We start from the raw sequence: 427500 nt of genomic DNA on the forward strand, positions 1-427500 counted from the left end.
GTGCTTGACCACCCCGGTGCGCGCGAATCGCTGACCAAGCTGCGCCCCGGTGCCGAGATCGCCTTCGACATGCCGCTGTCCGGCGACCTGCGCAGCATCCGCTTCGACCGCGATGGCGACAACCGGGTGGAACTGAGCCTGGCCGGCGATGACATCAAGGAAAAGGTGACCAAGCGCGAGACCTCCACGCGCACGGTGGTCACCAGCGGCGAGATCACCAGTTCGCTGTATGCCGCGGCCCGCCGCGCCGGGCTGTCGCCGTCGGCGATCGCGACGATGACCGACGACATCTTCAAGTACGACATCGACTTCTCCAAGGACCTGCAGCCGGGCGACCGCTTCAGCGTGGTGATGGACGAGACCTGGCGCGAAGGCGAGAAGGTGGACACCAGCAAGATCCTGGCGGCGACCTTCACCACCGGTGGCAAGACCTATTCGGGCTTCCGCTTCGAGCGCGGCGGCAAATCCGAGTACTACGACCTCAACGGCCGTTCGCTGAAGAAGAGCTTCATCCGCATGCCGATCCCGTTCGCACGCCTGAGCTCGACCTTCGGCGCACGCAAGCACCCGGTGCTGGGCAAGATGCGCATGCACAAGGGCGTGGACTACGCCGCGCGTACCGGTACGCCGATCATGGCCGCCGGCGATGCGCGCGTGCAGTTCGCCGGCGTGCAGCGCGGCTACGGCAACGTGGTGATCCTCGACCACGGCCGCGGCCACACCACGCTGTACGGGCACATGTCGCGCTTTGCGAACATCAAGACCGGCCAGCGCGTGGCGCAGGGCACGGTGATCGGCTACGTCGGTTCGACCGGCCTGGCCACCGGCCCGCACCTGCACTACGAATTCCGCGTGAACGGCGAGCACCGCAATCCGCTGACCGTGACCATGCCGCCGCCGGAACCGCTGAAGGGCGCCGAGCTGGTGGCGTTCCGCGCGCAGACCGCGCCGGCCATGGCCCGCATCCAGGGCATGGAGAAGCTGATCTACGCCGAGGCAAGCCCGGCCCCGAGCAGCCGCGAGGCCGCCGCTTCGACCGAGGTGGCCAGCGCCAAGACCAAGCCAGCCAACGGCCACAAGCGCGGCTGACCGGCCCTGCGTTGACGAAGAAGGACGCAGCAGCACAAGCTTGCCGCGTCCTTTTTTTATGCCCGCCATGATCACGACTGCCGACGCCGATGCCCCGCTCTACCTTGGCCTGATGTCCGGCACCAGCGCCGACGGCATCGATGCTGCGCTGGTGCAGTTCCCCGCCAGCGGTGGCTGCCGCTTCGTGCGCGGCCTGACCGCCCGCTGGGAGCCGGTGCTGCGCGCGCGGCTGGTGGCGCTGGGCGAAGGCGGGCCGCTGGAGTCGCTGGAGGAGCTGGGCGAGCTGGATGCGCGCATCGCGATCAACTTCGCCGCGGCCGCCAACCAGCTGCTGGACGAGGCCGGGGTGGATCGCCGCCAGGTGCGGGCGATCGGCTCGCACGGGCAGACCGTGCGCCACCGGCCGCTGGCCGATCCGGCCTTCACCGTGCAGCTGGGCGATGGCAACCGCATTGCCGAACTGACCGGCATCACCACGGTGGGTGATTTCCGCCGGCGTGACGTGGCGGCGGGCGGCCATGGCGCGCCGCTGATGCCGGCCTTCCACCTGGCCATGCTGGGCACCGCCGGCGAGGACCGCGCGGTGCTCAACCTGGGCGGGATCGGCAACCTGACCCTGATCCCACAGAACGGCGTGCCGCGCGGCTTCGATACCGGCCCGGCCAATGCGCTGATGGATGCCTGGTGCCAGCGCCATACCGGCCGCAGCTTCGATGCCGACGGCGCCTATGCCGCCAGCGGTGCGGTGGATACGGCGCTGCTGGCCGGCTGGCGCTCGGACCCGTGGTTCGACCTGCCACCGCCCAAGAGCACCGGGCGCGAGCAGTTCCACCTGGCCTGGGCCGAGGCCTGCATGATTGAAGGCGAGTACGCGGCCGCTGATGTGCAGGCCACCCTGCTGGAACTGACCGCGCTGACCGTGGCTGATGCGCTGCTGGCCCAGCAGCCGGATACCCGCCGGGTGCTGGTCTGCGGTGGCGGCGTGCACAACCGGCAGCTGATGCGCCGGCTGGCGGCGCGGCTGCCCGGGATGGTGGTGGAGTCCAGTGCGGCGCACGGGCTGGACCCCGAATATGTGGAGGCGATGGGTTTCGCCTGGCTGGCGCAGCGGACGATGGATGGGCTGGCCGGCAATCTGCCGAGCGTGACCGGAGCGAAGGGGCCGCGGATTCTCGGGGCGATCCACCTGGCGTGAGGTCGCGCCATCCACGCATGGCGTGGATCTACAAAGGCGCGCGGCGACGCAGAATCGCGGGGTGCGTGTAGCGCCGGGCCAGGCCCGGCGATGCGGTGTCAGATCAATCGAAACCCTGCCCCGCCGGCATGGCCTGCAGGGCGGCGATCGCCGCTGACAGGGCGTCCACTTCGGGATCGATGAAGCCGGAGCGCACTTCCAGTTCGCTGCTCAGCAGGCCCTGCTCGAGCAGGACCGCGCAGGTCTGTTCATGGGTCCAGCCGCGCGCCACGGCCACCCTTCGGATACGTTCAAACAGCAGCGGGTCCACGTCCCGCACCACGACATCGGCCATGCTCCCTTCCCCGTTCGCAAGGCACCGCCCCCTCGGCGCGTCCGGGGCGATCATCCCGCAGTCCGGGGTGCCAGGCAATCAGGGGGCCGGGGGTTCGCCGCGATCGTGGATGCGCCGCCACAGCCAGGCCAGCAGCAGCAGGGTGGGCACCACGGTGACCGCGCTGAGCATGAAGAAGGTGCTGTAGGACGTGGCTTCGACGATATACCCCGACACGCCGCCGACGAACTTGCCCGGCAGGTTGGCCAGCGACACCAGCAGGGCGTACTGGGTGGCGGTGAAGTTGCGGTCGGTCAGCGAGGACATGAAGGCCACCAGCACGGTGCCGGCGAAGCCCTGGAACAGGTTGTCGGCGCTGAGCGCGGCGTAGAACGCCCACAGCTGGCCGGGGTTGTGCGCCATCAGCAGGAAGGCCAGATTGGACAGGGCCACGCCCAGGGCGGCCACCAGCAGCATGCGGCGGAAGCCGAACGCCGCCACCGCAATGCCGCCCAGGAAGGCGCCGCCGATGCCCATCCACACGCCGAACAGCTTGGAGACGGTGGCGATGTCGGCCTTGTCGAAGCCCGAATCCAGGTAGAACGGACCGGCCATCACGCCGATGACCTGGTCGGGGAACTTGAACAGGCCGACGAAGGCGAGCAGGCCCAGCGCCAGGGCGATGCCGTTGCGGGTGAAGAAGCTGGTGATGGGCTGCACGAAGGCTTCGGCCACATCGATGCGGCGCTGCACGGCCTGCGCGGGGCGGTCCGGCTCACGGCACAGCAGGGTGGTGATGATCGGCAGCAGCATCAGCCCGGCCATGGCCAGGTAGGCGACGATCCAGCCTTCGAACTGGGCCAGGTACAGGGCGCCGGCGCCGGCCAGGATCAGGCCGATGCGGTAGCCCAGGGTGTAGGTGGCCGCCAATGCGGCCTGCGCGGTTTCCGGGGCGATCTCGATGCGGTAGGCATCGACCACCGAATCCTGGGTGGCACCGGCGAAGGACGCCACCAGCACCCAGGCCACCAGCGGCCAGACGCCCTGTTCGGGGCGGACGAAGGCCAGCGCGACCAGGCCGATCAGCACGGCCACCTGCGACAGCAGCAGCCAGGAGCGGCGGCGTCCCATGAAGGCCAGCAGCGGGAAGGCATAGCGGTCCAGCAGCGGTGCCCAGACGAACTTCAGCAGGTAGAAGAAGCTGGCCAGGCTGATCAGGCCGATGCTGCCCAGGTCCAGGCCGACATCACGCAGGCGGGTGGACAGGGTCTGCGAGGCGATCAGCAGGAACGGCAGGCCGCTGCCGAAGCCCAGCAGGGCCATGGTCAGGGCCGAGGGCGTGCCGAAGGCGCGCTTGATCCCGGCCCAGCCCTTGTAGCTGGGCTTTGCAGCGGCTTCGCTCACAGGTCGTAGTCCACGGTGAACGGGGCGTGGTCGGAGAAGCGCTGGTCGCGGTAGATCGCGCAGCTGCGCAGGCGCTCACGCAGGCCGGGGGTGATGAACTGGTAATCGATACGCCAACCGACGTTGTTGGCGCGGGCGGCGCCGCGGTTGCTCCACCAGGTGTAGTCCTCGCCGGTGGGGTGCAGCAGGCGGTAGGCGTCAGCCCAGCCGCGGCCGGTGGCCACGTCGGTGGCCTGGCCGTGGTCGGCGCACAGGCCGTTGAGCCAGTCGCGCTCTTCGGGCAGGCAGCCGGAATTCTTCTGGTTGGACTTCCAGTTCTTGATGTCCAGCGCCGAGCGGACGATGTTCCAGTCGCCGCACAGCACGTAGTCACGGCCGCTGCGTGCCCACTCTTCCAGGATCGGCCGCAGCCATTCCATCACTTCGAACTTGAAGCCCTGGCGCAGGTCGCCGGAGCTGCCGGACGGGATATAGAAGGAGACCACGCTGAGTTTGCCGAAGCGGGCCTCTATGTAGCGGCCTTCATCGTCGAACGGGGCCCAGCCCAGCGAGGTGATGACCTGGTCCGGCTCGCGCTTGCTGTAGATGGCCACGCCGCTGTAGCCCTTCTTGGTGATGGCATCGCGGTAGAAGCAGTGGTGGCCGTCTGGGCGGAACATGGGATCGGTGAGCTGGTCCTCCTGCGCCTTGGTTTCCTGGATGCACAGAACGTCGGCGTCCTGGGCACGGAACCAGTCGAGGAAGCCCTTGGTGGCGGCCGAGCGGATGCCATTGGCGTTGAAGCTGATGATGCGCATGCGGAAGAACCTACGGCGGGAAACCGGGCAAGCATACCGGTTGCCCGGCGGCCCGCGCAGCCCGCCGGCCGGGCCCGCCAGGGCCTTCACGGGGGGCCGGACGAGCGCGGAACGCCCAGCTGGATTAGGATTTGTGCTCCAAATGAAGATGAATCGAGTTTTGATGAGCGACCACCGCCACCGTTTCCTGCAGCTGGCCCTGACCGCCGATGCCCTGCGCTTCGGCCAGTTCACCCTGAAGTCCGGCCGCCTGAGCCCCTATTTCTTCAACGCCGGCCGTTTCGACTCCGGCTCGCTGCTGTCCCAGCTGGGCGCCTGCTATTCCGATGCGATCGACGCCAGCGGAATCAAGTACGACGTGGTGTTCGGCCCGGCGTACAAGGGCATTCCGCTGGCCACCGCGATGGCCTGCGAGCTGGCCCAGCGTGGCCGCGACCTGCCGCTGTCGTTCAACCGCAAGGAAGTGAAGGACCATGGTGAAGGCGGCCAGCTGATCGGCGCCGACCTGACCGGCAAGCGCGTGCTGATCGTGGACGACGTGATCACCGCCGGTACCGCCATCCGTGAAGCTCTGGGCATCATCCGTGCCGCAGGCGGCATTCCGGCCGGCATCGTGGTGGCCCTGGACCGCCAGGAGATCGCTTCGGACGCCGACCACCGCTCGGCCGCCCAGGCCGTGGCCGAAGAGGCTGGCATTCCGGTGATCGCCGTCGCAACCCTGGCCGATCTGCTTGATTTCGCCTCCGGAAACCCGGAACTTGTGGGCTACCGGCAGCCGCTGGAAGCCTATCGGGCCCAGTACGGCGTCCGTTCCGCACGCTGACCCAGGGGAAGGTCGCATGTTCCGAGTTCCTGCCATCGTTGCCGCCGGCCTGCTGCTGGCGCTTCCGGCCAGCGTGCTGGCCCAGTCCAGCACGCCGGACAAGAAGCTGTACTGCTGGAACGAGGGCAAGGAACGGATCTGCAGCGATGCGCTGCCGGCCGATGCGGTCAACAACGCCCGTGATGAGTTCAATGCCCGCAGCGGCGTGCGCAACGCGCAGGTGCAGCGCGCGTTGACCGACGAGGAACGCGACGCCGCCAGTACCGCGGCGGCGCAGGAACAGCTGGACCAGATGGCCGCGCAGACCAAGCAGCGCACCGAACAGGCCATGCTGATGACCTACGGCAGCGAGGACGCACTGCGCAAGGTGTTCGCCGAGCGCCAGGGCGTGCTGGACAACAACCTCAACACTGCCCGCTACAACGTGACCAGCCTGCGCAATGCGCTGGTGACCCTGCTGGCCGCGGCCGGCGACCGCGAGCTGGCCGGTGTCCAGGTGGCCGCGCCGCAGGCCAATGCGATCCGCCAGCGGCATGCGCAGCTGCAGGCGCAGGAGCGCCTGCAGACCAGCTTCGAGCAGCAGCAGGTCGCCCTGAAGGCCGAGATCGAAACCAGCCTGCAGCGCTACCGCGAGCTGAAGGGCGCAACCCCGGGCGGTTGAGGCCCAACCGCCCGCCGGCCCCCGGGCCAAAGGCACCACAGGCGCCCGGTTACGGTCCGGGCCATGGAATTTATGCACTCTTTACGCGTCGGCCCGGTCCGGCGCGTAGTGCGTTTATGGGGGGCAGGACGACGATGGCGGCCTGAGGTGGAGGGGTTCCACCAGGACGCATTGCAATGTCCCCCTGGCTGTCGTTGTTCTGTGGCGTGCTGGTGCTGGTCGCCGCCGCCTACCTTCTTTATGTCGTGCTGCGGCCCGAGTCGTTCTGAGCGGAGCCTGCCATGACCGAGATGCTTGTGATTCTTGCCACCAGCCTGCTGCTGGCGTGGCCGCTGGGCCTGTACCTGGCGCGGGTGATGCGTGGCGCGCCGATGAAGGTCGACGTGCTGTTTCATTGGATCGAAACGCCGCTGTACCGGCTGTTCGGTGTTGATCCGGCGCGTTCGATGTCCTGGCGCGGCTACGTGCTGGCCTTCGTGCTGAGCAACGTGGTGGTGGCCGTGCTGACCCAGGCGGTGTTCATGACCCAGGCGTGGTTGCCGTTGAACCCGGACCAGATCCCGAACATGCGCTGGGACACGGCGCTGCACACGATGATCTCGTTCCTGACCAACACCAACCAGCAGCACTACTCGGGCCAGGCGCAGCTGTCCTACCTTTCGCAGATGACCGGCATCACCGGCCTGCAGGTGGTGACGCCGATGATGGGGCTGGCGTTGGCAGTGGCCACGCTGCGCGCGTTGTTCTCGCGTGCGCCGCAGGCTGCGGCGGCCACCGGGGCCGGCGATGACCGCCAGGTGGCGGTGGGCAACTACTACGTGGATGTGGTGCGCCTGTGCGTGCGCTTCCTGCTGCCGCTGTGCCTGGTGTGGACGCTGGTACTGACCAGCCAGGGCGTGCCGTCGACCATGGACGGTGGCCCGCAGGCCACGCCGATCGACGCCAGCGCCGGCATGGCCGAGCAGAAACTGCCGTTGGGCCCGGTGGCGGCGATGGTCGCGGCCAAGCAGCTGGGGGCCAATGGTGGCGGCTGGTACGGCCCGAACAGCAGTTTCCCGCTGGAGAACCCGACGCCGCTGTCCAACGCGCTGGAAGTGCTTGGCATCCTGCTGGTGCCGATGGCGGTGATCTTCATGATCGGTGCGTTCACGGGGCGGCGCCGCTTCGGTGCCCTGGTGTTCGGCTGCATGCTGGGCATGTCGCTGCTGTCCACCGGCGCGATGATGTGGAGCGAAGGCCATAGCGCCAGCGCGGCCACGCCGCTGCTGATGGAAGGCAAGGAGGTGCGCTTCGGCGCCGATGGCACGGCGCTGTGGGCGGCGGTGACCACCCAGGTGTCCAATGGCTCGGTGAACGGCATGCACGATTCGCTGGCGCCGCTGAGCGGTGGCATCGCGATGGTCAACATGCTGGTCAGCGCGATCTGGGGCGGCATCGGCTGTGGCCTGCAGCAGTTCATCGTGTACCTGCTGCTGGGGGTGTTCCTGGCCGGGCTGATGACCGGGCGTACGCCTGAGCTGTTCGGCCGCAAGCTGGAAACCCCGCAGGTGCGCCTGCTGGCCCTGCTGGTGCTGCTGCAGCCGATCACCCTGCTGGTGTTCACCGCGATCACCCTGGCCGTGCCGGGCCTGTCGGGTACCTCCAACCCCGGCTTCCATGGCATCAGCCAGGTGTTCTACGAGTACGTGTCGGCCTACGCCAACAACGGGTCGGGCTTCGAAGGGCTGGGTGACGCCACGCCGTGGTGGAACCTGAGCTGCTCGCTGGTGCTGCTGCTGGGCCGTTTCCCGCTGCTGATCATTCCGCTGGTGGTGGCCGCGCAACTGGCCGCCAAGCGCCAGGCCCCGGAATCGGCCGGCAGCCTGCAGATCGAAACCCCGACCTTCGCCCTGACCCTGGTCTCGGTGATCGTCATCCTGACCGTGCTGCAGTTCATGCCGGCGCTGGTGCTAGGCCCCATTGCCGACCACCTGAGCCTGGGACTGCACTAAGGACCCCTCATGAGTACCCAAGCAAGTTCCCCCCGCAGTTCCCTTGCACCGCGCCCTGCCCTGCTTGATGGCGCGGGCCTGCGCCGTGCGCTGGTCGAGGCGGTGCGCAAGCTTTCCCCCATGCACCTGGTGCGCAGCCCGGTGATGGCGGTGGTGATGGCCGGCACGATCGTGGCCGCCATCGTGACCCTGACCGGCAACGCGCCGCTGGGCTTCGGCCTGGCGGTGACCGCGATCCTGCTGGTGACCGTGCTGTTCGGCAACTTCGCCGAAGCGGTGGCCGAAGCGCGCGGCCGGGGCCAGGCGGCATCGCTGCGCCGTGCCCGCCAGGATCTGGTGGCACGCAGGCTGGCCGCACCGCAGCCCGGCGCCGCCGAGGCCCAGGTACCGGCCGCCGAGCTGCGCCCCGGCGACCATGTGATCGTCAGCGCCGGTGAGCTGGTGCCGGCCGATGGCGAGATCGTGCAGGGCCTGGCCACCATCAACGAAGCGGCGGTGACCGGTGAATCGGCACCGGTGCTGCGCGAGGCCGGCACCGACCGCTCCGGCGTGATCGGCGGCACCAAGGTGCTGTCCGACCAGATCATCGTGCGGGTGACCGCCGAGCCGGGCCACAGCTTCCTGGACCGGATGATCGCGCTGGTGGAAGGCGCCAACCGGCAGAAGACGCCGAACGAGATCGCGCTGACCCTGCTGCTGGCGGCGATGACGCTGACCTTCCTGGTGGTGGTGGCGACGCTGCCGGCCATCGGTGCGGCGGTAGGCGTGCAGGTTGATCCGCTGCTGCTGATCGCCCTGCTGGTCTGCCTGATCCCGACCACCATCGGCGGCCTGCTGCCGGCGATTGGTATTGCGGGCATGAACCGTGCGCTGGCGGCCAACGTGCTGGCCAAGTCGGGCAAGGCGGTGGAAGTGGCCGGCGACGTGGACGTGCTGCTGCTGGACAAGACCGGCACCATCACCTACGGCGACCGCCAGGCCAGCCACTTCCACCCATTGGCCGGCATCGATGCCAGCCAGCTGCGCGAAGCAGCACTGCTTTCGTCGCTGGCCGACCCGACCCCGGAAGGCAAGTCGATCGTGCGCCTGGCCCGCGAACAGGGCTGCGCCACCGCCGAACCGGACCATGCCGAGTACCTGGCCTTCAGCGCGCAGACCCGCATGTCCGGCGTGGATCTGACCCAGCCTGGTCAGGAGCCCGGCCGGCAGATCCGCAAGGGCGCCGCCGATGCGATCCGTGCCCACGTACAGGCGCTGGGCGGCAATGTCCCGGCTGAACTGGCCGGTCGCGTGGAACAGGTGGCACGCAACGGCGCCACCCCGCTGGTGGTGGCCGAGGGCCGCCACGTGATGGGCGTGATCGAGCTGTCGGACGTGGTCAAGCACGGCATGCGCGAGAAGTTCGCGCAGCTGCGGGCGATGGGCATCCGCACGGTGATGATCACCGGCGACAACCCGCTGACCGCTGCCGCGATTGCTGCCGAGGCCGGCGTGGACGACTACATCGCCGAGGCTCGGCCGGAAGACAAGCTGGCCCGCATCCGCCAGGAACAGGCCGGTGGCCGCCTGGTGGCGATGGTGGGCGACGGTACCAACGACGCGCCGGCACTGGCCCAGGCCGATATCGGCCTGGCGATGAACTCCGGCACGCAGGCGGCGAAGGAAGCCGGCAACATGGTCGATCTGGATTCGGATCCGGCCAAGCTGCTGGCGGTGGTGGAAGTGGGCAAGCAGCAGCTGATCACCCGCGGCGCGCTGACCACCTTCTCGCTGGCCAACGATGTGTCCAAGTACTTCGCGATCCTGCCGGCGCTGTTCGCCGCTGCGGTCCCGGCCATGGCCGCGCTGAACGTGATGCAGCTGTCCAGCCCGCGCAACGCGGTGCTGGCGGCGCTGATCTTCAACGCCCTGGTGATTCCGGCCCTGATTCCGCTCGCTCTGCGTGGCGTGCGCTTCCGCCCGGCCACGGCAACGGCTCTGCTGCGCCGGAACATGCTGGTGTACGGCCTGGGTGGCGTGCTGCTGCCGTTCGCGGCAATCAAGTTGATCGACCTTCTTCTTGTCCTGGTATTCGGCGCATGAACCGTTCTGTCTCACCTTCTTCTTCCCTGCCGCGCGACGCGCGCGAACACACGGCCGAGGCCGGCGTGGCGCGCCTGCAGGATGACGCCCGCTGGCGCCCGGCGATCGGCCTGGGCGTGGCCACCCTGCTGCTGGCCGGTGCGGTCTACGCCGGCATCGCCACCGGCTTTGCCGGCCTGACCTTCCCCACCCAGGCCGAGGGCAGCCTGCTGCGCGATGGCAGCGGCCAGGTGCGCGGATCGGCGTGGCTGGCGCAGCCGTTCACCGGCGATGGCTACTTCCAGGCACGGCCGTCGGCGGCCAATTACGATCCGATGGCGGCGGCCGGTTCCAACCTGGCCCGCAGCAACCCGGCCCTGGCCGAGCGCGTGGCCGCCAGCACCGCGGCGGTGGCCGCACGCGAAGGCGTGGCACCGGCACAGGTGCCCGCCGATCTGGTCACCCAGTCCGGCGGCGGCCTGGACCCGCAGCTGTCACCGGCGGCGGCGCAGCTGCAGGTCGCCCGCGTGGCGCGTGCGCGTGGCCTGCCGGTGGAACGCGTGCAGGCCCTGCTGCAGGCGCACACCGAAGGGCGCCAGTGGGGCCTGTTCGGGCAGCCGCGGGTGAACGTGGTGACCCTGAACTTCGCACTGGACCACGCGGCCAAGGCACCGTGATGCCGGCCTGCACCGGCTGCGCGCACAATGGCGGCCATGACAGCAGCTGCGATGAATGACGCGCGTACCCGCCAGGCCGATGCCCTGGTGGAAGGCCTGCAGCGCGAAGCCGGCGGCAAGCTGACCGTGTTCCTCGGCGCGGCGCCCGGCGTGGGCAAAACCTACACCATGCTGACCCGTGCCCAGGAACAGCTGCGCCGCGGCGTGGACCTGGTGGTGGGGCTGGTGGAAACCCACGGCCGCGCCGATACCCAGGCCCTGCTGGAAGGCCTGCCGCAGCTGCCGCTGAAGGACGTGGCCTACCACGGCCACGCCCTGCAGGAGATGGACCTGGATGCCGTGCTGGCGCGGCACCCGGCGCTGGTGCTGGTGGATGAGCTGGCCCACCGCAACGCGCCGGGCAGCCGCCACGAACGGCGCTGGCAGGATGTGATGGAGCTGCTGGATGCCGGCATCGATGTCTGGACCACGGTCAACATCCAGCATCTGGAAAGCCTCAACGATGTGGTGATGCGCATCACCGGCGTGCGCGTGAGCGAAACCGTGCCCGACGGTGTGCTGGACCGCCTGCATGACATCGTGCTGGTGGACCTGCCGCCACGCGAGCTGATCGCACGCCTGCAGCAGGGCAAGGTGTACGTGCCCGAGCAGGCGGCGCAGGCGCTGCAGGCGTTCTTTTCGCCGGCCAACCTGACCGCACTGCGCGAACTGGCGATGCAGGAAGCCGCCGACCGCGTCGACAGCAGCCTGCGCGAAACCCGCGCCGCGCGCGGTGAAGGCAACCTGCCGCTGCGCCGCGGCGTGCTGGTGGCCATCGATGGCGGGGGCCAGAGCGAGTATCTGGTGCGGGTGGCGCGGCGCATCGCCGAACGCCGCGATGCGCCGTGGACCGTGGTGACCGTGCAGAGCCGGCGCCAGGATGAAGCCACCCGCCGCGAGATCGATGCCGCCTTCGCGCTGGCCCGCCGCCTGGGCGGCGATGCGGAACTGCTGCATGGCTCGAGCATTGCCGATGCCCTGCTCGACCACGCCGCGCACAACGGGGTGTCGACCCTGGTGCTGGGCCGTACCCGCGAGCGCCCGCTGGCACGCATGTTCAACCGCACCCTGACCCAGCAGCTGATCCAGCGCGGTGCGCACTACGAGATCACCATCATCAGCACGCCGCAGGCGCGTGCACGCGCCCGCCGCGAAGGGCTGCTGCCGCCGATGCGTGGCATCAGCCATGAGCCCCTGCAGGCGCTGGTGGCCACCGCGCTGGCCTGCGTGGTGGCCTGGCTGGGCGAACGCTGGGTGGGCATGGCCGACCTGTCGATGGTGTTCATCGTGGCGGTGGTACTGGTGGCCGCCCGCACCCGCGCCAGCGTGGCGGTGATGGCCGCGATCCTGTGCTTCCTGGCCTACAACTTCCTGTTCATCGCGCCGCGCTTCACCTTCGCCATCGGGGCGCGGCAGGGCGTGATCACCGTGTTCCTGTTCCTGGCCGCCGCGCTGGTGGCCGGGCGCCTGGCCTCGCGCCTGCGCATGCAGGTGATCGCCCTGCGCGCGGCCAACCGCCATGCGCGTGCCCGCCAGCAGCTGGGCCGGCAGCTGGCCAGCGCGGCCGGCAATGGCGAGGTGGCGCAGGCAGGACGGCAGGCGCTGGAACAGGCCATGGACGTGCCGGCGTGGCTGCGGATCGGCGCCGATACCGCCGCCGCCGGCCGTTCGCAACCGGGCGATACCGATCTGGCTGCCGCCGACTGGGCCCTGCGCCACGGCCAGCCCAGCGGCCGTTTCACCGATACCCTGGCCGGCGCGCAGTGGTGGTTCCTGCCGCTGCTGGATGGCGAAGACCGCGCGATCGGCGTGGCCGGCCTGTACCTGCCCGGCACCCGCCTGCTGCCCGAACAGCGCCAACTGGCCGAAGCCATGGTGGACGACATCGCCCAGGCCGCGCTGCGCACCCGCCTGGTGGCCGAACTGGAAAAGGCGCATGTGAGCAACGAGACCGAGCGCCTGCGTTCGGCGCTGCTGTCGTCGGTATCGCACGATCTGCGCTCGCCGCTGGCGGCGATGATCGGTTCGGCCGACAGCCTGGCCAGCTACGGCACGGCGATGGACGCCACCGATCGCCGCGCCCTGCTGGATACCATCGTGGTGGAGGGCGAGCGGCTGGACCGCTACATCCAGAACCTGCTGGACATGACCCGGCTGGGCCACGAAGGGCTGAAGATCAACCGCGACTGGATCGGCGTGGACGAGCTGATCGGCTCGGCGGCGCGGCGGCTGCAGCGCTACCAGCCCAAGGTGCGGCTGGAACTGGACATTCCGGCCACGCTGGCGCCGATCTGGGTGCATCCGGCGCTGGTCGAACAGGCGGTATTCAACGTGATGGAAAACGCAGCGAAGTTTTCCCCGCCCGATGCGCCGGTGCTGGTGCAGGCACGCATGCTGGACGGGCAGCTGCGCATCGACGTGATCGATGCCGGCCCCGGCATTCCCGACGACGAGCGCGCGCGCATCTTCGACATGTTCTACAGCGTGGAACGCGGCGACCGCGGCCGCCACGGCACCGGATTGGGCCTGACCATCTGCCAGGGCATGATCGGCGCCCATGGCGGCAGCGTGCAGGCGCTGCCCGGACGCGACGGTCGCGGTACCCTGATCCGCATCACCCTGCCCTTGCTCAAGCCAGCCACCCACGATGAGCCCGACCCCGATTGACGCCGGCGTGCCGGCAGCGCGCGTGCTGGTGATCGACGATGAAACCCAGATCCGCCGGTTCCTGGACATCAGCCTGCGCGCGCAGGGCTACCAGGTGCGGCAGGCCGCCACCGGCCAGGAAGGCCTGGAAATGGCCGCCAGCGAAGACATGGACCTGGTGATCCTGGATATCGGCCTGCCGGACATGGAAGGCCATGAGGTGCTGGAACAGCTGCGGCAGTGGAGCCAGGTGCCGGTGATCATGCTGACCGTGCGTGCCGGTGAAGCGGAGAAGGTACGGGCGCTGGATACCGGCGCGAACGACTATGTGACCAAACCGTTCGGCACGCAGGAGCTGATGGCCCGGGTGCGGGCCCTGCTGCGCACGCGCAGCGTGCCCAGCGACGGCACGCCACCGGTGTTCGACGATGGCCACCTGCATGTGGATCTGGTGCGCCGCGAAGTGGCCCTGGATGGCGAACCGGTGGCGCTGACCCGCAAGGAATACGCGCTGCTGTCGCTGCTGCTGCGCAACGCCGGCCGGGTGGTGACCCAACCGCAGATCCTGCAGGAAATCTGGGGCCCGACCCACCAGCACGACACCCATTACCTGCGCATCCTGGTGGGCAAGCTGCGGCACAAGCTGGGCGATTCAGCGCTGGATTCGCGCTACCTGTTCACCGAACCGGGCGTGGGACTGCGGTTCAAGGGGTAGATCCACGCCATGCGTGGATGCCGTCGGTCCGGAACCTGGGGTCAGAGCCCGTTGCGAAGCAACGGGATCCGACCCCGTGCCGGCCAGCGGCCGGCACTGCCTCATCAGAACCCCAGCGGGGTGTCGCCCAGCACCGTCTGCAGCTGGCTGCGGAACAGCGCCTGGATGCGTTCCAGCGCCGCTTCATCCTGGCCCTCGAAGCGCAGCACCAGCACCGGCGTGGTGTTGGAGGCACGCACCAGGCCCCAGCCATCGGGGAAGTCGACACGCAACCCATCGATGGTCGACAGGCGCCCGCCCACATACGGGTTGTCCGGCGACTGCGCGGCTGCCACCAGCATTGCCACCAGCGCGTGCGGCGTGCCCTCGGCCACTGGCACCTTCAGCTCCGGTGTGCTGACCATTTCCGGCAGCTCGGCCAGCACCTCATCCGGGGTCTCCTCGCGCTGGGCCAGGATCTCCAGCAGCCGCGCGGCCGCATACAGGCCATCGTCGAAACCGAACCAACGTTCCTTGAAGAAGAAGTGGCCGCTCATCTCGCCAGCCAGTTCCGCATCGGTCTCGCGCATCTTCGCCTTCATCAGCGAATGGCCGGTCTTCCACATCAGCGGGCTGCCACCGTTGCGCAGCACGTGGTCGGACAGCTGGCCGGTGCACTTCACGTCGTACAGCACCATCGCGCCCGGGTTGCGCATCAGCACATCGGCGGCGAACAGCATCAGCAGGCGGTCGGCGTAGATGATGCGGCCTTCGCCGGTCACCACGCCCAGACGGTCGCCATCGCCATCGAAGGCCACGCCCAGGTCGGCGCCGAAGCGCTTGACCGTCTGCACCAGGTCTTCCAGGTTGGCCGGCTCGCTGGGGTCGGGGTGGTGGTTGGGGAAGCTGCCGTCCACATCGCAGTACAGCGGGATGACCTCGGCGCCGATCGCTTCCAGCAGCTGCGGGGCGAACGCACCGGCCACGCCGTTGCCGGCGTCGGCCACGACCTTCAGCGGGCGGTCCAGCTGCACGTCATCGGCGATGCGCTGGATGTAGTCGGCGGCCACCTCGCGCTGCTGGTAGTCCCCCGGCTCGGCGGCCTGGGCCAGGCGGCCCTCGCTGATGCGCTGGTGCAGGTCGGTGATCGCATCGCCGGACAGCGTTTCGCCGCCGATGACCACCTTGAAACCGTTGTATTCGGGCGGGTTGTGGCTGCCGGTCACTGCCACGCAGGTCCCGGTGCGCAGGTGGAAGGCGGCGAAATACACCAGCGGCGTCGGCGCCAGGCCGATGTCGATGACCGTACAACCGGCACGGCGCAGGCCTTCGGCCAGGCCAGCGGCCAGCTCGGGGCCGGACAGGCGGCCGTCGCGGCCGATCACCACTTCGCGCAGGCCCTGTTCCAGCGCCACCGTGCCGATGGCCTGGCCGATCAGGGCAGCATTGCGCGCGGTCAGTTCGGTGCCGACCACACCGCGGATGTCGTAGGCGCGGAAGATGCCGGCCGGCAGGTCGACCGGCGGCGCCGAGGGAACCGGCGGCGGCGCGGCGGGCGCGCCCTCGGGGGTCTCCGGCAGCGCCGGTGCAGCCATCTGCAGGCTCTCGCGCAGGGTCGGGCCCTGGTCGGTTTCGGCCGCAGCGCCGCGGCGGCTCGGCATCGGCAGCGACTTCGACAGACGCCCGCGGCCCACCACCAGCAGCACGGCGATGAAGGCCAGCAACAGGGCGACGATGGCGCTGAACAGCGGCCCCAGGCCCAACGGGCCCTGCTCGACATCCGGTGCGCTGGCCGCCAGCCGCAGCGGCGTACCCGGCACCGGGCGGGCCATGACTTCGCCGTTCTCGGCCAGGCTGCTGTCGCCCTGGGCGACGATGTCATGTACGCCCTGGCGCAGGGCCAGGTAGCCGCTGCCGGGGATGCTCACCTGGTCCAGCGGAGCGGTCAGGCGCAGCAGCGGCTGCCGCACATAGACCACTGCCGGTCCCAGCGTGCCCAGTTGCACGGGTGCGGCCAGGCCCAGACGGTTGCCACCGGCATCGCGGACCACGCGCAGCGCCGGCTTGCCTTGAGCCATCGCCGATTCCAGCAGGGCCAGGCGGGCATAACCGAAGGTGCCGGCATCGGCGTAGGCGGCGGCCAGTTCCGCCGGCAGCACATCCACCTGTTCCACGCCGGACCAGCTTTCACGCAGGGCCTGTGCGGCACCGGCGGCATCACCGGCCTGCAGCGACTGCTGCACGCGGTCATTCCTGAGATGTTGCTGCAGCTGCTGCAGCTGGCCCGAAGCGGCCTGCTGCAGACCCTGCAACGCCTGGTCGCGGGCCTGTGCCACGGCATCGCCGCTGGCGCCCTGCCGCCACTGCTGCACCGCGCTCCAGCCGAACCAACCGGCCAGCAGCAACAGCACCACGCCCAGTACAGGCGCGCTGCGCCCCAATGACCGACCCTGCCGTCCTTCCCCGATGCCGCTCATCAATGTCCCCCGTCAACGCACCCCGGTATGGCCGAATCCACCCGTTCCCCGCACGCTGTCGGTGAAAGTATCCACCACCTGCAGGCTGACGCGCGCAATCGGTACGACCATCAGCTGGGCGATGCGGTCGCCCGGCTCGATGGTGAAGGCTTCGCGGCCGCGATTCCAGACGCTGATCAGCAGCGGGCCCTGGTAATCGGCATCGATCAGGCCAGTGCCGTTGCCCAGCACGATGCCGTGGCGGTGGCCCAGGCCCGAGCGCGGCAGGATCACCGCGCACAGGTTTGGATCGCCGATATGGATGGCCAGGCCACTGGGCACCAGGGCGGTATCGCCCGGTTGCAGGGTCAGCGCGGTTTCCAGCGCCGCGCGCAGGTCCATGCCTGCGCTGGCCTCGGTGGCATAGGCCGGCAGCGGCCAGCTGTCACCGAAACGCGGGTCGAGCAGCTTGACCTGCAGCGGTTGGGCGGCCACGGCCGAAGAAGGAACTGCCTGGGTCATGCCTGAAGCCTCCGCGCGATCAGCGCCAGCAATTGTTCGGCCAGCTCGCGCTTGGAGGTGGCCGGGAATACCTGTTCGCCGTCCTGCCAGAAGGCGGTGGCGGCATTGTTGTCACTCTCGAACCCGCCGCCGCTGATGCCCACCTGGTTGGCGATCACCAGGTCCAGGCGCTTGTCGACCAGCTTGCCACGTGCGTATTTCTCCACGTCGTGGGTTTCGGCGGCGAAGCCGACCACCAGCTTCAGCGACTGGGTCTGCGCGGCGACCTCGGCCAGGATGTCCGGCGTGCGCACCAGCTCGATCACCATCGACTGGCTGTCGGCGGTTTTCTTCAGCTTCTGCGCGGCCACCTGGCGCGGGGTGTAGTCCGACACCGCCGCCGCACCGATATAGATGTCGGCCGGCAGCGCCTTCAGCACGGCATCGCGCATCTGCGCGGCCGAACGCACGTCCACGCGCTGCACGCCGGCCGGGGTCGGCAGCTGGACCGGGCCACTGACCAGGACCACCTGCGCGCCCATGGCGGCGGCGGCGGCGGCCAGGGCGAAGCCCATCTTGCCGCTGCTGCGGTTGCCGACATAGCGCACCGGATCGATGTCTTCATACGTCGGGCCGGCGCTGATCAGCAGGCGCAGGCCCTGCAGCGCGCGGGTTTCGGGCGCGGCGGCGCTGGCCGTCGGCGGCGCAGCGTTGCCGGCCAGGGCGGCGACGATGTCGGTCGGCTCGGCCAGGCGGCCGGGGCCGGATTCGCCCTCGGCCAGCGGACCGTCGACCGGGCCGATCACCTGCGCGCCGCGCTGGCGCAGCAGGGCGATATTGGCCTGGGTGGCCGGGTGCAGCCACATGCGGTGGTTCATCGCCGGGCACACGGTAAGCGGCGCGGTGCTGGCCAGACAGAGGGTGCTGACCAGGTCATCGGCGTGGCCCTGGGCCAGGCGTGCCAGCAGATCGGCGGTGCCCGGCGCGACCACGATGCGGTCGGCCCAGCGCGCCAGTTCGATATGGCCCATGGCCTGTTCGGCCGCGCTGTCCCACAGCGTGGTGCGGGTGGGCTGGCCGGACAAGGCCTGGAAACTGAGGGGGGTGACGAACTGCTGGGCACCGGCGGTCATCGCCACCTGCACCAGGGCCCCGGCATCGCGCAGGCGCCGCACCAGCTCCAGGGCCTTGTAGGCCGCGATCCCGCCGCCGACGCACAACAGCAGTTTCTGGCCTTCCAGCGCGCGGTTCGGCGCCGGGGAAGCGTTGGGGGAATCAGCCACCTGGAATTCCTGTGCAAACGAGGGCGCTAGCTTACCCGAAGGGCGGTAATGTCCCGGTGCACAGCGCACATAGCGCGCAGCTATCAGCAGATAGGAATTGCCACCACATCGATATAGGGCTTAACCGCCTTCGGATTCGGAACTTTCCTATACCCCTCGCCGCCGTCCCTTTGCAGAATGACCGGTGGCCCCCTTGGGTTCGCCATCTGCTTTCCGAGGAGCCCGCGTGCACCCGCACATCATCATCGCCGACGACCACCCGGTCGTCCTGCATGGCGTCCGCGTCGTGCTTGAACGCCACCAGATGCACGTGACCGGCGTGGCCAGCGATGGCGCCGGCCTGCTGGACCTGGTCGCGCACCAGCCCTGCGATGCCGTGCTGACCGACCTGTCGATGCCCGGCGAAGGGCCCGACGGCCCGGAACTGCTGGGGGTGCTGCGCCAGCGCCACCCACAGTTGCCGGTGGTGGTGCTGACCGGGGCCCGCCACCCGGGGCTGCTGGATGGCCTGCTGCGCGACGGCGTGCAGGGGCTGGTGGACAAGACCGCCGATTTCGCCGAACTGCCGCAGGCGCTGCACGCGGTCATGGCCGGCCAGGTGTTCGTATCCGGCCACCTGCGCCGCCACCTGCAGTCGCGTGACCTGCTGTTCCAGCGCCCGATGGCGGCGCTGTCGGCCCGCGAACAGGAAGTGCTGCAGCTGCTGGCCGATGGCCTGAGCGTGAACGCGGTGGCCGACCACAGCGGGCGCAGCGCCAAGACCATCAGCCGGCAGAAGGCCGAAGCCATGCGCAAGCTGGGCCTGGAAAACAACCAGGAACTGTACGACTACCTGAAGAGCTGGCGCGGGTGAGGCATTGGCCGACGGACCAGGACGGCAAACACCGATGGAGGCCGCCCACGGCAGCGGCGACGATGCCTGCATGCCCATCCACGACTGGCCCATCGAGGAACGACCGCGCGAGAAGCTGCTGGCGCGCGGCCCCACCGCCCTGTCCGATGCCGAACTGCTGGCGCTTTTCCTGGGCTCGGGCATCAGCGGCCGCGACGCCGTGCAGACCGCACGCGACCTGCTTCAGGCGCACGGGCCGCTGCGGGTGCTGCTGGACCGCCCGGCCGGGCAGCTGGCGCGCCTGCCGGGCCTGGGGCCAGCGCGCAGCTGCACCCTGGTGGCCGGGCTGGAACTTGCCCACCGCTACCTGGCCGCCGAACTGACCCACGGCGAAAGCGTGGGCGACAACCCGGTGGCGGTCGGCCGCTACCTGCAGCACCGCCTGCGCGGCCAGGCACGGGAATTGTTCCTGGTGCTGTTCCTGGACAACCGCCACCGCCTGATCGCCTGCGAAGAGCTGTTCGCCGGCACCATCAACACTGCCCCGGTCTACCCCCGCGAGGTGGTGCGGCGGGCCCTGCTGCACAATGCGGCGGCGGTCATCCTCAGCCATAACCACCCCTCCGGCGACCCCGAACCCTCCAACGCCGATGCCCGCATCACCGAGGAACTGCAGCAGGCCCTGGCCCTGGTCGACATCCGTCTGCTGGACCACTTTGTGATTGGCGAAGGGCGCCCCGTTTCATTTGCTGAACGGGGCCTGCTGCCACAGCACCAGCCCCGCCTGTTCGGCTGAGGCCGCGGCCCGGGCGGGCTGCCGGCGGCCGCGATGGGCATTCACCTGGGCAGGCAAGGGTCAGCGTGCGTGCCGGCATCTGCGCTAAAATGGGCGATTCCGCCGCTCATTCTCACAGCAGGCCTCGTGAAAAATCTCCTCCGCGCCCTGATCAGCCAAGGCATCGAAGCCTTGCGCGCCAATGGCACCCTGCCCGCCGACTCCCTGCCGCCGGACTTCGTGGTCGAGCGCCCGAAGACCCGCGACCATGGCGACTTCGCCACCAATGCCGCGATGCTGCTGGCCAAGGCCGCGCGCAGCAACCCGCGCGCACTGGCACAGGCGCTGGTCGAAGCGCTGCCGCGCAGCGAGGACGTCAGCAAGGTCGAGATCGCCGGCCCCGGCTTCATCAACTTCCATCTGGCCCCGGCCGCGTACCAGCGCGAAGCCGCCTCGGTCATCAAGGAAGCCCACGACTACGGCCGCAACCTGTCCGGCAATGGCCGCACGGTGGGCGTGGAATACGTGTCGGCCAACCCGACCGGCCCGCTGCATGTCGGCCACGGCCGCGCTGCGGCCATCGGCGACTGCGTGGCCCGCGTGCTGGATGCCAACGGCTGGAACGCCAAGCGCGAGTTCTACTACAACGACGCCGGCGTGCAGATCGAAAACCTGGCACTGTCGGTGCAGGCCCGGGTGAAGGGCATCGCCCCGGACCAGGACGGCTGGCCGGAAGGCGGCTACCGCGGTGAGTACATCGCCGATGTGGCCCGTGCCTACATGGCCGGCGCCAGCGTCGACCTGGAAGGCACCCTGGTGGTGGGCGCCAAGGACCCGGCCGACATGCAGGCGATCCGTCGCTTCGCCGTGGCCTATCTGCGCAACGAGCAGAACCTGGACCTGGCCGCGTTCGGTGTCGACTTCGACATCTACTTCCTGGAAAGCTCGCTGTACGCCGACGGCAAGGTGGCCGAAGCGGTGGCCAAGCTGCAGGCCTCGGGCCACACCTACGAGGAAGGCGGCGCGCTGTGGCTGCGCAGCACCGACTTCGGTGACGACAAGGACCGCGTGATGCGCAAGTCCGACGGCACCTTCACCTACTTCGTGCCGGACGTGGCCTACCACCTGTCCAAGTGGCAGCGTGGCTACGAGCGCGCGATCACCGAGCTGGGCGCCGACCACCACGGTTCGCTGGCCCGCGTGCGCGCCGGCCTGCAGGCCATGGAAGTGGGCATCCCGCAGGGCTGGCCGGAATACGTGCTGCACCAGATGGTGACCGTCATGCGTGGCGGCGAGGAAGTGAAGCTGTCCAAGCGTGCCGGCAGCTACTTCACCCTGCGCGACCTGATTGAAGAAGCCGGCCGCGATGCCACCCGTTGGTTCCTGATCGCGCGCAAGCCCGATTCGCAGCTGACCTTCGACATCGACCTGGCCCGCCAGCAGAGCAACGACAATCCGGTGTTCTACGTGCAGTACGCGCATGCCCGCGTGTGCAGCCTGCTGCGCCAGGCGCAGGAGAAGGGCCTGGTGTACGAACAGGGCAACGGTCTGGCCAATCTGGGCCGCCTGGCCGACGAGGCCTCGCTGGTGCTGATGAACGAGATCTCGCGCTACCCCGAAGTGGTGGAAGCAGCGGGCGTGGCGCTGGAACCGCACCTGGTGGCGCAGTACCTGCGTGAATTGGCGCACGCCTTCCACACGTGGTATCACGGGACGCCGGTGCTGGTGGAAGACGCCACCGACCGCAATGCCAAGCTGACCCTGGCCTGCGCCGCGCGCCAGGTACTGGCCAATGGCCTCGACCTCCTGGGCGTCAGCGCCCCGGAAAAAATGTAAGTTTCAGGAGACGCAGTACACATGGCAGCACGACGCGGCAAAAGCCAGGCACGGCGCAACAGCAGCAGCCAGGGCACACCCGGATGGGTGTGGCTGGTCGCGGGCGTGGCGATTGCTGCGGTGGTGTTCCTGGCGGCGCCGAACCTGTTCAAGGGCGAAGGTGATGGCTTCCTGCGCGCCGGTCCACAGCCGAACCCGAACGCGCAGCCGGCCCCGGTTGCCGATGCCGACAGCGATGTCGGCAGCCAACCGGCCGCTCCGGCGGCCACGCCGAAACCGGCAGAGCCGGAAAAGCCGGCTGCGACCCAGTACGACTTCTATACCCTGCTGCCGGGCAAGGAAGTGGAGATGTCCGACGCCGAACTGGCCGCCAGCGCGCGCGCCGAGGAACTGCGCCGGTCCAAGGCCGAGGCGCAGCGCGCGCAGGCTGCACTGGAAGGCAAGCCGGTTCCGGCTGCACCGGCACCCGCACCGGCCGCGACCGCCAGCGTGGCCAGCACCGCGCCGGTCACCGCCACCGCGCGCCCGCTGCCGGCACCGCTGAGCGAGCGCCCGGCGGCGACGGCGGCTGCACAGCCGGCCACCGCCAGCGCGCCGACCAGCACCGGCACCGCGGCGCCTGCACCGGCCGCGCGTGCGGAGACTGCAGCGGCGGCGACCACCGCGCCGGCCGCTGCCGCCGACAACGCACGTTACATCCTGCAGGCAGGCGCCTTCGGTGCCTCCGGCGATGCCGAGGCGACCAAGGCCAAGCTGGCGATGATGGGCCTGGCTGCACGCGTGGAATCGGCGCAGATCAACGGCAAGACCGTGTACCGCGTGCGCATGGGGCCGTATGGCACCGCTGGCGAACTGTCCGAGGCCAAGCAGAAGCTGGATGGCACGGGCCTGCAGGCCATGGCGATCAAGGCGCAGTAAGTTGTTGCGGATATGAATGAAAAAAGCCGGGCATTGCCCGGCTTTTCTGCTTCTGTAGAGTCGAGCCATGCTCGACTGCCGTTGAATGCAGTCGAGCGAGAGCAGTCGAGCATGGCTCGACTCTACAAAAAAGGTATGCCACCGGTCAGCCTTCGCGGGCGACCTGGAAACCGGCGAACGACTGGCTGACCGGCATCAGTTCCAGGCGATTGATGTTCAGGTGCGGCGGCAGGGTGGCCACCCAGAAGATCTGCTCGGCGATGTCTTCGGCGGTCATCGGGTTGGCACCGGTATAGAGCTTGTCCGAGGCGGCCTGGTCGCCGTGGGTGCGGACCACGGTGAATTCGGTTTCGGCCATGCCCGGCTCGATCGTGGTCACGCGCACACCGGTGCCGTGCAGGTCCGAACGCAGGCCCAGCGAGAACTGGCTGACGAAGGCCTTGGTGCCGCCGTAGGCGTTGCCGCCCGGGTACGGGTAGACGCCGGCCACCGAGGAAATGTTGATGATCGCGCCCTTGCGCTCGACCAGCTGCGGCAGCAGGCGGTGGGTCAGGGTCACCAGCGCGGTGATGTTGGTGTCGATCATCGTGGTCCAGTCCGACAGCTTGGCGCTCTGCGCCGGTGCGGTGCCCTGGGCCAGCCCGGCGTTGTTGACCAGCAGATCGATATCGCCGAACGCCGGCGGCAGGGCCAGCAGCGCCGCTTCCATCGCCACCGGGTCGCGCATGTCGAACACCGCCGCATGCACCACGTCCTTGCCGTAGCGGTCCACCAGCGGCTGCAGGCGTTCACCGCGGCGGCCGGTGGCGATCACTTTCCACCCGGCCTGGGCGAAGCGGTGGACGGCGGCGGCGCCGAAGCCGGAGGTGGCGCCGGTAATCAGGACGGTGCGGGTCATGCAGACAACTCCGTGGTAACCAGACCCCCATTCTGGCACCGTCGGCCGGCGCCTGCGTTGCCCGATCAGGCCGCGATGGCCCTCTTGGGGGTCAGAGCCCTTTGCCGGTGGCAAAGGGATCCGACCCCGGCAGGATTCGACCCCGGCACGGTTCAGCGCAGGCGGAACACCCGTGCCTTGGGCAGGTCTTCATCCACCTGCAGGAACCAGCGCCCGGCAATACCCGGAATCACTTCGATCTGCGGCGCCTGCAGGGTCTTGCGCAGCTTCATCTGGCCCTTCATCACCTGCCATTGCTGGCCGTTGTCGAGGGTGAACACGGTGCCCGGCTCCCAGCCGGCGACATCGCCCACGACCCGTGCGCTGACCGGGCCTTCTTCCAGGCCCAGGTGCATGGCGGCCGGGGCCGGCACATTGGCGGGCAGCGGTGCACCGGCGCTGGCCGCCACGGGGGTCGGCGCGGGGTTCGAGGCAGGCGCCGCGGCTTCGGCCTCGCGCAGCACCCGGTTCAACACCTGCAGCTGCGCCGGGCTGAGCCCGACTTCGGCCAGCTGGGCCGCGCTGAGCCGTTGTTCAACCGGCACGAAGCGGTCCTGGGCGGTGGCGGCAAAGCTGCTGGCGACCAGCAGGGCGGACAGGAAGAACCGGCGCATCGGCGAAGTCTCGGCGGAAGTGCCGCCACGATGCTGCAATTGGGTGACAGTCCGGTGACAAGCGCCGGGCCGGTACAATGGGCCATGATCACCAACGATGTACTGCGCAGCGTGCGCTATTCCCTGGACCTGGGCGACCACCACGTGGTGACCCTGTGCCAGCTGGCCGACCCGGCCTTCGCGGTCGATACCGAACAGGTGAAGGCCTGGCTGCGGCGCGATGAAGAGGCCGGCTTCGAGCCGATGAGTGACAGTGCGCTGGCGCACTTCCTGGATGGCCTGATCGTGCACCTGCGCGGCCGCGACGAAAGCCAGCCGCAGCGTGCGGTGGAAACCCGCATCGACAACAACCTGGTGTTGAAGAAGCTGCGGGTGGCCTTCCAGCTGCGCGACGTGGACCTGATGGACATCTTCGCCAGTGCCGGTTTCAAGGTCTCCAAATCCGAAGTCGGCGCGCTGTTCCGCCAGCCCGGCCACACCAACTACCGGCGTTGCCTGGACCAGATGCTGCGCAACTTCCTCAAGGGCCTGAGCCTGCGCCTGCGCGGCTGAGCACGGCATCGACGAAGGCCCGCGCCGCCGGCGTGGGCAGGCGCTGCCAGGCCAGGTGCACGCGCCGGGTGGGGGTCGGTTGCAGCGGTATCCGCACCAGCCCGTCAAAGCCCTGGGCAATCAGCACCGGCACGATGCCCACCGCCAGGCCATGGCGCACGAAGCGCTCGATCAGCTCCATCTGGTTGACCTCGAAGCGCACCGGGTGCGGCAGGCCGGCGGCAGCGAAGGCATCGTCGGTCTGCCGGCGCGCGCCGGTTCCCCGCGCGAAATCCACCAGCGCCTCGTCCTGCAGCAGGGCCAGCGGCAGCCGCGCCTGCCCGGCCAGCCGGTGCGTCGGCGCCAGCACCGCCACCAGCTCCTCTTCCTGCAGCATCTGGTGGCAGACCCCGTCCAGGCTGGCCGAGGGCGCCAGCCCGACCAGGGCCACATCCAGTTCACGCGCCTGCACCTGCGCGATCAGGGTTTCGCTCTTGTCCACGCGCAGCTGGAATTCCACCTGCGGGTAGGCCTGGCGGAAGGTGGCGAGGATGGCCACCACGTCGATGCCGGTGAGCGAGGAGATCTGCCCGATCGCCAGCGTGCCCCGTACTTCCCCGGTCACCGCCGCAACATCGGCGCGCAGGTGGCGCAGGCTGGCCAGCACCTGCCGTGCATGCACCAGCAGGGCCTCGCCGGCCGGGGTGGTCCGCACCTGGCGCGGCAGGCGCTCGAACAGCGGCGCGCCCAGTTCCTGTTCCAGATGGGCGATCTGGTGGCTCAACGCCGACTGCACCACGTGGCAGCGCGCCGCGGCGCGGGTGAAATTGCCTTCCTCGGCCAGGGCCACGGCGAATTCGAGCTGCTTGAGGTTCATGCCGGTCTCTCCACTCGTGCATCTGGTTTTCAGATGGCACGGATGATGATGATTCATTTCCATCATCAATGCAGCGGGAGGACACTGTGCTCCCCACGTTCTGGATCTACCCGTGAGCCCTTCCCTTCCCCCTCTGCACCGCTGGCAGGTGCTGCTGATGTCGGTCGCCACGGGTGTGGCGGTGGCCAGCAACTACTATGCGCAGCCGCTGCTGCACACCATCGCCGATGCCTTCGGCGTGCCGTTCGGCCAGGTGGGCATGGTGGTGACCGCGGCCCAGCTGAGCTATGCCGCCGGGCTGATCCTGCTGGTGCCGCTGGGTGACCTGTTCGAACGCCGCCGCCTGATCGTGGTGATGAGCCTGCTGTCAGCCAGCGGCCTGGTGATCAGCGCCTGCGCGCTCTCACTGCCCTGGCTGCTGGTGGGCACAGCCATCACCGGCCTGTTTTCCGTGGTGGCGCAGGTGCTGGTGCCGTTCGCCGCCACCCTGGCCGCGCCGGAACACCGTGGCCGCGTGGTCGGCACGCTGATGAGCGGCCTGCTGCTGGGCATCCTGCTGGCGCGTACCGTGGCCGGCCTGCTGTCCAGCCTGGGCGATTGGCGCCTGGTCTATGCCATCGCCGCAGCGGTGCTGGTGCTGACGGCGTTGGCCCTGCATCGCGGCCTGCCGCGCTTCCACCACACCGCCGGCCTGGGCTACTTCGCGTTGCTGCGGTCGATCGGCACGTTGTTCGTACAGGAGCCAGTGCTGCGCCAGCGCACCCTGCTGGGCGCATGCAGCTTCGCCATGTTCGCCATCTTCTGGACGCCGCTGGCCTTCCTGCTGGCACAGCCCCCGTACGAATACAGCGACGCCACCATCGGCCTGTTCGGCCTGGTGGGGGCTGCCGGCACGCTGGCGGCGGGCCTGGCCGGGCGCATGTCCGACCGGGGCCAGACCGGGCGGGCCACCGCCATCGCGCTGGTGATGCTGCTGCTGTCCTGGCTGCCATTGGGACTGTCGGCGCACTCGCTGCTGGCGCTGCTGCTGGGTGTTGTGCTGCTGGACCTGGCCGCGCAGCTGCTGCATGTCAGCAACCAGAACCTGATCTACGCGCTGCAGCCGGAGGCGCGCAACCGCCTCAATGCCGGCTACATGACCGGCTACTTCATCGGCGGTTCGCTGGGGTCGCTGCTGTCGGCGCAGGTCTACCAGCACTTCGGCTGGACCGGCGTATGCGTGGCCGGCAGCGTGGTGGCGGTGCTGGCCCTGCTGCTGTGGCTGCCCGGCGCGTGGCGTGCGCGCCAGGCGGCCCCGACCCGCTAGAAGCTGCCCTGCAGGGCCAGTTCCCAGCGCCCCCCGGCGTTGCCGGGGAACAGCTGCCGCGCTGCAGTGTCGGTGTCATGCACGGTGGCGCGCACTTCCCAGGCCGGCGCGAGGCTGGCGATGGCACTCAGCTGGCCGTGCACGTAGTCCGGCCCCTGTGCGTCGGCCAGCCAGTAGCGGCCGACCGCAGCTTCCAGTCGGAAACGCTCGTTCAATGGCAGGCGCCCGCCCAGCTGTGCATAGGTACCGCGGTGGCCGCCGGCCAGGGCATCGCTGGAATGGGCCAGCTGGAGCCACGCCCGCTGCTTCCAGCTGACCGTGGCGCCCAGTTCGGTCCAGTCCAGTGCGCGGCCGGTGCCGGGGTACAGGTAGCGGGTCACGTTGGCATCCAGGGTCCAGTCCGCCCCCAACGCGCCGGACCAGCCGGCGACCACGTCGAATTCACTGCGCGCGCCGTTGTCGGGCCGGAACGAGACATTCGAGCCCCAGACACTGGCATACACGCCCGAGGGCAGCGCCAGCTTCGCGCCGGCCTGCACCGCCGGATCGCCGTCGCTCTGCGAGCTGCCACGCCACACATAGTCGCTGGTCACGGCCATGTTGCCGCTGGCCTGCACCTGCGCCTGTGCGCTGCCCATGCCGAGCACGCCGGCCAGTGCGGCGACCGCGGCCGCCATCATCCCCTTGCTGTCCACTTCTGGTGCATCCTCGTTGAAGGCGGCCGTGCCGCCGGGACGGCAGTGTCGACGGGGCACGCATAACGGATCGAGGGCGCGACCGCGCGTGTTGCGCAAATTCAGCGTAAACCGCGCAGGCGGCGGCAGTGGACGGGCGCGGTATCATGGCGGCCTGTATCCAGGAGCCCATCGCGTGGACGCCATTCTGACCCCCGTTTCGATCGGCGAGCTGATCGACAAGATCACCATCCTCGAGATCAAGGCCGAGCGCATCGACGATGCCGGCAAGCTGGCCAACGTGCGCACCGAACTGGACGGCCTGCTGCCGCTGCTGCAGCAGCAGCTGCAGGCACAGCCGGCGCTGGCCGATCTGCGCAGCCAGTTGAAGGCCATCAACGAGCACATGTGGGACATCCAGGACCAGCTGCGCGACAAGGAAGCGGCGCAGGTGTTCGACGATGCGTTCATCCAGCTGGCGCGCGGTGTGTATGGCACCAACGGCGAACGCATGGTGGTGAAGAACGAGATCAACCGGGTGGCGGGTTCCGCGCTGGTGGAAGAAAAGCAGTACCAGGGCGAGTAAGCCCTGGCATCTGCGGCGCCACGCTCAGCAGCACTGCAGCAGGTGGCGGATGCGGAACAGATCGCCATCGCTGTGGATGCCCAGCTTCTGGTAGGCGGTCTTCTTCTGCGTGCTGATGGTGCTGGCTGAACGCTGGAACCGCCGTGCCACCTCACCGGTGCTGCAGCCCTGCAGCACCAGCTGCAGCACCTCGCATTCGCGCTTGCTGAGCGGTGCCAGGGCCGGCGTGCGGCGCGTGCGTGAGCGACCCAGCTGCGTGCGCAGTTCCGGCGGCACGAAGCGGCCACCGCGTGATACCACGTCCAATGCGCGCAGCAGCGTGTCCGGCGTGGTCGCCTTGGACAGGAAGCCACGCGCGCCGGCCTGCATGGCCGCGACCACCGTGCTGGCATTGCAGTGTGCCGACAGCACCAGCACCGGCAGCGTCGGCCAGCACCGCGACAGTTCACGCAGCAGGGCCACGCCATCGCCCAGATCGCCGCGCGGGAAGGCATCGATCACCAGCAGATCGACCGACGAAGGAGCGTGCTTCAACTGTGCCAGCAGCTCGCCCTGCTCGGCATGGCTGCCCTGCACCTGCACGCCGTCGTGCTGGCGCAGCACCACTTCCAGCCCCAGCCGCAGCACCGGATGCGGGTCCAGCAATGCCAGCCGGCGCGGCCGATCGGGAAGCAGAGGTGGAAGCACAGGCGGCATGGTGGGGTACCCCGTGGAAGTGGGATACCCACCGTAGGCGCGCGCCGCCAGCAGCGGAATCCAATTTATTGCAATGCAGCAATACGTCACCCCGGCGCTCAGATTCCGTTCCGGTTCGTCATAACGCAACAGGCCCGGCATGAGCCGGGCCTGTCGGTGCACAACCAGCGCGCGGGCGCGCCGTGGGTGCGATTACCAGCTGAAGCGCGGGCCGACGGTGTATTCCTTGTCGCCGTGGCGGTTCATCTTTAGCTCGCCGTTCAGGCCCCAGTTCTGGTTCAGCTTCACCTGACCACCCAGGCGGCCGTACCACTGGCCATCGATGTCCACGCCGTGCTTCTTCGAATAATCTTCGTAGCCGACCAGGCCGTAGACTTCAGCGTGCGGGCCGAAGGCGGTGCGGATACCGGCTTCAGCGCTGTAGCCGTTGAAATCCAGGCCGTGCTTGCGGTCGAACTTCTGGTAGGCCACGCGGGCGACGAAGTCGGTGGACGGTGCGATTTCAACGTTGTAGCCGGCACCGACCTTCCACTGGTCAACCTTGATGTTGGTGTGGTCGATTTCCTGGCGGCTGTATTCGCCGAAAGCGTGGAAGTTCGGCAGGAAGCCGTAGGAACCCTTGACGCCCCAACCATCAGCCTTCACGCCATCGACGTCGGTCTTGGCGTAGTCGGCTTCGGCATAGTTGTAGGACAGGTTTTCAGCAGCCGAAGCGGTGAACGGCAGGGCGGCGGCCAGAGCCAGGGCAATCAGCGAATTCTTCATGGGGGTACACCTTCTCTTTCTTATGTTGTGCAGCAGCGCCAAGGCGCCATCGCATCGGGAATGTAAATTCTCCGTTATTCGCCACAACGCTCCCTGAAAACGACAGTCTTCGCATTGCTGAATTTTTTGGCTTGATTCAGGCTGTTTCTGGCATACGCGCGCGGTGCGCGTGCATATGGATGCCAACACCGTCTGCAACAGGAGGTTGCCTTGCACATCACCCGTACCCTGGCTTCAGGCATGCACGCCGTTGTGCTCGCATGCGCAGCATTCGTCCCGCCCGCATCGGCACAGTCGCTGCAGGCCGCTGACTACCAGCGCGCAGAACGCGTGCATGACAGCCATCTGCGCAATGCACTGCGCAACGCCACCGTGGTGCCGAACTGGCTGGCCGATGGCCGCCTCTGGTACGAACGCGAGGATGCACACGGCCGGCGCCAGGTGGTGCTGGTGGACCCGGAACGGCGCACGCGGGAAACCGTGTTCGAACCGGCCGCGCTGGATCGTGCGGTGGAACCGCTGGGCGCCAGCGGCCCGCAGCTGCGCGTGGTTGGCGTGCAGGCGGAGGCGGAAGGGCTGCGCCTTCAACTGCGCAGCAACGACGCGGCCATCACCTGCCAGTGGCCACGGTGGGGGTGTGCGCGGGCGCAAGAAGCATGGGCGCCGCTCGATGCCCTCGCCTCGCCGGCAGGCGATGCCTGGCTGCAGGTACGCGACAACAACCTGTGGCTGCAGCGTCGTGGTTCGGCTGCACGCGCGTTGACCCAGGGGGGAGTCGCCAGCCATGGCTACGGTGTGCTGCCCGATTTCAGCCTGCGTGGCATCCCTCGCCGACAGGGCTCGATGCCCGCGCGCCCGTTCGCCAGCAGCTGGTCGGCGGACGGGCGATACGTAGCCGGTATCCGCTACGACGAACGCGCGCTGCTGGACTACCCCTATCTGGAAAGTGCGCCAGTCGGCAGCGCGCGGCCACGCGTGCACACGGTGAAGCTGGGTCTGCTGGCAGATGCGCAGCAGGTGCGCGACAGCCTGTATGTGGTCGATACCCACAGCGGGACGCAGCATGACATCACGCTGCCCGATGGCTGGAACACCTTGGGCGAAGCCGGCGTGCTGGGCTGGGATGGGGACCGGTTGTATGCCGCGATCGCGCATGCCGGCACGCCACGCCAGCTGCGGCTGGTGGAAATCCATGCCGCCACTGGCGCGCTGCGCACGGTGCTGGAGGAAGCCAGCGGTACCCGCGTGCAACTCAATGTGTACGCGTACAACCGGGCTGCCGTGGCGATCCTGCCCGGCCAGGATGCCGCAGTATGGTTCTCACAGCGCGATGGCCAGGGCCATCTGTACCGGGTACGGCTGTCCGACGGCAAGGTGATGCGCCAGTTGGCGCGTGGCCCTTGGGTCGTGCGCGACCTGCTGGGTGTGGACACCCACGGTGGCTGGGCCTACTTCAGCGCGGGGGGCGTCGACGCCGGCGATCCCTACGTTCGTGGCCTCTACCGCGTATCCCTGCAGGGCGGCGCGATCCACGCCCTGGCCGCCGATGGAATGGACCACCAGGCCGACGCCGGAACCGGCGCCCTTTTCGGGGGGCGCCCGCCACAGGCGCTGTCACCGCGCGGCGGCTATCTGGTGGATACCGTTTCCAGCCTGGACCAACCGCCACGCACGGTGCTTCGCGCCAGTGATGGCGGCCGCGAAGTGATGGTGCTGGCAGAAGCAGATACCCGGGACGTCACCGCAGCAGGCTGGCGTGCGCCCCGCCGCGAACGGCTGCTGGCCGCCGATGGCCGCACGCCGGTGTTCGCCACGCTCTACCTGCCGCCTGGCTACCGCGATGACGGACGTTCCCCGGTGATCGATGCGATGTACGGCGGCTCCTTCATCAGCAATGCACCGGTGACCTACGCCGAGGCCGTATCGGCAGCGAACCCGGTCTCGCGCGCCAGCCTGGCCGAGCTGGGCTTTGTGGTGGTCAGCATCGATGCCCGCGGTACCGGGGGCCGTGACACGGCCTTCCATGACAGCAGCTTCCTGCACGGCGCCGACGTGCAGCTTGACGACCACGTAGCCGCGCTGCAGCAACTGGGCGAGCGGTACCGGGGCATGGACCTTCAGCGGGTGGGCATCTACGGGCATTCATTCGGGGGCTACAGCGCGGCGCGCGCCCTGCTGCGCTACCCGGCGTTCTACAAGGTGGGCGTGGCTTCTGCAGGCAGCCACCGCTTCCAGGGCATGTACGGCGGCGCCATTCATGGCATGGACCGGCTGTTCGGCGGCGTGCTGCCGCCTGCCTCCCCCGCCGAAGAGCTGCCGGCGCCCTTTGCCGTGCTCGACAATGCGGCACTGGCCGGTAACCTGCGCGGCCATCTGCTGCTGGTGTATGGCGAGCTGGACGAGAACGCGCCGCCCGCGCTGACCCTGCAGCTGGCAGCGGCATTGAACCAGGCCCAGCGGGACTACGACCTGCTGTACCTGGCGCGTCAGGACCACGAACTGTTCCGCAATGACGTCACGTACACGCACCGCATGTGGGACTACTTCGTGCGCCACCTGGCAGGCCAGCAGCCACCGGACACGGTACTGGGGCCGCTGCCCGGTGGCCCACGCTGAACAGGCACGATTCCGGTGTCGATCTGCGGCGCACCGGTTCGTCGGGTCATTGAAGGCCGTGCATGTGGCACGGCCCACCTCGGAGGCAAGCGATGAGTTACATCGATGGTTTCGTCCTGGCGGTGCCCACCGCCAACAAGGAAAAATTCCTCGCCCACGCCCGCAGCGGCGACGTGGTATTCATCGAATACGGCGCGCTGCGCGTGGTGGAGTGCTGGGGCGATGATGTGCCGCACGGCAAGACCACCGATTTCTTCGGCGCGGTGAAGGCCACGCCGGATGAGACGGTGGTGTTTTCCTGGATCGAGTGGCCGGACAAGGCCACCCGCGATGCCGGCATGCAGAAGATGATGGAAGACCCACGGCTGGATCCGGCGAAGAATCCGATGCCGTTCGACGGCGCACGCATGATCTATGGCGGCTTCGTGCCGATCTACGAACTGACCGCATGACGCAATCGGCACGTTCAGCGCGTGCCGGGATCCTCCTCGGCAGCATGGCCGGCGCCCAACGCGGCGCCGGCCCCGAGGCCAAGACCGCCCACGCCGGCACCCATGCCGCCACCGCCTCCACCACCTCCGTTGCGGCCCCCCTTGCCATCGCGCTCGCCATCGCTGCGGCCCTTGCCGCCGCCGCCCGCCGCCTGTGGACGGGTGGGGCCCTGGCGCGGAATGTCCAGGTCGACCGGCACCGGCGCCAGGTCCAGCGCTTCGCGCACGAAATCGCGTAGCGACACCACCAGGTCATGGGTATGCACGGGCCGTCCCTGCGCCAGCTCGTTGGCCGCCCGGGCGGCAAGGCGCACCTGTTCGTCGGTGCCCAGCAGCAGGATGTCCGACAGGGCGGCTTCGACCGCATCGCGGATGCGCCGGGCGCGGTCGGACCCCGGCTCGGTGATGCCCTGTTCGTGGGCGCGCTGGCGCAGGTCACGCAGGTGGCTGGGGTCCACGCCCAGTTCGCCGGTGAAAGAGCCGCCCAGGGTCTTGTAGGCCGCCATCAGGGTGCGCAGGCGTTCGTTGATCTGCCGGTTCTCGCGCTCGCGGCGCTGCTGCAGGGTCTGCATCACCAGCAGGCGGATACCCACGCCCAGCAGGGTGATCAGGACCAGGCCGGCCAGGGTGGACAGCACGCCCTGCCAGGAACTGAAGTCGATACCGCGCATGGGAGGTGCTCCGGCGGAAAGAATCTGCATCTTGCCGCAAAGCATGCCCCTGAAACGCGAAAGGCCCTCCCGCCCGGGGGGCGGAAGGGCCTTCTGTCACAGCGCGATTACTTGCGCTTGGCGACCTTGCGCACGGCCTTGGCCGGGGCCTTCTTGGCAGCAGCCTTCTTGGCGACGACCTTCTTGGCCGGCGCCTTCTTGGCGGCAACCTTCTTCAGCGGCGCAGCCTTCTTGGCCACCGCCTTCTTGGCGACGGCGACCTTCTTGCCGACAACCTTCTTGGCAGCGGCGGTCTTCCTGGTAGCAACCTTCTTCGTGGCGGCAACCTTCTTGCCGACAACCTTCTTGGCAGCGGCGGTCTTCTTGGTGGCGACCTTCTTGGTGGCGGCAACCTTCTTGCCGACAGCCTTCTTCGCAGCCACGGCCTTCTTGCCGGCAACCTTCTTGGCGGCGACGGTCTTCTTGGCCACAGCCTTCTTGGCGGTGGCGACCTTCTTGCCGACAACCTTCTTGGCAGCGGCGGTCTTCTTGGCGACGGTCTTCTTGGCCACGGCAGCCTTCTTGGTGGCGGCCTTCTTCACGGTGGCGACCTTCTTGCCGGCAGCCTTGGTGGCGGCCTTGGTGGTCTTCTTGGCAGCGGCGGCCTTCTTGGTCACGGCCTTGCCTGCAGCGGCCTTCTTCTTGGCCACTTCCTTCTTCAGGGCAGCGGCTTCGGCCTTGGCGTTCTTCTTGGCCGCTTCCAGCTTCTGCTTGGCCTTGGCAACGGTCTTGCCGACCGACTTGGCAGCCTTCTCAGCCTTCTTGGCAACGGTCTTCTCGACCTTGGCCACAGCCTTCTTGGCCTTGGCAACGCGGGTACCGGCAGCCTTGGTGGCGCGCTTGACGGTCTTCTTGACCGACTTCACGGCGTCTTCGGCGGCGTGGGCGATGGTCTCGCCAACGTTGGCGGCGGTTTCTTTAACGTTCTCGACGGCGTCGGTCACGACCGACACACCATTACCGTTGCTCATGTTGCCCTCCTGGGGGCCTGGATTGTCAAAACGGGGCGATGCTATACCGACATTGACCATCGTGGAACGGGGCGCACACCTTCAATCGCATGCGGTGCGACGGCACTGGTGTAGGCCGAACCCCGCAGCGAACCGCCCTGCATTCAGAAAACCCCTTCTTTTCAGGACTGCGCGCCATTGCACATCGGTCCGGCCAAGGCAATCAGCCGTTGCTGATTCCGGGGCACGCAATGCACACGCAAAGTGCCATCGCCATGCCGGGATACGCCGAACTGCGCAAGTATCGGGAGGTAACACGGCGGCAGAATCGCGACGACGGCCGCCGCCTGCCACGCGCCTCCGGTGCAATCGGCCACGGATTTTTCATGGGGCATTTATCCGGATCGCGACACACTCATTCAGCTTGTTCTACCGTATAGGCCTACGGCCCCACTTCCACCGCCTGCGAACCGACCTCCCATGCGACCGCTTCCCACCCTGCTCACGCTCGCAATCGCTGCTGCCTTCGGCGGCTTTGTCGCCACCGGCATCAATGCCCACCTGGACAACCGCGCTGACGCGGCGCCGCTGCCGGCCGCGCTGCCCGCTGCCGCCGCATTGCCGGCATCGGTGGCCGGGCAGGCCGTGCCATCGCTGGCACCGATGCTGGAAAAGGCCATGCCGGCGGTGGTCAGCGTCAACACCAAGCAGGTGGTGCGGGTCCGCAATCCGTTCTTCAACGACCCGTTCTTCCGCCGCCTGTTCCCCGACGTGCCGCAGGAACGTATCAACGAATCGCTCGGTTCGGGCGTCATCATCGATGCCAGCGAAGGCCTGGTGCTGACCAACCACCACGTCATCGACAACGCCGACGACGTGCAGGTGACCCTGGCCGACGGGCGCACGGTGAAGGCCGAATTCCTCGGGTCGGACCGCGATACCGACATCGCCCTGATCCGCATTCCGGCGCAGAACCTGACCGACATCAAGCTGGGCAACAGCGACCAGCTGCGGGTGGGTGACTTCGTGGTGGCCATCGGCAACCCGTTCGGTTTCAGCCAGACGGTGACCTCGGGCATCGTCTCGGCGGTGGGCCGCAGCGGTATCCGCGGCTTGGGCTACCAGAACTTCATCCAGACCGATGCGTCGATCAACCCGGGCAATTCCGGTGGCGCCCTGGTCAACCTGCAGGGCCAGCTGGTGGGCATCAACACCGCCAGCTTCAACCCGCAGGGCAGCATGGCCGGCAACATCGGCCTGGGCCTGGCCATTCCCTCCAACCTGGCGCGCAGCGTGGTCGACCAGCTGGTCAAGCACGGCGTGGTGGTGCGCGGCACGCTGGGGGTGGAAGCGCAGAACCTGAGTGCGCAGATCGCCCAGGGCCTGGGCCTGGGTGAAGCCCGCGGCGCCCTGATCACCCGCGTGCTGGCCGGTTCGGCCGCCGCCAGCGCCGGGCTGAAGCCGGGTGATGTGGTGGTGTCGGCCAATGGCCAGCGCGTGGACAGTGCCGAGGCGCTGCACAACGTGGAAGGGCTGGCGGCGGTCGGCAGTGTGCTGACCCTGGACGTGCGCCGCGACGGCAAGCCGGTGCAGATCAAGGCAACGCTGAAGGAACAGGCGCGTGCGGTCACCGGCGAAAGCCTGGACCCGCGCCTGACCGGCGCCACCTTCGTCGACCTGCCCGAATCGCTGCGCCAGTCCGGCGTGGGCGGCGTGCTGGTCAGCGAGGTCAAGCGCGGCAGCCGCGCGGCCAGCAACGGCCTGCAGCAGGGCGACATCATCGCCGAAGCCACGGTGGGCGAATTCGCCGACCTGGCCAGCTGGCGGGCCAACTTCCAGCAGCGCCCGGCCACCCTGGTGCTGCGCATCCTGCGCAACAATGGCCAGCAGCAGGGCCAGTTGGTGATGCGCTGATCGCTCTGCCGTAACACCCCCTATACCCGGCCGATGCTATTGCTATACGTCCCATCGGCCGAACCCTTCGTTCGTCCCCCCATCGCAACAGGAGTGATTCGATGAGCCCCACCAATACCGAGAACCTGAAGGAACACCTGGGTGAAGCCGGTTCCCACCTGAAGCAGGCCGCCAGCGCTGCCGGCGGTGCAATCAAGGGTGCAACCGGCGCAGCCGGTGATGAACTGCGCATCGGCAAGGCCAACGTCAAGGCCGAACTGTCCGACAGCGCGCTGTCCGGCCTGGCCGCTGCCGAATTCGGTGGTGCCGCTGCCAAGGAACAGGTCGACGCACTGATGGACAAGGGCAAGGACCTGATCGACAGCGCCGCCGAACTGATCCGTGAGCGTCCGCTGGCATCCTTCGGTGTGGCCTTCGCCACCGGTTGGATCATCGCCAAGCTGGCCCGCGGCAGCGACAAGTAAGCTGCGGCGTGAGCGAAGAGTCCACGCAAGCCCCCGATCCGGCGGCGACCCCGCCGCTGGACGAGAGCATCCGCCAGGTCGGCGCGGCCGGCAAGGCCGCCGCCGATTCGGCCAAGCACACGCTGCGCTCGCTGCGCCGGTTGGCTTCGGCCGATTTCGCGCTGGCCCGCAGCGCCTTCGGCCGTGCCCTGGCCTGGGCCGGGGTCGGCATCGTGTTCGGTGCCTCGGCCTGGCTGCTGATGGCCGCCACCCTCATTGCCCTGCTGCAGAGCTGGGGCCTGAGCTGGCTGCAGGCACTGCTGATCACCTCGCTGCTGAGCCTGGCCGTGACCGGCTATGCGATCTGGCGGGTGTCGTACTTCTTCCACCACACCGGCATGCACGCCACCCGGCGCCAACTGTCGCGATTGGGCCTGTTTGATGAGCCCAGCGAAGACGACCCCGATGCCGAGGTGCAGATTCCGGAGGGCAAGCCATGAAGTTCGGCGCGCTGCAGCGGCGGGTCAAGCGCTGCGAACAGGTGATGGCCGTACGCATGGCCGAAACCCAGGACAACTGGGGCGTGCTCAGCCAGGTCTGGCGGCAGGGCTGGTCGCCGCTGCGCATCATCACCGTCGGCCTGGCCGGCGGTTTCCTTGCCGGCAAGCTGGAAGTGCCGGGCAAGGTCAACGGCGCACGCTGGCTGCAGATGATCGGTTCGGTATCCAACCTGTTCGCCAGCGGCCAGGCGGCCTTTGCTGCGGCGATGGCCGCACACGCAGCCGACAGCGCCGACGAAGCGGCCGACCAGGCCGATGAAGCGGCCGAGCAGATGACCCCCGGTGCCGCCGCGCGCCCTGCGGCGGCGCACACCGCAGCACCGCAGGCCGAGCCCGAACTGCGGGAACCGCAGCCGGCCGAGGCGGCCACCGACGTCTCCGAACGTTGACTCGATGCACCCGCCGCGTTGATCGCGGCGGGCGGATAATGGGCCTCCCTTCCCGGTCGGTGCGTCGATGAGCGAGTCCCTGTTGTCCCCGTCGGCCCCCGCACCGGACGAACCCGCGCCCCTGCCGCCGCCGTCGCGCCCGCGCGGGCCGATGTCGCTGGTGGTGCTGGCGACCCTGGCCGTGGCCTACACGCTGTGGGCCGCGCAGGACATCATCCTGCCGGTGCTGCTGGCGATGTTCTTCGCCCTGGTCGGCAACCCGATCCTGCGCTTCCTGCGTCGGTTGTGGATCCCGCGCGCGGTCGGCGCGCTGCTGATCCTGGGCACCGGCCTGGGCGTGACCACCGCGCTGAGCGTGCAGCTGATCGGCCCGGCCATGGACTGGGCGCAGGAAGCACCGCAGCAGCTGCGCAAAGTCGCCCGCCAGGTGCAGGACCTGACCAAGCCGGTGCAGCAGGCCAATCTGGCCGCGGAAAACTTCGCCCGGGTGGCCGGTGGTGAAAGCAACCGCAAGATCCAGGTCATCCGCACCCAGCTGGACGATCCCTACCGCATGCTGACCCGCGCACCCAAGCTGGCCGCGTCGGTGCTGGCGGTGGTGCTGCTGACCCTGTTCTTCATGATCTACGGCGAAAGCCTGCAGCGCGCGGCCATCGCCCTGTTCCCCAACCGGCAGCAGCAGCGGTTCACCACCGACATCCTGCGCTCGATTGAGCGCGAGGTGTCGCGCTATGTGCTGACCATCAGCGTGATCAACACGTTGGTCGGGTTGGTGTTTGCAGGCGTGCTGATGCTGCTGGGCATCGGCCTGCAGGAAGCCCTGCTGTGGGGCACGGTGGCCGCCCTGCTGAACTTCGCGCCCTACGTGGGCCCGCTGATCGGCGTGGCGATGATGCTGCTGATGGGCTTCGTCGAATTCCGCGACCCGGTGCAGGCGCTGCTGCCGGCGGCCGCCTATCTGGGCCTGCACACGCTGGAAGGCCAGCTGGTCACCCCCATCGTGCTCGGCCGGCAGATGAAGCTGTCACCGCTGGTGCTGATCCTGGCGCTGATGGTGTTCGGCTGGGCCTGGGGCATGGTCGGCCTGCTGCTGTCGGTACCGCTGCTGGTCTGCATCAAGCTGGTGCTGGCCCGCCTGGAGGGCATGCAGGGCTGGGCGCGCCTGCTGGAATGATCGTCGCCCAGCGGTGGCCGCGCAGACCGCAGCGACCGCCGGACAGCCAAGGCTGGCAGAATAGGTGCCGGTTTTTTTCCAGGATGGAACGTTCCCCCATGTTCTCTTTCAGCCGCCGATGCCTTGTTCTGGCCTGCATGGCCTCGCCCGCCTTTGCCGCTGCCCCGCCCAGCGCGGAGGCAGCCCGCACCCAGCTGGTGGAGGCCATCACCTGCCAGCGGCATCTCACCCCCGAACAGTTCGACGCCATGGCCAAGGTGCTGATGCCCGCCGGCAGCAAGGCCAGGGATGCGTATGACGATGGCTACACGCTGGCCGCGCCGCTGATGGTGCTGGGCCTGCCGGTGACCCACCTGACCGCCTATGACGGCTCCAGTGGCGAGGATGGCGTGGACAGTTACACCGCCCACTTCGGCAAGGCGGACATCGCCACGGTCGCCGCGCTGGCGAAAATGCCGGCGCCGGTGGCCGGCAGCTACATGCGCGAAGTGGGCCGGCACAATCTCAACGTGGATCGCCAGGATGGCCAGACCATCCTGTACTGCGCCTACGACCTGCGCAGCCGCTGACCGTGCCCCCCGCCTGCCCCCGGAATGAAAGCCCCGGCGGGCAGGCGTAGAATGACCGGGTGAATTTCCCAGTCCAAGCCATCACCCTCGACCTCGACGACACGCTGTGGCCGTTCGCGCCGATCGGCGCCCGCATCGACGTGGTCCTGCATGAGTGGATGTGCGAACACAGCCCCGCCACCGCTGCCCTGTACCCGGTGGCGGCGATGCGCGAACTGCGCGAGCGCTCCTTCCGCGACAACCCGCACCTGCACTTCGACCTGAGCGCATTGCGCCGGCTGACGATCCAGGAGGCGCTGCAGAACAGCGGTGCCAGCCTGGACCTGCTGGAGCCGGCCTACGAAGTGTTCTACGCCGCACGCAACCAGGTGGAGTGCTATCCAGACGCACTGGACGCGCTGGCGCGGATTGCCGCGCGGGTGCCGGTGGCGGCGCTCAGCAACGGCAACGCCGACCTGGAGCGGATCGGCCTGTCGCACCATTTCGCCTTCCAGCTGGGCGCGCGCGAACACGGCGCGGCCAAGCCCGAGGCCAGCATCTTCCACGCGGCCTGCGAACGCCTGGGCGTCGCCCCGGCGCGGGTGCTGCACGTGGGCGACCATGTCGAGATGGACGTGGCCGGGGCGATGGCCGCCGGCCTGCGCGGGTGCTGGATCAACCGCGACGCCGCCATCTGGACCCATCCCCAGCTGCAGCCGGACCTGCAGTTCGACACCCTTACCGGCCTGGCCGACTGGTTGGACGCCAACCTGGATGCCACCGAAGAATCCCGGAGTAACTGACGCATGAGCGAGATCACTGGTTTCACCGCCAACGCGACCACCGCGCTGCCGCTGCACGTGCTGGACCGCGACCAGTACGCCGGCTGGAAGGCCCGCCAGCCGGCGGCCCTGCAGGCCTGGCTGGACGCGCAGGGCTTCACCGCCGGCGGCCACAGCGTGGCCCTGCTGCCGGGTGAGAACGGCCTGGCCGGTGCCGTGATCGGAGTGGGCGACCGTGCCGACGCCTACGCCTATGCGCACGCCCCGCACGCCCTGCCCGAAGGCAGCGTGTGGCAGCTGGCCAGCGAACTGCCGGCCGAAGAACAGGCCCTGCTGCAGCTGGGCTGGGGCCTGGGCAGCTACCGCTTCGACCGTTACCGCAAGCGCAACCGCGCACCGGCACAGCTGCTGGCCAGCCCGAGCGCGGAAGTGGCCGACCTGATCGCCGCCAGCCTGCGCGTGCGTGACTGGGTCAACACGCCCACCGAAGACATGGGCCCGCAGCAGCTGGAAGACGCCGCGCGTGCGCTGGCCGATACCCACGGCGCGCAGATCGAAGCGATCACCGGCGATGCACTGCTGAAGCAGAACTTCCCGGCCATCCACGCCGTGGGCCGTGCCTCGCACCGTGCGCCGCGCCTGATCGTGCTGCGCTGGGGCAAGGACAGCGACCCGGCGCTGGCGCTGGTCGGCAAGGGTGTGTGCTTCGACACCGGCGGCCTGGACATCAAGCCGGCCGACGGCATGCGCAACATGAAGAAGGACATGGGCGGTGCCGCCCACGCGCTGGCCCTGGCCGGGCTGGTGATGGCCCAGCAGCTGCCGGTGCGCCTGACCCTGCTGATTCCCGCCGTGGAAAATGCGATCGGCCCCGATGCCTTCCGCCCCGGCGAGATCATCGCCACGCGCAAGGGCCTGAGCATCGAGATCGACAACACCGACGCCGAAGGCCGGGTGATCCTGTGCGATGCGCTCACCTTCGCCGGCGAACAGAAGCCGGACCTGGTGATGGACTTCGCCACCCTTACCGGTGCCGCGCGCATCGCCCTGGGCCCGGACCTGCCGGCGCTGTTCAGCAACGACGACACCGTGGCCCAGCAGTGGCTGCACGCCGGCGATGAGACCCGCGACCCGGTCTGGCGCATGCCGCTGTGGCGCCCCTACCTGCGCTACCTGAGCAGCGGCGTGGCCGACCTGGCCAACGCCGGTTCGCGCATGGCCGGCTCGGTCACCGCAGCGCTGTACCTGGAACGTTTCCTGGAAAACGACCAGCGCTGGGCGCATCTGGACGTCTATGCCTGGAACGACGGCGAGCGCCCGGGCCGTCCGGCCGGTGGCGAAGCGCTGGCGCTGCGTTCGGCCTGGGCCATGCTGAAGGCACGTTACGCCTGAGGAAGCCTCCGGGCATCGCCCGGCGCTGCCCCTGCCGCGGCCGGCAAATCTGACGAAAAATTGAATGTCGGCCCCGGCCGGGTTCTGCGAGGATGTGTGGGTCGACCACCCACACGATCCGTGAAGGCAGGAACCCGACCATGTCGCTCTTCCGCTACACCCGCGCCGGCCAACCGCCGGGCTCGCCACGCAAGCACTCGCCCCTGCCCTGGATCGCCCTGATCGCGTTGATCCTGGGCGTGGTGGCCCTGGCGTTCGCCTGGCTGGCCGGCTGGGTCGGCAACCGCCTCACGGCGCAGCGCTTCACCGACACCATCGAAGCCACTGGCCCGGCCCATCCCGGCTTCCGTCGCGCCCACAGCAAGGGCATCTGCGTGAGCGGCTGGTTCGAACCCAGCGCGCAGGCCCCCACGCTGTCCAGCGCACGCGTGTTCGCGCAGGCCCGCGTACCGGTGATGGGCCGCCTGTCGATCGGCGGCGGCGATCCCTACGGCGCCGACAACACCGCGCGCGTGCGCAGCCTGGCCGTGCAGATGGTCAGCGATGACGGGCAGGAATGGCGGATGGCGATGAACAGCTTCCCGTTCTTCGCCGTGCCCAACGCCGAAGCCTTCTTCGAACAGACCCGCGCCTCCATTCCCGACCCGGCCACCGGCAAGCCCGACCCGCAGAAAATGGCTGCGGTGCTGGCCAAGTACCCCAGCGCGCAGGCGTTCCAGCAATGGGCCAAGACCGCGCCGTGGACCAGCAGCTGGGCCGACACCACCTACAACAGCGTCAATGCCTTCTGGTTCACCAATGCGCAGGGACAGAAGCGCGCGGTGCGCTGGCGCTGGCAGCCGCAGGCGCCGGTGGTGGAGATGGATGCGGAAACGCGCAAGCAGGCCAGCGTCGACTTCCTCAGCCAGGAACTACAGCAGCGCTTGGCCAGCGGCCCGGCGCGCTGGAACCTGGTGGTCAGCACCGCCGAACCGGGCGATGCCATCGACGACCCGTCGGTGCCGTGGCCGGAATCGCGTGAACAGGTGGTGGCCGGCGTGCTCAGCCTGGACCGCATGCAATCGCAGGAAGAAGGCGCCTGCGGCCAGATCAACTTCGATCCGTTGATCCTGCCCAGCGGCGTGCGCGGCAGTGACGACCCGATCCTGGCCGCGCGCTCGGCCGTGTATTCGCAGTCCTTCAACCGCCGCGAACGCGAACGCGCCGCCGGCAATGTCGAACCGCCGAAGAAGGAGGCCGCACGATGAGCACCAGCAACGGCCATTTCAACCTGCTGGCCCGGGTGCTGCACTGGACCATGGCGGTGATGATCCTCGCCATGCTGTTCGTCGGCGTGACCATGGTCGCCTCGCTGCACCTGCGGCCGATGCTGATCGACCTGCACCGCCCGCTGGGCATCGCCATCCTGGTGCTGGTGCTGCTGCGCCTGTACAACCGCCTGCGCCACCGGCCGCCACCGCTGCCGGCCGACCTGCCGGTGTGGCAGGTGCTGGCGGCCAAGGCGTCGCACTGGATGCTGTACGGGCTGATGCTGGCGATGCCACTGATCGGCTGGGCGATGCTGTCGGCCGGCGGCTACCCGATCCCCCTGTGGGGCGGCGTACACCTGCCGGCCATCGTGCCGCACACCCCTGCCCTGTATGCAGCCCTGCGCAATGCGCACAGCCTGCTGGCCTATGTGCTGTTCGCTACGGTGCTGATGCATGTGGGTGCGGCGCTGTTCCACCTGTGGGTGCGTCGCGATGGCGTGTTCCAGGCAATGGCGCGCGGCAAGGATTGAGCAGCGCCGGCATGCGGTAGCGCCGGGCCAATGCCGCTCCATCTGTAGCGCCCGAGCCCATGCTCGGGCGGCGGCGCGCAGCGCCGAAGGGCAGCCGAGCATGGGCTCGGCTCTACAAGGCCAAAGCGAACAGCGGCGAACAGCAGCCGAGCGTGGGCTCGGCTCTACAACCACCCCTTCTGCCGCGCCAGCCGATACGCCTCGATCCGGTTGGCCACGCCCAGCTTGCCGATGCACTCGGACAGGTAGTTGCGCACCGTGCCGTGCGACAAGCCCAGCTGCTCGGCAATCTCGCTGGCGGTGCGGCCTTCGCCGGCCAACCGCAGCACGCGGCGTTCGCGGTCGGTCAGCGGGTCGGCCTGCGACCATGCGTCCAGCGCCAGCTGCGGGTCGATTGCACGGATGCCCTGCTTCACCTTGCGCAGCGCGTCGGCCAGGTTCTCGGCCGGCGCATCCTTCAGCAGGTAGCCCAGCACGCCAGCCTCCAGCGCGCGGCGCAGGAAGCCCGCACGGGCGAACGTGGTCACGATCACCACCTTGATCGGCAGCTCCTGGCGGGCGATGCGCTGGGCCAGCTCCAGGCCGGACAGGCCGGGCATCTCGATATCGGTCACCAGGATGTCCGGCTGCAGCTGCTGCAGCATGCGCCAGGCGGCTTCGCCGTCGGCGGCACTGCCCAGTACCTCGATATCCGGTTCCAGGCCCAGCAATGCGGACAGCGCGCCGCGCACCATCGCCTGGTCTTCAGCCAGCAGGATGCGGATCACGCTGCACCGCCCTGCGCCAGCGATGGCGGCGGCACCGGTGCGGTGGCCGCTGTCAGCGGCACGCGCACGGTCAGCACGGTGCCTGCGCCGCGCGGCGACTGCACCTGCAGCTGCCCGCCCAGCGCGGCGGCGCGCTCGCGCATGCCACAGACCCCGTTGCCTTCGGCATGCAGGCCGCCCCGTCCGTCATCGCGTATCTGCATCACCAGCTGCCGTCCTTCCTGCGTGAACTCGACCTGCGCCTGGGTCGCCTGCGCATGGCGCACGATGTTGGTGGCCGCTTCGCGCAGCACCAACGCCAGGCCGCGTTCCACGTCCACCGGCATCGGCGGCGGCACCGCGTACTGCAGGTGCACCTGCTGGCATTCCAGCAGCAGCCGGGCCGAGGCCAGTTCGCCGGCCAGATCACTGGCACGGATGCCGGTGACCGCACTGCGCACCTGCGCCAGTGCTTCACGGGCGATGGCCTCGGCCTCACCGATCTCCTGCCGCGCGCGTGCGTCATCGCGGTCGTACAGCTTGCGCGCCAGCTCCAGCTTCAGCGTGATCAGCGACAGCGTGTGGCCCAGCAGGTCGTGCAGGTCGCGGCCGATGCGCTCGCGCTCGGCGGTGGTGGCCAGGCGCCGCACCTCGTCCTGCGACAGCTGCAGGGCAGCGTCCTTCTGCTGGTTGATGCTCTCCACGTTCATCACCATGCCGACGATGAAGGACAGCGCGGGAATCCACACCAGACTCTGCCAGGGGTAGTCGCACAGCAGTGCAACCGCGCAGAACAGCACGTTCAGGCCCGCCAGCTGCAGCAGGTAGCGGCGCCAGCCGTCGCGGCAGCTGACACGCAGCAGCACGCAGCCAAAGACGAAGTAGGTCAGGCCCGCCGGGTACCAGGGCACCAGCACCAGCGCCATGGCCACCATGCACAGTGCGTAGCGCGGGCCATGGTGGCGGGGCGCCAGCAGCACGCGGGCATACAGGAACAGGAACAGCGGATAGGACACCAGGGTGATCACCGCCCAGCGCAGGGTGAAACCCCGCCCCAGCAGTGGGGTCAGTACGATCCACACCGACCACAGCAGGTGGATCGCATTGGTCCACGGCGATTTGCCACGGCGCACGGTGTCGGACATCGACGAATCCGGCGCAGGGCGCAGCAGGGACGCAAGCCAGCTCGACGACACAGGGGGATCCAGGCGGGGGCGATCGCTGCCGATCATGCCAGTTCAGCCGATCCGGCGCAGGCGGCGGCGCGCCAGCAGCAGCGCGACCACGGTCACCGCCAGCAGCACCAGCAGATGCCCGGCGAGGCTGCCCACCGCCGGCTGCCCCACCACCGGCAGCGCCAGCTGGGCCAGATGCCAGGTCGGCCACAGCGGTGCCATCGTGGAAAACAGCGTCGGCAACGCCGACAGCGGCAACCACAGGCCCGACAGCAGGGCCAACGGCAGATAGACCAGGTTGACCATGGCCGGCGCCGCACTGGCGCTGGCATGGCTGCCGATCAGCAGGCCGATGGCCCCCAGCGGCAGCGCGGCCAGTGCAGCCACCGCCAGCAGCTGCAGGATCTGCGGCAGCTGCAGCTGTACGCCGCCCAGGGTGCAGGCCACGGTGACCAGCAGGCCGGCCACCAGCAACGCGAACAGCACCGCCATCGCCAGCCGCGCCAGCAGGGGCGCCGCGGGCGGCATCGGCAGCGCGCGCTTGAGCGTCAGCAGGCCGCCTTCGCGGTCCAGCGCCAGCTGCACGCCGAAGCCGAACAGCGCCGGGGCCATCGCGCCGAACACGCAGTAGGTGGCCAGCAGGTACAGCGGTGCGTGGCCGCGCCCCAGCAGCACGCCGAACAACAGGTAGAACAGCACCGGGAACAGCAGCGATGGCACGGCGAACGCCGGCGTGCGCCAGGCGCGGCGCAGTTCGGCCTGCAGTTCAGCCCGGTAAGGGCGCAGGGCCGTGCGCCACCCCGGGCGAGGTGCAGCCAGGGTGCGGGTCAGAGTATTCATGCGGCCTCCCGGGTCATGTCGAGGAAGGCGTCGGCCAGTGCCGCGCCCTGTACTTCCAGTTCCTGCAGCTGCGCATCGGCAGCCAGCAGGCGTGCCACCACCGGTTCGGCGGGGCTGGCCAGCAGCTGCAGATGCGCACCCTCGCGCTGCACCTGCTGCACACCGGGCCAGCGCTGCACCTCGTCGGCCGCCAGGCCGCTGCGGCAGCGGATGCGCCGCGGCCGGTCGGCCAGGCGCAGTTCGGCCAGCGGTGCGTCGGCCAGCACCCGGCCCCGCTCCAGCACCACCACCTGCTGCGCCAGCGCTTCGGCTTCTTCCAGGTAGTGGGTGGTCAGCAGCACGCCGCAGCCTTCGGCCACCAGCTGGCGGATCGCCTGCCACATCGCCTGGCGGGCCTGGATGTCCAGGCCGGTGGTCGGTTCGTCCAGGAACAGCACGCGTGGGCGGCCGCACAGCGCGATGGCGAACTGCACCGTGCGCTGCTGGCCACCGGACAACTGCCCGTAGCGGCGGCGTGCGAGGTCCTGCAGGCCGGTGCGCTGCAGCACTTCGGCCAGCGGCATCGGGTCGGCGTAGCAGGCGCTGGCCTGCGCCACCAGTTCATCCACCTGCAGCATGGGCGGCAGGCTGGTGCTCTGCAGCATCACGCCCAGGCCGAGCCGGCTGGCGCGCTGCTGCGGGTCGCCACCGAGCAGTTCAACCTGGCCCGCATCGGCGCGGCGCAGGCCCAACAGCACGCTGATCGCGGTACTCTTGCCGGCACCGTTGCGGCCCAGCAGTGCCAGCACCTGGCCCGCACGAACCTGCAGGTCGATGCCCTGCAGGGCGGCATGGCCCGCGTAGTGCACCTGCACCTGCTGCAGGCGGGCCAGCGGCGCGGCGGTCAGGTCTGCGGTGGGATCGGCGGTCGGGTCCATGAAGTCGGTACCGGTAGCGGGGACGTTGCCATCCTGTGCCGGCCCGGTCACGTTCCGCAGTGGCCGCCGTCAAGGACATCGGATGACAGCTGTCACTGCCGTCATCACCCTGCCCGCCTGCATGCTGTGCCGCACGCTTCACCGCCGGAACCGCCGCTCCTGCCCTTCCGGTCACACCCGCCCGAACGCCTGTGATGGAACGCAATGAACGCTTCTGCCGAGCTGTTGAAGGAACTCCGTATCGACCGCAAGAGTCCGCCGCCGCCGTCTTCCGGTGGCCAGGGCGGCCGGCGCTGGCTGTGGATCGCCGTGGCGGTCGTCGTCCTGCTGCTGGGCGCAGGCGCCTTCCTGCTGTTCGGCCGCGCGCCGGCACCGGAGGTGGAAACCGCACCGGCGGTGGCCATCCAGCAGGGCAGCGCCAGCGCCTCGGTGCTCGATGCCAGCGGCTATGTGGTGGCCCGGCGCATGGCCACGGTGTCGGCCAAGATCACCGGCAAGGTGCGCGAGGTGATGATCGAGGAGGGCATGCGGGTCGAGGCCGGGCAGATCATGGCCACGCTGGACCCGATCGATGCCGATGCGCAGCGCAGCCTGTCCGCGTCGCAGGTGCAGGCGGCACGTGCGCAGGTGGCCGGGCTGCAGGCCCAGCAGCGCCAGGCCGCGGCCGAAGCCAGCCGCCTGCAGGCCCTGGTCGGCCAGCAGCTGGTCTCGCGTTCGCAGTACGACCAGGCCGTGGCCCAGCGTGACAGCCTGCGTGCGCAGCTGGATACCGCCCAGCGCAACGTCAAGGTCGCCAGCGACCAGTTGGCCATTGCCGATCTGGGCGTGGACAACAACATCGTGCGCGCACCGTTCTCCGGTGTGGTCACCGCCAAGGCCGCGCAGCCGGGCGAAATCGTTTCGCCGCTGTCGGCCGGCGGTGGCTTCACCCGTACCGGTATCGGCACCATCGTCGATATGGAGTCGCTGGAAATCGAAGTGGAAGTGGGCGAAGCCTTCATCGGCCGCGTGCAGCCGAAGATGCCGGTGGAAGCCACGCTCAACGCGTATCCCGAATGGAAGATCCCGGCCGAGGTGATCGCCATCATCCCCACGGCCGACCGCGGCAAGGCCACGGTGAAGGTGCGCGTGGCGCTGAAGGTGAAGGACCCGCGCATCGTGCCGGAAATGGGCGTGCGGGTCAGCTTCCTGGAACAGGCGCAGCCGCAGGCTGCTGCCAGGCCGCAGGGCGTACGCGTACCGGCCAGCGCGGTGGTCGAACGCGAGGGTGCCACCGTGGCCTTCGTGCTGGGTGATGCCGACCGCGTACAGCAGCGCACCGTGCAGGCCGGCCAGGCGATGGGCAAGGACCGCCAGCTGCAGAAGGGCGTGAGCGCCGGTGAGAGCGTGGTGGTCAGCCCGCCCGACACCCTGCGCGATGGCGCCAAGGTCACATTGAAGCAAGCGCAGTAACGGCCTGGCGCCCGCGTGGCGCCGCCGGCAACACCGCTCGACGCATGCCCCGGCCCGCGGCCGGTGCGCTTCCCCGTTTCCCGCCTTCCGTGGAGAACTCCCGATGTCGACCCTGGTTTCACTGCGCAACATCACCAAGACCTACCAACGCGGCCCGGAAAAAGTGCAGGTGCTGCACGGCATCGACCTGGACATCGCCAGCGGCGACTTCGTCGCACTGATGGGGCCATCCGGTTCGGGCAAGACCACCCTGCTGAACCTGATCGGCGGCCTGGATTCCCCCAGTGGCGGCGAGATCAGCATCGAAGGCGAGCGCATCGACCAGATGAGCGGCGGCCAGCTGTCGACCTGGCGCAGCCACCACGTGGGCTTCGTGTTCCAGTTCTACAACCTGATGCCGATGCTGACCGCGCAGAAGAACGTGGAACTGCCGCTGCTGCTGACCCACCTCAGCGCCGCCCAGCGCAAGCGCAACGCCGAGATCGCGCTGACCCTGGTCGGCCTGGCCGACCGCCGCAGCCACCGCCCGAATGAACTGTCCGGTGGCCAGCAGCAGCGCGTGGCGATTGCCCGCGCGATCGTCTCCGACCCGACCTTCCTGATCTGCGACGAACCCACCGGCGATCTGGACCGGCAGTCGGCCGAGGAAATCCTTGGCCTGCTGCAGCAGCTCAACCGCGAACACGGCAAGACCATCATCATGGTCACCCATGACCCGAAGGCTGCCGAGTACGCCACCCACACGGTGCACCTGGACAAGGGCGAGCTGGCCGACGCCCCGCTGGCCCACTGACGGAGGCCCCGGCGATGAAATACTTTTCCCTGGTCTGGGCGCAGCTGTTCCGCAGCCGCACCCGGACCCTGCTGACCCTGCTCTCGGTGGTCGCGGCGTTCCTGCTGTTCGGCATGCTCGATTCGGTGCGCGTGGCATTCAATTCCGGCGGCAGCGTGGAAGGCGCCAACCGCCTGGTCACTGCCTCGCGCCTGTCGATCACCCAGTCGCTGCCGATCCGCCTGGAAACCCAGATCCGCCAGGTCGATGGCGTGCGCGACGTGGCCTATGGCATGTGGTTCGGTGGCATCTACCAGGACCCTAAGAACTTCTTCCCGAATTTCTCGGTGTCGCCCAACTACTTCGAGGTCTACCGCGAACTGCAGATCGACCCGGCGCAGCTGGAAGACTGGAAGCAGACCCGCACCGGTGCCATCGTTGGCGAAACCCTGGCCAAGCAGTTCGGCTGGAAGGTCGGCGACACCATCCCGCTGCAGGCGACCATCTTCCCGCGCGGCGGCAGCAATGACTGGCCGTTGGAACTGAAGGGCATCTTCCGCTCCAAGGACCGCGCGCAGGCAAGCAACGAAGAACGCCAGCTGATGATGAACTGGAAGTACTTCGACGAGTCCAACGACTACATCAAGAACCAGGTGAGCTGGTACACGATCACCCTGGACAACCCCGACCATGCCTCCCGCGTGGCCCAGGCCATCGATGCGATCTCGGCCAACTCCGACCACGAGACCAAGACCCAGACCGAGTCGGCGTTCCAGCAGGCCTTCGTCAAGCAGTTTGCCGACATCGGCATGATCGTCACCTCGATCATGGGCGCGGTGTTCTTCACCCTGCTGCTGTTGACCGGCAACACCATGGCCCAGGCCGTGCGCGAGCGCATTCCCGAGCTGGCCACGCTGAAGACGCTGGGCTTCAAGGACGGCACCGTGCTGACGCTGGTGATGGTCGAGTCGGTGTTGCTGATCGGCCTCGGTGGCCTGATCGGCATGGGCCTGGCCGCGCTGGTACTGCCGGCCATCGCGCCGAAGAGCATGGGCATGCTGCCGCCGCACGTACCCACGCCCACCTGGCTGGTGGGTGTAGGCCTGATCGTGGTGATCGGCATCGTGGTCGGGCTGCTGCCCGCGCTGCGCGCCAAGCGCCTGAAGATCGTCGATGCACTGGCCGGCCGCTGAGGAGGAGTCCCCATGAACAGGATCAAGAAGTGGTTGGGCAATGCGTTGACCGTGCTGCTGCTGGCGGTGGGCCTGGTGCTGTGGATCGGCCTGCCATGGTTTGGCGTGCTGGCCGTGGCCGTGCTGGTGGCGCTGTGGCTGCTGCTGACCCGCAGCGGCCGCCTGGCCCTGGCGGCCACCCGCATCGGCATCGCCAGCCTGCCGCAGCGCTGGGGTGCCTCCTCGGTGATCGTGGTCGGCATTGCCGGTGTGGTCGGCGTACTGGTGGCGATGCTGGCCATGGGCGAAGGCTTCCAGGCCACACTCAGCAACACCGGCGATGACACCACCGCCATCGTGCTGCGCGGCGGTTCGCAGGCCGAGACCAATTCGGTCATCACCCGCGAACAGGTGCCCATGCTGTCCACCCTGCCCGGTATCACCCGTGATGGCGAAGGCCGGCCGCTGCTGTCGCCAGAGCTCTCCCAGGTGGTGAACCTGGTGTCCAAGGCCGATGGCACCGACGTCAATGCGCAGTTCCGCGGTGTCGGCCCGCAGGCGTGGGCGGTGCATGACAAGGTGAAGATCGTGCAGGGCCGCAAGTTCGGCACCGGCCTGCGCGAGATCGTGGTCGGCCAGGGCGCACAGGGCCAGTTCCGCGATCTTGAGGTGGGCAAGACACTGACCCTGGGCAACCAGGCCTGGACCGTGGTCGGGGTGTTCGCCTCGGGTGATGCGCACGATTCGGAAATGTGGACCGATGCCGATACGCTGGCCACCACCTACCAGCGCAGTGCGTGGCAGTCGATCAGCGTGCGCACCGATGGCAAGGCCGGCTTCGAACAGTTCAAGGCGGCCGTGGCGGCCGATCCGCGGCTGAAGCTGGATGTGGAAACCACGCGTGCGTATTACAGCAAGCAGGGTGGCGGTCTGACCAAGTTGATCGACATTCTGGGAAAGGTGATCGGCACGATCATGGCCGTCGGTGCGGTGTTCGGCGCGCTCAACACCATGTATGCCGCGGTTGCGACGCGTGCACGCGAGATCGCCACCATGCGCGCGATCGGCTTCCGCGGCCTGCCGGTGGTGACCGCGGTGATGCTGGAAACCATGCTGCTGGCATTGCTGGGCGGGCTGCTGGGCTGTGCCGTGGCCTGGCTGCTGTTCAACGGTTACAGCGTGTCCACCATCGGCAGCAATTTCAGCGCGGTGGTATTCAAGTTCCATGTGTCGCCGGAACTGCTGTGGAATGGCTTGAAGTGGGCGCTGGGCATCGGCCTGGTGGGCGGTCTGTTCCCGGCGCTGCGCGCGGCGCGGCTGCCGATCACCACGGCACTGCGCGAAACCTGATCACCGCGCAGCGGTGGTGTGCGCATCCTGCAGGGGGCGAAGCGAGAGCTTCGCCCCTTTTTTCTGCGGGGCGTCATCCACGCATGGCGTGAATCTACTGGTGGGGCGTCATCCACGCATGGCGTGGAGCCAAGGCGATGCGCCCGCCGATTGTGAGGATGTTCGCGTTGCAGTAGATCCACGCCATGCGTGGATGAACGCATGCACACCGCGGCGATTACAGATTGCGCCACCACTGCCGTTATCGATGCCTCTGCGCATTGAAAACAAGGCCCGCGTGACGCTGCGCACAGCGTGCCTGTGGATTGTTGGTTGCGATTCATGTTCGCGCCCATCAACCACGCGCAGACAAACAGTTACGTATGAAAACACTCTAGAATCCGCCCCCCACGTTGGTTTGCAGTACCCCACGCGTCCACAGAAAGGGCGCTTGTTTTTTTCTGAAACACGAGATTTCACGGATGTCCCTGAAGACCACCCCGCTGCGCAACGCGATCGTCATCGCGCTGGCCGCCAGCTGCACCACCCCCGCCTTTGCACAGGATGCAGGCGACAACACCACCAACCTCGACCGCATCGAGATCACCGGCTCGCGCATCCGCCAGGCCAGTGTCGAAACCGCCCAGCCGGTGGTTGCGCTCAACCGCGCCGAGATCGAGAAGAAGGGCTACGTCAACGTTGCCGACATCCTGCAGGACGTGACCGCTGCCGGTTCGCCGAGCATGAGCCGCGCGTCCTCGCTGACCTCCTCGCGCGACTTCGGCGGCATGTATGTCAGCCTGCGCAACCTGGGCCCGGAACGCAGCCTGGTGCTGATCGACGGCCGCCGCATGGGCGTCAGCGCCGGCGGTTACTCCGACCTGGCTTCGATTCCCTCGGCCATCGTCGAGCGCGTGGAAGTGCTGACCGACGGTGCTTCCGCACTGTACGGCTCGGACGCCATCGCCGGCGTGGTCAACATCATCACCCGCAAGAACTTCGACGGTGGCGAAGCCAGCGTCTACGTCGGCCAGTACGGTGAAGGCGACGGCCAGAAGCGCTCCTACAGCGCCACCTTCGGCAAGACCTTCGACCGCGGCTGGTTCAGCGTGGGTGCCGAGCGCACCAAGGAAGACGAAGTGATGGGCGGCGCGCGCGAGTTCAGCCGCTACGTCAACGGCCCGCGCCACCCGAACGATGGCCTGAACGGCACCACGCCGTGGGGCTCGGTCACCGTGGGCGGCAAGCCGCTGACCGTCGGCCCGGGCGGCGACCCGACCGATGCAGCCAATTTCCATGCGCCGAACCCGGCCGATGGTGCCAACACCAAGACCAACATGAGCCTGCTGACCGGCCTGGAGCGCACTTCGGTGTTCGCCAACGGCGGCTTCTCGATCACCGACAACCTGCGCATCGTTGCCGATGCGCTGTACAGCAAGCGCGAATCGACCAAGCACCTGGCCGGCTACCCGTACTCGGTCACCGCCGCACAGGCGCGCAACGGCAGCCGCGCCGCCCTGTCCAAGGACAGCGCGTTCAACCTGTGGCAGCAGGATGTGCTGTTCTCGCACCGCACCGAAGAAATGCTGCGTGGCACCGAGAACACCCTGGAAACCAAGCGCGGCAGCCTGGGCCTGGAAGGCAGCTTCGAAACCGGTTCGCGCTACTGGGACTGGAACGTCAGCTACACCTACAACCGCAATGAAGGCGAGCGCGTCGGCACCGGCAGCATGTACCAGCCGAACGTCAACCTGGCCGTCGGCCCGTCCTTCATCGAAAACGGCGTGGCGTACTGCGGCACCCGCGATGCAGTGATCGCCGGCTGCGTGCCGTGGAACCCGGCTGCACCGATGGGTTACACCGGCCCGGGTTCGCTGAGCAACCAGGACGTGCAGGACTACCTGTTCGCCCGCTTCGTGGACAAGAGCCAGACCACCACCAAGGTGGCCAGCGCCAACATCTCCGGTTCGCTGTTCTCGCTGCCAGCCGGCGACATCATGGCCGCGATGGGCTTCGAGCACCGTAGCGAAGAAGCACGCTACACCCCCGACCTGATGGTGCAGAACGGCCAGATCGCCGGCACCAGCGGCAAGCCGACCCAGGGCGACTACTCGCTCAACGAGGTCTACCTGGAACTGCAGGTGCCGCTGCTGGCCGACCTGGCCTTCGCCCGCGAACTGTCGCTGGATGTTGCCGGCCGCTATTCGGACTACAACAACTTCGGTTCGACCACCAACAGCAAGTTCGGCGTGAAGTGGAAGCCGATCGACAGCCTGCTGGTGCGCGCCACCTACGGCACCGGCTTCCGTGCACCGACCGTGGATGACCTGTACGGCGGCACCGTCAGCAGCCGTGACTCGTTCACCGACCCGTGCGATACCTCGTTCGGCACCGCCGCCACCAGCGCCGCGGTTGCTGCACGCTGCAAGGCCCTGAACGTGCCGGCCAACTTCCGCCAGCTCAACAGCGACGGCAGCGTGGCCACCAAGCCGGGCCAGCAGGCCACCACCGATTTCAACTCGGGTTCCAACCCGAACCTGAAGCCGGAAACCGCCAAGACCTGGACCGTCGGCCTGGTCTACAGCCCCGACTTCGTGCAGGGCCTGGACCTGAGCCTGGACTGGTGGAAGATCCGCATCGACAACGCCATCGTGGGCGAGTCGGCCACCAACATCCTGGAACAGTGCTACGTGCAGGGTTCGGACGCTGCCTGCGGCCGCTTCACCCGTGGCAGCAACGGCCAGGTGAACGGTCTGGACCGCTCGCTGGTCAACGCCGGCTACCGCGAAACCGCCGGCTATGACATCAGCGCGCGCTACCGCCTGCCGGAAACCGCGTTCGGCAAGTTCGCCGTCACCTGGAACACCACCTACACCGACTACCTGGAGCAGCGCAACGACAACGCCGCGACCACCCCGGTGGAACAGCTGACCAGCTGGGGCGGCAACTTCCGCGTGCGTTCGACCTTCAACCTGGACTGGCAGTACGGCAACCTGGGCATCGGTTGGACCGCGCGCTACTACTCCAGCATGAAGGAGAAGTGCTCCTACATGGACGAGTGCAACATGCCGGGCTTCAGCTCGGCCTACACCGATGCCTCGCCGACCAACAAGGTGGGTTCGAACACCTTCCACGACCTGCAGGTGCGTTACGCCCTGCCGTGGGATGGCACCGTTTCGCTGGGCCTGAACAACGTGTTCGACCACCAGGGTCCCATCATGTACAGCCAGCCGAACAGCAGCTTCGTCTACTACGGCGGCTTCGACATCGGTCGTTTCATGTACATGAAGTACCAGCAGCGCTTCTAAGCCTGCAACCGCGTTCCCGTCCCGGCCATCTCTCTCCTGGCCGGGAATGGAAGCAGAACGGCGCCCCTCGGGGCGCCGTTCTTTTTTTCAGGAACCGGGGTCAGAGCCCTCCGCGTTGCGGAGGGATCCGACCCCTCGCCGCCCGCATTGCCCGCACGTTCTCACCCACGAACAGCACCAGGCCGGCCCAGATCACCGCAAAGCCAATCGCCTTGCCGGTGTCGAAGGCTTCGTGGAAGAAGAACACACCCAGCAGCAACTGCAGGCTGGGTGCGATGTACTGCAGGATGCCGACCAGCGACAGCGGAATGCGCTTCACCCCGTAGGCGAAGCCGATCAGCGGTACCGCGGTGACCACGCCGCCGAAGACCAGCAGCAGGTCGTTGCGCCAGCCCCAGCCGTGGAAGAACGCGCCGCCATGGCCGTTCTCGGCCCACACCGCAAATGCCAGCGCCGGCAGGAACAGGTACAGGCTTTCCACGCCCAGCCCGGCCACCGGATCCACCGACACCAGCTTGCGCAGCAGGCCATACAGACCGAACGAGCAGGCCAGCCCCAGCGCGATCCACGGCGGCGTGCCGGCGTCGATGGTCAGCCAGGCCACGCCCACCGCAGCCATGCCCACGGCGATCCACTGCACGCGGCGCAGGCGCTCCTTCAGCACCAGCACGCCCAGCAGCACGTTCACCAGCGGGTTGATGAAGTAACCCAGGCTGGTTTCGATCACATGCCCGGCGTTCACCGCCCAGATGTACAGGCCCCAGTTGAAGGCGATGGTCAGGCTGGATACCGCCAGGATCGGCAGTGCGCGCGGCTGCGCGGCGATCTTCCGCCACCAGCCCAGGCGCGCGCTCAGCAGCAGCCAGGCCACCACCAGCACCGTGGACCAGATGATGCGGTGGGCGATGATCTGGAACGAAGGCACTTCATTGAGCAGATGCCAGTACACCGGCACCAGCCCCCACAGCACGAAGGTGGATGCGGTAACCAGCAGCCCGCGGCGTTGTTCCTTCTCGTCCATGCTCATTTCTTCGTGCTCATTTCTTCGTGCTCACTTCTTCCACGTCCTTGCCATGGTCAGTACCACCACGCCCAGCAGGATCACCGCCATCGCCAGGAAATCGCGCCAGCCGAAGCGCTCGCCGTTCAGTGCCGCCCCCAGCAGCACGGCGATGACCGGGTTGACGTAGGCATAGCTGCCGGCCAGCGCCGGGCGCACGTTGTGCAGCAGCCAGACATAGGCGGTGAAGGCGACGATGGAGCCGAACACGCACAGGTAGGCCATGGCCAGCAGGCCGCTGGTATCGGGCAGCGTGGTCGGGCGTTCGCCCACCGCCAGGCCGATCAGCACCAGCAGCACGCCGCCGCAGACCATCTGCCCGGCCGCCGTCATGAACGGGCCGGGCAGGTCCAGGCCGCGCGCCCAGACCGATCCGAAGGCCCAGCCGATGGGCGCGATCAGCAGCAGCACCAGCCCGGTGGGCGAGGCGGTCAGGCTGCTGCCGGCGTTGAGCCAGACCACGCCGACGAAGCCCACCGCGATGCCCAGCCACTCACCGCGGCTGGCGTGCTGGCCGCGGAACGCCGAAAACAGCGCCATCCACAGCGGCACCGAGGCCACCGCGGTCGCGGCCAGGCCCGAGGACACCTCGCGTTCGGCCAGCACCACCATGCCATTGCCCAGCACCAGCATGGTCACGCCCATGATCACCAGGTTGCGCCATTGCCGCAGGGTCGGCCGGGGCAGCTTCCAGAACAGGCGCAGGGCCAGGTACATCAGGCCACCGGCGATGATGAACCGGCTGCCGGACACCATGGTCAGCGGCAGCGCACCGCCGTGCAGGGCCTTGGCGATGCCCAGGTAGGTCGAGCCCCAGACCACGTAGACCAGCAGCAGTGCCAGCGCGACAAGGCCACCCCGGGGGGCAGCCGCAGAGGGAACAGGGGAAGCCGACATGACGCACCAGCGGGCGGGGGAAAACGGATTCTAGAGCGTTCGGCTGACGGAGTAACCCCGGTTCCAGACCGCGGCACGCCGCTTCCGGCCCTGGCCCAGCGGGCCGAAAGCGAAAGCGCGTACGACGATCTAGCTATGGTCCCTGTCCCCCTGCGCTGTCACCCTGTGCGGTCCCATGCCCTGCCCCGCCCCTCCGGCACCCGGCGTTGACGTGGGATGCAGTACCTAGGAGGCTGGCCGTCAGCGCCCCGCGCATGGCCGGCACCGATCTTTCCCGCACGGAAGCGCCGCATCGAGGATTCCCACCCGGATGAGCACCACGTCCCAATCCGCTGTCACCCGCACCGACGGCGCCGCGCTGCGCCGGTCGATCTCCAATACCCTCAAAGGCTCCGCCGGCAACCTGGTGGAGTGGTATGACGTCTACGTGTACTCGGTGTTTGCCGTGTACTTCGAATCGCAGTTCTTCTCGCCCGAAGACAAGAACTCCACCATGTACGTGTGGGCGATCTTCGCCGCGACCTTCCTGATGCGCCCCATCGGTGCCTGGTTCTTCGGCCGCTTCGCCGACCGCCACGGCCGCCGCCTGGCGCTGACGGTGTCGGTCACGCTGATGGCCGTCTGCTCCTTCCTCATCGCCATCACCCCCACCGCGGCCAGCATCGGCATCTGGGCGGCGATCATCCTGCTGTTCGCCCGTCTGCTGCAGGGCTTCGCCACCGGTGGCGAATACGGCGCCAGCGCCACCTACATGTCCGAGGCCGCCATTCCCGGCCGCCGTGGCTTCCTGTCCTCGTTCCACTACGTCACCCTGGTCGGCGGCCATGTGCTGGCGCAGCTGACCCTGTTCCTGATGCTGAACTTCTGGGGCAAGCCGGAAATCTCCGAGTTCGGCTGGCGCATCGCCTTCGGCATCGGCGGTATCGCTGCCGTCGTGGTGTTCTGGCTGCGCCGAGGCATGGACGAGACGATGGAAGAATCGTCAATCGAAGCCGCGCGCGAAGGCAAGGCGAAGAAGTCCGGTTCGATGTACGAACTGATCGTGCACCAGTGGCGCCCGCTGCTGCTGTGCTTCCTGATCACCGCCGGCGGCACCATTGCCTTCTACACCTATTCGGTGAACGGCCCGAAGATGATCCAGAGCGCGTTTGCCGCGGATGATCCGATGACCGCTACCCTGGTCAACCTGGGCGTGCTGACCTTCCTGATGGTGCTGCAGCCGGTGGGCGGCTGGTTGTCGGACATCATCGGCCGCAAGAGCCTGCTGGTGTTCTTCGGCGTGGGCGGCGTGCTGTACAGCTGGTACCTGATCACCCAGCTGCCGCACCAGCATGATGCCACCCTCGCCTTCCTCACCCTGGCGCTGGGCTTTGTCATCCTCACCGGCTACACGTCCATCAACGCGGTGGTGAAGGCCGAACTGTTCCCGACCCACATCCGTGCACTGGGCGTGGGCCTGGGCTATGCGCTGGCCAACTCGCTGTTCGGTGGTACCGCGCCGCTGCTGTACCAGGGCGCGCTGAAGACCGGCCACGTGGACTGGTTCGCAATCTACGTGACCGCCACGATCGCGGTATCGTTGGTGGTCTATGTCTTCTTCCTCACCAACAAGGGCCCGAACTGGCTCGACGGCACCCGCAAGTAAGGGCGTCGTGATCGCAGCCATCGGTGCAATGCCGGTGGCTGCTGCGTCTCCGGCATCGCCGCTGATGTGGATCGCGGTGGTGCTGGCCGCAGCCACGGCGCTGGCCTGGCTGCTGCGCCGCCCCAGCGCGCAGGTCTCATGGCCGCGTATCGGCTTCGGGGTGGCGCTGCTGGTGTTCTGCGCCGCGCTGGCGCTGCAGCTGGCGGTGGACCTGGGCAGCGGCCACAGCTCCCTGGCAATGAGTACCCACCCGCGCGGCGGGCAACTGCACCCGATGGGCATGCGCACGATGGCGGCGTGCTATCTGGCGGCGCTTGCTGCCAGCGGCTGGGGCGCGTGGACGCTGCTGCGCCGGCGCCGGTGAACGCGCGGTAGTGCCGGCCGCTGGCCGGCAACGCCGTATTCCTTCCGAAGGTTCATGAGGTTGCCGGCCAGCGGCCGGCATTACCTTCAGCGGCGGGCGGCTTCGCTCTGCTCGCGGGCGCCGTGGAATTCCGAATCCTTTTCCCACGTCGGCCAGCGGCGGCTGTTGGCCAGCTCGGCACCCAGGTCGTAGACCAGCAGGGTGTCGGCAGCGTGGCCGGCCGGGTCCCAGCTCGGGGTCCAGGCATCGCAGGCCTGGTGGTAGCAGTCGGCGAAGTACTTCTCGCGCAGTGCGCGACCGGCTTCAACGCCGCCGTCCAGCTTGTCCAGGCCTGGGCCGATAGTGATGGCCGGCACGCCCAGGCGGGCGAAGGCGAAGTGATCGGCGCGGTAGAAGAAGCCGGCTTCCAGGTTCGGGTCCGGGCTGTAGCTGCGGCCGCGGGCCTTGGCCACCCGTTCCAGGTCACCTTCCAGCGATACCCGGCCCTTGCCCCACGAGGCGATGTCACGGGTCGCGCCATCCGGGCTGAACATTTCGATGTTCAGCACCGCCGCGGTCTTTTCCAGCGGCGCCAGCGGATGCGCAGCGTAGTAGCTGGCGCCCAGCAGGCCCTTCTCTTCGGCGGTCAGCGCAACGAAGTACAGGCTGCGCTGCGGCTGCGGGCCGGCGGCGAACACGCGGCCCAGTTCCAGCACGGTGGCCACGCCGGTGGCGTTGTCGATGGCGCCATGGCGGATGCGGTCACCCTTGGCATCGGGCTGGCCGATGCCGAAGGCATCCCAGTGCGCGGAGAAGATCACTGCCTCATCGCCGTGCTCGCCACCGGGCAGCTTGGCTACCACGTTGCGGGTCACCACCTGCTCGCGCTTCAACGCGAAATCCACGCTCAGCTTCGCGTTGTCCAGCTCCACCGGGCGGAAGTCGGCTCGCATGGCCTTGCGCTTTTCGGCATCGAAATCCAGGCCGGCGTCGGCAAAGATCGCCTCGGCCAGTTCGCGCTGCATCCAGCCGCGCAGCGGCGTGTGCTGGGCCATCGCTTCGGCCTGGCCGCGCTCGATGTCGAACAGCGGCGAGGTACCCGAGCTCTTCACCGTGGCCCAGCCGTAGGCGGCCGGCGCGGTCTCGTGCACGATCAGCACGCCCTCGGCGCCACGGCGTGCGGCTTCTTCGAACTTGTAGGTCCAGCGGCCGTAGTAGGTCACCGCCTTGCCATCGAACGCGCCCGGCGCCTCGGCCTCGAAATCGGCGTCGTTGATCAGTACCACGGCAATCTTGCCGTGCAGGTCCACGTCCTTGTAATCGTTCCACTGGCGCTCCGGTGCGTCGATGCCGTAGCCGACGAACACCAGCGGCGCGCTCTTGATCTGCACGCGCTTGCGCGGCTGCAGGCTCTGCAGGGTCACGTCCACGCCGTTGGCCAGCGTGCGCTTGCCCTTCTTCAGCTGCAGGCTGGCCTTGGCCGGGCCATCCAGCTGCGCACGCACCAGCGGCACCGGCTGCACCCAGCTGCCATCGGCGCCGCCGGGCTGCAGGCCGTAGCTGCGGAACTGCTCGATCAGGTACTGCACGGTGCGTTCTTCGCCTGCGCTGGCCGGTGCGCGGCCCTCGAACTCGTCCGAGGCCAGCACCCGCACGTGCCGCGACAGTGCCTGCGGATCGATGCCGCCACCGGGCAGGTCGTTGGCCGCATGGGCCAGGCCCCCGACGAACAGGCAGGACGACAGCAGCAACACGCGCATCGGGTTCACGGCAATACCACGGCAGGAAGGGGAGTCACCAGAGTGTAACGTGGTCGTGACACCACGGCGCAGCCGTGCCGGTCAGCGGCGTGCGCGGTCCAGCCAGCACGCCAGGCCCTGCGCGTTGAGTTCGATGTCCATCGCCAGCACGGCAGTCACCGCGGCCTGGTCCAGCGCGCAGCCATGCTGCTGCGCACGCTCCAGGTACAGCGCCTGCAATGCAGCCAGCAGGCAGCGGTGGCGGTCGGCGCGCTCATCGCACTGGCGGCCGATCGCCGCCATCGCATCGATCTGCTCGAGCAGGTCCGCCGCCAGCTTCTGCACCTGCTGCACGCGACCGTAGTGGGTCAGGTACATCGCCTGCGGCCCGTAGCCCAGCATGCGCTGGATCGAGGCCTTCATCGCCTCCGGATCGAACTGCACCGGCGATGAGGTGGGGAAGATGAAGGCGCCCTGCGTACTGTCCAGTTCGCGGTAGGAAATGCCGAATGTGTCGCCGGTGAACCAGCTGCGGCTGCGTGCGTCCCACACGCAGTAATGGTGCAGAGCGTGGCCCGGTGTGTGCAGCAACAGCAGCTCGCGGCCGGCCAGGTCGATGCGGTGGCCATCCTCGGCCACCACCACGCGGTGTTCGGGAATGGCCTCGATGCGGCCGTAGCTGCGCGCGATTTCCTCGGCCCCGTAGACGGCGGTGGCACCGGCAATCAACCGGGTGGGGTCGATCATGTGCGGTGCGCCGCGCGGATGCAGTACGGCCTTGGCATTGGGCAGCTGCTGCATCAGCAGGCCGGCGCCACCGGCGTGGTCCAGGTGCACATGGGTCAGCAACAGCCAATCCACCGCATCCACGCCCAGCCCGGCATGGGCCAGCGCCTGCAGCATGGCGGGCACGGAAAGGCCGGTGCCGCAGTCGACGAAGGCAGCACGGCCGTTTTCGACGATGAGGTAGGCAGCATCGAAATCGGGCCGCTGGAAGCCGGTATCGATGGTGTGGATGCTGGGATCGGCGGTCATCGGCACGCACCTGGCAGGATCAGGAACAGATGCCCATGGTAGGCGCCTGCGCAGGGGCGGTTCGATGCGGCTTTGGTCGGAGGGGGCGATTCTGTAGAGCCGAGCCCACGCTCGGCTGCCTTTCTGCCAGACATCAGCCGAGCATGGGCTCGGCTCTACGGGGGCGCGTGCAGTCAAGCATGGTTTACCGGGCCAGGTACCGCGGCCGCAGCAGCAGGGCCAGCACCAGCACCGCCAGGAAGGCACCATAGGCGTACAGCACGGCCAGCACCTGCGGCCAGATCGGCCCGGCGCCGGGCTGCACGCGGCCGATGTGGTAGCCCCACAGCATGGCGGCGATGCTCAGGACGAAGGCCAGCGCCAGGCTGGTGCTGTCGAACAGGCGCCGCCGCAGGGTGCGCGGCTGGCGCGGGAACAGCCAGTACAGGCTGCCCAGCAGCAGGAACCAGGGCAGGAACAGCAGCAGCGACAACCAGGCCATCGCAGACTCCATGTCATCGCGCCGGGGGCGCGTGGGCATCATGCCATGGGCGGTGTGGTCGGGTAGAGCCGAGCCCATGCTCGGCTGCTTTTCCGCCCAGCCGAGCGTGGGCTCGGCTCTACAAGGGCGTAGCAGGTCAGGCCGCTTCGCGCAGCACCGCCAGGGCGGCCAGCACGGCGTGCACCTCGGCTTCCAGCTTGAACAGCTCGCTCTGCAGCTGGTCGCCCTGCTCGGCCTGCTTGATCACGGCGATCAGCTGGCCGGCATCACGCGGCGAATCGAAGCCTTCGCTCTGGATCAGCAGGGTGCCATCGCCGGCGGTCAGCTTGAAGTAGAAGCGGCCGTCCTTTTCACGGTACTGCTTGAACAGCGGCGGCGCGGCGCGGGCCACGCCGGCGTCCTCGCTGGCGATGTCGCCCGCACTGGACAGGTCACGCAGGCCCACCGCGTGGCGCAGTTCTTCCAGCAGCGGGGCCGCCAGCTGCTCGCGCAGCTGCTGGCCACGGCGCTTGAGCAGCGCTTCGATCTTTTCCGGCTCGGCCATCAGCGCGTTGTAGCGCTCGCGCAGCGGCGACAGCTCGCTGTCGATGCGCTCGAACAGCTGCTGCTTGGCATCGCCCCAGCTGATGCCCTCGGCGAAGGCCTTGGCGAAGGCGGCGGTCTGTTCCGGGGTGGCAAAGGCCTGGTACATCTGGAACAGCGCCGAACCATCGGTGTCCTTCGGCTCGCCCGGTGCACGCGAGTCGGTCAGGATCGAGAACACCAGCTTCTTCAGCTCTTCGCGCGGCACGAACAGCGGAATGGTGTTGTGGTAGCTCTTGCTCATCTTGCGGCCGTCCAGGCCGGCCAGGGTGGCCACCTGTTCGTCGATCACCACGTCCGGCAGCGGGAAGTACTCCTTGCCGTACACGTGGTTGAAGCGCTGGGCGAAATCGCGCGCCATTTCGATGTGCTGGATCTGATCGCGGCCCACCGGCACCTGGTTGGCCTTGAAGATGAGGATGTCGGCGGCCATCAGCACCGGGTACATGAACAGGCCAGCGCTGATGCCGGCATCTTCGTCCACGCCCTCTTCGCGGTTCTTGTCCACCGCCGCCTTGTAGGCGTGGGCACGGTTGAGGATGCCCTTGCTGGCGATGGCGGTCAGGAACCACATCAGCTCGGTGGTCTCGCGGATGTCGCTCTGGCGGTAGAACCACACGTGTTCCGGGTCCAGGCCGCAGGCCAGCCAGCTGGCCGCGATCTCCAGGGTCGCGCGCTGGGTGCGCTGCGGATCCTGCGATTTGATCAGGCTGTGCAGGTCGGCCAGGAAGAAGAAACTCTCGATGTCCGGCGCGCGGCTGGCGGCGATGGCCGGACGGATGGCGCCAACGTAGTTGCCCAGGTGGGGCGTGCCGGAGGGGGTGATGCCGGTAAGGACTCGGGTCGTCATGACTGCGTGGGGTAACCTTCAATGAACGGGGCCAGTTTACCGTGCACACGGCCAACCCCGTCAGGGCCTGCGGCGCGTTCATTCACCCAACCCCGCTGGAGACGCCCGATGAAACGCTTACTGCCCCTGCTGCTGATCCTGCCCCTGGCCGGCTTCCGCCCGGCCCCGCTGCCGCCGCCGGTCGCCCCGGACGGGCCGGTGCGGATGACCCTGGTCGACCGCGACCGCGGTACCGAACTGCGCAGCTACCCGGCCGACGGCCAGCGCTGGGTGGCCGGCGAGCGCGGCCACCGCTATGCGGTGCGCCTGTACAACGACAGCCCGCGGCGGGTGCTGGTGGTGCTGTCGGTGGACGGCATCAATGCCATTTCCGGCGAGGATGCCAACCCCTCGCAGACCGGCTACGTGCTCAACCCGGGCCAGAGCGCGGACATCACCGGCTGGCGCAAGAGCCAGGACGAAGTGGCCCAGTTTGTCTTCAGCAGCCCCGGAGGCAGCTATGCCAGTCGCACCGGGCGGCCGGACAACATGGGTGTGATCGGCATTGCCGTATTCAACGAACGCACGCTCTGGCGGCCGCAACCCAGCCCCATCCTGCGCCGCCCGGCCTCGCCCGAGCCGATGGCCGAGGCGTCGGCAGCGGCCAGCGCCGACAGCAGCGCCAGCCGCAGCCGCATGGAGGGCTACGCCAGTAAATCGCAGGCCCCAGCGCTGGGAACCGGCCACGGCGACCGCGAGACCTCGCAGGTGCGCGATACCCAGTTCCAGCGCGCCAGCCCCCGCCCGGCCTACGTGGTTGAGCTGCGCTACGACAGCGCACGCAACCTGCGCGCGCGCGGCATCGTGCTGGATGGCCCGTCACGCCGGCCTGGCGAACCGCAGGCCTTCCCCAACCGCTACGTGCCCGACCCGCCGGTACGCTGAGGCGGACAGCACGACGCCCACACCATCAAGGTGCGGGCGCCGGGCTGTGGGGGCATACCGGGTAGAGGCGGGTGCCGTGGGGGCGCGCCCCGGACTTACTTGAAGTCCGGATAGTCCTTGCGGACACTGTCGGAGAACTCGTGCACTTCCTTCTCGGCACGGTCCTTGGCCCAGCCATAGCGTTCCTGCAGACGGCCCGCCAGGTACTCGGCGTTGCCCTCGGCCACATCGAAATCGTCGTTGGTCAGATCGCCCCACTTGGCCTGTGCCTTGCCCTTGAGCTGCGACCACTTGCCGGAAATGATGTCTTTGTTCATTGCTGGAACCCTTGGTTGCAACGGCGTTCTTACCGTGGTTCCAGCTTCGCGCACCGGCTGTTGATCGACGGTCAACCTGCAATGAAATGCATGCTCACGTGCTTGAATGGTTCACTCCGCCTGCACCGTACAGCGCGTGCGCCGGACAAACACGCGGGCAAGAAAAAGGCCGGGGAGAGATCCCGGCCTTTTCCGTGTTCGGCACCACCCCGGGCTCAGTTGCCCTTGGCGGCATCCTCGACCTTCTCACCAGCCTTCTGCACATCCTTGCCGGCACCGGCAACGGTGTTGCAGCCAGCCAGCATGGCCACCGAGAACATCGACAACAGCATCAGGGCAACTACACGCTTCATGGTCTTCTCCTGGGGTTCGCCACTACATGGTTTTCCATCGCGCTGGGCCATCCCGCAGTGGGAAGGCCTCGCGTGAAGTGCAATCTGGCGTCTGCCGCGTGCAGCGAGTGTGAACAGGAGCGGGAGCCATTCAGGCGAATGCCCGAAGGCCGTCAATCGCGCATCAGGGTGGACTTGCCGAACAGGCTCTCGACCAGATCCACCGCCAGTTCCGCGGTGGCGTTCTGCTTGTCCAGCAGCGGGTTCAGTTCAACGATGTCCAGCGAGCCCATGCGGCCGCTGTCGGCGATCATTTCCATCACCAGCTGCGCCTCGCGGTAGTTCACCCCGCCCGGCACCGTGGTGCCCACGCCCGGGGCGATGCTGGGGTCCAGGAAATCCACATCGAAGCTGACGTGCAGGTGGGTGTTCTCATCGATGCCGGCCAGCGCGGCTTCCACGGTGCGCTTCATGCCGTTCTCGTCGATGTAGCGCATGTCGTACACATCGACCTTGTGGGTCTTGATCAGGCGCTTCTCTTCCGGGTCCACCGAACGGATGCCGATCTGGTGCATCTGCGCCGGGGTGATGGCCGGGCTGCTGCCACCCAGCTGGGTCAGCGCGTCCGGGCCAAGGCCGCACAGGCAGGCTACCGGCATGCCGTGGATGTTGCCCGAGGGGGTGACATCGCTGGTGTTGAAATCCGAGTGCGCATCCAGCCACAGCACGCGCAGGATCTTGCCCTGTTCGCGGCACCAGCGGGCAACGGCGGTGATCGAGCCGATGCCCAGGCAGTGGTCGCCGCCCAGCATGATCGGCATGCGCCCGGCCTGCAGCTCGGCATAGCTGGCGTCCATCAGCGCACGGTTCCAGGCCACCACTTCATCCAGGTGGCGGTAGCCCTGCACCGGCGTGGTCCACGGGTTGCGCGGGCCGTCCAGGTTGCCCAGGTCGCGCACGTCCACACCGCGCGCCTCCAGCGCCTCGGGCAGGCCGGCCACGCGCAGCGCTTCCGGCCCCAGCCGTGCACCGCGATGGCCCGCGCCCACATCGGTGGGTACGCCGATGAGGGATACGGAAATGGGATGGGCCATGGGTGCCTCCTGCGAACGAAAAAGAAGCACAGTCTAGCCAGAGGGATGTGACACCACTCGCGGCGGTGCAGCAGGACATTGGCATGGCATGATGCCGCTCGGACCCGACCGTCCCTCATGGAAGATTGCGATGTCGCCCTTCATCAACACCGCCTGGCCGCGCTTTTTCATCGGGGCACTGCCCATCGCCCTGCTTGCGGTTTTTCTGAGCAGCTCAATCGATGCGTCGCCAAACGGCTGGCTGATGCAAGCGACGCTGCTGCTGGTGCCGTTCTCGACCCTGGTATTCCTCGGATTGGGGTGGCAGCGTGTGCGCAAGGTACACGCCGAACACCCGATTCTGAAAAGCGAGCTGCTCCGTGTGCTGACAGCGTTGATCGGCAACGTGAAGGTGGCGGCGCTATGGTTCGGCCTGACCTTCGTTGGCATGTTCGCCCTGATCCTGGCGTGGGTGCTGCTGTATAGGTCCTGCGGCTGACGCCGGCCCCAAGCCCGCTGCACGCTCAGCTTCCGCGGCGGCGAACCGGCGTTACGCTCTGCACCTGGCCGTTGTTGCGCATCATGCACAGGAAGCGACCGTCGGGGTAATCGATGATGAGCTCCTGGTAATCGCTGCCCACCGGCACCTGGGTCACCAGCGTGCCCTGCGCACCCTTGCGCATGTTGCAGGAACCCAGCGCCGTATCGCCCGCCGGCGCGCGGTTGGCCGCCGTGGACACATTGCGGAACACCGCGCGGCAGCCGCCAATCACCCACACTGAATGCCGCGAAAGCCCCCAGTTCTGGCCCTGCTCGCAGCGGGTGTGGCTGAGCTGGCGCACGATTTCCACGTTGCCACGGGTATCCATGTCACACGACACCTGGCGCTGGTCGGTGGATTCGCAGGTGACTTCGCTGGGCAGCGCAGCGCCCTCGTCATCATCGCGGTGGCGGCGGTCGTGCCGCGCTGCAGCTGCCGGGGTGCCGCTGCTACTGACCTGGCAGATGCCGTTGGCACCACCGCGGCCGGTGTAGCTGATCTGTGGTGTGCCATCGTCACCGGTGCTGATCGACAGGGTCACTCCGCTCTGCGCATCGCGTGCTTCAACGTATCGATCGTTGAAGCGCTTCAAGGCCGCTTCGCGCCCCTGTACGTAGACCGGCCCGCCCTCGTCGGCGTGGATATCCAGCCCGCCCGGGCAGGTGGCGTTGAAGAACGGCACCGCGGCCATGGCCGGGGCGGCGAATACGGTGCACAGCAGTGCAGCGGCAAGGGAAACAGCGTGGCGACGCATGATCGGTTCCCGGAGCGGCCCATAGGGGCGGATGGCGACAGTATGCGGCGCGACGAACCGGGCCGGTCGTGAGGAATATCAAGAATCCCGCACCCGGCCCGCCAGCGATGACGTCACGCGCGGCCGCTATCATCCCCACACCCCAAGGATGATCGGACCACACATGGCCCTACCTGCCCCCACCCACGCCCAGCAGGCACTGCTGGATCTGCAGCAGCGCATCCACGCCTTCGGCCTGGACACCGCCGGCGAGTACGAGCTGGATATCGAAGACCCGGCCGGGCCGTTGTGGTCGGCACTGCGGACCCGGCTGACGGTGGCGCCGCTGTACGGCGGCCTGCATGTGGAGTTTTTCGGCAACCCATGGGACGAGCCGTTCGCCTGGACGCTGGCCTGCCTGTCCGACCCGGAGGTGGCCGCCGGGGTGATGTCGCTGTGCTTCACCGGCGGCGATGAAGGCGCCAACGGCACCCGCGAGTGGGAGTTCACCGCCTTGCTGGACAGCCAGGTGCAGTTCCCGCGCCTGCGCTCGCTGGTGATCACGCCCACCGCGCCGGAGCACCACAACGCGTCGCTGGTGCAACGCGCGGGCACGATCATGGAAGAAGGTAGCGAGATTGCCCGCTTTGCCAGCCGCGCGCCCTACCTGACCGAACTGGTGGTGCCCAATGCACCCGATGCCAGCTTCTTCGAGGTAGCGCTGCCGCACCTGAACATCCTGCAGATTGGCGGCGGCTGCGACACCCAGCACTTCATCGAACACCTGGCCGCATCGCGCAACCTGCCCGCGCTGGGCCTGCTGGATTTCACCGAGTCCACCGAACTGCAGTTCACCTGGGCCGATGTGCGTGAGGCCGAGGCGGTGACACCATTGGCCGCCTACGAGCGGCTGTTCGCCAGCGATGCATTCGGCCCGGTGCACAGCTTCCGCCTGCGCAACAGCGCGCTGTCGCTGGAACAGCTGCAGGCGCTGCAGGCCATGCGGCCGGGACTGCAGTTCATGGTCATCCAGGCGGGCATGGGCGGCTATGTCAGCCATTTCGAGAAGAACGTATTCCCGTGGCGGCATCTGGTGCCGGGGGATACGGGGCAGCGCTGAGGGGTGGTGCTTGGTGCCGCGTTGATTGTGTGCACGGATGGATGCGTCGGTATCGCCAACGCTCGCAAAGACCGCGCGGCGGCTGGGCTGGTGCGCGCTGCACCTGACCCAGCGTCCTACAATCACAGGCTCATTGCATCGGACGCAATCAATGAAGCTCCGCCACCTTGATCTGAGCATGACCCGTTTCGCCGTACAGCCGCGCGGTGCAGTGCCCTTCCGGCATACCGCGCACCATGTGGCCGAGGTGTTCATGGCATGGCTGCCCGGCATTGAGTTGAATCGCAGCAGCAAGATTGTGATCGGCTTCGGACCTCGTGGCGACGAGGAGATTTTCGACGGTACGCTGGGAGTGACCTCGCGTTATATCGAGGATTTCGACTTCGCACGATTCGAAGCCTTGGACGCGCGGTGCAAGGACGAGGCACTGTTGGACGCGCTCACTGGCGTACTACTCAACTTGCCGGGCAGCGATACAGCCAGAGCGCAGATTGAAGCGGCGCGCGTGCGGACTCTGGAAAGCGGGTTCGCCAACCGGGCGCTGGTCAAGAAAAGCTGAGCCAGCGCTCCGCCGCTCACCCGGTGTGCGTGTATCGCGAACTGGGCCGCGCATGCGGCGAATCCTGGTACTGCGAGGTTACCGACCGCAACAACGGGAACCGCGTCGAGGTACCGATGGGCGACACGCCCGGCTATCTGGATCGACGTGAGTTCTTCGCCAGTTCACGACTGGACGGCGGTGTTTTCACGGTATTTTCCCGATTGAAACAGGAAACGTTCCAGCATCCATTGCGTTAGCTACCGGCGACTGACGTCGTGTTCCTGCCGGTGGTCCTGCTCGCCTTGTGGGGCGGAGTGGTGCCGCTTATCCGAATCGAACGGATGACCTACTGTTTACAAGACAGTTGCTCTACCAACTGAGCTAAAGCGGCATGGGTGCTTCACCAGCGGCGCAGCCGCGGTGGGGGGATTCTAGCGCAACCGCGTACATTCCAGCGACCGCAGCTGTGCAGCACCGCTGCGCTGCTGGGCCTGCGCCGGCTCGCTGCCGGCGGCCAGCTGCCCTTCCAGCCACCACTGGCCGGCATCGCCACTGGCCACCAGGCGCGGCTGGAAGCCAGCGGCCTGCACGGCGGCGATGCGGCGCTCGGCACCCTCGCGGTTGCGGTACTGGCCCAGGGCAATGGCGTTGCTCTCTTCGCCCTGGCTGATGATGTAGTAGTCGCTCAGGCCGGCGGCGACGATGCGCTTGACCGTGGCCTGGGCGTCTTCGCGGCTGGCGGCGGCGGGCAGCAGGACGCGGTAGCGGGCACTGCCACTGGCGGCCGGCTGCTCGCGCAGGCGTGCCGGAGCCAGCAGGCTGCCGGCCCGGCCTTGGGCGGCAGTGGCGGCAGCGCGGTCGGCGAACGGGCCCAGCGCGACACAGCGCGGCGGTGCGGCGGGCTTTTCCGGCGCCGGCTTTTCCACCACCGGCTCGGTCGGCTTGGCGGCGGCGACAGCGGGTGCAGCTTCAGCCGGCTTTGGTGCGTCCGCCGGCGGCGCCAGCGTCGCGGCTGCCGGTGCAGGCGCTTCGGCAGCGGCCACGGCGGCGGTCGGCGCGACTTCGCGTTCCACCAGCGCTGCGGTCGGTGCGGCGGCGACGGTCTGCGCCACGGCAGCGGCATCGGTGCCGCCGGGCAGCCAGCGCAGCTCGGCCACGCCGGTGGCAGGCTTCGCCGCTGCGGCAGGGGCAGGCTCGCTGCGCAGCAGCCACCAGCTGGCAACGCCAAGGTTGAGGATGGCCAGGACGACGATCAGGGCACGGGTCAGCATGCTGCCGATACTAGCCTGCGGGCTGGTGCACCGCCCAGCGGGCGAGGCCGTCCAGCACCAGCGACGGGTGGTAATCGGCGCCGTCCAGCAACGGCATCAACGCCGGTGCGCCGCCGCCGTGCACCAGCAGCGCGGGGGCCACGCCCAGCAGCGCCTGCGCCTGGCGCGCACTGCGTTCCACCAGGGCCACGGCGGCACCGTCGCAGCCGGAGGCCAGCGCATCGGCGGTATCGTTGGCGAATTCGCTGTAATCGCCACCGCTGGCCGGTAGCTGCACCGCACGCGCGTGCAGCGCTTCGCGCATGGTGGTGGGCGATGCGGAAATACGGCCGCCGTGGTGCTGGCCGTCGGCATCGAGCAGATCGATGGTCAGCGCGGTACCCACGCCCACCACCAGCACCGGGCGGCGCGCGGTGGCGGCCGCCAGCAGGGCCAGGAAACGATCGACGCCGAACTTTTCCGGCTTGGCGTAGGCAATGCGCACGCCCGCGCATTCGGCACTGGTGCGCACCACGCGCACATCGCTGAAGCGGGCCTGCAGCTGCTGCAGCATGGCGGTGGTCAGCGACGGTGCGGCCACGCTGGCGACAAACGCGGTGCCGCCGCTGGGCAGGCTGTGCGGCGGCTGCGCGGCCATGCCTTCGGCGCCATGCGCCCAGGCCTGCACATCGCCGGCGCGGTCACCCTGCAACGGCGCGAACTTGAAGCGCGAATTGCCGAGGTCGAACAACCAATCGCTCATGCCTTCCTCACGCTCACTTCGCCGGCATGCAGCAGGCGCTCGTGGCCATCAATGCGCACGCGCAGGGCGCCATCATCGGCCAGGCCCAGTGCGGTGCCGTGCTGCCATTGGCCCTCCAGCTCCACGCGCACCTCGCGGCCGGCCAGCATGTCGAACGCGGCGTAGCGCGGCAGGAACGGGGCCAGGCCCTCGCGGTCGAATACGTCCAGCGCCGGCAGCAGGCGCGCCAGCACGGCGGCCACCACCACGTTGCGGTCCACGTGGGTACCGGCCAGGGTGTCCAGGTCCACCCACGGCTGGGTGATCTGTTCGGCGAAGGCCGGCGGCATGTGCACGTTGATGCCGATGCCGATGACCGCGCGTGCCGGGCCGGCGTACTCGCCGCCGCCTTCGGCCAGCAGGCCGACCAGTTTGCGGCCATCGACCAGCACGTCGTTGGGCCACTTCAGCTGCGTCTGGGTGTAACCCAGGTCGTGCAGCGCTTCGGCCACGGCGACGCCGGCCACCAGGCTCAGACCCGCCAGGCGGCCCAGGCCACCGGCGAACAGGCGCAGCACCGACAGGTAGACATGGGCGGCCAGCGGCGAGGCCCAGCTGCGGCCGCGGCGGCCACGGCCGCCAGTCTGGCGCTCGGCCAGCAGGACGCAGACGCCGCGCTGGGGCGCGCTGCAACGCAGCAATTCGGCGTTGGTGGAATCGATCGTCCAGGCCACCTGCAGGTCGTGCAGCAGGGCGGTGGCGTCGGCAGGCAGGTGCGCGCGGATGGCCGCGGGGTCCAGCAGATCCACCGGGCGGGTCAGGCCGTAGCCCTCGCCGGCGCGGCCCTGGATATCCACACCGGCCGCTCTAAGCCCTTGAATACGCTTCCAAATGGCCGCCCGGGTCTGGCCCAGCTCACGGGCCAGGGCGTCGCCGGACAGGCGACCGGCAGCGAGTTTGGCCAGCAATTGGCGATCGTCCACGGCAGCTTCCACAAGGTCAGGACGGAATTATGCGGGAAAGCCGCCAGCGACGCCCGCCGGGGGGGTGCGGGACGGGCTTCCATTCCGGGCGCGGGTTCGGGCTAGAATCGGGAACTCACCTTCCCTTAACGTGGATGTCGTCAATGCGCCGTTATGCCCATTGCCTGATCCTGCTGACGATGCCCTTCGCGGCGTCTGCAACGGCAGCGCTGGACGACAGCCGCGGGGCCTGCGTGTATTCCAATGGCGATGCCGCTTCGCAACGCGCACCGTCGGCAACCGCTTCGACCGCCACGGCCAAGCCGGCACCGGTGCGTCCGGCGGCCAGCAGCGCCACCAGCAGCGGGGGCGGCGGCAGCGACGACGATGTGCTGCAGCGCATCCGCGCACCGAAGTGGCACAGCTACCTGCCGGGTATGTTCCGCTGATCAAGTCGTTGCTGCAGTGGCTGCGGCCTGCGCCGCGGCCGATTGAAGATGCTGTGTGGGACCAGGCCTGCGGCCGCGCCGCGTGGCTGCGGGGCCTGGGCGATGAACGCCGTGCCCGCCTTCGCGTGCTGGCCACGCGCTTCCTGCATGAGAAGACCATCACCCCCATTGGCGACCTGCAGCTGCAGGTGGCCGACGGCGTGCTGTTGGCCGCACTGTGCTGCCTGCCGCTGTTGGAATTCGGCGAGGTGGGCCTGGAAGGCTGGTCGCAGCTGATCGTCTACCCCGATGCGTTCCGCGTGCACCGCAGCCACATGGATGCGGCCGGCGTGCTGCACGAATGGGATGACGAGCTGATTGGCGAATCGTGGGACAGCGGGCCGTTGATCCTGTCTTGGGCCGATGTGCAGGCCGACCTGGCTGCGCCGCACGAGGGCTACTGCGTGGCGGTGCACGAGATGGTGCACAAGCTGGATGCGCTGGATGGTGCGATGGACGGCACGCCGCCGTTGCCGCGCGCGTGGCAGCGCGAGTGGGCCGCGGTCTTCCAGGCGTCCTACGATGCGTTCTGTGCGCAGGTGGATGCCGGTGTGGAAACGCTGATCGACCCGTACGCGGCCGAGGCGCCGGAAGAGTTCTTCGCGGTAGCCAGTGAGTACCACTTCTCCGCACCGGAGCTGCTGGCGCAGGCGCTGCCGGAGGTGGCTGCGCATCTGCGGCGGTTCTATGGTGAGCCGCCGGCTGAAAGCAGTCGAGCATGGCTCGACTCTACAGAGAAGCGGTAGCGCCGGGCCGTGCCCGGCGGATCGGATTGCCGGATCGTTACGGGCCCGGCGGCAGGCGCACTTCGAATCGGGCGCCGCCCAGTTCGCTGGAACGGGCCACCAGCAGTTCGCCGCGGTAATCCTTGATCAGGTCCTGCACGATCGACAGCCCGATGCCGTGGCCCTGCACGCGCTCGTCGCCGCGTACGCCACGCTGCAGCACCTTGCCGATGTCGTCCGGGGCAATGCCCGGCCCATCGTCATCCACCGCCAGCAGCAGGCCTGCGCGGCGTGCGTTCGGTGCCGGCAGCGGCTGTGCGGTCAGCAGCACCCGGCGCTTGGCCCACTTGAAGGCGTTTTCCAGCAGGTTGCCCAGCAGTTCCTGCAGATCGCCCGGTTCGCCGTGGAAGCGCGCGGCCGGGTCGATATCGAACTCGCACAGCACGCCCTTCGATGCGTAGACCTTTTCCAGGCCGCGCACGATTTCCTCGGCGTTGGATTCCACCGGCAGCGGCGCGGAGAACAGCTTGTGGCCCGACGAGGCGGCGCGCGCCAGCTGGTAGGACACCAGGTTGTTCATGCGCTGCAGCTGTACGTCCAGTTCCTCGCGCAGGGCGCCATCGCCGGCGCCGCTGTCCATCTGCGTGCGCAGCACGGCGATAGGGGTCTTCAGGCTGTGCGCCAGGTCGGCCAGGGTATTGCGCTGGCGCTCCAGGTTTTCGCGCTCGCTCTCAATGAAGGCATTGATGCTGTCGGTCAGCGGCTCCAGCTCGCGCGGGTGGCGTTCGCTCATGCGCTCGGTTTCACCGCGCTGGACCTTGGTCAGCTCGGTGATCACCCGCCGCAGCGGGCGCAGGCTCCACTGCAGGATGACCGTCTGCAGCAGCAGCAGGATCAGGCCGATGCCGCCCAGGTAGAACCAGACGCGGCTGCGGAACACGCGCAGCTGCGCACCCAGCGCGCGCGAGTCTTCCATCACGTAGATGGTGTACGGGAATTCGGTGGCCGGGTCGGCGTCGGCGTCCCACACCAGGCCCAGGCCATAGCGGTACACCGAGCCCTGGCTGCCGTCGATCTGGATCATCGGCAGCGGGCCTTCGAACACTTCCTGGCGCGGGGCCAGCAGGCCGCCGCCCACGGTGGGCAGCATGGGGCCTTCGGCGGACATGGAATTGCCCTTGCCGTCCGGCATCACCACCTGCAGGTACAGGCCACTGCCTGGCACGTCGAAACGTGGATCCGGTGGCTGCTCGCGGATGTACAGCGAGCGGTCGCGGGTGAAGTCGATGCCGGCCGCGTAGGCGGTGGCGTAGTTCTTCAGGCGCTCACGCAGGTTCGCCTTCGCCGTATCGGCGAAGGCGGCATCGAGCGCGTAACCGGCCAGGGCCAGGAACGCGACCAGACCCACGGAGGCGGCGAACAGCTGGCGCGCCTGCAGTGAGCGCGGCCGCCAGCGTCGGAAGAACCACAGACGGCCGGACATCGTTTATCGCCTTGAGGAAGGCTCAGCCCTCGTTGCGCGGGATCGCGAAACGGTAGCCGCGGCCACGCACGGTCTCGATCGGCTTCAATTCGCCGTCCGGGTCCAGCTTCTTGCGCAGGCGGCCGATGAACACTTCCAGCACGTTCGAGTCGCGGTCGAAATCCTGCTGGTAGATGTGCTCGGTGAGGTCGGCCTTGGAGACCAGTTCACCGGCATGCATCATCAGGTATTCCAGCACCTTGTACTCGTAGCTGGTCAGGTCGACATTGCTGCCGGTGACGCTGACCGTCTGTGCTGCCAGATCCAGGGCGACCGGGCCGCATTCCAGGGTGGGCTTGCTCCAGCCGGCGGCACGGCGCAGCAGCGCGTTGACGCGGGCCAGTAGCTCTTCCACATGGAACGGCTTGACCAGGTAATCGTCGGCGCCCTGCTTGAGGCCTTCGACCTTGTCCTGCCAGCTCGAGCGCGCGGTCAGGATCAGCACCGGGAACTTCTTGCCTTCATCGCGCAGGGCCTTGATCAGCTCCATGCCCGACATCTTGGGCAGGCCCAGGTCGATGATGCCGACGTCGAACGGCACTTCGCGGCCCATGTACAGGCCTTCCTCGCCGTCCTGTGCGGCATCGACGGCAAAACCTTCGCGCTTGAGCCGGGCTGCCAGGGTCTCACGCAGCGGGGCTTCGTCTTCGACCAGAAGGATACGCATGAACTCTCCCTAGTGTCCTGGGTGTGGCCCGGAGGCCTGTGGGTACGGTTGATAGCGACAACTATCCCTGTTCAGGGGTTATCGCCGCGTAGTGATGACATATCCGACCGCGGCGTGCGCGGCTGTGAACGTGCCGGGGCGGGATCATCCATGTAGCGGACCCGGCCCCGGTCATCCATGTATTTGACCCGGTTGATGTCCCGACCATCGAACGGCACCCGCTCGGCGCCCAGGATGTGGCCACCGGTGGTGCGCTGCACCCGGCGGACCGCATCGGACAGCGAGCGCTCGTCGCCACGACCGCTGCGCTCGCCCCGGTCCATCATTTCCGCGCGCCCCTGCTCGCCGCGCGGTGGCTGCTGTGCCAGCGCTGCAGAAAGGGGGGCAGCCGCCAGGACCACGCAGGTGGCCAGGGCAATGCGGCGGTGGATGGGAGCGGAAGACATCGATGCGATCCTAGCCGAGCACGGCGATTCGTTCAAAAGTCGTAAATCCGGGGAACCGGATACGGGACCCGGTCTTTACATTTCCTTTGCAAATGATTGGTTTGCGGCGGTGAATCCGATCTGAACTTTTCCGGGTGCTCTCCGGCGTCGTTCATCTAAGTGAACATTCGGGACGAATCCAGGCGCCTTGTCAAGTCAGGAACGTGACTGGGATCACGCTGCGGCGCGATCTGACCCGCGCTCGGTGACCGCCAGGGCCTGTTCGATCAGCGCCCAGTCGGCGCCGGGGCGGTGCGCGCCCTCGCTCAGCACCTGGCGGAAGGCGCGGCCACCGGGCTGGCCATGGAACAGGCCCAGCAGGTGGCGGGTGATGTGCTTCAGGGCCAGGCCCTCGCCCAGGCGGGCCTCGATGTAGGGACGCAGCGCGCGCAGCAGTTCGGCGCGCGGGCGCAGTGCGGCGCCGGTCTGCAGCGCTTCCAGCTGATGCAGCAGGTAGGGGTCGTGGTAGGCCGCGCGGCCCAGCATCACGCCGTCAACGTGGGCGCCCTGGGCCTGCACGGCCTCCACCGTAGCCAGGCCACCGTTGATCACCACCGGCAGTGCCGGGCGCTCCTGCTTGAGGCGGTAGGCCCAGTCGTACTTGAGCGGCGGCACTTCGCGGTTTTCCTTGGGCGAGAGGCCCTTCAACCACGCATTGCGCGCGTGCACCACCACCATGGCGGCACCGGCCTGGACCTGGCGGTCGACGAAGCCGGCGAACACGTCGTAGTCGTTGTCCTCGTCCACGCCCAGGCGGCACTTCACCGTGACCGGAATGTCGACCGCGGCGACCATGGCCGCGACGCACTCGGCCACCAGGGCCGGTTCGCGCATCAGGCAGGCACCGAAGCGCCCGGCCTGCACCCGGTCGGACGGGCAGCCGCAGTTGAGGTTGACCTCGTCGTAGCCCCAGTTGGCGGCGATGCGCGCGGCCTGCGCCAGCAGGGCCGGATCGCTGCCGCCCAACTGCAGGGCCAGCGGCTGTTCGCTGGCATCGAAGCCGAGCAGGCGCTCACGGCCGCCGTGGATGACCGCATTGGCGTGCACCATTTCCGTATACAGCCGCGCGCCCGGCGCCAGCACGCGATGGAACACGCGGCAGTGGCGGTCGGTCCAATCCATCATGGGGGCAACGGACAGGCGCAGGGAATCGGCGTAACGGGCGGTGGCGGACGTCATCGGGGTGTTGATCGTGGAGACTGGCATTGCCAGTGAGATCAATAGTTTACACCGGACGGCTGAATGGCGAGGGGCGGATTTGGGCGAGTGCGGCGAACCTTGACGCGTCTGCCAATTGAACGATGTATCCTTCTGGATACGATCGACCGATGGCATCCCTGCACGCAACAGCGGCATTTACGCGGTGGCTTGAGAATCTCGAAGATCTGAGGGCTCGAGCAGTGATTGTCGAGCGGCTGCAACGCGTGGCGCGCGGTCTGCAGGGGGACGTTCGATCCATCGGCAGCGGCGTGAGCGAACTGCGGATCGGTTATGGCCCCGGGTACCGGGTTTACTTCACTCGCCGGGAGGGGGTCATCGTCGTGCTGCTGATCGGTGGCGACAAATCGACGCAGCCTCGCGACATCAGGCGAGCCATCGCCATGGCCCGGATGGTGTAGCCCACTGTATTCCGCATCAGGCGTTCAGGACCCATGAGCAAGCTCAAAACACTCCCTTTCGATCCGGCTCTCTACCTGCAGGACGATGTTGCGATTGCCGCCTATCTGACCGAAGCGCTGGCGGCCGGTGATGCCGGGCACTTCCAGGAAGCGCTTGGCACGGTTGCGCGGGCCCGCGGCATGGGCGGCATTGCAGAGACATCCGGCCTGGGTCGCGAGAGCCTGTACAAGGCGCTGCGACCGAACGCACACCCGCGCTTCGAAACGGTGCAGCGCGTGCTGCTGGCCATGGGCGTCCATCTGACGGTACAAGCCGACGTGCGGTCTGCCGTACCGGATTGAGCGCATGCGGTAGACGCCGATGCCGGCAATCGGCCGGCGCTACCCGACTGCGCCCAGGATTCGATGCCGCCGGAGATGATGCGAGGCGCGCCTTACAGCGCGCGCCCCTTCACCTGCTCCTGCTCCTGCTGCTGGTCCTGCACGCGCTGGTTGAACTGGGTATCCAGTTCGGCGCTCTGCCGGGTGCTGGCCTCCACCGACTGCGAAACCGCCTGCTGGCGGTCGACGAAGGCGCGCTGTGCGGCGGGGTCGCCAACATTGCCCTGCACCGCGAACAGACCGCTGCCATCCGGGCGCGCGACCACATGGTCGATCTGGCGCATGCCAGCCACCTTGCTCTCGTAGGCCAGCTGGCCGGCGGCACGTTCGGTTTCCTGTGCGTTGGCGAACAGCGGGCAGAGCCCGGCCTGCACGCGCTGCTGCTGCAGTGCCTGCAGTTTTTCCAGGGCCTGGTTGAAACGCGGGTTCTCGGCGTGCCCGGCGTCGCGCATGGTGGCCGTTGCTGGCGGCGCGGCCGGCTCGGTACGGGCCGGCTCGGAGGCGGTCTGCGCGCCGGCCTTCACTGCGGCCGGGTCGTCCAGGCGCGCCAGGGTCAGGCGGCCGGCCTTGCCGTCATCCTCCAGGCCGTTGTTGGCCTGGAACTGCTTGACCGCGGCCAGGGTGTCCTTGCCGAAGATGCCATCGGTGCCCAGCGCCCTGCCGTCGGCGGCGGTGTACCCCAGCGCGGCCAGCTTGCCCTGCAGCGCCTTGACCTCATCACCGCGCTCGCCCTTCACCAGCATGCCGTCGGCCATCGGTGCCTGCTGCGCGCTGCGCGCGGCCTGCGCGGCTTCGGGGCCCTGCGCGTGCACCTTGCCGCCCAGGGTGATGCGGTCATTGAGCATGTCGCCCAGATAGCGGCGGAACTGCTCGGGTTCCACTTCGATGTGGGCGTGCACGGCCTTGGTGCCTGCGTTCGACTGCTTGACCAGCGGCGCACCGTACTCAACGAAGTCACCGTTCTTGTATGGCGAGGATCCCGCCGCACCGTGCATGACCTGTCCGACCAGCTCGCGACGCGGGTCGCCGGCCGGGTGGCTGTAGATGCGGATGCCGTTGGTGGGGTCCTTGAGGAACTCCACATAGCCCGCCACCGGGTTGGGGATCATCACATCGCGGTTGGCCAGGCGGTCGGTCAGGATCAGGTCCTTGCGCACCAGCGGAATGCCGTTCTTGTCGCCCGTGGTGCGGATGTTCTCCATCTCGCCTTCCACCACGCCCGACTGGCGGTCGGCCTTGCTGGCATCGCCGGTGCGTACCGCTTCGGCGTTGGTGTTGGGGTGGTGGATCTTCAACAGGCGATAGGCCGCTTCCCCGGTCATGCCATGGTCCAGCGTGCGATTGCTGGTGACGTTGCCATACGGCTCGACCACGGTGATGCGGCCCCCACCGGGTGCAGCCGCCACGGGGGCGGTGGCGGCAGGGCTCGGCGTCGGCGCGTGGCTGCGCTCGGCTGCCGGCGCTCGCGCCGGGGTACCCGCGCCAAGCGCGGCCAGCGTATCGCGACCGGCCTTGCCGTCTTCCTCAAGTCCATGGGCCTTCTGGAACTGCCGCACCGCGTGTTCGGTATTGCCGCCGAAATCACCATCGGGATTCAGCGCCTTGCCGTCCTTGCCGGTGTAACCGGCCTGCGCCAGCTTCTGCTGCAGGGCCTGCACTTCGGCACCCCGCTCGCCCTGCACCAGTACACCATCGGCCATCGCTGCGCGCGCGGCATGGCTGCCCCGCGCGCGGTGCAGCGGTTCGCCGAACGCCTGTTCGTAGGTCTTGCCCTGGTAGTGCTGCGGATGGCGGTTGACCTGCTCGTAACGCGCCAGCCCGACCAGATCGGCCTTCTCGTTGAGCGTGCGTTCGCGCAGCGCATTCCACTGCGTGGGTGAACTCTCGAAGTGCCTTTGCACGTTGTCGTGCTTGTAGTCCTGCACCGCACGCACGATCTGTTCATCACTCAGTTCAGACAGCTTGTAATCATCGCCATAGGCCTGCTTCAGGCCGTTGACGAAGACACCGCGGGTCATGTTGCGGTACTGCACCGAGGTGCTCCACAGCGCGTCCTGCACGGCCGGGCCCCGGCCCTGCAGATCCACCCCGACGTCCTTCAGGCGCGCAAGCTGCTTGTCGTAGTACTGGTGCTGGATGAAGTCGTGCTGGTCGCGACCGAAGGCACCCTTGTCCCGGTCGGCGACCTCCTTCCAGCGATCGTTGAAGGCCGGGGTGGCCGGTGTCAGGCCACGGAATTCAGCGCCGTAGCGCGAGCCCGCCAGGTATTCGTCCACCCCGCCCACGGCGCTGGCGAACTGGTAGGTGCCATAGGACACGCCGCCATGGTCGCCCTTGCCGGAGGAAATCCAGCCGGGGCCGCGATTGCCGGTTTCATAGCTTGCAGAGGTCTGGCCGCGATGCCAGCCGTCCATCGCCTTCTTTGCGTCGGTCACCACATCCATGCTGCAGGTCTCCTTGCGTCTGGCGGTTCGATGGGGATGCTCAGGGTTGATCGGTCGAAGCGTTCAACTGGTCCACGCGGTTGGCCACGCGGTTGATGCGGCAGGATTGAGCGTCCAGCATCTGGCCCTGGCCTTCGGTACGCGGGTCCCACGTGCAGTAGCGGTCGGTGTCGGACCACCAGGCGGCCTGTGCTTCCATCCAGTCATCCTTGGCCTTGCTGTCCGGGCTGGCCACCTTCTTTGCCACGATCTCCGCCAACCGGTCTTCCTGGTAGCGCAGCTCTTCATCGCCACAGGTCTGCAGGGCGGGCGTCGCGCCGCCGGAAGCATTCACGCAGGCCGTGTACTGCGGACGCAGCGTCGCCTTGTTGTACGAGTCATCCGGACGCGGGGCCGGGAAATCCTCATCATCGGCGTCGGCCGACGTTGCAGTACTGGACGCGCCCGGCGCCGCGGGCGCTACCTGCGCGTCCGTGGCGGGAGCCGTGCCTGCCTGAGCCGAGGCCGCAGGGGCAGCGGGCGTGATCGCATCCGCCGTCGTGTCCTTGCAGGCGGCCAGGCCGAGACCGATGGCCAGGGCAAGGACGAGCGCACCTGAGTTGGCCGACAGAAGGCGACGGTTGCACGTAAAGCGCGTCATTGCCTGCATTGCTCATCTCTCCTTGGAAGCGGGATCACGGAATGTGGGGCGCCCGCCTGCGCGGGCGGGTTGCCGCCGCTTCAGTCGATGGCGTGGAAGACGGCGCCGGACCGGCGCTCACTGCGGTGCACAGCAGCAGCGCCGCCCAATGCCGGCGGCCGAGGTTCGTCTTCTCGCTGCCCTTGTGCGGGGGCCCTGCCTGCATCGCGTGCGTCTCCCTGGCGTGGGGCCAGCGGGAGCTGGCCCAGGCGGGGCCGTCCATCGGCCCCATCGCCAGGCAATCCTACGGCAGCCCGGGTTTCAGGTGCCTGACTGGATTCAGATTGCGTGGACGCCGTCGCAGAGGGCGGGAGCCCCAGCCAGGCGATGCGTGGCATCGGGTGTGCGGGTCAATGCCCGCCGCCGCGTCCACCCACCTGTTCGATCAAGGTCTGGCTGGCGACATTGAGTCCGACCACCGTGACCTGTGCGCCATGTGCGGCGAGCTTCTCCTGCGCACGCTCCAGCGCCGCCACGGCGGTCAGATCCCACAGGTGCGCGTCGCGCAGGTCGATCTGCACCTTCGGCGCCACGTGCTGGTAATCGAACGCCGCACCGAGCTGGCCGGCCGAGGCGAAGAACACCTGCCCGTGTACACGGTAGACCTGGGTATCGGCCACGTCTTCGCGCTGCACATCCAGCATGTGGCCAACCTTGCGGGCGAAGAACAGGGCCGACAGCAGCACGCCACTCAGCACGCCCTTGGCCAGGTCGTGGGTGGCCACGGTCACCACCACGGTCAGCAGCATCACCGCCGAGGAACTGCGCGGATGCGTGCGCAGGTCGCGCAGCGATCGCCAGCTGAAGGTGCCGATGCTGACCATGATCATCACCGCCACCAGCGCGGCCATCGGAATCTGCCGCACCAGGTCGCTGCCGTACACCACCAGCACCAGCAGCAGCACGCCGGCCACCAGGCAGGACAGGCGGCCGCGGCCACCGGAGGTCACATTGATGACCGACTGGCCGATCATCGCGCAGCCTGCCATGCCGCCGAGGAAGCCGGTGACCGTGTTGGCCACACCCTGGCCGACGCATTCGCGGTTGCGCTCGCTGGGCGTCTCGGTGATGTCCTCGACGATCTGCAGGGTCATCATTGATTCGAGCAGGCCGACCACGGCCAGCGTGGCCGACACCGGCAGCAGGATGCGCAGGGTGTCCCAGGTAAAGGGCACATCGGGAATGAGGAAGTGCGGCAGGCTGTCGGGCAGCTGGCCCATGTCACCCACGCTGCGCACGTCCACGCCGAAGCCGATGACCACGGCGGTAAGCACGACGATGGCGACCAGCGGCGACGGCACCGCACGGGTGATGCGCGGCAGCAGGTAAATGATGGCAAGCGCGGCGGCGCACAGCACGTAGACGGTGGGGCCGCGGCCGATCAGTTCCGGCATCTGCGCCAGGAAGATGAGGATCGCGAGCGCGTTGACGAAGCCGGTGATGACCGAGCGCGAGACGAAGCGCATCAGCGCGCCGAGCTTGAACACGCCGGCCAGCACCTGCAGCAGGCCGGCCAGGATGCTGGCGGCGAACAGGTACTGCAGACCGTGGTCCTTGACCAGGTCGACCATCACCAGCGCCATCGCACCGGTCGCGGCGGAGATCATGCCGGGGCGGCCGCCGGCGATGGCGGTGACCACGGCGATGGAGAACGCGGCGTACAGGCCGACCTTGGGATCGACACCAGCAATGAGCGAGAAAGCGATGGCCTCGGGAATCAAGGCCAGGGCGACGACCATGCCGGACAGCAGATCATTACGGATGTTGCCGAGCCATTGCTGGCGCAGGGGGTAGGACGTTTGCATGGGAAAACTCCGCGCGCACGGGCGTGGGGCCACGTGGCGCTGCAGTGGAAAGACACGGGTTCCTGAGCCGGGCGGGCCGGCTGCCGATGGGCGGCAAGGGTCAGGGTGGCGTGATCACTGCAGGCAGGTGTCGGTACGTGGGAGGGGCGCAGTCTACGGGAAGCGACCCGGCGGCGGTAGCGCGAGCGCGGATTGAACGCAGCGTGACATGGCAGCGCCCTACAATCGGGGCATGGCCCTGCCCTCTCCCCGCTTCTTCGACCCCGCCACCGAACAGGGCGTGCTGCGCCTGTCCATCGCCTTCTCGCTGGCGGTTGCGCTGGCCGGCGTGGTATTCGGCCTGCTGGCCAATTCCTCGCTGATCATCTTCGACGGCATCTACGGCCTGATCGACGTGGTGATGACCTGGCTGTCGCTGCTGGTGGCGCGCCTGATCGCCCTGTCCACCCAGACCGATGCGCTGCAGTCGCGGCTCAACCAGCGTTTCACCATGGGCTTCTGGCACCTGGAGCCCATCGTGCTGGGGGTGAGCGGCATCCTGATGATCGGCGCGGCGCTGTACGCCCTGGTCAATGCGGTGGATGCGCTGATGTCCGGCGGGCGCCACATCGCGCTGGGGCCGGCGATTGTGTTCGGCGTGGTCTCACTGCTGGCCGAAAGTGCGTTCGGCATCTTCGTGTGGCGCGCCAACCGCCGCATCGGCTCGGATTTCATCGCGCTGGATGCGAAGAACTGGGTGATCGCCGCCAGCATGTCGGCCTGTTACGTGGTCGCGTTCGTGGGCGGCGTGCTGGTGCAGGGCACGTCACTGGCCTGGGTCGGGCCCTATATCGATCCGGCCATCCTGGCGGTGGTCTGCCTGTTCGTGATGGTGGCGCCGCTGGGCACGGTGCGCCGGGCCCTGGCCGGCATCCTGCTGGTCACCCCGCCGGATCTGCAGGCGCACGTGGACGCCGTGGCGCGGGAAATCGTGGCCCGGCATGGGTTCGTTGAACACCGCAGCTACGTGGCCCAGGTGGGGCGTGGCGAGCAGATCGAGCTGTTCTTCGTGGTGCGCGAGGATGACCCGCCACGGCCGCTGGTGGAATGGGACCAGCTGCGCGATGAGATAGGCGATGCGCTGGGCGAGGCCTCGCCGGACCGCTGGCTGACCATCATGTTCACCACGGACCGCGAGTGGACGATCTAGGCCCTCAGGACGATGTATCAAATATTCAGGACGAACTATCACCCATCGTCCCGCGGTACCGGGCAAAGTAAACCCATCGAAACACCCACCCACTGACCAGGAGCATCCCATGTCCATCGAAAAGGTTCTGTACACCGCCCAGGCCACCTCCACCGGCGGCCGTGAAGGCCGTTCGGTCTCCTCCGACAACGTGCTGGACATCCAGCTGTCGACCCCGCGCGAGCTGGGCGGCGCCGGCGGCCCGGGCACCAACCCGGAACAGCTGTTCGCTGCCGGTTACTCGGCCTGCTTCCTCGGCGCGCTGAAGTTCGTCGCCGGCCAGGCCAAGGTCGCGCTGCCGGCCGAGACCACCGTCACCGGCAAGGTCGGCATCGGCCAGATCCCGACCGGTTTCGGCATCGAAGCCGAACTGACCATCAACGCCCCGGGCGTGCCGCGCGAGCAGCTGGAAGAACTGGTGCAGAAGGCGCACATCGTCTGCCCGTACTCCAACGCCACCCGCGGCAACATCGACGTGACGCTAATCGTTGCCTGATGCGGTCAGGGTCGCTGCGGGGTCGGATCCCTTTGCCAACGGCAAAGGGCTCTGACCCCATCGCGGCGTCTTCGGGGTCAGAGCCCTTTCGCGCTGCGAAAGGGATCCGACCCCAAAAAAATGGGCGGATGCCGGTCGAAACCGGGCATCCGCCCATCCCACCTCGGGTGGGCCCCGGCACCTGGCCGGGGGCGCATTTGCTTGCGTAGAGCCGAGCCCATGCTCGGCTGATCCATGCAGCCGAGCGTAGGCTCGGCTCTACACGTTCAAGCCTTATTTATCGCTCGTGATGAGCTGCACGACGCTGGAGAAATCCAGCTTGCCGCGGCCGGCCTGGTGGTTCATTGAGTACAGGTTGCGGGCCACTTCGCCCAGCGGAATCGAGGCGCCGACACTCATCGCCGCTTCCACCGCCAGGCCCATGTCCTTCAGCATCAGATCGCTGCCGAAGCCGCCGCTGTAGCCACGCGACGCCGGGGCGTTTTCCAGCACGCCCGGCCAGGGGTTGCACACTTCGGTCGCCCAGCTGCGGCCGGTGCTGACCGCCATCATGTGCGACAGCACCTTCGGGTCCAGCCCGTGCGCCACGCCCAGGGCGATGGCTTCGCCGGTGACGGCCATGATCACGCCCAGCGCCATGTTGTTGCACAGCTTGGCGACCTGGCCGGCGCCGCTGGCACCGACATGGAAGATGTTCTTGCCCATCGCCTGCAGCACCGGGCGCGCACGTTCCAGCGCGTCCTCTTCGCCACCAACGATGAAGGTGAGGGTGCCGGCCTGTGCGCCGGCGGTACCGCCGGACACCGGCGCGTCGATCATCTGCAGGCCACGCGCGGCGGCCGCTTCAGAGACCTTGCGGGCACTGGCCGGGGCGATCGTGCTGCAGTCGATGACCAGCGCACCGGCGGGAATGGCGGCGAGGATGCCGTCCTCGCCCAGGTACACGCCTTCGACATGGCGGCTGGCGGGCAGCATCGAGATCACCACCTCGGCGTCGGCCAGGGTGTCACGCGCGGACGGGGCGGCGCTGGCACCGGCGTCGACGGCGGCCTGGACGGCAGCCGGCACCAGGTCGAACACGCGCACGGTGTGGCCGTTCTTGACCAGGTTGGCGGCCATCGGGCCACCCATGTTGCCCAACCCGATGAATGCAATGCGGCTCATGCAAGGCTCCTTTCAGCAAGGGGAGTGCCCAGGTCGGCCAGCGGGTGCGCGGCATCGGCCCAGGGGGAAACAAAGAAGGTGTCCGCCCACGCGGCGGTGGCCTCGGCCAGGGTGGCCGGGTTCCACTGCGGGTTGCGGTCCTTGTCGATCAGCAGCGCGCGGATGCCTTCGGCGAAATCGCCATGGGCGGCGCAGTGCAGCGCAGTGACGTACTCCAGGCGGTAAACGCTGGCCAGATCCTGGCCGGCGCTGCGGCGCTGCAGTTCGAAGGCCAGCCGTGCCGAACCGGGTGCACCGGCGGCAAGGGTCTTCTGTGCGGCCTGCAGCCAGGCATCGTCGGTCTGCAGCGCGCTGATGCGGTTGATGATCGCGGGCAGATCATCGCCTTCGCACAGCGCATCGACCTGCGCGGCGTTGGCCAGCAGCGGGCCGGTGGCTGCATCGCTGGCATGTGACTGCAGCAGATGGCTGAGGCGTTCGTGGTTGTGTGCGGCATCGGCCGACCAAGCCACCTGCAGCAGGTCATCGATCACCGCGCTGCGGCGGTCTTCGGCCACGTGCACGTCGGCCAGGCCGGCGTAGATGGCATCGCCCGGATTCAGCAGTGCACCGGTCAGGGCCAGGAACAGGCCACCCTTGCCCGGCACGCGCGGCAGCAGCCAGCTGCCACCCACATCGGGGAACAGGCCAACGGTGATTTCCGGGAAGGCCAGCTTGGAACGTTCGCTGACCACACGGTGGCTGGCACCGGACATCAGGCCGATGCCCCCCCCCATCACGATGCCGTGGCCCCAGCACAGGATCGGCTTGGCGTAGGTGTGGATGAGGTAATCGACGCGGTATTCGACGTCGAAGAATTCGGCGGCGTAGTCGTTTTCGCGGATGTCGCTGCGGCCCGCCTCGCGGAAGGCGACCATGCTCTGGTACAGGCTGTGCAGGTCGCCGCCGGCGCAGAACGCCTTCTCACCGGCACCCTGCAGCACCACCATGGCAATGCCGTCGTCGTCGGCCCAGGCGTTCAACTGCTTCAGCAGCAGGTGCGCCATCGGCAGAGAGAAACCATTGAGCGTACGCGGCGCGTTGAGCGTGGCGATGCCGATGCGCGTGCCGTTGCCGGCCACGCGCTCTTCGAACAGCACCGGTGCGTCGTTGGCAGCGGTGTCGGTGGTCATGCGTTCTTCCACTGCGCAGCGCGCTTTTCAAGGAAGGCGCTCACGCCCTCGACCTGGTCGGCGGTGTCGAACAGATCGACGAAGGCCTCGCGCTCGGCCACCAGCGCCGAGGCATGGGTACCGGTGCGGGTGGACTGCACCAGGGTCTTGCATGCAGCGATGCTGGTCGGGCTCTGCTTGCCAGCCTTCTTCGCCCATTCCAGTGCCAGCGCCTTGGCCTCGCCCTTGCCGACCTTCTCTTCGGCCAGGCCAATGCGCACGGCGGTTTCAGCATTGATGCGCTCGCCCAGCAGGATCATCCGCTTGGCCCAGCCCTCGCCGACCAGGCGGGGAAGATTCTGGGTGCCACCGGCGCACGGTAGCAGGCCGACGGTGGCCTCCGGCAGCGCCACCTGGGCGTGGTCTTCGATGATGCGCAGGTCGCAGGCCAGCGCGCATTCCAGGCCACCGCCCATGGCGTAGCCGTTGATGGCGGCGATGGACACGCCACGGAAGGCGGACAGCGCTTCGAAGGCTTCACCGAAACGGCGTGCGGCTTCGCGTGCGGCGGCCTTGTCGCCCGAGGCGAACTGGTTGAGGTCGGCGCCGGCGGAGAAGAACTTCTCGCCGTCACCGGTGATCACCAGCGCGTAGATGTCGCGGTCTGCGTTGAGCGCGCCCACCAGGTCGCGCAGCGCGGCCAGGCTGTGCACGGTCCAGGTGTGCGCCGGCGGGTTGTGCAGGGTGACCACGGCGGTGTGGCCATCGGCCTCGACCTTCAGGCCCACGTGCTCCTGGGTACGCCAATCCTTCATCGCAGTTCCTCTTCGGTGTTGAGCAGGTGGCGGGCAACGATCACCCGCATGATCTCGTTGGTGCCTTCCAGGATCTGGTGCACGCGGCTGTCGCGCAGCAGGCGCTCGATCGGGTATTCGCGGATGTAGCCGTAGCCCCCGTGGATCTGCAGTGCTTCGTTGCAGATCTTGAAGCCCGCATCGGTGGCGAAGCGCTTGGCCATCGCGCACCACACGTTGGCATCACTGGCACCGGCGTCGAGCTTGCGCGCGGCCGAATGCACCATCTGCCGTGCGGCCACCAGTTCGATGGCCATGTCGGCCAGCTTGAACTGCAGCGCCTGGAAATCGGCCAGCGCCTTGCCGAACTGGCGGCGCTCGCCCATGTAGCGGCGCGCGGCGTCCAGCGCGCCCTGCGCGGCGCCCAGCGAGCAGGCGGCGATGTTGATGCGGCCGCCGTCCAGCCCCTTCATCGCCAGTTTGAAGCCGCCGCCTTCCTCTCCCAGAAGGTGGCTGACCGGCACACGGACGTTTTCGAAGGTGATGCCACGGGTGGGCTGGCTGTTCCAGCCCATCTTCTCTTCCTTGCGGCCATAGCTGATGCCCGGCAGGTCGGCCGGCACCGCGATCGCACTGACACCGCCCGCACCGGCACCGCCGGTACGCGCCATCACCACCAGCAGCTCGGTGGCGCCGGCGCCGGAAATGAAGGCCTTGGAGCCGTTCAGCACATAGACGTCGCCATCGCGCACGGCGGTGGTCTTCAGCGAGGCCGCATCGGAACCGGCGCCCGGCTCGGTCAGGCAATAGCTGGCCAGCTTGCTGCCGGAGGACAGATCGGTGCCCCATGCATCGCGCAGTGCGGCCTGGCCCCACTTGGACACCATCCACGAAGCCATGTTGTGGATGCTGATGTACGCCGCAGTCGACGGATCGACGTTGGCGAGCTCCTCGATGACGACGGCGGCGTCCAGACGGCTCAGGCCGCTGCCGCCGACTTCCGGGTCCATGTACAGACCGCAGAAGCCCAGTTCACCGGCCTTGGCGATCGCCTCGCGCGGAAAGATGCCCTCCGCATCCCATCGCGCGGCGTGCGGCGCCAGTTCTGCCTGTGCGAAGTCGCGCGCAGCCTCGCGATAGGCCTGCTGCGCTTCTTCCTGCTCCGTCGTCATCGAGTGGCTCATGGCTGCTTCCTGCCCTTACTTCAGGCTGATGGTGGTGTTGACGCCGTGGCTCAGCGTCTCGTCATCGAACCAACGTGCGGTGACGGTCTTGGTCTGGGTGTAGAACAGCACGACCTGCTTGCCGTACGGGCCCAGGTCGCCCAGCTTGGAGGCGCGCGAACCGGTGAACGAGAACAGCGGCACCGGCACCGGAATCGGCACGTTGATGCCGACCTGGCCGACGTCGATGTCTTCCTGGAACCTGCGCGCGGCGGCGCCGGACTGGGTGAACAGTGCGGTGCCGTTGCCGTTGGGGTTGCTGTTGACCATGGCGATGGCCTCGTCCAGCGTTTCCGCCTCGAGGATGACCAGCACCGGCCCGAAGATTTCTTCCTGGTAGATGCGCATGTCGGTGGTGACACCGGCAAAGATGGTGGGGCCGACGAAGTTGCCCTTCTCAAAGCCATCCACCTGCGGGTTGCGGCCGTCCAGCACCAGCTTGGCGCCCTGCTCCACGCCCGAAGCGATCAGGCCTTCCACGCGCTCGCGGGCGCTGCAGGAAATGACCGGGCCGACGTCGGTGCCGGACACGGTGCCGCCGCTGACCTTGAGGGTCTTGGCCTTGGCCACCAGGTCCTGCACCCAGTTGCGTGCTTCACCCACCAGCACCAGGGTGGAGGCGGCCATGCAGCGCTGGCCCGCCGCACCGAAGGCGGCGCCGACCATCGCGTTGAGGGTCTGTTCCTTGTTGGCGTCCGGCAGCACCACGGCGTGGTTCTTGGCGCCCATCATGCACTGCACGCGCTTGCCGGCCAGCGAGGCACGGTTGTAGACGTGGGTGCCGACGCGGGTGGAACCCACGAACGACACGGCCTTGATGTCCGGGTGGTCGCAGATCGCGTTGACCACTTCCTCGCCACCGTGGACGACGTTCAGCACGCCCTTCGGGATGCCCGCTTCCAGCGCCAGTTCCACCAGGCGCATGGTCACCATCGGGTCCTGCTCGGACGGCTTGAGGATGAAGGTGTTGCCCGTGGCAATGGCCATCGGGAACATCCACAGCGGGATCATCGCCGGGAAATTGAACGGGGTGATGCCGGCGCACACGCCCAGCGGCTGCATGATGCTGTAGGTGTCCACGCCGTTGGCCACGTTGTTGGCCAGTTCGCCCAGCTGCAGGTTGCCGATGGCGGCGGCGTGCTCGACCACTTCCAGGCCGCGGAACACATCACCTTCGGCGTCGGGCAGGGTCTTGCCCTGTTCGGCGGTGAGGATGTGGGCCAGCTCGCTCATGTTCTCGCGGATCAGCTGCTGGTACTTCAGGAAAATGCGCGCGCGGGTGCCGATCGGGGTCTTGCGCCAGGTCTTGAAGGCTTCCTTGGCGGCGGCAACGGCCGCGTCCACTTCACTGGTGGTGGCGAACGGCACCTGGGCCAGCACGTCCTGGGTGGCCGGATTGATCACGTCCTGCCAGTGGGAGGTGGCCGATTCGACGAACTGGCCATCGATCAGCATGCGGATACGGGGCGCTGCAACAGTCATGACGACAATCCCACTGGCTCGAAAGATGCTTGGCATTATTCACAGCACCCTCCTCGATTTCCGGCCTGAATCCGCTTAATCTGGCCAACACGCCAGACGATTCATGTTAATTCTGTGAATTTCCAGCCATCCCAACGCCAGCTGGGCCTGCGCCTGCTGCGCCTGCGCGAGCAGCGCGGCTACAGTCAGGTGGACCTGGCCCGCGCCCTGGGCCTGTCGGCCAGCTACCTGAACCAGATCGAGCGCAACAAGCGCCCGCTGACGCCGGCCGTGCAGAAGAAGCTGGGCGAGGTCTTGGGCGATGTTTCCGCCTTGTTCGACGACGATGAGCCCGCCGCGCTGCAGGAGGCACTGGGCGAGACCCTGCGTGACCTGGGTCTGGCGGAGGTGAGTGCCACCGAACTGCGGGCACTGGCCGGCAACCTGCCGCAGGTCAGCCGCGCCCTGCTGGACCTGCACCGCCGCCATCTGGCCCTGCGCGAGCATGCCGCCGCACTGGAGTTCCAGCTGGGTGAGCCCGGCGCCGGCAGCACCCTGCCGGCCGGTGACCAGGTGCGCGAGTTCTTCAACCGCATGCACAACCACATTCCCGAACTGGACGAACTGGCCGAACGCCTGTTCGCCGAATGGGGGCTGGCACCGGGCCACGTGGCGCCGCGCCTGCGCCAGCTGCTGGCCGACCGCCACGGCGTGCTGGTGGAAGTGGCCGCGCTGCAGGCCGGGCGCGAGAAGCGCCAGTACGACGCCGGCAGCCGCACGCTGTGGCTGCCCGATTACCTGGAGCCGGGCCAGCAGGCGTTCCAGATGGCGGCCGAACTGGCCCTGCATGGCTACCTGCCGCAGATCGACGCGGTGATCGCCCGCGCGGGCTTCCACGATGAGGCGCGCATCGCGCAGGCGCGGATCGGTTTGTCGAACTACTTTGCCGGTGCGCTGGTGATGCCCTACATGCGTTTCCTGCGTGCGGCCGAGGCCAGCAGCTACGACATCGAACTGCTGGCGCACCAGTTCGGTGTGGGCTTTGAAGCGGTATGCCACCGGCTGAGCACGCTGGCGCGGCGCAGTGCGCCCGGGCTGCCGTTCTTCTTCATCCGCGTGGACCGTGCCGGCAATGTGTCCAAGCGCCATTCGGCCACCGATTTCCACTTCTCGCAGGTAGGCGGTTCGTGCCCGCTGTGGATCGTCTACGAGGCGTTCAACCAGCCCGGGCGCATCCTGACGCAGACCGCGCGCATGCCCGATGGGCGTCGCCATTTCTGGCTGGCACGGCAGGTCAGCAGCGGGCCGGTGGGGCATGGCCAGCCGCGCAAAACCTTCGCGGTGGCGCTGGGCTGCGACCTGCAGCATGCCGAGCGGCTGGTGTATTCCCTGGGGCTGGATGTGCAGAGCCCGGGCAATTCGGTGTCGATCGGGCCGGGGTGCCGGGTGTGCCCGCGGGAGGATTGCATGCAGCGTGCGTTTGCGCAGTTGCCGGGGAGGTAGGGGTTTTGCAGGGCTGCGCCCTGCACCTGCCGAGGCAACGTCAACGTCAACGTCAACGTCAAAAGCTGGCTATCCGTGGGTTGGCGGGGGGGGGGCCGGTTGCAGGGGACGCTGCAAGTACGTCCATGTAAGCTCGGTCGCCGCATCCATGCGGCTCACGCCCCTGCAACCGGACCCACCCCGCCTTCGACAGACTGCCGCGAGCTGTCGGAACCGCACGGGGTCAGATCCCGTTGCGATGCAACGGGCTCTGACCCCATCCGGATTTCTGATCTGGTAGGTGCCAACCTTGGTTGGCACGTTCTAGTCCCAGAACACGGTCAGTACGCGGTGGCCCTGCGAGGGCACGGGGGCGTCGATGTGCTGTCCGTATGGCCAGCCTTCGCCAACGCCGTCGCATTCCAGACCCTGCAGCCAGCCTTCCACGGTTGCTGCGTCAGCGTGGGTCAGCAGGTGCACGTTCTCCGCCGCAGGCCATTCGCTGTCGTCTTCCAGGGCGCTGCCCCAGTCCTGGTGCAGGCCCACGTACACACCTTCCACTTCAGGCCTTGCAGCAATGGCGGCGAAGCGTGCGTACAGCGATGCATTCCTCGAAGTCGTTGCCTTCGAAGTAAGCGGCCAACGGAACCACCGGCAGGTGATCGGGGTCACGGGCGTCGAGACGCTCAAGCAGGTCCAGCAGTGCCTGCCGGGGGAACATGGGGCGTTCCTTGCAATGGGGGCGGCGATTGCGTCGGGCGCGATCAGTAGATCGGTGTCACCTTCATCTGCGGCAGTGGCCGCGGCGCGCCGTCGGTCAGGTCGGGACCCAGGTCATCCCAGCTGCGGCCCTGTTCCACCATCAAGCCCCACAGCTGCTGCGAGGCCAGTCGCTTGTCTTCCGATCCCAGCTTGTACGACGGCGGTGGCGGTTCGCCGCCGGCCACCATCGCATAGGCGGCGCGGTAGGCCAGCACCTGCTGCGCGGGGTCATCCGTGCGCGCCACCTCCAGCGTGTAGCGCTGGTAGGCCGAGGCCAGGTTGCGCCAGCGGATCCAGTAGTGGTTGTCGAACGAGAACGTGCAGAAACGCGCACCCGCCAGACTGCCCTTGTCGGCAATGCGGCTCAGGACATCCTGCGGCATGTCCAGGTTCATGCCACCTTCGTCGCCCTGCAGGCTCACATGCACGATGCGGTCGCGGTAGCCCGGCGCGCGCGCCTGCAGCAGGTCGCGCCAGTTCTGCATGGTGGCCACCACGGCGAACAGGAAGCGACCCAGCTCGGCTGCGGCCAACGGCGTGGCGATGGACTGGTAGTGCCGCTGCCAGCCATGACGGTTTTCGGTGGGCAGCACCACGGCGCGCTCCAGTGCCTGCTGGCCGGTGGTGCCGTGGCTGACATCCTCGGCGTGCTGCGGGTACACCAGGTTGATGGCGAAGGTCGGCCAACGCGGCATCGCCGCGTCGAACAGGTGGATGGGGAAGTTGCTGCTGATGCCACCGTCGGAGAACCAGCAGATGCGGAATGCGGTGATGACCGGGCCGCAGGACTGGCCGGCACTGGTCAGCCCTTCCATGCTGTCGGCCACGTTGTGTTCTGCATCGGCAGCCGCTGGCGAAGGTTCGCAACGACGCTCGCGGCGCGAGGGTTCGTGCAGCGGCACCGCACTGATCAGCAGCGGGAAACTCAGGCTCATGCGCGTCGCCACCAGCACCGGCAGTTGCGGCCCCTGCGGCAGGTGGTAGTACTGCCGGCCTTCCACATCGACCGGCGCACCGGCATGGTCGACCAGCCACTGCACCACGCTGGCCGGGAACAGCTGCGCGAACTCCTCGCGCAGGAACCAGAACTGCGCGCCGCCCAGCGGCAGCGTGCGCGGTTCGTTGTGCGACACGCAGGTGGTGATCATCTGCAGGCTGATCGCATGCGGACTCACCGGTTCGCCCGCATAGCGGGGCGCATCGTGCAGATCGGCGAAGGTAAGCGGCGCGTCCATCGGCTTGCCGGACAGCTGCTGCAGGCTCTGGTGCAGCCATTCGGTCAGCGCCGGCGTGCGTGCATCACGACCCAGGCCGCTGCACAGGCCCAGCAGGTTGCGCCGCGCCACCCGCGCCACCCGCAGCGCGGCACCGGCCACGCCGGCCCCATAGGCGCACAGCAGCGATGGCAGCAAGGTGGCCGCCACACCGCTCCAGCCGCCACCCCACCAGCCCAGGCCGAGCAGCAGGGCCAGTGAGACCAGCACTTCCAGCGGTGCGATCTCGAACACCGCAATGGCCAGGCACAGCAGCTTGCGCGGCCAGCGATAACTGCCGGTCAGCGCCACCAGCAGCCGATAGGCCGCGCGCGCACCGCGCGCCGGCTGGAACAGGCTGTAGATGAATCCGCGCCGCGACAGCTGCGCCGACACCGCCGACAGACCACCGTAACCGGCGTCGCCGGGCAGGTTCTGGCCAGCATGCTGTCGGCGGTCGCCGTAGGCTGCCGCAGCGGCCACCGCCGCGGCAATGGCACCGGCCGAGGTGCCACCGATGCTCTTGAACCGGTAGTCACGCGCCAGCGCCAGTACCGCATTGGGGTACACGATGCCGCTGGTGATGCCGCCCTTCATGACCAGATCGCAGTACTTGTCTGCCACAGCCCTGCCCTCGCTGATTGCGCTTGAGACGATGCCATCCCACGCTACCGATGCAGTATGACCCGAAGGCTTCTCACAGCCTGAGAACCCGCGCGCAGAAGGGCCACTGGCTGCCTCCGGCAAGGCCGGGCACACTGGCCGGCAGGACATTCATGCAAGGATCGCCATGACCACCCGACGCAGCTTCATCGCCGGCTGTGGAACCGCCGTCGCTGCTGCGGCATGCAGCCGGCGCAGCACGCCCCTGGCCAACGACATCAGCCAGCTGGAGCCCACTGCCATCGCCCGGGTGCAGGCCATCGGCTCGCCGTCGGACCTGCAGGACGCACTGCAGCGCCACACCGGCACGGTCTGCGTGGCGGGCGCGCGCTACAGCATGGGCGGACAGACCAGCGCCACAGGTGCCCTGCAGTTGGACATGGGCCAGTACAACCGCCTGCTGTGGCTGGACGTGTCGCGCAAGGTGGTGCGCGTGCAGGCCGGCATGCGCTGGCGTGCGCTGCAGGAATGGCTGGACCCGCACGGCCTGGCAGTGAAGGTCATGCAGAGCTTCAGCAACTTCTCCGTGGGCGGTTCGGTGTCGGTGAACTGCCATGGCCGTTACGTCGGCAGCGGCAGCATCGCCACCACCGTGCGCGCGCTGCAGGTGGTGCTGCGTTCGGGCGAAGTGGTGGAGACCTCGCGCACGCTGCATCCGGAGCTGTTCGCTGCAGTCATCGGCGGCTATGGCCTGATCGGCGTAGTCAGCGAAGTCGAGCTGGACCTGGCCGACAACGACCGCATGGCGCGGCACATGGAGCGGGTAGCGCTGGCCGACTACCCCCACTGGTTCCGTGAAAACGTGGCCTCACGCAAGGACGCGTTGATGCACAACGCCGACCTCATTCCACCGCGTTTCGATGCACCGGTGACCGTGACCTGGCGGCGCAGCAGCGCGCCGTTGACCGACAGCCGGCGGCTGATACCGGTGGGTGCGGACTACGCCCACGAGCAGAACATGATCTGGGCCGTCAGCGAACTGCCCGGCGGCCCGCAGCTGCGTGAAAGCTCGGTGGTGAAGCGGCAGATTGCCGAACCGCGCGTGATCCACCGCAACCTGGAAGCCAGCCTGGATGTTGCCGCACTGGAACCCCGCACCCGCGCGATGTCGACCTACCTGCTGCAGGAATACTTCATTCCCGTTCGCAACTTCCACGCCTTCGCCACACGCATGGCCGCGATCCTGCAGCACCACCGCGTCGATGCATTGAACGTATCCATCCGCCACGCCCCAGCCGACACCACCGCATTGATGAAGTGGGCGAATGAAGAGATGTTCTGTTTCGTGCTGTACCACAAGCAGCGCCGCCACCCCTGGGGCGACACGATGTCCACGCGCTGGACCCGCGCCCTGATCGATGCCGCCCTGGCCTGTGCAGGCCGTTACTACCTGCCCTACCGCCCGCACGCCACACGCGAGCAGTTCCAGCGCGCGTACCCGCAGTGGAACGCGTTCGTTGAACGCAAACGCCAGTTCGACCCGGAAATGCAGCTGGTGAACCACCTCTGGCATCGCTACATCGCAGCGCCCTAGCAATGGGTCAGAGCCCGTTGCGATGCAACGGGATCCGACCCCGTGCCGGCCGGCGGCCGGCACTACCGCAGGTGCCCACACTTGACCCCCGCAACCATCGGCGTAGCATCTGCACCAAGCCAAGGGACAGACCCGCGGCTGCCATAACGACATGAGGGATTCTCATGGAATTCGACTATCTCGTCTTCATCGGGCGTTTCGAGCCCTTCCACAACGGCCACGCCGCCGTTGCCCGCCTGGCCCTGAGCCGGGCCCGCAAGCTGATCTTCCTGGTCGGCTCTGCCGATACCCCCCGCAGCCTGCGCAACCCCTGGACCGTGGCCGAACGCGCCGTGATGATCCAGGCCGCCCTCGATGGCCACACCGACCGCCTGCTGATCCGCCCGCTGCGCGACCACCTCTACAACGAGGCGCAGTGGATCGCCAACGTGCAGCGCCAGGTGGCCGAAGCCCTGCGCAACGATGGCGCCGCCACCGATGCCAAGGTCGGCCTGATCGGCATGGACAAGGATGCCTCCAGCTACTACCTGCGCGAATTCCCGCAGTGGCCGCTGGTGGACGTGCGGCACACCGCCACCCTGTCGGCCACCGAGCTGCGCCGTTACCTGTTCGAAGCCGGCGACGTCGACTTCCACGGTGCGCTGCTGATGCTGCGTGGCAATGTGCCGGCGCCGGTGTACGACATGCTCGAAGCCTTCCGCAAGAGCGCGCCGGCCTACGGCCAGCTGGTGGCCGAATACCGCTTCATCGAACAGTACAAGGCCGCCTGGAAGGACGCGCCCTACGCGCCTACCTTCGTCACCACCGACGCGGTGGTGGTGCATTCGGGCCACGTGCTGCTGGTGCGCCGCCGTTCGGAACCCGGCAAGGGCCTGTGGGCGCTGCCCGGTGGCTTCGTCGGCCCGGACCAGAGCCTGCTCGACAGCTGCCTGCGCGAACTGCGCGAAGAGACCCGGCTGAAGATTCCGCTGCCGGTGTTGAAGGGCTCGCTGAAGGGCCAGCAGGTGTTCGATCACCCCGACCGCAGCCAGCGCGGCCGCACCATCACCCATGGTTTCCACTTCGAATTCCCGGCAGGTGAACTGCCGTCGGTGCGCGGCGGCGATGATGCCGACAAGGCGCGCTGGATCCCGGTAAGCGAAGCGCTGGACATGGGTCCGCAGCTGTTCGAAGACCACCTGCACATCCTGGAGTATTTCCTGGGCCGGGGCTGACCCGACCTGCCCCACACCGGCGGATAGACCGCCGGTGTCACTCGACGCGAAGGAGCTTCCGTCATGCACTACCTCGATAACCTTCTCCTCAACACCGACAGCTACAAGGCCAGCCACTGGCTGCAGTACCCGCCGGGTACCGATGCCACGTTCTTCTACGTGGAGTCGCGCGGCGGCCTGCATGACCGCACGGTGTTCTTCGGCCTGCAGGCCATCCTCAAGGACGCGCTGGCACGGCCCATCACCCACGCCGACATCGACGACGCCGCCGCAGTGTTCGCCGCGCATGGCGAACCGTTCAATGAAGCGGGCTGGCGCGATATCGTCGACCGCCTCGGCGGCTACCTGCCGGTGCGTATCCGCGCCGTGCCCGAGGGCAGCGTGGTGCCCACGCACCAGGCGCTGATGACCATCGAATCGACCGACCCGGCCGCGTTCTGGGTGCCCTCGTACCTGGAAACCCTGCTGCTGCGCGTGTGGTACCCGGTCACCGTGGCCACCATCAGCTGGCATGCGCGGCAGACCATCGCCAGCTTCCTGCAGCAGACAAGCGACGACCCGCAGGGGCAGCTGCCGTTCAAGCTGCACGACTTCGGCGCACGCGGCGCGTCGAGCCTGCAGTCGGCCGCGCTGGGCGGTGCCGCGCACCTGGTCAATTTCCTTGGTACCGACACCGTCTCGGCGCTGTGCCTGGCCCGCGCGCACTACCACGCACCGATGGCCGGCTATTCGATTCCCGCCGCCGAGCACAGCACCATCACCAGCTGGGGCCGCGAGCGCGAAGTGGATGCATACCGCAACATGCTGCGCCAGTTCGGCAAACCCGGTGCGATCGTCGCGGTGGTGTCGGACAGCTATGACATCTACCGCGCCATCAGCGAACACTGGGGCACCACCCTGCGCGATGAAGTGATCGCCTCGGGCGCGACCCTGGTCATCCGCCCCGATTCCGGCGACCCGGTGGAGGTGGTGGCCGAAAGCCTGCGCCGGCTGGACGAGGCCTTCGGCCACACGATCAACGGCAAGGGCTACCGCGTGCTCAACCACGTGCGGGTGATCCAGGGCGATGGCATCAACCCGGACACGATCCGCGCCATCCTGCAGCGCATTACCGAGGAGGGTTACGCGGCGGACAACGTGGCGTTCGGCATGGGCGGCGCGCTGCTGCAGCGTCTGGACCGCGATACGCAAAAGTTCGCGCTGAAGTGCTCGGCCGCGCGGGTGGACGGTGCATGGATCGACGTCTACAAGGACCCGATCACCGACGCGGGCAAGACCAGCAAGCGCGGCCGCATGCGCCTGCTGCGCCGCTTGGACGATGGCAGTCTGCATACGGTGCCGCTGCCGGCCGGCGGTGACGACGCCCTGCCGGCCGGTTTCGAGGATGCGATGGTGACCGTGTGGGAGAACGGCCGGTTGCTGTATGACCAGCGGCTGGATGAGATCCGCGCGCGGGCTGCGGGTCAGCGATAAGGGCGCATCCACGCATGGCGTGGATCTACTGCAGCGCCCCCTTGACCCTGGCCGACAACGCGTCCACCGTGGGCACGCCGAAGGTATCCCTGCCGTGGCTGGATGGTGGCAGGGATTTAAACGGGAATCCGGTGAAGGCGCCTCGCGCGCCCATTCCGGAGCTGCCCCGCAGCGGTGAATGGAAACGAATCCTGCCAACAGCACTGGGCTCGCGCCTGGGAAGCGGCAGGTAGTAGGTGGGCTGCGGCCCGTGTCCATCAGCCCGAATACCGGCCCCGGCCGGGGGACACGACCGTCCCCTGATTCGACCTGGAATCTCCGCGGGGAGGTTGCCGGGGCTGTCTTCGTCCTGCGCGTGCAGGCGGGGTGGCCGCGCGCGTCCTGTTCACGGTTTCCGGCCAGACCCGTTGCCCACGCCCAGATGCACCCGACGATGACCGAGTTCCAACGCCCCGACCTGTCCCTGCCCGCCGACGGCAAGCGCCTGCTGCTGCATTCGTGCTGCGCGCCCTGCTCGGGTGAAGTGATGGAGGCGATCACTGCCTCCGGGATCGACTACGCGATCTTCTTCTACAACCCCAACATCCACCCGGTGAAGGAGTACGAGCTGCGCAAGCAGGAGAACATCCGCTTCGCCGAGCAGCACGGCATTCCCTTCATCGATTGCGACTACGACACCGACAACTGGTTCAGCCGTGCGCGCGGCATGGAAAACGAGCCCGAGCGCGGCATCCGCTGCACGATGTGCTTCGACATGCGTTTCGAGCGCACCGCGCTGTACGCGCATGAGCACGGCTACGACACCATCAGTTCGTCGCTGGGCATTTCGCGCTGGAAGAACATGGCGCAGATCAACGACTGCGGCATCCGCGCCGCGTCGCGCTACGAAGGCCTGCAGTACTGGGATTACAACTGGCGCAAGGGTGGCGGTGCCAGCCGCATGGTGGAGATCAGCAAGCGCGAGCAGTTCTACCAGCAGGAATACTGCGGCTGCGTGTACTCGCTGCGCGATGCCAACCGCCACCGCCGCGAAACCGGCCGCGAGCGCATCAAGATCGGCCTGCTGTATTACGGCCAGGACAATGAAACGCCGCAGGGCGATTGACGTGCGCGCAGGGGGCGGCCACGCTGGTCGCCCCCTCTGCTGCGCTGGACCCTGCCATGACCGCCCTGCCCGCCGATGTCGCCCTGCTGGTGATCGACCTGCAGCCGGACTTCATGCCCGGTGGCGCATTGGCCTGCGACCAGGGCGATGCGCTGGTAGCGCCGATTGCCGAGCTTCTGGCGCAGCGCCACTACCGCACAGTGGTGGCCACCCAGGACTGGCACCCGGCCGACCACGCCTCCTTCGCCAGCCAGCACCCCGGCAAGCGACCGTTCGAGAGCATCCTGCTGCACGCGCAGCCGCAGACCCTGTGGCCAGACCACTGCGTGCAGGGCAGCGACGGCGCCGCGCTGCACCCGGGCGTGGACTGGACCGTGGCCGACCTGATCCTGCGCAAGGGCACCCGCCCGCAGGTGGATTCGTACAGCGCGTTCCGCGAGAACCATGGCCCGGAGGGCGAACGCCCGCCGACCGGCCTGGCCGGCTGGCTGCATGAGCGCCGCATCCGCGAGGTGCATGTGTGCGGCCTTGCGCGCGATTACTGCGTGCTGTGGAGCGCCCAGGACGCGGTGAAATCCGGCTTCCGGGTGAAGTTTCTGTGGGAGCTGACCCGGCCGGTGACCGAGGCCAACGACGCGATGGTGCGCGAGGCGCTGGGCAAGGCGAACATTGCGATCGCCTGACCCGGAACGGTAGTGCCGGCCGCTGGCCGGCAACCTCGGGATCCCTGCAGTTGCCGGCCAGCGGCCGGCACTACCGGATAGCACCCGTGGTGGCGAGCGATGGTTGGTTACCGGAACACCACCGTGCGGTGCCCGTTGAGCAGGATGCGGTGCTCCACATGCCGGCGCACCGCGCGGGCCAACACCTGCGATTCGGTATCGCTGCCCAGCCGCACCAGTTCGCGCGGCGCCATCGCGTGGTCCACGCGGGCCACGTCCTGTTCGATGATCGGGCCTTCGTCCAGGTCTTCGGTGACGTAGTGCGCGGTGGCGCCGATGATCTTGACCCCGCGCGCGTGCGCCTGGTGGTACGGCTGCGCGCCCTTGAAACTGGGCAGGAAGCTGTGGTGGATGTTGATCGCGCGGCCCGCGAGTGCGCGGCACAGCGTGGGCGAGAGGATCTGCATGTAACGCGCCAGCACCACCAGGTCGATGCGCTCGCGTTCGACCAGATCGATGATCTGCTGTTCCTGCACGGCGCGCGTGTCCGCGTTCACCGGCAGATGGTGGAACGGCACCTGGTAGGACGCTGCCAGCGGCGCGAAATCGGCGTGGTTGGACGCCACCGCGGCGATATCCACTTTCAGCTGGCCACTATGGGCGCGGAACAGCAGGTCGTTCAGGCAATGGCCCTGCTTGCTGACCAGCACCAGCAGGCGCGCGCGGCGGCGGCCGTCGTGCAGCTGCCAGTCCATCCCGTAGCCGGCGGCCAGTGCGACCATCGCTGCATGCACGGTGTCCAGCGGCAGGCTGGCATCGCGGTCGAAATGCACGCGCAGGAAGAAGCGGCCGCTCTCCTCATCGCCGAACTGCTGGGCGTCGAGGATGTTGCAGCCGTGGTCGAACAACAGCCCGGACACGCGGTAGACGATACCGGTGCGGTCGGGGCAGGACAGGGTAAGAATGGAATCGGGGCGCATCGCTTGAGTGTAGGGCAGCATCCTGCCGCGATGCACAATGCTGTCAGATGCAACCGATCGTCAGTGCGGATGTACGGTCAGCGCCACCAGACGCACCACCAGCGGACGCACCAGCAGAACGCCACAGAACGCGACCGGCATGGCCATCTGGTAGGCCGCCAGCACCCGCGCCAGGTAGCCGCTGCCCAGCCCGGCGTTGGCGGCGGTGATGACCAGGCACATCAGCAGCGCCATCAGGCTGGCCATGAAGAAGGCGAACACAAACGGCGTGCTGCGGGCGTGCAGCTTCCAGCGGGGCGATCGGGGTTGGGCCATGGCACATCGCATCGAATGAAGTGGGCCGGCAGGCTAGCGGTGCGGCGGCCCGCGCACAGCCCTGTCGCGCTTGGTGCAGACCCAAGCCACACTTGCCGGCTTCCGTGGCAAGCTGGTCGGTCATGAACCTGTTGCAGCTCATCCGCAGCTTCACCCGTACCGCAGAGACCGGCAGCATTGCCGCGGCGGCCCGCCACCTTGGCATCAGCGCCACCGCCGTGGGCCAGAACATCAACCGGCTGGAGGCCCACCTGGGCGTGCGCCTGCTCAACCGCAGCACGCGGCAGCTGGCGCTGAGCGAGGCCGGTGCGGTGTACCTGGCGCAGGTGCGGCACATCGAGGCCGACCTGGCGCGCGCGCAGGCGATGGTCACCGCCGGCGATATCGAACCGTCCGGGCCGCTGCGCATCGCCAGCAGCAGCGCGTTCGGCCGCCACGTGCTGGCTCCACTGCTGCCCAGCCTGCAGCAGCGCTACCCGCAGCTGCAGCTGGAACTGCGGCTGAGCGATCGCGCCGTGCAGCACGGGCCGGAAGCGGTGGATGCCAGCATCCGCATCGGCGCGCAGCTGGAAGACGGGCTGGTGGCGCGGCCACTGGCGCGCATCCCGTTCGTGTTCTGTGCGTCGCCGGCGTATCTGAAGGCGCACGGCACGCCGGCCGATCCGGCCGCGCTGAACGGCCATCGCGGGCTGCTGCACCGTTTCCCCACCGATGGCCGGCCGCTGCGCTGGGGCCTGCTGAAGGATGGCCTGCGGGTGGACGCGGCGCTGCCGGCGAGCATGGTCTGCGATGACATCGACGCGCTGGCCGAACTGGCCGCTGCAGGCGCGGGCATCACCCGCCTGGCCGCATTCGTGGCCGAGCCCTACCTGCGCGATGGCCGCCTGCAGGCGGTGTTCGGCGCGGCCAGCGACTGGCAGCCGGAGCCGATGGAGGTGTTCTTCTGCGTGAGCGACCGCCGCGATTTCACCGCGAAGATCCGCGCCCTGTTCGAGCACCTGCAGGCCGGCATCGCGCCGGCCTGGCAGGTCTGAGACTCAGCGCGGGCGGAACACGCTGCGCGCTTCGCGCGGCTCGCAGCGCAGATACTGCGGCGACGGCACCACGCTGTCGCCCAGCGCGGCAGCGGCGTGCCACGGCCAGCGCGGGTCGTACAGGATGCCGCGGGCCAGGGCGATGGCATCGGCCTGGTTGTGGCGCAGGATCGATTCGGCCTGTTCCGGCTCGGTGATCAGGCCGACCGCGATGACCGGCATGCGCAGCTTCTTGGCCTTGATGGCCGCCGCGAACGGCACCTGGTAGCCGGGTGCGACGCTGATCTTCTGGCGCTCGTCAAGGCCACCGCTGGAGACGTGCAGGAAGTTGCAGCCGCGTGCGTCCAGGATCTGCGCCAGCGCTTCGCTCTGCACCAGGTCCCAGCCGCCGTCGACCCAGTCGGTGGCGGAAATGCGCACGCCCACCGACACCTTGTCCGACACCGCGGCGCGCACTGCATCGAACACTTCCACCAGCAAGCGCAGGCGGTTCGGCAGCGAGCCACCGTAGCCGTCGGTGCGGCGGTTGCTGAGCGGGGACAGGAACTGGTGCAGCAGGTAACCGTGCGCGGCGTGGATCTCGATCAGGTCGAAACCCAGGCGCTCGGCGCGCACCGCGCTGGCGGCGAAGGCGGCGATGACCTCGGCGATGCCGGCCTCGTCCAGTTCCTGCGGCGCCGGATCGGCGGCATGGAAGGGCAGCGGCGAGGGCGCCACGGTCGCCCAGCCGCGTGCATCGTCGGCCGGCAGCTGACGGCCACCGTCCCACGGGCGGGCGGTGGAGGCCTTGCGGCCGGCATGGGCCAGCTGGATGCCCAGCGGCATGGACGACCAGCGGCGCACGCTGGTCAGCACCTGCGCCAGGGCCGCCTCGGTACCGTCATCCCACAGACCCAGGTCGGCCCAGCTGATGCGCCCGCGCGGTTCGACCGCGGTGGCTTCCAGGATCAGCAGGCCCGCGCCGGACTGCGCCAGGTTGCCCAGGTGCATGGCGTGCCAGTCGCTGGCGCGGCCGTCTTCGGCGGAGTACTGGCACATCGGCGCGATCACGATGCGGTTGGGCAGGGTCAGGGGGCCGAGGGACATCGGCGAGAACAGCTGGCTCAAGACGGTAAGGACATGCGGAGGGGGTGCGTATTGCACCGCTGCACGGCCTGCGGATCAACCGTCTGGATGGATCGCTGTTTCGCGCGACCTGCTGCAGCCGAGCGTGGGCTCGGCTCTACAGAAGCCGGCATCCCTTGTAGAGCCGAGCCCACGCTCGGCTCAGGGCATGGCCCAGCCTGCCAATGCCTCTGCGCAGTCCCGTTCATCCTTGAACTGCAGCAGGTCATCGGCGCGGGTGCGGCCGCGGTTCAGCGCCGCCACCGGCAGCCCGGCCCTGGCCGCAGCCTGCACGAAGCGGAAGCCGGAATAGACCATCAGCGAGGAGCCCACCACCAGCACGGCATCGGCCTGCTGCAGATGCTCATGCACGGCGGCCACGCGCTCGCGCGGCACGTTTTCGCCGAAGAACACCACGTCCGGCTTCAACAGGCCACCGCAGTACGGGCAATCCGGCACCACGAAGGCAGAGAAGTCGGTTTCCAGGTCGGCGTCGCCATCGGGGGCGATACCCGCTTCCAGCGCCTCCCAGCCCAGGTTGGCATCGAGCAGGCGCTGCTGGAAATCCCCGCGCCCGCTGCGGCGTTCGCAGCCCATGCAGCGCACCCGATCCAGCCGCCCGTGCAGGTCGATCACGTTCTGGCTGCCGGCACGCTGGTGCAGGCCGTCCACGTTCTGGGTCAGCAGCACCTGCAGTGTGCCGCGCGCTTCCAGCGCCGCCAGCGCCTGGTGGGTGCCGTTGGGCAGGGCCAGGCCGAAGCGTGGCCAGCCTAGCAGGCTGCGCGCCCAGTAACGCTGGCGGGTGGCCGCCTCGCCCATGAAGGCCTGGTAGGTCACTGGCTGCGTGCGTTTCCACTGGCCGTCGGTATCGCGGTAATCGGGGATGCCCGAGGCGGTACTGCAACCGGCGCCGGTCAGCACGAACAGGCGCTGGGCGCGGTCGATGAAGTCGGTCAGCGGCGGGGTCATGGCAGCGAGATGGGGGCGCGTGGGCGCCCCCGCAAGCGCGTGGTCAGCTGGCCGGGGCGGCAGCCGGCGTGCCCGGCAGGCGCGGCACGGCGGTCGGCTGGCCATCCTCGCCCAGCGCGATCATCACGAAGTGGCCGCGGGTGCACAGCTTGCGCTCGCCGCTGTGCAGGTCTTCGGCAATCAGTTCCACCTCGACCTTCATCGAGCTGCGGCCCACTTCGACGATGCGGCCGATGGTCTCCACCATCTGGCCGATGCGGATGGGCAGCTTGAAATCGACCTGGTCGCTGCGCGCGGTCACCACCGTGCGGCGCGAATAGCGGGCGGCGGCCAGGAAGGCGGCCTTGTCCATCCACGCCAGCGCCTGGCCACCGAACAGGGTGCCCATGTGGTTGGTGTGGTTGGGGAAGACGATTTCGGCCATGCGCACTTCGATGGGCGGCACGGTTTCGGGGATGGGGGTCATGGCGGGGCCATTGGTGTGGGGTGCGGCGATTTTAAGCCAGGCCCGGTGCAGGCGGCGCTACACTGCGCCACGCCCACCGCACGGAACGTCGCCATGCCCGCCGCCGCCGATCTGCTGGCCTTCGCCCTGCTGTCACTGGGCATGGTGCTCACGCCTGGGCCGAACATGGTCTACCTGGTCTCGCGCTCGATCTGCCAGGGCCGCCGTGCCGGGCTGGTGTCGCTGGGCGGGGTGGCGCTGGGCTTTCTGTTCTACATGCTGTGCGCGGCACTGGGCATCACCGCCCTGCTGATGACCGTGCCCTTCGCCTACGACACGCTGCGCATCGGCGGCGCGCTGTACCTGCTGTACCTGGCCTGGCAGGCGGTGAAGCCGGGCGGCCGTTCGCCGTTCGCGGTGCATGCGTTGCCCGTGGACAGCCCACGCCGGCTGTTCGCGACGGGATTTTTGACCAACCTGCTGAATCCGAAGATCGCGGTGATGTACCTGTCCCTGCTGCCGCAGTTCCTGCACCCGGACGGCCACGGCAGCGTGCTGGCACAGTCGGTGGTGCTGGGCTTCACCCAGATCGCGGTCAGCCTGGCGGTGAATACGGTGATCGTGCTGATGGCCGGCAGCATTGCGGCGTTCCTGGCCGCGCGACCGAGCTGGCAGGCGGTACAGCGCTGGTTGATGGGCACGGTGCTGGCCGGGCTGGCAGTGCGGATGGCGGTGGAAGGGCGGCGGTAGCGACCCTGTACAGCCTGGCCTTTTCCACCTGCCCCCCCTGCAGACTTGGTGGAAGGGAGCAACCGGTATCGCCGCCCCACCCATCACGCTCCATGGTTGCATGACAGGCTTGTTCATGAGGTCTGCACTGTGCGCCGCGACATGTGCGCCTCCGCCGCCGCTGCGATATTCCTATCTCAAGAACGATGGACCGTCCTGCGTATGAACATGCGGTGCCGGCTGTTGTTCAAGGCCCTGTGCCAGCGATTGACTCAACGCATCAGCACGATGAAGCGACTCCGCCTCAGGTGTACGAAGCGCATCCATCGTGTTCATGTGTCCTCGGCGATGGGCGGGATCATCCATTGCCCCTTCCACTATGAAAACCCTCTCCCCGCGAGCCAAGCTTTCCGTCGGGTTGTTGAGCACAACATGGTCGACCCGCGAAAGCCCCTGCTCCTTCGCCAGTACCAACAGGCTCGCGGTCATCCGCTGGCTCGACTCGTCCCACGGCTTCCCACGCTCAGCGTCCAGGCGTTCCACACCAGCCCTTATCTGCATATGGAGAGAACGGTCTGCATCACTGAGTTCAGCTGTTGAAGAAGCAACTCGATGCACCGACGGCGAGTCGTCGATGGATGTGGCAGATTTCTCTGCAACCGCAGTGCGTTCGGCGTCAAGTTGTGGCTCGGGCCTGCGACGCCGCTGCGAGGGCGCTATGTGCTGGTCATAGAACGCGCCGTAGTAGAGCTCGTAATTCGCATGGGGACCAACAGACGGAGCCTCGGTCTTGAACACCTCAGCGATCTGCCCAAGCGCTTGGCTTCGATTGATCCGTCCCGCCTGGAGTTCCACCGCAATGGCTCCATATTGCTGTGGCCGAGTACCCGTGCCTGACACGCCAATGTCCGGTCCACCAGCCGCGACAATTTCGCGCTGGACCTGCACATTGCTGAGCGTGGCGGCGGCTTCCCCTCGCAACATGCTGTTTACATAGGCTTGCCTGGAAGTAAGATCTGGGCGTTCGGTAAAGAGATCGTGCCCAACTTCGTGAGAAAGAGAACGTGCGATTCTGGGGCCTTGCCCGATCGCGTTCTCGTCAATAACGATCTTCACACCAGGAACAAGATAGGTGCCACCACCGGCTTGCCCCCAGACAACATCCAGACCGTCGCGACCTGCTTGGGCGAGACCCGCTTGAAGTGTTGTGGATTTCGCCAGGATCGGCGCAAATGACGGATCGGCCAATGGTGATGCAGGACGACGTGCGGCTCCTGGGCGTCCCCCCTCCTGCTGCTGTGGCAGTCCAGCGTCTTCAGTACGCTCCATGGTGCGGCTCCTTCGCAATGACAGGGCGTTAGTGCTGCCTGATCGATACGTAGGTCAGCGTCACGTTGTCAGCGGCGAGCCCGAGCACGACCTCGGCACCGTTCACCTGCGCAGACCAGTAAGCGCGGGAGCCAGACGCATCGGGGTGAGGTGGATTTGCGATGGAGTCCTCCCAGATGATTTCCTCGAGTGCAATGCTCGGTGGCGCGACCTCAAAGATCAGGTTCGCATGCGCAGGATCGTCGGCAGCACTTCTCAGCTTGATGCTCCGGACCTCAAGGTCACCCAGCATTCCGCGTTCTGCGATTCGCTCGTCCCTCAACCCCTGTCGAGTCGGCTCTCCGAAGTGTGTGTGAAGCTGTTCATTCAATGCATCGACATCATCAAAACGCACGCTGATCAATCGCTCGATGTCGTTCTTGAATCGCTCCATAGCAGTGTCACTCCCTGATCTGACGGACTGTCGTTGATCCAAATGATATGAGGGGCTTGGGGGCGCACCGCTCGAACACGCTGACAGTACCAACACTGCGACAGCTGTTGTGAGGCAGCCACGCACCGCTCTCCAGGGGCGGCCCCGAAGTCCACCTTTTGATGAAGAAGCGGATTTATCGACCCATGCTTCCATCGAAGTACCTCTCGCGGGAGTCCCACGTTCGCGAATCTAGCACAACGTCCTCAGTCAAACAGGTCGCCGGCCGTTGGCACTCAGTCGCCGATACGGCAAGCAGGCTCGGTAAAATGGGCCCACAGTCTCTACCATTGGCGAAAGTGGTAGGTGTATCCATCAACCATGCGCCTGCTGGCAACGGCTCGGGTATGGAAGTCCGACATCCGCGCATGGCGGTCGAAGGCCGGCGGTAGCCGTTCTTTGTAGAGTCGAGCCATGCTCGACTGCTGTTCGCGAAGAGCAGTCGAGCATGGCTCGACTCTACAAAAACAAAAACCCCCGGCATTGCCGGGGGTTTCCGTTGTGACAGACCTGACTGGTTCGATCAGAAGTTCATGTCGAAGGCGACTTCGCCCTGCACGCCGACCTGGTAGGCCGAGACGCGGCGTTCGAAGAAGTTGGTCAGTTCCTGCACGTCCTGCAGTTCCATGAACGGCAGCGGGTTGCGCACGTTGTACTTCTTTTCCATGCCCAGCTTGGCGAAGTGCTGGTCGGCGCAGTGCTGCAGGTACTGGCGCATGTCGCGGGTGGAAATGCCGGCCACGCCACCGGACAGCACGTCCTCGGCGAACTGCACTTCACATTCGATGGCTTCAGCCAGCATGTCATAGACCTGCTGCTTCATTTCATCGTCGAACAGGTCCGGCTCTTCCTCACGCACCACGCGCACCGACTCGAACGCGAAGTCCATGTGCGCGCTCTCGTCGCGGAACACCCAGTTGGTGCCCGAGGCCAGGCCCGGCAGCAGGCCGCGCGAACGGAAGTAGTACACGTAGGCGAAGGCAGCGAAGAAGAACAGGCCTTCGATGCACGCAGCGAAGCAGATCTGGTTCAGCAGGAACTGGCGACGCTCGGCACGGGTCTCGATGCGCTTCAGATCCTGGATCGAGTCGATCCACTTGAAGCAGAAGTCGGCCTTCTTCTTGATCGAGTCGATGTTCTCCACCGCGGCGAAGGCTTTGACGCGCTCTTCCGGGTCCGGCAGGTAGTTGTCGAGCAGGGTCAGGTAGAACTGCACGTGCAGCGCTTCTTCGTACAGCTGGCGCGACAGGTACATGCGCGCTTCGGGCGCGTTCAAGTGCTGGTACAGGTTCAGCACCAGGTTGTTGGACACGATCGAATCGCCGGTGGCGAAGAACGCGACCAGGCGGTGGATCAGGTGGCGCTCACCCGGCGACATCTTGCTGTGCAGGTCGGTGATGTCGATCTGGAAGTTGATCTCTTCCACCGTCCAGGTGTTCTTGATCGCGTTCCGGTACATGTCATAGAACTGCGGGTAGCGCATCGGGCGCAGGGTCAGTTCAAAACCGGGATCGAGCAGCATCTGCTTGGGCTTGTCGGCCATGGGTGTTTCCTTGAATTCCTGGGTGAGCCGCCGGGCTTGGCCCGGCGCTACCGTGGGTGTTTTTCCGCAGCCGAGCATGGCTCGGCTCTACAGGTGCGAGGTGTTCGAGTGCCGACCAACGGTCGGCACCCACCGCGCGGTGTCTTACTGGCAGGCCTCGCAGGCTTCCGGGTTCTCCAGCGAGCAGGCGATGGCTTCGTCCGGGCTGAACACCTTGGCCGGGGCCGCGCTGCTCACCGTGGTCTTGGCGATCTTGGTGGCCGGACGCGAACGCAGGTAGTAGGTGGTCTTGATGCCCTGCTTCCAGGCGTACATGTACATGGAAGACATCGCGCCGATGTTCGGGCTTTCCATGAACAGGTTGAGCGAGGCCGACTGGTCGATGAAGGCGCCACGCTCGGCGGCCATGTCGATCAGTGCACGCATCGGCAGTTCCCATGCGGTGCGGTAGACCTCGCGCAGGGTTTCCGGAATCTGCGCGATGCCGGCGATGGAGCCTTCGGCCAGCTTGATGGCGTCGCGCATGTCGGCGGTCCACAGGCCCAGCTTCTTCAGCTCGTTCACCAGGTAGCGGTTGACCTGCAGGAAGTCACCGGACAGGGTTTCGCGCTTGAACAGGTTGGACACCTGCGGTTCGACGCACTCGTAGCAACCGGCGATCGAAGCGATGGTCGCGGTCGGGGCGATCGCGATCATCAGCGAGTTGCGCAGGCCGTGTTCCTTGATGCGGGCGCGCAGGGCATCCCAGCGTGCAGTGTCTTCGGGCACCACGTTCCAGGCGTCGAACTGCAGTTCGCCGCTGGCCGCACGGGTGTCGTTGAACGACGGGTGCTTGCCGCGTTCCTGGGCCAGTTCGGCCGAGGTTTCCAGCGCGTGGAAGTAGATCGTTTCGGCGATCTTCTTCGACAGGGCGCGGGCTTCGGCGCTGTCGAACGGCAGGCGCTTGCGGAAGAACACGTCCTGCAGGCCCATGCAGCCCAGGCCGACCGGACGCCAGCGCAGGTTGGCGCGGCGGGCGGTTTCGATCGGGTAGAAGTTCAGGTCGATGACGCGGTCGAGCTGGCGCACGGCCAGGCGCACGGTCTCGGCCAGCTTCTCGAAGTCGAACTCGTTGTGCTCGTCGAAGTGGTTGCCCAGGTTGATCGAACCCAGGTTGCACACTGCGGTTTCATCGTTGGACGTGACTTCCAGGATTTCCGTGCACAGGTTGGACAGGTGGATCACGTTGCCCGGACGCAGGGTCTGGTTGCTGGCGCGGTTGCACTTGTCCTTGAAGGTCATCCAGCCGTTACCGGTCTCGGCCAGGGTACGCATCATGCGGGCGTACAGCTTGCGGGCGGAGATGGTGCGGTTGGCCTTGCCCTGTGCTTCGGCCTGCAGGTAAGCGGCTTCGAAGGCTTCGCCGAACAGGTCGGTGAACTCCGGCACGACGCGCGGATCGAACAGCGACCATTCCTGGTCGGCCTCGACGCGCTTCATGAACAGGTCCGGCACCCAGTTGGCCAGGTTCAGGTTGTGGGTACGGCGGGCTTCGTCACCGGTGTTGTCACGCAGCTCGAGGAAGTCCTCGACGTCGGCGTGCCAGGTTTCCAGGTAGACGCAGGCCGCGCCCTTGCGCTTGCCGCCCTGGTTCACCGCGGCCACGGACGAATCCATGGTCTTCAGCCACGGCACGATGCCGTTGGAGTGGCCGTTGGTGGACTTGATGAGCGAACCACGCGAACGCACGCGGGTGTAGCTGACGCCGATGCCGCCGGAGAACTTGGACAGCTGGGCGATGTCGCCGTACTTGGAGTAGATCGATTCCAGCGAATCCTGCGGCGAATCCAGCAGGAAGCACGAGGACAGCTGCTCGTGGGTGGTACCGGAATTGAACAGGGTCGGGCTGGACGGCAGGTAGTCCAGGTTGCCCATGCGCTTGTACAGCGCCAGGGTTTCCGGCACGTCCTCGCTCAGCGCGCTGGCGATGCGCAGGAAGAACTGCTGCGGGGTCTCGATCACCTTGCGGGTGTGCGGGTGGCGCAGCAGGTAGCGGTCGTACAGGGTACGCAGGCCGAAGTAATCGAAGTTCAGGTCCAGCGAGATGTCGATGGCATCGTTGAGCTTGCGTGCGTTGGTCTGCACGAAGTTCAGCAGGCGGTCGTTGATCAGGCCCACTTCGTGGCCACGGCTGACCGACTGCGAGAAGGCGTAGATTTCCTGGCCCGACACTTCCTTGGCGATGTAGTTGGCCAGCAGGCGCGCCGCAAGGCGGCCGTACTCGGGCTCTTCACCGATCAGCAGGGCGGCGGTGCGGATGGACAGTTCGTCCAGCTCGCGGGTGGTGGCGCCGTTGTACAGGCCGGAAATGGTACGGGTGGCCACACGCATCGGATCGACGGCGTGCAGGCCTTCGGACGAACGCTGCACCGCGCGCACGATCTTGTTCAGATCCACCAGCTCGGTCGTGCCGTTGCGCTTGGTCACGCTCATCGCGTTGGCCGTCGGCGGCGACGTCAGCAGGAACTCGCTTTCCTTCTCGATGGTGGCGCTGGATTCGGTGGTCACGGCGTGTGTCCTCTTGGCGTGATTGGGGGTGCTGTATGCATCAGGGTTGCTCGACCCGGGACATGACAGCCCAGGGTGGCAGGACGGCGTCGCAGGAGATGAGACCTGCGCCTTCCACTGCCGGTTGACGATCGCTGGCGGGTACCGCGGTGGCCCCCGCTGCGGACCCCAAGACATGGGGTCGTTGCGACCGACGGCCACAAGATAGTGGGGGTGATGGGGGCCGTCAACGCCAAATGTAGTGAAATTTGGTAATCCCTTGCGGCGCAAGGATCATGCCATCAACGCCGCGTCTGGACGCTTTGGACCTGCCGGAACGGGCTGCGCAGTCAAGCCCGGAAGGCGTCACAGCGGCGGTACAACGCGCTGCGGAAACGGAACAATGACAGCTTCACATGACAGTGATGAAGCTGGCTAGGGACAACCCTGTGGATAGGTGGTGGGCAGCCAGTGGGAAAGCCGGTATGGCCGGAGCAATGGCCATCGGGCAGTGACTTCCGGCCGGTGACGGCACCGTGCGGGCGCGGGATGCTGGGGCCCTGCACTGACCGGAAAGGATTCCACCATGCGCCTGCCCCTGCCCGCCCTGGCCCTGCTGGCCTGCCTGGCCGCCGCCCCGGTGCTGGCCGGCGACGCCCCGAAGCTGCGCTCGGACCACTGCGGCATGCGCACCGACTACGACGTGCTGGTGGACAGCGGCGGCATCTGGCTGCGGCATGGCCCGCAGGCGCCGCACGAAGTGGTGTTCCACGATGGCGTGCTGAGCCTGGACGACACGGTCGTGCCGGTCAGCGAGGCCGACGCCGCGCGCCTGCGGCAGATGGAGGCCGGGGCGCGGCAGCTGATGCCGGCGGCCACGGCGCTGGCCCATGAAGTGAGCGGACTGAGCTTCGACGTACTCGATGGGGTCTATGAGAGCCTCACCGGCACCGCCAACAGCCGCAAGGTCCGGCGCCTGCGCCGGCAGGCCGATGACTGGATCGGCGGCACGTTGGGCAAGGGCTACTGGGAACAGGCGGTGTTCGGGCCAGGCTTCGAGGCCAAGGTGCAGGACATGGCCGAGTCGCTGTCCGCGTCCATCGCCCGCAGCATGCTGTGGCAGATGGTCACCGGCCGCAGCGATGCGATGGAGGAGCGCGCCGACCGCTTGGACGCGCAGATGGAACAGCAGCTGGAAGGCCGCGCCGAGCGCATCGAGGCCCGCGCACAGGCGCTGTGCCCGCTGGTGGCCGCGGTGGCCGAGGCCCACGACGCGCTGGAGGTGCGCTACCAGGGGCAGCCGCTGCGGCTGATCCAGCGCAGTGAGGGCGTGCAGGTGGCAGCCAGCGTGCGCGAGCAACCGCAGGATGATGCGGTGGCGCCGAGCCGATAGCCGCGGGGCGCCTTTGTAGAGCCGAGCCCATGCTCGGCTGCCTTTCGGCACGTCATTCAGAAGCAGCCGAGCATGGGCTCGGCTCTACAACCGGCGGCCCTCTCACGCGCGGTGCGGGGTCCCCAGGTACTCGGCGCTCTGCATTTCAATCAGGCGCGAGGCGGTGCGCTCGAAGGCGCCCTGCAGGCGCTCGCCGGCATACAGCTCCACCGGCGAGGTGCTGGCGGTGCAGACCAGGTTGACGTGGCGGTCGTACAGCTCGTCGATCAGGTTGACGAAGCGACGCGCGGCATCTTCGTTCAGGCGGTCGAAGGCGGGAATGCCGCCCAGCAGCACCGTATTGAACTCGTGCGCGATCTCGATGTAATCCGACGGGCCGCGCGGGCCTTCGCACAGGGCGGCGAAATCGAACCAGGCGATGCTCTTGCCGCGGCCCCGCACCGGAATCTTGCGGCCCTCGATCTCGATGTTGCCGGCCTTGGCCGGCTGGCCGCCACTGAGTTCGCCCCAGCGGTTGGCCAGCCAGTCGTCGCTGTCGGCAGCCAGCGGCGCGCGGTACACCGGTGAGCGGGTCAACGCGCGCATGCGGTAATCCTCGGTGCCTTCGGCATACAGCTCGACGCAGAAGCGCTGCAGCAGGCCGATGGCCGGCATGAAGCTCTCGCGCTGCAGGCCGTTCAAATACAGGTTCTCCACCGCCGTGTTGGAGGTGGTGACCAGGGTCACGCCCTCGGCGAACAGGCGTTCGAGCAGGCGCGCCAGCAGCATGGCATCGCCGATGTCGGTGACGAAGAACTCGTCCAGCACCAGCACGCGCAGGTTGCTGCGCCATTCCTGGGCGATCTTCGCCAGCGGGTCGCTCTGCCCCTGGTGCTCGCGCAGGCGCTCATGGACGCTGCGCATGAAGCGGTGGAAGTGGGTGCGGTACTTCTGCTTGATCGGCAGGCCGTCGTAGAACAGGTCCACCAGGAAGGTCTTGCCACGGCCTACGCCGCCCCAGAAGTACAGGCCCTTGACCGGCTCGGGCTTCTTCCAGAACGAGGACAGGCGGTCCAGCCAGCCATCCTCGGCGCTGTCGACCAGGCCCAGGTGGATGCGGTCCAGCTCGGCCAGGGCCGCGTGCTGGGCCGGGTCGTCCTGCCAGTCGCCGCTGGCAACCCCGGCCGCGTACCGCTGCGACGGGGTCAAGGCCTGCTCGCTCATGCCGCCGCGCCCAGCCAGTGCTTGACGCCGTGGGTAAGCGCGCCGCGCAGGTCGATCAGCTTGCGGTGGAAGAAGTGGCTGGTTTCGGGCATGCGCACCAGCTCATGCGGGAAGTCGAGCGTTTCCAGCCACTGGTAGACCGCCTGCGGGTCGACGATCTCGTCCTGCTCGCCCTGGATGACCAGCCAGCGGGCCGGCGGCTGCACGCCGCTGAAATCCCAGCGGCCGGCCGGCGGCGCGATCGAGATCAGCGCTTCGGGCTGCAGCTCGGCGGCGGCCTTCAGCGAAACGAAGGAGCCGAAGCTGAAGCCGGCCAGCCACAGGCGGTCGTCCGGGCGCTGGCTGCGCACCCAGGCGGTGACGGCCTTGAGGTCGTCCTGTTCGCCCACGCCGTGGTCGAAGCTGCCGGCCGAACCGCCCACGCTGCGGAAGTTGAAGCGCACCGTGGCGATGCCCAGCTCGCGCAGGGTGGTGGCGGTCATGGTGACCACCTTGTTGTGCAGGGTGCCGCCTTCGGTGGACAGCGGGTGGCAGATGATGGCCACGATCGGCTGCACCGGCGCATCGGCCTTGGGCAGGTCGACGACCACTTCCAGCGGGCCGGCCGGGCCATCCAGTACGAGGCAGGCGGTTTCGCCGGGGGCGACGGGGAACGAGGGCTTGTGCATGGCAACATGATAGCGTCCCCCGCCCCTGCCCTGTGCCTGCCCCATGCTCTACCTGTCCCTGGCCGTGATCTGCAGTGTGCTGGTTTCGGTGTTGTTGAAGCTGGCCAACCGCCGCGCGCTGGACGTGCCGCAGATGGTGACCTGGAACTACCTGGTGGCCGCCACCCTGACCGCCGTGGTGCTGCAGCCGCCGCTGGACGCGCTGCGCGCGCCGCATGCGCCGTGGGCGTCGCTGCTGGCGCTGGCGGTGGTGCTGCCCTCGATCTTCCTGGTGCTGGGCCGCGCGGTGGCAGTGGCCGGCATCGTGCGCAGCGACGTGGCCCAGCGCCTGTCGCTGCTGCTGTCACTGGCGGCGGCCTTCCTGTTCTTCGGCCAGACCGCCACGCCGTGGAAGCTGGCCGGGCTGGGCCTTGGCGTGCTGGCGATGGTGGCCATCAGCCTGCGCCCGCGTGGCCAGGCGGTGGCAGCCTCGGCCGGTGGCTGGGGCTGGCTGCTGGGCGTGTGGGCCGGCTTTGCGGTGGTCGACGTGCTGCTGAAGCAGGTGGCGCTGTCGGGCACGCCGTCGATGGCGGCGGTGCTGGCCAGCTTCAGCGTGGCCTTCGTGCTGATGCTGGCGCTGCAGCTGTGGCGGCATGCCAGCGGCCGCAGCCGGCTGGCCTGGCGCAACCTGGGGGCCGGCGCACTGCTGGGCCTGCTCAACGGCGGCAACATTCTCTTCTATGTGCACGCGCACCAGTCGATGCCGGACAGCCCGGCCACCGTGTTCGCCGGCATGAACATCGGCGTGGTGGTGCTGGGCGCGCTGGTGGGCGTGTTCGCCTTCGGCGAGGCCACCACGAAGTGGAACCGCGCCGGCCTGGCGCTGGCGGTGCTGGCGATCGGGTTGATCGCCTGGGGGTGAGTGGCGCCCGGGGTCGGATCCCATTCCAACGGAATGGGCTCTGACCCCTGCGTCTCCCAAAAGCAGTCGAGCATGGCTCGACTCTACAGAAAGCCGCCGGGCGTGCCCGGCGTAGGGTTATTTATCGAAACCCAGCAGCAGCGGGTCGTGGTCGGAGCTGCGCCACGGGCCCGGCACGTTGCGGCCCTGGTAACCGCTGGCATCCTGCTCGTCGGCGTTGCTGTGCCATTCGGCGGCACCGCGCAGGCGCTTGGCCATGCCCGGGCTGAGCAGGGCGTGGTCGAGGCGGCCGGTGTAGCCGTTGTAGACGTAGCTGTAGGGGTGCTCGACCTTGGCCACCTTGAAGGCGTCCTGCCAGCCCAGGTCATGCAGGGTGCGGATCGGGTCTTCCTGGGCGTAGGCGTTGAAATCGCCCAGCAACACGATGTCCTTCACCTTCAGGCGCGCCGCCTCGGCGCCCACCCACTGGTTCAACTGCCGCGCCGATTCCACGCGGGTGGCATTCCAGCAGCTCTGGCCATCATTGCGGTCGGCATCGGCACCGGCTGCATCGCGGCAGCCCTTGGACTTGAAGTGGTTGGCGACCACCATGAAGGGCGCGCCCTTGCCCTGGAAAGCCTGGGCCAGCGGCGCACGGCTGTGTTCGGCGAACGGGCCGTCCAGCTTGGTCAGCGGTGCGCCCAGCGGCTTGAACAGGCCCTTGCGGTAGATGATGCCCACCCGGATCGGATTGGTGCCCGGGCCTTCGCCCGCATCGACCATCGCCCACTGCTGGGCCGGTTCCAGGGTGGCGTTGAGCGCGGCCAGCAGTTCGGCAATGGCCGACTGCGGGCCATAGCCATCGTTTTCCAGTTCCATCAGCGCGGCGATGTGGGCATCCAGCGCGCTGATGGTGGCCACCAGCTTGGCCACCTGGGCCTTGTGCTCTTCCAGCGTGCGCGCGCCGCGCAGGGTCGGGAACCCGCCACCCTGGCCGTCGCCATTGAAGTAGTTTTCCAGGTTGAAGGCGGCAATGTGCAGGCTGCCCGGCACCTTCGGCACGGCCGGGCGCTGCAGGTCCGGCAGCTTCAGCGTGCCATCCACCTGCAGGCTGGGGCGGCCCTGCGCGTCCACGCGCACGGTGCCTTCCACGTTGCGCAGCTGCATGCCGGTGCGCAGCACCGGGTTGCCGGCCAGGTAGGGCACGCTGCCGGGGTCGCGCGCGTCGCTGCCGTCATCGAGCACCAGGCGGCGGCGCTGGTTGTCGGCCATCACCTGTTCGATGCCGGCGGTGCCGGGGGCGGCCACTTCGGTGGGCTGCCAGAGGCGGCCGTCGAAGGCCACGGTGAGCTGGCCGAAGCGTTCCAGGCCATCGGTGCCGGCCAGGGTGAGCGGCGCAGCGATGCGCACGTGCTGGCCGTCCAGCGCGCGCCAGTCGGCCGGGGCCGCGGTCAGCACGACCGGGGCATTGCTGCGTGCGGTGGTGGAGGTCGGGATCGGCGCGGCCTGCGGCTGGGCCTGGGCAAAGGCGCTGGCCGGCAGCAGCAGGGACAGGGCTAGGACGAGGGAACGGCGGCGCATCGACGGGCGACTCCACGAAATGGGCGCACAGACTAACCCCGAAATGTGCAGCCCCGCTTGCAGGCCGGGGCACGATGGGCGATCAGGCCTCGGTGGGCAAAGCCGGGGTGGTGGCAGGGGGTGTCGTAGAGCCGAGCCATGCTCGGCTGCGCTTGGCCAGCCCGCGCGCAGAGCAGCCGAGCGTGGGCTCGGCTCTACAGAAGGCGGCGTGTTGCGACGGTTATTTAAGGTTGCCCAGCATCCAGTCCACGGTGGCGTGGATCTGTTCTTCGGTCAGCGCCGGGTTGCCGCCCTTGGGCGGCATGATGCCGCCATCCGGGCCGGTGTAGCCCTCGATGGCGTGCTTGTAGAGGGTGTCCTTGCCCTGCGCCAGGCGCTGGTCCCAGTGCGCGTGGTCGAGCGTGGGCGCCTGGCCGACGCCGGTGGTGTGGCAGGCGGTGCACAGGTTGTCGAAGATGACCTTGCCGTCCTTGGTGCCGCCGTAGGCGACCTGCGAGGCGGCCTTGGCCAGCGCGGCGGCCTTGGCTGCAGCCTGCGCAGCGGCGCCGGTGCTGCCGGCATACACCGCGCCGGTGGGCGAGATGCGCTGTTCGGTGCGTTTGGCCGCGGTGGGCGACACCTCGGGCGGAATCCGGGTGTGGATGTAGGCAGCCAGGAGGATGAGGCCGAGGGTGATGGCCGCCAGCAGCGCGATCACCATCGAGAAGCGTTTCAGGAACTCCAGATCGTAATTCCGCACTCTTCGTTACCCCTGGCTGATAGTCGTTGGACCACGGCTGAGCGACTGCGTGATGGGGCGAGTATAGAACGCGCTTTGCGTGCGACAACAGGCGTCGATGCTGGTGCGGCGCAACATGCCTGGGCGATGGGGTCAGAGCCCTTTTGCGATGCAAAAGGGATCTGACCCCGACAACGACCCCGACAGCGCAAGCGCGGCAACAGCCGCCGGGCATGGCCCGGCGCTACCGTTTTGCGGCGGCGCCGATCGCGCGCAGGCAGAAGCTGCAGATCGCATCCACCAGGGCATCTTCGTCGCGGTGCGCTTCGCGGCTGGGCGCGGTCGGGCCAACCATCGCCTCGGTGAAGGCACCGACCAGGCAGGCGGCGGTGGCGTGGGCGTCCTGCGCGGGCAGTTCGCCGGCGGCCACGCCCTCTTCCACAAGGCGCAGGAACACATCGCCGAAGGCGCGGCGCCCGCGCATGCGCTCGGCCTCCACGTCCGGGTCCACCGGTTCGACGATGAAGGCATGGGCCAGCCCCGGCCCGGCCAGGGCGCGGCGGACGAAGGCGGTGATCGCCAGCCGCAGGCGCTCGCTGGCCACCTCGGGGCCGCTGGCGATGCGCTCCATGATCTCCACCTCGTGGGCCACGGCGGCGTTGAGCACCTCCACGAACAGCTCGGCCTTGGACGGGAAGTGCCGGTAGATCAAGCCGGTGGACACCCCGGCCTGGGTCGCCACGGCGGTCACCGGGGCATTGCGCCAGCCGCCGGCCGCGACCAGCTCGCGGGTCGCCAGCAGGATCCGTTCACGGGCCCCGGCCAGCCGTTCTTCCATCAATGCAGAGCGTTTGTAGGCCATATTCTGATTCTAGTTTCAATTTTTGAATTTGTATTCACTTCTTTCCCGAACCCCGCTACGCTGGGCCCATCGCCCGTGCTGGCCGCTGCCTTCAACAGCCACCAGCCTCCCCCTGACGGGTGCGTCCATTCCCCCACCTTCCTCGTGGAGCCGCCGCAATGCACGTGCCATCCCTGAACTTCGATCTTGGCGAAGATATCGACCTGCTGCGCCAGAGCGTGGCCCATTTTGCCGCTGCCGAGGTCGCTCCGCTGGCCGCCGAGGCCGATGCCACCAATCAGTTCCCGCTGGCCCTGTGGCCGAAGCTGGGCGAACAGGGCCTGCTGGGCCTGACCGTGGAAGAAGAATACGGCGGCACCGGCATGGGCTATCTGGCCCATGTGGTGGCGATGGAAGAAATCTCGCGTGCCTCCGGCGGCATCGGCCTGTCCTATGGCGCGCACTCCAACCTGTGCGTGAACCAGCTGCGCAAGAACGGCAACGAGGAACAGAAGCAGCGCTTCCTGCCCGGCCTGTGCAGCGGCACCCTGGTCGGCGCACTGGCAATGAGCGAACCCGGCGCCGGTTCGGACGTGGTGTCGATGAAGCTGCGCGCGGACAAGCGCGGCGACCGCTACGTGCTCAACGGCAACAAGATGTGGATCACCAACGGCCCCGATGCCGACGTACTGGTGGTCTACGCCAAGACCGACATGGCGGCCGGTGCCAAGGGCATCACCGCCTTCCTGGTCGAAAAGGGCATGAAGGGCTTCAGCACCGCGCAGAAGCTGGACAAGCTGGGCATGCGCTCCTCGCCCACCTGCGAGCTGGTGTTCCAGGACTGCGAAGTGCCGGAAGAGAACGTGCTGGGCCAGGTCGGCGGCGGCGTGCGCGTGCTGATGTCCGGCCTGGACTACGAGCGCGTGGTGCTGTCCGGTGGCCCGCTGGGCCTGATGGCCGCGGCCATGGACGTGGTGATGCCGTACGTGCACGAACGCCACCAGTTTGGTGAAGCCATCGGCAGCTTCCAGCTGATCCAGGCCAAGATCGCCGACATGTACGTGGGCCTGGGTGCCTGCCGCGCCTATGTCTACGCCGTGGCGCGCGCCTGCGACCAGGGCCGCACCACCCGCCAGGACGCCGCCGGCGCCATCCTCTATGCCGCCGAGAAGGCCACCTGGCTGACCGGCCAGGCGATCCAGATCCTGGGCGGCAACGGCTACATCAACGAATACCCGACCGGCCGCTTGTGGCGCGACGCCAAGCTGTATGAAATCGGCGCCGGCACCTCGGAGATCCGCCGCATGCTGATCGGCCGCGAACTGTTCCAGCGCACCCTGTAAGGCACCGCGATGACCGTCCTCAACAGCCAGCTGCAACCGGGCAGCGACACCTTCGAAAGCAACCGCGCGGCCATGCAGGCCGTGGTTGATGACCTGCACGCCACGCTGGCGCGCACCGCGCTGGGCGGCAACGAGGCCGCGCGCGCCAAGCACACCGCACGCGGCAAGCTGCTGGTGCGCGACCGCATCGACGCCCTGCTCGACCCCGGCAGCGCCTTCCTGGAAATCGCGCCGCTGGCCGCGCACGGCATGTACGAAGACGCCGTGCCAGCGGCGGGCGTGGTGGCCGGCATCGGCCGGGTCAGCGGCGTGGAATGCGTGATCGTGGCCAACGATGCCACGGTCAAGGGCGGCACCTACTACCCGATGACGGTGAAGAAGCACCTGCGCGCGCAGGAGATCGCCGAGCAGAACCACCTGCCCTGCATCTACCTGGTCGATTCCGGTGGCGCCTTCCTGCCGCTGCAGGACGAGGTATTCCCCGACCGCGATCATTTCGGCCGCATCTTCTACAACCAGGCCAACCTGTCGGCGCAGGGCATCCCGCAGATCGCCTGCGTGATGGGCAGCTGCACCGCCGGTGGTGCCTACGTGCCGGCGATGAGCGATGAGACGGTGATCGTGCGCGAACAGGGCACGATCTTCCTCGGCGGCCCGCCGCTGGTGAAGGCCGCCACCGGTGAAGTGGTGACGGCCGAGGAACTGGGCGGCGCCGACGTGCATACGCGCATTTCCGGCGTGGCCGACCACATGGCCGACAACGATCTGCAGGCACTGGCACGGGTGCGAGCGATCATCGCCCAGTTGAACTGGCGCAAGCCGGAACCGGCGATGGCGGTGCAGGCAAACGAGGAGCCGCTGCTGCCGGCACACGAACTGTACGGCGTGATTCCGGCCGATACGCGCAAGCCCTACGACGTGCGCGAAGTAATCGCACGCCTGGTCGATGGCTCGCGTTTCGATGAGTTCAAGCCGCGCTATGGCGCCACGCTGATCACCGGCTTCGCGCATCTGAACGGCTACCCGATTGGCATCATCGCCAACAACGGCATCCTGTTCTCCGAATCGGCACTGAAGGGCGCGCATTTCATCGAACTGTGCACCCAGCGCAACATCCCGCTGGTGTTCCTGCAGAACATCACCGGCTTCATGGTTGGCCGCAAGTACGAACAGGGCGGCATCGCCAAGGACGGGGCCAAGCTGGTGATGGCCGTGGCCTGCGCCAAGGTGCCCAAGTTCACCGTGGTCATCGGCGGCTCGTTCGGTGCCGGCAACTACGGCATGTGCGGCCGCGCCTACTCGCCCAACTTCCTGTGGATGTGGCCGAACGCGCGCATCGGCGTGATGGGTGGCGAGCAGGCCGCCAGCGTGCTGGCCACGGTCAAGCGCGATGGCATCGAAGCCAAGGGTGGGCAGTGGCCGGCGGCGGAAGAAGACGCCTTCAAGGCGCCCATCCGCGACCAGTTCGAACAGCAGGGCCACCCCTACTACGCCAGCGCGCGCCTGTGGGATGACGGTGTGATCGATCCGGTCGACACCCGCCGTGTCCTGGCCCTGGCCCTGTCGGCCAGCCTCAACGCCGCCCCGCAGCAGACGCGCTTCGGCGTGTTCCGCATGTGACCCGTGCCATGACCGAGCAAGCTCCCATGAAGCCCGTCGCCATGTTCAGCAAAATCCTCATCGCCAACCGTGGCGAGATCGCCTGCCGCGTCATCGCCACCTGCCGTCGCCTGGGTATCGCCACCGTTGCGGTCTATTCCGATGCCGACCGCAACGCGCGCCACGTGCGTCTGGCCGATGAGGCCATCCACATCGGTGCCGCCCCCGCGCGCGAAAGCTACCTGCGCGGCGACGTGCTGCTGGACGCCGCACGCCGCAGCGGTGCGCAGGCCATCCACCCCGGCTACGGCTTCCTCTCCGAGAACGCCGATTTCGCCGATGCCTGTGCCGCCGCTGGAATCACCTTCATCGGCCCGCCGGCCAGCGCCATCCGTGCGATGGGTGACAAGAGCGCGGCCAAGGCGCTGATGGCCAAGGCCGGCGTGCCGCTGACCCCCGGCTACCACGGCGACCAGCAGGACCCGGCATTCCTGCGCGCGCAGGCCGATGCCATCGGCTACCCGGTGCTGATCAAAGCCAGCGCCGGTGGCGGTGGCAAGGGCATGCGCAAGGTCGAACGCAGCGAGGACTTCGTCGATGCGCTGGCCAGCTGCCAGCGCGAGGCCGCCTCCGCCTTCGGCAACGACCACGTGCTGGTGGAAAAGTACGTGGAGCGCCCGCGCCACATCGAGATCCAGGTGTTCGGCGATTCCCACGGGGATGCGGTCTACCTGTTCGAGCGCGACTGCTCGGTGCAGCGCCGCCACCAGAAGGTGCTGGAAGAAGCACCGGCGCCGGGCATGAGCGCCGAGCGCCGTGCGGCCATGGGCCAGGCCGCGGTCGATGCCGCGCGCGCGGTGGGCTACGTGGGTGCGGGTACGGTGGAGTTCATCGCCGGCCCGGATGGCGATTTCTACTTCATGGAAATGAACACCCGCCTGCAGGTCGAACATCCGGTGACCGAGTACATCACCGGCACCGATCTGGTGGAATGGCAGCTGCGCGTGGCCGCTGGGCAGCCGATGCCGCTGCGCCAGGACCAACTGGCCATCCACGGCCACGCCATCGAAGCGCGCCTGTATGCCGAAGACGCCGACCGTGGCTTCCTGCCGTCCACCGGCACCCTGCGCCGCCTGCGCCTGCCGACGCCGTCGGCGAATGTGCGCGTGGATACCGGCGTGGAGGAAGGCGACAGCATCACCCCGTACTACGACCCGATGATCGCCAAGCTGATCGTCTGGGACGTGGACCGCGATGCCGCCCTGCGCCGCATGAGCCAGGCCCTGGCCGACTGCCAGGTGGTGGGCGTGACCACCAATGCCGGTTTCCTGCGCCGGCTGGTCAACACCGATTCGTTCGCGAACGCGAAGCTCGACACCGCGCTGATCGAGCGCGAACAGGCCGCGCTGAATGTCGTGGGCGACAGCGACGATGCGCTGTGGCAGCTGGCGGCCATCGCCGCCGTGGCCAGCACTGCGCGGGCGGGCAGCGATGCGCGCGATCCGCATTCGCCGTGGCAGGCACAGGATGGCTGGCGCCTGGGTGCTTCGGCACCGCGTGTGCTGCCGCTGCAGCAGGGCGAGCACAGGCACACGCTGAAAGTGTGGGAGCAGGCCGATGGCTGGCGCGTGCAGCATGATGATGCTGCCCCGGCCACGGTGATCGGCAGCGCCAACGGCGACCGCATGAACGTGCAGCTGGACGGCCGCCGCTGGCAGCTGCAGCTGCTGCGCGAAGGCGACCAGGTGTTCCTCTTCGGTGCCGATGGCCAGCACCACTTCACCCTGCACGATCCGGTGGGCGAATCGGACACTGCGGTGGCCGACGCGGGAAGCCTGCTGGCACCGATGCCAGGGAAGATCGTCGCTACCCTGGTGGAGGCCGGCACGCAGGTGAAGCGTGGCACGCCGCTGGTGGTGCTGGAGGCGATGAAGATGGAGCACACCCTGCAGGCGCCAGCCGATGGCACGGTGAAGGGCTACCGCGCCAAGGCGGGTGACCAGGTGGGGGATGGTGCGGTGCTGGTGGATTTCGAGGCGGGGTGAGGGTCTCAGATTTCCGGCTGCCAGACCTGGCGGCCGGGATCGAACTCACTGGTTGTCATCAGCTCACTACGCCAGCCAATCCCACAGATGGCCATTGGGCTCTGCTGCATCGGATCCAGCCCGAGCGCCTGCTCGATGTCCTGCTCGTTGATCGCGGCGGTGACGAAGGCGCCCAGCCGGGCCTCGGTCGCACACGAAAGCAGCAGCTGCGAGGCGTGACCAACGTCCAGGATCACCGCACGGTAGGCCTTCGGATGGTGGCGATACTTCCAGAAGGTGCGTGCAAAGCGGGGTGCAAGAATCACCTGCACATGGGCATCGGCGAACCACTGCTGCCCGGCAACAAACCGCCGGGCCAACGCTGCGGCATCGTCAACCTGCCCAGCGACAGGGCTGAGGCTGTGGTCGATGGGATGGTAGCGATACAGCCCGGGCTCCAGGCCCAGTACTGATTGGACCAGCAGGAATGCCTCGGTGGGATGCAAGCCCCCCGCAGAGGGCACGTTCTTTTTCAGGAAGATCGCTTCATCACCTTCCCGCTGCTCTCCATGACTGGCCAACACCCGCCACAGCAGCTGCGAGAGCGTGGGAAGGTCGAGAAGACGTGTGCGATCGAAGTTGCGGCAGGTGGCGCGTTGTTTGAGCCAGGCATCGAAGGGGACTTCAGCAGGTGCCATCAGAGTGATGGCGCGCTCCCCAGGTTCAGCACATGCCGGCGGTGGCGGACCGAGTTGCCTGCACAGGCCCGCCGCCGTCTCCAGTCCCGCTTCGCGCAGTGCTGTCACACTGTCCTGGTTCTGCCAGCGCACAAGCCGATGCATGACCGCCGCAGGCGTCCACCAGGAGGTGGCTGACAAGGCTCGCTCGGCCTCCTGCCACGCGTCATCCTCATCGCCATGGCCGAACACGAGGCCGGCTTGGCACAGACGCGGGATGACGCCACGCGCAAACTGCGGACCGTCTTCCGTCCATTGCGCCGCGGGCATCCGCCCCAATGCCAGCAGCATGTCCTCGTCCAGCACGACCGCTGCGTCCAGATGCGGTGCAACGGCCACCCACTGCGTGCTGCTGACGACCGAGGTTCCGCCTGCCAGCAGGTCGGCCACAGCGTAGTGTTCGACCGTGCGCAGTTCGATCATCAGCTGCTGGCAGCGGCGGAAGCGGGGTACGGGCATGGCGGTGGTCCAGGAAGTCGACAGAGAGGTTTTCGGCCGCAGCGGCTGGAACTGTCGGCTCAAGCCATCGCGGCCGCCGCCGCTACCTGCATTGGCACATGCAACTGCCATCGCGCTTTTTCCCAAAACCAGAGGCCGTAGAATGACCCCCGATCTTCCCCTGCTCTCCCCCGAGCAAGCGCTGCAGCTGCTCGACCGGCTGTCCAGCGACGACGCGTTCCGTGCTGTTTTCCATGAAACCCCGGCCAAGGCGCTGGGCACGATTGCACCCGATGTCGCCGAGGCGTGCAGGGACTGCAGCACCCAGGGCCCACTGGCCAGCAAGGAAGAGTTTGCCCAGGCGCGCGACCGCCTGGTGGAACGCCTCACCGCCGATGCAGTGTTCCGCGTGCCCCATTGCTTCGTCAGTGGCGAGATTGACGCGCAGCTGCGGCACCCGCCGGCACCGTAAGGGATGCGCTCTGCTGCGCCGGAGCCCGGGTCCGGGCCTGGCGCAGTTCGCTGGTATTGACCAGCTGCATCACGTAGGACCCCGCACTTTCCGCATAGGCACGACCTGCATTGGACAACAGCCACTGGCGTGCTTCTGGCTCGCCCGGGTCATGCGTGGCCGCCAGTGCTTGCCACCGCACAACGCGCACCTGGAATAGTTCAGTACCATCCAACAGTGGCTGCAGCCGGGCAATGGCTTCTGCCGCTCGCCCCTGCAGACGGTCGGCGTTGGCCTCGACCAATGTCACCATCTGCCGACTCCGCAGGTCGTCGACCGAATCGGACAGTTCCTTCAGGGTCGGCAATAGATCGCTCGCCACCTGTGCATGCTCTGCCCGCTGCGCGCCATAGGCCGCCGCCGCGGCCAGGAACATCCATTCGGCGCGATCCTGTCCCTTGGTCGCCTTGACGCGGGCCAGCAGTGCGCGAGTGACGCGATCAAAGGCCGAAGCCCCCACGGGTCGACCGCTTTCGGTAGCCAGCAGCAGCGCCTGCAGCTCGAACATCTGGCAGGCCAGCACGCTTTCTCCGCAGCCCTGCAGCGCGCGCTTGTTGGCGGCCGCGGCACGCACCGTGTCGCCGGCATCGACCGCCACGGCAACGCCCTCCAGGCCGTTGCCAAACCCACGATCGGGTTCGGCGTCGATCATTCGCTGTGCGCCGGCGAGGTCACCCGACGCTGCAGTTGCCGCAACGAGGTGGCGGTTGCTGGTCCATCGGCCCAACCTGGCCGATACGCGGTAGCTTTCCAATGCGCCGGCATAGTTGTTCTGGGCAAGCTGCGCGCGGCCGACATCCTGCCATGCGATGGACTGCAGGGGATTGGCGGCAACGGTAGCCTTCCTGGCCGATGCTTCGGATTCGGGATAGCGCCCCAGGGTCTGCATGGCCCAGGCGTAGTTCGCGTGGGCACCGTGATAATCAGGATACAGATCAGCCAGCAGCTTCCATTTGGCGGACACCTCCTCGAGGCGGCCATCTTCCAGCTCGGTACGCCATGCATCCAGATACAGGCGATCACGGCCGGGAAGGCGGGCACGGATGCCACCGGCACGCCCCAGCATGCGCCGGGCATTGTCCAGGTCACCGCGCGCAACATAGACCCGCATCTGCCCCAGGTATGCGAAAGCGAACAGGGGATCGAAGCGCGATGCCTGCTCGAAGAAGCGCAGCGCTTCGTTGTAGTGGCCATCGCCGTACGCCTGCAGGCCTATCGCGTAGGCATGCAGTGCATCCAGATCACTGGTGGCCACCTGCGGCAGCGGCAACGACGTCTGCGAAACCTGCTGCATGGCCTCGCCCAGCTCGTTGCGCAGGGCCACCGTAACCGCATCGGTGGAGGCAAACAGCGATTCCATCCCGCGCTGCTCGGCGTGCGTGGTCCACACCACCTTGCGGGTAGTGGGATCGATCAGCTGCGCGGTCACCCGCAGGCGACCATGCAGCTCTTCCACACGCGGCACCACGACCGCACGTGCGCCCTCACGCAGCGCGACTTCCACCGCGGCCTGGGTGTCCAGCAGACCACGCTCCTGGCGCATCCGCTCCAGCGTGTCCTGCACCTTGATGTTGCTGAGCACGTTGACGTACCGGGACTGCTCCAGGCTGATGCGGAAGGCCTGCTCGAAGCCATCATCCAGCAGCGTATTGCCGGACAGGTTCTGTACGTCCGCCAGCACGATCCATTCGCGTTCAGCGAACGCGATCGCAGGCGCGGGTCGCATCAGCGACCAGCCGATGACCGCCACCACCAGCGCCGCTATGGCATTCATCGCCATCGGCAGGGGTCTGCGCCACCAGGCAACGGAGCGGCGTGCCTTGCCGTGGCTGCGTGGTCTACGGAATTCGGCCTCACCCGGCACGCCGACCTCAAACACTTCCTGTTCACTGGCGATGCCCTTGAAGCGCCAGCGACCATGTGATTTCCACTGCAGCATCTGACCACGACTGCCCAGTTCGCCGGTGCTGCGCCGGACCGTGGATTCGGCCGACGCCGAAACCAGGATCTGCCCAGGGCGGGCGAGCTGCATCAGCCGCGCGGCCATGGGCTTGGCCAGCCCCTCGACCTCGACCGGTTTGGCACCGTGGGCCACGGCCTCGGCACTGTTGTTCCAGAGAATGACTTCGCCCACGTTCAAGCCCGCGCGGGCACGGACGCTGACGTTGCGCGCGGTGCCGAGCACAGCCAGCTCACTCTGGTAATCAAGTGCGAACCCCAGTGCGTCGATCGGGCGTTCGAACAGCAGGAACAGGCCATCGGACCGGTCGATCAGGCGTCCGTTCCAGGCTTGCTGAAGCCGCAGCACCAAGCGGTCATGGTCTTGGAAAAGTCCTGCCGCTGCGCTGTCACCGATGCGTTCGACCAGGGTAAGTGAGTCGCAGAGATCGGTGAAGAGCAACGCGCGCAGCTGAGGGCTATGCGTATTCGACGTTCCGGTGTCGCCATTCATCGCCAGGTTCTCCGCTATTGGCCGTCCGGGCCATCGGTCCAGTGCAGGCAGTTGCCGCCGGCGCGCTTTGCCCGGTAAAGCGCCCGGTCGGCACGCGCGTACCACTCGCTCCAGTCGGCCTCCGGGTCCAGCAGGCTCGCGCCGATGCTGGCCGGGGTAACGTGCGGAGTGCCGTGGCTGCGCTCGAGCAGACCGTGCACCGCGCTGAGAATGAACTCGGCGGCGTGCTGCACGATCTCATGGTTGGCGCGGCGCAGGATCAGGCAAAACTCGTCGCCGCCCAGCCGGCACGCCAGGTCGTGCTCACCCGCCATCGAACGCAGGATGTTGCCCATGCTCTGCAGCACGCGGTCACCGGCCTGGTGGCCATGGCGGTCGTTCACCTGCTTGAAGCGGTCGCAGTCGATCAGCAGCAGCGCCTGCGGCGCGCCGTCGGGCCGGCTGCGGCATTCCTGCAGGTACAGGGTCAGGCCGCGGCGGTTGTGCAGGCCGGTCAGTTCATCGGTCCGCACCAGCTCGCGCGTGTGGGTGAGCTGGTGGGTGGTGATGTACAGGTTGTCCAGCGCGGTTTCCAGGTCGTGGTTGCGACGTCGCAGCTGGCTGATCAGGGCCTGTTCGTTGGTCAGCACACGCATGATCGTGCGCCGCAGGAAGTACGCCACCATGCCCGGATCGGACTCGACCAGGCAATGGAAATCGGCCGGGCCCAGCTCCAGCAGGTGGCAGTCTTCGACCACGCGGGCGCCGGCACTGCGCGGGTGGTCGCCTACCAGCAGGCCCAGTTCGCCGAAGAACTCGTGGCGCCCCAGCGTCTTGACCACCAGGTCTTCGCCGAAGTCCAGTTCGATCCGGCCTTCCAGGATCACAAACATGCATTCGCCGCGATGGCCGCGCTGGAAAAGCCACTGGCCCGCCTCGATGCGCGATGGCCGCGCGAAACGCGCGAACAGGGCGATTTCTTCGTCCGACAGCAGCGCGTGCACGATCTCGGCCATCGCCACCTGAGCGATACCGGTCGTCATGTCGATGTTCTCGGCCGCACCCCTGCCGGTCATTCCCCGCCGCCAGCGTCCCCTGGTGAGATGCGGAGCATAGCAGTGAATCAAACTGTGCGCCCCTTCTCATTTTTCATGAAGACGCCACGATCTGCCCCGAACAGGCGGGCAAGCCGCATTCAGGTGAAAGGTTGGCGATCGGCTCCGTGGCGGGGCAGACGCCGGACACAACAACGCCGGCAGGTCCCCCGACCTGCCGGCGCTGTCTGGCCCTTCCCTGGCCACCCTGATGGGTCCGAAGGCCCGGGTAGAGTCGAGCTTGCTCGACTGCCCTGGCTTCGGGTGCGGTCACGTCAGTCGAGCAAGCTCGACTCTACGGGGTCGAGGCCGGGTCAGGCGGCGCGCTCACTGCGGCCGCCATGGAACTGCTCTTCCTCGGTCGAGCCGGTCAGCGCCGTGGTCGAGGACTGGCCCTGCTGGATGGCCTGGGTGACCGCATCGAAGTAGCCGGTACCGACCTCGCGCTGGTGCTTGACCGCGGTGAAGCCGCGCTCGGCCGCTTCGAACTCGGCTTCCTGCAGTTCCACGAAGGCGCTCATCTGCCGGCGGGCATAACCGTGGGCCAGGTTGAACATGCCGTAGTTCAGTGCATGGAAGCCGGCCAGGGTGATGAACTGGAACTTGTAGCCGTAGCTGCCCAGCTCGCGCTGGAACCTGGCAATGGTGGCGTCGTCCAGGTTCTTCTTCCAGTTGAAGCTGGGCGAGCAGTTGTAGGCCAGCAGTTTGCCAGGGAACTTCGCATGGATCGCCTCGGCGAATTTCCGCGCGAACTCCAGGTCCGGCTTGCCGGTCTCGCACCACACCAGGTCGGCGTAGGGCGCATAGGCCAGGCCACGGCTGATCGCCTGGTCCAGGCCGTTGCGGGTCTTGTAGAAGCCTTCCACGGTGCGCTCGCCGGTGGCGAAGGGCTTGTCGTTGCCGTCGATGTCACTGGTCAGCAGGTCGGCGGCTTCGGCATCGGTGCGGGCCACCAGCAGGGTCGGCACGCCCAGCACGTCGGCGGCCAAGCGCGCGGCGTTGAGCTTCTCGATGGCCTCACGGGTCGGCACCAGCACCTTGCCGCCCATGTGGCCGCACTTCTTCACCGAGGCCAGCTGGTCCTCGAAGTGCACGCCGGCGGCACCGGCTTCGATCATCGCCTTCATCAGCTCGAAGGCATTGAGCACGCCGCCGAAACCGGCTTCGGCATCGGCCACGATCGGCTGCAGGAAGTCGATGTCATCCTTGCCTTCGGCGTGATGCAGCTGGTCGGCGCGCAGCAGGGTGTTGTTGATGCGCTTGACCACCGCCGGGACCGAATCGGCCGGGTACAGCGACTGGTCCGGGTACATCTGCCCGGCCAGGTTGGCATCGGCGGCCACCTGCCAGCCGGACAGGTAGATCGCCTTCAGCCCGGCCTTGACCTGCTGCATGGCCTGGTTGCCGGTCAGCGCACCCAGCGCATTGACGAACTCGCGCTCGTGCAGCGACGCCCACAGCTTCTCCGCACCCAGCCGGGCCAGCGAATGCTCGATGTGCACGGTGCCGCGCAGGCGCACCACGTCGGCGGCGCTGTAGTTGCGCTGGATGCCTTCCCAACGCGGGTTGGTATCCCAGTCGTGCTGGATCTGTTCGGCAGTGGGCAGCTTGCTCATGTCTTTCTCCAGTTCGGTTCGTGCAGCGGATGCAGCGGGGAGGGATTGCCGTGGCGACGCGGGTCGGTCAGTCGATACGCGCGTAGGCCGGCAGGGTCAGGAAATCGGTCAATTCGTCGTTGCGGCTCAGTTCGCCCAGCAGGGCGATGGCCTCGCCGATGCGGGCGCCGCCGGGCAATGCGCGGGTATCGCCCAGCCGCGCCGGCAGCTGGGCCAGGGCGGTATCGAGCAGGGCCAGGTCGATGGCGGTGCCGTCGTCCAGCTGCTGGCCCGGGGTATGCAGCCACTGCCACAGCTGGCTGCGGCTGATCTCGGCGGTGGCCGCGTCTTCCATCAGGTGGTGGATCGGCACGCAGCCGTTGCCGTCCAGCCACGCCGCCAGGTAGCGCACGCAGACTTCCACGTTGCCCTCGAACCCGGCGCGGGTGATGCTGCCCGGCGGCCGCGCGGTCAGTTCATCGCGGCCCACCCGCACGTCCTGGCGCAGCACCTGGTGCTGGTTCGGGGTGGGCATGTGTTCGTCGAAGATGGCCATCGCCACCGGAATCAGCGCCGGGTGCGCGACCCAGGTGCCGTCGTGGCCCGCGCTCACTTCGCGAAGCTTGTCGGCGCGCACGCGGGCCATGGCCTGTTCGTTGGCAGCGGCATCGTTGTTGATCGGAATCTGCGCGGCCATGCCGCCCATCGCGTGCGCACCGCGGCGGTGGCAGGTCTGGATCAGCAGTTCCGAATAGGCCTTCAGGAACGGCTGGGTCATGGTTACCTGGCCACGCTCGGGCAGCACCCGGTCGGCGTGGCGGCGGAAGGTCTTCAGGTAGGAAAAGATGTAATCCCAGCGGCCGCAGTTCAGGCCGACGATGCGCTCGCGCAGGGCGTGCAGGATCTCGTCCATCTCGAACACCGCCGGCAGCGTTTCGATCAGCACCGTCACCTTGATCTGGCCGTGCGGCAGGCCGAGCATGCCTTCGATGTGCGACAGCGCGGTCTCCCACAGCGTGGCCTCTTCCATGCTCTGCAGCTTGGGCAGGTAGAAGTAGGGGCCGCGATCCTTGGCCTGCAGGGTGCGGGCGTTGTGGAAGGCAAACACCGCCGCATCGAACAGGCCACCGGCGATGAACTGGCCGTCGATGCGCACATGCTTTTCATCCAGGTGCCAGCCACGCGGCCGCACGATCAGCACCGCCTGCTCGTCGTAGGGCCGCAGGGTGTAGTGCCTGCCCGGCTTGCCATTGGCCGCCGGCGCAGTGAATTCCAGATCGCCACGCACCGCAGCGGCCAGCGACTGCTGCCCGGCCAGCAGGTTGCGCCAGGTGGGCGAGGTCGAGTCCTCGAAGTCGGCCATGAACACCTTGGCGCCCGAGTTCAGCGCGTTGATGACCATCTTCGGGTCGGTCGGGCCGGTGATCTCGACGCGGCGGTCCTGCAGTGCGGCCGGCAGCGGCGCGACGGTCCAATCGCCGCTGCGGATGGCGGCGGTGTCTTCACGGAAGTCCGGCAGGCCGCCCTGGTCGAAGAACGCCTGGCGCTCGCGGCGCGCCTGCAGCCGTGCCTGCCGGCCCGGTTCCACCGCACGGTGCAGCGACACCAGCAGGGCCAGCAGCGGCGCCGGCAGCACGGTGTCCTGGCCGGCCACGCGGGTCGCCAGGGCGATGCCGGGGGTGGCCTTGCTGGCAGGGGTGGGAACAGCGGAAGCGACGGCGGACATGGGGCGACTCCAGCGGTGGGGGACGCCTCCACGGTGCCGCCGGGCCAGAGTATTTGGCAAAACAGTTTTTGCAATGTTCTACATAACTTGTGCTAATACTTGTTACGCCATGACCACACGCAGCCCGCCAAGCCCCCGTTTTTCCTACAAATCCGACCGGCTGAAACCGCTGCGCGCGTTCTGCCAGACGGTGCGTCTGGGCTCGGTCTCACGGGCGGCTGAGGCGCTTTTCGTCAGCCAGCCGGCCATCAGCCTGCAGCTGCAGGCACTGGAGCGGGAGCTGGGGGTGCCGCTGTTCGAGCGCAGCGGGCGGCGCCTGGTGCCCAGCCGCGAGGGCCAGGTGCTGTATGAGATGGCGCAGCCGCTGGTGGAAAGCCTGGACGGGCTGGAAGCGCGCTTCCGCGACAAGGTGCGCGGGCTGGATGCGGGTGAACTGAACATCGCCGCCAACAGCTCGACCATCCTCTACCTGCTGCCGAAGATCGTCGAACGCTTCCGCCTGCACCACCCGGATGTGCGGCTGACCCTGCACAACGCGATCAGCGCCGATGGCACCGACCTGCTGCGCGAGGACGCGGCCGACCTGGCCATCGGTTCGATGACCGATGTGCCGGCCGACCTGAGCTACGCACCGGCTTACCGCTTCGAGCAGGTGCTGATCGCGCCACGCGACCATCCGCTGGCCAGTGGCGGTGAGCTGGAACTGGCCGACATCGCGCGCTACCCGCTGGTGCTGCCGCCGAAGCGGCAGATCACCTACCGGCTGGTGGACCAGGTGTTCCAGCGCCACCGCATCGCGTACTCCGTTGCGCTGGAGGTGGGCGGCTGGGAGGTGATCAAGCAGTACGTGGCGATGGGCATGGGTATTTCCATCGTGCCGGCGCTGTGCCTGAACGATGCCGACCGCGAGCGGCTGGCGGCGCGGTCGATGAAGCGCTGGTTCCCGGAGCGCAGTTACGGGGTGATCGTGCGGCGGGGCAAGGCGTTGTCGGCGCAGGCGCGGGCGTTTGTGGAGCTGATCCAGCCGGAGCTGTTCAGTCCGCGGGATTACGACCAGAGCGGGCATTCCGAGCGCTGAGGGTGCACCTGCGGTAGTGCCGGCCGCTGGCCGGCAACAGCAACAGTGGGCATTTCGTGGGATGGCGGGGTCGGATCCCGTTGCTGCGCAACGGGCTCTGACCCCATTTCCGGGACGGTTGGCCGGTAGCCAGTAGAGCCACGTCATGCGTGGATGCTTTTGTAGAGTCGAGCCATGCTCGACTGACGGGAAAACGATCGAACAAGCCGACCCGCCCGTCGTCGGTCTGGCTAGACTGCAGATATGTCCATCGAACTCCGCCACCTGCGCTACTTCCTCGCCGTTGCCGATACGCTGCACTTCGGCCAGGCGGCCGAACGCTTGGGCATGTCGCAGCCGCCGCTCAGCCAGCAGATCCGGCAGCTGGAAGAACTGATCGGGGCGCGCCTGTTCGTGCGCAGCCATCGGCGGGTGCAGCTCACTGCGGCCGGTGAGCTGCTGCAGGAGCGGGCGCGGGCCATCGTGCAGCAGGTGGAAACAGCGGTCGATGAGGTGCAGCGCGCGCAGCGCGGTGAGCAGGGCGAGCTGCACATCGGCCTCACCCGGGCCACGCCGCTGTCTCCGCAGATTCCACGTTCCATCCTGCAGTACCGGCAGCAGTACCCGCAGGTGCGGCTGCAGTTGAGCGAGTTGAACACCCTGCAGCAGATCGATGCGCTGCTCGATGGCCGGCTGGACGTGGGCATCATCCGCAAGCGTGCGTTGCCGCCGGAACTGGTCGCGCACAGCCTGTTCGTGGACCCGCTGGCGCTGATCGTGCATGCCGACCACCCTGCCCTGCGACGGTTGTCGAAGCACGGCACGCTGTCGCTGCGTGATTTCGCGCAGGAGCCGTTCGTGGCGTTCCGGCGCAGTGCCGGGGCCGGCATCCACGACCACATGATCGCGCTGTGCGCGGCGGCTGGCTTCACCCCACGCATCGTGCAGGAGGCCGGTGAAGCCTCCACGCTGATCAGTCTTGCTGCTGCCGGCCTGGGTGCGGCGATCCTGCCGTCGTCCTGTGACCACATCCGGGTGGAAGGTGCGCGCTTCGTGGCGCTGGCCGATGCCGGTGCACATTCGGAAGTGCAGCTGGCGTGGCGGCGCGAAGGGGTGACGCCGTTGATCCGCAACTTCGCCGGCTTGTTGCGCGGGGCATTCGCGGAGGGGTGATGCGCCGCGCTGCGCGCTCGCCGGGCATGGCCCGGCGCTACCGCCGACCCATCAACACAGGCCGTGTTGCCGGCCAGCGGCCGGCACGACCGCGCGTCGGGTCAGGCGGTCACCGGCTGCGGGGCGCGCTGCTGCAGGGCCCAGATGATGCCGGCGCCAAACAGGGTCAGTACGGCGGTGAACGCGCACACGCCCAGCCAATCCCAGGCGGCGTAGGCCAGGCCGCCCACGGCGCCCAGCACGCTGCTGCCCAGGTAATAGGCGAACAGGTACAGCGCCGAGGCTTCGGCACGCATCGAACCGGCGCGGCTGCCGACCCAGCTGCTGGCCACCGAATGGCCGCCGAAGAAACCAAAGGTGACCAGGGCGATGCCCAGCGCCATGGTGGTCAGCCAGGGCATGGCCAGCAGCGCGATGCCGGCGCCGATCAGGCCGAAGGAGATGGTCAGGATGCGGCCGCGGCCGTAGCGGGTGGCCTGCTGGCCCATCCATGCCGAACTGAAGGTGCCGACCACGTACACGCTGAAGATCAGCCCGACCACGGTCTGGCTCAGGTGATACGGCGGCGCCAGCAGGTGGTAGCCCAGGTAGTTGTAGAGGGTGACGAACACGCCCATCAGCACGAACGAGGTGGCAAACAGCCACGGCAGCCCCGGGTCGGCGAACAGGGTGCGCCAGCGCGAGGGCAGCTGCCGCAGGCCGCCACGGCGCGCCTGGAAATGGCGCGAGGGCGGCAGCTGCAGCCACAGCAGCACGGTGCTGGCCAGGGCGATGATCGAGACCGCGCCGATGCCCCAGCGCCAGCCCCAGTGGTCGGCAATGATGCCGGCCAGCAGGCGCCCGCTCATGCCACCAATGGCGTTGCCACCGATGTACAGGCCCATCGCCAGGCCCAGCGCGCGGCTGTCCATTTCCTCCACCAGGTAGGTCATGGCCACCGCCGGCACGCCGCTCAGGGCCAGGCCCAGCAGGGTGCGCAGCACCAGCATCGTGGTCCAGTCATCGACCAGCGCGGTGCACAGCGACAGCAGCGCCGAGGCCATCAAGGCGGCGATCATCATCGGCCGGCGGCCGATCGCATCGGACAGCAGGCCGGCCAGCAGCATGGCCACGGCCAGGGTACCGGTGCTCAACGACAGCGACATGGCGCTGCCGGCGGCAGATACACCGAAGTGGCGGCTGAACTCGGGCAGCAACGGCTGCACGGTGTACAGCAGGCCGAAGGTGGAAAAGCCAGCCAGGAACAGCGCGACCGCGGTGCGGCGGAAGGCCGGCGTGCCCTGCTGGATGCGGGTATCAGCGCCGGAATCGAGGATGCGGGGGCGGCCGGGGGCGGCCGCCGCAGTTTCGCCAGTCATGGGATCGAAGGGCCGTGGGGGCGGCCGACGTGGGGGTACGGGGACCAGCGTAGGCCCCTCCATCCAGTCGATCCATAACCTGATAGGTCAGGATTGATACTTACTGCATATCGATGGCGCTTACAGGTGCCGCCACTCGAAGCCATCGCCACTGCGGTAATACACCGCCACGGCGCGGCCGTAGACCTTGTCGGCATCGACGAAACCGAAGAAGCGGCCGTCGAAGCTGTTGCCGCGGTGGTCGCCCAGCACCAGCACCTTGCCGGCCGGCACTTGCATGTCGGCGATGTCCGGGCCGCCGCCCATGTCCAGGTCGAGCTGGGCCTGGCGCTGGCCGAAGGCTTCGGTATCGCGCAGATCGGCGATCTGCAGCGGGTGGCCGTTGATGGCCAGGTGACCACCGTGCAGCTGTACGTGGTCACCGGCCACGGCCACCACGCGCTTGATCAGCCGGGTGCCATCGGCCGGGGAATCGAACACGGCCACTTCGCCGCGCTGCGGGGTGCCGGTGGCCAGCAGCTGCTGGTTGGTGAACGGCAGGCGCAGGCCGTAGGCGCGCATGTCCACCACCACGCGGTCGCCAGGTTGCAGGGTCGGCTGCATCGAGCCGCTGGGCACCACGTAATGGTTGGCCAGGGTATCGCGGGCGGCGGCCAGCAGGCCGAGCATGACCAGCAGGGGCAGCGCTTCCTTCTTCAGCCAGGTGAGCGCGCGTTCGGCGAACGGGGGGCGGGCGACAGCGTCCATGACAGGTTCCGGTGGGTGGAAGCTGGATCAGACCACAGGCAGGTGCGCGAGGTTCCCGGTAGCGCCGGGCCAAGCCCGGCGAGCGCGCAGCGCGGTCGCGTCCCAGCCATCCGCCGGGCATGGCCCGGCGCTACCGAAGGAAGGGTTACGCAGGTTTTACGCGCGCCCCCGGCAACGGGCATCGCACCTTTACGGCCGCCACGCGCATCGTGTGCCCACCGCGCCACTGGGCGCATTCCGCAAGGTGTTGTATGACCCTCCTGGTGATCCGCCACGCAGCTTCGTCGGCGCCGCGCCCGCATCTGCCGGCGCAGCTGGCTGGCCATCGCGTGCTGTGCAGCGACTGCACCAGCCTGTCCGAGGTACGCCAGTGCCTGTGCCAGCCGCAGGCGCGCTCGGCCGACTGGGTACTGCTGGATGTCGGTACCGCCGACGAAGCGCAATGGCAGGCCGAGGGCGATGCGTTGCAGGCGGCGCTGGAACGGCTGCCGGCGCAGTACATCGAACTGCAGGCGCCGAGCGAACCCGGCCTGGATGCGCGCCTGCGCCTGCAGCACGGTCCGGCCGCGGTGGTGGTCGACCAGCGCAGCCAGCAGGCCGGTTACCCGTTGTCGCTGGCCATCGTCGGCCGCCGCCTGGCGCAGGAGGGCTGAGCCATGTCGATCTTCATCATTCGTGGCCCGGAAGCCTCCGGCGCGCTGATCCGCACGGCGATGCCGCTGCCGGCGCCGGTACTGAAGACGCTGGTGCATCGGGCGATCGACGCCGGGACCAGCGTGGCGATCCGTGCCTGTGGCTCGGAACAGGAACTGCTCGATGCCCTGCGCGTGGCCGACCACAGCCGCGGCGAGGTGACACTGCTCGACCCGGGCGCGTGTGCCAACAGCCTGCGCCTGCAGCGCCTGCTGCCGTACCTGCACAACCCCTACGTGGAAGTGCATGACGATGGCGCGGTGGCCGAGCCTTGCCTGCCGGCCGGTGCCGGCCAGCGCCTGGGCATCGCCGCCGGCTATGGCGCGCAGAGCTACGTGCTGGCGCTGGACATCGCGCTGGATCACCTGGGCCTGGCCGAGCAGGCGAACCGGGTGCATGTGGGGACGTAACGCGCTTCTGTAGAGTCGAGCCATGCTCGACGGGCTTGTCCGCCTTTGTAGAGCCGAGCCCATGCTCGGCTGCCTTTCCAGGAAACATCAGCCGAGCATGGGCTCGGCTCTACAGAAAGAAAAACGGCGGGGTTTCCCCCGCCGTTTTCGCTTTCTTATTTCAGCCCGCGGAACTTCAGCAGCGGTTCCACCGACGGGTCCTTGCCGCGGAAATCGCGGTACAGGGTCGACAGTTCCACGCTGTTGCCGCGCGAGAGGATCTTATCGCGGAACTCCTGGCCGTTGGCCGCCGTCAGGCCACCGTGTTCGGTGAACCACTGGAAGGCATCGTGGTCCAGCACTTCGGCCCAGAAGTAGGCGTAGTAGCCGGCCGAGTAGCCGCCACCCCAGATGTGGTCGAAGTAGGTGGTGCGGTAGCGCGGCGGCACCTGCGGCAGGTCGACCTTGAACTTCTTCAGCGCGCTGGCTTCGAAGGCGCCCACATCCTGCAGCGGGGCATCGGCCTTCTGCGTGTGCCAGGCCAGGTCAAGCAGTGCGGCCGACAGGTATTCGGTGGTCGCATAGCCCTGGTTGAAGCTGCGTGCCTTCAGGATCTTGTCGACCAGGTCCTGCGGCATCGCTTCGCCGGTCTTGTAGTGCTTGGCGTAGTTGGCGAACACCTTCGGGTCCAGCGCCCAGTGCTCGTTGAACTGCGAGGGGAACTCGACGAAATCGCGCGAGGTGGCAGTGCCGGCGATCGACGGGTACTTCACGTTCGAGAACATGCCATGCAGGGCGTGGCCGAACTCATGGAACATGGTGGTGACGTCGTCGAAGCTGATCAGCGCAGGCTGGCCATCGGCCGGCTTGGTGAAGTTGCAGACGTTGTAGACCACCGGCTTGGCACCGGTCAGGCCGTCCTGCTCGACGAACACGTCCATCCAGGCGCCACCGGACTTGGTGTCACGCTTGAAGTAGTCGGTGTAGAACAGGGCCAGCGAGGTGCCGTCCTTGTCGAACACTTCGTACACCTTCATGTCCGGGTTGTAGGTCGGAATGTCGGTGCGCGGCTTGAAGGTGATGCCGTACAGCTGGGTGGCGGCGTAGAAGACGCCGTTCTGCAGCACGTTGTCCAGTTCGAAGTACGGCTTGATCTGCGACTCGTCCAGATCGTACTTGGCCTTGCGGACCTGTTCGGCGTAGAAGTCCCAATCGGACGCGGCAACCTGGAAGCCGCCCTTCTGCGCATCGATCACCTTCTGGATCTCACCGGCTTCGGCACGGGCCTTGGCGGTGGCCGCCGGCACGGTGTCGGTCAGCAGCTTCAGCGCAGCGGCCGGGGTCTTGGCCATCTGGTCGCCCAGCTGGTAGTCGGCGAAGGTATCGAAGCCGAGCAGCTTGGCCTTCTGCGCACGCAGCTGGGCCAGGCGCTGCACGGTCTGCCGGGTGTCGTTGGCATCGCCACGCTCGGCGCGGGTTTCCGAAGCCTTCAGCACGGCGGCACGCTGGTCGCGGTCGCTGAGCGAGCCGAGCACCGGCTGCTGGGTGGTGTTCTGCAGCGGCAGCACGAACTTGCCGTCCAGCTTGCGCTCCTTGGCGGCAGTGGCGGCGTTGTTGATCGCGTTGTCGTCCAGGCCAGCCAGCTTGGCCTTGTCGTCCACGACGACGGCGGCAGCGGCGGTGGCCGCGACCAGACGGGTGTGGAACTGCGTGGACAGGGTGGTCTCTTCCACGTTGAGCTTGCGCAGGCTGGCCTTGTCCGCATCGGACAGCTGTGCACCAGCACGCACCAGGCCGTCGTAGTAGTGCTCGACCAGGCGCTTCTGCACCGGGTCCAGCTCCAGCGTGTCACGCTGGTCGTACAGCGACTTCACGCGGGCGAACAGCTTCGGGTCGAGGTTGATCTCGTCCTGGTGCGCGGCCAGCTTCGGGGCGATCTCTTCCTGGATCTTCTGGCGCGCTTCGGTACCGTCGGCCTGGACCAGGCCGAAGAAGATGCGCGACACGCGGGTCAGCGTTTCGCCGCTGCGCTCCATGGCCACCAGGGTGTTGTCGAAGGTGGCCGGCTCGGGGTTGTCGGCGATCTTGCGGACATCGGCCAAGTGCTGGCGCATGCCTTCTTCGAAGGCCGGCAGGTAATCGCTGTCCTTGATCTTGTCGAACTGCGGCGCCTGGAACGGCAGCGTGCTGGCGCCCAGCAGCGGATTGGTGGACGCTTCGGCCGGCTGCTGGGCCGGGGCTTTCTGGGCTTCGGACACGGGGGTGGACTCCTTGCCGGAACAGGCCGCCAGCGCCAGGCTGATGGCGGCGGCCAGGACTACGGTACGCGACATGTAAAACGCTCCTTGGGCGGACGGTATGGGATACCAGCCCTCCACCCTACTCCTGTCGCGCTCGCCCGGCATGTGCCGGACGTGGCGTGTGCGCTGGCGGCGGAAGCCGGCTCAGACCGTGCCGCGGGTCTTGCCGATCCAGGGCCGGTAGAACTCGCGGATGGCGGCCATGTCGGCGGCATCATCGCCGGTGGGCGTGAACAGCGGGCCGATGCCGATAGTCTTTTCCGGGTAGTGGAAGTACGCCGCCAGGATCGGCACGTCGGCCATCCGGGCGATCTTCAGGAAGCCGGCCTTCCAGTCCTTCACGGCCTTGCGGGTGCCTTCGGGGGTGATGGCGAACCACATCTTCTCGTTGTTGCGCAGCAGGTCCACCGCCTGGCCCACCGTACCCTGCGGCGAGCTGCGATCGAGCGGGATCACGCCCAGCTTGTGCAGCAGCGGGCCCAGCGGCCACCAGAACAGCGATGCCTTGCCCAGCACCTTCACCTTCATGCCCAGCGCGATCTTGGCCGCCATGCCCCACAGGCCGTCCCAGTTGGACGAATGCGGGGCGATGATGAAGACCAGCCTGGGGATGTCAGGCAGGGTGCCGGTCACTTTCCAGCCCCCCATCCGCAGGGTGCAACGTGCCAGCCAGCGCAGGAAGGCGTTGGGTTTGACCTGTGGCATCTGCGGCGGCACCGCCGGCAGCAACGAAGTCGGCTTGTTCAAGCAATCACTCCCAGTCACGTGATGAGCGCCCGCGCTTGATCTGCGCGCGCCCGCGTTTGGCGTCCAGACGACGCAGTTTCGACCCGAGGGTCGGCTTGGTGGCCTTGCGCGGCTTGGGCACGCTCAACCCGGCCTGGATGAAGGCCGCCAGCCGATCGCGCGCATCCTCGCGATTGCGATCCTGGGTCCTGAACCGTTGCGCGTCGATGACCAGCACGCCTTCGCCGGTCATCCGCCGGTCGCGCCGCGCCAGCAGGCGGGTGCGCAACGGTTCGGGCAACGAGGGCGAGTTGGCGATGTCGAAACGCAGTTCCACCGCGGTGGAAACCTTGTTGACGTTCTGCCCGCCGGCGCCACTGGCACGCACGAACCGCTCGACGATCTCGCCGTCGGGGATTTCAAGCTGCGCGCTGATGGTGACCGGTCCACTGCCCATCCGCGCATTGTAGCGGCAGCCGCGCTGCCGTGGCTGTCATCACGTACCGTATGCCGCCGATCAGGCGCCGAACACGTCGCCTTCGCCTTGGCAGCAGGTATGCTGGCCGTCCCATGTACCGCAGGAAGCTTCGCATGACCCGCTTCATTCCCGCCCTGCCCGCCGGCCTGCGCCGTGCCGTCCTGCTGCTGACCCTGGCCGTGGCCAGCGCCCCCGCCGTGGCAGCACCGCCTTCGGACAGCGACATCAACCGCCTGCTGGCCGCCTCGCGCGCGCAGAGCATGCTGGACGCCGCGCTGCCGCAGATCGAAGCCATGCAGCGCCAGCAGTTCCAGCAGGCCACCGCCCAGCGCCAGCTCACCCCGCAGCAGCAGGAACAGCTGCAGCGCATCCAGGAACGGACCAACCAGACCCTGCGCCAGGCGCTGTCGTGGCAGCAGCTGCGGCCGATGTACGTGGATCTGTACAAGAAGACCTTCAGCAAGGAAGACGTGCTGGCGATGGCCGAGTTCTACGAGAGCTCGGCCGGGCAGAGCCTGCTGGACAAGACCCCGGCGCTGATGCAGAACGTGATGGTGGCCATCCAGGCCCGCATGCAGCCGCTGATCGCGGACCTGCAGAAGGACCTGGAAGCGATCGTGAACGAGCCGGAAAAGAAGTGAGGTCGTGCCGGCCGCTGGCCGGCAACCCCGGAATCGTCAGACGACCTGCCAGCCAAACAGATCCAGCGCCTTCTGGAATTCGCGGTCCAGCGGCGCGCGCACATCCACCGTGCCACCGTCCGGGTGCGGGAAACGCAGGCGTTCGGCGTGCAGCAGCATGCGGTGCACGCCCTGCATGCGGAAGTTGCGGTTGTGGCGGCCATCGCCATGGCTGGTATCGCCGATCAGGTGATGCGACAGATGCTTCAGATGCCGGCGGATCTGCCGGAAGCGGCCGGTCTGCGGCTGGCAGCGCAGCAGCGCGTAGCGCGAACTGGCGAACTCGCCCACCGGCACCGACAGTTCGCCGGTGGCCAGGCGCTGGAAATCGGTGACCGCCGGCTTCTTCACCGGCTTGCCGGGGCCGCCGTCCAGATCGTGGTCGACCTGCCAGGCCTCCTCGGCCGGCCAGCCGCGGCAGATCGCCAGGTAATCCTTGGCCACCTCCCCACCCATCAGGGCCTTGCCCAGCACGCTGGCCGAATCGCGGTCGAAGGCCAGCAGCAGGCAACCGCTGGTGGCGCGGTCCAGGCGATGGACCAGGAAGATCGGGCGGCCCAGCTGCTCGCGCAGGCGGTCGGCCAGGAAATCGTCTTCGCCACGGGCCAGCTTGCTGTCGTGGACCATCAGCCCGGCCGGCTTGTTGACCACGGCCAGGCGCTCGTCCAGGTGCAGCAGCTGCAGGGGGGCGGTTTCGGTCTCGACCGCGGCGAGGGTGTCAGGTTCGGTACTCACCGCGGGATTATACGGGTGCCCCTTCCCGGTAGAGCCGAGCCCATGCTCGGCTGGTGCCTTGCGTAGAGCAGTCGAGCAAGCTCGACGCTACGTGAGGTCCGAAGCAGCCGAGCATGGGCTCGACTCTACACAGAGGGGGTTCAGCCGTTGCGCACGGCCAGCAGTTCGCCATTGCCCACCGGTACCAGGCTGGTACTGAAGTCCGCATCGGCATCCAGCAACGCGCGCAGCGGCGCCATCTGTTCCGCGTGCGAGGTGGCGTTGTCCACCACCAGCAGACCACCGGGGCGCAGCACGCGGCGCAGCTGCGGCCACCAGCCGGCGTACTGTTCGCGGTCCGAGTCGAGGAACAGCAGGTCGATGCTGGCATCGGCGGCGCTGGCCAGCCATTGCCCGGCATCGCCGTGCACCAGGCGGATGCGCCCGGCCAGACCGCTGCGTTCGAAATTCGCCTGCGCCAATGCGACCTTGTCAGCGGCGTACTCCAGCGTGGTCACGTGACCATCGATGGCCGCAGCAGCTTCAGCCAGCCACAGCGTGGAGTAACCATTGGAGGTGCCGATTTCCAGTACCCGCCGTGCCTGGCCGAAGCGCACCAGCACCGACAGCAGCTCGCCGGTGCCAGCGGTAATGTTCAGCATGCGCCGGCCACGCTCGGTTTCGCGCGCATCGTTGGCCGCGCCGTGGCGGGCCAGTTCCTCCTTCAGTGCCTGCAGTGCGGCGTTCATCGCCACCACGCGCGGGCCAGGGCGAAGGCCCCTACCGCCGCCGCGCCCAGGCTCAGCACCGGCAGGTCGCCCCAGTACCAGCCGGGCGGCTGCAGCACGTACATCAGCGTGGCGATGGCCAGCAGGCCGACGCCGGTGATGGCACCCACCGCGCGCTTCTGCAGGCGCTGCAGGCTGGCATCGAGGGTGACCAGGTCGCGCGATCGCATCGCCAGTTCGTGGCGGCCTTCCACCTGCTGGGTCAGCCAGGCATGCACCAGGCGCGGCATGTCCGGCGCATGGGTCATGATTTCCGGCAGGCGCTTGCCGATCTCGCGCACGACCCGGCGCGGGCTGTAACGCTCGCGCAGGATCTTCGCCAGCACCGGCTTGGCCACCGCCCAGATGTCGATCTGCGGATCGAGCTGGCGGCCCACGCCTTCGATGTTCAGCAGGGTCTTCTGCAGCAGGATCAACTGCGGCTGCAGGGTCAGCTGGTAGCGCTGGGCCACCCGGAACAGTTTCAACAGCACTTCGGCCAGCGAGATCTGCGACAGCGGGCGGGTGAAGTACGGCTCGCACACCGAACGCACCGCCGCTTCCAGATCGTCGATGCGCACGTTGTCCGGCATCCAGCGCGCCTGCACGTGCAGCTCGGCGATGCGGCGGTAATCGCGGTTGAAGATGGCCATGAAGTTCTCGGCCAGGTAGTACTGATCTTCCTGCGAAAGCTGGCCCATGATGCCGAAATCCAGCGCGATGAAGCGCGGGTTGTCGCGGCGCGCCGGATCGGTGTCGACCCAGATGTTGCCGGCGTGCGCATCGGCGTGGAAGAAGTTGTCGCGGAACACCTGGGTGTAGAACACCCGCACGCCCTTGGCAGCCAGCGCCTTGCGGTCGATGCCGGCCTGGTCCAGCGCGACGATGTCATCGGAGGGAATGCCCCACACCCGTTCGAGGGTCAGTGCACGCTCGGCGGTGTGGCTCCAGATCACTTCCGGCACGTACAGATCGTCGCTGTTTTCCCAGAAGCGGCGCAGCACGCTGGCGTTGGCACCTTCGCGCTGCAGGTCCAGCTCGGCGGCCAGGGTGTTCTCGACCTCGGCCACCACTTCGCGCGGGCGGATCTTGTCGGCACGCGGATGGGTACGCTCGACCAGCGCGGCCAGCGAATTGAGCAGGGCGATGTCAGCATCGATCTGCTTCTCGATGCCCGGGCGCAGCACCTTCACCACCACCTGGCGGCCATCGGCCAGGGTGGCGGCATGCACCTGCGCGATCGAGGCCGAGGCCAGCGGCTCAGTGTCGAAGCTGGCAAAGGCCTCGCTGACCGGCAGGCCCAGCGCCTCTTCGACGATGCGGCGTGCGGTGTCGCCATCGAAGGGCTTGACCCGGTCCTGCAGCAGGGTCAGTTCATTGGCCACGTCCGGCGGCACCAGGTCGCGGCGGGTGGACAGGATCTGCCCGAACTTGACGAAGATCGGGCCGAGGTCCTGCAGCGCCAGGCGCAGGCGTGCGCCACGCGACTGCGAGGCGATGCTGGCCGAGGCACGCGGCACGAAGGGCTTGGCCAGGCGCAGCCAGCGTTCGGCTGCCGTGCCCTGCAGCAGGTCGTCAAGGCGGTAACGCAGGATCACCCGGCCGATGCGCTGGGCCCGCAGCAGCGCCTTCATGCGGCACCCCGCAGGCGCTGCACGCGCGCGCCCAGGCGCTCGACATCATCGCGCAGCACATCCACATCGTCGTGGAAGGCGTCCAGTTCGGCCCGCGGCACCACATCCCGCGATTCTTCGGTGATGAATTCGGCGGCGCTGTGGGCCAGGTCGATGGCGCCCTGGCGTGCGTGCTGCAACGCGCCGCGCAGGGTGTTGGCCACCTGCACGCCCAGCACTTCGCCGAACACGCTGACGAAGGGCTGCTGCCAGTCGGGGTCGAAGCCCTTGGCCAGCTGCTGCAGGCGGCGCGCCAGCTCGGCATCGCCGGCCACGCGCACGCGGCCCTTGCCGTTGTCGTTGCCGCGGCGGGCGTTGGCCAGCAGCGGCAGCTGGGCCAGCACGCCGGCCAGGCTGCTGCGCACGGCCAGGTCGGCTTCCTGTGCATCCACCGGGCCGACCCGCAGCTGGTCACCGTCGACGCTGATGCGCATCGCCAGCGATGGCGCGTCCAGGCTCAGGTCGATATGCCGGCCGTCGAGGCTGGCCAGTGCATGGCGGGTATCCGGATCCAGCGCCAGGGCGCGGTTCAGGGCGGTCTGCAGGGCGCGGCCGGCGACCGGCTTGAGGGACGAGAGCAGGGAGAGAGCCATGTGTGCATTCTACCTGCGTGGGTGGGGGGCTTGGGCCGGGCTGCCGCCCGGCACCTGCAGAGGCAACGTCAACGTCAAGGTCAACTTCCGAAGCAGCCTGCTGGGTGAGTCGGGGTGGGATGGGCAGGCAGGACACGCCGTAAACCCGTCCATGGGGGCTCGTAGGCGCCATCCATGGCGCCTGCGGTCCCGCCTGCCCATCCCACCCCGCCTCTGACACATTTCCGCGAGCTGTCGGGGTCGGATCCCGTTGCTGCGCTACGGGCTCTGACCCCACCGGTGGTTCATGCGTGCCTCACCTGGTGGGCCGTGGAAGGTTCATGCTGTGCAGCCTTGTTACACAGGACAACACGCATGGCACGGACCCGGGTCGGGATCATTTTCGGGGGCAGGTCTTCCGAGCACGAAGTTTCGCTGCAGTCGGCCAAGAACATCCTCGATGCGCTCGACCGCGAGCGGTTCGAGCCGGTGCTGGTCGGTATCGACAAACAGGGGCAGTGGCACCTGAGCCAGCCCGAGACGTTCCTAGTCAATGCGGATGATCCGGCACGCATCGCCCTGCACCGCTCGGGCAACGCGCTGGTGCTGCGGCCGGGTGCGGAGCAGGCGCAGCTGCAGCCGGTGGATGCGTCCACGGCACTGGGCCAGATCGATGTGGTGCTGCCCATCGTGCATGGGCCGCTGGGCGAGGACGGTGCGCTGCAGGGGCTGCTGCGCATGGCCAACCTGCCCTTCGCCGGTTCGCCGGTGCTGGGGTCGGCGGCGGCCATGGACAAGGACGTGGCCAAGCGCCTGCTGCGCGATGCCGGCCTGCAGGTGGCGCCGTGGGTGTGCATCCGCCGCCACCAGGCGGCGGAAGTGGATGTGCAGGCGCTGATCGACCAGCTGGGCCTGCCGCTGTTCGTGAAGCCGGCCAACCAGGGATCTTCGGTGGGGGTCAGCAAGGTCAAGGACGCGGCAGGCTTCGCCGCGGCGTTGCAGCTGGCGCTGCGGCATGACCACAAGGTGCTGGTGGAATCAGCGGTGATCGGCCGCGAGATCGAGTGTGCCGTGCTGGGCAACGAGCATCCGCAGGCCAGCGTCTGCGGCGAGGTGGTGGTGCACGATGAGTTCTATGCCTACGACACCAAGTACATCAACGCCGATGGCGCCGAGGTGGTAGTGCCCGCGGCGATCGATGCCGATACCCAGGCGCGCATCCAGCAGATTGCGCTGAAGGCCTACCAGGCGCTGGAATGCGCGGGCATGTCGCGGGTGGATGTGTTCCTCACCGCCGAGGGGCAGATCGTGATCAACGAGATCAACACGCTGCCGGGGTTCACCCGCATCAGCATGTATCCGAAGCTGTGGGGTGCCAGTGGCCTGGGCTATACCGCGCTGATCACGCGGTTGATTGAACTGGCGCTGGAACGGCATGAGGCCGATCGGGCGCTGGTTTAACGCGCTTCCCTGGTGTAACGCGCTTCTGTAGCGTCGAGCCGCGCTCGACTGCGTTGTGGCCAGTCGAGCATGGCTCGACTCTACAACAAGCAGTCGAGCACGGCTCGACGCTACAGAAAGCGGTATCGGCTAGCCGCGCTTACGGAACATCGAGATCACCGCCAGGATCAGGAACACGACGAACAGGATCCAGGCGATGTTCGTGGCGGCACCGGCGATGCCGGAGAAGCCGAGCACGGCGGCAATGATGGCGATGACAAAGAAGATGATGGCGTAATGCAGCATGGCGTTCCTCGCGGGTGGTTCGGCCGGTTCGGCGTTGGGACCATCCTGCGCATTGGCCGGTGTGCAACCGGTGACGGTAACCTCTGCGGCTGATGAAGCCTTCAGCGCCGTGACGCGGCCGTCACGACGCCGCCTTCAACCGGCGCAGTCCTTCTTCGATGCTCACCTGCGGCACGTAGCCGAAATCGCGGCGTGCCGGTTCCATGCTGTACCAGTGCGGGGTGCACAGTTGTTCGGCCAGGAAACGGGTCAGCGGCGGTTCGCCGGGCAGGCGCAGCAGCGGCCACACGCGCTCGCAGATCGCGCCGATGCGATAGGCGGTCTTGAAGCTGAGGGTCTTTTCCACTGCCGGTGCACCCACGGCGGCGAGCAGCTTGTTGAGCAGCTCGCGCATCGGCAGCGGTTCGCCGTTGGAAATGAAGTAGGCCTTGCCAGCGCACGCCGCGCCGGGTGCCAGTGCATCCAGCGCGAGGAAATGCGCCAGCGCGGCATTGTCGATGTAGGTGGTGTCGACCTTGTTGCTGCCATCACCCACCAGGCGCAGGCGGCCCTGGCGGGCGCGCTGGGCCAGGCGCGGCACCAGCTGCTGGTCGCCCGGGCCCCAGATCAGCCGCGGGCGCAGGGCCACGGTGGCCAGCGTGGCATCGTTGGCGGCCAGCACGCGCTGTTCGGCAATTGCCTTGGTCGCCGCATACGGTGCCTGGAAATTCTCGCCATAAGGCACTTCATCGGCACCCAGCCCTTCCACCGGATGGGTAGCACGGTGGGTCACGCTGGGCGTGGAGGTGTACACCAGCCTGCCGATGCCATGCGCGCGGCAGGCGGCGATGACGTTGTCGGTGCCGACAACGTTGGCCTGGTGGTAGCTGTCATAGCTGCCCCAGGCACCGGCCTTGGCGCCGTTGTGCAGCACCGCGTCCACGCCGGCCACGGCGTGCAGCACCGCCTGTGCGTCGGCCAGGTCACCCCGGATCTGGCCCACGCCCATGGCCTGCAGTTCCGGGTAGTGGCTGCGGTTGAAGGCCAGCACCTGGTGGCCCCGCGCAAGCAGGCCGCGGCACAGGGCCTGGCCAAGGAAACCACCACCACCGGTGACCAGGATCTTCATGCGCGCTTCTCCAGTTGGGCGCTGGCCCAGACGGCGAGCTTCTCGCGGCCGATCTTGGCGTTGTGACGGATATCGACGGGGAACGCGGGGTGCACCAGGAAGTGCTGCAGGCCGGATTCGGCGACGTGCGCGGCCGCATGCGCGCGCAGGGCCTCCTGCAGCGCCGGACTGTCGGACTGGCCGCGCTGCAGTTCCACGCACAGCACCGGCTGCTGCGCACCGGCAGCGCCGACGCCCACCAGGGCGGTGCGGGCCACGCCCGGCACGGTGTTGAACACCGGCTCGACCTGTTCGGTGTACAGCGGGCCGCGCGCGGTTTCCACGCGCTGGGTCTTGCGCCCGCAGAACCACAGGCGGCCCTGCGCATCGAAGTACCCCACATCGCCCATGCGATGGACCACGCGGCTGCTGCCATCGGCCAGCGTTTCGCGGATCTTCGCCGCAGCCGTGGCCTGGGGGCGGTTGAAATAGGTATCGGTCGCGGTCGGGCCGGCCACGGTAATCTCGCCCACCTCACCGGTGGCCAGCACACGCACCTGCGACCAGTCCGGCAACGGCGAATCATCAATGGCGATGATGCGCACTTCATTGGGCGCCACCACGCTGCCCACGCAGGTGCCGGCGCCGGCCTCGGTGGCGGCGCGGGTGCGCTCCAGCTCGCGGCCTTCGACCACGGCCACTGGCAGGCATTCGGTGGCGCCGTAGGGCGTCCAGAACTGCGCGTCGTCGGGCAGCAGGCGGCGGATGGTGGCCACCACGTCCGGCGGCACCGGCGCACCGGCCGAGGTCACCCGGCGCACCGTCGGCAGCGGCCGGCCGTGTCTGGCGAGCACCCGCATCAGGGCTGGCGAACCGAACAGCTGGGTCACCCCGAAGCGCTGGATGGCATCGTGCAGGCGCGCCGGGTCGGCCTGTGCCGGCCGGGTCGGGTCCATGTCCGGAATGACCGAGGTCAACCCCAGTGCCGGGTCGAACAGGGCGAACGGCGGGAAAGTCGGCAGGTCGACGCCGCCGGCCTCCATGCCGAAGGCGCTGCCCAGCAGCTGGATCTGGCCGACGAAGTGGCGGTGGCGGTAGACCACGCCCTTGGGCACGCCGGTGGAGCCGCTGGTGAACAGGATGGCGGCCATGTCCTCGCCATCGGTGGCGGCCAGCATCGGGCCGCTGCTGGCACCGGCGCGTTCCAGCGCGGCCAGGGTGGTCCCGCCCCAGCCCAGGCGGCGGCCGACGGTGACCAGGCGGGTGGCCGACGGCGCCCAGCGCAGGGCCAGGCGCGCCACGTGGGCCAGCGGGATGCCGATGAAGGCCTCCGGCTGCGCTTCGTCCAGGCACTGCTTCAGCGCGCGCTTGTCGATGCCCGGGTCGACCAGCACAGGCACCGCGCCCAGCTTGAACAGGGCGAACATCAGCAGGAAGAACTCCGGCGAGGGCCGCACCATCACCACCGTGCGCACGCCGCGGCCGATGCCGTAGCCGGCCAGGCCGGCGGCCATCGCGTCGCTGCGGGCGTCCAGCTGGCGGTAGTCCAGGGTCACGTCGTAGGCGGCCATGCCGTTGCCGGCACCACGGCGGCCGGGGCAACGGATGGCGATCTGGTCAGGGCGTTCGCGGGCCAGTTCAGGCAGCCGCGCCGCGATATTGCAGGGTCCGTTCATCCGTTCATTGTCGCCGCTTACGGAATTTCTTGCGCGGCCGCCTGCTTCGTGGAAAATCCGCAGCCTCGTCCCCGATTCCCACTGCCGCCCGAGGCGGCTTGCCCATGCAACATCCCTGCATGACCTGCGGCGCCTGCTGCACCCAATACCGCGTGGCCTTCCACTGGATGGAATCGGACGAGGTCACCCCCGGCGGCGTGCCGCACCAGCTGACCGAAACCCTGGACCCGCACCGCCTGTGCATGCGCGGCACGCACTCCAAGCCGGTGCGCTGCGTGGCGCTGGATGCGCAGATCGGCGTGTATTCACGCTGCACCATCCACCCCAACCGGCCCAGCGTGTGCCGCGAGGTGGATGCGTCGTGGGAATACGGCAAGGCCAGCCCGCAGTGCGACAAGGCCCGCATCGCCTATGGCCTGGATCCGCTGACGGCAGCGGACTGGGAAGGCGGCGACAACAACCCGATCGCGGCCTGAGCCACGGGGTCGGATCCGTTTCGCAGAAACGGCTCTGACCCCGGATTGCCCGGATGGGGTCAGAGCCCTCTCTGCGAGAGGGATCCTACCCCGCACTCCGAATGAACCCGGCGCGCGTTGCGCGCTTGCCGGCCAGCGGCCGGCACTACCGGAAGCAGGTCTGCTTACAGCGGGTTCGCGTCCAGGAAGGCGCGGATTTCCGGCACCAGCACTTCGTGCTTGTCTTCCAGCACGTAATGCCCGGCATCCTCGAAGGCATGCACCTGGGCCTTCGGCAGCGCGGCCTGGAAGCCTTCCAGGAAGTGGTGGTCGAACACGAAATCACGCAGGCCCCAGCCGATGAAGGCCGGGCGGTCGGCAAAGGACGGCAGCGCCTGGCCGGCGCGCTCCAGCAGCGACCAGGCCTTGTCGGCCGGCGACAGCGGGATGTCCTGCATGAAGCGGATGGTGCTGATGCGGTTGGCGTAGCTGTTGTACGGCGACACGTAGGCGCGGCGCACGTCGGCTGGCATCTTCCGTTCCACGCCCAGCCACGAGGCACCGGACGAGAACGCATTGAAGGTGCGGATGATCCACTCGCCGATCTTCCAGTGGCGGCCCAGCCCGATCTGCCACGGCATCTTCTTGGCGGCCGGCATCGGGAAGGCGGCGGTGTTGAGCACCACCAGGCGCTTCACCTGTGCGTGGTGCGACAGCGCCCAGCCGAAGCCGATCATGCCGCCCCAGTCGTGCACGGCCAGGGTGACCGGGCCGGTGATGCCCAGGTGCTTCAGCAGCGCGTCCAGGTCATCCACGCGCGACTGCAGGGTGTACTCGTAGCGCTGGTCGTCGGGCTTGTCCGACAGGCCCATGCCGATGTGGTCGGGCACGACGCAGCGGTACTTGTCCGACAGGCCGGCCACCAGCGTGCGCCAGTAGTAGCTCCACGACGGGTTGCCGTGCACCATTACCACCACCTCGCCATCGCGCGGGCCTTCGTCGAGATAGCTCATCGACAGGCCGGGACGGACCTCGAAACGCTGCGGGTGGGCGGGGTAACCGGGGAAATTCATGGGCAGTTCTTCAGGGCGTCTGGGCATCCATACGGCCGGCTCATGTCGATGGAATCGACATGATGCCGCTCATATGTCGAAAAAGTAACGTTCTTCGCGCATGAACCGCCAGAAAGGGACCTGTTCGCCCCGGTTACCAACGGTCATCGCGTCGGATCCGGTCCAGATCCGCCATCCAGCGGATCCGGAAAGGCTTACCAGACCACTTCAGCCATCGAACAGTTCAAGCCCGAGCCAATGCCCAGAAGCGCGATGCGATCGCCCTTCTTCAGCTTGCCCAGCTGCTTGAGCTTGCTCAGCACGATCGGCACCGAGGCCGGGCCGATGTTGCCGTGCTCGCCAAAGATGGTCATGACCTTCTTCGGGTCGATGCCGAAGTTCTTGATGAACGCGGCAGTGTGCGGCTGGCTGACCTGGTGGATGACGAACTGGTCCAGTTCCTCCACGGCCCAGCCCAGGGCGATCTTGGCGGCGGCAAAGGTCTTCTGCGCCAGCTTGATGCCTTCGATCAGCAGCAGGCGGGTGTCGGTGACCATGCGGTCCAGGTTGCCCAGGCACAGCTGGTTCCACTCGGTGGCCGAGCGGGTCACGCCCCCCTTGTAGCGCGGGGCGTCGGGCACCAGTTCCGAGCGCGCCATCACCATGGCGGCGGCACCCGAACCGGTGGTCAGGGCCGCCAGCTCGTTGCGGAAGTCGTCGGCGGTGACGTCCGGGGCGGTCATCCGCTCCAGGGTCTTTTCGTACACCAGGTTGGCGGTCTCGCCATCGACCACCAGCGCGTAGTCGATGTCACCGCGCTCAAGCATGCGCGCGGCGATGTCCATGCCGTTGATGAAGGCCAGGCAGGCGTTGGCGACGTCGAAGGTCATGCACTCGTCGCTGACGCCGAGGTTGCCGGACACGATGGACGCCGTGGACGGCTCCAGGTAGTCGCGGCTGACCGAGGTGTTGACCAGCAGGCCGACCTGCGTCGCATCGATGCCTGCGTCTTCCAGTGCCTTGCGGCCGGCCATGGTGGCCGCGTCGGACGCCAGCACACCGTTGTCCCACAGGCGGCGTGCGTGGATGCCGGCGATGTCACCGAGGACATCGGTACGGATACCAAGGCGATCCAGCGTCGGCTGCAGCCGTTCGTTGATTTCCTTGGTCGTCAGCGTGTGCGGCGCATCAACGTGAGCCAGGCCGGCAATCGAGACATTCTTGAAGAGCATCGAGGTTAGCGCCAAGGCTCAGGCAAAGGGGGCGCTATTCTATAACCCCCGGGCCTTCACCGCATCTTTACGAATTCAGCCTTGGCCGTATGGTCCCGTTCAGCGCGGCGGGCACTGGAAGGCGGCGAAGCGCTGGCTGCCATCAGCCGGGGCTGCGGCGGCCTGGACGGCATTGGCGCCGGCACTGGGGGCCTCGTTGCGGGCCAGGGTTTCCAGCTCTTCCTGCACGCGCAGGGGGTTGCGGTTGTAGAAGCCGACCTTGCTCTTCACGGTGACCACGACCTCACCCTTGGTGATGCAGCCGGCAGGCAGCGGACCGGCCGGGAGCACCCGCACCGTCTTTCCGGCCGGTTCCATCGGCACCCAGGTGCAGGCCGTGACGGTGAGCAGCAGGGACGACAGCAGCAGAAGGCGCATGGGCAGATCCTGGAAGGGTATGGGGCGATTCTGCCTGAACAGCCTGAATCGGGGGTAGCCGGGGGTGGGGTCGGATCCCCCGGCAGCGCCGGGCCATGCCCGGCGAGCGCGCAGCGCGGCCTCGCTGGCCGCCGAAAAACCGCCGGGCATGGCCCGGCGCTACCACAGGGAGCCTGCCCGCCGGGGCGGGCAGGCGCTTCCCTTATTTCTTGACCGGATTGCCTTCCGAATCGATCACGGTCACCTCGCCCAGGTTCAGCGCACGCACGGCCGCTTCGGTCTGCTTGAGGTCACCCACCACCACCCAGGTCAGGGCCTGCGGCTTGATCTCGGCGGCGGCCTGCTGCACCTGCGCCGGGGTCATCGCTTCGATTTCAGCCTTGCGGCGCAGCACGTAATCATCCGGGCGCTTGAACTGCACGATGTTGCCGATGGTCGAGGCCACCGCAGCGGCGGTCTCGTAGGCACCCGGCAGGCTCAGGGTCTGGATGTTGCGGATGCGGTTGACCTCCGCTTCGGTGGCCGGCTTGCTGCCATCGGCGAATTCGGCGATTTCCTTGCGCATTTCCGCCATGGCCGGGCCGGTCTTGTCGATCTGCACCGGCGCCATCGCCATCCACGGGCGCTGGCCCACGGTGTTGCTGGCGCTGGTACGGGCACCGTAGGACCAGTGCTTGTCCTCACGCAGGTTCATGTTCAGGCGCGAGGTGAAGTCACCGCCGATCACGCCATTGGCGATGTCGAAGCGGGTCGAGCTGGCGTCGCTGGACGGCGGCACGACCTGGCCGGCGAACAGGTTGGCCTGCACCGCGCCGGGCTGGTCGATCAGGAACACGCGCGGCCCCTTGGGCAGGGCAACAGCGGTGGTGGCCTTGACCGTGGGCGCATCGCCGGTGGCCTTCCAGTCGCCCAGCTGCTTCTCCAGCAGCGGCACGATCTCGGCCAGGGTGGTGTCACCGACCACGATCAGGGTGCCGTCCTGCGGGCGCAGCCAGTCGCGGTGGAAGTCGACCAGGTCTTCGCGGGTCAGGCTGGTGATGGCCGCCTCGTCACCGCTGCCGGTGAACGGGATGGCATACGGGTGGCCCTTGCCGTACAGCAGCGGCGGCAGCACGCGCATGGCCACCGCACCCGGGTTGACCTTCTCCTGCTGGATGCCGGCGATCCACGAGGCCTTCACCCGGTCGATCTCGCCCTGCTCGAAGCGCGGTTCGCGCAGCAGGTCGCGGTACAGCGCCAGCGACGGCACCAGGTTTTCCTTCAGCGCCGACAGTTCCACGGTGACCGCGTCCAGGCCGGCACCGGCGTCCAGGTTGGCACCCAGCGCGTCGGCGGCATCGGCGAAGGCCAGCGAACCCAGCTTGCCGGCACCTTCGGTCATCAGGTTCATGGTGAAGTTGGCGGTACCCGGCTTGCGGCCCTGGTCGGCGGTGAAGCCGCCCGGGAACTGGTAGCTGAACTGCACCACCGGAATCTCATGGCGTTCGGCCAGCACCACCGTGGTGCCGTTCTTCAGGGTGGCGCGCTGCAGTGCCGGGAATTTCAGCTGCGGGAACTCGCGGGTCTGCGGCACGCCGGCCTTGCGGTCGACCTGCTCGGGCAGGGTGCTGTACTTCTTGTCCACGGCCGGCACGTTGAACGGCTTCGGCGTGGCCGAGGCCTCTTCCTTCAATGCCACGCGCTCACCCGGTTCCACCACCAGGGTATGGCTGCCCTTGTCCAGCCACTGCGCGCCCAGGCGCTTGAGGTCGGCGGCGGTGGCCTTGTCGATGTTGGCCAGCGAGGTGCGGAAGCAGCCCGGGTCGCCGGTGTAGACCGCGCACTCGGCCAGCGCGTCGGCCTTGCCGCCGAAACCACCGATGCGTTCGATGCCGCGGATGAAGCCGGCACGGAAGCCGGTCTTGGCGCGCGCCAGTTCCTCGGCGGTCGGGCCGTCCTTGATCAGGCGCTCGATTTCTTCATCGATGATCTTCTCGACCTTGGCCGGGTCCTGGCCCTGCTTCACGGTGGCCATGACGATGAAGTTGGAGCCCAGCTGCGAGGCGTAGGCACCGGCGCTGATGTTGTCCACCAGCTTGTCCTGGTGCTGCAGGCGCTGGCTCAGGCGCGAGGATTTCGCGCCGCCCAGGACCTGCGCCAGCAGCTGCAGCTGGTCGATGTCGGTGGTGCCGACCTGGGCCACGTTCCAGGCGCGGTAGATGCGTGCCTGCGGCACCTTGTCGGTCATCACCTCACGGCTGTCGGCCTCACGCTTGGCCACGTCCACCTTCGGCTGCGCCATGGTCGGGCCGGCCGGGATGCTGCCGAAGTACTTGGCGGCCTTTTCCTTGGCGGTGGCCAGGTCGATGTCGCCGGCCAGCACCAGCACCGCGTTGTTCGGGCCATACCAGGTGCGGAACCAGGTCTTGACGTCATCCAGCGAGGCGGCGTTGAGGTCGTTCATCGAACCGATGACGCTGTGGTGGTACGGGTGGCCCACCGGGTACAGCGCGCGGTTGAGCTTGTCCCACACCTGGCCATAGGGCTGGTTCTCGCCCTGGCGCTTTTCGTTCTGCACCACGCCGCGCTGCTCGTCCAGCGCGGCCTGGTCGATCGCACCCACCAGGTGGCCCATGCGGTCCGATTCCATGAACAGCGCCATGTCCAGCGCGGTGGTCGGCACGTTTTCGAAGTAGTTGGTGCGGTCGGTATTGGTGGTGCCGTTCTGGCCGGTGGCACCGACCTGCTTGAAGGGCTCGAAGTACTCGCCGTCGTGGTTTTCGCTGCTCTGGAACATCAGGTGTTCGAACAGATGGGCGAAGCCGGTACGGCCGGCGGGCTCGTCCTTGCTGCCCACGTGGTACCAGATGTTGACCGCCACGATCGGCGCCTTGCGGTCGGTGTGCACGATCACGCGCAGGCCGTTGGGCAGGGTGAACTGCTCATACGGGATATCGACCTTGGTGGCAGCAGCCGGCTTGGCCGCCATCGCAGCCGTCGGCGCAAGCGTGCCGAGGGCGGTGCTGAGGGCGACGGCAAGCAGCGCGGTGCGCGGGCGCAGGGCGAGAGACATTTCCGGATCCTTGGTCACGTTGGTGAACCGCGATCCTAGCGTGCGCGCGCCGGTGCCGGTATCGGCCACCAGTCACTGGGGGTGTTTGCCGTCCAGGACCTTCATCGCGGCCCATTGCACCAGTCACTTCGTGCCGGTTGCAGCGTCCGGACAGTGTCCACGGCAGCCGGAGCGGACAGGTGTCCGCCCTGCGGACACTCCAGGACTCATGAAAAAGTCTTTCAAATCAACGATTAAAAGTTGGCACGCGGATTGCTTTGTCTTTCCTGCACCAAGAAGGGCTTCAGACGAAAGATGACTGAACGCTGAACAAAAGCAGGGAATTGAAAATTTTCCTTGCATGCCCAGAATCGGTGTACTACCTTACTACCACACCACTTCTCACCAACACTAAACAGGCCCCGTCATGAACGCCAAGACCATTGCCATCGCTATCGCCCTGATCGCCGGCACCGCGGTTGTTTCGTCGGTGCAGGCCTCCGAATCCATCAAGACCCTGTCCACCGTGCAGGTCCGCCCGGCCGCCGACCAGCTGGCCCAGCAGGCCTGGGAACAGGCCAGCGGCATCCCCACCCTGGCCACCGTGGAAGTACGTCCCAGCGCCGACCAGCTGGCCGAGCGCGGCGGCTTCATCGCCGCCCCGGTCGCCGCCGCGATGCCGATCACCACCCTGGCCGCCGTCGAAGTGCGCCCGAGCCTGGAACAGCGCGTCGCCCTGGCCGCCGAACAGGAAGCCCAGCGCTACGCCGCCACCCTGGCTGCCGCCGCCACGTCGGTCGCCAACCAGGTGATCACCAACCTGCCGACCCTGCAGGTCCGCCCCAGCGCCGCCGATCTGCAGGCCCTGGCCAGCGAAACCGCCCAGGTCCTGCTGCGCCCGTAACCGGTGCCGCCCTGCCCCGTGCAGGGCGTGCGCCGTAAAGGCGGCGGCCGTCGCAGGTACACTGCGCCGATGAATGCCGCGCCCCTGTTCCACGTGATCCTGTTCCAACCGGAAATCCCGCCCAACACGGGCAATGTGATCCGGCTCTGCGCCAACACCGGCGCGCAGCTGCACCTGGTCGAGCCCCTGGGCTTCGCACTGGAAGACAAGCAGCTCAAGCGCGCCGGCCTGGACTACCACGAGTATTCGCGCCTGCAGGTGCACCCCGACCTGGATACCGCGCTGGCGCGCATTGCGCCCAAGCGGGTGTTCGCCCTGAGTACGCGGGCCAGCGTGCGCTATGACAGCGTGGCGTTCGAAGAAGGCGATGCCTTCCTGTTCGGGCCGGAAAGCCGCGGCCTGCCGCAGGACCTGCTTGATGCCCTGCCCGATGGGCGGCGCCTGCGCCTGCCGATGCGGCCGGACAACCGCAGCCTCAATCTGTCCAACACCGTGGCCGTGGTGATGTACGAGGCCTGGCGCCAGCACGGGTTTGCCGGCGGCGCGTAATTTGCGTGTGTCACTTTCTTTGCTCGCGCAAAGAAAGTAACCAAAGAAACGCGCCGCCGCCCGCGAGCCGGTGCTGCGCACCGGTACCCTGCGCTCCTCGGTCCACCGGGGGACGGCGCGGAACTCGCTGCGCTCAGACACCCGCGCCTCTTCGCCCCCGCGGGACCTGCGGTGCTCGGCTCGCTTCAAGGCGGACCCAACAGCCGCGCAGTAGATCCACGCCATGCGTGGATGTCTTCCGCCTGGATCAATCAGGAGCGGGCGCCATCGCGTTGCCTGGAACGCGTGCGATTGCCCATAGAAGAAAACTCCAGACCATCAATATCAGCATGCGTGCCGCACGACCCCAATCCCGTTGCCGTCGGGTCGATCCCGCCGGATGAGACTTTCAGCGCACCTGCATGTTTCTCGATAGCCACTGTGCCTAGTTCGGACTGATGAATCAGTTTTCCGCCTTCTGGCTTCATATGCAGCACGAAGGAGCAGACGTGCTGCATCGCCTGGGTACTGTGCAGCTCAACCCTATAGCCCAGTGATTCTTCGACGATCGACAGGCTGTCCCTGAACCCATCGCGGCAACTACGTCCGTTGCCTGGTTCGGTACACAGATCGCTCGCCTGCGAATAGCTGCCTGCCCATGCCCCATCATCTCCGTCGCCTGCCCACGCCATCTGCAGCACGGAGGCTTGGAAGAGCAACGGGAGACACAGCAGCCTTACAACGGGATTGTTCTTCATTCAGCTTGCATCTCCGGATAGGCGTCCCATGTTGCCCACCCTACTCGGCAACGCCGGCCAGCGGCCGGCACTACCGGTGCACTCAGAACGCGTTGATGCCGGTCAGTTCGCGGCCGATCACCAGCTGGTGCACGGTCTCGGTGCCCTCATAGGTGATCACCGATTCCAGGTTCAGCGCATGCCGGATCGCCACGTGTTCGGTGGTGATGCCAGCCCCACCGAGCAGATCGCGACACTCGCGGGCGATATCAATGGCCATGCGGCAGTTGTTCCACTTGGCCAGGCTGACCTGCTGCGGCTGCAGCTGGCCCGCTTCCTTCAGGCGGCCCAGCTGCAGGGCCAGCAGCTGCGCGGTGGTGATCCGGCGGGCCATTTCGGCCAGCTTGATCTGCGCGCTCTGGGTGGCGGCCAGCGGGCGGCCGAACAGCACGCGTTCCTTGGCATAGCCCAGCGCTTCATCCAGACAGGCAATGGCCGAGCCGATCGGGCCCCAGCTGATGCCGAAACGGGCCTGGGTCAGGCAACCCAGCGGGCCCTTCAGCCCCTTCACGTTCGGCAGGCGGTGGCTGTCGGGCACGCGCACGTCATCGAAATACAGCGCACCGGTCAGCGAGGCGCGCAGGCTCATCTTGTGCTTGATTTCCTGCGTGGTGAAACCGGCCATGCCCTTTTCCAGCACGAAGCCCTGGATGCCGTCCTCGGTCTGCGCCCAGACGATGGCCAGGTCGGCCACCGGGCCGCTGGTGATCCACATCTTGCTGCCGGTGATGCGCCAGTCGCTGCCGTCGCGCACGGCGCGGGTCTTCATGCTGGCCGGGTCGGAGCCGCCGTGTGCTTCGGTCAGGCCGAAGCAGCCGATCAGTTCACCGCGGGCCATCGCCGGCAGCCACTGGCGGCGCTGTTCCTCGCTGCCGTAGGCGTAGATGGGGTACATGCACAGCGAGCTCTGCACCGACACGAAGCTGCGCAGGCCCGAATCGCCGCGTTCCAGCTCCTGGCAGATCAGGCCGTAGCTGACCGCGCCCAGCTCGCCGCCACCGTACTCGGCCGGCAGGGTCGCACCGAGCAGGCCCAGCGCTGCGATTTCCGGCACCAGTTCCTCGGGGAAGCGGGCCTGGTCGAAGGCATCGCCGATGATCGGCAGCACCCGCTCGTTGGTGAAGCGGGCCACGCTGTCCTGCACCGCGCGCTCTTCCTCGCTGAGCAGGGAACGGACATCGAACAGATCGTACGGATGCAAAGCCATGGCACTCACGCGCAGTCAGGACCGGGCCATTGTCGGTCATTCGGGGGTGGGACATTACGCTGCGCTGCAGCAATCGTGCGGTGAACGGCGTCTATCTAGCTCGATCACGCGCGGCCCGGTACCCTGACACATTCAAACAACCGTTTCGCTCGTGGCCGCACGCGCGATTCCCAGGCACCGCCGGTGGCCCCGATGCCGGCCCTACCCACGAGTCATGCAATCGATGAGCGCTGAAGCCAACGCCCTGCCCCCGCGTGAAGTTATGGAATTCGACGTGGTGATCGTCGGTGCCGGCCCGGCCGGCCTGGCCACCGCGATCCGCCTGCGCCAGCGCGCGGTGGAAGCCGGCCGCGAGCTGTCGGTGTGCGTGCTGGAAAAAGGCTCCGAGCCGGGCGCGCACGTGCTGTCCGGCGCAGTGATGGACCCGCGCGCGCTGACCGAACTGTTCCCGGACTGGGCCGAGCGCGGCGCACCGCTGAAGCAGAAGGTCACCCGCGACGAGTTCCTGTTCCTCAGCGAAGCCGGCGCGCGCAGCACGCCCAACGCGCTGCTGCCGGAGTGCTTCCACAACGAAGGCAACTACATCATCAGCCTGGGTGAAGTGACCCGCTGGCTGGCGCAGCAGGCCGAGGCGCTGGAAGTGGCGATCTTCCCCGGCTTCGCCGCCGCCGAGGTGCTGTACGGCGACAACGGGGAAGTGATCGGCGTGGCCACCGGCGACATGGGCATCGAAAAGGACGGCACCATCGGTCCGGCCTTCGAACGCGGCATGGCCCTGCATGCGAAGTACACGATCTTCGGTGAAGGCGCGCGCGGCCATCTGGGCCGCCAGCTGATCGCTCGCTACAAGCTTGATGAAGGCAAGGATCCGCAGGCCTACGGCATCGGCATCAAGGAGCTGTGGCAGATCGATCCGGCCAAGCACGAACCGGGCCTGGTGGTGCACGCAGCCGGCTGGCCGCTGGACAACGACACCTACGGCGGCGCGTTCCTGTACCACGCCGATGGCGGCAAGGTGGCGGTGGGTTACGTGGTTGGCCTGGACTACAAAAACCCGTGGCTGAGCCCGTTCGAGGAATTCCAGCGCTTCAAGACCCATCCGTCCATCCGCAAGCATCTGGAAGGCGGTACCCGCATCGGCTACGGCGCGCGTGCGATCACGGCCGGTGGCCTGATGTCGCTGCCGAAGACGGTGTTTCCCGGCGGCGCCCTGGTCGGCTGCGAAGCCGGCTATCTCAACGTCAGCCGCATCAAGGGCAGCCATGCCGCGATCAAGACCGGCATGCTGTGCGCCGATGCAGCCTTCGATGCCCTGGCCGCCGGCCGCCAGCATGATGAACTGGACGCCTACCCCAAGGCCTTCGAAGCCAGCTGGCTGCACGCCGAACTGCAGCAGTCCAAGAACTTCAAGCAGTGGTTCAAGAAGGGCCAGACCGTGGCCACGCTGATGACCGGCATCGAGCAGTGGCTGCTGCCCAAGCTGGGCGTGCGCAACCCGCCGTGGACCCTGCGCCACAGCACCCCTGACCACGCCTGCCTGGAACCGGCGTCGAAGCACTCCCGCATTGCCTATCCCAAACCCGACGGCGTACTGACCTTCGATCGTCTCAGCTCGGTGTTCCTGAGCAGTACCAACCACGACGAGAACCAGCCCAGCCACCTGACGCTGAAGGACGCCAGCATTCCGGTGAAAGTGAACCTGGCCGAGTATGCGGGCCCGGAAGCGCGCTACTGCCCGGCCGGCGTGTACGAATTCGTCGGCGAAGGCGACAGCGCGCGGCTGCAGATCAACGCGCAGAACTGCGTGCACTGCAAGACCTGCGACATCAAGGACCCCACCCAGAACATCGTCTGGGTGACCCCGCAGGGCGGCGGCGGCCCGAACTACTCGGGCATGTGATCGTGCCGGGCTGCGACCGCATGTCGCAGCCCGTTGCCGCAGGCCCGCCGCTATCCTGCCCGCCCATGCGCGCCCTTCGCCTGCCCCTGCTGCTGACCCTCGCCCTGGTGGCCAGCGCCTGCCAGCGCGCGCCGACAGCACCGGCCACGCCCGAACAGGCGCGGCAACAGGCCCAGCAGCAGGCCTTCGAGATCTGCGCGGGCTGCCACACGGTCAAGGCCGGTGGCATCCATCGCTTCGGTCCCAACCTGCACGGGGTGATCGGCCGCCGCGCCGGCAGCCTGCCCGATTACGCCTATTCGGACGGCATGCGCCGTGCCGGCTTCGTGTGGAGCGCGCAGACCCTGGACACCTTCCTGCAATCGCCCACCCATGTGGTGCCAGGCACCCGCATGTACAACGCCTTCCCCAGCGCGGAACGGCGCGCGCAGGTCATCGCCTACCTGCAGGAGCAGGCCAGCCACTGACCGGCGGCTCAGTACGCCAGTCGTTGCAGCTGCTGCTGCAGGTGGTCCACGAATGCAGCGGTATCGGCCAGGGCTGACTCTGCGGCCGTGCCTTCGTTCTGCTGCAGGCGTTCGACCAGCGCGTTGGCGCGGTCGGCCAGGCCGCGTGCACCCACCGCACCCAGCGCACCGGCCTGGCGATGCAGGTGCTGCGCCAGCAGCGCGCGGTCACCGTCGCGCAGGCCCTGCTGCAGGATCCGCAGATCGTCCTGGCTGGCCGCCAGCAGGCTGTCGCGTAGCTGCGTGGCCACATCGCGCGAACCGAAGCGCTGCTGCAGGGCCGCCAGGTTGGGCAGGCCCTCCTGTTCGGCCACAGGTGGCGCTGCTGATTCGGCAGGGCGCGCCTCGGCAGGCGATGCATCGGCCGCTTCCAGCACGCTGTGCCCCCCCTGCGGCAGCCAGCGCAGCAGGGCCTGGCGCAGCGTGGCCAGCGACAACGGCTTGGGCAGCACATCGTCCATGCCGGCCTCGCGGCAGCGCCGGGTGTCGTCGTCCAGCACGCTGGCGGTCAGGGCCAGCACCGGCAGGCGCGGCTGCCCGGTGCGGCCCTCGCGCTCGCGCAGCAGGCGCGCAAAGGCGAAGCCATCCATCACCGGCATGCGGCAATCGGTGATGACCAGGTCGAACGGTTCCTGCGCCACCCGGTCCAATGCCTGCTGGCCATCTTCCACCAGCACGTGTGGCACACCCAGCTGCTGCAGGCGCCAGGCCATCATCGCCTGGTTGGTCGGGTGATCCTCCACCACCAGCACCCGTGCCTGGCGCAGCGGCGGCGGCAGCAGCAATACCTGCTCCTGTTCGGCCAACAGGGCAGCCACGTCCTCGCTGCCGGCTTCCACCAGCGACAGCAGCACCTCTACGCGGGTGCCCTCGCCCAAGGTACTTTCCAGGATCAGCTTGCCCCCCATCTTGTGCACCAGCCGCCGGCAGATGCTCAGGCCCAGCCCGGTGCCGCCATGGTCACGCTGGATGTAGGCGCCGGCCTGGGTAAAGGGTTCGAACAGCGTCGGGATCTGTTCCGGGGCGATGCCGATGCCGGTATCGCTCACGCTCAGCCGCAGCGGCTGGCTGCCCTCGGCGGTGGTCTCGCCCATCACCTCCAGCTGCAGGCGCACGCTGCCTTCATGGGTGAACTTGATGGCATTGCTGAGCAGGTTGAACACAATCTGGCGCAGGCGCACGCCATCCACTTCATGGGCCGATGCCAGCCGCGGATCGATGTCCACCTGCAGGTCCAGCCCCCGCGCGCTGGCCTGCGGCGCCAGCAGCCTGCATACGCTTTCCAGCAACGGCCGCACCGGCAACGGCACCGGTTCCAGGCGCAGCGCACCGGCTTCCATGCGCGAGTAATCCAGGATGTCATCGATGATCTGCCGCAGCATCTGCGCCGAATCCTCGACCACCGCGATGATGCGCTTCTGCTCGGCATCCAGCGGCGAATGGGCCAGCACTTCCAGCATGCCCAGCACGCCGCTCATCGGCGTGCGGATTTCATGGCTCATGGTGGCCAGGAAGCGCGATTTTGCATCGGCTGCCTGTTCGGCCTCGAGCTTGGCGGTGGCCAGGGCATCGGCCTGGGCGCGCGCTTCGCTCACGTCCACCCAGTAGCCGCTCCAGGTCACCGCGCCGGCTTCGGTGGAATAGGGATGGGCCTGGCTGCGCACCCAACGGGTGACACCTTCAGTGCTCACGCGGAATTCGAAGGCCAGCGGCGCGAAGTTGCGCGCGGCCACCTCCACCGCGCGCAGCACCACCGCGCGGTCGTCTTCTTCGATGCGCGACAGCAGCAGGCCGGCATCGGCCATGGCCTGGTCGCGGCTGACACCGAACAGTGACTGCACATCGCCGGCAATGAACGGGAAACTGAGCGTGCCGTCGGCCTCGCGGCGGGCCTGGTAGACCGTGGCCGGCAGGTTGTCGGTCACCTCGGCCAGGCGCTGTTCCACCCTGCGCCGGTCGGACACCTCGCGACGCAGGCGCCAGTGGCTGAGCGCGTGCACCACCGCGGCGGTCAGCAGTACCAGCAGCAGCGGCAAGGTCCAGCGCAGGACCCGGCCCCAGTCCATGCCCGGGCTGTACTCCACCGCCAGCCAGTCATTGCGCATCGCCTCGCGTTCACGGGGGGACATCTGCAGCATCAGGCGGTCGAACGTGGTGGCCAGCGCCGCGTGGCGGCGGTTCACGGCCAGTGCCAGCTGGTCACTGAAACCGGCCGGTGCAGCAATCTGCAGGCGGCCCGGGTAACGTTCGCGCAGCAGGTGGTCGACCAGTGCCAGGTTGCCGATGTAGGCATCGGCCTCGCCGGCCTGCAGTCGCTGCAGCGCCTGTTCGGCGCTGCGCGCGGCGATGATCCTGGCCTGCGGCGCCTCCTGCAGCACATAACCCCGCACCCGTTCCGGGTCGGACAGCAGCACGCGCTTGCCCTGCAGATCGGCAATGCCCAGCACCGCCGGGCTGTCGGTGCTGGACACGATCACGTTGGGTACGGAAATGAAGGGCTGGCTGAACACCCAGTCCGGCCCCAGGTACTGCGAATCGACAGGTATGCCCATCACCGCCTGCATTTCACCGCGGCGCGCCTTTTCCCGCAGGTCGAACCAGTCGTGGCTCTGTTCCACCTGCAGATGTGCGCCGGCCTGCATCAGGCGGCGCAGGTACTCGCTGGCCAGGCCGCTGGGCTGGCCCTGGGCATCGGCGAAGGACAGCGGCGCGGCATTGGGTGCGAAGCCGATCTTCAGCGTCTGCTGCAGCACGCGCTTCTCGGCCTGGCTCAGGGCCAGCTGGGCCGATGCCGACCACTTCGGCACGGGCAACCAGCGTTGCTCCAGCGCATCGCGCTGGGCCTGGCTGGTGGCGGCCAGCGCCAGGTCCAGCGCTTCGGCCAGCGGCTGCTTGCCGTTGGGTACGCCGAAGTGCAGCCGCTCCGGTGCCAGGTCGCTGGGCCGCAGCAGGGAAACATTGGGCAGCTTGTCGCGGGCGATCAGTTCGGTTGCAACATAGGCATTGCCGATGAAGATGTCAGCCTTGTCGTCATTGACCATGCGAAGGGCGGTGGACGTGTTGTCCGCGACAAGCTGGCGGGCCCGTGGGAAACGCGCGCGGACCTGCGAACCGGTGATGAAATCCTGCTCGATCACCACCCGCAGACCTTCCAGATCCGGGGCCTCGGATGCACGCAGATCGTCCGGCCGCCCTACCATGGCCAGCGGCGATTCGCCGTAGGCATCGGTATAGACCATGCAACGGGTGCGCTCCGCATTCAGTGCGACGTTCATCACCACATCGATCTCGCCACGGCAGGCCGCATCCAGCACGGCGGTCCAGTCCGGGTAGCGTCGGGTCTCGACTTTCAGGCCCAGTTGACGGGCGAGAAGCGACAGGTAATCTGGGCCCAGGCCCACCAGCTGGCCCTGCCGCATCGACTCGAAGGGAGGCCAGCCGCTGTCATACTGCCCCACAACGATGACCGGATTCGCGGCCAGGTACGCGCGCTGCTGTGCACTGAGCGGCAACGCCCCTGGCGCTGCCCAGGCCAGTACGGGCAGGCACAGGGCCGCCATCAGCAGGCTCCACCGGCAAACCGCCTCGCTACGCATCTGCGTCGATCTCCTAGAATCCTGCCAGGGACCGCGATGGTCGCGGCCCGGCTTGCCCGAGTGGCCATACTAGAACATGACCTTGCGCATCATCATCGCAGACGACCACCCCGTGGTCCGCATCGGTACCCGCGCCGTGATCGAGTCGAGCGGGGTCGGCCGGGTGGTCGGCGAAGCCGACAGCGCCCAGGCACTGATGACGCTGCTGGCCGGCCACCCCTGCGACCTGCTGGTGACCGACTACTCCATGCCGGGCAGCCCGCAGGCCGATGGCTTCGCCATGATCGGGATGATCCGCCGCCGCTACCCCGACCTGCCGGTACTGATGCTCAGCGTGTCCAACAATCTGGCCATCCTGCGCATGGTGCTCGACAGCGGCGTGCTGGGCCTGGTCGACAAGAGCTCGTCCATGGATGAACTGCCGCAGGCCATCCAGTCGGTGTACCGCGGCCAGCCCTACATCAGCCGCAGCCTGCGCGACCGGGTGGAAGAGGCCGGTGGCTGGCGCATGCGCGAGGGCGATGGCAAGCCGCTGTCCCCGCGCGAGGTGGAAGTGCTGCGCCTGCTCGGCACCGGGATGACGGTCAAGGAAATCTCCCTGCAGCTGCACAAAAGCGTCAGCACCATCAGCCGGCAGAAGGGCGATGCCATGCTGAAGCTGGGGCTGAAGGGCGACGCCGAACTGTTCGACTACCTGCGCGACGGCAAAATCTGAACCCTGTCCATCCGGCGGTTGAACTTTCAGGCAGGCTTCATGCCGCCTGACGCTAGATGAATACGCACGCCGCACCCTGCCCCGCGCAATGTTCCGACAATGTTGGAACGCCAGCGTGGTAGCCACGGCAGCCGGGGCGCCCCGCGCCCTCCCTGCCCACCGTGGCATGCCCCTGACAGGAGAACCGAACATGATCAGTACGTCCGCAATCAGCTTCCGTGGCCTGGCAATGGCCCTGGCCCTGCTGGCCGGCGTGGCCGTGGTCAGCGATGCCAGCGCCATGTCGAGGAAGGACAAGCGCACCGTGGTCGGCGCGGTGGTGGGCGGCGTGGCCGGCCACCTGATCTCCAACGGCGACCCGGCCGCGACCGTAGGCGGCGCCGTGGCCGGCGGTGCGATCGGCAACCTGACCACGTCCGACCGCCATGACCGCCGCTACGATGGCCGTTACGACCGCCGCTACGACCGTGGTTACGACCGTCGCTACGATCGTGGCTACAACCGGGGTTACAACCGCGGCTACCACGACCGTGGCCATGACCGCCGCTACTACCACGATCGTGGTCGCCACCGCGGCTGGTAAGCGCTTGCCGCCCCCGATGGCACCGGCAACAGGCGGGTCCTTGACCCGCCTGTTTTCGTCTGCGTCGGGTGTGTTGCGTCCGTGGCGACCATGGCGTTGAATGCGCAGCCTTGGTGATTCCTTCATGGGCAGCGGCTGCGGCATGACTTCTTCCCCCCATCGCGTGCAGGGCCTCAACAACGACGAGGTCGCTGCCGACTGGCCGGCGATCAGCGCCGACGAAGTCGCGTGGCTGCGCACCCGGTACCCGGCCCTGTCCGCGGACAGCAGCGTGCACTGGCACAGCCCGCGCCCGTTGTCGGCCGCGGCGATCGTGCAGGGCGCGGCCGGCCCGGTCTTCATCAAGCGCCACCACCACAGCGTGCGCAGTGCCGCCGGCCTGGAAGAGGAACACCGCTTCATCGCGCATCTGGCCACCCATGGCGTGCCGGTGGTGCAGGTGCTGGCTGCGTACGACGGTGCCACCGCCGTGGCGCACGGGCCGTGGACCTATGAACTGCATGCGGTCGGCGCCGGCGCCGACCTTTACCGCGACGCGGTGTCGTGGTCGCTGCTGACCGACCCCGCGCAGGCGCGCCAGGCCGGGCGCACGCTGGCCCGGCTGCACCGCGCGGCCGCCGGTTACGTGGCGCCCCAGCGTAGCACCCACATCCTGGTGGCGCGCGATGACCTGATCCGCGCCGACGATCCCATCGCCGCGCTGCAGGCCGATCTACCGAACCGGCCCGGGCTGGCCCGTTACCTGGCGCGCATTCCCTGGCAGGCGCAGCTGCGCGCCCAGGTGCTGCCCTGGCATGCCGGCCTGGCCGCGCGCCTGCGTGACGAACCGCGGCTGTGGGCGCACAACGACTGGCACGTATCGAACCTGCTCTGGCAGGCCGACGGCACGGTGGCCACGGTGCTGGATTTCGGCCTGGCCTCGCCCACCAGTGCCCTGTTCGACCTGGCCACCGCCATCGAACGCAACGCGGTGGCCTGGCTGGAGCTGGAGCGCGGGGCCGGCGCCGTGCGCATCGACATCGCCCTGGCCCTGCTGCAGGGGTACCGCGAGGTGCTGCCGCTGTCGGCTGCACGCGTGCAGCTGCTGGCCGACCTGCTGCCGATGGTGCATTTCGACTTCGCACTGTCCGAAGTGGAGTACTTCGAGGGGATCACCGGCTCCACCGCCAATGCTGATGTGGCCTGGCAGCCCTTCATGCTGGGGCATCCGGCCTGGTTCCACAGCGAAGCCGGGCAGGGCCTGCTGCAGGCGCTGCGCGCGGCAGCGTAAGGCCGGGCGGGGTCAGAGCCCTTTCCGCAGGAAAGGGCTCTGACCCGTGATTCGCCCCCTGGCTCGCAAATCCGTACCGTTTGTAGTGAAATGGTCACCTGAAGCGGGGGTGCCTGGATCTGCCAGGCTGAGAGAGTCCCTTGGAACCTGATCCGGTTTGCACCGGCGTAGGGAGCTTTGAGCAGCAGTCGCACCCCCAGTCCGGGCAGGTGCGTCCGCGCGCCGTCGCTTCGTCTCCCTTGTTGTCTGAAGACGAATCGAATGAATCGCTGCCTGCGCCCCACCCTGCTCGCCCTTGCCCTCTGCGCCGCCCTGCCACTGCATGCCAGCGAAGCGGAGGCATCCCCCGATGTGGCCGCTGATGGCGCCGAGCGCTCGCCCACCGAACTGGCCGCCGTGCGCGTGCAGGCCGGCAGGCCGGCCACCGATACCTCGCGCGCCAATGCCTTCGGCAGCGGCAGCTGGAAGGAGACGCCGGCCTCGGTGAACGTGCTCGGCCGTGATTATCTGGATCGCCGCCAGGTGCGTTCACTGTCCGAGCTGGCCAGCAACGATGCCTCGCTGGGCGATGCCTACGCGCCGGTGGGCTACTACCAGAACATCGCCATCCGCGGCTTCGCGCTGGATGCCGCCACCGGCTACCGCTTCAATGGCCTGGCCATTGCCGGCGAACAGCGCCTGGCGCTGGAGAACGTGCAGGAGGTGCAGATACTCAAGGGTGAAGCCGGCCTGGCGGCGGGCGTGATCGCGCCAGGCGGCATCATCAACTACGTGGGCAAGCGCCCGGCCGAAGTGCGCAACGTCACCCTGGGCACCGATTCGGAGGGCTCGCGCTATGTGGCTGCCGATGTCGGCCACTGGATCACCCCGCGGTTTGGCGTGCGCCTCAATGCTGCCTGGGATGCCAGCGATTCCTACGTCGAACACGCAGAAGGCCGCCGCAACTTCTATTCGCTGGCCGCCGACTGGCTGATCGGCGAACGCGGCAAGCTGGAAGTGGATGCCAACTACCAGACCAGTTCGCAGCGCTCGGTGTCCGGCTACCAGCTGCTGGGCGCCCGCGAACTGCCGCGCGGCGTCGACCGCAAGCACCTGCTGGGCTACCAGCCGTGGCAGCGCCCGGTGGATATCGCCAGCACCAACATCACCGCCCTGCACACCTACGATTTCAACGAACGGTGGCAGTCGCGCGTATCGGTGGGCTACAGCCGTTCGGTCATCGATGACAACGCGGCCTTCGCCTATGGCTGCTACTACACCGCGCAATGCGCCGATGGCAGCACGCCGGGCAACTATTTCGCGCCCAATGGCGACTACGACATCTACGACTACCGCAGCCCGGACGACACCCGCCGCAACCAGCAGGCGCGCGCCGAACTGCGGGGCCGCTTCGACACCGGCAGCATCGGCCACGAGCTGACCGTGGGCGCCGACTACTTCCGCCGCACCGTGGACCGTCGCCCCAGCGTGAACGAGTACGTGGGCAGCGCCAACATCCACGATGCACAGGTGCCGCTGTACGAACCCTCGCCGCTGCAGGCGGGGCCGTCCGCACGGCGCCTGGACAGCCGCCAGACCGCGGTGTTCGCGCTGGACCGCATCCGCTTCAACGATGACTGGCAGTGGCTGGCCGGTGGCCGCTTCGTGCACCTGGATGAGCGCGCCTACGACAAGCGCGGCGCCCCGCAGCGGCAGAGCCGCCTGTCGCGCTTCCTGCCGCAGACCGCGCTGGTGTGGAAGGCCAACGACCAGCTGAACGTCTACGGCAGCTACGTGCGCGGCATTTCGCTGGGCCAGGAGGCGCCGTTCTGGACCGCCAATGCCGATGAATTCCTGCCGGCGGTGCAGTCGCGCCAGCTGGAAGTGGGCGTGAAGTACGCACCGGTGCAGGCGCTGACCGTGGGCGCGGCGCTGTTCCGCATCTCCCAGCCCTACCAGTACGCCCAGCCTGACGACAGCGAGGCCGGCTACACCTTCGTGCAGCAGGGCACGCAGACCCATACCGGCCTGGAGCTGACCGCCAACGGCCAGCTGACCGACGCGCTGCAGATCGTCGCCAGCGCCAGCGTGCTGCAGGCGCGCGCACGCGATGCCGGCACGCCCGCCTATGAAGGCCACCAACTGGTGAACGTGCCCAAGGTACGCGCCAGCGTGCACCTGGCGTACGCGCTGCCGTTCGTGCAGGGCCTGGAGGTGACCGGCGGCTGGCGTTATGCCTCGTCCAACGTGGCCCGCGCCGATGGCAGCGTGCGCGCACCGGACTACTCGGTGTTCGATGCCGGCCTGCGTTTCCAGCACCGTTTGCACGAACGTGCGGTGACTTGGAACCTGTCTGTGGACAACGTGTTCAACCGCTTCTACTGGCGCGATACCGGCAGCAGCGGCGGTGACTACTACCTGTTCCCCGGCGCGCCGCGGCAGGCACGCCTGTCGGTGACGTTCGCGCTGTGAGCGGCGTCCTGCTCGAGTGGACCGCTGCACTGTGCAGCGTGCTCGGCGTCTGGCTGATGGCCCGGCGCCGGCTGGCGGCGTGGCCGGTGGGCCTGCTGTCGGTCACGCTGTACGGACTGGTGTTCGCCGAGGCCAAGCTGTATTCGGACACGCTGCTGCAGGTCGCCTTCGGTGGTTTCCTGGTCTACGGCTGGATCAACTGGCGCCAGCACGCGGCCGACGAAGGCAGCATCCGCATCGTGCCGCTGGCGCGCGGCAAGCTGCTGAGCGACCTGGCCATCGGCCTGTGTGGCGGCGTGGCGCTCGGCACGGCCATGCACAGCTTCACCGATGCGGCGCTGCCGTGGCTGGATGCGATGCTGACCGCGCTGAGCCTGGTCGGCCAGTGGTGGCAGGCACGCCGCCACGTGGCGTGCTGGTGGGTGTGGATCGCAGTGGACGTGGTCTACGTGGGCGCGTACCTGTTCAAGTCGCTGCACGTTACGGCGGCACTGTACGTGTTCTTCCTGGGCCTGGCGGTGTTCGGCCTGCGTGCGTGGAGCGCTGCCGCGCGCGAGCAGCGGTAGCGTCGAGCTCGCTCGAGTGCCTTGCGCGCTTCATCCACGCATGGCGTGGATCTACTGGACACGGTCATCCACGCGTGGCGTGGATCTACTGGACACGGTGCATCCACGCATGGCGTGGATCTATTTCGCACTGTGCATCCACGCGTGGCGTGGATCTACTGGGTGAGGGCCAGGCCCAGCCGCAGCGGTTGGCGCATGTCGGCCGGGGGGGCTTCGGTCAGCGGCGCGGCCTGCAGGGTGGCGCGCAGGTCCGCATCGACCCCGGCATCGCCCAGGCTGTCGAACTCCAGCTTCGAGATGCGGCCGTCCGCCGCGATCCACACGCTGACCACCAGCGGCGCAGGCGCGGGCGTCGCCGGCTGCGCCTGCATCCATGCCAGCACGCGCTGCACATGGGGATCCTCGGGCTGCTGCAGGCGCTGCTGCAACTGCCCACCCACCGACGCCGCATAGGCCATCCAGTGTGCCGGCGCTTCCTGTGCCGCCACTGGGCCGCTGCCCAGCGCCAGCAGCCCCAGCAGTGATGCCAGCGGCCGCCACCAGCGGCGCATTCCCGGTCGTTTGCCTGAAGAAGCCATGCCTGCCTCGCCATTCCATCCAGCCCAGCATGGTCGGCGCGGCAGATGACAGACAGATGGCGGCGCCGGTGCGTTACTCGGCCAGGTCGGCCAGCACCTTGCGCGACGGGGCGAAGAAGGTCACGCCGGTGGTGGCGGTGGAGAAATCCAGGATGCGGTCGTGCAGCGGCGCGGGGTTGCCGATGAACATGCGCTCGAGCATCTGCTCGATCACCCACAGGCGGCGCGTATAGCCGATGAAGTAGGTGCCGTACTCGCCGCGGCCCGGGTTGGCGAAGGGCATGTTGTCGCGCAGGATCTCATGCTCGCCGTCGGCATCCTCGATGGTGCACAGCGTCTTGTGCGATTTCTGTGCATCGGCCGGCGCATCGTCCAGCTCGATGTTGTCGTGCTTGGTGCGGCCGATGATCGCTTCCTGCGCCTCGGTCTTCTGTGCACGCCAGGCCTCCAGGTTGTGCAGGTACTTCTGCACCACCACGTAGCTGCCACCGGCGTGATCGGGGTCTTCGTCGCCGACGATGGTGGCTTCCGGCAGCGACAGCCCTTCCGGGTTGGCCGTGCCGTCGACGAAGTCCAGCAGGTCGCGGCCATCGAAGTAACGGAAACCGGCCACGTCATCCACCGTTTCCACCGCATCGCCGAAGGCCATCAGCAGATTGCGCTCGAAGGCCACGATCAGATCCATGGTGCGCGCACGCACGTGGTACAGCAGGTCGCCCGGGGTCGACACCGCGGTATGGGTGGCGCCCTTGATCTCGCGGAACGGCTTCAGCTCGCGCGGCGGCGTGCCGCCCACCACCGCTTCCCACACGCGGTGGCCGATGGCCACGTTGCAGGTGAAGGTGCGCTCGATATCGCGGATGGCAGTGTTCTTGATCAGGTCATCGGTGCTGCCCAGCACCTCGCGCACCTTGGCGATGGCGTCCCCATCGTCCTTCACCTTCAGCACCAGGAACGCGGCCGAGTGGGTCAGCGGCGCAGTGATCTGCTGCGGCTCGTTGTCGAGCGTGTGGTTGAGGGCGGTAATCGGTGCGGGCTGGGAATTCACGGTACATCCTGCTGGCGTGGGGCGGGCGCATCGCGCGCGGCGAAGTGCGGGCGATTCTAGCGGAACCACCCCTGCTGGTGGTGGAGCTGCAGTAGAGCCACGCCATGCGTGGATGATCTGCTCAGCCATGCATGGCATGGCTCTATTTGAAGCGTTGGCATGGATCTACGGCCGGGCAGCGAGGCCAGTCCAGGCAAAAAAAAGAAGCCCGGCGCGAGGCCGGGCTTCGGGTGGCGTGCGGGAGAGAGAGAGCACACGCCGGTAACGCTTTTCTACTGCAGTACTGCTTGTTACCAGGTGAAGCGCGGGCCCACGAACCACTCGCGGTCGCCGGCCTTAGCCAGCTTCACTTCGCCGCTCAGGCCCCAGTTCGGGGTGAACTTGGCGGTGGCGCCGACGCGGCCGTAGAACTCGCCGTCCGGGTTGATGCCGTGCTTCTTGCTGTAATCCTCGTAACCGGCCAGCGCATAGCCTTCCAGGTACGGGTTGAACGCGGTGCGCACGCCCACTTCGGTGGAATAGCCGTTGAAGTCCAGGCCATGCTTCAGGTCGAACTTCTGGTACGCAACACGAGCCACCAGATCGGTGTTCGGTGCGATGCCGTAGTTGTAGCCAGCACCGATGCGCCACTGGGCGACATCGTTCTTGAAGGTGTCGGTTTCCTGCTTGCTGTAATCACCGAAGACCGAGAAGTTCGGGTGCACGGCAACCGAGCCCTTCACGCCCCAGCCATCGGCGTCGCCGCCCTTGGCATCGGTGTTCACGTAACCGCCTTCAACGTAGTTGTACGACAGGCCATCGGCAGCCGATGCAGCGAACGGCAGGGCAGCCAGCAGACCCAGGGCGAGCAGCGAATTCTTGATCATCGGGACACACCTTTAATTATTTTGGTTTCGTCGGCCGCCCCCCGGGAGGGGGAGAGAGAAGGGGTGGTCGACAGGTGTGAATTATCCGTTTGTTGATGAAATCGCCCCTGAATATTGAACTGACCAGTACATGAATGAAGTTGCTGTTCAGGGAACTCCGTTGGATGGGCCGTGCTGTGCGGGCGCGCAACGTAGGCGAGGGCGCCGGAGAAGATCTGCAACTTTTCCCATAGCGGTTCGGTCATGCGCTCTCTACCATTCGCGGCCACCTTCTACCTGTGATTGCGCGTGAAACCCTTCCTGCTGCAAAGCCTCGTCTGCGTCGCGTGCCTTCTCCCTGTCATGGCTGTTTCGCGGGACTTCGTCGCCGAGCCAGCGGCCGCGCCAGACGTTGCTTCCACCACCACTTACACGAAGGACGGGTTGAAGATGCAGGTGCCCGGCAACTGGAACGTCGTGGAGGACCATCCCAGTGATGGAGCCAATGAGCGGCGTGTTTTCATCGAAGCCAACAAGACCCGCTTCGAAGTGTTGACCCTGGAGGTCACTGTCCATCTCGTCCCTGCGAGCCACGTCCTGACATTGCCGGAATGGGCCGCGCACTTGTACTCAGAGGAAGTGGGCGACAGCGAAAACTATGGACCACCCAGCTACACGGCCTATCAGCTGTCGCCAGAGGTGAAAGCCCATTCCACCCAGTTCCGGCACAACGTTTTTGAGGACGATGCGCCCTATTCCCGGCGCCTGCACGTGCTGGCCGCCAAACGGTGCGGCGCGCAGTGGAACTGCTATGCGTCCACCTGGACGTTGGATGCGAACCGCGCGGCCGCGGAAACTGGCATTCGGAAAATCATGGAAACGGTGACCTTCGCGGACTGAACGCTGCGTGCTGCGAGCAGATCGCGCCGATCCTGCAGACGGCGACCGCCGCCTGCAGGCACATGCCCATGCTTCAACCCGATCCGGGCATGACTCGCCCCTTACCCACGCTCACTCAGCGCGCGTCAAAGCGCTCCGCGCTGGCCGGGCTTGCCCGTGCCGCGAGCACCAGTGCCGCACCGGTCACGCAGGCCATCGCCACCCACGCGACACTGAGGTCACCCACGGTGTCGCGGATCGAACCGGCCACGAAGGGCAGCACGCCGCCTACCAGATAGCCCACGCCCTGCACGAAGGACACCAGGATGCCTGCCTTGGCCGGCTGGCTGCAGTGGTCCATCACCAGTATCAGGGTCATCGGGAACAGGCCACCGATCGACAGGCCCAGCAGGCACATCATCAGCCACGGCGCATACATCGGGGCCACGCCGATCAGCACATAGGTCAGCGCGGTGGCGGCCAGGAACAGCGCCAGCATCCCGCGGCGGTCGCCGAAGCGCGGGGCCAGCCAGGACACGAGGAAGCCACCGGCCACCTCGGACAGGCTCAGCGCCGCCAGCATGAAGCCGGCCTCGTTCGCGCGTACGCCCGCCTCCATCATGTACGGCGCGATCCACGCCAGGCACAGCGTGTAGCAGCTGCTGGACACGCAGAACAGCGCAACCAGCAACCAGGTGCGTCCATGCTGCCAGGGCCGGAAAGCGGCGGGCCTGCCGGCGGTGGCAGACGCGCTGGCGGCCGGTGCGTCGGCATGCCCGCTGTTGGGCAGCCACAGCGCGATGCCGGCCATGGCCAGCACCGCCCAGAAGGCCATCGTGCCCTGCCAGTCCAGCCAGTGCAGCAGCGCCGATGCGCTGGCCGCCGCAAGTGCGGCGCCGCCCATGATCATGCTCACGTACAGGCCCATCAACAGGTCGACGCGGTGCGGGAAGCGGGTCTTGATGTAGCCGGGAATGAGCGACTGCACGATGCCGATGCCCAAGCCTGCGGCCACGCTGGAGCCCATCAGCCACAGCGGTTCATGCGAGGCCAGCTTGGCCAGCGCCGAGGCCGCAGTGAGCGCCAGGCCGATGGCCACGCCCCGCCGGTAGCCCAGGCGATAGACCAGGCCGCCGGCCATCGCGATCAGGCCCATGGCCATCATCGGCAGGCTGGTAAGCCAGCCGATCTGCTCGAAGCTCATGCCATTGCTGGCGCGGATGGAATCGGTCAGCAGGCTGACCACGGCCAGCACCGGGCGCAGGTTCAGGCCGACCAGCAGGAGGGCCAGCACCGGGATCAGCCCGGGACGCGAAGTTGCAGGTGATTTCATGTCTTACGGCCGCAGGGATGCGGCCGGCCTTCCTTCTTGGATCAGTACACTTGGATCAATACGGAGCCCATGCGGCAGGCGGCGCCTGGCCGGGCAGTGTCTCGGTGCGAAGGGCTGTGCAGCAGCGCATTCGACCGGAAAGGCAGCGTACGCCGGCGCACGATCGGCACCCGGCAGCAGGCCATCAACGTAATGATACCAAATGTGCCCGCCGGGCCTGAACGGACCAGGCCGCCGGCGGGCTCCATCCACCTGGCGTCAGGCCGTCAGTTCATCACGGATGATCCGGGCACCGGCACTGAGCGCGCGCAGCTTGCCACGGGCCACCTCGCGCGGCAGCGGCGCCATGCCGCAGTTGGTGCTCGGGTACAGCTTGTCGGCATCCACGAACTGCAGGGCATTGCGCAGTGTGTTGGCCACCTCCTCCGGCGTCTCGACCGTGTTGGAGGCCACGTCGATGGCACCCACCATCACCTTCTTGCCGCGCACCAGTTCGATCAGGTCGATGGGCACGTGCGAGTTGTGGCATTCCAGCGAAATGATGTCGAGGCTGGAGGCCTGCAGCTTCGGGAAGGATTCCTCGTACTGGCGCCATTCCGACCCCAGCGTCTGCTTCCAGTCGGTGTTGGCCTTGATACCGTATCCGTAGCAGATGTGCACCGCCGTTTCGCACTTCAGGCCTTCCACCGCACGCTCCAGCGCCGCCACGCCCCAGTCGTTCACTTCATCGAAGAACACATTGAAGGCCGGTTCGTCGAACTGGATGATGTCCACGCCGGCCGCTTCCAGTTCCTTCGCCTCCTCGTTGAGGATCTTCGCGAATTCCCAGGCCAGCTTTTCGCGGCTCTTGTAGTGCGCGTCATACAGCGTGTCGATCATGGTCATCGGGCCCGGCAGCGCCCACTTGATCGGCTGCGCGGTCTGCCCGCGCAGGAACTTCGCGTCTTCCACGAACACCGGCTTCGGGCGGCTGACCGCGCCCACCACGGTGGGCACGCTGGCGTCGTAGCGGTTGCGGATGCGGACGGTCTCGCGCTTCTCGAAATCGACCCCGCTCAAGTGCTCGATGAAGGTGGTGACGAAATGCTGCCGCGTCTGTTCGCCATCGCTGACGATGTCGATGCCGGCGTGCTGCTGTTCCTGCAGGGACAGGCGCAACGCATCCTGCTTGCCTTCGGCCAGTTCCTCGTCCTGCAGTTTCCAGGGCGACCAGAGCTTTTCAGGCTGTGCCAGCCACGAAGGCTTGGGCAGGCTACCGGCGGTGGACGTGGGCAGTAGTAGTTTCTTCATCGTGATCGGGGTCTTGTGTCCTGGGGAGGGAAAGCGATGGATCAGCGGGCGGCCCACTGCTCAAGCACGCTGCGGTAGGGCTTGATGAAGTGTTCTTCGGTGAACCGGCCCTGCTTGACCGCCAGCTGGCTGCGCTCTTCGCGGTCGTAGACGATGCGGGTGGACGAATAGTCCTGGTGCTTCAGGCTGGGCTGGTAGACCTTGCCGGCCACGGAATTGGCGTTGTAGATCTCCGGGCGGTAGATCTTCTGGAACGCTTCCATGGTGCTGATGGTGCCGATCAGTTCCAGATTCGAATAGTCGCCCAGCAGGTCGCCCTGGAAGTAGAACGCCAGCGGCGCGACGCTGCCCGGCGGCATGAAGTAGCGCGCCTGCAGGCCCATCTTGTCGAAGTACTGGTCGGTGGGCGAGAACTCGCCCTGGCGGTATTCCACGCCCAGGATGGGGTGGTGGTTCTCGGTGCGGTGGTAGGTCTTGCTGCTGGACACGCTGATGCAGATCACCGGCGCCTTGTTGAAGTTGGCGTGGTAGGCATCCGATTCCAGGAAGTGCTTGAACAGCTTGCCGTGCAGATCACCAAAGCCTTCGGGAATGCCGAAGGTGGCCTTGCCCTCGTTGCTGGCCGGCAGCACGACACTGAAATCGTAGTCGCGCACATAGGAGGAGAAATTGTTGCCGACGATGCCGTCGGTGCGCGCACCGGTGTGCGTATCGACAATGGTGGGCCGCAGCACCTCGATCAGCGGGAACGGATCGCGGCCGTCGCGGCCATCGATGTGCATCTCCACCGAGATGATGTCCAGTTCCACCGCATAGCGATCGGCGCTGGGGTTGTCCCAGTGCGCCAGGTCGTTGAAGCGGTTGTTGATCATGCTGATCGTATTGCGCAGGTTTTCCCTGCGCGATTCACCACGGGCCAGGTTGGCGAAGTTGGTGGTGATGCGCGTGCCGTCAGCGGGCTGGTAATCCTCGTTGAACGGGATGCGCGTGATCTGGAAGGTGAAATTGTCGGCGGTCATGGGCGGTGTTCCGGTTGCTTAAAGAGCGTCGGCGGTTTCGGCCGCGAGCGGCGCGGTGCGCTGGGACAGTGCCAGCAGCGGCAGTGCCCGCTGCACGGCCAGGTGCGCCCGCTGCAGCAGGGCCTCGTCGTGCACGCGGCCGTCGGCGAAATCCTTGTCGGTGGCGTACACGCCCAGCGGCAGGGTGCGGGCCTGGAAGAAGCTGAAAAGCGGCCGCAGCTGGTGGTCGATCATCAGCGCATGGCGCTCGCTGCCGCCGGTGGCGGCCAGCAGGATGGGCGTGTCGACCAGGGCGTCCTGGTGGATGAAGTCGAAGAAGTGCTTGAACAGGCCGGTATAGGAGCCGCGGTAGACCGGGGTGGCAACGACCAGCACATCGGCCTGCTCGACGGCGGCCAGGGCCTGTTCGGCGGCGGCCGGCAGCTGCGAACGCCACAGCGCACCGGCCAGCTGCGGGGCCAGCTGGCCCAGTTCGACCAGATGCGGCTGGCAGGGCACGTGTTCGCCAACCAGCTCCAGCAGGTGCTCGCACAGGGTGGCGGCCCGTGAGGGGCGCTGCAGGCCGCCGGAGACGGCGACGATACGGAGGGGGCGGTGGGGAGAAAGCATGACCCGATCCTAGTCAGGGCCTTCCATGACGTAAAATGGTTTTACTTCACACATCCATGAGCGGGATTCATCGACATGCTGGAACGCATCCACCTGAGCATCGTCCAGCATGTCGAGCAGCAGGGCTCGCTGACCGCCGCCGCCGGCGTGCTGAACCTGACCCAGTCGGCCCTGAGCCACAGCATGAAGAAGCTGGAACAGCAGCTGGGCACGGATGTCTGGCTGCGCGAGGGCCGCAGCCTGCGCCTGACCCAGGCCGGCCAGTACCTGCTGGCCGTGGCCAACCGCGTGCTGCCGCAGCTGGACCTGGCCGAGGAACGGTTGGGCCAGTTCGCCCAGGGCGAGCGCGGGTCGCTGCGCATCGGCATGGAATGCCACCCGTGCTACCAGTGGCTGCTGAAGATCGTCTCGCCCTACCTGGCCGCCTGGCCCGACGTGGATGTGGACGTGAAGCAGAAATTCCAGTTCGGCGGCATCGGTGCCCTGTTCGGCTATGAGATCGACCTGCTGGTCACGCCCGATCCGCTGCTGAAGCCGGGCCTGAAGTTCGTGCCGGTGTTCGACTACGAACAGGTGCTGGTGGTGGCCAGCAACCACCCGCTGGCCAAGGTGGATCATGTGAAGCCACGCCAGCTGACCCAGGAAGTGCTGATCAGCTACCCGGTGCCGTTCGAGCGGCTGGACATCTACAACCAGTTCCTGCTGCCGGCCGGGGTCACCCCGCGCCGCCACAAGGCCATCGAAACCACCGACATCATGATGCAGATGGTGGCCAGCGGCCGCGGCGTGGCGGCCATGCCGCGCTGGCTGGTGGAAGAGTACGCCGCGCGGATGGACGTGGTGCCGGTGCGCCTTGGTGCCAAGGGCATTCCCAAGCAGATCTACCTGGGTGCGCGCGAAGCCGATACCGGCATCGATTACCTTCAGGCCTTCGTCGAACTGGCGCGTGCCAGCTCGATCGCCAGCAGCGTGCGCGGGGCGGGCTGATGTCCGCAGGCAACGCTGGGGTGGCGCGTGATTTCATCACCACCTGCTCGCTGGAAGTCAGCGCCAAGGCCATGCCCGCGCTGCGCGCGGAAGCGGCACGCATCGCGCGCGGTACCACCATTTCCATTCCCTACCTGCCCAGCGAGGATGACGACGCGCGGCTGGCTGCAGCACGCACGGTGCGCGAGCTGGGCTTCGAGCCGATGCCGCATGTTTCCGCGCGGCGCATCGGCTCGCAGGCGGCATTGCAGCGCTTCATCGATCGTGCGGTCACGGAAGCCGGCGTGGCGCAGTGCCTGCTGATCGCAGGGGATCCGCCCACGCCTGCCGGGCCGTTCGCCGACAGTGCGGCCATCCTCGACACCGGCATGCTGGAGCGCGCCGGCATCAAGGTAGTCGCGGTGGGCGGGCATCCGGAAGGCCATCCTGCGATGAACGCTGCCGAGCGCTGGCAGGTGCTGGAGCGCAAGTGCCGCAGCATTGAAGCACGCGGCATGGCGCCGGTGATCATCACCCAGTTCGCCTTCGACGCCGACATCGTGCTGGCCTGGCTGGACACGCTGCGCGGCAATGGCATCACCCACCCGGTACTGGTGGGCGTTCCCGGGCCGGCCAGCATCGCGCGCCTGGTGCGCTACGCGGCCATGTGCGGCGTGGGCGCCAGCGCGTCGATGCTGGCCCGCTACGGCATTTCGATCGGCCGGCTGCTGGGCACGGCCGGGCCGGATGTATTCGTGGATCGGCTGGTGGAAGGACTGACCGAGTCGCATGGCCCGGTCAGCCCGCACCTGTTTCCGTTCGGCGGCATCGCGCCGTCCATGGCCTGGGTGGAGCAATATCGCGCGCGCACAGGCGCTTGATTCGCAGCCCGCCCTGCGCAAGGAAAACGCGCACGGCTACGATACGTGCCTTGATCGAAGCACAGGGAAGGTACTTGCATGCAGATGAAGCCACCGCGCGAGCCGCTCGGCGTTGTCCGTGATTGGGCCAACGAGCTTTCGCAGAAGCTGGGGCGGCCGGTAGAGACCCTGGTCGACAATGGGTTGTCCGCCTATGACTTTTCGGTCGACACGCGGGTCGAACTGCGAAGGCCCACGGGCTTCACGATCTCCATTCCCCTTTCGTTCTGCGTCATCGACGCCAACAGGGGCGTGGCCGTCTTCAGCGAGCACGACGGCTACATGGAATTCAGTCTGGAAGAAGACGACGTGGCCAGCGAAATTGTCGAACACAGCTATCGGCACGGCGCTTGATTGGCGGCAGGCCCAGCCATCCATTGGCGAACAGAAGACGCTCGTCTGGCAAGCACAACAGGAAGGATCTTACGGCTGCGTGATGGCTGTTCAGCTGCTTTCAGGCTTCGCGCAATGCGAATAAATGAAGCTGAATTCGCCCTGATTGCAGCTTTTTCACGTTCTCTCCACGTAGGCGAATTCCAGCTGAAAGCCGTGACGTAGCTTCGACCAAAACGCCGCTATATTCCGGACTCCCCAGACGAAGGAGGGAGTGCAATGACCCTTTCCATGCAGCACCTGAAGATGGCACGTCCGCTTGGCGTGGCAATCCTGGCCCTCAGCCTTGGCGCCTGCGCCAGCTACAAAGAAGACTTCGCGAAGGTCAACTCGCGCCTCGACGCGCTTGACGTGAAGGTACAGGGCGCGGCGCAGAGCGCCGAGTCCGCCAACCAGTCCGCACAGCAGGCCAACCAGCGCCTGGACCAGATCGAAGGTCGCGTGCAGAGGCTCGAAACCGCTCCCCGCCGCACGCCGCGCGGCTAACGCTGCACGGGGAGCCAGTGGCCTTACCGCCACTGGCTCCCTCGTTACCGCCTTGACCAGAGGTACCGCGCCATCCGTACGTACACATCCCCCGCAATCCGCACCGCCTGCGCCGCGCTGACCCTTGCGCTGGCACTGGCAGGTACCGGCGTGGCCAGCGCCAAGGGCGCCAAGGATGCCGCTACGCAACCCACCACCGCCCTCGATGAACTTCCGCAGGGCCAGGAAGTGTCCGACACGGTGATTGAACTGGCCGGTTGGGTGGTGGCCAGCAAGGACAGCGAAGGCTATCCGTTCGCGATCATGGACAAGGCCGCAGCGCAGGTCCTGATCTTCGGCAGTGACGGCAAGCTGCGCGGTGCAGCGCCAGCGTTGTTTGGATCGGCCAAGGGCGACCACTCCGCGCCAAACGTGGCCAAGCTCGCGCTCAGCGCGATTCCCGGCCACGACCGCACGACCCCGGCCGGCCGCTTCATTGGTGGCTATGGCCCGTCCGACGACGCCGGCCGCGTGCTGTGGGTGGATTACGATTCCGCAGTGTCCATGCACCCGCTGCCGCCGGGTACCCCGAAGGAAAAGCGCGCGCAGCGCCTGGCAACGCCGACGCCGGATGACAACCGCGTCACCCACGGCTGCATCAATGTCAGCCCCAGCTTCTACGAGCAGGTGGTCCAGTCCACGTTCGAGAAGGGCGGCGTGTTCTACGTGCTGCCGGACAAGGACTCGCTGGAAGAGACCTTCCCCGCATTCGCGCAGAGCCGCGCCGGGGCGCACATCAAGGGTGACGAGGGCACGCGTTCTGCCGGCAAGTGACCGGCCGCACGCGCGCTTGAACACCGCAGGCACCGTGGCAGGGCCGCCGGCCCGCCACAGCCTCGGCGCGCGCACCGCGCGCCTTGACGCGGCAGCCGCCATGACCGATACCTGCCCCACCCGCAGGGATGGGACGCATGGTGGATGGACGCAGTGACCGCAACTGAGGTGATCTGGGGCCAACGCCCTGGCGAGGACGCCTTCGAGATCCGCATCGAGATCGGCACGCCCTACCCGGTCGGCGACAGCCCGCAGGAGTGGGGCTGCCCGGTGGCGGTATACCCGCTGTTCAACACGCTGCACGATGCACACGGCGGCAGTTCGCTGCATGCGCTGTGCCTGGCAATGTCGCTGGCGCTCGACCTGCTGCAGGGATTCAGGGACAAGGGCGGCGTGCTCTTCTACACGCCGGGCGAGGAATTTCCCATCGAAGCCTATGCGTTCGGCATTGCCTGCAGACCGGATACGCGCTGAGGATCGGCGTCTGTCGCCATCGGCGCGCAACGACCTGCTGTGCTGCACCTACAACTTCGACACATGTCGCATATTGCCCGAACGGCGGCGCGCCTTGCGGCGTATGCCTCTGAGGCGGCTTAACAGCATGCAAGAATGCTGAAAGCGTCTTACATCGAATGCGGTTTGCAACTTGTCTGATGGGCACTGCCCAGCCAAGCGAGTACAGATGACGTGCCACCGAAAACGGGTGGCCGGGCATCGAAAACCCGTAGATTGAGTGAGTTGTTTACGCTTGCCGGCCGGCGTCACTGCGCGTGGCGCCGGCCGGCAATCCGTCTGCCGGCTATGGCGGGCGGAGCGTGGAGGCCTTGTGCCTGCCGGTCTTGTACTCAATCTCCCGGTTTTCGAGCCACGTCTCCGCCCGCCACCTTCGTGTGGCGGCGACCGACTGTCCTGCACGGAGCACACGCCATGACCACACCGAAGTTTTCCGGCCACACCCCCGCCAACACCGAACACGACGCACCGCCCGCCACCGGCGACGCCAGCGCCTTCATCTGCGCCCTGAAGGACATTGGCCACGGCGCCGCCGCAGATGGCCAGCCCTGGCCCGAACCGCAGCTGCGCGCTGGCCGCCGCATCGCCCTGGCAGACGCGGATTGCGCGCAGGCCGGCCTGACCATCGCACTGGAAATGCTGCTGGCCGGCGAACGCATCCGCCAGAACGGGCCCGACGAGGATTACCCCGGTGACCGGGTGATGGAGGGATTGATGATGGCGTGCCTGGCACTGAATGCGCAGGCCAGCGTACGCATGCGGCCGCAGGAGTAGCGCGCGCGGCCGGCGTTGGCCCGGCGCGACTGCTGCATCACTCGCAGAGCGCGCTGTCTTCCGTCAACGCGGCGTCATCCAGCGGTTGCAACTGCGCGATCTGCTCACGCTGTTCCGCGGCGGGCTCGCCCAGCCACCACACCCGGCAGCGCGCGGTCAGGCGGCCGACCATCTTCGACTGCTCGGGCGAGTACAGCATCGCCAGCGCGGTGCCCGGGCAATCGTGGGCCTGACAGGCGGTGTAGAACCACCACGGCTCGCCCTGCAGCGGCACCAGCTGACCCGGGCCGCTGGGGCCGCTCAGCAGGCGCTTGCGCAGCGAGGGGATGTCCTTGTCGCTGGCTTCGGCTGCGGCGGTGTTCTGCATCAGGGCGTTGAACGCGGCCAGCACCTTGGCGTCCTTGCGGCCGCAGTCGTCCACGGTGTTGCCGCCCACCAGGGTGAAGAAGTGGGTGGCCAGCGGGTTGTCCTTGCAGGTGAGGTCCGCACCGGGGGTTTGTTCTTCCGGCTCGCCTTCGTTGTCCCACACCGAAGGGTCCACACCGTCTTCGATATTCGGTTCGGGTTCCACCACCGTGGCCGTGGCCGCCGCTTCGGCGGCAGGTGCGGCCGGCGCGGCTGCCGGTTCGGGTGCCGCCTGCGGCGCGGGGGCCTGCGAGCACGCAGCCAGCAGCGCGATCATCCATGACATGCCAATGCTTCGAGACTTCATTCCCTGTCCTTGCGTGGGTGGTGCTGCAATCGCGTGTGATTCTATCCCGCCATGCGGTTAGGCTGGCGGTGGCCACTGCCATCCACGCCGGGACGCGACCACATGCATCGTTCAAGGTTTGCCGTGATGTTGCTGGGCGCGTTGTGGGTGGCCGCGCCCTGGCCCGCGGCTGCGCAGGCGCCTGCACAGGCCACGCCCGCTGCACCACTTCCCGACGATGCCCTGCCCCCGGCCCTGGACCGGGTACTGCGCGATTACGAACAGGCCTGGCGCAGCGGCGATGCGAAGGCGCTGGCGGCGTTGTTCACCGAAGATGGATTCGTACTGCAGAGCCAGCATGCACCGGTGCGCGGGCGCGCGGCGATCGAGGCGGCGTATGCCGGCCAGGGCAGCAGCCCATTGCGGTTGCGGGCGTTGGCGCATGCGGTGGACGGCAGCACCGGCTACATCCTGGGTGCGTACACCTACGGCAGCAACGTGGGCGATACCGGCAAGTTCACGCTCACGTTGAAGCGGGTGGGTGATGGCCCGTGGATGATCTTTTCGGACATGGACAACACCAGCGCGCCGCCACGGGCGAAGTAATGCCGTTGGCCGGGCATGGCCCAGCGGTGCCCATCTGATCGGGTCGATGCGCGCAGCCAACGCGCGCCTGCCTTGGCGGGCATCAGATGATGGCCTGCAGGCCCTTGTCGGCGATGATGTTCAGCAGCTTGAGTGCCGGGCCGGTGGGATGGGTTTCCCCTTGCTCCCACTTGCGCACGGTCGATGCCGACGTATGCAGATGAAGCGCAAATATCGGCTGGCTGAATTTCAACGCTTCGCGCAGGCGCTTGATATCGGCAGCGCCGAACTCCCGTACGGGCGGCGGACATATCGCGTCGAACTCGCGCATCGTCACCTTGTTGATCGCACCCGCTTCAACGAGTGCGGCCAGATCGCCGCGCAGCGATTCAATGATCTTGCTCACAATGCACCTCCACTAAAACACCCGATATCACTGCCTGCGACAGCGCTTCGCCGGTCAATTCCAGGAACACCTTGCCGGCGAACTGAAGCGCCTTCTTTTCATCCCGCGTGATGTTCGCCTTGTCACTCTTCGGGAACCCGTGGAGGAACACGTAGCGATCATCGATCCTGGCCGACAGCAGCGTGCGATAGCCAGCGCTCTTGCCAGCACCGGGGCGAGCCACCCGCTTCTTGTAGAGGCAGCCGCCGAGATCGGCGTCGATCAGACCCGCCTCCATCTCCTTGACCGCTCTGCACAAGGCGGCATCAGGCAGCTTCTGGGCCGTTTGCCATCGCGCAATGTCTTTCCGTTTGAGGATATTCGTCATCTGGGCGTCCAAAACATACCCGAAACGGGTACGTTTTTCAACGCCTCGCCACGGGCGAAGTGATGCCGTCGGCCGGGCATGGCCCGGCGCTACCGTTGGGTTTCATCCACATAAAAAAACCCCGGCGCGTGGCCGGGGCTTTTCGGTTCACTTGAACAGCGTGTCCGGGTATTCCGGTTTCTGTTCCCGCGCCAGCAGGGCGCGCAGGCCTTCTGCAGGCGTCTGTTCGCCGTGCAGCACGGCCCGCACGCGGTCGGAAATGGGCAGGTCGATGCCGTGGCGGCGTGCCTGTCGCATCACTTCGTCGGCGGTCTGTACCGATTCCACCACCTGGCCGATTTCGCGCACGGCATCCTGCAGCGTCTGGCCGCGGCCCAGGGCGAGGCCCAGGCGACGGTTGCGCGACAGATCGCCGGTGCAGGTCAGCACCAGGTCGCCCAGGCCGGCCAGACCCATCAGGGTTTCCGGCTTGGCGCCGATGGCGGCGGCCAGGCGCAGCATCTCGTTCAGACCACGGGTGATCAGGCCGGCACGGGCGTTCAGGCCCAGCTGCATGCCGTCGGCCACACCGGTAGCCACGGCCAGCACGTTCTTCATCGCGCCGCCCAGCTCGGCACCCACCATGTCATCGCCCGTATAGGCGCGGAACGCCGGGCCATGCATGGCTTCGGCCACGGTCTGTGCGAATTCCGGTACGTCGCCGTGCACGGTGATGGCGGTGGGCAGCCCCAGGGTGACTTCCTTGGCGAACGAGGGACCGGTGACCACGGCCAGCGGCACGTCGTCACCCAGGATCTCGCGCGCCACTTCATGCAGGAAGCGGCCCGAACCGGGTTCAAAACCCTTGGTGGCCCACGCCACGCCGGCACCGGCCGGGCGCAGCGGTGCCAGCGCACGCACGGTTTCGTTGAACGCGTGCGACGGGGTCACCACCAGCACCCAGGCGGCATCCTGCAGGGCGGCCGCCATGTCGGTGGTCGCACGCAGGCTGTCCGGCAACGGGATGCCCGGCAGGTAACGCGGGTTCTCGTGGCGCTGGTCGATGGCTTCGACCACGGCGGCATCGCGCCCCCACAGCACGGTCGGGTGACCGTGCCGGGCAAGCAGGGTGGCCAGCGCGGTTCCCCAGGAACCGGCGCCCAGCACGGCGATCTTGTCAGCGGTAGTGCTCATCCGTGACGTCGCGGCAGTGATCAGGCGTTGCCGGCCGGCTCGGAGTCAGCCAGCGACGGTGCGTCGCCCTGCTCCTGGCGCTGGCGCAGGGTTTCTGCGTACAGGCCTTCGAAGTTGATCGGCTGCAGGAAGAACGGCGGGAAGCCGCCGGCCTGGATCAGGTCGCTGACCAGCTGGCGCACGTACGGGAACAGGATGTTCGGGCACTGGGTGCCCAGCAGCACGTCGATGGACTGCGGGTCCAGGCCGACCAGGCCGAACACGCCAGCCTGCTTCACTTCGGCCACGTAGGCGGTGCGCTCGCCGGCCTGGCAGGTCAGGGTGACAGCCAGCACGACTTCGAAGGCGTTTTCGCCCAGGCGCTGCACCTGCTGGTTCAGGTTGAGCTGCAGTTCCGGCTGCACCTGGTCATTGAAGATGGTCGGGGCATTCGGCGATTCGAAGGAAACGTCCTTGACGTAGATCTTCTCGACGGTGAACGCGGGGCCGGTGGCGGCATCGACCGGCGCAACGGCGCCGTTGGTGGTCTCTTCGGACATTTCCAGTAACTCCAATGAATGCAATGAAAACGATGGTCGAACTACTGCGATGGGGGCGGCGGCAGGCCCATACAAGGCCGCAGCCGTCACCCCCTGCGATCAGTTGCGGCCCTTGACCAGCGGCAGGTCGGCCTGCTGCCAGGCGGGAATGCCGCCTTCCAGCACCGATACCTTCTCGAAGCCGGCCTTCTTCAGCGCCTTGGCGGCGGTTTCCGAAGCGTTGCCGCTGCGGCACACCAGCACGACCGGGCTCTGCTTGGCGTTGGCCACCAGCTTGTGCTCGGGGCCGAAGGCACTGGCCTGGGCGTTGCGGCTGCCGGCGATGTGGCCCTTTTCGAAGTCACCACTGGCCGACAGATCGACCACGACGGCGCCACCGGCGTTCATCAGCTGGGTCAGCTCGGCGGGCTTGATGCCCTTGTAGCCCCGGAACAGGCGGCGGATTTCGGTGACGATGAGGGCCACGGTCAAGCCGACCAGGGCCGCGGACAGCATCGGGTTTCGGCCTGCGAAGGCCAGCAACTCTTCGTAATTCACTCAGGTCACGGGTCGATTAAGCGGGCGCCGATTGTCGCACAAGCCGGCTGCGGGCCGTCACTGCCCCTTCCACAGGTCCGGCAGGCCGGCGGCCTGCCACCAGCGCTTGGCTTCCGGATCCCAGCGCCAGCGCTCGACCACCACCACGGTGCGCTCGGCCTGGGTGTTCTGGTTGATCACCCCGATTTCCACCCGGCGCTCGACCTGGCCACCGTCCAGCGAGGCGCTGCTGCGCTCGCGGTAGGAGGACACGCGCAGCTGCGCGTAACGGCCCAACTCGAACTCGGTGGGGGGCTTTTCCTTGCGCAGCTGGGGGTCCAGGTAGGCAATGGCATCGTCCATGCTGCCCCAGCGGATGGTCGCCCCGTAGGCGATCTGGGTCTCTTCCAGCAGTTTGCGCTGCTTGCGGGTGAGATCGTCGGCGGCCGCGCTGGCCACGGCGCTGACCAGCAGCAGGGAGCACATCAGGATCTGGATGAGGCGGCGCATCGGTGGTTTCCCCAGGACGTCAGCCTGCCATCCTACCCTTTGGCGAAGGCAACGAAACGACCGCTCAGTTCGGCGGCCGAACGGCCGTCGGCGCCCGGCTGGCGGGCGACGATGCTGATGCGGGCCTTGCCACGCTGGCGGAAGGTGGACAGGAACGTATCCCAGCTGCTGGCTTCGGCGGTTTCGGCGTGGGCGTGCAGGTCTTCATAGACCGGGGCCAGGTAGCGCAGGTTGCTGTCGGCCACGTAGACCTCGGCGTCGTGGCCGGCCAGGCGCAGGCGCAGGCTGACCAGCGCCCAGCCGGACAGGGTCAGCACCGAGGCCAGGCTGCCGCCGAAAGCGTTGCCCTTGTCGTTGACGTTGGCGGCCAGCGGCGCGGTGATGCGCAGCACGCCATCGGCGTAGCCATCCAGGCGGATCTGCATCGCACGTACCGCCGGCATGCAGTCCAGCACGTCCTGCAGGGAGGCCAACGAGGAAGTCAGGGCATCAACGGACATCGAGCAGCAACCACGACAACGAAGGGCCCGCATAATGACGTCAATGGCCAACCATACGATACCCACTGGCTGGACCCTGATCTCGCTGCGGCCGCAGGGCCAGCACGCCGTGCTGCGCCGCGCCATCGCCCCGTTGGGCGGGGCTGTGCTGGGATTGTCACCTTGGCGGCTGCAGCGCCTGCAGGGCGTGGCGGTCGAACAGCGGCTGAACCAGGCACTGGCCTGTGCGCGGGTGGTGTTCACCAGCCCGGCCGCAGTGGACGCCGCCGCGGCGCTGCGCCCGCTGGCCGGTACCCAGCAAGGGCCGTGGCTGACCGTGGGCGAAGGCACCGCGCGCGCCCTGCACGCACAGGGCATCGCCGACGTGCATGCCCCGCAGCGGATGGACAGCGAGGGCCTGCTGGGGCTGCCGGTGCTGGCCGACGTGCGCGGCATGGACATCGGTCTGGTGACCGCCCCCGGCGGCCGCGGGCTGATCGCGGCGCAACTGCAGGACGCTGGTGCGCGCATCGTGCGTGCAGACGTCTACCAGCGTGTGCCGCTGCGCCTGTCACGTCGCAATTTGGCGCGATTGGCCCACTCGGCGACACCCTGGCTGCTGGCCGTCAGCAGTGGCGAGGCGCTGCAGCGCTTCTGGCAGTCGTTGTCCCCCGGTTGGCAGCAGCAGCTGCGCGCGCACGCCATCGTGCTGGCCGCCAGCGACCGTCTGGCCGAACAGGCACAGGCGCTGGGGCTGCAGCGCGTGGTGCGCAGCGAAGGCCCCACTGTCGCCCACCTGACCGCCGCTGCACACGCCGCGCTCACTGCCCCGGCAGCGACCTGAACAGGCGCCCGGCGCACGCTTGCCGGGGTCATCGCCAGCGGTGATGCTGTGCGCAACGCTGCCTGCCGGAACCGATCCGGCGACGCCGCCGACAAGGAAGCCCGATGAACGACACCCTGCCACCTGCCCCGCCCCGCCGCCCTGCGCGCTGGCTGCTGCCGCTTGCCGGGGTGGTGGTGCTGGCGGCCGCTGGCTATGCCGGCTGGCACTACTGGCAGCAGGCACAGCACGACCGGCAGGCGCAGGCACAGACCACCGCCGTGCAGCTGAAGGGCCTGGAAGCCACCGTGGAGGCGCTGCGCCGCGACCAGCGCGCGACCAGCCAGCGCCTGCAGGATGCGGCGGCCACCAACCGCGTGCTGCGCGATGAAATGCTGGGCCTGTCCCAGCGCAGTGCCCTGCTGGAAGAGAACCTGACCAAGCTGACCGAGAGCGCCAACCAGGGCCGCCAGGCCGTGCAGCGCGACGAGGCCGAGCTGCTGCTGACCCAGGCCGCGCAGCGGCTGGCCTTTGCCGATGATGTGGACGGCGCACGCCGCCTGTATGCCCAGGCCGCCACCGCGCTGGCCGACCTGCCCGACAACGAAGGCCTGAACCTGCGCCAGGCGCTGGTGCAGGAACGCGATGCACTGGACACGCTGGGCCACGGCCCACGCGTGCAGGCCCTGCAGCGCCTGGATGCGGTCGCGCAGGCCCTGCAGGGGCTGCCTTCGGAACTGCCGCCTTCGCCGGCCGAGGCCGCCGCACGGCCGTGGTGGCAATCGGCGCTGGCGCCCTTCGTGGATATCACCCCCAGCCGCTTGAACGGCCCGCTGACCCAGGCCGAGCGCGGCGCCGCCGATGACGCCCTGCAGGTGGAACTGACCCTGGCGCGCGCAGCGATCGAGCGCGGCGACCGTTCTGGCCGCGATGCCGCACTGGCTCGCGTGGCCCAGTGGGCACAACGCCGCTGGCCGGATTCACCGGGCCTGCGCGCACAACATGCTGAACTCCAGGCCCTGCGCCAGTTGCCGCTGCAGGCCGAGAACAGCGTGCTCGGCAGCACCCTGCAACAACTGCGCTCCCAGACCGACCGGAGGTAATGCCCGATGAAACCCCTGCAATCCCTGGTCGTACTGCTGTTGGCCGTGGCCATCGGCGTGGTGGCTGCCCAATGGCTGGGCACCGACGACCTGAACCGCTACGGCGAAGTGATCCTGCGCTACGGCGGCTACGACTACCACAGCAACCTGCCCAAGGTGGCGCTGCTGGCGGTGATCGGCCTGCTGGTGCTGTGGCTGCTGTGGAGCCTGGTGGCCGCACCGTTCCGCGCCTGGGGCCGCTACCGCCGCAAGCAGGGCCGCGTGCGCCTGATCGACGGCCTGCAGGCCTACGAACACGGCCAGTGGCAGCGCGCGGAGAAGCTGCTGGACGGCGCCGCCGGCGACCCGGAAGTGCGCGGTGTGGCCCTGGCCAATGCCGTGCGCAGCGCGCAGTCGCGTGCCGATGCCGCCGCCGGCGAAGCCCTGCTGCAGCGCCTGGGCGAAAGCGATGCCACGCTGCAGGCCCTGCTGCGCGCCGAACAGCTGCTGGCGCGCGACCTGCCGGTGGATGCGATCAACGCACTGGACGTGGCGGCCATCCAGCCGCTGCCGCCGCGCGGCCTGTGGCTGCGTACCGAAGCGCTGGCCCAGGCCGGGCGTGCGCATGAGGCCTACGGCCAGCTGGGCGCACTGCGGCAGAGCAAGGTGCTGCCGGCCGAAGCGGCCAGCGAACTGGAAGCACGCCTGGCCGCCCAGGCCCTGCTGGAAGCCGGCGATGTGAACGCGCTGGCCGCGCAATGGGAGGCCACACCGAAGGCGCTGCGCCCGACCCCGGATGTGGTGGCCGCCTATGCCAGCCGCGCCGTGGCCCTGGAATGGGACGAGCCGGCCCTGCTGGCCCTGGAGCAGGCGCTGGACCACCGCTGGGACGACGAACTGGTGGCGCTGTACGGCCGCGTGCCCACCGAGCGCCTGGCCACCCGCCAGGCCAACCTGGCGCGCTGGCGCAACGTGCATGACGATTCGGCGGCCCTGCGCCTGGCCCAGGGCCGCATCGCCCTGGCCCAGCAGCAATGGGACGCCGCCGATGCGTTCCTGCACGAAGCCATTGCCGCCGGTGCCGGTGCGCCGGCGTGGGAGGCTCTGGGTGAAGCGTTTGCGCAGCGCGGCGAACACGCGCTGGCCGCGCAGTGCCTGGCCAATGCGCTGCGCCTGCAGCGTGGCGAGGACAGCGTGGCGCTGGTGCACGGCACCGACGCACCGTTGCGCGCCACGGTGGAAGAGCAGCCGCTAACGGTGCAGCCGCCGGTGTACGACGCCAACGAGGTGCGCGACGAGTTCGGCAACCCGCGGGTGCCGTAAGCGGACGAGGCCACACCGGTCCATAAAAAAACGCCGCCCGATGGGCGGCGTTTTGCTGGGTAGATCCACGCCGTGCGTGGATGCACTCAGCGTTCGACGATCGCCACCACGCCCATGCCGCCGGCGGTGCAGATCGACACCAGCGCGCGGCCACCGCCGCGTTCGGCCAGCTGCTTGGCCGCCGTGGCGATCACGCGTGCGCCGGTGGCGGCGAACGGGTGGCCGGTGGCCAGCGACGAACCCAGCAGGTTGATCTTGTCCGGGTCGATGCGGCCCATCGGTGCATCCAGGCCCAGGCGGTTGCGGCAGTAATCCTCGCTTTCCCAGGCACGCAGGGTGCACAGCACCTGCGCGGCAAAGGCTTCGTGGATCTCGTAGATATCGAAGTCCTGCAGGGTCAGGCCGTTGCGCTTGAGCATTTCCGGCACGGCCACGGTGGGCGCCATCAGCAGGCCTTCGCCGTGCACGAAATCCACCGCCGACACATGCGCATCGCGCAGGTAGGCCTGCGGTTCGTGGCCGTGCGCGCGCGCCCACTCTTCGCTGGCCAGCAGCACCGCAGCGGCGCCGTCGGTGAGCGGGGTGGAATTGGCGGCGGTGAGGGTGCCGCGGCCGGATACCTTGTCGAAGGCCGGCTTCAGCGTGGCGAGCTTTTCCAGCGAGGTATCGGCGCGCAGGATGTTGTCACGCTCGACGCCGCGGAACGGGGCGATCAGGTCGTTGAAGAAACCGCGCTCGTAGGCGGCAGCCAGCTTCTTGTGCGAGGACACCGCCCATTCGTCCTGCGAATCGCGGGAGATGTTCCATTCCTTGGCCATGTCCTCGCAGTGGTCGCCCATGCTCTTGCCGGTGCGCGGCTCGGCCACGCCGGGGAATTCGGGCTTCAGTTCGGACAGCTTGAAACCGGCGGTGAGCGCGCGGATCTTGTCGCCGGTGCTCTTGGCGCGGTTGGCCGCCAGCAGGCGCGCGCGCAGCTTCTTGCCGTAGACGATCGGCACATCGGAGGTGGTGTCCGAACCGCCGCCGATGCCCGATTCGATCTGGCCCAGGGCGATCTTGTTGGCCACGGTGATGATGCTGTCCAGCGAGGTGCCGCAGGCGCGCTGCAGGGTGATGCCCGGCGTCAGCGGCGACAGGCCGGAGGACAGCGTGGCTTCGCGGCCCAGGTTCCAGTCGCTGGAATGCTTGATGACCGCGCCCATCGCCACTTCACCCAGCTGCTGGCCGTGCAGGCCGAAGCGCTCGACCAGTGCACCCAGTGTCCGCACCGACATGCCGAGGTTGCCGACATCCGAATACGCGGTGTTCTGGCGGCAGAACGGAATGCGGACGCCACCGAGGATGGCGACGGGACGAGCGTTGGGCATGGAGATACCTGGCATGGATGAGGGTGTCTGCAACATGGCCTGCACGACAGAGCAGGCATAATGGAGCCAAGTGTAGCTGCCGCCCTGTGATGGGCCAACCGTGGAACCATGAGCAAACCCGACCCCGCGATGAATGCCCTTGGCGTGCTGGCCCTGGAACTGGCCGGCGGTGAAATCCCCCGCCAGGCGGTGCTCAGCGCCGACCAGGCAGGCGAACTGGCCGAACGCGTCGGCCGTGACCTGGCCAAGCTGGTGCCGCAGGTGGCCGAGCTGGACCTGGTGTTCGCCGCCGCCCATTTCGACCCGGCCGAAGTACTGCGGCCGGGCTGGCCGATCCACCGCCGCCTGGAAGAACTGCAGATGCGCGCACCGGGCCGCAGCCAGGGCCCGCGCCTGCTGGCCTTCGGTGCCGGTGCCGACGGCGAAGTGCCGTTGCCGTTCCAGGCCGATGCCACCCTGGTGGGCGGTGGCCTGCGCGTGGTGCCGTTCCTGCTGACCGGCAGCGACGTGGCCACCACCACGGCGGTGGCCGATGCGCTGGAAGAGGTGCTGCTGGCCAACGGCATGGCCCATGCCGATACCGCGCTGATGGCGCAGAACACGTTCGGGGCGCGCATCGAGCACGCGCGCTACTTCACCGTGAACGATCTGGCCGCGATGATGTCGATGCAGTACGACAACCAGGGCCTGGCTGCGCTGTGGCCGCTGATCGAGACCGCACTGATGGCCCCGAGCCAGGACGAGTGGCTGGAAAACGCGCCCGAGCCGCTGCTGCGCTATACGCAGGGCGAAGCGCGCATGGCCTTGTTCGACCCGGCCGGCTGGTGTGCGTACTACAGCCACAGCAAGAACGACTGCGACCGCCTGCAGGGCATCTACGAGCAGTTCCTGATGCGCCAGCGGCAGATGGCCGCAGTGCTGGAAGCGCACGGCGTGCCGGTGCTGTTCGTGCACTGCGAGGCCGGGCAGGACGCACGCGAGCTGCTGGCACGCTGATGGGTGGTGCCGGCCGCTGGCCGGCAGCACCCGTGCACGTCGTTGTAGAGCCGAGCCCATGCTCGGCTCAGGCCGCCTGCAGAGCAGCCGAGCATGGGCTCGGCTCTACAGTTGCGATGCGACCCCACAGAAAAACGCCGGCATGCGCCGGCGTTTTCCGTTCTGCCTTACGGGGCCTTCTGGATGACCGCGCAGGCCAGGCGCGCACCGGCGTTGCCGGTCGGCTGGGTCTTGTAGTCGTCGGCGTCGGCGTGGACGATCAGGCCGCGGCCGATGATGTCGAAGTCATCACCCTTGCCGATGTTGACGTTGCTGGAGACCGGGCCATCGATGGTGGCCACGCCCTTGTCGTCGGCCTTGATGTTGGGCATGTCGCCGCCGTGGTGCGGGTCGGCCGAGACGTTGCCGTGGTCCTGCTTGCCAGGGTTGAAGTGGCCGCCGGCGCTCATGCCGTCCGGCGCGCTGCAGTCGCCCTTCTCATGGATGTGGAAGCCGTGTTCGCTGCCCGGCTTCAGGCCGGTGATCTGGCCGGTGACGTGCACCTTGCCGTCCACCACCTTGAAGGTGACGCTGCCCTTGGTCTCATTGCCCTGGGTCGGTGCCAGTTCGGCGCTGGCCGACGCATCGGCGGCCGGGGCGGCTGCGGGGGCCGGGGCAGCGGCCGGATCAGCCGGGGCGGCCGAGCCTTCGGCCGGGGTGGTGGCCGGGGCTTCGGCTTCCGGCGCGGCGGCCGGCTGCTGGTTGCAGGCCGCCAGGCCCAGGGCGGCGATGGCCGCGAACAGCGAGGTATGGATCAGACGCATGGAACTCTCCTTGGAATGATGCCGGTGGCGATCAGCGGATGACCCGGATCACACCACAGGCGATGCGGACGCCGGCATTGCCGGCGGGCTGGCTGCGATAGTCATCGGCGTTGGCATGCACGACCAGTGCACGACCGGCGACATCGGTGGCGGCGCCTCCCCCAAGGGTAACGCCCTTCAGGTGCACATCGACGTTGGCGCGGCCCTGGGCGTCAGCCTGCAGGTTGTCGATGTCACCCAGGTGGTGCTTGCCGCTGCCGGCGCGGCCATGCGCGCTGCCAGCGGGATTGAAGTGGTTGCCGGCGCTGCTGGCATCCACCGCGCTGCAGTCGCCGCGCTCGTGGATATGGAAGCCGGCCTGCTGCATCGGCTGCAGGCCACCGACCAGGCCGGTCAGGTGCAGGCCACCGCTTTCCACCTTCAGCACCAGCCGGCCACTGACGATGCTGGCCGAGGCCGGCGCCAGGTTGGCTTCGGCCTGTTGCGCGGCGCTGGTCAGCACCGGCGGCGGCGGCGTGGGCTGCGGCTTCTTCGGCGCGCTGCCACAGGCAGAGAGCAGCATGGCGGCGGACAGCGGCAGGATGGCATGGGGCAGACGCATCGAAGACTCCTTGCAGGTGACACTAAGCATTGCATCGTCCATGAACGATCAACAGTTCGGCAAGCGGGTGCGAGGACCGCGTGCAGATGCCGTTCAATGGCCCCCGCGGCGGCGCCCGGCGCCCAGCTTGCGGGTAAGGGTATTGCGGCCCAGCCCCAGCCGCGCGGCGGCTTCGGCGCGGCGGCCGTGGGTGATCTGCAGCGCGGCCTCCAGCAGGGCGTGGTCCACCCGTTCGCGCACCTGCGCGTGCAGGCCTTCGGTGCCTTCGGCCAGCTGCCGCCGCGCCCATTCGGACAGCAGCGCTTCCCACTGCCCCGGGTCGGCACCGGCGGCGCTGCCACGGCGGGTGCGGGTGCGGTTCAGCGCGGTATCCACGTCGGCCACGCCGATGGTCTCGGCGGCGGCGAGTGCGGCCATGCGCCAGCAGACGTTTTCCAGTTCACGCACGTTGCCCGGCCAGTCATGCTCGCGCAGCGCCTGCAGGGCGGCGGCGGTGAGCCGCTTCGGCGGCGTATCCAGCTTGTGCGCGGCAGCGGCCAGGAAGGTACTGGCCAGCTGCGCGATATCCTCGCGGCGCTCGCGCAGCGGCGGCAGCTGCAGGCGCACCACGTCCAGGCGGTGCAGCAGGTCGGCACGGAATTTCCCCTGCGCGACCAGGCCTTCCAGGTCCTGGTGGGTGGCAGCGACCACACGCACATCCACGTGGATCAACTCGCGGCCACCGACGCGGAAGAATTCGCCCTGGGCCAGCACGCGCAGCAGGCGGGTCTGCAGCGGCAACGGCATGTCGCCGATTTCATCGAGGAACAGGGTGCCGCCGTTGGCCTGTTCGAAGCGGCCGATATGGCGGCGCTGCGCGCCGGTGAAGGCGCCAGCTTCGTGGCCGAACAATTCGCTTTCCAGCAGCTCGGCGGGAATGGCGGCGGTGTTGAGCGCCACGAACGGGCCCTGCGCACGCGGCGATTCGCGGTGCAGCGCGTTGGCCACCAGCTCCTTGCCGGTGCCGGTTTCGCCAATGATCAGCACCGCCAGCGGCGCCTGCGCCAGGCGGCCGATGGCGCGGAACAGCGCGCGCATCGGCGGCGTGTCGCCCACCAGCTGCGGCGGCTGGTCGCTGGGTGGTTCGGCCGGCGGCGCCGCCGCAGCCATGGCCGGGGCCACGGCCGGCAGCACGCGCTGGGCCAGCGCTACGGCATCGTCCAGATCGAAGGGCTTGGACAGGAACTCGTGGGCGCCGCCGCGGAACGCACCGGCGGTGCTGGCCACATCGGTGTAGGCCGACATCACCACCACCGGCAGCTGCGGCAGCGCGGCCTTCAGCTTGTCCAGCAGCACCAGGCCATCGTCGCCAGGCATGCGCACATCGGTGAACAGCAGTGCCGGCGGCGGGTTTTCGGCCAGCGCTTTCAGCGCCGCTGCCGCGCTGTCGAAATCGTCGACCTGGTAGCCGGCTTCACGCAGTGCGGTGCACAGCACGAAGCGCACCGCGCGGTCATCGTCGACCACCCAGATGCGCTGCGCGGAAGGGGACGAGTCAGACATCGCGCAGGGCCTCCTCGGCCGGGGCGGCGCCGTTGCCGATCGGCAGCAGCAGGGTGAATACGGTATGGCCCGGGCGCGAGCGGTAGGTGAGCGTGCCACGGTGTTCGCGCGCCACCTGCTGGGCCAGCGCCAGGCCCAGGCCGGTTCCTTCGGCGCGGCCACTGACCAGCGGCAGGAACAGGTGCTCGGCCAGTTCTTCCGGCACGCCGCGGCCGTCATCGGCAATTTCCAGGCGCAGCGCCAGGGTGTGCAGCTGTTCGGCAATGCGCACGCCATGTTCAACCCGGGTGCGCAGGGTGATCACCCCGGCGCCGGCCTGGATGGCGTTGCGCACCAGGTTCCACACCGCCTGGGTGAGACGGTCGGCATCGCCATGGAACTCGGGAATGCTGGGGTCGTAGTCGCGCTGCAGGCGCACGGCCCAGCCGGCCTCGTTTTCGGCCAGGCGCAGCACGCGTTCCAGCGCGGCATGGATGTTCAGCGGTGCGTGCGGCGCGGCCGGGGCCGGCGACAGCAGCTGGTCGAGCAGGCCGTTGAGGCGTTCGATTTCCGAGCCGATCAGTTCGATCAGTTCGCGTTCGCTGGCATCGCGCTGGGCCGCGCGGCGCGCCAGCAGCTGGGCGGCGCCCTTCAGCCCGGCCAGCGGATTGCGCAGTTCGTGGGCCAGGCCCTTCAAGGCGGCGCTGAGCGCGCTGGGCAGGGCCTGGGTCGGGTCAAGGCCGGGGAATTCATCCACCGGGTGCGCTTCCAGCAGCCAGCCGCCGTCATCGCGGCGGCTCATCCAGCCTTCGGCAAAGCGCGCGCCTTCGCCCGGTACGGCCAGCGCCAGCCGGTTCAGGCGCAGGCTGTCGCGCTCGTCGCGGGCCAGGAAATGGGCCAGTGCCTCGCCCTGCACTTCCAGCGCGGCCAGCGGTTGGCCCAGCAAACGGCGGACGCTGACGCCCAGCCAGCGGGCGAAGGCGGGGTTGCAGCCGACGATGCGGCCATCGGCCCCGGCCCAGGCCAGCGGCGTGCCGAGGGCATCAAGGGACGGCGGGGGTGCGGGGTCGGACATTGCACCAATGTAGTGCAAAACGGGGGGTTGGGGTCAGAGCCCTTTCCTCGCGGAAAGGGATCTGACCCCTTGCGCTGCGGGGTCCGACCCCATTCGGGTTACAGCTTCATGTTCAGGCCGACGAACACGCTGCGGCCCGGGGCCGGCGAGAACATCGGGCGGGCGCTGTCCCAGAAGAAGCTGTCGTACCAGGCGTAGGCGTACTCGCGGCCGGTGACGTTCTTCAGCTGCAGGTCCACGCTGAAGCGCGGGTTGATCTGGTAGGCGGCGCTGAGGTCGAGCACGGCGAAGCCACCGAACTTGCCGGCCACGTTGCGCTCTTCCAGGTAGTAGTCGCCCTGTGCGCGTGCCTGCAGGCCCAGCCGCAGTGCATCACTGGCCTGGTAGTCCACGCCCAGGTTGCTGATGTGGCGCGGGGTGGCGGCCACTTCGCGGCCCTGCAGGGAAACGCTGGCATCGCGATCGTCGCGGGTGATCTTCGCTTCCTGGTAGGCGTGTGAGAGCCATACGGTCCAGTCAGCACCCAGCTGCGCGCTGATCTGCGCGTCCACGCCCCGCCGCCGGGTCTTGCCCAGGGTGACCGTGGTGCCGGTGGCCGGCATGTTGGATACCTCGTTTTCGGCATCCTGCTGCCACACCGCCAGCCGCGCCTGGGCGCCCTGGAACGGCTGGAATTTCAGGCCCAGCTCCATGCCGGTGTTGGTGGACGGCTGCATCGGTGCCTGCCCCGGGGTGAGGTAGGCCGGTGCGGTGGAGCCGGTCAGCACCTGGAATGTGCGGCCCCAGTTGGCATAGACGTGGGTGTGCTCGCCCAGGCTGTGGATGACGCTCAGCTTGGGCTGGCCGATGCTGCCGTAGTCCTGCAGGCGGCCGCTGACGCCGTTCATGAGGTGGGTGCGCCCGCTGAACCGGTCCACGCGGTAGGCGGGCACGATCTTCCAGGCATCGGCGGGCTGGTAGATGGCCTGCACGTAGGCGCCCCAGTTGTCGAAGCTGTGCCGGTCGTTGTTCTGCACGCGCGCCGGGGCCTGGCTGAAATCAGTGGGTTCGGCGTAGGCGTAGCGCTCGCGGATGTAGCCGTTGTCCTGCTGTTCGTAGTTCAGGCCACCTTCCACGGTCAGCGCGGGGCTGGCCTGCCAGGTGAGCGTGCTGAGCAGGCCGGTCTGCCGCTCATCCCACTCGCGGCGCTGGCGCGGCAGGTTGCCGGTGGGCAGATCGCTGAAGGTCACCCGGCGATCGTCTTCATAGCGGTTGTAGTACAGCCGCGTGCCGAAGGTGAGCGCGTCGGACAGCTTCATGTCCAGGTGCGCGGCGATCTGCCGCATGTCGCGGTCATCACCATCATGGCCGTTGCGCAGGTCGCTGCCACGGCGGTGCGTGCGCAGTTCGTCGGCGGTCATGAAGCCGGGTTCGTCGGCCTCATGGTGATAGGCGCGCGCGGTCAGGCCCACGCGCATCCCTTCGTCCAGCGAGCCGAAGAACCACTTGCCGCCCAGCGAATACTTCTTCGAGGTGTCGTGGTCGCGGTAGCCATCGCTGGCCTGGGTGCCGACGAAATAGTTCTGCGCGAAGCCATCCGCTTCGCGGCCCACCGCCAGCTGCGCGTCGCGGGTGTTGTAGCTGCCATAGGCCAGCCGCGCATCGGTGTAGTTGCCGCCCTGGCGCGTGCCGAAGTTCACGTTGCCGCCGATGTTGTGCAGGCCGTAGCGCGGGTCGTTGGTCCCGCGCACCACTTCGATGTAGCTGATTTCCAGCGGGAACAGCATGTCGATGAAGCGCTGGTTGCCGCTGTTGACGTTGCTGGGGATGCCGTCGATGAGGGTCTTGATGGCGTTGAGGTAGCCCTCGCCGTTGAAGGCGCGGAAGCTGACCTTGCCCGACTCCGCACCCTGCCGCGTTTCGGTGAGCTGGATGCCGGGCATCTGCCCCAGCAGTTCCCAGCTGTGCGAGACATTGCGGTCCTCGATCTGGTCCGCACCCAGCACGTCCACCGAGGTCAGCACCTGGTGTGCGCTCAGCTGGCCTTCGCCGTGCTGGTGCACCTGGACCTTGCCGAGGGTGAGGGCGGCATCGGCGGATTGTGCGAAGGCTTCAGGGGCGAACGGGGCGGCCGCGAGGGCGGCCACCAGCGTGGAGGTCTTCATGGGGATGGGGGGAATACGGATGAAATGTAATTATATAACATTTCACGCGACTGCTTTGTAGCGTCGAGCCATGCTCGACTGCTCCCCGCCAACGGCAGTCGAGCATGGCTCGACTCTACGAAGGGCGGTGAAGCAGTCGAGCATGGCTCGACTCTACAAGGGCGGTGAGGCAGTCGAGCATGGCTCGACTCTACGAAGGGCGGTGAAGCAGTCGAGCATGGCTCGACTCTACGAAGGGCGGTGAAGCAGTCGAGCATGGCTCGACTCTACAAGGGCGGTGAAGCAGTCGAGCATGGCTCGACTCTACAAAGGGCGGTGAGGCAGTCGAGCATGGCTCGACTCTACAGAAGCCGGTGCGGCTTACACCGGGTAGCCGGTGGCTTCCCTGGCCTTCTTCCAGGCGCTTTCAAACTCGCGCGCGGAGATTTCGTCGTCTTCGTCGAAATCGAGGAACGACACCGGCTGGTCGGCCAGCAGGAAACGGTCGTCGCTCTGGCCGTGCTCGTCGGCCCAGACCAGCTTGGTGCCGTAGATTTCCACCTGGCGGACGATCTTCTCGCCGCGGGCTTCCATCAGCACGTTGCCCTTGCCCAGGCCCGATTCGGCCCAGTGCTTGTAGTACTTCTTCGCGTTGTTGCTTTTGACGTTCTTCATTGCAGGGGTCCTGGCCGCAGCGGCGGCCGGAGAGTTCGGAATGGCGCCATTATCAGGCATACGGGGTCAGAGCCCTTTCCTGCGGCAAGGGATTTGACCCCTGCCGGTTCAGTTCGGCAGCGGCGCGCCCTTTGGCCACAGCATCCAGAGGTTGCCCTTCTGCTTCATGTCGCCGGCCAGCTTGCCGGCGGCGTCGCCGCTGCCCCAGTACAGGTCGGCACGCACTTCGCCGGCAATGGCGCCGCCGGTGTCCTGCGCGGCCACCGGGCGCACCACCGGGCTGCCATCGGGCCGCGTGGTGGACAGCCACAGCAGGCTGCCCAGCGGCACCACCCTGCGGTCCACCGCCACGCTGTAGCCGGCGTTGAGCGGTACGTTCAACGAGCCGCGCGGGCCTTCCGGGCTGTCAGGGCTGCGCACGAAGAACACGTAGCTGGGGTTGCTGCGCAGCAGCTCCGGCACGCGCGCGGGGTTCGCCTTCGCCCAAGCGCGGATCGCGTCCATGGTGACGTCTTCCTTCTTCAGCTGGCCCTGGTCCACCAGCCAGCGGCCAATGGCGCGGTAGGGGTGGCCGTTCTGCTCGGCATAGGCCAGCCGCACCTGGCTGCCATCGGCCAGGCGAACCCGGCCCGAGCCCTGGATCTGCAGCAGCTGCAGGTCCATCGGGTCGGTCAGCCAGGCCAGCACCGGGGCCTTGGCGCCCTTGCTGGCGATGGTGCCGGCATCGTCATAGGGCTTGAGCACCTTGCCGTCCAGACGGCCGCGCAGGCGCTTGCCCTTCAATTCGGGATAGAGGCTGTCCAGCTGCACCACGATCAGATCGTCGGGCGTGCCATACACCGGCACCGTCGCCTTGTCGGTACGTGTCAGGCTGCCGGGATAGATGGGTTCGTAGTAGCCAGTGATGAGGCCATCGGCCTGGTGGCCGCCGGCGCGCAGGGCGTAGACGTCCAGATCGCGTTGCAGGAACTGGCGGATGGCCGCCGGGTCCTTGTCGGACACCGTGGCAGCGGTGGCGCAGGGCCTGGCCCAGACCGCATCGTTCTTCAGGCGGGTGCAGCTGCTGCGCCAGGCCACGAAGCCCGCCTGCAGGTCGGCATCGGTCACCGCCGGCAGCGCCTTCCAGTCGACCTTGGCGTAGGTGGCGGCGGCGGGCTTGGCGGCCGGTGCGCCCGGACGGGTGCCGGTGGTGGCGCAGCCGGCGAGCAGGATCATCCACGAAAAAAATACAAACTTCGCCAACCAACGCCTCTCTCGAAGAAAGGCATGCGATGTCACCATAAAGCGCCTTAAAAACTTACCGCGATTTCTATAAAAAATAACCACATTTCTCACGGATACACCTCTACCCTTTTTGGCCATTAAGCCATCAACGCGGCTTGATCAACCACATAGCCGAACTCTGGCATAGAACCAAAACCTAGATCACCCTCCCCCTCTGGAGCTGGAGAATATATGGCAACACTTAGGAACGCGACGCCCGCATCAAATCCATCCAATTGAGCTCGTATTGAGTAAGTGTACCCAGCCTGCACCACATGAATAACTTTGGACGCCGTGTCAGGACGCTCATAAACCAAACTATCCAAGTAGACTGGATGAGCGAGTGACGGAAACTCTTTCCTCCTCCAGCGCTTTGCTGACTGATGTTGATATTTCCTAAGAGCAACATTTATTATCAGATCAAGGCAATAACTGGCATTTTCATAATTGGCATTATTTTCGACATACCCTGTTTCTAATTTGAAATGCCAATCACCGCCATCTCCTAACTGGACAGCCTGTGGCGTGAGCTGAGAAATATTGTGCAAATCAGAGGTGCTCACACCCCACTCTGCGGCATCACTTCGCAACCGATCATGGTCAATACGTACGTAGTCGACAGGCTCCCTGACGTTGGAAGATATCCAAACCTTATCCCTACAGTGTGCCGGAGCTTTGCTTCCAAAATTCGCCATTAGGAAGAAGCTATATAGAGCATTCTTTGATTCCTTGTCACGCCACTGATAGACACAGTAGTCACGCTCAAATTCAATAAAATATGCTTTTCGTACTTCCTTAAGGGCCTCAAGGAAATTCCCAGATCGAATGAAAGTCGCTGCCGACTGAAGGTACGGCTGAAGAGCGTGATTGTGAGGCAGCAGGTCAGATAGGAATACTTCGCTAGTGTCTTTTCCTATCACTGCCTTCAACACAGTTGCTATGGCCTCTTCAGCCGCCAACAGGTAAACCTCAGTCGACTTTACATCGGTCAACTGCCCGTAATGCTTGACAATTACCCGCTGCTTATTCAGCGCCTTGAGCGTTCCTGACCTCGGAACTTTGAATCCACTAGCACCGAGCTCGCCTATTAGCTGATCGAAAGAAAAAGATTCTAGGCTCTTGCCCTGATCTGAACCAAGCTCCTTCAGGCAACAAAGAAAAACAATTTCTAGAGCATCCTGAAGAAGAATTAGACCCGCAGAGCATCCGTGTTGGCTGGATAGACCGATCAGCCGCCTAGCGTCATCAAGGATTGTCTTTGCCGTAATGAGTGCATGCACGGTCTCCTGCTTCATAGTTGCCCCAAAAATAGGTATTAATTTACGGCCGGTTTGGTTTCGTAGCGTTTATGCGCTACGGCGTCTGCAGCAGCAGCGAATGCAGGATGCGCGCGTCTTCGGCGTCCAGCGTCTTCGGCAGGTCGTCGCTGCCGCGGAAGCGGCGATGGAAGGCGGCGACGGCCGCTTCGCGATCCTCCATCGGGTAACCGAAACGGGCCATCGCATTCCACGCATCGAAACCGTCCGGTGCGGGGCCATCGCTGGCACGCGGCCACACGCCGAAGCCGGCCTCGGCCAGCTGCTGCCACGGGAAAAAGCGGCTGGGGTCGGCCTTGCGCGTCGGCGCGAGATCGGCGTGGCCGATCACCTGCCGCGGCGGGATGTTCAGGCGCTCGGTGAGGTCACGCAGCAGCAGGATCAGCGATGCGATCTGCGCCGGCGTGAACAGCGTGCTGCCGTTGTTGTCCAGCTCGATGCCGATGGAGGCCGAGTTGAGATCGGTGATGGTGCCCCAGCGGCCAGAGCCCGCATGCCAGGCGCGGCGTTCATCGCTGACCAGCTGGTAGCGGTGGCCATCGGCACCGATGAGGTAATGCGCACTGACCCGGCCGCCGCTGTTGGCGGTGCGTAGAGTGTGCAGGCTCTGCTGCACCGAATCCTGTTCGGTGTGGTGGATGACGATGACGACCGGATCGCGCGCGTTCTGGTTTGGCGAAGGCACCCAGGTGGCCAGCGGATTGCGGCTTTCCTGCGGCGCGGAAGCACAGGCGGCCAGCAGCAGACAGGCCGAGAGCATCAGGGGGGTGCGGATCGGGTGCATGCGTTCGATTGTGCGCGATCGCGCGCGACGATGCATGACGCGGTACCGACCAACGGTCGGTACCCACCAGGGCAAGGGGAGTGCCGACCCACGGTCGGCACCCACCCGGGCAGAAGGCTGCCCGCTGTTACCTCAGGCCTCGTAGGCCGATTCGCCGTGCGAGGTGACGTCCAGGCCGGTACGTTCGGCCTCTTCGGTCACGCGCAGGCCGACCACCACCTTCACCAGCAGCAGGATGGCCGCGGTCACCACCGCCGACCACACCACGGTGAGGCCGACGCTGACCACCTGCACCCACACCTGGTGGCCGATATCCAGATCGGCCTTGGTGCCGCCCAGCGACTGTGCACTGAACACGCCGGTGAGGATGGCGCCGACGATACCGCCCACGCCATGCACACCGAACACGTCGGCGGTGTCGTCCACCTTCAGCAGGCGCTTCAGACCGGTCACGCCCCACACGCAGACCACACCGGCGACCAGGCCGATCACGATGGCACCCAGCGGGCCCACGGTGCCGCAGGCCGGGGTGATGCCGACCAGGCCGGCCACCGCACCCGAGGCGGCACCCAGTGCCGACGGCTTGCCCTTGGTGATCGCTTCGGTCAGGGTCCAGCCCAGCACCGCCGCGGCGGTGGCCAGCACAGTGTTGAGGAAGGCCAGCGAGGCGACGGTGTCGGCGGCTGCGGCCGAACCCGCGTTGAAGCCGAACCAGCCCACCCACAGCAGCATCGCGCCGATATAGGTGAACGGCACGTTGTGCGGCTTCAGCGCGGTCTGGCCATAGCCCAGGCGCTTGCCCAGGAACCAGGCACCGACCAGGCCGGCCACGCCCGCGTTGATGTGCACCACGGTGCCACCGGCGAAGTCGATCGCGCCCATCTCACCCAGGTAGCCGCCACCCCAGACGATGTGTGCCATCGGGATGTAGCTGAGGGTGAACCACAGCGCCGAGAACAGCAGCACCGCGCGGAACTTGATGCGTTCGGCGAAGGCGCCGACGATCAGTGCGGTGGTGATGCCGGCGAAGGTCGACTGGAAGGCGACGAACAGATAATCCGGCAGGCCCTTGATGGGCGTGTTGCCGACCGAATCGGGGGTGAAGCCCTTGAGGAAGGCGAATTCGGTGAACGAGCCGAAGAACGGATTGCCCGCGCTGAACACCGCGCTGTAGCCGTAGGACACCCACAGCAGCAGCACCAGCGAAAACACCACCAGGATCTGGCTGAGCACCGACAGCACGTTCTTCGAACGCACCAGGCCGCCGTAGAACAGGGCCAGGCCCGGCACCACCATCAGCAGCACCAGCAGGGTGGAGGTGAGCATCCAGGCCACGTCGCCGTGGTCGAAGGCCGGGGCGGCAGCTTCAGCGGCAACGGGTGCCGCGGCTACCGGAGCCTGCAACGGCTCGACCGCCACGGTTTCGCTGGGCAGCGGCGACACCTGGGCCTGGGCGTGGGCGCTGCCCGGCCAGGCACCGGCGGCCAGCGCGCTGAGCAGCATCAACAGGCACACGAAATGGAACCGGGCTTGCCACCCGGTAAGAAGGCGCATCTTCATGGGGGAGTCTCCGGAAGGGGGTTACAGCGCGTCGGCACCGATTTCGCCGGTGCGGATACGGATGACCTGCTCGACGGCAGTGACGAAGATCTTGCCGTCGCCGATCTTGCCGGTGCCTGCGGATGATTGGATCGCTTCGATCACCGCGTCGGCACGCTCGTCGGTGACCACGGTTTCGATCTTGATCTTGGGCAGGAAATCGACGACGTACTCGGCGCCGCGGTACAGCTCGGTGTGGCCCTTCTGGCGACCGAAACCTTTCACTTCGGTCACGGTGATGCCCGACACGCCTGCATCGGAAAGGGCCTCGCGGACCTCGTCGAGCTTGAACGGTCGGATGATGGCGGAGATCAGTTTCATGCGCATGTCCCGAGGGTGGATGGGGCCAACGCGCCAACGCGCGGTGGCATCAGGCAACCACGGGCCATCGTGGTGATGGCCGTGGCTGTTGCACCGGACACGAACCGGGCCGGGACAGCCGTGCCTCTCTCCTTGCACGGCCGACGCGGGAGGGAGGGCGGCCCATGTCGCGTATCCGGTCTCTCTTTGCCCCTGGATCAGGGCCGCTGGCGTGGGGTCAGAGCCCTTTCATGCATGAAAGGGATCCGACCCCGTGCAGCAACCGCGGCTCCCCAGCCGCGAAAAACGGAGGCGATGGCGGCGGGTGGGAGGGAGGTCCCACCGCCACCGCCATCCGGTCAGCTGGCGTAGTACAGCTGGTATTCCAGCGGGTGGGTGGCCGCGCGGAACTTGGTCACTTCCTGCATCTTCAGCGCGATGTAGCCGTCGATGAAGTCATCGCTCATCACGCCGCCGGCCTTGAGGAACTCGCGGTCCTTGTCCAGCGCTTCCAGGGCCTGGTCCAGCGAGGAGCAGACCTGCGGGATCAGCTTCTCTTCTTCCGGCGGCAGGTCGTACAGATCCTTGTCGCTCGGTGCGCCCGGGTCGATCTGGTTCTTGATGCCGTCCAGGCCGGCCATCATCAGCGCAGTGAAGGTCAGGTAACCCGACTGGATCGGATCGGGGAAGCGCATTTCGATGCGGCGTGCCTTCGGGTTGGACACCCACGGAATGCGGCAGGAGGCCGAGCGGTTGCGGGCCGAGTAGGCCAGCATGACCGGCGCTTCGAAGCCCGGCACCAGGCGCTTGTAGCTGTTGGTGCCCGAGTTGGCGAAGGCGTTGATGGCCTTGGCGTGCTTGAAGATGCCGCCGATGTACCACAGCGCCATCTGGCTCAGACCGCCGTAGCCATCACCGGAGAACAGGTTGGCGCCGCCCTTGGACAGCGACTGGTGCACGTGCATGCCGCTGCCGTTGTCGCCGACGATCGGCTTGGGCATGAAGGTGACGGTCTTGCCGTTGCGGTGCGCCACGTTCTTGATGACGTACTTCATGCGCAGCAGTTCGTCGGCCTTCTGCACCAGGGTGCTGAACTTGGTGCCGATTTCGCACTGGCCGGCGGTGGCCACTTCGTGGTGCTGCACTTCCACTTCGATGCCGACCTGTTCCAGGGTCTTGCACATTTCGGCGCGCAGGTCGTGCAGGGTGTCGGTCGGCGGAACGGGGAAGTAGCCGCCCTTCACGCCCGGGCGGTAGCCGCTGTTGGCGCCGTCGTACTTGGCGCCGCTGTTCCAGGCGGCTTCTTCCGAATCGACCTGGAAGAAGGTGTGGCCCATTTCATTGGCGAAACGGACCGAATCGAAGATGAAGAATTCCGGTTCCGGGCCGAAGAACGCGGTTTCGGCGATGCCGGAGGACTTCAGGTAGGCCTCGGCGCGCTTGGCGATGCCGCGCGGGCAGCGGCCGTACGGCTGCATGGTGGCCGGGTCGAGGATGTCGCAGCTGATCACGATGGTCGGATCGGCGTAGAACGGGTCGACATAGGCGCTGGCGGTGTCGGGCAGCAGGACCATGTCCGATTCGTTGATGCCCTTCCAGCCGGCGATCGAGCTGCCGTCGAACATCTTGCCTTCTTCGAACAGCGACGGTTCGACGATGCTGACCGGGAAGGTGACGTGCTGTTCGACGCCACGCATATCCACGAAACGCAGATCGACGAACTCGATCTGGTTGTCCTTGATCAGCTTCTCAACGTTTTCCACGGACATCGGTACGACCTCGGATGGGGATGAATGCCTGCTGAGGTACAGCAATGACCGTGCCAACTTTTTCGATCACGCAAGTTGTTGATTGCAAACACCCTGCCCCGCCACGGTGCAGCCCGGTGCGCACCAAAGGGGTGCGCCTGCCTGCGTGCGCACCCCTTTGGTGCGGCAGGGATCGTCTATCCTCTCGACCTTCTTCCTTCCGCTGCCCGCGCCCGCGCCGCCCATGTCCGACCTGCTCTCCGCCCTGCTGCTGGGCATCCTCGAAGGCCTCACCGAATTCCTGCCGATCTCCAGCACCGGCCACCTGCTGATTGCCCAGCACTGGCTGGGCGCGCGTTCGGATTTCTTCAACATCATCATCCAGGCCGGCGCGATCATCGCGGTGGTGCTGGTGTTCCGCCAGCGCCTGCTGCAGCTGGCCACCGGCTTCGGCCAGCGCGAGAACCGCGACTACGTGTTCAAGCTGGGCGCGGCCTTCCTGGTGACCGCCGTGGTCGGCCTGGTAGTGCGCAAGGCCGGCTGGTCGCTGCCGGAAACGGTCAGCCCGGTGGCCTGGGCGCTGATCATCGGCGGCATCTGGATGCTGCTGGTGGAGGCCTACACCGCGCGCCTGCCCGACCGCGACCAGGTGACCTGGACGGTGGCGGTGGGCGTGGGCCTGGCGCAGGTGGTGGCCGGCGTGTTTCCCGGCACCTCGCGCTCGGCGTCGGCCATCTTCCTGGCCATGCTGCTGGGCCTGAGCCGACGCGCGGCTGCGGCCGAGTTCGTGTTCCTGGTCGGCATTCCCACCATGTTCGCCGCCAGCGCCTACACCTTCCTGGAACTGGCCAAGGAAGGAAACCTTGCCAGCGAGAACTGGACCGAGGTGGGCGTGGCCTTCGTTGCCGCCGCCATCACGGGCTTCGTCGTAGTGAAGTGGCTGATGGGCTACATCAAGTCGCACCGTTTCACCGCCTTTGCCGTCTACCGCATCGCCTTGGGCGCTGCACTGCTGCTGTGGCTGCCGTCCGGCAGCTGAACAGCGCCGTGGCCCGGCAACCCCGTTGCCGGCCCCGACCCGTTTCCCCCTCGGTTCCCCAAGGAGAATCACCATGAACCGCAAGCTCACCCTGCTCCTCCCGCTGGCCCTGATGGCCGCCTGCAGCCAGACCCCGGCCCCCGCCGGTACCGGCGGCGACGACGTGGCCCCGGCCGCGGCGAAGGCAGCCGACCAGCAGACGCTGGCGCACCTGGATGCGCAGCGCCTGCAGAGCCAGCACTGGCTGCTGCGGCAGGCCACCGCGGCCGACGGCAAGCGCATCGATGCGCTGTTCGCCCGCGACGACAAGCCGGTCACCCTGGACTTCGCCGATGGCCGCCTGTCGGTCAGCAACACCTGCAACCGCATGGGCGGTGGTTACACGCTGGCCGACGGCAAGCTGAGCGTCAGCGCCATGGCATCGACCATGATGGCCTGCACTGACAAGGCGCTGATGGCGCTGGACGAGGCCGTCTCCAACCGCCTGCAGGGCGAGCTGAAGGCCGAACAGGCTGCCGATGGCACGCTGACCCTGACCAACGCCAAGGGCGACGTGCTGGTGTTCGCGCCGGAACCGACTGCTGAAACCCGCTACGGCGGTGCTGGCGAAACGGTGTTCCTGGAAGTGGCGGCCAAGACCGCCAAGTGCTCGCACCCGCTGATTCCGGACTACCAGTGCCTGCAGGTGCGTGAAGTGAAGTTCGACGACAAGGGCCTCAAGCAGGGCGAGCCCGGCACGTTCGAGAACTTCTACGGCAACATCGAGGGCTACACCCACGAAGACGGCGTGCGCAACGTGGTGCGGGTGAAGCGCTACGAAGTGAAGAACCCGCCGGCCGATGCGCCGTCGCAGGCGTACGTGCTGGACATGGTGGTGGAGTCGGCCACCGAGAAGAACTAAGACGATGGAAGGGCGGCCGCAAGGCCGCCCTGCTTCATTCTGTAGAGTCGAGCCATGCTCGACTGTGCGGAAAGCAGTCGAGCGGAAGGCAGTCGAGCATGGCTCGACTCTACAAACACCGGCGCTACCGGCGTTGCGGTTACAGCGCGGGGTTCAGCGTGTAGGTGCCGTGCAGCGTGGCTTCGGCCAGCACGTGGCCGTGCATGGCGCGGTACGCATCGGCGGCGGTGAAGCGCTGCGGCAGTTCCAGCGTCGCTATGTCCAGCGCGAACACTCGGAAGAAATAGCGATGCACGCGCTCATCGTTGAACGGCGGATACGGGCCGTCGTAGCCCAGGTAATCGCCGGCCATGTCCGGGTTGCCCGCGAACCAGCCGGTGAAATCGTTCAGGCCCTGGCGGCTGCCGGCCGGGCCAGCCGGTGCGGGCTTGCCCTTGGCCACGAAGCCATCGCTGCAGCTGCCGGCGGCGATGTCCTGCACCGTTGCGGGAATATCGGCCATCACCCAGTGCACGAAATCACAGCGCGGCTGGTCGCGCGGCACGCTCACGTCGGTGCGGCCGACCGTTTCCGGCACGGTCGGCACGTCCGGGTCCACGCACACCAGCAGATAGGAACGGGTGCCCTCGGGGGCACCGCTCCAGGCCAGCTGCGGGTTGCGGTTGGGCGCGAAACCCGCGGCATCACCGGCGGCGAATTCGCGGTTGATCGGGGCGCCATTGACCAGGCTGGTGCTGCTCAGTTGCATCAGGCTCTCCTTATTCTTCCGGGTAACCCAGGCGCACGGCGACCGGGGTGAGCTGGGCCAGGGCAGCGCCCATGACGTCGCGGTAGTTGCGCCAGTGGCCCGGCGGGAAGCGCGGGGCACCCAGCTGGGCGGCGGCCGGCATCGGGCGTTCGAACAGGCGGCCCAGCAGTTCGGCCATGGCCTGCGGGTTGTTGCCGATGTCGTCGATGCGCAGCAGCACGTGCGGGTACAGGTCTTCCTCGTGCAGGCTGGCGACCTGGGCCAGGCCGCGCGCCAGCCATTCGCTGGCTTCGGCCAGCGAGTTCATCGCCAGTGGTGCGGGTGCGCCGTAGGCCACCCAGTCCAGCAGCATGTCGCGCGGGTCGCGCAGCACCACCAGCAGGCGGCCTTGCGGCAGCTGCGGGCGCAGCGCCCACAGCAGCGCGTTGTCCCACCACAGCAGCCAGTCGATCACCGAATCGCCCTGCAGGCCGCGCGCCGGCAGCTGTTCGCGCCAGCGCTGCACCAGGCGTTCCGGGGTCAGCACGCCCGAGGCCAGGTCCTGCAGCGTGTTGTAGTTCTGGAAGGCGTCGTCCGGCGGCGTCTGCGCGAAGCGGTCGCTGCGCAGTACCGGGCTGGCGGCGGCCAGGCCGGTCGCCACACGCTCTACGCCCGAACCCGGCGCACCCCACAGGAAGATCGGTGCCGAAGCGATTTCGCCGTCGATGCTGCCCAGGTCCGGCCAGCTGGGCGGTGCCTTGGCCTGCGGCGGCAGCGGCAGGCGCTGCGAAGCCTGTTCGGTCTGCAGCGCCAGCCAGGTGCGCAGGGCGTCGCCCGGCTTGCCGGCGCGGTCCTGCACTTCACCCAGCCAGGTGCGCAGATCGGCGCGCGCGCCTTCGCCGGCCTGGTCGATCAGTGCCTGCACGCGGGCGATGGCCGCGTCCGGGTCACGCTGCATCAGGCCATCGATCAGGCGGGTTTCGGCACTGACGCGGCCGGGCTCCACGGCCACGATGCGTTCGGCCACCGCTTCGGCCTGTTCGTGCTGGCCGGCCATGTCGTGCAGGCGCATGCGCGCTTCCAGTGCCGGCAGGTGCGCGGGCATGGCCGCCATCCAGCGTTCGACCACGGCCACGGCCGCGTCGCTGCCCACTTCTTCCACGGCCAGGCGGGCCAGCCACAGATCGTGCAGCGTGTCATCCTGTTCCAGTGCGCCATCCAGGCGCGCGCGGGCTTCGTCTTCGCGGCCCAGGCGCTGCCAGGACATCAGCAGCAGCTGCAGCACCTGGCGGTCGCCCGGCAGGGTTTCCAGCAGCGGCAGCAGGTGTTCCAGCGCCTGCAGCGGCTCGCCGCTGCGCAGTGCCAGCTCGCCGGCCAGGCGGCGCATCGGCGGCACATCCAGCGACGGCTGCTGCAGGGCCAGCTGCAGGGCCTCGGCGGCCGCGCCCACGTTGCCCTGGCGCAGCGCCAGCTGCACCACCAGGCCATGCAGCGAGGTGAGGGCCGGGTTCAGCAGCAGCACACGGCGGAAGGCCTGTTCGGCAAAGGCCAGCATGTCCTTGCCCAGGTAGGCAAAGCCCAGCGCGTAGAGCACGCGGGCATCATCGGGCAGGGCCCTGGCGGCCGCCGACAGCAGGGCCAGCGCGCGGTCGGCATCATCGCGGCGCAGGGCCAGCATGCCATCGATGGTCAGCAGTTCCGGGTGGTCCGGTTCCAGCCGCGCGGCCAGCGTGGACAGGCGCTGGGCCTCGTCGAACTCGTTGCGGCCCACTGCCAGGTGCGCCTGCATCACGTACGCGTCGAAGGCGTTGGGGTTCAGATCGGTGGTGCGCAGCAGGGCCTGGTCGGCGCCTTCGTACTGGCGCAGGGCCAGCAGCAGGCCGGCCTGCTGCAGGTGCAGCTGGGCATCATCGGGGGCCAGCTGCAGCGCCTGCTGCAGGGCCTCCAGCGCCGCCTGTGCCTGGCCCTGCTGCTGCAGCGCAAGCGCCAGCCAGCGGTGGGCCTCGGCCAGGCCGGGTTCGTCGTGGGTCCACGCCTGTGCCAGCTGCACGGCCTGGTCAGCGTCGTTCTGGCGCAATGCCTGGAGAATCTGGTCTTGCATGGCGGTCCGGTTCAAGTGCAAACCCGCATTGTAGCGGCCTGCGCGCCGGCGCCGGTTCAGGCCCCCAGCACCCGCTGCAGGCGCTGGGCGACCCAGCGTTCGGAGAAACCATCGCCGCGCCAGTTTTCCAGGAAGCCGCAGTGGCCACCCCAGCAGGCGGTTTCCAGGCGTGCCTGCTGCGGCAGCTGCCAGTCGCTGAAGGTGGCGTAGGGAATGACCGGATCATCCTGGGCCATCAGGATGTCGGCCGGCACCTTCAGGGTGGACAGGCGGTCGCCGGCAATGGAGTAGCCATCGAAATACGCCTGCAGCGTGCCGAAGTCGGTGTGCCGTTCGACCAGCCAGGTGGTCAGCGCGCGGATGTCCAGCTTCAGCACGCGGTCGTCGCAGTCGCTCAGTTCCGGGAACAGGTCGCGCTTGCGGCGCAGCGAGCCGGCCCACTTGCGGCGGAAGTACCAGTCGTACATCGCCGGACCACTCTGGATGCTGTCCATGGTCAGCGCCGGATCCAGCACCGGGCACACCGAGGCCACCCGTTGCAGCGGTACGCCGGCGGCCGGTGCGCGCAGGGCCAGGCGCAGCACGAAGTTGCCACCCAGCGAATAGCCGGCCGCCACCAGCGGCAGGTCCGGCCAGCGGCGGGCGATATCACCGGCGGCCTGCACCACTTCGTCGATGCGGTTGGAGTGGAAGATGCCGGGATTGAGGTGGTGGGTGTTGCCGTGGTCGCGGAAGTTCAGCCGCACCACGTCGAAGCCCTGTTCGATCATGCGCGCGGCCGCCATGCGCATGTAGCTGGATTCAGCACTGCCTTCCCAGCCGTGCAGCAGCAGGGCCATGCCCTTGGGCTCGCGGCCTTCGATGTGGCTGTGCCAGCCCTGCAGGCGCACACCATCACCCCCATCGAGTATCAGTTCTTCGCTGACCGCACCGGTGGCGGCCAGCAGCAGCAGGCCACGCTGCAGGCGCATGCGGCTGGAGCTGAGCATGGATTGCAGGTGCGGATTGCGCAGCCAGCGCGGTGGCTGGTAGTCAGACGCGTGCAGCGTCGGCGTACCGGCGTCCAGGACGGGTGGCGGGATCAGTGCCACCGCACCCTCACTGCCCGCTCATGGCCGCCACGATGCGCGCGCGCGAGGTTTCCGCGATGCGTCGACGGCCTTCCAGGTCCTGTGCACCGATCGGCGCCAGGAAGTGCACTTCCGCACGGCGCGCCGGCTCACCGAGCAGGCGCAGGAAATTGGCGAAGAAACTCTCGCCCGGGCCGAAGGCCACGATGGTCTGTGCGTCGCCCTTCAGGCCATAGACCAGGGCCACCGGCTGCACCGGCACGCCGGTTTCGACTGCGGCCTGGAAGATGCGTGCATGGAACGGACCCACTTCGTGGCCGCCACGGGTGCGGCCTTCGGGGAACACGCCCACGGCCTTGCCGCTGCGCAGCCGGTCGGCCATCACCTGCATCACCCCACCGAGCGATTCGGTGTTGCCACGCTGGTGGAAGATGGTCTGCCCGCGCGCGGCCAGCCAACCCACCACCGGCCAGCTGGCGATTTCGCGCTTGGCGACGAAGCCCATCATGCGCTGGCTGTGCAGGATGGAGATATCCACCCAGCTGACGTGGTTGGCGACGAACAGCACGGCACCCGGCAGCGGCGCGCCGATCTGCGCCAGGCGGAAGCCGAAGATCCACATCAGGCCCCCCTGCCACCAGTTCACGACCTTGGCGCCGAAGGTGTCGTCGCCCACGCGAAGTTCGCCCCACGGCGGAAGCATGCCGATCAGGATGAGCGGCAGGAACACGGAGATGTGGACCAACAGCAGCGGTACGCGGTACAGGTAACGGCACACACGCGCCACGCCGCCACGGGGGGCCGGAGTGGGGGAAGTCATCCGCGCACGATACCGGAGGGTGACAATCGCTGCCAGCCGATTCTGGCCATAAGTCCTATTGACCGGGGCCATCGGCGGGAACACGGTGTCCTGTTGGCGGGGCTGCTGGGGGGCGTAGCGTCGAGCTTGTCCTGGCATTTTGTAGAGTCGAGCCACGCTCGACTGCTCTTGGCGCCACATCAACAGCCGTCGAGCATGGCTCGACTCTACAGGGTCGCGGCCGGCCGCCAGCGCCCGCAGTGGGCCGGGACCAGCTGCAGGTCGTCCACCTGGCGCTGGGTGTGCTGCAGGCGCTGCAGGGTCTGCCGGTAGGTGGCGGTGTGGCCCAGCAGGGCGGTGACCAGCCGCGGCGGCGGCACCCCATCGGCGATGGCGTCGCTGGACCAGGCGGCATCGGCCACCAGGAACACCGGGCGGCCATCGGCCCCTTCGAACAGCAGGCCATGTTGGCCCACGGCATGCCCGGGCAGCGGCACGGCCAGCAGGCTGCGGTCACCCAGCACGTCGCGGCCACGGCCGAAGGCATCGAACGGACGCGGCAGGTCGACCTCCGGCAGGCTTTCCAGCCAGCCCATTCGCCCTGCGGCATCGCGGGTCAGCGCCGGCAGCAGGCCCACGCTGAGCGCACGCAGGCGGCCACGCGCGGCCTGGTCCTGCCACGCCGCGCGCGAGCACAGCAGCGGTACCTCGGGGAAATCCAGCACCCCGCCCACGTGGTCGCCATGCAGGTGCGAAAGCACCACCAGGCCGATATCGGCGGCGGCGATGCCACGCCGCTGCAACTGCGCACGCACGCTCTGCCCCGGCCCCAGGTGCACCGGCGTGACCCAGCGGTACAGGCGTTCGGGGAAATGCGCGGTGGCCTGCAGGAAGGCCTCCGAATAGCCGGTGTCGAACAGCAGGTAGCCGCGCTGCGGGTGGTGCAGCAGGGCCACCAGCGCGGGGAATTCGCAGCGGTGCCAACCACCGCCCTGGCGCACCGCGCGCTGCGGATGCACGCAATGGCCGGCTTCCAGCAGTTCCCACTCAAGGCGTGCCATCGCGGCCCTCGTGCTGCTTCCAGTGTGTGGCGAAGGCCTGCAGGGCTGCCTGCACGCCGGTGCGCGGGTCGTAGCCCAGATCGCGGCGGGCGGCGCTGATATCCAGGGTCTGCGAATAGCCCAGCACGCCCACGCCATAGCGGGTCAGGCGCGGTTCCGGGCGGCCGGGGCGCAGCCGGGCCACGGTTTCAGCCATGCCGGCGGCAGCCAGCGCGAGCGTGCGTGGCACGCTGCGCAGGCGCACCTGAAGACCCATGGCCTCGAACAGGCCGGTGACGAGGGCCTGCACAGGCACAGGCGTGCCGGCGCTGATGTTGTAGGCGCGGCCACTGCAGCGCGCATCGGCCTGCAGGGCCAGGCACACCGCCTGCACGGCGTCGTCGATGGGGGTGACGTCGATCAGCGCGCGGCCGCCGTGGATCAGCGGGAAACGGCCACGCGCGGCCACCGCCAGCAGGCGCGGCAGAATCGCGCGGTCGCCCGGCCCGAACACCGCGCGCGGGCGCAGCACCACGGTGTGCAGCCCCTGCTGCGCAGCAAGGGCCACGGCCACTTCCGATTCCCATTTGCTGCGCGCGTATTCGGTGATCCAGCCCCGTGGCGGCTGGAAGCGTTCATCCAGCCCGTACTGGTCGGCAAAGCGGAAATAGATGCTGGGCGAGCCCAGGTGGACCACGCGCGGAACACCGGCCGCCTGTGCGGCCTGCAGCAGGCGGGTGGTAGCCAGCACGTTGGCGCGCTGGAAGTCCGCCGCCGTTCCCCACGGCTGCGACATGGCCGCGCAGTGCACGACGGCATCGCAGCCGCGCAGCAGAGGGGCCAGCGCATCGCTTGCCAGATCGGCGGCAACGGTCTGGATGCCATGCGCCGCCAACGCCTGCAGCCGAAGCGCATCACGCCCGCTGCCGCGTACCTGCCAGCCCTGCGCCGCCAATGCCAATGCCACGTGCCGGCCGATGAAGCCGCTGGCGCCGGTGACCAGGACCGTGGCCATCAGTAGCGCAGCACCGCGCCGCCCAGCGCCAGGCCGGCGCCGGTGCCGATCAGCAGGGCCCGGCCACCCCGCTGCAGGCGGCCATCAAGCAGCGCCTGGTGCAGGGCCATCGGCAAGGACGCCGCCAGTTGGTTGCCCTGCTCGCGCAGGATGCGCACCAGCCGCTGCGGCGGCAGGCCCAGTACGCGCTGCAGATGGTCCAGGGCCTGCCCGCTGGCCTGGTGCGGCACGATCACATCGCAATCAGCCAGGGCGGTGCCGGCGCTGTCCAGCAGATCCTGCAGGAAACCGGGCAGGCGCCGTGCGGCTTCGCGGTACAGCGCCCTGCCCTGCATCTGGAAATGATGGGCGGCGCGGTAGGCATCCACATCATCGAACAGACGCATGCCGGTGCCGCAGGTCGGCACCTGGCACAGCTCGGCGCCATCGCCATAGGTGCGCAGGCGGGTGGCCAGCAGCGCCGAATCCGCGCCGTCGGCCGAACGCTCGACCAGCATCGCCACTGCACCATCGCCGAACAGCGGTGCGGTAAGCGGGTCATCCGGGTCCAGCCCGGCACTGGGAATGTCGCTGCAGACGATCAGCACGCGCCGGTAGCGGCCCAGCGCCAGCAGGCTGCCGGCCATTTCCAGCGCCACCACGAAGCCCAGGCAGGTGGCATTGACGTCGAAGGACGGCACACCGCTGTCGCCCAGGCCCAGGGCGCGCTGCACCAGCACCGCCTGGCAGGGAATGGCCTGTTCCATCACCCCGCAGGCGGAGACGATGCAGTCGATATCGGCGGTGGCCAGGCCGGCGCGCTGCAGGGCCTGCTGCGCGGCCTGCGCGCCCATCCACGAGGCGCGTTCGTCGGGGCCGGCATGGCCACGGTTGGCTACGCCGCTGTGCCGTTCGACCCAGCCGGCCGGCTTGTTCCAGCGCTGGTCGAACTGCTGCGACGGCACGCGCCGCCGCGGCAGGTAGGCGCCGCTGGCGATGATCCGCAGCGGCAGCGCGGTGGGGGCGGGAAGGCCGGGCATCGGCCTCAGCCGTGGCCTGCAGCCACCACCGCCAGGGTCAGCCGCGAAATGCACACCAGCCGGCCCTGTTCGTCTTCGATGCGGATTTCCCACAGCTGGGTGCTGCGGCCCACGTGCAGCGCGCGCGCGGTACCGGTCACGGTGCCGCTGCGCACGGCGCGCACATGGTTGGCGTTGATTTCCAGGCCCACGCAGATCTGCTTGCCGGTATCCACGCACAGGTTGCCGGCGCTGCTGCCCAGGGTCTCGGCCAACACCACCGAGGCACCGCCATGCAGGATGCCGTACGGCTGGCGAGTGCGCTCATCCACCGGCATGGTGGCCTGCAGCCAGTCCTCGCCTGCCGCGCTGAAGACGATGCCCAGGGTATCGATGGCCGTGCCACGGCTGAGCGTGTTGAGCTGGTCGATGGAAACGGCTTCGCGGAACACCTGGGTCATGCAAGCACCTTCAGAGGATGGGGACGAGGCCGGCGCCGAATGCGGTCAGCATGCGCACCAGCAACCACTTCGGGCCAACGTTCACTTCGGGGAAATCACCGACAGGCACGTAGCAGTGGTGGAAATCCGGGCTCTGCCGCGGCAGCGGCTGCGGGCAGTCCACGCCGGGCTGGAATTCGTAATCGGTGGCATAGCGCCACGGCCAGAAATCGAGGATGGGCAGCGCTTCGGAAGCCTTGCCCACGCTGTAGTTCAGCCCCGACAGCACCGGCGGCTTGGCGCGCGGCGCCACCGTCCAGGAGTTCTGCGGGTGGGTGTCGCGCAGGATGCTCTGCGCCAGCTGCTCGGCGAAGACCGGATCCTCGATGATCACCGCGCCTTCGGTGTTGTAGTTCTCGCTGCGCGGATCGAAGTTGTGGGTGCCGACCACGCCGATGCGGCGGTCGACCACCAGCGATTTGGCATGCAGGCCCATGCGCGCACCCTTGCGGGTGACCGGCAGCGGCTTGTTGACCGCCTTGCTGCCCAGGAACGAGGGGCGGGTTTCGGTACGCAGCAGGCGCGTTTCCACTTCGCTGCCGGCGGCACGGCGGCGTGCCCGGCCGTTTTCGTAGGCACTGCCCATGCGCGGCTGCACGCGCGGGCGGCTGCCCTGCGCTTCACCCGCAGCGGTGCCTGCGCCCTCGCTGCTGGCCACGGTGGCCGGCGCATCGTCCTTCCCGCCGCCGGCGTTGCTGCCGGCCGCACTGCCGCCAATCAACGAACTGCGCGCGCCCTCGCTGCCGTCCGTGCTGCCGGTGGCGGCCAGCGGGTCGGGCAGCAGGTTGCGGTAGTCCACCGGCGCATCCAGCGGGAACGGCTTGTATTCGAAGATGTTGAAGCCCAGTTCGCGCATGTTGCGCCGCTTGTACTTGTAGGACAGCGCATACACGATGGGGTTGTCGGTGGCTGCCAGGCTGTTGCTGGACACCACCACGCGCGGCGGCTGCGGCCGCTTGCGCAGTTCGCGGAACAGCTTCTGCGCCGGCTTGGACAGCACCAGGTAGGGCGTCTGCAGGATCACTTCCTTCTGCGCGCCGGAAATGAGTGCGTCCAGCTGCGGCTCAGTCACGTGCTGGCCGGCCAGCGGTGCATCGGCACGCTCGCGGCGGTGCTTGCGCGGCAGGTCGGCCACGTAGCGCACCGAGGCCACCGGCAGGGCGGTGTCGACGAACGCGCGGGTGACGAAGTCCATGTCGTTGGCCTCCTCGCTGACCCGCTGCACCCGTTCGGGGCGGCGGAACTGCGCCGGCGGCAGCGCCGGTACGCCCTGCCTGAGCAGGGTGCGGCCGACGTCGTTCAAGCGCTCGGCCGGCACGCTGCGCTGCGCGCGCCAGAAGGCATCGAAGTTGGCGGCCATCGCCCGCGCTTCCGGCCCGGCGATCAGCACGTCGCGGTCGCGGAAGTTGTACTCGCGGTCCCAGTCGTAATAGTCGTCCTGGTAGTTGCGGCCGCCGACCACGCCGATCGCATCGTCGATGACCAGCAGCTTGTTGTGCATGCGCTGGTTGAAGCGGCGGAAGCAGCACAGCACGCTGCCGGCATAATCGAAGTAGTTCAGCCGGGCCTTGCCGAAGGTGGGGTTGTAGACCCGCAGTTCGAAGTTCTGGTGGGCGCCGGACAGGGCACCGAGGATCTCCAGATCGGAAATGGCCGACAGCTGGTCGATCAGCACCCGCACCTTCACCCCGCGGCGCGACGCGGCCAGCAGTTCATCGATGACCAGCCGGGCGCTGTCATCCTTGTCGAAGATGTAGGTCTGCAGGTCGATGCTGCGGGTGGCGCTGCGCAGCAGGTTCAGGCGCGCGACCAGGGCGCCTTCGCCCTCATCCAGCAGGGTGGCGTAGTGGCGCGGCTGCGCCTCGGTGGATTCGCTGAATGCGCGGCCAGCCAAGGCCCGCAGCGGCGAATCCTGCGCGCAGCGGTCGGCGCGCTGGCAGTCCACTGCGGTCGAACGCGCCTGCACGGCGATGGCCTGGGCACGGTCACGCTCGGCGTGCGACAACGAGGCACAGCCACTGCCCAGCAACACGGTTGCCAGCGCAAGTACACGCAGCAGAAGGTTCACGGTTTCGGCGCCTCGCTCAGGCGCGCTCGCAGTACGAAGGTCACTCGGTCACTCAAGGCAAGCTGCCAGCTGTCCATGCCGTACCGGCTTCGTTGCACGGTACCGCGGCTGACGACATCGCAATCATAGCCGGGTCGGTGGCATTCCGCTTTCTCCACCCGCAGGCTTTCGGGGTGGCTGACCCCGCGCAGGGTCAGCCGGCCATGGATATCGCCGCCGTTGCTGACGGTATCCGGCCAATAGGGCAGCGAGTCGAACTCGACCGACGGGTAGCGCCCGGCGTCGAAGAATTCCGGCCCGCGCATCCAGCCGGTGTAGCGCTCCTTGCCGGGAATCTCCACCGTACCGGTGAACATCTTCAGGTGCACCTGGTGGCGGCCATCGGACAGCAGCTCGATGCGCCCCTCGAAATGCGGGAACACCCCTTCGATGCGCTGGCCCAGGCGGGTGCGCACTTCGAAGCCGATCTGCGAACGCTGCAGATCCAGCGACAGCGTGCGGGGCGAGTCAGCCGCCGCCAGCGCCGCTACCGGCGGCAGCGACGTGGGCGGTGGCGGGGCGGCCCAGGCCGGGCCGCAGGCCAGCAGCACCGGCAGCAGGCAGCGGCCGGGCCGTGCCAGGATCATCGGCTCACGGCCACCAGAAGGCGTTCAGGCTGGCCACGCCCGGCTCGATGGCCGCCTCGCGCGGGAACCCGAGCACGGCCACGCCGGCCGGCGGCATGCCGCGGTAGTCGCTGCTGGTGCCTTCGGTCATCAGCGCCACCAGCCGTTCCAGGCCGGGGTTGTGGCCGACGATCATCACCTGGTCCAGGTCGCGGCGTTCATCCACCAGCGCGGCCAGGGTGCCCGGGGTGGCTTCGTAGATGCGGTCTTCCAGGCGCTTTTCGACATAGCCGATGGTCGCCAGCACGGCTTCCAGGGTTTCGCGGGTACGCCGCGACGGCGAGCACAGCACGCAGTCGGGCAACAGGTTGTTTTCCTTCAGCCACTTGCCGGCCGCTTCGGCTTCGGCAAGGCCCACCGGCGACAGCGGGCGGTCAAGGTCGGCCTGGCCGGGAGTGGCCGGTTCGGCGTGGGCATGACGCAGCAGGATCAGTTCACGCATCGCGGGTTTCCATGATGAGAGGGTGCAGCAGAAAGGGTGACGTACGCGTCACAGCTTCAACCAGGCCAGCAGCGGTTCCCAGTCGGCCTGGTGCTCGCGCACCTGGGCCGAACGGTAGTCGAACAGGCTGCGGCCCAGGCCGGTCATGACCACGTAGCTCTGGCTGTCGCGCAGCTGGGCGACCACCGGGTAGGGCCATTCGCCCAGCATCTGCAGGGCCTGCTGCGAGGTCTGGGTCCAGGGTTTGGTGCGGTTGAGGACCAGCCCCACCGGCAGCTTGCGGCTGTGCACGCGCGGGTTCTGCGCCAGGCTGTTGAGGAAGCCGACGATGGCTTCGATGTCCAGCGCCGAGGGCAGCACCGGCACCACCACGGCATCGGCGGCGTCGAGGAAATGGGGGATATCGTCGGCCAGTGCGCCGGCCGGTGCATCGATGATGACGGTATCGGTACCGTCGGGCAGCTTCTGCGCCCACTGCTTCTTGCGGTACACGTCGATGGGCAGCACCGCGCTGTCCAGCCCGGCCCGGCGCTGTGCCCAGCGGGTGCTGGAGCCCTGCGGGTCGGCATCGGCGATCACCGTGGCCTTGCCCTGCAATGCCGCGTATGCGGCCAGGTGGGTGGCGACGGTGGTCTTGCCCACCCCGCCCTTGGAACCGGCCACCAGGATCGTCTTCATGCCAGCCTCGCTTCCGGGTACGTGCCCCGAGCGTACACCGGTGATGGTGACGGTAGGTAGAGAGGGCCTGAATCAACCCGCCCCGGCTTTGCTATCGTGGCGCCCCCGAAGGATCGAACCGGCATGAGCGAACTGCAGGACCTGAGCGCACTGATCCGCGCCGATACCCCCCTGATCGTGATCGAGACCCAGGATGAGGGTCGCATCGTCGAACTGTTCCGGCAGACGCTCATGCACGTCTGGCGTGCGCTGCACCGCTGGTCCATCACCGAGGGCCTGCGCCGCATCGACCTGGAACGCGAGGACGATCCCGTCGGCCCGCCCGATGCCAGCGCCGCCCTGCAGATGATCCGCCAGGCCGAACAGCGCGGCATCTACCTGCTGCTCGATTTCCACCCCTACCTGGGCTACGCCAGCCACCAGCGCGCCCTGCGCGACCTGATCCAGCGCCGCCACAGCCTGCCGCACGTGCTGGTGCTGATCGGCGCCAAGGTCGAACTGCCGGCCGAACTGGAAGCGCTGGCGGTGCGTTTCAACCCGCGCCTGCCCGATGCCAATGCCCTGCTGAAGATGCTGCGCGAAGAAGCCGACGCCTATGCCCGCGAGCACGGCGGCCGCCGCGTGGAAGTGGACAGCGAAGCGGTCAAGAAGATCCTGAAGAACCTGCAGGGCCTGAGCCTGGTGGACGCCCGGCGCATTGCCCGGCAGCTGATCTACGCCGATGGCGCGCTGCGCGACGACGACCTGCCGCAGCTGGCACGGCTGAAGTTCGAGCTGCTCAACCGCAGCGGGCACCTGTTCTTCGAACATGACAGCGCGCGCTTCGGCGACGTGGCCGGTGCCAACCGGCTCAAGCGCTGGATCAACCAGCGCCGGGTGGCCTTCATTGCCGGCTCGGCCCCGGCCGGGCTGGACCCGCCACGCGGCATGCTGCTGCTGGGCGTGCAGGGCTGTGGCAAGTCGATGCTGGCCAAGGCCACTGCCGCGGGCTTCGGCGTCCCGCTGCTGCGCCTAGACGTGGGCGCGCTGTACAACAAGTACCACGGCGAAACCGAGGCCAACCTGCGCCAGGCCCTGGCCTCGGCCGAGCAGCTGGCCCCGTGCGTGCTGTGGATGGACGAGATCGAAAAGGGCCTGGCCAGTGGTGGCGAGGACGGCGGCGTATCGCGGCGCGTGCTGGGCTACCTGCTGACCTGGATGGCCGAGCGCAGGGCGCCGGTGTTCATCGTGGCCACCGCCAACCAGGTGCATGAACTGCCGGCTGAACTGCTTCGCAAGGGGCGCTTCGACGAAATCTTCTTCGTCGACCTGCCCTCGCCGGAGGTCCGGGTGGAGCTGCTGCGGCTGCACCTGGGCCGGCGCCAGCTCAATGCCGATGATTTCGCACTGCCGGCGCTGGCGGCGGCGGCGAACGGTTTCTCCGGCGCGGAGATCGAGCAGGCGATCGTCGCGGGGCTGTATTCGGCGCATGCCGAGGGGCGGCCGCTGGATACCGAGCTGCTGATGACCGAGATCCGCGCGACGCGGCCGCTGTCGGTGTTGATGGCCGAGCAGGTGGCGGCATTGCGCGAGTGGGCGTCGGGGCGGACGGTTTCCGCGGACGACTGAGGGGGTTTTCGGCCAACGGCGGAGCCCCTCGTGGCTGTGGGTTGGTCGAGCCGACTGCTGGTCGACTGGCATTGTGAGTTGGGCCGGGCGGGCTGGGTTCGCGGGACACGCCGTAAACCCATCCCTGGGGGCTCGTAGGCGCCATCCATGGCGCCTGCGGTCCCGCGAACCCAACCCGCCCGACCCCCGACAGTTTCCGTGCGCGGTCATCCACGGAAGAGATAAAAGAAGATCAAGAGCAAGAGCAGAAGCGGGTCAGAGCCCGTTGCTGCGCAACGGGATCCGACCCCTTGCCTTTCCGACAGATCGCGGAAGTCTGTCGAAGGCGGGGTGGGTCCGGTTGCGGGGGCGTGAGCCGCATGGATGCGGCGACCGAGCTTACATGGACGTACTTGCAGCGTCCCCCGCAACCGGACCCACCCCGCCATCCCACGGAAAGCCAGCTTCTGAAGTTGACGTTGACGTTGATCTGAGGCGGGTGCAGGGCTGCAAGCCCTGCAGACAACCATCACCCCAGCACCCACATCCATGCCGGCAGCGTGACCAGCGACAGCACGATCCCATACCCCACCAGCGCGGCCGCCAGCCTCGGCGCCAGCCGGTGCGATATCGCCAGCGCCGCAGCGGTGATCATCGTCGGCATCGCCGATTCCAGTACGTTCACCTTCAACATCAGGCCCTGCATGCCCAGCGCCCACGATAACGGCAGCGCCAGTGCGGGCAGCACCAGCAGCTTCAACAACAGGCCCACGGCCAGCGGCCGCAGTTCCTCGCGGCGCAGGCGCAGCTGGATCGACAGGCCCACCGCCAGCATCACCAGCGGCAGCATCGCGTCGGCCAGCTGCTTCAATGCCGTGCCGATCCACGCCGGCGGCTGCGCCGGCATCAGCATCAGGGCGAACAGCAGCGCCCACAGCGGTGGGAACCGGGCGATGCGGCACAGCACCTGCAGCGCCGTGGGCGGGCGATCACCGCTGTAGCGGGCCAGTACCAGCAGGCCGAAGGTGGACAGCAGCAGGAAGGTGCCGAACTGGTCGTAGACCACGGCATAGGGCAGCGCGGCATCGCCCAGCAGCGCGCGCACCATCGGGTAGCCGATGAAACTGGAGTTGGCCAGGGCCACGCAGATCAGCAGCACCGCGTGCACATCGCGCGCAAAGCCAAATACGCGGGTGGCCAGGCTGACCAGGGCCCACGTCGCCAGCATGAGCAGCCAGGGCGTGGCCATCAGGCCGAGCAGGCTGGCGTCCAGCTGCAGGCGCGGCACATAGGTCAGCACTGCCGCGGGCAGGCAGACGTACAGCACCACCTTGTTCAGCGTCTCGGCGGCGGTGTCCGGCAGGGCGCGCAGGCGCGCGAACAGCATGCCCAGCCCCAGCATGGCCAGGATCAGGGCGAAGGCATCGAAGGCCATGGGCGGCTCCCCGGCAGGCACACGCCCGCGATCAGTTCGATTGTGCGTTGCAGCACCGCAGGCGGCAAGCGCCTGCGGTCATGCCTCACGGCCAGGTAGGGGGGGCGGCGGCCCAGGCCTGCTGCACTTCGGCCAGGCTGGCCCGTTCGTCGTCGCGCCAGGCTGGCAGGATCTGCGCATAGCGGCTGCTGTCGCTCCACTGGCCCGGTTCGGTGCGCACGGCGGCGGCATACCACTTCACCGCTTCCTGCTGCTGGCCGGCGCGCCACAGCGCCAGTGCATAGGTGGGCGGTATCCACACCGGGTTGCTGCGCAGCGTGCTGGCAGCGGACTGCCACTGCTCCAGCGCCGCCAGCGCCTGGCCTTGCCGCAGCAGGTCCCAGCCGTAATTCCAGCGTACGCTGCGGCCCATGCTGCTCTGCACCGGTGCTTCGGCCAGGGCTTCGCGGTAGAGCTTGTCGCCCAGCTCCGCACGCCCTTGGGCAATGGCAACCGAGGCCAGCTGGGCCGTGGCTTCCAGCGCCTTGCGGCCGCGCTCGCGCTGCTTCAGCAGCTGCTGCACCAGGTCCTCGCCCTCGCCCTGCACCACGACAATCGGTGCGGCCGTGGCGTCACTGTCGAAATAGAACTCCTGCGGTACCGGCAACGCCGGCGCGGCCCACGCAGCGGCCGCCCCCGAGACCAGCAGCACGCCGGCCAGGAACTGTCCTGCAACTGACATCCAAAATCCCCCAGGTTGAAACAACAACCTCCCCTCTCTCCCCCCGATCCTAACCGCAGCATGGCCGCCGATGCGAGTGCCGGGGCTCCGGGGCCCCACTGTTACAATTCGCGCCTTTCCCGCCGCGTGCCCGCACGCGGCCGGTGCCAGCCGATCCTACCGGGCCAGCCATGACCAGTACCGCGCAACTCACTTCGCCCTCCTCCGCCGACCTGATCGACCGTGATTACACGCTCGACCACAAGTACAGCCGCAACGAGGGGCGGATCTACCTGAGTGGCGTACAGGCACTGGTGCGGCTGCCGCTGATGCAGCGCCTGCGCGATGCGGCCGAGGGCATCGACAGCGCGGGCTTCGTCAGTGGCTACCGCGGCAGCCCGCTGGGTGGCTTCGATCTGGAACTGTGGCGCGCGCGCAAGCATCTGGACGCCGCCAAGGTGAAGTTCACCCCCGGCCTGAACGAAGATCTGGGTGCCACCATGGTCTGGGGCACGCAGCAGACCAACCTGTTCCCCGGCGCCAACGTGCAGGGCGTGTTCGGCATGTGGTACGGCAAGGGCCCGGGCGTGGACCGCTGCGGCGACGTGTTCAAGCACGCCAATGCGGCCGGCACTTCGCGTTACGGTGGCGTGCTGGCGCTGGCCGCCGATGACCATGCCTGCCGCAGCTCGACCCTGCCGCACGGCAGCGAGGACGAATTCGTCAGCGCGATGATGCCGGTGCTGAACCCGGCCGGCGTGCAGGACATCCTGGACATGGGCCTGCTGGGCTGGGCGATGAGCCGTTACACCGGGCGCTGGGTCGGCTTCAAGACCATTGCCGAGACGGTGGAATCGTCGGCCTCGGTGGAGGTCGATCCGCTGGCCCGGCGCATCGTGCTGCCGGAAGACTTCGACATGCCTGTCGGTGGCCTCAACATCCGCTGGCCCGATCCGCCGTTGGACCAGGAAATGCGGCTGCACCGCTACGCGGTGAAAGCCGCGCAGGCGTTCGCCCGTGCCAACGGCATCGACAAGGTGGTGATGGACGCTCCGCGTGCGCGACTGGGCATCGTCACCACCGGCAAGAGTTATCTGGACGTGCTGCAGGCACTGGAATATCTGGGCCTGGACGAAGCCGCCTGCGCCGACATCGGCATCCGCGTGTACAAGGTCGGCATGACCTGGCCGCTGGAGCCGCAGGGCATCGCCCGCTTCGCGCAGGGCCTGGAAGACATCATCGTGGTGGAGGAAAAGCGTGCCTTCATCGAGCGCCAGATGAAGGAGCAGTTCTTCAACTGGCCGGCCAGCTGGGGCCAGCGCCCGTCCATCGTCGGCAAGTACGACGAGAGTGGCGAGTGGATCCTGCCGTCCACCGGCGAACTGACCCCGGCCACCATCGCCGGCGTGATCGGTCGCCGCATCCAGAAGTTCTTCAACAACGAATCGATCGAGCAGCGCCTGCAGTGGATGCAGGAAAAGGAAGCCGAGCTTGCGTTGCCGCGCGCCAGCTTCCCGCGCGTGCCGCACTACTGCTCGGGCTGCCCGCACAACACCTCCACCACCGTGCCGGAAGGCTCGCGTGCGCTGGCCGGCATCGGTTGCCATTACATGGTGACCTGGATGGACCGCAGCACCGACACCTTCACCCACATGGGCGGCGAAGGCGTGACCTGGGCCGGGCAGGCACCGTTCACCGATACCCCGCACGTGTTCCAGAACCTGGGCGACGGCACCTATTTCCACAGCGGCTCGCTGGCGATCCGCCAGGCGGTCGCGGCCGGCGTCAACATCACCTACAAGATCCTCTACAACGATGCGGTGGCGATGACCGGCGGCCAGCCGGTGGACGGCCCGCTGAGCGTGCCGGACATTGCGAAGCAGATGCGCGCCGAAGGCATCCACACCATCGTGGTGCTGTCGGACAACATCGGCAGGTGGACTGGCCAGCGCGAGCACTTCCCCAGCGACGTGGAGTTCCATGACCGCAGCGAACTGGACGAGGTGCAGAAGCGCCTGCGCGAAGTGAAGGGTGTTTCGATCCTGATCTACGAACAGACCTGCGCCACCGAAAAGCGCCGCCGCCGCAAGCGCGGCAAGCTGGAAGACCCGCAGAAGCGGGTGCTGATCAATTCGCTGGTCTGCGAAGGCTGCGGCGACTGCGGCAAGAAGAGCTTCTGTGTGTCGGTGCTGCCGAAGGAAACCGAGTTCGGGCGCAAGCGCGAGATCGACCAGTCCAACTGCAACAAGGACTATTCCTGCGTGAATGGTTTCTGCCCGAGCTTCGTCACCGTGCACGGTGGCCAGCCGCGCAAGGGCAGCAAGCGCGATGCGTCCACCCTGCTGGACAACCTGCCGGCGCCGACCCTCCGCGGCACGCTGGAACAGCCCTGGAACATCCTGATCACCGGCGTGGGCGGTACCGGCGTGGTGACCATCGGCGCGCTGCTGGGGATGGCCGGCCACCTGGAAGGCAAGGGCGCGAGCGTGCTCGACCAGACCGGCCTGGCACAGAAGGGTGGCGCGGTGACCACGCACATCCGCATCGCCCGCCGCCCTGAGGACATCCACGCCGTGCGCATCGCCGCCGGCGAGGCCGACCTGGTGCTGGGCTGCGACATGGTGGTGGTGAACGACTACTGGGCGCTGTCGAAGGTGCGCGCCGGCCGTTCGCAGGTGGTGCTCAACACCTATGAAGCAATGCCGGGCACCTTCACCACCCGCCCGGACATGCAGTTCCCGGCCGCCGACATCGTGGCCGGCGTGCGCGTGGCGCTGGGCGGCCAGGAGCCGCTGCTGCTGGACGCGACCCAGCTGGCCACCGCGTTGCTCGGCGATGCGATCGCCGCCAACCTGTTCATCCTCGGCTACGCCTGGCAGCAGGGCCTGGTGCCGCTGTCGTTCGACTCGCTGATGCGGGCCATTGAACTGAACGGCGCGGCCGTGGCGATGAACCAGCAGGCCTTCGCCTGGGGCCGCCTGGCCGTGGTCGACCCGCAGGCCGTGCAGCAGGCGGCCGGCCTGGTGCGCAACCGACACACCGATACCGAATCCACCCCGGGCCCGCTGCACCCGCTGCCGCCGGGCGAATGGGAAGGCAACGAATGGGGCGCCACCGCCGCACCGCGCAACACCGGCGACGAACGCGAACTGCGCGGCCTGCCCTCGCACGGTGGCGACGTGGCGTTCCTGCCGCTGGATGACGCGCGCCTGTCGCGCTCGCTGGATGAAATGATCGAGCGCCGTGCCGCCTTCCTGGTCGAGTACCAGGACACCGCCTACGCCAACCGCTATCGCAGCCTGGTCGAACGCGTGCGCGCCGCCGAAGCCGACCGCATCGGCGGCTCCACTGCGCTGACCGAGACCGTGGCCCGCTACCTGTTCAAGCTGATGGCCTACAAGGACGAGTACGAAGTGGCCCGCCTGTACACCAGCGGCGACTTCCAGCGCCGCCTGCAGCAGCAGTTCGAGGGCGACTACCAGCTGCGCTTCCACCTGGCGCCGCCGCTGTTCGCGAAGAAGGATGAGCAGGGCCGGTTGCTGAAGAAGGAATACGGCCCGTGGATGTTCAAGGCCTTCGGCCTGCTGGCGAAGCTGAAGTTCCTGCGCGGCGGCCGTTTCGATGTGTTCGGCCGTACCGGAGAACGGCGCATGGAGCGCCAGCTGATCGCCGATTACGAAGCCACCGTGCAGCTGTTGCTGGATGGCCTGGAAGACGGTCGCCTGGCCCTGGCGGTGGAGATCGCCAGCGTGCCTGAGCACATCCGCGGCTTCGGACACGTCAAGGAAGCGCATTTCGAGCAGGCCAAGGCACGCGAGGCCGCGCTGCTGGCGCAATGGCGCAACCCGAAGGCGCTGCATATCGTGCAGGTGGCGTAACCGGCAGCAGAATCCTACCGGCCCTTGGCCGACTTCCCGGAAGGGTTTCGCGCCGGAGACGCTGGCGATCAATGCCAGCGAACGTCGACATTTCAGGAAATGTCGACGTTCAATGACATTCTTCAGATGTTGTCGAACGTCGACTTTTGATTAAATGTTGCCGAGCGCATACATTCCACGTATGGACGTCCTGCGAACTTCCCGAGACTTGGGCGTGGTCATCCGCCAGCGTCGCAAAGCACTCCGTTGGGATCAGGCCCAGCTGGCCGAACGCGTAGGCGTCAGTCGGCAATGGGTCATCGAAATGGAGAAGGGCAAGCCACGGGTGGAGCTGCAACTGGTGCTGCGGACGCTCAACGTCCTCGGCCTGATACTGGCCGCGGGCACCGTCGAGGGAATGGCCTCCTCCGCTGCATCGTCGGAAATGCCTCTGGAACTGCCTGATATCGACACTATCGTGGATGGCAACGGGCTGCGCCCGGATGAGCACCGCGCGACTGCCATGACGTTGGGGCGTAGAAAGCCCCACAAGGCCGACTGACAGCCCCTTCCTCCCGGACATCGTGCCTCCCGCATGGACCTCAACGTACTCCTTTCCAACAGACTGGCTGGATACCTGGGACAGGATGCACATGGCCATCCGACATTCCAGTACGCAGACAGCTGGCGCCAGACGCCGGGCGCCTATCCCTTGTCACTTGCACTTCCATTGACAGAGAACAGCGCGCCCGCCGCCACGCTATCTGCGGTCCTGTGGGGGCTGCTTCCCGACAACGAGGCCCTTCTGCAGCGATGGGCTTCCCGGTTCCATGTTTCGTCCCGCAACCCGGTCGCGTTGCTGTCACATGTCGGCGAAGACTGTGCCGGCGCGGTCCAGTTCGTACGAGGCGAACGGCTCGCCGCCGTACTTGCCGGTGAGGACGATCGGCAGGAGCCGCTGTCCTTCCATGAGGTCGCCCAGCGCCTTCAGCGGATCCGAGTGGACCAGGTTGCAGCGCGGCAACCCGATGATGTCGGCCAGTTCAGCCTCGCCGGGACGCAACCGAAGATCGCCCTGATGCAACGCGACGATGGAGGTTGGGCAATTCCGGCCGGTCGCATCCCCACCACACATATCCTCAAACCTCCCAGTGGCGACTACGACGGATTCGTGGAGAACGAGGTCTTCTGTCTGCGCCTGGCCAGTCAACTCGGCATGTCGGCTGCGTCCACTGAAATGATCTGCATGGAGGATGCACAGGCCATTGCGGTAACGCGCTTCGACCGCGTACGAACAGCGCAGGGTTGGCAACGCGTTCACCAGGAAGACTTCTGCCAGGCGCTGGGTGTCATGCCACACATCAAGTACCAGAATCAGGGCGGACCGGGGCCGGCCGATCTGGCGCGCGTGCTTTGGGAACATTCCAGCAAGCCGAGAGCGGATGTCGAAAGACTGCTGCAGGCACTGCAGTTCAACTATCTCATTGGCGGCACTGACGCGCATGGCAAGAACTATTCGCTGCTGATCGGCGCACAAGGAAACGTTCGCCTTGCCCCGCTGTATGACATCTCAAGTGCACTGCCCTATGCACATCTGCAGCAACGCAAGATCAAGATGGCCATGAAGATCGGCAGTCACTACTGCTGGTGGGATGTCCGCCTGGCGGATTGGGAGGCCACTGCTGATGGAATGAAGCTGGACCCGCAGAAAGCACTGTCGGGCCTGTTCGACATGGCAACACAGCTACCCGGCATCGCCCGGGCATTGCTTGCGGGGCTGCAGGCAGAGGGCATGCGCCACCCGGTTCTGGAACGTCTGGTGGAAGGCATCAGTGCAAGCTGCCAGCGTTGCCTGCGTCAATTCGAACAATCCGCTACCTGATCACCCCAACCGCCACAGCAGCAGTCGGTTGTTGGCCGGCATGGCCACATCGCGCAGGCGGGTGAAGCCGTTGTCCTCGGCCAGCGCCTGCACGGCTTCCACATCGCGGATGCCGCTGCGCGGGTCACGCGTCTGCAGCCAGGCATCGAACTGCGCGTTGCTGTCGCTGGTGTAGCGGCCGCCGTAGTTGAACGGGCCGTAGACCGCCAGCACCGCACCGTGGCGCAGCAGCGGTGGCAGCGCGGCGAACAGCGCCTGCACGTGCTCCCAGCCCATGATGTGCAGGGTATTGGCAGTGAACGCCGCATCGAATGAGCTGCCCTCGGGCAGGGTCAGGCCCGGTGCCGGCGGCAGTTCCACCTGCAGCGCCACCGGCGGCAGCAAATTGAGCAGCGCCGCCTCGGCGCGCCAGGCCTCGATGCCGGGCAGATGGTCCGGGTGGTCGCTGGGCTGCCAGCGCAGCCATGGCCAGCGTTCGGCGAAGAAGGCCGCGTGCTGGCCGGTGCCGCTACCGATTTCCAGCACCCGATGGCGGTCGCCCATCCACGGGTCGAGCGCGGCCGCGATCGGGTCGCGGTTGCGTTCGCAGGCTTCGGAATAGGGCTTGCTCGGCATCGGGGCGGGATCCAGGCGGAGTCGGCCCATTGTGCACGAGGGGGGATTGTTGGGCAGGGCTTGCAGCCCTGCACCTGCTCAATGCAACAGCAACAGCAACAGCAACAGCCTGCATTCCTTGGGTTGGCGGGGTGGGTCCGGTTGAGGGGGACGCTGCAAGTACGTCCATGTAAGCTCGGTCGCCGCATCCATGCGGCTCACGCCCCCTCAACCGGACCCACCCCGCCTTCGACAGTTGAACGCGATCTGTCGGAACGGCACGGGGTCAGATCCCGTTGCTACGCAACGGGATCTGACCCCAGATTTATTTCGATATCTGGCAGAAAAATCGTGTCGACCAAGGTCGACACCTACCAACAGCCGCGCGGACAACCATCGCAGTTCCCAACAGCTGCAGGAATCTGTCAGAGGTGGGGCGGTGTCGGATTGCGGGGTGTCAGCCGCATGGATGCGGCTGCCAAGCCTCCATGGACGGATTCACGGCGTCCCCGCAATCCGACACCGCCCCGCCCACCCACGCAATGCCGCTCTGGCTCTGGCTCTGGCTTTGGCCGTTGCATTGAGCAAGTGCAGGGCTGCAAGCCCTGCCCAAACCCTCCCCACCCATGACTGCAGTCACTTGCCGCCATGCCCCGCGCTGGCGAAAGTCAGGGAGTTGAAGTGATCGGCCTGGCCCGTTGCCAGCCGCACGGAAGTGAGAGAGAGACGCTGTGCAACGACGTGAGTTCCTGGCTTTTTCCGGTCTGGGCCTGGCGGGCCTGGTGCTGCCGCAGTCGCGGCTGATCGCGGCCGAGCAGCTGCTCGCCCCGGTGGACACCGCCCTGCGCCGCCGCCTGGCCGGGGTCGCGCTCGATACCGCGCGCATCGCCAAGGCCAGCTACTGCGATGTGCGCATCGGCCGCTACCTCAACCAGTCGGTCATCACCCGCGAACACCAGGTCGGCAACGTGACCAACCGCGAGTCGTCCGGCGTGGGCGTGCGGGTCATCGTCAATGGCGCCTGGGGCTTCGCCGCCACCCACCAGCAGACCGAGGCGGCCGTGCGCGGCGCCGTCGAGCAGGCCGCGGCCATTGCCCGGGCCAATGCCAGCATCCAGACCCGGCCGGTGCAGCTGGCGCCCACCCCGTCGGTGGGCGAAGTGCGTTGGCAGACACCGATTCGCCGCAACGCGATGGAAGTGCCGATCCAGGACAAGGTCGAGCTGCTGCTGTCGCTCAATGCAGCCGCGCTGAATGCGGGTGCCGACTACATCAATTCCACCCTGTTCCTGGTCAACGAGCAGAAGTACTTCGCCTCCAGCGATGGCTCGTTCATCGATCAGGACATCCATCGCATCTGGCTGCCGTTCACCGCCACGGCCATCGACAAGGCCAGCGGCAAGTTCCGCACCCGTGCCGGCCTGTCCTCGCCGATGGGCATGGGCTACGAATTCCTGGATGGCGATGCACGCGGCAAGGTGCAGCTGCCGGGTGGGATCACCGCCTACCGCGACTCCTACGACCCGGTCGAGGACGCCATCGCCGCCGCCCGCCACGCCCGCGAGAAGCTGAAGGCGCCCTCGGTGAAGCCCGGCAAGTACGATCTGGTGCTGGACCCGTCCAACCTGTTCCTGACCATCCACGAAAACGTCGGCCACCCGCTGGAACTGGACCGCGTGCTGGGCTACGAGGCCAACTACGCCGGCACAAGCTTCGCCACACTGGACAAGCGCGATGCTGGTTTCCGCTGGGGCAGCGACCTCGTCACCTTCTTCGCCGACAAGACGCAGCCGGGCAGCCTGGGTGCGGTGGGCTACGACGATGAAGGGGTGAAGACCCAGCGCTGGGACCTGGTGCGCGATGGCGTGCTGGTCGACTACCAGGCCACCCGCGACGAAGCCCACATTCTGGGCCGCGAGGCCTCGCATGGCTGCAGCTACGCCGATTCCTGGTCCAGCGTGCAGTTCCAGCGCATGGCCAATGTCTCGCTGGCGCCGGGCAAGGCGCCGCTGAGCGTGGACGACATGATCAAGGACGTCGAGAACGGCATCTGGATCCACGGCCGCGGCTCCTATTCCATCGACCAGCAGCGCTACAACGCGCAGTTCGGCGGCCAGCTCTACTACCAGATCAAGGACGGAAAGATCGCCGGCATGGTCGAGGACGCGGCCTACCAGATCCGCACGCCGGAGTTCTGGAACGCCTGCACCGCCATCTGCGACGAGCGCGACTTCCGCCTCGGCGGTTCCTTCTTCGACGGCAAGGGGCAGCCCGGCCAGGTCTCGGCGGTCTCGCACGGGTCGTCCACCACCCGCTTCAACGGCATCAACATCATCAACACCGCGCGCAGTCTCGGCGCTTGAGCCACCCATCCTTCGACATGGAGAGCAGCCTTGCAAAGACGTGACTTCCTGGCCCTGACCGGGCTTACCGCGGGCGGGCTGATCGTGCCCTCCTTCTTCGGCAAGGCAATCGCCGCCGAGCAGCTGCAGTCCAGCCTGGACCTGGGGCTGAAGAAGCGCCTGGCCGACGCTGCGCTGCAGGCTGCGCGCGCTGCCGGTGCCACCTACTGCGATGTGCGCATCGGCCGCTACCTGCGGCAGTTCGTGATCACCCGCGAGGACAAGGTGCAGAACGTGGTGAACACCGAGTCCACCGGTGTGGGCATCCGCGTGATCGTCAATGGCGCCTGGGGCTTTGCCGCCACCAATGCGCTCAGCACCGCCGACGTGGCCCGTGCCGCGCAGCAGGCCGCCGCCATCGCCAAGGCCAATGCGGGCGTGCAGACCGCGCCGGTACAGCTGGCCAAGGCGCCGGGCGTGGGCGAGGTCAGCTGGAAGACGCCGATCCGCAAGAATGCGATGGAGGTGCCAATCAAGGAGAAGGTCGACCTGCTGCTGGACGTCAACGCTGCGGCGATGGGTGCCGGCGCCAGCTTCGTCAATTCGATGCTGTTCCTGGTCAACGAGCAGAAGTACTTCGCCTCCACCGACGGCTCGTACATCGACCAGGACGTGCACCGCATCTGGGCACCGATGACGATCACCGCCATCGACAAGGCCAGCGGCAAGTTCCGCACCCGCGAAGGCTTGTCCGCGCCGATGGGCCTGGGCTACGAATACCTGGACGGCGCCGCCGCCGGCAAGGTGCTCACCCCCAATGGCGTGGTGAACTACGGCTCGTCCTACGACATGAAGGAAGACGCCATTGCCGCAGCGAAGCAGGCGCAGGAGAAGCTGAAGGCGCCGTCGGTGAAGCCGGGCAAGTACGATCTGGTGCTGGACCCGTCGCACACCTGGCTGACCATCCACGAATCGATCGGCCACCCGCTGGAACTGGACCGCGTGCTGGGCTACGAGGCCAACTACGCCGGCACCAGCTTCGCCACCCTGGACAAGCGCGAGCAGCACTTCCAGTACGGCAGCGAGCACGTGAACATCTTCGCCGACAAGACCCAGCCGGGCAGCCTCGGTGCGGTGGCGTACGACGATGAAGGCGTGAAGTGCAAGCGCTGGGATCTGATCAGCAATGGCAAGCTGGTCGACTACCAGACCATCCGCGACCAGGCCCACATCCTGGGCAAGACCGAATCGGATGGCTGCTGCTATGCCGATTCCTGGTCCAGCGTGCAGTTCCAGCGCATGGCCAACGTGTCGATGGCGCCGGGCAAGACCCCGCTGAGCGTGTCGGACATGATCAAGGACGTGGAAAACGGCATCTACATCATCGGTGACGGCTCGTTCTCCATCGACCAGCAGCGCTACAACGCGCAGTTCGGTGGCCAGCTGTTCTACGAGATCAAGAACGGCAGGATCACCCGCATGCTGGAGGACGTGGCCTACCAGATCCGTACGCCGGAATTCTGGAATGCCTGCACCGCCGTGGCCGACGAGCGCGACTACCGCCTGGGCGGTTCGTTCTTCGACGGCAAGGGCCAGCCGGGCCAGGTTTCGGCGGTCTCGCATGGTTCGTCCACCGCGCGCTTCAACGGCATCAACGTCATCAACACCGCACGCAGCCTCGGCTGACCGGTCAGGAGCCCTTACACCATGAGTATCTTCACCGAAGCCCAGGCCAAGGCCATCCTCGACAAGGTCATCGCCCTGTCCAAGGCCGATGAGTGCACCGCCGTGCTGGCCGGCTCGATTGCCGGCAACATCCGTTTCGCGCTGAACAACGTGTCCACCAGCGGCATTGTCGACAACACCGAACTGGCCGTGACCGTGGCCTTCGGCAAGCGCGTGGGCACCGCCTCGATCAACGAGTTCGACGATGCCGCGCTGGAACGCGTGGTGCGCCGCGCCGAAGACCTGGCCCGGCTGGCCCCGGAGAACCCGGAGTTCATGCCGGCCATCGGCAAGCAGGCCTACCGCGCCAGCCCCACCTTCAGTGAATCCACCGCTGCCATCGACCCCGCCTTCCGCGCCAAGGTCGCCGCCGATTCCATCGCGCCGTGCCGCGGCAACGGCCTGATTGCCGCCGGCTTCCTGGAAGACGGCCAGGGCTTCTACGCCACCGCCAACAGCAACGGCAATTTCGGCTACCAGCGCACCACCAACTTCGACTACACCTGCACGGTGCGCACCGAAGACGGTCGCGGTTCGGGCTGGGTGGGCCGCAACCTCAAGGACGCGGCAGACTTCAAGGCCGACCAGGACATCCGCATCGCCATGCGCAAGGCCACCGAATCGGCCGAGGCCAAGGCGCTGGAACCGGGCAAGTACACGGTCATCCTGGAACCGGCCGCGGCCGCGGGCCTGATCAGCTTCATGATGAACTTCTTCAGCGCCCGCTCGGCCGATGAAGGCCGCAGCTTCCTGTCGAAGAAGGGCGGCGGCAACAAGCTGGGCGAGCAGGTCTACGACCCGCGCGTGACCATGTATGCCGACCCCTGGCATGCCGACGCGCCCGTGCTGCCGTGGGATGGCGAGGGCATGCCGCGCGAGCGCATGGCCATCATCGAGAACGGCAAGGTCGCCAACCTGGACTACTCGCGCTTCTGGGCGCAGAAGCAGGGCAAGACCGCCAAGGCCACGCCGGGCAACCTGCTGATGAGCGGCGGCGACAAGAGCACGGCCGATCTGGTGCGCGGCACCCAGAAGGGCATCCTGGTCACCCGTACGTGGTACATCCGCATGGTCGACCCGCAGACCGTGCTGCTGACCGGCCTGACCCGCGATGGCACCTTCTACATCGAAAACGGCCAGATCAAGCACCCGGTGAAGAACTTCCGCTTCAACGAGTCGCCGGTGATCATGCTCAACAACATCGAAGAGCTGGGCAAGCCGGTGCGCGTGGCCGGTGATGAATCCAGCTACGTGATGATGATCCCGCCGATGAAGCTGCGCGATTTCACCTTCACCTCACTGTCCGACGCGGTCTGATGGACCGCCGGGCCTGCCTGCGCTGGTTGGCCGCTGCCGCTTCGGCGGCGGCGCTGCCGGCCTTCGCGCAGGCAGGCCCGCGCAGTTCGCGCTACGACTTCTGGTTCACCCGCCTGCAGTACGACTCCGGCGACTGGGACGTGGACGCACGCATGCCGTCCAACCTGATCACCTCGCTGATCGACTACACCTCGCTGCGGGTGGACCCGCAGGAACACGTGGTGGCCCTGGCCGACCCGCGCATGCTGGAAGCCCCGTTCTGCTACCTGGCCGGGCACACGCTGGTGGAGTTCAACGCCGCCGAGCGGCAGAACTTCGTGCGCTATGTGCGCAACGGCGGCTTCGTCTTTGTCGACGACTGCAACCATGACATCGACGGCCTGTTCGCCACCTCGTTCGAAGCACAGATGGCCCGCCTGTTCGGGCCGAAGGCGCTGCAGAAGCTGCCCAACAGCCATGCGCTGTACCGCAGCTTCTTCCGCTTCCCCGATGGCCCGCCGGCCACCGGCTTCGAGCTCAATGGCTGGGGTGATGACCTCGTGCACGACTACCTGAAGGGCATCGAGGTCGATGGCCGCCTGGGCGTGCTCTACAGCAACAAGGATTACGGTTGCGAGTGGGACTACGACTGGCGCAACAAGCGTTTCCTGGCCGAAGACAACACCCGCTTCGGCGTCAACATCGTGATGTACGCGTTGAACAACTGATAGGACCTGCACGCCCATGACCCGCCCCGACCTCGATTCCCTGCTGCCGCGCCTGGAAGAGCTGCGCAGCGCCCTGGCCCACGCCGTGGTGGGCCAGCACAGCGTGGTCGAGCAGCTGCTGATCGGCCTGCTGGCCGGTGGCCACTGTCTGCTGGAAGGTGCGCCTGGCCTGGGCAAGACCCTGCTGGTGCGCTCGCTCGGCCAGGCCCTGGAACTGCAGTTCCGGCGCGTGCAGTTCACCCCCGACCTGATGCCCAGCGACATCCTCGGCACCGAGCTGCTGGAGGAAGACCACGGCACCGGCCATCGCCATTTCCGCTTCCAGCAGGGCCCGATCTTCACCAACCTGCTGCTGGCCGACGAACTCAACCGCACCCCGCCCAAGACCCAGGCCGCACTGCTGGAAGCCATGCAGGAACGCACGGTCAGCTACGCCGGCACGACCTACACGTTGCCGGCGCCGTTCTTCGTGCTGGCCACGCAGAACCCGATCGAGCAGGCCGGTACCTACCCGCTGCCGGAGGCACAGCTGGACCGCTTCCTGCTGCACGTGCTGGTGGATTACCCCAGCGAAGACGAGGAACGGCAGATCCTGGAACAGACCACCGGCGGTGCCACCGACGCGGTGCCGAAGGTGATGGATGCCGAAGCGGTGATTGCACTGCAGGCCGCGGTGCGCCAAGTGCATGTCAGCCCGGATGTGCTGGCCTGGATCACCCGCCTGGTGCGCGCCAGCCGCCCCGGCGACAGCGCACCGGCGGCCATCAACCAATGGGTGAAGTGGGGCGCCGGCCCGCGTGCCGGGCAGTCGCTGGTGCTGGCGGCGAAAGCACGCGCACTGCTGCAGGGCCGTTTCGCCGCCACCCGCGAGGACGTGCAGGCGCTGGCCGCACCGGTGATGCGCCATCGCCTGCTGCTGTCGTTCGCCGCCGAAGCCGAGCAGAAGCGTGCCGACGACGTGGTCGCTGCGCTGCTGCAGGCCGTGCCGTTCCCGGGTTGAGCCACGCGTGAACGCCGGTACCCCGCTGACATTGCCACCGGAACTGCGCGCGCGCCTGCGCACGCTGCGCTTGTGGCCGCGCCTGGCCAGCGGTGCAAGTGGTATCGGCCAGCATGCCAGCCGCAGCCGCGGTGCCGGCCTGGAGTTCGCGCAGTACCGTGCCTACGAGCCGGGTGACGAACTGCGCCAGATCGACTGGAAGCTGTACGCGCGCTCGGACCGTTTCTTCGTGCGCGAGTCCGAACGCGAAAGCCCGATCACCGTCTGGCTGCTGCTCGATGCCACCGCCTCGGCCGGCCAGGCCGACCGCGCGGCACAACAGCGCACACGCCTGGACCATATGCGCGGCGTGGCCGCCTGCCTGGTCGAACTGGCCCTGCAGCAGGGCGACCGCTTCGGCCTGCTGGCAGTCAATGGCGATGGCCTGCAACTGGTACCGGCCGGCCACGGAGCGCGCCAGCGTGACCGCGTGCACCTGCAACTGCACGCCCTGCAGGCCCGCGGTGCATGGCCCGCAGCCGAACGCCTGCGCCCGTTGTGGGAGCGCGTGCGGCCGGGCGATCTGCTGCTGGCCATCGGCGATGGCTTCGATGAAGCCAACAGCGTACTGCTGGAACAGCTGGCCAGCGCGCGCCGCGAGGTGGTGCTGCTGCAGGTGCTGACCGCCGACGAACGCGACTTCCCGTTCGATGCCGGCCACCGCTTCCGCGATCCGGAAACCGGCGAGGAACTGCTGGGCGATGGTGCGGCGATCCGCAGCGATTACCTGCAGCGCTTCGCCGCCGCACACACGGCCTTGCACGCACGGCTGCAGGCCAGCGGCATCGCCTGTGCCACCGGTTGGCTCGACCAGCCCTTGGACCAGCCGCTGCAGGTGCTGTTCGGCCGAGGGGGCGGCGCATGACCCTGCTGCTCCCGCTGGGCCTGGCCGCGCTTGCCGCATGGCTGCTGCCACTGCTGATCCACCTGGCCCGGCGCCATCCGTACACGCCGCTGGATTTCGCTGCGCTGCGCTGGTTGCGCGCGCAGATCCGCCCGCGCCAGCGCATCCGTTTCGATGACTGGCCGTTGCTGCTGGTGCGGCTGTTACTGCTGGCAGCCTTGGCGCTGTTGCTGGCGCGGCCCGCGCTGACCGGCCCCGCCCCGGTCGCCAGCGCGTGGACCGTGGTCGCGCCTGGGCTGGATGCGATGGCGCTGCGCGGTACACGCGCCGACGGCAACTGGCACTGGCTGGCGCCCGGCTTCCCGCCCATTGAACAGGCGCCCGCGGCCAGCGAGGCAGCCCTGCCCAGCCTGCTGCGCGAACTGGATGCGCAGCTGCCGGCCGGCACCGCACTGACCGTCCATGTGCCCGATCCGCTGCCCGGCCTGGACGGTGCACGCCTGCAGCTGTCACGCGAGGTGCAATGGCGGCCGCAGCCGTTGCCGGCCGCCCCAGCGCAGACCGCAGGGGCACTACCGCGGCTGCGTGTTCACGGCGAGGCATCCCGCACTGCCCAGCACTGGCTGGGCGCGGTCCAGCGCGCGTGGGGCGTACAGGCGCCAGTCGCAGCGCTGGGAGCGGGCGCGCTGCCCGAACGTGGTGAGGTGGGCGTGTGGAGCCGCACCGACGCCCTGCCGGCCCACTGGCAGGCCTGGCTGGCAGAGGGCGGCAGCGTGTTGACCGCCGCCCAGCCCGCTGCCGGCGCCCGCATTACCCTGCGCAGCGCCGACGGCACGCCCCTGCTGTGGCAGCAGCGCGTCGGCCAAGGCCGCCTGTTGTCGCTGCCGGCCGAATGGAATGCCAGCAACCCGGCGCTGCGCGATGCCGGGCTGCCGCGTGCCCTGCTGCTGGCCGTGCGGGCCCCGCTGCCACCGCAGCTGGCGCACGCGCGCGATCACACTCCGCAGACCACGGCCCTGCCCGCGCCGACGCCGCCGCTGCGCGAAACCACGCCGTGGCTGCTGCTGGTCATCGTGCTGCTGTTCGCGCTGGAACGCTGGATGGCCAGCAGCGCCCGGCGCAGGGCCAGCGCATGAAGACGCTGCAGCACGCCTGGCAGCGCGCGCGCCGCCACCGCGCCGCCATCACCCTGCTGCTCGGCCTGCCGTGGGCGCTGGCCGCGACCGTGCTCGCACTTCGGCTGGGCGGCTTCGACATCGCCTGCGTGGTCGCTACGCTCACCCTGCTTGCCAGCGCGGCCATCGGCACCGCACACGTGCGCCGGCTGGACCGGCGTTGGTTGCAGCGCCAGCTCGATGGCAGCGGTGCCAGCGAAGACAGCGCAGACCTGCTGTTTGCCGATCCCGCCGCGCTCAACCCGCTGCAGCAGCGCCAGCGCGCGCATGTGCTGACCACGCTGGAACGCACGATGCCGGAGCTGCGGCCGCGCTGGCCGCGCGGTGCGCTGGCACTGTGCTGGATCGCTGGCGTGACCATCGCCCTGCTGGCGCTGGGCTGGCCGCGCAGCGCGGCAGGGCCTTCCGCGGCCCCTGCGCGCACAGCGCCGGGTGCCGCAGCGGCAGGACCGCCGCACCTGCAGTCCAGCCGCCTGCGCATCGACGCGCCGGCCTATACCGGCCAGCCAACCGTCACCCAGAACGCACTGGACGCCAAGGTTGCCGCTGACAGCCGCCTGGCCTGGTCGCTGCGCTTCGACCGCGCACCGGACAGTGCCTGGCTGCAGTTCCACGATGGGCGCCGGCTGCCGCTGCGCGAACAGGATGGCCAGTGGCTGGCGCAGGATGTGGCGCGCGCGCCGGTGCTGTACCGCGTGGTGAGCGAACCGGCGCTGGCCGAAACCCGCCTGCATCGGCTGGACGTGGTGGCCGACCGCGCGCCCAGCGTGCGCGTGCTGGAACCCGCCGCCAACCTGGTGCTGGGCACGCCCGGGCAACGCCAATGGACGCTGCGCTTCGAGGCCACCGATGATCATGGCGTGGCCGCGCAGGCGAAGCTGTCCATCACCACCACCCAGGGCAGCGGCGAGAACATCACCTTCGTCCAGCGCAGCGTCACGCTTGCCGGCAGCGGCGACGCCAGCGCACGCCGCTTCGCCCACACGCTCGACCTGGCCGCGCTGGGCGCGCAGCCCGGCAACGATGTGATCGCCCAGCTGGAAGTGCGCGACAACCACGCGCCCACGCCGCAGACCGGGCGCAGCAGCAGCGTGATCCTGCGCCTGCCGAGCACCGAAGTCGCCCTGACAGCGGAACTGGAAGGCCGCATCAAGAAGACCCTGCCCGCCTACTTCCGCAGCCAGCGGCAGATCATCATCGACGCCGAAGCACTGATCCGGCAGCGGCGCAGCGTGGGTGCCGATGACTTCATCAAGCGCAGCGATGCGATCGGTGTCGACCAGCGCATCCTGCGCCTGCGCTACGGCCAGTTCCTGGGCGAGGAAAGCGAAGGCGCACCGAAGCCGCCGCCGACCAGTGATCTGCCCACCAGCGATGCTCCCACCGCAGATGACCACGACGACGATCACGGCCATGGCGCGCAGGCCGGTGCGCACGACGACCATGGCCATGATCATGGCGGTACAGCCAACGCAGATACTCCGCCGGTGTTCGGCAGCGCGACCGACGTGCTTTCCGAGTACGGACACACCCACGACCATGCCGAGGCGGCCACCCTGCTCGACCCGCAGACCCGTGCCACGCTGAAGGCCGCGCTGGACCAGATGTGGTCGGCCGAAGGCGAGCTGCGTCAGGGCCGCCCGGAACAGGCGTTGCCGTTCGCCTACAAGGCGCTGGCCTTCATCAAGCAGGTGCAGCAGGCCGAGCGCATCTATCTGGCGCGGGTAGGCCCGGAACTACCACCCATCGACGAAGGCCGCCGCCTGGGTGGCGACCGCGCGGGGCTGGCCAGCCCTGAACTGCCGTTGACCGCACGCACGCCGCCCGATCCGGCCATCGTCGAGGCGTGGCAACGGCTGGGCGATGGCACCGGCATACCCGATCTGGATGCACTGGCGGGCTGGCAGCAACGCAACGCCGCCTTCCTGCCCGATGCGCTGGATCTGGCCGCCGCCATCGAACAGCTGCGCATCGCGCCCGATTGCGCGGACTGCCGCCAGCGCCTGCGTGCACAACTCTGGCGCGCCCTGCAGCGTCCACTGCCGCAGGTGATGCGGCGCACGGCCACCGATGCCATGGGCCAGCGCTACCTGGATGCACTGGAGGCACAGCCATGACTGCCACCGCGTTGAACCTGTGGGTGGCCCTTGCCCTGACCCTGGTGGTGGTGATCGCCAGCGCGCGCCAGCTGCGCGGTGGCGGCATGCGCCGTGGCCGCGCGTGGGGAGTGATCACGCTGCAGATCATCGCCGCCCTCCTGCTGTATTTCTGCCTGGCACCGCCCAGCCGCCAGCAACCCGCGGCCGGCCTGGTCGTGCTGGGCATCGATGCCGACAAGGCGGGCACGCTCCCGGCCAGCGAAGGCCCGCTGCTGCTGTTGCCGGAAGCCGCCGCCGTGCCGGGTGCACAACGCGTTCCCGACCTGGCCACCGCGCTGCGCCAGCACCCGGCGTCCACATTGACCCTGGTCGGTGCCGGTCTGGCCGCGCGTGACCGCGACGCCGTGCTGCCGCCGGATGTACGTTGGCAATCCCCCCCCGCGCCACGCGGCTGGATGGCGCTGCAGGCACCGGCCGATGTCGCCCCCGGTGCCCGCTTCGAGGTGCTGGCACAGGCGCGTGGCGTGGCCAAGGCGAGGGCCGAGCTGCTGGACCCGGCCGACAGCGTGGTCGACCGCGCCACACTGGGCGACGACGGCCGCGTACAGCTCAGCGGCGTCGCGCGCGCAGCGGGCCGCAGCGTGTTCCGCCTGCGCCTGCTGGATACTGAAGGCCACGTGGTGGACACCGTTCCGGTACCGCAGCAGACGCTGGCCGCCACACCGCTGCGCCTGCAGGTGCGGGCCAGCGCGCCCGCGCCGGAGCTGAAGTACCTGCGCCGCTGGGCCACCGATGCGGGTATCACCATGCAGCTGCAGGCCGATATCGGTGCCGGGCTGAGCGTGGGCGATGGCGCGGTGCCACTGGATTCAACCGCGCTGGCGCGCAGCGATCTGCTGGTACTGGACGAACGCAGCCTGGCCGCGCTCAGCGGCGCGCAGTTTGCCGCCGTGCGCCAGGCGCTGCGCGAGGGCCTGGGTGTACTGGTGCGCAGTGCCGGGGCACCGTCGGCCAGCGCACGCCAGCGCCTGCGCGAGCTGGGCCTGCCGCTGCAGGGCGATGGCAGCAGCCACGCCATCGATCTGCCGGGCGATGGCGAAAGCACGATGCTTGCCGCACGGCGCGGCCCGCTCGCCTCCGGCACCCTGCCCACCCGGGATGGGGAAGATGCCGACCGCAGTTCGCACAGTGCAAGCCTGCCCACGCTGGAAGCGCTGGCGCTGCAGGTGTCCGCAGGCAGCGCACTGCTGCACGACCGCAGCGGCAGCGCCGTGGGCGGATGGCGTGGCATCGGCAAGGGGCGCATCGGCCAGGTGCCGGTAACCGACAGCTGGCGCTGGGTGCTGGCCGGCCGCGATGATCGCCATGGCGAACTGTGGAGCGGCGTGGTGGCCACGCTGGCGCGCGCGCAGGCCGGCGGCGATGCACTGTGGTCACCGCAGGCCATCACGTGGAAGGGCGAGCGCCAGGCGCTGTGTGGCGTGCAGGCGCCGTTGCAGGCCTTCAATCCGAATGGCGAGGCTGTGCCGCTGATCGTCGATGGCGGGGCCGCAGGCGCACGCTGTGCAGGATGGTGGCCGCGCGAGGCAGGCTGGCAGCGCCTGCAGCACGGCGAACGCACGGTCTGGCGCTATGTATTCGATGCCGGGGACGCGCCGTCCCTGCACCGCCAGGCGATGATCGATGCAACCACGCAGGCGCTGGCAGCCGCCGCGCCGGTCACGCGCCCGGCAATCCAGTCCGTGCCCGGCTCACGCTGGCCGTGGTGGCTGGCTTTCGTGCTGTGCGCATCACTGCTCTGGTGGCTGGAGCGGCGTCGCTGATCCCCACCCACAGAGCATCCACGCATGCCGTGGATCGACTGCCCTGCGCGGATCAACCGGGTCGGATCCCGTTCGCGCGCGAAAGGGCGCTGACCCCATCGCTCAGCGCGCCCCGGTGCGCCGGTACACGCCATTGAAGCGCACGTTCATGCCGCCACACTCGCTGTTGTCGGCCACGATCAGCACACTGCCCAGCGAGTGCACCGTCATCCGGCATGAGTCGTCGACGAATTCCACATCCGCGCCGCGCGGCGTGGCCAAGGCTTCCACCTGGCCCAGGTTCGGCCCATACGGGCGCTGTTCCGGGGTGGGATTGGCCGACGGCCAGTAGGCATCGCCTTCGACATGCAGCTGACCGCCGCGCACCGAGATGCTCAAGCCGTTGTCGCCATCCTTCCAGTCGCCGGCCCAGTCTTTCAGCGATGGCGTTGCCACCGGCAGCGGCTGCAGCTTGCTGCGGTCCACCCAGCCGGCACTGCCGCCCACCTTGTTCGGGAAGAACGCGCAGCGGTAGCCCCCCAGATCACCGCCGGTCACCACCGTATCGCCGCTGACCACATAGCTGCGCTGGCGGCAGGCGGGTTCGCCCTTGGCCGGGCAGCCATCCATGTCGCCCAGCAGGTACAACCGTGGCGTGCCGGTCACCTTGGCCAGCGCGAAGCCGTGCTGCAGGGAAGGAAACGCGCCATTGCGGCAGGAGCCGCCGTCAGCCAGCTCACTGGCGGATGCCGCCAGCGGGCTCAGCGTGGCAAACAGGAACAGGGAACGCAGCAGCATCCGGGCGGCCTCGATCTGAAACGCGGCAGGATACGCCTACTTCACCGGCGGTGTGTCGCAGCCTTCCTGCTGCTGGCAGAACTGCAGTATGCGCCGCCGCTGCTCGGGCGTCAGCTCCGGCGGCGGACGGGCGATGGCCGCCTGGACCTGGTCCGGGCCCCCGGTCAGCTTGTTCAGCCCTTTGGCCGCCGCCATCACGCCCTTGGCGACGCCCTGCATGAGGTAGCCACCATCAATGCTGACCTGTTCGGGTGAAGGCGGTTCGCTCCAGTCGCGGCTGAAGCGGTTGTTCTCCGGCCGCAGCGGATTCTTGAAGCGGTACAGGTCCACCGGCTGGTCATCTTCGGGCTTGAGCGCACGGACCTCGCCCAGGGTGGTCACGTTTTCCTGCGGCAAGGTGGGCGTCGCCGGAGTGGGATCAGCCGCCGCCGGCACCCGCTCGTCGAGCGCCGCCCCAGGGGCGGGTTCGACCACCGGCGCGGCCTGCTGCGCCTGCGCGATGCCCGCCAGCAGCATGCCAGCCAGGAGTGCTCCCTGCATTCCACGTCGTGCCACAGCCCTTGCCCTGTCTGTTGCGTCCAGCGTTCGAGGATACGCACCGCAGCTTCAGATTTCGTTGGGGGCGTGCACACACGTTCAGCCACTGATGCCTTGGCCTGCAGCCTGTCGCAGCACTGTTCGCTGTGAACGATTCACTCCATTCCACCCCGGTGTCTCACATCCTGAGACCCATCTGTGGTGCCATGTGACCCCTCGCAATCCGTCCCGGCTCCATCTTTCATGGCTTACGAACTCGCCAAGCGCACCGCCGACGCCGAGCAGAAGCTCGCCACCCGCGACGGCCTGCCCGCCCGCGACGGCGCCCTGCTCAGTGCGCGCCTGCAGCGCCGCTACCACGACCGCATCACCGGCAGCTTCGCCATTCCCGGCCGCGAGGGCCGCTACGCGCCCCTTCCCGATTCAGTGCCGCCGGCCCTGGCTGCCGCGCTGAAGGCCCGTGGCATCGAGCAGCTCTACAGCCACCAGGCCGAAGCGTGGCAGGCCAGCCAGCGTGGCGAGCACGTGGCCATCGTCACCCCCACCGCCAGCGGCAAGTCGCTGTGCTACACCCTGCCGGTGGTCAGTGCGGCCATGCAGGACAAAGCCAAGGCGCTGTACCTGTTCCCCACCAAGGCGCTGGCCCAGGACCAGGTGGCCGAGCTGCTGGAGCTCAACCGCGCCGGCGACCTGGGGGTGAAGGCCTTCACCTTCGATGGCGACACCCCCGGCGATGCGCGCCAGGCCATCCGCCTGCACGGCGACATCGTGGTGTCCAACCCGGACATGCTGCACCAGGCCATCCTGCCGCACCACACCAAGTGGGCGCAGTTCTTCGAGAACCTGCGCTACATCGTCATCGACGAGGTGCATACCTACCGCGGCGTGTTCGGCAGCCACGTCACCAACGTGCTGCGCCGGCTCAAGCGCATCTGCGCGTTCTATGGCGTGCAACCGCAGTTCATCCTGTGCTCGGCCACCATCGGCAACCCGCAGGCGCATGCCGAAGCCCTCATCGAAGCCCCGGTCACCGCCATCACCGAATCCGGCGCGCCCAGCGGGCCCAAGCAGGTGCTGCTGTGGAACCCGCCGGTGATCAACCCGGACCTGGGCCTGCGTGCATCGGCACGCTCGCAGAGCAACCGCATCGCCCGCATCGCGATCAAGTCTGGACTGAAGACCCTGGTGTTCGCGCAGACGCGGCTGATGGTGGAAGTACTGACCAAGTACCTGAAGGACATCTTCGACCACGACCCGCGCAAGCCGCCACGTATCCGTGCCTACCGCGGTGGCTACCTGCCCACCGAACGCCGCGAGACCGAACGGGCGATGCGCGCGGGCAACATCGACGGCATCGTCAGCACCTCGGCGCTGGAACTGGGCGTGGATATCGGCAGCCTGGACGTGGTCATCCTCAACGGCTACCCCGGCAGCGTGGCCGCCACCTGGCAGCGCTTCGGCCGTGCCGGTCGCCGCCAGCAACCCGCGCTGGGGGTGATGGTGGCCAGCTCGCAGCCGCTGGACCAGTACGTGGTGCGGCATCCGGATTTCTTCGCCGAGGCCTCACCCGAACACGCGCGCATCGCACCGGACCAGCCGCTGATCCTGTTCGACCACATCCGCTGCGCAGCCTTTGAGCTGCCGTTCCGGGTCGGCGATGGCTTCGGCCCGATCGATCCGGAAGTGTTCCTGGAAGCGCTGGCCGAGACCGAAGTCATCCACCGCGAAGGCGAGCGCTGGGAATGGATCGCCGACAGCTATCCGGCCAACGCGGTCAGCCTGCGTTCGGTGGCCGATGGCAACTTCGTGGTGGTCGACCGCAGCGATGGCCGCCAGCAGATCATCGCCGAAGTGGATTATTCTGCGGCTGCGCTCACTCTGTATGAAGGCGCCATCCACATGGTGCAGTCCACCCCGTACCAGGTGGAAACGCTGGACTGGGAAGGCCGCAAGGCCTACGTCACGCGCACCCACGTGGATTACTACACCGACAGCATCGACTTCACCAAGCTCAAGGTCCTGGACCGTTTCGACGGAGGCGTGGCCGGCCGTGGTGATTCACACCATGGCGAAGTGCACGTGGTACGTCGCGTGGCCGGCTACAAGAAGATCCGTTACTACACCCACGAAAACATCGGCTACGGCCCGGTGAACCTGCCCGACCAGGAACTGCACACCACCGCAGTCTGGTGGCAGCTGCCGCAGGCGCTGCTGCTGCGCGCCTTCGCCAGCAAGCAGGATGCGCTGGATGGTTTCCTCGGCGCGGCCTATGCGCTGCATATCGTTGCCACGGTGGCGGTGATGGCCGATGCGCGCGACCTGCAGAAGTCGGTCGGCAACGGCGATGGTTCCTGGTTCGCGATCGCCGACCAGACTGGCCGTGGCCAGCTGCGCGGCGGCGAGGGTGATCCCGGCATCGTCGAGCTGCTGCAGGAGTTCGTGCCGACGGTGTACCTGTACGACAACTTCCCCGGCGGCGTCGGCCTCAGCGAACCGCTGTGGCAGCGCCAGGCCGAACTGGTGCAGCGCGCGCGCGAACTGGTGCAGCGCTGCGACTGCAAGGCCGGCTGCCCGGCCTGCGTCGGCCCGGTGCTGGCGGCGCAGGAAGAGGATGAGACCTCACCGCGCGCGCTGGCACTGCGCGTGCTCGACCTGTTCGATGCCGAAGCATGCCAGCACGTACCGGATGTGCTGGTGACCCCGCGCGAGCCGATGGAGCTGCTGGCACCGTGAGCCTGAGCCTGGACAAGCTGCGCCTGCTGCGGAAACAGGCCGGCGACCCGAAGGCGGGTACGCCGGCCGCGCCTGGGCTGCCGCCGGCAGCACCGACCCCGGTCGCCGCCAACGATGCACGGCAGCCCGCGGCCGAGCGCTCGGTGTTTGCCTGGGTCGAGCAGGAGATCCGCCACAAGCCAACCGGCGCGGCCGCACCTGCGTCGCCACCGGCACCGTTGCGGCGGCCGCAGGTGGGCAGCCTGCATCGCCTGCTGGGCCTGCGCACACGCGGCAATGCTGCGCCTGCGCGGGCCAGCGCACAGGACCGCCAGCTGCCCGGCGAGGAAATCGGGCCGGGCCTGTTCCTGATCGAATCGCTGCAGCCGCAGCCGATCCCGGCGCAGCCACTGTCGCTCGATTTCGCCCGCCGCGATGGCGAACACGTGGCCGCGCGCGATCTGTTGTTCTTCGATACCGAAACCACCGGCCTGGCCGGTGGCACCGGCACCCGCGCCTTCATGATCGGCGCTGCGGACTGGCATGCCTGCCCGCAGCGCGGCGAAGGCCTGCGCATCCGCCAGCTGCTGATGTCCACCATGGCGGCCGAGGACGCGATGCTGGCTGCGTTTGCGGGCTGGTTGCAGCCGTCAACGGTGTTCTGCAGCTACAACGGCCGCAGCTACGACGCGCCGCTGCTGAAGGCCCGCTACCGGCTGGCCCGGCAGCGCGACCCGATCAGTGCGCTGGACCATGTGGACCTGCTCTACCCCACCCGCCGCCGGTATCGCGGCACGTGGGAAAACTGCAAGCTGTCCACCATCGAGCGCCAGCTGCTGCGCGTGGTGCGCGAGGACGACCTGCCCGGTTCGGAAGCACCCGCTGCGTGGCTGCGTTACCTGCGCGGCGGCGATGCGGTGAACCTGCGCCGGGTGGCCGACCACAACCACCAGGACGTGGTGACCCTGGCCCTGCTGCTGCAGCGGCTGGTGCGCGAGCAGCAGCGCGAGCGGGAAACGCTGGCGCTGGTGCAGCCGTAGCCGGGCGCGGGTTCAGGCGGCGTTGACACCACTGACACGCGCTGCGGCGACACTGCCCGCTCACCCTTCACACGGAGCCGTGCCCATGCGTCATTCATCCCTGTTGCTGCTGGCCGCCATCCTGCCCTTGGCCGCCTGCAGCCATGCCGGTGGCAGCAGCTCGCCCCGCAGCACGGCGGGCGATGGCAGCCTGCCGGCCAAGGTGTCCGATGGCCCGCAGGAATGCCGTCCGGAAGCGCTGGACGCCTTCACCGGCAAGACCGCCGACGAGGCGACGATCAAGAAGCTGGTGGCCGACAGCGGCGCCCGCAATGCGCGGGTGGTCAAGCCGGGCATGGCGGTGACCATGGATTTCCGCCAGGACCGGGTGACCGTGCAGGTGGACGCGCAGAACCGGATCGAGCGCGCCAGCTGCGGTTGAGGAGGTAGTGCCGGCCGCTGGCCGGCTTTACCCGTCAGAGCTGCTGTGCCTTGCCGCTGGCCATCGCCTGGGCGATGACCTGCTTCACGTGCTGCGTGGCCTGCTCCTGCAGGCGCGCCTGACGCTCACCCAGGGCGGCCTGCTGGCTGCCCAGTGCGGCCTGGCGGCTGCCCAGCGTGGCCTGCTGAGCGGCCAGGCGGCTCATTTCGCGGCTGCGCTCGGACTGCGCCTCGCTGCGGGCTTCTTCCGAGGCGCTGCGCGCGGCGGCGGCGGCCTGGCGTGCAATGGCAGCTTCATCGACCGCACCGCGCGTGGCCTGCGCCGCTTCGGCCGCAGCCTGGCGGTTGATATCGCCGGTCGCCGCCACCGCACGGCGCGCACTTTCGGCGGCCTGCAGTGCAATGCGGCGTGCCATGTCGCCCTGCAGGCGACCCAGCTCACCCAACTGCCGCCCCAGCGCGCTCTGTTCGCGGCCCAAGGCACTCTGCCTGCGGCCCAGTTCGCTCTGCTGGCGGCTCAGTTCCACCGCACCGCTGTAGGTGCGCTGCAGGCTCTGGATCAGCATCGGGTCACGCACCACATAGCGCTTGTCGCCTTCGCGGAACCACAGCGCCGGGCCCTTGCCGAGCTGCTTGCGGGCCAGCGTCACATCATCGATCCCGCCGTTGGCGAAGGTCGAATCGCCATCGACCAGCACATAGGCCCGTGCCGGGGCCTTGCCCAGATCCAGTCGGCCGTAGGTGGTGATGGACGTGGTGCCGTGGGTTTCCTCGTCGATGCCGGCGGCATCGTCGATATCACCGACATCGGCATCATCGGGACCGGTCATGTCGGCGGGCTCGGCGGGCTCGGCCGGCACGACGGGTTCAGCCGGCTCGGCCGGTTCAACCGGCACCGGCGGGACGCGTGCAGCCGGCGGCGCGGGCGGGGCCGGGGGCGCCGGCGGCGTGGCCGGAACCGCATGCGGCGGTGCAGGCGGTGCCGGGGGAACCGGTGCAGCCACCAGGCGCATCGGCGCCACGCCCACCGCCAGCACCACGGCGGTCAGGCCGAAGGCAAGGATGCGCGGGCAGGCACGGCGCGGCTGCAGGCACAGCAGGCGGCGCTTCAGGCTGGTGGTGCTGGGGGCCGCACTGGCCACGCCCAGGTGCGGCTGCGGTGCCACGCCCAGCTGCAACAGCAGGCGGCCATAGGCGTGGCGGCTGGCACCATGCTGGCCGACCACGGCCGCATCCACGGCTTCTTCGCGGGACTGCGCGTATTCGCGCACGGCCAGGCGCAGCAGCGGGTGGAAGAAGAACAGGTGCTGGGCCAGCGCGGGCAACAGGCCCCACTGCAGGTCACGGCGCTGCATGTGCTGCAGTTCATGGGTCAACGCCAGGTCCAGCGCATCGCCCTGCAGGGCATTGGCGCCGGCCGGCAGCAGCAGCACCGGGCGCAACGGGCCCACCAGCTGCGGCGCGTCCACCTGTTCGCTCATCCACAGGCGCGGCGCGCGGCGCAGGCCATGGGCATCGGCGGCCAACTGCAGGGCCTGCACCAGGGCAGCGTCCTGGCAGGGGTGCGAGGCGGCCAGCAGCGCGCGGCACTGCCGCCATTCGCCGAAGGTACGCCATGCCATCACCAGCACGCCGGACAGCCACAGCGCGGCCAGCGCGAGCGCCCACCAGGCCACCGGCGATACGCCGCTGCCGATCGACGCAGCGATGTCAGGGGTGTGGTCAATCGGCGCGGTGGCCAACAGGTTCGCCGACAGTTCCGGCGCCATCGGATGGATCACATCGGCGGCCAGATCGGTGGCGCTCATCGCCACGGCCTGCGGCGCCGGCAGCCAGGCCAGCTGCAGCGGCTGGCTCCAGAACAGGCCCAGCACCGCCTGCAGCGACACCAGCCACCACAGGCGGCAGCGGGTGCTGGCCGACAGCGACGGCAGCACGCGGCACAGGGCGTACACCAGGCCCACCAGCAGCACGGTCTGCAGGCTGGTCCAGCCCAGGCGTTCCAGCATCGGAATCAGCATCGTGGTGTCCATGGCTCAGCCCTCGTGGCGACGCGATTGAAGTTGGGCCACCAGCGCCTCCAGCTCGGCCAGCTCGTTGTCGCTGACCTCCTGGCGCTGCGACAGATAGGCCACGAACGGCGACACCGACCCCTGCAGGGTGTTGTCGACAAACTGGGCCACCGCACCCTGCAGCACGCTTTCCGGGCCACGGGTGGCCTGGTAGCGGAACACCCCGTCCTGCTGCCTGCGCTGAAGATAGCCCTTGGCGCGCAGCCGCTCCATCATCGTCAGCACCGTGGACCGGGCCAGCCCGCGGGTCTCGCCATAGCCACTGGCGACTTCGCCGACGCTGGCCGGCGCATGTTCATCGATGTACTGCAGCAGGGCCAGCTCCTGGTCCCCGATGGTCTTGCCACGCATGACACCACTCCCTTGACTACACGTGTCGTCACTGTCAGCGTGACGACAACTGTAGTCAACCCCCCGGAAGTCATGGGCCGACGAACGGTAGGCGTGGCTGGGGCGGTTAAACCTTTTCCCCATCCCGCGCATCCGACCCTCGACACCCTGCCGGGAATCCGCATGTTCCGCCCTACGTTCCGAGTCGTGCTCATGCTCATCAGCGCCCTGCCCCTCACCGCCGTTCCCCTGTCCGCCGTGTCCGCCAACCAGGACCAGGCCAACGACCAGACCCGCCGACTGATCCGCCAGACCATGCTGGAACAGCGCATCCCGGGGCTGCAGGTCGCCGTGGTCAAGGATGGCCAGATCGTGCTGTCGGAAGCCTACGGACTGGCCAATGTGGAAAACGGGGTGATCGCCACGCGCAGCACGCGGTTCCCGTTGAACTCGGCCACCAAGGCCTTCACCGGGGTGGCCGCCGCGCAGCTGGCGCAGCAGGGCCGGCTGGAACTGGACGCGCCCGTAGCGCGGTATCTGCCCGCGCTGCCGCAGGCGTGGCAGGACGTGCGCGTGCGCCAGCTGCTGGCCCATACGTCGGGGCTGCCGGACATCCTGGACGAGCATGGCCTCCTGGGTGGTGGCAGCGAAGACCAGGCCTGGCAGGCAGTGACCGCGCGGCCGATGGATGCGGCGCCGGGCCAGCGCTTCGCCTACAACCAGACCAACTACGTGCTGCTGGCACGGATCATCGCCCAGCAGTCCGGCATGCCCTACGAGCGCTACCTGACCACCGCCCAGTTCGCACCGGCACGCATGGCGCGCACCACCTTCGGCGACAGCTATGACCTGATCCCCGACGCGGCCACGATGTACAGCCTGGCCCCGCGCGCGACCGATGCCGCCGATGCACCGCAACGCCTGTCGCACTGGTTCTACGACATGCCGCCCAGCTTGTGGGCCGGCGGCGGCATCCTCACCACCGCCGATGACACCGCGCACTGGCTGGCCGCGCTGGGCGATGGCCGCCTGCTGGGTGACGCCGCGCGTGCACACATGTGGGCTGCCGAGCCGCTGGCCAATGGCTCACCCGGCCCGTGGTCTGCGGGCTGGCCGGTGCTGCAGGCGGCGCCGGACCGTCAGGTCGCCGGCATCGGTGGTGCGCGCTCGGCCTTCATCGTCTACCCCGACCGCGGCGTGGCGGTGGTGGTGCTGACCAACCTGGTGGGCGCCAACCCGCAGCGGTTCATTCCGCGCATTGCCGATCTTTATGCGCCTGCTGCGACAGGGCCCTGAACACCTGCAAGCACGCGCGTCTCGTCGGCCACCCCAGCCACATGCAGCACCACTGTGTGCGGTAGCTCCAGCGTAGGGTGCTGGGCAATGGCGCAGAACGCGAACACCTCCGCCAGGGTGTCGCGGTCATGCCAGGTGGTCATCACGAAGTCCGCGCCCTCGCCCTCCAGCGATGCCAGGTCCACCGCATCATCCCAACCGCTGCACTCGATGCCCCAGGCCATCATGTAGCGGCAACCGCTGCGCACCAGCCAGTCGCTCACCCGCGCCTGCCAGTCCGCCTCCACGGCGGCTTCGACAGCCACAATGGCGCGGTAAGGGGAGCAGGCCCGTTCGGGCGGTATCGCGCCCGGCGGCAGCCACAGGTATTCAACGGTGCCGTCCATGCCCACCCCATCCTCTGTTCGCGTGCGCCGAGGATAGCTGCCGGCCAGCGGCCGGCACTACCGCCGCGTCAGCCGCGCGGGCCGCCCATCACTGGCAGGATCGCGCCGCTGATATAGCTGGCGCAGGCCGGCGAAGCCAGGAACACATAAGCCGGCGACAGCTCTTCCGGCTGCGCGGGGCGGCCCATGTCGCTGTCCTTGCCGAACTCGGCCACGTCCTGCGCTTGCTTGTCGGCCGGGTTCAGCGGCGTCCACACCGGTCCCGGCGCCACGCAGTTGACCCGGATGCCACGCGGCAGCAGCTGGCTGGCCAGTGCCTTGGTGAAGGCATGGATGGCGCCCTTGGTGGCCGAGTAGTCGATGAGTGCCTTGCTGCCGAACAGGCCGGTTTCCGAGCCGGTGTTGATGATGCTGGCGCCCTCGCCCAAGTGCGGCAGTACCGCCCGCGCCATCTGGATGTAACCGCCGATGTTGGTCTGCAGGGTCTCCTGCAGGTGCGCGTCTTCCAGGTCTTCCAGGCGCTCGCAATGCAGCTGGAAGGCCGCGTTGTTGACCAGGATGTCGATGCCACCGAAGGCCTTGGCCACCTGCTTCACCGCCTTGTTGCAGAAGCGCGGATCGCGCACGTCACCGGCGATCACCACGCAGCGGCCACCTTCGCGTTCCACGTGCTGGCGGGTGATGTCCGCATCTTCGGCTTCATCCAGGTGCAGCACGGCGACATCGGCGCCTTCGCGGGCGAACAGCACCGCCACCGCACGGCCGATACCGGAATCACCGCCGGTGATGATCGCGCGCATGCCCTGCAGCTTGCCGCTGCCGACGTAATCCGGGGCGAGGAAGCGCGGCGCCAGTTCCAGCGCGTGTTCATGGCCGGGCTTGGCCAGGTGCTGGGCCGGCATGGTTTCCGGCTGCCGGCGTGCGCCGGCCTGGGTGGCGGTCTTCTTGATCGCCTTCTTCGTTGCGCGCGCGTCCTTGGCTTTCTCCTGGTCCTGCAGGCGCCGCTGCCGCGAGGCCACGCGTGCCGCGCGCGGATCGCTGGCGGCGGCCTTGCGGGTGGCGGTTTTCACTACGCGTGGGCGGTCGGTTTCGGCAACGGTCTTCGCGGCGGTGCTGCCTTTGCGCACCTTGGGCGAGGCCTTGCGGCGGGCGGGAGTCTTTTTGCTGGTGGCCATGCAGGTCTCCTCGGGAGGGGGATGGGGTTGCCGGCCAGCGGCCGGCACTACCGGGGGGCGGCGTGCGCCGCTCGTGCAGTCTCTCCAACCACCCTGTCGGCGGCAGTGAGCGCGCCGTGTCCATCGCGTGCACGGCATTCATTCCGCCACCACGCGTGTCGTCGCACTCTTCAGGCCACGACACGAGGAATGCCCAGATGAAACATGCAATCGCCACCGCCGCCGTCTGCTTCGCCCTCGCCGCCTGCAGCAGCAGTCCGGTTGCCCAGATCCAGCCGATCGATGGAGTGATTTCCGGCCAGTGCCATACCAACATGGTGCGCGGCGCGGTCGGCCTGGCTGCTTCGGACATGACCGTTGAGCGTGCGCGCGTGGACAGCGACAGCCTGCACGTGCAGGTCACCCGCGGCAGCCGCGAGCACAGTGGCAACACCGCCAGTGGCACGGCAGATCCGGCGGCGGGTGCGGCACAGGAGGGCGGTGATCGCCTGACGATTGAAACCGGCCGCACCAACAACATCACCGCCATTTATTGCGGTTGATCGCCGCCGAGCAGTTCGACTGCTACGAGGATCTCAGGCGCTGCGCCTGGCCAACCGCCGCGCCCGCCGCAGTACTTTCAGCGTGGCCTGCTCCCACTGCCGCGGGCCGCGCAGGCCCGCCAGCGAGGCAAGCTCGCCGCGCTCCCAACCGGCAAACACGCAGGGGTCGATATAGGCCTTGCGGCAGACCGCCGGCGTGTTGCCCAGCCGCGCGGCCACCTGGCACACCACCTCGCGCTGCGCCTTGGCCAGCGCACGCTGGCTGGCCGGTTCAGGCAGCTCGGTGGCGGCAAAGGTCTGCACCGCCGCCAGGGTGCCGCCCCAGGTACGGAAATCCTTGGCGGTGAAGTCTTCGCCCATCACCTCGCGCAGGTAGTCATTCACCGCACCGGAATCGACCGGCTGGACGACACCGTCGTCGTCGCGGTACTGGAACAGCGCCTGCCCCGGCAGCTGCTGCACGCCGCGCACCAGGGTGCCCAGCCGGCGGTCACCGACGGTCACTTCATGCAGCTGCCCGGATTTGCCACGGAAGCGCATGCGCACGCGGCCGCCGCGCAGCAGGTCCAGGTGGCGGTTGCGCAGGGTCGTCAGGCCAAAGGACTTGTTTTCCCTCGCGTAGGTTTCATTGCCCACCCGCACCAGGGTGTCGGCCAGCAGCGCGACCACCACCGCCAGCACTTTTTCGCGCGGGAAGCCGCGCGGCTTGAGATCGCGGCTGAGCCTGCGGCGCAGAGCGGGCAGCGCTTCGCCGAAGGCGATGGTGCGGTCGAACTTGCCTGAATCGCGCACGGCGGCCCAGTCGGCGTGGTAACGGTACTGCTTGCGGCCACGCGCGTCGCGGCCGGTGGCCTGCAGGTGGCCGTTGGCATGGGCGCAGATCCACACGGCGGTGTAGGCCGGCGGAATGGCCAGTGCGCGGATGCGCTGCAGGGTGGCAGCGTCGCGCACGGCATGGCCGTCGGCATCGCGGTAGGCAAATCCCTTGCCTGCACGGCGGCGGCTGATGCCGGGTTGGGTGTCGTCGACATAGCGCAGGCCTGCGGCGCGCGCGGCCTGTCGTTCGGGTGTGGGGGCGGCTGGCATGCAGCCAGTCTGGCGATGGACGTGAGGCGGCCACGTCAATAACGCAAGACAAACACGTGAGGGTGGGTTCGCGGCTATGCTCGGGGCTTCAAAGTCCCTTCCGTTTTGGAGTCACGATGTCGTTCCCGATTCGCGCCCGTTCGCTCTCCGCCCTGTTGCTGCCGGCCGTGCTGGCACTGTCCGCCTGCCAGGCGCCCGCGCTGGATGAGCAGGATTCGGCCACCGCCCATGCACAGCAGGCTGCCGAAGCCGCCAAGGCCCCGGCCGACGAAGCGGGCAAGGCCACCGAAGCACCACCGGCCGGCGCGTGCGACGCCAGCCAGGTGCAGAGCCTGGTCGGCCAGACCTACACCGACGCAGTGGGCAAGCAGGCCCAGGAAGATGCCGCCGCCAAGCAGGTGCGCGTGCTGCGCCCCAACGACATGGCCACCATGGAATTCCTGGGTGATCGCCTGAACATCGAAGTGGACGAAAAGGACCTGGTCAGCGGGGTCCGCTGCGGCTGAGGAAAACCCAGCGCCGGCAAGGGTTTGCCGGCGTTTTGGTTGCACGCGCAACCGTGTATTGCGGCGTTGCAACAACTATGCTCTAGTCGAGGCATCCGGTGGCCTCATGATGCGCTCCAGGGAATGAGCGGGCACGAGTGTCCCTGCTCATTTCATTTCGCATCGAGGTAGAGATGGCCCCCCGCAACCGCCAAGGGCTTTACGACCCGCGCTCCGAGCGCGACGCCTGTGGATTCGGCATGGTCGCGCAGCTTGATGACCAGCCCTCACGCCTGCTGGTCGACACCGCCATCGCCGCGCTTTCGCGCATGACCCACCGCGGCGGTGTCGCTGCCGATGGCCTGACCGGCGATGGCTGCGGCCTTCTGCTGCGCCGTCCCGATGCCTTCCTGAAACTGCTGGCCGCCGAGGCGGACATCACCGTGGGCGCGCGCTTCGCCGCCGGCCTGGTGTTCCTGCCGCACGATGCCGACGCCGCCCAGGCCTGCCGCACGCAGCTGCAGGCGCAGGTGGAAGCAGTGGGCTGCAAGGTGGCCGGCTGGCGCGAGGTGCCCACCGATGACAGCGTCTGCGGCCAGCTGGCCCGCGATACGCTGCCGCGCATCGAACAGGTGTTCGTCGACGCCGGTGTCGGCCAGGACGACGGCGGCTTCGCGCTCGCCCTGTTCCTGGCCCGCCGCCGCAGCGAACAGCAGCTGCGCGAACACGCCGATTACTACGTCACCACCCTCAGCCCGAATGCGATCAGCTACAAGGGCATGGTGCTGCCGGACAAGCTGAGCCGCTTCTTCCCGGACCTGCAGCGCCGCGAACTGGCCTCCAGTGCCATCGTGTTCCACCAGCGCTTCTCCACCAACACGCTGCCGCGCTGGCCGCTGGCACACCCCTTCCGCATGCTTGCCCACAACGGCGAGATCAACACCATCGAAGGCAACCGGCGCTGGGCGCAGGCGCGCAGCAAGGTATGGAAGACGCCGCGCTTCGACATCGCCGAGTTCGATCCGGTCATCTCCATGCACGGCTCGGATTCGCAGAGCCTGGACAACATGCTGGAGCTGATGGTGTCCGGTGGCATGGAGCTGATCCAGGCGCTGCGCATCCTGGTGCCGCCGGCCACCCAGTCGCTGGAGTTCAAGGATCCCGACCTGGCCGCGTTCTACGAATTCCATGGCCTGAACAGCGAGCCGTGGGACGGCCCGGCCGGCATCGTCGCCTGCGACAGCCGCTATGCGGTGTGTACGCTGGACCGCAACGGCCTGCGCCCGGCACGCTGGATGCTGACCGCCGACCGCCACTTCCTGGTCGCCTCCGAAGCGGGTGTGTGGGAAGTACCGACCGAGCGCGTGGTGCGCAAGGGCAAGCTCGGCCCGGGCGAGATGATCGCCATCGACCTCAAGCGCGGCGACCTGCTCGATTCGGAAGCCATCGACCGCATCAACCGTGGCCGCGCGCCGTACAAGCAGTGGCTGCAGCAGGGCGTGACCTACCTGCAGACCGAGCTGATCGACCCGTCGCTGGTGGAGGAACCCTTCGACGAGGGAACCCTGCGCAGCTACCACAAGCTGTACCAGCTCAGCAGCGAGGAAGTGGAGCAGGTGCTGCGGCCGCTGGCCGAGACCGAACAGGAAGCCACCGGTTCGATGGGCGATGACACGCCGATGGCGGTGCTGAGCCAGCGCAGCCGCCCGCTGTACGACTACTTCCGCCAGGCGTTCGCGCAGGTCACCAACCCGCCCATCGACCCGCTGCGCGAAGACTGCGCGATGTCCCTGTCCACCCAGCTGGGCAAGGAGACCAACATCTTCCATGCCGGCCCGGAGACGGTGAACCACGTCATCCTGAATTCGCCGGTGCTGAGCCAGCGCAAGCTGCGCCAGCTGCTGAAGATGGACCAGTACGTGCAGGCCAACCGCCTGCTGGACCTGTCCTACAGCGAGGACGAAGGCCTGCGCGCCGGCATCGAGCGCATCTGCAGCGAGGCCGAACAGGCCGCCCGCGAGGGCATGGTGATGCTGCTGCTGTCCGACCGCTACCCGGTGGCCGGGCGGCCGATGGTGCATGCCCTGCTGGCCACCAGCGCCATCCACCACCATCTCTCGCACCTGGGCCTGCGCTGCGACGTCAATCTGATCGTCGAAACCGGCACCGCACGCGATCCGCACCACATGGCCTGCCTGCTCGGCTTTGGCGCCACCGCGGTGTACCCGTACCTGGCCTACCAGACTCTGTTCGACCTGGGCCGCCGCGGCATCCTCAAGCTCAGCAAGGGCGGCGAGCAGTCGCAGATCGGCCGCCGCTACCGCAAGGGCGTCTACAAGGGCCTGTCGAAGATCATCTCGAAGATGGGCATCTGTACCGTGGCCAGCTACCGCGGTGCGCAGCTGTTCGAGATCATCGGCCTGGAACCGGAAGTGGTCGACCTGTGCTTCCCCGATACCGCCTCGCGCATCGGTGGCGCCGGCTTCGCGCGCCTGGACGCCGACGCCCGCGAACTGTGCGCGCAGGCCTGGGATGCACAGCAGGGCGTGGATGTAGGCGGCCTGCTGAAGTACGTACACGGCGGCGAGTACCACATGTACAACCCGGACGTGGTGACCACCCTGCAGCGCGCGGCGCGCAGCGGTGACCCGCGTGCCTGGCAGCAGTACTGCGATGCGGTGCACGCACGGCCGCCGTCGGCGCTGCGCGACCTGCTGGAACTGGTACCGGCCGCTGCGCCGACGCCGCTGGACGAGGTGGCCGCGGCCAGCGAACTGTTCCCGCGCTTCGATACCGCTGCCATCAGCCTGGGTGCACTCTCGCCCGAGGCGCACGAAGCGCTGGCCATCGCCATGAACCGCCTCGGCGGCCGCAGCAATTCCGGCGAAGGTGGCGAAGATCCCGCGCGCTACGGCACGCAGCGTCGCAGCAAGATCAAGCAGGTGGCCTCGGGCCGCTTCGGCGTCACCGCCGAATACCTGGTCAATGCCGAGGTGCTGCAGATCAAGGTCGCCCAGGGTGCCAAGCCCGGCGAAGGCGGCCAGCTGCCCGGCCACAAGGTCAACGAGCTGATCGCGCGGCTGCGCTACGCCAAGCCGGGCATCGGCCTGATCTCGCCGCCGCCGCACCACGACATCTATTCCATCGAAGACCTGGCCCAGCTGATCTACGACCTGAAGCAGGTGAACCCCACCGCGCTGGTGTCGGTGAAGCTGGTCAGCCACGCCGGCGTGGGCACGATTGCCGCCGGCGTGGTCAAGGCCGGTGCGGACCTGATCACCATTTCCGGCCATGACGGCGGCACCGGCGCATCGCCGGTCAGCTCGATCCGCTATGCCGGCGTGCCGTGGGAACTGGGCGTGGCCGAAGCGCACCAGGCACTGCTGGCCAACGACCTGCGCGGGCGCACCCTGCTGCAGACCGATGGCGGCCTGAAGACCGGCCTGGACGTGGTCAAGGCGGCGCTGCTGGGTGCGGACAGCTTCGGCTTCGGCACCGCGCCGATGATCGTGCTGGGCTGCAAGTACCTGCGCATCTGCCACCTCAACAACTGCGCCACCGGCGTGGCTACCCAGGACGAGCGCCTGCGCGAGAACCACTTCACCGGCCAGCCCGAGCGCGTGGAGACCTTCTTCCGCTTGCTGGCCGAGGAAGTGCGTGGCTGGCTGTCCTACCTGGGCGCGCGTTCGCTGGAAGAAATCGTGGGCCGCACCGACCTGCTGCGGCAGATCGAAGCGGCACCGCGCGAGGGCGTGCGCGTGGACCTGTCGCGCCTGCTGGCCGACAGCCGCTACGAGGGCAGCCACTGTGCGGCGCAGCGCCTGTACGAATCGCCGGACAGCCTGGCCACGCAGATGGATGGCCTGCTGGCCCCGGCCATCGAACACAGGCAGGGTGGCGAGCACCGCTTCCTGATCCACAACACCGACCGCAGCATCGGCACCCGCCTGGCAGGCGCGGTGGCGCGCGCGCACGGCAACCAGGGCATGGCCGAAGCACCGCTGGAACTGCGCTTCCGCGGCAGTGCCGGGCAGAGCTTTGGTGCGTTCAACGTCGGTGGCCTGCACCTGGAGGTGGAAGGCGAAGCCAACGACTACGTCGGCAAGGGCATGGCCGGCGGCCGCCTGGTGGTGCGCCCGCCGCGTGGCGCGCGCTTCGAGGCCCGCAGCACGGCCATCATCGGCAACACCTGCCTGTACGGTGCCACCGGTGGCGAGCTGTTTGCCGCCGGCCGCGCGGGCGAACGCTTCGCGGTGCGCAACTCCGGCGCGCTGGCGGTGGTGGAAGGCGCCGGCGATCACTGCTGCGAGTACATGACTGATGGCGTGGTGCTGGTGCTGGGCAAGGTCGGCCTGAACTTCGGCGCCGGCTTCACCGGTGGCCTGGCCTACGTGCTGGACGTCGACCGCGATTTCGTCGACCGCTACAACCACGAGCTGATCGACATCCACCGCGTATCGGCCGAGGGCTTCGAGAACTACCGCCAGCATCTGCACCGCCTGATCGGCCGCCACCGCGAGCTGACCGGCAGCATCTGGGCGCAGCAGATCATGGACGAGTTCCGCGATTACATCGGCAAGTTCTGGCTGGTCAAACCCAAGGCCGCCAGCATCGAGTCGCTGACCGAAACCCTGCGACGCGCCGCGTAACGGTAGTGCCGGCCGCTGGCCGGCAACCCAGGAACACGTAGTGCCGGCCGCTGGCCGGCAACCGCAGAAAACCACAGAGCCCGCCATGAGCCGCAAGCAAGCATTCCAGTTTCTCGATCTGCCCCGGACCATGCCCCAGCGCATCCCGGTCGAACTGCGCACCTCCGGCGACTGGGGTGAGCTGTACGGCAAGTTCGGCAAGGAAGACGCCCAGTATCAGGCCGGTCGCTGCCTGGATTGCGGCAACCCGTACTGCAGCTGGAAGTGCCCGGTGCACAACGCCATTCCGCAGTGGCTGCAGCTGGTACAGGAAAACCGCATCCACGAAGCGGCCACGCTGTGCCACAGCACCAACCCGCTGCCGGAAGTCTGCGGCCGCGTGTGCCCGCAGGACCGCCTGTGCGAAGGCAGCTGCACGCTGGAAGAGTTCGGCGCGGTGACCATCGGTGCGGTGGAGAAGTACATCGTCGATACCGCGCTGGCCAGCGGCTGGCGCCCGGATCTGGCTGCGGTGCAGCCCACCGGCCAGAGCGTGGCGGTGATCGGCGCCGGCCCGGCCGGCCTGGCCTGTGCCGACCGCCTGGCCCGCGCTGGCATCACCGCCGTGGTCTACGACCGCTACGAGCAGATCGGCGGCCTGCTGCAGTTCGGCATTCCCAGCTTCAAGCTGGACAAGGATGTGATCCACCGCCGCCGCGAAGTGCTGGAGGGCATGGGCGTGCAGTTCCGCCTGGGCGTGGAGATCGGCCGCGATGTCAGCGTGCAGCAGCTGCTGGACAGCCACGATGCGGTGTTCGTCGGCACCGGTGCCTACCGCTACACCGATGGCGGCCTGGACGGCCAGGATCTGAAGGGCGTGCTGCCGGCGTTGCCGTTCCTGGTGCAGAACAGCCGCATTGTGGGCGGTGATGATCCGAAGGGCCGGCCGATTGCCGGCTGGGAAGACACCATCGCCCTGCCCGACCTCAACGGCAAGCGCGTGGTCGTGCTCGGCGGCGGCGACACCGGTATGGACTGCGTGCGCAGCGCGGTGCGCCTGGGCGCGGCCAAGGTCACCTGTGCCTACCGCCGCGACGAGGCCAACATGCCCGGCAGCGCGCGCGAAGTGGCCAATGCGCGCGAGGAAGGCGTGCGTTTCCTGTTCAACCGCCAGCCGCTGTCGATCGAGGCCGGTGCCGATGATGAAGTGATCGGCGTGACCGTGGTCGAGACCCGCTTGGGCGAGCCCGATGCCAATGGCCGCCAGAACGCGGTGCCGATCGAAGGCAGCGAATCGCTGCTGGAAGCCGACGTGGTGATCATCGCCTTCGGCTTCTCGCCAACCGTGCCGGCCTGGCTGGCCGAACATGGCGTGGAAGGGCAGTCCAATGGCCGCATCGTGGCCGGCGGCAAGGACCGCCTGCCGTTCCAGACCGCGCACCCCCGCCTGTTCGCCGGTGGCGACGCCGTGCGCGGTGCCGACCTGGTGGTGACCGCCGTGGCCGAAGGCCGCGACGCCGCCGCCAGCATCGTGCGCCTGCTGGCGCACTGAGGCCTAGCGCGACGACGCCAGCAGCGCGGCGATCGTCTCGCGCAGGACGTCGCGTTCGACCGGCTTGGCCAGGAAGCGGTCGATGCCGGCCGCACGGCAGGCTTCGCGGGTGCTGTCCAGCGCGCTGGCGGTCAGGGCGATGATCGGCACCCGTGCCGCGTCCGCGCGCGGATCGGCGCGGATCGCGCGTGCCAGTGCTGGCCCATCCATGCCCGGCATCTGGCAATCGGTGATCACCAGAGCGAAGCGCTGCTGCTGCCAGGCCTGCAACGCCTGGGCGCCGTCATCGGCCGCATGCACCTGCAGGCCAAGGTCGCGCAGGCGGCCCACCAGCAGTTCGCGGTTGGTGGGGTGGTCTTCGGCCACCAGCACGTGCACTGGCGGCAAGGATGCGCTGGCCGCCACCGGCCGTGGCGGCGCTGCGGGCGGCGCTTCGCAGGCCGGCAGGAACAGGTCCAGGCAGACGGTGGTGCCCTTGCCCAGGGTGCTGTGCAGCTGCAGTTCCCCGCCCAGGGTGATGGCCAGATCGCGGCAGATCGCCAGGCCCAGGCCACTGCCACCGAAACGGCGGCTGGTGGACGCTTCGGCCTGGGTATAGGGCGCGAACACCGCACGCTGCCGGGCCTGGCTGATGCCGACGCCGGTGTCGACCACCTGCAGCCGCAGCTGCTGCCCGCCGGGCGGCTGGCCCATCACCTGCAGGCGCAGTTCCACGCCGCCGTGCAGGGTGAACTTGAGCGCGTTGCCCACCAGGTTGAACAGGATCTGCCGCAGCCGCAGGCCATCCACCCGCGTACCCGCCTGCAGCGCCGGATCGATCACGCAGCGCAGGTACAGGCCCTTGCTCGAGGCCATCGGCGCCAGCAGGCGCTGTACGCCACCCAGCAGCGCGGCCAGATCGGTGGGCACCGGCGACGAGGCGGCCGCACCCGGTTGCAGCAGCTGGCTGTCCAGCACTTCGTCCAGGATGGTCCGCAGCACGGTGGAAGCGTCTTCGATGGTGACCAGCAGCTGCCGCTGCCGCGGCTCCAGCGCAGTGCCGCCCAAGCGTTCCAGCATGCCCAGCAGGGTGCTCATCGGGGTGCGGATCTCGTGGCTCATCGTGGCCAGGAAATGAGCCTTGGCGGCGGCCGCCTGTTCGGCCTCGCGGCGCGCATCGTTCAGCGCATCGGCGCGCATCTGCGATTCGGTCACATCGATCCAGTAGCCGGTCCATTCCATGCCGCTGTCACGGCAGGCGATCGGGCGCCCCTGCGAACGCAGCCAACGCCAACCCTCGCGGGCGCGGGCGCGGAAGGTCACATCGATCGGGCCGCGCACCAGCGCGGCCGCATCGACCTGGGCCAGCACCGGTGCGCGGTCATCCGGATGCACGGCGGCCAACAGACGGCTGTGGTCGATGCGGGCGGTATCCACGCTGACCCCGAACAGGGCATTCACGTCGCCATCGATCTGCAGCACGCTGTATTTGCCGCTGCTGCTGCGCCGGGTGCGATAGACCACCGCCGGCAGGCTGGCGGTGACGTCCTGCAGGCGCTGCATTGCCGTGCGCCGGCGCTCGCCTTCGCGATGCAGCCGCCAGTAGCCCAGCGCGTACACCAGCCCCAGGCTGAGCAGGGCCAGCAGGGCGGCCACCAGCCAGCGCAGCCATGGCCGCGGCGCGGCATCGGCCGCCACGGCAACGGGCGGCGCCCGCCCGTCTGGTGCCGGCGTTCCCGGCAGCGCGCGCGAGGCCAGGTGCTGGTTGAAGGCCTGCAACCACGGCCGGCAGGCCGGTACGGTGGCCAGTACCAGGGCATCGCTGAAGCCAGCCGGTGCGGCGACCTGCAGTTGCCCGGCGTAGGCCTGGCGCAGCAGGTGGTCGGCTTCGGCCAGGTTGGCCACCACCGCGTCGATCTGCGCCGATGCCAGCAGGTGCAGCGCCTGGTCCAGCGGCGTGGGCGGCAGCAGCACCGCACCTGGCGCCTGCTCCTGCAGCAGCTCGGCCAGCGGCGACGGATCGGGGCTGGCTACGCTCTGCCCGCGCAGCCCGCCCAGGTCGATCAAAGGCGGGGCATCGCGGCGGCGCACGATCACCTGCGGCACCTGCAGGTAGGGATCGCTGGCCAGCCAGCGCGGCGGCAGCTGCCGTTGTGACCAGCCCAGCACCGCCTGCGTGCCGGCGGGCAGGCGGCCATCGGCCAGGACATCCGCAGTGACCGGGCGGATCTGCAGCGCAGGCTGCAGATCCTGCAGCGCTTCCAACAGGTCCACTACCCGGCCCCGTGGGTGGCCCTGCGCACTGGATGACAGCGGTGGGCGATCAGCCGGAAAGACCAGCTGCAGCGGGCTGTCGCAGGCGCCAGCCTGTGCGGGCAGCGCTGGCAGCAGTGCCAGCAGCAGGCCGGCATGCACGCTGCGGCGGCACGTAGTATCGGAACGACCGGCGACACTCACGATGGACTCCTCCGGTCGAGGCGCTCCCGCGGAGCGCGCAGCCGCACCCTGCGGCCACCTGACACGCTAGCGACGCGTCCGGCCGCGACAATGAGGAAATTTGCAAAACGCGTCTGCCGTGCCGATAGCGACATACACTGCCGCTTCTACCCGTTCAGCGGAGCATGTGATGCGCATCGGCCTGGCCGCCAACCGTCTCCACCACCACGATGCGCGCGCCGCATTGTTCCGTTGGCTGCGCGCCAGCGAACCCGGCCTGCGCGAGCTGGGGGTGTCCCTGCACGCAGTGGGGCGTACCCACGATGCGATCGAGCGGCACGGTTTCCTGGCTGGCTACGCGGGCCTGCAGCGCTATCCCTACGGCCGCCAGGGCGGCCTGATGAAGCTGGTAGCCGAAGTGGTCGGCATGGGCCCGGAGCGCACGCTTGATGGCGCGATCTACCTGATCGATCCGGTCGATCCGTCGTCGGTGTTTCCCGAGGCGACCGCGCTGAAGCGGCAGTGCGTGATCCACGGCAAGCCGTTCATTTCAACGGTGGCCACCGCACGCGACTGGATCGAGGTCGAGCGTGTGCATGCCGGGCTGGCCGCCGATGCCGGTGCCAACGACCTGCATGCCTTCGAAGGGCAGACGCTGGCGCTGATCGCGCACGATGCAATGAAGCCGGCCATGCTGGCCTTCGCCGATGAACACTTCGACGTGTTGGCCCGCTTCGGTGAACGCGTGGCCACCGGTACCACCGGCCAGCGCTTGAACGAGCTGGCCTGGAGCCGTGGCTGGCCCAGCGATACCGCGTGGGTGACGCGCTACCAGAGCGGCCCGATGGGGGGTGATGCGCAGATTGCCGACCGGGTGCTGGAGGGGCGTTGCCAGCGCGCGATCTTCTTCGAGGATCCGCATGTGGCGCGCCAGCATGAGGCGGATATCCAGCTGCTGGAGCGGGCGGTGACGACGGTGACCGACCAGGCGGTGTGCATTACGGCACCGCGGGTGGCCGCGCGGTGGGCGGCGGCGGCGACGTTGCGGGCGGGGTGGGTTTCGGCCAACGGCTGAGCCCCTCGTGGTGGGTCGGGTCGGCGGGCTGCTGGGCTTGGCCGGGCGGGGTGGGCTGCGCAGGACACGCCGTAAACCCTTCCATGGGGGCTCGTAGGCGCCATCCATGGCGCCTGCGGTCCTGCGCAACCCACCCCGCCCGGCCACGGACAGTTTCCGGTGTGCCCACCACGGAAGAAAGAAGGAAGAGCAAGAGCGGGTCGCGTGCTGCGCACGCTTATGTAGAGCCGAGCCCATGCTCGGCTGCATTCAACGGCAGCCGAGCGTGGGCTCGGCTCTACCGTTACAGAAGCTGGCGCAGCATCGCCTTCAGGCGCCGGCCTTCCAGCTGGAAGTAATCGCGCTGCTCGCGCCAGGCGGGGAAGCGTTGTTCCACTTCGTGCCAGAACGCGGGTGAATGGTTGGGCTGGATCAGGTGGCAGAGTTCGTGCACCAGCACGTACTCGAAGGCGTCCGGGCGGCCCAGCACCAAGGCCAGGTCCAGCGCCATGCTGCCGTCGGGGGCCAGTGAGCCCCATTGCGAGGACATCACCTTCAGGCGCAGGCGGCTGGGCGCGCGCGGCAGGCTGGGCAGGTACTTCGGCAGCCAGCGGCCGACGTCGGCGCGGGTCTGGGCTTCGTAGAATTCGCGCAGCAGGCGGCGCAGCGTCGCGTCGCCGGCACGGGTCGGCCACTGCACGCAGGCGCCCTGGTCGTCGATCTCCAGGCGCGCATAGCGGCCTTCCTGCCAACGCACCGGCAACAGTTCACCGCGCAGGGGCAGCATGCCGGCTTCGCCCGGCTGCAGCGGTGCGGGCAGGCCGTCGTCCTGGTAGTGGCGCAACTGCAGGGCCAGCCAGTCGCGGTGCTGTTCCAGGAAACGTTCGCCCATCACCAGGCTGGCGCGCGGCGGCAAGGTCAGCCGCGCGCCGCGCTCGTCCACGCTCAGCTTGATCCGCCGCGCGCGCGGATCGCGCACGCGCAGCACCTCGATCTCGGCATCGTCCAGGCGCAGGCGAACGGTGTCGCGCTGCACGGTGGCGGGCGGGGTCGGGCTGATCAGGCGGCGCAGCAGACGGCTCATGTGCCCAGCATAGCGCCGCTGGGCGACGCCGGATGACCGGCGGCCCGCGCGGTGCCTGTTCAGTCAGCCTTGCTGAGCTTGAACGCTTCTTCCAGCAACAGGAACAGGCGGCGGATCTCGGCGCTCTGCAGGGCGAAGCGGGCGTCGAACTCGGCGCGGCGGCCGTCTTCGTCGGCATGCTCCAGCTGGTCCAGGGCGCCGTCAAGGAACTTCAGCTTGCGCACGATCAGGTCGTCGCCGATGACGAAGGACAGGTTGTCCTCGAAGATCAGCGCCAGCTTGGTCACCTGCTTGCCGGCATCCAGATGCTTGTCGATCTCGTCGCAGCGCAGTTCCTGGTGCTGGCACTTGACCACCGCGCCGCCTTCCACCGGGTCCTTCATCTCGCACTCTTCGCCCAGGCTCAACCCGGTCGGCAGCGGCTCGCCGGCAATCCAGCCGGTCAGGATCGAGCGCGGCGCGACTTCGGCGTTCAGCGGCATGGCCGGGAAGCTGCCCAGCAGGCCACGGATGTCGGACATGAAGTACTCGCCGGTCTTGCGGCTGGACGTGTCCACCGCGACGTAGCCGTGCTGCAGGTCGATGAAGGCGTCGTTGCGCGAGGACTTCACGAAGGCGCGCGGCAGCAGTTCATGCAGCAGGTCGTCCTTCATGCGCTTGCGCTCGCGGCCACCGGGGCGGCGACCTTCCTTCTCCTCGATCTCCTCCAGCTTGCGCTCGAGCAGGTCGTTGACCACCGCCGCCGGCAGGATCTTGTCCTCGCCGCCCACGGTCAGCCACAGGTGTTCGGCGATGCGGTGCGACAGCAGCTCCTTTTCCTCGCGGCCAAAGGGCGAGATGAAACCGCGCGAATTCATTTCCAGCGCACCCACCGGCTTGAGCATGGCGTGCGGCAGCAGGGTGTCCACTTCGGAGAAATCGGTGGTGGTCGGGAAACGGAAGAACGTCAGGTTGCGAAAGAACATGGAATTCCGGATGGCGAAGAGGAAAGAAGGACGATTCCGCTCAGGCAGCGGATATCTGTGCGGGTGCGTGGTCGTCGGGCGGTGGCGGTTCACTGCCACGGTCCAACGCCATGAAATCAAACAATGCGGGGTCGGCCAGCTGCGAGGGATGCACCTGGCCCATGGCCCGTGCGATCTGGTCCACGCGGCCGGGGTGGTCGATGTCCCACTGCTTCAGCATCAGGCCCACCTGGCGGCGCTGCAGGTTTTCCTGGCTGCCGCACAGATTGCAGGGAATGATCGGGAACTGTCGTGCCTGTGCGTAGGCGGCGATGTCGTGCTCGCGCACGTAGGCCAGCGGGCGGATCACCACGTGGCGGCCGTCGTCGCTGCGCAGTTTCGGCGGCATGCCGGACAGCTTGGCGTGGTGGAACAGGTTCATGAAGAAGGTGGCCACCATGTCGTCGCGGTGGTGGCCCAGCGCGATGCGGGTGAAGCCGTGCCGTTCGGCATGGGCGTACAGCGCGCCACGGCGCAGGCGCGAGCACAGCGAACACATCGTGCGGCCTTCGGGAATGACCCGGCTGACCACCGAATAGGTGTCCTGTTCGATGATCTGGTACGCCACGCCCAGGCTGGCCAGGTACTGCGGCAGCACGTGTTCGGGGAAGCCTGGCTGCTTCTGGTCCAGGTTCACCGCCACCAGTTCGAACGGCACCGGTGCCTTCTTCTGCAGCTGCAGCAGCAGGTGCAGCAGGGTGTAGCTGTCCTTGCCGCCGGACAGGCAGACCATGACCTTGTCGCCGGCGCCGATCATGCCGAAATCGGCGATGGCCTGGCCGACCTGGCGGCGCAGGCGCCGTTCCAGTACGTCATGCCCGCCCGCGCGCGCATCGCGCACCGCGCGCGGCACCGGGTCGGGAAGGGAGATCACAGCACTCATGCGCTCCATTCTAACGGCTTGCGGCCGCCCCGACCGGGGGTCGGAATTCCCCTCTCCCGGTCGTCATCGTCGCTGTGTATGCTCGCAGACTGTGGACACCTACAGCCCCGCCGAGATCGTCGAACGCCTGGTCGCTCTGCGCGCCGAACACCGCGTGCTGGATGAACAGATCACCCGCATGGCGGCCAATGGCGAGGACGAACTGGAATCCAAGCGCCTGAAGCGACGCAAGCTGCAGTTGAAGGACTGCATCGCCAAGCTGGAAAGCCTGCAGATTCCCGACGAACCGGCGTAATGCCGGTTCGGGTAGGTGCCAGCCTTGGTTGGCTTCCTGCCCTGGTAGGTGCCAACCTTGGTTGGCACAGTACCCATGAGGTTTCCATTCGCCGGGCATGCCCCGGCGCTACCGTCAGGCTTGCGGGGTCGGCTCGTCCGGGCGCGCCGCTTCGGGGCTGACGCGCTCGATGGTGTGGCGCAGCTCGCGGCCGAGGATGAACTTGGCGTCCTTGGCCCAGCTGTCCAGGCGGTCGTCGAACAGCAGCTTGCTGTTCTCATCCGGCCAGACCAGGCGCAGCTCGCGCAGCTTCTGGATGAAGCCACGGAACAACGACTTGTCGAAGAACTCCGGTGCGGCCGGCGCGTAGAGCAGGCTCAGGCGCTGCGCGGCCTGCTGGCACAGGCTTTCCAGTTCAGCTGCACCCAGCGTGCCCGGGCCATTCTTCACCAGCACCGAAATGGCGATGTAGTAGCGCTCGAACGCCTGCTGCAGCGAATGGCCGATGGCGCGCAGGCGGAACACTTCGTCGGTCTGCCCGGTGTTACGGGTCAGCATGCCGCCGTCGTCGTCGTTGACCTGCTGCAGCAGCCCTTCGCGGATGAACACGTCGATGGTCTGCTCGATGCGCTGGGCGAACTCGTCCTCGCTCCACGGCAGGAAGAGCTCGGCCTGCAGGAACGGGTACACGGTGCGGCCCAGCCGGACCAGGCCGGTGCGGCTCATGCGGCGGTTGTTCTGGAAGCAGCAGGCCACCCACGAGGAAGCGGTGAACAGGTGCACCACGTTGTTGCGGAAGTAGCTGAGCAGCACCGCGGTGTCGCCGCTGACGCTGAGCACGTCGCCCAGCGGATGCTTGACGCGGGTGAGGACGTTGATTTCCTCGGCGTGGGCGATGATCCGCTCCGGCGGGTGCGGGGTCACCGTCACCCGGTCCGAATACGGCATTTCCACCAGCAAGGTCTTGCACAGCTCGATCTGCGCGATGAGGTCGGCCTCGCCCATGGCGTGCTTGGGCGTGGACAGCAGGGCCAGCGCCAGCAGGTTGATCGGGTTGACGTCGGCGGCGCCGTTGATGCGCACCTGGATGCGCTCGGCCAGGGTGTCCACGGTGGTCGACAGCCAGGACGGCTTCTCGTCCTCGGACACTGCCTCGCCGTTCCACTCCGGCGCCTTTTCGGCCAGCACATCGTTCAGCGGGATCGGTTCGCCGAAGTTCACCACCACTTGGCCGTAGTTCTGCTTGAGCACCTTGGGGATGCCCCACAGCAGCGACCAGATCGATTCCTTTTCCTTCGGCCGCCCGGACAGTTCGTCCAGGTAGCTGCCGCCTTCCATCAGCTTCTCGTAGCCGATGTAGATGGGCTGGAACAGCACCGGTTTGCGCGGCTGGCGCAGGAAGGCACGCAGGGTCATCGAGATCATGCCGCCCTTGGGCTGCAGCAGGCGGCCGGTACGCGAGCGGCCCCCTTCGACAAAGTACTCGATGGAATAGCCACCGGCCACCAGCTGCGCGACATATTCGCTGAGCACCGCCGAATACAGCGCGTTGCCGCGGATCGAGCGGCGGATGAAGAACGCGCCGCCCTTGCGCAGCAGGGTGCCGACCACCGGCAGGTTCAGGTTGATGCCGGCCACGATGTGCGGCGGCACGATGCCACGGTCGTACAGCAGGTAGGACAGCAGCAGGTAGTCCATGTGGCTGCGGTGGCTGGGCACGTAGACCACTTCGTGGCCCGGCGCGGCCGCCTTGAATTTGTCCAGGTGGTGCACCAGCACGCCGGCGTAGATGCGGTTCCACACGTGGCTGAGCATGAAGCTGGCCGAGCGCACCACCGGGCTGGAATAGTCCGCGGCGATTTCCCAGGCGTAGGCATGCGCCTTCTTCCAGGCATCGGCCGGCTTGGAATTGTCGCGCTTGGCCTGGGCAGCGATTGCTTCGCGCACCGGTTCGGCGGCCAGCACCTGGTCCACCAGCAGGCGGCGGGTGGACAGGTCGGGGCCGATCACCGATTCACGGATGCGGCGGAAATGGGTACGCAGCACGCGCTGCAGCTTGCGCACGGTGCGCTCGGGCTCCAGGCCCTCGTCCACGGTGCTGCGCAGCGAGATCGGCGGGGCGAAGCGCACGATGGTGCTGCGGCCGTTCAGCAGCAGGCCCAGCAGACGGCGGAAGCGGCCGACCAGCGCCCAGTTTTCCGAGAACAGCACGGCGAACCAGCCGCTCTGCTTGTCCGGTGCACGGCCGACGAAGATCGACACCGGCACCAGGTGCACGTCCAGGTCCTCGCGCACGCGGTGCGCCTGCAGGACCTTGGCCAGCGAATCGGAATGGGTCTTGGCGCCGCGCTGCTCGGGAATCAGCGAATTGCTGGAGCTGCGCCGCGACAGCGCCAGGTAGGCGCGCTTGCGGCCGGTCGGGTCACCGGCCAGCGGCACCAGCGGCGAGGGCAGGCCGGCCTGGCGGCAGGCCTTGTCCAGGATCAGGGCGTTGGACAGGCCGTAGTCTTCCAGCACGTACATGACCGGGCGGCCATCGTTGTACTGGCCCGGGTCCTCCGGCTCGATCTTCAGCGACAGCCAGGGCTCGACCAGGCGGCCCAGCAGGCGCGCCCACAGCGGGCGGCGGCCGACCGGGCGCGCATGCGCGGGCGGCGGCACCGGGTTCGGGCCGGTGCCGGTCGAGGGGGACGCCGCACCGGTGTCGGCGGGCGTCGGCTGGGATTCTTCGCCGGGGAACGGCAGCGGGTTCTGTTTCGACATCGGCGCCATTATGGCTTAGGCGGTGCCGTTGCCGCTTCCCCACCCCCGGCAGGGGCTTCAGCCGGTGCCGGCGCGGCAGCGGCGCGGGCGGCATCGGCCTTGCGCAGCAGGGCATCGGTGTCGGCCAGGGTACGGGTCAGGTACCAGTGGCCCTCGCGGCGGCTGAGCGGCAGCTGCAGGGTCAGGGTGCGGCCGCCCAGCTCGTACTGCATGCGCACCAGCGCGTTGTCCCCTTCCACCGACAACAGTTCGCCACGCAGGCTGCGCAGGGCGTCATCCACGCCCAGGCCGTAGCTGGCCAGCACCGCCTTGACCGAATGCAGGAAGGGCGCCAGCTGCTGCAGGCTGCCTTCCATGCCGGCCGCACGCAGGCCGTCCTCGTCGTGGAAGCCGACCTTGGCGGCGGCCTCGACCAGGGCCGCAATGCTGCTGCGGGCGCGGGCACGGTCGCTGATCGGCGCGCCCTGCGCCCAGCCGGCCAGGGTTTCCACCAGGGCGATGTAGTGGGTCTGCTGGCTGGGGGTGTAGCCCTTCTGGTGGCGCAGGTACTGCACACCGAAGTTGCCCATCGACTGCGCCGCCTGGCGCACGGCGCTGGCCTGCCCGGCCAGCTGGCGGTCGAAGCTGCGCTGCAGCTGGGCACTGGCATCGGGCTGCCGCAGCGCAGCCAGCATCGGCAACAGCTGGTCGCCCAACGGCAGTTCGGTCACCGGCCACTGGCTGTGTCCTTCAGCCCAGGCCTGCTGCAGGCGCTGGTACTGGCCCGGCGGTACCGACAGCCGGGCGTAGCCCAGCAGATCATCCTCGGCCAGGCGCTGGGCCATGGCCTGCACCGCCGCCACCGGCTCGGCCGCCGGCTTGGCCGGGTCATTGCCGGATTCGCGGCACGCGGCCATCGCCAGCAGCAGCATGGCCGCCAGCCCCCACCCACGCGCAGACCTTCCTCGCACCGCCACGCTCATGCAATCGGACTCCCCGGACCGGCCCGCATCTTGCGGCCTGCAAGGTGACAGCGGCAAGCCGTGCGGTCACGGTTCCGTCAGCAGAGGGGTCAGATCCCGCCGCCCGCGACAGCGGAGCACGGCCCCCCACGCGAAAAAAAAGAGCCCGGATCACGGGGATCACAGGCTCTTCAAGCCGGCGCAGGGCCGGAGGACAGTGTTGCGGCACATCTCCGGTGCAGGACCGGATGGCGGCGATCCTACGCGGGCGCCACAGTTAAGGCAACACTTCATGTAACACCATTCAAGCTATTGATTTTGTTGAATCAATGCATGCGGATGGAATGTTTTTTTCTGTCTACGGCAGGAATCGCGGCGATTCAGGCACAACCCCGGCGCCTGCAGAAACGCCACCCCGTTCGAAGCGGGGTGGCGTCCGGCTCAGCGCGCGGCCAGTGCCGAGGCGATTTCCAGCTGGATCGCCCGTGCTGCGGCCTGCGGATCGGCCGCCAGGCGGATCGGACGGCCGACCACGATGGCATCGGCGCCATCGGCGAAGGCCTGGGCCACGCCTACGGTGCGCTTCTGGTCATCGCCGACCGGGCCGCCGGGGCGGATGCCCGGGCAGACGATCGAGAACCCGGCACCAGTGGCAGCACGGATCGGACCGGCTTCCTGGCCCGAGGCGATCACGCCATCGACGCCGGCCGCCTGGGCGGCCAGCGCGCGCTCGACCACCACGTCCACCGGCTCGCGGTCGATGCCCATCTGCGCCAGGTCCAGGCGGCCCATCGAGGTCAGCACGGTCACTGCCAGCAGGCGCATGTCGCTGCTGTTGGCGGCCGCGCAGGCTTCCATCATGGCCGGGTGCCAGCCGTGGATGGTGGCGTAGCTGACCGGCCACTGCGACAGGCGCTTGATCACCGCAGCGGCGGTGGCGGGAATGTCGAAGAACTTCAGGTCGACGAATACGCGCTTGTCGCGGCGGGCCAGCTCGTCCAGCACCTGGAAGTACTCGCCGGAGGCGAGCAGTTCCATGCCGATCTTGTAGAACGCCACGCTGTCGCCCAGGCGATCGACCCACTGCAGCGCCTGCACGCGGTCAGGCACGTCCAGGGCGAAGATCAGCCGTTCGTCATCACGCAGCGGCAGCGGCGCGCGGCTCACGGTGCGTAGTCCAGCGCCGCGCGCTTGGCATCGTGGCGGGCCTGGCGCGACTGGGTGTAGTCGTTGTTGAACTGGGCCGGCTCGAAGCCGCCGTAGGTCGGGTTGGGCAGCATCCACCAGCGATCACCGAACCAGTCGTGGTACTGCTGCAGCAGCGCGTCACGGCCTTCGTTGGTGTTGGCGGTCACTTCCACGAAGTCACCCATCTGGTCGCCGAACTGCATCAGCACGCGGTACTTCTGCCCGGCCAGGCGGCGGCGGCAGTTCTTCTCGCTGCCGTTCTGCTCGCAGCCCGGCACCACGGTGCCCAGGCCCAGGAACACGCTGTCATCGGCCACCGGCAGGCCCTGCTCGCGCAGGTTGGCCAGGGTCGCGTCCTTCAGGTGCACGGCGCGGTTGGAGATGTACAGCAGGGTCACGCCCTTGGCATTGGCCGCCTTGGCGAAGTCGACCACGCCGGGGATGGCCTTGGCCTTCTTTTCAGCCACCCACTGGTCCCAGGTCAGCTCATCGTATTCCTTGCCGTCGCGCACCAGGCGCGCCTGGTAAGGCGAGTTGTCCAGCACCGTTTCGTCCACGTCCAGCACCACGGCCGGCTTCAGGCCCTTGGCATCGTTGCCGCGTTCTTCGGGCACCAGCGCATCCCAGTGGGCTTCCTTCAGCGCGGCATCCAGGTGGTCGGCGGCGGCGCGGTAGGTCTGCTCGGTGATCGCCTTGTATTCCTGCGCCCGCTGCATCCACAGCACGGCGTTGAGGTTGTCGTTGGCGGTGGCATCGAGCGCACCATCGGCCTTGGCGGCGGCCGGGGCTTGCGCGGCGGGGGCATCGGCGGCAGGCGCTTCAACGCGCTTGCAGGCCGACAGGCCGATCGCCGCAGTGGCGAGCAGGGTCAGGGACAGGGAAACAGGACGACGCATCAGGATTCACCGGCAATCAGATATACCCGCCCATTTTACCGGCAAAGATGACCGTGGCACGGCTATGCTTCCGGGTCGACCCGTTGCCTTGCGGAGGCCGCCATGACCGATCCCGTCCAGACCCCCGAGGTCCCCCTGCTCGACCCCGTCCAGGCCCGCCTGCTGGGCTGCCTGGTGGAAAAGGAGGCGACCACCCCGGACACCTACCCGCTGACGGTCAATGCCGCCCAATCGGCCGCCAACCAGAAGACCGCGCGCGAGCCAGTGATGAACGTCGATGCCGGCAGCGTGCAGCACGCCCTGCGCCAGCTGGACACGCTGGGCCTGGCCCGCCAGCACTTCTCCTCGCGCGCCGACCGCTACGAGCACCGCCTGCAGGCCGCGCTGGACCTGACCCGGCAGCAGACCGTGCTGCTGGCGCTGCTGCTGCTGCGCGGCCCGCAGACCCTGGGTGAGCTGGTCACGCGCAGCGAGCGCCTGCATCGCTTCGCCGATGTGGACGAAGCCCGCCACGCCATCGAGCGCCTGCAGCAGCGCGCCCTGCTGGTGGTGCTGCCGCGCGCCAGCGGCCAGCGCGAAGACCGCTACATGCACCTGCTGTGCGGTGAAGTGGACGGTGCCGCGCTGGCGGCGAAGTACGCCAGCAGTGGCGGTGGCAGCAGCGAAGCGGCCGACCCCGGCCTGGCCGAGCGTGTGGCCCAGCTGGAAGCGGCCGTGGCCGAGCTGCAGGCGCAGCTGGCGGAACTGCGCGGCTGAAGGGCATCGGCCGGGCATGGCCCGGCGCTACCGCGGGTGCACCCGGTAGTGCCGGCCGCTGGCCGGCATCCAGGCATGATCAGGTTGCCGGCCAGCGGCCGGCACTACCGGACCTCGGCCGCCCCCGGCGTGGCGTACAGGCGGCTGGGGCTGTCCACGCCCGGCAGCTGGATCACCCCGCGTTCGTGCATGCCCAGCCCCAGCAGGATCCGCCCGGAGGCGATGTTGTCCAGGTCGGTGATGCCGTACAGATGCTCGATGTCCAGCTGCGAGCGCGCATGCGTGAACACCGCCCGCGCCGCCTCGCTCGCGTAGCCCTGCCCTGCGAATTCCGACAGCACCGCATAGCCGATATCCGGCCCCGGCAGGCCATCACGCCGCACCAGCCCGGCATTGCCCAGCCACGCGCCATCGGCCAGCCGCTCGATGGCGTACATGCCGAAACCGTTCAACGCATAGCTGTGCAGCACCCGCAGCGCGATGTATTCCCGCGCCTGCTCCTCGCTGCGCACGTTGCGATCGCCGATGAAGCGCACGAAGCCAGGATCATTGAGCAGCGCCAGCATCGGCGCCGCGTCGCGGTCGGGCTCGATGCGGCGCAGCCGCAGGCGTTCGCTTTCGATGGGATGCACGCGCAGACCTCCAGCCGAAACCCCGATTCTGCCTCAACGCCCGGCTGTTGATTTTGATTTTGTTTTTTTCTTTTCCGTGGCTGGCGCGCACGGAACCTGTCCAGGGCCGGGTAGATGGGTTGCGCAGGGGCGTGAGCCGCATGGATGCGGCGACCGAGCTTACAGGGACGTACTTGCAGCGTCCCCTGCGCAGCCCATCTACCCGGCCAATCACGACTACATCGCGAACGGCGCCAACCACGAGGGGCTGCGCCGTTCGCCGGTCAATCGAACAGCGCCTCGATCGCCGCCAACCCCGCCGTCGCGCGCTCCTTCTTCCGCGCCGCATCCGCCACCGGGTCCGCGCCATCGCGCTGGATCTCCTCCGCCGGAATCTCCTCGAAGAACCGGCTCGGCTTCAACCGCACATGCTCGCCGAACTTGCGCGTCAGCTTGCTGTAGCTCATCCACAGCTGGATCTTCGCGCGGGTGATGCCCACGTACAGCAGGCGCCGCTCTTCCTGCAGGTTGCCTTCGTCCAGGCTGACCTGGTGCGGCAGCACGCCGTCCTCGCAGCCGACGATGAACACATAGGGGAATTCCAGGCCCTTGGACGCGTGCATGGTCATCATGCGCACCTGGTTGCCGCCCTCGTCCTTGTCGCTGCGCGAGAGCAGCGCCAGCTGGCCGGCCAGGTCGGCCGCGGTGGCACCGCGCGGGCCGCCCTCGAACCACTGCGCCAGTTCCTCGATGTTGTTCGCCCGGCGCTGGTAGCTGGCCTCTTCCTTGGCCTGCTGGCGCAGCTCGCTGAGCAGGCCCGACTCCTTGGCGACCTTGCGGATCATGTCGCCGGAGCTGATCTGCCGGGTCTGCGCGCGCAGGTCACGCAGGATGTCGGTGAAGCGCGCCAGGCTGTTGGCCGCCCGCGGCGACAGCTGCTGCAGCGCGCCGATCGACTCGGCGGCATGCGCCATCGGGATGTCCTTTTCCTGCGCCAGCTCGGCCAGCTTGGCCAGCGTGCCGGCGCCCACATCGCGCTTGGGCGACTGCACCGCGCGCATGAACGCAGTGTCATCGTCCGGGTTCACCAGCAGCCGCAGCCAGGCCAGCGTGTCCTTCACTTCCTGGCGTTCCAGGAACATGGTGCCGCCGGTCAGGTGGTAGGGAATACGCAGCAGCTGCATCGCCTTTTCCAGCGGGCGCGACTGGAAGTTGCCGCGGAACAGGATGCAGAAATCGCTCCACGGCACGTTGCGCGACTGCGCCACGAAGGCGATCTCGGCGGCGACCTTTTCTGCTTCGTGTTCGCTGTTGCGGCATTCCCACACGCGGATGCGCTCGCCATCGGCCTGGTCGCTCCACAGCTTCTTCAGATGCTCGTGCGGGTTGTTGGCGATGAGCGCGTTGGCCGCGCGCAGCACCCGGTTGGAGCAGCGGTAGTTCTGCTCCAGCTTGATGATCTCCAGCGCGGGGTAGTCACGCCCCATCTGCTGCAGGTTTTCCGGGTTGGCACCGCGCCAGGCATAGATCGACTGATCATCGTCGCCCACGCAGGTGAAGTTGCCCTTGTCGCCGGCCAGCTGCTTGAGCAGCCGGTACTGCGCATCGTTGGTGTCCTGGCATTCGTCCACCAGCAGGTAGCCGATGCGTTCGCGCCAGGCCACGGCGATGTCCGGGTTCTCTTCCAGCACCTGCACCGGCAGGCGGATCAGGTCGTCGAAGTCCACCGCATTGAATGCGGTCAGGCGCAGCTGGTAGCGCTCGTAGACGCTGGCCGCTTCCTTCTCGCGGTTGCTGCGCGCGGCGGCCATCGCCTGTTCGGGCGACAGGCCGGCATTCTTCGCGCGCGACACCAGGTTCTTCATGTCCTCGATGTCATCAGGCTTGGCGCCGGACATCAGGTCCTTGATCTGCGCGGCGGCATCATCGGCATCGAAGATCGAGAAGCCGCGCTTCAGGCCCACTGCCGCGTGCTCGATCTGCAGGAACTTCAGGCCCAGGGCGTGGAAGGTGCAGATCGTCACCTCGTCGGCATCCTGCTCGCGCAGGCGCTTGGCCACACGCTCGCGCATTTCCTTGGCCGACTTGTTGGTGAAGGTGATGGCCGCGATGCGGCGCGCGGGATAGCGCCCGCAGCCGATCAGGTGGGCGATCTTTTCCACGATCACGCGCGTCTTGCCGCTGCCCGCACCGGCGAGCACCAGCAGGGGGCCTTCGATGTGCAGGACGGCGGCGGCTTGGGGGGGATTGAGACCGTGCATTGGGAGGGGATTGTAGCGGGCGCGGGTGACGGCCACAGCCGCCGGCCGGTGGGCTTGCTGAACGGCTTCGGCCGGCCGGGGCGGCGGCGTACAATCGGCCGATGGCCAAGCTCTATTTCTACTATTCGGCGATGAACGCCGGCAAGACCACCACCCTGCTGCAGAGCGCGCACAACTACCGCGAGCGCGGCATGCGGGTGGCGATCCTGACCCCGCGCCTGGACGACCGTGCCGGCGCCGGCGTGGTGGCCTCGCGCATCGGCCTGCGCGCCGAGGGCATGGCCTTCGACCGCGACAGCGACCTGCAGCGCTGGGTGGCGCAGGACCTGGCCGACAACGGGCCGATGGGCTGCGTGCTGGTGGACGAGGCGCAGTTCCTGACCCGCGCCCAGGTGTGGCAGTTGAGCGAGGTGGTGGACCAGCTGCGCATTCCGGTGCTGTGTTACGGCCTGCGCACCGATTTCCGCGGCGAGCTGTTCGAAGGCAGCCAGTACCTGCTGGCCTGGGCCGACGAGATGCAGGAGATCAAGACGATCTGCCACAGCGGCAAGAAGGCCACGATGACCGTGCGTGTGGACGAGCATGGCCATGCGGTGCAGGACGGCCCGCAGGTGGAGATTGGCGGCAACGAACGCTACGTGTCGGTCAGCCGGGCGGAGTTCAAGAAGATCACCCGGGGTGAAGGGCGGATCGACCCCGCGCAGGCGCCGCTGCCGTTGTAAGGGGGGGAGGCTTTTTTGCAGGGCTTGCAGCCCTGCACCTGCTCAATGCAACGGCAACGGCAACAGCCAGAGCCAGAGCCAGAGCGGGCATTCCGTGGGATGGCGGGGCACTGTGGGTGTGCGGGGACGGCGCAAGTACATCCATGTAGCCTTGGTCGCCGCATCCATGCGGCTCACACCCCGCACACCCACAGTGCCCCGCCTTCGACAGGTTCACGCGGCTGTTGGTAGGTGTCGACCTTGGTCGACACATCTGTCAGAAATCGAACGAATTCATCCACGCATGGCGTGGATCTACTGTGTCGAACCCACCAGAGCAGAACGCCGTTCCGACAGCTCGCGGGAAACTGTCGAAGGCGGGGTGGGTCCGGTTGAGGGGGCGTGAGCGCCATGGATGGCGCGACCGAGGCTACAGGGACGTATTTACGCCGTCCCCCTCAACCGGACCCACCCCGCCTACCCACAGGAAACCAGCTTTTGACGTTGCCGTTGATTCGGCGGGTGCAGGGCTGCAAGCCCTGCAATCCCAACCCCCTCAGTAAAGCGTGCGCTCGGGAGCGCCGGCCGGCGGCGGGGTGTACTGGTACAGCCACGTCTCGGTGAGGGTCTTGCCACCACTGCGCAGGTACAGACGGATATCGATCTGCTCCGTGCTGCCCTCCGGCGGCACCAGGTCGAACATCGCGCGGTAGCCGTCGATCTCGCGCAGCGGGCGCGCCGATACGATCTCCACCCGGCCACGGCTGGTCTCCACCACCGCTTCCACCTCGGCCTTGTCGATCAGCCTGGCCAGCTCGCCCCCTGCGAAATCCACCGCGAAGCGCCAGCTGAAGTACTCGCGCTTCTTGCCCACCACGCCACCCAGGCCGGTACGGCTGGCCACGCAGTGCGCCAGCGGCGGCCGTGCCGGCGGTTCGGCGCCCCAGTACAGGCGGTAGCCCACCAGCAGTTCCTGGCCCGGCTGCGGCTTTTCCTTCGGGTTCCAGAACGCCACGATGTTGTCGAAAGTCTCGTCCACGGTGGGAATCTCCACCAGCTGCACTGAGCCCTCGCCCCAGTCACCCTTCGGTTCCACCCACAGGCACGGGCGCTTCTCGTAGAACACGCCGTCATCCTGGTAATGGTCGAAGTTGCGGTCACGCTGCAGCAGGCCGAAACCGCGCGGGTTGCGGTCGACGAACATGTTGAAGCGCAGGTTGCGCGGGTTCACCAGCGGGCGCCAGATCCATTCGCCGGCACCGGTCCACAGCGACAGGCCATCGGTGTCGTGGATTTCCGGGCGCCAGTCCCAGCCCATGCGGCGGTCGTTCTCGCCCACCTGGTACATGCTGGTGCACGGGGCGATACCCAGGCGTTCAATGGCCTTGCGCGGGTAAAGCGCGCTGTCGATGTCCATCAGCAGCACATCGCCGTTGGTCACCGCGAAGCGGTAGGCACCGGCCACGCTTGGCGAATCCAGCAGCGCGTAGACGATGAGGGTGTCCGAGTCGGCGGCCGGCTGTTCCAGGTAATAGGCGATGAAATCGGGGAATTCCTCCGGCTTGCCCATGCCGGTGTCGATCGCCAGGCCGCGTGCGGACTGGCCGTACTGGCCCTCCTTGCCCACGGCGCGGAAATAGCTGGCGCCCAGGAACGCGGCGAAGTCGCGGTCGGTGTCCTTGCGGGTGTTCAGGCGGAACCCGGCGAAACCGAGGTCGGCCGGCAGTTCGCCGTTCTTGATGCCGCTCTTGCCGTAGTTGAAGGCCGCGCCGTCATAGGCCAGTTCCTGCGCCTTGCCGTCGACCACGTCGAACATGCGCACCGGGGAATGGAAGTACAGGCCCAGGTGGAAGAACTTGGCCTGGAATTTTCCCGGCTGGTCGGCCCACAGGGCATGGTCCTGGCGGTAGCCGATGGACTGGTACTGGTCCCAGTCCAGCGCTTCCAGGCGGCCGGGCAGCACGCGCTTGTGGCTCTGGTAGGGCGCCTGCGCCAGCGCGCGGGCCTGGCCCTTCAGGGTGGCGAAATCGAACGGTTGCGGCTGGCCCAGCCGGCGCAGGCCGAGCTGTCCGCTTTTCCCGGCCGCACAGGCCGGAAGGGACGGCAGGCCAAAGGCGGCCAGGGCCAGGGAGGCATTGCGGAGGAAGTCGCGTCGTTGCATGCAGGCGCGGAAGCAAGGGGAAGGTCGGCCATCATAGGCAGACAAACGTTAACGGGCAGCGGAGGGCTGTACGCCCGGTTCAGCCTGCGCCGGTGCGGCCAGCTCTGCGTCCAGATCGCGCAGGGCCGGGGCCTGCGGCCCGCGCTGGGCCAGCAGCAGCTGCCGCGCTTCGGCCAGCACGGCACGCGCCTGCGTGGCCTGGCCGGCCTGCTGCAGGGCATGACCCTCGGCCAGCAGCGCCTGCGGCAGCAGGGCGGTGTGGTCGGGCTGGCGCCACAGGCCCGCCGCCCGCGCGTAGTGCGCCGCTGCCAACGATGCATCGCCGTTGGCGCTGGCCCATTGCCCCAGCGCGAACTCGCCATGGCCGATTTCCCGGTGGTCCGGCCCCAGCGCCCCCAGCAGCTGCGCCTGCACCTGGCGCAGTTCCTGCCCGGCCAGATCGCGTTGCCCGCGCTGCAGGGCCAGCAGCGCGCGCGCCCGGCGCACGACCAGCGCCTCTGGGTGGCGCGGCCCCCAGGCATCCTGCGCGGCCTGCCAGGCCAGCTCCAGCTCGGTCGCGGCCGCCTGCAGCTGGCCCTGCCGGGCCAGCACTTCGCCCAGCTGCCGGTGCAGGCCGATCACCTGCGGGCTGCTGGCATCGGACGGCTGGTCCAGCAGTGCCAGCGCCTGCTGGTAACCGGCCAGGGCATCGGGCAGACGGCCGGCGGCGGCATCCAGCCCGGCCAGGTCGGCCAGCGACCCGGCGCGGCCGAAGCGTTCGGCAATGCCCTGCCGGCGCAGCGCCAGCGCCTGTTCGAAGGATCGCCGCGCAGCCACCGCGTCACCCAGCTGCGCCTGGCAGCGGCCCAGCTGGCTGTGGAATTCGGCCACGCCGGCCGGCAGGGTCGACGCCTGCGCGGCCGCCAGCGACTGCAGCGGCAGCAGGTGGGCCAGGCAGTCACGGTCGCGGCCCAGCATGCGCAGCGCGCGCCCGCGCTGGGTCACCGCCTCCAGCTGCAGGCCTGGCGGTACCTCGCCCACCTGCTGCAGCAGGTGGCGCTGCTGGTCCAGGGTCTGCAGGGCCAGCTGGTAATCGCCCAGGCCGATCCGCAGGCGGCCGATCACCCCCTCCAGTTCGGCCAGCGCCAGCGGCTGGTCGGCCAGTTCGGCCTCGCCGCGCTGCTGCCCGGTGGCCAGCAGCTGCGGTACGTCGAAGTGGCCGTGGCGCTGGCTGGCCGCCTTGTCGAACAGGCCCACGGTGAAATCCTGCATGGCCTGCGCGCGCGCCATCTCCAGGCGTGCCTGGCGCGCCTGCCACAGGGCGATGGAGGTGGTACCCAGCAGGCCCAGCACTGCCAGCGAGGCCAGCGCCACGCCCCAGCGGTGGCGGCCGATGTACTTGCGCATGCGATAGCCCACGCCCGGTGGCCGTGCGTGGATCGGCTGGCCCTGCAGGTAGCGGCGCAGGTCGCCGGCCAATGCCTCGGCCGAGGCATAGCGCTGCGCCGGGTCCTTCTGCAGTGCCTTTTCCAGCAGCACGTCCAGGTCGCCGCGCAGGCGCCGGGCCTGGCGCTGCAGCGCGCGCCGCGGTGCGCCGGGTTCGTCGGCCAGCCGCTGCAGCAGGGCCGAGGCACGCGGCGCCTGCACGTCCAGGATCGAGCGTTCCCACTCGGCATCGCTGTGCCGGCGCAGGCGGTAGGGCTTGTGCCCGGTGACCACCTCGAACAGCACCACGCCCAGCGAATAGACATCGGTCAGGGTGGTCATCGCCTCGCCGCGCACCTGTTCCGGTGCGGCGTAGTGCAGGGTGAACGCGCGCACTTCGGTGGGCGGGTGGGCGACGTCGGGGTCGTCGTTGTCCAGCAGGGTGGCGATGCCGAAATCGAGCAGCTTCACCGTGCCATCGGCGCGCACGAGGATGTTGGAGGGCTTCAGGTCGCGGTGCACCACCAGGTTGGCATGCGCGTGGCTGACCACGGCGCAGACCTGCAGCATCAGCTGCAGGCGTGTTTCCAGCGTGGGTTGCAGCCGCCGGCAGTAATCGCTGATGGGTTCGCCCTCGACATAGTCCAGGGCCAGGTAGGGCTGACCATGCTGGTCCACGCCGGCGTCCAGCAGCTGGGCAAGGTGCGGGTGCTGCAGGCGGGCCAGGATCTGCCGCTCACGGCCGAAGCGCTGGCGCAGGCCCGGGTCGGCCACGCCGCTGCGTAGCAGCTTCAGGGCCACCTGGCGCTGATAGAGGCCGTCACAGCGCTCGGCCAGCCAGACCTCGCCCATGCCGCCCTCGCCCAGCGGGCGCAGCAACCGGTAAGGACCCACCTGGCTGCCGGCGCGGCCGGGCGGTGGCGCGGTCCACAACGGCTGGGCCATGAAGTCCTGGCTCTCGGCCTCCTGCTCCAGCAGGCGTTCCAGGTCGCGGCCCAGGGTCGGGTCCTGCGCGGCCAGCCGCTGCAGGCGCAGCTGCCGTGCCTCCGGCGCCAGCTCCAGCAGCTGGTCCAGCCAGGCCGACAGGTGCTGCCAGCGGGCGGCGTCCATCGCAGGTCGGCCCGTGGCTCAGTCGCTGCGCATCGCGGCCAGCAGGAACAGCCGCGCCTTCTGCCAGTCGCGGCGGATGCTGCGCTCCGAACGCTGGCTCAGTTCGGCGATCTCCTGTTCGGACAGGCCGGCGAAGTAGCGCAGTTCCACCACCCGGGCCAGGTGCGCGTCGACCGCCTGCAGGCGCTCCAGCGCCACGTCCAGGGCCAGCAGGTCTTCATCCAGGCGCACGCCGCTGCTGCTGTTCTCGGGAATCTCGGCCACCCGCTTGAGGTCGCCGCCGCGCTTGCGGGCCAGCCGGTTGCGCGCGTAATCCACCACCACGCTGCGCATGGCCGAGGCGGCATAGGCGAAGAAATGCGCCCGGTCCTCGAAGCGCGCCGCGCCGCGGCTGCCCAGCAGTTTCAGGTAGGACTCGTGCACCAGCGCGGTGGCATCCAGGGTGCGCCCCTGCTGGCCAGCCAGCTGGCGCCGGGCCATGCCGTGCAGTTCCTGGTAAAGCGTGGTCAGCACGCGGTCCAGGGCCGCGCGGTCGCCGCCGCGCGCGGCGTCCAGCCACACGGTGATGTCCGGGCCTTCGTCCATCGCAACCTCCCCCACAGCGGATGCTGTGCGGACTATAGCGCTGCCGGTGTGTGGTGCATGAAGTGGTTCAGCGCTGGCAGCGGCTGCACCAGACACTGGCGCGCTGGCCGATCATCGCGTGCTTGAGCGGGCGGCCGCACTGCGGGCACGGCAGGCCGTCGCGGCCGTAGACCAGCAGCTCCTGTTCGAAGTAACCCGGTGCCCCATCGGGGCTGATGAAATCGCGCAGGGTGGTGCCGCCCCGGGTGATGGCATAGCCCAGGGTGTCCTTCACTTCGCGGGCCAGCCGGCGGTAGCGCTCGCGCGAGACCTTGCCGGCTTCGCGCAGCGGGCTGATGCCGGCCTTGAACAGGCTTTCGGCGGCGTAGATGTTGCCCACCCCGACCACCACCGCCTGGTCCATCAGGAAGGTCTTCACCGGGGCACTGCGGCCGCGGCTGCGTTCGAACAGGTAATCACCGTCGAAGGCGTCGTCCAGCGGTTCCGGGCCCAGCCCCTGCAGCAGCGGGTGGACGTCGCCGGCGGGCTGCCAGAGCAGGCTGCCGAAGCGGCGCGGATCGTTGAAGCGCAGCAGGCGGCCGTTGTCCAGGCTGATGTCCACATGGTCGTGCGCACGCAGCGGGGTATCGCCGGGCAGCACACGCAGGCTGCCGGACATGCCCAGGTGCAGCACGGCGCTGCCCACGGCGGTATCCAGCAGCAGGTACTTGGCCCGCCGGCGCACGGCCTCGATGCGCTGCCCCGGCAGCAGATCGGCCACTTCCGGTGGAATCGGCCAGCGCAGGTCGGCGCGGCGCAGGATCACCCCGTGCACGCGGCGGCCTTCCAGGTGCGGCGCCAGGCCGCGTCGGGTGGTTTCTACTTCGGGCAGTTCAGGCATGGGTTGATTCTACGCGGGGCCATGCGAAGCCGCCGGGCAGGGTCTGGCGCCGGCTACGATTCCGGCCCGGTCGCTTCCACCAGGAAGGCACCCTCCGCCAGCGCGCCACGCCCGCCCAGCCGCCAGAAGGCCAGGTAGGGGGCGAAGTCGATCGCCGCCGGCGACAGCGGCTGGGTGATGTACCAGCCCAGGTAGAGATCGGAAGCGATGTGGTACAGCGCCTCGTTCAGCGCTGACATCTGCGGGGTGTCCAGCGTGCGCGCCTCGCGCACCACATCGCAGATGACATCGTGCAGGTAATCGGCGGGGCCGGAGGCGCGCAACGCCGCCTGCACGCGTGCCGCCGGGGCGGCTTCGATCGGCACCTCCCGCAGGGTGGCCTGCAGTCCGGGTTCACCGGCAGCACCGGCCACCCTCGCCAGCTCATCCAGCCACGTACGCGCGGCGGCGGCCCGTGCCTGTGCATCACCGGCGACGGCCGGCTGCAGGTACAGGTGATCACCCCAGCGGCCAGCAGCGAGCACGTCCAGCGCACGTGCCTGCAGCGCATCGGCATGCGGGAAGCTGGCGAACACCTGGCCCAGTGTGTCCGGGTCGGTCACGCCCTGCAGCAGGCCGGAGAAATACCAGTCTTCCTGCTCGCTGCGCCCGGCGCAGAATTCGAGCCATTCGTCGAAGAGTTCGTCGTCCATACGATCATCCATGGTCAGCGCGGCGGTGCCGAAAGTTCACGTGCATCCAGGTAGCCATCGCCGTTGGCATCCTGCTTGTGGAAGCGCTTCACGATCACCTGGCGCTGCTGCTCGCGGGTGATCGGCCTGCCCTTGCCGCCCGGCAGTTCGTCGGCGGTCAGCACGCCGTCGCCGTTGCGGTCCATGTGGTCGAAGGCATACAGCATCCACTGCACGTACTCGGCCTCGCTGACCTTGCCATCGCCATCGCTGTCCATGCGCTGCAGGTAGGTGGCGGTGTCGGTAACCTGCGCGGACGCGGCCAGCGGCAGCAGGCACAGCAGCGGAACCAGCAGCTGCCTCATGCACCCACCAGGGTGTAGCCCTTCAGCCGCGCGGCATAGGCCTGCAGGGCGGCGATGCCGCTTTCCTCGGCCTCATGGCACCAGGCCTGCAGCTGGCGCAGGCGCTCGGCGGCATCATGGCCACGCGCTTCCAGCAGTGCGGCCAGGCGCGCGCGGTACTCCACCAGGGTGCGGATGCGCGGGCGCTGCGCCACCCATTCGCTCAGCTGGGCGCGGCTGTCGGGCTGCAACCAGCGGCCGTCGTTGACCAGGCCCCGGCGCAGGCGCCGCGGCAGCAGGCGGCGCAGCTTGGCCCCCGCCTGTGCGGCTTCCTCGCGCAGGGCCGGCATGAACACGTTGCGCTGGTAGTCGGTCATCGCCTGGAAGCGGTGCGACAGCAGCGCCTTCAGGGTTTCGGCATCGGGCACGGCAATGTTCGGGCGCACGTCCATGGCCGGTGCCACACGCAGGACCTTGGCCAGGCGCAACGCCTGCAGCAGGCGGATCGCGCTCCAGCCGATGTCCATTTCCCAGCGGCGCATCGCAAAGCGCGCCGAACTGGGGAAGGCATGGTGGTTGTTGTGCAGTTCTTCGCCGCCGATCCAGAACGCCCACGGGGTGAGGTTGGTGGAGGTATCGGCCGATTCGTAGTTGCGGTAGCCCCACCAGTGGCCCAGGCCGTTCACCACGCCGGCCGCCCAGAACGGGATCCACGCCATCTGGATCGCCCACAGGGCCACGCCGGGCAGGCCGAACAGCACGCCGTTGATGGCCAGCAGCAGCACCGGTCCCAGCGTGGCGTGCGGGGTGTAGAGGTGGCGCTCGATGGCGTCGTCCGGGGTACCACGACCGTACTGTTCGATATCCGCCCGCATGCCCCGCGCTTCGCGGTACAGCTCCACGCCGTGCCAGAACACCTTGCCGATGCCGCGGGTGACCGGGCTGTGCGGGTCGTCCTCGGTTTCCACCTTGGCGTGGTGCTTGCGGTGGATGGCCACCCATTCGCGGGTGATCATCGAGGTGGTCAGCCACAGCCAGAAGCGGAATGCATGCGCGACCGCCGGATGGAAATCGACCCCGCGATGGGCCTGGCTGCGGTGCAGGTACAGGGTGACCGAGAAGATGGTGAGCTGGGTGAACACCAGCAGCACCGCCAGCATTTCCCAGCCGGCCAGGCCGAGCAGGCCACCGGTCAGCAGGGTGATCAGGGCATCGGGCATGGCAGCTCTCCAGATCGACGCGGGGATGGCAGACATGATGGGCGCTTAAGTTGCAAACTGCACCCTCGCGGCGGTACTGGTGCACCGTCATAAAGTGGCACTGTTCACAGTTGGGGACCTGAGTTGTCGAGCCTTGATCCGCGCACCCGCGCCGTTACCACCGCCCCGGTTGCCGGGGAGCTGCCCCCGTTGATCGAACTCGACCACGCCAGCGTGGTGCGTGGCCAGGTGAAGGTCCTGCACGGGCTCAGCCTGCGCATCGCGCAGGGCCAGCACACTGCCCTGCTGGGCCCCAACGGCTGCGGCAAGTCCACCTTCATCAAGCTGATCACCCGCGAGCTGTACCCGCTGGCCCTGGCCGATGGGCGGGTGGCGGTGAAGGTGCTGGGGCAGAACCGCTGGCAGGTGGACCGCCTGCGTTCGCAGCTGGGCATCGTCACCGGCGACCTGAGCAGCAACCTGTCCGACATGCCCGGCCTGACCGTGGAGCAGGCGGTACTGTCCGGGTTCTTCGCCAGCTACGTGGTGCCGGCCTTCCGCGAAGTGACGGCGGACATGCTGGCGCGGGTGGGCGAGACGCTGGCGATGACCGGCGCGCTGGCCCTGCGCGAGCGTGCCTATGCCGAACTGTCGGCCGGTGAAACCCGCCGCGTGCTGATCGCACGTGCGCTGGTCAACCGGCCGCAGGCCCTGCTGCTGGACGAGCCGTCCACCGGCCTGGACCTGGTGGCGCGGCAGCAGCTGGTGGCGACCATGCGCGTGCTGGCCCAGCAGGGCATCACCCTGGTGCTGGTCACCCACCATATCGAGGAAGTGATTCCCGAGATCGAACGCGTGGTGCTGCTGCGCGATGGCCGCGTGCTGGCCGATGGCACCCGCGATGAACTGCTGCGCGACGAACCACTGTCGGCGGTGTTCGGTGGTGCGATCAGCGTGGTGGAACAGAATGGGTGCTTGACCGCGTACGCGGGATGATCGACATGCCCCTGTAGAGCCGAGCCCATGCTCGGCTGCTCCGGGCCGCGGTGAACGGCAGCCGAGCATGGGCTCGGCTCTACATGAGGCAACGCAGCGGGCCGGGATATCCGGCCCGCCACCTTCTCCTCAGAACCGCAGCGCCAGCGCGCGCGATTCGATCGGCGCCATGCGGCTCTGGTCCTGCAGCTGCAGGTCGCGCAGTTCATACGGCGCACCGAAGCCGGACGGCAGCGGTGCCTGGTCGAACGGCAGCACCAGCGCGCCGCGGCCCGCACCCTCGAACCAGGCCGCCGCGTGCGCCTGCGCCACCGGCTTCAACTGGCCATCGGCGCCGGTGGCGTACAACGTGCCGCGCGCCTCGTAGCGACCCGCGGCGGCGACCTGCAGCGGCAGGCTGACCTGGCGGCTGGCTGCGTCGGGCGTGGCCTGGCCGCTGAAGCGTGCGGTCGGCTGCGCCACGGCGAAGGCCACCTTGCCATCGCGCAGCACGCCATCGGCCTGGGCGAACACCTGCAGCTCCCACAGGCCCTGCACCGTGCTGGCCTCTGCCGGAATGCGCACCTGCGCACGCAGGCTGCCATCGGTGGTACGCAGCAGGCGCTGCGGCCAGCTGCGGCCGTCGGGCGCCACCAGCAGGGCTTCGCCGCCGAGGCTGCTGCGGCGCGTGGCCAGTTTCGCGGCGCTGGGGCCGTCTTCCAGCAGGCGCGCCTGCAGTTGCACGCTGCCACCGGCCAGCACCTGCGCCTGGCTGGCCTGCACCTCCAGCCGCACCGGGCTGTTGGGTTCCAGCACCTGCACCACGTAGCGGCCCTGCGCCTGCGCGCTCTGCAGCCGGTACGTGCCCACCGCGCTGCTGGCGCCAGTGCGCAGCATGCTGCTGCCATCGGTCACCGCCATGCCTGCGGCCTGCAGCTGCCGTGCATCGACGCTGCGTGCCACGCTGCTGCGGCCGGCCGCATCGCGTACCTGCAGTGCCTCGGCAGGCAGCGCGCGTGCACCGGTGCCCGGGCTGAGCTGGATCACGGCATCCGGTGCGGTCAGCGGCAGGTCCAGGCCGCGTTGCAGTTCGGCGGCGTCGACCTGCTGCCAGTAGCTGCGGCTGACCGCCGCGTAGGCGCCCGGTGCCTGCAGCGGCTGCGCCGGGTCCAGCGCCCAGGCGAAGGCCAGCGGCACGCGCTCGCTGTCATCGGCTGGCAGCGGCGCGGCCACCAGCGCCGCGGGCACCTGGTCACCGGCAGCGGCGGCACGCAGCGCCTGCGCGGCATGGGCCGGCACAGCGACAAGTGCAGCCAGCACGGCCGCAGCCAGCAGGGTTGATTGGATCTTCATGGTCATCTCCCTCACTGGGTCAGGTCGTTGCGCAGGATCGTGCCGAGGCCGAAGCACTCGCGGCGGCTCTGGTTGTGGCTGAGCGGCTCGGCGCCCTGGGTGCGCGCCTTGTCGGTGAACCACACGGTGCCCGCCGCCTTCTGGCTGCTGCACTCCAGGAAGCCATCGGAGCAGGACGACAGCCAGTTCTGGGTGAACTCCAGGCCGACGTTGGCCGCGTAGCCGCCGCAGTAGCTGTTGCTGTCCCACACCGCCGATTCCACATCGCTGCCGACCACCGCGCGGAACGGCTTGGGCAGTGCCGGCCGGCCGGCCGTGCCGTACAGGTTCTGTGCGTTGTAGGTGGCCATGTGGCCGACCTGCTGCATGCGCACCGCATCATTGGTGTAGCCCAGCAGCCAGCCCAGCGAGGTTTCGAACGTATTGCCGTTCAGCACCGCATCGGCCAGCGGCGTGCCGGCCGAGGACGGCGCCAGCGCGGTGACCTTGCGCACACGGTTGATGATCTTCGGGTAACGGCTGTCGTAGGTGGGGTTGGACAGGATCCAGCGCATCACGTTGCCACCGTTGGAATGGGTGATCACCACCAGCTGGGTGATGCCGCGGCTGTCGATGAAGCCGGTCAACTGGTTGGCCAGGCAGCCGGCGGCTTCCGGCTTCCACATGTACTGGGTGAAATCGCAGTTGATGACCACGTAGTTGCTGCTGTTCGGCAGGCCCTGGCGCACGGTGTCGATGATGGCCGGCTGCCAGTAGTCCTGGGTGGCATTGGTCTGCGCGCCGGTGCCATGCACGAAGGCCACGCCGTATACCTCGGCGGCCTGTGCCGGGGCGGTGGCCAGCCCCAGCAGCAAGGCCAGAACGGTACTTCCTGTTGCGGTGCTGCGCATCGCATCTCTCCCTTGTCAGCGGATCCCCCCGGTTCGGCTGTGCGCCGATGCTGGCCGCGAACGCGCGTGAAAGTCCGTGCGCTGCGCCCGGATTCGGGCCATTGACGACATGTGATGACGCTTATTGCACATTCGCGACCCTCTACACACACCATGCCGGGTCTGGCCGTATGACCAACGGGCGCTGCGGGCGGCCGACGCGGCTGCGATCATGGCCGCTGTGTTTCCTGTATCGAGCCTGCCCATGTCCTTCCGTTCCCCTTCCGCCCGCCCCCTGCTCGGCCTGGCCATTGCCCTGTCGCTGGCCGGTTGCGCCGCCACCGCTCCCCGCCAGACCGCAGTGGAAGCCAACATCACCACCAAGGCGGTGGGTTACCTGGACAAGGCCGCCGTGCCGGCCAGCAGTGCGCTGGTGCCGGCGCCGCCGGCCGCCGGTTCAGCCGGTTTCGCCCTGGACGAGCAGGTCAGCCGCGAAGCCCGCGCCCTGCGTGGCACGCCGCGCTTCACCCAGGCGACCAGCGATGCCGAGCTGGGCTTTCCGGAAGGCGCCAACCAGTTCTCGTGCGCGATCGACGTGGACGTGGATGCAGTGAAGACGCCGGCGTTGTACCGCCTGCTGGAGCGCAGCCGCATCGACGCCAGTGCAGCCACCAAGGCGGCCAAGAACCAGTACCAGCGCCCGCGCCCGTTCATGGTCAACAACGAGCCGACCTGCACGCCCGACGATGAAGCGGGGCTGCGCAGGAACGGCTCCTATCCCTCCGGCCACACCTCCATCGGCTGGGCGTGGGCACTGATCCTGTCGGAGATCGCGCCGGACCGCGCCGACGCCATCCAGGCCCGCGGCCGCAACTACGGCGAGAGCCGCCTGGTGTGCAACGTGCACTGGCAGAGCGACATCCTGGAAGGACGCTTCATGGGTGCGGCCGCAGTGGCGCGCCTGCATGACAACGCGGCGTTCAACAAGGATCTGCTGGCCGCGCGCAAGGAGATTGCCGCCGCCCGCAAGGCCGGCCTGCATTCCAGCCGCGACTGCGCGACCGAGGAAGCGGTGCTGAAGGTGCGCCCGGAAAGCGCGCTGTAAGGTCCCGCGGATCCCCATGGGGTCAGAGCCCTTTCCTGCGGAAAGGGATCCGACCCCGGCGCAGGAAGCAGAAGGGCCGGCATTGCGCCGGCCCTTCTTCATTGCATCACGCCTGCAACCGCATCAGAACTTCGCGGTGAACTCGACGCCGAACGTACGCGGCTCGTTGAGGAAGCCGGTCAGGTTGTTGAAGTCGATCGCACCGACCACGCGGGTCTGGTTGGTCAGGTTGCGGCCGAACACGGCCACGTCGTACTGGCCGTAATCCCAGTTGTAGCCCACGCGCAGGCCACCTTCCAGCGAGCTGCGGCTGCGGAACTCCGGAGACTCGTACAGGAAGAAGTTGACCGCGCTCTTGTACGCCCAGTCGGTGTAGATGTAGATCTCGCTGGCGTCGTTCACCGGGAAGCCGGCACGCAGGGTCAGGTTGTGGATCCACTTCGGCGCCTGCGGCAGCGGGTTGCCGTTGACCAGCGCGTAGGTGCCGCCGTTGATGACGGTGGTCGGGTCGGTGATGGTGCAGCCACCGCCACAGATCGCCACGGCCAGATCCTTGTCCTTGATCTCGGTGTCGTTGTAGCTGCTGCCCAGGGTCATCAGCACGTGGTCGGTCAGGTAGGCCTCGAAGTCCAGCTCGAAGCCCTGGCCGATGGTCTTGTCGGCGTTGAGCAGGGTGGCGGTGTTGTTGCTGCCACCCACTGCGATCAGCTGCTGGCCATCGACGTTGTAGCGGAACACATTGAAGCCCAGGCGGGCGCGACGGTCGAACAGGTCGGCCTTGATGCCGGCCTCATACGAGATCACCTTTTCCGAATCGGCCTGGGTGACGCCACCGAAGGCCAGGCGGCCCTGGATGGACGGTGCGCGGAAGCCCTTGGCCACGCGCGCGTAGGCGTTGATGTTGTCGGTGATCTGGTAGACGCCGCTCAGGTCCCAGCTGACATCGTCGACATCGCTGTTGGCCAGGTACGGGCCGCTGACCGGCGTGCCGCCCGGCACAGCCTGCAGCACGCTGGCGGTGAAGTCCTTCTTGTCCTGGGTGTAACGCACGCCGGCGCGCAGCTTGAAGCGGTCGGTCACGTCCAGGTCGCCGGAGGCGAACGCGGCCCAGGCCTTGTTGCGCTGGCTCTGCACGGCATGGCCGGTCTGCGGGTTGCCCGGGGTGAGCGAGTCGTAGTTGAAGCTGTCGATGGTGACGTCTTCATCGAAGTAGAAGACGCCGGCCTGCCAGTCGAAGCGGCCCCATTCGTTGGATTCGACGCGGAACTCCTGCGTCCACTGGCGGTGGTGCGGCAGGCCGTCGGCCGATTCGGACGGGAACGGAATGAAGCCGGGGCCATAGTTGCCGGCGCCCAGGAACGACGCACCGTAGCCGCCGTCGACATCGCCGTGATTCAGCGATTCGGCCGTTTCATAGCCGGTGATCGAATGCAGGGTGACGCGGCCCAGGTCCCACTTGATGCGTGCGCTGCCGCCCCAGGTTTCCAGATTGGAGAAGTTCAGGCCGTCGGTGGAGACCTTGTCGCGGTCGAAGTTCTCGACCAGCGCATTGCTGCCCTTCTGGATGATGTTGGCGCGGAACAGGCGCGCGGTGCCGTTGAGCTTGCGCTTGTGCAGGTTGAACAGCGCTTCCACATCGTCGCCTTCGTACAGGAACTGCACGCGGCCGGCGGCTTCGTCATAGCCTTCGAAGCCCGAGCTGGGCGCGTTGGCGATGGTGTTGTCCACGTAGTTGTCGCGGCGCTGGTACAGCGCGGACACGCGGGCCGACCAGCGGCTGGTCAGCGGGCCGCCGTAGGCGCCCTGCACGTTCCAGGTGTCATAGCTGCCGTAGGAGACCTTCACGTAGCCGTCGGCGTCCTGCGACGGGCGCGCCGAATCGAACTTCACCACGCCGGCCGGGGTGTTGCGGCCGAACAGGGTGCCCTGCGGGCCGCGCAGCACTTCCACGCCGGCCAGGTCGAACAGCGGGAAGCCCTTCAGCAGCGGGCTTTCCTGCACCACGTCGTCGTACACCAGCGACACCGGCTGCGAGGCATTGAGGTCGAAATCGGTGTTGCCCAGGCCGCGGATGTAGAAGCGCGGGAAGGCACGGCCGTAGGACGATTCGATGTTGAGGCTGGGCACGCGCGCGGACAGGAAGCGGATGTCATCGCCGGCCGAGCCGAGCACATCCAGCTTCTCGCCCTGGATCGCGGTGATCGCGACCGGCACGTCCTTGGCATTCTCGACGCGGCGCTGCGCGGTCACCTGCAGGGCATCGAGGGCAACCGGATCCTTGGCAGCGGGGGTTTCCTGGGCGGCTGCTACCAGCGGCAGCAGGGCGGAAAGAGCAGCAACGAGGGGACGCGCGGCCGGGAATCGGCCACGGGGAGTGCGGGTCGGGGACATGGCGGTAGGCTGTGTTTGGAGGGGTGGTAAAACGGCGCTACGAGATAATTGTTGCAATACAGCACCCGCGCCGCAAATCCCGGTTGTTCATGGCCCTACCATCCGCCCCCGTGTGCTGCGGCTAGACTCGGGGTTTATTCCCGCAACGGACCTGCTGCAATGACCCAGTGGTACTTCCATGGCGCCGGCCAGGCCGAGCGTGTCGGCCCGCTCGACGATGACGCCGCGCACCGCCATGCGCAGGCCAATCCGCGCGCGCTGGCCTGGAGCCAGGGCATGGCCGGCTGGACACCCGTGTCCGAAGTCGCCGCCCTGCATGCCGCGCCTGTGGCAGTGGCAGCGCCCGCGCCGCCCGCCCTGCCTGCGGCCCTGCCGGCCGCCGCCCCTGCCGCCGCCCCTGCCGTGGTCCCCGCCCCGGCAGCGGCCTCTTCGCCAGCGGTCAGCACCGGGGGCGGCCACGGCGATCCGATCGACTTCCGCATCGTCGGCCATGAAATGCAGTTCGTTGAGATCGGCCTGGACCCGGGCGAAAGCGCCATCGCCGAGGCCGGCGCGCTGATGTTCAAGGACGCCTCGGTGCAGATGGATACCGTGTTCGGCGATGGCTCCCAGGCCAGCAGCGGCTTCATGGGCAAGGTGATGGCCGCCGGCCGCCGGGTGATCACCGGCGAAAGCCTGTTCGCCACCGTCTACACCCAGACCGGCAACGGCCGCGGCAAGGTCGCCTTCGCCGCGCCCTACCCCGGCACCGTGCTGCCGATGAGGCTGGACCAGCACGGCGGGCGCCTGATCTGCCAGAAGGACAGCTTCCTGGCCGGCGCGCGCGGCGTGCAGATCGGCGTGCACTTCCAGCGCAGGATCATGACCGGCCTGTTCGGCGGCGAAGGCTTCATCATGCAGAAGCTGGAAGGCGACGGCTGGGTGTTCATCCATGCCGGCGGCTGCGTGGTCGAGCGCGAACTGGCTGCTGGCGAGCGGCTGGACGTGGATACCGGCTGCGTGGTTGCCTTCCACCCGACGGTGACCATGGACGTGCGCCGGGTCAGCGGCATCAAGAGCATGCTGTTCGGCGGCGAGGGCGTGTTCCTGGCCACCCTGACCGGGCCCGGCAAGGTCTGGCTGCAGTCGCTGCCTTTCTCGCGCCTGGCCGGGCGCATGTGGATGGCCGCGCCCCAGGGGGGCGGCAAGCGCCGCGGCGAAAGCGGGTTCCTGGGCGGCGACAGCCGGTTCTGACCTCGCAGGGTAGCGCCGGGCCATGCCCGGCGAGCACAGCGGCACCTGAACCATCCGCCGGGCATGGCCCGGCGCTACCCATGGATTTTGCATCCTTCGGTATGCTGGCGCCCTTTCCTGAATCCGGCGCCCCGAGCGCACTGCCGATGAGCCTGTTCCGCCCCCGTGTGCTGCTGTCCGTCGCCCTGCTCGGCCTGCTGGCCGGTTGCGGTGGTGAAGAGGTCCGCCCCACCCCGCCGCCGCAGCCGACCCTGGTGCCGCAGGCCAAGCCGGTGAAGATCGGCATCGCGCTGGGCGGCGGCGCGGCCAAGGGCTTTGCCCACATCGGCGTGATCAAGATGCTGGAAGCCAATGGCTTCGAACCTGTGGTGGTGTCAGGCACCAGCGCCGGCAGCGTGGTCGGTGCGCTGTACGCCAGCGGCATGGACGCCTTCCAGATGCAGAGCAAGGCCGTGGCGCTGGATGAAGCCAGCATCCGCGACGTGCGCCTGTTCTCCGGCGGCCTGGTGCAGGGCCAGAAGCTGCAGGACTACGTCAACGAGCAGGTGGCCAACCGGCCGGCCGAAAAGCTGAAGAAGCCGTTCGCCGCCGTCGCCACCCAGCTGGAAACCGGCGAGCGCGCGATCTTCGTGCGCGGCAACGTCGGCCAGGCCGTGCGCGCGTCCAGCAGCATTCCCGGCGTGTTCGAGCCGGTGAAGATCGGCGGCCGCAACTACATCGACGGCGGCGTGGTCAGCCCGGTGCCGGTGGATGCCGCGCGCCAGCTGGGCGCCGAGTTCGTCATCGCCGTGGATATTTCCAGCAAGGCCAGCGGCAAAGCGCCGACCGGCATGCTGGGCATCGTCAACCAGTCGATCTCGATCATGGGCCAGCGCCTGGGCGAGCAGGAACTGGCCCGCGCCGACATCGTGATCCGGCCGAAGGTGCTGGATATCGGCGCGGCCGATTTCAGCCAGCGCGGCACCGCCATCCTCGAAGGCGAAAAAGCCGCGATGGCGGCCATGCCGCAGATCCGCGCCAAGATCATGCAGCTGCAAAAGGCGCGTGCGGCCGCCCTGGCACCGGCCGCACTGGTGGCGCCGCCGAAGTGCGATGAGCCTTCGCGCCTGGGCAAGCTGATGGGTCGCAAGGAAAAGTGCTGAGCTGATACGACCGGTACGCGTGGCCCGCAGGCCGGCGCGTACCCGCCGTAGACGCGCCGGCCAGCTCAGGCCATGACCGGCGCGCTGCGGGCCTGCTGCAGCTGCTGTTCCTGCTCGCGCTGCTGCGCCTGTGCCTGGTGCTGGTCGTTCACCGCCAACTGCTGGAAGGACTGCTCCACCGGGGTCGCCAGCGCCTGTGCCAGCGGCATCTGCGCGCGCAGATGCGCCGGATCGGCCGGGTCGCCCTGCACCACGAACAGGTTCGGTCCTTCCCGCCCAGCGGCCGCCCCTCGTCCCATCAGCACCTGGTCCACCCGCTGCAGATCGGCACCGGCCGCCAGCGTGGTGAGGCTGGCCGTGACGCACTCGCTCTGCGCATCCCACGGCTTGCCCAGCCCTGCCTCGACATCACGCACGCCGGCCGCGCACTGCTGGTAGAGCGCGTGCCGCGCATGCCCGGGCTCGCGTGGATCGATGGCGGCACTCTGCCGTTCCGGCTGCATCTGCAGCGGCGTGGCATCACTCAGTACAAACGGGCTGGCCATGATCGGCCGGCCCGCGTTCACATCCTCCGGATGGAACTGCCCGCGCAGCGTCCCGCGCAACTGGCGCACATCGCGTGCATCGTCCAGATACAGAAGCGTGGCCGGATCGGTCTCGCGCACACTGCCCACGGGCACCGAACCGATGGGCAATGGCACCAGCGGAGCATTCACCGGCACGGTGACCTCCCGGCGCCACTGCCCCTTGGCGTCATCGTGCACGTACATCGCACCGTGGTAGGCAATCCGATCCGGATCGAGGTTGGAAACCGGCTGCAGGCCATGCGGCCCGCGCGCCTCGGCCATGTTCTTCAGATAACCCGCCGGATCGTCGATCAGGTTCCGGTACTTGCCCAGCACCAGGCTCGTAGTCTCGGCCGCGCGATCCAGGCCCCGATTGTTGTTGTCCAGCAGCATGGTCCAGACCGCTTCGGCTTCTGCACGACCGCCATGGGCGCGTGCGGCTTGCAGCAACGTGTAGGGCGTCCAGGCGGAAGGATGGATACCGCGCACGCTGAACGCATCATCATGCGCTTTCTGGATGTCTTCGACCGGGAGATTCAATGCGAGATCCGATCTGCCCGCATCGAACTGCGCTGAGCGCAATGCGAAATCCCGCTGGATCAGATCGACACCGAATGCCTGCCACTGACCTTCGTTGAGGTGAACACCATCGGCGCGGGCCTGCCGGTCGGCGAAGCTGTTGGCAGTGGCACCCGGGGTGTTGTCGTTGCGCACGACACCGAGTGCCAGCAGGCCGTAGCCATCATTTCCCTGCTTCTGCGCAAGGTAGTTGAAGTACAGCTCGCGGTTGCCCGCTTCTGCGTAGGCCTCAAGAATGTCGAGGTCCTGTCTGGTCAGGCCGTCCTTGCCAGTGTTCATCTGCTTTCCCTGCTGATGTTGTCAATGAACAGCGCGCGTGCGCGTGCTGCGATCTGCTTCCATTGCGGCAGCCCCTCGCGGGGATACTTGACGTCAACGATGGTGTTCAGTTCCTCGATGACGAAGGTCTGCTGGCACTCGGCGAATCCAATGACGCGCTTCTTCACCAGCTTTCCGTCCCGGTACTCCACGCCCGACTCGGTGATCCCGCGCGGCGTGCACCGGAGCAGCTGGTCGACGCGCCCCGCGTCATCGCGCGCCACATACCAGTCGTAGTGATAGTCCGGCTTCATTACGGGTGCCGTATCGGGCAATCCTCTGCCCCGGTGGTAGGCACGCACCTTGTCCATGTCTACGTAGTACGGAACAAGGCCATGGACGACGTCCCCCCGGATACGCCCTTCCAGGGACGCCGCAGGATCATCGGTCCGGCCTGGCCTGGGGGTGTACCTGCGCTGCATGACGTCCCAGACGCCGGCCCGGTCGATGTACATGTAGCTGAGTCTTACAGTGCGTATTGATACGTCGACCGTGATGTTCATCCGCTCGCCGGGCTTGAACGGCTGCAACGAGGGATACTCCAACGCAAGCGAGAAGCTGCCATCGTGCTGCGGCCCCATCTGTGTGCTGAAGTAGTTCTGCGGCAGCTTCAGCAGATAGGGCCCCACGCAGGCCCGCTCCATCGGCGAGGGCACTTGGTAGGCATTGATCGGCTGGTTGTCGATTGTGATCGAACACCCTTGCTCATTGGTCAGCAGCCGCGGCGGTTCGCGCGGCGTTTCAGCCTGCGCGCACGCCCCCAGCAGAAGGGCCATCAGGCACACGGCAACGGGCAGCTTCGGCAGGTGCATTGCAATCCTTGCGGTGGGACACAGGCAAGCATACGTCGCGCGCCAAGGGCACGTCCTGGTCACTGCCCGCTTGTGCGGCCCCGGTCACAGCGCGAACCGCGGCACCTGCGGGCCGGGGTCAGCGGTGTGGCCGATAGCCGCTGGCGTGCTGCCGCTCGCGCCTGCGTGCCTGCCGCGCCTGTTCCTGCAGTGCGGCCGTGTGCTGCAGGTGTTCCATGCCATCGGCAGGCACATGCAGCTGGCGCCGCGCGCGGGTCATGGCCAGATAGGCCGCGCGCACCGGGTTGTGCCAGATACGACTGCCCTGCCCTGCACTGAAGCAGCTGGGCGACAGTGCAACCACGTCGAACTGCAGGTTCTTCGCGTGTTCGGCCAGGCACAGCACCACCCGCGCCTCCGCAGGCGTGTCCTGGTCGTCCAGCGCCTGCAGCAGTGACTGCACGCGGTCGGCGGAGGCGAACAGTTCCAGCAGCGCACCCTGCCCTTCGCCGGCCTGCGCGGCCAACGAGCGCTCCCATTCCGGGTTCGACGCGCCGTCGCGGTGCCGCCGCCAGGCATCCAGCGGGCGCTGCAGCGCACTGCGCAGCGCGCGCAGCGACGCCGGGTGCAGATAGGGCCGCAACCCGTGCGCCTGCAGCCGGGCGACGTCCAGGGCGAGATCGGCCGTGTTGCCGTGGATGCGCAGGCCCTCGGCCGGCACCTGCGACCAGTCGCGGTAGTGCAGCACGGCGGTGGCACGGTCTGCGGCGCCAACGAAGGGGCCGCTGTCCTGGCCCAGGCCGTCCAGCGCCAGCGTCTGGTTGACCAGGCCATCGACCTGGTTGCCCTGGCGCACCGACTGGTGCATTTCCAGCACCTTCGATGCGGCCCAGCGCGGCACCGTGCCGGTCAGGCACTGGTGCGGGTCGCCCAGGCTGACCACGCCCGGCGCATGCGTGGACAGCACCTGCTTCCACGACGCACTCAGATCGTGCGCCTCGTCCACCAGCAGCATGCCCATGTCCTGCGGCGGAGCAACCCCGCGCAGCGCCAGCCATTTGCCGATGTGCGCCGGGCTCAGGCTCAGCAGCGCACCGCGCTGCAGTTCCGCGTCGAACATGCTGCGCCAGACGTGCTCGGCGGCGGCCAGGTAGGGGCCGACATCCAGCATCGCCGCCGGCACCGAACGGTCGAAATGCTGGAACGCCATGCGCGGCGCCGACGACGCGCACCAGCGGTTGATGGCCTCGAACGCGGTCAGCAGCACCTGTTCCGGGCTGCGCCCGCCGATGCCCTGCAGACCGATGCGGCCGGCAATCTCGCGCGGGGTACGCGTGCTGCGCCGGTAGCTGGCGACGAAGCCGCCGGTCTGTCCACTGCGTGCGGCGTGCTGGGCCACGCGGTTGGCGAATTCGATCTGGGTCAGCAGGCGTACCGCGGTGCTGGCCGGTACGCGGGCGCGGAAGGCCTCCACCTGGCCGCGCGAGGGCGCTATGTAGGTGTAGCGGCCCGGCCGTGCGTCCATCAGCGCCAGCACCAGATGGCCCTTGCCGGTGCCCGCATAGGCATCCAGGTCGATCAGCTCATCCGGGTTGGCGGCGATGGCGCGCAGCACGCGGGCCTGTTCGGAGGTGTACAGGCCATGGTGTTCGACCGCCCGCGCGTCGCTGGCAACGGCCTCGTTCTGGTCGTCGTCCTCATCGTCGCTGGCGAACGCGGCGGGAAAGCGGATCTCGTGCTCGGCCAGGGTTTCCTGGCAGGCCTGCTGCAGGGCCAGGCCGGGATAGGCCTGCGGCGATTGCACGATGAAGTCCTGCAGGATCTCCGTGGGCGCCAGCAGCACGCCGTGGGCGGCCAGCGCGGCCAGCCAGGCATCCAGCTCCGGCTGCGCCCCACCGCCGGGCCCGGCAAGCTGCGCGGCCGCGCCGTCGTTGCTGGCGAACAGCGCGCAGGCCTCGTGCAGCAGCCGCTCGATCTCGGCCGGCGTGTGCAGCCTCGCCCGGCACAGCTGGGCGGCCATCAACCCGGCCTGTTCCAGCGCGGTCTGCGGCGGCGTGCCGTGGGCGATGTAGCGCGCCAGCGACTTGCGCTGCAGCGGCAGGAAGGTGGTGGAAAGCACCGGGTGCTGGAATTCGGACATGCCTGGAACCGGAAAGGAACGCTGCGCCGCGCGCAGGGCGGTGATGCTCGGCTACCCGCCCGGCGCCGTCAAATCGCAGCGGCCGTTCATTCCAGCTGCGACAGCGGCAGCGCCTGGAAGCCCTTCACCGTGCGCAGCACGAAGCTGGAATTGGCGTCGGCCACGCCGCCGGCATTGAGCAGCCTGTCCAGCAGGAAGCGCGAGAAGTGCTCCAGGTCGCGCACGTAGACGTGCAGCAGGTAGTCCATGTCGCCGGTCAGGGCGTGGCAGGCCACCACTTCATCCCAGCCCTGCACGCTGTCCACGAAGTGGCCGATGGCGGCCTGGTCATGCTTTTCCAGCTGCACACGGACGAAGGCCTGCAGGCCCAGGCGCAGCTGGCGCGGTTCCAGGCGCGCGCCGTAGCCAACGATCACGCCCTCGCTTTCCAGCCGCTGCAGCCGGCGCAGGCAGGCCGACGGCGACAGGTTCACCCGCGTTGCCAGCTCGGCATTGGTGGCGCGACCATCACGCTGGATCTCGGCCAGCAGGCGTATATCCGTGCGATCGAACTGGACTTCTCCGGCCATTGCTGCCCCGCAACACGGTGAGTACGCAAGGATATTGCGCCACGACGCCCATTCCACGCAACTTTTGCAACCCTGTTGCGCGCCCCCTGCCCTAGCATCGTCCTATCCCTTCAAGGAGTGCCCCATGGACCTCGCCCAGCCCCGCCGCGTCGAACACCAGCAGACCGACAAGGGCTACGTGCCGGTGTACACCACCGCGCTCGTCGAGCAGCCGTGGGAGACCTATACCGCCGACGACCACGCCACCTGGAGCACGCTGTACCAGCGCCAGCGCGAGCTGCTGGTCGGCCGCGCCTGCCAGGAATTTCTGGATGCGCAGGACGAAATGGGCATGAACGCGCACATGATCCCGCGCTTCGACCAGCTGAACGAAGTGCTGGGCGCGGCCACCGGCTGGACCCTGGTGGGCGTGGAAGGCCTGCTGCCGGAACTGGATTTCTTCGACCACCTGGCCAACCGCCGCTTCCCGGTGACCTGGTGGATCCGGCGCCCGGACCAGATCGACTACATCGCCGAGCCGGACCTGTTCCACGACCTGTTCGGCCACGTGCCGCTGCTGATGAACCCGGTGTTCGCCGACTACATGGAGGCCTACGGCCGCGGCGGCGTCAAAGCCCACGCGATCGGCCCGGATGCGCTGCAGAACCTGACCCGCCTGTACTGGTACACGGTGGAATTCGGCCTGATCGACACGCCCGACGGCCTGCGCATCTACGGCGCCGGCATCGTGTCGTCCAAGGGCGAATCGCTGTACTCGCTGGAATCGGCCGCGCCCAACCGCATCGGCTTCGACCTGCAGCGGATCATGCGTACGAAGTACCGCATCGACACCTTCCAGAAGACCTACTTCGTCATCGACAGCTTCGAGCAGCTGATGCAGGCGACCTCGCCGGACTTCACCCCGATCTACGCCGCATTGGCCGACCAGGCGCACCTGCCCGCCGGTGACGTGCAGGCCGACGACCGCGTGTTCCAGACTGGTACGGGTGAGGGTTGGGCGGACGGCGGCGACGTCTAGTAGTGCCGAGCCATGCTCGGCTGCACAGATCAGCCATTGGGGTCAGATCCCTTTCGCACGAAAGGGCTCTGACCCCGAAGCCTGCGGGTCAGCGCGGTCGGTCGTGACGGGGAGTGGGCAGTTGATTGAGCCGCTGCAGGACCGCATGCGCGTGATAGGTGCGCCCCCAGCGACGATCATTGCCCGGGACGAGGATTCCCTCTGCCTCAAGCGCATAGATGCCCGTCAGGGCTGATCGGTCAGACACCTCAAGCAGCGCAGCCACCTGGCCTGCGGTCACCACCGGGTGGCCGATCAGCAGGGGCGGAAGCCTGCGCGCCACCGAGTCGCGACGATAGCCTTGGAGTTCAATCTCCCACGCTGCAGTGAGCCGTGACATGTCATCTGCGATGGAAATCGCATCGTGCGCAGACTCCACCACGGCCTGGCACAGCATATCCATCCATGGCCCCCACTCACCGCGAAGCTGGACCTGATTGAGCGCGTCGTAGTAGGCGCTTTTGTTGCGCAGCAAGGCGCCTGACAGATAGAGCGGCGGGTGCTGTTCTGCGGCGAGGATCAACGGCAGCAGCAGCCTTCCCGTGCGCCCATTGCCGTCCTTGTAGGGATGGATGGTTTCAAACTGGGCGTGGGCGATCGCGAGCTGGGCGATGATGTTGAGTTCGAACTGCTCTTCCTCGGCGGGCTCGTACTTCAACATGGCGCGCTCAAGTTCACGCATCGCTGCGTCGATGCGGTCGGGCGGCGAAGGAACGAAGCGGGCATCCTCGGGTCGTCCTCCCAGCGGACCGATGATGGCCTGCTCCTGGCGGTACCGTCCCTTGGGAAAATCGTCCGGGGCGTCCTGCATCAACACCGCGTGGAGCTGATTCACCAGGGCGAGATCGAGCGCCTCTCGACCGCTGGCACGCACGGCATCAAGGCCCCGTTGCAGTGCCTGCACGTAGCGCTCGGTCACCACGACATCGGCTGGCAGACCATCCAGGCCGAGCGTGGCCTCAAACACCAGCAGCTCGTCCAGGTTGGTCTGGGTCCCCTCGATCTGGGAGCTCTGGACGGCTTCGCGTCGCGCGAGCGTCCGGGTCACCATGTCAGGGGCTGGCCATTGCCGCATCGCCTGATCCAGACGGTCCAGCGATGCATTTGCAGCGATGAGGCGCTGCCGCGAGCCCGCATGCCCTTCAGGCAACCGGCGAGGCGTCGGAGGAGGCGTCATGGCCAGCAGATTGGGCCGCCCCTCCACCGGAACGAGGTAAGCCTGCAAGGACCCTGCAATGTCTGCGCGACGCATCGGAAATCTCCGCTGGAATCACCCCTATCCTTCAAAAGCCTCCCACGCTTTTGAAGCTTATGCAACTAAACTTCAAAAGTGTTGGGGTGTTTTGAAGTTTCCGGGTACGCCCACGGCGCCGCTATCCTCCACGGCATGACTGAAGAATTTGCCGCCCTGCGCGTAACCGACGTCGCCTTCAACGACGACTTCATCCTGCTGACCCTGGCCGATGGCCGCCACACCCGCCAGCCGCTGCGCTGGGCGCCCGCGCTGTTCGAAGCCACGGCCGAACAGCGCGCGCACTGGGTGGCCACCGCCGATGGCCTGGGCGTGAACTGGCCCGCCCTTCTGCCGCCGCGCGAGGAGGGCGTGGTCGATATCCCCAACCAGGTGTGGGATGACCGCTACGAAGCCGCGATGGCACGGTTGAAGGACGCTGGATGGGCCCTGGACGCGCTCTCCGACGAAGACCAGCAGCTGGTGGCGCTGTGGCGCATGGAAGCGGACATCAACAACGGCGGCTTCATGCAGTTCCTGTGCAACTGGGGCGACCCGACCTGCCAGCTGGCGCTGCGCGCACTGCAGGCGATGGGCGCGGTGCAGACCCACGCGATCCTGACCGGCATGCGCGGGCTGCTGGACCGGCTGGAAGACGATCCTGCCCTTGCAACGCTGCCTGATGTGTTCGACGCGATGACCGAGCAGGAACTGCAGGCCCTGGATGATCTGGACGACGCCTACTACGCCTGCACGGAACGGCTGGCCCGGCCGGGCCTGATGCACTTCGGCCCGGAGCCGTTGTAGGGCCAAGCCGAGCGTAGGCTCGGCTCTACAGCTCACCGCGGCCCGTGTAGAGCCGAGCCCATGCTCGGCTGCGTTTCGATCACCGCGGGTACGCCAGCAACACCACCAGATCCTCCTCACCCACCTGCTGCAGCGCATGCGTGCTGCCGGTGCGGGTCAGCAGCGCGTGGCCGGCACGCACGTCGTACTGCTTGCCATCCAGCACATAGCTACCCTGCCCGCTCACGATGTAATAGATCTCATCCTTGTGCTGCGGATGCAGGCCGATGCCCGCGCCCCTGTGCAGCACGCGCTTGCGCAGCACGAACGGCAGATCCTGCGCGTCGGCGAAAAAGGGATACGCGGTGGTCGGCCCGGCACCGCCATGCGGGCCGGGCTGCGTGCGCGCAACCGCATCTTCGTGCAGCACCTGCGAGGGCCGCTGCGCAGCGGCGCCCTGCCCTGCGCCCATCACGTCGCAGTCGATGTCACGCAACAGCGCGGGTTGCAGCGCGGGCAGCAGCGGCACCGCCTCCCGCAGCACCAGGCAGGCCACCGCATTGGCACCGGCCACGCTGAAATGGGTGCCGTCAGCCTTGTTCTGTTCGGGTACGAACAGGAAGTACGGGCGTGCGCCCTGCTCGCCCAATGCGCGGATCCAGCGCGTGCTGCGGTCGTTCAGATCGATCAGCGCGACGTGCTCGCGCGCGGCCAGCTGCTGCATCGCCAGCGTGTAGCGCGCATGCGTGTCCAGCAGTGAACCGAAGTCGTACAGCAGCCGCGCCACCGGCGTGACCAGCACCGGCGTGGCGCCCTTGTCACGTGCCACCTGCACAAAGCGCATCAGCAGCCGCGGGTAGTCAGTATCCGGATCGGTGTAACGCGTGCGGTCTTCGAACTTCGCATCGTTGTGGCCGAACTGGATCAGCAGCACATCGCCGCCATGCAGCTCCCCGGCGATCGCATCCAGCCGCCCTTCGTCGATGAAGCTGCGCGTGCTGCGCCCGCCCTTGGCGTGGTTGTGCACTTCGAGACGTGCCGGGTCCAGGTAGCTCTGCAGCGCCTGGCCCCAGCCCGCCTGCGGCGCGCGTTCCGGCCCGTATTCGGCGGCGGTGGAATCGCCCGCGATGAACACCCGCACCGGCGCCGCCTGCGCGGTGGTGCACGAGAGCAGCAACAGCAGCCACAGCCTTCGCATCGCGGCACTCCTGCAGAGCCGAGCCATGCTCGGCTGTTTTTCGATCAGAGCGCGACAGCCGAGCACGGGCTCAGCTCTACAGACCGGTGTGCGTCAGCGCGCCAGCCAGCCACCATCGACCGGCAGCACCGCACCGTTGATGTAATCCGACGCCGACGAGGCCAGGAACACGGCCGCACCAGCCAGATCGTCCGGATTGCCCCAGCGGCCTGCCGGGATGCGCTCGAGGATCGCCTTGTTGCGGTCCGCATCGGCACGCAGGGCGGCCGTGTTGTCGGTGGCCATGTAGCCGGGCGCAATGGCGTTGATGTTCACGCCCTTGCCCGCCCATTCGTTGGCCAGCAGACGGGTGATGCCGGCAATGCCGCTCTTGCTGGCAGTGTAGGACGGCACCCGTACGCCGCCCTGGAAGGACAGCATCGAAGCGATGTTGATGATCTTGCCATGGCCCTGTTCGATGAAATGGCGCCCGGCAGCCTGCGAGATGAAGAACGCAGACTTGATGTTGACGTTCATCACGTCATCCCAGTCCTGCTCGCTGAAATCCACCGCATCGGCGCGACGGATCAGGCCGGCGTTGTTGACCAGGATGTCCAGCCCACCCAGGCCTTCGATGGTTTCGCGCACCACGCGCGCCACCGGTTCGATGCTGATCAGGTTGGCTTCGATGGCCAGGCAGCGGCGGCCAAGCGCGGTGATCTTTTCGATGGTTTCGGTGGGCGGGGCGATGCCGGCCACGGCGACATCGGCGCCAGCGGCAGCCAGTGCCACGGCGATGCCCTGGCCCAGGCCGGTATTGCCACCGGTTACCAGAGCGACCTTGCCTTCCAGGCTGAAGGGATTAGCCATTGCGTATGCGTTCCTTGGTAGAGGCGAGCGGGGTGCGCGACAGCGGCCACCGGCACGGCGTGCGCGGTGGCCGGGCAGGGCTTACTTGAGCTGGCAGATGTCCAGCACGTGCATGTCGGTGTAATCCAGGTTCTCGCCGCCCATCGCCCAGATGAAGGCGTAGTTGCTGGTACCGGCGCCCATGTGGATCGACCACGGCGGCGACACCACCGCTTCGTTGTTCTGCATGACGATATGGCGCTGCGCGTCCGGCTCGCCCATGAAGTGGTAGACGCGGTCGTTGTCGCCCAGGTCGAAGTAGAAATACACCTCGCTGCGGCGGTCGTGCAGGTGCGGCGGCATGGTGTTCCACACGCTGCCCGGCTTGAGCACGGTCAGGCCCAGCAGCAGCTGCGAGGACTGGCAGGTGGCGGGCACGATGTACTGGTAGATGGTGCGTTCGTTGCTGGTTTCCAGCGCGCCGCGGTCCAGTGCAACCGCATCCTTGATGGACAGCTGCTTGGTCTCGAAGCGGGCATGGGCCGGGGTCGAAGCCAGGTAGAACTGGGCCGGGTTGGCGGCATCCTGCGAGGCGAACACGACATCCTTGCTGCCCATGGCCACATACAGGCCGTCCTTCGGGCCCAGCGTGTAGACCGTGCCATCCACGGTGACCGTGCCGGTGCCGCTGCCGACGTTGATCACGCCCAGCTCGCGACGCTCCAGGAACGGGTGGCCAGCGGCCGAGGCCGGTTCGGTCTGCGCCGGCAGCGCCAGCGGGGCATCGACCGGGGCCGCGCCGCCCAGCACGAAGCGCTCGTAGTGGGTGTACTTCAGGGTCACCTGGCCGGCGTTGAACAGGCCGTCCAGCAGGTACAGCTCGCGCAGCTGGTCGTTGCTGGCGCCCTTGATGGCATCGGGATGGGTGGCGTAGTGGGTCTTGCAGTACATGGCTTCTCCAGAGCAGGGGGCGGGCCGAAGGTTCGGCCCCGGCACGGTTCAGGGGGATTCTAACGACACTGGTAACCGGTGTCATTTTGCGCCGCACGATAGGGTTGAAGCGTCACCACCAACGGTGGTGACCTACCGGATCGAGGCCTGCGGCCTCAATCCTCGGGCGGCTGGCAGGAGTCGCGCACGATCAGGTGCGGTCGCACGCTGGCGATCTGCAGTGCGGCTTGGCTGTCGGGCTGGATCAGCATGGCGGCGGCGGTGCGGCCGGTGTCGCGGGTATGGCGGCGCACCGAGGTCAGCGACGGCCACAGGCGCGAGGCCAGCGGGCTGTCGTCGTAGCCGACGATGGACAGCTGGCGCGGGATGTTGATGCCCGCACGCAGCGCCACCTTGTAGATGCCGGCGGCCATTTCGTCGTTGCCGGTGAAGATGGCGGTCGGCCGGCGCTTGCCCAGCAGCAGCTTCTCGGCGGCCGCCACACCCGATTCGAAGGTGTAACCGGCCTCGATGATGCGGTCCTTGGGCAGCTCGATGCCGCGCTGGGACAGCGCGTCGATGAAGCCGGCGGTGCGCTCGTGGGCGGACCGGTAGGCGCTGGGGCCGGTCACCAGGGCGATATCGCGGTGGCCCAGCGAAAGCAGGTAATCGGCTGCTTCGGCCGCACCGTCGCGGTCGTGGGTGACCACCATCTGCGAGGTTTCATCCAGCGGCAGCGCGGCCACGCGGGTGAAGCGGCAGCCGATCTCGTCCAGCATGTCGGCCAGTGCCTGGTCTTCGGAGGCACGCGGCACCAGGATCACCCCGTGCAGCTTCTGCTGCTGCACGAAGCGGCGCACGCCGTCGATGTAACCGGGGCTGCGGCTGTCGCAGGGGTGCACCACCAGTTCAAAGCTGGAGCCGCGCAGCGCGTCCAGCGCGCCGTACTGCATGTCCACGATGTACTGCGCGGTGGGATTGTCGTAGACCATGCCGATCAGGAAGGAGCGGCGGAAGGCCAGGCCACGGGCCAGCGGATCGGGCGTGTAACCGACCTCGCGCATCAGCGCCTCGACCTTGTCACGCGTGTCCTTGCGCACCAGGGGCGAGTTGTTGATGATTCTTGAAACCGTTTTCTTGGAAACACCCGACAGTCGCGCGATGTCGTTGATCGTGGCGGCCTTGCCCTTCGCCAATGCCGGCGTGGCGGCATCGTTCTTGTTGCGCACTGACATGTAGTGGACCCGATAAGTCTGGGGATTCCAGCGCGCGCTCAATCCAGCGCGCGATAGCGGAAGCTGCGGAAGGTTACCGCACCGTCGCCGGCCGCATACAGCGCCGGCTTCAATGCCAGGAACTTGCCAGCCACATTGTGATGGTAACCGGACACTTCCATCTGAACCGGATACTTCTGCCAGCGCTGGCCATCGGTGCTGGAGTGGACGGTCACGATGTGGCGGTTGTTGGTCACCCGCAGCCACAGCTTGCCGCCCTTCGGGCTGGCCGCCAAGCGGGTGGGGCGTTCTTCACCGTAGCGGTGCATGATGAACTTCTCGCCGTTGCTGCCCACGCCCACGTACAGGCGGTCGCTGTAGAACAGCAGGGCGCCGCCCACCGCGCCCGGGGCGATGTCCATCTCCACCTCGAACTGGTAGGCCTTGTCGCCGGCGATGGCGGTCAGCGGCGAGCTGTCGCGCGGGGTCTCGCCCTTGCCCTGCAGCACCAGCCCTTGGCCGCTGAAGCCCAGCCGCCGGTATTCGTCCTGGGCCGGGTTGAAGAACGACCACTGCGGGCCGAGCGCCTTGCCACGGAAGTCGTCGGACAGGGCCATGCCATGCGCGCCCACCGATTCACCGGCCGGCTTGCGCAGCGGCTGGCCAAGGTCGCCGCCCTTGGCCACGAACCAGCCATCGGCGGTCCACTCGATCGGCTCCAGCAGGGCCTGCCGGCCCAGCGTCCAGTACCCGTTCTCGTAGCCGTGGTACATCATCCACCAGCGGCCGTCGGTGCCTTCGATCACCGTGGCATGGCCGCGTGACCACCAGGGTTCGGCGGCCGACTGGGTGCGCATGATCGGGTTGTTGGGCGCATTCACCCACGGCCCATGGATCGAGCGCGAGCGCGCGGTGATCACCATGTGCCCGGTGGGCGGGCCGGCGGTGCCGCCCACTGCCGTGGTCATGTAGTACCAGCCATCGCGGAAGTGGATCTTCGGGCCTTCCTGCGCGTAGGCCTCCACATCCCAGCTTTCCGGGTAACGCCAGCCGTCGTAGACGTGCTTCGGCGTGCCGACCACGCTCAGGCCATCGTCGGCCAGCTGCACGTAGTCGCCACCGCTCAGGAACAGATAGCGCTTGCCGTCTTCACCCAGCGCATGGCCGGGGTCGATATAGCCCCCCAGGCCGATGTCGATCGGCGCGCTCCACGGGCCCTTGATGTGGTCGGCCCAGACCACGAAGTTGCTGCGCCGTTCGCCGGTACGGGCCGGGAAGTAGATGAAGTAGCGGCCCTGGTGCTTGACGATGTCCGGTGCCCAGATCGCGCCCACGTTGGTGGTGATCGCCTGGCCCAGCGGCTGCCAGTTGACCAGGTCGCGCGAGTGCCAGATCGGCAGGCCCGGGTAGGCATCGAACGAGGACAGGGTGAGGTAGTAGTCGTCGCCGTCCTTGAGCACCGACGGGTCGGGGCGGTCGCCGGCCAGCACCGGGTTGAGGAAAGTACCATCGCCCAGGTCGGCCTGGCGCTGGTGTTCCAGACCACGCACCCACGCCGTCGCTGCGGGTGCGGGTGTGTTGTCGGCGGCTGCCGCCGGGCATGCCGGCAGCAGCAGGGCGAGCAGGGCGGTGGCGATGCGCAGGGCAGGCAGCATGGCGGTCTTCTCCCGGTTCAGCCGCGCAGCGCGGCCGGCAGCCACAGCGACAGGGCGGGGAAGAAGGTGACCACCAGCAGCACGCCCAGCGCGGCGAACCAGAACGGCCAGATGGTGCGCATGCTCTGGCCCACGGTGATCTTGCCGATGGACGTACCGATGAACAGCACCGAGCCCACTGGCGGGGTGACCAGGCCCAGGCCACCGGTCAGCACCAGCACCAGGCCGAAGTGGATCGGGTCGATGCCGTAGGCGCGGGCCACCGGCAGGAAGATCGGCGTGCAGATCAGGATCATCGGTGCCAGGTCCATGAAGGTGCCCAGCAACAGCAGCATCACCACGATCATCAGCAGCACCATGAACTGGCTGTGCGCGAACGACTGCAGGAAGTCCACCGCAGCGGTCGGCACCTGCAGGTAGGCCAGCAGCCAGCCGAATACCGCAGCGGTGGCGATCACGAACAGGATCACGCCGGTGCTGCGCGCGGCATGGATGACCGTCTCGAAGAATTCGCGCCAGCGCAGCTGGCGGTACAGCACGGTGGTCACCAGCAGGGCGTAGACCACGGCGATGGCTGCGCTTTCCACCGCGGTGAAGATGCCGGCACGGATGCCGATGAAGATCAGTGCGACCAGGCCCAGGCCGGGCAGGGCGGAGACGATGCGCAGGGCCACCGCACGCCAGCCGGGGAACACTTCCACGCCGTAGCCGCGGCGCCGTGCCACCGCGTAGCCGGTGACCATCAGGGCCAGGGTCATCAGCAGCGCCGGCACGATGCCTGCGGCGAACAGGTCGGCGATGGACAGGCCACCCCCGGCAGCGGCCGAGAACAGGATCAGGTTGTGCGACGGCGGCACCAGCAGCGCGACCAGCGCGGCGGTGATGCTGACGTTGACCGCGAAGTCGCGGTCGTAGCCGCGCTTGACCATCTGCGGAATCATGGTGCCGCCCACCGCCGAGACATCGGCGATTGCCGAACCGGACACGCCGCCGAAGAACAGCGAGGACAGGATCGAGACCTGGCCCAGGCCACCGCGCAGGCGTCCGACCAGCGACGAGGCCAGCGCGATCAGCCGTTCGGAGATGCCGCCGCGCATCATGATTTCACCGGCGAAGATGAACAGCGGGATCGCGATCAGCGAAGCCGAGCCGGTGCCTGCAGAGATCTGCTGCACCAGCACGATGCTGGGAATATCCAGGTAGAGCAGGGTCGCCAGTGCTGCAGCGGCCAGCGCGTAGGCCACCGGCACGCCCAGCAGCAGCAGCACGGCGAATACGGAGAACAGGATGGTGATGCCCATGGATCAACGATCTCCTTCAGCGTCTTCGGTACCGGCGTCGCTGGCCTGCAGCGCCTTCCACGCACGGTTCAGCGCAAACAGCAGCATCAGTGCCCCGCCTACCGCCAGCGGGAGGTAATTGATGCTCTGCGGCAGGTGGGCGCCGGCGGTCTTGATGTCCAGGCCGTCGACCAGCAGGTCGGCCGACCAGAAGGCAATGAACCCGCCCAGCACCGCAACCACCAGCTGCACCAGCACATCCACCGCGCGGCGCAGGCCGGGGCCCATGTGGGCGTGCAGCAGGAAGAAGCCGAAGTGGCGGTTGGTGTGTACGCCGCAGGCTGCGCCCAGGCTCATGGCCGTGGCCAGCAGCAGCAGGGTGACCGGCTCGGTCCAGCTGGGCGAATCGTTGATCACGTAGCGGGCGAACACCTGCCAGCCCTGCACCACCACCAGCCCCAGCAGGGCGGCAACGGCGCAGTAGATGGCGATGTCGGCGATGCGGTCCAGCAGGCGCTGGCCGGGCCCGGTGGCGGGCGTCGTCGTCTCGGTCATGGCGGTGTCCTCAGGCGGCGCGGATGCGGTCGACCAGCGCGGCGATGTCCGGCTGCTGCAGGTACTGCTGCAGCAGCGGCTGGGCGGCGGCGCGGAAGGCGGGCATGTCGACCTCGTTGGCTTTCACGCCATAGGCCAGCACGGCGCGGCGTGCGGCGTCTTCCGACGCATCCCACTGCTCGCGCATGACATTCACCGATGCGCGGGCGGTCTGCAGCAGCAGCTGGCGGTCATCCGGGGTGAGCCGTTCGAAGCTGGCGCGCGACATCAGCAGCACGTCCGGCGCGTACGAATGGTCGCTCTGCGACCAGTAGTGCGCCGCTTCGAAATGGCGGCTGGAATGGAAGCTGCGCATGTTGTTCTCGGCGCCGTCGATCATGTGCGTTTCCATGCCGGAGAACGTATCGCCCAGCGACATCGGCGTCGGGTTGGCCCCCAGCAGGCGCATCAGCTGGATGAAGATGTCCGACGAGGCCACGCGCAGCTTCAGGCCATGCAGGTCCTTGGGCGCCACGATCGGGTGCTTGGTGTTGTAGAAGCAGCGCGCGCCCGAATCGTAGATTGCTAGGCCGACCAGGTCGCGGCTCTCGAAGCCGCGCAGCACCGCCTCGGCCACGCCGCCATCGAGCGCGGCGCGCTGGTGTGCGACCGACTTGAAGACATACGGCAGGCACAGCGCCTGGGTCAGCGGGAAGGCGTTGTTCAGCGCACCGGCATACACGCGGGTGATGTCGATGGCACCGAAGCGCGCCATGTCGATCGCTTCGGATTCGCGGCCCAGCTGGCCCGAGTGGTACTGGCGCAGGCGCAGGCGGCCGTTGGTTTCGCGCTGCAGGGTTTCGCCGATCCACTTCACCGCGGTAACGGTGGGGTAGTCGGCCACATGCACGTCGGTGGCGGTCAACAGCGCGCCGCCGGCCATATCGCTGCCCGGCCCACGGCCACAGGCCGCGAGCATCGGGGTGGCCAGGGCGGCAGCGCCGCCGGCCAGGAAGTTACGTCGTGTGATCATCTGCGCCCTCCCGCGCGTGTTCACCGGTACCGGCGGCGGTCAGCCCGCCGGCACCGCCCTGCAGGCAATCTCGCCGAAGCCGGCGAAGCGCACCAGCGCCGTTTGTCCTGCCTGGATGTCGTGGATGCCAGTCGCGTTGCCGGTGGCGATCAGGTCACCGCGCTGCAGCGGACGGCCGCGCAGCGCCGAACGGGACAGCGCGAAGGCGTAGGCCGCGCGCAGGCCACCGGGCAGGCGCGTGGCGCCGCCGGTGCCGACCACGTTGCCTTCGATCAGCGTTTCGGCGCGCAGCGCCGTTTCATCGCGTGCGGTCCAGTCGACGATCTCCGGGCCCAGCACCAGGCCGTTGTTGTTGCCGAAGTCGGACACCACCACGCGCGGGCCCAGTTCGTTGATCGTTGCCAGCGGGCTGCTGGCCACTTCCACGCCGATGTACAGGCGCGCGGGCAGGGCTTCGGCCTGTTCCGGCGACCAGTGCAGCTGTCCGGCCGGAGCGTCCTCCAACAGCTCCAGCACGTACTCCGCTTCGACCGCGGCAAAGCCACCGACGAACACCGGGATATCCGTTGTTCCACCGGTAGCATTTTTGAGCTGCCGGGAGAAAACCGGGCCCAGCAGGCGTTCGTCCCCGGACCCATCGCGGCGCTCGGCGGCGATGTAGCCCACTTTCCAGCCGACCACCTGGTCATCCCAGGCGGCAATGGCCAGGTCCTGCACCTGGTAGGCAGCCACCAGAGTCTCGGGAATGCTGCCCGGGAAACCCGGCAGGGACTGGCCGGCGCGGCGCGCGGCGGTGAAGGCGTGGGCGATCGCGGCCGCATCGTCCGGCGGCGGCGTCTGCCCATGTGTGCCGTGTTCGTTGCTCAAGAACGGTCTCCCTCTGCGGTTGTTGCACTGCCCATCGACAGCGTCTGCAGGAGGTGTATATGGTAAACCGGTGTCATCGCGCAAGCCGCAGCGCATCACGCGACCTTTCCGGGCACACCGCGCACGCTGCCCACCCCCGTTGGAGCCTTGTCCGCCATGCGTTTGCCGATCCTGCTGCTGTGCCTGTCCAGCCTGTTGCCGCTCGCCCCGGCAACGGCCGCCGATGTCCCGCTGCGCGCCGGCCAGCGCCTGGGCCAGGAACTGGCCGGCGAACAGCTGCCGCTGTGGCCGGCCGGCCAGGTACCCGGCGAAGCCGGCCCGCCGCGACCGGCTCGGGTGGTCGAACGCAGCGACGATCCCGCGCGACCGGACCGCTTCGTCGACCAGGTGGACGCGCCCTACCTGCTGGTGCATGCACCGGCACGCCCGAACGGACAGGCGCTGCTGGTGATTCCCGGCGGCGGCTACCAGCGCGTGGTGATCGACAAGGAGGACAGCGCGCTGGTGCCCGACTGGGTGGACAGCGCCGGCTACACCCTGTTCGTGCTGCGCTACCGCCTGCCGCAGCCCGGGCGTGACCGCCAGGCCGCATTGGCCGATGCACAGCGCGCGCTGCGGGTGGTGCGTGACCAGGCCGCACGCCGTGGGCTGGATGCCGCGCAGGTATCGGTGATGGGCTTTTCCGCCGGCGGCCACGTGGCCGCGCGGCTGGCCACCGGCTTTGACCGCACCGTCTACCCGCCACGCGATGCCATCGATCGCCTGAGCGCGCGCCCGGCGCGCGCGGTGCTGGTCTACCCGGTCATCGACATGGGCGCGCACGCGCACAGTGGCTCGCGCGGGCGCCTGCTGGGCGCACACCCCGATGCTGCGCTGGCGGCGCAGTACTCGATGCAGACGCAGGTGCGCACGGACATGCCGCCCACCCTGCTGGTGCATGCCAGCGACGACCGCGTGGTGAGCGTGCACAACAGCGAAGTGATGGCGCAGGCACTGGCCCAGGCCGGGGTCGAGCATGAGCTGCATGTCTTCGCACACGGCGGGCACGGCTTCGGCATGCGTGTACCGGCCGGGTCCACGCTGGCGCTGTGGCCGGCGTTGGCCCAGGCGTGGCTGGCGGCTGCGGGCACGGGGTCGCGTGTGGGGTCGGAGCCCCTCTCCGGTGGCGAGGGGATCAGCCCCCGGGGTGGCCGATGACCGGCGCGCCAGACGATCTGCAGCGCCGCCGCTTCCTGCGTGACAGCGCGCGCTGGGCGCTGGCCACGGCCACGCTGGCGGCCTTGCCAGCCGCTGCCGCGATCCCCGGCCCCCGCGATGACCGCCTGCCGGTGGTACGGGTGCGCGGTGGCCGCGTGCGCGGCCAGCGCCAGCAGGGGGTGCTGGTGTTCCGCGGCCTGCGCTACGGCGCCGATACGGCCAGCCACCGCTTCCAGCCACCGCGCCGCGAAGCGGACTGGCACGGCATTGCCGATGCGCTGGACTACGCGGCCGCCGCGCCGCAGGGCGGCGCCGAGGGCCCCGGCAGCGAAGACTGCCTGTTCCTCAACGTATGGACACCGGCGCTGGGCGATGGCGGCCGCCGCCCGGTGCTGGTCTACATCCACGGCGGTGGCTTCAACAACGGCTCCGGCAGCGATCCGCTGTACGACGGCAGTGCGCTGTGCCGCCGCGGCGATGTGGTGGTGGTCACCCTCAACCACCGCCTGAACACCTTCGGTTACCTGTACCTGGGCGCGCTGGGCGATGCGCGGTACGCCGCGTCGGGCAATGTCGGCCAGCTGGATCTGGTGCAGGCACTGCAATGGGTGCGCGAGCACGCGGCGGTGTTCGGCGGCGATGCCGGCAACATCACCGTGTTCGGCCAGTCCGGCGGCGGCGCCAAGATCGCCACACTGATGGCGATGCCGGCCGCACGTGGCCTGTTCCAGCGCGCGTGGACGATGAGTGGCCAGCAGGTCACCGCAGCCGGCCCGCGCGCCGCCGCGCAGCGCGCGGCCATCGCCATGCAGGCAGTGGGCGCGAAGGACCTGGCGGCGCTGCTGCGGCTGCCCGCCGCCGATCTGCTGGCCGCCACCCGCGCACGCGATCCGTCACGGGTGGAAAGCACGGCGCTGTACTTCGGGCCGGTGCTGGACGAGGTCAGCCTGCCGGTGCATCCGTTCTGGCCGCAGGCACCGCTGCAGTCGGCCGCCATTCCCATGGTGATCGGCAATACCCGCGACGAGACCCGCGCCTTCCTCGGCAACGATCCCGCCAACTTCGCGCTCACCTGGGAGACGCTGCCGGCGCAACTGGAACGGCAGCAGTTCGTCGATCTGCTGCCACAGACGGTGATCGCCGAGTACCGGCGCCTGTACCCGCACTACACGCCGTCGGACGTGTTCTTCGCCGCCACCACCGCCGGCCGTTCCTGGCGCGGCGCGGTGGAGGAACTGGAGGCGCGCGCGCGCCAGCCCAGCGGCGCGGCGCCCACCTGGGCCTACCAGCTGGACTGGGGATCGCCGGTGGAGGAGGGGCGACTGCGTGCCTTCCATACCCTGGACATTCCGCTGGTGTTCGACAACGCCGGCCTGCCGGGTGCACGCACCGGCGGCGGCGCGGACGCGCATGCGCTGGCGGCAACGATGAGCAGTGCGCTGATCGCCTTCGCCCGGACCGGCGACCCCAATCATCGCGGAATGTCGCAATGGGCACCCTACGGCCTGCCGCGGCGGCAGACCCTGCTGTTCGACCGGGACAGCCGCGTGGTGGACGATCCACGCGCTGGCGAGCGTGCGCTGTATGGAAAAGTGCCGTTCGTACAGCGCGGCACGCAGTGATGACACTCAGGTGCAAACATTCTGTTAACCCGTCTCGGCTAGAGTCGGGGCATGGGAGAGATGTCCACGCCACTGCCGTTCACCGGCCGCGAGCGCCTGTTCGCCGCGATTGATGCTGCGGTGATGCTGGGCAGGCCCGAGGCGATCACCGGGGCGCTGCAGCAGGTGCTGCGCGAGGCCATCGTCGATCCGTCCATCCAGTTGCCGCCCTGCGTGCGGCACCCGGTGGAAGGGCATTACGCGCGCCGCGAACTGCACCGCAGCCCGACCCTGGGCTACAGCGTCATCGCCATGTGCTGGGGCCCGGGCCAGGGCACGCCGCTGCACGACCACGATGCGATGTGGTGCGTGGAAGGCGTCTGGCAGGGCGAGCTGATCGTCACCCCCTACGCGCTGGTTGAACAGGATGGCGAGCGCCATCGCTTCGCCGCACAGCCGACGCTGTATGGCCACCGAGGCAGTGCCGGCAGCCTGATCCCGCCGCACGAGTACCACACGCTGTGCAACGCCAGCGATGCCGATGTGGCCGTGTCGCTGCACGTGTACCAGGGCGTGATGGAACGCAGCGCCGTGTTCGAGCCGCTGGGCGAGGACTGGTACCAGCGGCGGGTGAAGATGATGGAGACCGACGCGGCCTGACCGCGCCCCGCTGGGCATGGCCCAGCGCTACCCACGCACTGGCGGCCGATCAATCGGTAGCGCCGGGCCATGCCCGGCGGCGGCGCCGCGATCAACGCGGCACGTCGACCACGTTGTTCAACCGCGTCACTTCCTCGCCACCGTCGGCCAGCGCCACGCGCACGCGCAGGCCACTACGGTCACCCGCGGGCAGCGGCAACGACACCACCGCCGTCTTCGGCTGCAGGTCAGCGGGCGCAGCCATCGCCGGCACCTCGGTACGCGCGATCTCACGGCCGCGCGCATCCTCCAGCACCGCAACGCCCACCCCGGTGCCGACATGGCCCAGGCTGTGCACGGTCACCTGAAGCTGGCGCCCGTCCACCCGCACGTCACCGCGGCCCACGCCCAGATCCGGGCGTGTTTCCACCGGCGTGCCCGCAGACACGCGCTCGAACTCGAACACTTCGGTGCGCCCGGGGCGGAACTGCAGCGCCACCGATGCACTGGTTTCCAACGGCACGCTGCGTTCGGCCGGCGTACCGTCGATGCGGCCATCACCATCGGCATCCACGCCGCTGCGCACGCGCCACGTACCGCTGGCCACGTTCCAGCCAGTCATCTCGGCGCCGATGGTGCGCGTGCCCAGGTTGTAGCTGGTCACGGTGAAGCGCTCGCGCGAAGGTGCATGCACCAGCAGGGCGACCTGTTCGGCGGCGCCGTCGCGGTCGAAGCGCCAGCTGACGGTGTGGCCAGGCCAGCTCTGGTTGCGCTTCAGCGCGATGCCACCCAGGCGAGCGCGCTGCAGGAATTCACTGGGCGCTTCCACACGGTCGGACCACCAATGGCCTTCGGTGTTCATGTAGGCGCGCTGCACCTTGGCCTGCAGGCCATCGGCATGCAGCGCGTCGATGTACTTCATGTCGCCGCTGGCCTGCCAGGCCATCAGGCTGGCAAAGCCGGTTTTTCCTGCATCTGCATCGGCGGTCAGCAGCGGGTACCAGTCCTGTTGCCGGCCCAGTGCTTCCACGTAGTTCTCGCCCAGGTTGGCCAGCGCGCCCGGGCCGCCCCGGGCCACGCGGTAGTCCAGCGCCTGCAGGTACTTCGCATCGCCGGTCCAGCGCCACGCGGCCCAGAAGGTGTGCATCGTGTCGCCACCGCCGGAGCCGTTGTTCAACTCGCCGCCGCGGGTGGCACCGGTGGCCCAGTTGATCTCGTTGGGCAGGGTGAAGCGGCCCTTGTCGTCTTTGCCGGCATGGGCCAGGTAGCCGTCGGCCAGACCGATCACCAGGCTGCGGCCGGTGGGATCGGCGTTGTACTGGCCCAGCAGGAAGGCCGGGTGCAGCACCGGGAACGAGTAGGGCTTCTGCCACTGCCAGTTCGGTTCGCGGTAGACCTTGTTGCCGCCGAACCAGTTGCTGGAGAACAGCAGGTGGCCCTGCGGGTTGCGCAGGATGATGCGCTCGTCGAAGGCCTTCACCGTTTCCATCAGGCGCTCCAGCGTCAACGGGTCGCCCCAGTTGAGGTAGAGCATGGCGCTGTTGGTGTTGATGCCTTCCTCGTAGGAATGCAGCTCGTCGGTTTCGATGGTGCTCAAGCCGTTGCTGAACATGCCGTTGCGGTACACCGCATCGGACAACGCCGTCAGCGAGGCGTTCAAGCGGTCCGGCTGCACGCCCATCAGGGACAGCCCCGGCCACTGCTGGGTCAGGTCGGAATCATCGGAAATGCCACCGCCGAAATCGCCGTAGGCCACCTGCCGTTCATCGATCCACCAGTCGATGAACTGCCGCACCTGAGCCAGATCCTGCACCTGGTTGAACGCCCATGCCGGCACGCCCTTGGGCGCGGCCGGTGCGGTATAGGGCGGGCGGCCCTGGCTGTTGTAGCTGATGTAGTTCCAGTACAGGCGGCCAAGTTCGTGGTCCGGGTCCACCCGCAGCAGATCGCTCAGGTCGGCATACACGCGCGCATACAGGCGCTGACGCTTCGACGTGGTGTGCTCTTCCACCAGGAAGCCCCAGTTGTCGCGCACCTGGTTGAAGCGGTCGGCCACGTGTTCCTTCAGCGCGTCGGCGCGCGGCTTGAACACCAGGCGGATCTGCGCGCCGTCGAGTGCGCGTGCATCGAAGCCCGGCGCCGCCGAAGCGATGCTCAGCCACAGGCTGTCCGGGGTCAGGATGCGGTCGCGCAGGTCCAGCCACAGCGTGCGCCTCTGCCCGGGCTGCACCGACACCGAGACATCGATCATGTCGCGCGCCGGCCAGATCGGATCCTTGATGCGGATGTTCAGCGGGATCAACCCGGCATGGGTGGCCGGCAGGTCCAGTGCGGGAAGGTCGATGGCCACGCCATCCAGGCCGTCATGCATGTTTTCCCAGCTGTAGGCCCAGCTGCGGATCAGCGGCTGGTTGGCCGGGGCGTCGCCCACGCCGGAAGGAATGAGCACGTGCACGATGGGAAGCGGATGCGCGGGCAGGCTGTCGGCACTGCGGCGGCGGGAGCCGGCGCCCTTGGGCAGGGCCATCACCGTGCTGCGTTCGGCGGCCGGGTAACGGCCATCGATGTAGCGGCGCAGCGTGTCCAGGTTGGTGTAGTCGGGCAGGGCCTGGCTGTCGACCACGTAGGTCTGCTTCACCGTGCCTTCCGGTTCGGCGCCCTCGCTCACGTTGTAGGCCCAGATTTCCTGGATCGGCGTTTCCTGTTCCACGTTGCTGAAGCGCAGCACGCCACCGCGCTGCGCGGCAACGTCATCCACGCTGCGCACCACGCCGCGCGGACGGGTCGCCAGCACCTGGGTCGCCTGCGTGGCGTCGGCGCCATGGGCGAGGGTGCCGAAGGCCGCGCCGCGGATCTCCACCCGGTTCACCGTTTCGTCGGCCGGCACGCTCAGGTCCAGGTGCTGGCCACTTTCCACGTAGGTGTTCCAGTCCGGCAGCTGGAAGTAGTCGTTGCGGCCGGGCAGGCGCGAGCGGTTGTAGACGCCGGGCCAGGTGGTTTCGGCAATGCCGTCGGTGGCCTTCCACATCCACGCCTTCAGGTCGCGGGTATCGGCGAATTCAATCTTGCGTATGCGCGTGCCGGCCGCCGCCAGCGCAGGCGGTGCCGCGCCTTCCCAGCCGAAGCGGTGGCGCCATGCGCGCGCATCGGTGACAGGTGCGATCGCCGTGGCCGGCGCGCGGCCACGTGCCAGCCCCTGCACGGCGGCCAGGTCGAGCATGCGGTCGTACACGCGGATGTGCTGGACGTCGCTGCCACGCAGGAAGTTGTAGCGGCTCTGCACCTGGTAGGGCGCCATCACCCGCCCGGCCAGGCCGAGCTGGTCCAGCGCGGCATCGTAATCGCCGGTGGCCTGCGTGCGCGCCACTTCGCGGCCATCGACGAACAGGCGCACGCCCTGGTCTTCATCCCAGGCGAAGGCCAGGTGCAACCACTGGTCGGGACGCGGCGGTGCGTCCATGCGGAACGACACGCGGGTGCGTGCCAGGTTGGCATCGGTGACGAAGGCATCGAAGCCATGCCCGTTCCAGTCGATGCGCAGCCAGGCCATGTCCCAGCTGCTGTGGTCGGCGTAGCCGACGCGGAAGATCACGAAGGGCGCTTCGCCCACCGCGTAGCGCGAACGCCAGTCGAAGGCGAGGGTGCCGCGCTGGGCCAGGATGTTGCCCGGCGCATCCCAGGCCAGCACGCCATCGTCTTCCCACTGGATGGCCTTGCCGCGTGCGCCATCGTCGACCACCGCGACCTTGTCGCGGAAGTTCGGCACGGCCTCGCCCTGCGCGGTCGCGGCCTGCAGGCCGTGGTTGGCATCGACGTGGAACAGCAGGATAGGAGCAGGCGGGACAGGAGCAGGCGGGCTCGGGGCATCGGCGGCGGCCGTCGCGGGGCCTGCAGCCAGGGCCACTGCCAGCAGCAGGCAGAGGGACGCGGTCGTGCGGTGCGGCATGGAGACGTTTCCTTTCAACGGGCGACGGCCGGCGGTGGGCCGCCGGACCGTAGCAAGGCCACGCCGCGACGGCACCTTGCGGCGCAGCAGCGGTCACGGCGAACGGCGGCGCGCATCGGTGCGCGCCGCCGGCGTTGCTCAGAACTTGTAGCGCACGCCCAGCAGAAACTGGCGGCCGGTTTCGGTGTACTGCAGCGGCAGGCGGCCGGTCAGCGGCGAGTACACCCACTCGTCGGACGCTTCGTTGGTCAGATTGATGCCTTCCAGGCTCAGTTCCAGCTGGTCGCTGATCTTGTAGCGGATGGAGGCATCGATGACCGTGGTGCCGGTCATGCCGTGGTAGCCGTCCAGGTTGAAGCCGGTTTCCTGGCCGGGCACCTGGGTGAGGTAGTCATCGCGGTTGGTGGCCGAGACGCGGCCGGCGAAGGTCTCGCCTTCGTAGAACAGCGTCGCGTTCCAGGACGACTTGGACAGGCCCAGCAGATCGTTCTTCATCACCGGCTGGCCGGCCGAGTTGATGTACTGGATCTTCGATTCCACCCAGGTGTAGTTCAGCTGTACGCCCAGGTTCGACCACTTGCCCGGCAGGAAGGTGAAGGGCTGGGTGTAGTTGGCTTCGGCACCATACAGCTCACCACCCGGGGTGTTGACCGGCCGGGTGAAGGTGAAGTCGTCGGTGGGCGAGGCGCCGGTACCGATCAGCAGCTCGGCAGGCAGGCCGCTGTCGGTGAACGGGCGGTTCTCGCGCAGGGTCTGCACCGAGGTCTCGATGTCCTTGTAGAACAGGCCCAGGCCGGCCATCGCACCTTCGGCGAAGTACCACTCGAAGCCCAGGTCGACATTGGTGGCGCGGGTCGGGTCCAGGTTCGGGTTGCCGCTGGAGATGGTGCGCGCACCACCGGCCACGGCCACGGTTGCACCCGGCGTCAGGCTGCCCAGGCCCGGGCGGGTCATCACCTTGGCCGCACCCAGGCGGATCAGGAAGTCGGGCGTGACTTCGGCCACAAGGTTGAACGAGGGCAGGGTGTCATCGTAGGTGCGGGAGGCGGTGGTGGCGGTGGTACCGCTGGCCAGCGTCGACAGCCCGGTGGAGGACTGCTTGGTACGCACGTAACGCACGCCGAAGTTGCCCGACAGCGGCAGCGAGCCGATCTCGGTGCTGAACTCGCCCATCAGGTAGGCGCCGCGGTCCTTCTCTTCCACGCTGCGCACGTTGTTGGCACGCGGTGCGACGGCGTAGATGCCGCTGTTGCTGTAGATGTCGAACTGGTCGGCGATCGCATCCAGGTTCGGCACCACCCAGTTGGACGGGCTGCCTTCGATGCCCTTCAGGCCGGCCTGGCTGGTCATGTCCACCGGCACGATCCTGCTGCCGTTGGCGAAGGTCGGCACGGCCAGTTCACTGGCGCGGCGCAGTTCGGTGGTCTTGAACGTGTAGTCCTTGGCCAGCACGCCACCCTTCAGGCGGAAGCCGGGGCTGATGTTCCAGTTGAAATCGATCTGGCCGGTATCGAAGTCGTTGTCCACGTACTGCGGGCGCAGGCGGATTTCCGCCAGTTCCCAACCGTTGGGATTGGTCGGGTCGATGCCGTAGTTGAGGATCGGGAAGCGGCTGTTGCCACGGTAGTCGTAGCTGTAACCCTTGACGTCGTACTTGTCCATGATGACCGTGGTCTGCACCGGGTTCTCGTGCTTTGAGCGCGAGATGCCCAGCTTGCCGGACACGGTGAAGTCATCACCGAAACGGTGCTGGCCGTTCAGGCTGATCTGCTTGAACTCGGTGCTCCACTCGTCATGGCGGTTCTCGGTGCGGATGTCGACGTTGTCGAATTCACCGTACAGCAGCGCGCCGTTGCGGATCTCGCCGTTCTTGACGATGGTCGACGGCTTGCCATCGCGCTCGGGGCGGCGCGGAACGCTGGTATCGCGGTTGCGGCTGAAGGAAATCGCTTCGATGTACTGCTCATCGCGGGTGGCATCGATCTTCGAGTACAGCACGTCCAGCGAGACTTCGGTGGCGCTGCTGGGCTTCCACTGCAGCGAACCGGTCACGCCCAGGCGCTTCTGCTCGTGTTCCATCTGCACATAGCGCGGGAAGCGCGGGTGGAACACATCGGCGGCGCGTGCCGCGGCAAATGGCGAGGACGCGGCGAAGTTGCCGTTGCTCGGGCCGTTGGCCCAGCGGCCGGTGTTGGAACCTTCCTCCAGCGCCTGGCGCTCGGAGTAGGCTACCGACAGCAGGGCACCGAAGGTGCCATCGGCGAAGGTGTTGGAGATCAGCGCGGCCAGCCGCGGGTCGGCCTTTTCGGCCATCGCGTTGTAGCCGGCCTGGCCGCTGGCGGCGAAGGTGAAGCCGTCGTAGTCGAACGGGCGCGCGGTGCGCAGGTCGACCGTGGCACCCAGCGAGCCTTCCTCCACATCGGCCGAGGCGGTCTTGCGCACCACCAGCTGCGAGAACAGGTCCGAGGCAAACACGTTGAAGTCGAAGCCGCGGCCGCGGTTGGTGCCGCCGCTCTGGTCACCGGCGCCGACCGTGGTCAGTGCTTCCATGCCGTTGATGCGCACGCGGGTGAAATCCGGGCCCAGGCCACGCACCGAAATGTTGCGGCCTTCGCCGGCTTCGCGGGTGATGACCACGCCCGGGATGCGCTGCAGCGACTCGGCCAGGTTCAGGTCGGGGAACTTGCCGATGTCTTCGGCGACGATGGCGTCGACCACCCCGGCTTCGCTGCGCTTAATGTCCAGCGCCTTTTCCACGCTGGCGCGGTAGCCGGTGACGTTGACGGTGTCCAGGTTGGTGGCGCTGGGGTCACCGCTCTGCTGCTGGGCGGCCGCGTTGGCCGCAAGGGCCAGTCCGACGGCCAACGCGAGCAAGGTAACCGGTGTCTTTTTTCCGTGGTTCCGAGAATGCATGCCTTTCCCCTCTCCCAAAGGTCTGGTATCGCGGCTGTTTCAGCGTGATGACACCGCTGGTCAAGGCGGACGTTAACAGCACGTTCCGGATCCGGCATCTTGCACCGCAACAGATCTGAAATGTCTCCAAGACGCTTGCAGGACAATGCTTCCGACAGTTTGGTAGGCTGTGGGTACGGCGGGTCGGTTGCAGAATGACACCGATAGCCAATCACCACGCCGGTGCGTGGTGCGATTCCACGCCGCCCAGTTTCACATGCTGGCGGCACCCGTGAAGGAGCTGAGATGGGTCGTATCGTGTGTTTCGGGGAACTGCTGCTGCGCCTGGGGGCGCCCGGTCGCGAGCTGCTGCTGCAGTCGCCGCAGCTGCAGGTGCACGTCGGTGGCGCGGAGGCGAACGTGGGTGTCTCGCTGTCCCGTTTCGGACATCAGGTGGCCATGGTCAGCACCGTGGCCGGCAACGCGCTGGGGGCGCATGTGCTGGGTGAACTGCGCCGGCAGGGGGTGGATACGCGTGGCGTGCGCGAGGACGCCGAAGGCCGCATGGGCCTGTACTTCCTGACCACCGGCGCGGTGCAGCGCGCCAGCGAAGTGGTCTACGACCGCGCCGATTCGGCGTTCGCCCGCAGCACCGCGGCCGACTACGACTGGCCGTCGCTGCTGCAGGGCGCGCAGTGGCTGCATCTGTCCGGGGTCAGCCCGGCGCTGGGCCCGGACGTGGCCCAGGCCACCCTGGCCGCCGCGCGCGCGGCCCGTGCGCTGGGCGTGCGCGTGTCCTTCGATGGCAATTTCCGCCCCAAGCTGTGGCAGCGCTGGGGCGGCGATGCGCAGGCGATCCTGCATGAACTGTTCGCCCAGGCCGACATCGTCTTTGCCGACTACCGCGACATCGAGGTGATCCTCGGCCAGCGTTTCGAGCAGGCCGATGTGGTGGCCAAGGTCGAAGCGGCCGCCGCCGCCGCGTTCGCTACGTTCCCGCAGCTGCAGTGGATGGCCTGCACCCAGCGCCAGGCGATCAGCGTGGACCACCACGCACTGGGCGCGCTGCTGCTGGGCCGCGACGGCACCCGTGCACAGGCACCGGTACGCCAGCTGCAGGGCATCGTCGACCGCATCGGTGGCGGTGATGCGTTCGCGGCGGGCATCCTGCATGGCATCCTGTCCCGCTTCGATGCCGACGCCACCGTGCGTTTCGGCCTGGCCGCCGGGGGACTGAAGCATTCGATCCCCGGCGACTTCAACCCTGTCAGCGAAGCTGACGTGCTGGCCCTGGTGGGCGAGGAGCGATTCGATGTCCGGCGCTGATCCGCGCGTACGTGCGGTACTGAAACTGGCACCGGTGATCCCGGTGTTCACCCCCGATGACGTGGACGATGCGGTACAGGTCGCGCAGGCCCTGTTCCGCGGCGGCCTGCCGGTGATCGAAGTGACCCTGCGCACGCCACGTGCGCTGGACGCGATCAAGGCGATGGTCGAAGCGGTGCCCGATGCAGTGGTGGGCGCCGGCACGGTGCTGACGCCGGCGCAGATGGAAGCGGCCAAGGCCGCCGGTGCGCGCTTCGCGGTGTCACCGGGGGCAACGCCGACGCTGTATGCGGCCGCGCGCGATGCCGATCTGCCCTACCTGCCTGGCGTGGCCACCGGTTCGGAGCTGATCCTGGGCCTGGAACACGGCCTGGACACCTTCAAGTTCTTCCCAGCGGTCCAGGCAGGCGGCGCCGCGCTGATGTCGGCCTGGCATGGGCCGTTCGCCGATGTGCGCTTCTGCCCCACCGGCGGCATCAGCGCGCAGACCGCACCGCAGTTCCTGCACCTGCCCAACGTGCTGTGCGTGGGTGGTTCGTGGCTGACCACGGCCGCGCTGATGCAGTCGCGCGACTGGGAAAGCATCGAGCGCCTGGCCCGCGAAGCAGCGGTGCTGGCCGGCTGACCGGGCTTCGGTAGCGTCGAGCCATGTTCGGCGGCTGCTCTGCGTAGAGTCGAGCTTGCTCGACTGGCTTCTGGCAAAAAGCAGTCGAGCAAGCTCGACTCTACGCTGCCTTGATCCATTGATCAGGATCAAGGCAGCGCCAACGCCGCCCCTGCATGCTCTCCCTCAAGCGGCGGGCATCCCCTTCCGCGAGTACGGCACGCCACGGGCATCGACGCCCGGTGCCATGTCCGGGGGCGGGCGTGGCGCTGGATCCTTCGATACCCGCGGCCTCTGCCACACGGCCATCGCCGCACGGCGTGGCCGGCGGACCAGACCCGCCGCAGTTCCCCGGCCATGACGGGCGTGGGGCACTTCGTGGCCGCGGGAGGCGGGTCGGGCACGCCAACAGCGCGTCTTCGCCTGTGCATGGTCGCCGCTCCGTTTCCCTCTCCCACGGATGCGGCGGCCATGCCGACCGCGCAACGCAGGCGCCGTACAATGCGCGCATGCCCGACATGCTCAAGACCGTCTTCCTGTCCATCGTCGCCCTGGTCGGCGCGTTGCTCGCGCTGGCCCTGGTCAGCAGCGCCGGCGGCTGGCTGCCGTCGCTGTTCGGCCTGCATCCGGGCAGCGAAGCGCAATTGGGCTGGGACCTGGCCTTCACCGTGCTCGGCGGCATCGCCGGCATCGCCTTCGCCACCTACTACGCGCCCTCCTGGCCGCGTGCCCACGGCACCTCCATCTGGACCCTGCTGGTGGTCGGCAGCGGCTACGGGCTGTGGGTGATGGGGGGCGATTTCCCGCGCTGGTTCGCGGTCTCCCTGCTGCTGTCATTGCCGGTGCAGCTGCTGGTCGGCTGGTGGTTCGGCCGTCGTCCGTCCCGCAGCGCAACACAGGCTTAACAATTCCCCCCTAGGCTCGGTGCCCGCCGAAGGTCGGCAACGCGGCGCAGGGGCCTGCACCCACGGAAAAGGGGCAGGCGCGGCGTAAGACACCACAGGGAACCGGGAAATCATCCGATGCGTTACCAGATCCGGGAGGCCGCCGCTGCGGCCCCCCATGCGAAGCTTTTGTCCCGCGCCGTGCATGCGGTGCTGATTGGCGGCCTGGCCGTGCTGCCCATCGACGCGATGGCTGAAGAAGCCGCCGATGGCGATACCCGGCAACAGCTGCAGCAGCTGGACACCGTCACCGTCTCCGGCAGCTATGCCAAGAGCCTGGAACGTGCGGTCGACCTCAAGCGCGCCAACATCGGCTTCTCCGATTCAATCGTTGCCACCGACGTGGCTGATTTCCCGGAACAGAACCTGGCCGAAGCGCTGCAGCGCATGCCGGGCGTGACCATCGAGCGCAACAAGGGCCTGGGCAGCAAGGTGAGCGTGCGCGGCCTGCCCAGCGAGTTCACCCTGGTCTCGATCAACAATCTGGCCACGGCGTCGGGTAGTGGCGGGCGCGACGTGCAGTTCGACATCTTCGCCGCCGACGTGGTGCAGACGGTCACCGTGCAGAAGTCGCCAACCGCAGCGGACGAGGAAGGCGGCATCGCCGGCTCGGTCTACATCGAAACGGCCAAGCCGTTCGACTTCCCCGAGCCGAAGTTCAGTGCCTCGGCCGAAGCCTCGCACAATTCGATCAACGGCAAGATCGATCCGAAGATCTCCTTCCTGGCCAGTGACACCTGGGGCGACTGGGGCGGCCTGGTGTCGTTCTCCAAGGCCAAGCGCACCAACCGCACCGATTCCAATTCGGGCATCAACTTCCGCCCGATGGGCCGCTTCCTGGAAGCATCCGGCACGCGTGGCTCGCAGGCCGCGGCCGTGCTGGCGCGCGATGCCGGCATCATCGTGCAGGACCGGATGGACAAGGAGGAGACCAGCCGCATCATCTTCCAGGACAAGGTCGGCGACCGCGTCTACCTCAACGAGCAGGACCAGTGGGGTGCCACCGCGTCGCTGCAGTTCAAGCCCAGCGAGACGTTCTCGCTCAGCTTCGATGCCATGTTCGGCGGCTATGACACACACGAGGACGAGTACGACGCCGCCGCCTATTCGGCGTCCAGCCGCAGCACGCTCGACCGCATCTACGACTACGACAGCACCACGCTGGGCGACTACGGCATCACCGTGTTGAAGGACGTGGCCTACACCGCCACCCAGCACGAGATCCTCAGCAAGGACCGCAACGCCAACACCGACTACCGCCAGTTCAGCAGCAAGCTGGACTGGAAGGTGGGTGGCTGGGACATCGATGCGCTGGTGGGCTATTCCGGTGCGCGCAAGGATTCGGACTACGCCAACCTCAAGCACGTGGCCTACGCGCCGTCGCGCACGCGCTGGACCGGCAACGGCGGCGAGACCGTGCCAAGCACCACCGGTGGTTTCGACATGTACAACGCGGCGGACAAGTACCTGTTCGAAGCGTACGAAACCGAACTGGAGAAGGTGAAGGATGACAAGTACGCCGCGCAGCTCGACCTGCGCCGGCAGCTGAACCTGGCCTTCTTCCCGGCGCTGAACGCCGTGCAGTTCGGTGCGCGCTACACCGACAAGACCAAGGAACGCGAGTTCGGCAGCGGCAAGATCCAGGGCCCGACCGCCGGCAGCGCCGCGTGGGTGAACAAGCGCACGCTGGCCGACAGCAACCCGGTGTGGATCAGCCAGCTGGCGCCGGGCGGCGGCTACCGCCCCAGCGACCTGGACTGGCAGCAGGTCTCCAATGCCTATGCACGGGCCACCTTCCGCTACCCCGGCTATGAAACGCCGCTGGACCCGGGCCAGTATTACGAGGTGAAGGAGAAGACCCTGGCGCTGTACGCAATGGCCGACTTCTACTTCGATATCGGCCGCGTGCCGGTGTACGCCAACCTGGGCGTGCGTTCGATCGATACCGATGTCGATTCGTCCGGCTTCCACCCGGTGCAGAACGCCGATGGCAGCAACGGCTACACGCCTACGCCGATTTCCAGCAGCGGCGATTACAGCAAGATCCTGCCCAGCTTCAACATGACCGCCGAGATCGCCGACGGCCTGGTGCTGCGCGGTGCCGCGTCGGAAACGCTGATGCGCCCGTCGCTGACCGACATCGCCTACCGCCGCACCGTCAGCTGGAGCAGCTTCCGCTTCATGGACGGCAACCCGGCGCTGAAGCCGACCACCGCCAAGCAGTGGGAAGTGGGCCTTGAGAAGTACCTGCAGAACGGTGGCCTGCTGGCCGCGTCGTACTTCTCCAAGAAGATCGATGGCGTGGTGCGGCAGTCGCTGACCGGCATCGTGCCGAACGTGGAGAAGCTCAACGCGAACGGTTCGCTGGATGGCTACTACGACTTCGAGGTCTACCAGCCGGTCAATGCGGACGGCTCCTACAAGGTGACCGGCGTGGAACTGGTCGCACAGCTGCCGCTGTCGATGCTGCACCCGGCGCTGGAAGGCTGGGGCATCAATGCCAACTACACCCAGCTGGACAACTCGCTCACCGGCGCGTCGGACCTGGATATTCCGACGCCGCCGGAGGGCCTGGCCGAGAAGGCGTACAACTTCACCCTGTATTACGAGAACGATCGCTTCAGCGCGCGCGCCTCGTACAACTACAAGGACAAGTACGTCGAGTACATCCACCTGAACATGTATCCGGTCTACCGCGATGCCTATGGCCAGCTGGATGCCTCGATCGGCTTCCGCCTCAACGACACCTGGAAGCTGAACCTGGAAGCGATCAACCTGCTGGACGAGAAGACCAGCGGTTACACGATCGACAAGGCGTTCCCGACCCAGTACGAGTTCTCCGGCCGCCGCGTCACCTTCGGCATCCGCGCGGATTTCTGATCGATGCCGCATTGATCTGGTAGCGCCGGGCCGTGCCCGGCGACACGCAACGTATCCGCGCTGCGCGCTCGCCGGGCGTGGCCCGGCGCTACCGGTTACCGGTCGGCAACACCTGCTTCAAGCGGTCAATCCCCCGCCACGGATCCCCTTTCAGGCGCTTCGCACGCGCCAGCGCCTTGTCCATCGGGAACGCATCTGCGGCGCTCACCTTCGCCAGCTCTTCCCAGCGCAGTGGTACGGCCACGCCCGCACTCTCGCGCGCACGCAGCGACCACGAGCACACGCTGGTGGCACCACGCGTATTGCGCAGCCAATCGATGAAGATCACGCCCTGGCGCTTGGCCTTGCTCATCGTCGCCACGTAGCGATCCGGCTGCTCCAGCGCCATCGCCTGGGCGAAGGCTTCGCAGAAGACCTTGGCCTGTTCCCAGTCCGCCTTCGGCCGCAGCGGTACCACCACGTGCACGCCCTTGCCGCCGGACAGCCGTACGAAGCTCTGCAGGCCGACCTGCAGCAAGCGGTCGCGCACATCGCGCGCGCCCGCCTTCACCTGCGCCCAGCTCACACCGTCGCCGGGGTCCAGGTCGAACACCAGCCGGTCCGGATGCTCGGGGTCGGCCACCGTCGCGCCCCAGGGATGCAGCTCCAGCGTGTTCATCTGCACCAGCTGCAGCAGGCCGCGCGCATCGTCGATGTAGACGTAGTCCTCGCGCCCGCTCTTCTGCTGCAGCGGCACCGCGTGCACGGCATCGCCCAGGCCGGGGCCGTGGTGCTTCTGGAAGAAGCAGGCCTTGCCGACGCCATCGGGGCAGCGCAGCAGCGACAGCGGCCTGCCGGCAATTTCCGGCAGGATCCAGCGCGCCATGTGCAGGTAGTAGTCGGCCACATCGCCTTTGCGCAGCTTCTTCTGCGGGTACACCACGCGTTCGGGATGGCTGATGGCCACTGCCGCATCCTCGCTGCCTGCTGCTGCCGGTGCCATGCCCAGATCCTCCTTTCGCTTGTCGCTGCGCAGGCGCTTGAAGCTGGCCTGGCGCAGCAGGCCTTCCTTGCCCCAGCCACGGAAGGCGACCTCGGCCACCACTACTGGTTTCACCCAGCGCACGCTGCTGGCGCGGAACGGAACATGCGCCGGCAACGCCAGCACCGGCGTCTTCACCGCCAGCGGTGCCAGCGCGCTGCTCAGCGCCTTCAGCGCCGCATCGTCAAAGCCGGTGCCAACCCGGCCCACATAGCGCAGGCCACCGGCATCGGGCGTGGCCAGCAGCAGGGAACCGAAGCCCACACGGCTGCCCTTGGGCGCGGTGTGGCCGATGATGATGAATTCATCGGTGTCCTCGTGCTTCACCTTCACCCAGCTGCGCGCGCGGGCATTCACATAGGGTGCGTCGATCTGCTTGCTGACGATGCCTTCGAAGCCGGCCTCGCCGCTGGCCGCAAACACCGCCGGGCCATGGTCGACCACGTGCTCGCTGAAGGCCAGGGTACCAGGCGTCGGCCCGACCAGATCCTTCAGCAGGGCCTTGCGTTCGGCCAGCGGCGCGCGGCTGATGTCCACGCCGGCCACACCGGGCAGGTCGAACACGATGTAGCGCAGCGGCTGTTTCGAACTGCCATCGATGACACGCTGCAGGGCGGCGAAATCACTGCGACCCTGGGCATCAAGCACCACCAGCTCGCCATCCAGGCGCGCATCGCGCAGCGGCAGCGCGCGCACCGCCTGCACCACTTCAGGGAAGTCGGCCGTCCAGTCCAGGCCATTGCGCGAGCGCAGTTTAACCTCGCCTTCGTGCAGATCGGCCAGCAGCCGGTAGCCATCCCATTTGATCTCGTGCAGCCAGCGTTCGCCATCGGGGGCGGTGGCGCGGTGATCAGTCAACTGCGGCGTGAAGCCGCGGGGATAGGGATGGTCACGTGCACCCTCCAGCTTCAGCGCGCGTGCGTGCCAGCGCGCGTCTGCCCAGCGTGGGGTGCTGCGTGCTGCCTTCTTTGCAGCCTTCTTCGCCTGCTTTGCTGCAGCCCTCGGTGCTGGCATGGCGTTCTCCACAAGATCATCGGCCTCGGCATCGCGTGCGTCGGCATCGTCACGCTTGATCAGCAGCCATTGCACCTGGCGCCCCTTCATCGCCGTGCGCACCAGCTTCCAGCCGCCTGCCAGGCGCTGGCCGTGCAGTACGAAGTCGATCTTGCCGGCCGCCAGTGCCTGCAGCGGATCGCCCTCGCAGGCCCAGCTGCCGTGGTCGAACAGATCCACGTGGCCAGCGCCATAGTGGCCCTCGGGAATGTCACCTTCGAAGCCGGCGTAGGACAGCGGATGGTCCTCCACCTCCACCGCCAGGCGCTTCTCGCCCACGCGCAGCGAGGGCCCTTTCGGCACCGCCCAACTCTTCAGCACGCCGTCCATCTCCAGGCGGAAGTCGTAGTGCCGCGAGCTGGCGTGGTGCAGCTGGATGACGAAGATCGGGCGGCGCCTGGGATCGCCAGCCGCAGGCGTGTCGTCCGGTTCCGGTGTCTGCCCGGCGGCGCCCCCCAGGCGGCGCTTTCGCCGGTACTGGTGCAGCGACATGGCTCAACCTGCCTTGCGTCGCGGTGCGCTCTTCTTCGTCGCCTTGGCTGGCTTGCGGGTGGTCTTCTTCACCGCTTTCTTCGCCGCCTTCTTCGCCGGTGCCTTGCGCGTCGCCGTCTTCTTCGCCGGCGTGCGCTTGTTCGCATCCAGGCTCTTCTGCAGCAGCGCCATGAAGTCCACCACGTTGGTGCTGGCGTCTTCGTGCTGCACCGGCTCTTCTTCCACCTGGGTGGTGCCGCCCTTGGACTTGATGCGCTTGTTCAATACCTGCTGCAGGCGCTCGCGGAATTCATCGTGGTACTGCGAGGGGTCCCAGTCGGCGGCCATCGATTCGATCAGCTGTCCGGCCATCGCCGTTTCCTTCGCGGTGATGCGGTAGTCGGCCAGGCTGCCGGTGGGCAGTTTGTAGTCTTCCGGATCGACCAGTTCCTGTGGGTAGCGCAGGATCATCAGCACCAGCGCGTGGCCCTGCGGCATCACCGCGCACAGGTATTCGCGGGTCCGCACCACTACCCGCGCGATGCCCGCCTTGCCGGTGCCGCGCAGCGTTTCGCGCAGCAGCACGTAGCCCTTCTCGGCCTTCTTGCCGGGCAGCAGCAGGTAGGGCTTCTCGTAATAGCGCGGGTCGATCTGGCTGGCGTCGACGAAGGCCTCCACTTCCACCGTTTCATGGCTCTCCGGCGCGGCCGAGCGGATATCGCCTTCTTCCAGAACGACATAGCTGCCCTTGTCGTACTCGTAGGCCTTGACGATGTCCTTCCAGGGCACTTCCTCGCCGGTATCGGCGTTGACCCGCTCGAAGCGGATCGGCTTGCGGTCGCGCGAATCGAGCATGCGGAACTGCAGGTCGACCTTGCGCTCGCCGGACATCAGCGAAACCGGCACGTTCAGCAGGCCGAAGGAAAGGGTACCGGTCCAGATCGGGCGGGCCATGGCGCGCACCTGCAGTTCGACGGGGCGGCCAGATTCGGCTGCGCCCCGTGAAACGACCGTGTCGGCGTCGTGCAGGGTGGGTCGCGTGGTGCGGCCCGGTCACTGCAGCAGCGGGCGCACCGCTGCGGTGGGGATGTGGTCCAGCGCGCGCCAGGCGTCCTCGACCACCGGCCGCGCCTGCGACCAGCCCAGGCGCGATTGCCCGCGCATCTGTTCCCAGTGCGCGGCCAGTTCCTCGCAGGTATCGGCGTCGCCGCCACGGGGCCAGTCGGCGGCGTGGGTGGTCAGGGCGAAGGCGTAGACCGGGCACAGATCACGCCAGTTGCGGTGGCCGTTGGCGCGGCGCCGCTCGTAGTCGCTGAGCATGTATTGCAGGTAGTCCTGCGCAACCGCCTGCGGATCTTCATGGCGGCGCGCCCTGCGCAGCGGCGTGCGCGGACCCAGCGGGTCGAGCAGGGCGTTGAACACGGACGGGGCGGGGCGTTCAAGACGGGCCATGGCCGGCTCCTGCAGCAGGGCGGGTGGGCAGGAATACCGGCGCTGCCGTTATCCAGCCGTGACAAAGATGTTCATGACGCCGGGTTCGCGGCGGCTTTACCTGCGCGGCGCTGTAGTAGGGGCCCGATCAGATCGATGCAGGAGCCCGCCATGCCGACCCGCGACCCGTTGCGCCAGACCCACGCCCCCGTGCCGGGGGAATCGCGCGCCAAGCATGACCTGGCCGATGCCGAGGACCGCGGCGCCGGCATGAGCGTGCCGCACGAGGACGCCCTGCCGGTGGTGCACCACGCTGAACAGGCAGCGCAGGACCGCAAGGACTGCGGTGACCGCCATCGCGGTGGCCAGGAAAGCCCGCTCAAGCGCCGCGAGCGCAAGCAGCACGCCAGCGACAACCAGGACCAGGCGCTGGAGGAGACCTTCCCGGCCAGCGACCCGACCTCGCCGTTCGTGCCGGCCAAGGCGCCGGATTGAGCCTGCGGCCGCGCGACGCGCTCGCCGGGCACGGCCCGGCGCTACCGTCCGTGCAGCCGTAGAGTCGAGCTTGCTCGACTGGCGGTTACCGGCACAAGCAGTCGAGCAAGCTCGACTCTACGATTGCGGCAGGGTGATCCGCACGCACAGCCCGCGCCCGCAAGGGCCGTCTTCCAGCAGCAGCTGGCCGCCATGCGCCTGCACCACGGCCACGGCAATGCTCAGGCCCAGCCCGGTGCCGCCGTGGCGGGCGCTGCGTGAAGCCTCCAGCCGCTGGAACGGCTGCAGCATCCGCTCCCGCTGCCCGGCCGGGATACCCGGGCCCTGGTCGGTGATGCTGATATGGAGGGCCTCGGCTTCGATCCACGCCTGGACCTGCGCGCCGCCCCCATAGCGCCCGGCATTGTCCAGCAGGTTCACCAGCGCGCGCTTCAGGCTGCGCGGGAAGCCGCGGTAGCTCCCCCCCACCCGGCCCTGCAGCTGCACCGCATGGCCGGTTTCGCGGGCGTCCTCGACCACCGTGGACAGCAGTGCATCGACATCGATCGGCTCGCGTTCGCCGCGCAGCTGGGTGGCGCTGCTGTAGTCGAGGATGGAGTCGACCAGCTCCTGCATGTCGTCCAGGTCGGCCCGCCAGCGCGTGCGTGCGGCTTCGTCGGCCAGCAGTTCGGTACGCAGGCGCAGGCGGGTCAGCGGCGAGCGCAGGTCGTGCGAGACCGCCGCCAGCAGCTCCTCGCGCCCCTGTGCGGCCTGCTGCAGCTGCTGCTGCATCTGGTTGAAGGCCTGCGCGGCCTGGCGCACTTCGCGCGGCCCTTCCAGCGGCAGCGGCGGCGCATGCAGGTTGCGGCCCAATGCCTGCGCGGCCGCACCCAGGCGGGTCAGCGGGCGGGTCAGCCAGCGCACCACCAGCAGGGCCAGCAGCACGATCAGCAGGGTCCGCAGGCCGTAGATGCGCAGCAGGTAATCGCCCAGCGCATGGGCCGGTTCCAGCTGCAGGCCGGCTTGGCCTTCGCGCACGTCGAACTGCAGCCAGCGCCCGTGTGCACTGCGCACGCGCAGCTGGAACTGCCCGGCGACGTGGCGCGCCGACAGCACCTTGTCATCCTCGCGCCCCTGCGCGTCATACAGGCGCAGGCGCTGCAGATGCAGTTCGCGCGGCGTGCCCAGTTCCGCCGCCAGCGCGGCACGCAGCAGCTGCTCCACCGCACGGTCCCGCGCGCGCAGCGAAACATGGCCGCTGTCTTCCACCGCGCGCACCGTCAGGTCGGCCGTGGACAGCACGGCGGGGTCGGCGCCGGCCAGCGGCGAGGCCGGCGCCTCCAGCAGGCGCAGCGTCTGCGCCACGTGCGCGGCGGCCAGCCGCGCGGGTATCTCGGCCACCCGCTCGTAACGGGCGTCGTGCCACACCGTGCCGGTCAGCAGCTGCGCCAGCAGCATGCCGGCCACCAGCACCAGCACCAGCCGCCCGTACAGCGTGCGCGGCCAGCCCAGGCGTGCCTCAGCCATCGGCCTGCACCGGGCCGGCCAGGCAGTAGCCCCGGTTGCGCACGGTGCGGATCAGCAGCGGTGCACGGCTGTCCTGTTCCAGCATCTGCCGCAGCCGGCTGATGCACATGTCGATGCTGCGGTCGCTGGGCAGGCGGTCGCGGCCATAGACCTGTTCAACCAGGAAGTCGCGCTCCAGCACTTCGTCGGGGTGGCGCAGGAACAGCTGCAGTGCGGTGAAGTCGGTCTCGCCCAGCAGGTGGCGGCGGCCATCGTCGGCCTGCAGCAGGTGGGTGCGTGGGTCCAGGGTCCAGCCGGAAAAGCGCAGCCGTGCCACGTCCGGGGCCGGCGGCGGTACGGGGGCCTGGCGGCGCAGCACCGCGCGCAGGCGCAGCAGCAGCTCGCGCGGGTCGAACGGCTTGGCCATGTAGTCATCGGCGCCCACTTCCAGACCGAGGATGCGGTCAGCCGGGCGGCCGCGCGCGGTCAGCATGATCACCGGCAGGGCGGTCTGCTCGCGCAGCTGCTGGCACAGGGCCAGCCCATCCTCGCCAGGCAGCATCAGGTCCAGCACCACCGCGTCGAAGGCGTGTGCAGCCAAGGCCGCGCGCATGCCCTCGCCATCGCCGGCAACGACGGTCTGCAGCCCGTGCTGGCCCAGGTACTCGGCCAGCAGGGCGCCGATGTCCGGGTCGTCATCGACGATCAGGATGCGTGCGGTGGGGTGGGGCATCTCAACCATGTCGGCATCTTCCCAGATGCGGCACCGACCCGCATTGCACCGGTGCCACCTCCGGAACGCGGCGTCAGAAGCGCGCGCGGATGCTGAACGTGGTGGTGCGCGGTTCACCGAAGATCAGCCCGTCGTAGAACCCGTACTGGCTGTAGTACAGCTTGTCGGTCAGGTTGTTCACGTTCACCGCCAGCTGCACGTTGTCGGTCAGGGCATAGCGCGCCATGAGGTTGATCAGGGTGTAGCCGCCCATCGGCAGGTTGCTGGCGTCGTACTTGCCGCTGCCCAGCGGACGACCCGGGTTGGTCGACATCACCGTGCCGCTCTGCATCGACAGGCCACCGCCCACGGTCAGCTTCGACAGCGCACCCGGCAGTGTCCACGAGGTGTTCAGGCGCAGCAGGTGGCGCGGGTCCTGCTGGTAGGACAGGCCGTCGACCTGCAGCCAGGTGTAGCCGGCATACACGTTCCAGCCCTGCGCCAGACGGCCGGACACTTCCAGGTCGGCGCCCTTGGATTTCACCCCGTCCACCGCGCGGTAGATGGTGAAGCCGGTCTCCGGATGCACTTCGCCGGTGCTCTCGGCCACGTTGTTCTGCTCGTTGCGGAACACCGCCAGCGCGGCATTCAGCGCGCCATCGGCCCACTCCCCCTTGATGCCGGCTTCGTAGCTCTTGCCGGTGACCGGGTCGAGCAGGCTGTCGTTGGCATCACGCACGTTGCCCTGCGGGCTGAACACATCGGTGTAGCTCACATACGCCGAGTAGTTCGCGGCGAAATCCCACACCAGGCCGGCATAGGGCGTCACCACCTGCTGTTCACCACTGGCCGCGCCGCGGCTGCGCACGTTGGCCTGGGTATAGGTCTGGGTGTAGGTCTTGTAGTTGCTCACGCGGGTGCCCAGCACCAGCGACAGCGGCTCGGCCAGGCTGAAGCGGCCGGCCAGGTAGCCCCCCAGGTTCTGGGTGATGGTCTTGCTGCGGGCCGCGGTACGGAAGGTCTCGAACGGCGCGTAGCTGCCGTCCCAGGTGCGCCAGTCGTCGATCGGCAGGCCGACCGCGCGGTACTGGCAGCCGCTCCACGGCGCGACACCGGCGATGCTGCAGTTGCCCAGCGCGGCACTGAAGGTGTAGTCGGTGATCTCGCTGCGGTAGCCGTTGAAGCCGGCCATCAGCTGGTGCTCGCGGCCGAACAGCTGCAGCGGGCCGCTGACGCTGATGTCGAGGTTGTCGCGGCGGGTCTCCGATTCATTGTGGATGGCGTTGAGGAAGGCGCCGCTGCCATCGGGGTTCCAGAAGCCGGCGAAGCCCTGGCCACGCGCGGCGTTGTTGACCTTGGCCACGCCGTAGTGGGTGTAGCTCTCGCCACTGTCATGGGCGAAGGCCACGCGCAGCTTCCAGTCCGCGCCCAGGCCCTGTTCCACGCTGCCGAACACCGAGGTGTTGTCACGCTTGGCTACGCTCCAGTCGGCGGCCGGGTTGGTGCTGCGCGAGAGGTTGGTGCGGCTGCCGTCGGCCCACCAGATCGGCACATTGCTGCCCCACGAACCGCCACCGTTGCGGGTGCGCTCGTACTGCACGCCCAGGTTCAGCACGGTGGCATCCCCCAGGTCGGCCTCGAAGCTGGCCAGGCCGCCCAGGCGCTGCAGGTCTTCGCGCTGGCGGAAGGTGTCCGAATCCTCGGCGCTGACCACGAAGCGGCTGCGCACGCGGCCACCGGCAGTCAGCGGCACGTTCACGTCGCCCATCAGGCGGCGCTTGTCATGGCTGCCGAGGGTGAGCGCGGCGGCACCACCGAATTCGCGGGTCGGGCGCTTGCGCTCCAGGTACACCGTGGCCGACGGGTCGCCGGTACCGCCCAGCAGGCCGTTGGCACCGCGCACCACCTGCACGTGGTCGTACAGGTCCATGTTCAGGCCGGCACCGCCGCCGCTGAAGCTGCTGGCGCCGTTGATCAGCATGCCATCGACCTTGAAGTTGCCGATGTCGAAGCCACGCGCGCGGAAGGTGGTGCGGCCGGCGTTGTCCAGCGAATAGGTGGTGATGCCGGTGGTGCTGGTCAGCACGTCGTTGATGGACTCGATCTGCAGGTCATCCATCAGCTGGCGGGTGACCGTGGTCACCGACTGCGGGGTCTGCCGCAGGCTCAGGTCCAGGCCGATAGCCGCCTTGCTGATCGGCAGCGTGTAGCTGTCAGCCTGCGACTGGCGGCGCGCGGTCACTTCCAGCCCGTCCAGGGTGGTCGGGCTGGCATCGGCGGGCGCTTCGGCGTGGGCCGCCAGCGGCAGCGCCAGGACGATGGCCAGGGCAAGAGCGCGTCGGCCGAGGGCAGGCGGGCACGGCAGGGCAGCGCGCGGCAGGCCCGCGCGGGTGAGGGCATCGGCAGTCACAGGGGGAGTCCTTATCGGAGATTCAAATGGGATCGATTCCCATTTGCGTCATGATAGCGACGCGCCCCGCGTTACCGGTTCGTGAAGATGTAAGGGTATGTAACCCAGCGCGTCCGTACGCGTCAGCGCCAGGACCACTGCACGCCCACGCTGGCGCGCCGGTCCGGGCCCGGTTCGTAGAAGCGGCCGTTGCCGTCGTTGACGATCACCGAGCCGATGTAGGCCTGGTCCAGCAGGTTGTCCAGCCGCGCGAAGGCGCGCAGGTCACCACCGGGCAGCGTCCAGCGGCGGCCGGCTTCCAGGTTCAGCACGGTGTAGCCCGGCGCGCGCTCGGTGGCCAGGTCATTCACCACCGTGTCGCTGCTGGCATTGGCTTCCAGCGCCCACTGCCAGTCGCCGGGCGCCCACTGCAGGCGGGCGAAGGCCTGCTGCCGCGGTACGCCGGGCAGGCGGCTGCCGGCCGCCACCACGGTATCGGGCACGCGGCAGCCGCTGCCGCCGCAGGTCAGGTAGGGCGAACGCACCTGGGCCTGCAACCAGGTCCAGGCCAGCTGCAGTTCCAGCTGCTCGGCCAGCGGTTGCCGGTATTCCAGTTCCACGCCCTGGCGGCGGGTGCGGCCGATGTTGCGGTAGGTGCTGCGGCCATTGGTGTTGCTGGCAACGGCCAGCTCATCGTCGGTAACGGCGCGGAACACGCTGATATCCAGCTGGGTTCCACTCTGCGCGTGCCACTTGCTGCCAACCTCGATGTTGCGGCTGCGTGCCGCCGACAGGTCCAGGGCCAGGCCCGCCTGGCCATCGCTGCGGTAGCCCAGCTCGTTGAAGGTGGGCGTTTCGAATCCGCGCCCGACCGCCGCGTGCAGGCGCCACTGCGGGGTGGCCTCGAAGCTGATCCCGGCCACCGGGGTGGTGGCCTGGTAGCGGCGGCGTCCGCTGTCATCGGGGTTCGCACCGACGATATAGCGGTCGTCCGATTCGAAGCGCACGGTGCTGTGGCGCACGCCGGCCAGCAGCGACCAGCGCGGGCTCCACTGCCACCAGGCCTGGGCGAACTGGTCCAGGTTCTGCACGATGTCGATCTGGTCGCGGCGTTGGCGGCCACGCACGCCCAGCGTGCTGCCGACGAAGTTCTCGTAGCCGGTGCGGTGCTGGCGCTGGCGGTCGGCGCTGATGCCGGCCACCACGTCCAGCGGACGCCCGGCCAGCTCGCCGTTCCAGCCCCAGCGCGCATCCACGCCGCCGTAGCCGCCGTCCAGGTCGATCACCCCGCCGGCATGCAGCGGATTGGCCTGCGCCGTGGGCGGAATGGGCAGGAACTGGGTCACCGCGCGCTGCCCGGCATAGCCCATCAGCTGCCAGCGCTGGGCACCGCTTTCGCGGGTCCAGCGCAGGCCGGCCTGCTGCTGCCGTACCGATTTGCGGGTGTTGTACTGGTGGGCCACGCTGGTGGCCTGGCGCGGATCGGCCGCCACCTGGGCGCGGGTCAGGCCCAGCGGGTCCTGCGCGTCGGGGGCGTCGAGGGCATTGAGCAGCAGCTCCAGCCGGCCGCCGCCGACTTCAGCGCCCAGCCGTGCGTTGAGCGATTCGCGCCGCGCCTGGCTGTGGTCGCGCCAGCCATCGGTGCGGAAGTGGTTGGCGGCGATGTTGTAGTCCACCACCGGGCCGGCACCGCGCAGCTGCGCGCCGACGCTGAAGGTGTTGTCGGCACCGGCATTCACCCGCAGCCGCCACGGGTCACCGGCCTGGCCCTGCGCGCTCCACACCTGCAGCACGCCGCCGGACGAATTGCCGTACAGCGCCGAGAACGGCCCGCGCAGCACCTCGATGCGCTCGGCACCGAGCAGGCTGGCATGCGACAGCTGGCCCTGGCCATCGGGCATGGTGGCCGGCACACCGTCGATCAGCACCCGCACCCCGCGCACGCCGAAGGTGGAACGCGCGCCGAAGCCGCGGATGGACAGCTGGGTGTCCTGGGCGAAGTTCTGGCGGTCACGGGCCAGCACGCCCGGCACCCCGGCCAGCGCCTCGGACACCTGCACGCCCGGGCCGCTGCGGTCATCGCCCACCCACACCGTGTCCTGGCTGGCCGGCAGCGCGAACGGGTCGATGCCCTGCACGCGTGCGGCCTGCACTTCCACGGTCGGCAACGGCTGCGGGATGGGGTTGCCGCCGTTCTGGGCCAGCACCGGCAGCGGCAGCAGGGCGATCAGCAGGGGCAGGCGGCGGCGCGCCAGGGACTCGTTCATCGTTCAGCTATACGCACGGCGGGGAAACAACACGGCATGGTACGGGCTGTGGCGTGACGATGGCCGCCGCGCCGGTGGCACGCTTTGTTACGATGGCACGGTTGCGGCCCATGGCTGCAGCTTCGCGACCCGCGCTTCTTCTCCCCCTCAAATAGAACGAGTACCGCCGTGTCCTTCTTTGCAAACGTGGAACTGGTCCCGGGCGACCCGATCCTGGGCCTGACCGAGGCGTACAACGCCGACAGCCGCCCGACCAAGGTCAACCTGGGTGTGGGCATCTACTACGACGAGAGCGGCCGCATTCCGCTGCTTCGCGCCGTCAAGCAGATCGAGCAGCAGCTCGCCACCGAAGCCAAACCGCGTGGCTACCTGCCGATCGACGGCCTGCCTGCCTACACCCAGGCGACCCGTGAACTGGTGTTCGGCAAGGACTCGCCGCTGCTGGCCGCCGGCCGCGTCACCACCGCACAGACCGTCGGTGGCAGCGGTGCGCTGCGCGTCGGCGCCGACGTGCTGAAGAAGCTGCTGCCGCACGCCACCATCGCCATCAGCAACCCGAGCTGGGAAAACCACCGCGCCGTGTTCGGCGCCGCCGGTTTCGACGTGGTCGAGTACACCTACTTCGACGCTGCCACCCATGGCGTGGATTTCGACGGCATGCTGGCCGACCTGCAGAAGCTGCAGGCCGGTACCGTGGTGCTGCTGCACGCCTGCTGCCACAATCCCACCGGCGCCGACCTCACCGTCAGCCAGTGGAAGCAGGTCGCGCAGGTGCTGAAGGACAAGCAGCTGTTCCCCTTCATCGACATGGCCTACCAGGGCTTCGACAAGGGCATCGAGCAGGATGGCGCCGCCGTGCGCATCATTGCCGAAGCCGGCATCGACAGCTTCATCGTGGCCAACTCGTACTCCAAGTCTTTCTCGCTGTATGGCGAACGTGTGGGTGCGCTGTCGATGGTCGCCCCGACCGCTGCTGATGCCAAGGCCGTGCAGTCGCAGGTCAAGCGCGTGATCCGCACGATCTACTCCAGCCCGTCCACCCACGGTGCCGCGCTGGTGGCCGGCGTGCTGACCAACCCGGACCTGCGCGCGATGTGGGAGCAGGAACTGACCGAGATGCGCGAGCGCATCCACGCCCTGCGCCAGGGCCTGGTGGAAAAGCTCGCCGCTGCCGGTGCCCCACAGTTCGCTTTCATCAACGAACAGGCCGGCATGTTCTCCTACTCCGGCCTGAGCCGTGAGCAGGTGGAACGCCTGCGCGACGAGTTCGGCATCTACGCCGTCGGCACCGGCCGCATCTGCGTGGCCGCGCTGAACCAGAACAACCTGGAATACGTCGCCAAGGCCGTGGCCACCGTCGCCAAGGGCTGAAGCAACGCCGCACATGCTTGAAAACAAAGGCGCCGAAAGGCGCCTTTGTTTTTGCTCTTGCTTTGCCTTTGCCTTCGCCACACCCACCGCGCTCGCGGCGAACCCTGAAGCGCAGGGCGTGGGGGAGGCGCCACACAGCGCAACGCCCCTGTAATCGATTTCGCCCCAAACCCATCACGCACGCGCCGCACACAGCAGCGACAATAGTCGTTTTCCCGCTGCCGAGACCTGCCCGCCCATGTCCCGTACTTCGTTGACCCGCTTCCTGATCCAGCAACAGCACGCCGGCCGCATCAACGCCGACCTGCGCCAGCTGATCGCCGTGGTCGCCCGCGCCTGCACCAGCATCTCCATCGCCGTCAGCAAGGGCGCCCTCGGCGGCGTGCTCGGTGAAGCCGGCACCGGCAACGTACAGGGCGAAGCGCAGAAGAAGCTGGACGTCATCAGCAACGAGATCCTGCTGGAAGCCAACGCCTGGGGCGGCCACCTCGCCGCCTGCGCATCGGAAGAGATGGACCACAGCCAGCCGGTGCCGGACATCTACCCGCGCGGTGATTTCCTGCTGCTGTTCGATCCCCTCGATGGCAGCTCCAACATCGACGTCAACGTCTCCGTCGGCACCATCTTCTCGGTGCTGCGCTGCCCGACCAACGTCGAGCTGCCGGGCGATGACGCCTTCCTCCAGCCGGGCAGCAAGCAGATCGCCGCCGGCTACTGCATCTACGGGCCCAGCACCCAGCTGGTGCTCAGCGTCGGCCACGGCACCCACGCCTTCACCCTGGACCGCGAAACCGGCGAGTTCGTGCTGACCACCGAGAACATGCAGATTCCGGCGGCCACCCAGGAGTTCGCCATCAACATGTCCAACCAGCGCCATTGGGAAGCACCGATGCAGGGCTACGTTCAGGACCTGCTGGCCGGCAAGGACGGCGCGCGCGGCAAGAACTTCAACATGCGCTGGATCGCCAGCATGGTCGCCGACGTGCATCGCATCCTCACCCGCGGCGGCATCTTCATCTACCCGTGGGACAAGAAGGAACCGGACAAGGCCGGCAAGCTGCGCCTGATGTACGAAGCCAATCCGATGGGCCTGCTGGTCGAACAGGCCGGCGGTGCCGCGTGGACCGGTCGCGAACGCATCCTCGACATGCAGCCCAACCACCTGCACCAGCGCGTTCCGGTGTTCCTCGGCTCGCGCGAGGAAGTGGCCGAAGCCGTGCGCTATCACCAGGAGCATGACGCGAAGACCGCTTGAGTGCGGCCATCCCTACAGCGGTCATGGCAGTGCGATGACATGACCGCGGGGTGACAGCAGCGGCGGCAAGCGGCACCATCAAGCCCTTGCCGCCGAAGGATTGCACGCATGCACGAGCCGGGCCCGGTCGATTTCATCGAAGTCATCCACAACGCCGTCCCCAGCGACGTATGCGCCGCCATCGTCGCCCGCATGCGTGCCAGCCAGGGCCTGAAGCCCGGTGCGGTGGGCAGTGGTGTGTTCCCGGAACTCAAGCACAGCAAGGACCTGCGCATCAGCGGGCTGGATGGCTGGCGGGATGTGGACAACATGCTGCAACAGGCGGTTTTCGCCGGGCTGCTGACTTATCTACGCCGTTATCCACAGGCATTGATCGCGCCGCTGATGTTGCAGATCCAGGACAGCAACGGCCAACCGCGCCGGCTGTCGGCCGAGGATTTCCCCGACATGGCACCGGAACAGCTGGCCGACCTGGCCCGCACCTGCCTGCGCCCGGGCGCGATCAACCTGCAATGGTATGCCGCAGGCGAGGGCGGTTACCCGTACTGGCACTGCGAGCTGTACCCGAAGGATGCGCAGGCCGAGACCCTGCACCGGCATGTGCTGTGGACGCTGTACCTCAACGATGAGTTCGAGGAAGGCGAAACCGAGTTCCTGTTCCAGGGCCGCAAGATCGCACCGCGCACCGGCAGCCTGTTGATCGCGCCCACCGCGTTCACCCACACCCATCGCGGCAACCGGCCGCAGGGTGGCGACAAGTTCATCGCCACCAGCTGGATCCTGTTCCAGAGTGCGCAGAAGCTGTTCGGCGGGTAGCGCCCTTTGTAGAGTCGAGCCATGCTCGACAGCTTCTCCGCGCTCAGTCGAGCAAGCTCGACTCTACACTTCAGAACAGCGAACCCTGCGGCGATTCCTTGCGCGGCGGCAACGGCTTCTGGAACCGGCTGCAATCCAGCTTCGGCCAATGGCTGTTCTGCGCATCGAAGCCCAGCCGCTTGCGGGCCAGCTTGAAGCGGTTGTTCAACAGCTCGGCATACACGCCCTGGCCACGCATGCGCGTGCCGAACTGGCTGTCGTAGTCTTTGCCGCCGCGCAGCTGCTGGATCGTGCTCATCACGTGCGCAGCGCGGTCGGGGTGGTGGGTATCGAGCCAGTCGCGGAACAGCGGCGCTACTTCCAGCGGCAGGCGCAGCAGCACGTAGCCGGCCGTGCTGGCACCCGCGTCGTGTGCGGCTTCAAGCACCGCCTCCAGTTCGCTGTCGTTGATCCAGGGGATCACCGGCGCCACCATCACGCCCACCGGAATGCCGGCCGCATGCAGCCGCTTCATCGCGCGCAGCCGCGCGTGCGGTGCCGACGCGCGCGGTTCCAGCTTGGCCGACAGATGCGGGTCCAGCGAGGTCACCGAGAAGTGCACGCTGACCAGGTTTTCCGCCGCCAGCGGTGCCAGCAGGTCGATATCGCGTTCCACCAGCGCGTTCTTGGTGATCAGCGAGAACGGGTGCTTCGTCTCCAGCATCACTTCAATCAGCTGGCGGGTCAGCTTGAACTTGCGTTCGATGGGCTGGTACGCGTCGGTATTGATGCCCAGCGCGATCGGCTGCGGCACGTATCCCGGCTTTGACAGCTCCTTGCGCAGCAGCTGCGGCGCATTGGTCTTGGCGAACAGCTTGGTTTCGAAATCCAGGCCCGGCGAGAGGTTCAGATAGGCGTGAGAGGGGCGGGCGAAGCAGTACGAACACCCGTGCTCGCAGCCGCGATAGGGATTCACTGACTGGCTGAAGCCGACATCGGGCGAATTGTTGCGGCTGATGATGCTGCGCGCGGTCTCCGCACGCACTTCGGTGCGCAGGCGCGGGGCGAGGAACTCTTCGCTTTCGTCGATGGCCCAGCCGTCGTCGACCGCTTCGCTGACCGTGCTTTCAAAACGGCCGGCAAGATGGGACGTAGACCCGCGGCCCTTGATGGCGGGGTGGGCCTTGAGAGGCAGGTGTTGCATGTCGCCCTCCGGCCGTTGCAGGGCCATTAGTATTATTGCTAACCACAGGCGACGCAAGCGGCCAGGATTCACGTAGCTGTAGGCGTGGAGGCGAACGAGGGGGCAGGTTGACCCCAGGCTTATCCACAGGTTTCACGGGGATCGCGCACGCGCGATCGCCGAGACAGGCCGGGAGCATGGGCCACGGGGATCTCAGCAGCTGCGATGGGGGCCGCGGCAGCGCCGGGTCAGGCCCGGCGGCGGCGGTTACAGCAGGGCCAGGTAGCCCCGCACGGTGGCGTGCAGCCCGTCGTACAGGGCCTCGCCGATCAGCGCATGGCCAATCGAGACCTCCAATACATCGGGCACTGCAGTCAGGAACTCACGCAGGTTGTCCTGCGACAGATCGTGGCCGGCGTTCACGCCCAGGCCGACCGCCTGTGCGCGCCGCGCGGCGGTGGCGAACAGCTCCAGCATCGCGGTGGCATCGCCGGCGGCGTGGGCTTCGGCATAGGGACCGGTATACAGCTCGATGCGATCGGCACCGACGGCGGCGGCCTGTTCCAGCAGCGGGTTGCCGGCGTCCACGAACAGGCTGACGCGACAGCCCAGCGCCTTCAGTTCCGCCACCAGGGGGCGCAGGCGTTCGCCATCGCGCTCGAAATCGAAGCCATGGTCGGAGGTGATCTGGCCGTCACCATCGGGTACCAGGGTGGCCTGCGCGGGCCGGGTCTGGGCGCACAGTGGAATCAGCCCGGGGTAACCCTCGCGCGGCGGTGCGAACGGGTTGCCTTCGATGTTGAACTCGACGCTGCGGGCGCGGGTCAGGGTCGACAGCGCCACCACGTCCTCGGCCGTGATGTGGCGGCGATCAGGCCGCGGGTGCACGGTGATGCCGTGCGCACCGGCATCCAGGCAGGCCTGGGCGGCGCGCACCACATCCGGTTCGGCGCCGCCGCGCGAATTGCGCAGGACGGCGATCTTGTTGACGTTGACGCTGAGCTGGGTCATGGAACGGGACTACGGGACGGAAGAGGGGGGATCGTTACTGATCGGCGCGGAGGGGCGGGGCTGCTCGCGCAGGCGGCGCAGTTCGTCGGCGTCGACCAGGGTGGACGGGTCGCGCTGCAGGTCGCCGAAGCGGGCCACGTAGCGGCCGCGTACCCAGGCCATCAGCAACAGCAGGGCGCCCAGCAGGGCCAGCGACATCAGGCCCATGCTCGGTGTTTTCAGGGCGAAGGCGAAGCAGCCCAGCGCCAGCAGCAGGTACAGCCAGTACATTGTCAGTCTCCCCAGGCCACGGCCGCAGTGTAGCGCTGCCTCACAGCAGCGGCGAGGCCAGGCGGGCGAAGGCCTCGGGCAGGCGGTGCAGCCACAGCGAGCGCGCTGCCTGGTCCTGTACACGGGTGGCGCGGTCGAACTCTGCCTGCAGCAGGCCGGCCAGTTCGGCCACGCGGTCGCGGTCACTGACCATCATCGACAGCTCGAAGTTCAGACGGAAGCTGCGGTGGTCGAAGTTGGCGCTGCCGACGATGCAGACATCGTCGTCGGCGATGAAGGCCTTGGTATGCAGCATGCGCGGGCCGTATTCGTAGATTTTCACGCCCGCATGCAGCAGTTCGTCGAAGTAGGAGCGCGCGGCCTGGGTGACGAACCAGGAGTCGCTCATCTTTGGCACCAGCAGGCGCACGTCCAGCCCGCCCAGCGCCGCCGAGGTCAGCGCCATGCGTGCGGCTTCGCCCGGCACGAAGTAGGGGGTGACCAGCCAGACCCGTTCGTTGGCCTCCTGGATGGCCGCCACGTGCAGCCGGTGGATGGTTTCCCAGCCCGAATCCGGGCCGGATACCAGCACCTGCGCGCTGATCGGGCCATCGCCGCGCAAGGGCATGTCGGCCGGCCACAGGCGTGCGATGTCAAAGCGCGAGGGCTCCTGGCCGCTGGCATAGAGCCAGTCTTCGGCGAACACCAGCTGCAGGCTGCGCACGACATGGCCGCGGATGCGCATGTGCAGGTCGCGGTAGGCGTTGGGATTGCGGCTTTCGTCTTCTTCGTCGGTGATGTTGATGCCGCCGGTGAAGGCGACCCGGCCATCAACGATGACCAGCTTGCGGTGCGTTCGAAGGTTCAACCAGGGCCGCTTGAAGGGCTTGAGCAGCTGCCGCGGGTGGAACCAGATGGCCTCGCCACCGGCATCCACCAGCGGCTGCAGGAAGCGGCGCGGCACCGACGATGAGCCGACCGCGTCCAGCAGCAGGCGCACCTGCACGCCGGCCCGCGCACGCTCGACCAGGGCATCGCGCAGCGCGGTGCCGGCGTGGTCGGGGTTGAAGATGTAGTACTCCAGATGGATGTGGTCGCGGGCCTCGGCCACCGCCTCCAGCAACGCCGCGTAGGTGGCCGCGCCGTCCACCAGCCAGGTCACTTCGGTCGCACTGCTGGGCGCCAGCCCGGTCGTGGCCTGGGCCACCTTGGCCAGCTCGGTGCAGTCCGCATCGGGCGGGCAGACATCGCTGTAGTGCTCCATGCCCGAGCGCGCGCGACCACGGCGCAGGCGCTGCCGCTTCACCTTCTGCGGGCCCAGCAGGTAATAGATGAAGAGGCCGAGATAGGGCAGCAGCGCCAGCGAAAGGATCCAGCTGAGCGTGGCCACCGGTTCGCGCTTCTGCAGCATGATCCAGCCGGTCAACGCCAGCAGGTAGAGCAGGTAGGCCACCGCCAGGATCGAACCCAGGTGGGCAATGCCATCCAGCCAATGGCGCAGGGAATCGAAGAGGGCGAGCATGCGCCGATCATAGCGGGCGCGAGTGTGGTGAGGGGGTCAGAGCACGTCGGCTGCACGTGCTTGGGTCGGATCCCTTTCCGCAGGAAAGGGCTCTGACCCCGCGCAAAAAAAGACGCCCCTGTTTCCAGGGGCGTCTGCAGTCGCGTCATGACTGTTGTGCTGCGGTCGTACGTATTACTGCTGCACGAAGCCGATCTTCTTCATCTGAGCATTCTTCGCGGCGGCCAGGACCTTGGCCATCACGTCGTACTCGGAATCCGGGCTTGCATCGATACGCAGTTCCGGCTGGTTGGTCGGGTCACGCTGGACCTCCTGCTCCATCCGCTGCTGCAGATCGTGGGTACCGATCGGGCTGTTGTTCCACGAGACCTGGTTGCTGGCGTCGATCTTCAATTCGATCGGCGGCGGCGGTTCGACCAGCTGCGGCGGTGGGTTGAGCACGCGCTGCGGCAGGTCCACGGCGATCGGGTACGTCATGATCGGCGCGGTCACGATGAAGATGATCAGCAGAACCAGCATCACGTCCACGAGGGGCGTGACGTTGATGTCGGCCATGGGGCCTTTGCCACCACCACTACTGAATGCCATGGCTTATTGCCCCTTCTCTTTGGTCGCGACGAAGCCGACGTCCAACATGCCCTGTTCCTGCGCGACCTTGGTCAGGTCGTTGATGACGCGCATCTTGGTGGTGCGGTCACCACGCAGGTTCAGCGGCGGCTGCGGGGTCTGCTGGGCGGCGGTCGCCAAGCGCGACTCAAGAGTCTGCTTGTTGATCTCCTCGTCGTTCCAGTAGATCGAGCCGTCTTCCTTGACTGCCAGGGTGATCGGACCGGAACGCTTTTCAGCGTCCTCCGGCTTCTGGACCAGGTTGGCCTCCGGCAGATCCACCTTGACCTTGTGGGACATCAGGGGCGCCGTGATGATGAAGATGATCAGCAGCACCAGCATCACGTCCACGAGGGGCGTAACGTTGATGTCGGCCATGGGGCCGCCGCTGTTACCACTACTGAAAGCCATAACGGGCTCCGTCTAGATCTTGGTGACTACTGCTTCGTCCAGGGTGACGCGCGCCGCAATTAGCGGACGCGCGAGCCGGTGGCGAAGAAGTCGTGCAGGTCGTGCGCGAAGGTGTCGAACTTGCTGATGGTCGCGCTGTTGACCTTGCTGAAGAAGTTGAAGGCGAACACGGCCGGGATTGCGACGAACAGACCGATGGCGGTCATGATCAGCGCTTCACCCACCGGGCCGGCAACGGCGTCGATCGAAGCGGAGCCGGTGGCACCGATCTTGATCAGCGCGCCGTAGATGCCCCACACGGTACCGAGCAGACCGACGAACGGAGCGGTTGCACCGACGGTGGCCAGCAGGGTCATGCCCGACTGCAGCTTGTTGCTTTCGCGGGTCACGGCCTGACGCAGGGCGCGGTCGACGAACTCCGAACGGCTCAGGTTTTCACCCACGCCGCCGGTGGCGCCGCCTTCAGCGCGCTGGTGGTGCGCAGCGGCCTGGGCAGCGTCCAGGGCGATCTTGGAGAACGGCTCGGAAGCCGGCTGTTCTTCCATGGCACGGATGGCGTCCTGCGCGTTCGGGGTGTCCCAGAACAGGCTGACGACGCGATCGGCAGCGCTCTTCAGGCGGACCGAACGGAAGATGTTGATGACGGTCCAGTACCAGGACATGGCCGACATGATGATCAGGGTCAGCAGCACGACCCAGGAAACAGCGAAATCACCCGGCTTGGAGGTCATTTCGTGGATCAGGTGCTCGAAGCCCATCTGCGACAGGGCGTTGGACGGATTGCCCCCGGCAGCAGCGGCGATGAAAAGTTCCTGCAGCATGACGCTTACCTTTGTTGTGTGTGGTGATAAAGGGTGTAGCTAAGCTAAACAATCGAACCGGGGAGGGGTGGCCGGCGGCCACCCGCTCGCATCAGTTCAGTGCAAAGTTGACCGGGACGCGGACGCGGCCAGCAGCCTTCTTACCGCCAGATTCAGCGGCGTTGAAACGCCACTTGCGGGCAGCTTCCATCGCAGCACGGTCCAGATCGCGGTTACGGCTGGACTTTTCCACCGTGACATTGGTGACGTTGCCCTGGGCATCGACATCAATGATCAGGATCACTTCGCCCTGGATACCAGCGCGGAAAGCGGCCGGCGGGTAGCGCGGCGGATTCATGGCCTTCGACGAGATGTCCACGCTGGCCTCGATGGAGGTCGGCGGGGCCGGCGGCGACGGCGGCGACGGCGGGGTGACGATGTCGTTCGGGCGCGGTTCCGGCACGTCGACAACCGGCGCCTGCGGCGGCGGCGGGACGGGCGACGGCTTCGGCGGCGACAGGTTCTTCACCGGCGGCGGCGGGGTGTCCTGCGGCGGCGGCGGCGGCGGCGGCGGAGGCGGCGGCGGCGGCGCGTCGACGATGGTCACCATGACGTTGCGCTCCTTCTCAGCCACGGCCTTGGGGGCCACAGCGGGGATCAGGAGCATCATGAAGGCGGCCAGATGCAGGGCGATTACAAACGCGATACCGACGATGCGAGGCCAGCTCAGCCCCTTGTCATCGGGTTGTTCGTACCGGTGAACGACTAGTTGTTCCGTCATGCGCCAAGAGCTCAATAGTGGGGCCGGAATCCCGGGGGCGGGATCCCTGATCAGCGGTGCATGACACCGCAGGAACCTCCAAGCTTATACCAATCCTGAGCGCCTGCGCATCAACTGAGCAGGCGTTCAGGCGTTATTCCTACTTACTTCAGGTTGATGATTTTTTTGGCATCAGCCTGGTTCTTCACGCCCTTCGCCAGCGCTTGCTGGGCGGCCTGCTTGGCCTCCGGGACGCGACCTTCGGCATGCAGGACGCGTGCCAGGTTCAGGTAGGTCTCACCGTCCTTGGACAGCGGGGCAGCCTTCTGCCACGCCTCGATCGCCTGCGGCACCTGGTCGGAGTAGTAGTAGGACTGGGCCAGGGCCAGGTAAACCTGGTAATCCGGCTTCAGGATGCCCTTCTGCAACCCTTCGTTGATGACCGCGATGACGTCCTTTTCCTTGTTCTCGGTGTTGGCATAGATCGAGTACAGCTGCTTGTACTCGCGCTCTTCGGTGAGCTGGCCGCTGGTACGCAGCTTGTCCATCACCGCGGCGGCCTTGGGCATCTGGTCGGCCTGCATGTACATGTTGGCCAGGTTCAGCTGCGCCTTCTTGTCGTTCGGGTTCTTGGCCGCCAGCGCTTCGGCGGTCTTGACCGCTTCGCCGGTCTGGCCGGCTTCGGCCAAGGCAGCCATCAGCAGCTGGTTCCAGTTGTCCTTCGGCTCGGTCGCGCCGGCGATTGCCTGCTGCAGGACCGGGATGGCTTCCTGGTAGCGCTCGAGCTGGTACAGGGCCTGGCCCTTGGCGATCAGCTCTTCCGGCTTGGTCGACTTGCTCTCGGCGAAGTACTTGTCCAGGGTGGCCAGGCCTTCAGCGGTCTGGTCTTCCTGGATCTGCAGCTGGCCCAGCATCAGCATCGACTGGAAGTGGCCGTTGTTGTCCAGGCCGTTCAGCTGCAGCGCCTGCTTCAGGTAGCCGATGGCGCCGGGGGTGTCGTCGCTCTGGTAGGCCGCCTGCGAAGCCAGCTGTGCGGCCAGCGACTTGTCGTAGTTGTTGGACGCCGAGTTGCCCAGGATCTCGCCCGCGATCTGCAGGGTCTCCGGGAACTTCTGGTCGTTGTAGCTGTCAATCAGCTTCTGCAGCTGCTTGCCCATCTTCGCGGACGCCTTTTCCTTCGGCTCCTCACGGGTGGCATTGGGGTACAGCACTTCGGCCTTGGCCTGCTTGCCACCGCGGTTGCCACGCTCGGACGAGCGCGACTGGGCGAAGGCATCGGTGACCACGGCGCCGGTCAGGGCGGTCGCGATGAGGACGGAAAGCACAGCTTTGTGGTTGCGGAAAATCATCGTTCACCTCGATCGAACCGCCGGTAGCGGCAAAGTCGGACTGTCAGAAAAATCTGAGCCGCCAAACGTATCAGAAACTTATGGCGTGAGAAATCGTTTTATGTGCTGCAATACAGCATAGATCTGCGCACTCACCCACACTTTGGCCGGCGACCGGCCGCCTGGGCCTGCTGGTAGACCGGTCCCAGGGCGGGTGCATCGCGCTGCAGTTCGCGGATACGGTTGGCTGGATCAGGGTGGGTGGACAGCCATTGCGGGCTGCGTCCGCCACTGGCGGCCATCATGTTCTGCCACAGGTCGACGGCCTGCGCGGGGTTGAATCCGGCGTCGGCCATCAACCGCTGGCCGATGACGTCGGCCTCCGATTCCTGGGTACGCGAGCCGGGCAGCAGGAAGGCGGTCTGCGCGCCCATGCCGCCCAGCTGGTTGACCGTGCTGGCCGCGCCATCGCCGTAGGCCGCGCCGGCCAGCGCGCCAAGCACCGCCAGGCCGGTCTGTGCGCCCATCTGCCGGGTGATGCGCTCTTCGTGGTGGCGGGCGATGACATGGCCGATCTCATGGCCGATGACCGCCGCCAGCTGATCCTGGTTCTTGGCCACGGTGAAGATGCCGGTGTTCACGCCCACCTTGCCGCCGGGCAGGGCGAAGGCGTTGGGTTCCTTGTCGACGAAGACCGCCGTTTCCCACCGTACGCCACGGTACTGTTGGGGCAGCTGCGCCACCAGCGCATTGACCACGCACTGCACGTAGCCGTTCTGGCGGCCGTCGGTGCTGATCTTTTCCTTCTGCTTGGTTTCCGCGAACGCCTGCGCACCCAGCTGGTCGAGCTGGGCCTGCGACACCCCACCAACCATCTGCCGCCGCCCGGTGGGCGAGGTGGTGGTCGCACAGGCGCTCACCAGGGCGGTGATGAGCAGGGCGAGCAGCAGTGATTTCATGGAATCCCCCGTGTTCATGCAGGCAGTGTGTACCGGGCCCGCTTAATTTTTCGTCAAGCGGCCACGGCCTTACATCGACCCGAAGAACACAAGCGCGGCCAGGGCCACGGCGTTGTTCAGCGCATGGGCGGCGATCGCGGCCCACAAGGTGCCGGTGCGCTTGTACAGCCAGCAGAATGCGGCACCCATGCCGCCATAGACCAGCCACAGCTGGGCGATCTCGGCCGGGCCATTGGCGCTGGTGCCGGGCACTTCATGGATGAGGGCGAAGGCGAAGCTGCTCAGCACCAGGCCCAGCCAGGGGCGGCCGGCGCTCCACAGGCGCCCGAACAGCACGCGGCGGAACAGCAGTTCCTCATAGGCCGGGGCCAGCACCACCGCGAACAGCACCAGGAACAACGGGAAGCGTTCGATGGCGCTCTGCATCAGGGCCAGGTTGGTGGGTACCGGTTCGATGCCGAACTGCTTGGCCAGGAAGGCGATGCCATTGCTGCCGATCACGATCAGGGTGGCCACCAGCAGGGTCCAGCCCCAGGTGGACGGACGCCGCAGCGCCTGCAGGGAGGCCTGCCGTTCGACCACGTTGGCCGGGCGGCGCCAGAAGTACAGCAGCAGGGCAGCGCCACCGGTGGCGAACAGGGCCATCAGGATCTGCGCGAGGGCGCCGGGCCGGCCGAGTGCCTCGGTCATGGTCGCCGCATCCATCGCGCTGCCGTTGGCCTTCACGTTGGCCGAGCTGACAGCCACGGCGCGGTAAATGCCCCACAGCAGGCCGCTGACCATGCTCAGGCCGAACAGGGCGACGGCGCCGATGCCCAGATCGATGAAGAAGCCCGCCAGCGGGGAAGCGGCGCGGGGCGCGGCGGAAGCCGGCGGAACGGGCGGCGGTGCGGACGCCGGAACGGAAGCGGACATCGATTACCTGCGGTCAAGGGGCGAAGGCCGGCGCGCTTCCCCGCGCGCCGGCCGCGTACCGATTGTGTCAGATATCCAGGTTGGCGACCTTCAGCGCGTTGTCTTCGATGAAGTCGCGACGCGGTTCGACGACATCGCCCATCAGGGTGCTGAAGATCTGGTCAGCAGCGACAGCGTCTTCGATGCGCACCTGCAGCAGGCGACGGGTATCGGGATTGACCGTGGTGTCCCACAGCTGTTCCGGGTTCATTTCACCCAGGCCCTTGAATCGCTGGATCTGGCGGCCGCGCTTGGCTTCGTCCAGCAGCCAGGCCTGCGCCTTGGCGAAGGTATCCACTTCCACCGACTTGGCGCCACGGCCGATGGTCGCGCCCTCGCGCACCAGGCCATGCAGCAGCGTTGCAGCCTGGTAGATGGCGCGCAGTTCGCCGCCTTCGAAAGCGGCCAGCGGCAGTACCTGGATATGTTCCTCGCCCATGTGGCGGCGGGTCACCAGCACGGCGGCCGGACGTTCGTCGGTCGGTTCCTGCAGTTCCAGGCTGAAGCGCGCACTGCCCAGGCTGCCCTGGTTGAGGCGCTTGGCCAGCGCATCCAGGCCCTGGCCTTCACCGGCATTGCGCAGGTTGGCCAGGTCCATCGGCACGAAGTCGACCAGCGCTTCAAGCAGGTTGCGGTCGTAACGGTGCGCATTGCGTTCGATCGCATCGCGCGCGCCGGCAAAGCTCAGCAGCAGCTTTTCCAGTGCGGCACCTTCGATGCCGGGTTCGCCGGCGGCCGGCACCAGCACTGCGTTTTCCACCGCGTTGCTGGCCAGATAGCTGTCCAGCGCCGGGTCGTCCTTCAGGTACAGCTCCTGCTTGCCCTGCTTGATCTTGTACAGCGGCGGCAGGCCGATATAGACGTAGCCGCGCTCGATCAGCTCCGGCATCTGACGGTAGAAGAACGTCAGCAGCAGGGTGCGGATGTGCGCGCCGTCGACGTCGGCGTCGGTCATGATGATGATCTTGTGGTACCGCAGCTTGTCCGGGTTGTACTCGTCCCGGCCGATGCCGGTACCCAGTGCGGTGATCAGCGTACCGACCTGGTCCGAGGCCAGCATGCGGTCGAAGCGGGCACGTTCCACGTTGAGGATCTTGCCGCGCAGCGGCAGCACCGCCTGGTTCTTGCGGTTGCGCCCCTGCTTGGCCGAACCACCTGCCGAGTCACCCTCGACGATGAACAGTTCGGACAGCGCCGGATCCTTTTCCTGGCAGTCGGCCAGCTTGCCCGGCAGGCCGGCGATATCCAACGCGCCCTTGCGGCGGGTCAGGTCGCGGGCCTTGCGGGCCGCTTCACGGGCACGCGCAGCGTCGACGATCTTGCCGGCGATGGCCTTGGCTTCGTTCGGGTTTTCCTGCAGGAATTCTTCCAGACGCGCACCGAAGGCGTTTTCCACCGCCGGGCGCACATCGGAGCTGACCAGCTTTTCCTTGGTCTGGCTGGAGAAGCTCGGGTCCGGCACTTTCACCGACAGCACGGCGATCATGCCTTCGCGCATGTCGTCGCCGGTCAGGTTGATCTTGGCCTGCTTGGCGATGCCGTTCTGCTCGATGTAGTTGTTGAGCACGCGGGTCAGCGCACCGCGGAAGCCGGCCAGGTGGGTACCGCCGTCCTTCTGCGGGATGTTGTTGGTAAAGCAGTACATCGTCTCCTGGTAGGAGTCGGTCCACTGCAGCGCCACGTCCACGACGATGTTGTTGTGTTCGCCGGTGACCGAGATGACATTCGGGTGCAGCGGGGTCTTCAACTGCGCCAGATGCTCGACGAAGCTGCGGATGCCGCCTTCGTAGTGGAAGTCGTCGCGGCGGCCATCGCCACGCTCATCGGCCAGCACGATCTTGACGCCGGAGTTGAGGAACGACAGTTCGCGCAGGCGGCGGGCCAGGATGTCGTAGTGGAATTCGACGTTGTCGTGGAAGGCAACGGTCGACGGCCAGAAGCGCACGGTGGTGCCGCGCTTGGTGGTCGTACCCAGCTGCTTCAACGGGCCAACGGCAGCGCCGTTGCTGAATTCCTGCTGGTAGTGGGCGCCGTTCTGGAACACGTCCAGCAGCAGCTTCTGCGACAACGCGTTGACCACGCTGACGCCCACGCCGTGCAGGCCGCCGGAAACCTTGTAGCTGTTGTCGTCGAACTTGCCGCCCGCGTGCAGCACGGTCATCACCACTTCGGCCGCGGAAACCTCGCGGCCCAACTTGGCGCTCATCTGCTCGTGCTTGCCGGTGGGGATACCACGGCCGTTGTCGGACACCGAGACCGAGCCGTCGGCGTGGATCGTCACCGCAACATGGTCGGCGTGGCCGGCGAGGGCTTCGTCGATGGAGTTGTCGACAACCTCGAACACCATGTGGTGCAGACCGGTGCCGTCATGGACGTCGCCGATGTACATGCCGGGACGCTTGCGGACAGCCTCGAGCCCTTCCAGGGCGGTGATGCTGTTGGCGTCGTAGTTGCCGTTGTTTGCCGGGGTGTTCTGTTCGTCGGTCATTGCGCTTGCCGTAGGCTCCGCAGGTCGGTCACCGCACGAGGCGATGCGCCGGGTAAGAAGGGGTGCAACCTGAATTATACCAGCCGGGCCCTGCCGGCCCTGATGTAGCCACTATGGCACAGCCACGATCTGTGCATGTTCCACGTGGAACCGGGTGATGTCGGTGAGATCGACCAGCGCCGCCGGCGTTTCGGTAGCGGTAACGAAGATCTGCGCCGGACCGGACAACAAACGCTCCAGAACGCGCGCCTGATGGGTGCGATCCAGCTCCGACGCCAGATCGTCCAGGGCAATGACCGGCCACTGGCCCCGTTGCTCGGCGTAGTCCTCGGCCTGGGCGAGCAGGCAGGCGAGGGCGGTCAGCTTGGCCTGGCCCCGAGAGAGCGCGTCGCGACCGGGGATGCTGTGGAAATCCACGCTCCAGTCTGCGCGGTGCGGTCCCACCGAGGTGTAACCCGCCTGCCGGTCCCGGTCGCGCGCCAGCAGCAGTGCGTCGGCCAGTGGAAGTTCATGCCTGCGCCAGCCCGGACTGAGATCCAGCCCCTGGATGCCCAACTGCGGCGCCAGCGCGGAGGCCAGGGCGATCGCACGCTCTTGCAGCCGCTCCAGGTAATGCTGGCGGCGGCTGGTGAGGGGTTCTCCGGCTTCTGCCAGCTCGTGGTCCCAGGTATCCAGCATCCGCGACGGCCCGCCTTGCTTGAGCAGGGCATTGCGCTGCTTCAACGCGCGCGAGTATCGGCGCCACAGCGAAAGGAAGTCTGGTTCCACGTGGAACAGGCCCCAATCGAGGAACCGGCGACGAGGCTCACCGCCACCGCTCACCAGCGCATGGCTGCCAGGCTCGAAGGTCACTACCGCCAATGCGGCGCAGAGATTGCCCAACTGAGCAACGTCTTCACCGTCCAGTCGCCCCTTCCAGTCCTGACCACTGTGCCGAAGGCCGGCCTTCCGACGGTGCGGCGGGTGATCGGCCCGCTGCTCGTCCCATTCCACGAAGATTTCCAGAGCTTCCTGGCCCTGCCGCACCAGCCCATCGCGAACACGACCACGGAAGCTGCGCCCGTAGGCCATCAGATGCAGGGCCTCAAGCACGCTGGTCTTGCCCGCGCCGTTATCCCCGGTCAGCAGGTTCAGGCCTGGCTGGGGCGACAGTTCCACGGCGCTGAAGCGACGCAGATGGTTCAAGGCGAGACGACGGATCAGCATGGGACGCGAACGACCATCCGCACGGGGCGGTAGCAGGGCAGGGAATCCATCAGCTTACTGCATTGGTCAAGCCGGCCGCGGCGGACACGACACTGGCCCGCACGGGGTAGCGACATCGGTGCGCGTTCCCGGGTTTCACGTGGCACGAATGGCCTGGACGGCCAGCGGGGAAGGAATCCGTCCGTGAATTTCTTCAAATCTGTAAGACCGGGCAGGGTTCTTGGCCGCAGATTCCACGGATTTTTCGACGTCTGGCACGGCGATTCGATCAGCGCTGAAACGCATCCGCCTGGCGAGCGCAAGAATTCCTTGAAATCTGCCAGCCAGGGCCGTGCAACGTTCCACAGATTTCAAGAAATTCGCGGCCTTCGTTTCACGCTGTCCACAGCAGGTCTGTATGACTTATACACAAGGTATGGGCAATCTGTGGATAAAAAAGTCTGTTTCGCTTCCCTGGAAATCTATCCACAGCTTCCCCCCCAGCCCCAAGGGCTCCTATACAGGGGGTTTCAGGTCCATAAAGACGTTTTAAATCAAAGACATAAGACTATTTTCCACCAAATCTGGCCCTACCATCACCACCATGCTTTAGATTTATACCCAGATTTAAAAGCTTGGAAGGCCCCGAACGACAAACTGCTGGGCCTGTGGACAGTGCAGTCAGCAGAAGCAAGCTCACCCGTCATCCCGGCAGGGCGGATGACCTAAGATGCCGACGAAGACCATTGAGCTTTCCAGGAACGACCCTCGATGAGGGAAGACGCGGCCCTCCGCACAGTTCTCCAGCTCCCGACAGCCAACAAACAACCCTCAATGCCGGAGCATGGGATCCAGCCCCCACCCGCCACTGAAGCGCGCCCATTGAGGCAATCCCGGCAATGATCCACGTGGAACAAAAAAAAACGCCCGGGAGTCCCGGGCGTTCTCTGTTTCACGTGGAACAGCGCTGGAGTCAGAGACGCAGCGGCATGACCACATGGCGCGACTTCTCGCTGCTGGACTCACGCACCAGCGCCGAGGAGTTGGAATCGCGCAGCTGGATGATGACTTCCTCGTCGCGCAGGGCGGAGAGGGCATCCAGCAGGTAGTTCACGTTGAAGCCAATCGCCAGATCGCTGACGGTGGTGTCGGCCTCGATTTCTTCCTGGGCCTCTTCCTGTTCCGGGTTGTGCGCGCTGATCTTCAGGTTGCCCGGTGAGACTTCCACGCGGATGCCGCGGTACTTCTCGTTGGACAGGATCGCAGCACGCTGCAGCGAGGCACGCAGGGCTTCACGATCAACCTTCACTTCGCGGTCGGCGCCGATCGGGATCACCGCTTCGTAATCCGGGAAGCGACCGTCGATCAGCTTCGAGGTGAAAGTGACATCGTCGCGCTTGACGCGCACGTGGCTGCGGCCGACTTCCAGTTCGATCTCGCGATCCCCGCTTTCCAGCAGGCGCTGCAGCTCGGTCACGCCCTTGCGCGGCACGATGATCTGGCGCTTGGAACCGCTGGGCTTGGCCAGGTCGGTTTCACACAGCGCCAGGCGGTGGCCGTCGGTGGCGACGGTACGCAGGGCATCACCGCGCAGGTCGAACAGCAGACCGTTGAGGTAGTAGCGCACGTCCTGCTGGGCCATCGCGAACGCGGTGCGCTCGATCAGCTCCTTCAGGGTCGCTTCGCCGATGGCCACACGCTCGGTGGCTTCCACTTCGTCAACCGACGGGAAGTCGTTGGAGGGCAGGGTGGCCAGGGTGAAGCGGCTGCGGCCGGCCTGCACGGTGATCTTGTCACCGGTCTGCGAGACGGTGATCCGGCTGCCGTCGGGCAGGGCACGGATGATCTCGAACAGCTTGCGGGCGGGGATGGTGGTTTCGCCGTCCTGGGCATCTTCAACCGCGATCCGCGACACCATCTCCACTTCCAGGTCGGTACCGGTCAGCGACAGCTGGCCGTTCTGCACCTGGACCAGGAAATTGGCCAGAACCGGAAGGGTCTGGCGGCGTTCGACCACGTTGACGACCTGTGCCAACGGCTTGAGAAAGGCTTCGCGCTGCAGTGTGAAACGCATGTGGTTCCGTGCCCCTATGCTTTAAAAAATGTGGAATAAATCAAAAGCTTGGTGGTGCTGGTAGAGACAGAATCGCTGGAAAACAATGCTAAGTCTTTGTAATTAAAAGAATTTCAGACCTCGAAACCCTCTGCATTACCGCCCCCCAGGGGGTGGGGAAAGCTGTGGATAAATTCGACGCGTTTCCAGACGCCCTTTTTATCCACAACTCATCCCGCGCTTGCTACCGGATTCTGCACCGTTTTGTGCGATGACGCCTCATCGGCATCCGTGCATCATTCGCTCAGCTTCCGGATCAGCTTGTCCCAGTCCTCGCGGAGCTTGCCGTCGGTTTCCATCAGGGTGCGGATCTGGCGGCAGGCATGCAGCACCGTGGTGTGATCGCGACCGGCAAAGGCATCGCCAATCTCGGGCAGGCTGTGCTCGGTCAGTTCCTTGGTCAGGGCCATGGCGACCTGGCGCGGGCGTGCCAGCGAGCGGGTCCGACGCTTGGACAGCAGATCCTTGATCTGCAGCCCGTAGTAGTCGGCAACGGTCTTCTGGATGTTGGGAATGCTGATCGCCTGCTGCTGGGCGCGCAGCAGGTCGCGCAGGGTTTCCTGGGCGAATTCGGTGGTGATCGCGCGGCCGGTGAAATTGGCACGGGCGGTCAGGGTATTGAGCGCGCCTTCGAGGTCGCGCACGTTGGAGCGCATCTTCTTGGCGATCAGGAACGCAACATCATCGGGAATCTCGGCACCACGCTCGCGTGCCTTGGCCAGCACGATCGCGGCGCGGGTCTCGAAGTCCGGCGGCTCGATCGCGACCGACAGGCCCCAGGCAAGCCGCGACTTCAGGCGCGCTTCCAAGCCTTCGACTTCGCGCGGATAGCGGTCGCAGGTCAGGATGATCTGCTGCTTGCCATCGAACAGTGCGTTGAAGGTGTGGAAGAACTCTTCCTGGGTGCGGTCCTTGCCGGCGAAGAACTGGATGTCATCGATCAGCAGCGCGTCCACCTGCTGGAACTGGCGCTTGAACTGATCCATGGTCTTTTCCTGCAGGGCCCGGATCATCGCGCTGAAGAACTGTTCCGAACGCAGGTACAGCACCTTCGCACCCGGATTGGCCTGGCGCATGGCGTTGCCGGCGGCGAACATCAGGTGGGTCTTGCCCAGGCCGGTGCCCCCGTACAGCAGCAGCGGGTTGTGCGCACGGTCGCCCGGCTTCTGCGCCGCCTGGAAGGCTGCGGCCAGACCCAGCTGGTTGCTGCGGCCTTCGACGAAGTTGGCGAAGGTGTAGTGGTTGTCCAGGTTGCCGGCGAACGGCACCTGCGGTTCGGCCACGACCGCCGCCGCGCTGGAAACCGGCGCCTTCTGCGTCTCCGAGGGGCGCGGGCGCGAGCCGATTTCAAGGAAAACATCGCCGAAACCAGCGAAGTGCGTCAGCAGTTCGCGGATCCGGGCCAGGTACAGTTCACGCACCTGATCGACGATGAAGGCGTTCGGGGCATACAGCACCAGGCTGTCCGCGCGCAGATCGGCCTGCAGCGGCTTCAACCAGGTGTGAACGTCTTCAGGCGGAAACTCCGCTTCGAGGCGTTCGAGACTTCGGGACCAGGCATCCATCGGCAATAATCGTCCGGTGGCCTGTGGATAGGCGCGACAACGCGCCCAAACACAGGCCTGAAAGGGGGGAAATGGATGGCTCAGACTACCACCGAGCGACCGGCTTCGGAATGCTTGTCCCCTACTTATTCACAAAAACATCCACAGCTATTGCACAGGCCGGTGAATTGGCGTAGTCACAAGGGGTTGACGCGAGGGGGGAGACCTCTCTAGAATTTCCGGTTCTTTCCCGTCCCATTCATACGAGAGGCCCACATGGCCACCAAGCGCACCTACCAGCCCAGCAACCTCAAGCGTAAGCGCGACCACGGCTTCCGTGCCCGTATGAAGACCGCTGACGGCCGCAAGATCCTGTCGCGTCGCCGCGCCAAGGGCCGCAAAGTCCTGAGCGCCTGATTGCCATGCCGCACATCGCGGCAGACGCAATCTCTTCGACAGTGAATACTGCAGACCCGCGCAAGCGATTCCCTCGCTCTGCGCGGGTTCGCACGCGTGCCGAATATTCAACGGTCTTCAACGGCGCCCGCCGTGTGTCCGATCCGCTGATGACCCTGCACTGGCTGCCGGCTGACCGGCCGGCCAGGCTGGGTCTGGCGGTTTCCCGCAAGGTCGATCCGAACGCCGTAGGGCGTAACCGGATCAAGCGCGTCCTGCGCGACATCCTGCGTCAGACACGAACCGAAATCCAGCCAGGCGACTTCGTCGTCGTGGCTCGTAGTGCTGCGCGTTCCGCCAGCAACGACGACATCCGCCAGGCCTTCCTGCGCCTGCTGCGGCGCCTGCGTGCATTGCCCGCGCCGGGCATGGACGGCACAATGCCGCCGCCTGATGGCATCGCAACTCCTTCTTTGACCGAGCCGGCATCGCGTCCCGGCACCGCCGAGCCTGTCCGCTGATGAACCAGACCCGCGTATTCCTCATTTTTGCCTGGCTGATGGTGGCCGTGCTGCTGTGGATGGAGTGGAGCCGTGAAAAGGCCGCCCCCACCCCCGCCCCGACCACCAGCTCGGCCCCGGCCGCCGCACAGAGTGTTCCGGGCGCAACCCCGGGCAGCAGTCCCAGCGCGCAGGTCCCCGGTGCCCCGGGCCAGGCGGCAGTGCAGGCCCAGGCCAGCGCCACCCCGGCCGCCCAGCGCGTCACCGTCACCACCGATGTGCTGCGCCTGGTGCTGGACGGCGGCCGCGTGCTTGACGCCGAGCTGCTGCAGTTCCCGCAGACCAAGGACGAAGGCAGCCCGCCGGTCCGCCTGCTGACCGAAGACCCCGCCCATCCCTACAGCGCGATCAGTGGCTGGGCCAGCGAGGACAAGAACACGCCGGTCCCGGGCGCTGACGGCTTCAAGCTGGTCGGTGACACCCGTGACTTCGTCCTGGCCAAGGGCCAGAACGAGCTGCAGATCCCGTTCGTGTGGACCGCCGACAACGGCGTGACCATCAAGCGCACCCTGACCGTGTCCCGCAACGAGTACGCCGTGCGCTTCAAGGACGAAGTCAGCAACACCGGCGCCGCGCCGTGGAACGGCTACGTCTACCGCACCCTGGACCGCACCCCGACCATCCTGTCGCGGAGCATGACCAACCCGGATTCGTTCAGCTTCAATGGCGCCACCTGGTACGACAACGACAAGAAGTACCAGCGTCGTGCGTTCAAGGATTACCTGGAAGACGGCGCGCTGAACCAGAACATCACCGGCGGCTGGCTGGCGATGCTGCAGCACCACTTCTTCACCGCCTGGATCCCGCAGAAGGACCAGACCGCGCACTACGTGCTGTCGCAGGTGGCCGGTCGTGACCTGATCGAAGCCCGCGGCCCGGCCTTCACCGTGGCCCCGGGCCAGTCCACCAGCACCGAGGCCCGCCTGTGGGTCGGCCCGAAGCTGGTCAACCAGATCGCCAAGGAAGACGTGCCGGGCCTGGACCGCGTGGTCGACTATAGCCGCTTCTCGATGATGGCGGTGATCGGCCAGGGCCTGTTCTGGGTGCTGAACCAGGTGCACAAGCTGGTCGGCAACTGGGGCTGGGCGATCGTCGGCCTGGTGGTGCTGCTGAAGCTGGTGCTGTACCCGCTGTCGGCCACCCAGTACAAGAGCGGTGCCAAGATGCGTCGCTTCCAGCCGCGCATCGCGCAGCTGAAGGAACGCTATGGCGATGACCGCCAGAAGTTCCAGACCGCGATGATGGAGCTGTACAAGAAGGAGAAGATCAATCCGATGGGCGGCTGTCTGCCGATCCTCATCCAGATGCCGATCTTCTTCGCCCTGTACTGGGTGCTGGTGGAATCGGTCGAACTGCGCCAGGCGCCCTGGTTCGGCTGGATCCAGGACCTGACCGCGCGTGACCCGTACTTCATCCTGCCGGTGATCAACGTGGCGGTGATGTGGTTCACCCAGAAGCTGACCCCGGCACCGGGCATGGACCCGATGCAGCAGAAGATGATGCAGTTCATGCCGCTGGTGTTCGGCGTCATGATGGCCTTCATGCCGTCCGGCCTGGTCCTGTACTGGGTGGTCAACGGTGGCCTGGGCCTGCTGCAGCAGTGGTGGATGACCAAGCGCCATGGCAGCGAGCCGGTGCCGGCCACCACCGCCCCGGCCCCGGTCAAGAAGAAGTAATCGGTAGAGCCGGCCGCTGGCCGGCTGACCTCAGCAAAAGCCCGCCGCAAGGCGGGCTTTTCGCATGCGGCGTTAGAATCGCCGCACACCGTTCCTGCCACCTTCGAGTCCGCCATGCCGCGTGCGTCGTCGTTCCGCCTGTTCCTGCCCTCGCTGTTGTTGACCCTGGTCGTTGCCGGTTGCGGCGACAAGGACGCGAAGGCGCCGGCGACCACCGTCACCCAGCCCAGTGCGCAGGCCGCGGCCGCCGCCGATCCGGCCGCCGCACCGCTGCTGGCTGCGCTGCAGAAGCAGCTCGATGGTTACCGCCGCATCGTGGTGCTGCTGGCCGATGAAGAGAAGCAGAGTGATGCGGACCGGCAGACGTCCACGCGTGTCGGCCAGCAGCTGTTTCACGACGGCCTGGAACAGCGCACCGCCATTGCCGCCGAGTTCGACAGCCTGCTGCGCGGTGGCAGCCCGCAGCGCTTCGCCACCCTGGGCACCGTGCTGGACTACATCGAATCCGCACCGGAACTGTTCGATGCCGACCGGCTCGCCTTCCGCGAAGTGCTGCGTGACCTGCATGAGCGGGTCGGTACTGATTCCTCGCTGCCGGCGGTGAAGCTGCACCAGCGCATCGGCGAGGACCTGGACGCGCTGGACGAGATCGAGCGCAACTACAACCAGGAACTGACCCGCATCTTCAGCCGCTTCGAGCGCACCCGCGCCATCGACCTGAAGCGCGAGAAGTGGGAGGACTACATCGCCCACCTGCACAAGGACTACAGCCGTGAGGCGATCCTGCGCGACTACGGGGTGATCGAGCCCTACCCGATGTCGATGAAGGACAGCGACCGCGAGATCTTCGGCCGCGACCTGCCGCCCAAGACTGTGGTGCTCACCTTCGATGATGGCCCGCACAAGGCCTATACCGATGAAGTGGTGGCCATCCTCAAGCGCTACGACGTGCCGGGCGTGTTCTTCGAAGTGGGCCGCAACCTCGGCAAGGTCGAAACCGACGGCAAGGTCAGCCTGGGCCCGATGGCGAAGATCAGCCGCAACCTGATGGAAGAGGGCTACGCGGTGGGCAACCACAGCCTGACCCACGCCCAGCTGTCGCGCACCACCGGCGACGCGCTGCGCCAGCAGGTGCTGGACACCGACACCCTGCTGAAGGACGTGGACAGCAAACGCGCGCCGCTGTTCCGCTTCCCCTACGGCGCGCGCAACGCCGAAGGCCTGCAGCTGCTCAACGAAGCCGGGCTGAAATCGATCATGTGGAACATCGATTCGATGGACTGGGCCGACCCGGTACCCGAATCGATCGTGCAGCGCGTGCTGGGCCAGGTGGACAAGGAAAAGCGCGGCATCATCCTGTTTCACGACATCCACGACCGCGCGGTGAAGGCACTGCCGCAGATCCTCGACCGGCTGATCGCCGATGGCTACCAGTTCGCCGGCTGGAACGGCCGCGACTTCAGCGTGGCCCGCGCACGCAAGGGCGCAGCCAGCGATGCCACCGTCACCACCGGCTACGAGAAGTCGTGGGCGATCGTGGTCGGCATCGACAACTACGCCAAGTGGCCGAAGCTGGAATATGCCAGCCACGATGCGCAGGCGGTGGCCGACACGCTCACCGGGCAGTTCGGCTTCCCGTCCTCGCAGGTGATCGTGCTGAAGAACGAACAGGCCACCCGCAACAACATCCTGGCTGCTTTCCACGACCGCCTGTCCGACGACCGCACCGGCAGGAACGATCGCGTGTTCGTGTTCTTCGCCGGCCACGGCGCCACCCGCCAGCTCGCTTCCGGGCGTGACCTGGGCTACATCATTCCGGTCGATTCGGACCCGAAGGAATTCGCCACCGACGCCATCGCGATGACCGACATCCAGAACATCGCCGAGAGCATGCAGGCCAAGCACGTGATGTTCGTGATGGATGCCTGCTACAGCGGCCTGGGCCTGACCCGTGGCGGTCCCTCGTCGTCGTCGTTCCTGCGCGAGAACGCACGCCGCAGCGCGCGGCAGATGCTGACCGCCGGCGGTGCCGACCAGCAGGTGGCCGACGCCGGCCCGAATGGCCATTCGGTGTTCACCTGGGTGCTGCTTCAGGCATTGGCCGGCAAGGGCGACCTCAACGGCGATGGCCTGATCACCGGTACCGAGCTGGCTGCCTACGTGGCGCCGGCGGTCTCGGCGGTTTCGCACCAGACCCCGGCCTTTGGCAGCCTGCCCGGTTCGCAGGGCGGCGAGTTCGTGTTCCAGGTGCCCGACAGCCAGGAATACCTCAACGCCGATACGCGCCAGTTGACCGCCGATGCGATCGCGCTGAACAACAAGGTCGATGCTGCCAGCGAGGCCAAGGGCAGCCAGGCACCGGTGACCGTGGCCGATCTGCAGGGTGGCAAGGCCAAGCTGGTGGTGCCCACCGCCGGCCCGGCCTCGGACCGCCAGCGTGCGCAGCAGGCCAATGACCGCGGCCTGCAGCTGTACCGCGAGAAGCAGTACGACGAAGCGGTAGCCCAGTTCACCGAGGCACTGAAGCTGCGTCCGGACTTCGCCCAGGCCGCCAACAACCTCGGCTTCGTCTACTACCGCCAGCAGCGCTACGCCGAAGCCGCGCGCTGGCTGGAAAACACCCTGAAGATCGACCCCTCGCGTGCCGTGGCCCACCTCAATCTGGGCGATGCCTACTTCAACGCCGGCGACAAGGCCAAGGCGAAGCAGGCCTACACCACCTACCTGGCCCTGCAGCCGCAGGGCAGCGGCGCCGCACAGGCGCGCGCGCAGCTGGAGAAGCTCTGAGCCATGAACGATGTGACCCGCACCGATACCATCGTCGCCATCGCCAGTGCCCCCGGCGCGGGCGGCGTGGGCCTGCTGCGGCTGTCCGGCCCGCGCGCTGCGGCCATTGCCAACGCCCTGGGCGCGCCCACCCTGCGCCCACGTCACGCGCACTACGCGCGGCTGCGTGATGCCGACGGTGAGGTGATCGACGATGGCATCGTGCTGTGGTTCCCCGCGCCGAACAGCTTCACCGGCGAAGAGGTGGTGGAACTGCAGGGCCATGGCAGCCCCGTACTGCTGCAGCAGCTGGTCGCGCGCTGCATCGCGCTTGGTGCGCGCCAGGCGCGGCCAGGTGAGTTCAGCGAACGCGCCTTCCTCAACGGCAAGCTCGACCTGGCCCAGGCCGAGGCCATCGCTGACCTGATCGCCGCCGGTGACAACCGTGCAGCGCGCGCGGCACGTCGCTCGCTGGATGGCGTGTTCTCGCGGCGCATCGAGGCGGTGGTCGAACAGCTGGTGCTGCTGCGCATCCACGTGGAAGCGGCCATCGACTTCGCCGACGAACCGCTGGATACCCTGGGCGGTGCGCAGGTGCGCCGTGAGCTGGAACAGGCGCGCGCTGATCTTGCGCTGCTGCGTCGTGATGCCGAGCGCGGCCGCCGCCTGCGCGACGGCCTGCATGCGGTGCTGATCGGCCCACCGAATGCCGGCAAGAGTTCATTGCTGAACGCCTTGGCTGGCAGCGAGCGCGCCATCGTCACCGACATTGCCGGTACCACCCGCGACACCCTGCGCGAGACCATCCGCCTGGACGGCCTGGAGCTGACCCTGGTCGACACAGCGGGCCTGCGCGACGGCGGCGATGCCATCGAACGCGAAGGCATGCGCCGCGCCCACGTGGAAATCGAGCGCACCGACCTCGCGCTGATCGTGCTGGACGCGCGTGACCCGGCCGCCGGTGAAGCCGCGCTGGGCGAGGCCGTGGCGGCGGTGCCACACAAGCTCTACATCCACAACAAGTCGGACCTGCTGGACGCGTTGCCGGCGCTGGACGACCCGGACCGCGTGTTCGTCTCCGCTGCGACCGGCGCCGGCCAGGAAGACCTGCACGCGCGCCTGCGCAGCATCGCCAGTGCCGGGGCAGGGGAGCAGGTGGACGGCGAGTTCTCCGCGCGCACCCGCCATGTGGATGCGATTGAACGCGCGCAGGACCATGCGCAGCGCGCCGATGGTGAGCTGGTGCATGAGCACCTGGAACTGGCCGCCGAGGAACTGCGGCTGGCGCATGACGCACTGGGCGAGATCACCGGGCAGATGAGTGCCGATGACCTGCTGGGCAGGATCTTTTCCAGTTTCTGCATCGGCAAGTAATTGTAGAGCCGAGCCCATGCTCGGCTGACGGGGAGAACAGCCGGGCATGGGCTCGGCGCTACACCCCCACCTGTCACATTGCCGCCGCATACTGACGCCCATCACATACCGCTTGGGGAAGTCGCAGTGAAGTCGTGGGGTTGTGCGTTGCTGTTGTCGCTGGCCGTGGCACCATCGGTGGCCATGAGTGCTGAATCCTCCATTCCGGCCCCTGCCAAGGCCTCGGTCTACGGCCACCGCGGCGCCAGCGCATTGCTGCCTGAGCACACCCTGGCGGCCTACGCGCAGGCCATCTCCGATGGCGCCGACTACATCGAGCCGGACCTGGTGATGACCAAGGACGGCGTGCTGGTGGCCCGCCACGAGAACGAGATCGGTGGCACCACCGACGTCGCCGAGCACAAGGAATTCGCCAAGCGGAAGACCACCAAGGTCATCGACGGCGAGAAGGTCGAGGGCTGGTTCACCGAAGACTTCACCCTGGCCGAGCTGAAGACCCTCTACACCCGCGAACGCCTGCCCGAACTGCGCAGCACTGCCTTCGACGGCCAGTTCCGCATCGCCACGCTGGACGAGATCCTGGCCTTCCTGGTCCAGCAGGCCGGTCGTGCCAACCGCGGCATCGGCCTGGTGCCGGAGATCAAGCACCCGACCTACTTCCAGTCCATCGGCCTGCCGATGGAAGACAAGGTGCTGGCCGCGCTGCGCGGCAACGCCTATACCGCCGTCGCGCCGGTGACGATCCAGTCGTTCGAGACCGCCAACCTGCGCTACCTGCGCGGCAAGATCGGCCGGGGCAGCAACATCCGCCTGCTGCAGCTGCTGTGGAAGGGCGACACCCAGCCGGCCGACATCGCCAAGGCCGGCGGCAAGCTCACCTACGCACAGATGATGACCCCGGCCGGGCTGAAGGACATCGCCAGCTACGCCGATGGCATCGGCCCGGAGCTGCGTTCGATCATTCCGCTGGAGGCCAACGGTTCGCTGGGCACGCCTACCGCGCTGGTGCGCGATGCACATGCCGCCGGCCTGATGGTGATCCCGTACACGTTCCGCCCGGAAAACCACTTCCAGGCCAGCAACCTGCGCAAGGGTGCCGACAACGCCCGCAACCCGGAAGGCTCCATTGCCGAGATGCGCGCCTACCTGGCCACCGGCATCGATGCGTTCTTCACCGACGACCCGGCGCTGGGCCGGCAGGCGGTGGATGGCATGGGCGCCGCGGGGAACTGAAGCCGTAACGCGTCGCCGGGCACGGCCCGGCGCTACCCAGGGCGTCCGCACGGTAGCGCCGGGCCATGCCCGGCGGCCCTTCGTTTCAACCGCGCGGGTCTTCCGGCCGGCGGAACGGAATCACCACGTAATCCTGCCCCTCGCGCGGCTGCCACAGCACCGGCACGCGGCGCGGCGAGGGCGGCTCGAGCTCGTCGTCGGCCAGCGCCTCGACCTCGTCTTCCTCGTCCTCCCAGCTGTAGTGCGGGCGCGGTGTCATGGGATCGGCGTTGCGGAACAGCAGCGCAGCGATGATGCCGGCGAAGGCGCCGCCCATGTGCGACTGCCAGGACACGCCATCGGCATGCGGCAGGATGGTCATCAGCATGCCGCCGTAGAACAACATGCCGATCAGGCCGGTGGCGATCGCCGCGCGGTCGCGCCGCAGCAGGCCCAGGCTGGCCAGCAGGAACATCAGGCCGTGGGTCACGCCACTGGCGCCCAGGTGCACGCTGCCCGGGTTGCCCAGCATCCACGCGCCAATGCCCGAACCCAGCCACAGCAGGGGCAGGGCACGCACGGTCGCTTTCGGGTACACGCTGCCGGCCAGGGTGCCGAGGATCAGGATCGCAAAACCATTGGCGGCGATATGCTCAACCGAGGCATGCAGCATCGGGCCGCCGATCAGCCCCAGCAGCCCCTTGGCTTCCAGCGGGGCCACCGCCCACGGCCGCCAGTCGAAGCTGCCCTGCAGGGCGAACACGGCCACCAGCACCAGCACGGCGGCCAGGCTGACATTGAACGCCCGCAGGATGCGCATGCGGTCGTTGCGGGGAGCCGGCACGTCACCGGCGGGCAGGGGCGTGTTGTTGTCCATACCTCAGCAATGGCGGTGGCCGGCGCGAAACCAAGGCCACCGCTGCGGGAGAGTGGGGGCGGCCGACGGGACAATCCCGCCGGCCGCGCGCTGCACAGCAGTCAGGCTCAGGCCTGGCCGGCGCCTTCCTTCGGCGGGTACTTCAGGCTGAGCACCACGGTGGCGGCGATGATCGCCGCGACCACGCCCAGCGACACCGGGGTCGGGATCTTGAACAGGTCGATGATCATCATCTTGATGCCGATGAAGCCCAGCACCAGCGCCAGGCCGTACGGCAGCAGGTGGAAGCGGTCAGCCATGCCGGCCAGCAGGAAGAACATCGCACGCAGGCCCAGCACCGCGAACACGTTGGAGGTGAGCACGATGAACGGGTCGGTGGTGATCGCGAAGATCGCCGGGATGCTGTCCACCGCGAAGATCACGTCGGTCACCGCGATCAGGATCAGCACCGCGAACAGCGGGGTGAACCAGCGCTTGCCGTCGCGCATCACGCTCATGGCGTTGCCCGCGTAGTCCGGCAGCAGGCGCAGGTGCTTGCGCATCCAGCGCAGGGCCGGGTTGGTTTCCAGATCCGGCTCCTGGCCAGCGGCGAACCACATCTTCCAGCCGGTGAAGAGCAGGAAGGCACCGAACACATAGAGCAGCCAATGGAACTGGCTGATCAGCACGCTACCGGCGAAGATCATGATCGTACGCAGCACGATCGCACCCAGGATGCCGATGATCAGCACCTTCTGGCGCTGCTCCTCCGGCACCGCGAAGTAGCTCATGATCATCAGGAAGACAAAGATGTTGTCCACCGCCAGGGCCTTCTCGACCAGATAGCCGGTCAGGAATTCCAGGCCCACCTTGTTGGCCACCACCTGGCCGGCCGTCTCGTTGAGGTAGTACCAGAGGCCGCCATTGAACAGCAGGGCCAGCACGACCCAGCCGATGGACCACCACAGGGCTTCCTTGAAGGTGACCTTGTGCGGTCCGCCGTGTCGCATCAACACCAGGTCGACGAGCAGGGCGATGATGACCACCGCCACGAAGCCGCCCCACATCCACACATTACCGATCGTCTGCATTGGGAATATCCGTTGGAAAGATGAATGCCAGGCCGGACGGCGAGGATCTGCAACGGAGGATCGGGAGGGGGATCCAGGGACAGAGCTTCGCCAGTACGGCGAAGGTCTCGCTCGCAACCCCACGCGGGTGGGATTGCCGTTGCACCGGAGCCTGCGGGCTCGAATTGACGGCGACAACGTCTGGGAGCTACTCCCCTTCTGGGGCCGATTCTGCGGCCTGGCCGGACCGCCGTCAAATGGGGGGCCATTCCCCGCCCCTCGTAGCGTCGAGCTTGCTCGCCGGCCTTTGCTGAACGGTCCCGTTCAGTCGAGCAAGCTCGACTCTACAAAAGCGCCCCCGGCTACAATAGGCCGATGAATACCCCCCTTCCCGTTGTCCGCCTCAAGAACGCGTGGCGTTCCAGCCACCCGTGGATCTTCCAGAAACTGGTCGAGAAGCCGACCGTCAAGCCCAAACCCGGCTCCATCGTCGACGTGGTCGGCATCGATGGCGAATTCATCGGCCGTGGCTTCTACAACGGGCATTCGCGCATTGCCGTGCGCATCCTCGAAACCGACCCGAACGTGCCGGTCGATGCCGGCTGGTTCTCGCGCAGGATCGCCCAGGCGGTCGAGCTGCGCCGCGGCGTGCTGAAGCTCGATGCGGTGTCCGACGCCTGGCGTGTGGTGCACAGCGAGGGCGACGGCCTGTCGGGCCTGGTGGTGGACCGTTACAACGATCTGGTGGTGGTCGAGTTCTTCGCCGCTGGCATGTTCCGCCACCGCGAGTGGATCTACGAGGCGCTGCGCGAACAGTTCCCGGGCTGCCGCTTCCACAGCTTCGCCGACGAACACGTGCAGAAGCAGGAAAGCTTCGATTTCCACGGCAACACCACGACCGAAGCGTCGGTCATCACCGAGTACGGCATCAAGTTCCGCGCCGATCCGGCCGGTGCCCACAAGACCGGTTTCTTCGCCGACCAGCGCGAGAACCGCGAGTGGCTGAGCCAGCAGGTGGAAGGCAAGAGCGTGCTCGACCTGTGCTGCAACACCGGCGGTTTCGCCGTGTATGCCGCGGCGCGTGGTGCTTCGGAAGTAGTCGGCATCGACATCGATGAAGACGTCATCCAGATTGCCAAGGGCAATTCGCGCCTGAACAACGTGCGCCCGAAGTTCGTCCAGTCCGACATCTTCCCGTGGCTGCGCGATGCCGCCAACCGTGGCGAGCAGTACGACGTGGTGATCCTGGACCCGGCCAAGATGACCCGCGACCGCGACCAGGTCATCGCCGCGCTGAAGAAGTACCTGGACATGAACAAGCTGGCGCTGGGCGTGGTCAAGCCCGGTGGCCTGTTCGCCACCTTCTCCTGCACCGGCCTGGTGGCCGAGGACCAGTTCCTGGACATGCTGCGCCGCGCGGCTTACTTCTCCGGCCGCACGATCCAGATCCTGAAGGTGGCCGGCGCCGGTGCGGACCATCCGTTCATGGCCCACGTGCAGGAATCGCGTTACCTGAAGGCCGTGTTCTGCCGCGTGGTTGATTGACCGCGTGAAGCTGTAGAGCCGAGCCCATGCTCGGCTCGCGGTGCCTGATCAGTCGAGCATGAATCATCTCCACTGCCCGGCGGCAAGCATCCCGCGCATTGCGATGCGTTCGTGAAAGTGGCGCCCCATTGCTCAGGTGGCGCGGCTCGGCTCTACAAAAAGGCTGGGCGCAGCGTTATGGTCGGGCTCTTCCCATTCGCGGTGAGAGCCCATGCCTTCGTTGCGCCACCTGTCCGTCGTGCTTGCTGTGGCGCTGTGTGCGCCGCTGTCCGCCCACGCCATCGACTTCAGCGCACAGGAGCTGGCCCGGGCCAAGGCCCTGCAGCAGCGGTTGCTGACCCTGGACAGCCACCTGGATACCCCGGCCAACTTCGGCCGCGCCGGCTTCGACATCGAGCAGCGGCATGACCGCAACGCGCTTTCGCAGGTGGATTACCCGCGCATGGTCGAGGGCGCGCTGGATGGTGGCTTCTGGGCGATCTACACCGACCAGGGCGACCGCAGCGCGGCCGCGCACCGTGCCGAGCGCGATCACGGTCTGCAGCGCCTGATGCAGATCCGCGAGATGCTGGCGGCCAACCCCGAGCGCTTCGCACTGGCGCTGACCGCCGATGATGCCGCGCGCATCAAGGCCGCCGGCAAGCGCGTGGTCTACATCAGCATGGAAAACGCCAGCCCGCTGGTGGACGACCCCAGCCTGCTCTCCTTCTACCACCGTGCCGGCCTGCGCCTGCTCAGCACCGTGCACTTCGCCAACAACGAGTTCGCCGATTCGGCCACCGACCCCAAGGGCGCCGAGTGGAAGGGCCTGAGCCCGGCCGGCAAGGAGCTGGTCCGCGAGGCGGTCAAGCTGGGCATCGTCATCGACCAGTCGCACGCATCGGACGCGGTGTTCGACGACCTGCTGGCGATGATGCCGGTGCCGTTCGTGCTGTCGCACAGCTCGGCCAAGGCGGTCTACGACCACCCGCGCAACCTGGACGATGCGCGCCTGCGCAAGCTGGCCAAGGCCGGCGGCGTGATCCAGGTGAATGCCTATGGCGGCTACCTGATCGATACCGGCAAGACGCCCGAGCGCAAGCAGGCCGAAGAAGCGCTGAGCAGGCAGATGGGCGGCTGGGAAGGCATGGGCATCGAGCAGGGCGTGGCCCTGCAGAAGGCCGAACAGGCGCTGGACCACGAGCACCCGGTGCGCCACGCCAGCCTGGACGACTTCTTCGCCCACTTCGAGCACATCCTGACGGTGGTCGGCCCCGACCACGTCGGCATCGGCCTGGACTGGGATGGCGGTGGTGGCCTGAGCGACCTGCCCGATGTCAGCCAGCTGCCGAAGATCACGGCCTGGCTGCTGCGCAAGGGCTACAGCGAACAGCAGATCGCCGCCATCTGGGGCGGCAACCTGCTGCGGGTGATGCGCCAGGCACAGGATTACGCCGCAGGCAAGTAGAGTCGAGCCGCGCCCGACCGCGCCTTTATAGAGTCGAGCCATGCTCGACTTCGCCTTTGTAGAGTCGAGCCATGCTCGACTTCGCCTTTGTAGAGTCGAGCCATGCTCGACTGCTTCTGCCAACAGCAGTCGAGCACGGCTCGACTCTACAGATCAGCGCGCGATCAGCGCATTGCGGCGGCTGTACAGGAAGTACAGCACCAGGCCGACCACGTTCCAGATCAGGAAGTACAGCTGGGTGGTGTGCGGCAGGCTGATGAACAGATAGATGCAGCCCAGCGCGGCCAGCGGGCCGACCACGAAGGCCAGCGGCGTGCGGAAGCTGCGCTCGCGGTTCGGCTCGCGCACGCGCAGCACCACCAGGCAGATACCCACCGCGGTGAACGCGGCCAGGGTACCGGCATTGGCCAGCGCGGCGATTTCGTCCAGGCGCGCCACACCGGCCAGCGCCGACACCACCACAGCAGTGAACAGCGTGGTCGCCACCGGCGTACCTGTGCGTTCATTGACCTTGGACAGGCCGCGCGGCAGCAGGCCATCGCGGCTCATCACGAAGAAGATGCGGCTCTGCCCGTACAGGAAGGCCAGCAGCACGGTGGGCAGGGCGATGATCGCAACCACGCCGATGAACATCGCCGCCTTCGGGCTGCCCAGCTCACGCATGATCAGCGCCAGCGGCTCGGCGCTGTGGCCGAACACCGCATAGCTCATCGCACCCACGGCCGCCAGCGCCACCAGCACATAGACGATGGTGCAGCCGACCATGGAACCGATGATGCCGATGGACAGGTCACGGGCCGGGTTCTTGGTTTCCTCGGCCGCGGTGGAGATCGCATCGAAGCCGTAGAAGGCGAAGAAGATGATCGCCGCCGCCGCCATCACGCCGCGCTCGACGCCATCGGGGCCCAGCGACTTGGCAAAGCCGTAAGGCATGAACGGCTGCAGGTTGGCGGGGTCGAAGGCGGGCAGGGCCACGGCCACGAACACGGCCAGCGCGATCAGCTTGAACACCACCAGGATGGCGTTGAGGGTGGCGCTTTCCTTGGTGCCGGCCATCAGCATCAGGGCCACCAGCCAAGTGATGACGATCGCCGGCAGGTTGATCATGCCGCCCGCCACGTGCGGGCCGGCGGCCAGCGCCGCAGGCAAGGTGATGTCGACGCCGAACTGGGTGTTGATCCACGCCAGGAAGCCGACGAAGTAGCCGGACCAGCCCACCGCCACCGTACTCACCACCAGCGAGTACTCCAGGATCAGGCTCCAGCCCACCACCCAGGCGAACACTTCGCCCAGTGCACTGTAGCTGTAGGTGTAGGCACTGCCGGCGGCCGGCATCATCGTCGACAGCTCGGCGTAGGACAGCGCCGCGCAGGCACAGACCGCACCGGCGATGGCGAAGGAGATCAGCACCGCCGGGCCGGCCAGGTTGGCACCGACGCCGATCAGCGTGTAGATGCCGGTACCGACGATGGCGCCGATGCCCAGCGCGATCAGGTGCGGCCAGCTGAGCGTCGGGATCAGGCGCCTGCCGGCTTCGTGGACGGTGACGGAATCTAGGGACTTGCGCCGGAACAGGGACATGCAGGCCTCGGAAGGGGTGACTAAGAACGACAAGTTCCCGAGTGTGACCGAACGCAGCGCAGCATTACCACTGACGGGGGTCATGCATGGCGGGGCGCGCGCTGCGCCCCGGCCAGGCTGCCGGAATCGGCACAATCCGGCGACAGCCACCGGTGTGCGTTGGTCCCGCCCGCCGCTACGACTCGATGTTGGCCATGCCACTGACCGAATAGCGTTCACCCGCAGCGGCATGCAGCGGGAAGGCGGCATCCAGTGCGTCCAGCGTGGCCGCATCCAGTTCCACCTGCAGCGCTCCGAGGTTCTCGTCCAGCCGTGCCTGCCGCGTCGTGCCCGGGATCGGTACGATGTGCTCGCCGCGCGACAGCACCCAGGCCAGTGCCAGTTGCGAGGCGGCGATGCCGCGTTCGGCGGCCAGCGCCTGCACGGTGTCCACCAGCGCCAGGTTGCGCTGGAAGTTCTCGCCTTCGAAGCGGGGCGAGGTACGCCGGTAGTCGTCGGCGTCGAAGTCATCCGGGCTGCGGATGGCGCCGGTCAGGAAGCCACGGCCCAGCGGCGAATACGGCACGAAGCCGATGCCCAGTTCCGCCGTGGTGGCCAGCACCCCGTTCTGCTCCGGATCGCGCGACCACAGCGAGTACTCGCTCTGCACCGCGGTGATCGGGTGTACCGCATGGGCGCGGCGGAGGGTGGCCGCGGAGGCCTCGGACAGGCCCAGCCAGCGCACCTTGCCCTGTTCCACCAGGCGTGCCATCGCACCTACGGTGTCCTCGATCGGCACGGTCGGGTCGACGCGGTGCTGGTAGTACAGGTCGATGTGGTCCACGCCCAGGCGGCGCAGGCTGGCCTCGCAGGCGGCCTGCACATAGTCCGGGTGGCCGTTGACCTGCCGCCCCTTCGGGTCGGTCGGGTCCAGGCCGATACCGAACTTGCTGGCCAGGAACACCTGGTTGCGGCGCCCGGCAATCGCGCGCCCGACCAGCACTTCGTTGGTGTGCGGGCCATACACATCGGCGGTGTCGAGCAGGGTCAGGCCACGGTCCAGCGCGTGCTGGATGACGGCAATGGCGTCCTCCTCACTGCTGCGGCCGCCGTAGTAGGCGCTCATGCCCATGCAGCCCAGGCCGAGGGCGGACACGGTGGGGCCGGCGGGGCCGAGAGTACGGGTCTTCATGCGGATCTCCTTGGGGGAAGCGCCGTGCCCGGATGGGCGGCGGCATGGGGCTTAGCTTCCTCCTGTCGATCATGTGGATAAACTGCGTACAACATGACTCACCTTGAAGGCTGGCTTCACAATGGATGCCTCCGCTCCGCTGACGGCCGTGGTCGCCTTCGTCCACGTGGCCGAGCATGCCAGCTTCACCCGCGCCGCCGATGCGCTGGGCGTGTCGACCTCGGCGCTGTCGCAGAGCGTGCGCGCGCTGGAAGCGCGGATGGGCGTGCGCCTGCTGCAGCGGACCACACGGCGGGTCAGCCTGACCGAACACGGCGCGCGTTTCCTGCAGCGCGTGCGCGGCGGCCTGGACCAGATCGACCAGGCATTTGCCGAACTGGACAGCGCGCGCTCGGTGCCTGCCGGGCGGCTGCGTGTGACCCTGCCGCGGATCGTCGCCGATCGCATGGTGCTGCCGCGGCTGCCCGATTTCCTTGCGCGTTATCCGCAGGTGCAGGTGGAACTGTGCGTCGACCCGGCGCTGACCGATCTGGTGGGCGAGGGTTTCGACGCCGGCATCCGCCTGGGCGAATCACTCGCACAGGGCATGATCGCGGTGCCGGTCGGGCCACCCGAGCGGCAAGTGGTGGTGGCCACGCCGGCCTACTTCGAGCGCCATGGCGTGCCGCAGACCCCGCATGACCTGCAGGGCCACGCCTGCATCGTGCACCGCTTGGCCAATGGCCGGTTGATGCCGTGGGAGTTCAGCCGCGAAGGCCACGACCTGGAGGTGGAAGTGAGCGGGCGGCTGGTGTTCAACGATGCCGGCGTCGCCCATCACGCCGTGCTGGCGGGGCTGGGCATGGCCCAGGGGTTCGCCTCGCTGATGGCCCACGACATCGCCGCTGGGCGACTGCAGAGCGTGCTGCAGGACTGGCAGCCGCCGTTCCCCGGCTTCCACCTGTATTACCCGGCGCGCGAGCAGATGGCTCCCAAACTGCGGGTGTTCATCGACCACCTGCGCGAGGGAATGCACGATAGATAGAGGCGAGCTTGCTCGACTGCTCCGCCGCCTTTGTAGAGTCGAGCCGTGCTCGACTGCTCTTTGCATCAATCGAGCCCGCTCGACGCTACAGTCAGCGGCTCGACGCCCGGCCAATGGCAGCCGTCTTGCTGCCATGCCTCGACGTCTTCAACGAACTCGGTGCGTCGTCCGTCGCGGGCGCGCTCGTAGCTGAAACCGTAGACGCGCGCACCCTGCGTACTCAGATGATAGCGCCCGTTGCGGCGGCCCTCGATGCGTTCTTCCCACACGCTGTCGAACTGGTAGGGGCGGTCTTCGGCCAGCACCGTCGTTTCCTGCGAGACCCGCTGCACCGGCAGGCGACCGCGCTGCCCGGCGTACTGCACGTCGGCGCTGCCATCGTCCAGCCAGCGCCACAGCAGGTGGATGCTGTCGTTGCGGCCACCGGTGAGGCAGCGATGGTCCCGCGCGGTCGCCGCCGCCGCGGTGTCGGCCAGCAGCACGGCGAACAGCAGCACCGTCAGCCGCCGGATCACCCGTTCAGCCCCAGGCGGATGCCGAAACCGACCAGGAACAGCCCGGCCACCCGGCGCAGGGCCGAGCTGATGCGCGGGTGCTGGATCAAGCGGCGGCGGGCCAGGTTGCCCGCGCCGATCAGCAGCGAGCAGTAGCCGATGCTGACCACGAAGATGATGCCGGCCAACGCTGCGAACGTGGCGATGCCCTGGTGTGCCTTCGGATCGATGAACAGCGGCAGGAATGCCATGTAGAACAGGATCGCCTTCGGGTTCAGCAGGCTGACCAGGATCGCCTGCTGGAAGTAGCGGCCCGGCTGCATGCGGATCGGGCCGGCGTCACCGCCTTCGTTCTTCGGCGTGCGCAGCAGGCTGATGCCCACCCACACCAGGTACGCCGCGCCCAGGTACTGCACGGCGTGGAACACCAGCGGGTTGGCCTTCAGCAGCGCGGCCACGCCCGCCAGGGCCAGCCACATCAGGATCTGGTCGCCGACCAGCAGGCCAGCCAGGGCGGTATAGCCGCCACGCACGCCACCACGCCCGGTGGCGGTCAGCAGGGTGAAGGTGCCGGGCCCGGGCAGGGCGAGGAACACCAGCACGGCGACCAGAAACGTCCACAGGTCCTGGATGCCCATCCACGGCATGGTACTGCTCACTATTGTTGCGGGGGGGCGCCATTGTCGGCCAGACCCGGCGCAGGCGACAGGGGGCCGCCGCCGCCGCCGGGCAGGCCGGACAGCAGCGGTTGCAGGTGCTGGTGCAGTTGCGCGTGCAGCTGCCGTACCGCCGGCGAAAACTGTTTGCGGTGTGGGCAGACCAGCTGCAGCGGAATGTGGCTGCCGACGCCGTCCAGCAGCACCTGCAGGCGCCCGGCCAGCACGTCCTCGCGCAGGTCCAGCCAGGATTTGTAGGTAATGCCTTCACCCGCCACCGCCCAGCGCCGGACCACATCGGCATCGTCGCAGACCAGCGGGCCGCGCACGGGAATCACCACACGCCGCCCCTCCACCTCGAAGGCCCAGCGATCGTGGGTGCGTCCCCCCAGCTGGTAGGCCAGGCAGTCGTGCTCGCGCAGGTCCTCCAGCCGCGCCGGCACGCCACGCCGCCGCAGGTAGGCCGGCGATGCCGCCAGCACGCGGCGGTTGCCCTCCAGCAGCGGCAGCGCCACGTAGCTGGCATCGTCGAAATGGCCCAGCCGTATCGCCACGTCCACCGGGTCGCGGAACACATCGGCCACTTCGTCGGACAGGCGCAGGTGCAGGCGCAGCCGCGGGTGGGCGGCGCGGAAGGCTGCCAGCCACGGCAGCAGCAGGTTGCGCCCGAAGTCCGACGGCGCCGACAGCTGCAACGTGCCGTGCAGGTCGGCATCCTCCCCCTGTACCCGCGCCTGGCCCTCGCGCAGCGTCGCCAGCACCTCCTGTGCATACGGCAGGTACAGCGCGCCTTCGCCGGTCAGGCGCAGGCTGCGGGTGGTGCGCACGAACAGGCGCAGGTCCAGCTCGCGTTCCAGCCGCGCGACCGCCGCAGCGACCTGGCCGGGCAGCAGGTCGGCCTCGCGCGCCGCCTGCGAAAAACTGCCCAGGGCAGCGGTGCGGACAAACAGCTGCAGATCGTCGAAGCGGACCATTTTCATCGCTGGAGTGAAAGTGATGCCCGATTCTGCGCCTTTCTGCGGCAGCGCGCGCGGCGCACGCTGTGTTCTCCTTCCCCACTGGACCGCTGCCATGCGCGCCATTGCCTACACCCACGCCGGCCTGCCGATCGATGACCCGCAGGCCCTGATCGACATCGACCTGGACCTGCCGCAGCCGGGCCCCCGCGACCTGCGGGTGGCGGTGCGCGCCGTGGCGGTGAACCCGGTGGATACCAAGGTGCGCCGCAACGCCGCCACCGAAGGCCCGCGCGTGCTGGGCTGGGACGCCGTGGGCGTGGTCGATGCGGTGGGCAGCGAAGTGACCCTGTTCCAGCCCGGCGACGCGGTCTACTACGCCGGCGTGATCGACCGCCCGGGCAGCAATGCCGAATACCAGCTGGTGGACGAGCGCAGCGTCGGCCGCAAGCCCGCCAGCCTCGACGATGCCGCCGCCGCGGCCCTGCCGCTGACCGCGATCACCGCCTGGGAACTGCTGTTCGACCGCCTGCGCATCGCCGAGGGCGGCGGTGAAGGGCAGACCCTGCTGGTGATCGGCGCGGCCGGCGGCGTCGGCTCGATCCTGGTGCAGCTGGCACGCACGCTGACCCAGCTGACCGTGATCGGCACCGCCTCGCGCCCGGACACCCAGGATTGGGTCTACGCGATGGGCGCGCACCACGTGATCGACCACAGCCTGCCCCTGGCCGAAGGCCTGGCCCGGCTGGGCATCCCGCAGGTCGAGCACGTGGCCAGCCTGACCCACACCGACCAGCACTACGCGCAGATCGTGGAGGTGCTGGCGCCGCAGGGGCAGCTGGGCCTGATCGACGACCCCGGCCAGCTGGACGTGATGGCGCTGAAGCGCAAGGCGCTGTCGCTGCACTGGGAACTGATGTTCACCCGCCCGCTGTTCAAGACCGCCGACATGCAGCGCCAGCACGACCTGCTGAACCGCGTGGCCGAGCTGATCGACGCCGGCGTGCTGCAGACCACGCTGGGCGAGCACTTCGGGCGCATCAATGCCGCCAACCTGCGGCGCGCGCATGCGCTGGTGGAGAGCAATCGCGCGAAGGGCAAGATCGTGCTGGAAGGCTGGTAGGGATCCAGGCCAACGGCTGAGCCCCTCGTGGCTGGTCGCGGAAAGCAAAATCCTGCGCTTGGGCGGGCGGGTGGGTTGCGCGGGGGACGCCGTGAATCCGTCCATGGAGGCTTGTCAGCCGCATCCATGCGGCCGACACCCCCGCGCAACCCACCCGCCCGACCTCTGACAATTTCCGTGCGCGTCCAGCCACGGAAAAGAAAAAGAAGAGCAAAAGCCGGTCGCTTCGCTCGTGTGTCGACCAAGGTCGACCAGAGCAGGTCCCGTGCCGACCAACGGTCGGCACCCACCATCAGCAGCGGGAAACTGTCGAAGGCGGGGTGGGTCCGGTTGAGGGGGTGTGAGCGGCATGGATGCCGCGACCAAGCCCCATGGATGGGTTTACGGCGTCCCCCTCAACCGGACCCACCCCGCCATCCCACGGAAAGCCAGCCTCTGCCGTTGCTCTGGCTTCGGCTTCTGCAGGTGCAGGGCTGCAAGCCCTGCAAAAAGACCCACCCCTCAGGCAACCCCGTTGTCGACGTGCGCGGCAAACCCCGGCTGCCGCCGCAACCGCTCGAACCACGCATCGACATTCGCCAGCACCGGCTTCTCGCCCGGCGTGCAGCGCCAGCGCTGCGTCGACAGGCCCAGCACGATATCGGCCAAGGTGAAGGCCTCAATGGCCACATGCGCGTGGCGCGCCAGCTGGGCATTCAGCATCGTCATCAGCCGGTTCCACTGCACCAGGCTCGCCGCCGCCCGCGCATCATCCGGGTAATCCGCATGCCCGCGCACCCGCGCCATGAACACCTGGCGCCACGCCGTGTTCAGATCGGTGGCCTGCCAGTCCATCCACTGTTCCACCCGCGCTCGTGCCTGCAGCTCCATCGGCAACAGGTCGTGGCGGCCGGCGCGCGCGGCCAGGTAACGGCAGATGCTGTTGGATTCCCACAGCACCAGGTCGCCATCACGCAGCACCGGCACCTGCCGGTTCGGATTCAGCGTGGACAGCAGCTCTGCCGATGGCGCCGGTTCGTGGCGGAGCGGCAGGTCCAGGCCGGCGCACAGCCACAGCACCTTGCGGACGTTGATCGACGTGGGCTTTCCGTACAGGACGAGCATGGCGGTGACGCAGCAGTTGAGACCGGGCCAGCCTACACTGGCCACATGCAAACTGAATTCCTGCTCATTGGCGGCCTGTTGCTGGCCGTCCTCGTCCTGCAGCTGGTCGCCCTGCTGCGCCGTCCCCCGCACGATCGCCTGGAACAGGCGGTACGCGAAGAAGCGCGGGCCGGCCGCAGCGAACTGCGCGAACAGCTGGATGGCTTTGCCCGCGCGCTGACCGACCTGTCCACCCGCACCGACCAGCGCCTGGACCTGCTGCGCGAGGCCCTGGGTGAAGATGCGCGCAAGGCGCGTGCCGAGGCGGCCGAAAGCCAGCAGCGCAGCGGCGCGCTGATGGCCCAACGGCTGCAGGAACTGCGTGGCCAGCTGGAAACCTTCGGCCAGCAGCAGGAGGCGCGCATCCACGCCTTCGGCCAGCAGCTTCAGGAACTCACCACCCGCACCGATACCCAGCTGGGCGCGCTGCGCCAGACCCTGGTGGACGATGCCCGCAAGGGCCGCGAGGAAGGTGCACAGTCGCAGCAACGCCTGACCGAAAGCCTGGGCCTGCGCCTGCAGGAACTGACCCAGCGCAACGAACAGCGCATCGCCGAAATGCGCGCCACCCTGGAAGAGCAGCTGCGCGCGCTGCAAAACGACAATGCGCAGAAGCTGGAGCAGATGCGCCACACCGTGGACGAGAAGCTGCAGTCCACGCTGGAAACCCGCCTGGGGCAGTCCTTCAAGCTGGTGTCCGAGCGCCTGGAACAGGTGCAGCGCGGGCTGGGCGAGATGCAGCAGCTGGCCACCGGCGTGGGCGACCTCAAGCGCGTGCTGACCAACGTCAAGAACCGTGGCAGCTGGGGCGAGGTGCAGCTGGAGAACATCCTCGAGCAGACCCTGACCCAGGAGCAGTACGCACGCGCGGTGAAGGTGCGCCCGGACAGCGGCGAAATGGTCGATATCGCCGTGCGCCTGCCGGGGCGTGGCGAGGATGCACCGGTGTGGCTGCCGATCGATTCCAAGTTCCCGCGCGAGGACTACGAGCGCCTGCTGGATGCACAGGAACAGGGCGAGGTGGAAAACGTGCGCCTGCAGGGCATCCAGCTGGAACGCGCGATTCGCGTGCAGGCCAAGTCGATCTGCGACAAGTACATCGTGCCGCCGCACACCACCGATTTCGCGGTGATGTTCCTGCCCACCGAAGGGCTGTATGCCGAGGTGATCCGCCGCCCGGGCCTGGTCGACCTGCTGCAGCGCGAGTACCGCGTGGTGGTGGCCGGGCCGACCACGGTCACCGCCCTGCTCAACAGCCTGCAGATGGGCTTCCGCACGCTGGCCATCGAAAAACGTTCCAGCGAGGTCTGGAGCCTGCTGGGCGCGGTGAAGAGCGAGTTCGGCAAATTCGCGGGCATCCTGGAAAAGGCCGAGAAGCAGATCAACACGGTGGGCCGCAGCATTGGCGAGGCCAGCCGCAAGACGCGCACCATCGAACGCCGCCTGCGCGGGGTGGAATCGCTGGCCAGCGAACAGGCGCAGCAGCTGCTGGGTGACCTGGCCGAACCGGGTGACGGCGACGAGGGCGACGGCGGCGAGAGCGAGGCCGAGGCCGAGGAAAGCTGAGCCCGTGGACCGACACACGGCGTGCATCGCCAGTGCGTATGCTGTCGGCCCGTCCATTCCGTTGGGTACCTCCCATGCACCTGCGTTCCTGCGCCAGCCTGGTTCTGGCCGCCCTGCTTGCGGCCTGCAGCAGCACGCCGTCCACCCCATCGGCGGCAGCGCAGGCCGCCGCCGATACCCCGGAAGCCACCGAGGCCTACCAGGAAGCGCGCGACGTCGATTGCCGCGCCGCCGGCGGTACCCTGCAGCCGCTGGGCCGCCTGCAGCGCGTGCAGTGCGTGATTCCCTATGCCGACGCCGGCAAGGCCTGCAGCAGCAAGCGTGACTGCAGCGGGCAGTGCCTGGCCTCGGGCGAAACCGAAGCCGGCGTGGTGGCCACCGGCACCTGCCAGCGCGACGTCAGCCAGAACTTCGGCTGCCGCCAGCGCATCGAGGACGGCAAGGCGCAGGGCACGATCTGCGTGGATTGAGCGTATTGCCGGCCAGCGTCCGGCACTACCGGCATCCGGCAGCGCTATGCTGGTGGATCTTTCCACGGCATAGCCGGAGCCCCCGCGTGAGCACCCCGATCCAGGATATTTCCCTCACCACCATCGACGGCCAGCCGTCCACCCTGGGCGACTACCAGGGCAAGGTCCTGCTGCTGGTCAACGTCGCGTCCAAGTGCGGCCTGACCCCGCAGTACGAAGGCCTGCAGGCGCTGTACGCGGAAAAGCAGGCGCAGGGACTGGAAGTGCTGGGTTTCCCGGCCAACAACTTCCTCGGCCAGGAACCGGGCAGCGAGGCGGAGATCCAGCAGTTCTGCCAGCTGACCTACGATGTCACCTTCCCGATGTTCGCCAAGATCAGCGTGGCCGGTGAAGACGCGCACCCGCTGTACCAGCAGCTCACCGCGGCCCAGCCGCAGGCGATCGGCGAAGGCCCGCTGCGTGAGCGTCTGGCCAGCAAGGACATCCCGATCCATGCCGCGCCGGCGGTGCTGTGGAACTTCGAGAAGTTCCTGGTCGGCCGCGATGGCAAGGTCATCGCCCGCTTCGCACCGGACGTGGCCGCCGATGATGCGCGCCTGCGCGAGGCCATCGAGGCCGCACTGGCTGCCTGATGGCCCAGGGTCGCCGCCCTTTCCCGCTGAAAGGGCTGCCAGGCCCCTGGCCACGCCCAGAAAAAAACCCCGCCTTGGCGGGGTTTTTTCATGCACCTGCTGCAGCGGTCAGTTGCTCCACTGCGGCATCGGCATCGCATCGACCGGGATCGGTGAATTGGCATCATCGCTGCCACGTTCACGCTTGCCGCGCAGATCGTTCTCGATCTGGTAGTTGCGGCGCTGCATCCAGGCATCGCGGGTCAGCGCGTATTCGTCCACCGCGCTGTCGCGGATATCGTCCAGCGCCATCAGCTGCGCGCGGGTGTCGACCAGCTGCAGGCCCTGCAGGCCGATGCGGATCTTGTCGTCCTCGATCGTGCGGATCGGCGACAGCGGAATATCGCCGGCCAGGCCGAACACATCGCGTACGGTACGCGGGCCGAAGAATGGCAGTTCCACGTAGCGCGAGCGACGCCAGCCCCAGGCACCCAGGGTCTGGCCGAAGTCTTCATTGCGACGTGGCACCATCGCCTTGCTGGCCGGATCGAACAGGCCACCAATGCCCAGCGTGCTGTTCATCAGGAAGCGGCCCAGGCTGTCCCAGGCATCGGCCGGGCGGCCCTGCAGCAGCTGGTTGGTGATGGTCAGCGGCGCGCGCAGGTTGCTGAAGAAGTTGCTCACGCCGGTGCGGGCGAAGCGCGGCACCACGTGGGTGTACGCAGTGGCCAGCGGCCGGGCGACGCCGCGGTCGACCGCGTTGTTGAACGCGTGCACCTTGCGGTTGAACGGTTCCCACGGGTCGTAGGCGGTGGCATCGGTGGTGCCGCCGTTGGCGCCGTACAGGGCATCGAAATCATCGTCGCCGCCCGCGGCGCTGGCGTCATCGGCCGCGGCCGGCGGGTTCTGCACGGCCGCGGTGGCGGCGGTGTCACCTGCGGCGGCGGCTGGCGGCGGTGCGTTGTCAGTGGCAGCAGCTTCGGCGGTGCCGGTGGCAGCCGTATCGGCGCCACTGTAGGCCGCCGTGGCAGCGGTATCGCCGCTGGCTGCGGGCACTGCCGTGCTGGCCACCGGTGCATCGCTGCGCGCGGGCTTGCCGGCACAGGCGCTGAGCACTGCGGCGAGGAGGATCAGGGGGAAAGTGCGTACGACGTTCATGTCAGCTCGCAGCAGAAGTTGCGTTGAAATCGAGGTCGGGCGACAGCCGGTAGGCTGCGCCCAGTTCGTTGAAGCCGGCCGGTGCACCGGAAATCGCCAGCGGATGGCCCTGTGCACGTGCACGCGCGGCCAGCTCGGCCAGCAGGGCCAGGCCGGCGCTGTCCACGCGCTCGATATCGCCCAGTTCCAGCCGCGCCAGCTGCGCCGGCAGGGCCTGCAGCTGCGGCCACAGCGTGATCACCGCGGCGCGGTCGAGCACCCCGCGCAGGCGCAGGGTGTCGCCTTCCAGCAGTGCCAGCGGCTTACTTGCCATTGCCCGCCGGCCCGGCCTGCATGCTGCCGCTGTGCAGTTCGGTGGCCACCTGCTTGATGCCCTTCTGGCGCAGCGGGGTGTCGAACTGGTTGCGGAAGGTCTGCACGTAGGAAATGCCTTCGATGTTGACGTCGAAGATCTTCCACTGGCCGTTCACGTTGCGCATCCAGTACTCGACCGGGGTCGCTTCGCTGCCGGCACGCACCAGCTCGGTGGCCACGCGCACGCCGCGGTTGCCCGGCAGCGGGCTTTCACCCTTCAGGCGGAAGCTCGGCTTGCCCTGGATGTTCAGCAGGGCCGAACCGTAGCGCTGCATCAGGCTGTCGGCCATCGCATCGGCGAACAGCTTGATGTCCGCGTCGGACGCGCCGCGGGCATGCGTGCCCAGCACCAGGCGCGCGGCATAGTCGCGGTCGAAGGTGCGGTTGAGCTCGCTGTCGATGTAGCTGCGCAGGCTGGCCGGGTTGCTGCTGAACTCGCTGCGGCGCTGCTGCAGGGTGTTGAGGATGCGGCTGCTGGCGTCGATCACCACCTTGCCGGCCTGGCCCTGCTGGGCAGTGGCGGCGGGAGCGGCGGCCTGGGCCTGGGCCAGGAACGGGGTGGCCAGCAGCAGCGACGAGGCGAGCAGGGCCGGGATCAGTTTCATCTTCATGGTTGCGGTTCCGTTGCAGGCGACGGGGCGCCATCGTTGGGCTTCTGGTCGGCGCCACCACCGGCGCCACCACTGAACATGTACTTGCCGACCAGCTGGATCAGGTCGACTGCCGGCTGGGTGAAGACGATCTCCTCACCCGGCTTGAGCACTTCCGGATCACCACCGGGCTGCAGACCGATATAGCTCTCACCCAGCAAACCACTGGTGAAGATACCGGCCGAGGTGTCCGCCGGCAGGTCCTTGACCTTGCTGTCCATGCGCAGGGTCACGATCGATTCGAACTTCACCGGGTCCAGGTCGATCGAGGCGACCTGGCCAACGGTCACGCCGCCGATCTTGACCGGCGCCTGCTTGCGCAGCTGGCCGACCTGGGAGAAGCGTGCCTTCAGCTCGTAGCCGCCACCACCGCCCCAGCTCCAGCGCTGGTTGGTCGAGGCCACCGCCAGCACCATCAGCGATGCCAGGGCCAGCAGCAGGAATGCGCCGACAGAGAATTCAAGTCTGGGACCGCGGATGGCCATGTGGATTACCTGATCGAGTCGTGGTGGCCACGCGCAGCGCGCACGGCCGATGGAAGGGTTAGGTGAACAACATTGCCGACAGCACGAAGTTGAACATCAGCACCAGCAGCGAGGCATTGACCACCGCGCGGGTGGTGGCCACCGAGGTGCCTTCGATGGTCGGCTCGGCGTGGAAGCCGACGTAGGCGGCCACCAGCGCGGCGGTACCGCCGAAGATGGCCGACTTCAGCATCGCCACGCCGAAGTCGTCCCAGAAATCCACGCTGCCGCGCAGGGCCGACCAGAACACGCCATTGTCCAGGCCCAGCACGTGCACTGCTTCAAAGTAGCTGGCGCTGATGGCCAGCGAACAGAAGATGCCGGTCAGCAGCGGCACGGTCAGCACCGCCGCCCAGAAGCGCGGCGCCACCGCCTTGGCCACCGGGTCGATCGCCATCAGCTCCAGCGCCTTGATCTGGTCGGTGGCGCGCATCAGGCCCAGTTCGGCGGCGATCGAGCTGCCGGCGCGGCCGATGAACAGCAGCGCGGTCAGCACCGGCGCCAGTTCGCGGTACAGCGACAGGCCCAGCAGGGTGGACAGCGCATCGGCCGCACCGAAGGTGGTCAGCGTGCGGTAGCCCTGCAGGGTCAGCACCAGGCCGACGAAGGCACCGCCCACGGCGATGATGGGCAGCGAGCGCGCGCCGATCTTGTAGATCTCGCGGGTCAGCTCGGCCAGGAAATCGCGGGTGGGCAACGAACCGCGCAGCACGGTGAGCGAGAACAGGCCGGCGCGGCCCAGCGAACGGGTGGCTTGCACGAACGGCATCAGGCAACCCTCGCCCGCGGTGCGGCATCAAACGGGATGGGGCCGTCGGGCTGGCCGTGCAGGAACTGCCGCAGCAGCGGGTCCTGGCTGGACTGCAGCGCCTCGGGGCTGCCCTGGAACACGATGCCGCCATTGGCGATCGCGATGACCTGATCGCAGATCGGCAGGGTCTCGTGCACGTGGTGGCTGACGATGATGCTGGTCAGGCCCAGGCTGTGGTTGAGGCGCTGGATCAGGCTCATGATCACCCCCGAGGCGATCGGGTCCAGCCCGGTCAGCGGCTCGTCGTAGATCATCAGCGGCGGGTCCAGCGCCAGCGCGCGGGCCAGCGCGACACGGCGCGCCATGCCGCCGGATAGTTCGCGCGGCCAGGCATCGGCGGCGGCCAGCAGGCCCACCGCATGCAGCTTCATCTGCACCAGCCGGCGCAGCACCGCCGCCGGCAGGCGGGTGTGGGTGCGCAGCGGCAGGGCGACGTTCTCGGCCACGGTCAGGTCGGTCAGCAGGCCATTGCCCTGCAGCAGCACGCCCACGCTCTTGCGCATCTCCAGCAGCGCGCCGCTGTCCTGCGGGATCGGCTTGCCGAACAGGGTGACCTCACCGGCCACCGGGCGCAGTTCGCCGGTCAGTGCCGCCAGCAGGGTCGACTTGCCGCTGCCGGAAGGCCCGAGCACGGCGGTGATGCTGCCCTGCGGAACCTGCAGCGAAACGTCGCGCAGGATCGTGCGTCCGCTCCGGTCGATGCGGACGTTGGACAACTGCACCAGACTGGAGGCGGAAGCCGACATGGGCACCATTAACGTTTTTTAGACATCGAAGGATCGGGTCAGCCGGCTGAACATAAGCAGACTGGACGGTCCAGTATTGTCGCACGGCGCGGCCACCGCCAGGCCGGGACAATCCGGGGGCACGCCGGAACAATCCGTCGCCTGCGGTGGGCGACACCATTGAATACTGCCGGGCGTCCTGCACACTGTGCACGATGATCGACCCGGGCAGCGACTTCCGCCTCTACCATTCCAACTCGCTGGACGTGCTGGCAGCCCTGCTGGCGCGCAACGTGCGTGCGCCGGTACCCGGCCAGCCGTTGCTGGCGCCGGAAGTGGTGTTGATCCCGCAGGTGGCGATGCGCCGCTGGCTGCAGGCGACACTGGCGGCGGAGTACGGCGTGGCCGCCAACCTCGAGTTCCTCACCCCGGGCGAGTTCGTGGCCCGCGCGCTCAATGCCAACGTGGCCGGTGAGGCCGATGACCTGGATGCCGCCGGCCTGCACTGGAAGCTCTACCAGGCCCTGCGCGACCCCGCCCTGCTGGCCCAGCCACCGATGCGCGCGCTGCAGTCCTATCTTGCCGGCGGCGATGCGCTCAAGCCCTGGGCACTGGCCGGTGAGCTGGCTGCGGTCTTCGAGAAGTACCAGGCCTGGCGCCGTGACTGGCTGCTGCGCTGGGATGGCGGTGCCGACCCGGGCGACCCGCAGGCGATCCTGTGGCGGGCCATCGCCAAGGACCGTGGCTACCGCGCGCGGCGCATCCATGACTACCTGGAGCGCTTCGAAGGGGCCGGCAAGCCGCTGCCGCAGGGCCTGCCGCCGCGCCTGTCGGCCTTCGCCACGCTCAACATCTCGCCCGATGTGCTGCGGGTTATGGCGACCCAGGCGCGGGTGGGCGAACTGCACTTCTACATGCCCACCCCGGTGCAGTCGTACTGGGGCGACCTGCAGACCCTGGCCGAGCGCCTGCGCAGCGGCGCGCCCGATCCCTTCGGTGAAGCGGCCGGCGAAAACCGCCTGCTGGAAGCCTGGGGCGCGGCCGGCCGCGATTTCATGGCGGTGCTGGGCAGCTATGAAGTGGTGCACCCGGCCGGCGAGATCGCCGCCTATTCCGATCCTGAGGACGACACCCGCCCGGTAATGGCCGAAGGCGGCCTGGCCGACAGCCTGCTGCACCGCCTGCAGCGCGACCTGTTCCATCGCCGCGCGCTGCCTTCGGGTGAGCTGCGCGACGGGCTGCACAACGACGACCCCAGCCTGCAGGTGCACGCCTGCCACACCCGCCTGCGCGAGCTGCAGGTGCTGCATGACCAGCTGCGCAGCCTGCTGCAGGACCCACGCTTCGATCCGCCGCTGCAGGCCCGCGAGATCGCAGTGCTGGCGCCGGACATCGACCCGTACGTGCCGTACCTGGAGGCCGTGTTCGGCGGCCGCGGCGGCGACGACGAACACATTCCCTATGCGCTGGCCGACAGCAGCCCGTTGGCCGGCGAGCCGTTGGCCGATGTATTCGTGCACCTGCTGTCGCTGCCGGTGTCGCGCTTCGGCCTGAACGAGATCCTCGACCTGCTGGCCAGCGCACCCCTGGCCGAAGCCGCCGGCCTGGAGGCAGTGGATTTCGACCGCCTGCATGGCTGGCTGCAGCAGGCCGGCGCACGCTGGGGCATCGATGCCAACCATCGCGGCCAGCTGCAGGCCCCCAGCGACGATGCCTACACCTGGCAGTTCGCCCTGGACCGCCTGCTGCTGGGCCACGCCACCGGCAGCGATGTCGATCTGGCGGGCGTGGCCCCGTGGATCGAGCTGGAAGGCGGCGCGCTCGATGCGCTGGACCGCCTGCTGCGCCTGCTGCGCGTGCTGGCCCTGTACCAGCGCAGGCTGGGCGATACGCTCAGCCCGGCACAGTGGCGGCAGCGCCTGCTGTCCCTGCTCGATGCACTGCTGCCCGAAGCGCCCAGTTCGCCCAACAGCCAGCGCGCGCTGGAGCGGCTGCGCAAGCTGCTCAACCAGTTCGCCGACGATGCTGCCAAGGCCGGCTTCGACGAAGGCGTGCCACCGGACGTGGTCCGCGCCCATTTCGCCGGCGCGCTGGCCGAGGCCGATACGCGCGCGCCCCTGCTGACCGGCGGCATCAGTTTCGGCCGCATGGTGCCGATGCGCCTGCTGCCGTTCCGGGTGATCTGCGTGCTGGGCCTGAACGATGGCGATTTCCCCCGCCGCGACCCCGCTGCCGGCCTCAACCAGCTCACCGCCGAGCTGGACACGCCGCGCCGCCGCCCGGGCGACCGCTCCACCCGCGAGGATGACCGTTTCCTGTTCCTGCAGCTGTTCGCCGCCGCGCAGGACGTGTTCTACCTGAGCTATCTGGGCGCAGACCCGCGCGATGGCAGTGTGCGCGAACCTTCGGTGCTGGTCAGCGAACTGATCGATGCCGCTGCCGTCTACCACCTGGACCCGCCCGCGGCGGTGCGTGACTTCACCGTGCGCCACGCCCTGCAGCCGTTCTCGCCGGCGGCCTTCGGCGATGGCGATCCGCGCCGCTTCAGCTACCGCCGGCAGTGGCACCCCGCCGCCGGGCGCATGGCGGGCCAGCGTGGCGGCCTGCAGCCCTGGTTCGACGCACCGCTGCCGCCGCCGGCCGGCGATGCCGTGGAAGACGACGTGGCGCTGGACAGCCTGCGCCGCTTCCTGTGCGACCCGGCCGGGCAGTTTCTGGCGCAGTCGCTGGGTCTGCGCCTGGCCGACCAGGTCGAAGATGTGGATGACCTGGAGCCGCTGGTGCTGTCCTCGCGTGGCCCGGAACGACGCAGCGTGCAGGCCGCCGTAGTGCGCGCCACCATCAGCGGTGATGCCGAGCCGCTGTACCCGCGCCTGCGCGCGCGCGGCTTGCTGCCGTCCGGTGCGCTGGGCGAACGCCAGTTCGAAGCAGAACAACTCAAGACCCGCCCCTACGCCAGTGCCATGCTCGGCTGGATGCAGGGGCAGCCGCTGGAAAGCCGTCGCTATGAAGTGGAGATCGATGGCGTGCGCCTGCACGGCCGCGTGGCCGACCGCCACCCCGAAGGCCTGGTGCGGCTGCGTGCCGGCACGCTCAATGGCAATGCAGTGATCCGCCAGGGCCTGGACTGGTTGCTGGCCAATGCCGCCGGCGACGCGCTGCCGCTGGTGCAGTTCTACGATGGCGGCGATGCCGGCCCGGGCCCGCACGCCTTGCCCGCCCTGGGCGTACCGGCCGCGCGCAGTGCACTGCGCGCACTGCTGCAGCTGCGCCAGCGTGGCCTGCGCGAACCCCTGCGTTTTGCGCCCTATACTGGCTGGGTGCTGTTCACTGCGCCCGCGGACAAGCAGCGCAGCGAAGGCTGGAAGCAGTGGCACGGCAGCGACCGCAGCTGGGGCGAAGCCAACAGCGATGCCTGGCAGTTGCTGCTGCGCGGTGCCGATCCCTTCGCCGACGACGCCAGCTACGCCGATCTGCTGCGCAACAGCCAGGTGGTGTTCGGTGCGGTGCGCGATGGCCGCGGCCCGGCTGCGGCCGGCACGGAGGACCCGGCATGACCGCGCCCGTCGATCCCTACCTGGTCCTGCCCCTGCAGGGCATCGGCCTGATCGAGGCCAGTGCCGGCACCGGCAAGACCTTCACCCTGGCCACGCTGTTCACCCGCCTGGTGGTGGAACACGGCCTGCGCATCGGCCAGATCCTGGCGGTGACCTTCACCGATGCGGCCACCCAGGAGCTGCGCAAGCGCATCCGTGAACGCCTGGCCCTGGCCGCGCGCCTGGTCGATCTGGCGCCGGAGGAAGGCGAAGCCCCCGATGCGCTGCTGACCCGCCAGGTACTGCAGCGGCACCTGCAGGAGGGTGGCGAAAGCGCGGCGGCGTTGAAGCGGCGCCTGCAGGTGGCCGCCGACGAGATCGACCTGGCGTCGATCTTCACCATCCATGGCTTCTGCACCCGGGTGCTGCGCGAACACGCGCTGGAAAGCGGGCATACCTTCGATCCGCCGGAGCTGCTGGCCAGCGACCGCGAACTGCTGGAATCGCTGGCCGCCGATCTGTGGCGTGTTCATGCCAACGACCCGGCCACGCTGGAACCGCTGACCTGGCTGTGGTCGCATCCCGATGCGCTGGCCGCCGATCTGCGCGCGCTGCTGGCCTCGCCGCCGTTGCACCCGCGGCCGCAGCCGGTGGCCGCGGCCGATCCGCGCGCGGCCCTGCAGGGCGCGGCGGAAGAACTGTCGGCCAGCGTGCGCGAGCATGGCGAGCAGTTCTTCATCGACCTCTGCGATGCGGTGGACAACAAGTGGATCAACGGCGTGTCCTACAAGCTGGGCTGGCTGCACCCGCTGGGCCGGCAGCTGCTGGCCTGGGCCGAGCGTGGCGACGCCAGTGAACTGCTGGCCAGCGAGCGCCTGCCGGCGCTGCTGCCCGATGCGCTGGTGGCCAAGACCAACAAGAAGTTCGTGGAACGCACCCCGGCATCGCCGCTGCAGGCACCGCTGGCCCGCTACGTGGATCTGCTGGCCCAGCGTGAGCAATGGCTGCGCGCCACCGCACTGAACTTCCTGCATGCGCTGCGCCAGGAAGCCACGCAGCGCCTGGCCACGCTCAAGCGCACGCTGCGGGTGCAGACCTACGATGATCTGATCGACGGCGTGGCCCGCGCGCTGGAAGGCCCGCAGCGGTTGGACCTGGTGCGCAAGCTGCGCCAGCAGTACCGCATCGCGCTGGTGGACGAATTCCAGGATACCGACGACCGCCAGTGGGGCATCTTCCATACCGTATTCGGCGATTCGCCGGAGGTGCGCGAACTGGGCCTGGCACCGGCCCTGTTCCTGATCGGCGACCCGAAGCAGGCCATCTACGGCTTCCGTGGCGGCGACATCCACACCTACCTGAAGGCCAAGCAGGCCGCGCGGCCGGCGCCGCCGCTGGACCAGAACTTCCGCTCGCGGCCAGCGGTGCTGCGCGCGCTGCAGGCGCTGTACGACAACGGCGGCGACGATGCATTCCTGGAAGCGGGCATCGGCTTCGAGCCGGTACGGCCCGGTGGCGTGCGCAGCGACGAGGACTACCTGCGCGACGGTACGCCGGCCGCGGCGTTGACCCTGCGCGTGCTGCGCAGCGGCGGCGACAAGGCGATGAGCGCCGACGCGTCGCGCGAAGCGGCCACCCAGGCCTGCGTGGCCGCCATCCACCAGACCCTGGTCGACGCCCGCGCGGGCAAGGCGCTGCTGCGTGGCCGCGCGCTGCAGCCGGGTGACATCGCCGTGCTGGTGCGCTCGCACCGCGAAGCGACGCTGGTCCAGCGCGGCCTGGCCGCCGTCGGCATACCGGCCGTGGCCGCCGGCAAGCAGAGCCTGTTCTCCACCAGCGAGGCGCGCGACCTGCGCACGCTGCTGCTGGCCCTGCTGCAGCCGGCCGACGAAGGCCGCCTGCGTGCGGCCCTGGCCACCGTGCTGCTGGGCCAGCGCGCCAGCGCCATCGCCGGCATGGAGCGCGAGGGTGACCTGCAGCGCGCCTTCCAGGCGCAGCTGCTGCACTGGCGCGAACGCTGGCAGCGGGGCGGCCCGTTCGCGGTCATCGCCGATGTCTGCGCTGCACAGGGCGAACGCCTGCTGGCGCTGATCGACGGCGAACGCCGCCTGACCAACTACCTGCAGCTGGGGGAACTGCTGCAGGAAGCATCCGCGCAGGCCCTGGGCATGCACGGCCTGCTGGACTGGCTGCAGGGCCAGATGGCCAACGCCGACCAGGACGACGAGCAGCAGCTGCTGCGCCTGGAGTCCGATGCGCGGCGCGTGCAGATCATCACCCTGCACAAAAGTAAGGGGCTGGAATACCCGCTGGTGTTCCTGCCCTTCGTCGGCATCGACGGGGGCGCGCCGAACGCGGCGTCGCACTGCACGGTGCACCTGCAGGGCCAGCGCCAGCTGCACTGGAAGCTGGACAAGGACGAGGCCTGGGAGACCGCCAGCGGCCAGCGCGAACGCGAGCAGCGCGCCGAGGACGCGCGCCTGCTCTACGTCGGCCTGACCCGCGCCGAGCACGCGCTGTGGATCGCCATCGGCGATCTGGCCGGTATCGGCAAGACCCGCCTGGCACCGCTGCTGGGCGACCTGCAGGCGCTGCGCGGGCACGCCGACGTGCACATCGACGACCGCGAAGCGGTGGCACGGCTACCGCAGCTGCCGGCCGAACAGGACGGCGCCCTGCCGGATGTGCGCAGCCTGAGCCGGCGCGTGCCGCACGACTGGTGGGTCTACAGCTTCACCCAGCTGGCCCATGCCGACGGCGGCGATGACGTTGAAGCGGCCGCGACCGAACTGCCGGCGCCGGCGGCCGACGAACCGGCCGGTGCGGAACTGCCGCTGGAGCCGGCGTTGCCGGAACCGGCCGCAGCCGAATCCGCGCCGCTGGACCCTCGTTTCATGGGCAGCCGCTTCGGCAATGTGCTGCACGAAGCGCTGGAAAACGTCGACTTCGCGGCCTGGGCTGGCTGGCAGACGGACCAGCCCGCGCCTGAAGGACAGGACGGCCTGCTGCGCAAGGCGCTGCACGACGAAGGCTATCCCGACGAGGATCTGGACGATGGAGTGGCGGTGCTGGTGCCGCTGGTCGGTCACACGCTTACCGTTGCACTGCCCGAAGGTGGCGCGCTGCACAGCCTGGCCGAGGGCGAGCGCCGCGCCGAAATCGAATTCCACTTCGCCATTGAACCGACCGCCGTGCCGGCACTGCTGCAGCTGCTGCACGCCCACGGGATCTCCAGCGCGCGCCGCGGCTTCGGCCTGCGCCGCCGCCTGGAAGGGCTGATGACCGGCAAGATCGACCTGACCTATGTGCGCGACGGGCGCTGGTACGTGCTCGACTACAAATCCAACCGCCTGCCGGGCTACAGCCCGGACCTGCTGCAGATCGCCATGCGCCACAGCGAATACGACCTGCAGGCGCTGATCTACACCGTGGCGCTGCACCGCTGGCTGCGCTTCCGCCTGGGCCGTGCCTACGACTACGCGCGCGACATGGGCGGCATCCGCTACCTGTTCTGCCGGGGCTTGGATGGCAACGGCAATGGCGTGCATGTGGACCGCTTCGCACCGGAACTGGTGGATGGACTGGACGCGCTGTTTGCCGGGGGCGAAGCTGCCCGTGCAGCGCTGGCCGCGCGCGCTATCGGAGCCAGCGCATGAGTGCCAGCCTGCTCAAGCAGTTGTATCAGGGCCGTCACCTGCGCACCCTTGACCACGCGCTGGCCACCAGCCTGCTGCGGCTGCGCGAGGACACGCCCGATGCGGTGGCGGTGGCTGCCGCACTGGCCTCGCTGGCGGTAGCGCAGGGGCATGCTGGCTTCGATCCGCAACAACCCGGTCGCCTGGTTGAAGGCGTGACCGCGTGGCCGCCTGCGCAGCAGTGGCTGGCCCAGCTGCAGGCCTCGCCGTGGGTGGCGCAGCCGGATGATCCGGGCGCCGTTGCCGCTGAGGCGCCGCTGGTGCTGGAAAACGGCCTGGTCTACCTGCGCCGCTACCGCGAATACGAACGGCAGCTGGCGGCCGGCCTGCAGCGCATCGGCCGGCATCCGCTGCCGGCGCCGGACATGGCCGCGCTGGCACCGCTGTTCGCACGCCTGTTCCCGCAGGCCCTGCAGGGCGAAGACCACCAGGCCCGTGCGGCCGGCGTGACCCTGCGCCATCCGCTGGCCCTGGTGACCGGCGGCCCCGGCACCGGCAAGACCACCACCATCGCCCGCCTGTTGCTGCTGCTGGCCGCACAGGCGCTGCAGGCCGGCCAGCCGGCGCCCGAAGTGGCGCTGGCTGCACCGACCGGGCGTGCCGCCGAACGCATGGCCGAAAGCCTGCGCCTGGCCGTGCAACGGTTGCAGGAGGACGGCCTGGACCCGGCGCTGTGCGCCGCGTTGCCGACCACCGGCACCACCCTGCACCGGCTGCTGGGTGTCATCCCTGATTCGCCGCGCTTCCGCCACCACGCCGACAACCCCTTGCCGGTGGACGTGGTGGTGGTGGACGAAGCATCGATGATCGACCTGCCGCTGATGGCCAAGCTGGTCGATGCCGTTGCCAGCGGTACACGCCTGATCCTGTTGGGCGACCCGGACCAGTTGCCTTCGGTGGAAGCCGGCGATGTGCTCAGCGCCATCCTGCGCGCCAGCGGTGATGGCACCGGTACCCGCGCCGATGATGCGCACGCGCTGCACGGCGTGCTGGCTGCCGCCACGCTGCAACCGCAGGCGGCACCGCGTGCGTTTGCCGGCCGTCGCGTGCAGCTGCAGCGCGGCTACCGGCAGAGCGACGCCCTGCAGCTGGCGCCGCTGGCCCAGGCCGTGCGCGAGGGCGACAGTGGCACCGCGCTGGCCCTGCTGCGCAGTGGCAGCCTGTCCGGCGTCAGCTTCCACGATGGCGAAGCCGATCCCCTGCGCGGCCAGCGCGACCACCTGCTGTCGCACTGGCGCGCGCTGGCCGAAGCCGAAGACCCCAGCCACGCGCTGCAGCAGGCCGGCCGCCTTCGCGTGCTGACCGCCCTGCGCGAAGGCCCACAGGGCGCACGCGGGCTCAACAGCCGCATCGAACAGCTGCTGGCCGGCAATACGCCCGGCTACTTCCAGGGCCGTCTGCTGCTGGTGACCGAGAACAGCTATCGCCATCGCCTGTTCAACGGCGATATCGGCATCTGCCTGCGCGATGCCAGCGGCGCGATGGTGGCCTGGTTCCCCGGCGACACCGCCCAGCACCCACGCGCCTTCCACCCGGCCGCACTGCCCGCGCACGAAAGCGCGTTCGCGATGACCGTGCACAAGGCGCAGGGTTCGGAATTCGATGAAGTCTGGCTGCAGTTGCCACGGCAGGACAGCCGCGTGCTGTCACGCGAGCTGGTCTACACCGGCCTCACCCGCGCCCGCCAGCGCCTGCACGTGGCCGGCAGCGAAGAGGTGCTGGTGGCCGCGTTGAAGCGGCATGCCAGCCGATTGGGCGGTCTGGCCTGGCGCCTGGGGGCGGAAGAGGAGGCCGACGCACCGGCAAGCAGCGAACAGCCTACGGTGCAGGGCACGTTGTTCTGAGGCAGATAACCGCTTACGAAGCGGATGAAGCGGTTGATCTGTTCCTGAATCGCTCGCCAGAAGCAGTCGAGCATGGCTCGACTCTACAAAAGCGTACTTCGATCATTCGGGCGTTCATCCACGCACGGCGTGGATCTACTGCAGATCGCGGGAAACTGTCGAAGGCGGGGTGGGTCCGGTTGCGGGCCCGCCAGCCCACGGATACCCAGCTTTTGACGTTGACGTTGCTTCGGCAGGTGCAGGGTGCAGCCCTACCGCCACACCTACTCCGCGATCAACACCAGCCCATCCGGGAACACGATCGCCGCTTCATCCGCACTCAGATCGAAGAACCCCACGCCGTGCTTCTCGGCCAGGTCCTGCACGCGCCCGTGCGCGCGCTCGGCCACCGAATAGGCGAATGCGGCGTAGATCACGTCGCGGCCGATGCTGTAGTCGGTCAGCCCGGGACGGTCGTCATCATCGTTGCTCAGCGGGCCGCTCATCGGCGGGAACTCCTGCACCATCTCTGCGAACCACGCTTGCAGCGCTGGGCTGCTCACTGCCGGATCGTCATACTCGTGGTTCTCGCCCCACTCGGCCTGCTTGTCGAACCAGGCGATGAACGCCGCGGCCTCGCGCGGGGCTGCGCTGGCCTCGAATACCATCATGTCGTAACTCATTGGAGCTTCCTGTGCAGAGCAGGGGTCAGAGCCTTCGCCCGGGGCGAAGGATCCGACCCCGGCAACGGGGTCTGTGGACGCACAGGGTATCGCGCTACGGCTGTGCGGCTGCGCTCATCGACAACCCCGGCGCCAACGCCTTCGCGTCCGGGAACAGCGCGAAGCGCAGGCCGATCAGGCCCATCAGCGCCTCGTCGCGTGCCTTGCAGGCAGCCACGCCACCTACACGGCCCAACGACGTATCCAGGCGCTCGCGCAGGGCTTCGGCCGCGGCCATCGGCCGCCGCGCGGCAATCTGCCGACGGTAATGCGCGGCGATTTCTTCCAGGATGTGCTCGACCGCCTCACGGCTGCGCTCGGGCAGGTCCAGCCGTGCGCGGCGCAGCTGCAGGATGTTCAGGCCGATGCGCGCCTCGTTGAGCATGTCCACCGAGGCGATATCGCTGCCTTCCGGCGTCGCCGCCAGGCGCGGGGCAAGCAGGCCCAGCAGGTCCAGCATGCGCGCGGCGAAGCGCTGGCGGTCCTGCTGGCCACGCCCTTCGGCGGCCTCGGCCAGCGTGGTCCAACCCTGCCGCACCAGCCGGCGCGCGGTCCATTCGGCACCCACCGAACGGAACAGGCGGGTCATCACCACCGCAAACCCAATGCCGATGAACATGGCGATGGATGAGTTGAGGAAGCTCTGGATGTTGGCGCTGTAGGTGTTCTGCAGGCTCAGCAGGGCCGCCAGGTTCACCGTCAGCGGCAGGGCGAACAGGGCACTCTTGGGGTGGTGCAGCATCAGCCCCAGCGGCAGGAAGGCCACCGCCAGCACCAGGGCCAGCAGGCCGAAATCGTGCACGGCCGGGAACACGCCGAACAGATACACGCCGGCCACCAGCGAAGCCACCATGGCCCACACCAGGAACGAGACCATGCTTGGCGCCGGGTCGTCCTGCGCGGCGAAGAACGCGGCCGTCACCGCGGCCATCATCGCGCCGTTGCCGCCACCTTCCCAACCCAGGCCGATCCACAGCACGCAGTAGCTCATCAGGGCCACGCCGGCGCTGAGCGCGGAGAACAGCGCCATGCCGTAATCCACGTGCTTGTCGGTGGCCACGCGCTCGGTGCGGATGCGGTAATGGGCCCGGTCCAGCGGCGCGGTGCCCTGGTCGATGGCGTGCTGCAGGGTGCGGCAGTCCTGCCACAGGTCCACCAGCTCCTCCAGGCGCAGCAGCAGGCTGGCCAGCTGCAGGTGCTGCAGGTCGCTGTCCACCTGCGGCTTCAGGGCGCTGATGCGCGCGCGCAGATGTGCGTAACCGCTGGCACTGGCCGGGCTCTCGATCCAGTCATGGATGTCATCCACCAGCGCCGGCAGGCCTTCAGGCAACGCCTGGCCCTCGCTGCGCAGCGCGCTCAGGCGGTCGGCAATGGACGACAACACCGGCAGCAACAGCAGCATGCGCTCGCGCAGGCGCTCCATCGAAACGGCTGATCCGGCATGGCGGGGGTCATCGCGGCGCAGGAATTCGATCAGTGCTTCGAACTGCACCAGATCGGCGGCCAGCCGGTTGCGCGGCGCATGGGCACGGCCGCGCTCGAGGATCTGCCGGCACCACTGCGCCGCGTCCTCCATCCAGGTGCCGATGCGGGCACGCAGCATCGGTCGCACCGAGGCCGGGAACAACAGCGAGGCGAACAGCACCGCCACCACCGTGCCGAGGATGATCTCCTCGCTGCGCGCCACCACCGTGTCGAAGATGGTTTCCGGCGAGGTCACCGCCGGGAAGCCGATGAAGGCGGTGGTGTAGCCGGCCAGCAGGAACGCGTAACCGCGCGGTCCGCGGTTGAGCAGCGCCATGAACAGGCAACCGGCCAGCCAGATCGACATGGCCGCGCTCAGCACCAGCGGCGTTTCCACCAGTGCCGGCAGCACCAGCAGGGTGGCCAGGCCAGCCACCAGCGTGCCGACGATGCGGTATACGCCCTTGGCACGGGTCGGGCCCAGCAGCGGCTGGCTGACGATGTACACCGTGCCCATCGCCCAGTACGGGCGCGACAGGTTGCCGGCCATGGCGATGTACAGCGCGGCCACCGCGGCCAGGTAGGTCTTGATCGAGAACAGCCAGGCCTGGCGGTCGGTCAGCGCGTTCATGGCTTACTTCGCCGAGGCCTGTGCGGTGGCCGGCGCCGCCGGGGCGACCGTTGCCTGCCAGCCGCCACCCAGCACCAGGAACAGATGGATCTGGTCGCGCGAGACCTGCGCTTCGGCGGCGGCCAGGGTGGCGTCGCTGGTGGCCAGGCTGCGGTCGGCATCCAGGCTGGACAGGTACGGCGTGCGACCGCCCTGGTACAGCCGGCGGTTCTGCTCGGCGGCCAGCGCGGCCTGCTCCTGTGCGGTGCGCAGCGACTGCAGGCGGCGCAGGTCCTGCGCATAGCGGTCCAGCGCAGTCTGGGTCTCGCGAAGTGCCTGCAGCACGGTGTGGTCGAACTCGGCCAGCGCGGCATCGGCGCCGGCTTCGGCAGCGTGGATGCGCGCGTGCGTGCCCGACGACGGCAGCGTCCACGAGATCAGCGGGCCGATCGACCACTGCTGGGTCATCGGCGTGCCGAAGTCCTCCAGCAGGCCGGCCGCGCCGAGCGAGGCACCCAGCCGGATGTCCGGGTACAGCTCGGCGGTGGCCACACCAATCCGCGCGGTGGCGGAGGCCAGCTTGCGCTCGGCCTGGCGGATGTCGGGGCGACGCTGCAGCAGGGCGCGGCCATCACCCACCGGCAGCGGCTGGGCCAGGCGCGGCGCGTCGGCGCAGTCGATCACGCCGGCCGGCAGCTGGCCAGGAGTCTTCCCCAGCAGCGCGGCCAGCGAATAGGCCGCGGCCGAACGCTGCGCGCGCAGCGGCGGCAGGGCGGCTTCCAGCAGGGCGACCTGCGCGTTGGCGCGGGCCAGCTCCGGCGGCGTGCCACGGCCGGCATCGATCAACCGCTGGGTGACCGTGCGGCTGCGCTGCTGCAGCTGCAGCGAATGCTCGGCCACATGCAGTTCGTGGTTGGCGTGGCAGATTTCCAGGTAGCTGTCGGCGACTTCGGCCACCACGCTCACCTGCGCCAGGTCGCGTGCGGCGGCCACCGACTGTTCGTCGGCGCGGGCCGCTTCGGCACCGCGCTTGAGCTTGCCGAACAGGTCGAACTGGTAGCTGACCGCGAACTTGCCATCGGCCAGGTTGATCACCGGCAGCTCGTGTTCCTGCAGGAACGCTTCGGCCGACAGCTGCGCGCGGCTGACGCCGGCTTCGGCTTCGTACTCGAAGCCACCGGCATCCATCGCCTGTTCGTACACGGCGGCGGCGCGGCGCAGGTGCGCATCGGCGGCCTTCAGCTCGACGTTGTCACGCAGCGCCTGGGTGATCAGGCCATCCAGCACCGGATCGTTGTACAGCGACCACCAGCGGTCGGGCAGCGCCTGGTTGGCGGCCACGTCCGGGTTCTGGGTGTCGATGAAGGCGGCATTGGCTTCCGGGCGCTTGAACGCGGAGCCTTCCGGCAGCGCGTAATCCGGGCCGACGGTCCTGCAGGCCGCCAGGCTGGCCAGTGCCACGATCAGGCCGAGACGGGGCAGGGTGGTGTTCACAGGCCCGCCTGTGTCGGCGCGGTGCCGGCCTTGTCTGCGTGCTTCTTGCTGTTGGTCTGCACGGTCACCGTGGCGGTACGCCCGGCGATCAGTTCCACGCCCTTGGGCACGTCGTCGATGGCGATGCGCACCGGGATGCGCTGCGCCAGCCGCACCCAGTCGAAGGCCGGGGTCACGTTCGGCAGCAGGGTGCTGCCGTTGCTGCGGTAGCGGTCCTCGATGCCAGCGGCGATGCTTTCCACATCGCCGCGCAGCGGGGTCGACTCGCCCATCAGACGGATGTCCACGGTCTGCCCCGGGGCGACGCCGCGCAGGCGGGTTTCCTCGAAGTAGCCATCGATGCGGAACGAGCCGGTATCCAGCAGCGCCAGCACCGGCTTGCCGGCCACCACGTAGTCGCCCACGCGCATGGTGCGGTCGTTGACCCGGCCATCGGCCGGCGCGTGCACCTCGGTGCGGGCCAGGTTGAGCTCGGCCAAGTCCACCGCGGCCTGCGCGGTGCCCAGTGCGGCCTGCGCGGCCTGCAGCTTGGCCCGGCGCACTTCGGCATCCTCGGCGGCCACCAGGTCCTGCAGGCTGCGGTCGCGGCCGATCTCGCGGCGCAGCTGCGCCACCGAGGCCTGGCGTTCGGCCAGGCTGGCCTTGGCCTGTTCCAGCGCGATGCGGTAACGGGCACGGTCGACCACGAACAGCACATCGCCCTTCTTCACCGCCTGGTTGTCGGCCACGTTCACCGATTCCACCAGGCCGGACACATCCGGGGCCACCTGCACCACGTCGGCGCCGACATGGGCGTCACGGGTCCACGGCTCATCCATGTAATAGACCCACAGCTGGCGCAGCACCAGCAGGGCCACGATCACCGCCGCGCTGGTCAGCAGTATGGGAAGGGTCTTCTTCACGATCTTGTTCACGATTGCATCCAACGCAGGAGGTGGAACAGCAGGCCAAGCACGATCCCGTACAGCGCCAGGTTGAACAGTGGCGGGTGCCAGATATGGCGATAGGCACCGGCACGCTGCAGCAGCGCGTGCAGGCCGCTGTTGACCAGGTAGGCCAGCAGCATCAACCCGAGCAGGGTCGGGACGAACACTCCGTGGAGACTGAATTCACCGGGCATCGGAAGGGGCGGGGGCGAGATGGGGGAGGGGAGGGACAACGGGACAACGACAACGGGCAAAAGCCGCTGGCGTGTGCACGGCAGCGGCGGTGTTTCAAGGACAACGGGCTTACGTGATGCGGTCGGCCGCCTCGGCCAGCAGGCGCCATGCCTTCAGCACGGCCTGCAGTTCATCCATGGAAAGTTCGCCGAACACGTCCTGGCGCAGGCCGATGAGCTGTTCTTCCAGCTCGCGCACCAGCGCCTGTCCCTGCTCGGTCAGCCACAGCAGGTTGGCGCGGCGGTCGCTGGCATCGCTTTCGCGGCGGACCAGCTCGCTGGCGCACAGCTTGTCCAGCAGGCGCACCAGTGACGGGCCTTCCATGCCCAGCTGCTGGGCCAGCGCCACCTGGCGGATGCCACCGCCGGAGCGGCCGATCATCAGCAGGGGCATGGTGCAGGCGGTGGAGATGCCGTAGCTGCCGAGCCGGCTGTCGGCCAGGCGCTGCCACTGCCGCCCTGCATAGAGCAGGCCGGAGCTGAGCTGCATCTGCAGCCGGGTGCGTTCGTCGAGGGGTCGGTCCATAAGAGATAGATAGGATACTACTAATTTCATTCCTATCAATAGGTCTTGCTGAATGGTCGGTTGGGTTGAGGAAAGCGTTGCGCCTGCCTGGTGTCGGGTGGGGCAACGGGGGCCGGAGGGTGCAGGACACGCCGTAAACCCGTCCTTGGGGGCTCGGCCGCAGCTTGCTCGTGTGCGCGTCCTGCGCACACGGCAAGACCGGGGTTGGGCGTCCTGCCCAACCCGCCCGAGGCATGCCTCGGGCCCATGCCGCGGACGGTCCTGCCCCGCCCGGCCCCCGCTGCCCTCCCATCACCCCGCGAGCGCGGTGGGTTGGCTCTTTAGAAGCGGTAGCGCCGGGCCATGCCCGGCGAGCGCGGCCCGGCGTCCGCAGCCATGAACCCCAGCTTTTGCCCCCGCTTTCGGGCGGTCGGGCCGCGCGCGCATGGAACCGTCAGAGATGGGGAAGGGCGGCAGGACAGGACCGCAGGCGCCATGGATGGCGCCTACGAGCCCCCATGGACGGGTTTACGGCGTGTCCTGCCCTGCCGCCCTTCCCCATCCAGACCGATAACAGGAAGGCGCCGGAAAGACCCCCCGATGAACCCGACCCACAGGACGACCCACCCCCCGGTCGGGTACGATGCTCGCCCCCCGTTCGGGACGCTGTACGCAATGAGCAAGAACAACGAAAAGGCTACCCCGCAAGGCGACGTGACCCAGGACCAGGCCGAGGATGCCGTGCGCACCCTGCTGCGCTGGGCCGGTGAGGACCCGTCCCGTGAAGGCCTGCTGGATACCCCCCGCCGTGTCGCCGAAGCCTATGGCGACTGGTTCAGCGGTTACCGCGACGACCCGCGCGCCTACATGGAGCGGACCTTCGAGGAAGTGGCCGGCTACGACGAACTGATCGTGCTGCGCGACATCGAATATGAAAGCCACTGCGAACACCACATGGCGCCGATCATCGGCCGCGTGCACGTCGGCTACCTGCCGGCCGGCAAGGTGGTGGGCATCAGCAAGCTGGCCCGCGTGGTCGAAGCCTACGCCCGCCGCTTCCAGGTGCAGGAAAAGATGACCGCGCAGATCGCCCAGTGCATCCAGGACGTGCTGCAGCCGATCGGCGTCGGCGTGGTCGTCGAAGGTGCCCACGAATGCATGACCACCCGCGGCATCCACAAGCGCGGCGTCAGCATGGTCACCTCCAAGATGCTGGGCAGCTTCCGCGACGACGCGCGCACCCGCGCCGAGTTCCTGCGCTTCATCGAAGTGGGCGGCAAGCGCTGAGCCGCTTGCCCGCACCACGCCGGCCCCGCGTGGCCGGCACGTCCACGGCTGCCCCCGCGGCGGCCGTGCATGGCTGCCCGCAGCCGCCAGCGTCCATGAATCCTTTCGCTGCATGAAGCACCGCGAACGCATTGCCCGTTACCGCCATCTGCGCGAACAGCCCCAGTGGAAGCTGCTCGCCGCCGACCACGCCCCGGAAATCATCGGCCTGCTGCAGGGGCTGCTGATGGACGGCGAGCGCACGCTGCCGTCCTCGGTGCTGAACGAGCGCCTGCAACGCGCGCTGGACCAGCTGGCCGGCGACGAACTGTCGCGCGAGCTGCCGCGTACCGCCCAGGCCTACATCGCTCACTGGCTGGCCCAGGGCTGGCTGGAACGCCGTCTGCCCGAAGGCGCTGACCAGGAGCAGTACGAGCTGTCCACCCCGGCGCTGCAGGCAATCCGTTTCGCCGACAGCCTGGAGCAGGCCCGTGTGGCCGCCACCGAAAGCCGCCTGGCGCTGGTCATCGAGCAGCTCTCGGCACTGGCCGCACAGACCGAAGCCGATCCGGATGCGCGCCTGTCCGCGCTGCACGACGAGCGCGACCGCATCGATGCCGAGATCGCCCGCGTCGGCGCCGGCCGCGTGGTTGCCCTCGATGGCAAGCGCGCACTGGAACGTACCCGCCAGATCATCGGCTTGGCCGACGAACTGACCGAGGACTTCCGCCGCGTGCGCGATGACTTCGAGCAGCTCAACCGTGATTTCCGCGAGCGCATCATCGACGATGAAGGCGAGCGCGGCGATGTGCTGTCGCAGTTGTTCGAAGGCGTTGATGTCATCGGCGAAAGCGATGCCGGTCGCAGCTTCCAGGCATTCTGGCGCCTGCTCAACGACGCCGAACAGAGCGCCCAGCTCGACGCTGCGCTGGAGGCCGTGCTCGCGCGCGGCTTCGCCCGTCGCCTGGACCGCAACGAACGCAACTTCCTGCGCGGCTTCACCAGCACCATGCTGGAACGCGGCGGACAGGTGCACGACGTGCTGCAGAACTTCGCGCGCAGCCTGCGCGGCTTCGTGCAGAGCCGTGGCTACCTGGAACAGCGTCGCCTCAACCAGCTGCTGAAGCAGGCGCAGTCCGAAGCCCTGGCCCTGCGCGATGATTTCCCCGCACAGCGCAGCATCGGCCGCGACCTGCAGCTGACCACCAGCCGCCTGCGCTCGTGGTCGCAGTGGAAGCTGCACGACCCGCGCAGCGCGCAGGTCGATGGCAACGTCGAATACAACGATGCGGCCGCCATCAGCCTGGAGAGCGTCGGCGATCTGGTCGCTTCGTCCGAAATCGACTTCCGCACGCTGCGCCAGGACCTGCACGACCTGCTCGATGCACAGCCGCGGCTCAGCATCGCCCAGGCCCTGTCGCAGCGCGAAGCGCCGCAGGGCCTCGGCAGTGTCATCGGCTACCTGTCGCTGGGCACGCGCTTCGGCAACGTGGTTGCCGGCGAGCAGGAGCTTGCGCAATGGCGTGGTGGCGACGGCCAGATCCGTCGTGCCCGCATCCCGCTGGTTTGGTTCACCCAGGAGAGACGCCATGAGCTGGCATGAAGATCCCATCGACGCACCGCAGGCCGACGTGGCGGAAGACGCCTACGAGGCCGAGCCGGTGGCGGCCGTGGCGCAGCCCCGCCGTGGCAATGACGTGTACTACCTCGGCGATACCGGGCGCCTGCCGCTGGATGCGCGCCGCGCGCTGTGCCAGCTGCTGATCGGCCCCAGCATCGACCAGCTGCGCCACGCCAAGCTGTGGCCGGCACTGATCCGTAGCGAAGCCGCGATCCGCTCGGCACTGGCCGACCTGTTCCTGGAACTGGTGCTGGACCGTGACAGCGGCGTGGCGTTCACCCGTCAGGCCGATACCGAAGACGTCGATGCGCCGGTGCTGCTGCGCACCTCGCCGCTGACCTTCATCGATTCGGTGCTGCTGCTGTACCTGCGCCAGCAGCTGGCCGAGGCCGATGCGCGCGGCAACCGCGCCGTCGTCGCCGATGCCGAGATGGCCGAAGCGCTGGCCATCTACGAGAAGAACCTGTCCACCGACCGCGCCGGCTTCAACCGCCGCGTCGCCTCGGCCGTGCAGAAGATGAAGGACAACCACATCCTGACCCGCCTGGGCGGCCAGGAAGACCGCCACGAAGTCTCGCCGGCGCTGAAGCTGCTGTTCTCCGCAGAAGACGTGTCCCAGCTTTCGGCGGTGTACCGCCAGCTGCGCGAAACCCCGGCTGCCGAAGCCTGAGAGACCCGAGCACCGCATGGCCATTTCCAAGCACACTCCCGCCCTGTTCAACGAAGGCCTGCCGGACCCGCGCCTGCAGCAGTTCCGCATGCGCCGCCTGCAGGTGCACAACTGGGGCACCTTCAACGGCCTGACCGAAGTGCCGATCGCCGAGCGCGGCTTCCTGTTCGTCGGCCGTTCCGGCTCGGGCAAGTCGACCCTGCTCGATGCCATGTCCGCGCTGCTGACGCCGCCGGCCATCGTCGACTTCAACGCCGCCGCGCGTGAAGCCGAGCGCAGTGGCCGCGACCGCAACCTGGTGTCCTATGTGCGCGGCGCCTGGGCCGACCAGCAGGACAGCGGCACCGGCGAAATCGCCACACAGTACCTGCGCAAGGGCGCCACCTGGACCGCGCTGGTGCTGGAATACCGCGCCGGCGATGGCCGCGTGGTGTGCCTGGTGCGCCTGCTGTGGATCTCCGGCAACGGCACCTCGGCCGGCGATGTGCGCAAGCACTACATGATCGCCGAGCGTCCGTTCGACATCGCCAAGGACCTGGGCGGCTTCGACCTGGACCTGCGCAAGCTGAAGCAGAAGCTGGCCGACATCCACCACTTCGATACGTTCTCCGGCTACGCCGAGCGCTTCCGCCACCTGCTGGGCATCGACAACGAAATGGCGCTGCGCCTGCTGCACAAGACGCAGTCGGCGAAGAACCTGGGTGACCTGAACGTCTTCCTGCGCGACTTCATGCTGGATACGCCGCGCACCTTCGATGCCGCAGAGCGTCTGGTCAACGATTTCGCTGAACTCGATGGCGCGCACCAGGCCGTGGTCACCGCCCGTCGCCAGGTCGAAACCCTGCTGCCGGCGCGCGCGCACTACACCGAGCTGAAGCACATGCATCGCCAGCGCGGCGATGATGAAACCCTGAAGCTTGGCATCGACAGCTTCCGCGAAAGCCGCCGCCAGCTGCTGATCGAAGCCCGCCTGCGCGAGATGGATGTGCGCGACCGCGGCCTGCTGGGCGAAGAAGCCCAGCGCCGCGCGGCGCTGGACAACCACACCGAGCGCCTGGCCGAACTGGAGCTGCAGCGCCGCCAGCAGGGCGGTGAGCGCATCGAGGAACTGGAACGCGAACAGGGCCGCGCCGAAGCCGAGCGCGACCGCCGCCTGGCCAAGCAGGCGCAGGCCCGCGAGGCCGCGCGCCACCTGCAGGCCGAGCTGCCGGAAGATGCGCACGGTTTCTCCGAACTGGTCGAGCGCGCGCAGAACGAACTGCAGGATCGCCAGCGCGCTTCGGCAGCATTGGACGATGCGATCAGCGAACGCCTCGGCGGCAAGCGCGATGACGAGCGTCGCTTCGGCGAAGTGCGCGGCGAACTGGAGGCGATGCAGCGCACGCCGTCCAGCATCCCCGCGCCGATGCAGAAGCTGCGGGCGCGCCTGGCCGAAGAGACCGGAATCTCCGAAGCTGCATTGCCCTTCGTTGGCGAACTGATCCAGGTCCGCAGCGAAGAACAGAACTGGCAGGGTGCGATCGAACGCGTGCTGGGCGGTTTCGCGCAGTCGCTGCTGGTGGACGACAAGCACTACAACGAGGTGGCCGACTGGGTGAACCGCACCCACCTCGGCATGCGCTTCACCTACTACCGCGTGCGCCGCAACGATGATGCGTTCGCCCGCGAGCCGTCCGCGCGTTCGCTGCTGCACAAGCTGGAACTGCGCGACCATGCCTTCGAAGGCTGGCTGCGCCGTGAGCTGGGCAAGCGCTTCGATTACGAATGCGTCGACGCCAAGCAGCTGCGCAACGTCGACCGCGGCATCACCCGCGAAGGCCAGGTCAAGCATCCGGGCGACCGTTTCGAGAAGGACGACCGCAGTGCGGTGAACGACCGCCGCCGCTGGATCCTCGGCTTCAACAACCGCGACAAGCTGGTCGTGTTCGAGCGCGAAGCGCAGGAACTGGCCAAGCGCATCGCCAGCTGCGATACCGATATCGCCAGCCTGCGCGGCCAGCGTGACCGCGACAACGAACGCCGCCTGGCCTGCCACGAACTGATCGGCATCCAGTGGAACGAGATCGACGCGGCCGCACCGCAGCAGCGACTGGCCGATATCGAAGCCACCCTGCGCGACCTGCGCGAGGGCAACGCCGATCTGGCCCGCCTGGCCCAGCAGATCGATGCCGTACGCGCCGACATCGAACAGGCTCGCCGTACCTACGAGGACACCCGCGTCGAGCGTGGCCAGCTGGTACGCGAACGCGACCGCCTGGACCGTGCCCGCCAGCAGAGCCGTGCCCTGGTGCTGCCCGCGCTGGGCGAGGAGCAGGAAGCCGGCCTGGCCGAGCGCCTGCAGGAGCAGGGCCCGCTCAGCCTGGAAACGCTGGAAGCGAACATGCGCCAGGTCAGCAATGCGTTGAACGAGCAGCTGTCCTCCTCGCAGCAGGACGTCAACCGCGTCGAGAACCTGCTGCTGGGCTGCTTCCGTCGCTTCATCCAGCAGTGGCCGGAGGAATCGGGCGACTTCACCGTATCGGTGGCGTCGGCCGACGACTTCCTGGCCCGCCTGGAGCGCCTCGAACGCGATGGCCTGCCGCAGCACGAAGAGCGTTTCTTCGATCTGCTGCAGAACCAGAGCAAGAACAACCTGCTGGCCCTGCAGCGCCACAGCGCCGAGGCCCGCAAGTCGATCGGCCAGCGCTTGGACGAGGTCAATGCCAGCCTGGAACAGGTGCCGTTCAACCGTGGCACCCTGCTCACCATCGAACTGAACGACCGCCGCCTGCCGGAAGTGGGTGAGTTCCACCTGCAGCTGCGCGAGGTGCTGTCGCAGCAGCAGACCGAACAGCGCGAGCTGGCCGAAACGCAGTTCACTGTGCTGCGCCAGCTGGTCAACCGGCTGGGTTCACAGGAAGGCGAGGACAAGCGTTGGCGCGAGCTGGTGCTGGACGTGCGCATGCACGTCGAGTTCATCGGCGTTGAACTGGACGCGGAAACCCGCCAGCAGGTGGAGATCTACCGCAGTGGTGCCGGCAAGTCCGGTGGCCAGCGGCAGAAGCTGGCCACCACCTGTCTTGCGGCGGCATTGCGCTACCAGCTGGGCGGCGCCGACAGCCAGCTGCCCAGCTATGCCGCCGTCGTGCTCGACGAAGCCTTCGACAAGGCCGACAACGAGTTCACCGCGCTGGCGATGAACATCTTCGACAACTTCGGTTTCCAGATGGTGGTCGCCACCCCGCTGAAGTCGGTGATGACGCTGGAGCCGTTCATCGGCGGTGCCTGCTTCGTCGAGATCAGCGGCCGCCACGATTCGGGCGTCCTGCTCATCGAGTACGACGAAGAAGGCAAGCGCCTGAAGCTGCCCGAACGCAGCCGCCAGCAGGCCAACGAACCGGAAGAAGCCGAGGCCTGACCGCCTCGGCCGGAAGGGGTAGAGCCGGGCCACGCCCGGCAATCCCCTGTAGTGCCGAACCATGCTCGGCTGCACGCCGCGGCCGGCAACAGCGTGCCAACCAAGGTCGGCACCTACCGGAAGCCGCCCTGGTCTCGCTCCTTTATCCGATCGCCCACATGGGAATCAGGCGCCAGCGACTCTTGCAACTTTCCTCATATCCTTTCAGGTGATCCCGGCTCAGCTTCGGTTGTGCTTGGACAGCGTGAGTCGACGCGTCCTTGCATCTACCCATCTCCAAGGAGGAACTGAAGCATGAAGGCGATCTTTGTTGGTCCGCTTCTACTTGCAGCAGTCGTCGGATTGAGCGGCTGCGGCCCGGCAAGCTATGAAGTCAGTGCAGGTTGCGAACAAGGCAAGCGATGCAAGATCCAGGGAAAAATCAGTGGGACATTTGGTGGCAAGAGCAACGCGCCACTGTATCAGCGTCTCCTGAGCCTCACGTCGGCCGAACTTCCGGATGCCAATGATTTCGTGATTGATGTCGGGGGTTCCTCCGTGGCGTTCCCTGGCTCGGGTTCCACCCGGTTGCGACTGGTGGATGAGTCGACGGGCCGCGAAGTTGCGTCCCGCAGCTTTGCCTGGGTGCGTGCCGGAAATACGTTGAGGCTGGATGATCCCAATGCAGTCAACGCCTGGGTCGCTGCCGAGGGCGGGAGCGCCAATGCGCTGCGCTACGACATGGGCCAGATCAACGTAGGTGCGCGGCCAGGGCCCAATACGATTGTCGTCGCATCTAAGTACAGAGGCATCAGCCGAGCATCGATGAGCTCGGATTTCACCGTCTGCACGATCTATCCGTCACCCTATCCATGCCGGATGTAACAACGAGCCGGATCTGGTCTTGGGCAAGCAGCGCATCAGCGTTGCTTGCTTCTGCGCTCCTGCCGGGGTGCGCGTGGCACCAGCTCCCTCCGCGCACACTTGTTGGCAAAGAAGGCGCATCCGGCATCATCGTTCGCGGGGCAGGCGAAGCGATGGGTATTCAAACGCTATCGATTCTTCCGGGGCCGGAATCGACTGAAGTGCCGACGCCAAAGGCCAGTTGTAATGCCGCCAGCGTACATGTCCAGATATGGGCCGCCGTCCATGATGCCCAGTGGTCCGAGCGTACATGCAGTGCTGCTGCCCGGGCTGCGGCCGCCTCCCTCGAGGGTGTGGGAGCATCTGGAATGCGCGTGCGCTACCGGATTACCTTGGTCAACGACGGTGGTGGCAGCTGGATACACAGAAGTGCAGCTCGCGACGGTGTAGCTTCACTAGCCTTCTGGTTTCCTGCGCAGCATCCCATCAGCGATGTGGAATTGGCTCGTGTTGTCCGCACCACGGCGCATGAGTTTCATCATGCCGGATTGGCATGGGGTGGGTCACCACGCAGAGTCTGGGCCGATGAGCCGGCAGCCTACGCAGTGGGTGCCTGTACCCAGCTCGCCGTCCTTGGCAGGCTTCGCCAGGAATGGCTTCCTCCTGCGCATGATTGGCAAGAAGCGCCCTTGCAAGATCAATCAGTCATGCGCTCGTCCAGAGCAGGAGCGGACCTGCACGTCCGTCTCCTCCCGTTCTTCGAAGGACGAGAGGAGATCCTGCTTGATTCCTTGGCCGGCCAAGCGGTTCTGGCATGGTGCCGGGGCGCACGCGTCCCGCGCTGAAACAGCAGACAAACCAAGGTTGGCACCGACCAGATCATTTCGCGCACTCACGCCCCGCGGAACGTATCCCACGCCATCCGCGCGATCAGCACCACCACCAGGCCCACGAACAGCTTGCGGATGAACGGCGTGCCGCCCTTCAGCGCCAGCCGCGTGCCCACCACCGACCCGATGATGTTGGCCGCCGCCATCGGCAGCGCGAACAGCCACAGGATGTTGCCGGTGGGAATGAAGAACGAGATCGCCGCCACGTTCGTCGCCAGGTTCACCACCTTCGACGCCGCCGAGGCGCGCAGGAAATCCAGGCCGAAGAAACGCACGAACAGGAAGATCAGGAAGCTGCCCGTGCCCGGCCCGAAGAAGCCGTCGTAGAAACCGATGGCCGCACCGATGGCCAGGGCGATCACCAGCTCGCGGCGGCCGATCTCCTGCGGCCGGTGCAGCGCACCGAAATCCTTTTTCCACAACGTGTAGCCCAGCATCGCCACCAGCAGCACCAGCACCAGCGGGCGCACCGCGTTCTTGGGCAGCAGGCTGACCGCCGTGGCACCGGCGAAGGAGAAGATGAAGGCGGTGCCGGCAGCGAACAGCACCGGCTTCCATGGGAAGCGCACGTTGCGCGCGTAGCGCCAGGCCGCCGCGCCGGTGCCGAACATCGAACTGAACTTGTTGGTGCCGAACAGCATCGCTGGGGTCTGCTGCGGCAGCACCGTGAACAGTCCGGGCAGCTGCACCAGGCCGCCGCCACCGACGGCGGCATCAACCAGGCCGGCGATGAAGGCAATCACCACCAGCCACCACAATTCGGGGGGTACCAGTTCCAGCACGGCGGTCAATCAAGATGGGGGCGCGACAGCATACGCCCATCGCCGATGGATGCTGGCCGCCGGCCGCGCGACAATACCCGCATGAGCCGAAAACCCGCCGATCCCTGTCCCTGCGGCCTGCCCGCCGCCTACAGCACCTGCTGCGGCCGCTACCACGCTGGCGAAGCCGCGCCCGATGCCGAGCGCCTGATGCGCTCGCGCTACAGCGCCTATGTGCGCCACCTGGCCGATTACCTGCGCCAGACCTGGCACCCGGACACCCGCCCGGCCGAACTGTCGCTGGACGAGGCACCGGGCCAGCGCACCCAGTGGCTGGGCCTGACCGTGAACGAACACACCGTCACCGGCACCGACAGCGCCGAAGTCCGCTTCACCGCCCGCTACCGCATCGGCGGTGGCAGCGCGGTGCGGATGACCGAGCACAGCTGCTTCCTGCGCATCGACGGCCGCTGGTACTACCTCGACGCGGTCTGAGCCTCAGCCGCCGCGCACGGCCAGTACGCGCTGGCCACCGTGTGCGCAGACCCGGTTGCGGCCTTCTTCCTTGGCCGCGTACAGGGCCTGGTCGGCGGCCTTGACCACCCCGGCCGGGCGCGCATCGATGCGGCTGTCGGCCAGGCCGATGCTTACCGTCACCTGCACCACCTTGCCGCTGCCACCGCGGCCGCGCTGCTGCTGCCCGGCGGTGTCGTCGCGGCTGCGCGTGCTGCGGTCGCGCAGCTGCATGCGGCTGTCCTCGATGCTCTGCCGCAGCGCCTCCACTGCGTCCACGCAGGCCGCCGCCGGCCGGTCCAGGAACACGACCGCAAATTCCTCGCCGCCATAGCGGAACGCGCGGCCGCCATCTCCCACCCGTGCCAGGCGCGAGGCCACCAGCTTCAGCACATCGTCGCCGGTGTCGTGGCCATGGGTGTCGTTGAACTTCTTGAAGTGGTCCACGTCCACCATCGCGATGCTGTAGGTGCCCGCCGCGCGTTGCAGGGTCTCGTTGAACGCGCGACGCCCCGGCAGCCCGGTCAGATCATCGCGGAAGGCCATGTGGAAGGATTCCTGCAGGGTGGCGCCCAGCATCAGCAGCAGCGCCGCCACGCTCAGCGCCGGCAGCAGCGCCGGTTGCAGGAAGATGCGCGGCAGCATCCACCACAGGCACAGCAGGGCCAGCAGCATGGCCGTATGCAGGGGCCGTGGCCGCTGCCAGGCCTGCCAGCCCAGCGCGGCGGTCGCCAGCAGGAACAGCAGGGCGGGCAGCTGCGCCAGCGCGTTCCAGTCACTGGGTATCCAGTCGAAGTGCCGGTTCGACAGCAGGTCGTGCATGCCCTGCGGCTGCTGCGCGGCCAGCAGGATGAAGATCGCCAGCACCGTGCCCGTGCCGATCCCGCGCAGCAGCAGATCCTGGCGGCGCCGGCCGCGCTCCGGCCACAGCGCATGCACGGCCACCAGCAGTGGCAGCCAGGTCGAGATCGCGTGGAAGCGCAACGGCGTCAGCGGCGTGACCCGGCCGTTGTGCAGGTAATGGGCCAGGTCCGGGTGCAGTACGGCGAAGGCGGTCGCCACCAGCAACAGCAGGCACAGCGTGCGCACCTGGTTGTACAGCAGGGCCAGGCCGGCACCCAGGCAGGCCAGCAGCCAGGGCAGCACGCGCTGGCCGGCGCGGCCGACATCTTCATTGCCCAGGGTGGCCCACAGCACCAGCGCGACCAGCACGGCGGGCAGCACGAACAGGTAATGCGCAGGCTGTCGGAGCGGATGATGGGACAAGCGGAATTCCAGCGCGGTCACCACACGGCCGCAGCATTGCCGTTAGCGGCGCTGGCGCAGGGTTCTTGAATACGGGGGGTGTGAACGCGGTGCTGCCACGCCATGACATCGCGCTCACCCCGCGCGGCCGAAGCTGTTGCCATGGACAGCGCAACCGCCGCCGTCGCTGCCCCGCAGCGTGAACTTGCCCGCCACTTCGCCCACGTGCGGGGGCGCAGCCTGCAGTTGGCCGCCCCGCTCAGCGCCGAAGACGCGATGCTGCAGAGCATGGACGATGCCAGCCCGAGCAAATGGCACCTGGCCCACACCACGTGGTTCTTCGAACGCTTCGTGCTGGCCAGCCTGGCGGGCCACCAGCCCTGGGACCCGGCCTGGGATTTCCTGTTCAACAGCTACTACAAGAGCCTGGGCCCGGCCCATGCGCGACCGCGCCGCGGCCTGCTGTCGCGGCCCTCGCTGCAGCAGGTGCGCGACTACCGCCAGCACGTCGATGAACAGGTGCTGGCACGCCTGCTGGACGGCGACCTTGGCGACGAGGCGCTGCGCCACCTGCAACTGGGCCTGCAGCACGAACAGCAGCACCAGGAACTGCTGCTGACCGACATCAAGCATGCGCTGTGGTGCAACCCGCTGCAGCCGCCCTACCGCGAAGACCTGTCGACCACCGCCGGCATGCCCAGTGCACAGGGCTGGGTGGAGCAGGGCGAACGCATCGCCAGCATCGGCGCGGCGCGCTGGCCGCAGAACGCCGCCTTCGCCTATGACAACGAATCGCCCGTGCACCGCGTGCTGCTGCCAGCACATGCACTGGCCGAACGCCCGCTCAGCAATGGCGAATACCGCGCCTTCATCGATGCCGGGGGTTACCGCGATCCCCGCCTGTGGCTGAGCGAGGGCTGGGCCCTGTGCGAAGCCGAAGGCTGGCAGCACCCGCTGTACTGGCATGACGATCTGCAGCGCGAATACACCCTGGGCGGCTGGCGCGCGCTCGATCCGCACGCGCCGGTCTGCCACCTCAGCTATTACGAAGCCGATGCCTGCGCCCGCTGGTACGACGCGCGCCTGCCCACCGAATTCGAATGGGAGGCCGCCGCCGCCGCACAGCCGCTGGCCGGCCATTTCGCCGACGATGACCACCTGCACCCGCAGGCGGGGCAGGGCAGGGGGTTGCGCCAGCTGTTCGGCGATGTCTGGGAATGGACCGGCAGTGCCTACGGCGCGTACCCCGGCTTCCGCCCGTTCGCCGGCAACCTGGGCGAATACAACGGCAAGTTCATGTGTGGCCAATGGGTGCTGCGCGGTGGCAGCTGCGCCACCCCGCGCGGCCACGTGCGTGCCAGCTACCGCAACTTCTTCATGCCACCGGCGCGCTGGCAGTTTTCCGGCATGCGCCTTGCGAAGGATCTTCCATGAGTACCGTGCAGGACGCGCTGCAGGCGCTGACCGACCTGACCCCCGGCCGCCAGCAGATCCTGGCCGATGCCGTGGCCGGCCTTTCGCGCGCCGCGCGCCAGCTGCCATCCAAGTACTTCTACGATGCACGTGGCTCGCGCCTGTTCGAGCAGATCACCCACACCCCGGAGTACTACCCCACGCGCACCGAGCTGGCCCTGCTCGACCGCGTACTGCCGGAGATCGCACAGGCGGTGGGGCCGCATGCGCATGTGGTCGAACTGGGCAGCGGCAGCGGCCGCAAGACCGCGCGCCTGCTGGCCGCGCTGCACGATCCGGTGGCCTATACCCCCATCGAGATCTCACGCGCGGCCCTGCTGGCCAGCATCGACCACCTGGCGCCGGCACTGCCCGAAGTGGAGATGCTGCCGGTCTGTGCCGACTTCACCCGCCCGGTGCAGGTCCCGCAGCCGGAACGCCCGGCAGCGCGGCGCCTGCTGTTCTTCCCCGGCTCGACGCTGGGCAACTTCGCTGGCGATGACGCGATCGCCCTGCTGCGCGCCATGCGCCAGACCATGGGCCCGCAGGGCCTGGCCCTGGTCGGTATCGACCTGCACAAGGATCCGGCCCTGATCGAGGCCGCCTACAACGACGCCGAAGGCATCACCGCCGCGTTCACCCTGAACCTGCTGGCCCGCCTGAACCGCGAAGTGGGCAGCGATTTCGACCTCGACGGCTTCCGCCACCAGGCGCGCTACAGCACCGCGCGCCTGCGCATCGAAACCGATCTGGTCAGCCAGCGCGAGCAGGATGTGCACCTGGACGGCCAGACCTTCCACTTCCAGGCCGGGGAACCGATCCGCGTGGAATACAGCCACAAGTACACCGACAGCAGCTTCGGCCATCTGCTGCAGCAGGCCGGGCTGGAAGAAGTCGCGCAGTGGAATGCGGCCCATCCGGCGTTCGGCCTGCGCCTGCTGCGCCCGAGCAGTCCGCAGCGGTAGCACCGCCGGGCCATGCCCGCGGCCTGCGCGTTACCATGGCGGCAGCACCGGCAACACGGAGTACGCCATGCCTTTCCTGACCACGCTCGGCCTGGCCGCCGCGTTGGCCGCGCCCTCGATGGCGCCAGCCAAGCCCGCCGCCATGCCGGACCCGGCCTTCGCCCGCTGCATGACGCAGCTGCAGGCCAGCGCCGCCGCCCAGGGCATCGGCGCCGATCGCTTCAGCGCCCTCACCGCAGGCCTGCAGCCCGATCCCAGCGTGCTGCCATTGCTGGATGCACAGCCCGAATTCACCACGCCCATCTGGGATTACCTGGCTGCCCTGGTCGATCGCCAGCGCGTGGATGAGGGCCGCGCCCGCCTGCAGCAGCATCGTGACCTGCTGCAGCAGGTTTCGGCGCAGTACGGTGTCGATCAGGCCACCATCGTCGCCGTCTGGGGCGTGGAAAGCGACTACGGCCGCGTGTTCGGCAAGCGCCCGCTGCTGCAGTCGCTGGCCACGCTGTCGTGTGCCGGTCGCCGGCAACCGTTCTTCCGTGGCGAATTCCTTGCCCTGCTCAAGCTGATCGACCAGGGCGATCTGCAGGCGCAGGGCCTGACCGGCTCCTGGGCCGGGGCCTTCGGCCACACCCAGTTCATGCCCAGCACCTACGCCCGCATTGCCGTCGATGGTGATGGCGATGGCCGCCGTGACCTGGTCGGCAGCATCCCCGATGCGCTTGCCTCCACCGCCAACTACCTCAAGCGCGCCGGGTGGCGCAGCGGTGAGCCCTGGGGCATGGAAGTCCGCATTCCCGACGGCTTCAGGACCGGGTTGGCCGGACGCACCCAGCGCCGCGCGCTGGCCGAGTGGCGCACGCTGGGCATCACTGCACTGGATGGCAGCGCGGTGGCTCCGCCAGGCCTGCCTGCCGATGCCCGCGCCGCCCTGCTGCTGCCGGCGGGCAGCAAGGGCCCGGCCCTGCTGGTGTTCCGCAACTACGATGCGATCTACAGCTACAACGCTGCCGAAAGCTACGCGCTGGCCATCGCCACGCTGGCCGACCGCCTGCGGGGTGGCACGGGCCTGGCCACCGCCTGGCCCACGGACGATCCGGGCCTGGGCCGCGACGAGCGTCGCCAGCTGCAGACCCTGCTGCTGGCCCGTGGCCACGACATCGGCGCGGCCGATGGCATGATCGGCAGCGCCAGCCGGCGCGCGATCCAGGTTGAACAGCGCCGCCTGGGCTGGGCCGAAGCCGATGGCCGTGCCGGCCAGCGTATCCTGCGCGCGCTGCAGGGCCAGCCGGGCACCCCGGCCACGCCCACCCGTTTCAGTCTTCCTGCCAACTACAGCGCCGCGCAGTCGCCGGCCATACGGAGTCGATCCACCGTGCAACAGATCCAGGGTGTCAGCAGCGGCCAGTTCCAGGGACTCGATGCCTGGCTGATCGAAACCCCCGAAGCCACGGCCGCCATCAGCGTGTTCGGTGGCCAGTTGCTGTCTTTCGTGCCCAAGGGCCAGCAGGATGTGATGTGGCTGTCGCCGCGGCGCGCCGAACTGCCCACGCCCATCCGCGGTGGCAGCCCGGTGTGCTGGCCGTACTTCGGCCGCCAGGGGCAGGGCAACGATGTACCTGCCCACGGCTTCGTGCGCACCCTGCCCTGGGAACTGCAGCAGGCGCGCCGCCTGGATGACGGCAGCATCGAACTCACCTTGGCCCCGCCGCCGCTGCAGAACCTGGGCCTGCGCCTGTCGATGACCGTGCGCGTGGGCCGCGAGCTGCGCCAGCAGCTGCTGACCGAAAATACCGGCACCGCGCCGGTCAGCCTCACCCAGGCCCTGCACAACTACTTCCGCGTGGGCGATGCCACCCGTGTCGAGGTGGATGGCGTGGACGGCGTGGATTACCAGGACAAGTTCGAGAACTACGCCCAGACCCGGCGCCAGCAGGGGCCGTGGTCGCTGCGCGATCCGCGTGATCCGGGCCGCAGCGACCGCATCTACAGCCCGGCGGCGGGCCGCTACGTGCTGCGCGACCCGGTACTCAAGCGCCGCATCGAACTGCGCACCGAAGGCAGCCGCTCGCTGGTGGCCTGGAACCCGGGGGCCGAGGCCGCTGCCGGCATGGCCGATGTCGGTGATGGCTGGCGCCACTATGTCTGCCTGGAGGCCGCCAACGCCGGTCCCGATGTGGTGACCATCGCCCCCAAGGGCCGCCACGTGTTGGTGCAGACGCTGTCGGTGTCGCCACTGTAAGCGGCGCGCGGCGCCTTCCTTCGTTCAACAGGAACACGATCCATGCAGGATGCGCAGTGGTACTACGCTGTGGGCCACGAATCGAGGGGCCCGGTCGACCTGGCCGGGCTGCAGCGTCTGCAGCAGCAGGGCGATGTGGTGGCCAGCACCTTGCTGTGGTGCGATGGCATGGACCGGTGGCAGCCCCTGCACACGCTGCAGCCGCGCGCTGAGCCGCTGGACAGCGTGCCGCCGCCGATCACCCCGCAGCCGCTACCGGTGGCGCTTGAGCCGCTGCCGCTGGCATTGGCGCCGCAGGGTGCGGGCGCGGAATCCGAGCAGCCCGACAATCCCTATGGTGCGCCGGCGACCGTCACCGCTGCCCCGCTCATCCTGCCGCTGGGGGCCGGGCTGGAGGGCGACCTCGGTCGCTTCGCCGCCGTGGTCGGCGGCAACTTCCCCAGCTATCGCCAGCAGTGGCGGCTGGACCAGGGCAGCCCCTGCGCTGCCGGCACCTGGCACTGGGCAGGTTTCTTCCTCGGTTCCACCTGGTTTGCCTACCGGCGCCTGTACCGCCCGCTGGCGATCAGCGTCGGCCTGCTGCTGGTCGGTCTGATGGTGGACCTGCTGCTGCGGACTGGCGGGGTGCTGTTCTGCCTGGCCTTGCTGGCGGTGGCGATCATGGGCGGGCGCGGCTACCGCACCTACCTTGCCCATTGCCAACGCGAACTGGCGCGGGCGCAGGCGCTGCACCCGCAGGATGAGGACGCGCTGCGCCGTGAGCTGTCCCGTCGTGGCGGCACCACGGTGCCGGCTACCGCTGTCACCCTGTGTGCCATGTGGCTGCTGTTCTCGGCAGCGGCTTCCCTGCTGGGCGTGGGCTGACGGCTGCGGCCCGCTTCAGATCCCGCGCGGCCTGCCGCTACTGCAGGCTCTCTTCCGGCAAGGATGGCCCCCCATGTCCGCACTCGATCCGCAGGCCGCACCGGCCAGCGCGAACCCCTACCAGGCGCCCGGCGCCGATGCTGAGCCGGCCGCCCCTGCCCAGGGTTCCGGCGGCCCGCCGGATGATGCCGACTACCTGACCCTGGTGGTCGGCCCCAACGCGGCCCACTACCGTCGCTACTGGCATGTCGACAGCCCGGTGCCGAAGCCACCGCGGCGCTGGAACTGGGCAGCACTGCTGTTTGGCACCCTGTGGATGGTGCACCGGCGGATGTACCTGGCGGGCGCGGCCTACTATGTGATCACCACTGTGGTGCCGATCCTGATGCTGCTGGCCGACGCCGGTATCGGCCAGATCGCTGCCGCGATGGTACTGGCGCGCGTCGCCCTGGCCATCTTCGCCAACGGGCTGTACCTGCGGCACTGCAGCCGCCTGCTGGCCAGGGTGGAAGCGGCCCATGCCGGCCAGCCGAACCGGATCCGCGCCGAGCTGCTGCGCCGTGGCGGCACCCGCGCATCGGCGGTGGTGGTCTGCCTGGCCCTGATCTACGGCCTGCGCTACATCACTACAGGCATCCTGCAGATGTACCACTGATCCTCAGGCCGTCGCCCGCGGGCGCAGCACCAGCAGGCAGAGCGAGCCGGCCACCAGCCCCCAGAACGCCGAGCCGATGCCGCCCAGGGACATGCCCGAAGCGGTCACCAGGAAGGTGACCAGCGCCGCCTCGCGGTCACGTTCCACCGCCAGGGCGCTGGCCAGGCTGTTGCCGATGGTGCCGAACAGGGCGATACCGGCCACGCAGGCCACCAGCTCCTTCGGGAAGGCCGCGAACAGCGCCGCCACCGTGGCCCCGAACAGGCCGATCAGGATGTAGAACGCACCAGCCGCCATCGCCGCCGTGTAGCGGCGCGCCGGATCCTCATGGGCATCGCGGCCCATGCAGATCGCAGCGGTGATCGCGGCCAGGTTCAGCGCATAGGCACCGAACGGCGCCAGCACGGTGTTGACCACGCCGATCCAGCCGATCACCGGTGAGATCGGTGCGTCATAGCCGGAGGCACGCATCACCGCCACGCCGGGAATGTTCTGCGAGGCCATGGTGACCACGAACAGGGGCAGGGCAATGCCGGCCACCGCCTTCCAGGACAATGACGGCGGCACCCAGTGTGGAACCGCCAGCTGCAAGTGCAGGTCCTGCGCGTGCAGCAGGCCGCGGCTGGCTGCGATGGCGATGCCGACCAGCAGGGTGGCGATCACCGCATAGCGGGGGAACAGGCGGCGCCCGGCCAGCCAGGTGGCAAACATGGCCAAGGCCAGCACCAGCTGGGTGTTCACCGCGACGAAGACATCCAGGCCGAAGCGCAGCAGCACGCCGGCCAGCATGCCAGCGGCCAGCGCCATCGGCACGCGCCGCATCAGCTTGGCGAAGATTCCGGAAAAGCCGGCCACCATGCCCATCACTGCCGCCAGGAGGAAGGCACCGGTCGCCTCGGACAGTGACGCACCGCCGGCACCCACCACAAGCATCGCCGCACCCGGCGTCGACCAGGCCGTGACCACGGGAACGCGGTAGCGAAGGGACAGCCCGATACAGGTCACACCCATGCCCAGTCCCAGCGCCCACATCCATGATGCGATCTGCGCCTGGTCGGCGCCGACCGCCTGTGCGGCCTGGAAGACGATCACCGCCGAACTGGCGAAGCCCACCAGTACCGTAATGAAGCCTGCCACGATCGCCGGAAGCGAAAGATCGCGCCACCAATGCCTGTGCGTCTGCGTGCCCATTGCTGTCTTGTCTGTGTCCATCCCTGCATACATAGCGCCTGCGGCGTTGACCGCGCAACGCGCGGGCAACGCTGCCGTGATGCCGGCACGCGTGTCATGCATGGCACAGCGGCCATCGTTGTCATCTTCCTGAAAAAAAAAGGTTGACGAATCCTGCAGGATCTCTAGAATTCGCCCCCTCGCTGCGGTGCGGCAACTTCTCCGGAAGTCACCCCTCCACAGCAACGCCACACCGGCGGACGAGATGATCGAACGAAGGTGTTGACGGACTCAAAAAGTCCGGCATAATAGGCGGCTCGCAACGACGAAAGGCCTTCGGGTCCAACGACGAAGCAGCATCGGCAACAACGTCCACTTCGGTGAGACGACCTTGAAAAAAGGTGTTGACGAAGCGGAAAAGCCGGCTATAATGGGCGGCTTCGCTACGAAGGAAACTTCGCAGCACACGGGAATGGCGCTGAGGCCACTTCCCCAGATCTTTGAAAGTATGCGCAGGTATCTTGTGAAGGCGCCTGCAGGAAGGATGATTGTCCATCTTGCAGACGTTTGATCAAGCAACTATTAATTGTTTTAAAGCAAGCGATACGTT

Annotated in this window: 378 protein-coding genes, 1 tRNA gene and 2 riboswitches (1 of these 381 cut by a window edge); of the genes, 162 read left to right on the top strand and 217 right to left on the bottom strand. The window is 67.9% G+C overall.

All coding sequences use genetic code 11. The features are described 5' to 3' along the window. Positions 1 to 1089 carry the 3' portion of a peptidoglycan DD-metalloendopeptidase family protein gene (locus tag ACM2ZB_RS13515; RefSeq protein WP_416055817.1) on the top strand. 387 nt of this gene lie to the left of the window's left edge, so only the last 1089 of its 1476 coding nucleotides appear in the window; its start codon lies beyond the left edge, outside the window; it ends in the stop codon at positions 1087 to 1089. Between the two features lie 67 nt (positions 1090 to 1156). Next, positions 1157 to 2284: an anhydro-N-acetylmuramic acid kinase gene (locus ACM2ZB_RS13520; protein ID WP_416055818.1), complete on the top strand. Its 1128-nt coding sequence runs from the start codon at positions 1157 to 1159 to the stop codon at positions 2282 to 2284. 103 nt (positions 2285 to 2387) lie between these two features. On the opposite strand, the gene ACM2ZB_RS13525 is transcribed toward ACM2ZB_RS13520, so the two are convergent. The 3 genes from ACM2ZB_RS13525 to ACM2ZB_RS13535 form a co-directional block, all read right to left on the bottom strand. Then, on the bottom strand, positions 2388 to 2618 hold the full coding sequence (locus ACM2ZB_RS13525) for a hypothetical protein (protein WP_313437806.1): 231 nt from the start codon (positions 2616 to 2618) through the stop codon (positions 2388 to 2390). 78 nt (positions 2619 to 2696) lie between these two features. Continuing rightward, on the bottom strand, positions 2697 to 4001 hold the full coding sequence (locus ACM2ZB_RS13530; RefSeq protein ID WP_416055819.1) for an AmpG family muropeptide MFS transporter: 1305 nt from the start codon (positions 3999 to 4001) through the stop codon (positions 2697 to 2699). After that, positions 3998 to 4798 (bottom strand): exodeoxyribonuclease III, encoded by an 801-nt coding sequence (locus ACM2ZB_RS13535; protein WP_416055820.1) that lies wholly within the window; start codon positions 4796 to 4798, stop codon positions 3998 to 4000. The genes ACM2ZB_RS13530 and ACM2ZB_RS13535 overlap by 4 nt, the downstream gene beginning before the upstream one ends. 163 nt (positions 4799 to 4961) lie before the next feature. On the opposite strand from ACM2ZB_RS13535, the gene pyrE reads away from it, so the two are divergent. From pyrE to ACM2ZB_RS13575, 8 genes are all read left to right on the top strand, one after another. Continuing rightward, positions 4962 to 5621: an orotate phosphoribosyltransferase gene (pyrE, locus tag ACM2ZB_RS13540; protein ID WP_313437813.1), complete on the top strand. Its 660-nt coding sequence runs from the start codon at positions 4962 to 4964 to the stop codon at positions 5619 to 5621. 16 nt (positions 5622 to 5637) lie between these two features. Beyond that, positions 5638 to 6282, top strand: coding sequence for a hypothetical protein (locus ACM2ZB_RS13545; RefSeq protein ID WP_416055821.1), 645 nt, complete (start codon positions 5638 to 5640; stop codon positions 6280 to 6282). 176 nt (positions 6283 to 6458) lie between these two features. Next, positions 6459 to 6551, top strand: coding sequence for a potassium-transporting ATPase subunit F (locus ACM2ZB_RS13550; protein WP_079225483.1), 93 nt, complete (start codon positions 6459 to 6461; stop codon positions 6549 to 6551). Positions 6552 to 6563: 12 nt separating this feature from the next. Beyond that, entirely contained in the window at positions 6564 to 8273 is a 1710-nt protein-coding gene (gene kdpA / locus ACM2ZB_RS13555) for a potassium-transporting ATPase subunit KdpA (RefSeq protein ID WP_416055822.1), read from the top strand. 9 nt (positions 8274 to 8282) lie between these two features. Continuing rightward, positions 8283 to 10355, top strand: coding sequence for a potassium-transporting ATPase subunit KdpB (gene kdpB / locus ACM2ZB_RS13560; RefSeq protein WP_416055823.1), 2073 nt, complete (start codon positions 8283 to 8285; stop codon positions 10353 to 10355). Continuing rightward, on the top strand, positions 10352 to 11011 hold the full coding sequence (gene kdpC / locus ACM2ZB_RS13565) for a potassium-transporting ATPase subunit KdpC (RefSeq protein ID WP_416055824.1): 660 nt from the start codon (positions 10352 to 10354) through the stop codon (positions 11009 to 11011). The genes kdpB and kdpC overlap by 4 nt, the downstream gene beginning before the upstream one ends. Before the next feature lie 51 nt (positions 11012 to 11062). Further along, on the top strand, positions 11063 to 13717 hold the full coding sequence (locus tag ACM2ZB_RS13570) for an ATP-binding protein (protein WP_416055825.1): 2655 nt from the start codon (positions 11063 to 11065) through the stop codon (positions 13715 to 13717). Beyond that, a complete protein-coding gene (locus tag ACM2ZB_RS13575) occupies positions 13698 to 14411 on the top strand; it encodes a response regulator transcription factor (RefSeq protein WP_416055826.1) in 714 nt (237 codons plus the stop codon). Before ACM2ZB_RS13570 ends, ACM2ZB_RS13575 begins: the two co-directional genes overlap by 20 nt. A 104-nt stretch (positions 14412 to 14515) precedes the next feature. On the opposite strand, the gene ACM2ZB_RS13580 is transcribed toward ACM2ZB_RS13575, so the two are convergent. From ACM2ZB_RS13580 to coaBC, 3 genes are read right to left on the bottom strand one after another with little or no spacing between them, the layout of a single operon-like run. Next, positions 14516 to 16867, bottom strand: a complete 2352-nt coding sequence (locus ACM2ZB_RS13580; RefSeq protein WP_416055827.1) for a phosphomannomutase/phosphoglucomutase — start codon at positions 16865 to 16867, stop codon at positions 14516 to 14518. Positions 16868 to 16879: 12 nt separating this feature from the next. Further along, positions 16880 to 17368 carry a dUTP diphosphatase gene (dut, locus tag ACM2ZB_RS13585; protein WP_416055828.1) on the bottom strand — a complete coding sequence of 163 codons (489 nt, stop codon included), beginning with the start codon at positions 17366 to 17368 and terminating at the stop codon, positions 16880 to 16882. Further along, on the bottom strand, positions 17365 to 18630 hold the full coding sequence (gene coaBC / locus ACM2ZB_RS13590) for a bifunctional phosphopantothenoylcysteine decarboxylase/phosphopantothenate--cysteine ligase CoaBC (protein ID WP_416055829.1): 1266 nt from the start codon (positions 18628 to 18630) through the stop codon (positions 17365 to 17367). Before coaBC ends, dut begins: the two co-directional genes overlap by 4 nt. Before the next feature lie 226 nt (positions 18631 to 18856). Between coaBC and ACM2ZB_RS13595 the strand changes: the two genes are divergently transcribed. The 4 genes from ACM2ZB_RS13595 (at position 18857) to ACM2ZB_RS13610 (ending at position 22991) form a co-directional block, all read left to right on the top strand. Further along, positions 18857 to 19483 (top strand): response regulator, encoded by a 627-nt coding sequence (locus ACM2ZB_RS13595; RefSeq protein ID WP_416055830.1) that lies wholly within the window; start codon positions 18857 to 18859, stop codon positions 19481 to 19483. Between the two features lie 70 nt (positions 19484 to 19553). Continuing rightward, positions 19554 to 20258: a RadC family protein gene (gene radC, locus ACM2ZB_RS13600; RefSeq protein ID WP_313438376.1), complete on the top strand. Its 705-nt coding sequence runs from the start codon at positions 19554 to 19556 to the stop codon at positions 20256 to 20258. 126 nt (positions 20259 to 20384) lie between these two features. Continuing rightward, the gene (gene argS / locus ACM2ZB_RS13605; protein WP_416055831.1) at positions 20385 to 22073 is read left to right on the top strand and encodes an arginine--tRNA ligase; all 1689 of its coding nucleotides are present in this window, start codon (positions 20385 to 20387) and stop codon (positions 22071 to 22073) included. A gap of 21 nt (positions 22074 to 22094) precedes the next feature. Then, positions 22095 to 22991, top strand: a complete 897-nt coding sequence (locus tag ACM2ZB_RS13610) for an SPOR domain-containing protein (protein ID WP_416055832.1) — start codon at positions 22095 to 22097, stop codon at positions 22989 to 22991. Positions 22992 to 23136: 145 nt separating this feature from the next. On the opposite strand, the gene ACM2ZB_RS13615 is transcribed toward ACM2ZB_RS13610, so the two are convergent. Both ACM2ZB_RS13615 and ACM2ZB_RS13620 read right to left on the bottom strand, forming a co-directional pair. Then, positions 23137 to 23889 (bottom strand): SDR family NAD(P)-dependent oxidoreductase, encoded by a 753-nt coding sequence (locus ACM2ZB_RS13615; protein ID WP_313437852.1) that lies wholly within the window; start codon positions 23887 to 23889, stop codon positions 23137 to 23139. Positions 23890 to 24041: 152 nt separating this feature from the next. Beyond that, positions 24042 to 24542 carry a hypothetical protein gene (locus tag ACM2ZB_RS13620; RefSeq protein WP_416055833.1) on the bottom strand — a complete coding sequence of 167 codons (501 nt, stop codon included), beginning with the start codon at positions 24540 to 24542 and terminating at the stop codon, positions 24042 to 24044. 84 nt (positions 24543 to 24626) lie between these two features. Between ACM2ZB_RS13620 and ACM2ZB_RS13625 the strand changes: the two genes are divergently transcribed. After that, complete coding sequence (locus ACM2ZB_RS13625) at positions 24627 to 25094, top strand: DUF1456 family protein (protein ID WP_416055834.1); 468 nt, start codon at positions 24627 to 24629, stop codon at positions 25092 to 25094. Here ACM2ZB_RS13625 and ACM2ZB_RS13630 read toward each other — a convergent pair. Next, entirely contained in the window at positions 25063 to 25950 is an 888-nt protein-coding gene (locus tag ACM2ZB_RS13630) for a LysR family transcriptional regulator (RefSeq protein ID WP_416055835.1), read from the bottom strand. The genes ACM2ZB_RS13625 and ACM2ZB_RS13630 overlap by 32 nt on opposite strands. A 157-nt stretch (positions 25951 to 26107) precedes the next feature. Between ACM2ZB_RS13630 and ACM2ZB_RS13635 the strand changes: the two genes are divergently transcribed. Continuing rightward, entirely contained in the window at positions 26108 to 27256 is a 1149-nt protein-coding gene (locus ACM2ZB_RS13635) for an MFS transporter (RefSeq protein WP_416058550.1), read from the top strand. Here the strand turns inward: ACM2ZB_RS13635 and ACM2ZB_RS13640 are convergent. Beyond that, positions 27253 to 27951 carry a TorF family putative porin gene (locus tag ACM2ZB_RS13640; RefSeq protein WP_416058551.1) on the bottom strand — a complete coding sequence of 233 codons (699 nt, stop codon included), beginning with the start codon at positions 27949 to 27951 and terminating at the stop codon, positions 27253 to 27255. The two genes, ACM2ZB_RS13635 and ACM2ZB_RS13640, sit on opposite strands and share 4 nt — an antisense overlap. Positions 27952 to 28126: 175 nt before the next feature. On the opposite strand from ACM2ZB_RS13640, the gene ACM2ZB_RS13645 reads away from it, so the two are divergent. After that, positions 28127 to 28516 (top strand): DUF6165 family protein, encoded by a 390-nt coding sequence (locus ACM2ZB_RS13645; RefSeq protein WP_416055836.1) that lies wholly within the window; start codon positions 28127 to 28129, stop codon positions 28514 to 28516. Positions 28517 to 28540: 24 nt separating this feature from the next. Here ACM2ZB_RS13645 and ACM2ZB_RS13650 read toward each other — a convergent pair whose 3' ends face one another. Together ACM2ZB_RS13650 and ACM2ZB_RS13655 are read right to left on the bottom strand one after the other, a co-directional pair. Then, positions 28541 to 29212 carry a response regulator gene (locus ACM2ZB_RS13650; protein WP_416055837.1) on the bottom strand — a complete coding sequence of 224 codons (672 nt, stop codon included), beginning with the start codon at positions 29210 to 29212 and terminating at the stop codon, positions 28541 to 28543. Positions 29213 to 29404: 192 nt separating this feature from the next. Continuing rightward, complete coding sequence (locus ACM2ZB_RS13655; RefSeq protein ID WP_313437871.1) at positions 29405 to 29977, bottom strand: Ax21 family protein; 573 nt, start codon at positions 29975 to 29977, stop codon at positions 29405 to 29407. Positions 29978 to 30217: 240 nt separating this feature from the next. Here ACM2ZB_RS13655 and ACM2ZB_RS13660 point away from each other — a divergent pair, with 240 nt between their 5' ends. Both ACM2ZB_RS13660 and ACM2ZB_RS13665 read left to right on the top strand, forming a co-directional pair. Continuing rightward, the gene (locus ACM2ZB_RS13660) at positions 30218 to 32593 is read left to right on the top strand and encodes a prolyl oligopeptidase family serine peptidase (protein ID WP_416058552.1); all 2376 of its coding nucleotides are present in this window, start codon (positions 30218 to 30220) and stop codon (positions 32591 to 32593) included. 92 nt (positions 32594 to 32685) lie between these two features. Beyond that, a complete protein-coding gene (locus tag ACM2ZB_RS13665; RefSeq protein WP_313437874.1) occupies positions 32686 to 33045 on the top strand; it encodes a DUF1428 domain-containing protein in 360 nt (119 codons plus the stop codon). Positions 33046 to 33059: 14 nt separating this feature from the next. Here ACM2ZB_RS13665 and ACM2ZB_RS13670 read toward each other — a convergent pair whose 3' ends face one another. Next, positions 33060 to 33755 carry a hypothetical protein gene (locus tag ACM2ZB_RS13670; protein WP_416055838.1) on the bottom strand — a complete coding sequence of 232 codons (696 nt, stop codon included), beginning with the start codon at positions 33753 to 33755 and terminating at the stop codon, positions 33060 to 33062. A 107-nt stretch (positions 33756 to 33862) separates the two neighbouring features. Next, complete coding sequence (locus ACM2ZB_RS13675; protein ID WP_416055839.1) at positions 33863 to 34765, bottom strand: histone; 903 nt, start codon at positions 34763 to 34765, stop codon at positions 33863 to 33865. Positions 34766 to 35224: 459 nt separating this feature from the next. Here ACM2ZB_RS13675 and ACM2ZB_RS13680 point away from each other — a divergent pair, with 459 nt between their 5' ends. From ACM2ZB_RS13680 to ACM2ZB_RS13725, 10 genes are all read left to right on the top strand, one after another. Next, positions 35225 to 36658, top strand: a complete 1434-nt coding sequence (locus ACM2ZB_RS13680; RefSeq protein ID WP_416055840.1) for a Do family serine endopeptidase — start codon at positions 35225 to 35227, stop codon at positions 36656 to 36658. A 101-nt stretch (positions 36659 to 36759) separates the two neighbouring features. Continuing rightward, on the top strand, positions 36760 to 37122 hold the full coding sequence (locus ACM2ZB_RS13685) for a hypothetical protein (RefSeq protein ID WP_313437910.1): 363 nt from the start codon (positions 36760 to 36762) through the stop codon (positions 37120 to 37122). An 8-nt stretch (positions 37123 to 37130) separates the two neighbouring features. After that, complete coding sequence (locus tag ACM2ZB_RS13690) at positions 37131 to 37601, top strand: phage holin family protein (protein ID WP_313437912.1); 471 nt, start codon at positions 37131 to 37133, stop codon at positions 37599 to 37601. Then, positions 37598 to 38050, top strand: coding sequence for a protein sip-5 (locus ACM2ZB_RS13695; RefSeq protein ID WP_416055841.1), 453 nt, complete (start codon positions 37598 to 37600; stop codon positions 38048 to 38050). Before ACM2ZB_RS13690 ends, ACM2ZB_RS13695 begins: the two co-directional genes overlap by 4 nt. Before the next feature lie 67 nt (positions 38051 to 38117). Beyond that, entirely contained in the window at positions 38118 to 39224 is a 1107-nt protein-coding gene (locus ACM2ZB_RS13700; protein ID WP_313437917.1) for an AI-2E family transporter, read from the top strand. Positions 39225 to 39361: 137 nt separating this feature from the next. Next, entirely contained in the window at positions 39362 to 39793 is a 432-nt protein-coding gene (locus ACM2ZB_RS13705; RefSeq protein WP_416055842.1) for a hypothetical protein, read from the top strand. Positions 39794 to 39852: 59 nt separating this feature from the next. Then, positions 39853 to 40575: an HAD-IA family hydrolase gene (locus ACM2ZB_RS13710; protein WP_313437922.1), complete on the top strand. Its 723-nt coding sequence runs from the start codon at positions 39853 to 39855 to the stop codon at positions 40573 to 40575. Positions 40576 to 40578: 3 nt separating this feature from the next. After that, on the top strand, positions 40579 to 41946 hold the full coding sequence (locus ACM2ZB_RS13715; RefSeq protein WP_416055843.1) for a leucyl aminopeptidase family protein: 1368 nt from the start codon (positions 40579 to 40581) through the stop codon (positions 41944 to 41946). A gap of 140 nt (positions 41947 to 42086) precedes the next feature. Further along, positions 42087 to 43193, top strand: a complete 1107-nt coding sequence (locus ACM2ZB_RS13720; protein ID WP_416055844.1) for a catalase family peroxidase — start codon at positions 42087 to 42089, stop codon at positions 43191 to 43193. Continuing rightward, positions 43190 to 43726, top strand: a complete 537-nt coding sequence (locus ACM2ZB_RS13725) for a cytochrome b (protein ID WP_416055845.1) — start codon at positions 43190 to 43192, stop codon at positions 43724 to 43726. Before ACM2ZB_RS13720 ends, ACM2ZB_RS13725 begins: the two co-directional genes overlap by 4 nt. Before the next feature lie 164 nt (positions 43727 to 43890). Here the strand turns inward: ACM2ZB_RS13725 and ACM2ZB_RS13730 are convergent, their stop codons facing one another. From ACM2ZB_RS13730 to ACM2ZB_RS13745, 4 genes are read right to left on the bottom strand one after another with little or no spacing between them, the layout of a single operon-like run. Continuing rightward, positions 43891 to 44493: a response regulator transcription factor gene (locus tag ACM2ZB_RS13730; RefSeq protein ID WP_125428733.1), complete on the bottom strand. Its 603-nt coding sequence runs from the start codon at positions 44491 to 44493 to the stop codon at positions 43891 to 43893. After that, positions 44490 to 45704 (bottom strand): sensor histidine kinase, encoded by a 1215-nt coding sequence (locus ACM2ZB_RS13735; RefSeq protein ID WP_416055846.1) that lies wholly within the window; start codon positions 45702 to 45704, stop codon positions 44490 to 44492. The genes ACM2ZB_RS13730 and ACM2ZB_RS13735 overlap by 4 nt, the downstream gene beginning before the upstream one ends. A gap of 6 nt (positions 45705 to 45710) precedes the next feature. Continuing rightward, positions 45711 to 46487 (bottom strand): ABC transporter permease, encoded by a 777-nt coding sequence (locus tag ACM2ZB_RS13740; RefSeq protein WP_313437938.1) that lies wholly within the window; start codon positions 46485 to 46487, stop codon positions 45711 to 45713. Beyond that, positions 46484 to 47404: an ABC transporter ATP-binding protein gene (locus tag ACM2ZB_RS13745; protein WP_416055847.1), complete on the bottom strand. Its 921-nt coding sequence runs from the start codon at positions 47402 to 47404 to the stop codon at positions 46484 to 46486. The genes ACM2ZB_RS13740 and ACM2ZB_RS13745 overlap by 4 nt, the downstream gene beginning before the upstream one ends. A 204-nt stretch (positions 47405 to 47608) precedes the next feature. Here ACM2ZB_RS13745 and ACM2ZB_RS13750 point away from each other — a divergent pair, with 204 nt between their 5' ends. The 5 genes from ACM2ZB_RS13750 to ACM2ZB_RS13770 all read left to right on the top strand — a co-directional run bounded on the left by ACM2ZB_RS13750 (position 47609) and on the right by ACM2ZB_RS13770 (position 55437). Next, on the top strand, positions 47609 to 48856 hold the full coding sequence (locus tag ACM2ZB_RS13750; RefSeq protein ID WP_416055848.1) for an efflux RND transporter periplasmic adaptor subunit: 1248 nt from the start codon (positions 47609 to 47611) through the stop codon (positions 48854 to 48856). A gap of 103 nt (positions 48857 to 48959) precedes the next feature. Further along, entirely contained in the window at positions 48960 to 49649 is a 690-nt protein-coding gene (locus ACM2ZB_RS13755; protein ID WP_313437948.1) for an ABC transporter ATP-binding protein, read from the top strand. 14 nt (positions 49650 to 49663) lie between these two features. Beyond that, on the top strand, positions 49664 to 50821 hold the full coding sequence (locus ACM2ZB_RS13760; protein WP_313437951.1) for an ABC transporter permease: 1158 nt from the start codon (positions 49664 to 49666) through the stop codon (positions 50819 to 50821). A gap of 12 nt (positions 50822 to 50833) precedes the next feature. Further along, on the top strand, positions 50834 to 52150 hold the full coding sequence (locus ACM2ZB_RS13765; RefSeq protein ID WP_313437954.1) for an ABC transporter permease: 1317 nt from the start codon (positions 50834 to 50836) through the stop codon (positions 52148 to 52150). Positions 52151 to 52611: 461 nt separating this feature from the next. Then, positions 52612 to 55437, top strand: a complete 2826-nt coding sequence (locus ACM2ZB_RS13770) for a TonB-dependent receptor plug domain-containing protein (RefSeq protein ID WP_416055849.1) — start codon at positions 52612 to 52614, stop codon at positions 55435 to 55437. Positions 55438 to 55537: 100 nt separating this feature from the next. On the opposite strand, the gene rarD is transcribed toward ACM2ZB_RS13770, so the two are convergent. After that, a complete protein-coding gene (rarD, locus tag ACM2ZB_RS13775; RefSeq protein ID WP_416055850.1) occupies positions 55538 to 56464 on the bottom strand; it encodes an EamA family transporter RarD in 927 nt (308 codons plus the stop codon). 24 nt (positions 56465 to 56488) lie between these two features. Then, positions 56489 to 57394, bottom strand: coding sequence for a drug/metabolite exporter YedA (yedA, locus tag ACM2ZB_RS13780; RefSeq protein ID WP_416055851.1), 906 nt, complete (start codon positions 57392 to 57394; stop codon positions 56489 to 56491). A gap of 310 nt (positions 57395 to 57704) precedes the next feature. On the opposite strand from yedA, the gene ACM2ZB_RS13785 reads away from it, so the two are divergent. Together ACM2ZB_RS13785 and ACM2ZB_RS13790 are read left to right on the top strand one after the other, a co-directional pair. Next, the gene (locus ACM2ZB_RS13785) at positions 57705 to 59039 is read left to right on the top strand and encodes an MFS transporter (RefSeq protein ID WP_313437966.1); all 1335 of its coding nucleotides are present in this window, start codon (positions 57705 to 57707) and stop codon (positions 59037 to 59039) included. 64 nt (positions 59040 to 59103) lie between these two features. Further along, positions 59104 to 59403: a hypothetical protein gene (locus ACM2ZB_RS13790; RefSeq protein WP_416058553.1), complete on the top strand. Its 300-nt coding sequence runs from the start codon at positions 59104 to 59106 to the stop codon at positions 59401 to 59403. 86 nt (positions 59404 to 59489) lie between these two features. Here ACM2ZB_RS13790 and ACM2ZB_RS13795 read toward each other — a convergent pair whose 3' ends face one another. The 4 genes from ACM2ZB_RS13795 to ACM2ZB_RS13810 all read right to left on the bottom strand — a co-directional run bounded on the left by ACM2ZB_RS13795 (position 59490) and on the right by ACM2ZB_RS13810 (position 64069). Beyond that, entirely contained in the window at positions 59490 to 61142 is a 1653-nt protein-coding gene (locus ACM2ZB_RS13795) for a M28 family metallopeptidase (RefSeq protein WP_416058554.1), read from the bottom strand. A gap of 81 nt (positions 61143 to 61223) precedes the next feature. Then, positions 61224 to 62156, bottom strand: a complete 933-nt coding sequence (locus ACM2ZB_RS13800; protein WP_416055852.1) for an MBL fold metallo-hydrolase — start codon at positions 62154 to 62156, stop codon at positions 61224 to 61226. Between the two features lie 184 nt (positions 62157 to 62340). Further along, positions 62341 to 62637, bottom strand: coding sequence for a hypothetical protein (locus ACM2ZB_RS13805; RefSeq protein WP_416055853.1), 297 nt, complete (start codon positions 62635 to 62637; stop codon positions 62341 to 62343). A 136-nt stretch (positions 62638 to 62773) separates the two neighbouring features. Further along, positions 62774 to 64069, bottom strand: a complete 1296-nt coding sequence (locus ACM2ZB_RS13810; RefSeq protein ID WP_416055854.1) for a tryptophan--tRNA ligase — start codon at positions 64067 to 64069, stop codon at positions 62774 to 62776. Positions 64070 to 64177: 108 nt separating this feature from the next. Here ACM2ZB_RS13810 and ACM2ZB_RS13815 point away from each other — a divergent pair, with 108 nt between their 5' ends. Beyond that, positions 64178 to 64993 carry a hypothetical protein gene (locus tag ACM2ZB_RS13815; RefSeq protein ID WP_416055855.1) on the top strand — a complete coding sequence of 272 codons (816 nt, stop codon included), beginning with the start codon at positions 64178 to 64180 and terminating at the stop codon, positions 64991 to 64993. Between the two features lie 95 nt (positions 64994 to 65088). Here the strand turns inward: ACM2ZB_RS13815 and ACM2ZB_RS13820 are convergent, their stop codons facing one another. The 3 genes from ACM2ZB_RS13820 to rocF form a co-directional block, all read right to left on the bottom strand. Further along, the gene (locus ACM2ZB_RS13820; RefSeq protein WP_079224919.1) at positions 65089 to 65310 is read right to left on the bottom strand and encodes a CsbD family protein; all 222 of its coding nucleotides are present in this window, start codon (positions 65308 to 65310) and stop codon (positions 65089 to 65091) included. A 215-nt stretch (positions 65311 to 65525) separates the two neighbouring features. Beyond that, positions 65526 to 65663 (bottom strand): entericidin A/B family lipoprotein, encoded by a 138-nt coding sequence (locus ACM2ZB_RS13825; protein ID WP_053520147.1) that lies wholly within the window; start codon positions 65661 to 65663, stop codon positions 65526 to 65528. Positions 65664 to 65815: 152 nt separating this feature from the next. Continuing rightward, complete coding sequence (rocF, locus tag ACM2ZB_RS13830; protein WP_416055856.1) at positions 65816 to 66736, bottom strand: arginase; 921 nt, start codon at positions 66734 to 66736, stop codon at positions 65816 to 65818. Positions 66737 to 66866: 130 nt separating this feature from the next. On the opposite strand from rocF, the gene ACM2ZB_RS13835 reads away from it, so the two are divergent. Then, positions 66867 to 67214, top strand: a complete 348-nt coding sequence (locus ACM2ZB_RS13835) for a hypothetical protein (RefSeq protein WP_313437983.1) — start codon at positions 66867 to 66869, stop codon at positions 67212 to 67214. Between the two features lie 25 nt (positions 67215 to 67239). On the opposite strand, the gene ACM2ZB_RS13840 is transcribed toward ACM2ZB_RS13835, so the two are convergent. Then, positions 67240 to 68010: a DUF3011 domain-containing protein gene (locus tag ACM2ZB_RS13840; RefSeq protein ID WP_416055857.1), complete on the bottom strand. Its 771-nt coding sequence runs from the start codon at positions 68008 to 68010 to the stop codon at positions 67240 to 67242. A gap of 163 nt (positions 68011 to 68173) precedes the next feature. Here ACM2ZB_RS13840 and ACM2ZB_RS13845 point away from each other — a divergent pair, with 163 nt between their 5' ends. From ACM2ZB_RS13845 to ACM2ZB_RS13855, 3 genes are all read left to right on the top strand, one after another. Beyond that, positions 68174 to 69109: a hypothetical protein gene (locus tag ACM2ZB_RS13845; RefSeq protein ID WP_416055858.1), complete on the top strand. Its 936-nt coding sequence runs from the start codon at positions 68174 to 68176 to the stop codon at positions 69107 to 69109. Between the two features lie 178 nt (positions 69110 to 69287). Next, positions 69288 to 69668 carry a hypothetical protein gene (locus tag ACM2ZB_RS13850; protein WP_416055859.1) on the top strand — a complete coding sequence of 127 codons (381 nt, stop codon included), beginning with the start codon at positions 69288 to 69290 and terminating at the stop codon, positions 69666 to 69668. Positions 69669 to 69697: 29 nt separating this feature from the next. After that, positions 69698 to 69907: a hypothetical protein gene (locus ACM2ZB_RS13855; protein ID WP_416055860.1), complete on the top strand. Its 210-nt coding sequence runs from the start codon at positions 69698 to 69700 to the stop codon at positions 69905 to 69907. A 58-nt stretch (positions 69908 to 69965) separates the two neighbouring features. Here ACM2ZB_RS13855 and ACM2ZB_RS13860 read toward each other — a convergent pair. The 4 genes from ACM2ZB_RS13860 to birA all read right to left on the bottom strand — a co-directional run bounded on the left by ACM2ZB_RS13860 (position 69966) and on the right by birA (position 72625). Further along, a tRNA-Thr gene (locus tag ACM2ZB_RS13860) sits at positions 69966 to 70041 on the bottom strand. Positions 70042 to 70081: 40 nt separating this feature from the next. Further along, positions 70082 to 70921, bottom strand: a complete 840-nt coding sequence (locus ACM2ZB_RS13865; RefSeq protein ID WP_416055861.1) for an SPOR domain-containing protein — start codon at positions 70919 to 70921, stop codon at positions 70082 to 70084. Positions 70922 to 70931: 10 nt separating this feature from the next. Next, on the bottom strand, positions 70932 to 71663 hold the full coding sequence (locus ACM2ZB_RS13870; protein WP_416055862.1) for a type III pantothenate kinase: 732 nt from the start codon (positions 71661 to 71663) through the stop codon (positions 70932 to 70934). After that, positions 71660 to 72625: a bifunctional biotin--[acetyl-CoA-carboxylase] ligase/biotin operon repressor BirA gene (gene birA / locus ACM2ZB_RS13875; RefSeq protein ID WP_313437999.1), complete on the bottom strand. Its 966-nt coding sequence runs from the start codon at positions 72623 to 72625 to the stop codon at positions 71660 to 71662. The genes ACM2ZB_RS13870 and birA overlap by 4 nt, the downstream gene beginning before the upstream one ends. Positions 72626 to 72768: 143 nt before the next feature. On the opposite strand from birA, the gene ACM2ZB_RS13880 reads away from it, so the two are divergent. Together ACM2ZB_RS13880 and ACM2ZB_RS13885 are read left to right on the top strand one after the other, a co-directional pair. Then, positions 72769 to 73053 (top strand): hypothetical protein, encoded by a 285-nt coding sequence (locus ACM2ZB_RS13880; protein ID WP_416055863.1) that lies wholly within the window; start codon positions 72769 to 72771, stop codon positions 73051 to 73053. Then, complete coding sequence (locus tag ACM2ZB_RS13885) at positions 73020 to 73838, top strand: zinc-dependent peptidase (protein ID WP_416055864.1); 819 nt, start codon at positions 73020 to 73022, stop codon at positions 73836 to 73838. Before ACM2ZB_RS13880 ends, ACM2ZB_RS13885 begins: the two co-directional genes overlap by 34 nt. Before the next feature lie 37 nt (positions 73839 to 73875). Here the strand turns inward: ACM2ZB_RS13885 and ACM2ZB_RS13890 are convergent, their stop codons facing one another. From ACM2ZB_RS13890 to dusA, 4 genes are all read right to left on the bottom strand, one after another. After that, positions 73876 to 75300 carry a sensor histidine kinase gene (locus ACM2ZB_RS13890; protein WP_313144326.1) on the bottom strand — a complete coding sequence of 475 codons (1425 nt, stop codon included), beginning with the start codon at positions 75298 to 75300 and terminating at the stop codon, positions 73876 to 73878. Positions 75301 to 75322: 22 nt separating this feature from the next. Next, positions 75323 to 76006 (bottom strand): response regulator transcription factor, encoded by a 684-nt coding sequence (locus ACM2ZB_RS13895; protein ID WP_079224892.1) that lies wholly within the window; start codon positions 76004 to 76006, stop codon positions 75323 to 75325. 71 nt (positions 76007 to 76077) lie between these two features. Next, complete coding sequence (locus ACM2ZB_RS13900; protein ID WP_416055865.1) at positions 76078 to 76452, bottom strand: hypothetical protein; 375 nt, start codon at positions 76450 to 76452, stop codon at positions 76078 to 76080. A gap of 213 nt (positions 76453 to 76665) precedes the next feature. Next, positions 76666 to 77697 carry a tRNA dihydrouridine(20/20a) synthase DusA gene (dusA, locus tag ACM2ZB_RS13905; RefSeq protein WP_416055866.1) on the bottom strand — a complete coding sequence of 344 codons (1032 nt, stop codon included), beginning with the start codon at positions 77695 to 77697 and terminating at the stop codon, positions 76666 to 76668. Positions 77698 to 77819: 122 nt separating this feature from the next. On the opposite strand from dusA, the gene ACM2ZB_RS13910 reads away from it, so the two are divergent. Next, positions 77820 to 78110 carry a type II toxin-antitoxin system RelE/ParE family toxin gene (locus ACM2ZB_RS13910; RefSeq protein ID WP_416055867.1) on the top strand — a complete coding sequence of 97 codons (291 nt, stop codon included), beginning with the start codon at positions 77820 to 77822 and terminating at the stop codon, positions 78108 to 78110. Positions 78111 to 78143: 33 nt separating this feature from the next. Next, positions 78144 to 78452: an addiction module antidote protein gene (locus ACM2ZB_RS13915; RefSeq protein ID WP_416055868.1), complete on the top strand. Its 309-nt coding sequence runs from the start codon at positions 78144 to 78146 to the stop codon at positions 78450 to 78452. A gap of 92 nt (positions 78453 to 78544) precedes the next feature. On the opposite strand, the gene ACM2ZB_RS13920 is transcribed toward ACM2ZB_RS13915, so the two are convergent. The 3 genes from ACM2ZB_RS13920 to ACM2ZB_RS13930 all read right to left on the bottom strand — a co-directional run bounded on the left by ACM2ZB_RS13920 (position 78545) and on the right by ACM2ZB_RS13930 (position 83419). After that, on the bottom strand, positions 78545 to 80935 hold the full coding sequence (locus tag ACM2ZB_RS13920) for a peptidoglycan-binding protein (protein ID WP_416055869.1): 2391 nt from the start codon (positions 80933 to 80935) through the stop codon (positions 78545 to 78547). A gap of 40 nt (positions 80936 to 80975) precedes the next feature. Further along, entirely contained in the window at positions 80976 to 81584 is a 609-nt protein-coding gene (locus tag ACM2ZB_RS13925; RefSeq protein ID WP_416055870.1) for a lysozyme inhibitor LprI family protein, read from the bottom strand. A gap of 380 nt (positions 81585 to 81964) precedes the next feature. Continuing rightward, positions 81965 to 83419: a SulP family inorganic anion transporter gene (locus ACM2ZB_RS13930; protein ID WP_416055871.1), complete on the bottom strand. Its 1455-nt coding sequence runs from the start codon at positions 83417 to 83419 to the stop codon at positions 81965 to 81967. A gap of 208 nt (positions 83420 to 83627) precedes the next feature. Here ACM2ZB_RS13930 and ACM2ZB_RS13935 point away from each other — a divergent pair, with 208 nt between their 5' ends. Continuing rightward, the gene (locus tag ACM2ZB_RS13935; RefSeq protein WP_416055872.1) at positions 83628 to 84608 is read left to right on the top strand and encodes a cation diffusion facilitator family transporter; all 981 of its coding nucleotides are present in this window, start codon (positions 83628 to 83630) and stop codon (positions 84606 to 84608) included. A 109-nt stretch (positions 84609 to 84717) separates the two neighbouring features. Continuing rightward, on the top strand, positions 84718 to 85143 hold the full coding sequence (locus tag ACM2ZB_RS13940; RefSeq protein ID WP_108758371.1) for an organic hydroperoxide resistance protein: 426 nt from the start codon (positions 84718 to 84720) through the stop codon (positions 85141 to 85143). 273 nt (positions 85144 to 85416) lie between these two features. Here ACM2ZB_RS13940 and mmsB read toward each other — a convergent pair whose 3' ends face one another. The 5 genes from mmsB to ACM2ZB_RS13965 are packed head-to-tail and all read right to left on the bottom strand — an operon-like array spanning position 85417 to position 90957. Next, the gene (gene mmsB, locus ACM2ZB_RS13945; protein WP_416055873.1) at positions 85417 to 86307 is read right to left on the bottom strand and encodes a 3-hydroxyisobutyrate dehydrogenase; all 891 of its coding nucleotides are present in this window, start codon (positions 86305 to 86307) and stop codon (positions 85417 to 85419) included. After that, positions 86304 to 87479 (bottom strand): enoyl-CoA hydratase/isomerase family protein, encoded by a 1176-nt coding sequence (locus ACM2ZB_RS13950; RefSeq protein WP_416055874.1) that lies wholly within the window; start codon positions 87477 to 87479, stop codon positions 86304 to 86306. Before ACM2ZB_RS13950 ends, mmsB begins: the two co-directional genes overlap by 4 nt. After that, positions 87476 to 88273 carry an enoyl-CoA hydratase gene (locus tag ACM2ZB_RS13955; protein ID WP_416055875.1) on the bottom strand — a complete coding sequence of 266 codons (798 nt, stop codon included), beginning with the start codon at positions 88271 to 88273 and terminating at the stop codon, positions 87476 to 87478. Before ACM2ZB_RS13955 ends, ACM2ZB_RS13950 begins: the two co-directional genes overlap by 4 nt. Further along, entirely contained in the window at positions 88270 to 89436 is a 1167-nt protein-coding gene (locus ACM2ZB_RS13960; protein WP_416055876.1) for an acyl-CoA dehydrogenase family protein, read from the bottom strand. Before ACM2ZB_RS13960 ends, ACM2ZB_RS13955 begins: the two co-directional genes overlap by 4 nt. A gap of 15 nt (positions 89437 to 89451) precedes the next feature. After that, complete coding sequence (locus ACM2ZB_RS13965; protein ID WP_416055877.1) at positions 89452 to 90957, bottom strand: CoA-acylating methylmalonate-semialdehyde dehydrogenase; 1506 nt, start codon at positions 90955 to 90957, stop codon at positions 89452 to 89454. Positions 90958 to 91071: 114 nt separating this feature from the next. On the opposite strand from ACM2ZB_RS13965, the gene ACM2ZB_RS13970 reads away from it, so the two are divergent. Beyond that, on the top strand, positions 91072 to 92439 hold the full coding sequence (locus tag ACM2ZB_RS13970; RefSeq protein WP_416055878.1) for a helix-turn-helix domain-containing protein: 1368 nt from the start codon (positions 91072 to 91074) through the stop codon (positions 92437 to 92439). A 303-nt stretch (positions 92440 to 92742) separates the two neighbouring features. On the opposite strand, the gene ACM2ZB_RS13975 is transcribed toward ACM2ZB_RS13970, so the two are convergent. Genes ACM2ZB_RS13975 through ACM2ZB_RS13985 form a run of 3 tightly spaced genes read right to left on the bottom strand, consistent with a single transcriptional unit; the run spans position 92743 to position 95057 of the window. Continuing rightward, positions 92743 to 92979, bottom strand: a complete 237-nt coding sequence (locus ACM2ZB_RS13975; protein ID WP_416055879.1) for a hypothetical protein — start codon at positions 92977 to 92979, stop codon at positions 92743 to 92745. Between the two features lies 1 nt (position 92980). Beyond that, on the bottom strand, positions 92981 to 93139 hold the full coding sequence (locus ACM2ZB_RS13980) for a hypothetical protein (protein WP_416055880.1): 159 nt from the start codon (positions 93137 to 93139) through the stop codon (positions 92981 to 92983). Between the two features lie 43 nt (positions 93140 to 93182). Further along, positions 93183 to 95057, bottom strand: coding sequence for a patatin-like phospholipase family protein (locus ACM2ZB_RS13985; protein ID WP_416055881.1), 1875 nt, complete (start codon positions 95055 to 95057; stop codon positions 93183 to 93185). 166 nt (positions 95058 to 95223) lie between these two features. Between ACM2ZB_RS13985 and ACM2ZB_RS13990 the strand changes: the two genes are divergently transcribed. The 5 genes from ACM2ZB_RS13990 to pncA all read left to right on the top strand — a co-directional run bounded on the left by ACM2ZB_RS13990 (position 95224) and on the right by pncA (position 101105). Then, the gene (locus ACM2ZB_RS13990; protein WP_416055882.1) at positions 95224 to 96630 is read left to right on the top strand and encodes an FAD-binding protein; all 1407 of its coding nucleotides are present in this window, start codon (positions 95224 to 95226) and stop codon (positions 96628 to 96630) included. A gap of 164 nt (positions 96631 to 96794) precedes the next feature. Next, a complete protein-coding gene (locus ACM2ZB_RS13995; protein WP_416055883.1) occupies positions 96795 to 97844 on the top strand; it encodes a bifunctional nicotinamide-nucleotide adenylyltransferase/Nudix hydroxylase in 1050 nt (349 codons plus the stop codon). Positions 97845 to 97907: 63 nt separating this feature from the next. Beyond that, a complete protein-coding gene (locus ACM2ZB_RS14000) occupies positions 97908 to 99317 on the top strand; it encodes a nicotinate phosphoribosyltransferase (protein ID WP_416055884.1) in 1410 nt (469 codons plus the stop codon). Positions 99318 to 99395: 78 nt separating this feature from the next. Continuing rightward, positions 99396 to 99610, top strand: a riboswitch (cobalamin riboswitch). Between the two features lie 140 nt (positions 99611 to 99750). Further along, on the top strand, positions 99751 to 100422 hold the full coding sequence (locus ACM2ZB_RS14005) for an epoxyqueuosine reductase QueH (protein WP_416055885.1): 672 nt from the start codon (positions 99751 to 99753) through the stop codon (positions 100420 to 100422). Positions 100423 to 100478: 56 nt separating this feature from the next. Beyond that, positions 100479 to 101105 carry a bifunctional nicotinamidase/pyrazinamidase gene (pncA, locus tag ACM2ZB_RS14010; RefSeq protein WP_416055886.1) on the top strand — a complete coding sequence of 209 codons (627 nt, stop codon included), beginning with the start codon at positions 100479 to 100481 and terminating at the stop codon, positions 101103 to 101105. 107 nt (positions 101106 to 101212) lie between these two features. Here pncA and purU read toward each other — a convergent pair whose 3' ends face one another. Both purU and ACM2ZB_RS14020 read right to left on the bottom strand, forming a co-directional pair. Beyond that, entirely contained in the window at positions 101213 to 102064 is an 852-nt protein-coding gene (gene purU, locus ACM2ZB_RS14015) for a formyltetrahydrofolate deformylase (RefSeq protein WP_416058555.1), read from the bottom strand. A 60-nt stretch (positions 102065 to 102124) separates the two neighbouring features. Next, the gene (locus ACM2ZB_RS14020) at positions 102125 to 102379 is read right to left on the bottom strand and encodes a DUF2798 domain-containing protein (RefSeq protein ID WP_416055887.1); all 255 of its coding nucleotides are present in this window, start codon (positions 102377 to 102379) and stop codon (positions 102125 to 102127) included. Between the two features lie 122 nt (positions 102380 to 102501). Between ACM2ZB_RS14020 and ACM2ZB_RS14025 the strand changes: the two genes are divergently transcribed. Continuing rightward, positions 102502 to 103413 (top strand): LysR family transcriptional regulator, encoded by a 912-nt coding sequence (locus ACM2ZB_RS14025; protein WP_416055888.1) that lies wholly within the window; start codon positions 102502 to 102504, stop codon positions 103411 to 103413. A 3-nt stretch (positions 103414 to 103416) separates the two neighbouring features. On the opposite strand, the gene ACM2ZB_RS14030 is transcribed toward ACM2ZB_RS14025, so the two are convergent. From ACM2ZB_RS14030 to ACM2ZB_RS14040, 3 genes are all read right to left on the bottom strand, one after another. Then, complete coding sequence (locus ACM2ZB_RS14030; protein WP_416055889.1) at positions 103417 to 104520, bottom strand: NADH:flavin oxidoreductase/NADH oxidase; 1104 nt, start codon at positions 104518 to 104520, stop codon at positions 103417 to 103419. A 159-nt stretch (positions 104521 to 104679) separates the two neighbouring features. Then, on the bottom strand, positions 104680 to 105486 hold the full coding sequence (locus ACM2ZB_RS14035; RefSeq protein ID WP_416055890.1) for an NAD-dependent protein deacetylase: 807 nt from the start codon (positions 105484 to 105486) through the stop codon (positions 104680 to 104682). Between the two features lie 43 nt (positions 105487 to 105529). After that, complete coding sequence (locus tag ACM2ZB_RS14040; RefSeq protein ID WP_416055891.1) at positions 105530 to 105952, bottom strand: acyl-CoA thioesterase; 423 nt, start codon at positions 105950 to 105952, stop codon at positions 105530 to 105532. A gap of 93 nt (positions 105953 to 106045) precedes the next feature. Between ACM2ZB_RS14040 and ACM2ZB_RS14045 the strand changes: the two genes are divergently transcribed. Then, positions 106046 to 106681 carry a LysE family translocator gene (locus tag ACM2ZB_RS14045; protein WP_416055892.1) on the top strand — a complete coding sequence of 212 codons (636 nt, stop codon included), beginning with the start codon at positions 106046 to 106048 and terminating at the stop codon, positions 106679 to 106681. A gap of 171 nt (positions 106682 to 106852) precedes the next feature. Here the strand turns inward: ACM2ZB_RS14045 and ACM2ZB_RS14050 are convergent, their stop codons facing one another. The 4 genes from ACM2ZB_RS14050 to ACM2ZB_RS14065 form a co-directional block, all read right to left on the bottom strand. Beyond that, on the bottom strand, positions 106853 to 107989 hold the full coding sequence (locus tag ACM2ZB_RS14050; protein ID WP_416055893.1) for an XVIPCD domain-containing protein: 1137 nt from the start codon (positions 107987 to 107989) through the stop codon (positions 106853 to 106855). Between the two features lie 28 nt (positions 107990 to 108017). Next, positions 108018 to 108422, bottom strand: coding sequence for a hypothetical protein (locus tag ACM2ZB_RS14055; protein ID WP_416055894.1), 405 nt, complete (start codon positions 108420 to 108422; stop codon positions 108018 to 108020). A gap of 562 nt (positions 108423 to 108984) precedes the next feature. Beyond that, positions 108985 to 110004, bottom strand: a complete 1020-nt coding sequence (locus ACM2ZB_RS14060; RefSeq protein ID WP_164274104.1) for a ribonucleotide-diphosphate reductase subunit beta — start codon at positions 110002 to 110004, stop codon at positions 108985 to 108987. A gap of 144 nt (positions 110005 to 110148) precedes the next feature. Then, positions 110149 to 112551: a ribonucleoside-diphosphate reductase subunit alpha gene (locus ACM2ZB_RS14065; protein ID WP_416055895.1), complete on the bottom strand. Its 2403-nt coding sequence runs from the start codon at positions 112549 to 112551 to the stop codon at positions 110149 to 110151. A 565-nt stretch (positions 112552 to 113116) separates the two neighbouring features. On the opposite strand from ACM2ZB_RS14065, the gene ACM2ZB_RS14070 reads away from it, so the two are divergent. Then, positions 113117 to 113923, top strand: coding sequence for a DUF2884 family protein (locus ACM2ZB_RS14070; protein ID WP_416055896.1), 807 nt, complete (start codon positions 113117 to 113119; stop codon positions 113921 to 113923). A 102-nt stretch (positions 113924 to 114025) separates the two neighbouring features. Here ACM2ZB_RS14070 and zapE read toward each other — a convergent pair whose 3' ends face one another. Beyond that, entirely contained in the window at positions 114026 to 115126 is a 1101-nt protein-coding gene (gene zapE / locus ACM2ZB_RS14075) for a cell division protein ZapE (RefSeq protein ID WP_416055897.1), read from the bottom strand. After that, positions 115123 to 115794: an alpha/beta hydrolase gene (locus ACM2ZB_RS14080; RefSeq protein WP_313438097.1), complete on the bottom strand. Its 672-nt coding sequence runs from the start codon at positions 115792 to 115794 to the stop codon at positions 115123 to 115125. The genes zapE and ACM2ZB_RS14080 overlap by 4 nt, the downstream gene beginning before the upstream one ends. A gap of 43 nt (positions 115795 to 115837) precedes the next feature. Between ACM2ZB_RS14080 and ACM2ZB_RS14085 the strand changes: the two genes are divergently transcribed. Further along, complete coding sequence (locus ACM2ZB_RS14085; protein WP_416055898.1) at positions 115838 to 116695, top strand: EamA/RhaT family transporter; 858 nt, start codon at positions 115838 to 115840, stop codon at positions 116693 to 116695. A gap of 117 nt (positions 116696 to 116812) precedes the next feature. Here ACM2ZB_RS14085 and ACM2ZB_RS14090 read toward each other — a convergent pair whose 3' ends face one another. The 3 genes from ACM2ZB_RS14090 to ACM2ZB_RS14100 all read right to left on the bottom strand — a co-directional run bounded on the left by ACM2ZB_RS14090 (position 116813) and on the right by ACM2ZB_RS14100 (position 119835). Further along, complete coding sequence (locus tag ACM2ZB_RS14090) at positions 116813 to 118255, bottom strand: ExeM/NucH family extracellular endonuclease (protein ID WP_416055899.1); 1443 nt, start codon at positions 118253 to 118255, stop codon at positions 116813 to 116815. Between the two features lie 220 nt (positions 118256 to 118475). Beyond that, positions 118476 to 118994: a c-type cytochrome gene (locus ACM2ZB_RS14095; protein WP_079224832.1), complete on the bottom strand. Its 519-nt coding sequence runs from the start codon at positions 118992 to 118994 to the stop codon at positions 118476 to 118478. Between the two features lie 223 nt (positions 118995 to 119217). Further along, the gene (locus tag ACM2ZB_RS14100) at positions 119218 to 119835 is read right to left on the bottom strand and encodes a TetR/AcrR family transcriptional regulator (RefSeq protein ID WP_416055900.1); all 618 of its coding nucleotides are present in this window, start codon (positions 119833 to 119835) and stop codon (positions 119218 to 119220) included. A 158-nt stretch (positions 119836 to 119993) separates the two neighbouring features. On the opposite strand from ACM2ZB_RS14100, the gene ACM2ZB_RS14105 reads away from it, so the two are divergent. Genes ACM2ZB_RS14105 through ACM2ZB_RS14115 form a run of 3 tightly spaced genes read left to right on the top strand, consistent with a single transcriptional unit; the run spans position 119994 to position 124801 of the window. After that, a complete protein-coding gene (locus tag ACM2ZB_RS14105) occupies positions 119994 to 121157 on the top strand; it encodes an isovaleryl-CoA dehydrogenase (protein WP_416055901.1) in 1164 nt (387 codons plus the stop codon). 9 nt (positions 121158 to 121166) lie between these two features. Further along, positions 121167 to 122777, top strand: coding sequence for a carboxyl transferase domain-containing protein (locus ACM2ZB_RS14110; RefSeq protein ID WP_416055902.1), 1611 nt, complete (start codon positions 121167 to 121169; stop codon positions 122775 to 122777). Between the two features lie 8 nt (positions 122778 to 122785). Next, positions 122786 to 124801, top strand: coding sequence for an acetyl-CoA carboxylase biotin carboxylase subunit (locus ACM2ZB_RS14115; RefSeq protein WP_416055903.1), 2016 nt, complete (start codon positions 122786 to 122788; stop codon positions 124799 to 124801). Positions 124802 to 124806: 5 nt separating this feature from the next. Here the strand turns inward: ACM2ZB_RS14115 and ACM2ZB_RS14120 are convergent, their stop codons facing one another. After that, positions 124807 to 125976, bottom strand: coding sequence for a putative peptide maturation dehydrogenase (locus ACM2ZB_RS14120; protein ID WP_416055904.1), 1170 nt, complete (start codon positions 125974 to 125976; stop codon positions 124807 to 124809). Between the two features lie 142 nt (positions 125977 to 126118). On the opposite strand from ACM2ZB_RS14120, the gene ACM2ZB_RS14125 reads away from it, so the two are divergent. After that, positions 126119 to 126427, top strand: a complete 309-nt coding sequence (locus tag ACM2ZB_RS14125; RefSeq protein ID WP_416055905.1) for an NHLP-related RiPP peptide — start codon at positions 126119 to 126121, stop codon at positions 126425 to 126427. Here ACM2ZB_RS14125 and ACM2ZB_RS14130 read toward each other — a convergent pair. The 4 genes from ACM2ZB_RS14130 to aceB all read right to left on the bottom strand — a co-directional run bounded on the left by ACM2ZB_RS14130 (position 126381) and on the right by aceB (position 133312). Beyond that, entirely contained in the window at positions 126381 to 128918 is a 2538-nt protein-coding gene (locus ACM2ZB_RS14130; protein WP_416055906.1) for a putative peptide modification system cyclase, read from the bottom strand. The genes ACM2ZB_RS14125 and ACM2ZB_RS14130 overlap by 47 nt on opposite strands. Before the next feature lie 14 nt (positions 128919 to 128932). After that, entirely contained in the window at positions 128933 to 129973 is a 1041-nt protein-coding gene (locus tag ACM2ZB_RS14135) for a diguanylate cyclase domain-containing protein (RefSeq protein WP_416055907.1), read from the bottom strand. A 332-nt stretch (positions 129974 to 130305) separates the two neighbouring features. Beyond that, positions 130306 to 131607, bottom strand: a complete 1302-nt coding sequence (aceA, locus tag ACM2ZB_RS14140) for an isocitrate lyase (protein ID WP_069118153.1) — start codon at positions 131605 to 131607, stop codon at positions 130306 to 130308. Between the two features lie 67 nt (positions 131608 to 131674). Further along, entirely contained in the window at positions 131675 to 133312 is a 1638-nt protein-coding gene (aceB, locus tag ACM2ZB_RS14145; RefSeq protein WP_416055908.1) for a malate synthase A, read from the bottom strand. Between the two features lie 109 nt (positions 133313 to 133421). Here aceB and ACM2ZB_RS14150 point away from each other — a divergent pair, with 109 nt between their 5' ends. Continuing rightward, positions 133422 to 134390, top strand: a complete 969-nt coding sequence (locus tag ACM2ZB_RS14150; RefSeq protein WP_416055909.1) for a LysR family transcriptional regulator — start codon at positions 133422 to 133424, stop codon at positions 134388 to 134390. Positions 134391 to 134633: 243 nt separating this feature from the next. Beyond that, complete coding sequence (locus ACM2ZB_RS14155) at positions 134634 to 135542, top strand: LysR substrate-binding domain-containing protein (RefSeq protein WP_416055910.1); 909 nt, start codon at positions 134634 to 134636, stop codon at positions 135540 to 135542. Positions 135543 to 135643: 101 nt separating this feature from the next. Here the strand turns inward: ACM2ZB_RS14155 and ACM2ZB_RS14160 are convergent, their stop codons facing one another. Then, the gene (locus ACM2ZB_RS14160) at positions 135644 to 136900 is read right to left on the bottom strand and encodes an MFS transporter (RefSeq protein WP_416055911.1); all 1257 of its coding nucleotides are present in this window, start codon (positions 136898 to 136900) and stop codon (positions 135644 to 135646) included. Positions 136901 to 137020: 120 nt separating this feature from the next. After that, positions 137021 to 137647, bottom strand: coding sequence for a signal peptidase I (gene lepB, locus ACM2ZB_RS14165; protein WP_416055912.1), 627 nt, complete (start codon positions 137645 to 137647; stop codon positions 137021 to 137023). Between the two features lie 251 nt (positions 137648 to 137898). On the opposite strand from lepB, the gene ACM2ZB_RS14170 reads away from it, so the two are divergent. Then, positions 137899 to 138300 (top strand): hypothetical protein, encoded by a 402-nt coding sequence (locus ACM2ZB_RS14170; RefSeq protein ID WP_416055913.1) that lies wholly within the window; start codon positions 137899 to 137901, stop codon positions 138298 to 138300. Between the two features lie 3 nt (positions 138301 to 138303). Then, positions 138304 to 138750, top strand: a complete 447-nt coding sequence (locus ACM2ZB_RS14175) for a 3-dehydroquinate dehydratase (protein ID WP_416055914.1) — start codon at positions 138304 to 138306, stop codon at positions 138748 to 138750. 155 nt (positions 138751 to 138905) lie between these two features. Here the strand turns inward: ACM2ZB_RS14175 and dcp are convergent, their stop codons facing one another. From dcp to arfB, 3 genes are all read right to left on the bottom strand, one after another. Continuing rightward, the gene (gene dcp, locus ACM2ZB_RS14180) at positions 138906 to 141062 is read right to left on the bottom strand and encodes a peptidyl-dipeptidase Dcp (protein WP_416055915.1); all 2157 of its coding nucleotides are present in this window, start codon (positions 141060 to 141062) and stop codon (positions 138906 to 138908) included. A 111-nt stretch (positions 141063 to 141173) separates the two neighbouring features. Then, on the bottom strand, positions 141174 to 141734 hold the full coding sequence (locus ACM2ZB_RS14185; protein ID WP_223276957.1) for a lysophospholipid acyltransferase family protein: 561 nt from the start codon (positions 141732 to 141734) through the stop codon (positions 141174 to 141176). 46 nt (positions 141735 to 141780) lie between these two features. Then, positions 141781 to 142212, bottom strand: coding sequence for an alternative ribosome rescue aminoacyl-tRNA hydrolase ArfB (gene arfB / locus ACM2ZB_RS14190; RefSeq protein ID WP_313438149.1), 432 nt, complete (start codon positions 142210 to 142212; stop codon positions 141781 to 141783). A 134-nt stretch (positions 142213 to 142346) separates the two neighbouring features. Between arfB and ACM2ZB_RS14195 the strand changes: the two genes are divergently transcribed. Beyond that, the gene (locus tag ACM2ZB_RS14195) at positions 142347 to 142874 is read left to right on the top strand and encodes a DUF2059 domain-containing protein (RefSeq protein ID WP_416055916.1); all 528 of its coding nucleotides are present in this window, start codon (positions 142347 to 142349) and stop codon (positions 142872 to 142874) included. Positions 142875 to 142910: 36 nt separating this feature from the next. On the opposite strand, the gene ACM2ZB_RS14200 is transcribed toward ACM2ZB_RS14195, so the two are convergent. From ACM2ZB_RS14200 to ACM2ZB_RS14215, 4 genes are all read right to left on the bottom strand, one after another. After that, positions 142911 to 143648: a pseudouridine synthase gene (locus ACM2ZB_RS14200; protein ID WP_416055917.1), complete on the bottom strand. Its 738-nt coding sequence runs from the start codon at positions 143646 to 143648 to the stop codon at positions 142911 to 142913. Between the two features lie 140 nt (positions 143649 to 143788). After that, the gene (locus tag ACM2ZB_RS14205; protein ID WP_416055918.1) at positions 143789 to 144376 is read right to left on the bottom strand and encodes an O-methyltransferase; all 588 of its coding nucleotides are present in this window, start codon (positions 144374 to 144376) and stop codon (positions 143789 to 143791) included. Next, on the bottom strand, positions 144373 to 146028 hold the full coding sequence (ubiB, locus tag ACM2ZB_RS14210; protein ID WP_416055919.1) for a ubiquinone biosynthesis regulatory protein kinase UbiB: 1656 nt from the start codon (positions 146026 to 146028) through the stop codon (positions 144373 to 144375). Before ubiB ends, ACM2ZB_RS14205 begins: the two co-directional genes overlap by 4 nt. Then, positions 146025 to 146660 (bottom strand): SCP2 domain-containing protein, encoded by a 636-nt coding sequence (locus ACM2ZB_RS14215; protein ID WP_416055920.1) that lies wholly within the window; start codon positions 146658 to 146660, stop codon positions 146025 to 146027. The genes ubiB and ACM2ZB_RS14215 overlap by 4 nt, the downstream gene beginning before the upstream one ends. A gap of 354 nt (positions 146661 to 147014) precedes the next feature. Between ACM2ZB_RS14215 and ddlA the strand changes: the two genes are divergently transcribed. Beyond that, the gene (ddlA, locus tag ACM2ZB_RS14220) at positions 147015 to 148100 is read left to right on the top strand and encodes a D-alanine--D-alanine ligase (protein WP_416055921.1); all 1086 of its coding nucleotides are present in this window, start codon (positions 147015 to 147017) and stop codon (positions 148098 to 148100) included. Positions 148101 to 148229: 129 nt separating this feature from the next. Here ddlA and ACM2ZB_RS14225 read toward each other — a convergent pair whose 3' ends face one another. From ACM2ZB_RS14225 to oleC, 3 genes are all read right to left on the bottom strand, one after another. Then, complete coding sequence (locus tag ACM2ZB_RS14225; RefSeq protein WP_005407633.1) at positions 148230 to 148385, bottom strand: DUF1328 domain-containing protein; 156 nt, start codon at positions 148383 to 148385, stop codon at positions 148230 to 148232. A gap of 121 nt (positions 148386 to 148506) precedes the next feature. Further along, positions 148507 to 149493 (bottom strand): 2-alkyl-3-oxoalkanoate reductase, encoded by a 987-nt coding sequence (gene oleD / locus ACM2ZB_RS14230; protein ID WP_416055922.1) that lies wholly within the window; start codon positions 149491 to 149493, stop codon positions 148507 to 148509. Then, complete coding sequence (gene oleC / locus ACM2ZB_RS14235) at positions 149490 to 151148, bottom strand: olefin beta-lactone synthetase (RefSeq protein WP_416055923.1); 1659 nt, start codon at positions 151146 to 151148, stop codon at positions 149490 to 149492. The genes oleD and oleC overlap by 4 nt, the downstream gene beginning before the upstream one ends. 104 nt (positions 151149 to 151252) lie before the next feature. Here oleC and ACM2ZB_RS14240 point away from each other — a divergent pair, with 104 nt between their 5' ends. Further along, positions 151253 to 151624, top strand: a complete 372-nt coding sequence (locus ACM2ZB_RS14240; protein WP_079224790.1) for a YkgJ family cysteine cluster protein — start codon at positions 151253 to 151255, stop codon at positions 151622 to 151624. Positions 151625 to 151788: 164 nt separating this feature from the next. On the opposite strand, the gene ACM2ZB_RS14245 is transcribed toward ACM2ZB_RS14240, so the two are convergent. From ACM2ZB_RS14245 to ACM2ZB_RS14260, 4 genes are all read right to left on the bottom strand, one after another. Next, the gene (locus ACM2ZB_RS14245) at positions 151789 to 152676 is read right to left on the bottom strand and encodes an alpha/beta fold hydrolase (protein WP_416055924.1); all 888 of its coding nucleotides are present in this window, start codon (positions 152674 to 152676) and stop codon (positions 151789 to 151791) included. A 194-nt stretch (positions 152677 to 152870) separates the two neighbouring features. Then, complete coding sequence (locus ACM2ZB_RS14250) at positions 152871 to 153887, bottom strand: 3-oxoacyl-ACP synthase III (protein ID WP_416055925.1); 1017 nt, start codon at positions 153885 to 153887, stop codon at positions 152871 to 152873. A gap of 99 nt (positions 153888 to 153986) precedes the next feature. Further along, the gene (locus tag ACM2ZB_RS14255; RefSeq protein WP_108767322.1) at positions 153987 to 154304 is read right to left on the bottom strand and encodes a DUF4156 domain-containing protein; all 318 of its coding nucleotides are present in this window, start codon (positions 154302 to 154304) and stop codon (positions 153987 to 153989) included. A gap of 202 nt (positions 154305 to 154506) precedes the next feature. Beyond that, positions 154507 to 157356, bottom strand: a complete 2850-nt coding sequence (locus ACM2ZB_RS14260; RefSeq protein ID WP_416055926.1) for a M16 family metallopeptidase — start codon at positions 157354 to 157356, stop codon at positions 154507 to 154509. A gap of 406 nt (positions 157357 to 157762) precedes the next feature. Here ACM2ZB_RS14260 and ACM2ZB_RS14265 point away from each other — a divergent pair, with 406 nt between their 5' ends. Then, the gene (locus ACM2ZB_RS14265) at positions 157763 to 158239 is read left to right on the top strand and encodes a hypothetical protein (protein WP_416055927.1); all 477 of its coding nucleotides are present in this window, start codon (positions 157763 to 157765) and stop codon (positions 158237 to 158239) included. A gap of 69 nt (positions 158240 to 158308) precedes the next feature. Continuing rightward, complete coding sequence (locus tag ACM2ZB_RS14270; protein ID WP_416055928.1) at positions 158309 to 158788, top strand: tRNA (cytidine(34)-2'-O)-methyltransferase; 480 nt, start codon at positions 158309 to 158311, stop codon at positions 158786 to 158788. Positions 158789 to 159039: 251 nt separating this feature from the next. Here ACM2ZB_RS14270 and ACM2ZB_RS14275 read toward each other — a convergent pair whose 3' ends face one another. Both ACM2ZB_RS14275 and ACM2ZB_RS14280 read right to left on the bottom strand, forming a co-directional pair. Then, entirely contained in the window at positions 159040 to 159525 is a 486-nt protein-coding gene (locus ACM2ZB_RS14275; RefSeq protein WP_416055929.1) for a hypothetical protein, read from the bottom strand. Positions 159526 to 159607: 82 nt separating this feature from the next. Further along, entirely contained in the window at positions 159608 to 160771 is a 1164-nt protein-coding gene (locus ACM2ZB_RS14280; RefSeq protein ID WP_416055930.1) for an acyl-CoA dehydrogenase family protein, read from the bottom strand. Between the two features lie 223 nt (positions 160772 to 160994). On the opposite strand from ACM2ZB_RS14280, the gene ACM2ZB_RS14285 reads away from it, so the two are divergent. Next, a complete protein-coding gene (locus ACM2ZB_RS14285) occupies positions 160995 to 162671 on the top strand; it encodes an electron transfer flavoprotein-ubiquinone oxidoreductase (RefSeq protein ID WP_416055931.1) in 1677 nt (558 codons plus the stop codon). 65 nt (positions 162672 to 162736) lie between these two features. Next, the gene (locus ACM2ZB_RS14290) at positions 162737 to 163138 is read left to right on the top strand and encodes a c-type cytochrome (protein ID WP_416055932.1); all 402 of its coding nucleotides are present in this window, start codon (positions 162737 to 162739) and stop codon (positions 163136 to 163138) included. 8 nt (positions 163139 to 163146) lie between these two features. On the opposite strand, the gene ACM2ZB_RS14295 is transcribed toward ACM2ZB_RS14290, so the two are convergent. Beyond that, on the bottom strand, positions 163147 to 166773 hold the full coding sequence (locus ACM2ZB_RS14295; RefSeq protein ID WP_416055933.1) for an ATP-binding protein: 3627 nt from the start codon (positions 166771 to 166773) through the stop codon (positions 163147 to 163149). Between the two features lie 76 nt (positions 166774 to 166849). Between ACM2ZB_RS14295 and ACM2ZB_RS14300 the strand changes: the two genes are divergently transcribed. From ACM2ZB_RS14300 to pnuC, 5 genes are all read left to right on the top strand, one after another. Beyond that, complete coding sequence (locus tag ACM2ZB_RS14300; protein ID WP_416055934.1) at positions 166850 to 167488, top strand: response regulator; 639 nt, start codon at positions 166850 to 166852, stop codon at positions 167486 to 167488. A 190-nt stretch (positions 167489 to 167678) separates the two neighbouring features. Beyond that, positions 167679 to 168071 carry a glycine zipper 2TM domain-containing protein gene (locus ACM2ZB_RS14305; protein ID WP_416055935.1) on the top strand — a complete coding sequence of 131 codons (393 nt, stop codon included), beginning with the start codon at positions 167679 to 167681 and terminating at the stop codon, positions 168069 to 168071. Positions 168072 to 168213: 142 nt separating this feature from the next. Then, positions 168214 to 169341 carry a phosphotransferase enzyme family protein gene (locus tag ACM2ZB_RS14310; protein WP_416055936.1) on the top strand — a complete coding sequence of 376 codons (1128 nt, stop codon included), beginning with the start codon at positions 168214 to 168216 and terminating at the stop codon, positions 169339 to 169341. A gap of 95 nt (positions 169342 to 169436) precedes the next feature. Beyond that, positions 169437 to 169532: riboswitch (TPP riboswitch) on the top strand. Between the two features lie 70 nt (positions 169533 to 169602). Next, on the top strand, positions 169603 to 171792 hold the full coding sequence (locus ACM2ZB_RS14315; protein WP_416055937.1) for a TonB-dependent receptor: 2190 nt from the start codon (positions 169603 to 169605) through the stop codon (positions 171790 to 171792). Between the two features lie 8 nt (positions 171793 to 171800). After that, positions 171801 to 172358: a nicotinamide riboside transporter PnuC gene (gene pnuC / locus ACM2ZB_RS14320; protein WP_416058556.1), complete on the top strand. Its 558-nt coding sequence runs from the start codon at positions 171801 to 171803 to the stop codon at positions 172356 to 172358. 155 nt (positions 172359 to 172513) lie between these two features. On the opposite strand, the gene ACM2ZB_RS14325 is transcribed toward pnuC, so the two are convergent. The 4 genes from ACM2ZB_RS14325 to ACM2ZB_RS14340 form a co-directional block, all read right to left on the bottom strand. Next, entirely contained in the window at positions 172514 to 172936 is a 423-nt protein-coding gene (locus ACM2ZB_RS14325) for a hypothetical protein (protein WP_416055938.1), read from the bottom strand. A gap of 73 nt (positions 172937 to 173009) precedes the next feature. After that, positions 173010 to 173984, bottom strand: a complete 975-nt coding sequence (locus ACM2ZB_RS14330; protein WP_416055939.1) for a Dyp-type peroxidase — start codon at positions 173982 to 173984, stop codon at positions 173010 to 173012. Between the two features lie 290 nt (positions 173985 to 174274). Next, complete coding sequence (locus ACM2ZB_RS14335) at positions 174275 to 174847, bottom strand: Ax21 family protein (RefSeq protein WP_313438393.1); 573 nt, start codon at positions 174845 to 174847, stop codon at positions 174275 to 174277. Next, a complete protein-coding gene (locus ACM2ZB_RS14340; RefSeq protein ID WP_416055940.1) occupies positions 174847 to 175095 on the bottom strand; it encodes a hypothetical protein in 249 nt (82 codons plus the stop codon). Before ACM2ZB_RS14340 ends, ACM2ZB_RS14335 begins: the two co-directional genes overlap by 1 nt. Before the next feature lie 43 nt (positions 175096 to 175138). Between ACM2ZB_RS14340 and ACM2ZB_RS14345 the strand changes: the two genes are divergently transcribed. Continuing rightward, positions 175139 to 175729 (top strand): hypothetical protein, encoded by a 591-nt coding sequence (locus tag ACM2ZB_RS14345; protein WP_416055941.1) that lies wholly within the window; start codon positions 175139 to 175141, stop codon positions 175727 to 175729. A 115-nt stretch (positions 175730 to 175844) separates the two neighbouring features. On the opposite strand, the gene ACM2ZB_RS14350 is transcribed toward ACM2ZB_RS14345, so the two are convergent. From ACM2ZB_RS14350 to msuE, 4 genes are all read right to left on the bottom strand, one after another. After that, on the bottom strand, positions 175845 to 177041 hold the full coding sequence (locus ACM2ZB_RS14350) for an MFS transporter (RefSeq protein WP_416055942.1): 1197 nt from the start codon (positions 177039 to 177041) through the stop codon (positions 175845 to 175847). Between the two features lie 258 nt (positions 177042 to 177299). After that, positions 177300 to 178331 carry a methionine synthase gene (locus ACM2ZB_RS14355; protein ID WP_416055943.1) on the bottom strand — a complete coding sequence of 344 codons (1032 nt, stop codon included), beginning with the start codon at positions 178329 to 178331 and terminating at the stop codon, positions 177300 to 177302. A 41-nt stretch (positions 178332 to 178372) separates the two neighbouring features. Next, a complete protein-coding gene (locus ACM2ZB_RS14360; protein ID WP_416055944.1) occupies positions 178373 to 179350 on the bottom strand; it encodes a DUF1852 domain-containing protein in 978 nt (325 codons plus the stop codon). Positions 179351 to 179368: 18 nt separating this feature from the next. After that, complete coding sequence (gene msuE / locus ACM2ZB_RS14365) at positions 179369 to 179959, bottom strand: FMN reductase (RefSeq protein ID WP_416055945.1); 591 nt, start codon at positions 179957 to 179959, stop codon at positions 179369 to 179371. A 75-nt stretch (positions 179960 to 180034) separates the two neighbouring features. Here msuE and ACM2ZB_RS14370 point away from each other — a divergent pair, with 75 nt between their 5' ends. The 7 genes from ACM2ZB_RS14370 (at position 180035) to ACM2ZB_RS14400 (ending at position 184824) form a co-directional block, all read left to right on the top strand. Then, positions 180035 to 180946, top strand: a complete 912-nt coding sequence (locus ACM2ZB_RS14370) for a LysR family transcriptional regulator (protein WP_416055946.1) — start codon at positions 180035 to 180037, stop codon at positions 180944 to 180946. Further along, positions 180946 to 181806 carry a methylenetetrahydrofolate reductase gene (locus tag ACM2ZB_RS14375; protein ID WP_416055947.1) on the top strand — a complete coding sequence of 287 codons (861 nt, stop codon included), beginning with the start codon at positions 180946 to 180948 and terminating at the stop codon, positions 181804 to 181806. The genes ACM2ZB_RS14370 and ACM2ZB_RS14375 overlap by 1 nt, the downstream gene beginning before the upstream one ends. A gap of 78 nt (positions 181807 to 181884) precedes the next feature. After that, positions 181885 to 182199: a hypothetical protein gene (locus ACM2ZB_RS14380; protein ID WP_416055948.1), complete on the top strand. Its 315-nt coding sequence runs from the start codon at positions 181885 to 181887 to the stop codon at positions 182197 to 182199. Between the two features lie 258 nt (positions 182200 to 182457). Beyond that, entirely contained in the window at positions 182458 to 182724 is a 267-nt protein-coding gene (locus ACM2ZB_RS14385; RefSeq protein ID WP_313438263.1) for a hypothetical protein, read from the top strand. A gap of 117 nt (positions 182725 to 182841) precedes the next feature. After that, positions 182842 to 183537 carry a hypothetical protein gene (locus ACM2ZB_RS14390; RefSeq protein ID WP_416058557.1) on the top strand — a complete coding sequence of 232 codons (696 nt, stop codon included), beginning with the start codon at positions 182842 to 182844 and terminating at the stop codon, positions 183535 to 183537. 153 nt (positions 183538 to 183690) lie between these two features. Next, positions 183691 to 184011 (top strand): hypothetical protein, encoded by a 321-nt coding sequence (locus ACM2ZB_RS14395; RefSeq protein WP_416055949.1) that lies wholly within the window; start codon positions 183691 to 183693, stop codon positions 184009 to 184011. Positions 184012 to 184464: 453 nt separating this feature from the next. Continuing rightward, positions 184465 to 184824, top strand: a complete 360-nt coding sequence (locus ACM2ZB_RS14400; protein WP_416055950.1) for a hypothetical protein — start codon at positions 184465 to 184467, stop codon at positions 184822 to 184824. 37 nt (positions 184825 to 184861) lie between these two features. Here the strand turns inward: ACM2ZB_RS14400 and ACM2ZB_RS14405 are convergent, their stop codons facing one another. Beyond that, a complete protein-coding gene (locus tag ACM2ZB_RS14405) occupies positions 184862 to 185536 on the bottom strand; it encodes an Ivy family c-type lysozyme inhibitor (RefSeq protein ID WP_416055951.1) in 675 nt (224 codons plus the stop codon). Between the two features lie 102 nt (positions 185537 to 185638). On the opposite strand from ACM2ZB_RS14405, the gene ACM2ZB_RS14410 reads away from it, so the two are divergent. Then, positions 185639 to 186121 (top strand): YybH family protein, encoded by a 483-nt coding sequence (locus tag ACM2ZB_RS14410; protein WP_416055952.1) that lies wholly within the window; start codon positions 185639 to 185641, stop codon positions 186119 to 186121. Between the two features lie 82 nt (positions 186122 to 186203). On the opposite strand, the gene ACM2ZB_RS14415 is transcribed toward ACM2ZB_RS14410, so the two are convergent. From ACM2ZB_RS14415 to ACM2ZB_RS14445, 7 genes are all read right to left on the bottom strand, one after another. Next, positions 186204 to 186506: a DNA-binding transcriptional regulator gene (locus ACM2ZB_RS14415; protein ID WP_313438277.1), complete on the bottom strand. Its 303-nt coding sequence runs from the start codon at positions 186504 to 186506 to the stop codon at positions 186204 to 186206. Beyond that, positions 186490 to 186873 carry a type II toxin-antitoxin system RelE/ParE family toxin gene (locus ACM2ZB_RS14420; RefSeq protein WP_416055953.1) on the bottom strand — a complete coding sequence of 128 codons (384 nt, stop codon included), beginning with the start codon at positions 186871 to 186873 and terminating at the stop codon, positions 186490 to 186492. The genes ACM2ZB_RS14415 and ACM2ZB_RS14420 overlap by 17 nt, the downstream gene beginning before the upstream one ends. A 147-nt stretch (positions 186874 to 187020) precedes the next feature. Next, entirely contained in the window at positions 187021 to 188046 is a 1026-nt protein-coding gene (locus ACM2ZB_RS14425) for an NAD(P)H-dependent glycerol-3-phosphate dehydrogenase (RefSeq protein ID WP_079224703.1), read from the bottom strand. Between the two features lie 20 nt (positions 188047 to 188066). Beyond that, positions 188067 to 188585: a protein-export chaperone SecB gene (secB, locus tag ACM2ZB_RS14430; RefSeq protein WP_108763643.1), complete on the bottom strand. Its 519-nt coding sequence runs from the start codon at positions 188583 to 188585 to the stop codon at positions 188067 to 188069. Positions 188586 to 188684: 99 nt separating this feature from the next. Further along, entirely contained in the window at positions 188685 to 189122 is a 438-nt protein-coding gene (locus ACM2ZB_RS14435; RefSeq protein ID WP_313438286.1) for a rhodanese-like domain-containing protein, read from the bottom strand. 57 nt (positions 189123 to 189179) lie between these two features. Beyond that, complete coding sequence (locus tag ACM2ZB_RS14440; RefSeq protein WP_313438288.1) at positions 189180 to 189611, bottom strand: hypothetical protein; 432 nt, start codon at positions 189609 to 189611, stop codon at positions 189180 to 189182. Positions 189612 to 189643: 32 nt separating this feature from the next. Further along, complete coding sequence (locus ACM2ZB_RS14445) at positions 189644 to 190111, bottom strand: YiiD C-terminal domain-containing protein (RefSeq protein ID WP_164073852.1); 468 nt, start codon at positions 190109 to 190111, stop codon at positions 189644 to 189646. A 34-nt stretch (positions 190112 to 190145) separates the two neighbouring features. Between ACM2ZB_RS14445 and ACM2ZB_RS14450 the strand changes: the two genes are divergently transcribed. The 3 genes from ACM2ZB_RS14450 (at position 190146) to ACM2ZB_RS14460 (ending at position 193318) form a co-directional block, all read left to right on the top strand. Further along, positions 190146 to 190934 carry a uroporphyrinogen-III synthase gene (locus ACM2ZB_RS14450; RefSeq protein ID WP_416055954.1) on the top strand — a complete coding sequence of 263 codons (789 nt, stop codon included), beginning with the start codon at positions 190146 to 190148 and terminating at the stop codon, positions 190932 to 190934. A 104-nt stretch (positions 190935 to 191038) separates the two neighbouring features. Then, the gene (locus ACM2ZB_RS14455) at positions 191039 to 192016 is read left to right on the top strand and encodes a uroporphyrinogen-III C-methyltransferase (protein WP_416055955.1); all 978 of its coding nucleotides are present in this window, start codon (positions 191039 to 191041) and stop codon (positions 192014 to 192016) included. 6 nt (positions 192017 to 192022) lie between these two features. Then, a complete protein-coding gene (locus ACM2ZB_RS14460; protein ID WP_416055956.1) occupies positions 192023 to 193318 on the top strand; it encodes a heme biosynthesis HemY N-terminal domain-containing protein in 1296 nt (431 codons plus the stop codon). An 86-nt stretch (positions 193319 to 193404) separates the two neighbouring features. Here ACM2ZB_RS14460 and ACM2ZB_RS14465 read toward each other — a convergent pair whose 3' ends face one another. Then, positions 193405 to 194700, bottom strand: a complete 1296-nt coding sequence (locus ACM2ZB_RS14465) for an acetyl-CoA C-acetyltransferase (RefSeq protein ID WP_200753219.1) — start codon at positions 194698 to 194700, stop codon at positions 193405 to 193407. Between the two features lie 93 nt (positions 194701 to 194793). Between ACM2ZB_RS14465 and ACM2ZB_RS14470 the strand changes: the two genes are divergently transcribed. Further along, a complete protein-coding gene (locus ACM2ZB_RS14470) occupies positions 194794 to 195681 on the top strand; it encodes a hypothetical protein (RefSeq protein ID WP_416055957.1) in 888 nt (295 codons plus the stop codon). Between the two features lie 167 nt (positions 195682 to 195848). Here ACM2ZB_RS14470 and ACM2ZB_RS14475 read toward each other — a convergent pair whose 3' ends face one another. From ACM2ZB_RS14475 to glnA, 12 genes are all read right to left on the bottom strand, one after another. Next, entirely contained in the window at positions 195849 to 196484 is a 636-nt protein-coding gene (locus ACM2ZB_RS14475; RefSeq protein ID WP_416055958.1) for a superoxide dismutase family protein, read from the bottom strand. 31 nt (positions 196485 to 196515) lie between these two features. Continuing rightward, complete coding sequence (locus ACM2ZB_RS14480; RefSeq protein ID WP_416055959.1) at positions 196516 to 197085, bottom strand: superoxide dismutase family protein; 570 nt, start codon at positions 197083 to 197085, stop codon at positions 196516 to 196518. A gap of 93 nt (positions 197086 to 197178) precedes the next feature. After that, entirely contained in the window at positions 197179 to 198627 is a 1449-nt protein-coding gene (gene ntrC / locus ACM2ZB_RS14485) for a nitrogen regulation protein NR(I) (RefSeq protein WP_416055960.1), read from the bottom strand. Beyond that, complete coding sequence (locus ACM2ZB_RS14490; protein WP_416055961.1) at positions 198620 to 199681, bottom strand: two-component system sensor histidine kinase NtrB; 1062 nt, start codon at positions 199679 to 199681, stop codon at positions 198620 to 198622. Before ACM2ZB_RS14490 ends, ntrC begins: the two co-directional genes overlap by 8 nt. Positions 199682 to 199779: 98 nt before the next feature. Continuing rightward, positions 199780 to 201825 carry a TonB-dependent receptor gene (locus ACM2ZB_RS14495; RefSeq protein WP_416055962.1) on the bottom strand — a complete coding sequence of 682 codons (2046 nt, stop codon included), beginning with the start codon at positions 201823 to 201825 and terminating at the stop codon, positions 199780 to 199782. 360 nt (positions 201826 to 202185) lie between these two features. Further along, the gene (locus ACM2ZB_RS14500) at positions 202186 to 202479 is read right to left on the bottom strand and encodes a hypothetical protein (RefSeq protein WP_200734351.1); all 294 of its coding nucleotides are present in this window, start codon (positions 202477 to 202479) and stop codon (positions 202186 to 202188) included. Between the two features lie 108 nt (positions 202480 to 202587). Continuing rightward, positions 202588 to 203694 (bottom strand): murein transglycosylase A, encoded by a 1107-nt coding sequence (locus tag ACM2ZB_RS14505; protein WP_416055963.1) that lies wholly within the window; start codon positions 203692 to 203694, stop codon positions 202588 to 202590. A gap of 146 nt (positions 203695 to 203840) precedes the next feature. Next, positions 203841 to 205022, bottom strand: coding sequence for a hypothetical protein (locus ACM2ZB_RS14510; RefSeq protein WP_416055964.1), 1182 nt, complete (start codon positions 205020 to 205022; stop codon positions 203841 to 203843). 73 nt (positions 205023 to 205095) lie between these two features. Further along, on the bottom strand, positions 205096 to 205842 hold the full coding sequence (locus ACM2ZB_RS14515; RefSeq protein ID WP_416055965.1) for an N-acetylmuramoyl-L-alanine amidase: 747 nt from the start codon (positions 205840 to 205842) through the stop codon (positions 205096 to 205098). 132 nt (positions 205843 to 205974) lie between these two features. Next, positions 205975 to 207402 (bottom strand): ammonium transporter, encoded by a 1428-nt coding sequence (gene amt, locus ACM2ZB_RS14520; RefSeq protein WP_416055966.1) that lies wholly within the window; start codon positions 207400 to 207402, stop codon positions 205975 to 205977. A 21-nt stretch (positions 207403 to 207423) separates the two neighbouring features. After that, positions 207424 to 207762 (bottom strand): P-II family nitrogen regulator, encoded by a 339-nt coding sequence (locus tag ACM2ZB_RS14525; protein ID WP_004134334.1) that lies wholly within the window; start codon positions 207760 to 207762, stop codon positions 207424 to 207426. Between the two features lie 338 nt (positions 207763 to 208100). After that, a complete protein-coding gene (gene glnA / locus ACM2ZB_RS14530) occupies positions 208101 to 209510 on the bottom strand; it encodes a type I glutamate--ammonia ligase (protein WP_313438325.1) in 1410 nt (469 codons plus the stop codon). Between the two features lie 223 nt (positions 209511 to 209733). Between glnA and ACM2ZB_RS14535 the strand changes: the two genes are divergently transcribed. Both ACM2ZB_RS14535 and ACM2ZB_RS14540 read left to right on the top strand, forming a co-directional pair. Then, positions 209734 to 210528, top strand: coding sequence for an undecaprenyl-diphosphate phosphatase (locus ACM2ZB_RS14535; RefSeq protein ID WP_313438328.1), 795 nt, complete (start codon positions 209734 to 209736; stop codon positions 210526 to 210528). A 73-nt stretch (positions 210529 to 210601) separates the two neighbouring features. Next, positions 210602 to 211429, top strand: coding sequence for a DUF4377 domain-containing protein (locus ACM2ZB_RS14540; protein ID WP_416055967.1), 828 nt, complete (start codon positions 210602 to 210604; stop codon positions 211427 to 211429). A gap of 139 nt (positions 211430 to 211568) precedes the next feature. Here the strand turns inward: ACM2ZB_RS14540 and ACM2ZB_RS14545 are convergent, their stop codons facing one another. The 12 genes from ACM2ZB_RS14545 to ACM2ZB_RS14600 form a co-directional block, all read right to left on the bottom strand. Continuing rightward, a complete protein-coding gene (locus tag ACM2ZB_RS14545) occupies positions 211569 to 212177 on the bottom strand; it encodes a YbhB/YbcL family Raf kinase inhibitor-like protein (RefSeq protein ID WP_416055968.1) in 609 nt (202 codons plus the stop codon). A 10-nt stretch (positions 212178 to 212187) separates the two neighbouring features. Further along, complete coding sequence (locus tag ACM2ZB_RS14550) at positions 212188 to 214257, bottom strand: tetratricopeptide repeat protein (protein ID WP_416055969.1); 2070 nt, start codon at positions 214255 to 214257, stop codon at positions 212188 to 212190. 56 nt (positions 214258 to 214313) lie between these two features. After that, complete coding sequence (locus ACM2ZB_RS14555; RefSeq protein ID WP_416058558.1) at positions 214314 to 215303, bottom strand: YheT family hydrolase; 990 nt, start codon at positions 215301 to 215303, stop codon at positions 214314 to 214316. Between the two features lie 52 nt (positions 215304 to 215355). After that, positions 215356 to 216147 (bottom strand): lysophospholipid acyltransferase family protein, encoded by a 792-nt coding sequence (locus tag ACM2ZB_RS14560; RefSeq protein ID WP_416055970.1) that lies wholly within the window; start codon positions 216145 to 216147, stop codon positions 215356 to 215358. 206 nt (positions 216148 to 216353) lie between these two features. After that, positions 216354 to 217187 (bottom strand): MBL fold metallo-hydrolase, encoded by an 834-nt coding sequence (locus tag ACM2ZB_RS14565; protein ID WP_416055971.1) that lies wholly within the window; start codon positions 217185 to 217187, stop codon positions 216354 to 216356. Then, positions 217174 to 218181 (bottom strand): NAD-dependent epimerase/dehydratase family protein, encoded by a 1008-nt coding sequence (locus ACM2ZB_RS14570; RefSeq protein ID WP_416055972.1) that lies wholly within the window; start codon positions 218179 to 218181, stop codon positions 217174 to 217176. The genes ACM2ZB_RS14565 and ACM2ZB_RS14570 overlap by 14 nt, the downstream gene beginning before the upstream one ends. Next, complete coding sequence (locus ACM2ZB_RS14575; protein WP_416055973.1) at positions 218181 to 219200, bottom strand: 3-oxoacyl-[acyl-carrier-protein] synthase III C-terminal domain-containing protein; 1020 nt, start codon at positions 219198 to 219200, stop codon at positions 218181 to 218183. Before ACM2ZB_RS14575 ends, ACM2ZB_RS14570 begins: the two co-directional genes overlap by 1 nt. A gap of 5 nt (positions 219201 to 219205) precedes the next feature. Then, positions 219206 to 219640: a hotdog fold thioesterase gene (locus ACM2ZB_RS14580; protein ID WP_313438351.1), complete on the bottom strand. Its 435-nt coding sequence runs from the start codon at positions 219638 to 219640 to the stop codon at positions 219206 to 219208. Between the two features lie 10 nt (positions 219641 to 219650). Next, positions 219651 to 221747 (bottom strand): phospholipase D family protein, encoded by a 2097-nt coding sequence (locus ACM2ZB_RS14585; RefSeq protein WP_416055974.1) that lies wholly within the window; start codon positions 221745 to 221747, stop codon positions 219651 to 219653. Continuing rightward, a complete protein-coding gene (locus ACM2ZB_RS14590) occupies positions 221744 to 222373 on the bottom strand; it encodes a YceI family protein (RefSeq protein WP_416055975.1) in 630 nt (209 codons plus the stop codon). Before ACM2ZB_RS14590 ends, ACM2ZB_RS14585 begins: the two co-directional genes overlap by 4 nt. A 4-nt stretch (positions 222374 to 222377) precedes the next feature. Further along, positions 222378 to 222854, bottom strand: a complete 477-nt coding sequence (locus tag ACM2ZB_RS14595) for a SixA phosphatase family protein (RefSeq protein WP_416055976.1) — start codon at positions 222852 to 222854, stop codon at positions 222378 to 222380. A gap of 48 nt (positions 222855 to 222902) precedes the next feature. Then, the gene (locus ACM2ZB_RS14600; RefSeq protein ID WP_108745648.1) at positions 222903 to 223532 is read right to left on the bottom strand and encodes a ParA family protein; all 630 of its coding nucleotides are present in this window, start codon (positions 223530 to 223532) and stop codon (positions 222903 to 222905) included. A gap of 123 nt (positions 223533 to 223655) precedes the next feature. On the opposite strand from ACM2ZB_RS14600, the gene ACM2ZB_RS14605 reads away from it, so the two are divergent. Continuing rightward, positions 223656 to 225140 carry an AAA family ATPase gene (locus ACM2ZB_RS14605; RefSeq protein ID WP_416055977.1) on the top strand — a complete coding sequence of 495 codons (1485 nt, stop codon included), beginning with the start codon at positions 223656 to 223658 and terminating at the stop codon, positions 225138 to 225140. 508 nt (positions 225141 to 225648) lie between these two features. On the opposite strand, the gene ACM2ZB_RS14610 is transcribed toward ACM2ZB_RS14605, so the two are convergent. Together ACM2ZB_RS14610 and ACM2ZB_RS14615 are read right to left on the bottom strand one after the other, a co-directional pair. After that, positions 225649 to 226554 (bottom strand): AEC family transporter, encoded by a 906-nt coding sequence (locus tag ACM2ZB_RS14610; RefSeq protein WP_416055978.1) that lies wholly within the window; start codon positions 226552 to 226554, stop codon positions 225649 to 225651. Positions 226555 to 226639: 85 nt separating this feature from the next. Further along, positions 226640 to 227275, bottom strand: coding sequence for a tetratricopeptide repeat protein (locus ACM2ZB_RS14615; RefSeq protein WP_416055979.1), 636 nt, complete (start codon positions 227273 to 227275; stop codon positions 226640 to 226642). Between the two features lie 170 nt (positions 227276 to 227445). On the opposite strand from ACM2ZB_RS14615, the gene ACM2ZB_RS14620 reads away from it, so the two are divergent. The 3 genes from ACM2ZB_RS14620 (at position 227446) to ACM2ZB_RS14630 (ending at position 232993) form a co-directional block, all read left to right on the top strand. Continuing rightward, positions 227446 to 231132, top strand: a complete 3687-nt coding sequence (locus ACM2ZB_RS14620; RefSeq protein ID WP_416055980.1) for an indolepyruvate ferredoxin oxidoreductase family protein — start codon at positions 227446 to 227448, stop codon at positions 231130 to 231132. Between the two features lie 214 nt (positions 231133 to 231346). After that, on the top strand, positions 231347 to 231673 hold the full coding sequence (locus tag ACM2ZB_RS14625) for a helix-turn-helix domain-containing protein (RefSeq protein ID WP_416055981.1): 327 nt from the start codon (positions 231347 to 231349) through the stop codon (positions 231671 to 231673). Positions 231674 to 231706: 33 nt separating this feature from the next. Next, a complete protein-coding gene (locus ACM2ZB_RS14630) occupies positions 231707 to 232993 on the top strand; it encodes a type II toxin-antitoxin system HipA family toxin (RefSeq protein WP_416055982.1) in 1287 nt (428 codons plus the stop codon). Here ACM2ZB_RS14630 and ACM2ZB_RS14635 read toward each other — a convergent pair whose 3' ends face one another. Continuing rightward, positions 232994 to 233608 (bottom strand): DUF938 domain-containing protein, encoded by a 615-nt coding sequence (locus ACM2ZB_RS14635; RefSeq protein WP_416055983.1) that lies wholly within the window; start codon positions 233606 to 233608, stop codon positions 232994 to 232996. A 710-nt stretch (positions 233609 to 234318) separates the two neighbouring features. On the opposite strand from ACM2ZB_RS14635, the gene ACM2ZB_RS14640 reads away from it, so the two are divergent. Genes ACM2ZB_RS14640 through ACM2ZB_RS14680 form a run of 9 tightly spaced genes read left to right on the top strand, consistent with a single transcriptional unit; the run spans position 234319 to position 246658 of the window. Then, complete coding sequence (locus ACM2ZB_RS14640) at positions 234319 to 235950, top strand: TldD/PmbA family protein (RefSeq protein ID WP_416055984.1); 1632 nt, start codon at positions 234319 to 234321, stop codon at positions 235948 to 235950. Positions 235951 to 235980: 30 nt separating this feature from the next. After that, on the top strand, positions 235981 to 237615 hold the full coding sequence (locus ACM2ZB_RS14645) for a TldD/PmbA family protein (RefSeq protein ID WP_416055985.1): 1635 nt from the start codon (positions 235981 to 235983) through the stop codon (positions 237613 to 237615). Between the two features lie 21 nt (positions 237616 to 237636). Then, positions 237637 to 238971 carry a TldD/PmbA family protein gene (locus ACM2ZB_RS14650; RefSeq protein ID WP_416055986.1) on the top strand — a complete coding sequence of 445 codons (1335 nt, stop codon included), beginning with the start codon at positions 237637 to 237639 and terminating at the stop codon, positions 238969 to 238971. Next, a complete protein-coding gene (locus tag ACM2ZB_RS14655; RefSeq protein ID WP_313443122.1) occupies positions 238971 to 239678 on the top strand; it encodes a DUF4159 domain-containing protein in 708 nt (235 codons plus the stop codon). The genes ACM2ZB_RS14650 and ACM2ZB_RS14655 overlap by 1 nt, the downstream gene beginning before the upstream one ends. A 16-nt stretch (positions 239679 to 239694) precedes the next feature. Beyond that, positions 239695 to 240678: an AAA family ATPase gene (locus tag ACM2ZB_RS14660; protein WP_416055987.1), complete on the top strand. Its 984-nt coding sequence runs from the start codon at positions 239695 to 239697 to the stop codon at positions 240676 to 240678. A 7-nt stretch (positions 240679 to 240685) separates the two neighbouring features. Next, positions 240686 to 241582: a DUF58 domain-containing protein gene (locus ACM2ZB_RS14665; protein WP_416055988.1), complete on the top strand. Its 897-nt coding sequence runs from the start codon at positions 240686 to 240688 to the stop codon at positions 241580 to 241582. Then, entirely contained in the window at positions 241579 to 242697 is a 1119-nt protein-coding gene (locus tag ACM2ZB_RS14670) for a BatA domain-containing protein (RefSeq protein ID WP_416055989.1), read from the top strand. Before ACM2ZB_RS14665 ends, ACM2ZB_RS14670 begins: the two co-directional genes overlap by 4 nt. Next, positions 242694 to 244853: a hypothetical protein gene (locus tag ACM2ZB_RS14675; protein WP_416055990.1), complete on the top strand. Its 2160-nt coding sequence runs from the start codon at positions 242694 to 242696 to the stop codon at positions 244851 to 244853. The genes ACM2ZB_RS14670 and ACM2ZB_RS14675 overlap by 4 nt, the downstream gene beginning before the upstream one ends. Then, complete coding sequence (locus ACM2ZB_RS14680) at positions 244850 to 246658, top strand: hypothetical protein (RefSeq protein ID WP_416055991.1); 1809 nt, start codon at positions 244850 to 244852, stop codon at positions 246656 to 246658. Before ACM2ZB_RS14675 ends, ACM2ZB_RS14680 begins: the two co-directional genes overlap by 4 nt. Positions 246659 to 246760: 102 nt before the next feature. Here the strand turns inward: ACM2ZB_RS14680 and ACM2ZB_RS14685 are convergent, their stop codons facing one another. Together ACM2ZB_RS14685 and ACM2ZB_RS14690 are read right to left on the bottom strand one after the other, a co-directional pair. Continuing rightward, a complete protein-coding gene (locus ACM2ZB_RS14685; RefSeq protein WP_416055992.1) occupies positions 246761 to 247435 on the bottom strand; it encodes a hypothetical protein in 675 nt (224 codons plus the stop codon). A gap of 36 nt (positions 247436 to 247471) precedes the next feature. Next, a complete protein-coding gene (locus ACM2ZB_RS14690; RefSeq protein ID WP_416058559.1) occupies positions 247472 to 247951 on the bottom strand; it encodes a hypothetical protein in 480 nt (159 codons plus the stop codon). A gap of 264 nt (positions 247952 to 248215) precedes the next feature. Here ACM2ZB_RS14690 and ACM2ZB_RS14695 point away from each other — a divergent pair, with 264 nt between their 5' ends. The 3 genes from ACM2ZB_RS14695 (at position 248216) to ACM2ZB_RS14705 (ending at position 252145) form a co-directional block, all read left to right on the top strand. Continuing rightward, on the top strand, positions 248216 to 250705 hold the full coding sequence (locus tag ACM2ZB_RS14695; protein ID WP_416055993.1) for a DEAD/DEAH box helicase: 2490 nt from the start codon (positions 248216 to 248218) through the stop codon (positions 250703 to 250705). Next, positions 250702 to 251724 carry a ribonuclease H-like domain-containing protein gene (locus ACM2ZB_RS14700; RefSeq protein ID WP_416055994.1) on the top strand — a complete coding sequence of 341 codons (1023 nt, stop codon included), beginning with the start codon at positions 250702 to 250704 and terminating at the stop codon, positions 251722 to 251724. The genes ACM2ZB_RS14695 and ACM2ZB_RS14700 overlap by 4 nt, the downstream gene beginning before the upstream one ends. A gap of 85 nt (positions 251725 to 251809) precedes the next feature. After that, on the top strand, positions 251810 to 252145 hold the full coding sequence (locus ACM2ZB_RS14705; RefSeq protein ID WP_313443102.1) for an I78 family peptidase inhibitor: 336 nt from the start codon (positions 251810 to 251812) through the stop codon (positions 252143 to 252145). A 34-nt stretch (positions 252146 to 252179) separates the two neighbouring features. On the opposite strand, the gene ACM2ZB_RS14710 is transcribed toward ACM2ZB_RS14705, so the two are convergent. Together ACM2ZB_RS14710 and ACM2ZB_RS14715 are read right to left on the bottom strand one after the other, a co-directional pair. Next, entirely contained in the window at positions 252180 to 254177 is a 1998-nt protein-coding gene (locus ACM2ZB_RS14710) for a M56 family metallopeptidase (protein ID WP_416055995.1), read from the bottom strand. 3 nt (positions 254178 to 254180) lie between these two features. After that, entirely contained in the window at positions 254181 to 254567 is a 387-nt protein-coding gene (locus ACM2ZB_RS14715; RefSeq protein WP_416055996.1) for a BlaI/MecI/CopY family transcriptional regulator, read from the bottom strand. A gap of 192 nt (positions 254568 to 254759) precedes the next feature. On the opposite strand from ACM2ZB_RS14715, the gene ACM2ZB_RS14720 reads away from it, so the two are divergent. Further along, positions 254760 to 255842: a serine hydrolase domain-containing protein gene (locus ACM2ZB_RS14720; protein ID WP_416055997.1), complete on the top strand. Its 1083-nt coding sequence runs from the start codon at positions 254760 to 254762 to the stop codon at positions 255840 to 255842. On the opposite strand, the gene ACM2ZB_RS14725 is transcribed toward ACM2ZB_RS14720, so the two are convergent. Both ACM2ZB_RS14725 and ACM2ZB_RS14730 read right to left on the bottom strand, forming a co-directional pair. Further along, positions 255815 to 256228, bottom strand: a complete 414-nt coding sequence (locus ACM2ZB_RS14725) for a hypothetical protein (RefSeq protein ID WP_416055998.1) — start codon at positions 256226 to 256228, stop codon at positions 255815 to 255817. The two genes, ACM2ZB_RS14720 and ACM2ZB_RS14725, sit on opposite strands and share 28 nt — an antisense overlap. Positions 256229 to 256296: 68 nt before the next feature. Further along, positions 256297 to 257403 (bottom strand): SDR family oxidoreductase, encoded by a 1107-nt coding sequence (locus ACM2ZB_RS14730; RefSeq protein WP_416055999.1) that lies wholly within the window; start codon positions 257401 to 257403, stop codon positions 256297 to 256299. 197 nt (positions 257404 to 257600) lie between these two features. Here ACM2ZB_RS14730 and ACM2ZB_RS14735 point away from each other — a divergent pair, with 197 nt between their 5' ends. Beyond that, positions 257601 to 257945: a hypothetical protein gene (locus tag ACM2ZB_RS14735; protein WP_200751017.1), complete on the top strand. Its 345-nt coding sequence runs from the start codon at positions 257601 to 257603 to the stop codon at positions 257943 to 257945. Positions 257946 to 257978: 33 nt separating this feature from the next. Here ACM2ZB_RS14735 and ACM2ZB_RS14740 read toward each other — a convergent pair whose 3' ends face one another. Beyond that, entirely contained in the window at positions 257979 to 259031 is a 1053-nt protein-coding gene (locus tag ACM2ZB_RS14740; RefSeq protein WP_416056000.1) for a DNA topoisomerase IB, read from the bottom strand. 116 nt (positions 259032 to 259147) lie between these two features. Between ACM2ZB_RS14740 and ACM2ZB_RS14745 the strand changes: the two genes are divergently transcribed. The 3 genes from ACM2ZB_RS14745 to ACM2ZB_RS14755 all read left to right on the top strand — a co-directional run bounded on the left by ACM2ZB_RS14745 (position 259148) and on the right by ACM2ZB_RS14755 (position 265696). After that, entirely contained in the window at positions 259148 to 259537 is a 390-nt protein-coding gene (locus ACM2ZB_RS14745) for an I78 family peptidase inhibitor (protein ID WP_313443088.1), read from the top strand. Between the two features lie 173 nt (positions 259538 to 259710). Next, positions 259711 to 264165, top strand: coding sequence for a glutamate synthase large subunit (gene gltB, locus ACM2ZB_RS14750; RefSeq protein WP_416056001.1), 4455 nt, complete (start codon positions 259711 to 259713; stop codon positions 264163 to 264165). An 85-nt stretch (positions 264166 to 264250) separates the two neighbouring features. Next, the gene (locus ACM2ZB_RS14755) at positions 264251 to 265696 is read left to right on the top strand and encodes an FAD-dependent oxidoreductase (RefSeq protein WP_313443085.1); all 1446 of its coding nucleotides are present in this window, start codon (positions 264251 to 264253) and stop codon (positions 265694 to 265696) included. A gap of 3 nt (positions 265697 to 265699) precedes the next feature. Here the strand turns inward: ACM2ZB_RS14755 and ACM2ZB_RS14760 are convergent, their stop codons facing one another. Next, entirely contained in the window at positions 265700 to 268090 is a 2391-nt protein-coding gene (locus tag ACM2ZB_RS14760; protein WP_416056002.1) for a response regulator, read from the bottom strand. Between the two features lie 211 nt (positions 268091 to 268301). Here ACM2ZB_RS14760 and ACM2ZB_RS14765 point away from each other — a divergent pair, with 211 nt between their 5' ends. Continuing rightward, positions 268302 to 269186: a methylglyoxal synthase gene (locus ACM2ZB_RS14765; protein ID WP_416056003.1), complete on the top strand. Its 885-nt coding sequence runs from the start codon at positions 268302 to 268304 to the stop codon at positions 269184 to 269186. 283 nt (positions 269187 to 269469) lie between these two features. On the opposite strand, the gene ACM2ZB_RS14770 is transcribed toward ACM2ZB_RS14765, so the two are convergent. The 3 genes from ACM2ZB_RS14770 to ttcA are packed head-to-tail and all read right to left on the bottom strand — an operon-like array spanning position 269470 to position 272136. Further along, positions 269470 to 270249, bottom strand: a complete 780-nt coding sequence (locus ACM2ZB_RS14770) for a M48 family metallopeptidase (RefSeq protein WP_416056004.1) — start codon at positions 270247 to 270249, stop codon at positions 269470 to 269472. A 59-nt stretch (positions 270250 to 270308) separates the two neighbouring features. Then, complete coding sequence (locus ACM2ZB_RS14775) at positions 270309 to 271214, bottom strand: recombination-associated protein RdgC (RefSeq protein WP_416056005.1); 906 nt, start codon at positions 271212 to 271214, stop codon at positions 270309 to 270311. Between the two features lie 40 nt (positions 271215 to 271254). Then, positions 271255 to 272136 carry a tRNA 2-thiocytidine(32) synthetase TtcA gene (ttcA, locus tag ACM2ZB_RS14780; protein WP_416056006.1) on the bottom strand — a complete coding sequence of 294 codons (882 nt, stop codon included), beginning with the start codon at positions 272134 to 272136 and terminating at the stop codon, positions 271255 to 271257. A gap of 91 nt (positions 272137 to 272227) precedes the next feature. Here ttcA and ACM2ZB_RS14785 point away from each other — a divergent pair, with 91 nt between their 5' ends. Then, positions 272228 to 272431: a YdcH family protein gene (locus ACM2ZB_RS14785; protein ID WP_079224582.1), complete on the top strand. Its 204-nt coding sequence runs from the start codon at positions 272228 to 272230 to the stop codon at positions 272429 to 272431. Positions 272432 to 272545: 114 nt separating this feature from the next. On the opposite strand, the gene plsB is transcribed toward ACM2ZB_RS14785, so the two are convergent. The 4 genes from plsB to ACM2ZB_RS14805 all read right to left on the bottom strand — a co-directional run bounded on the left by plsB (position 272546) and on the right by ACM2ZB_RS14805 (position 278198). Further along, entirely contained in the window at positions 272546 to 275182 is a 2637-nt protein-coding gene (gene plsB, locus ACM2ZB_RS14790) for a glycerol-3-phosphate 1-O-acyltransferase PlsB (protein WP_416056007.1), read from the bottom strand. Further along, the gene (locus tag ACM2ZB_RS14795; RefSeq protein ID WP_416056008.1) at positions 275182 to 276135 is read right to left on the bottom strand and encodes a hypothetical protein; all 954 of its coding nucleotides are present in this window, start codon (positions 276133 to 276135) and stop codon (positions 275182 to 275184) included. The genes plsB and ACM2ZB_RS14795 overlap by 1 nt, the downstream gene beginning before the upstream one ends. Before the next feature lie 420 nt (positions 276136 to 276555). Continuing rightward, positions 276556 to 277281 carry an orotidine-5'-phosphate decarboxylase gene (gene pyrF / locus ACM2ZB_RS14800; RefSeq protein ID WP_416056009.1) on the bottom strand — a complete coding sequence of 242 codons (726 nt, stop codon included), beginning with the start codon at positions 277279 to 277281 and terminating at the stop codon, positions 276556 to 276558. Next, complete coding sequence (locus ACM2ZB_RS14805; protein WP_416056010.1) at positions 277278 to 278198, bottom strand: 5'-nucleotidase, lipoprotein e(P4) family; 921 nt, start codon at positions 278196 to 278198, stop codon at positions 277278 to 277280. Before ACM2ZB_RS14805 ends, pyrF begins: the two co-directional genes overlap by 4 nt. A gap of 102 nt (positions 278199 to 278300) precedes the next feature. On the opposite strand from ACM2ZB_RS14805, the gene ACM2ZB_RS14810 reads away from it, so the two are divergent. Continuing rightward, a complete protein-coding gene (locus ACM2ZB_RS14810) occupies positions 278301 to 278954 on the top strand; it encodes a YceH family protein (protein WP_416056011.1) in 654 nt (217 codons plus the stop codon). Positions 278955 to 279058: 104 nt separating this feature from the next. Here the strand turns inward: ACM2ZB_RS14810 and ACM2ZB_RS14815 are convergent, their stop codons facing one another. Next, entirely contained in the window at positions 279059 to 279586 is a 528-nt protein-coding gene (locus tag ACM2ZB_RS14815) for a GNAT family N-acetyltransferase (RefSeq protein WP_416056012.1), read from the bottom strand. Positions 279587 to 279849: 263 nt separating this feature from the next. Beyond that, positions 279850 to 281826 carry a UvrD-helicase domain-containing protein gene (locus tag ACM2ZB_RS14820; RefSeq protein ID WP_416056013.1) on the bottom strand — a complete coding sequence of 659 codons (1977 nt, stop codon included), beginning with the start codon at positions 281824 to 281826 and terminating at the stop codon, positions 279850 to 279852. A gap of 101 nt (positions 281827 to 281927) precedes the next feature. On the opposite strand from ACM2ZB_RS14820, the gene ACM2ZB_RS14825 reads away from it, so the two are divergent. Further along, complete coding sequence (locus tag ACM2ZB_RS14825) at positions 281928 to 282548, top strand: thymidine kinase (RefSeq protein WP_116864814.1); 621 nt, start codon at positions 281928 to 281930, stop codon at positions 282546 to 282548. Between the two features lie 535 nt (positions 282549 to 283083). Here the strand turns inward: ACM2ZB_RS14825 and ACM2ZB_RS14830 are convergent. The 7 genes from ACM2ZB_RS14830 to ACM2ZB_RS14860 form a co-directional block, all read right to left on the bottom strand. Beyond that, a complete protein-coding gene (locus tag ACM2ZB_RS14830; RefSeq protein WP_313441412.1) occupies positions 283084 to 284688 on the bottom strand; it encodes a glucan biosynthesis protein D in 1605 nt (534 codons plus the stop codon). 48 nt (positions 284689 to 284736) lie between these two features. Further along, positions 284737 to 287202, bottom strand: a complete 2466-nt coding sequence (locus ACM2ZB_RS14835; RefSeq protein ID WP_416056014.1) for a protein kinase domain-containing protein — start codon at positions 287200 to 287202, stop codon at positions 284737 to 284739. A gap of 18 nt (positions 287203 to 287220) precedes the next feature. After that, positions 287221 to 287787 (bottom strand): ECF-type sigma factor, encoded by a 567-nt coding sequence (locus ACM2ZB_RS14840; RefSeq protein ID WP_313441410.1) that lies wholly within the window; start codon positions 287785 to 287787, stop codon positions 287221 to 287223. 67 nt (positions 287788 to 287854) lie between these two features. Beyond that, positions 287855 to 288667, bottom strand: a complete 813-nt coding sequence (gene mutM, locus ACM2ZB_RS14845) for a bifunctional DNA-formamidopyrimidine glycosylase/DNA-(apurinic or apyrimidinic site) lyase (protein WP_313441409.1) — start codon at positions 288665 to 288667, stop codon at positions 287855 to 287857. Between the two features lie 53 nt (positions 288668 to 288720). Then, on the bottom strand, positions 288721 to 289359 hold the full coding sequence (locus tag ACM2ZB_RS14850; protein WP_416056015.1) for a hypothetical protein: 639 nt from the start codon (positions 289357 to 289359) through the stop codon (positions 288721 to 288723). A 14-nt stretch (positions 289360 to 289373) separates the two neighbouring features. Then, a complete protein-coding gene (locus tag ACM2ZB_RS14855) occupies positions 289374 to 289703 on the bottom strand; it encodes an EF-hand domain-containing protein (protein WP_416056016.1) in 330 nt (109 codons plus the stop codon). Continuing rightward, positions 289700 to 290902 carry an acyl-CoA desaturase gene (locus ACM2ZB_RS14860; protein ID WP_416056017.1) on the bottom strand — a complete coding sequence of 401 codons (1203 nt, stop codon included), beginning with the start codon at positions 290900 to 290902 and terminating at the stop codon, positions 289700 to 289702. Before ACM2ZB_RS14860 ends, ACM2ZB_RS14855 begins: the two co-directional genes overlap by 4 nt. A 123-nt stretch (positions 290903 to 291025) precedes the next feature. Here ACM2ZB_RS14860 and ACM2ZB_RS14865 point away from each other — a divergent pair, with 123 nt between their 5' ends. Then, complete coding sequence (locus ACM2ZB_RS14865) at positions 291026 to 291877, top strand: ABC transporter ATP-binding protein (RefSeq protein ID WP_416056018.1); 852 nt, start codon at positions 291026 to 291028, stop codon at positions 291875 to 291877. Positions 291878 to 292006: 129 nt separating this feature from the next. Here ACM2ZB_RS14865 and ACM2ZB_RS14870 read toward each other — a convergent pair whose 3' ends face one another. Both ACM2ZB_RS14870 and ACM2ZB_RS14875 read right to left on the bottom strand, forming a co-directional pair. Then, positions 292007 to 293209: a DUF4785 domain-containing protein gene (locus tag ACM2ZB_RS14870; RefSeq protein WP_416056019.1), complete on the bottom strand. Its 1203-nt coding sequence runs from the start codon at positions 293207 to 293209 to the stop codon at positions 292007 to 292009. 11 nt (positions 293210 to 293220) lie between these two features. After that, the gene (locus ACM2ZB_RS14875; protein ID WP_313441395.1) at positions 293221 to 294099 is read right to left on the bottom strand and encodes a hypothetical protein; all 879 of its coding nucleotides are present in this window, start codon (positions 294097 to 294099) and stop codon (positions 293221 to 293223) included. Between the two features lie 244 nt (positions 294100 to 294343). Here ACM2ZB_RS14875 and ACM2ZB_RS14880 point away from each other — a divergent pair, with 244 nt between their 5' ends. Next, a complete protein-coding gene (locus ACM2ZB_RS14880; protein ID WP_416056020.1) occupies positions 294344 to 295183 on the top strand; it encodes an acid phosphatase in 840 nt (279 codons plus the stop codon). Between the two features lie 123 nt (positions 295184 to 295306). Here ACM2ZB_RS14880 and ACM2ZB_RS14885 read toward each other — a convergent pair whose 3' ends face one another. Next, a complete protein-coding gene (locus tag ACM2ZB_RS14885; RefSeq protein WP_416056021.1) occupies positions 295307 to 297574 on the bottom strand; it encodes a TonB-dependent receptor in 2268 nt (755 codons plus the stop codon). A 159-nt stretch (positions 297575 to 297733) separates the two neighbouring features. On the opposite strand from ACM2ZB_RS14885, the gene ACM2ZB_RS14890 reads away from it, so the two are divergent. Both ACM2ZB_RS14890 and ACM2ZB_RS14895 read left to right on the top strand, forming a co-directional pair. Further along, complete coding sequence (locus ACM2ZB_RS14890) at positions 297734 to 298807, top strand: TIGR00266 family protein (RefSeq protein WP_416056022.1); 1074 nt, start codon at positions 297734 to 297736, stop codon at positions 298805 to 298807. 146 nt (positions 298808 to 298953) lie between these two features. Next, the gene (locus ACM2ZB_RS14895) at positions 298954 to 299949 is read left to right on the top strand and encodes a patatin-like phospholipase family protein (RefSeq protein ID WP_416056023.1); all 996 of its coding nucleotides are present in this window, start codon (positions 298954 to 298956) and stop codon (positions 299947 to 299949) included. 65 nt (positions 299950 to 300014) lie between these two features. Here ACM2ZB_RS14895 and ACM2ZB_RS14900 read toward each other — a convergent pair whose 3' ends face one another. The 4 genes from ACM2ZB_RS14900 to ACM2ZB_RS14915 form a co-directional block, all read right to left on the bottom strand. Then, positions 300015 to 301373 (bottom strand): XVIPCD domain-containing protein, encoded by a 1359-nt coding sequence (locus tag ACM2ZB_RS14900; protein WP_416056024.1) that lies wholly within the window; start codon positions 301371 to 301373, stop codon positions 300015 to 300017. Next, positions 301370 to 302224 carry a hypothetical protein gene (locus tag ACM2ZB_RS14905; protein ID WP_416056025.1) on the bottom strand — a complete coding sequence of 285 codons (855 nt, stop codon included), beginning with the start codon at positions 302222 to 302224 and terminating at the stop codon, positions 301370 to 301372. The genes ACM2ZB_RS14900 and ACM2ZB_RS14905 overlap by 4 nt, the downstream gene beginning before the upstream one ends. 118 nt (positions 302225 to 302342) lie before the next feature. Then, complete coding sequence (locus tag ACM2ZB_RS14910; protein ID WP_416056026.1) at positions 302343 to 304343, bottom strand: hypothetical protein; 2001 nt, start codon at positions 304341 to 304343, stop codon at positions 302343 to 302345. Between the two features lie 86 nt (positions 304344 to 304429). Next, entirely contained in the window at positions 304430 to 304912 is a 483-nt protein-coding gene (locus ACM2ZB_RS14915; RefSeq protein ID WP_079224542.1) for an Lrp/AsnC family transcriptional regulator, read from the bottom strand. Between the two features lie 124 nt (positions 304913 to 305036). Here ACM2ZB_RS14915 and phhA point away from each other — a divergent pair, with 124 nt between their 5' ends. Beyond that, a complete protein-coding gene (phhA, locus tag ACM2ZB_RS14920; protein WP_416056027.1) occupies positions 305037 to 305930 on the top strand; it encodes a phenylalanine 4-monooxygenase in 894 nt (297 codons plus the stop codon). An 88-nt stretch (positions 305931 to 306018) separates the two neighbouring features. Here phhA and ACM2ZB_RS14925 read toward each other — a convergent pair whose 3' ends face one another. Continuing rightward, the gene (locus ACM2ZB_RS14925; RefSeq protein WP_416056028.1) at positions 306019 to 307221 is read right to left on the bottom strand and encodes a Fic family protein; all 1203 of its coding nucleotides are present in this window, start codon (positions 307219 to 307221) and stop codon (positions 306019 to 306021) included. Positions 307222 to 307356: 135 nt separating this feature from the next. Between ACM2ZB_RS14925 and ACM2ZB_RS14930 the strand changes: the two genes are divergently transcribed. Then, positions 307357 to 308007, top strand: coding sequence for a DUF4375 domain-containing protein (locus ACM2ZB_RS14930; RefSeq protein ID WP_416056029.1), 651 nt, complete (start codon positions 307357 to 307359; stop codon positions 308005 to 308007). Positions 308008 to 308086: 79 nt separating this feature from the next. Here ACM2ZB_RS14930 and ACM2ZB_RS14935 read toward each other — a convergent pair whose 3' ends face one another. The 9 genes from ACM2ZB_RS14935 to ACM2ZB_RS14975 all read right to left on the bottom strand — a co-directional run bounded on the left by ACM2ZB_RS14935 (position 308087) and on the right by ACM2ZB_RS14975 (position 317525). Beyond that, positions 308087 to 309184 (bottom strand): GDSL-type esterase/lipase family protein, encoded by a 1098-nt coding sequence (locus tag ACM2ZB_RS14935; RefSeq protein WP_416056030.1) that lies wholly within the window; start codon positions 309182 to 309184, stop codon positions 308087 to 308089. Between the two features lie 93 nt (positions 309185 to 309277). Then, the gene (kduD, locus tag ACM2ZB_RS14940) at positions 309278 to 310033 is read right to left on the bottom strand and encodes a 2-dehydro-3-deoxy-D-gluconate 5-dehydrogenase KduD (RefSeq protein WP_416056031.1); all 756 of its coding nucleotides are present in this window, start codon (positions 310031 to 310033) and stop codon (positions 309278 to 309280) included. A gap of 81 nt (positions 310034 to 310114) precedes the next feature. Next, complete coding sequence (gene kduI, locus ACM2ZB_RS14945; RefSeq protein ID WP_079224536.1) at positions 310115 to 310963, bottom strand: 5-dehydro-4-deoxy-D-glucuronate isomerase; 849 nt, start codon at positions 310961 to 310963, stop codon at positions 310115 to 310117. Between the two features lie 155 nt (positions 310964 to 311118). Further along, positions 311119 to 312177 (bottom strand): LacI family DNA-binding transcriptional regulator, encoded by a 1059-nt coding sequence (locus tag ACM2ZB_RS14950; protein ID WP_416056032.1) that lies wholly within the window; start codon positions 312175 to 312177, stop codon positions 311119 to 311121. 38 nt (positions 312178 to 312215) lie between these two features. After that, complete coding sequence (locus ACM2ZB_RS14955; RefSeq protein WP_416056033.1) at positions 312216 to 313811, bottom strand: family 43 glycosylhydrolase; 1596 nt, start codon at positions 313809 to 313811, stop codon at positions 312216 to 312218. A 17-nt stretch (positions 313812 to 313828) separates the two neighbouring features. Beyond that, positions 313829 to 315112 carry a TRAP transporter large permease gene (locus tag ACM2ZB_RS14960; protein ID WP_313441365.1) on the bottom strand — a complete coding sequence of 428 codons (1284 nt, stop codon included), beginning with the start codon at positions 315110 to 315112 and terminating at the stop codon, positions 313829 to 313831. Between the two features lie 3 nt (positions 315113 to 315115). Then, a complete protein-coding gene (locus ACM2ZB_RS14965) occupies positions 315116 to 315646 on the bottom strand; it encodes a TRAP transporter small permease (RefSeq protein WP_416056034.1) in 531 nt (176 codons plus the stop codon). Between the two features lie 10 nt (positions 315647 to 315656). After that, positions 315657 to 316658, bottom strand: coding sequence for a TRAP transporter substrate-binding protein (locus tag ACM2ZB_RS14970; RefSeq protein ID WP_416056035.1), 1002 nt, complete (start codon positions 316656 to 316658; stop codon positions 315657 to 315659). A gap of 39 nt (positions 316659 to 316697) precedes the next feature. After that, complete coding sequence (locus ACM2ZB_RS14975) at positions 316698 to 317525, bottom strand: 2-keto-4-pentenoate hydratase (protein ID WP_416056036.1); 828 nt, start codon at positions 317523 to 317525, stop codon at positions 316698 to 316700. A 174-nt stretch (positions 317526 to 317699) separates the two neighbouring features. Here ACM2ZB_RS14975 and ACM2ZB_RS14980 point away from each other — a divergent pair, with 174 nt between their 5' ends. Genes ACM2ZB_RS14980 through ACM2ZB_RS14990 form a run of 3 tightly spaced genes read left to right on the top strand, consistent with a single transcriptional unit; the run spans position 317700 to position 320983 of the window. Further along, complete coding sequence (locus ACM2ZB_RS14980) at positions 317700 to 318722, top strand: alpha/beta hydrolase (RefSeq protein WP_416058560.1); 1023 nt, start codon at positions 317700 to 317702, stop codon at positions 318720 to 318722. After that, positions 318719 to 320344: a carboxylesterase/lipase family protein gene (locus ACM2ZB_RS14985; RefSeq protein WP_416056037.1), complete on the top strand. Its 1626-nt coding sequence runs from the start codon at positions 318719 to 318721 to the stop codon at positions 320342 to 320344. Before ACM2ZB_RS14980 ends, ACM2ZB_RS14985 begins: the two co-directional genes overlap by 4 nt. 51 nt (positions 320345 to 320395) lie before the next feature. Further along, positions 320396 to 320983, top strand: coding sequence for a cysteine dioxygenase family protein (locus tag ACM2ZB_RS14990; RefSeq protein WP_313441356.1), 588 nt, complete (start codon positions 320396 to 320398; stop codon positions 320981 to 320983). 91 nt (positions 320984 to 321074) lie between these two features. Here the strand turns inward: ACM2ZB_RS14990 and ACM2ZB_RS14995 are convergent, their stop codons facing one another. Together ACM2ZB_RS14995 and ACM2ZB_RS15000 are read right to left on the bottom strand one after the other, a co-directional pair. After that, positions 321075 to 324908, bottom strand: a complete 3834-nt coding sequence (locus tag ACM2ZB_RS14995) for a LamG-like jellyroll fold domain-containing protein (protein ID WP_416056038.1) — start codon at positions 324906 to 324908, stop codon at positions 321075 to 321077. Between the two features lie 138 nt (positions 324909 to 325046). Then, entirely contained in the window at positions 325047 to 327821 is a 2775-nt protein-coding gene (locus ACM2ZB_RS15000) for a TonB-dependent receptor (RefSeq protein ID WP_313441351.1), read from the bottom strand. Positions 327822 to 328106: 285 nt separating this feature from the next. Between ACM2ZB_RS15000 and ACM2ZB_RS15005 the strand changes: the two genes are divergently transcribed. The 4 genes from ACM2ZB_RS15005 to ACM2ZB_RS15020 all read left to right on the top strand — a co-directional run bounded on the left by ACM2ZB_RS15005 (position 328107) and on the right by ACM2ZB_RS15020 (position 333554). Then, positions 328107 to 329126 carry a sugar kinase gene (locus ACM2ZB_RS15005; protein WP_416056039.1) on the top strand — a complete coding sequence of 340 codons (1020 nt, stop codon included), beginning with the start codon at positions 328107 to 328109 and terminating at the stop codon, positions 329124 to 329126. Next, positions 329113 to 329751 carry a bifunctional 4-hydroxy-2-oxoglutarate aldolase/2-dehydro-3-deoxy-phosphogluconate aldolase gene (eda, locus tag ACM2ZB_RS15010; protein WP_416056040.1) on the top strand — a complete coding sequence of 213 codons (639 nt, stop codon included), beginning with the start codon at positions 329113 to 329115 and terminating at the stop codon, positions 329749 to 329751. Before ACM2ZB_RS15005 ends, eda begins: the two co-directional genes overlap by 14 nt. Positions 329752 to 330239: 488 nt before the next feature. Next, positions 330240 to 330635, top strand: coding sequence for a hypothetical protein (locus ACM2ZB_RS15015; RefSeq protein WP_416056041.1), 396 nt, complete (start codon positions 330240 to 330242; stop codon positions 330633 to 330635). A gap of 168 nt (positions 330636 to 330803) precedes the next feature. After that, positions 330804 to 333554, top strand: a complete 2751-nt coding sequence (locus ACM2ZB_RS15020) for a TonB-dependent receptor (protein ID WP_416056042.1) — start codon at positions 330804 to 330806, stop codon at positions 333552 to 333554. A gap of 88 nt (positions 333555 to 333642) precedes the next feature. On the opposite strand, the gene ligD is transcribed toward ACM2ZB_RS15020, so the two are convergent. The 3 genes from ligD to ACM2ZB_RS15035 form a co-directional block, all read right to left on the bottom strand. Then, positions 333643 to 336120, bottom strand: coding sequence for a DNA ligase D (gene ligD / locus ACM2ZB_RS15025; protein WP_416056043.1), 2478 nt, complete (start codon positions 336118 to 336120; stop codon positions 333643 to 333645). A gap of 3 nt (positions 336121 to 336123) precedes the next feature. Further along, positions 336124 to 337053: a Ku protein gene (locus tag ACM2ZB_RS15030; RefSeq protein ID WP_416056044.1), complete on the bottom strand. Its 930-nt coding sequence runs from the start codon at positions 337051 to 337053 to the stop codon at positions 336124 to 336126. Between the two features lie 99 nt (positions 337054 to 337152). After that, on the bottom strand, positions 337153 to 337551 hold the full coding sequence (locus ACM2ZB_RS15035) for a hypothetical protein (protein ID WP_313441335.1): 399 nt from the start codon (positions 337549 to 337551) through the stop codon (positions 337153 to 337155). Positions 337552 to 337701: 150 nt separating this feature from the next. Between ACM2ZB_RS15035 and ACM2ZB_RS15040 the strand changes: the two genes are divergently transcribed. Beyond that, entirely contained in the window at positions 337702 to 338025 is a 324-nt protein-coding gene (locus ACM2ZB_RS15040) for a hypothetical protein (RefSeq protein ID WP_313441333.1), read from the top strand. Between the two features lie 117 nt (positions 338026 to 338142). On the opposite strand, the gene ACM2ZB_RS15045 is transcribed toward ACM2ZB_RS15040, so the two are convergent. The 4 genes from ACM2ZB_RS15045 to ACM2ZB_RS15060 all read right to left on the bottom strand — a co-directional run bounded on the left by ACM2ZB_RS15045 (position 338143) and on the right by ACM2ZB_RS15060 (position 344878). Further along, positions 338143 to 339531 (bottom strand): ATP-binding protein, encoded by a 1389-nt coding sequence (locus tag ACM2ZB_RS15045; RefSeq protein ID WP_416056045.1) that lies wholly within the window; start codon positions 339529 to 339531, stop codon positions 338143 to 338145. Further along, complete coding sequence (locus ACM2ZB_RS15050; protein WP_416056046.1) at positions 339524 to 340252, bottom strand: response regulator; 729 nt, start codon at positions 340250 to 340252, stop codon at positions 339524 to 339526. The genes ACM2ZB_RS15045 and ACM2ZB_RS15050 overlap by 8 nt, the downstream gene beginning before the upstream one ends. A gap of 64 nt (positions 340253 to 340316) precedes the next feature. Continuing rightward, positions 340317 to 342632 (bottom strand): TonB-dependent siderophore receptor, encoded by a 2316-nt coding sequence (locus ACM2ZB_RS15055; RefSeq protein ID WP_416056047.1) that lies wholly within the window; start codon positions 342630 to 342632, stop codon positions 340317 to 340319. A 122-nt stretch (positions 342633 to 342754) separates the two neighbouring features. After that, a complete protein-coding gene (locus ACM2ZB_RS15060) occupies positions 342755 to 344878 on the bottom strand; it encodes a TonB-dependent receptor family protein (protein ID WP_416056048.1) in 2124 nt (707 codons plus the stop codon). Positions 344879 to 345046: 168 nt separating this feature from the next. On the opposite strand from ACM2ZB_RS15060, the gene ACM2ZB_RS15065 reads away from it, so the two are divergent. The 3 genes from ACM2ZB_RS15065 (at position 345047) to ACM2ZB_RS15075 (ending at position 348320) form a co-directional block, all read left to right on the top strand. After that, a complete protein-coding gene (locus tag ACM2ZB_RS15065) occupies positions 345047 to 346249 on the top strand; it encodes an amino acid aminotransferase (protein WP_313441323.1) in 1203 nt (400 codons plus the stop codon). Positions 346250 to 346487: 238 nt separating this feature from the next. Then, positions 346488 to 347504 (top strand): class 1 fructose-bisphosphatase, encoded by a 1017-nt coding sequence (locus ACM2ZB_RS15070; protein ID WP_313441321.1) that lies wholly within the window; start codon positions 346488 to 346490, stop codon positions 347502 to 347504. 108 nt (positions 347505 to 347612) lie between these two features. Beyond that, complete coding sequence (locus ACM2ZB_RS15075) at positions 347613 to 348320, top strand: 2OG-Fe(II) oxygenase (RefSeq protein ID WP_416056049.1); 708 nt, start codon at positions 347613 to 347615, stop codon at positions 348318 to 348320. Positions 348321 to 348390: 70 nt separating this feature from the next. On the opposite strand, the gene ACM2ZB_RS15080 is transcribed toward ACM2ZB_RS15075, so the two are convergent. The 13 genes from ACM2ZB_RS15080 to recF form a co-directional block, all read right to left on the bottom strand. Next, positions 348391 to 349503 (bottom strand): PA0069 family radical SAM protein, encoded by a 1113-nt coding sequence (locus tag ACM2ZB_RS15080; RefSeq protein WP_416056050.1) that lies wholly within the window; start codon positions 349501 to 349503, stop codon positions 348391 to 348393. 246 nt (positions 349504 to 349749) lie between these two features. Continuing rightward, positions 349750 to 350493 (bottom strand): pyridoxine 5'-phosphate synthase, encoded by a 744-nt coding sequence (locus tag ACM2ZB_RS15085; protein WP_416056051.1) that lies wholly within the window; start codon positions 350491 to 350493, stop codon positions 349750 to 349752. Between the two features lie 9 nt (positions 350494 to 350502). After that, complete coding sequence (locus ACM2ZB_RS15090; RefSeq protein ID WP_313441304.1) at positions 350503 to 350763, bottom strand: hypothetical protein; 261 nt, start codon at positions 350761 to 350763, stop codon at positions 350503 to 350505. Positions 350764 to 350803: 40 nt separating this feature from the next. Then, entirely contained in the window at positions 350804 to 352264 is a 1461-nt protein-coding gene (cls, locus tag ACM2ZB_RS15095) for a cardiolipin synthase (protein WP_313441302.1), read from the bottom strand. A gap of 174 nt (positions 352265 to 352438) precedes the next feature. After that, complete coding sequence (locus ACM2ZB_RS15100; RefSeq protein ID WP_079224464.1) at positions 352439 to 352852, bottom strand: ExbD/TolR family protein; 414 nt, start codon at positions 352850 to 352852, stop codon at positions 352439 to 352441. A 3-nt stretch (positions 352853 to 352855) separates the two neighbouring features. Continuing rightward, complete coding sequence (locus tag ACM2ZB_RS15105; protein WP_295571411.1) at positions 352856 to 353281, bottom strand: ExbD/TolR family protein; 426 nt, start codon at positions 353279 to 353281, stop codon at positions 352856 to 352858. Between the two features lie 59 nt (positions 353282 to 353340). Continuing rightward, complete coding sequence (gene exbB, locus ACM2ZB_RS15110; RefSeq protein ID WP_313441296.1) at positions 353341 to 354102, bottom strand: TonB-system energizer ExbB; 762 nt, start codon at positions 354100 to 354102, stop codon at positions 353341 to 353343. Between the two features lie 91 nt (positions 354103 to 354193). Continuing rightward, complete coding sequence (locus tag ACM2ZB_RS15115; RefSeq protein ID WP_416058561.1) at positions 354194 to 354862, bottom strand: energy transducer TonB; 669 nt, start codon at positions 354860 to 354862, stop codon at positions 354194 to 354196. Between the two features lie 143 nt (positions 354863 to 355005). After that, entirely contained in the window at positions 355006 to 356190 is a 1185-nt protein-coding gene (locus tag ACM2ZB_RS15120) for a tetratricopeptide repeat protein (protein WP_313441294.1), read from the bottom strand. 131 nt (positions 356191 to 356321) lie between these two features. Next, positions 356322 to 357128 carry a M48 family metallopeptidase gene (locus tag ACM2ZB_RS15125; RefSeq protein ID WP_416056052.1) on the bottom strand — a complete coding sequence of 269 codons (807 nt, stop codon included), beginning with the start codon at positions 357126 to 357128 and terminating at the stop codon, positions 356322 to 356324. 69 nt (positions 357129 to 357197) lie between these two features. After that, on the bottom strand, positions 357198 to 358043 hold the full coding sequence (locus tag ACM2ZB_RS15130) for a lysostaphin resistance A-like protein (protein ID WP_416056053.1): 846 nt from the start codon (positions 358041 to 358043) through the stop codon (positions 357198 to 357200). A 67-nt stretch (positions 358044 to 358110) separates the two neighbouring features. Further along, entirely contained in the window at positions 358111 to 360570 is a 2460-nt protein-coding gene (gene gyrB / locus ACM2ZB_RS15135; RefSeq protein WP_416056054.1) for a DNA topoisomerase (ATP-hydrolyzing) subunit B, read from the bottom strand. Between the two features lie 111 nt (positions 360571 to 360681). Continuing rightward, the gene (gene recF / locus ACM2ZB_RS15140; RefSeq protein ID WP_416056055.1) at positions 360682 to 361776 is read right to left on the bottom strand and encodes a DNA replication/repair protein RecF; all 1095 of its coding nucleotides are present in this window, start codon (positions 361774 to 361776) and stop codon (positions 360682 to 360684) included. Between the two features lie 183 nt (positions 361777 to 361959). On the opposite strand from recF, the gene ACM2ZB_RS15145 reads away from it, so the two are divergent. Beyond that, entirely contained in the window at positions 361960 to 362484 is a 525-nt protein-coding gene (locus ACM2ZB_RS15145; RefSeq protein ID WP_416056056.1) for a hypothetical protein, read from the top strand. Positions 362485 to 362728: 244 nt separating this feature from the next. Here the strand turns inward: ACM2ZB_RS15145 and dnaN are convergent, their stop codons facing one another. Continuing rightward, positions 362729 to 363829 carry a DNA polymerase III subunit beta gene (dnaN, locus tag ACM2ZB_RS15150; protein ID WP_005411731.1) on the bottom strand — a complete coding sequence of 367 codons (1101 nt, stop codon included), beginning with the start codon at positions 363827 to 363829 and terminating at the stop codon, positions 362729 to 362731. A 275-nt stretch (positions 363830 to 364104) separates the two neighbouring features. After that, positions 364105 to 365433, bottom strand: coding sequence for a chromosomal replication initiator protein DnaA (dnaA, locus tag ACM2ZB_RS15155; protein ID WP_416056057.1), 1329 nt, complete (start codon positions 365431 to 365433; stop codon positions 364105 to 364107). A 255-nt stretch (positions 365434 to 365688) separates the two neighbouring features. Between dnaA and rpmH the strand changes: the two genes are divergently transcribed. The 6 genes from rpmH to ACM2ZB_RS15185 all read left to right on the top strand — a co-directional run bounded on the left by rpmH (position 365689) and on the right by ACM2ZB_RS15185 (position 373417). After that, positions 365689 to 365829, top strand: coding sequence for a 50S ribosomal protein L34 (gene rpmH / locus ACM2ZB_RS15160; protein WP_005411729.1), 141 nt, complete (start codon positions 365689 to 365691; stop codon positions 365827 to 365829). Between the two features lie 5 nt (positions 365830 to 365834). Then, entirely contained in the window at positions 365835 to 366329 is a 495-nt protein-coding gene (gene rnpA / locus ACM2ZB_RS15165; RefSeq protein WP_416056058.1) for a ribonuclease P protein component, read from the top strand. Further along, a complete protein-coding gene (gene yidC, locus ACM2ZB_RS15170) occupies positions 366329 to 368044 on the top strand; it encodes a membrane protein insertase YidC (protein WP_416056059.1) in 1716 nt (571 codons plus the stop codon). The genes rnpA and yidC overlap by 1 nt, the downstream gene beginning before the upstream one ends. A gap of 114 nt (positions 368045 to 368158) precedes the next feature. Beyond that, positions 368159 to 370831 (top strand): polysaccharide deacetylase family protein, encoded by a 2673-nt coding sequence (locus tag ACM2ZB_RS15175; protein WP_416056060.1) that lies wholly within the window; start codon positions 368159 to 368161, stop codon positions 370829 to 370831. A gap of 3 nt (positions 370832 to 370834) precedes the next feature. Continuing rightward, a complete protein-coding gene (gene mnmE / locus ACM2ZB_RS15180; protein ID WP_416056061.1) occupies positions 370835 to 372184 on the top strand; it encodes a tRNA uridine-5-carboxymethylaminomethyl(34) synthesis GTPase MnmE in 1350 nt (449 codons plus the stop codon). Positions 372185 to 372310: 126 nt separating this feature from the next. Further along, complete coding sequence (locus ACM2ZB_RS15185) at positions 372311 to 373417, top strand: glycerophosphodiester phosphodiesterase (protein ID WP_416056062.1); 1107 nt, start codon at positions 372311 to 372313, stop codon at positions 373415 to 373417. Positions 373418 to 373502: 85 nt separating this feature from the next. Here ACM2ZB_RS15185 and ACM2ZB_RS15190 read toward each other — a convergent pair whose 3' ends face one another. Both ACM2ZB_RS15190 and ACM2ZB_RS15195 read right to left on the bottom strand, forming a co-directional pair. Beyond that, positions 373503 to 374273 (bottom strand): rhomboid family intramembrane serine protease, encoded by a 771-nt coding sequence (locus tag ACM2ZB_RS15190; protein ID WP_416056063.1) that lies wholly within the window; start codon positions 374271 to 374273, stop codon positions 373503 to 373505. Between the two features lie 107 nt (positions 374274 to 374380). Continuing rightward, the gene (locus ACM2ZB_RS15195) at positions 374381 to 375343 is read right to left on the bottom strand and encodes a TerC family protein (protein WP_416056064.1); all 963 of its coding nucleotides are present in this window, start codon (positions 375341 to 375343) and stop codon (positions 374381 to 374383) included. Positions 375344 to 375697: 354 nt separating this feature from the next. Between ACM2ZB_RS15195 and ACM2ZB_RS15200 the strand changes: the two genes are divergently transcribed. Further along, on the top strand, positions 375698 to 376867 hold the full coding sequence (locus ACM2ZB_RS15200) for a class I SAM-dependent rRNA methyltransferase (RefSeq protein ID WP_416056065.1): 1170 nt from the start codon (positions 375698 to 375700) through the stop codon (positions 376865 to 376867). A gap of 211 nt (positions 376868 to 377078) precedes the next feature. After that, positions 377079 to 378314, top strand: coding sequence for a dipeptidase (locus ACM2ZB_RS15205; RefSeq protein WP_416056066.1), 1236 nt, complete (start codon positions 377079 to 377081; stop codon positions 378312 to 378314). Between the two features lie 153 nt (positions 378315 to 378467). Here the strand turns inward: ACM2ZB_RS15205 and ACM2ZB_RS15210 are convergent, their stop codons facing one another. Both ACM2ZB_RS15210 and ACM2ZB_RS15215 read right to left on the bottom strand, forming a co-directional pair. Further along, the gene (locus ACM2ZB_RS15210) at positions 378468 to 379895 is read right to left on the bottom strand and encodes an amino acid permease (RefSeq protein WP_416056067.1); all 1428 of its coding nucleotides are present in this window, start codon (positions 379893 to 379895) and stop codon (positions 378468 to 378470) included. Positions 379896 to 380070: 175 nt separating this feature from the next. Beyond that, complete coding sequence (locus ACM2ZB_RS15215; RefSeq protein WP_416056068.1) at positions 380071 to 381066, bottom strand: aldo/keto reductase; 996 nt, start codon at positions 381064 to 381066, stop codon at positions 380071 to 380073. A gap of 121 nt (positions 381067 to 381187) precedes the next feature. Here ACM2ZB_RS15215 and ACM2ZB_RS15220 point away from each other — a divergent pair, with 121 nt between their 5' ends. Continuing rightward, the gene (locus tag ACM2ZB_RS15220) at positions 381188 to 382090 is read left to right on the top strand and encodes a LysR family transcriptional regulator (RefSeq protein ID WP_416056069.1); all 903 of its coding nucleotides are present in this window, start codon (positions 381188 to 381190) and stop codon (positions 382088 to 382090) included. A 65-nt stretch (positions 382091 to 382155) separates the two neighbouring features. Here ACM2ZB_RS15220 and ACM2ZB_RS15225 read toward each other — a convergent pair whose 3' ends face one another. Genes ACM2ZB_RS15225 through ACM2ZB_RS15235 form a run of 3 tightly spaced genes read right to left on the bottom strand, consistent with a single transcriptional unit; the run spans position 382156 to position 384220 of the window. Continuing rightward, positions 382156 to 382605, bottom strand: coding sequence for a hypothetical protein (locus tag ACM2ZB_RS15225; protein ID WP_416056070.1), 450 nt, complete (start codon positions 382603 to 382605; stop codon positions 382156 to 382158). Next, positions 382602 to 383231: a leucine efflux protein LeuE gene (gene leuE, locus ACM2ZB_RS15230; RefSeq protein WP_416058562.1), complete on the bottom strand. Its 630-nt coding sequence runs from the start codon at positions 383229 to 383231 to the stop codon at positions 382602 to 382604. The genes ACM2ZB_RS15225 and leuE overlap by 4 nt, the downstream gene beginning before the upstream one ends. A gap of 11 nt (positions 383232 to 383242) precedes the next feature. Further along, entirely contained in the window at positions 383243 to 384220 is a 978-nt protein-coding gene (locus ACM2ZB_RS15235) for a LysR family transcriptional regulator (RefSeq protein ID WP_416056071.1), read from the bottom strand. A 91-nt stretch (positions 384221 to 384311) separates the two neighbouring features. Here ACM2ZB_RS15235 and ACM2ZB_RS15240 point away from each other — a divergent pair, with 91 nt between their 5' ends. After that, on the top strand, positions 384312 to 385319 hold the full coding sequence (locus ACM2ZB_RS15240; protein WP_416056072.1) for a zinc-binding alcohol dehydrogenase family protein: 1008 nt from the start codon (positions 384312 to 384314) through the stop codon (positions 385317 to 385319). Between the two features lie 501 nt (positions 385320 to 385820). Here ACM2ZB_RS15240 and ACM2ZB_RS15245 read toward each other — a convergent pair. Then, positions 385821 to 386423, bottom strand: a complete 603-nt coding sequence (locus ACM2ZB_RS15245) for a glutathione S-transferase family protein (RefSeq protein WP_416056073.1) — start codon at positions 386421 to 386423, stop codon at positions 385821 to 385823. A 45-nt stretch (positions 386424 to 386468) separates the two neighbouring features. Between ACM2ZB_RS15245 and rmuC the strand changes: the two genes are divergently transcribed. The 3 genes from rmuC (at position 386469) to ACM2ZB_RS15260 (ending at position 389130) form a co-directional block, all read left to right on the top strand. Then, positions 386469 to 388028: a DNA recombination protein RmuC gene (rmuC, locus tag ACM2ZB_RS15250; RefSeq protein ID WP_416056074.1), complete on the top strand. Its 1560-nt coding sequence runs from the start codon at positions 386469 to 386471 to the stop codon at positions 388026 to 388028. A gap of 74 nt (positions 388029 to 388102) precedes the next feature. Beyond that, on the top strand, positions 388103 to 388498 hold the full coding sequence (locus tag ACM2ZB_RS15255; protein WP_416056075.1) for a hypothetical protein: 396 nt from the start codon (positions 388103 to 388105) through the stop codon (positions 388496 to 388498). A gap of 86 nt (positions 388499 to 388584) precedes the next feature. Next, on the top strand, positions 388585 to 389130 hold the full coding sequence (locus ACM2ZB_RS15260; protein ID WP_313441244.1) for a glutathione peroxidase: 546 nt from the start codon (positions 388585 to 388587) through the stop codon (positions 389128 to 389130). A 108-nt stretch (positions 389131 to 389238) separates the two neighbouring features. On the opposite strand, the gene ACM2ZB_RS15265 is transcribed toward ACM2ZB_RS15260, so the two are convergent. The 6 genes from ACM2ZB_RS15265 to ACM2ZB_RS15290 are packed head-to-tail and all read right to left on the bottom strand — an operon-like array spanning position 389239 to position 393352. After that, the gene (locus tag ACM2ZB_RS15265; protein WP_416056076.1) at positions 389239 to 390267 is read right to left on the bottom strand and encodes a VacJ family lipoprotein; all 1029 of its coding nucleotides are present in this window, start codon (positions 390265 to 390267) and stop codon (positions 389239 to 389241) included. 1 nt (position 390268) lies between these two features. Beyond that, positions 390269 to 390580, bottom strand: a complete 312-nt coding sequence (locus tag ACM2ZB_RS15270) for an STAS domain-containing protein (RefSeq protein WP_416056077.1) — start codon at positions 390578 to 390580, stop codon at positions 390269 to 390271. Further along, positions 390570 to 391232: a phospholipid-binding protein MlaC gene (locus tag ACM2ZB_RS15275; RefSeq protein ID WP_313441239.1), complete on the bottom strand. Its 663-nt coding sequence runs from the start codon at positions 391230 to 391232 to the stop codon at positions 390570 to 390572. Before ACM2ZB_RS15275 ends, ACM2ZB_RS15270 begins: the two co-directional genes overlap by 11 nt. After that, positions 391229 to 391756 carry an outer membrane lipid asymmetry maintenance protein MlaD gene (mlaD, locus tag ACM2ZB_RS15280; protein ID WP_416056078.1) on the bottom strand — a complete coding sequence of 176 codons (528 nt, stop codon included), beginning with the start codon at positions 391754 to 391756 and terminating at the stop codon, positions 391229 to 391231. The genes ACM2ZB_RS15275 and mlaD overlap by 4 nt, the downstream gene beginning before the upstream one ends. Before the next feature lie 58 nt (positions 391757 to 391814). After that, a complete protein-coding gene (locus tag ACM2ZB_RS15285) occupies positions 391815 to 392564 on the bottom strand; it encodes an MlaE family lipid ABC transporter permease subunit (RefSeq protein ID WP_006404088.1) in 750 nt (249 codons plus the stop codon). Continuing rightward, positions 392564 to 393352, bottom strand: a complete 789-nt coding sequence (locus ACM2ZB_RS15290) for an ABC transporter ATP-binding protein (protein ID WP_416056079.1) — start codon at positions 393350 to 393352, stop codon at positions 392564 to 392566. Before ACM2ZB_RS15290 ends, ACM2ZB_RS15285 begins: the two co-directional genes overlap by 1 nt. A 194-nt stretch (positions 393353 to 393546) precedes the next feature. On the opposite strand from ACM2ZB_RS15290, the gene recC reads away from it, so the two are divergent. Genes recC through recD form a run of 3 tightly spaced genes read left to right on the top strand, consistent with a single transcriptional unit; the run spans position 393547 to position 402406 of the window. After that, the gene (gene recC / locus ACM2ZB_RS15295) at positions 393547 to 396888 is read left to right on the top strand and encodes an exodeoxyribonuclease V subunit gamma (protein ID WP_416056080.1); all 3342 of its coding nucleotides are present in this window, start codon (positions 393547 to 393549) and stop codon (positions 396886 to 396888) included. Next, positions 396885 to 400523, top strand: coding sequence for an exodeoxyribonuclease V subunit beta (gene recB / locus ACM2ZB_RS15300; protein ID WP_416056081.1), 3639 nt, complete (start codon positions 396885 to 396887; stop codon positions 400521 to 400523). The genes recC and recB overlap by 4 nt, the downstream gene beginning before the upstream one ends. After that, positions 400520 to 402406, top strand: a complete 1887-nt coding sequence (gene recD, locus ACM2ZB_RS15305) for an exodeoxyribonuclease V subunit alpha (protein ID WP_416056082.1) — start codon at positions 400520 to 400522, stop codon at positions 402404 to 402406. Before recB ends, recD begins: the two co-directional genes overlap by 4 nt. Positions 402407 to 402669: 263 nt before the next feature. On the opposite strand, the gene ACM2ZB_RS15310 is transcribed toward recD, so the two are convergent. The 6 genes from ACM2ZB_RS15310 to ACM2ZB_RS15335 form a co-directional block, all read right to left on the bottom strand. Continuing rightward, complete coding sequence (locus tag ACM2ZB_RS15310) at positions 402670 to 403068, bottom strand: hypothetical protein (protein ID WP_416056083.1); 399 nt, start codon at positions 403066 to 403068, stop codon at positions 402670 to 402672. Between the two features lie 94 nt (positions 403069 to 403162). Further along, positions 403163 to 405202 (bottom strand): FUSC family protein, encoded by a 2040-nt coding sequence (locus ACM2ZB_RS15315; RefSeq protein ID WP_416056084.1) that lies wholly within the window; start codon positions 405200 to 405202, stop codon positions 403163 to 403165. A 3-nt stretch (positions 405203 to 405205) separates the two neighbouring features. Beyond that, on the bottom strand, positions 405206 to 406675 hold the full coding sequence (locus ACM2ZB_RS15320) for an efflux transporter outer membrane subunit (protein ID WP_416056085.1): 1470 nt from the start codon (positions 406673 to 406675) through the stop codon (positions 405206 to 405208). Beyond that, entirely contained in the window at positions 406672 to 407589 is a 918-nt protein-coding gene (locus ACM2ZB_RS15325) for an efflux RND transporter periplasmic adaptor subunit (protein WP_416056086.1), read from the bottom strand. Before ACM2ZB_RS15325 ends, ACM2ZB_RS15320 begins: the two co-directional genes overlap by 4 nt. Further along, complete coding sequence (locus tag ACM2ZB_RS15330; protein WP_005411696.1) at positions 407586 to 407795, bottom strand: DUF1656 domain-containing protein; 210 nt, start codon at positions 407793 to 407795, stop codon at positions 407586 to 407588. Before ACM2ZB_RS15330 ends, ACM2ZB_RS15325 begins: the two co-directional genes overlap by 4 nt. A 109-nt stretch (positions 407796 to 407904) precedes the next feature. Next, positions 407905 to 408360: a MarR family winged helix-turn-helix transcriptional regulator gene (locus tag ACM2ZB_RS15335; protein WP_313441220.1), complete on the bottom strand. Its 456-nt coding sequence runs from the start codon at positions 408358 to 408360 to the stop codon at positions 407905 to 407907. Positions 408361 to 409014: 654 nt separating this feature from the next. Here ACM2ZB_RS15335 and folE point away from each other — a divergent pair. The 5 genes from folE (at position 409015) to ACM2ZB_RS15360 (ending at position 416157) form a co-directional block, all read left to right on the top strand. Then, a complete protein-coding gene (gene folE / locus ACM2ZB_RS15340; protein WP_416056087.1) occupies positions 409015 to 409626 on the top strand; it encodes a GTP cyclohydrolase I FolE in 612 nt (203 codons plus the stop codon). Between the two features lie 112 nt (positions 409627 to 409738). Beyond that, the gene (locus ACM2ZB_RS15345) at positions 409739 to 411208 is read left to right on the top strand and encodes a DUF3375 domain-containing protein (protein ID WP_416056088.1); all 1470 of its coding nucleotides are present in this window, start codon (positions 409739 to 409741) and stop codon (positions 411206 to 411208) included. Then, entirely contained in the window at positions 411195 to 411896 is a 702-nt protein-coding gene (locus tag ACM2ZB_RS15350; RefSeq protein WP_416056089.1) for a DUF4194 domain-containing protein, read from the top strand. Before ACM2ZB_RS15345 ends, ACM2ZB_RS15350 begins: the two co-directional genes overlap by 14 nt. A 16-nt stretch (positions 411897 to 411912) precedes the next feature. After that, complete coding sequence (locus tag ACM2ZB_RS15355; RefSeq protein WP_313441217.1) at positions 411913 to 415293, top strand: ATP-binding protein; 3381 nt, start codon at positions 411913 to 411915, stop codon at positions 415291 to 415293. A 294-nt stretch (positions 415294 to 415587) separates the two neighbouring features. Further along, positions 415588 to 416157, top strand: coding sequence for a hypothetical protein (locus ACM2ZB_RS15360; protein WP_313441215.1), 570 nt, complete (start codon positions 415588 to 415590; stop codon positions 416155 to 416157). A gap of 871 nt (positions 416158 to 417028) precedes the next feature. Here ACM2ZB_RS15360 and ACM2ZB_RS15365 read toward each other — a convergent pair. Beyond that, positions 417029 to 417808: a sulfite exporter TauE/SafE family protein gene (locus ACM2ZB_RS15365; RefSeq protein ID WP_416056090.1), complete on the bottom strand. Its 780-nt coding sequence runs from the start codon at positions 417806 to 417808 to the stop codon at positions 417029 to 417031. Between the two features lie 81 nt (positions 417809 to 417889). Here ACM2ZB_RS15365 and ACM2ZB_RS15370 point away from each other — a divergent pair, with 81 nt between their 5' ends. Next, the gene (locus ACM2ZB_RS15370) at positions 417890 to 418282 is read left to right on the top strand and encodes a YchJ family metal-binding protein (protein ID WP_416056091.1); all 393 of its coding nucleotides are present in this window, start codon (positions 417890 to 417892) and stop codon (positions 418280 to 418282) included. A 3-nt stretch (positions 418283 to 418285) separates the two neighbouring features. Here the strand turns inward: ACM2ZB_RS15370 and ACM2ZB_RS15375 are convergent, their stop codons facing one another. Beyond that, complete coding sequence (locus ACM2ZB_RS15375) at positions 418286 to 419566, bottom strand: diguanylate cyclase (protein ID WP_416056092.1); 1281 nt, start codon at positions 419564 to 419566, stop codon at positions 418286 to 418288. 141 nt (positions 419567 to 419707) lie between these two features. Here ACM2ZB_RS15375 and egtB point away from each other — a divergent pair, with 141 nt between their 5' ends. The 5 genes from egtB (at position 419708) to ACM2ZB_RS15400 (ending at position 425720) form a co-directional block, all read left to right on the top strand. Further along, entirely contained in the window at positions 419708 to 420979 is a 1272-nt protein-coding gene (egtB, locus tag ACM2ZB_RS15380) for an ergothioneine biosynthesis protein EgtB (protein ID WP_416056093.1), read from the top strand. Beyond that, positions 420976 to 421962, top strand: coding sequence for an L-histidine N(alpha)-methyltransferase (gene egtD, locus ACM2ZB_RS15385; protein ID WP_416056094.1), 987 nt, complete (start codon positions 420976 to 420978; stop codon positions 421960 to 421962). Before egtB ends, egtD begins: the two co-directional genes overlap by 4 nt. Positions 421963 to 422080: 118 nt before the next feature. Further along, positions 422081 to 424201 (top strand): lytic murein transglycosylase, encoded by a 2121-nt coding sequence (locus ACM2ZB_RS15390; protein WP_416058563.1) that lies wholly within the window; start codon positions 422081 to 422083, stop codon positions 424199 to 424201. 42 nt (positions 424202 to 424243) lie between these two features. After that, positions 424244 to 425065, top strand: coding sequence for a GYF domain-containing protein (locus ACM2ZB_RS15395; RefSeq protein ID WP_416056095.1), 822 nt, complete (start codon positions 424244 to 424246; stop codon positions 425063 to 425065). Positions 425066 to 425138: 73 nt separating this feature from the next. After that, a complete protein-coding gene (locus ACM2ZB_RS15400) occupies positions 425139 to 425720 on the top strand; it encodes a DUF2628 domain-containing protein (protein ID WP_313441201.1) in 582 nt (193 codons plus the stop codon). 3 nt (positions 425721 to 425723) lie between these two features. On the opposite strand, the gene ACM2ZB_RS15405 is transcribed toward ACM2ZB_RS15400, so the two are convergent. Next, positions 425724 to 426911, bottom strand: coding sequence for a benzoate/H(+) symporter BenE family transporter (locus ACM2ZB_RS15405; RefSeq protein WP_416058564.1), 1188 nt, complete (start codon positions 426909 to 426911; stop codon positions 425724 to 425726). Positions 426912 to 427500 lie beyond the last annotated feature (589 nt).

Origin of the sequence: Stenotrophomonas maltophilia (assembly GCF_047782825.1) — a bacterium.
Taxonomy (GTDB): Bacteria; Pseudomonadota; Gammaproteobacteria; order Xanthomonadales; family Xanthomonadaceae; genus Stenotrophomonas.

Excerpts from the sequence above, each read along its gene's own strand:
- ACM2ZB_RS14255 (WP_108767322.1), bottom strand. The coding sequence starts at position 154,304 with ATGCGCCTTCTGCTGCTGTCGTCCCTGCTGCTCACCGTCACGGCCTGC.
- ACM2ZB_RS13925 (WP_416055870.1), bottom strand. The coding sequence starts at position 81,584 with ATGCAGGCAATGACGCGCTTTACGTGCAACCGTCGCCTTCTGTCGGCC.
- ACM2ZB_RS15285 (WP_006404088.1), bottom strand. The coding sequence starts at position 392,564 with ATGCCGTTCGTGCAAGCCACCCGTTCGCTGGGCCGCGCCGGCCTGTTC.
- ACM2ZB_RS14150 (WP_416055909.1), top strand. The coding sequence starts at position 133,422 with ATGACCACACGCAGCCCGCCAAGCCCCCGTTTTTCCTACAAATCCGAC.
- ACM2ZB_RS13890 (WP_313144326.1), bottom strand. The coding sequence starts at position 75,300 with ATGTCCGGCCGTCTGTGGTTCTTCCGACGCTGGCGGCCGCGCTCACTG.
- ACM2ZB_RS14860 (WP_416056017.1), bottom strand. The coding sequence starts at position 290,902 with ATGCCCGATGCCCTGATCACCCTGCTGACCGGTGGCCTGCTCGGCCTG.
- ACM2ZB_RS14835 (WP_416056014.1), bottom strand. The coding sequence starts at position 287,202 with ATGGACGCCGCCCGCTGGCAGCACCTGTCGGCCTGGCTGGACCAGCTG.
- ACM2ZB_RS14805 (WP_416056010.1), bottom strand. The coding sequence starts at position 278,198 with ATGCGTCGTCCTGTTTCCCTGTCCCTGACCCTGCTCGCCACTGCGGCG.
- ACM2ZB_RS14245 (WP_416055924.1), bottom strand. The coding sequence starts at position 152,676 with ATGAATTTCCCCGGTTACCCCGCCCACCCGCAGCGTTTCGAGGTCCGT.
- ACM2ZB_RS14260 (WP_416055926.1), bottom strand. The coding sequence starts at position 157,356 with ATGTCTCTCGCCCTGCGCCCGCGCACCGCGCTGCTTGCCGTCGCCCTC.
- ACM2ZB_RS13900 (WP_416055865.1), bottom strand. The coding sequence starts at position 76,452 with ATGTCTTCCGCTCCCATCCACCGCCGCATTGCCCTGGCCACCTGCGTG.
- ACM2ZB_RS13630 (WP_416055835.1), bottom strand. The coding sequence starts at position 25,950 with ATGAACCTCAAGCAGCTCGAATTCGCCGTGGCCCTGGCCGAGGAAGGC.
- ACM2ZB_RS14410 (WP_416055952.1), top strand. The coding sequence starts at position 185,639 with ATGCATCGTTCAAGGTTTGCCGTGATGTTGCTGGGCGCGTTGTGGGTG.
- ACM2ZB_RS13880 (WP_416055863.1), top strand. The coding sequence starts at position 72,769 with ATGCGCCGTTATGCCCATTGCCTGATCCTGCTGACGATGCCCTTCGCG.
- ACM2ZB_RS14275 (WP_416055929.1), bottom strand. The coding sequence starts at position 159,525 with ATGAAGAACAATCCCGTTGTAAGGCTGCTGTGTCTCCCGTTGCTCTTC.
- ACM2ZB_RS14185 (WP_223276957.1), bottom strand. The coding sequence starts at position 141,734 with ATGCCACAGGTCAAACCCAACGCCTTCCTGCGCTGGCTGGCACGTTGC.
- egtB (WP_416056093.1), top strand. The coding sequence starts at position 419,708 with ATGGACAGCGCAACCGCCGCCGTCGCTGCCCCGCAGCGTGAACTTGCC.
- ACM2ZB_RS13940 (WP_108758371.1), top strand. The coding sequence starts at position 84,718 with ATGTCCATCGAAAAGGTTCTGTACACCGCCCAGGCCACCTCCACCGGC.
- exbB (WP_313441296.1), bottom strand. The coding sequence starts at position 354,102 with ATGCTGCAGGAACTTTTCATCGCCGCTGCTGCCGGGGGCAATCCGTCC.
- recF (WP_416056055.1), bottom strand. The coding sequence starts at position 361,776 with ATGCTGATCCGTCGTCTCGCCTTGAACCATCTGCGTCGCTTCAGCGCC.
- ACM2ZB_RS14280 (WP_416055930.1), bottom strand. The coding sequence starts at position 160,771 with ATGGCTTTGCATCCGTACGATCTGTTCGATGTCCGTTCCCTGCTCAGC.
- rpmH (WP_005411729.1), top strand. The coding sequence starts at position 365,689 with ATGGCCACCAAGCGCACCTACCAGCCCAGCAACCTCAAGCGTAAGCGC.
- ACM2ZB_RS14325 (WP_416055938.1), bottom strand. The coding sequence starts at position 172,936 with ATGGCTTCTTCAGGCAAACGACCGGGAATGCGCCGCTGGTGGCGGCCG.
- ACM2ZB_RS14810 (WP_416056011.1), top strand. The coding sequence starts at position 278,301 with ATGACCGATCCCGTCCAGACCCCCGAGGTCCCCCTGCTCGACCCCGTC.
- ACM2ZB_RS14455 (WP_416055955.1), top strand. The coding sequence starts at position 191,039 with ATGAACGACACCCTGCCACCTGCCCCGCCCCGCCGCCCTGCGCGCTGG.
- rocF (WP_416055856.1), bottom strand. The coding sequence starts at position 66,736 with ATGGCCCATCCCATTTCCGTATCCCTCATCGGCGTACCCACCGATGTG.
- ACM2ZB_RS15195 (WP_416056064.1), bottom strand. The coding sequence starts at position 375,343 with ATGCAGACGATCGGTAATGTGTGGATGTGGGGCGGCTTCGTGGCGGTG.
- ACM2ZB_RS14695 (WP_416055993.1), top strand. The coding sequence starts at position 248,216 with ATGGCTTACGAACTCGCCAAGCGCACCGCCGACGCCGAGCAGAAGCTC.
- ACM2ZB_RS14310 (WP_416055936.1), top strand. The coding sequence starts at position 168,214 with ATGACTTCTTCCCCCCATCGCGTGCAGGGCCTCAACAACGACGAGGTC.
- ACM2ZB_RS14160 (WP_416055911.1), bottom strand. The coding sequence starts at position 136,900 with ATGACTGGCGAAACTGCGGCGGCCGCCCCCGGCCGCCCCCGCATCCTC.
- pyrE (WP_313437813.1), top strand. The coding sequence starts at position 4,962 with ATGAGCGACCACCGCCACCGTTTCCTGCAGCTGGCCCTGACCGCCGAT.
- ACM2ZB_RS14495 (WP_416055962.1), bottom strand. The coding sequence starts at position 201,825 with ATGAAGACCTCCACGCTGGTGGCCGCCCTCGCGGCCGCCCCGTTCGCC.
- ACM2ZB_RS15075 (WP_416056049.1), top strand. The coding sequence starts at position 347,613 with ATGCACGAGCCGGGCCCGGTCGATTTCATCGAAGTCATCCACAACGCC.
- ACM2ZB_RS14000 (WP_416055884.1), top strand. The coding sequence starts at position 97,908 with ATGCACTACCTCGATAACCTTCTCCTCAACACCGACAGCTACAAGGCC.
- ACM2ZB_RS13535 (WP_416055820.1), bottom strand. The coding sequence starts at position 4,798 with ATGCGCATCATCAGCTTCAACGCCAATGGCATCCGCTCGGCCGCCACC.
- ACM2ZB_RS13960 (WP_416055876.1), bottom strand. The coding sequence starts at position 89,436 with ATGAGCCACTCGATGACGACGGAGCAGGAAGAAGCGCAGCAGGCCTAT.
- ACM2ZB_RS14420 (WP_416055953.1), bottom strand. The coding sequence starts at position 186,873 with ATGACGAATATCCTCAAACGGAAAGACATTGCGCGATGGCAAACGGCC.
- ACM2ZB_RS14155 (WP_416055910.1), top strand. The coding sequence starts at position 134,634 with ATGTCCATCGAACTCCGCCACCTGCGCTACTTCCTCGCCGTTGCCGAT.
- phhA (WP_416056027.1), top strand. The coding sequence starts at position 305,037 with ATGGACCTCGCCCAGCCCCGCCGCGTCGAACACCAGCAGACCGACAAG.
- amt (WP_416055966.1), bottom strand. The coding sequence starts at position 207,402 with ATGAAGATGCGCCTTCTTACCGGGTGGCAAGCCCGGTTCCATTTCGTG.
- ACM2ZB_RS14840 (WP_313441410.1), bottom strand. The coding sequence starts at position 287,787 with ATGGACGAAGGCCCGGACATCACCGTGTGGCTGGACGCCGCGCGCGGC.
- kduD (WP_416056031.1), bottom strand. The coding sequence starts at position 310,033 with ATGGCTAATCCCTTCAGCCTGGAAGGCAAGGTCGCTCTGGTAACCGGT.
- ACM2ZB_RS13800 (WP_416055852.1), bottom strand. The coding sequence starts at position 62,156 with ATGACCGCCGATCCCAGCATCCACACCATCGATACCGGCTTCCAGCGG.
- ACM2ZB_RS13915 (WP_416055868.1), top strand. The coding sequence starts at position 78,144 with ATGAGCAAGCTCAAAACACTCCCTTTCGATCCGGCTCTCTACCTGCAG.
- ACM2ZB_RS14545 (WP_416055968.1), bottom strand. The coding sequence starts at position 212,177 with ATGCAACTGAGCAGCACCAGCCTGGTCAATGGCGCCCCGATCAACCGC.
- ACM2ZB_RS14475 (WP_416055958.1), bottom strand. The coding sequence starts at position 196,484 with ATGCGTCTGATCCATACCTCGCTGTTCGCGGCCATCGCCGCCCTGGGC.
- ACM2ZB_RS14905 (WP_416056025.1), bottom strand. The coding sequence starts at position 302,224 with ATGCACCTGCCGAAGCTGCCCGTTGCCGTGTGCCTGATGGCCCTTCTG.
- ACM2ZB_RS15045 (WP_416056045.1), bottom strand. The coding sequence starts at position 339,531 with ATGGCTGAGGCACGCCTGGGCTGGCCGCGCACGCTGTACGGGCGGCTG.
- ACM2ZB_RS13705 (WP_416055842.1), top strand. The coding sequence starts at position 39,362 with ATGGCCTCGCCCGCCTTTGCCGCTGCCCCGCCCAGCGCGGAGGCAGCC.
- ACM2ZB_RS14370 (WP_416055946.1), top strand. The coding sequence starts at position 180,035 with ATGCTGGAACGCATCCACCTGAGCATCGTCCAGCATGTCGAGCAGCAG.
- ACM2ZB_RS14735 (WP_200751017.1), top strand. The coding sequence starts at position 257,601 with ATGAAACATGCAATCGCCACCGCCGCCGTCTGCTTCGCCCTCGCCGCC.
- ACM2ZB_RS14005 (WP_416055885.1), top strand. The coding sequence starts at position 99,751 with ATGACCGAGTTCCAACGCCCCGACCTGTCCCTGCCCGCCGACGGCAAG.
- ACM2ZB_RS14970 (WP_416056035.1), bottom strand. The coding sequence starts at position 316,658 with ATGATCACACGACGTAACTTCCTGGCCGGCGGCGCTGCCGCCCTGGCC.
- ACM2ZB_RS13955 (WP_416055875.1), bottom strand. The coding sequence starts at position 88,273 with ATGAAGGATTGGCGTACCCAGGAGCACGTGGGCCTGAAGGTCGAGGCC.
- ACM2ZB_RS13870 (WP_416055862.1), bottom strand. The coding sequence starts at position 71,663 with ATGAGCGATTGGTTGTTCGACCTCGGCAATTCGCGCTTCAAGTTCGCG.
- ACM2ZB_RS14820 (WP_416056013.1), bottom strand. The coding sequence starts at position 281,826 with ATGCACGGTCTCAATCCCCCCCAAGCCGCCGCCGTCCTGCACATCGAA.
- ACM2ZB_RS14135 (WP_416055907.1), bottom strand. The coding sequence starts at position 129,973 with ATGACCGGCAGGGGTGCGGCCGAGAACATCGACATGACGACCGGTATC.
- pncA (WP_416055886.1), top strand. The coding sequence starts at position 100,479 with ATGACCGCCCTGCCCGCCGATGTCGCCCTGCTGGTGATCGACCTGCAG.
- ACM2ZB_RS14990 (WP_313441356.1), top strand. The coding sequence starts at position 320,396 with ATGGGAGAGATGTCCACGCCACTGCCGTTCACCGGCCGCGAGCGCCTG.
- gltB (WP_416056001.1), top strand. The coding sequence starts at position 259,711 with ATGGCCCCCCGCAACCGCCAAGGGCTTTACGACCCGCGCTCCGAGCGC.
- mmsB (WP_416055873.1), bottom strand. The coding sequence starts at position 86,307 with ATGAGCCGCATTGCATTCATCGGGTTGGGCAACATGGGTGGCCCGATG.
- aceB (WP_416055908.1), bottom strand. The coding sequence starts at position 133,312 with ATGTCCGCCGTCGCTTCCGCTGTTCCCACCCCTGCCAGCAAGGCCACC.
- aceA (WP_069118153.1), bottom strand. The coding sequence starts at position 131,607 with ATGAGCAAGCTGCCCACTGCCGAACAGATCCAGCACGACTGGGATACC.
- ACM2ZB_RS14575 (WP_416055973.1), bottom strand. The coding sequence starts at position 219,200 with ATGCCCGGCCTTCCCGCCCCCACCGCGCTGCCGCTGCGGATCATCGCC.
- ACM2ZB_RS15035 (WP_313441335.1), bottom strand. The coding sequence starts at position 337,551 with ATGGCCCGTCTTGAACGCCCCGCCCCGTCCGTGTTCAACGCCCTGCTC.
- ACM2ZB_RS13795 (WP_416058554.1), bottom strand. The coding sequence starts at position 61,142 with ATGCGCGTGTTGCTGCTGTCGTCCTGCCTGTTCGTCGGGGGCCTGGCC.
- ACM2ZB_RS15105 (WP_295571411.1), bottom strand. The coding sequence starts at position 353,281 with ATGGCTTTCAGTAGTGGTAACAGCGGCGGCCCCATGGCCGACATCAAC.
- ACM2ZB_RS15220 (WP_416056069.1), top strand. The coding sequence starts at position 381,188 with ATGGATGCCTCCGCTCCGCTGACGGCCGTGGTCGCCTTCGTCCACGTG.
- ACM2ZB_RS15315 (WP_416056084.1), bottom strand. The coding sequence starts at position 405,202 with ATGAACGCGCTGACCGACCGCCAGGCCTGGCTGTTCTCGATCAAGACC.
- ACM2ZB_RS14270 (WP_416055928.1), top strand. The coding sequence starts at position 158,309 with ATGAATGCCGCGCCCCTGTTCCACGTGATCCTGTTCCAACCGGAAATC.
- ACM2ZB_RS14295 (WP_416055933.1), bottom strand. The coding sequence starts at position 166,773 with ATGCGTAGCGAGGCGGTTTGCCGGTGGAGCCTGCTGATGGCGGCCCTG.
- ACM2ZB_RS15175 (WP_416056060.1), top strand. The coding sequence starts at position 368,159 with ATGCCGCGTGCGTCGTCGTTCCGCCTGTTCCTGCCCTCGCTGTTGTTG.
- ACM2ZB_RS13750 (WP_416055848.1), top strand. The coding sequence starts at position 47,609 with ATGAACGCTTCTGCCGAGCTGTTGAAGGAACTCCGTATCGACCGCAAG.
- ACM2ZB_RS14590 (WP_416055975.1), bottom strand. The coding sequence starts at position 222,373 with ATGATCCTGGCACGGCCCGGCCGCTGCCTGCTGCCGGTGCTGCTGGCC.
- ACM2ZB_RS14670 (WP_416055989.1), top strand. The coding sequence starts at position 241,579 with ATGACCCTGCTGCTCCCGCTGGGCCTGGCCGCGCTTGCCGCATGGCTG.
- ACM2ZB_RS15350 (WP_416056089.1), top strand. The coding sequence starts at position 411,195 with ATGAGCTGGCATGAAGATCCCATCGACGCACCGCAGGCCGACGTGGCG.
- ACM2ZB_RS14425 (WP_079224703.1), bottom strand. The coding sequence starts at position 188,046 with ATGAGCACTACCGCTGACAAGATCGCCGTGCTGGGCGCCGGTTCCTGG.
- ACM2ZB_RS13995 (WP_416055883.1), top strand. The coding sequence starts at position 96,795 with ATGGAATTCGACTATCTCGTCTTCATCGGGCGTTTCGAGCCCTTCCAC.
- dcp (WP_416055915.1), bottom strand. The coding sequence starts at position 141,062 with ATGTCGCGTACCGTAGTCCTGGCCGCCGCCATCAGCCTGGCGCTGGCG.
- ACM2ZB_RS14690 (WP_416058559.1), bottom strand. The coding sequence starts at position 247,951 with ATGCTGCTGGCGGGCATCGCGCAGGCGCAGCAGGCCGCGCCGGTGGTC.
- ACM2ZB_RS15265 (WP_416056076.1), bottom strand. The coding sequence starts at position 390,267 with ATGAACGTCGTACGCACTTTCCCCCTGATCCTCCTCGCCGCAGTGCTC.
- ACM2ZB_RS14405 (WP_416055951.1), bottom strand. The coding sequence starts at position 185,536 with ATGAAGTCTCGAAGCATTGGCATGTCATGGATGATCGCGCTGCTGGCT.
- ACM2ZB_RS13785 (WP_313437966.1), top strand. The coding sequence starts at position 57,705 with ATGAGCACCACGTCCCAATCCGCTGTCACCCGCACCGACGGCGCCGCG.
- ACM2ZB_RS15335 (WP_313441220.1), bottom strand. The coding sequence starts at position 408,360 with ATGGACCGACCCCTCGACGAACGCACCCGGCTGCAGATGCAGCTCAGC.
- ACM2ZB_RS14570 (WP_416055972.1), bottom strand. The coding sequence starts at position 218,181 with ATGGCCACGGTCCTGGTCACCGGCGCCAGCGGCTTCATCGGCCGGCAC.
- ACM2ZB_RS15100 (WP_079224464.1), bottom strand. The coding sequence starts at position 352,852 with ATGGCATTCAGTAGTGGTGGTGGCAAAGGCCCCATGGCCGACATCAAC.
- recC (WP_416056080.1), top strand. The coding sequence starts at position 393,547 with ATGATCGACCCGGGCAGCGACTTCCGCCTCTACCATTCCAACTCGCTG.
- folE (WP_416056087.1), top strand. The coding sequence starts at position 409,015 with ATGAGCAAGAACAACGAAAAGGCTACCCCGCAAGGCGACGTGACCCAG.
- ACM2ZB_RS13745 (WP_416055847.1), bottom strand. The coding sequence starts at position 47,404 with ATGGACCCGACCGCCGATCCCACCGCAGACCTGACCGCCGCGCCGCTG.
- ACM2ZB_RS13950 (WP_416055874.1), bottom strand. The coding sequence starts at position 87,479 with ATGACCACCGACACCGCTGCCAACGACGCACCGGTGCTGTTCGAAGAG.
- ACM2ZB_RS15240 (WP_416056072.1), top strand. The coding sequence starts at position 384,312 with ATGCGCGCCATTGCCTACACCCACGCCGGCCTGCCGATCGATGACCCG.
- ACM2ZB_RS15310 (WP_416056083.1), bottom strand. The coding sequence starts at position 403,068 with ATGAGTTACGACATGATGGTATTCGAGGCCAGCGCAGCCCCGCGCGAG.
- ACM2ZB_RS15215 (WP_416056068.1), bottom strand. The coding sequence starts at position 381,066 with ATGAAGACCCGTACTCTCGGCCCCGCCGGCCCCACCGTGTCCGCCCTC.
- dnaA (WP_416056057.1), bottom strand. The coding sequence starts at position 365,433 with ATGGATGCCTGGTCCCGAAGTCTCGAACGCCTCGAAGCGGAGTTTCCG.
- ACM2ZB_RS14710 (WP_416055995.1), bottom strand. The coding sequence starts at position 254,177 with ATGGACACCACGATGCTGATTCCGATGCTGGAACGCCTGGGCTGGACC.
- ddlA (WP_416055921.1), top strand. The coding sequence starts at position 147,015 with ATGGCACGGACCCGGGTCGGGATCATTTTCGGGGGCAGGTCTTCCGAG.
- ACM2ZB_RS14715 (WP_416055996.1), bottom strand. The coding sequence starts at position 254,567 with ATGCGTGGCAAGACCATCGGGGACCAGGAGCTGGCCCTGCTGCAGTAC.
- ACM2ZB_RS14505 (WP_416055963.1), bottom strand. The coding sequence starts at position 203,694 with ATGATCCTGCTCGCCGGCTGCGCCACCACCGGCACCCGTCCGGGCGCA.
- ligD (WP_416056043.1), bottom strand. The coding sequence starts at position 336,120 with ATGTCGCTGCACCAGTACCGGCGAAAGCGCCGCCTGGGGGGCGCCGCC.
- ACM2ZB_RS13740 (WP_313437938.1), bottom strand. The coding sequence starts at position 46,487 with ATGAATACTCTGACCCGCACCCTGGCTGCACCTCGCCCGGGGTGGCGC.
- rnpA (WP_416056058.1), top strand. The coding sequence starts at position 365,835 with ATGCCGCACATCGCGGCAGACGCAATCTCTTCGACAGTGAATACTGCA.
- ACM2ZB_RS15210 (WP_416056067.1), bottom strand. The coding sequence starts at position 379,895 with ATGTCCCTGTTCCGGCGCAAGTCCCTAGATTCCGTCACCGTCCACGAA.
- ACM2ZB_RS14055 (WP_416055894.1), bottom strand. The coding sequence starts at position 108,422 with ATGGAGCGATTCAAGAACGACATCGAGCGATTGATCAGCGTGCGTTTT.
- ACM2ZB_RS14130 (WP_416055906.1), bottom strand. The coding sequence starts at position 128,918 with ATGAATGGCGACACCGGAACGTCGAATACGCATAGCCCTCAGCTGCGC.
- ACM2ZB_RS13665 (WP_313437874.1), top strand. The coding sequence starts at position 32,686 with ATGAGTTACATCGATGGTTTCGTCCTGGCGGTGCCCACCGCCAACAAG.
- ACM2ZB_RS14340 (WP_416055940.1), bottom strand. The coding sequence starts at position 175,095 with ATGACCGAACCGCTATGGGAAAAGTTGCAGATCTTCTCCGGCGCCCTC.
- ACM2ZB_RS14195 (WP_416055916.1), top strand. The coding sequence starts at position 142,347 with ATGACCCGCTTCATTCCCGCCCTGCCCGCCGGCCTGCGCCGTGCCGTC.
- ACM2ZB_RS13620 (WP_416055833.1), bottom strand. The coding sequence starts at position 24,542 with ATGCGCCGGTTCTTCCTGTCCGCCCTGCTGGTCGCCAGCAGCTTTGCC.
- ACM2ZB_RS13865 (WP_416055861.1), bottom strand. The coding sequence starts at position 70,921 with ATGCTGACCCGTGCCCTGATCGTCGTCCTGGCCATCCTCAACCTTGGC.
- ACM2ZB_RS14720 (WP_416055997.1), top strand. The coding sequence starts at position 254,760 with ATGCTCATCAGCGCCCTGCCCCTCACCGCCGTTCCCCTGTCCGCCGTG.
- ACM2ZB_RS13965 (WP_416055877.1), bottom strand. The coding sequence starts at position 90,957 with ATGACTGTTGCAGCGCCCCGTATCCGCATGCTGATCGATGGCCAGTTC.
- ACM2ZB_RS15275 (WP_313441239.1), bottom strand. The coding sequence starts at position 391,232 with ATGAAGATGAAACTGATCCCGGCCCTGCTCGCCTCGTCGCTGCTGCTG.
- purU (WP_416058555.1), bottom strand. The coding sequence starts at position 102,064 with ATGCGCCCCGATTCCATTCTTACCCTGTCCTGCCCCGACCGCACCGGT.
- ACM2ZB_RS14470 (WP_416055957.1), top strand. The coding sequence starts at position 194,794 with ATGAGCAAACCCGACCCCGCGATGAATGCCCTTGGCGTGCTGGCCCTG.
- ACM2ZB_RS14870 (WP_416056019.1), bottom strand. The coding sequence starts at position 293,209 with ATGAAGATCCAATCAACCCTGCTGGCTGCGGCCGTGCTGGCTGCACTT.
- recB (WP_416056081.1), top strand. The coding sequence starts at position 396,885 with ATGACCGCGCCCGTCGATCCCTACCTGGTCCTGCCCCTGCAGGGCATC.
- ACM2ZB_RS13760 (WP_313437951.1), top strand. The coding sequence starts at position 49,664 with ATGAAATACTTTTCCCTGGTCTGGGCGCAGCTGTTCCGCAGCCGCACC.
- ACM2ZB_RS14240 (WP_079224790.1), top strand. The coding sequence starts at position 151,253 with ATGCAACATCCCTGCATGACCTGCGGCGCCTGCTGCACCCAATACCGC.
- ACM2ZB_RS14620 (WP_416055980.1), top strand. The coding sequence starts at position 227,446 with ATGACCAGTACCGCGCAACTCACTTCGCCCTCCTCCGCCGACCTGATC.
- yedA (WP_416055851.1), bottom strand. The coding sequence starts at position 57,394 with ATGTCGGCTTCCCCTGTTCCCTCTGCGGCTGCCCCCCGGGGTGGCCTT.
- ACM2ZB_RS14685 (WP_416055992.1), bottom strand. The coding sequence starts at position 247,435 with ATGCTGCTGCGTTCCCTGTTCCTGTTTGCCACGCTGAGCCCGCTGGCG.
- kduI (WP_079224536.1), bottom strand. The coding sequence starts at position 310,963 with ATGTACTGCAAGACCCACTACGCCACCCATCCCGATGCCATCAAGGGC.
- ACM2ZB_RS14060 (WP_164274104.1), bottom strand. The coding sequence starts at position 110,004 with ATGGCCGACAAGCCCAAGCAGATGCTGCTCGATCCCGGTTTTGAACTG.
- ACM2ZB_RS13770 (WP_416055849.1), top strand. The coding sequence starts at position 52,612 with ATGTCCCTGAAGACCACCCCGCTGCGCAACGCGATCGTCATCGCGCTG.
- ACM2ZB_RS15060 (WP_416056048.1), bottom strand. The coding sequence starts at position 344,878 with ATGAACGAGTCCCTGGCGCGCCGCCGCCTGCCCCTGCTGATCGCCCTG.
- ACM2ZB_RS15245 (WP_416056073.1), bottom strand. The coding sequence starts at position 386,423 with ATGCTCGTCCTGTACGGAAAGCCCACGTCGATCAACGTCCGCAAGGTG.
- ACM2ZB_RS14300 (WP_416055934.1), top strand. The coding sequence starts at position 166,850 with ATGACCTTGCGCATCATCATCGCAGACGACCACCCCGTGGTCCGCATC.
- ACM2ZB_RS14305 (WP_416055935.1), top strand. The coding sequence starts at position 167,679 with ATGATCAGTACGTCCGCAATCAGCTTCCGTGGCCTGGCAATGGCCCTG.
- ACM2ZB_RS15400 (WP_313441201.1), top strand. The coding sequence starts at position 425,139 with ATGTCCGCACTCGATCCGCAGGCCGCACCGGCCAGCGCGAACCCCTAC.
- ACM2ZB_RS14400 (WP_416055950.1), top strand. The coding sequence starts at position 184,465 with ATGACCACACCGAAGTTTTCCGGCCACACCCCCGCCAACACCGAACAC.
- ACM2ZB_RS13815 (WP_416055855.1), top strand. The coding sequence starts at position 64,178 with ATGAAACGCTTACTGCCCCTGCTGCTGATCCTGCCCCTGGCCGGCTTC.
- ACM2ZB_RS13805 (WP_416055853.1), bottom strand. The coding sequence starts at position 62,637 with ATGGCCTGGTTGTCGCTGCTGCTGTTCCTGCCCTGGTTCCTGCTGCTG.
- ACM2ZB_RS14290 (WP_416055932.1), top strand. The coding sequence starts at position 162,737 with ATGCGCGCCCTTCGCCTGCCCCTGCTGCTGACCCTCGCCCTGGTGGCC.
- ACM2ZB_RS14900 (WP_416056024.1), bottom strand. The coding sequence starts at position 301,373 with ATGAACACTGGCAAGGACGGCCTGACCAGACAGGACCTCGACATTCTT.
- ACM2ZB_RS14450 (WP_416055954.1), top strand. The coding sequence starts at position 190,146 with ATGACGTCAATGGCCAACCATACGATACCCACTGGCTGGACCCTGATC.
- ACM2ZB_RS14560 (WP_416055970.1), bottom strand. The coding sequence starts at position 216,147 with ATGACTTCCCCCACTCCGGCCCCCCGTGGCGGCGTGGCGCGTGTGTGC.
- ACM2ZB_RS14825 (WP_116864814.1), top strand. The coding sequence starts at position 281,928 with ATGGCCAAGCTCTATTTCTACTATTCGGCGATGAACGCCGGCAAGACC.
- cls (WP_313441302.1), bottom strand. The coding sequence starts at position 352,264 with ATGCTCGCCCTCTTCGATTCCCTGCGCCATTGGCTGGATGGCATTGCC.
- ACM2ZB_RS15270 (WP_416056077.1), bottom strand. The coding sequence starts at position 390,580 with ATGGCAAGTAAGCCGCTGGCACTGCTGGAAGGCGACACCCTGCGCCTG.
- ACM2ZB_RS14110 (WP_416055902.1), top strand. The coding sequence starts at position 121,167 with ATGACCGTCCTCAACAGCCAGCTGCAACCGGGCAGCGACACCTTCGAA.
- ACM2ZB_RS14020 (WP_416055887.1), bottom strand. The coding sequence starts at position 102,379 with ATGGCCCAACCCCGATCGCCCCGCTGGAAGCTGCACGCCCGCAGCACG.
- ACM2ZB_RS15125 (WP_416056052.1), bottom strand. The coding sequence starts at position 357,128 with ATGAAATCACTGCTGCTCGCCCTGCTCATCACCGCCCTGGTGAGCGCC.
- ACM2ZB_RS14250 (WP_416055925.1), bottom strand. The coding sequence starts at position 153,887 with ATGCTCTTCAAGAATGTCTCGATTGCCGGCCTGGCTCACGTTGATGCG.
- ACM2ZB_RS15090 (WP_313441304.1), bottom strand. The coding sequence starts at position 350,763 with ATGTACTGGCTGTACCTGCTGCTGGCGCTGGGCTGCTTCGCCTTCGCC.
- ACM2ZB_RS13570 (WP_416055825.1), top strand. The coding sequence starts at position 11,063 with ATGAATGACGCGCGTACCCGCCAGGCCGATGCCCTGGTGGAAGGCCTG.
- ACM2ZB_RS14965 (WP_416056034.1), bottom strand. The coding sequence starts at position 315,646 with ATGACCGAGACGACGACGCCCGCCACCGGGCCCGGCCAGCGCCTGCTG.
- ACM2ZB_RS14285 (WP_416055931.1), top strand. The coding sequence starts at position 160,995 with ATGAGCGCTGAAGCCAACGCCCTGCCCCCGCGTGAAGTTATGGAATTC.
- ACM2ZB_RS15345 (WP_416056088.1), top strand. The coding sequence starts at position 409,739 with ATGAAGCACCGCGAACGCATTGCCCGTTACCGCCATCTGCGCGAACAG.
- ACM2ZB_RS14225 (WP_005407633.1), bottom strand. The coding sequence starts at position 148,385 with ATGCTGCATTACGCCATCATCTTCTTTGTCATCGCCATCATTGCCGCC.
- ACM2ZB_RS14740 (WP_416056000.1), bottom strand. The coding sequence starts at position 259,031 with ATGCCAGCCGCCCCCACACCCGAACGACAGGCCGCGCGCGCCGCAGGC.
- msuE (WP_416055945.1), bottom strand. The coding sequence starts at position 179,959 with ATGCTTTCTCCCCACCGCCCCCTCCGTATCGTCGCCGTCTCCGGCGGC.
- mnmE (WP_416056061.1), top strand. The coding sequence starts at position 370,835 with ATGAACGATGTGACCCGCACCGATACCATCGTCGCCATCGCCAGTGCC.
- kdpA (WP_416055822.1), top strand. The coding sequence starts at position 6,564 with ATGACCGAGATGCTTGTGATTCTTGCCACCAGCCTGCTGCTGGCGTGG.
- glnA (WP_313438325.1), bottom strand. The coding sequence starts at position 209,510 with ATGTCCGTGGAAAACGTTGAGAAGCTGATCAAGGACAACCAGATCGAG.
- ACM2ZB_RS13920 (WP_416055869.1), bottom strand. The coding sequence starts at position 80,935 with ATGGATGTGGTGACCGACGCAAAGAAGGCGATGGACGGCTGGCATCGC.
- ACM2ZB_RS13810 (WP_416055854.1), bottom strand. The coding sequence starts at position 64,069 with ATGACGACCCGAGTCCTTACCGGCATCACCCCCTCCGGCACGCCCCAC.
- ACM2ZB_RS14500 (WP_200734351.1), bottom strand. The coding sequence starts at position 202,479 with ATGAAGAACGTCAAAAGCAACAACGCGAAGAAGTACTACAAGCACTGG.
- ACM2ZB_RS13715 (WP_416055843.1), top strand. The coding sequence starts at position 40,579 with ATGAGCGAGATCACTGGTTTCACCGCCAACGCGACCACCGCGCTGCCG.
- ACM2ZB_RS15085 (WP_416056051.1), bottom strand. The coding sequence starts at position 350,493 with ATGACCCAGCTCAGCGTCAACGTCAACAAGATCGCCGTCCTGCGCAAT.
- ACM2ZB_RS14705 (WP_313443102.1), top strand. The coding sequence starts at position 251,810 with ATGCGTCATTCATCCCTGTTGCTGCTGGCCGCCATCCTGCCCTTGGCC.
- ACM2ZB_RS14880 (WP_416056020.1), top strand. The coding sequence starts at position 294,344 with ATGTCCTTCCGTTCCCCTTCCGCCCGCCCCCTGCTCGGCCTGGCCATT.
- egtD (WP_416056094.1), top strand. The coding sequence starts at position 420,976 with ATGAGTACCGTGCAGGACGCGCTGCAGGCGCTGACCGACCTGACCCCC.
- ACM2ZB_RS13655 (WP_313437871.1), bottom strand. The coding sequence starts at position 29,977 with ATGAAGAATTCGCTGATTGCCCTGGCTCTGGCCGCCGCCCTGCCGTTC.
- ACM2ZB_RS14580 (WP_313438351.1), bottom strand. The coding sequence starts at position 219,640 with ATGACCCAGGTGTTCCGCGAAGCCGTTTCCATCGACCAGCTCAACACG.
- ACM2ZB_RS14515 (WP_416055965.1), bottom strand. The coding sequence starts at position 205,842 with ATGCACCCGATCCGCACCCCCCTGATGCTCTCGGCCTGTCTGCTGCTG.
- zapE (WP_416055897.1), bottom strand. The coding sequence starts at position 115,126 with ATGAGCGAGCAGGCCTTGACCCCGTCGCAGCGGTACGCGGCCGGGGTT.
- ACM2ZB_RS14380 (WP_416055948.1), top strand. The coding sequence starts at position 181,885 with ATGCAGATGAAGCCACCGCGCGAGCCGCTCGGCGTTGTCCGTGATTGG.
- ACM2ZB_RS13520 (WP_416055818.1), top strand. The coding sequence starts at position 1,157 with ATGATCACGACTGCCGACGCCGATGCCCCGCTCTACCTTGGCCTGATG.
- ACM2ZB_RS15070 (WP_313441321.1), top strand. The coding sequence starts at position 346,488 with ATGTCCCGTACTTCGTTGACCCGCTTCCTGATCCAGCAACAGCACGCC.
- ACM2ZB_RS14265 (WP_416055927.1), top strand. The coding sequence starts at position 157,763 with ATGAACGCCAAGACCATTGCCATCGCTATCGCCCTGATCGCCGGCACC.
- ACM2ZB_RS14045 (WP_416055892.1), top strand. The coding sequence starts at position 106,046 with ATGCCCGCCGCCGCCGATCTGCTGGCCTTCGCCCTGCTGTCACTGGGC.
- ACM2ZB_RS15205 (WP_416056066.1), top strand. The coding sequence starts at position 377,079 with ATGCCTTCGTTGCGCCACCTGTCCGTCGTGCTTGCTGTGGCGCTGTGT.
- ACM2ZB_RS14960 (WP_313441365.1), bottom strand. The coding sequence starts at position 315,112 with ATGGGCATCACCATCCTGTTCTCCGTATTCGCCGTGCTGCTGCTGCTG.
- ACM2ZB_RS14680 (WP_416055991.1), top strand. The coding sequence starts at position 244,850 with ATGACTGCCACCGCGTTGAACCTGTGGGTGGCCCTTGCCCTGACCCTG.
- ACM2ZB_RS13845 (WP_416055858.1), top strand. The coding sequence starts at position 68,174 with ATGGCCCTACCTGCCCCCACCCACGCCCAGCAGGCACTGCTGGATCTG.
- ACM2ZB_RS14490 (WP_416055961.1), bottom strand. The coding sequence starts at position 199,681 with ATGTCCGACCCCGCACCCCCGCCGTCCCTTGATGCCCTCGGCACGCCG.
- ACM2ZB_RS14125 (WP_416055905.1), top strand. The coding sequence starts at position 126,119 with ATGACCCCCGATCTTCCCCTGCTCTCCCCCGAGCAAGCGCTGCAGCTG.
- ACM2ZB_RS15000 (WP_313441351.1), bottom strand. The coding sequence starts at position 327,821 with ATGCATTCTCGGAACCACGGAAAAAAGACACCGGTTACCTTGCTCGCG.
- ACM2ZB_RS14035 (WP_416055890.1), bottom strand. The coding sequence starts at position 105,486 with ATGACCCCGCCGCTGACCGACTTCATCGACCGCGCCCAGCGCCTGTTC.
- ACM2ZB_RS13895 (WP_079224892.1), bottom strand. The coding sequence starts at position 76,006 with ATGCGTATCCTTCTGGTCGAAGACGAAGCCCCGCTGCGTGAGACCCTG.
- ACM2ZB_RS14660 (WP_416055987.1), top strand. The coding sequence starts at position 239,695 with ATGACCCGCCCCGACCTCGATTCCCTGCTGCCGCGCCTGGAAGAGCTG.
- ACM2ZB_RS14950 (WP_416056032.1), bottom strand. The coding sequence starts at position 312,177 with ATGTCAGTGCGCAACAAGAACGATGCCGCCACGCCGGCATTGGCGAAG.
- ACM2ZB_RS14385 (WP_313438263.1), top strand. The coding sequence starts at position 182,458 with ATGACCCTTTCCATGCAGCACCTGAAGATGGCACGTCCGCTTGGCGTG.
- dusA (WP_416055866.1), bottom strand. The coding sequence starts at position 77,697 with ATGCCAGTCTCCACGATCAACACCCCGATGACGTCCGCCACCGCCCGT.
- ACM2ZB_RS14465 (WP_200753219.1), bottom strand. The coding sequence starts at position 194,700 with ATGCCAGGTATCTCCATGCCCAACGCTCGTCCCGTCGCCATCCTCGGT.
- ACM2ZB_RS14725 (WP_416055998.1), bottom strand. The coding sequence starts at position 256,228 with ATGGACGGCACCGTTGAATACCTGTGGCTGCCGCCGGGCGCGATACCG.
- ACM2ZB_RS13765 (WP_313437954.1), top strand. The coding sequence starts at position 50,834 with ATGAACAGGATCAAGAAGTGGTTGGGCAATGCGTTGACCGTGCTGCTG.
- ACM2ZB_RS14830 (WP_313441412.1), bottom strand. The coding sequence starts at position 284,688 with ATGCAACGACGCGACTTCCTCCGCAATGCCTCCCTGGCCCTGGCCGCC.
- ACM2ZB_RS14915 (WP_079224542.1), bottom strand. The coding sequence starts at position 304,912 with ATGGCCGGAGAAGTCCAGTTCGATCGCACGGATATACGCCTGCTGGCC.
- ACM2ZB_RS14350 (WP_416055942.1), bottom strand. The coding sequence starts at position 177,041 with ATGAAATCACCTGCAACTTCGCGTCCCGGGCTGATCCCGGTGCTGGCC.
- ACM2ZB_RS15050 (WP_416056046.1), bottom strand. The coding sequence starts at position 340,252 with ATGGTTGAGATGCCCCACCCCACCGCACGCATCCTGATCGTCGATGAC.
- ACM2ZB_RS14525 (WP_004134334.1), bottom strand. The coding sequence starts at position 207,762 with ATGAAACTGATCTCCGCCATCATCCGACCGTTCAAGCTCGACGAGGTC.
- ACM2ZB_RS13680 (WP_416055840.1), top strand. The coding sequence starts at position 35,225 with ATGCGACCGCTTCCCACCCTGCTCACGCTCGCAATCGCTGCTGCCTTC.
- ACM2ZB_RS13660 (WP_416058552.1), top strand. The coding sequence starts at position 30,218 with ATGCACGCCGTTGTGCTCGCATGCGCAGCATTCGTCCCGCCCGCATCG.
- ACM2ZB_RS14115 (WP_416055903.1), top strand. The coding sequence starts at position 122,786 with ATGACCGAGCAAGCTCCCATGAAGCCCGTCGCCATGTTCAGCAAAATC.
- ACM2ZB_RS13695 (WP_416055841.1), top strand. The coding sequence starts at position 37,598 with ATGAAGTTCGGCGCGCTGCAGCGGCGGGTCAAGCGCTGCGAACAGGTG.
- ACM2ZB_RS14955 (WP_416056033.1), bottom strand. The coding sequence starts at position 313,811 with ATGCTGCCTGCCCTGCGCATCGCCACCGCCCTGCTCGCCCTGCTGCTG.
- ACM2ZB_RS14535 (WP_313438328.1), top strand. The coding sequence starts at position 209,734 with ATGTCCGACCTGCTCTCCGCCCTGCTGCTGGGCATCCTCGAAGGCCTC.
- ACM2ZB_RS13820 (WP_079224919.1), bottom strand. The coding sequence starts at position 65,310 with ATGAACAAAGACATCATTTCCGGCAAGTGGTCGCAGCTCAAGGGCAAG.
- ACM2ZB_RS14445 (WP_164073852.1), bottom strand. The coding sequence starts at position 190,111 with ATGTCCGTTGATGCCCTGACTTCCTCGTTGGCCTCCCTGCAGGACGTG.
- ACM2ZB_RS13610 (WP_416055832.1), top strand. The coding sequence starts at position 22,095 with ATGGCAGCACGACGCGGCAAAAGCCAGGCACGGCGCAACAGCAGCAGC.
- ACM2ZB_RS14850 (WP_416056015.1), bottom strand. The coding sequence starts at position 289,359 with ATGGACGACGAACTCTTCGACGAATGGCTCGAATTCTGCGCCGGGCGC.
- ACM2ZB_RS14375 (WP_416055947.1), top strand. The coding sequence starts at position 180,946 with ATGTCCGCAGGCAACGCTGGGGTGGCGCGTGATTTCATCACCACCTGC.
- ACM2ZB_RS14775 (WP_416056005.1), bottom strand. The coding sequence starts at position 271,214 with ATGTTCTTTCGCAACCTGACGTTCTTCCGTTTCCCGACCACCACCGAT.
- ACM2ZB_RS14755 (WP_313443085.1), top strand. The coding sequence starts at position 264,251 with ATGAGCCGCAAGCAAGCATTCCAGTTTCTCGATCTGCCCCGGACCATG.
- ubiB (WP_416055919.1), bottom strand. The coding sequence starts at position 146,028 with ATGAAGGCGCTGCTGCGGGCCCAGCGCATCGGCCGGGTGATCCTGCGT.
- lepB (WP_416055912.1), bottom strand. The coding sequence starts at position 137,647 with ATGGACGCTGTCGCCCGCCCCCCGTTCGCCGAACGCGCGCTCACCTGG.
- ACM2ZB_RS15355 (WP_313441217.1), top strand. The coding sequence starts at position 411,913 with ATGGCCATTTCCAAGCACACTCCCGCCCTGTTCAACGAAGGCCTGCCG.
- ACM2ZB_RS13755 (WP_313437948.1), top strand. The coding sequence starts at position 48,960 with ATGTCGACCCTGGTTTCACTGCGCAACATCACCAAGACCTACCAACGC.
- ACM2ZB_RS15390 (WP_416058563.1), top strand. The coding sequence starts at position 422,081 with ATGGCGCCAGCCAAGCCCGCCGCCATGCCGGACCCGGCCTTCGCCCGC.
- ACM2ZB_RS13725 (WP_416055845.1), top strand. The coding sequence starts at position 43,190 with ATGAGCACCAGCAACGGCCATTTCAACCTGCTGGCCCGGGTGCTGCAC.
- ACM2ZB_RS14460 (WP_416055956.1), top strand. The coding sequence starts at position 192,023 with ATGAAACCCCTGCAATCCCTGGTCGTACTGCTGTTGGCCGTGGCCATC.
- ACM2ZB_RS14025 (WP_416055888.1), top strand. The coding sequence starts at position 102,502 with ATGAACCTGTTGCAGCTCATCCGCAGCTTCACCCGTACCGCAGAGACC.
- ACM2ZB_RS13615 (WP_313437852.1), bottom strand. The coding sequence starts at position 23,889 with ATGACCCGCACCGTCCTGATTACCGGCGCCACCTCCGGCTTCGGCGCC.
- ACM2ZB_RS14550 (WP_416055969.1), bottom strand. The coding sequence starts at position 214,257 with ATGCAAGACCAGATTCTCCAGGCATTGCGCCAGAACGACGCTGACCAG.
- ACM2ZB_RS14795 (WP_416056008.1), bottom strand. The coding sequence starts at position 276,135 with ATGAGCGTGGCGGTGCGAGGAAGGTCTGCGCGTGGGTGGGGGCTGGCG.
- ACM2ZB_RS14085 (WP_416055898.1), top strand. The coding sequence starts at position 115,838 with ATGCTCTACCTGTCCCTGGCCGTGATCTGCAGTGTGCTGGTTTCGGTG.
- ACM2ZB_RS13525 (WP_313437806.1), bottom strand. The coding sequence starts at position 2,618 with ATGGCCGATGTCGTGGTGCGGGACGTGGACCCGCTGCTGTTTGAACGT.
- yidC (WP_416056059.1), top strand. The coding sequence starts at position 366,329 with ATGAACCAGACCCGCGTATTCCTCATTTTTGCCTGGCTGATGGTGGCC.
- ACM2ZB_RS14565 (WP_416055971.1), bottom strand. The coding sequence starts at position 217,187 with ATGGCACGCCTTGAGTGGGAACTGCTGGAAGCCGGCCATTGCGTGCAT.
- dnaN (WP_005411731.1), bottom strand. The coding sequence starts at position 363,829 with ATGCGTTTCACACTGCAGCGCGAAGCCTTTCTCAAGCCGTTGGCACAG.
- ACM2ZB_RS13675 (WP_416055839.1), bottom strand. The coding sequence starts at position 34,765 with ATGAGCAACGGTAATGGTGTGTCGGTCGTGACCGACGCCGTCGAGAAC.
- ACM2ZB_RS14360 (WP_416055944.1), bottom strand. The coding sequence starts at position 179,350 with ATGACCGCCGACAATTTCACCTTCCAGATCACGCGCATCCCGTTCAAC.
- ACM2ZB_RS13910 (WP_416055867.1), top strand. The coding sequence starts at position 77,820 with ATGGCATCCCTGCACGCAACAGCGGCATTTACGCGGTGGCTTGAGAAT.
- ACM2ZB_RS14895 (WP_416056023.1), top strand. The coding sequence starts at position 298,954 with ATGAGCCTGTTCCGCCCCCGTGTGCTGCTGTCCGTCGCCCTGCTCGGC.
- ACM2ZB_RS14935 (WP_416056030.1), bottom strand. The coding sequence starts at position 309,184 with ATGCGAAGGCTGTGGCTGCTGTTGCTGCTCTCGTGCACCACCGCGCAG.
- ACM2ZB_RS14170 (WP_416055913.1), top strand. The coding sequence starts at position 137,899 with ATGACCCTCCTGGTGATCCGCCACGCAGCTTCGTCGGCGCCGCGCCCG.
- ACM2ZB_RS13625 (WP_416055834.1), top strand. The coding sequence starts at position 24,627 with ATGATCACCAACGATGTACTGCGCAGCGTGCGCTATTCCCTGGACCTG.
- ACM2ZB_RS14925 (WP_416056028.1), bottom strand. The coding sequence starts at position 307,221 with ATGCGTCGCGCAGACATTGCAGGGTCCTTGCAGGCTTACCTCGTTCCG.
- ACM2ZB_RS14440 (WP_313438288.1), bottom strand. The coding sequence starts at position 189,611 with ATGCGCCGCCTCATCCAGATCCTGATGTGCTCCCTGCTGCTGGTCAGC.
- ACM2ZB_RS13670 (WP_416055838.1), bottom strand. The coding sequence starts at position 33,755 with ATGCGCGGTATCGACTTCAGTTCCTGGCAGGGCGTGCTGTCCACCCTG.
- ACM2ZB_RS14605 (WP_416055977.1), top strand. The coding sequence starts at position 223,656 with ATGAGCGAACTGCAGGACCTGAGCGCACTGATCCGCGCCGATACCCCC.
- secB (WP_108763643.1), bottom strand. The coding sequence starts at position 188,585 with ATGTCCGAAGAGACCACCAACGGCGCCGTTGCGCCGGTCGATGCCGCC.
- ACM2ZB_RS14615 (WP_416055979.1), bottom strand. The coding sequence starts at position 227,275 with ATGTCAGTTGCAGGACAGTTCCTGGCCGGCGTGCTGCTGGTCTCGGGG.
- ACM2ZB_RS14595 (WP_416055976.1), bottom strand. The coding sequence starts at position 222,854 with ATGCGTGAACTGATCCTGCTGCGTCATGCCCACGCCGAACCGGCCACT.
- ACM2ZB_RS14355 (WP_416055943.1), bottom strand. The coding sequence starts at position 178,331 with ATGAAGAAACTACTACTGCCCACGTCCACCGCCGGTAGCCTGCCCAAG.
- ACM2ZB_RS13650 (WP_416055837.1), bottom strand. The coding sequence starts at position 29,212 with ATGCCGCCTGTGCTTCCACCTCTGCTTCCCGATCGGCCGCGCCGGCTG.
- ACM2ZB_RS13935 (WP_416055872.1), top strand. The coding sequence starts at position 83,628 with ATGGCAGCGCCCTACAATCGGGGCATGGCCCTGCCCTCTCCCCGCTTC.
- ACM2ZB_RS15255 (WP_416056075.1), top strand. The coding sequence starts at position 388,103 with ATGCACCTGCGTTCCTGCGCCAGCCTGGTTCTGGCCGCCCTGCTTGCG.
- ACM2ZB_RS14770 (WP_416056004.1), bottom strand. The coding sequence starts at position 270,249 with ATGAGCCGTCTGCTGCGCCGCCTGATCAGCCCGACCCCGCCCGCCACC.
- ACM2ZB_RS13685 (WP_313437910.1), top strand. The coding sequence starts at position 36,760 with ATGAGCCCCACCAATACCGAGAACCTGAAGGAACACCTGGGTGAAGCC.
- ACM2ZB_RS15120 (WP_313441294.1), bottom strand. The coding sequence starts at position 356,190 with ATGATTTTCCGCAACCACAAAGCTGTGCTTTCCGTCCTCATCGCGACC.
- ACM2ZB_RS14050 (WP_416055893.1), bottom strand. The coding sequence starts at position 107,989 with ATGGAGCGTACTGAAGACGCTGGACTGCCACAGCAGCAGGAGGGGGGA.
- arfB (WP_313438149.1), bottom strand. The coding sequence starts at position 142,212 with ATGGGCAGTGGACCGGTCACCATCAGCGCGCAGCTTGAAATCCCCGAC.
- oleC (WP_416055923.1), bottom strand. The coding sequence starts at position 151,148 with ATGAACGGACCCTGCAATATCGCGGCGCGGCTGCCTGAACTGGCCCGC.
- ttcA (WP_416056006.1), bottom strand. The coding sequence starts at position 272,136 with ATGAGTGCTGTGATCTCCCTTCCCGACCCGGTGCCGCGCGCGGTGCGC.
- ACM2ZB_RS13790 (WP_416058553.1), top strand. The coding sequence starts at position 59,104 with ATGTGGATCGCGGTGGTGCTGGCCGCAGCCACGGCGCTGGCCTGGCTG.
- ACM2ZB_RS14080 (WP_313438097.1), bottom strand. The coding sequence starts at position 115,794 with ATGCACAAGCCCTCGTTCCCCGTCGCCCCCGGCGAAACCGCCTGCCTC.
- ACM2ZB_RS14910 (WP_416056026.1), bottom strand. The coding sequence starts at position 304,343 with ATGTCCGAATTCCAGCACCCGGTGCTTTCCACCACCTTCCTGCCGCTG.
- ACM2ZB_RS13825 (WP_053520147.1), bottom strand. The coding sequence starts at position 65,663 with ATGAAGCGTGTAGTTGCCCTGATGCTGTTGTCGATGTTCTCGGTGGCC.
- ACM2ZB_RS13635 (WP_416058550.1), top strand. The coding sequence starts at position 26,108 with ATGTCGGTCGCCACGGGTGTGGCGGTGGCCAGCAACTACTATGCGCAG.
- ACM2ZB_RS14890 (WP_416056022.1), top strand. The coding sequence starts at position 297,734 with ATGACCCAGTGGTACTTCCATGGCGCCGGCCAGGCCGAGCGTGTCGGC.
- ACM2ZB_RS15040 (WP_313441333.1), top strand. The coding sequence starts at position 337,702 with ATGCCGACCCGCGACCCGTTGCGCCAGACCCACGCCCCCGTGCCGGGG.
- ACM2ZB_RS14765 (WP_416056003.1), top strand. The coding sequence starts at position 268,302 with ATGCGCATCGGCCTGGCCGCCAACCGTCTCCACCACCACGATGCGCGC.
- rarD (WP_416055850.1), bottom strand. The coding sequence starts at position 56,464 with ATGAGCATGGACGAGAAGGAACAACGCCGCGGGCTGCTGGTTACCGCA.
- ACM2ZB_RS15405 (WP_416058564.1), bottom strand. The coding sequence starts at position 426,911 with ATGGGCACGCAGACGCACAGGCATTGGTGGCGCGATCTTTCGCTTCCG.
- ACM2ZB_RS15190 (WP_416056063.1), bottom strand. The coding sequence starts at position 374,273 with ATGGACAACAACACGCCCCTGCCCGCCGGTGACGTGCCGGCTCCCCGC.
- ACM2ZB_RS14205 (WP_416055918.1), bottom strand. The coding sequence starts at position 144,376 with ATGAACGCCGCACTGCAGGCACTGAAGGAGGAACTGGCCCGCCACGGC.
- ACM2ZB_RS14650 (WP_416055986.1), top strand. The coding sequence starts at position 237,637 with ATGAGTATCTTCACCGAAGCCCAGGCCAAGGCCATCCTCGACAAGGTC.
- recD (WP_416056082.1), top strand. The coding sequence starts at position 400,520 with ATGAGTGCCAGCCTGCTCAAGCAGTTGTATCAGGGCCGTCACCTGCGC.
- ACM2ZB_RS14600 (WP_108745648.1), bottom strand. The coding sequence starts at position 223,532 with ATGAAGACGATCCTGGTGGCCGGTTCCAAGGGCGGGGTGGGCAAGACC.
- ACM2ZB_RS14635 (WP_416055983.1), bottom strand. The coding sequence starts at position 233,608 with ATGCCGAGCAAGCCCTATTCCGAAGCCTGCGAACGCAACCGCGACCCG.
- eda (WP_416056040.1), top strand. The coding sequence starts at position 329,113 with ATGTCCGGCGCTGATCCGCGCGTACGTGCGGTACTGAAACTGGCACCG.
- ACM2ZB_RS13720 (WP_416055844.1), top strand. The coding sequence starts at position 42,087 with ATGTCGCTCTTCCGCTACACCCGCGCCGGCCAACCGCCGGGCTCGCCA.
- ACM2ZB_RS14610 (WP_416055978.1), bottom strand. The coding sequence starts at position 226,554 with ATGGCCTTCGATGCCTTCGCCCTGATCCTGGCCATGCTGGGGCTGGGC.
- ACM2ZB_RS14540 (WP_416055967.1), top strand. The coding sequence starts at position 210,602 with ATGAACCGCAAGCTCACCCTGCTCCTCCCGCTGGCCCTGATGGCCGCC.
- ACM2ZB_RS14315 (WP_416055937.1), top strand. The coding sequence starts at position 169,603 with ATGAATCGCTGCCTGCGCCCCACCCTGCTCGCCCTTGCCCTCTGCGCC.
- ACM2ZB_RS14070 (WP_416055896.1), top strand. The coding sequence starts at position 113,117 with ATGCGCCTGCCCCTGCCCGCCCTGGCCCTGCTGGCCTGCCTGGCCGCC.
- ACM2ZB_RS15030 (WP_416056044.1), bottom strand. The coding sequence starts at position 337,053 with ATGGCCCGCCCGATCTGGACCGGTACCCTTTCCTTCGGCCTGCTGAAC.
- rmuC (WP_416056074.1), top strand. The coding sequence starts at position 386,469 with ATGCAAACTGAATTCCTGCTCATTGGCGGCCTGTTGCTGGCCGTCCTC.
- ACM2ZB_RS13550 (WP_079225483.1), top strand. The coding sequence starts at position 6,459 with ATGTCCCCCTGGCTGTCGTTGTTCTGTGGCGTGCTGGTGCTGGTCGCC.
- ACM2ZB_RS14655 (WP_313443122.1), top strand. The coding sequence starts at position 238,971 with ATGGACCGCCGGGCCTGCCTGCGCTGGTTGGCCGCTGCCGCTTCGGCG.
- ACM2ZB_RS13575 (WP_416055826.1), top strand. The coding sequence starts at position 13,698 with ATGAGCCCGACCCCGATTGACGCCGGCGTGCCGGCAGCGCGCGTGCTG.
- ACM2ZB_RS14175 (WP_416055914.1), top strand. The coding sequence starts at position 138,304 with ATGTCGATCTTCATCATTCGTGGCCCGGAAGCCTCCGGCGCGCTGATC.
- gyrB (WP_416056054.1), bottom strand. The coding sequence starts at position 360,570 with ATGACCGACGAACAGAACACCCCGGCAAACAACGGCAACTACGACGCC.
- ACM2ZB_RS13835 (WP_313437983.1), top strand. The coding sequence starts at position 66,867 with ATGTCGCCCTTCATCAACACCGCCTGGCCGCGCTTTTTCATCGGGGCA.
- kdpC (WP_416055824.1), top strand. The coding sequence starts at position 10,352 with ATGAACCGTTCTGTCTCACCTTCTTCTTCCCTGCCGCGCGACGCGCGC.
- ACM2ZB_RS14745 (WP_313443088.1), top strand. The coding sequence starts at position 259,148 with ATGTCGTTCCCGATTCGCGCCCGTTCGCTCTCCGCCCTGTTGCTGCCG.
- ACM2ZB_RS14630 (WP_416055982.1), top strand. The coding sequence starts at position 231,707 with ATGGACCTCAACGTACTCCTTTCCAACAGACTGGCTGGATACCTGGGA.
- ntrC (WP_416055960.1), bottom strand. The coding sequence starts at position 198,627 with ATGTCTGACTCGTCCCCTTCCGCGCAGCGCATCTGGGTGGTCGACGAT.
- ACM2ZB_RS14885 (WP_416056021.1), bottom strand. The coding sequence starts at position 297,574 with ATGTCCCCGACCCGCACTCCCCGTGGCCGATTCCCGGCCGCGCGTCCC.
- ACM2ZB_RS15330 (WP_005411696.1), bottom strand. The coding sequence starts at position 407,795 with ATGCCCGGTGAATTCAGTCTCCACGGAGTGTTCGTCCCGACCCTGCTC.
- ACM2ZB_RS14215 (WP_416055920.1), bottom strand. The coding sequence starts at position 146,660 with ATGGCTCTCTCCCTGCTCTCGTCCCTCAAGCCGGTCGCCGGCCGCGCC.
- ACM2ZB_RS14930 (WP_416056029.1), top strand. The coding sequence starts at position 307,357 with ATGACTGAAGAATTTGCCGCCCTGCGCGTAACCGACGTCGCCTTCAAC.
- ACM2ZB_RS14105 (WP_416055901.1), top strand. The coding sequence starts at position 119,994 with ATGCACGTGCCATCCCTGAACTTCGATCTTGGCGAAGATATCGACCTG.
- leuE (WP_416058562.1), bottom strand. The coding sequence starts at position 383,231 with ATGCCGTGGATGGGCATCCAGGACCTGTGGACGTTTCTGGTCGCCGTG.
- ACM2ZB_RS15080 (WP_416056050.1), bottom strand. The coding sequence starts at position 349,503 with ATGCAACACCTGCCTCTCAAGGCCCACCCCGCCATCAAGGGCCGCGGG.
- mutM (WP_313441409.1), bottom strand. The coding sequence starts at position 288,667 with ATGCCTGAACTGCCCGAAGTAGAAACCACCCGACGCGGCCTGGCGCCG.
- ACM2ZB_RS14480 (WP_416055959.1), bottom strand. The coding sequence starts at position 197,085 with ATGCGTCTGCCCCATGCCATCCTGCCGCTGTCCGCCGCCATGCTGCTC.
- ACM2ZB_RS15395 (WP_416056095.1), top strand. The coding sequence starts at position 424,244 with ATGCAGGATGCGCAGTGGTACTACGCTGTGGGCCACGAATCGAGGGGC.
- ACM2ZB_RS14730 (WP_416055999.1), bottom strand. The coding sequence starts at position 257,403 with ATGGCCACCAGCAAAAAGACTCCCGCCCGCCGCAAGGCCTCGCCCAAG.
- ACM2ZB_RS14040 (WP_416055891.1), bottom strand. The coding sequence starts at position 105,952 with ATGACCCCCATCCCCGAAACCGTGCCGCCCATCGAAGTGCGCATGGCC.
- ACM2ZB_RS14120 (WP_416055904.1), bottom strand. The coding sequence starts at position 125,976 with ATGCCCGTACCCCGCTTCCGCCGCTGCCAGCAGCTGATGATCGAACTG.
- ACM2ZB_RS14875 (WP_313441395.1), bottom strand. The coding sequence starts at position 294,099 with ATGCGCAGCACCGCAACAGGAAGTACCGTTCTGGCCTTGCTGCTGGGG.
- kdpB (WP_416055823.1), top strand. The coding sequence starts at position 8,283 with ATGAGTACCCAAGCAAGTTCCCCCCGCAGTTCCCTTGCACCGCGCCCT.
- ACM2ZB_RS13990 (WP_416055882.1), top strand. The coding sequence starts at position 95,224 with ATGACCACCCGACGCAGCTTCATCGCCGGCTGTGGAACCGCCGTCGCT.
- ACM2ZB_RS15200 (WP_416056065.1), top strand. The coding sequence starts at position 375,698 with ATGAATACCCCCCTTCCCGTTGTCCGCCTCAAGAACGCGTGGCGTTCC.
- ACM2ZB_RS13580 (WP_416055827.1), bottom strand. The coding sequence starts at position 16,867 with ATGAGCGGCATCGGGGAAGGACGGCAGGGTCGGTCATTGGGGCGCAGC.
- ACM2ZB_RS15015 (WP_416056041.1), top strand. The coding sequence starts at position 330,240 with ATGCCCGACATGCTCAAGACCGTCTTCCTGTCCATCGTCGCCCTGGTC.
- ACM2ZB_RS15370 (WP_416056091.1), top strand. The coding sequence starts at position 417,890 with ATGAGCCGAAAACCCGCCGATCCCTGTCCCTGCGGCCTGCCCGCCGCC.
- ACM2ZB_RS14985 (WP_416056037.1), top strand. The coding sequence starts at position 318,719 with ATGACCGGCGCGCCAGACGATCTGCAGCGCCGCCGCTTCCTGCGTGAC.
- ACM2ZB_RS13840 (WP_416055857.1), bottom strand. The coding sequence starts at position 68,010 with ATGCGTCGCCACGCTGTTTCCCTTGCCGCTGCACTGCTGTGCACCGTA.
- mlaD (WP_416056078.1), bottom strand. The coding sequence starts at position 391,756 with ATGGCCATCCGCGGTCCCAGACTTGAATTCTCTGTCGGCGCATTCCTG.
- ACM2ZB_RS14855 (WP_416056016.1), bottom strand. The coding sequence starts at position 289,703 with ATGAGGCAGCTGCTGGTTCCGCTGCTGTGCCTGCTGCCGCTGGCCGCG.
- ACM2ZB_RS13735 (WP_416055846.1), bottom strand. The coding sequence starts at position 45,704 with ATGATCGGCAGCGATCGCCCCCGCCTGGATCCCCCTGTGTCGTCGAGC.
- plsB (WP_416056007.1), bottom strand. The coding sequence starts at position 275,182 with ATGGCGCCGATGTCGAAACAGAACCCGCTGCCGTTCCCCGGCGAAGAA.
- ACM2ZB_RS15115 (WP_416058561.1), bottom strand. The coding sequence starts at position 354,862 with ATGACGGAACAACTAGTCGTTCACCGGTACGAACAACCCGATGACAAG.
- ACM2ZB_RS14090 (WP_416055899.1), bottom strand. The coding sequence starts at position 118,255 with ATGCGCCGCCGTTCCCTCGTCCTAGCCCTGTCCCTGCTGCTGCCGGCC.
- ACM2ZB_RS13700 (WP_313437917.1), top strand. The coding sequence starts at position 38,118 with ATGAGCGAGTCCCTGTTGTCCCCGTCGGCCCCCGCACCGGACGAACCC.
- radC (WP_313438376.1), top strand. The coding sequence starts at position 19,554 with ATGCCCATCCACGACTGGCCCATCGAGGAACGACCGCGCGAGAAGCTG.
- ACM2ZB_RS15130 (WP_416056053.1), bottom strand. The coding sequence starts at position 358,043 with ATGTCCGCTTCCGTTCCGGCGTCCGCACCGCCGCCCGTTCCGCCGGCT.
- ACM2ZB_RS14675 (WP_416055990.1), top strand. The coding sequence starts at position 242,694 with ATGAAGACGCTGCAGCACGCCTGGCAGCGCGCGCGCCGCCACCGCGCC.
- oleD (WP_416055922.1), bottom strand. The coding sequence starts at position 149,493 with ATGAAGATCCTGGTCACCGGTGGTGGTGGTTTCCTTGGCCAGGCCCTG.
- ACM2ZB_RS13850 (WP_416055859.1), top strand. The coding sequence starts at position 69,288 with ATGACCCGTTTCGCCGTACAGCCGCGCGGTGCAGTGCCCTTCCGGCAT.
- ACM2ZB_RS15005 (WP_416056039.1), top strand. The coding sequence starts at position 328,107 with ATGGGTCGTATCGTGTGTTTCGGGGAACTGCTGCTGCGCCTGGGGGCG.
- dut (WP_416055828.1), bottom strand. The coding sequence starts at position 17,368 with ATGACCCAGGCAGTTCCTTCTTCGGCCGTGGCCGCCCAACCGCTGCAG.
- ACM2ZB_RS15360 (WP_313441215.1), top strand. The coding sequence starts at position 415,588 with ATGAAGGCGATCTTTGTTGGTCCGCTTCTACTTGCAGCAGTCGTCGGA.
- ACM2ZB_RS13980 (WP_416055880.1), bottom strand. The coding sequence starts at position 93,139 with ATGTTCCCCCGGCAGGCACTGCTGGACCTGCTTGAGCGTCTCGACGCC.
- ACM2ZB_RS14100 (WP_416055900.1), bottom strand. The coding sequence starts at position 119,835 with ATGGCCTACAAACGCTCTGCATTGATGGAAGAACGGCTGGCCGGGGCC.
- ACM2ZB_RS15290 (WP_416056079.1), bottom strand. The coding sequence starts at position 393,352 with ATGTCGGCTTCCGCCTCCAGTCTGGTGCAGTTGTCCAACGTCCGCATC.
- ACM2ZB_RS13545 (WP_416055821.1), top strand. The coding sequence starts at position 5,638 with ATGTTCCGAGTTCCTGCCATCGTTGCCGCCGGCCTGCTGCTGGCGCTT.
- ACM2ZB_RS15235 (WP_416056071.1), bottom strand. The coding sequence starts at position 384,220 with ATGAAAATGGTCCGCTTCGACGATCTGCAGCTGTTTGTCCGCACCGCT.
- ACM2ZB_RS13930 (WP_416055871.1), bottom strand. The coding sequence starts at position 83,419 with ATGCAAACGTCCTACCCCCTGCGCCAGCAATGGCTCGGCAACATCCGT.
- ACM2ZB_RS14995 (WP_416056038.1), bottom strand. The coding sequence starts at position 324,908 with ATGCCGCACCGCACGACCGCGTCCCTCTGCCTGCTGCTGGCAGTGGCC.